The organism is Halomonas sp. HG01 (genome assembly GCF_000968715.2).
GTDB lineage: Bacteria > Pseudomonadota > Gammaproteobacteria > Pseudomonadales > Halomonadaceae > Halomonas > Halomonas halophila.
The window spans coordinates 168,946-618,486 of the sequence record NZ_CP022134.1; the positions used below are offsets into that span (position 1 = coordinate 168,946).

The 449,541-nt window shown below is 68.8% G+C and carries 408 protein-coding genes, 1 tRNA gene, 1 pseudogene and 1 riboswitch (2 of these 411 cut by a window edge); of the genes and pseudogenes, 214 read left to right on the forward strand and 196 right to left on the reverse strand.

Translation table 11 applies throughout. The annotated features are described in order from the left end of the window. The 6 genes from UN84_RS00765 to UN84_RS00790 all read left to right on the forward strand — a co-directional run. Positions 1-381, forward strand: the 3' end of a protein-coding gene (locus UN84_RS00765) for a cobyrinic acid a,c-diamide synthase (protein WP_173834938.1). Its footprint begins 552 nt before the window's first position; 381 of the gene's 933 nt are visible here — the last part of the coding sequence; its start codon lies off the left edge, out of view; the stop codon is at positions 379-381. Positions 382-435: 54 nt separating this feature from the next. Next, complete coding sequence (locus UN84_RS00770; RefSeq protein ID WP_046079583.1) at positions 436-1,647, forward strand: toxic anion resistance protein; 1,212 nt, start codon at positions 436-438, stop codon at positions 1,645-1,647. 232 nt (positions 1,648-1,879) lie between these two features. Beyond that, positions 1,880-3,361 carry a PAS domain S-box protein gene (locus UN84_RS00775; protein WP_173834939.1) on the forward strand — a complete coding sequence of 494 codons (1,482 nt, stop codon included), beginning with the start codon at positions 1,880-1,882 and terminating at the stop codon, positions 3,359-3,361. 101 nt (positions 3,362-3,462) lie between these two features. Continuing rightward, entirely contained in the window at positions 3,463-4,770 is a 1,308-nt protein-coding gene (locus UN84_RS00780) for an ATP-grasp domain-containing protein (protein ID WP_046079582.1), read from the forward strand. Between the two features lie 17 nt (positions 4,771-4,787). Then, a complete protein-coding gene (locus tag UN84_RS00785) occupies positions 4,788-6,818 on the forward strand; it encodes a CocE/NonD family hydrolase (RefSeq protein ID WP_046079581.1) in 2,031 nt (676 codons plus the stop codon). Between the two features lie 80 nt (positions 6,819-6,898). Then, positions 6,899-8,254 carry an MFS transporter gene (locus tag UN84_RS00790; protein WP_046079580.1) on the forward strand — a complete coding sequence of 452 codons (1,356 nt, stop codon included), beginning with the start codon at positions 6,899-6,901 and terminating at the stop codon, positions 8,252-8,254. A 169-nt stretch (positions 8,255-8,423) separates the two neighbouring features. On the opposite strand, the gene UN84_RS00795 is transcribed toward UN84_RS00790, so the two are convergent. Continuing rightward, positions 8,424-9,086: a flavin reductase family protein gene (locus UN84_RS00795; protein ID WP_237022341.1), complete on the reverse strand. Its 663-nt coding sequence runs from the start codon at positions 9,084-9,086 to the stop codon at positions 8,424-8,426. A gap of 99 nt (positions 9,087-9,185) precedes the next feature. Here UN84_RS00795 and UN84_RS00800 point away from each other — a divergent pair, with 99 nt between their 5' ends. The 7 genes from UN84_RS00800 (at position 9,186) to modC (ending at position 16,922) form a co-directional block, all read left to right on the forward strand. After that, positions 9,186-9,713 carry a retropepsin-like aspartic protease family protein gene (locus tag UN84_RS00800; protein ID WP_046079579.1) on the forward strand — a complete coding sequence of 176 codons (528 nt, stop codon included), beginning with the start codon at positions 9,186-9,188 and terminating at the stop codon, positions 9,711-9,713. Positions 9,714-9,761: 48 nt separating this feature from the next. Then, positions 9,762-11,447 carry a VRR-NUC domain-containing protein gene (locus UN84_RS00805; protein ID WP_046080435.1) on the forward strand — a complete coding sequence of 562 codons (1,686 nt, stop codon included), beginning with the start codon at positions 9,762-9,764 and terminating at the stop codon, positions 11,445-11,447. Next, the gene (locus UN84_RS00810; RefSeq protein ID WP_237022342.1) at positions 11,444-13,756 is read left to right on the forward strand and encodes an ATP-dependent DNA helicase; all 2,313 of its coding nucleotides are present in this window, start codon (positions 11,444-11,446) and stop codon (positions 13,754-13,756) included. Before UN84_RS00805 ends, UN84_RS00810 begins: the two co-directional genes overlap by 4 nt. A gap of 50 nt (positions 13,757-13,806) precedes the next feature. Continuing rightward, entirely contained in the window at positions 13,807-14,187 is a 381-nt protein-coding gene (locus UN84_RS00815) for a winged helix-turn-helix domain-containing protein (RefSeq protein WP_046079578.1), read from the forward strand. Between the two features lie 70 nt (positions 14,188-14,257). After that, the gene (modA, locus tag UN84_RS00820) at positions 14,258-15,067 is read left to right on the forward strand and encodes a molybdate ABC transporter substrate-binding protein (RefSeq protein WP_046079577.1); all 810 of its coding nucleotides are present in this window, start codon (positions 14,258-14,260) and stop codon (positions 15,065-15,067) included. A 3-nt stretch (positions 15,068-15,070) separates the two neighbouring features. Then, a complete protein-coding gene (gene modB / locus UN84_RS00825; RefSeq protein ID WP_046079576.1) occupies positions 15,071-15,766 on the forward strand; it encodes a molybdate ABC transporter permease subunit in 696 nt (231 codons plus the stop codon). A gap of 13 nt (positions 15,767-15,779) precedes the next feature. Then, entirely contained in the window at positions 15,780-16,922 is a 1,143-nt protein-coding gene (gene modC, locus UN84_RS00830) for a molybdenum ABC transporter ATP-binding protein (RefSeq protein ID WP_046079575.1), read from the forward strand. 150 nt (positions 16,923-17,072) lie between these two features. Here modC and UN84_RS00835 read toward each other — a convergent pair whose 3' ends face one another. The 5 genes from UN84_RS00835 to UN84_RS00855 form a co-directional block, all read right to left on the reverse strand. Then, on the reverse strand, positions 17,073-18,266 hold the full coding sequence (locus UN84_RS00835; RefSeq protein WP_046079574.1) for an amino acid deaminase: 1,194 nt from the start codon (positions 18,264-18,266) through the stop codon (positions 17,073-17,075). Positions 18,267-18,277: 11 nt separating this feature from the next. Next, positions 18,278-20,104, reverse strand: a complete 1,827-nt coding sequence (locus UN84_RS00840) for a monovalent cation:proton antiporter-2 (CPA2) family protein (RefSeq protein WP_052719367.1) — start codon at positions 20,102-20,104, stop codon at positions 18,278-18,280. Positions 20,105-20,173: 69 nt separating this feature from the next. Continuing rightward, positions 20,174-20,398 (reverse strand): DUF3565 domain-containing protein, encoded by a 225-nt coding sequence (locus tag UN84_RS00845; protein ID WP_046079573.1) that lies wholly within the window; start codon positions 20,396-20,398, stop codon positions 20,174-20,176. A gap of 1 nt (position 20,399) precedes the next feature. Continuing rightward, the gene (locus tag UN84_RS00850; RefSeq protein ID WP_046079572.1) at positions 20,400-20,804 is read right to left on the reverse strand and encodes an NUDIX hydrolase; all 405 of its coding nucleotides are present in this window, start codon (positions 20,802-20,804) and stop codon (positions 20,400-20,402) included. A 71-nt stretch (positions 20,805-20,875) separates the two neighbouring features. Continuing rightward, positions 20,876-22,927 carry a TonB-dependent receptor family protein gene (locus UN84_RS00855; RefSeq protein WP_046079571.1) on the reverse strand — a complete coding sequence of 684 codons (2,052 nt, stop codon included), beginning with the start codon at positions 22,925-22,927 and terminating at the stop codon, positions 20,876-20,878. Between the two features lie 195 nt (positions 22,928-23,122). Here UN84_RS00855 and UN84_RS00860 point away from each other — a divergent pair, with 195 nt between their 5' ends. After that, positions 23,123-23,764, forward strand: a complete 642-nt coding sequence (locus tag UN84_RS00860) for a rhomboid family intramembrane serine protease (RefSeq protein ID WP_046079570.1) — start codon at positions 23,123-23,125, stop codon at positions 23,762-23,764. Between the two features lie 10 nt (positions 23,765-23,774). Here the strand turns inward: UN84_RS00860 and gnd are convergent, their stop codons facing one another. The 3 genes from gnd to UN84_RS00875 all read right to left on the reverse strand — a co-directional run bounded on the left by gnd (position 23,775) and on the right by UN84_RS00875 (position 29,172). Next, positions 23,775-24,755, reverse strand: coding sequence for a phosphogluconate dehydrogenase (NAD(+)-dependent, decarboxylating) (gene gnd, locus UN84_RS00865; RefSeq protein ID WP_046079569.1), 981 nt, complete (start codon positions 24,753-24,755; stop codon positions 23,775-23,777). Positions 24,756-24,899: 144 nt separating this feature from the next. Next, on the reverse strand, positions 24,900-26,141 hold the full coding sequence (locus tag UN84_RS00870; RefSeq protein WP_035599502.1) for a ribonucleotide-diphosphate reductase subunit beta: 1,242 nt from the start codon (positions 26,139-26,141) through the stop codon (positions 24,900-24,902). Positions 26,142-26,268: 127 nt separating this feature from the next. Continuing rightward, the gene (locus UN84_RS00875; RefSeq protein ID WP_046079568.1) at positions 26,269-29,172 is read right to left on the reverse strand and encodes a ribonucleoside-diphosphate reductase subunit alpha; all 2,904 of its coding nucleotides are present in this window, start codon (positions 29,170-29,172) and stop codon (positions 26,269-26,271) included. Between the two features lie 351 nt (positions 29,173-29,523). Here UN84_RS00875 and UN84_RS00880 point away from each other — a divergent pair, with 351 nt between their 5' ends. Further along, a complete protein-coding gene (locus UN84_RS00880; protein WP_046079567.1) occupies positions 29,524-30,237 on the forward strand; it encodes a winged helix-turn-helix domain-containing protein in 714 nt (237 codons plus the stop codon). Beyond that, positions 30,237-31,874, forward strand: a complete 1,638-nt coding sequence (locus tag UN84_RS00885; protein WP_046079566.1) for an ATP-binding protein — start codon at positions 30,237-30,239, stop codon at positions 31,872-31,874. Before UN84_RS00880 ends, UN84_RS00885 begins: the two co-directional genes overlap by 1 nt. Positions 31,875-31,883: 9 nt before the next feature. On the opposite strand, the gene UN84_RS00890 is transcribed toward UN84_RS00885, so the two are convergent. Beyond that, positions 31,884-32,798 (reverse strand): LysR family transcriptional regulator, encoded by a 915-nt coding sequence (locus UN84_RS00890; protein WP_035599496.1) that lies wholly within the window; start codon positions 32,796-32,798, stop codon positions 31,884-31,886. A 185-nt stretch (positions 32,799-32,983) separates the two neighbouring features. Here UN84_RS00890 and UN84_RS00895 point away from each other — a divergent pair, with 185 nt between their 5' ends. Both UN84_RS00895 and UN84_RS00900 read left to right on the forward strand, forming a co-directional pair. Continuing rightward, positions 32,984-33,745: a COG3650 family protein gene (locus tag UN84_RS00895; RefSeq protein WP_052719366.1), complete on the forward strand. Its 762-nt coding sequence runs from the start codon at positions 32,984-32,986 to the stop codon at positions 33,743-33,745. Positions 33,746-33,862: 117 nt separating this feature from the next. Further along, positions 33,863-34,462, forward strand: a complete 600-nt coding sequence (locus tag UN84_RS00900; protein WP_046079565.1) for an FMN-dependent NADH-azoreductase — start codon at positions 33,863-33,865, stop codon at positions 34,460-34,462. Between the two features lie 82 nt (positions 34,463-34,544). Here the strand turns inward: UN84_RS00900 and UN84_RS00905 are convergent, their stop codons facing one another. After that, on the reverse strand, positions 34,545-35,609 hold the full coding sequence (locus tag UN84_RS00905; protein ID WP_046079564.1) for a metal-dependent hydrolase: 1,065 nt from the start codon (positions 35,607-35,609) through the stop codon (positions 34,545-34,547). Positions 35,610-35,640: 31 nt separating this feature from the next. Next, positions 35,641-36,201, reverse strand: coding sequence for a DNA-3-methyladenine glycosylase I (locus tag UN84_RS00910; RefSeq protein WP_046079563.1), 561 nt, complete (start codon positions 36,199-36,201; stop codon positions 35,641-35,643). Between the two features lie 104 nt (positions 36,202-36,305). Between UN84_RS00910 and UN84_RS00915 the strand changes: the two genes are divergently transcribed. Further along, positions 36,306-36,746: a VOC family protein gene (locus tag UN84_RS00915; RefSeq protein ID WP_035599973.1), complete on the forward strand. Its 441-nt coding sequence runs from the start codon at positions 36,306-36,308 to the stop codon at positions 36,744-36,746. Positions 36,747-36,835: 89 nt separating this feature from the next. Here the strand turns inward: UN84_RS00915 and UN84_RS00920 are convergent, their stop codons facing one another. Then, positions 36,836-37,240 (reverse strand): DoxX family protein, encoded by a 405-nt coding sequence (locus tag UN84_RS00920; protein ID WP_046079562.1) that lies wholly within the window; start codon positions 37,238-37,240, stop codon positions 36,836-36,838. Between the two features lie 110 nt (positions 37,241-37,350). Between UN84_RS00920 and UN84_RS00925 the strand changes: the two genes are divergently transcribed. Then, on the forward strand, positions 37,351-37,791 hold the full coding sequence (locus UN84_RS00925) for an META domain-containing protein (RefSeq protein WP_046079561.1): 441 nt from the start codon (positions 37,351-37,353) through the stop codon (positions 37,789-37,791). Positions 37,792-37,887: 96 nt separating this feature from the next. Here UN84_RS00925 and UN84_RS00930 read toward each other — a convergent pair whose 3' ends face one another. The 5 genes from UN84_RS00930 to UN84_RS00950 all read right to left on the reverse strand — a co-directional run bounded on the left by UN84_RS00930 (position 37,888) and on the right by UN84_RS00950 (position 45,931). Further along, entirely contained in the window at positions 37,888-39,327 is a 1,440-nt protein-coding gene (locus UN84_RS00930) for a phosphatase PAP2 family protein (RefSeq protein WP_082090914.1), read from the reverse strand. 175 nt (positions 39,328-39,502) lie between these two features. Continuing rightward, the gene (locus tag UN84_RS00935; protein WP_046079560.1) at positions 39,503-42,352 is read right to left on the reverse strand and encodes a valine--tRNA ligase; all 2,850 of its coding nucleotides are present in this window, start codon (positions 42,350-42,352) and stop codon (positions 39,503-39,505) included. Between the two features lie 284 nt (positions 42,353-42,636). Beyond that, positions 42,637-43,080 (reverse strand): DNA polymerase III subunit chi, encoded by a 444-nt coding sequence (locus UN84_RS00940; RefSeq protein WP_046079559.1) that lies wholly within the window; start codon positions 43,078-43,080, stop codon positions 42,637-42,639. Between the two features lie 76 nt (positions 43,081-43,156). Beyond that, entirely contained in the window at positions 43,157-44,236 is a 1,080-nt protein-coding gene (locus tag UN84_RS00945) for a branched-chain amino acid aminotransferase (RefSeq protein WP_046079558.1), read from the reverse strand. A gap of 171 nt (positions 44,237-44,407) precedes the next feature. Beyond that, positions 44,408-45,931, reverse strand: coding sequence for a leucyl aminopeptidase (locus UN84_RS00950; RefSeq protein ID WP_046079557.1), 1,524 nt, complete (start codon positions 45,929-45,931; stop codon positions 44,408-44,410). A 184-nt stretch (positions 45,932-46,115) separates the two neighbouring features. Between UN84_RS00950 and lptF the strand changes: the two genes are divergently transcribed. The 5 genes from lptF (at position 46,116) to bfr (UN84_RS00975) (ending at position 49,686) form a co-directional block, all read left to right on the forward strand. Continuing rightward, entirely contained in the window at positions 46,116-47,198 is a 1,083-nt protein-coding gene (lptF, locus tag UN84_RS00955) for an LPS export ABC transporter permease LptF (RefSeq protein WP_081945783.1), read from the forward strand. Continuing rightward, the gene (gene lptG, locus UN84_RS00960) at positions 47,195-48,259 is read left to right on the forward strand and encodes an LPS export ABC transporter permease LptG (RefSeq protein ID WP_046079556.1); all 1,065 of its coding nucleotides are present in this window, start codon (positions 47,195-47,197) and stop codon (positions 48,257-48,259) included. Before lptF ends, lptG begins: the two co-directional genes overlap by 4 nt. Before the next feature lie 12 nt (positions 48,260-48,271). Next, a complete protein-coding gene (locus UN84_RS00965; protein WP_035593982.1) occupies positions 48,272-48,748 on the forward strand; it encodes an RDD family protein in 477 nt (158 codons plus the stop codon). Positions 48,749-48,850: 102 nt separating this feature from the next. Next, positions 48,851-49,057: a (2Fe-2S)-binding protein gene (locus tag UN84_RS00970; RefSeq protein WP_035593980.1), complete on the forward strand. Its 207-nt coding sequence runs from the start codon at positions 48,851-48,853 to the stop codon at positions 49,055-49,057. Positions 49,058-49,209: 152 nt separating this feature from the next. Beyond that, the gene (bfr, locus tag UN84_RS00975) at positions 49,210-49,686 is read left to right on the forward strand and encodes a bacterioferritin (RefSeq protein ID WP_046079555.1); all 477 of its coding nucleotides are present in this window, start codon (positions 49,210-49,212) and stop codon (positions 49,684-49,686) included. 184 nt (positions 49,687-49,870) lie between these two features. Here the strand turns inward: bfr (UN84_RS00975) and UN84_RS00980 are convergent, their stop codons facing one another. The 3 genes from UN84_RS00980 to UN84_RS00990 are packed head-to-tail and all read right to left on the reverse strand — an operon-like array spanning position 49,871 to position 51,701. Continuing rightward, entirely contained in the window at positions 49,871-50,098 is a 228-nt protein-coding gene (locus UN84_RS00980) for a DUF1653 domain-containing protein (protein WP_046079554.1), read from the reverse strand. Between the two features lie 17 nt (positions 50,099-50,115). After that, entirely contained in the window at positions 50,116-50,940 is an 825-nt protein-coding gene (gene tcdA, locus UN84_RS00985; protein ID WP_046079553.1) for a tRNA cyclic N6-threonylcarbamoyladenosine(37) synthase TcdA, read from the reverse strand. After that, entirely contained in the window at positions 50,937-51,701 is a 765-nt protein-coding gene (locus UN84_RS00990; protein ID WP_046079552.1) for a pseudouridine synthase, read from the reverse strand. Before UN84_RS00990 ends, tcdA begins: the two co-directional genes overlap by 4 nt. Positions 51,702-51,832: 131 nt before the next feature. Between UN84_RS00990 and UN84_RS00995 the strand changes: the two genes are divergently transcribed. Together UN84_RS00995 and UN84_RS01000 are read left to right on the forward strand one after the other, a co-directional pair. Then, positions 51,833-52,567, forward strand: a complete 735-nt coding sequence (locus tag UN84_RS00995) for an SIR2 family NAD-dependent protein deacylase (RefSeq protein WP_046079551.1) — start codon at positions 51,833-51,835, stop codon at positions 52,565-52,567. A gap of 82 nt (positions 52,568-52,649) precedes the next feature. Continuing rightward, entirely contained in the window at positions 52,650-53,408 is a 759-nt protein-coding gene (locus UN84_RS01000) for a tRNA-uridine aminocarboxypropyltransferase (protein WP_046079550.1), read from the forward strand. Positions 53,409-53,411: 3 nt separating this feature from the next. On the opposite strand, the gene UN84_RS01005 is transcribed toward UN84_RS01000, so the two are convergent. After that, on the reverse strand, positions 53,412-53,882 hold the full coding sequence (locus tag UN84_RS01005) for a MarR family winged helix-turn-helix transcriptional regulator (protein ID WP_035593967.1): 471 nt from the start codon (positions 53,880-53,882) through the stop codon (positions 53,412-53,414). Positions 53,883-54,067: 185 nt separating this feature from the next. Between UN84_RS01005 and UN84_RS01010 the strand changes: the two genes are divergently transcribed. After that, a complete protein-coding gene (locus UN84_RS01010) occupies positions 54,068-55,015 on the forward strand; it encodes a bile acid:sodium symporter family protein (RefSeq protein ID WP_046079549.1) in 948 nt (315 codons plus the stop codon). A 105-nt stretch (positions 55,016-55,120) separates the two neighbouring features. On the opposite strand, the gene UN84_RS01015 is transcribed toward UN84_RS01010, so the two are convergent. From UN84_RS01015 to def, 7 genes are all read right to left on the reverse strand, one after another. Then, positions 55,121-56,359, reverse strand: coding sequence for a TraB/GumN family protein (locus tag UN84_RS01015; RefSeq protein ID WP_046079548.1), 1,239 nt, complete (start codon positions 56,357-56,359; stop codon positions 55,121-55,123). Positions 56,360-56,530: 171 nt separating this feature from the next. Then, positions 56,531-58,009, reverse strand: a complete 1,479-nt coding sequence (locus UN84_RS01020) for a TrkH family potassium uptake protein (RefSeq protein WP_186810066.1) — start codon at positions 58,007-58,009, stop codon at positions 56,531-56,533. 111 nt (positions 58,010-58,120) lie between these two features. After that, the gene (gene trkA, locus UN84_RS01025; protein WP_046079546.1) at positions 58,121-59,494 is read right to left on the reverse strand and encodes a Trk system potassium transporter TrkA; all 1,374 of its coding nucleotides are present in this window, start codon (positions 59,492-59,494) and stop codon (positions 58,121-58,123) included. Positions 59,495-59,601: 107 nt separating this feature from the next. Further along, on the reverse strand, positions 59,602-59,805 hold the full coding sequence (locus tag UN84_RS01030) for a dodecin (RefSeq protein ID WP_035593959.1): 204 nt from the start codon (positions 59,803-59,805) through the stop codon (positions 59,602-59,604). Between the two features lie 74 nt (positions 59,806-59,879). Beyond that, positions 59,880-61,220, reverse strand: coding sequence for a 16S rRNA (cytosine(967)-C(5))-methyltransferase RsmB (gene rsmB, locus UN84_RS01035; RefSeq protein ID WP_046079545.1), 1,341 nt, complete (start codon positions 61,218-61,220; stop codon positions 59,880-59,882). After that, entirely contained in the window at positions 61,217-62,209 is a 993-nt protein-coding gene (gene fmt, locus UN84_RS01040; RefSeq protein ID WP_046079544.1) for a methionyl-tRNA formyltransferase, read from the reverse strand. Before fmt ends, rsmB begins: the two co-directional genes overlap by 4 nt. Positions 62,210-62,326: 117 nt before the next feature. Further along, positions 62,327-62,839, reverse strand: a complete 513-nt coding sequence (gene def / locus UN84_RS01045; RefSeq protein WP_046079543.1) for a peptide deformylase — start codon at positions 62,837-62,839, stop codon at positions 62,327-62,329. A 164-nt stretch (positions 62,840-63,003) separates the two neighbouring features. Between def and UN84_RS01050 the strand changes: the two genes are divergently transcribed. The 5 genes from UN84_RS01050 to aroE are packed head-to-tail and all read left to right on the forward strand — an operon-like array spanning position 63,004 to position 67,604. Continuing rightward, complete coding sequence (locus UN84_RS01050; RefSeq protein WP_052719365.1) at positions 63,004-64,092, forward strand: LysM peptidoglycan-binding domain-containing protein; 1,089 nt, start codon at positions 63,004-63,006, stop codon at positions 64,090-64,092. A 9-nt stretch (positions 64,093-64,101) separates the two neighbouring features. Beyond that, positions 64,102-65,220, forward strand: a complete 1,119-nt coding sequence (gene dprA, locus UN84_RS01055) for a DNA-processing protein DprA (RefSeq protein ID WP_046079542.1) — start codon at positions 64,102-64,104, stop codon at positions 65,218-65,220. Positions 65,221-65,257: 37 nt separating this feature from the next. Next, on the forward strand, positions 65,258-65,827 hold the full coding sequence (locus UN84_RS01060; RefSeq protein WP_046079541.1) for an L-threonylcarbamoyladenylate synthase: 570 nt from the start codon (positions 65,258-65,260) through the stop codon (positions 65,825-65,827). A gap of 32 nt (positions 65,828-65,859) precedes the next feature. Continuing rightward, complete coding sequence (hemF, locus tag UN84_RS01065) at positions 65,860-66,795, forward strand: oxygen-dependent coproporphyrinogen oxidase (RefSeq protein WP_046079540.1); 936 nt, start codon at positions 65,860-65,862, stop codon at positions 66,793-66,795. Further along, a complete protein-coding gene (aroE, locus tag UN84_RS01070) occupies positions 66,792-67,604 on the forward strand; it encodes a shikimate dehydrogenase (protein WP_046079539.1) in 813 nt (270 codons plus the stop codon). The genes hemF and aroE overlap by 4 nt, the downstream gene beginning before the upstream one ends. 142 nt (positions 67,605-67,746) lie before the next feature. On the opposite strand, the gene UN84_RS01075 is transcribed toward aroE, so the two are convergent. Further along, positions 67,747-68,538: a M48 family metallopeptidase gene (locus UN84_RS01075; RefSeq protein ID WP_046079538.1), complete on the reverse strand. Its 792-nt coding sequence runs from the start codon at positions 68,536-68,538 to the stop codon at positions 67,747-67,749. A gap of 118 nt (positions 68,539-68,656) precedes the next feature. Here UN84_RS01075 and UN84_RS01080 point away from each other — a divergent pair, with 118 nt between their 5' ends. Then, the gene (locus UN84_RS01080; protein ID WP_046079537.1) at positions 68,657-69,541 is read left to right on the forward strand and encodes an ATP-binding protein; all 885 of its coding nucleotides are present in this window, start codon (positions 68,657-68,659) and stop codon (positions 69,539-69,541) included. Here UN84_RS01080 and UN84_RS01085 read toward each other — a convergent pair. From UN84_RS01085 to trmJ, 15 genes are all read right to left on the reverse strand, one after another. Next, positions 69,529-70,161 carry a hypothetical protein gene (locus tag UN84_RS01085; RefSeq protein WP_046079536.1) on the reverse strand — a complete coding sequence of 211 codons (633 nt, stop codon included), beginning with the start codon at positions 70,159-70,161 and terminating at the stop codon, positions 69,529-69,531. The genes UN84_RS01080 and UN84_RS01085 overlap by 13 nt on opposite strands. Positions 70,162-70,313: 152 nt before the next feature. After that, positions 70,314-71,717 carry a ribosome biogenesis GTPase Der gene (der, locus tag UN84_RS01090; protein WP_046079535.1) on the reverse strand — a complete coding sequence of 468 codons (1,404 nt, stop codon included), beginning with the start codon at positions 71,715-71,717 and terminating at the stop codon, positions 70,314-70,316. Continuing rightward, positions 71,714-72,862 carry an outer membrane protein assembly factor BamB gene (bamB, locus tag UN84_RS01095; RefSeq protein ID WP_046079534.1) on the reverse strand — a complete coding sequence of 383 codons (1,149 nt, stop codon included), beginning with the start codon at positions 72,860-72,862 and terminating at the stop codon, positions 71,714-71,716. The genes der and bamB overlap by 4 nt, the downstream gene beginning before the upstream one ends. Further along, positions 72,859-73,515 (reverse strand): YfgM family protein, encoded by a 657-nt coding sequence (locus UN84_RS01100; RefSeq protein ID WP_035593932.1) that lies wholly within the window; start codon positions 73,513-73,515, stop codon positions 72,859-72,861. The genes bamB and UN84_RS01100 overlap by 4 nt, the downstream gene beginning before the upstream one ends. Positions 73,516-73,543: 28 nt before the next feature. Beyond that, entirely contained in the window at positions 73,544-74,833 is a 1,290-nt protein-coding gene (gene hisS, locus UN84_RS01105; RefSeq protein ID WP_082090913.1) for a histidine--tRNA ligase, read from the reverse strand. Between the two features lie 23 nt (positions 74,834-74,856). Further along, positions 74,857-75,972, reverse strand: coding sequence for a flavodoxin-dependent (E)-4-hydroxy-3-methylbut-2-enyl-diphosphate synthase (gene ispG / locus UN84_RS01110; RefSeq protein WP_046079533.1), 1,116 nt, complete (start codon positions 75,970-75,972; stop codon positions 74,857-74,859). Positions 75,973-75,980: 8 nt separating this feature from the next. Beyond that, positions 75,981-76,985 (reverse strand): RodZ domain-containing protein, encoded by a 1,005-nt coding sequence (locus UN84_RS01115; protein WP_046079532.1) that lies wholly within the window; start codon positions 76,983-76,985, stop codon positions 75,981-75,983. 27 nt (positions 76,986-77,012) lie between these two features. Further along, positions 77,013-77,732, reverse strand: a complete 720-nt coding sequence (gene pilW, locus UN84_RS01120) for a type IV pilus biogenesis/stability protein PilW (RefSeq protein ID WP_035593924.1) — start codon at positions 77,730-77,732, stop codon at positions 77,013-77,015. 102 nt (positions 77,733-77,834) lie between these two features. Next, positions 77,835-78,962: a 23S rRNA (adenine(2503)-C(2))-methyltransferase RlmN gene (rlmN, locus tag UN84_RS01125; RefSeq protein WP_035593922.1), complete on the reverse strand. Its 1,128-nt coding sequence runs from the start codon at positions 78,960-78,962 to the stop codon at positions 77,835-77,837. A gap of 127 nt (positions 78,963-79,089) precedes the next feature. Further along, positions 79,090-79,515, reverse strand: coding sequence for a nucleoside-diphosphate kinase (ndk, locus tag UN84_RS01130; protein WP_046079531.1), 426 nt, complete (start codon positions 79,513-79,515; stop codon positions 79,090-79,092). A gap of 167 nt (positions 79,516-79,682) precedes the next feature. Beyond that, positions 79,683-80,009: a HesB/IscA family protein gene (locus UN84_RS01135; protein WP_046079530.1), complete on the reverse strand. Its 327-nt coding sequence runs from the start codon at positions 80,007-80,009 to the stop codon at positions 79,683-79,685. 25 nt (positions 80,010-80,034) lie between these two features. Then, on the reverse strand, positions 80,035-81,183 hold the full coding sequence (locus UN84_RS01140; RefSeq protein ID WP_046079529.1) for an aminotransferase class V-fold PLP-dependent enzyme: 1,149 nt from the start codon (positions 81,181-81,183) through the stop codon (positions 80,035-80,037). Positions 81,184-81,204: 21 nt separating this feature from the next. Beyond that, positions 81,205-81,675: an Rrf2 family transcriptional regulator gene (locus tag UN84_RS01145; RefSeq protein WP_035593913.1), complete on the reverse strand. Its 471-nt coding sequence runs from the start codon at positions 81,673-81,675 to the stop codon at positions 81,205-81,207. A 106-nt stretch (positions 81,676-81,781) separates the two neighbouring features. Continuing rightward, positions 81,782-82,675: a serine O-acetyltransferase gene (gene cysE, locus UN84_RS01150; RefSeq protein ID WP_046079528.1), complete on the reverse strand. Its 894-nt coding sequence runs from the start codon at positions 82,673-82,675 to the stop codon at positions 81,782-81,784. A 129-nt stretch (positions 82,676-82,804) separates the two neighbouring features. Then, on the reverse strand, positions 82,805-83,596 hold the full coding sequence (gene trmJ / locus UN84_RS01155) for a tRNA (cytosine(32)/uridine(32)-2'-O)-methyltransferase TrmJ (RefSeq protein WP_046079527.1): 792 nt from the start codon (positions 83,594-83,596) through the stop codon (positions 82,805-82,807). Between the two features lie 145 nt (positions 83,597-83,741). Here trmJ and UN84_RS01160 point away from each other — a divergent pair, with 145 nt between their 5' ends. Then, positions 83,742-84,536 (forward strand): inositol monophosphatase family protein, encoded by a 795-nt coding sequence (locus tag UN84_RS01160; RefSeq protein WP_035593909.1) that lies wholly within the window; start codon positions 83,742-83,744, stop codon positions 84,534-84,536. A gap of 232 nt (positions 84,537-84,768) precedes the next feature. Beyond that, positions 84,769-85,125 carry a hypothetical protein gene (locus UN84_RS01165; RefSeq protein WP_237022343.1) on the forward strand — a complete coding sequence of 119 codons (357 nt, stop codon included), beginning with the start codon at positions 84,769-84,771 and terminating at the stop codon, positions 85,123-85,125. 112 nt (positions 85,126-85,237) lie between these two features. On the opposite strand, the gene UN84_RS01170 is transcribed toward UN84_RS01165, so the two are convergent. Next, a complete protein-coding gene (locus tag UN84_RS01170; RefSeq protein ID WP_046079524.1) occupies positions 85,238-86,131 on the reverse strand; it encodes a LysR family transcriptional regulator in 894 nt (297 codons plus the stop codon). A gap of 118 nt (positions 86,132-86,249) precedes the next feature. On the opposite strand from UN84_RS01170, the gene trpB reads away from it, so the two are divergent. Together trpB and trpA are read left to right on the forward strand one after the other, a co-directional pair. Further along, positions 86,250-87,485 (forward strand): tryptophan synthase subunit beta, encoded by a 1,236-nt coding sequence (gene trpB, locus UN84_RS01175; protein WP_046079523.1) that lies wholly within the window; start codon positions 86,250-86,252, stop codon positions 87,483-87,485. An 11-nt stretch (positions 87,486-87,496) separates the two neighbouring features. Next, positions 87,497-88,333, forward strand: coding sequence for a tryptophan synthase subunit alpha (gene trpA, locus UN84_RS01180; RefSeq protein WP_046079522.1), 837 nt, complete (start codon positions 87,497-87,499; stop codon positions 88,331-88,333). Positions 88,334-88,433: 100 nt separating this feature from the next. Here trpA and UN84_RS01185 read toward each other — a convergent pair whose 3' ends face one another. From UN84_RS01185 to queA, 6 genes are all read right to left on the reverse strand, one after another. Beyond that, positions 88,434-89,840 carry an MFS transporter gene (locus UN84_RS01185; protein ID WP_046079521.1) on the reverse strand — a complete coding sequence of 469 codons (1,407 nt, stop codon included), beginning with the start codon at positions 89,838-89,840 and terminating at the stop codon, positions 88,434-88,436. A 266-nt stretch (positions 89,841-90,106) separates the two neighbouring features. Continuing rightward, a complete protein-coding gene (gene secF, locus UN84_RS01190; RefSeq protein WP_046079520.1) occupies positions 90,107-91,030 on the reverse strand; it encodes a protein translocase subunit SecF in 924 nt (307 codons plus the stop codon). A 9-nt stretch (positions 91,031-91,039) separates the two neighbouring features. Beyond that, entirely contained in the window at positions 91,040-92,887 is a 1,848-nt protein-coding gene (secD, locus tag UN84_RS01195; RefSeq protein ID WP_046079519.1) for a protein translocase subunit SecD, read from the reverse strand. A gap of 145 nt (positions 92,888-93,032) precedes the next feature. Further along, positions 93,033-93,371, reverse strand: coding sequence for a preprotein translocase subunit YajC (gene yajC / locus UN84_RS01200; RefSeq protein WP_035593895.1), 339 nt, complete (start codon positions 93,369-93,371; stop codon positions 93,033-93,035). Positions 93,372-93,452: 81 nt separating this feature from the next. Further along, on the reverse strand, positions 93,453-94,571 hold the full coding sequence (gene tgt / locus UN84_RS01205) for a tRNA guanosine(34) transglycosylase Tgt (RefSeq protein WP_202020715.1): 1,119 nt from the start codon (positions 94,569-94,571) through the stop codon (positions 93,453-93,455). A gap of 74 nt (positions 94,572-94,645) precedes the next feature. Beyond that, positions 94,646-95,683 carry a tRNA preQ1(34) S-adenosylmethionine ribosyltransferase-isomerase QueA gene (gene queA / locus UN84_RS01210; RefSeq protein ID WP_046079517.1) on the reverse strand — a complete coding sequence of 346 codons (1,038 nt, stop codon included), beginning with the start codon at positions 95,681-95,683 and terminating at the stop codon, positions 94,646-94,648. Between the two features lie 141 nt (positions 95,684-95,824). Here queA and UN84_RS01215 point away from each other — a divergent pair. Next, positions 95,825-95,911: transfer RNA gene (locus UN84_RS01215), tRNA-Leu, on the forward strand. A gap of 882 nt (positions 95,912-96,793) precedes the next feature. Here the strand turns inward: UN84_RS01215 and UN84_RS01220 are convergent. Both UN84_RS01220 and UN84_RS01225 read right to left on the reverse strand, forming a co-directional pair. Then, complete coding sequence (locus tag UN84_RS01220) at positions 96,794-97,606, reverse strand: DUF1206 domain-containing protein (protein WP_046079516.1); 813 nt, start codon at positions 97,604-97,606, stop codon at positions 96,794-96,796. 22 nt (positions 97,607-97,628) lie between these two features. Further along, complete coding sequence (locus UN84_RS01225) at positions 97,629-98,243, reverse strand: exopolysaccharide biosynthesis protein (protein ID WP_046079515.1); 615 nt, start codon at positions 98,241-98,243, stop codon at positions 97,629-97,631. A 173-nt stretch (positions 98,244-98,416) separates the two neighbouring features. Between UN84_RS01225 and UN84_RS01230 the strand changes: the two genes are divergently transcribed. Then, positions 98,417-99,034, forward strand: coding sequence for a LysE family translocator (locus UN84_RS01230; protein WP_035593860.1), 618 nt, complete (start codon positions 98,417-98,419; stop codon positions 99,032-99,034). A gap of 24 nt (positions 99,035-99,058) precedes the next feature. Here the strand turns inward: UN84_RS01230 and UN84_RS01235 are convergent, their stop codons facing one another. Beyond that, entirely contained in the window at positions 99,059-100,711 is a 1,653-nt protein-coding gene (locus UN84_RS01235; protein WP_046079514.1) for an acyl-CoA dehydrogenase family protein, read from the reverse strand. 132 nt (positions 100,712-100,843) lie between these two features. On the opposite strand from UN84_RS01235, the gene UN84_RS01240 reads away from it, so the two are divergent. Both UN84_RS01240 and UN84_RS01245 read left to right on the forward strand, forming a co-directional pair. Then, a complete protein-coding gene (locus UN84_RS01240; RefSeq protein ID WP_046079513.1) occupies positions 100,844-101,392 on the forward strand; it encodes an NUDIX hydrolase in 549 nt (182 codons plus the stop codon). A gap of 118 nt (positions 101,393-101,510) precedes the next feature. Further along, complete coding sequence (locus UN84_RS01245; protein ID WP_035593856.1) at positions 101,511-101,996, forward strand: glutathione peroxidase; 486 nt, start codon at positions 101,511-101,513, stop codon at positions 101,994-101,996. A 4-nt stretch (positions 101,997-102,000) separates the two neighbouring features. Here the strand turns inward: UN84_RS01245 and UN84_RS01250 are convergent, their stop codons facing one another. Next, positions 102,001-102,393, reverse strand: a complete 393-nt coding sequence (locus UN84_RS01250) for a DUF7079 family protein (RefSeq protein ID WP_046079512.1) — start codon at positions 102,391-102,393, stop codon at positions 102,001-102,003. 168 nt (positions 102,394-102,561) lie between these two features. Between UN84_RS01250 and fabV the strand changes: the two genes are divergently transcribed. The 3 genes from fabV to UN84_RS01265 all read left to right on the forward strand — a co-directional run bounded on the left by fabV (position 102,562) and on the right by UN84_RS01265 (position 105,129). Continuing rightward, positions 102,562-103,773: an enoyl-ACP reductase FabV gene (fabV, locus tag UN84_RS01255; RefSeq protein ID WP_046079511.1), complete on the forward strand. Its 1,212-nt coding sequence runs from the start codon at positions 102,562-102,564 to the stop codon at positions 103,771-103,773. Positions 103,774-103,827: 54 nt separating this feature from the next. After that, positions 103,828-104,037, forward strand: a complete 210-nt coding sequence (locus UN84_RS01260) for a hypothetical protein (protein ID WP_046079510.1) — start codon at positions 103,828-103,830, stop codon at positions 104,035-104,037. 114 nt (positions 104,038-104,151) lie between these two features. Continuing rightward, positions 104,152-105,129: a GlxA family transcriptional regulator gene (locus UN84_RS01265; protein WP_173834940.1), complete on the forward strand. Its 978-nt coding sequence runs from the start codon at positions 104,152-104,154 to the stop codon at positions 105,127-105,129. 14 nt (positions 105,130-105,143) lie between these two features. Here the strand turns inward: UN84_RS01265 and UN84_RS01270 are convergent, their stop codons facing one another. After that, complete coding sequence (locus tag UN84_RS01270) at positions 105,144-105,764, reverse strand: class I SAM-dependent methyltransferase (protein ID WP_046079509.1); 621 nt, start codon at positions 105,762-105,764, stop codon at positions 105,144-105,146. Positions 105,765-105,946: 182 nt separating this feature from the next. On the opposite strand from UN84_RS01270, the gene UN84_RS01275 reads away from it, so the two are divergent. From UN84_RS01275 to astB, 7 genes are read left to right on the forward strand one after another with little or no spacing between them, the layout of a single operon-like run. Then, positions 105,947-107,161: an aspartate aminotransferase family protein gene (locus tag UN84_RS01275; RefSeq protein WP_046079508.1), complete on the forward strand. Its 1,215-nt coding sequence runs from the start codon at positions 105,947-105,949 to the stop codon at positions 107,159-107,161. A 50-nt stretch (positions 107,162-107,211) separates the two neighbouring features. Further along, positions 107,212-108,282, forward strand: coding sequence for an arginine N-succinyltransferase (locus tag UN84_RS01280; RefSeq protein WP_046079507.1), 1,071 nt, complete (start codon positions 107,212-107,214; stop codon positions 108,280-108,282). Beyond that, complete coding sequence (astA, locus tag UN84_RS01285; protein ID WP_035593841.1) at positions 108,282-109,328, forward strand: arginine N-succinyltransferase; 1,047 nt, start codon at positions 108,282-108,284, stop codon at positions 109,326-109,328. Before UN84_RS01280 ends, astA begins: the two co-directional genes overlap by 1 nt. Next, complete coding sequence (gene astD, locus UN84_RS01290) at positions 109,328-110,797, forward strand: succinylglutamate-semialdehyde dehydrogenase (protein WP_046079506.1); 1,470 nt, start codon at positions 109,328-109,330, stop codon at positions 110,795-110,797. The genes astA and astD overlap by 1 nt, the downstream gene beginning before the upstream one ends. A gap of 8 nt (positions 110,798-110,805) precedes the next feature. Further along, positions 110,806-110,943 carry a hypothetical protein gene (locus UN84_RS01295; RefSeq protein ID WP_161796811.1) on the forward strand — a complete coding sequence of 46 codons (138 nt, stop codon included), beginning with the start codon at positions 110,806-110,808 and terminating at the stop codon, positions 110,941-110,943. An 8-nt stretch (positions 110,944-110,951) separates the two neighbouring features. Then, complete coding sequence (locus tag UN84_RS01300; protein ID WP_161796811.1) at positions 110,952-111,089, forward strand: hypothetical protein; 138 nt, start codon at positions 110,952-110,954, stop codon at positions 111,087-111,089. 14 nt (positions 111,090-111,103) lie between these two features. Further along, on the forward strand, positions 111,104-112,441 hold the full coding sequence (astB, locus tag UN84_RS01305; RefSeq protein ID WP_046079505.1) for an N-succinylarginine dihydrolase: 1,338 nt from the start codon (positions 111,104-111,106) through the stop codon (positions 112,439-112,441). Between the two features lie 87 nt (positions 112,442-112,528). On the opposite strand, the gene acuI is transcribed toward astB, so the two are convergent. Next, positions 112,529-113,515 carry an acrylyl-CoA reductase (NADPH) gene (gene acuI, locus UN84_RS01310; RefSeq protein ID WP_046079504.1) on the reverse strand — a complete coding sequence of 329 codons (987 nt, stop codon included), beginning with the start codon at positions 113,513-113,515 and terminating at the stop codon, positions 112,529-112,531. A 112-nt stretch (positions 113,516-113,627) separates the two neighbouring features. Further along, positions 113,628-114,257, reverse strand: a complete 630-nt coding sequence (gene acuR / locus UN84_RS01315) for an acrylate utilization transcriptional regulator AcuR (RefSeq protein WP_046079503.1) — start codon at positions 114,255-114,257, stop codon at positions 113,628-113,630. A gap of 127 nt (positions 114,258-114,384) precedes the next feature. Between acuR and UN84_RS01320 the strand changes: the two genes are divergently transcribed. The 4 genes from UN84_RS01320 to UN84_RS01335 all read left to right on the forward strand — a co-directional run bounded on the left by UN84_RS01320 (position 114,385) and on the right by UN84_RS01335 (position 118,410). Beyond that, on the forward strand, positions 114,385-115,305 hold the full coding sequence (locus UN84_RS01320; RefSeq protein WP_046079502.1) for a DUF808 domain-containing protein: 921 nt from the start codon (positions 114,385-114,387) through the stop codon (positions 115,303-115,305). A gap of 1 nt (position 115,306) precedes the next feature. Then, the gene (gene zapE, locus UN84_RS01325) at positions 115,307-116,443 is read left to right on the forward strand and encodes a cell division protein ZapE (protein WP_046079501.1); all 1,137 of its coding nucleotides are present in this window, start codon (positions 115,307-115,309) and stop codon (positions 116,441-116,443) included. A 96-nt stretch (positions 116,444-116,539) separates the two neighbouring features. After that, complete coding sequence (locus tag UN84_RS01330) at positions 116,540-117,283, forward strand: trimeric intracellular cation channel family protein (protein ID WP_081945779.1); 744 nt, start codon at positions 116,540-116,542, stop codon at positions 117,281-117,283. Further along, positions 117,280-118,410 (forward strand): DUF3541 domain-containing protein, encoded by a 1,131-nt coding sequence (locus UN84_RS01335; RefSeq protein ID WP_046079500.1) that lies wholly within the window; start codon positions 117,280-117,282, stop codon positions 118,408-118,410. The genes UN84_RS01330 and UN84_RS01335 overlap by 4 nt, the downstream gene beginning before the upstream one ends. Here UN84_RS01335 and UN84_RS01340 read toward each other — a convergent pair. From UN84_RS01340 to nhaD, 5 genes are all read right to left on the reverse strand, one after another. Next, positions 118,332-119,150, reverse strand: coding sequence for a PEP-CTERM/exosortase system-associated acyltransferase (locus UN84_RS01340; RefSeq protein WP_046079499.1), 819 nt, complete (start codon positions 119,148-119,150; stop codon positions 118,332-118,334). The two genes, UN84_RS01335 and UN84_RS01340, sit on opposite strands and share 79 nt — an antisense overlap. Before the next feature lie 41 nt (positions 119,151-119,191). Next, positions 119,192-122,017 (reverse strand): bifunctional diguanylate cyclase/phosphodiesterase, encoded by a 2,826-nt coding sequence (locus UN84_RS01345; protein WP_046079498.1) that lies wholly within the window; start codon positions 122,015-122,017, stop codon positions 119,192-119,194. A 44-nt stretch (positions 122,018-122,061) separates the two neighbouring features. Beyond that, positions 122,062-123,222 carry a hypothetical protein gene (locus UN84_RS01350; protein ID WP_046079497.1) on the reverse strand — a complete coding sequence of 387 codons (1,161 nt, stop codon included), beginning with the start codon at positions 123,220-123,222 and terminating at the stop codon, positions 122,062-122,064. Positions 123,223-123,250: 28 nt separating this feature from the next. Then, on the reverse strand, positions 123,251-123,700 hold the full coding sequence (locus UN84_RS01355) for a hypothetical protein (protein WP_202020706.1): 450 nt from the start codon (positions 123,698-123,700) through the stop codon (positions 123,251-123,253). Positions 123,701-124,032: 332 nt separating this feature from the next. Further along, positions 124,033-125,508 carry a sodium:proton antiporter NhaD gene (gene nhaD / locus UN84_RS01360; protein WP_046080425.1) on the reverse strand — a complete coding sequence of 492 codons (1,476 nt, stop codon included), beginning with the start codon at positions 125,506-125,508 and terminating at the stop codon, positions 124,033-124,035. 247 nt (positions 125,509-125,755) lie between these two features. Here nhaD and UN84_RS01365 point away from each other — a divergent pair, with 247 nt between their 5' ends. Beyond that, positions 125,756-126,469, forward strand: coding sequence for a DUF3581 domain-containing protein (locus UN84_RS01365; protein WP_046079495.1), 714 nt, complete (start codon positions 125,756-125,758; stop codon positions 126,467-126,469). 108 nt (positions 126,470-126,577) lie between these two features. Here UN84_RS01365 and chrA read toward each other — a convergent pair whose 3' ends face one another. Next, complete coding sequence (gene chrA / locus UN84_RS01370; protein ID WP_046079494.1) at positions 126,578-127,765, reverse strand: chromate efflux transporter; 1,188 nt, start codon at positions 127,763-127,765, stop codon at positions 126,578-126,580. A gap of 116 nt (positions 127,766-127,881) precedes the next feature. Here chrA and UN84_RS01375 point away from each other — a divergent pair, with 116 nt between their 5' ends. Together UN84_RS01375 and UN84_RS01380 are read left to right on the forward strand one after the other, a co-directional pair. Further along, entirely contained in the window at positions 127,882-128,850 is a 969-nt protein-coding gene (locus tag UN84_RS01375; RefSeq protein WP_046079493.1) for a magnesium transporter CorA family protein, read from the forward strand. A 100-nt stretch (positions 128,851-128,950) separates the two neighbouring features. Then, entirely contained in the window at positions 128,951-130,186 is a 1,236-nt protein-coding gene (locus tag UN84_RS01380) for a DUF3422 domain-containing protein (RefSeq protein ID WP_046079492.1), read from the forward strand. A 51-nt stretch (positions 130,187-130,237) separates the two neighbouring features. On the opposite strand, the gene UN84_RS01385 is transcribed toward UN84_RS01380, so the two are convergent. From UN84_RS01385 to UN84_RS01405, 5 genes are all read right to left on the reverse strand, one after another. Then, positions 130,238-130,927: a hypothetical protein gene (locus UN84_RS01385; protein WP_173834941.1), complete on the reverse strand. Its 690-nt coding sequence runs from the start codon at positions 130,925-130,927 to the stop codon at positions 130,238-130,240. A 75-nt stretch (positions 130,928-131,002) separates the two neighbouring features. Beyond that, positions 131,003-131,860, reverse strand: coding sequence for a DUF6999 family protein (locus UN84_RS01390; RefSeq protein ID WP_046079491.1), 858 nt, complete (start codon positions 131,858-131,860; stop codon positions 131,003-131,005). Further along, positions 131,847-132,536: a hypothetical protein gene (locus UN84_RS01395; protein ID WP_046079490.1), complete on the reverse strand. Its 690-nt coding sequence runs from the start codon at positions 132,534-132,536 to the stop codon at positions 131,847-131,849. Before UN84_RS01395 ends, UN84_RS01390 begins: the two co-directional genes overlap by 14 nt. Further along, on the reverse strand, positions 132,533-133,648 hold the full coding sequence (locus UN84_RS01400) for a beta-ketoacyl-ACP synthase III (protein WP_046079489.1): 1,116 nt from the start codon (positions 133,646-133,648) through the stop codon (positions 132,533-132,535). The genes UN84_RS01395 and UN84_RS01400 overlap by 4 nt, the downstream gene beginning before the upstream one ends. Next, positions 133,645-134,211, reverse strand: a complete 567-nt coding sequence (locus UN84_RS01405) for a hypothetical protein (RefSeq protein ID WP_046079488.1) — start codon at positions 134,209-134,211, stop codon at positions 133,645-133,647. The genes UN84_RS01400 and UN84_RS01405 overlap by 4 nt, the downstream gene beginning before the upstream one ends. Before the next feature lie 342 nt (positions 134,212-134,553). Here UN84_RS01405 and UN84_RS01410 point away from each other — a divergent pair, with 342 nt between their 5' ends. Further along, positions 134,554-135,003 carry a hypothetical protein gene (locus UN84_RS01410; RefSeq protein WP_046079487.1) on the forward strand — a complete coding sequence of 150 codons (450 nt, stop codon included), beginning with the start codon at positions 134,554-134,556 and terminating at the stop codon, positions 135,001-135,003. Positions 135,004-135,014: 11 nt separating this feature from the next. On the opposite strand, the gene arfB is transcribed toward UN84_RS01410, so the two are convergent. Continuing rightward, positions 135,015-135,428, reverse strand: coding sequence for an alternative ribosome rescue aminoacyl-tRNA hydrolase ArfB (arfB, locus tag UN84_RS01415; RefSeq protein ID WP_046079486.1), 414 nt, complete (start codon positions 135,426-135,428; stop codon positions 135,015-135,017). Between the two features lie 88 nt (positions 135,429-135,516). Then, the gene (locus tag UN84_RS01420; RefSeq protein WP_046079485.1) at positions 135,517-135,732 is read right to left on the reverse strand and encodes a DUF3820 family protein; all 216 of its coding nucleotides are present in this window, start codon (positions 135,730-135,732) and stop codon (positions 135,517-135,519) included. A gap of 155 nt (positions 135,733-135,887) precedes the next feature. Between UN84_RS01420 and UN84_RS01425 the strand changes: the two genes are divergently transcribed. Then, positions 135,888-136,520, forward strand: coding sequence for an SDR family oxidoreductase (locus tag UN84_RS01425; protein WP_046079484.1), 633 nt, complete (start codon positions 135,888-135,890; stop codon positions 136,518-136,520). 22 nt (positions 136,521-136,542) lie between these two features. Here UN84_RS01425 and UN84_RS01430 read toward each other — a convergent pair whose 3' ends face one another. Both UN84_RS01430 and UN84_RS01435 read right to left on the reverse strand, forming a co-directional pair. After that, the gene (locus tag UN84_RS01430) at positions 136,543-137,424 is read right to left on the reverse strand and encodes a GGDEF domain-containing protein (RefSeq protein ID WP_046079483.1); all 882 of its coding nucleotides are present in this window, start codon (positions 137,422-137,424) and stop codon (positions 136,543-136,545) included. 4 nt (positions 137,425-137,428) lie between these two features. Then, positions 137,429-138,217, reverse strand: coding sequence for an EAL domain-containing protein (locus UN84_RS01435; protein WP_046079482.1), 789 nt, complete (start codon positions 138,215-138,217; stop codon positions 137,429-137,431). Between the two features lie 181 nt (positions 138,218-138,398). On the opposite strand from UN84_RS01435, the gene UN84_RS01440 reads away from it, so the two are divergent. After that, entirely contained in the window at positions 138,399-138,761 is a 363-nt protein-coding gene (locus tag UN84_RS01440; protein ID WP_046079481.1) for a hypothetical protein, read from the forward strand. Positions 138,762-138,850: 89 nt separating this feature from the next. On the opposite strand, the gene UN84_RS01445 is transcribed toward UN84_RS01440, so the two are convergent. Continuing rightward, entirely contained in the window at positions 138,851-140,299 is a 1,449-nt protein-coding gene (locus UN84_RS01445; protein ID WP_046079480.1) for a DHA2 family efflux MFS transporter permease subunit, read from the reverse strand. A 430-nt stretch (positions 140,300-140,729) separates the two neighbouring features. Between UN84_RS01445 and UN84_RS01450 the strand changes: the two genes are divergently transcribed. Continuing rightward, positions 140,730-141,272: a YgjV family protein gene (locus tag UN84_RS01450; RefSeq protein WP_046079479.1), complete on the forward strand. Its 543-nt coding sequence runs from the start codon at positions 140,730-140,732 to the stop codon at positions 141,270-141,272. Positions 141,273-141,327: 55 nt separating this feature from the next. On the opposite strand, the gene bfr (UN84_RS01455) is transcribed toward UN84_RS01450, so the two are convergent. From bfr (UN84_RS01455) to UN84_RS01465, 3 genes are all read right to left on the reverse strand, one after another. Further along, positions 141,328-141,795: a bacterioferritin gene (bfr, locus tag UN84_RS01455; protein WP_035593797.1), complete on the reverse strand. Its 468-nt coding sequence runs from the start codon at positions 141,793-141,795 to the stop codon at positions 141,328-141,330. Between the two features lie 279 nt (positions 141,796-142,074). Continuing rightward, the gene (gene pncB / locus UN84_RS01460) at positions 142,075-143,277 is read right to left on the reverse strand and encodes a nicotinate phosphoribosyltransferase (protein ID WP_046079478.1); all 1,203 of its coding nucleotides are present in this window, start codon (positions 143,275-143,277) and stop codon (positions 142,075-142,077) included. A gap of 136 nt (positions 143,278-143,413) precedes the next feature. After that, on the reverse strand, positions 143,414-144,178 hold the full coding sequence (locus tag UN84_RS01465; protein WP_046079477.1) for a DUF1499 domain-containing protein: 765 nt from the start codon (positions 144,176-144,178) through the stop codon (positions 143,414-143,416). A 230-nt stretch (positions 144,179-144,408) separates the two neighbouring features. Here UN84_RS01465 and nfsA point away from each other — a divergent pair, with 230 nt between their 5' ends. The 4 genes from nfsA to UN84_RS01485 all read left to right on the forward strand — a co-directional run bounded on the left by nfsA (position 144,409) and on the right by UN84_RS01485 (position 146,698). Further along, a complete protein-coding gene (gene nfsA / locus UN84_RS01470; RefSeq protein WP_107181315.1) occupies positions 144,409-145,140 on the forward strand; it encodes an oxygen-insensitive NADPH nitroreductase in 732 nt (243 codons plus the stop codon). Between the two features lie 30 nt (positions 145,141-145,170). Then, the gene (locus UN84_RS01475) at positions 145,171-145,341 is read left to right on the forward strand and encodes a hypothetical protein (RefSeq protein WP_161796810.1); all 171 of its coding nucleotides are present in this window, start codon (positions 145,171-145,173) and stop codon (positions 145,339-145,341) included. Positions 145,342-145,475: 134 nt separating this feature from the next. Continuing rightward, on the forward strand, positions 145,476-145,850 hold the full coding sequence (locus UN84_RS01480; protein WP_046079474.1) for a nuclear transport factor 2 family protein: 375 nt from the start codon (positions 145,476-145,478) through the stop codon (positions 145,848-145,850). A gap of 221 nt (positions 145,851-146,071) precedes the next feature. After that, the gene (locus UN84_RS01485) at positions 146,072-146,698 is read left to right on the forward strand and encodes a hypothetical protein (RefSeq protein WP_046079473.1); all 627 of its coding nucleotides are present in this window, start codon (positions 146,072-146,074) and stop codon (positions 146,696-146,698) included. A gap of 8 nt (positions 146,699-146,706) precedes the next feature. Here the strand turns inward: UN84_RS01485 and mapR are convergent, their stop codons facing one another. Together mapR and UN84_RS01495 are read right to left on the reverse strand one after the other, a co-directional pair. Then, entirely contained in the window at positions 146,707-148,116 is a 1,410-nt protein-coding gene (gene mapR / locus UN84_RS01490) for a GntR family transcriptional regulator MpaR (protein ID WP_046080423.1), read from the reverse strand. Between the two features lie 157 nt (positions 148,117-148,273). Next, a complete protein-coding gene (locus UN84_RS01495; protein WP_046079472.1) occupies positions 148,274-148,561 on the reverse strand; it encodes a coiled coil domain-containing protein in 288 nt (95 codons plus the stop codon). A gap of 188 nt (positions 148,562-148,749) precedes the next feature. On the opposite strand from UN84_RS01495, the gene UN84_RS01500 reads away from it, so the two are divergent. The 3 genes from UN84_RS01500 (at position 148,750) to UN84_RS01510 (ending at position 150,895) form a co-directional block, all read left to right on the forward strand. Beyond that, complete coding sequence (locus tag UN84_RS01500) at positions 148,750-150,087, forward strand: MFS transporter (RefSeq protein ID WP_046079471.1); 1,338 nt, start codon at positions 148,750-148,752, stop codon at positions 150,085-150,087. A 180-nt stretch (positions 150,088-150,267) separates the two neighbouring features. Continuing rightward, positions 150,268-150,519, forward strand: coding sequence for a nucleotidyltransferase family protein (locus UN84_RS01505; RefSeq protein ID WP_237022344.1), 252 nt, complete (start codon positions 150,268-150,270; stop codon positions 150,517-150,519). Beyond that, complete coding sequence (locus UN84_RS01510) at positions 150,512-150,895, forward strand: HepT-like ribonuclease domain-containing protein (protein ID WP_237022345.1); 384 nt, start codon at positions 150,512-150,514, stop codon at positions 150,893-150,895. Before UN84_RS01505 ends, UN84_RS01510 begins: the two co-directional genes overlap by 8 nt. Positions 150,896-150,909: 14 nt before the next feature. On the opposite strand, the gene UN84_RS01515 is transcribed toward UN84_RS01510, so the two are convergent. Both UN84_RS01515 and UN84_RS01520 read right to left on the reverse strand, forming a co-directional pair. Next, positions 150,910-151,905, reverse strand: coding sequence for an ion transporter (locus UN84_RS01515; RefSeq protein WP_046079469.1), 996 nt, complete (start codon positions 151,903-151,905; stop codon positions 150,910-150,912). 126 nt (positions 151,906-152,031) lie between these two features. Continuing rightward, positions 152,032-153,120 carry an NAD(P)H-dependent flavin oxidoreductase gene (locus tag UN84_RS01520; RefSeq protein ID WP_046079468.1) on the reverse strand — a complete coding sequence of 363 codons (1,089 nt, stop codon included), beginning with the start codon at positions 153,118-153,120 and terminating at the stop codon, positions 152,032-152,034. Positions 153,121-153,307: 187 nt separating this feature from the next. On the opposite strand from UN84_RS01520, the gene UN84_RS01525 reads away from it, so the two are divergent. Then, complete coding sequence (locus tag UN84_RS01525; RefSeq protein ID WP_046079467.1) at positions 153,308-153,751, forward strand: GNAT family N-acetyltransferase; 444 nt, start codon at positions 153,308-153,310, stop codon at positions 153,749-153,751. A gap of 32 nt (positions 153,752-153,783) precedes the next feature. Here the strand turns inward: UN84_RS01525 and UN84_RS01530 are convergent, their stop codons facing one another. Beyond that, the gene (locus tag UN84_RS01530) at positions 153,784-154,440 is read right to left on the reverse strand and encodes a 5'-methylthioadenosine/S-adenosylhomocysteine nucleosidase (RefSeq protein ID WP_046079466.1); all 657 of its coding nucleotides are present in this window, start codon (positions 154,438-154,440) and stop codon (positions 153,784-153,786) included. Between the two features lie 207 nt (positions 154,441-154,647). On the opposite strand from UN84_RS01530, the gene UN84_RS01535 reads away from it, so the two are divergent. The 3 genes from UN84_RS01535 (at position 154,648) to UN84_RS01545 (ending at position 158,471) form a co-directional block, all read left to right on the forward strand. After that, positions 154,648-154,908, forward strand: coding sequence for a DUF427 domain-containing protein (locus UN84_RS01535; RefSeq protein WP_052719363.1), 261 nt, complete (start codon positions 154,648-154,650; stop codon positions 154,906-154,908). Positions 154,909-154,998: 90 nt separating this feature from the next. After that, positions 154,999-155,925 (forward strand): HamA C-terminal domain-containing protein, encoded by a 927-nt coding sequence (locus UN84_RS01540; protein ID WP_046079465.1) that lies wholly within the window; start codon positions 154,999-155,001, stop codon positions 155,923-155,925. 5 nt (positions 155,926-155,930) lie between these two features. Then, on the forward strand, positions 155,931-158,471 hold the full coding sequence (locus UN84_RS01545; protein ID WP_046080420.1) for a DEAD/DEAH box helicase: 2,541 nt from the start codon (positions 155,931-155,933) through the stop codon (positions 158,469-158,471). Positions 158,472-159,388: 917 nt separating this feature from the next. Here the strand turns inward: UN84_RS01545 and UN84_RS17525 are convergent. Continuing rightward, positions 159,389-159,593: pseudogene (locus UN84_RS17525) on the reverse strand (ATP-binding domain-containing protein); the annotation flags it as partial. Positions 159,594-159,707: 114 nt separating this feature from the next. Here UN84_RS17525 and UN84_RS01555 point away from each other — a divergent pair. Beyond that, positions 159,708-160,154: a hypothetical protein gene (locus tag UN84_RS01555; protein WP_046079464.1), complete on the forward strand. Its 447-nt coding sequence runs from the start codon at positions 159,708-159,710 to the stop codon at positions 160,152-160,154. Positions 160,155-160,157: 3 nt separating this feature from the next. Here the strand turns inward: UN84_RS01555 and recD are convergent, their stop codons facing one another. From recD to recC, 3 genes are read right to left on the reverse strand one after another with little or no spacing between them, the layout of a single operon-like run. Next, complete coding sequence (gene recD, locus UN84_RS01560; protein ID WP_046079463.1) at positions 160,158-162,434, reverse strand: exodeoxyribonuclease V subunit alpha; 2,277 nt, start codon at positions 162,432-162,434, stop codon at positions 160,158-160,160. Continuing rightward, positions 162,431-166,282, reverse strand: coding sequence for an exodeoxyribonuclease V subunit beta (gene recB, locus UN84_RS01565; RefSeq protein ID WP_046079462.1), 3,852 nt, complete (start codon positions 166,280-166,282; stop codon positions 162,431-162,433). Before recB ends, recD begins: the two co-directional genes overlap by 4 nt. Then, a complete protein-coding gene (gene recC / locus UN84_RS01570; RefSeq protein ID WP_046079461.1) occupies positions 166,279-169,899 on the reverse strand; it encodes an exodeoxyribonuclease V subunit gamma in 3,621 nt (1,206 codons plus the stop codon). Before recC ends, recB begins: the two co-directional genes overlap by 4 nt. A gap of 168 nt (positions 169,900-170,067) precedes the next feature. Here recC and UN84_RS01575 point away from each other — a divergent pair, with 168 nt between their 5' ends. Continuing rightward, entirely contained in the window at positions 170,068-170,397 is a 330-nt protein-coding gene (locus UN84_RS01575) for a hypothetical protein (RefSeq protein ID WP_046079460.1), read from the forward strand. 16 nt (positions 170,398-170,413) lie between these two features. Beyond that, positions 170,414-170,914: a metallophosphoesterase family protein gene (locus tag UN84_RS01580; RefSeq protein ID WP_082090912.1), complete on the forward strand. Its 501-nt coding sequence runs from the start codon at positions 170,414-170,416 to the stop codon at positions 170,912-170,914. Between the two features lie 28 nt (positions 170,915-170,942). Here UN84_RS01580 and UN84_RS01585 read toward each other — a convergent pair whose 3' ends face one another. The 11 genes from UN84_RS01585 to UN84_RS01635 all read right to left on the reverse strand — a co-directional run bounded on the left by UN84_RS01585 (position 170,943) and on the right by UN84_RS01635 (position 183,871). Next, a complete protein-coding gene (locus tag UN84_RS01585) occupies positions 170,943-171,593 on the reverse strand; it encodes a LysE family translocator (protein WP_046079459.1) in 651 nt (216 codons plus the stop codon). Between the two features lie 116 nt (positions 171,594-171,709). Then, positions 171,710-172,510: an AraC family transcriptional regulator gene (locus UN84_RS01590; protein WP_046079458.1), complete on the reverse strand. Its 801-nt coding sequence runs from the start codon at positions 172,508-172,510 to the stop codon at positions 171,710-171,712. Between the two features lie 150 nt (positions 172,511-172,660). Beyond that, the gene (locus UN84_RS01595) at positions 172,661-174,184 is read right to left on the reverse strand and encodes a malonate--CoA ligase (protein ID WP_046079457.1); all 1,524 of its coding nucleotides are present in this window, start codon (positions 174,182-174,184) and stop codon (positions 172,661-172,663) included. Continuing rightward, entirely contained in the window at positions 174,181-175,548 is a 1,368-nt protein-coding gene (locus UN84_RS01600; RefSeq protein WP_046079456.1) for a malonyl-CoA decarboxylase, read from the reverse strand. Before UN84_RS01600 ends, UN84_RS01595 begins: the two co-directional genes overlap by 4 nt. 13 nt (positions 175,549-175,561) lie before the next feature. Further along, positions 175,562-176,896, reverse strand: a complete 1,335-nt coding sequence (locus UN84_RS01605) for a TRAP transporter large permease (protein ID WP_046079455.1) — start codon at positions 176,894-176,896, stop codon at positions 175,562-175,564. Between the two features lies 1 nt (position 176,897). After that, a complete protein-coding gene (locus UN84_RS01610; protein WP_046079454.1) occupies positions 176,898-177,422 on the reverse strand; it encodes a TRAP transporter small permease subunit in 525 nt (174 codons plus the stop codon). Positions 177,423-177,483: 61 nt separating this feature from the next. Beyond that, the gene (locus UN84_RS01615; protein ID WP_046079453.1) at positions 177,484-178,485 is read right to left on the reverse strand and encodes a TRAP transporter substrate-binding protein; all 1,002 of its coding nucleotides are present in this window, start codon (positions 178,483-178,485) and stop codon (positions 177,484-177,486) included. 389 nt (positions 178,486-178,874) lie between these two features. Next, positions 178,875-179,366: a methylated-DNA--[protein]-cysteine S-methyltransferase gene (locus UN84_RS01620; RefSeq protein ID WP_046079452.1), complete on the reverse strand. Its 492-nt coding sequence runs from the start codon at positions 179,364-179,366 to the stop codon at positions 178,875-178,877. 34 nt (positions 179,367-179,400) lie between these two features. Then, positions 179,401-180,780: an AlkA N-terminal domain-containing protein gene (locus UN84_RS01625; RefSeq protein ID WP_046079451.1), complete on the reverse strand. Its 1,380-nt coding sequence runs from the start codon at positions 180,778-180,780 to the stop codon at positions 179,401-179,403. Between the two features lie 160 nt (positions 180,781-180,940). Further along, positions 180,941-182,245, reverse strand: coding sequence for an OprD family outer membrane porin (locus UN84_RS01630; RefSeq protein ID WP_046079450.1), 1,305 nt, complete (start codon positions 182,243-182,245; stop codon positions 180,941-180,943). A 177-nt stretch (positions 182,246-182,422) separates the two neighbouring features. Continuing rightward, positions 182,423-183,871 carry a M20 family metallopeptidase gene (locus tag UN84_RS01635; protein ID WP_046079449.1) on the reverse strand — a complete coding sequence of 483 codons (1,449 nt, stop codon included), beginning with the start codon at positions 183,869-183,871 and terminating at the stop codon, positions 182,423-182,425. 251 nt (positions 183,872-184,122) lie between these two features. Between UN84_RS01635 and UN84_RS01640 the strand changes: the two genes are divergently transcribed. Next, a complete protein-coding gene (locus tag UN84_RS01640; protein ID WP_046079448.1) occupies positions 184,123-185,025 on the forward strand; it encodes a LysR family transcriptional regulator in 903 nt (300 codons plus the stop codon). Positions 185,026-185,078: 53 nt separating this feature from the next. Here UN84_RS01640 and UN84_RS01645 read toward each other — a convergent pair whose 3' ends face one another. Continuing rightward, positions 185,079-186,449, reverse strand: a complete 1,371-nt coding sequence (locus tag UN84_RS01645; RefSeq protein WP_237022346.1) for a YfcC family protein — start codon at positions 186,447-186,449, stop codon at positions 185,079-185,081. 210 nt (positions 186,450-186,659) lie between these two features. Next, positions 186,660-187,124: an Lrp/AsnC family transcriptional regulator gene (locus UN84_RS01650; protein WP_035593746.1), complete on the reverse strand. Its 465-nt coding sequence runs from the start codon at positions 187,122-187,124 to the stop codon at positions 186,660-186,662. Positions 187,125-187,258: 134 nt separating this feature from the next. Between UN84_RS01650 and kynU the strand changes: the two genes are divergently transcribed. From kynU to UN84_RS01675, 5 genes are all read left to right on the forward strand, one after another. Beyond that, positions 187,259-188,491 carry a kynureninase gene (kynU, locus tag UN84_RS01655; RefSeq protein ID WP_046079446.1) on the forward strand — a complete coding sequence of 411 codons (1,233 nt, stop codon included), beginning with the start codon at positions 187,259-187,261 and terminating at the stop codon, positions 188,489-188,491. Continuing rightward, positions 188,491-189,321, forward strand: a complete 831-nt coding sequence (locus UN84_RS01660; protein WP_046079445.1) for an alpha/beta hydrolase — start codon at positions 188,491-188,493, stop codon at positions 189,319-189,321. Before kynU ends, UN84_RS01660 begins: the two co-directional genes overlap by 1 nt. Before the next feature lie 20 nt (positions 189,322-189,341). Then, complete coding sequence (gene kynA / locus UN84_RS01665) at positions 189,342-190,202, forward strand: tryptophan 2,3-dioxygenase (protein WP_046080418.1); 861 nt, start codon at positions 189,342-189,344, stop codon at positions 190,200-190,202. Between the two features lie 153 nt (positions 190,203-190,355). Beyond that, positions 190,356-191,663, forward strand: a complete 1,308-nt coding sequence (locus UN84_RS01670; protein WP_046079444.1) for a DUF2252 domain-containing protein — start codon at positions 190,356-190,358, stop codon at positions 191,661-191,663. 213 nt (positions 191,664-191,876) lie between these two features. After that, the gene (locus UN84_RS01675) at positions 191,877-193,352 is read left to right on the forward strand and encodes a protein adenylyltransferase SelO (RefSeq protein WP_046079443.1); all 1,476 of its coding nucleotides are present in this window, start codon (positions 191,877-191,879) and stop codon (positions 193,350-193,352) included. Positions 193,353-193,414: 62 nt separating this feature from the next. On the opposite strand, the gene UN84_RS01680 is transcribed toward UN84_RS01675, so the two are convergent. The 4 genes from UN84_RS01680 to katG all read right to left on the reverse strand — a co-directional run bounded on the left by UN84_RS01680 (position 193,415) and on the right by katG (position 198,670). Beyond that, positions 193,415-193,954, reverse strand: coding sequence for a GNAT family N-acetyltransferase (locus tag UN84_RS01680; protein ID WP_046079442.1), 540 nt, complete (start codon positions 193,952-193,954; stop codon positions 193,415-193,417). A gap of 45 nt (positions 193,955-193,999) precedes the next feature. Continuing rightward, on the reverse strand, positions 194,000-195,049 hold the full coding sequence (locus UN84_RS01685) for a homocysteine S-methyltransferase family protein (RefSeq protein ID WP_046079441.1): 1,050 nt from the start codon (positions 195,047-195,049) through the stop codon (positions 194,000-194,002). Positions 195,050-195,360: 311 nt separating this feature from the next. Further along, positions 195,361-196,284, reverse strand: a complete 924-nt coding sequence (locus tag UN84_RS01690; protein ID WP_035593740.1) for an AEC family transporter — start codon at positions 196,282-196,284, stop codon at positions 195,361-195,363. Between the two features lie 202 nt (positions 196,285-196,486). After that, positions 196,487-198,670 carry a catalase/peroxidase HPI gene (katG, locus tag UN84_RS01695; RefSeq protein ID WP_046079440.1) on the reverse strand — a complete coding sequence of 728 codons (2,184 nt, stop codon included), beginning with the start codon at positions 198,668-198,670 and terminating at the stop codon, positions 196,487-196,489. A 441-nt stretch (positions 198,671-199,111) separates the two neighbouring features. On the opposite strand from katG, the gene UN84_RS01700 reads away from it, so the two are divergent. The 3 genes from UN84_RS01700 (at position 199,112) to UN84_RS01710 (ending at position 202,311) form a co-directional block, all read left to right on the forward strand. Continuing rightward, positions 199,112-200,611, forward strand: a complete 1,500-nt coding sequence (locus UN84_RS01700) for a CoA-acylating methylmalonate-semialdehyde dehydrogenase (RefSeq protein WP_046079439.1) — start codon at positions 199,112-199,114, stop codon at positions 200,609-200,611. 391 nt (positions 200,612-201,002) lie between these two features. Further along, positions 201,003-201,353: a YbaY family lipoprotein gene (locus UN84_RS01705; protein WP_052719362.1), complete on the forward strand. Its 351-nt coding sequence runs from the start codon at positions 201,003-201,005 to the stop codon at positions 201,351-201,353. Between the two features lie 208 nt (positions 201,354-201,561). Next, positions 201,562-202,311, forward strand: a complete 750-nt coding sequence (locus UN84_RS01710; RefSeq protein ID WP_046079438.1) for a hypothetical protein — start codon at positions 201,562-201,564, stop codon at positions 202,309-202,311. A gap of 125 nt (positions 202,312-202,436) precedes the next feature. On the opposite strand, the gene UN84_RS01715 is transcribed toward UN84_RS01710, so the two are convergent. Beyond that, complete coding sequence (locus UN84_RS01715) at positions 202,437-203,114, reverse strand: hypothetical protein (protein WP_046079437.1); 678 nt, start codon at positions 203,112-203,114, stop codon at positions 202,437-202,439. 113 nt (positions 203,115-203,227) lie between these two features. Then, positions 203,228-203,340, forward strand: a riboswitch (TPP riboswitch). On the opposite strand from UN84_RS01715, the gene UN84_RS01720 reads away from it, so the two are divergent. After that, positions 203,330-204,718, forward strand: a complete 1,389-nt coding sequence (locus UN84_RS01720; protein WP_046079436.1) for a sodium:solute symporter — start codon at positions 203,330-203,332, stop codon at positions 204,716-204,718. (Overlaps the previous riboswitch by 11 nt.) 69 nt (positions 204,719-204,787) lie before the next feature. Beyond that, positions 204,788-206,476 carry a dihydroxy-acid dehydratase gene (ilvD, locus tag UN84_RS01725; RefSeq protein ID WP_046079435.1) on the forward strand — a complete coding sequence of 563 codons (1,689 nt, stop codon included), beginning with the start codon at positions 204,788-204,790 and terminating at the stop codon, positions 206,474-206,476. Positions 206,477-206,569: 93 nt separating this feature from the next. Here ilvD (UN84_RS01725) and UN84_RS01730 read toward each other — a convergent pair whose 3' ends face one another. Together UN84_RS01730 and UN84_RS01735 are read right to left on the reverse strand one after the other, a co-directional pair. Then, positions 206,570-207,241, reverse strand: a complete 672-nt coding sequence (locus UN84_RS01730) for a hypothetical protein (RefSeq protein ID WP_046079434.1) — start codon at positions 207,239-207,241, stop codon at positions 206,570-206,572. Positions 207,242-207,333: 92 nt separating this feature from the next. Then, on the reverse strand, positions 207,334-207,699 hold the full coding sequence (locus UN84_RS01735; protein ID WP_311241434.1) for an XRE family transcriptional regulator: 366 nt from the start codon (positions 207,697-207,699) through the stop codon (positions 207,334-207,336). 212 nt (positions 207,700-207,911) lie between these two features. Here UN84_RS01735 and glaH point away from each other — a divergent pair, with 212 nt between their 5' ends. The 5 genes from glaH (at position 207,912) to UN84_RS01760 (ending at position 214,054) form a co-directional block, all read left to right on the forward strand. Continuing rightward, entirely contained in the window at positions 207,912-208,883 is a 972-nt protein-coding gene (gene glaH, locus UN84_RS01740; protein ID WP_107181273.1) for a glutarate dioxygenase GlaH, read from the forward strand. Between the two features lie 101 nt (positions 208,884-208,984). After that, entirely contained in the window at positions 208,985-210,181 is a 1,197-nt protein-coding gene (gene lhgO / locus UN84_RS01745; RefSeq protein ID WP_046079432.1) for an L-2-hydroxyglutarate oxidase, read from the forward strand. 192 nt (positions 210,182-210,373) lie between these two features. Continuing rightward, on the forward strand, positions 210,374-211,336 hold the full coding sequence (locus UN84_RS01750) for a TAXI family TRAP transporter solute-binding subunit (RefSeq protein ID WP_046079431.1): 963 nt from the start codon (positions 210,374-210,376) through the stop codon (positions 211,334-211,336). Between the two features lie 23 nt (positions 211,337-211,359). Next, the gene (locus UN84_RS01755) at positions 211,360-211,980 is read left to right on the forward strand and encodes a DUF1850 domain-containing protein (RefSeq protein WP_046079430.1); all 621 of its coding nucleotides are present in this window, start codon (positions 211,360-211,362) and stop codon (positions 211,978-211,980) included. A gap of 67 nt (positions 211,981-212,047) precedes the next feature. Then, positions 212,048-214,054, forward strand: coding sequence for a TRAP transporter permease (locus tag UN84_RS01760; protein ID WP_046079429.1), 2,007 nt, complete (start codon positions 212,048-212,050; stop codon positions 214,052-214,054). An 89-nt stretch (positions 214,055-214,143) separates the two neighbouring features. On the opposite strand, the gene UN84_RS01765 is transcribed toward UN84_RS01760, so the two are convergent. Beyond that, entirely contained in the window at positions 214,144-214,938 is a 795-nt protein-coding gene (locus UN84_RS01765) for a YbaY family lipoprotein (protein ID WP_052719361.1), read from the reverse strand. 306 nt (positions 214,939-215,244) lie between these two features. Here UN84_RS01765 and purE point away from each other — a divergent pair, with 306 nt between their 5' ends. Continuing rightward, on the forward strand, positions 215,245-215,754 hold the full coding sequence (purE, locus tag UN84_RS01770) for a 5-(carboxyamino)imidazole ribonucleotide mutase (protein WP_035593715.1): 510 nt from the start codon (positions 215,245-215,247) through the stop codon (positions 215,752-215,754). A gap of 27 nt (positions 215,755-215,781) precedes the next feature. Then, entirely contained in the window at positions 215,782-216,894 is a 1,113-nt protein-coding gene (locus tag UN84_RS01775; RefSeq protein WP_035593713.1) for a 5-(carboxyamino)imidazole ribonucleotide synthase, read from the forward strand. Between the two features lie 68 nt (positions 216,895-216,962). Here UN84_RS01775 and UN84_RS01780 read toward each other — a convergent pair whose 3' ends face one another. Continuing rightward, positions 216,963-218,000: a YeiH family protein gene (locus UN84_RS01780; protein ID WP_237022347.1), complete on the reverse strand. Its 1,038-nt coding sequence runs from the start codon at positions 217,998-218,000 to the stop codon at positions 216,963-216,965. Positions 218,001-218,073: 73 nt separating this feature from the next. Here UN84_RS01780 and UN84_RS01785 point away from each other — a divergent pair, with 73 nt between their 5' ends. Together UN84_RS01785 and UN84_RS01790 are read left to right on the forward strand one after the other, a co-directional pair. Beyond that, entirely contained in the window at positions 218,074-218,973 is a 900-nt protein-coding gene (locus tag UN84_RS01785; RefSeq protein ID WP_046079428.1) for a LysR substrate-binding domain-containing protein, read from the forward strand. 165 nt (positions 218,974-219,138) lie between these two features. After that, positions 219,139-220,338 carry a cation:proton antiporter gene (locus UN84_RS01790; protein ID WP_046079427.1) on the forward strand — a complete coding sequence of 400 codons (1,200 nt, stop codon included), beginning with the start codon at positions 219,139-219,141 and terminating at the stop codon, positions 220,336-220,338. Between the two features lie 23 nt (positions 220,339-220,361). On the opposite strand, the gene UN84_RS01795 is transcribed toward UN84_RS01790, so the two are convergent. Beyond that, the gene (locus tag UN84_RS01795) at positions 220,362-221,147 is read right to left on the reverse strand and encodes a TraX family protein (RefSeq protein ID WP_046079426.1); all 786 of its coding nucleotides are present in this window, start codon (positions 221,145-221,147) and stop codon (positions 220,362-220,364) included. Between the two features lie 207 nt (positions 221,148-221,354). Here UN84_RS01795 and cadR point away from each other — a divergent pair, with 207 nt between their 5' ends. From cadR to UN84_RS01820, 5 genes are all read left to right on the forward strand, one after another. Next, complete coding sequence (cadR, locus tag UN84_RS01800; protein ID WP_046079425.1) at positions 221,355-221,813, forward strand: Cd(II)/Pb(II)-responsive transcriptional regulator; 459 nt, start codon at positions 221,355-221,357, stop codon at positions 221,811-221,813. A 167-nt stretch (positions 221,814-221,980) separates the two neighbouring features. Beyond that, positions 221,981-222,988: a TRAP transporter substrate-binding protein gene (locus tag UN84_RS01805; RefSeq protein WP_237022348.1), complete on the forward strand. Its 1,008-nt coding sequence runs from the start codon at positions 221,981-221,983 to the stop codon at positions 222,986-222,988. A 98-nt stretch (positions 222,989-223,086) separates the two neighbouring features. Then, positions 223,087-223,521, forward strand: coding sequence for a TRAP transporter small permease (locus UN84_RS01810; RefSeq protein ID WP_237022349.1), 435 nt, complete (start codon positions 223,087-223,089; stop codon positions 223,519-223,521). Beyond that, on the forward strand, positions 223,518-224,804 hold the full coding sequence (locus UN84_RS01815) for a TRAP transporter large permease (RefSeq protein WP_046079422.1): 1,287 nt from the start codon (positions 223,518-223,520) through the stop codon (positions 224,802-224,804). Before UN84_RS01810 ends, UN84_RS01815 begins: the two co-directional genes overlap by 4 nt. Before the next feature lie 158 nt (positions 224,805-224,962). Next, entirely contained in the window at positions 224,963-226,006 is a 1,044-nt protein-coding gene (locus tag UN84_RS01820) for a GlxA family transcriptional regulator (protein ID WP_046079421.1), read from the forward strand. Between the two features lie 114 nt (positions 226,007-226,120). Here the strand turns inward: UN84_RS01820 and UN84_RS01825 are convergent, their stop codons facing one another. The 8 genes from UN84_RS01825 to UN84_RS01860 all read right to left on the reverse strand — a co-directional run bounded on the left by UN84_RS01825 (position 226,121) and on the right by UN84_RS01860 (position 233,664). Continuing rightward, complete coding sequence (locus UN84_RS01825; RefSeq protein WP_046079420.1) at positions 226,121-226,888, reverse strand: transporter substrate-binding domain-containing protein; 768 nt, start codon at positions 226,886-226,888, stop codon at positions 226,121-226,123. A 141-nt stretch (positions 226,889-227,029) separates the two neighbouring features. Continuing rightward, positions 227,030-227,761: an ABC transporter permease gene (locus UN84_RS01830; protein ID WP_035593702.1), complete on the reverse strand. Its 732-nt coding sequence runs from the start codon at positions 227,759-227,761 to the stop codon at positions 227,030-227,032. After that, positions 227,761-228,465 carry an ABC transporter permease gene (locus UN84_RS01835; RefSeq protein WP_035593700.1) on the reverse strand — a complete coding sequence of 235 codons (705 nt, stop codon included), beginning with the start codon at positions 228,463-228,465 and terminating at the stop codon, positions 227,761-227,763. The genes UN84_RS01830 and UN84_RS01835 overlap by 1 nt, the downstream gene beginning before the upstream one ends. Positions 228,466-228,489: 24 nt before the next feature. Further along, on the reverse strand, positions 228,490-229,260 hold the full coding sequence (locus UN84_RS01840) for an ABC transporter ATP-binding protein (protein ID WP_046079419.1): 771 nt from the start codon (positions 229,258-229,260) through the stop codon (positions 228,490-228,492). 219 nt (positions 229,261-229,479) lie between these two features. Beyond that, entirely contained in the window at positions 229,480-230,472 is a 993-nt protein-coding gene (locus UN84_RS01845) for a succinylglutamate desuccinylase (protein WP_046079418.1), read from the reverse strand. A 267-nt stretch (positions 230,473-230,739) separates the two neighbouring features. Further along, a complete protein-coding gene (locus tag UN84_RS01850; protein WP_046079417.1) occupies positions 230,740-231,759 on the reverse strand; it encodes an SMP-30/gluconolactonase/LRE family protein in 1,020 nt (339 codons plus the stop codon). Positions 231,760-231,875: 116 nt separating this feature from the next. Continuing rightward, a complete protein-coding gene (locus UN84_RS01855; RefSeq protein WP_046079416.1) occupies positions 231,876-232,472 on the reverse strand; it encodes a lipocalin family protein in 597 nt (198 codons plus the stop codon). Between the two features lie 112 nt (positions 232,473-232,584). After that, positions 232,585-233,664 (reverse strand): tartrate dehydrogenase, encoded by a 1,080-nt coding sequence (locus tag UN84_RS01860; protein WP_046079415.1) that lies wholly within the window; start codon positions 233,662-233,664, stop codon positions 232,585-232,587. Positions 233,665-233,769: 105 nt separating this feature from the next. Here UN84_RS01860 and UN84_RS01865 point away from each other — a divergent pair, with 105 nt between their 5' ends. Together UN84_RS01865 and UN84_RS01870 are read left to right on the forward strand one after the other, a co-directional pair. Further along, positions 233,770-234,720 (forward strand): LysR family transcriptional regulator, encoded by a 951-nt coding sequence (locus UN84_RS01865; protein WP_046080413.1) that lies wholly within the window; start codon positions 233,770-233,772, stop codon positions 234,718-234,720. Continuing rightward, positions 234,717-236,042, forward strand: a complete 1,326-nt coding sequence (locus UN84_RS01870) for a glycosyltransferase (RefSeq protein ID WP_046079414.1) — start codon at positions 234,717-234,719, stop codon at positions 236,040-236,042. The genes UN84_RS01865 and UN84_RS01870 overlap by 4 nt, the downstream gene beginning before the upstream one ends. 64 nt (positions 236,043-236,106) lie before the next feature. Here UN84_RS01870 and UN84_RS01875 read toward each other — a convergent pair whose 3' ends face one another. After that, on the reverse strand, positions 236,107-236,784 hold the full coding sequence (locus UN84_RS01875) for a TVP38/TMEM64 family protein (protein ID WP_035593688.1): 678 nt from the start codon (positions 236,782-236,784) through the stop codon (positions 236,107-236,109). Between the two features lie 116 nt (positions 236,785-236,900). Next, positions 236,901-238,070, reverse strand: a complete 1,170-nt coding sequence (locus UN84_RS01880; protein WP_046079413.1) for a TauD/TfdA family dioxygenase — start codon at positions 238,068-238,070, stop codon at positions 236,901-236,903. 107 nt (positions 238,071-238,177) lie between these two features. Here UN84_RS01880 and UN84_RS01885 point away from each other — a divergent pair, with 107 nt between their 5' ends. The 3 genes from UN84_RS01885 to UN84_RS01895 all read left to right on the forward strand — a co-directional run bounded on the left by UN84_RS01885 (position 238,178) and on the right by UN84_RS01895 (position 241,335). Continuing rightward, on the forward strand, positions 238,178-239,047 hold the full coding sequence (locus UN84_RS01885; RefSeq protein ID WP_046080412.1) for a LysR substrate-binding domain-containing protein: 870 nt from the start codon (positions 238,178-238,180) through the stop codon (positions 239,045-239,047). Positions 239,048-239,179: 132 nt separating this feature from the next. Next, positions 239,180-239,842 (forward strand): response regulator, encoded by a 663-nt coding sequence (locus UN84_RS01890; protein WP_046079412.1) that lies wholly within the window; start codon positions 239,180-239,182, stop codon positions 239,840-239,842. Beyond that, positions 239,839-241,335, forward strand: coding sequence for an ATP-binding protein (locus tag UN84_RS01895; RefSeq protein ID WP_046079411.1), 1,497 nt, complete (start codon positions 239,839-239,841; stop codon positions 241,333-241,335). The genes UN84_RS01890 and UN84_RS01895 overlap by 4 nt, the downstream gene beginning before the upstream one ends. On the opposite strand, the gene UN84_RS01900 is transcribed toward UN84_RS01895, so the two are convergent. From UN84_RS01900 to betC, 6 genes are all read right to left on the reverse strand, one after another. After that, positions 241,287-242,093 carry a zinc-dependent peptidase gene (locus UN84_RS01900; protein ID WP_035593683.1) on the reverse strand — a complete coding sequence of 269 codons (807 nt, stop codon included), beginning with the start codon at positions 242,091-242,093 and terminating at the stop codon, positions 241,287-241,289. The genes UN84_RS01895 and UN84_RS01900 overlap by 49 nt on opposite strands. Positions 242,094-242,097: 4 nt before the next feature. After that, entirely contained in the window at positions 242,098-243,687 is a 1,590-nt protein-coding gene (locus UN84_RS01905) for a bifunctional GNAT family N-acetyltransferase/carbon-nitrogen hydrolase family protein (RefSeq protein WP_035593681.1), read from the reverse strand. 243 nt (positions 243,688-243,930) lie between these two features. After that, positions 243,931-244,197, reverse strand: a complete 267-nt coding sequence (locus tag UN84_RS01910; RefSeq protein ID WP_046079410.1) for a DksA/TraR family C4-type zinc finger protein — start codon at positions 244,195-244,197, stop codon at positions 243,931-243,933. Between the two features lie 41 nt (positions 244,198-244,238). After that, the gene (locus tag UN84_RS01915) at positions 244,239-245,153 is read right to left on the reverse strand and encodes a DMT family transporter (protein ID WP_046079409.1); all 915 of its coding nucleotides are present in this window, start codon (positions 245,151-245,153) and stop codon (positions 244,239-244,241) included. 159 nt (positions 245,154-245,312) lie between these two features. Further along, a complete protein-coding gene (locus tag UN84_RS01920; RefSeq protein WP_046079408.1) occupies positions 245,313-246,950 on the reverse strand; it encodes a BCCT family transporter in 1,638 nt (545 codons plus the stop codon). A gap of 193 nt (positions 246,951-247,143) precedes the next feature. Then, positions 247,144-248,676, reverse strand: coding sequence for a choline-sulfatase (gene betC / locus UN84_RS01925; protein WP_046079407.1), 1,533 nt, complete (start codon positions 248,674-248,676; stop codon positions 247,144-247,146). A 136-nt stretch (positions 248,677-248,812) separates the two neighbouring features. On the opposite strand from betC, the gene UN84_RS01930 reads away from it, so the two are divergent. Further along, positions 248,813-249,706: a choline sulfate utilization transcriptional regulator gene (locus tag UN84_RS01930; protein ID WP_046079406.1), complete on the forward strand. Its 894-nt coding sequence runs from the start codon at positions 248,813-248,815 to the stop codon at positions 249,704-249,706. 73 nt (positions 249,707-249,779) lie between these two features. Here UN84_RS01930 and UN84_RS01935 read toward each other — a convergent pair whose 3' ends face one another. From UN84_RS01935 to UN84_RS01960, 6 genes are all read right to left on the reverse strand, one after another. Then, entirely contained in the window at positions 249,780-250,088 is a 309-nt protein-coding gene (locus UN84_RS01935) for a hypothetical protein (protein ID WP_046079405.1), read from the reverse strand. A 166-nt stretch (positions 250,089-250,254) separates the two neighbouring features. Continuing rightward, entirely contained in the window at positions 250,255-250,656 is a 402-nt protein-coding gene (locus UN84_RS01940; protein ID WP_046079404.1) for a heme-binding protein, read from the reverse strand. Positions 250,657-250,824: 168 nt separating this feature from the next. Next, entirely contained in the window at positions 250,825-252,054 is a 1,230-nt protein-coding gene (glcF, locus tag UN84_RS01945; RefSeq protein ID WP_046079403.1) for a glycolate oxidase subunit GlcF, read from the reverse strand. Between the two features lies 1 nt (position 252,055). After that, positions 252,056-253,156: a glycolate oxidase subunit GlcE gene (gene glcE / locus UN84_RS01950; protein ID WP_046079402.1), complete on the reverse strand. Its 1,101-nt coding sequence runs from the start codon at positions 253,154-253,156 to the stop codon at positions 252,056-252,058. Positions 253,157-253,165: 9 nt separating this feature from the next. Beyond that, positions 253,166-254,665, reverse strand: coding sequence for a glycolate oxidase subunit GlcD (gene glcD, locus UN84_RS01955; protein ID WP_046079401.1), 1,500 nt, complete (start codon positions 254,663-254,665; stop codon positions 253,166-253,168). 371 nt (positions 254,666-255,036) lie between these two features. Next, on the reverse strand, positions 255,037-256,737 hold the full coding sequence (locus UN84_RS01960; protein ID WP_046079400.1) for an L-lactate permease: 1,701 nt from the start codon (positions 256,735-256,737) through the stop codon (positions 255,037-255,039). A gap of 318 nt (positions 256,738-257,055) precedes the next feature. Here UN84_RS01960 and UN84_RS01965 point away from each other — a divergent pair, with 318 nt between their 5' ends. Then, positions 257,056-257,763 carry a glutathione S-transferase N-terminal domain-containing protein gene (locus tag UN84_RS01965; RefSeq protein WP_046079399.1) on the forward strand — a complete coding sequence of 236 codons (708 nt, stop codon included), beginning with the start codon at positions 257,056-257,058 and terminating at the stop codon, positions 257,761-257,763. 149 nt (positions 257,764-257,912) lie between these two features. After that, positions 257,913-258,263, forward strand: coding sequence for a phasin family protein (locus tag UN84_RS01970; RefSeq protein ID WP_046079398.1), 351 nt, complete (start codon positions 257,913-257,915; stop codon positions 258,261-258,263). Between the two features lie 118 nt (positions 258,264-258,381). Here the strand turns inward: UN84_RS01970 and UN84_RS01975 are convergent, their stop codons facing one another. Continuing rightward, complete coding sequence (locus tag UN84_RS01975; protein ID WP_046079397.1) at positions 258,382-259,005, reverse strand: phosphoribosyltransferase; 624 nt, start codon at positions 259,003-259,005, stop codon at positions 258,382-258,384. Positions 259,006-259,208: 203 nt separating this feature from the next. Between UN84_RS01975 and UN84_RS01980 the strand changes: the two genes are divergently transcribed. Then, positions 259,209-260,636: a uracil-xanthine permease family protein gene (locus UN84_RS01980; protein ID WP_046079396.1), complete on the forward strand. Its 1,428-nt coding sequence runs from the start codon at positions 259,209-259,211 to the stop codon at positions 260,634-260,636. A gap of 88 nt (positions 260,637-260,724) precedes the next feature. Here UN84_RS01980 and uraD read toward each other — a convergent pair whose 3' ends face one another. After that, positions 260,725-261,249, reverse strand: coding sequence for a 2-oxo-4-hydroxy-4-carboxy-5-ureidoimidazoline decarboxylase (gene uraD, locus UN84_RS01985; protein WP_046079395.1), 525 nt, complete (start codon positions 261,247-261,249; stop codon positions 260,725-260,727). 224 nt (positions 261,250-261,473) lie between these two features. On the opposite strand from uraD, the gene uraH reads away from it, so the two are divergent. The 3 genes from uraH (at position 261,474) to UN84_RS02000 (ending at position 264,009) form a co-directional block, all read left to right on the forward strand. Then, positions 261,474-261,827 carry a hydroxyisourate hydrolase gene (uraH, locus tag UN84_RS01990; RefSeq protein ID WP_046079394.1) on the forward strand — a complete coding sequence of 118 codons (354 nt, stop codon included), beginning with the start codon at positions 261,474-261,476 and terminating at the stop codon, positions 261,825-261,827. A gap of 64 nt (positions 261,828-261,891) precedes the next feature. Continuing rightward, entirely contained in the window at positions 261,892-263,154 is a 1,263-nt protein-coding gene (locus UN84_RS01995; protein ID WP_035593632.1) for a urate hydroxylase PuuD, read from the forward strand. Positions 263,155-263,268: 114 nt separating this feature from the next. Next, positions 263,269-264,009 carry a GntR family transcriptional regulator gene (locus UN84_RS02000; RefSeq protein ID WP_046079393.1) on the forward strand — a complete coding sequence of 247 codons (741 nt, stop codon included), beginning with the start codon at positions 263,269-263,271 and terminating at the stop codon, positions 264,007-264,009. 114 nt (positions 264,010-264,123) lie between these two features. Here the strand turns inward: UN84_RS02000 and UN84_RS02005 are convergent, their stop codons facing one another. From UN84_RS02005 to UN84_RS02015, 3 genes are all read right to left on the reverse strand, one after another. After that, complete coding sequence (locus UN84_RS02005) at positions 264,124-265,584, reverse strand: NCS1 family nucleobase:cation symporter-1 (RefSeq protein ID WP_046079392.1); 1,461 nt, start codon at positions 265,582-265,584, stop codon at positions 264,124-264,126. Positions 265,585-265,683: 99 nt separating this feature from the next. Further along, entirely contained in the window at positions 265,684-267,039 is a 1,356-nt protein-coding gene (locus UN84_RS02010) for an NCS1 family transporter (RefSeq protein ID WP_046079391.1), read from the reverse strand. Positions 267,040-267,122: 83 nt separating this feature from the next. After that, the gene (locus UN84_RS02015) at positions 267,123-267,884 is read right to left on the reverse strand and encodes an aspartate/glutamate racemase family protein (protein ID WP_046079390.1); all 762 of its coding nucleotides are present in this window, start codon (positions 267,882-267,884) and stop codon (positions 267,123-267,125) included. Between the two features lie 592 nt (positions 267,885-268,476). Here UN84_RS02015 and puuE point away from each other — a divergent pair. From puuE to UN84_RS02060, 9 genes are all read left to right on the forward strand, one after another. Further along, entirely contained in the window at positions 268,477-269,403 is a 927-nt protein-coding gene (gene puuE, locus UN84_RS02020; RefSeq protein ID WP_046079389.1) for an allantoinase PuuE, read from the forward strand. 71 nt (positions 269,404-269,474) lie between these two features. After that, the gene (locus tag UN84_RS02025; RefSeq protein ID WP_046079388.1) at positions 269,475-269,963 is read left to right on the forward strand and encodes an ureidoglycolate lyase; all 489 of its coding nucleotides are present in this window, start codon (positions 269,475-269,477) and stop codon (positions 269,961-269,963) included. Positions 269,964-270,014: 51 nt separating this feature from the next. Continuing rightward, on the forward strand, positions 270,015-270,863 hold the full coding sequence (locus tag UN84_RS02030; RefSeq protein WP_046079387.1) for a bifunctional allantoicase/(S)-ureidoglycine aminohydrolase: 849 nt from the start codon (positions 270,015-270,017) through the stop codon (positions 270,861-270,863). A 330-nt stretch (positions 270,864-271,193) separates the two neighbouring features. Then, on the forward strand, positions 271,194-272,969 hold the full coding sequence (gene gcl / locus UN84_RS02035; protein ID WP_046079386.1) for a glyoxylate carboligase: 1,776 nt from the start codon (positions 271,194-271,196) through the stop codon (positions 272,967-272,969). 91 nt (positions 272,970-273,060) lie between these two features. Then, positions 273,061-273,840 carry a hydroxypyruvate isomerase gene (gene hyi, locus UN84_RS02040; RefSeq protein WP_046079385.1) on the forward strand — a complete coding sequence of 260 codons (780 nt, stop codon included), beginning with the start codon at positions 273,061-273,063 and terminating at the stop codon, positions 273,838-273,840. Positions 273,841-274,150: 310 nt separating this feature from the next. Next, positions 274,151-275,038: a 2-hydroxy-3-oxopropionate reductase gene (locus UN84_RS02045; protein ID WP_046079384.1), complete on the forward strand. Its 888-nt coding sequence runs from the start codon at positions 274,151-274,153 to the stop codon at positions 275,036-275,038. Positions 275,039-275,231: 193 nt separating this feature from the next. Beyond that, on the forward strand, positions 275,232-276,602 hold the full coding sequence (locus UN84_RS02050) for a glycerate kinase type-2 family protein (protein WP_046079383.1): 1,371 nt from the start codon (positions 275,232-275,234) through the stop codon (positions 276,600-276,602). Then, a complete protein-coding gene (gene pyk / locus UN84_RS02055) occupies positions 276,599-278,089 on the forward strand; it encodes a pyruvate kinase (RefSeq protein WP_173834943.1) in 1,491 nt (496 codons plus the stop codon). Before UN84_RS02050 ends, pyk begins: the two co-directional genes overlap by 4 nt. A 162-nt stretch (positions 278,090-278,251) precedes the next feature. Continuing rightward, a complete protein-coding gene (locus tag UN84_RS02060; protein WP_046079327.1) occupies positions 278,252-278,980 on the forward strand; it encodes a GntR family transcriptional regulator in 729 nt (242 codons plus the stop codon). 129 nt (positions 278,981-279,109) lie between these two features. Here the strand turns inward: UN84_RS02060 and UN84_RS02065 are convergent, their stop codons facing one another. From UN84_RS02065 to UN84_RS02075, 3 genes are all read right to left on the reverse strand, one after another. Further along, positions 279,110-280,348 carry a nucleoside permease gene (locus UN84_RS02065; protein WP_046079326.1) on the reverse strand — a complete coding sequence of 413 codons (1,239 nt, stop codon included), beginning with the start codon at positions 280,346-280,348 and terminating at the stop codon, positions 279,110-279,112. Between the two features lie 82 nt (positions 280,349-280,430). After that, the gene (locus tag UN84_RS02070; RefSeq protein ID WP_046079325.1) at positions 280,431-281,501 is read right to left on the reverse strand and encodes a sugar phosphate isomerase/epimerase family protein; all 1,071 of its coding nucleotides are present in this window, start codon (positions 281,499-281,501) and stop codon (positions 280,431-280,433) included. A gap of 13 nt (positions 281,502-281,514) precedes the next feature. After that, entirely contained in the window at positions 281,515-282,675 is a 1,161-nt protein-coding gene (locus UN84_RS02075; protein WP_046079324.1) for a Gfo/Idh/MocA family protein, read from the reverse strand. 318 nt (positions 282,676-282,993) lie between these two features. On the opposite strand from UN84_RS02075, the gene UN84_RS02080 reads away from it, so the two are divergent. From UN84_RS02080 to UN84_RS02105, 6 genes are all read left to right on the forward strand, one after another. Further along, complete coding sequence (locus UN84_RS02080; protein ID WP_052719360.1) at positions 282,994-283,875, forward strand: sugar phosphate isomerase/epimerase family protein; 882 nt, start codon at positions 282,994-282,996, stop codon at positions 283,873-283,875. A gap of 43 nt (positions 283,876-283,918) precedes the next feature. Further along, positions 283,919-285,607, forward strand: a complete 1,689-nt coding sequence (locus UN84_RS02085; protein ID WP_046079323.1) for a GMC oxidoreductase — start codon at positions 283,919-283,921, stop codon at positions 285,605-285,607. Beyond that, positions 285,604-286,155 carry a gluconate 2-dehydrogenase subunit 3 family protein gene (locus UN84_RS02090; RefSeq protein WP_046079322.1) on the forward strand — a complete coding sequence of 184 codons (552 nt, stop codon included), beginning with the start codon at positions 285,604-285,606 and terminating at the stop codon, positions 286,153-286,155. Before UN84_RS02085 ends, UN84_RS02090 begins: the two co-directional genes overlap by 4 nt. A 68-nt stretch (positions 286,156-286,223) precedes the next feature. Continuing rightward, the gene (locus UN84_RS02095) at positions 286,224-286,991 is read left to right on the forward strand and encodes a 3-keto-disaccharide hydrolase (RefSeq protein ID WP_046079321.1); all 768 of its coding nucleotides are present in this window, start codon (positions 286,224-286,226) and stop codon (positions 286,989-286,991) included. A gap of 99 nt (positions 286,992-287,090) precedes the next feature. After that, positions 287,091-288,113 carry a LacI family DNA-binding transcriptional regulator gene (locus UN84_RS02100; protein WP_046079320.1) on the forward strand — a complete coding sequence of 341 codons (1,023 nt, stop codon included), beginning with the start codon at positions 287,091-287,093 and terminating at the stop codon, positions 288,111-288,113. Positions 288,114-288,167: 54 nt separating this feature from the next. Then, complete coding sequence (locus UN84_RS02105) at positions 288,168-288,722, forward strand: DUF192 domain-containing protein (RefSeq protein WP_046079319.1); 555 nt, start codon at positions 288,168-288,170, stop codon at positions 288,720-288,722. Positions 288,723-288,732: 10 nt separating this feature from the next. Here the strand turns inward: UN84_RS02105 and UN84_RS02110 are convergent, their stop codons facing one another. Together UN84_RS02110 and UN84_RS02115 are read right to left on the reverse strand one after the other, a co-directional pair. Beyond that, on the reverse strand, positions 288,733-289,602 hold the full coding sequence (locus UN84_RS02110) for a DMT family transporter (RefSeq protein WP_046079318.1): 870 nt from the start codon (positions 289,600-289,602) through the stop codon (positions 288,733-288,735). A 76-nt stretch (positions 289,603-289,678) separates the two neighbouring features. Further along, positions 289,679-290,434, reverse strand: coding sequence for an outer membrane protein OmpK (locus UN84_RS02115; protein ID WP_046079317.1), 756 nt, complete (start codon positions 290,432-290,434; stop codon positions 289,679-289,681). Between the two features lie 373 nt (positions 290,435-290,807). Between UN84_RS02115 and UN84_RS02120 the strand changes: the two genes are divergently transcribed. From UN84_RS02120 to UN84_RS02130, 3 genes are all read left to right on the forward strand, one after another. Further along, a complete protein-coding gene (locus tag UN84_RS02120; RefSeq protein ID WP_035594929.1) occupies positions 290,808-291,818 on the forward strand; it encodes a DctP family TRAP transporter solute-binding subunit in 1,011 nt (336 codons plus the stop codon). An 80-nt stretch (positions 291,819-291,898) separates the two neighbouring features. Then, positions 291,899-292,375, forward strand: a complete 477-nt coding sequence (locus tag UN84_RS02125; protein WP_035594926.1) for a TRAP transporter small permease — start codon at positions 291,899-291,901, stop codon at positions 292,373-292,375. Continuing rightward, positions 292,365-293,660, forward strand: coding sequence for a TRAP transporter large permease (locus UN84_RS02130; RefSeq protein ID WP_035594922.1), 1,296 nt, complete (start codon positions 292,365-292,367; stop codon positions 293,658-293,660). The genes UN84_RS02125 and UN84_RS02130 overlap by 11 nt, the downstream gene beginning before the upstream one ends. A gap of 1 nt (position 293,661) precedes the next feature. On the opposite strand, the gene UN84_RS02135 is transcribed toward UN84_RS02130, so the two are convergent. Further along, positions 293,662-294,192: a macro domain-containing protein gene (locus UN84_RS02135; protein WP_035594919.1), complete on the reverse strand. Its 531-nt coding sequence runs from the start codon at positions 294,190-294,192 to the stop codon at positions 293,662-293,664. A gap of 275 nt (positions 294,193-294,467) precedes the next feature. Between UN84_RS02135 and UN84_RS02140 the strand changes: the two genes are divergently transcribed. The 8 genes from UN84_RS02140 (at position 294,468) to UN84_RS02175 (ending at position 305,042) form a co-directional block, all read left to right on the forward strand. Next, complete coding sequence (locus UN84_RS02140) at positions 294,468-295,448, forward strand: TAXI family TRAP transporter solute-binding subunit (RefSeq protein WP_046079316.1); 981 nt, start codon at positions 294,468-294,470, stop codon at positions 295,446-295,448. Between the two features lie 143 nt (positions 295,449-295,591). Further along, positions 295,592-298,186 (forward strand): TRAP transporter permease, encoded by a 2,595-nt coding sequence (locus UN84_RS02145; protein ID WP_046079315.1) that lies wholly within the window; start codon positions 295,592-295,594, stop codon positions 298,184-298,186. Between the two features lie 12 nt (positions 298,187-298,198). Further along, positions 298,199-298,627 carry a universal stress protein gene (locus tag UN84_RS02150; RefSeq protein ID WP_046079314.1) on the forward strand — a complete coding sequence of 143 codons (429 nt, stop codon included), beginning with the start codon at positions 298,199-298,201 and terminating at the stop codon, positions 298,625-298,627. Between the two features lie 211 nt (positions 298,628-298,838). Then, complete coding sequence (locus UN84_RS02155) at positions 298,839-299,657, forward strand: DUF2189 domain-containing protein (protein ID WP_035594908.1); 819 nt, start codon at positions 298,839-298,841, stop codon at positions 299,655-299,657. A 90-nt stretch (positions 299,658-299,747) separates the two neighbouring features. Further along, positions 299,748-300,254: an oxidoreductase gene (locus UN84_RS02160; RefSeq protein WP_035594906.1), complete on the forward strand. Its 507-nt coding sequence runs from the start codon at positions 299,748-299,750 to the stop codon at positions 300,252-300,254. Between the two features lie 18 nt (positions 300,255-300,272). Continuing rightward, positions 300,273-302,459, forward strand: coding sequence for an ATP-binding protein (locus tag UN84_RS02165; RefSeq protein WP_046079313.1), 2,187 nt, complete (start codon positions 300,273-300,275; stop codon positions 302,457-302,459). 80 nt (positions 302,460-302,539) lie between these two features. Further along, the gene (nosP, locus tag UN84_RS02170; RefSeq protein ID WP_046079312.1) at positions 302,540-303,709 is read left to right on the forward strand and encodes a nitric oxide-sensing protein NosP; all 1,170 of its coding nucleotides are present in this window, start codon (positions 302,540-302,542) and stop codon (positions 303,707-303,709) included. Next, positions 303,693-305,042: an ATP-binding response regulator gene (locus UN84_RS02175; protein WP_046079311.1), complete on the forward strand. Its 1,350-nt coding sequence runs from the start codon at positions 303,693-303,695 to the stop codon at positions 305,040-305,042. The genes nosP and UN84_RS02175 overlap by 17 nt, the downstream gene beginning before the upstream one ends. Here the strand turns inward: UN84_RS02175 and UN84_RS02180 are convergent. Then, on the reverse strand, positions 305,039-305,746 hold the full coding sequence (locus UN84_RS02180) for a response regulator (protein WP_046079310.1): 708 nt from the start codon (positions 305,744-305,746) through the stop codon (positions 305,039-305,041). The genes UN84_RS02175 and UN84_RS02180 overlap by 4 nt on opposite strands. 157 nt (positions 305,747-305,903) lie before the next feature. Here UN84_RS02180 and exaC point away from each other — a divergent pair, with 157 nt between their 5' ends. Then, positions 305,904-307,424: an acetaldehyde dehydrogenase ExaC gene (exaC, locus tag UN84_RS02185; RefSeq protein WP_046079309.1), complete on the forward strand. Its 1,521-nt coding sequence runs from the start codon at positions 305,904-305,906 to the stop codon at positions 307,422-307,424. Between the two features lie 156 nt (positions 307,425-307,580). Beyond that, complete coding sequence (gene adhP, locus UN84_RS02190) at positions 307,581-308,606, forward strand: alcohol dehydrogenase AdhP (protein WP_173834944.1); 1,026 nt, start codon at positions 307,581-307,583, stop codon at positions 308,604-308,606. Positions 308,607-308,797: 191 nt separating this feature from the next. Here adhP and betT read toward each other — a convergent pair whose 3' ends face one another. The 11 genes from betT to UN84_RS02245 form a co-directional block, all read right to left on the reverse strand. Continuing rightward, a complete protein-coding gene (betT, locus tag UN84_RS02195) occupies positions 308,798-310,849 on the reverse strand; it encodes a choline BCCT transporter BetT (protein ID WP_046079308.1) in 2,052 nt (683 codons plus the stop codon). Positions 310,850-311,033: 184 nt separating this feature from the next. Beyond that, entirely contained in the window at positions 311,034-311,717 is a 684-nt protein-coding gene (locus tag UN84_RS02200; RefSeq protein WP_052719359.1) for a hypothetical protein, read from the reverse strand. 111 nt (positions 311,718-311,828) lie between these two features. Continuing rightward, positions 311,829-312,542, reverse strand: coding sequence for a response regulator (locus UN84_RS02205; protein ID WP_046079307.1), 714 nt, complete (start codon positions 312,540-312,542; stop codon positions 311,829-311,831). Next, positions 312,539-313,975 (reverse strand): ATP-binding protein, encoded by a 1,437-nt coding sequence (locus UN84_RS02210; protein WP_035594877.1) that lies wholly within the window; start codon positions 313,973-313,975, stop codon positions 312,539-312,541. Before UN84_RS02210 ends, UN84_RS02205 begins: the two co-directional genes overlap by 4 nt. 85 nt (positions 313,976-314,060) lie before the next feature. Then, complete coding sequence (locus UN84_RS02215; RefSeq protein WP_173834945.1) at positions 314,061-315,110, reverse strand: LacI family DNA-binding transcriptional regulator; 1,050 nt, start codon at positions 315,108-315,110, stop codon at positions 314,061-314,063. Positions 315,111-315,281: 171 nt separating this feature from the next. Continuing rightward, complete coding sequence (locus tag UN84_RS02220) at positions 315,282-316,928, reverse strand: alpha-amylase family glycosyl hydrolase (protein ID WP_046079306.1); 1,647 nt, start codon at positions 316,926-316,928, stop codon at positions 315,282-315,284. 69 nt (positions 316,929-316,997) lie between these two features. Then, positions 316,998-318,104 (reverse strand): ABC transporter ATP-binding protein, encoded by a 1,107-nt coding sequence (locus UN84_RS02225; protein ID WP_046079305.1) that lies wholly within the window; start codon positions 318,102-318,104, stop codon positions 316,998-317,000. 46 nt (positions 318,105-318,150) lie between these two features. Then, the gene (locus UN84_RS02230; RefSeq protein ID WP_046079304.1) at positions 318,151-319,773 is read right to left on the reverse strand and encodes an alpha-glucosidase family protein; all 1,623 of its coding nucleotides are present in this window, start codon (positions 319,771-319,773) and stop codon (positions 318,151-318,153) included. A 26-nt stretch (positions 319,774-319,799) separates the two neighbouring features. Beyond that, positions 319,800-320,642, reverse strand: a complete 843-nt coding sequence (locus tag UN84_RS02235) for a carbohydrate ABC transporter permease (protein ID WP_035594861.1) — start codon at positions 320,640-320,642, stop codon at positions 319,800-319,802. Next, positions 320,639-321,613, reverse strand: a complete 975-nt coding sequence (locus UN84_RS02240) for a carbohydrate ABC transporter permease (protein WP_046079303.1) — start codon at positions 321,611-321,613, stop codon at positions 320,639-320,641. Before UN84_RS02240 ends, UN84_RS02235 begins: the two co-directional genes overlap by 4 nt. A 12-nt stretch (positions 321,614-321,625) precedes the next feature. Beyond that, positions 321,626-322,894, reverse strand: a complete 1,269-nt coding sequence (locus UN84_RS02245; RefSeq protein WP_046079302.1) for an ABC transporter substrate-binding protein — start codon at positions 322,892-322,894, stop codon at positions 321,626-321,628. A 375-nt stretch (positions 322,895-323,269) separates the two neighbouring features. Here UN84_RS02245 and UN84_RS02250 point away from each other — a divergent pair, with 375 nt between their 5' ends. From UN84_RS02250 to ugpC, 4 genes are all read left to right on the forward strand, one after another. Then, positions 323,270-324,787 (forward strand): carbohydrate porin, encoded by a 1,518-nt coding sequence (locus tag UN84_RS02250; protein WP_046079301.1) that lies wholly within the window; start codon positions 323,270-323,272, stop codon positions 324,785-324,787. A gap of 106 nt (positions 324,788-324,893) precedes the next feature. After that, positions 324,894-327,602, forward strand: coding sequence for an HTH-type transcriptional regulator MalT (gene malT / locus UN84_RS02255; protein ID WP_046079300.1), 2,709 nt, complete (start codon positions 324,894-324,896; stop codon positions 327,600-327,602). 143 nt (positions 327,603-327,745) lie between these two features. Then, positions 327,746-329,431, forward strand: a complete 1,686-nt coding sequence (locus UN84_RS02260; protein WP_046079299.1) for an alpha-amylase family glycosyl hydrolase — start codon at positions 327,746-327,748, stop codon at positions 329,429-329,431. Further along, complete coding sequence (gene ugpC, locus UN84_RS02265) at positions 329,419-330,534, forward strand: sn-glycerol-3-phosphate ABC transporter ATP-binding protein UgpC (RefSeq protein ID WP_046079298.1); 1,116 nt, start codon at positions 329,419-329,421, stop codon at positions 330,532-330,534. Before UN84_RS02260 ends, ugpC begins: the two co-directional genes overlap by 13 nt. A gap of 190 nt (positions 330,535-330,724) precedes the next feature. Here ugpC and malG read toward each other — a convergent pair whose 3' ends face one another. The 5 genes from malG to UN84_RS02290 all read right to left on the reverse strand — a co-directional run bounded on the left by malG (position 330,725) and on the right by UN84_RS02290 (position 336,453). Then, positions 330,725-331,615, reverse strand: coding sequence for a maltose ABC transporter permease MalG (gene malG / locus UN84_RS02270; RefSeq protein ID WP_046079297.1), 891 nt, complete (start codon positions 331,613-331,615; stop codon positions 330,725-330,727). Between the two features lie 14 nt (positions 331,616-331,629). After that, the gene (malF, locus tag UN84_RS02275) at positions 331,630-333,204 is read right to left on the reverse strand and encodes a maltose ABC transporter permease MalF (protein ID WP_046079296.1); all 1,575 of its coding nucleotides are present in this window, start codon (positions 333,202-333,204) and stop codon (positions 331,630-331,632) included. A 34-nt stretch (positions 333,205-333,238) separates the two neighbouring features. Continuing rightward, on the reverse strand, positions 333,239-334,435 hold the full coding sequence (gene malE, locus UN84_RS02280) for a maltose/maltodextrin ABC transporter substrate-binding protein MalE (protein ID WP_046079295.1): 1,197 nt from the start codon (positions 334,433-334,435) through the stop codon (positions 333,239-333,241). Between the two features lie 337 nt (positions 334,436-334,772). Then, positions 334,773-335,705 (reverse strand): lysine exporter LysO family protein, encoded by a 933-nt coding sequence (locus UN84_RS02285; RefSeq protein ID WP_046079294.1) that lies wholly within the window; start codon positions 335,703-335,705, stop codon positions 334,773-334,775. 91 nt (positions 335,706-335,796) lie between these two features. Next, positions 335,797-336,453, reverse strand: coding sequence for a hypothetical protein (locus UN84_RS02290; RefSeq protein ID WP_046079293.1), 657 nt, complete (start codon positions 336,451-336,453; stop codon positions 335,797-335,799). Positions 336,454-336,639: 186 nt separating this feature from the next. Here UN84_RS02290 and UN84_RS02295 point away from each other — a divergent pair, with 186 nt between their 5' ends. Continuing rightward, positions 336,640-337,197, forward strand: a complete 558-nt coding sequence (locus UN84_RS02295) for a DJ-1/PfpI family protein (RefSeq protein ID WP_046079292.1) — start codon at positions 336,640-336,642, stop codon at positions 337,195-337,197. 25 nt (positions 337,198-337,222) lie between these two features. On the opposite strand, the gene UN84_RS02300 is transcribed toward UN84_RS02295, so the two are convergent. From UN84_RS02300 to ehuR, 5 genes are all read right to left on the reverse strand, one after another. Beyond that, positions 337,223-338,578, reverse strand: a complete 1,356-nt coding sequence (locus tag UN84_RS02300) for a nicotinate phosphoribosyltransferase (RefSeq protein ID WP_107182205.1) — start codon at positions 338,576-338,578, stop codon at positions 337,223-337,225. Positions 338,579-338,589: 11 nt separating this feature from the next. Beyond that, positions 338,590-339,159, reverse strand: coding sequence for a nicotinamidase (locus UN84_RS02305; protein ID WP_046079291.1), 570 nt, complete (start codon positions 339,157-339,159; stop codon positions 338,590-338,592). Between the two features lie 88 nt (positions 339,160-339,247). Beyond that, positions 339,248-340,183, reverse strand: coding sequence for a 2-hydroxyacid dehydrogenase (locus UN84_RS02310; RefSeq protein WP_046079290.1), 936 nt, complete (start codon positions 340,181-340,183; stop codon positions 339,248-339,250). Between the two features lie 66 nt (positions 340,184-340,249). Next, positions 340,250-341,872: a methyl-accepting chemotaxis protein gene (locus UN84_RS02315; protein WP_052719358.1), complete on the reverse strand. Its 1,623-nt coding sequence runs from the start codon at positions 341,870-341,872 to the stop codon at positions 340,250-340,252. Positions 341,873-341,976: 104 nt separating this feature from the next. Further along, the gene (gene ehuR / locus UN84_RS02320) at positions 341,977-343,380 is read right to left on the reverse strand and encodes a MocR-like ectoine utilization transcription factor EhuR (protein ID WP_052719357.1); all 1,404 of its coding nucleotides are present in this window, start codon (positions 343,378-343,380) and stop codon (positions 341,977-341,979) included. Positions 343,381-343,587: 207 nt separating this feature from the next. On the opposite strand from ehuR, the gene doeA reads away from it, so the two are divergent. From doeA to UN84_RS02370, 10 genes are all read left to right on the forward strand, one after another. Then, positions 343,588-344,787, forward strand: coding sequence for an ectoine hydrolase DoeA (gene doeA, locus UN84_RS02325; RefSeq protein ID WP_046079289.1), 1,200 nt, complete (start codon positions 343,588-343,590; stop codon positions 344,785-344,787). Between the two features lie 11 nt (positions 344,788-344,798). Beyond that, positions 344,799-345,812, forward strand: coding sequence for a N(2)-acetyl-L-2,4-diaminobutanoate deacetylase DoeB (doeB, locus tag UN84_RS02330; RefSeq protein WP_046079288.1), 1,014 nt, complete (start codon positions 344,799-344,801; stop codon positions 345,810-345,812). After that, positions 345,809-346,288 carry an Lrp/AsnC family transcriptional regulator gene (locus UN84_RS02335; RefSeq protein ID WP_046079287.1) on the forward strand — a complete coding sequence of 160 codons (480 nt, stop codon included), beginning with the start codon at positions 345,809-345,811 and terminating at the stop codon, positions 346,286-346,288. Before doeB ends, UN84_RS02335 begins: the two co-directional genes overlap by 4 nt. Positions 346,289-346,458: 170 nt before the next feature. Next, positions 346,459-347,328: a carbon-nitrogen hydrolase family protein gene (locus UN84_RS02340; protein WP_046079286.1), complete on the forward strand. Its 870-nt coding sequence runs from the start codon at positions 346,459-346,461 to the stop codon at positions 347,326-347,328. A gap of 179 nt (positions 347,329-347,507) precedes the next feature. Then, positions 347,508-348,983, forward strand: a complete 1,476-nt coding sequence (locus UN84_RS02345; RefSeq protein ID WP_046079285.1) for a biotin carboxylase — start codon at positions 347,508-347,510, stop codon at positions 348,981-348,983. 56 nt (positions 348,984-349,039) lie between these two features. After that, the gene (locus UN84_RS02350) at positions 349,040-350,029 is read left to right on the forward strand and encodes a C45 family autoproteolytic acyltransferase/hydolase (protein ID WP_107182211.1); all 990 of its coding nucleotides are present in this window, start codon (positions 349,040-349,042) and stop codon (positions 350,027-350,029) included. Positions 350,030-350,065: 36 nt separating this feature from the next. Then, positions 350,066-352,843 carry an aminotransferase class I/II-fold pyridoxal phosphate-dependent enzyme gene (locus UN84_RS02355; protein WP_046079284.1) on the forward strand — a complete coding sequence of 926 codons (2,778 nt, stop codon included), beginning with the start codon at positions 350,066-350,068 and terminating at the stop codon, positions 352,841-352,843. Between the two features lie 187 nt (positions 352,844-353,030). Beyond that, the gene (locus tag UN84_RS02360) at positions 353,031-354,512 is read left to right on the forward strand and encodes an NAD-dependent succinate-semialdehyde dehydrogenase (RefSeq protein ID WP_046079283.1); all 1,482 of its coding nucleotides are present in this window, start codon (positions 353,031-353,033) and stop codon (positions 354,510-354,512) included. A 289-nt stretch (positions 354,513-354,801) separates the two neighbouring features. Continuing rightward, positions 354,802-356,211, forward strand: coding sequence for an aminotransferase (locus tag UN84_RS02365; RefSeq protein WP_046079282.1), 1,410 nt, complete (start codon positions 354,802-354,804; stop codon positions 356,209-356,211). A gap of 140 nt (positions 356,212-356,351) precedes the next feature. Next, positions 356,352-357,035: a haloacid dehalogenase type II gene (locus UN84_RS02370; RefSeq protein WP_046079281.1), complete on the forward strand. Its 684-nt coding sequence runs from the start codon at positions 356,352-356,354 to the stop codon at positions 357,033-357,035. Between the two features lie 9 nt (positions 357,036-357,044). Here the strand turns inward: UN84_RS02370 and UN84_RS02375 are convergent, their stop codons facing one another. The 5 genes from UN84_RS02375 to UN84_RS02395 are packed head-to-tail and all read right to left on the reverse strand — an operon-like array spanning position 357,045 to position 361,556. After that, a complete protein-coding gene (locus tag UN84_RS02375; RefSeq protein WP_046079280.1) occupies positions 357,045-357,245 on the reverse strand; it encodes a zf-HC2 domain-containing protein in 201 nt (66 codons plus the stop codon). Beyond that, on the reverse strand, positions 357,242-357,841 hold the full coding sequence (locus UN84_RS02380; RefSeq protein WP_046079279.1) for a sigma-70 family RNA polymerase sigma factor: 600 nt from the start codon (positions 357,839-357,841) through the stop codon (positions 357,242-357,244). Before UN84_RS02380 ends, UN84_RS02375 begins: the two co-directional genes overlap by 4 nt. Continuing rightward, complete coding sequence (locus tag UN84_RS02385) at positions 357,838-358,536, reverse strand: ATP-binding cassette domain-containing protein (protein ID WP_046079278.1); 699 nt, start codon at positions 358,534-358,536, stop codon at positions 357,838-357,840. Before UN84_RS02385 ends, UN84_RS02380 begins: the two co-directional genes overlap by 4 nt. Before the next feature lie 8 nt (positions 358,537-358,544). Beyond that, entirely contained in the window at positions 358,545-360,257 is a 1,713-nt protein-coding gene (locus tag UN84_RS02390) for an ABC transporter permease (protein ID WP_046079277.1), read from the reverse strand. 42 nt (positions 360,258-360,299) lie between these two features. Then, the gene (locus UN84_RS02395) at positions 360,300-361,556 is read right to left on the reverse strand and encodes an ABC transporter substrate-binding protein (RefSeq protein WP_082090901.1); all 1,257 of its coding nucleotides are present in this window, start codon (positions 361,554-361,556) and stop codon (positions 360,300-360,302) included. Positions 361,557-361,797: 241 nt separating this feature from the next. Here UN84_RS02395 and UN84_RS02400 point away from each other — a divergent pair, with 241 nt between their 5' ends. The 6 genes from UN84_RS02400 (at position 361,798) to UN84_RS02425 (ending at position 368,810) form a co-directional block, all read left to right on the forward strand. After that, positions 361,798-363,324: an NfeD family protein gene (locus UN84_RS02400; RefSeq protein WP_152662862.1), complete on the forward strand. Its 1,527-nt coding sequence runs from the start codon at positions 361,798-361,800 to the stop codon at positions 363,322-363,324. A gap of 93 nt (positions 363,325-363,417) precedes the next feature. After that, the gene (locus UN84_RS02405; RefSeq protein WP_046079276.1) at positions 363,418-364,197 is read left to right on the forward strand and encodes a slipin family protein; all 780 of its coding nucleotides are present in this window, start codon (positions 363,418-363,420) and stop codon (positions 364,195-364,197) included. A gap of 459 nt (positions 364,198-364,656) precedes the next feature. Continuing rightward, a complete protein-coding gene (locus tag UN84_RS02410; RefSeq protein ID WP_046079275.1) occupies positions 364,657-366,147 on the forward strand; it encodes a SulP family inorganic anion transporter in 1,491 nt (496 codons plus the stop codon). 72 nt (positions 366,148-366,219) lie between these two features. Further along, positions 366,220-366,567, forward strand: coding sequence for a putative quinol monooxygenase (locus UN84_RS02415; protein WP_035596534.1), 348 nt, complete (start codon positions 366,220-366,222; stop codon positions 366,565-366,567). Positions 366,568-366,673: 106 nt separating this feature from the next. After that, positions 366,674-367,528, forward strand: a complete 855-nt coding sequence (locus tag UN84_RS02420) for a universal stress protein (protein ID WP_046079274.1) — start codon at positions 366,674-366,676, stop codon at positions 367,526-367,528. Positions 367,529-367,622: 94 nt separating this feature from the next. After that, positions 367,623-368,810 (forward strand): MFS transporter, encoded by a 1,188-nt coding sequence (locus UN84_RS02425; RefSeq protein ID WP_046079273.1) that lies wholly within the window; start codon positions 367,623-367,625, stop codon positions 368,808-368,810. Here UN84_RS02425 and UN84_RS02430 read toward each other — a convergent pair. Genes UN84_RS02430 through UN84_RS02445 form a run of 4 tightly spaced genes read right to left on the reverse strand, consistent with a single transcriptional unit; the run spans position 368,792 to position 371,255 of the window. Then, positions 368,792-369,262 carry a DoxX family protein gene (locus UN84_RS02430; protein WP_046079272.1) on the reverse strand — a complete coding sequence of 157 codons (471 nt, stop codon included), beginning with the start codon at positions 369,260-369,262 and terminating at the stop codon, positions 368,792-368,794. The two genes, UN84_RS02425 and UN84_RS02430, sit on opposite strands and share 19 nt — an antisense overlap. Continuing rightward, positions 369,259-370,044: an HvfC/BufC N-terminal domain-containing protein gene (locus UN84_RS02435; RefSeq protein WP_052719356.1), complete on the reverse strand. Its 786-nt coding sequence runs from the start codon at positions 370,042-370,044 to the stop codon at positions 369,259-369,261. Before UN84_RS02435 ends, UN84_RS02430 begins: the two co-directional genes overlap by 4 nt. Next, the gene (gene bufB / locus UN84_RS02440; RefSeq protein ID WP_046079271.1) at positions 370,041-370,922 is read right to left on the reverse strand and encodes an MNIO family bufferin maturase; all 882 of its coding nucleotides are present in this window, start codon (positions 370,920-370,922) and stop codon (positions 370,041-370,043) included. Before bufB ends, UN84_RS02435 begins: the two co-directional genes overlap by 4 nt. 51 nt (positions 370,923-370,973) lie before the next feature. After that, the gene (locus tag UN84_RS02445; RefSeq protein WP_046079270.1) at positions 370,974-371,255 is read right to left on the reverse strand and encodes a BufA1 family periplasmic bufferin-type metallophore; all 282 of its coding nucleotides are present in this window, start codon (positions 371,253-371,255) and stop codon (positions 370,974-370,976) included. Positions 371,256-371,554: 299 nt separating this feature from the next. On the opposite strand from UN84_RS02445, the gene UN84_RS02450 reads away from it, so the two are divergent. Next, positions 371,555-371,917: a RidA family protein gene (locus UN84_RS02450; RefSeq protein ID WP_046079269.1), complete on the forward strand. Its 363-nt coding sequence runs from the start codon at positions 371,555-371,557 to the stop codon at positions 371,915-371,917. Between the two features lie 103 nt (positions 371,918-372,020). On the opposite strand, the gene UN84_RS02455 is transcribed toward UN84_RS02450, so the two are convergent. From UN84_RS02455 to UN84_RS02465, 3 genes are read right to left on the reverse strand one after another with little or no spacing between them, the layout of a single operon-like run. Beyond that, positions 372,021-373,532 carry a PhnE/PtxC family ABC transporter permease gene (locus UN84_RS02455; RefSeq protein WP_173834946.1) on the reverse strand — a complete coding sequence of 504 codons (1,512 nt, stop codon included), beginning with the start codon at positions 373,530-373,532 and terminating at the stop codon, positions 372,021-372,023. Next, a complete protein-coding gene (locus UN84_RS02460) occupies positions 373,529-374,293 on the reverse strand; it encodes an ATP-binding cassette domain-containing protein (RefSeq protein WP_046079268.1) in 765 nt (254 codons plus the stop codon). The genes UN84_RS02455 and UN84_RS02460 overlap by 4 nt, the downstream gene beginning before the upstream one ends. Then, positions 374,293-375,147 (reverse strand): putative selenate ABC transporter substrate-binding protein, encoded by an 855-nt coding sequence (locus tag UN84_RS02465; protein ID WP_046079267.1) that lies wholly within the window; start codon positions 375,145-375,147, stop codon positions 374,293-374,295. The genes UN84_RS02460 and UN84_RS02465 overlap by 1 nt, the downstream gene beginning before the upstream one ends. 194 nt (positions 375,148-375,341) lie before the next feature. Between UN84_RS02465 and UN84_RS02470 the strand changes: the two genes are divergently transcribed. From UN84_RS02470 to UN84_RS02490, 5 genes are all read left to right on the forward strand, one after another. After that, positions 375,342-376,091: a FadR/GntR family transcriptional regulator gene (locus UN84_RS02470; RefSeq protein ID WP_046079266.1), complete on the forward strand. Its 750-nt coding sequence runs from the start codon at positions 375,342-375,344 to the stop codon at positions 376,089-376,091. A 76-nt stretch (positions 376,092-376,167) separates the two neighbouring features. Further along, a complete protein-coding gene (gene dgoD, locus UN84_RS02475) occupies positions 376,168-377,316 on the forward strand; it encodes a galactonate dehydratase (protein WP_046079265.1) in 1,149 nt (382 codons plus the stop codon). A gap of 11 nt (positions 377,317-377,327) precedes the next feature. Next, positions 377,328-378,308, forward strand: coding sequence for a 2-dehydro-3-deoxygalactonokinase (locus UN84_RS02480; protein ID WP_046079264.1), 981 nt, complete (start codon positions 377,328-377,330; stop codon positions 378,306-378,308). Between the two features lie 16 nt (positions 378,309-378,324). Continuing rightward, positions 378,325-378,936 (forward strand): 2-dehydro-3-deoxy-6-phosphogalactonate aldolase, encoded by a 612-nt coding sequence (locus tag UN84_RS02485; RefSeq protein ID WP_046079263.1) that lies wholly within the window; start codon positions 378,325-378,327, stop codon positions 378,934-378,936. Next, entirely contained in the window at positions 378,933-379,808 is an 876-nt protein-coding gene (locus UN84_RS02490; protein WP_046079262.1) for an SMP-30/gluconolactonase/LRE family protein, read from the forward strand. Before UN84_RS02485 ends, UN84_RS02490 begins: the two co-directional genes overlap by 4 nt. A 6-nt stretch (positions 379,809-379,814) precedes the next feature. Here the strand turns inward: UN84_RS02490 and UN84_RS02495 are convergent, their stop codons facing one another. Continuing rightward, on the reverse strand, positions 379,815-380,678 hold the full coding sequence (locus UN84_RS02495) for a MurR/RpiR family transcriptional regulator (RefSeq protein WP_046079261.1): 864 nt from the start codon (positions 380,676-380,678) through the stop codon (positions 379,815-379,817). A 229-nt stretch (positions 380,679-380,907) separates the two neighbouring features. Here UN84_RS02495 and zwf point away from each other — a divergent pair, with 229 nt between their 5' ends. The 4 genes from zwf to UN84_RS02515 all read left to right on the forward strand — a co-directional run bounded on the left by zwf (position 380,908) and on the right by UN84_RS02515 (position 384,533). Beyond that, positions 380,908-382,416 carry a glucose-6-phosphate dehydrogenase gene (zwf, locus tag UN84_RS02500; protein ID WP_046079260.1) on the forward strand — a complete coding sequence of 503 codons (1,509 nt, stop codon included), beginning with the start codon at positions 380,908-380,910 and terminating at the stop codon, positions 382,414-382,416. Between the two features lie 26 nt (positions 382,417-382,442). Beyond that, complete coding sequence (gene pgl, locus UN84_RS02505; RefSeq protein ID WP_046079259.1) at positions 382,443-383,108, forward strand: 6-phosphogluconolactonase; 666 nt, start codon at positions 382,443-382,445, stop codon at positions 383,106-383,108. A gap of 29 nt (positions 383,109-383,137) precedes the next feature. Continuing rightward, the gene (locus UN84_RS02510; RefSeq protein ID WP_026068526.1) at positions 383,138-383,800 is read left to right on the forward strand and encodes a bifunctional 4-hydroxy-2-oxoglutarate aldolase/2-dehydro-3-deoxy-phosphogluconate aldolase; all 663 of its coding nucleotides are present in this window, start codon (positions 383,138-383,140) and stop codon (positions 383,798-383,800) included. A gap of 289 nt (positions 383,801-384,089) precedes the next feature. Next, entirely contained in the window at positions 384,090-384,533 is a 444-nt protein-coding gene (locus UN84_RS02515; protein ID WP_046079258.1) for a hypothetical protein, read from the forward strand. Positions 384,534-384,607: 74 nt separating this feature from the next. Here UN84_RS02515 and UN84_RS02520 read toward each other — a convergent pair whose 3' ends face one another. Genes UN84_RS02520 through ptsP form a run of 3 tightly spaced genes read right to left on the reverse strand, consistent with a single transcriptional unit; the run spans position 384,608 to position 390,224 of the window. Beyond that, positions 384,608-386,362: a PTS fructose-like transporter subunit IIB gene (locus tag UN84_RS02520; protein WP_046079257.1), complete on the reverse strand. Its 1,755-nt coding sequence runs from the start codon at positions 386,360-386,362 to the stop codon at positions 384,608-384,610. Beyond that, complete coding sequence (gene pfkB, locus UN84_RS02525; RefSeq protein WP_046079256.1) at positions 386,359-387,333, reverse strand: 1-phosphofructokinase; 975 nt, start codon at positions 387,331-387,333, stop codon at positions 386,359-386,361. Before pfkB ends, UN84_RS02520 begins: the two co-directional genes overlap by 4 nt. Then, complete coding sequence (ptsP, locus tag UN84_RS02530; protein WP_107182234.1) at positions 387,333-390,224, reverse strand: phosphoenolpyruvate--protein phosphotransferase; 2,892 nt, start codon at positions 390,222-390,224, stop codon at positions 387,333-387,335. Before ptsP ends, pfkB begins: the two co-directional genes overlap by 1 nt. A gap of 216 nt (positions 390,225-390,440) precedes the next feature. Here ptsP and cra point away from each other — a divergent pair, with 216 nt between their 5' ends. Beyond that, positions 390,441-391,448, forward strand: coding sequence for a catabolite repressor/activator (cra, locus tag UN84_RS02535; protein WP_046079253.1), 1,008 nt, complete (start codon positions 390,441-390,443; stop codon positions 391,446-391,448). Positions 391,449-391,464: 16 nt separating this feature from the next. Here the strand turns inward: cra and UN84_RS02540 are convergent, their stop codons facing one another. The 5 genes from UN84_RS02540 to edd all read right to left on the reverse strand — a co-directional run bounded on the left by UN84_RS02540 (position 391,465) and on the right by edd (position 397,489). Then, positions 391,465-392,421: a carbohydrate kinase family protein gene (locus tag UN84_RS02540; RefSeq protein ID WP_046079252.1), complete on the reverse strand. Its 957-nt coding sequence runs from the start codon at positions 392,419-392,421 to the stop codon at positions 391,465-391,467. Between the two features lie 31 nt (positions 392,422-392,452). Continuing rightward, positions 392,453-393,328, reverse strand: coding sequence for an aldo/keto reductase (locus UN84_RS02545; RefSeq protein WP_046079251.1), 876 nt, complete (start codon positions 393,326-393,328; stop codon positions 392,453-392,455). Beyond that, positions 393,325-394,389, reverse strand: a complete 1,065-nt coding sequence (locus tag UN84_RS02550) for an aldose epimerase family protein (protein ID WP_046079250.1) — start codon at positions 394,387-394,389, stop codon at positions 393,325-393,327. Before UN84_RS02550 ends, UN84_RS02545 begins: the two co-directional genes overlap by 4 nt. Before the next feature lie 42 nt (positions 394,390-394,431). Further along, the gene (glk, locus tag UN84_RS02555; RefSeq protein ID WP_046079249.1) at positions 394,432-395,400 is read right to left on the reverse strand and encodes a glucokinase; all 969 of its coding nucleotides are present in this window, start codon (positions 395,398-395,400) and stop codon (positions 394,432-394,434) included. 202 nt (positions 395,401-395,602) lie between these two features. After that, positions 395,603-397,489 (reverse strand): phosphogluconate dehydratase, encoded by a 1,887-nt coding sequence (gene edd, locus UN84_RS02560; RefSeq protein ID WP_046079248.1) that lies wholly within the window; start codon positions 397,487-397,489, stop codon positions 395,603-395,605. A 232-nt stretch (positions 397,490-397,721) separates the two neighbouring features. Here edd and UN84_RS02565 point away from each other — a divergent pair, with 232 nt between their 5' ends. From UN84_RS02565 to lpxL, 12 genes are all read left to right on the forward strand, one after another. Continuing rightward, entirely contained in the window at positions 397,722-398,867 is a 1,146-nt protein-coding gene (locus UN84_RS02565; RefSeq protein ID WP_046079247.1) for a GNAT family N-acetyltransferase, read from the forward strand. Positions 398,868-398,958: 91 nt separating this feature from the next. Then, entirely contained in the window at positions 398,959-399,255 is a 297-nt protein-coding gene (gene ftsB, locus UN84_RS02570) for a cell division protein FtsB (RefSeq protein ID WP_035598959.1), read from the forward strand. Further along, positions 399,252-399,980, forward strand: a complete 729-nt coding sequence (gene ispD / locus UN84_RS02575; protein WP_082090899.1) for a 2-C-methyl-D-erythritol 4-phosphate cytidylyltransferase — start codon at positions 399,252-399,254, stop codon at positions 399,978-399,980. The genes ftsB and ispD overlap by 4 nt, the downstream gene beginning before the upstream one ends. After that, a complete protein-coding gene (gene ispF, locus UN84_RS02580) occupies positions 399,980-400,465 on the forward strand; it encodes a 2-C-methyl-D-erythritol 2,4-cyclodiphosphate synthase (protein ID WP_046080395.1) in 486 nt (161 codons plus the stop codon). Before ispD ends, ispF begins: the two co-directional genes overlap by 1 nt. Continuing rightward, positions 400,458-401,612, forward strand: coding sequence for a tRNA pseudouridine(13) synthase TruD (gene truD / locus UN84_RS02585; protein ID WP_046079246.1), 1,155 nt, complete (start codon positions 400,458-400,460; stop codon positions 401,610-401,612). Before ispF ends, truD begins: the two co-directional genes overlap by 8 nt. Beyond that, positions 401,587-402,333, forward strand: a complete 747-nt coding sequence (surE, locus tag UN84_RS02590) for a 5'/3'-nucleotidase SurE (protein WP_046079245.1) — start codon at positions 401,587-401,589, stop codon at positions 402,331-402,333. Before truD ends, surE begins: the two co-directional genes overlap by 26 nt. Next, positions 402,320-403,012 (forward strand): protein-L-isoaspartate(D-aspartate) O-methyltransferase, encoded by a 693-nt coding sequence (locus tag UN84_RS02595; protein ID WP_046079244.1) that lies wholly within the window; start codon positions 402,320-402,322, stop codon positions 403,010-403,012. Before surE ends, UN84_RS02595 begins: the two co-directional genes overlap by 14 nt. 159 nt (positions 403,013-403,171) lie before the next feature. Continuing rightward, positions 403,172-404,110 (forward strand): DUF368 domain-containing protein, encoded by a 939-nt coding sequence (locus tag UN84_RS02600; RefSeq protein ID WP_173834948.1) that lies wholly within the window; start codon positions 403,172-403,174, stop codon positions 404,108-404,110. Next, entirely contained in the window at positions 404,103-405,203 is a 1,101-nt protein-coding gene (locus UN84_RS02605; protein WP_046079242.1) for a peptidoglycan DD-metalloendopeptidase family protein, read from the forward strand. The genes UN84_RS02600 and UN84_RS02605 overlap by 8 nt, the downstream gene beginning before the upstream one ends. A 117-nt stretch (positions 405,204-405,320) precedes the next feature. After that, positions 405,321-406,304, forward strand: a complete 984-nt coding sequence (rpoS, locus tag UN84_RS02610; RefSeq protein WP_035598977.1) for an RNA polymerase sigma factor RpoS — start codon at positions 405,321-405,323, stop codon at positions 406,302-406,304. A 197-nt stretch (positions 406,305-406,501) separates the two neighbouring features. After that, positions 406,502-407,602 (forward strand): alanine racemase, encoded by a 1,101-nt coding sequence (alr, locus tag UN84_RS02615; RefSeq protein WP_046079241.1) that lies wholly within the window; start codon positions 406,502-406,504, stop codon positions 407,600-407,602. Between the two features lie 19 nt (positions 407,603-407,621). Beyond that, the gene (lpxL, locus tag UN84_RS02620; RefSeq protein WP_046079240.1) at positions 407,622-408,542 is read left to right on the forward strand and encodes an LpxL/LpxP family Kdo(2)-lipid IV(A) lauroyl/palmitoleoyl acyltransferase; all 921 of its coding nucleotides are present in this window, start codon (positions 407,622-407,624) and stop codon (positions 408,540-408,542) included. Here lpxL and UN84_RS02625 read toward each other — a convergent pair. From UN84_RS02625 to UN84_RS02645, 5 genes are all read right to left on the reverse strand, one after another. Next, positions 408,536-409,873: a DUF2254 domain-containing protein gene (locus UN84_RS02625; protein WP_046079239.1), complete on the reverse strand. Its 1,338-nt coding sequence runs from the start codon at positions 409,871-409,873 to the stop codon at positions 408,536-408,538. The genes lpxL and UN84_RS02625 overlap by 7 nt on opposite strands. A 167-nt stretch (positions 409,874-410,040) precedes the next feature. After that, positions 410,041-411,702: an energy-dependent translational throttle protein EttA gene (gene ettA / locus UN84_RS02630; RefSeq protein WP_046079238.1), complete on the reverse strand. Its 1,662-nt coding sequence runs from the start codon at positions 411,700-411,702 to the stop codon at positions 410,041-410,043. Positions 411,703-411,914: 212 nt separating this feature from the next. Next, a complete protein-coding gene (locus tag UN84_RS02635; RefSeq protein WP_046079237.1) occupies positions 411,915-412,127 on the reverse strand; it encodes a PA3496 family putative envelope integrity protein in 213 nt (70 codons plus the stop codon). A 190-nt stretch (positions 412,128-412,317) separates the two neighbouring features. Then, positions 412,318-412,752, reverse strand: coding sequence for a PAS sensor domain-containing protein (locus UN84_RS02640; RefSeq protein ID WP_046079236.1), 435 nt, complete (start codon positions 412,750-412,752; stop codon positions 412,318-412,320). Positions 412,753-412,855: 103 nt separating this feature from the next. After that, a complete protein-coding gene (locus UN84_RS02645; RefSeq protein ID WP_046079235.1) occupies positions 412,856-414,169 on the reverse strand; it encodes an MFS transporter in 1,314 nt (437 codons plus the stop codon). Positions 414,170-414,223: 54 nt separating this feature from the next. Here UN84_RS02645 and UN84_RS02650 point away from each other — a divergent pair, with 54 nt between their 5' ends. Next, a complete protein-coding gene (locus UN84_RS02650) occupies positions 414,224-414,493 on the forward strand; it encodes a SelT/SelW/SelH family protein (protein ID WP_035598998.1) in 270 nt (89 codons plus the stop codon). Positions 414,494-414,533: 40 nt separating this feature from the next. Further along, positions 414,534-415,424 carry a DMT family transporter gene (locus tag UN84_RS02655; protein ID WP_046079234.1) on the forward strand — a complete coding sequence of 297 codons (891 nt, stop codon included), beginning with the start codon at positions 414,534-414,536 and terminating at the stop codon, positions 415,422-415,424. Here UN84_RS02655 and UN84_RS02660 read toward each other — a convergent pair. After that, positions 415,421-416,095, reverse strand: coding sequence for an arylesterase (locus UN84_RS02660; RefSeq protein WP_046079233.1), 675 nt, complete (start codon positions 416,093-416,095; stop codon positions 415,421-415,423). The two genes, UN84_RS02655 and UN84_RS02660, sit on opposite strands and share 4 nt — an antisense overlap. Positions 416,096-416,105: 10 nt before the next feature. On the opposite strand from UN84_RS02660, the gene UN84_RS02665 reads away from it, so the two are divergent. From UN84_RS02665 to UN84_RS02690, 6 genes are all read left to right on the forward strand, one after another. Then, the gene (locus UN84_RS02665; protein WP_046080394.1) at positions 416,106-416,822 is read left to right on the forward strand and encodes an ABC transporter ATP-binding protein; all 717 of its coding nucleotides are present in this window, start codon (positions 416,106-416,108) and stop codon (positions 416,820-416,822) included. Further along, positions 416,822-419,359, forward strand: a complete 2,538-nt coding sequence (locus UN84_RS02670; RefSeq protein ID WP_173835037.1) for an FtsX-like permease family protein — start codon at positions 416,822-416,824, stop codon at positions 419,357-419,359. The genes UN84_RS02665 and UN84_RS02670 overlap by 1 nt, the downstream gene beginning before the upstream one ends. Positions 419,360-419,369: 10 nt before the next feature. After that, the gene (locus UN84_RS02675; RefSeq protein WP_046079232.1) at positions 419,370-420,794 is read left to right on the forward strand and encodes a hypothetical protein; all 1,425 of its coding nucleotides are present in this window, start codon (positions 419,370-419,372) and stop codon (positions 420,792-420,794) included. A 37-nt stretch (positions 420,795-420,831) separates the two neighbouring features. Next, positions 420,832-422,292: a hypothetical protein gene (locus UN84_RS02680; RefSeq protein WP_052719354.1), complete on the forward strand. Its 1,461-nt coding sequence runs from the start codon at positions 420,832-420,834 to the stop codon at positions 422,290-422,292. Positions 422,293-422,439: 147 nt separating this feature from the next. Continuing rightward, a complete protein-coding gene (gene glyA / locus UN84_RS02685; RefSeq protein ID WP_046079231.1) occupies positions 422,440-423,705 on the forward strand; it encodes a serine hydroxymethyltransferase in 1,266 nt (421 codons plus the stop codon). A 194-nt stretch (positions 423,706-423,899) separates the two neighbouring features. Further along, the gene (locus tag UN84_RS02690; RefSeq protein WP_173834949.1) at positions 423,900-424,898 is read left to right on the forward strand and encodes an OmpA/MotB family protein; all 999 of its coding nucleotides are present in this window, start codon (positions 423,900-423,902) and stop codon (positions 424,896-424,898) included. 36 nt (positions 424,899-424,934) lie between these two features. On the opposite strand, the gene UN84_RS02695 is transcribed toward UN84_RS02690, so the two are convergent. Continuing rightward, positions 424,935-425,486 carry a FlgO family outer membrane protein gene (locus UN84_RS02695; protein ID WP_046079228.1) on the reverse strand — a complete coding sequence of 184 codons (552 nt, stop codon included), beginning with the start codon at positions 425,484-425,486 and terminating at the stop codon, positions 424,935-424,937. A gap of 8 nt (positions 425,487-425,494) precedes the next feature. Then, positions 425,495-426,202 (reverse strand): hypothetical protein, encoded by a 708-nt coding sequence (locus UN84_RS02700; RefSeq protein ID WP_237022351.1) that lies wholly within the window; start codon positions 426,200-426,202, stop codon positions 425,495-425,497. Between the two features lie 147 nt (positions 426,203-426,349). Here UN84_RS02700 and UN84_RS02705 point away from each other — a divergent pair, with 147 nt between their 5' ends. The 5 genes from UN84_RS02705 to UN84_RS02725 all read left to right on the forward strand — a co-directional run bounded on the left by UN84_RS02705 (position 426,350) and on the right by UN84_RS02725 (position 431,505). Beyond that, a complete protein-coding gene (locus UN84_RS02705) occupies positions 426,350-427,759 on the forward strand; it encodes an MBL fold metallo-hydrolase RNA specificity domain-containing protein (protein WP_046079227.1) in 1,410 nt (469 codons plus the stop codon). Positions 427,760-427,978: 219 nt separating this feature from the next. Then, positions 427,979-428,848, forward strand: a complete 870-nt coding sequence (locus tag UN84_RS02710; protein ID WP_046079226.1) for an MBL fold metallo-hydrolase — start codon at positions 427,979-427,981, stop codon at positions 428,846-428,848. Positions 428,849-428,882: 34 nt separating this feature from the next. After that, complete coding sequence (locus UN84_RS02715) at positions 428,883-430,643, forward strand: SulP family inorganic anion transporter (RefSeq protein WP_046079225.1); 1,761 nt, start codon at positions 428,883-428,885, stop codon at positions 430,641-430,643. A gap of 2 nt (positions 430,644-430,645) precedes the next feature. Beyond that, positions 430,646-431,107 carry a YeeE/YedE family protein gene (locus UN84_RS02720; RefSeq protein WP_046079224.1) on the forward strand — a complete coding sequence of 154 codons (462 nt, stop codon included), beginning with the start codon at positions 430,646-430,648 and terminating at the stop codon, positions 431,105-431,107. After that, positions 431,104-431,505, forward strand: coding sequence for a DUF6691 family protein (locus UN84_RS02725; RefSeq protein ID WP_046079223.1), 402 nt, complete (start codon positions 431,104-431,106; stop codon positions 431,503-431,505). The genes UN84_RS02720 and UN84_RS02725 overlap by 4 nt, the downstream gene beginning before the upstream one ends. 18 nt (positions 431,506-431,523) lie before the next feature. Here the strand turns inward: UN84_RS02725 and dsbG are convergent, their stop codons facing one another. Then, positions 431,524-432,288, reverse strand: coding sequence for a thiol:disulfide interchange protein DsbG (gene dsbG / locus UN84_RS02730; protein ID WP_046079222.1), 765 nt, complete (start codon positions 432,286-432,288; stop codon positions 431,524-431,526). Positions 432,289-432,410: 122 nt separating this feature from the next. Here dsbG and nrdR point away from each other — a divergent pair, with 122 nt between their 5' ends. The 14 genes from nrdR (at position 432,411) to UN84_RS02800 (ending at position 448,501) form a co-directional block, all read left to right on the forward strand. Further along, entirely contained in the window at positions 432,411-432,896 is a 486-nt protein-coding gene (gene nrdR / locus UN84_RS02735) for a transcriptional regulator NrdR (protein ID WP_016856619.1), read from the forward strand. Then, entirely contained in the window at positions 432,893-434,023 is a 1,131-nt protein-coding gene (gene ribD / locus UN84_RS02740) for a bifunctional diaminohydroxyphosphoribosylaminopyrimidine deaminase/5-amino-6-(5-phosphoribosylamino)uracil reductase RibD (protein ID WP_052719353.1), read from the forward strand. Before nrdR ends, ribD begins: the two co-directional genes overlap by 4 nt. A 193-nt stretch (positions 434,024-434,216) precedes the next feature. Continuing rightward, positions 434,217-435,383: a bifunctional 3,4-dihydroxy-2-butanone-4-phosphate synthase/GTP cyclohydrolase II gene (gene ribBA, locus UN84_RS02745; RefSeq protein WP_035597745.1), complete on the forward strand. Its 1,167-nt coding sequence runs from the start codon at positions 434,217-434,219 to the stop codon at positions 435,381-435,383. 85 nt (positions 435,384-435,468) lie between these two features. Next, positions 435,469-435,960 carry a 6,7-dimethyl-8-ribityllumazine synthase gene (gene ribH / locus UN84_RS02750; RefSeq protein ID WP_046079221.1) on the forward strand — a complete coding sequence of 164 codons (492 nt, stop codon included), beginning with the start codon at positions 435,469-435,471 and terminating at the stop codon, positions 435,958-435,960. Next, complete coding sequence (nusB, locus tag UN84_RS02755; RefSeq protein WP_046079220.1) at positions 435,957-436,457, forward strand: transcription antitermination factor NusB; 501 nt, start codon at positions 435,957-435,959, stop codon at positions 436,455-436,457. The genes ribH and nusB overlap by 4 nt, the downstream gene beginning before the upstream one ends. Positions 436,458-436,470: 13 nt before the next feature. Continuing rightward, a complete protein-coding gene (gene thiL, locus UN84_RS02760; RefSeq protein ID WP_146907890.1) occupies positions 436,471-437,424 on the forward strand; it encodes a thiamine-phosphate kinase in 954 nt (317 codons plus the stop codon). After that, positions 437,421-437,894: a phosphatidylglycerophosphatase A family protein gene (locus UN84_RS02765; protein ID WP_035597758.1), complete on the forward strand. Its 474-nt coding sequence runs from the start codon at positions 437,421-437,423 to the stop codon at positions 437,892-437,894. Before thiL ends, UN84_RS02765 begins: the two co-directional genes overlap by 4 nt. Before the next feature lie 50 nt (positions 437,895-437,944). Beyond that, a complete protein-coding gene (locus tag UN84_RS02770) occupies positions 437,945-439,186 on the forward strand; it encodes a DUF945 family protein (RefSeq protein WP_046079217.1) in 1,242 nt (413 codons plus the stop codon). A gap of 78 nt (positions 439,187-439,264) precedes the next feature. Beyond that, positions 439,265-441,694, forward strand: a complete 2,430-nt coding sequence (gene lon / locus UN84_RS02775; protein WP_046079216.1) for an endopeptidase La — start codon at positions 439,265-439,267, stop codon at positions 441,692-441,694. 292 nt (positions 441,695-441,986) lie between these two features. Continuing rightward, a complete protein-coding gene (gene thiB, locus UN84_RS02780) occupies positions 441,987-442,991 on the forward strand; it encodes a thiamine ABC transporter substrate binding subunit (RefSeq protein ID WP_046079215.1) in 1,005 nt (334 codons plus the stop codon). Positions 442,992-443,044: 53 nt separating this feature from the next. Then, on the forward strand, positions 443,045-444,664 hold the full coding sequence (thiP, locus tag UN84_RS02785; protein ID WP_202020708.1) for a thiamine/thiamine pyrophosphate ABC transporter permease: 1,620 nt from the start codon (positions 443,045-443,047) through the stop codon (positions 444,662-444,664). Beyond that, on the forward strand, positions 444,648-445,304 hold the full coding sequence (locus tag UN84_RS02790; RefSeq protein WP_046079214.1) for an ATP-binding cassette domain-containing protein: 657 nt from the start codon (positions 444,648-444,650) through the stop codon (positions 445,302-445,304). The genes thiP and UN84_RS02790 overlap by 17 nt, the downstream gene beginning before the upstream one ends. A gap of 169 nt (positions 445,305-445,473) precedes the next feature. Then, positions 445,474-447,318 carry a dihydroxy-acid dehydratase gene (gene ilvD, locus UN84_RS02795; protein ID WP_046079213.1) on the forward strand — a complete coding sequence of 615 codons (1,845 nt, stop codon included), beginning with the start codon at positions 445,474-445,476 and terminating at the stop codon, positions 447,316-447,318. Between the two features lie 91 nt (positions 447,319-447,409). After that, the gene (locus UN84_RS02800) at positions 447,410-448,501 is read left to right on the forward strand and encodes an oxidoreductase (RefSeq protein WP_046079212.1); all 1,092 of its coding nucleotides are present in this window, start codon (positions 447,410-447,412) and stop codon (positions 448,499-448,501) included. Positions 448,502-448,582: 81 nt separating this feature from the next. On the opposite strand, the gene nudE is transcribed toward UN84_RS02800, so the two are convergent. Continuing rightward, entirely contained in the window at positions 448,583-449,170 is a 588-nt protein-coding gene (gene nudE, locus UN84_RS02805) for an ADP compounds hydrolase NudE (protein ID WP_046079211.1), read from the reverse strand. A gap of 211 nt (positions 449,171-449,381) precedes the next feature. Between nudE and yrfG the strand changes: the two genes are divergently transcribed. Then, on the forward strand, positions 449,382-449,541 hold the 5' portion of the coding sequence (gene yrfG, locus UN84_RS02810) for a GMP/IMP nucleotidase (RefSeq protein WP_046079210.1). 518 nt of this gene lie beyond the right edge of the window; 160 of the gene's 678 nt are visible here — the first part of the coding sequence; the start codon lies at positions 449,382-449,384; its stop codon lies beyond the right edge, outside the window.

The following is a 449,541-nucleotide window of genomic DNA, read 5'->3' on the forward strand; positions in this document are numbered from 1 at the left end:
CACGAGCGGGCCCGTTCGTTGGTGGTCGAGGTGTGCATGGGCGCGGTGGACAACTTCACCGCCATGGCCTCCCAGGCCCGGGGCGTGGCCGGCCTCGACATCGACTTCATCCGCCGCCGCCTCGGCCATGAGGCCGGCAGTCTGTCGGCCAACGAGACCGACGCCCTGCGCCGCCGGCTGGCGCTGATCGAGGACACCGAGAAATCGCTGCGCCGGCTGGCGGCGCGCAACGAGGCGGCGCTGACCGCGCTGGACGACACCAGCGTGGCGCTGTCCCGCATCGTCACCGGCCGCCCGCGGGCCAGGGTCGGCGCCGACCAGGCCTGCGAGGAGCTGCGCCGCTTCATCGACGGCGCCGGACGCTACGGCCGCGAGACCTGACCCGGCGCGCCGGGCCGCCGGCGCGCCCCCTGGCAACATCAAGGAGAGTCCACCATGACCGACGCGTCTCAGCCCGAGGGCAGCCCGCTGTCGCTGCCGCCCGTGGAACGCATTGCCGAGGAGCTGGAGCGGCCGGCCGCGGACGAGGCCGGACGCGCCGCGGCGGACCCGCAGCTCGAGGCCATGGCCGAGGCCTTCGTGACCGAGACCCTGGGCGACGAGGCCGAGGGCGCCGCCACCCGGCAGCGTCGGGCGGTGGACGAGATGGGCCTCGAACTCCAGCAGCAGGCCGCGCGCCAGAGCGAGATGCTCAAGACGCCGCTGCGCCAGCTGGCCCGCCACGGTGAGGAGGGCGGGCCCGTCGCCAAGGCACTGGTGGCGCTGCGCGGCCGCATGGACGATCTGGATCCTCGCCATCATCGCCTCGAGCCCGGTCGCTTCGACCGGGTGCGTCGCCTGCTGCCGGGCGCCAGCAGCCGGCTGCAGCGCTACTTCCACCGCTTCGAGACCGCCCAGCAGGCGCTGGAGGCGATCATCGCCGATCTCCAGGGCGGCCGCGACATGCTGGAGCGGGACAACCTGACGCTGTCCGACGACCAGGAGGCCATGCGCGCGACCCTCGACCAGCTCGAGCGCCAGGTGTCGCTGGGGCGGCTGATCGACGAGCGCCTGATGGCGGCCCGCGACGGGATCGTCGACGACGACCGCCGCGCCTTCGTCGAGGAAGAGCTGCTGTTCCCGCTGCGCCAGCGCATACTCGACCTCCAGCAGCAGCAGGCGGTGTGCCAGCAGGGCGTGCTGGCACTGGAGGTGATCATCCGCAACAACCGCGAGCTGATGCGCGGCGTCGACCGGGCGGTCAACGTCACGGTGTCGGCGCTGAGCGTGGCGGCCACCGTGGCGCTGGCGCTGGCCAACCAGCGGCTGGTGCTCGACCGCGTCGAGTCGCTCAACGCCACCACCAGCGAGACCATCGCCGGCACCGCCCGGGCGCTGCGTCAGCAGGGCGTGGACATCCAGACCCGCGCCGCCTCCGCCAACCTCGACATGAAGGCACTCGAGGGCGCCTTCGCCGACGTCATGGCGGCGGTCGACGACCTGGCGAGCTATCGCCGCGAGGCGCTGCCGCGGCTGGGCGAGCAGATCGAGCGGCTGGAGGGGCTGACCCGCGAGGGCGGCGGCGCCGTGGAGCGCCTGGCTCGGGAATCCGGCGAGTCGGGCGAAGCCGGTGAGCCGGGCGATTCCGCCGGGTCAGACAAGCGCTGATCCCGGCGGCGCCAGTTCTTTCGACGCATTCCTTCCTGTCTTTTCTCTCTCTGATGTCCCGCCGGGGCCGCGCGATGGCCCCGAGCGTGGGCGCCGTGACGCGCCATTGTCTCAATTCAACGACCGAATCGCCGAAGTCAGACTAGGGTGGCAAATAGTGTCATGCGATCGGCGGAGAGTGATTTCCGTCAATCGTCATAAAAAAGCATCAAAAAAAAGGCAGGGGGAACTCATGCAGTTGAACTACCGCAAGTGGTGGCAGCGTGGGAGCGAAGAGGCATCGGCAGGGGCACCGGTGCTGGATCGCGCGGCGCCCGAAGGGCTCGCCGAGTCGGTCATGGAATCCGCGGTGGACGGCATGGTGGTGATCGATGTCGCCGATCGGGTGGTCCGATTCAATGCCGCGGCGGAGCGGCTCTGGGGGCTGTCCCGCAAGGCGGTGCTCGGCCAGCCGGTGGACCGGCTGGTGCCGGAGCTGCTGCGCGACGAGCATCAGGACCATCTGCACGTCAGCCGCGCCAGCGGCCAGGACGTCCAGGTGGGGCGGCATCGCGAAGTGATGCTGGAGCGCCCCGACGGCAGCCGGCGGCGGGTGGGCATCGCGCTGTCCCGCGTCGCCCTGGGCGACGGCGAGGGCTATGCCGCCGTGGTGCGCGAACTCGGCGAGGAGCGCCCGTCGGATCAGGGCGCCCATCAGGCGCTTGAGCAGTGCCTGGACGCGGTGGTCAGCATCGACGACCAGAACCGGGTGACCTTCTTCAACGCCGCCGCCGAGCGGCTGTGGGGCTGTCGCCGCGAGCAGGTGCTGGGCGAGAACGTCAATCGCCTGGTGCCCGGGGCGATCCGCGGCCAGCACGACGGTTTCGTCGATCGTCACCGCCGCCACGGCGACGACCGCATCGTCGGCACCAGCCGCGACGTCCAGCTGGAGCGCTTCGACGGCGAGACGCGCTGGGTCAATCTGGCGCTGTCGCGCTTCGTGGTCGACGGACGCCAGTGCTACACCGCCTTCGTGCGCGATATCACCGAGGAGCGCGAGTTCCGCACCCTGATGGAAAGCACCCTGGAGCAGGCCGTCAATGCCGTGGTGACCATCGACGAGCAGAATCGGGTGACCTTCTTCAACGCCGCCGCCGAGCGGCTGTGGGGCTATGAGCGCCGCGAGGTGCTGGGCGAGAACGTCAAGATGCTGGTGCCCCACGCCATCCAGGGAAATCACGACGCCTACGTGCAGCGCAATCGCGATACCGGCGAGGACCGCATCGTCGGCAGGACCCGCGAGGTCGAGGTGGTGCGCAAGGACGGCGATTCGACCTGGGCCAGCCTGTCGCTGGCGCGCATCCGCATCGACGAGCGCCTGGTCTACACCGCCTTCCTGCGCGACGTGGCCGAGGACGTCACCCATCGCGCCAACATGGTCGAGCGCACCGAGGAGTTCGCCAAGGCCAACCAGCGGGTCACCCAGTTCGCCGAGGACATCGAGGCGATCGCCATGCGCACGCATCTGCTGTCGCTCAACGCCTCCATCGAGGCGGCGCGGGCCGGCGAGGCGGGACGCGGCTTCTCGGTGGTGGCCGAGGAGGTGCGCGCCCTGGCCGAGCAGGCCACGGGCTCGGCCAAGGACATCGGCGAGGTGGTCGGCCACACCCAGGCGCTGTTCCAGGAGCTGCAGGACGCCCTCAAGGCCATCGAGGCGAGCGCTCGGGGCGGCTGAGGCGTCGCCGGCTGGACTATGCTGCAGGAGTAATGTTCGCGTCGCCGTGACGGCGCCCGGGATCGGCCCGTGGCGCCGCCGACGGGCGGCAGGGAGCGATCATGAACACCGCAGTACGCAATGTCTTCGTGGTGGGGCTGGACGACTTCAACCGTCAGCGGCTCGAGAGCCTGAAGGGGGCGGAGGACTGCCGCTTCCACGGCGTCATCGCCCCCGAGGCGGTCTACGACACCGAGGTCTTCGACATCGCCGCCATGCTCGAGGAGTCCACCGCCCAGCTGGAGGCCTTCGACGGCACGGTGGATGCCATCGTCGGCTACATGGACTTCCCGGTCTCGACCATGCTGCCGATCCTCTGCGAGCGCTTCGGCACCCGCTCGCCGACGCTTTCGAGCCTGCTCAAGTGCGAGCACAAGTACTGGAGCCGGCGGGTGCAGCAGGAGGTCATTGCGGAGCACATCCCGGCCTTCACCGCCTTCGACCCCTTCGACGACGAGGCCCTGACGCACATCGGCGAGGCGGGGCTTCACTTCCCGTTCTTCGTCAAGCCGATCAAGTCCTCCGGCTCGCGGCTGGGCTTTCGCATCGATACCCCGGAAGACTTCCAGCATGCCATCGAGCGCCTCCGGGCCGAGATCGGCCTGATTGCCGACCCCTTCAACACCGTGCTCGAGCAGGCCCGGCTGCCGGACGAGATCGCCGCCGTGGAGGGCCACTTCTGCATGGCCGAGGCGATCATCGGCGGCTGGCAGTGCACCGTGGAGGGCTACGTCTTCGAGGGCGAGGTGGTCAGCTACGGCATCGTCGACTCGCTGCGCTATCCCCAGGTGCTGAGCTTCTTCCACTACCGCTATCCGTCCGGGCTGCCCGATCCCGTCCAGGCCACCATGCGCGAGCTCAGCGAGCGGGTGATGCGCCACATCGGCTTCGACAACTCGGCGTTCAACATCGAGTTCTTCTGGGACGAGGTGCAGGACCGCATCTGGCTGCTCGAGATCAACACCCGGCTGTCGCAGTCGCACTGCGACCTGTTCGAGAAGGTCGACGGTGCCAGTCACCAGCAGGTCGCCATCGACCTGGCGCTGGGCCGGCGGCCCGGCATGCCCCATCGCCGGGGCGAGTTCGCGGTGGCGGCCAAGTTCTTCTATCGGGTGTTCTTCGTCGATGCCGTGGCCGTCAGGGTGCCGAGCGACGAAGAGATCGCCGCCCTGGAGGCGGATTTTCCGGGCACGGTGATCCACCTGCAGGTGGCGCCCGGCCAGCGGCTGTCGACGCTGCCGGAGCAGGACAGCTACAGCTTCGCGCTGGCGCATGTCTGGATGGGCGCCGACGGCGCCGAGCAGCTGCTGGAGCACTACGAGCGCCTGGCGGCGCGGTTGGTGTTCGAGTTCGATGAGATCGTTGGCTGAAGAAGGAGGGCAGCAGGATGCGCATCGTCGAGGACTTTCCCCGCAGGGTCCAGGAGGAGGAAACCTGGATTCCCATGGCCGACGGCACGCGCCTGGCGGCCCGCATCTGGCGGCCGGTGGACGCCGAGGACCATCCGGTGCCGGCGATCCTCGAGTATCTGCCCTATCGCAAGCGCGACCTCACCGCCGCCCGCGATGTCCAGAGCCATCCCTACTGGGCCGGCCACGGCTATGCCGGGGTGAGGGTCGACATCCGCGGCACCGGCGAGTCCGACGGCGTGCTCACCGACGAGTACCTGCCCGAGGAGCTGGCCGACGGCGTGGCGATCATCGAGTGGCTGGTCGCCCAGCCCTGGTGCAGCGGCGAGGTCGGCATGATCGGCATCTCCTGGGGCGGCTTCAACGGCCTGCAGATCGCCGCCCTGCAGCCGCCGGCGCTCAAGGCGGTGATCACCCTGTGTTCCACCGACGACCGCTACGCCGACGACATCCACCACATGGGCGGCTGCCTGCTGGGCGACAACCTGTCCTGGGCCTCGACCATGTTCGACGGCAACGCCTGCCCGCCGGATCCGGCGCTGGTCGGCGATCGCTGGCGCGAGATGTGGCTCGAGCGCCTCGACGGCAGCGGCCTGTGGCTGGCCCAGTGGCTCGAGCACCAGCGCCGCGACGACTACTGGAAACACGGCTCGGTGTGCGAGGACTTCGCCGCCATCCGCTGCCCGGTGTATGCCATCAGCGGCTGGGCCGACGGCTACTGCAACGCCGTCTTCCGCCTGCTGGCGGGGCTCGAGGTGCCGCGCAAGGGGCTGGTCGGCCCCTGGTCGCACAAGTATCCGCACCTCGGCGTGCCGGGGCCGGCCATCGGCTTTTTGCAGGAATCGCTGCGCTGGTGGGACCAGTGGCTCAAGGGCCGTGACACCGGGATCATGGACGAGCCGATGATGCGGGTGTGGATGCAGGAGTCGGTGCCGCCCTCGGCGCGCTACGCCGAGCGACCGGGGCGCTGGGTGGCCGAGCCGAGCTGGCCGTCGCCGCGCATCGTGCCGACGTCGTTCCGTCTGAGCGTGGGCCACGACCTGCTGCCCGAGGCGCCGGATGCGGCGGAGGACGACGAGGTGATGACGCTGCGCTCGTCGCTGTCGGTGGGGCTCTACGCCGGCAAGTGGTGCTCCTACAACGCGCCGCCGGACCTGCCCCACGACCAGCGCGACGAGGATGGCGGCTGCCTGGTGTTCCAGACGCCGCGGCTGGAGGAGGCGATCGAGATCTGCGGCCAGCCCACGGTCGAACTGGAGCTCGAAGCCGACCGGCCGGTGGCCATGGTGGCGCTGCGGCTGATCGACGTCGCCGAGGACGACAAGGCCACTCGGGTGTCCTATGGCCTCTTGAACCTGACCCATCGCGACAGCGACGAACATCCCGAGCCGCTGGAGCTCGGCCGGCGCTACCGGGTGACGGTCTCGCTCAAGCATATCGCCCAGCAGTTCCCGGCCGGCCACGCGATCCGCCTGTCGCTGTCCACCAGCTACTGGCCGCTGGCCTGGCCGGCGCCGCGGCCGGTCACCCTGACGCTGTGCCCCGGGCGCAGCCGCCTGGTGCTGCCGGTGCGCGCGCCGCAGCCCGAGGAGGAGGCGGCGCTGCCGGCCTTCCTCGAACCGGAGGGCGCGCCGGCGATTGCCAAGACCCTGATCCAGCCCACCCAGGAGAGCTGGCGGGTGATCCGTGATCTGGCCAACGACCAGACCACCCTCGAGGTGATCAACGACGAGGGCCGCTACCGGCTCGACGCCATCGACCTGGAGATCGCCGGCCGGGTCACCGAGCGCTACCGCTATTCCTACGGCAGCTACGACAGCGTCAGCGGCTGGACCGAATGGGAACGCACCTTCCAGCGCGGCGACTGGGAGGTGCGCACCCTGACCCGCACGCTGATGACCAGCGACCCGGACAACTTCCGCCTGCGCGCCACCCTGGACGCCTGGGAAGGCGAGACACGCATCTTCGCCCGCACCTGGGACGAGACGATTCCACGGGATCTGGTGTAGCGGGGTAGGGGGACGTCGTCGATAGTCGGCGAGAGGCGCGGCTGCTATCTTGGCCCCTTTCTCGACAGGGATGCCCCGCCATGAGCGTGACCACCGCCGACGCGCCCGCGACGCCCCGGGCCTCGCGCAAGGAGATCCTGGGCTGGGCGATGTTCGACTTCGCCAACCAGGCCTACACCCTGCTGATCATCACCGTGGTGTTTGGCGAGCTGTTTACCACGGTGATCGTCGGCGACCGCGGCGACGGCTATCGCTGGGCCAACTTCCTGTGGAGCCTGGCGCTGGCGATCAGCTACCTGCTGGTGGTGATCACCGGGCCGCTGTGCGGCGCGGTGATGGACTACCGGGCGGAGAAGAAGCGCTTCCTGTTCGCCAGCTACGTGGTCACCATCGTCGCCACCGCGCTGCTCTATTTCGTCGCCCCGGGTTACGTGTGGCTGGGGCTCGTGCTGATCGTGGTCTCGAACTACGCCTACTCCATGGGCGAGTCCTTCATCGCCGCCTTCCTGCCGGGGCTCGGGCCGCCCGAGTCGCTGGGCCGCATCTCGGGCTTCGGCTGGGCGCTAGGCTACGTCGGCGGGCTGTTCGCCGCCGGCTTCACCCTGGTGGTGCTGGGCGAGGCCAGCGCCGAGAACTTCGAGCGCATCCGCTGGGTCGGGCCCTTCGCCGCCGGCTTCTTCCTGGTCACCGCCATCCCCACCTTCCTGTGGGTGAAGGAGCGCGGCACGCCGCAGAACGCGGGGCTCTCCTACCGCACGATCGCCTGGCGGCGGGTCTCGACCACCCTCCACGAGCTGCGCCGCTTCCGCGACCTGGCCATCTTCCTGGTGTCGCTGCTGTTCTCCATGGCCGGGGTCTACATCATCATCGCCTTCGCCTTCATCTACGGCGCCCAGGTGATCGGCTGGGACGAGTCCGTGCGCAATGTCATGTTCATCATCGTGCAGATCACCGCCGCCGCCGGGGCGATCGGCTTCGGCGCCATCCAGGACCGCATCGGCACCCGGGTCACCTACCTGATCACCCTGGTGCTGTGGGTGGCGGCGATCCTGGCGATCTGGGCCACGCCAACGCTCACCGCCTGGCTCAACGCCGCGCTGGGCCTCGACTGGCAGGCCCAGCACCTGTTCTTGCTGGTCGGCTGCCTGGCGGGGCTCAGCCTGGGCTCGAGTCAGTCCGCCAGCCGCGCCCTGGTGGGGCTGTTCTCGCCGAGCCGCAAGGCCGCCGAGTTCTTCGGCTTCTGGGGCCTGGCCAACAAGCTTGCCGGGGTGGTGGGCATCGTCGCCCTGGGGCTGCTGCAGTCGGTGGTCGGGCTGCAGGCCTCGATCCTGCTGTGTGCGGGACTGTTTATCGTCGCCATCCTGATCTGCCTGTTCGTCGATCAGCAGAGAGGCATGCGGGCGGCACGAGAGTGGGAAGCCCGCAACGGCCGCTAAGGCCGATTGACTGCTGCGCTCGATATCTTGGCCGCCGGCGGTGCGCGCCATCCTCATGTAGCAGGCTACATTCCGGTGGCTGTGCTCCGGCGGCAGCCAACCTATCGTCGCTCGCGACGTCAATCGACGCTTAGCTGATTTCCTCGGGAGCCTGCTTGATGCCAAAAATCTACTTGGGGCGTTCGAGGGCGAACAGGTCGGTGGTGCGGCTATAGTCCGAGCCGGCCATGCGGCCGACCGGGCGCAGCGTCTCGATATCGACGTGGCGGCCGTCCCAGACCTCGGGCGCGGCGTGCACCGCGACCACCTCGGCGAGCACCAGATTGCCGGCCAGCGGGCTGTCGCCGAAGCGGATCACCTCGCGCAGCCGGCAGCCGAAGGCGATCGGCGACTCGGCGATGCGCGGCACCCTGAGTTCGCCCATCGGCGCCTTGGTCAGGCCGGCGTGGTCGAACTCGTCCTCGCCGCGGGGCAGGCTGGCGCTGGTGGCATTGAGCGCCTCGGCCAGCGCCTCGCTGCCGACGTGGATCACGCATTCGCCGACTTCGTCGAGGTTGTGGAGGGTGTCCTTGGCCTTGCCCTCGCCGTTGAGCAGCGGCGAGAAGGCCAGCACCGGCGGGTTGACGCTGGCCACGTTGAAGAACGAGAAGGGTGCCAGGTTGGCGCGCCCCTCGGCGTCGACGGTGGCGACCCAGGCGATGGGGCGCGGGGCGATGGCGCCGGAGAACAGCCGGTAGATCGTGCCGGCCTCGAGGGCGTCGGTGCCGAGGGTGCCGGCAGCGCGAGCAGCGTCGGAGGCGGGGGCATCGTCGGAGAAAGAGGCGTCGCTCATGATCGCTCCTTGAGGGTGAACGAAAGGTCTCATCCCAGCATGGGCGCCGGCGGGCGTCCAGTGTCATGATGGGCGAGCCGGATGACGGGAGGGCGATGAATGAGCGAGCAGGGCGGTGGCGTGAAGCGTGCGGGGCTGGGCATGATGCTGGCCTTCTGGGCGCTGCTGATCGGGCTCGGCACCTGGTGGTTCCAGGGCTGGTTCGAGGCGCGGGAGAACCCCAATGCCCACCTCGCCGAGTCGCTGGACGGGGGCCCGCTGACGCTCGCGCGCAACGCCAACGGGCACTTCGTGGCCACCGGGCGCCTCAACGGCGAGCCGGTGACCATGCTGCTCGACACCGGCGCCACCCAGGTGGCCGTGCCCGCCGACCTGGCCGAGCGCCTCGACCTGCCGCGGCGCGCCGCGGCCAGTTTCTCCACCGCCAACGGCCGGGTGCGCGGCCACCTGACGACCCTCGAGGAGGTGCGTCTGGGCGGTCTCGTCGCCCGCGATGTGCCGGGCTCCGTCGTGCCCGGGCTCGAGGGCGGAACGGTGCTGCTGGGCATGAGTTTCCTCGGCCGCTTCGAGCTGCAGATGCGCGGCGACACCCTGACCCTGCGGGTGCCCGAGAAGGGCAAGGGCTGAGCGCCGACGGGGCTCACCCGCCGGCACGAGGCTGATACCATGGCCAGCATGAACAGCGTCACCTCCGCCGCCGCGCTCACGGCCTCCCTGGACGATCCCTTCTACTACCTGGCGAACTTCCAGTGCGTGCTGGACTGGGTGGCCGCGCGCCACGCGGACCTGCTCTCCGAGACCGAGCGTGCCTTCCTCGCCGACTTCCCGAGCCTGCCCCGGGCCTGCCGGGCGTTGCTGGTGCGCATGGTGATGCGCAAGGGCGAGCATTTCCGCGTCTCGCGCCTGGCCTACGACGAGATCGGCGATAGCGAGGCCGCCCTCGGCCCGCTGATCGAGGCCGGCTGGGTCGAGGCGGCCCCGCCGCTCACCCTCGACGAGCTGTTCCGCCAGCTGCGCTTGGCCGAGCTCAAGCAAGCCTTCGCCGACGAGATCGCCGCGGCCGGCCTGCCGAAAAGCGTGGCCAAGGGCGCGCTGCACGCCGCCCTGGCCGAGCGCGGCCACGCGCCGCGCCGGCTGGAGGACTGGTGGCCGGCGGCGCCGGATCGCGTGGTGCGCCTCACCCTGATGGAGCTCTGCGACCGGCTCAGGCTGATGTTCTTCGGCAACCTGCGCCAGGACTGGGCGGAGTTCGTGCTCGCCGAGCTCGGCCTGCAGCGCTTCGAGAGCGTGCCCTTCGGCGCGGACTCCCGCGCCTTCCAGCACCGCGACGAGGTCGACGCCTACCTGGCCCTGCACCGGCTGCGTGAGCGCCTCGACGACGGCGAGTGCCCGGCGGCGCTGGCCGCCGAGGTGCCGCCGGCGCCCGACAACGCCTGGCTGGCCGCCCGCCGCGCGCGGCTGCTGCTGAAGCTGGGCCGCGAGGCCGAGCGTCGGGGCGAGGCCGAGGCGGCCCTCGAGGCTTACGCCGCCGCCGGCCTCGGCGAGGCGCGGGTGCGCCGGCTGCGGCTGCTCGAGCGGCGCGGCGAGTTCGCGCTGGCCCATCGGCTGATCGAGGCGGCCGAACCGGTGGGCGAGGCCGAACGCCAGGCGCTGGCCCGGCTGCGCCCGCGGCTGTGTCGCAGGCTGGGCCTGCCGGCGCCGCCCCACGAGATCGAGCCCGCGCCCGAGCGGCTCGACCTGGTGCTTTCACCGTCTCCCGGCGGCGTCGAGCGCGCGGTGGCCGAGCATCTGGCCACGCCCGAGGCGCCGGTGCACTTTGTGGAGAACGCCCTGATCACCGGGCTGTTCGGCCTGCTGTGCTGGGAGGCGATCTTCGCGCCGCTGCCCGGCGCCTTCTTCCATCCCTTCCACACCGGGCCCGCCGATCTCAATCGCGAGGACTTCGTGGCCCGGCGCCGCGAGCGGTTCGACGCCTGCCTGGCCCAGCTCGACGACGGTCGCCATCGCGAGACCATCCGGGCGCGCTTTCGCGACAAGTGGGGCCTGGCCTCGCCCTTCGTGCACTGGGGCGCGCTCGACGAGGCGCTGCTGGAGCGCGCCCTGGCCGCCATCCCGCCCGCACACCTGCGGGGCCTGTTCGAACGGCTGCTCGACGATCCGCGCGCCAATCGCGCCGGACTGCCCGACCTGATCCAGTTCTTCCCCGAGGGTGAGAAAGGCGAGGGCGGCGCCGGTTATCGGCTGATCGAGGTCAAGGGCCCCGGCGATCGGCTGCAGGACAACCAGCGCCGCTGGCTGGCCTTCTTCCATGCCCATGACATCCCGGTGGCGGTCTGCCACGTGTGCTGGGAAACGCCATGAGCGGTGCGGAGAGTGAGGCCCTGGGCGAATCCGAGAGAGGAGCCGTGAGCGAGGCCGGCCGCCGCGTCGCCGTACGGGCGCTGTGCGAGTTCACCGCCCGGGAGGGCGATCTGGACCACCGCTTCACCCCGGCCCCCAGCGCCCGGGAGGGCATCGAGGGCCATGCCCGGGTGCAAAGCCGGCGCGGCGAGGGGTATGAGGCCGAGGTGGCGCTGTCCGCCGACGTCGCCGGCCTGACCGTGAGCGGCCGTGCCGACGGCGTCGACCCCGCGGCCAACCGCCTGGAGGAGGTCAAGACCCATCGCGGCAGCCTCGAGCGCATGGCCGCCAACCAGCGCGCCCTGCACTGGGCCCAGGCCGAGGCCTACGGGGCGCTGCTGTGCGCCGAGCGCGGACTCGAGTCCATTACCCTGGCGCTGGTCTACCTGGATATCGCCACCGGCCGCGAGACCGTGCTGACCCGGGAGGCGAGCGCCGAGGAGTTGTGGGCGCGGCTTGAAGCCCACGCCCGGGCCTACGTGGCCTGGGCCGATCAGGAGGCCGAGCATCGTGCGGCGCGGGACGTGGCCCTCGCCGCGCTGGCCTTCCCCCACGGCGACTTCCGCCCCGGCCAGCGGACCCTGGCCGAGGACGCCTACCGCGCCGCCGCCACCGGCCGCTGCCTGCTGGCCGAGGCGCCCACCGGCATCGGCAAGACGCTGGGCACCCTCTATCCGCTGCTCGCCGCCATGCCCCGCCAGGGCCTCGACCGGCTGGCGTTTCTGACCATGAAAACCCCGGGGCGGCGGCTGGCGCTGGACGCCCTGACGGACCTGGGCGCCGACCGCGACAGCGAGCGATTGCCGCTGCGGGTGCTCGAGCTGGTGGCCCGCGACAAGGCCTGCGAGCATCCCGATTTCGCCTGCCACGGCGAATCCTGCCCGCTCGCCCAGGGCTTCTACGACCGGCTGCCGGCGGCGCGCCGCGACGCCGTGGCCCGCGGCTTCTGGGATCGCGCGTCGCTGCGCGCGCTGGCCCTCGAGCACGGCGTCTGCCCCTACTACCTGGGCCAGGAGCTGGCCCGCTGGGCCGACGTGCTGGTCGGCGACGTCAATCACTACTTCGACGACGGCGCCCTGATCCACGGCCTGGCCCAGGCCGAGGGCGCGCGCCTCGGCGTGCTGGTGGACGAGGCCCACAACCTGGTCGACCGGGCCCGGGGCATGTACAGCGCGGCGCTCGACCAGCGACGGCTCAACCGGTTGCGCAAGGGTGCGCCGCCGGCGCTGTCTCGGCCGCTCTCGCGGCTCTCGCGGCGCTGGCAGGACCTGCTGCGCGAGGCCGAGGATCACGAGTGGCAGGCGCTGGACGAGGTGCCGGGCGGGCTGCTCGGCGCCCTGCAGCAGGCGGTGGCGGCGATCACCGACTACCTGGGCGAGCACCCCGCCGGCGGTGATCCGGCGCTGCAGGAGTTCCTGTTCGAGGCCCTGGCCTTCGCCCGCCGCGCCGAGACCTTCGGCGAGCACTCGCTGTGCGAGCTCGAGCGCCACGGCCGCGGCCGGGCTAGACTCGCGATCCGCAACCTGGTGCCGGCGGATTTCCTGGCGCCGCGCTTCCGCGCCGCCCGCTGCGCGGTGCTGTTCTCGGCGACCCTGAGCCCGCCGGGCTATCATCGCGACCTGCTGGGCCTGCCCGACGATACCGTCATCCGCAGCGTGCCGGCGCCCTTCGTCGCCGAGCAGCTCGAGGTGCGGCTGCGCCGTGACGTCTCGACCCGGCTGCGCGACCGCGAGGCGTCGCTTTCGCCCATCGTCGCCGAGCTGGCCGGCCAGTACCGGCGGCGGCCCGGCCACTACCTGGCCTTCTTCAGCAGCTTCGCCTACCTGGAGGCGGCGCTGGCGCGCTTCCGCGAGGCCTGCCCCGGGATTCCGGTGCGTGCCCAGCGGCGCGGCATGGACGAGGCCGAGCGCGAGGCCTTCCTGGCCGGCTTCGCGCCCGGCGAGACCGGCATCGCCTTCGCGGTGCTCGGCGGCGCCTTCGCCGAAGGCATCGACCTGCCCGGCGAGCGGCTGGTCGGCGCCTTCGTGGCGAGCCTCGGCCTGCCGCCCTTCGACGCCTACCATGCGGCGCTGGAGGCGCGGCTGGAGGAACGCTTCGGCCGCGGCTTCGACTACGCCTATCGGGTGCCCGGGATGATCAAGGTGGTGCAGGCCGCCGGCCGGGTGATCCGCGGCCCCGATGACCGCGGCGTGGTGGTGCTGATGGACGACCGCTTCGCTCGGGCCGAGAATCTCGCCCTGCTGCCCGACTGGTGGCAGCTGGCGCCCTGATCCGCGCCGCACGTTTTCGCCATTCCGCTCTTGCCGACGAGGACACGCCGATGACCCGAACCCGCCATGAATGCCCCACCTTCCAGCTGCGACTGGTCGCCGATCGCGACGTGGTGCTGGGGCCCGGCAAGATCGACCTGCTGGCGGCGATCGCCCGGGAGGGCTCGATCACCGCGGCCAGCCGCGCGCTGAACATGAGCTACAAGAAGGCCTGGCAGCTGATCGAGACCATGAACCGCCACTTCCCGAGCGAGGTGATCGCCACCAGCACCGGCGGCAGCACCCGCGGCGGGGCCGAGCTCACGCCGCTGGGCGAGGAGCTGCTGACGCGCTATCGGGCGATCGAGCGCCGCCTCGATCCCGAGGCCTGCGACGATGCCCGGGCACTGCTCGCGCTGATGACCGTGGAGGCGCCGGAGGCGTCGAGCTGATCGCGCTTGCCTGGACGTTCATGGAGCGCTAATGTTCCGTTGTTTCCAAAAAGACATAACGGGAGTTTCCATGCCGCGGTTCACCGCTCGTCATCCGCTGCGCGTCCTCGGCGTGGGCCTCGCCCTGGCGCTGGGCGTCGCCGCCGTGCCGGCCCAGGCCGAGCCCGATGCCGAACCCAAGGTGCGAATCTTCGCCGCCGCCTCGCTCACCGACGCCCTGAATACCGCCATCGAGCGTTTTGAAGCGGGCCACGACGTCGACGTGGTGCCGGTCTATGCCTCCTCGTCCACCGCGGCGCGCCAGGTCGCCCGGGGCGCACCGGCCGATCTCTACTTCTCCGCCAACGAGCAGTGGATGGACTGGCTGGGCGAGCAGGGCATCGAACTCGCCGAGCGGGCCGACCTGCTGCAGAACCGCCTGTCGCTGATCGCCGCCGACGACGAGACGGCGTCCTTCACTCCCGGCGACGGCACGCCGCTGAGCGAGCTGCTGGCCGACGGCGAACGCCTGTCGGTGGGCGACCCCGACCACGTGCCGGCCGGCATCTATACCCGCCAGGCGCTCGAGTCCCTCGGCGAGTGGGAGGCGCTGGCCCCGCGTCTGGCCCGGGCCGACAACGTGCGCGCCGCCCTGGCGCTGGTCGAGCGCGGCGAGGCGCCGCTGGGCATCGTCTATCGCACCGACGCCCTGGCCAGCGACCGGGTGCACGAGCTGGGCCTGTTCCCGCTCGACAGCCACCCGGCGATCCGCTATCCGGTGGCGCTGATCGACCCGCCGGCCGATGGCGCCGCCGAAGCCTTCCGTGCCTGGCTGGGGAGCGACGAGGCGATGGACGTCTTCGCCCGCTTCGGCTTCGAAGCCGCCGGCGCCGAGCGCTAGTCGATGCTGTCGCCGGTGGAGGTCGAGGCCATCCTGATCAGCCTGCGCGTGGCGGGCACCGCGGTGGTCTGGATCCTGGTGCCGGGCATCGCCCTGGCATGGCTGATGGCGCGCCGCGAGTTCCGCGGCAAGGCGCTGCTCGACGGCGTGCTGCACCTGCCGCTGGTGCTGCCGCCGGTGGTGGTCGGCTATCTGCTGCTGCTGTCGCTGGGCCGTCAGGGCTGGCTGGGCCGGTGGCTGAACGAATGGTTCGCCGTGAGCCTGCCCTTCACCTGGCAGGGCGCGGCGGTGGCCGGCGGGGTGATGGCCTTCCCGCTGCTGGTGCGCGCCGTGCGCCTGTCGCTGGAGGCGGTGGACGTCGATCTGGAGGCCGCGGCCAGCACCCTGGGCGCCGGCCGCCTGCGGGTGCTGTTCACCATCACCCTGCCGCTGGCGCTGCCGGGGCTGTTGACCGGCACCGTGCTGGCCTTCGCCCGGGCGCTGTCGGAGTTCGGCGCCACCATCACCTTCGCCGCCAACATCCCCGGCGAGACCCGTACCCTGCCGCTGGCGCTCTACACGCTGATCCAGACGCCCGGCGCCGAGGCCGCCGCGGCCCGCCTGTGCGCGATCTCGGTGATCATCGCCATGGTCTCGCTGGTGGCCTCGGAGTGGCTGGCCCGGCGGGCCCGGCGCCGGCTTCGTCAGCGCGATGGGTAATGGAGAGGATGCCATGTCATATGTGACCGCCGCCCATGACGGCGCCGCCGGCGCGCGCTCGGCGCTGACCCTGAATGTCGAGCAGCGCCTCGGCGACTTCTCGCTGTCGGCATCGCTGGCGCTGCCTGCGAGCGGCGTGACCGCGCTGTTCGGCCCCTCGGGCAGCGGCAAGACCAGCCTGCTCAGGATGATCGCCGGGCTCGATGCACCTCACCGCGGGGCGATCCGCCTCGGCGACGAGACGCTGGTGGATACCGCGCGCGGCATCCGGGTGCCGCCGCACCGGCGCCATCTGGGCGTGGTGTTCCAGGAGCCGCGGCTGTTTCCCCACTACCGGGTGCGAGGCAATCTCGTCTACGGCATGCGCGGCGCCGGATGCGAGCGTTTCGATGCCGTCGTCGAGCTGCTCGGCATCGGCGCGCTGCTGGAGCGCTTCCCGGCGACCCTGTCCGGCGGCGAGGCGCGCCGGGTGGCGATCGGCCGGGCGCTGCTCAGCGAACCGCGGCTGCTGCTGATGGACGAGCCGCTGACCGGCCTCGACGGCGCCCGCAAGCAGGAGCTCTTGGACTACATCGCGCGGCTGGCCGGCGACATCGACATTCCCATCGTCTACGTCAGCCACGATCCCGACGAGCTGACCGCCATCGCCGACCACCTGGTGCTGCTCGAGCAGGGGCGGGTGGTCGCCGACGGCCCGCTGGACGCGCTGCTGCAGCGCTTCGAACTCACCGAGCGGCTGGGCGGTTTCGATGCCGCGACCCTGGTCACGGCGACGGTAGAGGAGCACGACCCGCACTATGCGCTGAGCCGGCTGCGCCTGGCCGACGGTCAGCGGCTGACGCTGCCCGCGGTGGACGCCGCGCCCGGTACGCGGCTGCGGCTGCGCATCCCGGTGCGGGAGGTGGCGCTGGCCTTGGACGAGCCCGGCGCCATCAGCTATCGCAACCGGCTGCGCGCGACGGTCGAGGAGATCGGCCCGTCACGGCCGGGGCAGACCGCCGTGGAGCTGCGCCTGCGGCTCGGTGAGAAGGGGACCGACGAGCAGAGGCTGCGTGCGCGGCTGACCCGCAAGTCCCTCGACGAGATGGGGCTGAAGCCGGGCATGGCCGTGGTGGCCCTGGTGCGCAGCGTGGCCTTTGACACCCGGCGGCCCTAGGCTTTTACGAAAAGTGCCTGCGCTCGCCCATACGGCGTTAAAAATCGGCTCAAAGTACTCATTTACAGCTTGTAAACTCCGCCTTTTCACCGAGTTTTGCCTTGTCTGGCCTTCGCTCGTCGACTTTTCGCACAAAGCCTGGATAAGGCTCTAGAAGTACGTCTCCCAGGTATCGATGACGGACAGACCGTCGTCGACGAGGTGGATCAGTCGCCACTTGTCGAAGGTCAGGCAGGGATGGGAGGCGCCGAAGGCGATCACGTCGCCCACCTTCACATCTTTGGCATCTTCCGGCAGGGCGACGAAGGTGTGCTGATCCATCTGCTTGGTGACTTCCCATCCCGCCACCGACAGCGGCGCCTCGACGCGGCCGCCTTCCCGATAGCGCACGAGGGGCTCGGGGAGGCGGTCGCCGCCGATATCGCGCTTGCCGAGCGCCACGATGGCGAGCCCCGGCTCCGGCAACGACTGCACCTGGGCGTAGACCGTGAGCGCCGGGCGCAGGCCCTCGTGCAGGTCCGGGCGGCGCGCCAGCACGCCGCGCTGGGCCTCGCGATAGAGGCCATGGTCGTGCACCACGTAGCAGCCCGGGCGCAGCACCGGAGTGAAGCGGCCCTCGAGGCCGCCGTCACGGAAGGTCTCGGCGATCAGGTCGTACCAGGCCGAGCCCGAGGCGGTGACGATCGGCGATGCGACGCCGAACAGTCCCTCGTCCGCCAGCCGGTGAAGGTTCTCCACCAGCCGCTTGCCGTAGGCGCGAATCCTCGCGGCCGGATCGTCGCCGTGGACCACGCCCTCGTAGCCCTCCAGACCGGCCAGCGTCAGCCCCGGCCGCGCGGCGATGTCCCGAGCCAGCTCCGCGACCTGCTCGTCGTCTCGGCAGCCGCAGCGTCCGCTCGCCACGCCCACCTCGATCAGCACCGGCAGCGTCAGGCCGGCGTTGGCGAAGACCTCGCCCAGCTCGGCCACGTTGTCGTGGCCGTCCACGGTCACGTAGAGCTCGGCGCCGGCGCGCATCAGCGCGACGGCGATCGCCATGTTGGCGCGGCCGACCAGCTGGTTGGCCAGCAGCAGGCGCGTGGCGCCCTCGGCGAAGGCGGCGCGGCACTGGGGCAGGGTGGCCAGCGTGATGCCCCAGGCGCCGGCCTCGAGCTGGCGGCGAAACAGTGCCGGGGTCATGGTGGTCTTGCCGTGGGGCGCCAGCCGCGCGCCGTGGCGCTCGGCGAAGGCCTGCATCCAGGCCAGGTTGTGGGCCAGCGGCGCCTGCTGGATCACCGCGGCGGGCAGGCTGACGTCGGCCAGCAGGTCGCGGCCGGTCTCCGGGGTGCCCTTGTGATGGGTCATGAGGTCTCCTGTCACGTTGTGCCGCGCCGCTCCGGCGGACGCTCGGGCGCGGTGGTGGCGATGTCTTCGTCGGCCTCGAACAGCTCCTCGAGCTCGCGGGCGGCCTGCTGGATGGTCTGGATCTGCTCGCGCTTGTTGCCGAACACTTCCAGCTGGCGTTTCAGGGCGCGCTCGTCGTGAGGGCGGAAGGTCTCCACGGTGTGACTGGCCTGCTCGCGGGAGATGCCGACGCCGACCAGCACCTCGCGGGTCAGCTCCAGGCTCGCCGGCAGCAGCTCGCGGATGATGTAGGTGACCTCGGCGCGCATCAGCAGCTGGGCGTGGTAGCGATCCCGGGCCCGGGCGTAGACGCGCAGGTGCGGGAAGCGCCGCTTGACCCGCTGGACGATGCGCATCGAGGTCTCGATGTCGCCGATCGCCACCACCATCACCCGGGCCTTGTCGGCGCCGGCGGCCTCCAGCAGGTCGAGGCGCGAGGCGTCGCCGAAGTAGATCTCGGTGCCGTAGCGGCGCACCACGTCGACGCGCTCGGCGTTGCTGTCGAGCACCGTATAGGGGATCTTCAGCCCCTGCAGGATGCGGCCCATGATCTGCCCGAAGCGCCCGAAGCCGGCGATGATGATCTGCGGCCCGGTCGGTGGTGGCCGGTCGTAGTCGCGGCGCGGCTTGTCGGTCTTCAGCAGCGGCCGGATCAGCCGCGCATGGACCAGGAACAGCACCGGCGTGGCGGCCATGGACAGCGACACCACCAGCACCAGCAGGCCGACCAGCGAGGCGTCGAGCAGGCCGGCGGCGCCCGCCGCGGTGAGCAGCACGAAGCCGAACTCGCCGCCCTGGGAGAGCAGCGCGCCGAGGTTCAGCGACGTCTTCCAGTCGCTGCGGTAGAGCCGGGCGGAGAGCGTCATGGCGAGCCACTTGGCGGCCAGCAGGCCGGCGGCGAGGCCCAGCGCCAGGCCGGGTTCCTCGGCCAGCAGGCCGACCTGGGCGGTCATGCCCACCGCCATGAAGAACAGCCCCAGCAGCAGGCCGCGGAAGGGCTCGATGTCGGCCTCGATGCTGTGGCGGTACTCCGAGTCGGCCAGCAGCACCCCGGCGATGAAGGCGCCGAGCGCCATGGAAAGCCCGGCCAGCTCCATCAGCAGGGCGGCGCCGATCACCACCAGCAGCGCCGTGCCGGCGAAGACCTCGCGGCTGCGGGTGCCGGCGGCGAAGCGAAACAGCGGGCGCAGCAGGTAGCGGCCGCCGACGATCAGGCCGGCGAAGGCGCCGACGGCGATCAGCGCTTCGGCCAGCAGGTGGGTCCAGTCGCCGCCCAGGGAGGCGCCGCCGGCCAGCAGTGGAATGGCCGCCAGTACCGGAATGGCGGCGATGTCCTGGAACAGCAGCAGGGCGAAGGCGTAGCGGCCGTGGCGGCTGCCCAGCTCGCCGCGCTCGCCGAGCAGCTGCAGCACCAGCGGCGTGGAGCACAGCCCCAGGCTGAAGCCGACCACCAGCGCCGCGGCGGGCGAGAGGCCCGCCAGCAGGGCCAGGCCGGTGAGCAGCGCCGTGCTGACGGCCACCTGCAGGCTGCCGAAGTGGAACACTGCCTTGCGCATCAGCCTGAGGCGGGCCGGCTTGAGTTCCAGGCCGATCACGAACAGCAGGAACACGATGCCGACCTGGGAGAACTGCAGCACGGCGTCGGCGTCCGGCACCAGGCCCAATGCCGAGGGGCCGATCACCACGCCGGCGACCAGATAGCCGAGCACCTCGCCGAGCCCCAGCCGCTTGATCAGCGGCACGATCAGCACCGCGGCGGCGAGGAAGATCAGGGCGTTGTAGAGCAGGGCGATGGCCACGTCGGGCTCCTTCGATGGCGGAATGGTGGGAGCGGCGGTCTCTCTATCCTATCGCATGCGCCCCGTTGGCTAGGGTGGGGCGTGGCGGGGTGGCGCGTCACGCGGCTCGCCGCGGTCGCACTTCACGCAGGGCAGCGCCAGGCCAAGCCGCGAGCGGCGCCCGGCCTCGGTGGTCACCCAGGGGCGCTCGACCCAGGGCGGCTGGTGGCGGACGTGCTGATGGTGGCCGCAGGCCAGCTCGGCGACCCAGTGTCCCTCGGCGTCGCGGTGATAGCCGACGATCGGCTGCTCCATCTCAGGCCTCGGCCAGGCCGGCGCGGGGCAGCACCTCGTCGCGGGTCAGCGGCGCCAGCGGCAGCGCCAGGGCCTCGGCCGGCGTCACCCAGCGCAGCTCGGCGATCTCGGCGGCGGCCTGCAGCGGACCCGCGAGCTCGGCGCGGAACAGGTGGGCGCGCAGCCCGTGGCCGGGCTCGTTGGCGGCGGGGGCGCTGAACTCGCCCAGCGGCTCGAGGCGCGTCGGCGGCTGGCCGAGTTCCTCCTCGAGTTCCCGGGCCAGGGCCTCGGCGGGGGACTCGTCGGGCTCGATCTTGCCACCGGCCTGCATGAAGGCCTCGGTGCCGCGCTTGCGCACCAGCAGCAGGCGGCCTTCGGCGTCCTCGATCAGGGCGGCGGCGATATGCAGGATGGGGGTGTCATTCATCGGGGCAGGCTCCTGGAAACGACGCGGGGCCGCCCCTTGAGGCGGCCCCGGGAGAGGCGCGAAGACGCGGCCTAGAAGGCCAGCTCCACGCCGGCATAGACGCTGCGGTCCGGCGCCGTGTTGAAGTAGCGGCCACGTTCGTCGTTGATGACGATGTTGTCGTAGTACTCGCGGTCGAACAGGTTCTGCACGCCCACGTAGGCCTTGAGCAGGGTGTCGTCGCCGAGGCGCCAGCCGTCGCCGGCACGCAGGTTGGCCAGCCAGACGTCGTCGATCTTCACCCTGTTCTCGTCGTCGGCAACCATCGAGCCCACGTAGCGGGTCTCCAGGGTGGCGAAGCGCTCGCCGAGGCCCTGCCAGGTCAGCTGGTTGACCCAGGTGCGCTCGGGCAGGCCCGGGATGCGGTTGTTGGCGAGGTCTTCGCCTTTGTCGTTGACGTAGTCCTGGAACTCGTAGCGCGCCAGGGTCAGGGCGCTGTCGAGTCGCCAGTCCTCGGCGAACTGCCAGCCCAGGGCCACTTCCAGGCCATCCTGGCGGCTGCGGCCGGCGTTGCGGTAGAAGTCGCGGCCGCCGTCCTTGTAGGCGATCAGCGAATCGCGGACTCGGGTCGAGAACAGCGCCACGTCGTAGTCGAGGCCGGCATCGACGAAGCTGCCGCGAAGGCCGATCTCGCGGTTCCAGGCCTTCTGCGGCTCGAGGTCCGGATTGAAGCCGCCCACGCGGGCCGGGTTGGCGAACTCGGTGAAGGTCGGCGTCTCGTAGGCGGTGCCGGTCGAGAGGTAGGCCTGGTGGTTGGGCAGGTAGCGATAGCTCAGCCCGGCGCTGCCGCTCCACTGATCGAAGCTGCGATCGCCGCCGTTGTCGCCATCGTCGAGGTAGTCGTCGTCGATATCGAACTTGGTGTGGTCGAAGCGGGTGCCGAGGGAGAGGGTCCACCGATCGGTCAAATCCAGGTCGCCCTGGGCGAAGACGCCGACCGAGCTGGCGGTCTGGGTCTCGTCGGCGGCGCGGCCCTGGTGGTCGCCGTCGATGGTGACGTCATCGCGATAGCGCTCGTCTTCCTGGCGCGCCAGGTCGACGCCGGTCACGTAGCTCAGCGGCAGGCCGCCCACGGTCAGCGACTGGCGATACTCGGCGCTGCCGCCGTAGTAGTCGCGATCGTAGGCGACGAAGCTGTCGCCGGCATAGGCCAGCTGCTGCTCGAAGTCGCGCTTCAGGTAGAAGCCGCGCAGGGTCAGCTCGCCGGGGCCGGCGGCCCGGTCCTCGTACTCGAGGCCCAGCTGCTGCTGGTCGACCGACTGGCCGGCATCGATGCGAGTCGGTGAATAGAAATTGCTGTCGATCGTGCCTTCGCGGTCATCGCTGACCGCCTCGGCGGTCAGGCCGCCCGGATCCTCGGAGCGCGGGTTGTCGAGCAGGTTGACGATGGCGGTGATCGAGCGGTCGGCGTCCAGCTCGCGGCGCAGCTTGGCGTTGAGCTGATACTTCTCGACCTCGCTGTGATCGCGATAGCCGTCCATGCCCAGCGCCGAGACGCTGACGTGATGCGACCAGGGGCCCTCGACGCCGCCGTTGCTGAGGTTCAGCTTGCGATAGCCGTCGCTGCCGCCCTCGACGCGCAGCCTGGTGCCCGGGTCGCTCTCGCCGTCGGCGGTGGTGACGTCGATCACGCCGCCGGCGGCGTTGCCGTACTGCACCGCCGCCGGGCCGCGGATGACCTCGATGCGCCGGGCGCTGTCCAGATCGATGGCATCGAGCTGGGCCTGGCCGTCGGGAAGGGTGTAGGGAATACCGTCGACGCGCACCGTGATGCCGCGCACGCCCCACGGGGTGCGGGCGCCGAAGCCGCGGATCGACACCCGCTCGCCCTGGACGAAGTTGTGACGGTTCTGGAGATACAGCCCCGGCACGGTGGCCAGCGACTCGTTGAGGCGCTCGCGGGACTGGCCCTGGGCGATCTGCTCGTTGTCCACCACGGACACGGCGGCGGGCGTGGCATAGAGCTCACGCTCGAGACGCGATGCGCTGACCGTCAGCGGCTCGAGGGCCAGCTCGGCGGCCTGGCCGGCGGCGGGCAGCAGCAACAGGGGCGTCATCAGGGGGGCGAGTGACCGTCGGGGCATGGGGTGTCGAGTCTCCGGGGGAAATGAGTGTGGAAATGTTCTCATTCTAATAGATTACGTGCAAATCGGATGCTGGCGTTCCCTGATCCTTCAGCGTCGACCAGAGCGCGGCCTGGCGCAACGACGACACCTCGACCTTGCGACGCGGTGGCATTGCCGTCCACCTTGAAAAGATGGCAGCCGGGAGGACGCGGAGTGCGACGCACGCTGGAAAAGGGCGAGGGACACGGCAGGAGCTCGGTGATCGGCCTGCTGCTGGCGGCCAATGGCCTGGTGTTCCTGGTGCAGCAGCTGCTGCCGGGACCGATGCTGCGCTATCTGGCGCTGTGGCCGCTCGGCGTGGCGCCGGAGACGCTGCCCTCGGGGCTGCCGGCGGGCGAGTTCCATCTCTGGCAGCTCTTGAGCTATGCCTTCCTGCACGGCAGCCTCTTTCATCTGGCCATCAACATGTTCGTGCTGTGGATGTTCGGCAGCCCGCTGGAGCGCGACTGGGGCAGCCAGCGCTTCGCGCGCTACTACGTCCTGTGCGTGTTGGGAGCGGGCGCGGCGCAGCTGCTGGTGGTATCGATGTCGACCGGCCCGTTCGCGCCCACGGTGGGCGCCTCGGGCGGCGTCTATGCGCTGCTGCTGGCCTTCGGCCTGCGCTACCCCAACCAGTACATCCTGCTGTTGATCCCGCCGATACCGATGAAGGCCAAGTACTTCGTGATCGTCATCGGCCTGGTGGAGCTGTGGTTGGGCATCGCCGGGACCCGCCAGGGCGTGGCGCACTTCGCGCACCTGGCGGGCATGCTGGTGGGGCTGGCGCTGATCCTGAGCCGGCACCGGCGCCCATGAGCCTTCCGGCCTATTGCTTGGGCGGTTCGACGTGGCCGCCGAAGCCGAAGCGCATCGCCGACAGCAGGCGGTTGGCGTAGGTGTTCTCCTTGCGCGAGGCGAAGCGCGAGAACAGCGCGTTGGCCAGCACCGGGGTGGAGACACCCTGTTCCACGGCGGCATCGACGGTCCAGCGACCCTCGCCGCTGTCGGAGACGGCGCCGGAGTAGTGGTCGAGGCGCGGGTCGCCGGCCAGCGCCTGGGCGGTGAGGTCGAGCAGCCAGGAGGAGACCACGCTGCCGCGACGCCAGACCTCGGCCACGTCCGCCAGGTTCAGGTCGAAGCGCTGGTCTTCCGGCAGGTCCGGCGAGGCCTTGCTCTGCATCAGCTCGAAGCCTTCGGCGTAGGCCTGCATCAGGCCGTACTCGATGCCGTTGTGGACCATCTTGACGTAGTGGCCGGCGCCCACCGGGCCGGCGTGAATGTAGCCGCGCTCGGCGCGCTCGTTCGGGGCGTTGCGGCCGCGGGTGCGCTCCAGGTCGCCGTAGCCGGGGGCCAGGCTGTCGAACAGCGGCTCCAGGCGGTCGAAGGTCGCGTCCTCGGCGCCGACCATCATGCAGTAGCCGCGCTCGAGGCCCCAGACGCCGCCGGAGGTGCCGACGTCGACGTAGTGCAGCCCTTTCGGCTCGAGCGCCTTGGCACGGCGGATGTCGTCCTTGTAGAAGGTGTTACCGCCGTCGATGATGGTGTCGCCCGGCGCCATCAGCTCGGCCAGCGCGTCGATGGTGGCCTCGGTCGGCTCGCCGGCGGGCAGCATCACCCAGACGGCGCGCGGCGCGTCGAGGCTCTCGACCAGCGCGGCGAGGCTCTCGGCGTGGCCGATGCCGTCGTCGACGAGGGCCTGGGCGGTGGCGGCGTCCTGGTCGTAGGCGACGACTTCATGGCCGTCGCGCACCAGGCGGCGTGCGATGTTGCCGCCCATTCGGCCGAGTCCGATGATACCGAGTTGCATGTTGCTTCCTTTGACGTGATACGGGATGGGGTGCGGGACGGCGGCAAAGCCTACCCATTGCGGCGTCGCGACGCAAAGCGGGCCATGTCGCCTGACATGGCCCGCCGAGCGTGACGCTCGCGTCTCGCTAGGAGCAGAGGACTATCAGTCCCAGCTCAGGGCGCCGCCGACCTGATACTCGGTGACGCGGGTCTCGAAGAAGTTCTTCTCCTTGCGCAGGTCGATGATCTCGCTCATCCACGGGAAGGGGTTCTCGGCGCCCGGGAACTGCTCCTTGAGGCCGATCTGCGCCAGGCGGCGGTTGCAGATGAAGTGCAGGTACTCCTCCATGATCGCCGCGTTCATGCCTAGCACGCCGCGGGGCATGGTGTCGCGCGCGTAGGCGATCTCCAGTTCGGTGCCCTCGAGGATCATCTGGGTGACCTCGTCCTGGAACTCGGCGGTCCACAGGTGCGGGTTCTCGATCTTGATCTGGTTGATCATGTCGACGCCGAAGTTCAGGTGCATCGACTCGTCGCGCAGGATGTACTGAAACTGCTCGGCGACGCCGGTCATCTTGTTGCGCCGGCCCATGGACAGGATCTGGCTGAAGCCACAGTAGAAGAAGATGCCCTCGGTCACGCAGTAGAAGGCGATCAGGTTGCGCAGCAGCTCCTGGTCGGTCTCCGGGGTGCCGGTGTGGAAGTCTGGGCGGGCCAGCGACTGGGTGTGCTTGAGGCTCCAGGCGGACTTGGCCGAGACCGAGGGCACCTCGCGGTACATGTTGAAGACCTCGCCCTCGTCCATGCCCAGCGACTCCACGCAGTACTGATAGGCGTGGGTGTGGATCGCTTCCTCGAACGCCTGGCGCAGCAGGTACTGGCGGCACTCGGGGTTGGTGATCAGGCGATAGACGGCCAGCACCAGGTTGTTGGCGACCAGCGAATCGGCGGTGGAGAAGTAGCCCAGGCTGCGTTCGACGATGCGGCGCTCGTCCGCGGTGAGGCCGTCCGCGCTCTTCCACAGCGCGATGTCGGCGTTCATGTTCACTTCCTGGGGCATCCAGTGGTTGGCGCTGCCGTCCAGGTACTTCTGCCACGCCCACTCGTACTTGAAGGGCACCAGCTGGTTGAGGTCGGCGCGGGCGTTGATCATCCGCTTCTGCTCGACGTCGATGCGCTGGGCGCCCATCTCGAGTTCCTCGAGGCCGGCGGCCACGTCGAGTTCCTCGAGGGACTGCTTGGCGCGGGCCAGACGGTCCTGCTCGGCGACCTGGTAGGCGCCGGCGCTGTCGCGGACCTCCTCGGCGGGTGCCTCGGCCTTGGGTGCGGGCTGCGGCGCCGGAGCCGGCTGCGGGGCTTCGGCGGTGGCGGTGTCGTCTTCGTGGAACTCGTTCCAATCGATCATCTGTGTCTCTCCCGGTGGTCGGCCGGATGGTCCGCAGGCGTTCGCGTCGGGGGAGCGCTGCGGCAAGGGTAGAAGGGGCGGAGCCGGAGGGAGATCCCTCCGGCTCGAGCGGTGGCGCGTGACGCCGTTACTGGCAGGCCTCGCAGCCCAGCTCGTCGATCTCGCCCGCGGAGGGCGCACGGGAGCCGCCGCCGTTCTTGCCCTGCAGGAAGTCGTCGATGCCCTTGGGCTCCTGCTTGGCTTCCGGCGCGGCGGACGGCGTCGGGGCGGCGCCGGGCGAGGCGTTGCTCACCGCGTTGAGGTTGCCGCGGTCCACGGTGGACTTCTCCACCGAGGTGGCGCCCAGGGCGCGCAGGTAGTAGGTGGTCTTGAGGCCGCGGAACCACGCCATGCGGTAGGTCACGTCCAGCTTCTTGCCGGAGACGCCCTTGATGTAGAGGTTCAGCGACTGGGCCTGGTCGATCCACTTCTGGCGACGGGCGGCGGCCTCGACCAGCCACTTGGGCTCGACCTCGAAGGCGCTGGCGTACTTGGCCTTCAGGTCGTCCGGCACGCGGTCGATGGGCTGCACGGAGCCGTCGTAGTACTTGAGGTCGTTGATCATGACCTCGTCCCACAGGCCGCGCTCCTTCAGGTCGTTGACCATGTAGGAGTTGACCACGGTGAACTCGCCGGACAGGTTCGATTTCACGAACAGGTTCTGATAGGTCGGCTCGATCGACTGCGAGACGCCGCAGATGTTCGAGATGGTCGCGGTCGGGGCGATGGCCATGACGTTGGAGTTGCGCATGCCCTGGGCGGCGACCTTGTCGCGGATGCGATCCCAGTCCTGGGTCGTGGAGGTGTCGACCTCGATGTACTTCGCGCCGCGCTCTTCCTTCAGCTTCTCGACGGAGTCGATCGGCAGCACGCCCTGGCTCCATAGCGAGCCTTCGTAGCTCTGGTAGTGTCCGCGCTCGGCGGCCAGGTCGCTGGAGGCCTCGATGGCGTGATAGCTGACCAGTTCCATGGAACGGTCGGCGAAGGTCACGGCGTCCTCGGAGGCGTAGGCGATGTCCTGGGCGTAGAGGGCATCCTGGAAGCCCATGATGCCGAGGCCCACCGGGCGGTGCTTGAAGTTCGAGTTCTTCGCCTGCGGCACCGCGTAGTAGTTGATGTCGATGACGTTATCGAGCATCCGCACCGCGGTCTTGACGGTCTTCTTCAGCTTGTCGCCGTCGAACTCGCCGTCGACCACGTGCTGGGCCAGGTTGATGGAGCCCAGGTTGCACACCGCGATCTCGTCGACCGAGGTGTTCAGGGTGATCTCGGTGCACAGGTTGGAGCTGTGGACCACGCCGGCGTGCTGCTGCGGGCTGCGCAGGTTGCACGGATCCTTGAAGGTGATCCACGGGTGGCCGGTCTCGAACAGCATCGAGAGCATCTTGCGCCACAGGTCCTTGGCCTTGACGCGCTTGAACAGCTTGAGCTGGCCGTTGCGGGTCATCTCCTCGTATTCCTGGTAGCGCTTCTCGAAGGCGGCGCCGTACAGGTCGTGGAGGTCCGGGCAGGTGGCCGGCGAGAACAGGGTCCACTCCTGGTCGTCGAAGACGCGCTTCATGAACAGGTCCGGCACCCAGTTGGCGGTGTTCATGTCGTGGGTACGACGACGGTCGTCACCGGTGTTCTTGCGCAGCTCGAGGAACTCCTCGATGTCGAGGTGCCAGCTCTCGAGGTAGGCGCAGACGGCGCCCTTGCGCTTGCCGCCCTGGTTCACGGCCACGGCGGTGTCGTTGACCACCTTGAGGAACGGCACCACGCCCTGGGACTTGCCGTTGGTGCCCTTGATGTAGGAGCCCAGCGCACGCACCGGGGTCCAGTCGTTACCCAGGCCGCCGGCCCACTTGGAGAGCAGGGCGTTGTCGCGGATGGCGCTGTAGATGCTGTCCAGGTCGTCAGGCACGGTGGTCAGGTAGCAGCTGGAGAGCTGGCTGCGCACGGTGCCCGCGTTGAACAGGGTCGGGGTGGAGGCCATGTAGTCGAAGCTTGAGAGCAGCTCGTAGAACTCGATGGCCCGCGCCTCGCGGTCGTCCTCGTTGAGCGCCAGGCCCATGGCGACGCGCATGAACATCACCTGGGGCAGCTCGTAGCGCACCTCGTCGCGGTGGATGAAGTAGCGGTCGTAGAGGGTCTGCAGGCCCAGGTAGGTGAACTGGGCGTCGCGGGTGTGGTCCAGGGCATCGCCCAGGCGATCGAGGTCGAACTCGGCGAGCTGCGGGTCGAGCTGCTCGAATTCGATGCCCTTCTCGATGTAGGCCTGGAAGGCCGGCTTGTAGAAGTCGGCCATCTCCTGGTAGGTCGCCTCGTCGGCGATGCCCAGGAACGACAGCGCCTCGCGGCGCAGGTTGTCCTGCAGCAGGCGGGCGGTGACGTAGGTGTAATTGGGATCCTTCTCGACCAGGGTCCGCGCGGTCATCATCAGCGCCTGGGAGACGCCGTCGGCGCTCACGCCGTCGTAGAGGTTCTTCAGCGAGTCCTCGACGATCTTCTGCGGATCGACGTTGGTGAGATTCTCGCAGGCGTCGAAGACCAGGGTCTCGACCCGGCCCAGGTCCAGCGGGCGAGTGCTGCCGTCCGGCGCGGTGACGTTGAGCGTCGGGTGCGGCTTCTCGATGTCGGCGCCGGCCTCGGCGCGGGCGCGGGCGTGCTCCTCGCGGTACAGCACGTAGGCGCGGGCGACCTTCTGCTCACCGGCGCGCATCAGTGCCAGTTCGACCTGGTCCTGGATGTCCTCGATGTGCACGGTGCCGCCGTCGGGCATGCGGCGCTGGAAGGCCTGGGCGATGCCCTCGGAGGCCTGCTGCACGAAGTCGCGCACCCGGGAAGAGGTGGCGGCGTTGTCGCCCTCCACGGCGATGAAGGCCTTGCTCAGGGCCACGGCGATCTTGCCGGCATCGAAGGGCGCGACATCGCCGGTGCGCTTGATGACACGCAGGGTCTGCGGTGCGGTAACGGAGACGGACGAGTGGTCCGGGGCAGCGGTGGTATCCATGGCGCCGGGGGTCCCTACCTGGTCGGTTGAAGAAGGCCGCCGAGGGGCGACGGTTGACAGAATTCGGGGTGGTTGCTATGGCACAGGATGTGGTGTCCCTGCCGAAGGTGGGCACAAGATAGTGTGCTTTTTCTCGTCCATCAAGTGGATAACTTGTGGATGGGCTGTGACCATCCGGGGGGAGTTCTGGGCACTTCTCGCCAACCCGCACGGTTGGGCCGCTGGCGCCGATTCGGGGTGGGCGTCGACGAGCGAAGGAACGCGTTGTCGGGTATTCTTTAGCTATCGGTGGTCGGACGAGTGCCGACGACCCACACCATCCGCACGCCCATTGAGGAAGATGACGCACAAATGGACGACAGCCTGGACCCTTCCGAGCAGGATCACGTACTGATCATCGAGGATGATGAGCGCCTGGCCGAGCTGACCCGCGACTACCTCGAGGCCAACGGCTTTCGGGTGACTCTCGAGCCCGACGGCGCCCGGGGTGTCGACAGCATCCTCGCCCTGCAGCCCGACCTGGTGATTCTGGACCTGATGCTGCCCGGCGAGGACGGCCTGTCGATCTGCCGTCGGGTGCGCGCCGACTACCCCGGGCCGATCCTGATGCTCACCGCCCGCACCGACGACATGGACCAGGTGCTGGGGCTGGAGATGGGCGCCGACGACTACGTGGCCAAGCCGGTGCAGCCACGGGTGCTGCTGGCGCGCATGCGGGCGCTGATGCGTCGCCGCGAGACCGGCGCCGTCGGTGAGGAGCCGCGGCTGGCGTTCGGGCCGCTGGAGATCGACAGCTCGACCCGTGAGGCCTTCCTCTCCGGCGAGCGCGTCGACCTGACCAGCGCCGAGTTCGATCTGCTGTGGCTGCTGGCCAGCAACGCCGGCCGGGTGCTGACCCGGGAAGAGATCTTCTCCCAGCTGCGCGGCATCAAGTACGACGGTCAGGATCGCTCCATCGACGTGCGGGTCTCGCGGATTCGCCCCAAGATCGGTGACGATCCCAACCAGCCGCAGCGGATCAAGACCGTGCGCAGCAAGGGCTACCTGTTCGTCAAGGAAGGCTGATGGCGTCCTTCCGCCTGCTGCCCAGGGCCCTGTCCGACAGCACCTTCCTGCGGGTCTACGTGCTGCTGGCGCTGGCCCTGGTGATGAGTTTCGCCCTGGCGCTGCTGGCCATCACCGTGGTCGACAAGGTGCGGCGTCAGCACTATCAGGAACAGCTCGCCGAGGCGCCGATGACGCTGTTCAGCGCTCGGCTCGAGGCGCTGCCCGCGGAGAGGCGTGACGCCTGGCTGCGCGAACAGAGCGCCCGGCTCGGCATTCGACTGTCGCTGCACGAGATGACCGACTATCCGCTCGGCTACTTCGAGCGCGCGCGGCTCGAGGGCGGCCAGACCCTGGTGCGTCAGACCGAGACCATGGGCTGGCTGCTGCACCGCCGGCTGGACGACGAGCCGCGGCTGCTGCGCCTGGAGCTGGCCTCGCTGGGTGAGCATCAGCTGGTGGGCCTGGCGCGGCAGCTGGGTCAGTGGCTGGTCGAGGTGCCCCCGGAGCGCCGCGCGGCGCGGCTCGACCGGCTGCGTAGCGGGGTGATCCAGCTGAGCCTGACCGACACGCCGCCCGAGGGGCTCGACCCGACGCGTCTGGCTTCGCTGAGCGATGCCGAGGTGGTGGTGCGCCTGCTGCCCCAGCGCTGGGCGATGTCGCTCTATCTTCAGCTGCCGGTCGCGTCGGGCGGGACCCAGTGGGTCGAGGTCGGCCCGCTCAACGCCTTCGAGCCGCTGCCGGCGTCGCTGTTGCTGCTGTTGCTGCTGATGCTGCTGGGCATGCTGGCGGTGATCATCTACCTGATCGTGCGCGGCGTGGAGGCACGCATGGCACGCCTGGAACTGGCCGCCACCCGCATCGCCGCCGGCCGCCTGGACACCCGGGTCAAGGTCGAGGGCAACGATTTCCTGAGTCGGCTGGGCATGGCGCTGAACGGCATGGCGACTCAGGTGCAGTCGCTGCTGCGCGGCCAGCAGGACATGATCCGGGCGGTGTCCCACGAGCTGCGCACCCCGGTCGCGCGTATCCGCTTCGCCGTTCAGATGGTCGAGGACATGACCGACGAGCCGGGCGTGCGGCGCCATCTGCAGGGCATCGACGCCGACATCACCGAGCTCGACGACCTGGTCGACGAGATCCTGACCTACGCGCGCCTGGGCAGCGAGACGGCCAACGGCGTGCCCATGGAGACCTCGCTGGTGGAGTGTCGCGCGATGGCCGAACGCGTCATCGAGGCGCTGCACCCGCTGCACGCCCAGCTGAGCCTCAGCCTGGTGCCCGGCGAGGAGGTGGAGGCCGCGGCCGAGTCGCGCTATCTGCAGCGGGCCCTGCAGAACCTGGTGGCCAATGCCTGCCGCCATGCCCGCGCCCGGGTGTTGATCCGCATCCACGGCGAGCCACGGCTGGTGCGCATCGACATCGAGGATGACGGCCCCGGGGTGCCGGTGGCCAAGCGCAGCGAGATCTTCAAGCCCTTCGCGCGTCTCGACGACAGCCGGGCCCGCAACTCGGGCGGCTACGGCCTGGGGCTGTCGATCGTGCAGAAGGTGATGGCCTGGCACGGCGGCAGCGTGATGGTGGACGCCAGCCCCTCGCTCGGCGGGGCTCGCTTCACGCTGCTGCTGCCCCAGCGCGCCGCGGGGCATGACGCCTGAGCCGGGCACTCAGGCCGGCTTGACGCCCTCCAGCACCGCAAACGAGGTCTCCCGGGCGGTGCGCAGGAAGTCTTCCATCCAGGGCGCATCGCGCGTCTCCTCGCGGATCGCCGCGAACAGCGTGCTCCACACCCCGTGCTCGCCCAGCGGCACCGCCTTCACGTAGTCCCGCTCCAGATATTCGGTCAGCGCCCAGTTGGGCAGCGCGCAGACGCCGCGGCCGCTGGCCACCAGCTGCATCATCATGATCGTCAGCTCGGCGGTGCGTACCTCGCGCGGCCGGCAGTCGGCCGGGTCGAGGAACTGGGTGAAGACGTCCAGTCGTCCATGCTCCACCGGGTAGGTGATCAGCGTCTCGTCGACCAGGTCCTGCGGCGCCACGAACGGGCGTCCGGCCAGGCGGTGCTGGCGGGCCACGGCCAGCAGTCCCTCGTAGCGGAACAGCGGTTCGTAGTGGACGCCGGGCAGCGGCTGTGGATCGGCGGTGATCACCAGGTCGAGCTGCTCCCGGGCCAGGGCCGGCAGGGGGTCGAAGTGATGGCCGCCGGGAATGTCGATCTCCACCTCGGGCCAGTGATCGCGGAAGTGGTCCACGGTGGGCATCAGCCACTGGAAGCAGCTATGGCATTCGATGGCCATGTGCAGCCGGCCCTGTTCGTTGCCGGCCAGCCGGGCCAGGTCGCGTTCCGCCATGCGAACCTGGGGCAGCACCTGTTCGGCCAGCGCCAGCAGGCGTAGCCCGGCGCGGGTGAATTCCACCGGCCGGGTCTTGCGCAGGAACAGCGGGCTGCCCAGCCGCTCCTCCAGGTCCTTGATCTGGTGGGAGAGGGCGGACTGGGTCAGGTGCACCCGCTCGGCGGCTTCGACCAGGGAGCCGGCGTCGCGCAGGGCGATGAGCGTGCGGAGGTGGCGGAGTTCGAGCATGCTTTTGAGCTAACTTCATGATGATGAAGAGCAAGTTTAGTTTTATTCAGACGTATGGGCCAGTCGGATGCCGCGGCCCGCGTCGAGGTCGTGCCATGGCTTCGGAGCGGGGGCATGGCGCCAAATGCGCTCGGCGGCTGGTATGCTGGCGACGATGGAGTCTCGTCGCACAAGGAGTCATTGCCATGTTCCGCCTTTCTTCCTGCCGGATCGCCCTGCCGCTGCTGATGTCGCTGGGCCTGTCCGGCTGCATCACCTACGTCAACTCGCCGACCCCCGAGCCCGCTCCCGAGCCGCCCGAGACCAGTGACGCGGGCACGTCCGCCGAGGCCGACGCGCCCAAGGCGCCGTTGCTGCCGTCGACGCTGTTTCCCGGCGAGGCCGACGAGCTGGTCGGCTGGCGCTGCACCCCGGCCCAGGATCTGGTGACCGCCGAGGGCGACGACGAGCTGCGACTGTGGTCGGCCCTCGGCGCCACGCGGCTCACGCCGTCCGTGGTGGCCAGTGGCAGCCGCTATCAGAGCGGCGGGCTGAGCGTATGGCTGAAGGGCGACGAGGCGCTGGTCGAGAGCCAGCGGGGCCGGCTGGACTGCCGGCGCGACATCACCCTCGATGCCCTGACCCGCGAAGGCCATCCCGGCGTGATGTTCCACGGCCGCGGCAACGAGCCGGGCTGGCACGTGGCACTGGCCAACGACGTGCCCGAGCTCGACCTGACGCTCGACTACGGCGAGCGTGAGATGACGCTGCCCTATCGGGTGACCACCCTCGACAACGGCGCCGGCCGGGTGATCCTGGCCAGCGGCCAGGCAGCGCGGCCCTTCACGCTGCGCATCGAGGCCAAGGCCTGTTTCGATGACATGAGCGGCCAGCCCTGGCCGGCCCGGGTGACGCTGTCGCTCAACGGCGAGACCTATCGGGGCTGCGGGCAGGGGATCGCGCCCTGAGGGGCAGGATGTTCGACGCGATCGAATGATAGGCGCGGTTTTTTCCGCTTATCGTGGCCAAAAACGAATATATAATGGCGATCATTCTTACGCTCACGAAGCTTCAAGGAGATCGCCATGACCCGCGTCCTCGTCCTGACCTCTTCCATCCTCGGCGGCAACTCCCAGGCGTTGGCCGATCACTTCAGCACCCTGGCCGGCGAGCGCGACGGCGTGGAGATCACTCGCCGCGATCTGGTGGCCGACGATCTGCCGCACCTGGGGCTGCCGGAGCTCGCCAGCTGGCAGGTGGCCCCGGAAGAGCGCGATGCCGAGCAGCGCGAGCTGGCGGCCCGTTCCGACGCCCTGATCAAGGAACTGCTGGCCCATGACGTGGTGGTGCTCGGTGTGCCGATGTACAACCTCGGCGTACCGTCGCAGATGAAGGCCTGGTTCGACCGCGTGCTGCGCGCCGGCGTGACCTTCCGCTACACCGAGAACGGCCCGGTGGGCCTGATCGAAGGCAAGCGGGCCATTCTGCTGGCGGCGCGCGGCGGCGAGTACGCCGGCTCCGAGCTCGATAGCCAGACCCCGCACCTCACCCACATGCTGGGCCTGATGGGCATCGGCGAGGTGGATACCGTGTTCGCCGAGGGGCTGAACATGGGCGAGGCCAAGCACGACGCGGCCATGAACGAGGCCCGCCAGGCCATCGCCGGCCTGGTCGAGCGCCTCTGAGCCGGCGATGCCGACCTGAGCATCATCCATCGCGTAACAGGGCGACCCTTAGGTCGCCCTGTTCGCGTTCTGGGATAGCCGGTCAGCAGGTGGCGGACGTTGACAGCCGCCAGCGAGGCTCGACGAACTGACCGACGCAGAGCCGCGGTTCGGTGGAGAGGATTCGCGTGCCCAGCCGCCTCAGCGCCGCCTCGCTGTCACGGCGCCGGGGCTCGAGCTGGTAGGGCGCGGCGAGCGGCCGCCAGCCGTCGTCGGTGCGCTCGGCGAGGGCGAAGTGGAAGGCGTGGAAGCCCGGGAAGCCCAGTCGCAGATCGGTGGCCACCAGGGTGGCCGGCTCCCGACTCTCGTCGACCTCGTAGCGCAGGAAGGGGCCGGCGAACCAGTCCAGGCGACGCCCGCTGGCATCGTCCTGGACCACGGTTTCCCACTCGCTGCCGCGGGAGAAATGCTCCAGCCGGGGCCGCCGGTCGCCATCGAAGACGCCGACCAGCGTCTCGTGGTAGCGGTCCGCCTCGGCCACGCTGACGCGCCACAGCAGGATATTGAAGGGTGTGGGCTGGATGAGACGCGGCGCGTCCTCCAGGCCGTTCTCGGCGAGCACCGGCTCCACGCGCTGCTCGATCAGGGTCCGGGCGCCCAACGACAGCACCAGGTACAGGCAGGACAGTGCCAGCCCCCAGCGGGTGGCGCCGATTCGTCCGCTGAACAGGGCTATCAGTACCGTCGCCAGCAGCGGCAGCGAATAGAACGGGTCGATGATGAACACCAGCGGGTAGGCCGTCGGGCGAAGGTCCAGCGGCCACCAGATCTGGGTGCCGTAGGTGGTTAGCGCGTCCAGCAGCGGATGGGTCAGCAGGCAGAGGCCGAAGAAGGCCAGCCAGCGTCCCGGGGAAATGTCCCGCGCCTTGGCGAAGCGGGCCGATAGCCCGGCGAGCAGGGCCGCGAGCCCGGCCAGCACGAACAGCGAATGGCTGAAGCCGCGGTGCTGGGTGACGTTGGCCACCGCGTCGCCGTAGTCGATGACCACGTCGAGGTCGGGCAGGGTCCCGAGGGCGGCGCCGATCAGCACCGCCTTGCGGCCCAGCCGTCGGCCCAGTACGGTGCCGCCGATCGCCGCGCCCAGCGCGGCCTGTGTCAGGGAATCCATGGGCGAAGAGGGTCCTCGGGTCGCGGTGATATCAGGGGGCGGGGCGTGTCGTCTCGCGGGCCCGGGCCCAGGCGGGGCCGGCGGCGAGGACGCGGGCCTGGACCGGGCAGTCGTCGCGATGGGCGCCGGGCAGGTAGCCGCTGCTCATCAGGAACTCGCCGACGATCTCCGGGCCGGTGAAGCGGAAGGTCCGCTTGAAGAGCCCGACCCAGTCGGCGTGGGGGCGCGGATGATGGGCCTCCAGCCAGGCGTGGAAACTGCCGTGCTCGTCGCGCAGGTGCTGGATCACGCCGGCATTGTGGATGACGGCGTCGACCTTGAGGCGGTTGCGGATGATGCCGGCGTCGGCCAGCAGCCGGGCACGCTCGACATCGCCGTAGGCGGCCACGCGGTCGACGGCGAAACCCTCGAAGGCGTCGTGGAAGGCGTCGCGCTTCTTGAGCACGGTCAGCCAGGACAGTCCCGCCTGGTTGATCTCCAGGGCCAGGCGCTCGAACAGCGTGTCGTCATCGGCAACGGGGAAGCCGTATTCATGGTCGTGATAGGGGCCGTGAAACGGATGGCCGGGGGCCAGGTCACAGTAGTGGCTCATGGAACCTGCTCGTCGAGGAAGGCGTCGGGGAGCATGATGCCTCAGCATGCCCCCGCCGACAGCACTTGTGAAATTCAATCGATCCGCGAAATAGGGAGAGAGACATGCAATATCTGCACACCATGGTCCGGGTCAGCGATCTGGACGCCTCGCTGCACTTCTACTGCGACCTGCTGGGGCTCAAGGAAGTGCGCCGCAAGGAGAACGAGAAGGGGCGCTTCACCCTGGTGTTCCTCGCCGCCCCGGCAGACGAGTCGCGCTCCACGGAGCTGCAGGCGCCGGAGCTCGAGCTGACCTGGAACTGGGACCCGGAGACCTACACCGGCGGCCGCAACTTCGGCCACCTGGCCTATCGCGTGGACGACATCTATGCGCTGTGCGAGCACCTCCAGGCCAACGGCGTGACCATCAACCGCCCGCCCCGCGACGGCCACATGGCCTTCGTGAAGAGTCCCGACGGCATCTCCGTGGAGCTGCTGCAGGCCGGTGAGGCGCAGGCACCGAAGGAGCCGTGGGCATCCATGGAGAACACCGGCAGCTGGTAAGCGGCCGCCGGCCTGTCCTGCGGAAATGAAAATGTCGCCGACGGAGGCCCGTCGGCGGCATTGTCTGTGCGGGGCAGTGGCGCGGGCGCTCAGTCGGGCCGGAGCGCCATGCGTCCGCTGCCGAGGAAGACCAGCGCCAGGGCGCCGGCGAAGAACATGCCTTGCAGCTCGAGCTGCCAGCCGCCGTTGTCGTTGAGCATGAACAGCTCGCCGGTGTGGGCCAGCAGCACCGCGACCAGCATGTTGCCGGCCATCAGCAGACCCGCCAGTCGGGTCTGCCAGCCGAGGATGGCCATCACCGGGGCGACGACCTCGCCGATCAGCACGCCGTAGGCGAGCACGGCGGGCAGCCCATAGCCCTCCAGCAGGCCACCGATCCAGTCGAACGAACCGGGGTTGAACAGCTTCGAGATGCCGTGAAACAGGATCAGGCCGCCCACGGCGAGTCGCAGCAGCAGCTTGCCGAGGGGATCGTTGTGCAGGGCGTTGAGCATGGGACCTCTCCTTGTTCGATGGGATGCGCAAAGCATTGTCCGAGACGCCGGCCTGGGGCAAGCTTGATCTCGATATCGATACGCTCCCGCCAACGTTCAAGGATGACACCATGTCTGCCCCCCTTCGCCTTGCCCTGCCGCTGATGCTGGCCGCGCTGATGGCCGGCTGTGCCGCCGGCCCCGCGCCGGTCCCCCCGCCCGGCGACACCGTTTCCGGCCCGGTGGTCGGGCCTCGCTGGAACCTGCTGTTGGTGGGTACCAGCGAGCGATTGGATATGCCGGCCACGCCCTGGTTCCAGGTCGCGGCGGACGGCAACGTCACCGGCAGCGACGGCTGCAACCGCTTCACCGGCAGTGTCGCGCTGGATGCGCAGAACCGCATCGAGTTCTCCTCGCTGACCTCGACCCGCCGCGCCTGCCCGAACATGGCCGGCGCCCGCCAGGTCACCGAGATGCTGGACGAGGCCTATCGCTACCTTATCGATCATGACCGGCTGGTGTTCTTCGGCCCCGACCAGCACGTGCTGGGCGGCTTCCGCCGCGTCGACTGAGGCGGTCGATACCGCCAGGACGACCAGGGGAAAAGACGACAAGGGCCCGCCTGAACCAGGCGGGCCCTTGTCGTGGGGGTGCCGTCGCCGACCGGCTCAGTGCCGGAGCGGGAGGCGCGGCAGGGACTGTCGAATGGCGCGCGTCAGCCCCTCGGCCATCGGCGTGCACAGCACCCAGGGCAGCAGCAGCAGGGCGATGCTCAGCGCGCCGATGTAGACGTCGCTGAACCAGTGGGCGCCGACCAGGATGCGCGGCGCGCTGAGCAGCACCACGAAGGCCAGGCTCCAGCCGGCGATGCAGCGATCCGCGAAGCGCAGCATGAAGCCGGCGAAGACCATCAGCATCAGGCCATGGTCGCCCGGGAAGCTGTTGGCATCGGAATCCTTGGTCGGGATGCTGACGATGTCGGTCAGCCGCGCGGCGTGCTCGAAGAAGCGCGTCGGGCTGGGGTGGCCGTAGCTGATCGCCTCATTGGTGATCAGCGCCACGATGCCGGCGGTGATCAGCATGGTCACGCCGATGGCGGTCCAGTGTCGGACGCGATCCTCGCGCGTGTCGCGGCGCATGGCCAGGGTGAAGAGCAGGCCCAGTATCCCGAAGGAGATCGCGTCGAAGGCGCGTGAGTTGAGCACCGCCAGCAGGTCGGCCCAGTGGGGGTTCTCCGGCGAGATCCAGGCGTTGAACAGCCAGAAGAGATGGTCGTCCAGGTCGATCCACAGGATGCCATGCGGCACGGCCCAGCTCAGCAGCAACAGCACGCCGGCGAGGTTGTAGGCCGAGATGCGCTTGAGCATGCCCCGCTGGTCGTACAGCCGCCGGGGCCAGGAACGGACCGGACCCAGGCGCCGACAGGCGCCGTCGAAGAACGTCGCCAGCCGCCTGATGAGCGTCGAGATCGAGGCATTGCACAGCACCCAGGGCAGCACGACCAGGGCGATGGCCAGCGATCCGAGATAGACGTCGCTGACCCAGTGGGCGCCGCCCATGATGCGTGGCAGCGTGACCAGCATGCTGAGGGCCACCGCCAGGCTGGCGATCAGCCGGTCGGCGAAGCGCAGCATGAAGCTGGCGAACACCATGGCCATCAGCCCGTGATCGCTGGGGAAGCTGTTGGACGCCTCGTCCTTGGCCGCCAGGGCGGTGTGTTCGCTCAGGAAGTTGACGTCCTGGTGCCACAGCGTGGGGCTCGGGCGTGCCGCCAGCAGGTTCTGGTGCAGCAGCTCGCCGAGCAGGGCGGCCACGGCCGACATCACCAGGCCGATCGCCAGCCACTTCTGCCAGCTGCCCCTGGGGTCTCGGTGCATGGCGAAGAACATCATGACCATGAGCACCGCGAACATCGCCAGGTCGAAGGTGCGGGTGTTGAGTGCCGCCAGGAATTCGGTCCAGTACGGGTAGGCGGGACCGATGAACTGGTTGAAGAAGTAGAAGACGTCGTCGTCGAGGCGGGTCCAGGCCAGTGCGGTGGGGAGCCACCAGCTCGCGATCAAGGCGAAGCCAAGAAGGTTGTAGAAGAGGATTCGGCGCAGCTGCATGACCAATACCCTGATAAGGATTAGCCGGTTATTTTAATCGATGTCGAGAATCAAAAACAGTGTTTGCTAACTGTCCCGATCGATCGCTGTTCGCGGTGGGCGGACCGGCGGGCGTGAAGCACTCGGCCCCGCCATAGGCGGGGCCGAGTGGGAGTAGTGCTTGGCGAAAGAAGGATCAGAGCGCGGCGATCTTGTCGCGCTGTTCCACCAGTACCTTGCGGGCGGCGGCGAAGTCCGCCAGCTTGTCGCGCTCCTTCTGCACCACTGCCTCGGGGGCCTTGGCGACGAAGCTGTCGTTGCCGAGCTTCTTCTCGATGCCGCCGATCAGCTTGTCCTGCTTCTCGATTTCCTTGGCCAGGCGCGCGAGCTCGGCGTCCTTGTCGATCAGCCCGGCCATGGGCACCAGCACTTCCATCTCGCCGACCAGCTGGGTGGCCGACAGCGGCGCCTGTTCGGGATCTTCGAGCCAGGTGACGCTCTCGAGCTTGGCCAGCTTGGAGAGGAACAGCCGGTTGGCCTCCAGGCGCTCGCTGTCGCCGGCGGTGCCCTTGGTCAGCAGCGCCTCCAGCGGCTTGCCCGGGGCGATGTTCATCTCGGCGCGGATGTTGCGGATGGCCACGATCACGCCCTTGAGCCACTCGATGTCGCGGGTGGCGTCCTCGTCGATCAGCGCCTCGTCGGCCTGCGGCCATGGCTGGGTCATCACGGACGGACCCTCGACGCCGGCCAGCGGGGCCACGCGCTGCCAGATCTCCTCGCTGATGTAGGGCATCATCGGGTGGGCCAGGCGCAGCACGGCCTCGAGCACGCGCACCAGGGTGCGGCGGGTGCCGCGCTTGGCGGCATCAGAGGCGCCGTCGTCCCACAGCACCGGCTTGGAGAGCTCGAGGTACCAGTCGCAGTACTCGTTCCACACGAAATCGTAGAGCGCCTGGGAGGCGTGGTCGAAGCGGAACTCCTCCATCGCCCTGGTGACCTGGGCCTCGGTCTTCTGCAGCTGGGAGATGATCCAGCGGTCGGCCAGCGACAGCTCGACCTCGCCGCCCTGTCCGTCGCGCGAGACGCCGCAGTCCTCGCCTTCGGCGTTCATCAGCACGTAGCGCGAGGCGTTCCACAGCTTGTTGCAAAAGTTGCGGTAGCCGTCGAGGCGGCCCATGTCGAACTTGATGTCGCGGCCGGTGGTGGCCTGGGACAGAAAGGTGTAGCGCAGGGCGTCGGTGCCGTGGGGCTCGATGCCGTCCGGGAACTCGCCGCGGGTGGCCTTGGCGATGGCCTTGGCCTTCTGCGGCTGCATCATGTTGCCGGTGCGCTTCTCGACCAGGGCGTCCAGGTCGATGCCGTCGATCAGGTCGATCGGGTCGAGCACGTTGCCTTTGGACTTGGACATCTTCTGGCCCTGGCCGTCGCGCACCAGGCCGTGCACGTAGACCTGCTTGAAGGGCACCTCGCCGGTGAACTTCAGGGTCATCATGATCATCCGGGCGACCCAGAAGAAGATGATGTCGAAGCCGGTGACCAGCACGCTGGACGGATGGAAGGTCGCCAGCTCCGGGGTCTGCTCGGGCCAGCCCAGGGTGCCGAAGGTCCACAGCCCGGAGCTGAACCAGGTGTCGAGCACGTCGTCGTCCTGGGTCAGCTCGAGGTCGGCGGCCAGACCGTGCTTGGCGCGGGCCTCCTCGGCGGTGCGGGCCACGTAGACGTTGCCCTCGGCGTCGTACCAGGCCGGGATGCGGTGGCCCCACCACAGCTGGCGCGAGATGCACCAGTCCTGGAGGTCGCGCATCCAGGCGAAGTACATGTTCTCGTAGTTCTTCGGCACGAACTCGATGTCGCCGTTCTCCACCGCGGCGATAGCCGGCTTGGCCAGCTCCTCGACGGCGACGAACCACTGATCGGTGAGCAGCGGCTCGATGACGTCGCCGGAGCGGTCCCCAAAGGGCAGGGTGTTGTTGACGGTCTCGACCTGCTCGAGCAGGCCGGCGGCGTCCATGTCGGCGACCAGGCGCTCGCGGGCCTCGAAGCGGCCGAGGCCTGAGTAGGCGGCGGGCAGCGAGGTGTCGATGTCGGCCAGCGGGCGGCCCTGGAGGTCGAACGCCTCGGCGGCCTCGAGGACGGCGGCGTCCTTGGAGAAGACGTTGATCAGCGGCAGGTTCTGGCGCTTGCCGACCTCGTAGTCGTTGAAGTCGTGGGCCGGGGTGATCTTCACGCAGCCGGAGCCCTTCTCCATGTCGGCGTGCTCGTCGGCCACGACCGGAATGCGGCGGCCGACCAGCGGCAGCTCGACGAACTTGCCGACCAGCGAGGCGTAGCGCGGGTCTTCCGGGTTGACCGCCACGGCGCTGTCGCCGAGCAGGGTCTCGGGACGGGTGGTGGCGACGACCAGGTAATCCTTGCCGTCGTCGGTGGTCACGCCGTCGGCCAGCGGGTAGCGGAAGTGCCAGAACTGGCCCTGCTGGTCCTTGTTCTCGACCTCGAGGTCGGAGATCGCGGTGTGCAGGGTCGGGTCCCAGTTGACCAGCCGCTTGCCGCGGTAGATCAGATCCTCTTCATAGAGGCGCACGAAGACTTCCTGCACGGCCTTGTAGAAGCCGTCGTCCATGGTGAAGCGCTCGCGGGACCAGTCGACACTGGCGCCCATGCGGCGCAGCTGGCGGGTGATGTGGCCGCCGGACTCGTGCTTCCACTCCCAGATCTTGTCGGTGAAGGCCTCGCGCCCGAGGTCGTGGCGGCTCTTGCCTTCCTCGGCCGCGACTTTGCGCTCCACCAGCATCTGGGTGGCGATGCCGGCGTGGTCGGTGCCCACCTGCCACAGGGTGTTGCGACCCTGCATGCGCCGCCAGCGCGTCAGGGTGTCCATGATGGTGTCCTGGAAGGCATGGCCCATGTGCAGGCTGCCGGTGACGTTGGGCGGCGGGATCATGATGGAGAACGGCTCGCCCTCGCCGGAGGGGGCGAAGCGGTTGTCGGCTTCCCAGCGCTCGTACCAGCGGGTTTCGATCTGCTCGGGTTGGTAGGTCTTGTCCATGGAGTCTTCCGGGTCGAAGGAGGTGGCGACGACGCGGCACGGCGGGCCCTCGGGCCGGCGGTGCGGGACGCGAAAAATGGGCTCGATTATAGCCCGAGGGGCCGGGTGGCGTCATGGGCGGCCGGCAGGCTTCTCGATGCAGTGAGGGGACGCCGGGGGCAGGTCGAAGAGGGGGTTTTTGGCCATGGATGGCCAAAGAAGCGCCCAGGGATGGGTTCATAGCGCCCCTCGGAGACCTGTCGACGGAATAGCCCCGAACAATGCGGCTCAGGAAAAGGAGGAGCTCAGGCCCCGGCGCGCAGATGGTGCGGCGTGACCGGGTAGCCGCGCTTCTTGTAGGTCTGCCAGCAGCGCCGCTTGGCGGTCAGCACCGCCTGGTGCTGGTTGATGATCTCGGCGACCCGCTCGAAGCGTGAGAACCACTCGGGAATCTCCGGGTGCAGGTTGAGCATCGCCTGCACGCCAGCGTCGCCGGGCGGCGGTTCCTGCCAGCCGATGGTCACCGGCACGCTGTCGGCCTGCTCGCTGCCGAGCAGCGCGTGGGGCAGGTAGGCGTCGGGCCGGAAGGTCCAGAGGGTGTCGTCCAGCTCCCGGGCCATGGCCTTGTCCTCGGCGTGCAGGTGCAGCCGATAGCCCTTGCGGGCGATGGTCTCGGCGAGCCGGCAGGCGAATGCCAGCCGCGCTTCCAGGGTGGTCTCGGGGAGGATGTAGAAATCGATGCGGGTCATGAGACTCCGTCTAAAACGGACTGCGCTCGGCCTTGCCCCCGGGAAAACCCGTCTCTCCGGGGGCAGGAAAAGCCGTTTACACCAGGCGGGTCAGCCAGCCGTACTTGTCCTCGCTGCGGCCGTACTGCAGGTCCAGCAGTCGGGTGCGCAGGCGCTTGGCGATCTCGTTGTCGCCCTCGGCGGCCAGGCGGATGGTGTCGTCCTCGGTCACCAGCTCGCCCACCGGGGTGATCACCGCGGCGGTGCCGCAGGCGAAGACCTCGACGATCTCGCCGCTGGCCGCGCCCTCGCGCCACTCGTCGATGCTGATCGGGCGCTCTTCCGGGGTCAGGCCCTCGTCGCGCGCCAGGGTCAGCACCGAGTCGCGGGTCACGCCCTCGAGGATGGTGTCGGTCAGGCGCGGGGTGACGATGCGGCCGTCGCGGTAGACGAAGAACAGGTTCATGCCGCCCAGTTCCTCGATCCACTTGTTCTCGGCGGCGTCGAGGAAGGCGACCTGGCTGCACTCGTGGTCGGCGGCTTCCTTCTGGGCGGCCAGGGAGGCGGCGTAGTTGCCGCCGCACTTGGCGAAGCCGGTGCCGCCGGGGGCGGCGCGCTTGTAGTGCGAGGACAGCCAGATCGAGACCGGCTTGATACCGCCCTTGAAGTAGGCCGCGGCCGGCGAGGCGATGACGTAGTAGTCGACCTCGTGGGACGGGCGCACGCCGAGGAAGCTCTCGCTGGCGATCATGAACGGGCGCAGGTAGAGGCTCGACTCGTCGGCCTCGCTGGCCGGGGTCGGCACCCAGGCGCTGTCCTGGGCCAGCAGGGCCTTGAGCGAGTCGATGAAGTCCTCGTCGGAGAGCTCCGGCAGGGCCAGGCGACGCGCGCTGCGACGGAAGCGCTCGGCGTTCTTCTCGGGGCGGAAGGTCCACACCGAGCCGTCGGCGTGGCGGTAGGCCTTCACGCCCTCGAAGATTTCCTGGCCGTAGTGCAGCACCGCGGCGGCCGGGTCCAGGGTCAGCGGACCGTAGGGGCGTACCTCATGGCCGTGCCAGCCGGCGTCGACGGTCCAGCGGACGTGGGCCATGTGATCGGTGAAGTAGCGCCCGAAGCCGGGGTCGCTCAGGATCTCCTCACGGATCGGGGTCGCCGTGGCATCGGCGGTGGGCAGCATGGAAAAACGTTCGGTGGACACGGCTTGGTCTCCGCTTCTATCGGGGCGCGGCCGGCGCCCCGGCAGGCTGAACAGGGTGACCGGGCGAGAGGCCGCCCGGTCAACGAATGTCGACATTCACATGAAAAAGTCGCCACGCCCAAAAGGCAAGCCCGGGCGTGGCGGCGGCGCTCAGGCCTCGCCGTCGGCCTCGACCTGGCCTTCGGCCTCGCGGTCCAGCAGGTACTGGGTCAGCAGGCTGACCGGGCGGCCGGTGGCGCCCTTCTGCGCGCCGGAGTTCCAGGCGGTGCCGGCGATGTCCAGGTGCGCCCAGGGGAACTTGTCGGCGAAGCGCGAGAGGAAGCAGCCGGCGGTGATGGTGCCTGCCGGGCGGCCGCCGATGTTGGCCAGGTCGGCGAAGTTGGAGTCCAGCTGCTCCTGGTACTCGTCCCACAGCGGCAGGTGCCAGGCGCGGTCCCAGGCGGTCTCGCCGGCATCGAGCAGGTCCAGCGCCAGGTCGTCGTCGTTGGCCATCAGTCCGGTGGCGTGGTGGCCCAGGGCGATGATGGCGGCGCCGGTGAGGGTGGCGATGTCGACCACGCTGGCCGGCTCGAAGCGCTCGGCGTAGGTCAGGGCGTCGCACAGCACCAGGCGACCCTCAGCGTCGGTGTTGAGCACTTCCACCGACAGGCCCCGAAGGGTCTTGATGATGTCGCCGGGCTTGGTGGCGCGGCCGCTGGGCATGTTCTCGGCGCTGGCGACGATCGCCACCAGATTGATCTTCGGCCGCACGGCGAGCACCGAGGTGACGGCGCCGAACACGCTGGCGGCGCCGCACATGTCGAACTTCATCTCGTCCATGCCCGCGCCGGGCTTCAGCGAGATGCCGCCGGAGTCGAAGGTGATGCCCTTGCCGACCAGCACGTGGGGGGCCTCGTCGGGGTCCTCGGCGCCTTGGTACTTCATCACGATCAGGCGCGAAGGCTCGTCGCTGCCGTGGCCGACGGAGAGCAGCGAGTGGGCGCCCAGCGTCTCGAGAGCCTCCTCGTCGAGGATCTCGGCGCTCAGCGCGCCGTCGGAGCCGGCGGCCAGCTGCTCGGCGCGGTCGGCCAGATAGCGCGGCGTGCAGACGTTGCCGGGCAGGTTGCCCAGGGTGCGGGCGGCGTTGATGCCCTGGCCGATGCCGTCGCCGACCCGGGCGCCTTCGCGGGCCGCCTCGGCGTCGTCGCCTTCGCTGACCAGCAGGGTCACGCGCTCGAGCTTCGGCGCCGGGCCGGGCTCGGACTTGAATTCGGTGAAGCGATAGACCGCGCGATGGGCGGCCTCGGCGACCGTGCGCGCCTTCCAGTCGCTGTCGCGGTCGGGGACCGGCACGTCGGTGAAGGCCACTGCGGCGTCGTCGGCGGGCAGCGTCGCCAGGGCGGTGAAGGCCGCGTCCACGGCCTTGCGGAAGGCGCCTTCCTGGCACTTGTCACGGGGCCCCAGGCCGACCAGCAGCAGGCGGTCGGCGTTCAGACCGGGGGCGAAGGGGACCATCTGCACGTTGCCCAGCCTGGCGTCGAAGTCTTCGCGCTCGATCAGCTGGCCGATCAGCCGCTCGCTGGCATCGTCGAGCTTGGCGGCGGCGGGCAACAGGTCGCCATCCTTGAACACCGGTACCACGAGGCAGGCCGTCTCGACCTTGGCGGGATTGGCCGTCTGAACTGGGAATTCCATGGTGTCTCCACAAGACAAGCGGTGGGGGATTCTGGATAATGCCGGCACATGGCCGAGTCGTCCCAGTGTACCCCAGGAGCCTGCCGGACTTCACACCGATCTGTGGCGCCCGACACTCCCCCGGGCCTGCGTCTCATTGCATGGAAGAGGGCCGGGCCGGACGGACCCGGACCGGGAGACAACCTTGATCATATTCCGCTATCTGACCCGCGAGATCCTGCAGACCATGGCCGCCGTGGCCGGGGTGCTGCTGCTGGTGATCATGGGCAGCCGCTTCATCCGCTACTTCGCCGACGCCGCGGACGGCGAGATTCCCCTGCATATCCTCGGTTCCCTGATGCTGTTTCACATGCCGGGGTTCCTCGAGCTGATCCTGCCGCTGGCCTTCTTCCTGGGCATCCTGCTCGCCTACGGACAGCTCTATCTGAACAGCGAGATCACCGTGCTGGTGGCCTGCGGGACCAGTCCCAACAAGCTGCTGCAGGTGAGCCTGCTGCCCGCCACCGTGGTGGCGGTGATGGTGGGCCTGTGCAGCCTGTGGCTGAGCCCCGCCGGGGCCCTGAAGAAGGAAGTGGTGATCGAACAGCAGCGCAGCCAGCTGGATTTCTCGGTGCTGAACCCGGGACGCTTCCAGGACTTCGGCGATGGCCGCACTGCCTATACCGAGGCGCTGACCGACGACCAGCAGGAGATGCGCGAGGTCTTCATCAGCGAGCGCCAGCGCCGCTCCGACGGCACGCCCGGCACCGTGGTGACCCGGGCGTCTTCCGGCTATCAGACCGTCGACGAGGAGACTGGCAGTCGCTTTCTGGTGCTGACCGACGGCGAGCGCTACAGCGTCGAGCCGGGCCGGGCCCAGGCCGAGCGGCTCGAGTTCGGTACCTACGCGGTGCGGCTGTCGCAGGATGAGAAAAGCCTCGACCTCGACAATCCCGAGCTTGCCACCACGCCGGCGCTGTTCGCCGCCGAGTCGCCCCCCGCCGCGGCGCAGCTGCAGTGGCGCCTGGGACTGCCGCTGATGGTCTTCGTCCTGACCCTGATGGCGATGCCGCTGTCGCGGGTCAATCCTCGCCAGGGCCGCTTCGCCAAGCTGCTGCCGGCGATTTTCCTGTACGTGGCCTACCTCAGCCTGCTGCTGGCGTCGCTGGACGCCATCGGCCGCGGCAGCTGGCCGGCGGGCATCGGCATGTGGCCGATCCATGGTGGCTTCCTGGCCATCGGCCTGGCGATGACGCTGCAGGCACAACGCAAGGGGATGAGTGGATGATCGCCGACCGTCTCGACCGTTACATCGCCCGTCAGATCCTCGGCGCGATCCTGGTGGTGCAGGTGGTGCTGCTGGGGCTCGACCTGGTGATCACCTACATCAACGACCTGGGCGACGTGGAGGGCGACTACGGCGCCCTGCAGGTGCTCTTCTACCTGATGTTCCGGCTGCCCTGGCGCTTCTATCAGTACGCCCCGGTGGGGGTGCTGATCGGCGCCCTGATCGGGCTCGGCAGCATGGCTTCGAGCAACGAGCTGACCGTGATGCGCGCCGCCGGCCGCTCGCTGGTGCGCATCCTGTGGGGCGTGATGAAGCCGATCATCCTGGTGATCGCGGTGGTGCTGTTCGTCGCCGAGTTCGTCAGCCCCAGGACCGAGCAGTTCGCCAGCGCCTGGCGTCTCGAGCAGATGCAGGGCGAGGGCGCCGTGCTGACCGAGAGCGGTGGCTGGCAGCGCGAGGGCGACGACTTCTATCGCTTCGGGGCGATCCGCGCCGACGACGTGGTGCTGGACCTGACCCGCTATCGCTTCGAGGGCCAGGAACTGCGCGAGGCGCTCAGTGCCCGCCGCGCGGTATGGCAGGGCGACGCCTGGGTGCTGGAGGACGTCACCGAGACCCGCTTCGTCGACGGCCGTACCGAGACCTCCCGCCAGTCGACGCGGGCCTGGGAGACCGAGCTGACGCCGCAGCGCCTCGACCGGCTGCTGCGCGAGGTGGACAGTCAGGCGCCCAGCGAGCTGTGGGCCTATGCGCGCTTCCTCGAGTCCCAGGGGCAGAGTGCCACCCAGCCGCTGATCTATTTCTGGCAGAAGATGCTGATGCCGCTGACCATGGCCTCGCTGGTGCTGGTGGCGGCGTCGTTCGTGTTCGGCCCGCTGCGCACCGTGGCCGCCGGCACCCGGGTGTTCTACGGCGTGGTCACCGGGCTGGTGTTCAAGTACCTGCAGGACCTGCTGGGTCCGGCCTCCACGCTGTTCGGCTTCTCGCCGGCCTGGGCCGTGCTGGTGCCGACGCTGCTCTGTGCCGGCCTCGGCCTCTACCTGCTGCGCCGCACCGGCTGACCGGGAGCTCTCATGTCGCGCCGCTTCGACCGCCTCGATGACGTCTGGCCCGCCGGCCTCGGCCGGCGGCTGGGCGCCATGCTCTACGATGCCCTGCTGGTGCTGGCGCTGTGGATCGTCATCGGCGCCGCCCATGTTGCGGTCAGCCGCCTGCTGCTGGGTATTCCTCCCGAGCGGGTCGGCCTCGGCGCCGGCCAGGTGTGGTCGCTGCGTGTCCTGCTGGCGATCGCCGCCTGTCTCTTCTTTACCTACTTCTGGACCCGCGGCGGCATGACGCTGGGCATGCAGGCCTGGCGGCTGCGGGTGCAGACCCTCGACGGCCATGCCATCGATCGCCGTCAGAGCCTGGTGCGCTGCCTGGTCGGCGCGCTCGGCTGGCTGCCGCTGGGCCTCGGCCACCTCTGGGTGCTGTTCGACGGCGAACGGCGCAGCTGGGCGGATCTGGCATCCGGCACTCGTCTGGTGGTGCTCCCGGGAAAGCGTCGCTGACGTCATCGGGGGCGACCCGGACGAGAATCATCGCCGTCTATGCTTGCGATAGTCCATGCGAATCATTTACATTCGATCTCATGGTCGAGATGAGGTGATGTCATGTACGTGTGTCTGTGCAAGGGTGTGAGCGACAAGGCGATCCGCCGCAGCGTGGAAGAGGGCGCGCGCAGCTGGCGCGAGGTCCAGCGCGAGACGGGTTGCGGCACCCAGTGCGGCAAGTGCGCCTGCATGGGCAAGGCCATCACCCGCGAGACGATCCAGGAAGAGATGGCCCTGGCCAGCGAAGGGCTCGCCTACGCCGTTTGATGGCAATCGCTATCGTTTCCTTTGGCGTTTTCAACGCTTTGATTTGTTTGAGTTTTTTAGGATATCGCCTAGACTGTCCGGCATGGATGGCGGCGCGATGACGCGCGTGCCAAGCTGAAGGACGACCCCGACGACAGCAATGAGGTGGTGTCATGAAAGGCGACAAGAAGGTCCTCGAATACCTCAATACCGCGCTCGGCAATGAGCTGGTGGCGATCAACCAGTACTACCTGCATGCCAAGATGTATCAGGATTGGGGACTGGCCGCACTCGGCAAGTTCGAGTACGAAGAGTCGATCGACGAGATGAAGCACGCCGACAAGCTGATCGAGCGGATCCTGTTCCTCGAGGGCGTGCCCAACCTGCAGGACTACGGCAAGCTGCTGATCGGCGAGGACACCAGGGAGATGCTCGAGTGCGACCTCAAGCTCGAGCACCAGGGCCGCGACGACTACATCGAGGCGATCGCCTACTGCGAGTCGGTGCAGGACTATGTCACCCGCGACCTGCTGCGCGACATCCTCGCCGACGAGGAAGAGCACATCGACAAGCTCGAGACCGAGCTCTCGCTGATCGACAAGGTCGGCATCGAGAACTACCTGCAGAAGCAGATGCACGAAGCGGAATAACAAGCCGCTTGATGGGGCGGAGGCGAATATGAGCGAGGGTTATCCGCCAGGGATGGCGGATGAAGCGCCCAGGGATGGGTTCATAGCGCCTCGCGAAGATTTGCCGCCGGCCATGACAACTCAAGCGATGAAAGAAGGCGCCCTATGGGGCGCCTTCTTGCGTTCGGCGTTAGCCTGTCCAGGCTCAGGAAAAGGCCTTTTCCAGCGCGAAGCGGGGCGTCACTTCCCCGTCCACCTCGACCGTCTCCATGAACATGCCCAGCGGGCGCACCCACAGGCCGTATTCGCCGTAGAGCGCGCGGTAGGTCACCAGCGCCTCCTCGGTCTCACTGTGATGGGCGACGCCGATCACCTCGTAGCGCGGGCCCTTGTAGTGGCGGTAGATGCCGGGCACGGGATGCGAAACGTCCATGAGTCTCTCCAGGGAATTCAGCGGGAAGAGGCGGCGTCGCGGGCCAGTCGCGCCAGGGTGCGCGAGGCGGCCACGAAGCCGAAGCTGCCGGTGACGAAGGTCGCCGCGCCGAAGCCCGAGGCGCAGTCGAGGCGGGTGGCCTCGCCGGCGGCGGGCTTGGCGTGGCAGACCTCGCCGTCGGCGCCGGGGTAGACGAGCTGCTCGTCGGAGTAGACGCACTCCACCGAGAAGCGTCGCTTGGGGTTGCGCGAGAAGCCGTGGTCGCGCCGCAGCCGCGAGCGCACCTTGGCCAGCAGCGGGTCGTGCTCGGTGCGGGTCAGGTCGGCCACCCGGATGCGCGTCGGGTCGGTCTGGCCGCCCGCCGCGCCGGTCACGGTGATCGGCAGCTTGCGGCGCTTGCACCAGGCGATCAGCGCCGCCTTGGCCACCACGCTGTCGATAGCGTCGATCACGTGGTCCAGGTCCTCGGGCAGCCGCTCGGCGAGGTTGGTCGGGGTCACGAAGGCGGTGTCCGCCACCACCTCGATGCCGGGCTGGATGGCCCGGCAGCGCTCGGCCAGCACCTCGACCTTGGGCCGGCCGACGGTGCCGTCCAAGGCGTGCAGCTGGCGGTTGACGTTGGACACGCAGACGTCGTCGAGGTCGATCAGCGTCAGCTTGCCGATGCCGGAGCGGGCCAGGGCCTCCACGGCCCAGCTGCCCACGCCGCCGACGCCGATCACCGCCACGTGGGCGTGGCGGAAGCGCTCCAGGGCGCGGGCGCCGTAGAGGCGGCGGATGCCGCCGAAGCGCAGCGCGTGGTCGTCGGTCTCGAGGGCGGCGGGGCTCGGAAAATCGTTCATGGCAGTTCACATGGCTCGGCGGAAGGGGCGCGGCGGTTGGCGGGCAGGTGGCCCGCCCAGCCGAAGCGCCGGAACAGCGCGGTCATGGGCGCATCCAGGGCGCAGCCCAGGTCCAGGCGCCGGCCCTCCACCGGGTGGTCGAAGCTCAGGCCCACGGCGGCCAGCAGCAGCCGCGGGCAGTCGAGTCGGTCGGCGAAGAAGCGGTTGTGCACGCCCTTGCCGTGCTTGGCGTCGCCGATGATCGGATAGCCGCGCTGGGACAGATGGCGACGGATCTGGTGGCGCCGCCCGGTCAGCGGGCGCGCCTCCATCAGCGAGTAGCGGCTGGTGGGGTAGCGGTCGACCCGCACCGGAAGTTCCACGCTGTCCAGGCGCCGCACCTCGGTGACGGCCTCCATGGCCGGCATCTCGGCCTTGGGGCGGCGGCCGTCCTCCTCGCGCAGGGCATACGCCAGGCGCTCGGCGTCCGGCCCGGTGCCGCGCACCACGGCCAGGTAGCGCTTGGCCACGCGGTGCTGCTCGAAGGCCTCGCCCAGGCGGCGGGCGACCTCGGACGACAGCGCGAACACCATCAGCCCCGAGGTGGGGCGGTCCAGGCGGTGCACCGGATAGACCCGCTGGCCCAGCTGGTCGCGCAGGGTCTGCAGCAGGAAATGGCGCTCGCCCCGGGCCAGGGCGCTGCGATGCACCAGCAGCCCGGAGGGCTTGTGCACGGCGACCAGATGCTCGTCGTGATGGAGGATGGGCAGCGGTTCGTTCATCGGGCGACTCGGGGGATGCGGCGAGGGCGCCCATTGTCGCCGCGCGACGGGCGGATGTCATCCGTCGCCCTCTGCTCCGGCGAGGCGGAATATGGCAAGCTGGGGTGAGTTCCCCGATCCGCGAGACGACCATGAGCGACGACGCCCGCCCCCACCTGGTAGTACTGACCGGCGCCGGCATCAGTGCCGAGAGCGGCATCCAGACCTTCCGCGCCGCCGACGGCCTGTGGGCCGACGAGCCCGTCGAGGCGGTCGCCACGCCGCAGGGCTGGGCCCGCGACCCCGAGCGGGTGCTGCGCTTCTACGACGCGCGCCGCGACCAGGTGCGCGGGGCCAGGCCCAACGCTGCTCACCGGGCCCTGGCCGAACTCGAGGCGGACGGCTTCCGGGTCAGCGTGGTGACCCAGAACATCGACGACCTGCACGAGCGGGCCGGCTCGCGCAGCGTGCTGCACCTGCACGGCGAGATCCTGATGGCGCGCTCCAGCGTCGACGCGAAGCTGCGCTATCCGCTGTCCCGGGGCGGCATTCGCCTCGGCGACCTCTGCGACAAGGGCGCCCAGCTGCGCCCCGACGTGGTGTGGTTCGGCGAGGCCGTGCCGGCCTATCCCGAGGCCTGCGACATCGTTGCCGAGGCCGACCTGCTGCTGGTGGTAGGCACCTCGCTGGCCGTGATGCCGGCCGCCATGCTGCTCGACCAGGCACCGTTCGGCGCGCCCTGCGCGCTGGTCGACCCCGAGGCCCAGGTCCTGGCGCCGGCCGGGGTGGCGAAGATCGCCCGGCCCGCCGGCGAGGGCGTGCCGGCGCTGGTGCGCCACTGGCGCGAGACGAGAGCGCTTTCGATGCCGGAGGGGCGGCTCGACTGAGGCGTCGCGCGGCCGGAGGCGGCGGCGGGGCGTGCTAGAATGCGGCTCCCTTATCGCCCTCTCACCTCCGGCTAGACGACTCATGCAGGACGACACCCCGACCCCCGACCACGGCGACGTGGACCCCGCCACCGGACACCCGCGGCCGCCGCGGCGCGAGTTCAAGGCCCGCGGCAGCTTCGTGCGCCGCTGCGAGGCCTGCAACCTGCCGGCGTTGAACTGCCTGTGCCCCTACAAGGTGACGGCGGACAGCCGCACTCGGGTGTGGCTGATCACCCATCCGCTGGAGCACTACAAGCCCACCAACACCGGACGGCTGATCCGCGACGTCCTGCCCACCACCGAGGTCTTCACCTGGTATCGCACCGAGCCGGACGAACGGCTGCTGGCGATGCTCGAGGACGAGCGCTATGCGCCCTTCGTGATCTTCCCCGACGACCAGGCGGATTACGCCCACCGGGTGGTCGGCATGGAAACGGTGGCGGCGCGCCAGGACGATGGGCGGATTCCGGTGTTCGTCATCCTCGATGGCACCTGGCGCCAGGCGCGGCGTATCTTCCGCAAGAGCCCCTATCTGGCCGAGCTGCCGGTGCTGCCGCTCGCCACCGAGCGGCTGACCCGTTACCGACTGCGCAAGCCGGCCTCGGCCGCCCACCTGTGCACCGCCGAGGTGGCCGCGGAGCTGATGCGCCAGGCCGGCGACACCGAGGCCGCGGAGCGGCTCGACGACTACTTCGACGTGTTCAATGACAGCTATGCCGCCAGCCGGCGCCACGGCAAGATCGAGACGCCGACGCCGGCCATGCAGCGGCTACGGGCGGCCCGGGAAGGCGAGACGTAGCGATCAGGCGGGAGCGGGAGGCTCTTCCAGGGCGCCGGGTTCCTTCTGCAGGCGCCGGTCGATCAGATCGAGGGCCTCGAGCAGCGCCTCGAGCTGGGCATCACTCAGGTCGCTGAGCAGGTCGCGCTCGACGCCGAGCAGTTCCTCCTGGAGGGCGTCCACGGCGTCGCGCCCCGCCGGGGTCAGGAAGACGCGCTTGGTGCGGCGATCCTGCTCGTCGTTGACGCGCTGGACCTGGCCCTTGGCCTCCAGGCGGTCCAGGTGGCGTACCAGGCTGGAGCCTTCCATGCCGACGCGCTTGGCCAGTGCCTTCTGGCTGAGGCCGTCGCCGCCGGCACCGAGATGGACCAGTGGCGCCCAGCTGGTATCGGTGTGGCCGACCAGCGCCATGTGATGATCGAGGGCACGCCGCCAGCGGCGCGAGACGGTGGAGAGCCGGATACCGAAGCGCTCTCGGGCATTGGATGAAGTCATGGCATCAATGTTTTGTTGCTAATTATTGATCTCGAACGTATCACGGCGGCCCGGTGATCGGCCACGTTTTTCCGCCTCGAGGGGCATTGCCCGGCTTACGCCGACCGACGACCATAGGGGCGCGGGCGGCCGCGCCCGAGATCATTCATAAAAAAGCTCCCACCTTTCCATCGCAAGGACACGTCATGCATTTCTTCGAGCGCTTCAATCGTCTCTTCCCCGTCTGGGCGGTGCTGCTGGCCGTGGTGGCCGCCTTCCAGCCGCAGCTCTTCACCGGCCTGGCCGGCAGCATCAAGACGCTGCTGGTGGTCATCATGTTCGCCATGGGCCTGACGCTGTCCAAGGCCGACTTCGCCCGTGTGGTGAAGTCGCCGGCGCCGATCGCCGTGGGCGTGGCGCTGCAGTTTCTGATCATGCCGCTGGCGGCGCTGGCGATCTCGCGCCTGCTGGGACTCTCCGACGCCCTGACCATCGGCATGGTGCTGGTCGGCGCCACCGCCGGTGGCACCTCCTCCAACGTCATGACCTGGCTGGCCGGCGGCCGGGTGGCGCTGTCGGTGTCGATGACCATGGTTTCGACCCTGCTCTCGGTGGTGGCCACGCCGCTGTTGACCCTGCTGCTGGTCGGCGAGAGCGTCGACGTGCCGGTGGCGGGCATGCTGACCAGCATCGCCCAGCTGGTGGTGGCACCGATCCTGATCGGGGTGATCGTCAATCACTGGCTGGGCGAGCGCATCGCCCGGGTCGAGCCGGCGCTGGCGAGCCTGGCGATGCTGGCCATCGTGGTGATCATCGCCATCGTGGTGGCGCTCAACGCCGGGCGGCTGGCGACCCTGGGGCCGGTCGTGGCGCTGGCGGTGATCGCCCATAACGCCATCGGCCTGGCCGGCGGCTACGGCCTGGCCCGGGCGCTGCGCTTCGACGAGCGCACCGCGCGCACCATCGCCTTCGAGGTGGGGCTGCAGAACTCCGGGCTTGCCGTGGCCCTGGCCAACCAGTTCTTCAGCGCCACCGCGGCGCTGCCGGGTGCGTTGTTCTCGGTGTGGCACAACGTTTCCGGCTCGCTGCTGGCCGGCGCCTGGAAGCGTCGCCCGGCCGAGAGCGAGGCGGCGTCGGCGCTTCAGTCTCGCTGAGCCGCGCCTCGCCGACCGCACCTCGCCGGCCGCGGCGATCGGGCAGGAAAAGGGCCCCGGACAGCGATGTCCGGGGCCCTTGTCGTTGCCGGCGTGGCAGCGGCGTCAGCCGCCGAACAGGGCGCCGGCGATGCGGAAGCCGGCGATCCAGGTCCCGGCGGCGGAACCCAGGGTCGCGGTCAGGAACACCAGCAGGGTGCGCGAGACCCGGTTGCGCCACCAGCCCTTCACCTCGGTGACGTCGTGGCGCAGGGTGGCGAAGTCGCGCACCTTGGGCTTGCGCATGGCCAGCTCGACCCCGGCGGCCACGAAGCCGGCACCGATGGTGGGATTGAGCGAGGTCAGCGGGGCGGCGAACACGGTGGCGATCACCGTCAGCGGGTGGGCCAGCGCCACCAGGGTGGCGGCGCCCGAGAGCACGCCGTTGATCAGGAACCACTCGGCCACCAGCTGCCAGCCGAGCTCGGTGTTGCGCGAGAAGCCGATGGCGAAGCCGGTCAGCACCAGGGCGGTGATCAGCCAGGGCAGCGCCTTCCACACCTTAGTGGGCGGCGGCGTGGCCTCCAGCGTCTCGCGCTCCGGCGTCGGCGCCTCGGGCAGCGGCTGCTCCAGGTGCTCGGCCATGCCCTTGAGGTGGCCGGCACCGATCACCACCAGCACGTGGCGGTAGCGCCCCGGCGGACACTGTTCGGCCAGGCGCAGCACCATGTAGCGGTCGCGCTCGCTGATCAGCGGCGTGTAGAGGGTCTCGGACTCGCTGGCGAACTCGCTGAAAGTGGACTCCAGCACGTCGCCTTCCTTGAGCCGTTCGATGTCGGCCGCGGAGACGTCCTGACGCGACAGCACGCCGCCGAGCAGCCCCGAGAACAGCGAGAAACGCTGCCACCAGGGCACGTTGTGATAGATGCGCTTCAGGGTCACGCCGACGTCGCGGTCGATCAGCAGCAGCGGGAGGTTACGGGCCTGGCTGGCCTCCAGGGCGGCGCGCATCTCGGCGCCGGGCTCGATGCCGGATTGCTCGGCGACGCGCTGCTGGAAGGCGCCCAGCGCCAGACTGGCGGCCACCATCCCGGCCTTGCCCTGGCGGAAGATCTGGAACAGGTCCTGCTCGCCCAGGGCATCGGGATTGGCCAGGTTCTGGTGACGCGAGTCGCACAGCTCGATGGCCACCGCGTCGAACTCGCCGGAGTCGATCAGCTCGCGCACCTCGGTGGCGCTCTCGGCGGAGACGTGGGCGGTGCCCAGCAGGGTGTAGCGGGTCTCGCCCACCTTGAGGGTGCGGCGCGGGCCGCCGCCGGCGGCCTGCTCGCGATCGACGGTCGCGGTGTCCTGGGAGTCGGTCATGGACGCTCGGGTCTGAAGGATGAAGGCTCGATTATCCACGAAGCCCGCCGGCGGGCCAAACCCGCCGCGGGCGCTTGCACCGGCTTTGCGACTTGTCGCTGTACCGCGTCCGATGGAAGGTCGGGGGGAAGCGCTGATGGATGTCGAGCGCCGCCATGAATCCGCGTTTCCCTACTTGCGCCAGAACATCGGCGTGAACAGCACCAGCACCGTGAGGATCTCCAGCCGGCCCATCAGCATGCCGACGCACAACAGCCACTTGGCGGCGTCGGGCAGGGGGCCGAAGTTGCCCGCCGGGCCGATGATCTCGCCGAGGCCGGGGCCGACGTTGGCGACCGCGGTGACCGCGCCGGACAGGGCGGTGACCAGGTCCAGGCCCAGCAGCGACAGCCCCAGCGCCAGCCCGGCGATGGTCAGGAAGAAGAAGAACGAGAAGGCGATGACGCCGCGGGTCACGTCGTCGGTCAGCGGGTGGCCGTTGTAGCGGGCCGAGAAGACGCCGTTGGCGTGCACCAGAAAGCGAAGCTGGTTGCGCAGCAGGATGGACGCGACCTGGAAGCGGAACACCTTCATGCCGCCGCTGGTCGAACCGCTGCAGCCGCCGATGAAGCTCAGGTAGAAGAAGGCCACCGCCGCCAGGCTGCCCCAGGCGGTGTAGTCGTCGCCGGCATAGCCGGTGGTGGTGACCACCGAGACGACGTTGAAGGTCACCTGGGTGAGGGCCTCGAAGGCGTCACGGCCCTGCCAGATGCGCCAGGCGGTGAGCAGCAGGATGACCAGCGCCAGCAGGCCCAGCAGGCCGCGTACCTGCTGGTCCTGCCACAGTGCCATGCGGGCGCCGCGCAGCACCCGGATGTAGATCACGAAGGGCAGGGCGCCGCCGAGCATGAACAGGCTGCCCATCCACATCAGGTGGGGCCGGTCGGCGTAGGCGCCGAAGGAGGCATCCGAGTTGGCGAAGCCCCCGGTGGCCACGGAGGTCATGGCGTGGACGATGGCGTCCAGTGGCAGCATGCCGCCGAGCCAGTAGCTCGCGACCGCGGCCAGGGTCATGCCGCAGTAGATCACCAGGGTGGCCTTGGCGATGCCACCGGTGCGGGGCATCACCTTGTCGGACCAGTCCGACGACTCGGTATGGAACAGCCGCATGCCGCCGACCTTGAGGAACGGCAGGATGGCGATGCCCATCACGATGATGCCGACCCCGCCCAGCCACTGCATCAGGCCTCGCCACAGTTTGAGGCCGTCGGAGAGGTCGTCGATGTCGCTCAGCACGGTGGAGCCGGTGGTGGTGATCCCCGAGACCGACTCGAACACCGCGTTGGAGAACGACAGCTGGGTGGCGCCCAGCACCAGCGGCAGGCTGGCGAAGCCGCTGATCGACACCCAGCTCAGCGAGGTCAGCACGAACATCTGCCAGGGCTTGAAGCTGACCTCCACGCGCAGGGTCGAGAGCAGCACCGTGGCCGAGGCGCCGAGCATGATCAGGATCGACAAGCCGAACGCCGTGGCGTCCACGTCGCCCTCCAGCAGCAGCACCAGCCAGGGCACCAGCATGAAGGCCGCCAGCACCAGCCACAGCAGGGCCAGCACCTTGAACACCGGTGCCCAGTGGCGGGTGCGCTGGATGGCCGCCCGCTTCACCAGCAGGCTCACGGGCGCGTCTCCACGGCGTGGACCCGCGGGCGGCGAACGGCGTCATCGAACGGTGGCAGGTGTGTCATGCGGATTCCCTCGCGTGAAGGCCGGCGGCGCTCGGCATCAGAAGAAGGTCAGGCCGACCTGGAACAGCCGCTCCACGTCGCGGATGCGGCGCTTGTCGATGACGAACAGAATGATGTGATCCCCGGACTGGATGACCACGTCGTCGTGGGCGATCAGCACGTCCTTGCCGCGCACCACGGCACCGATGGTGGTGCCCCGGGGGAGGTCGATCTCGCCAATGGCACGGCCGACCACCTTGGACGACTGCTGGTCGCCGTGGGCGATGGCCTCGATGGCCTCGGCGGCGCCGCGGCGCAGCGAGTGCACGTTGACGATGTCGCCGCGACGCACGTGGGGCAGCAGGCTGCCGATGGTGGCCTGCTGCGGCGAGATGGCAATGTCGATCTCGCCGCCCTGGACCAGGTCGACGTAGGCGGCGTTGTTGATCAGGGTGAGGACCTTCTTGGCGCCCATGCGCTTGGCCAGCATCGACGACATGATGTTGACCTCGTCGTCGTTGGTCAGCGCGCAGAAGATATCGCAGTCCTCGATGTTCTCTTCCTCCAGCAGGCGCTTGCTGGTGGCGCTGCCGTGGAGCACCACGGTGCGGTCGAGGCGCTCGGAGAGCTGGGTGCAGCGCTCGAGGCTGTGCTCGACGATCTTCACCTGATGGCTGTGCTCCAGGTGCTCGGCGAGGCGCTCGCCGATGTTGCCGCCGCCGGCGATGATCACCCGGCGGAAGTCGCGCTCGAGGCGACGCAGCTCGCTCATCACCGCGCGGATGTCGCGGCGGTCGGCGATGAAGAACACCTCGTCGTCGGCCTCGATGACGGTGTCGCCGCGGGGAATGATCGGCCGGTTGCGGCGATAGATGGCCGCCACCCGGGTGTCCACGCTGGGCATGTGGCGGCGCAGGAAGCCGAGCTCCTGGCCGACCAGCGGGCCGCCGTAGAAGGCCTTCACCGCCACCAGCTGGACCTGGCCCCCGGCGAATTCCAGCACCTGCAGGGCGCCAGGGTGCTCGATCAACCGGCGGATATGGTCGGTGACCACCTGCTCGGGGCTGATCAGCACGTCGATGGGCACCGCCTCGTGGGCGAACAGGCCCTTGCGGGTCAGGTAGGCGGTGGCGCGGACGCGGGCGATCTTGGTCGGCGTGCGGAACAGCGTGTAGGCGACCTGACAGGCGATCATGTTCACCTCGTCGGAGTTGGTCACCGCGATCAGCATGTCGGCGTCCTCGCAGCCCGCCTGGCGCAGCACCATCGGGTAGGAGCCGGCGCCGGTCACGGTGCGGATATCGAGCCGGGTATGAAGCTCGCGGAGCTTCTTGGCATCGGTGTCCACCACCGTGATCTCGTTCTCTTCGTGCGCCAGGTGTTCGGCCAGGGTTCCGCCGACCTGGCCGGCGCCGAGGATGATGATCTTCATCGCGTGTCACAGTCCGCAGCAAGACGGACGGCGCCGCGCGAGCGCCGTCTCTGGATGGGCGGCAAGCCTAAACCAGCCGTGGGTGGATGAACAGGGCGGAATCGCGCTCAGTCCAGGGTGAAGCCGACCTTGATCGTGACCTGCCAGTGGGCCACCCGGCCGTGCTCGATGTGGCCGCGGGTGTCGATGACCTCGAACCAGCGCATGCCGTGCAGGCTCTCCGAGGCCTTGGTCAGCGCGCCCTGGATGGCGTCCTCGATGCTGGTCTCGGAGCTGCCGGTCAGCTCGATGTGCTTGTAGGTGTGGTTCATGGTGTCGTCCTCTGGCAGCGGGGAAATGGCACGGATGCCGGCGCGGGAGGCCCGTGCCGGCATCCTCGGGCCGCTCAGTCGGCCCGCTTCCTCAGTCTGGCATAGAAGAAGCCGTCATGGCTGTCGGCGCTTGGCAGCAGCTGGCGGCCGGCCCCGGCGGGACGGCCCCAGGCCACGCCTTCCGGCGTGGTGACCTCGGCGTCCGGGGTGCGCGCCAGGAAGGCGGCGACCTGGTCGGCGTTCTCCTCCGGCAGCACCGAGCAGGTGGCGTAGAGCAGGGTGCCGCCCGGGGCCAGCAGCGGCCACAGGTTGTCGAGCAGCCGGGCCTGCAGTTCGGCCAGCTTGGCGATGTCCGAGGGGCGGCGCAGGCGCTTGATGTCCGGGTGGCGGCGGATCACGCCGCTGCCGGAACAGGGCGCGTCGAGCAGGATGGCGTCGAAGGGCGTGCCGTCCCACCAGTCGCGCCGGGTGGCGTCGCCGTGGGCCAGGTCGGCCTCCAGGCCGAGCCGCGACAGGGTGTCTTCCACCCGTGCCAGGCGGGTGTCGTCGCTGTCGATGGCCTGCAGGTCGACGTCGAACAGCTCGAGCAGATGGGCGGTCTTGCCGCCCGGCGCGCAGCAGGCGTCCAGCACCCGGGCGCCGGGGCGCGGGGCGAGCGTCGGGCCGAGCAGCTCGGCGGCCAGCTGGGCCGCCTCGTCCTGCACGCTGACCAGCCCTTCCTGGAAGCCGGGCAGCTGGCCGACGTCGCAGGGCTCGTCGAGGGTCAGGCCCTCGGGGGAGTGCAGGCACAGGCGGGCGCCGATGTCCGGGGTATCGAGCCGCGCGAGGTAGCTCTCGCGGTCGCCGTGGCGGCGATTGACGCGCAGCGTCATCGGGCCCGGCAGGTTGTTGGCCTCGCAGATCGCCCGCCAGTCGTCCGGCCAGGCCTGGCGGAAGGCCTTGAGCCACCACTTGGGATGCAGCAGCGCCACCGCCGGATCGCGATCGACCTCGGCCTGGAGCGGGCCGGCCTCGCGCTGCAGGCGGCGCAGGCAGCCGTTGAGCACCCGGGTGGCCCAGGGCTTGTTGATCAGCCGCGCGGCGCCGGCGGTCTCGCCCACCGCGGCGTGAGGCGGGATGCGCATGTAGAGCAGCTGGTAGATGCCCACCAGCAGCAGCGCCTGAACGTCGGCGTCGCGGGGCTTGAACGGCTTGTCCAGCAGCTTGCCGGCGAGTGCCTCGAGGCGGCACAGGGTGCGGCAGCTGCCGAAGCACAGCTCCTTGAACAGGCCGCGGTCCCGGGAGACGACCTGATGGTCGTCGAGATTGCTGAGCGAGCCGCGGCCGGAGATCACCGGCACCAGGGCACGGGCGGCGGCGGCGCGCACCGCCTGGCCGGTATCGGGCGAGCGGGAGGAATGGCGCGGCTGGTTCATGCGGTGGTCTCCTGGTTCGGCCGGCCCAGGCGACTGCCGGGCGCGAAGCGATCCGCGCGAGCCTTGAGCAGCTCGCGCACGTCGAGGGGCTTGCCGCCGGGCAGCTGGGCCCGGGTGACGCGAAGGACCTGATCGCCCCGCTCGCCGCAGGCGATGCGCAGGGCGTCGTCCGCGTGGGGCAGCAGGGTGCCGGGCGCGGCGCTGTCGCCGCCGGGTGTGGCTTGAGCGTCGGCCTCGGCCATCAGCAGGCGCAGGCGGTCGTCGCCCAGCGCGCACCAGGCCACCGGCCAGGGATTGAAGGCGCGGATGCGCGCGGCCAGGGCCTCGGCGTTCTCGCGGAAGTCCAGCTCGGCCTCGGCCTTGGACAGCTTGGCCGCGTAGGTGACGCCGTCCTCGGGCTGGGGCGTGGCCGCGAGGCCGTCGCCGGCCAGCGCGTCCAGCGTCTCGACCATGGCCCGGCCGCCCTGGGCGGCCAGGGCATCGTGCAGGGCGCCGCCGGTGGTGGCGGCGGTGATCGGGGTGCGGGCGATGCGCAGCATGGCGCCGGTGTCGAGCCCTTCGTCCATCTGCATGATGGTCACGCCGCTCTCGGCGTCGCCGGCCTCGATGGCGCGCTGGATGGGCGCGGCGCCGCGCCAGCGCGGCAGCAGCGAGGCGTGGACGTTGATGCAGCCGAGGCGCGGCGTGTCGAGCACCGCCTTGGGCAGGATCAGGCCGTAGGCCACCACCACCATGATGTCGGCTTCGAGGGCGGCCAGTTCCGCCTGGGCCTCGGGCGTCTTCAGCGACGCCGGCTGGTAGACTGGCAGCTCATGTGCCAGGGCCAGCGCCTTGACCGGGCTCGGGGTGAGCTTGCGGCCGCGGCCGGCGGGGCGGTCGGGCTGGGTGTAGACGGCGACGACGCGATGGGAGCTCGCCAGCAACGCCGCCAGGCTCTCGGCGGCGAAGTCGGGCGTGCCGGCGAAGATGACGCGCAGGGGTCGGGACATGGGTTCGGGGCCTTGCCGGAATGAATGCCGCCCATGATAACGGAGCCGGGCCCAAACGACGAAGGCCGGCGCCCATCCGGGCACCGGCCTTCATGTCGCGAAGGGCGTCGAGGCGGCTCAGGCCGGCTGGGTCAGCCGGTGGCGCTTCTGCATCTTCTTCATCACCCGGTCGCGCTTGAGCGGCGAGAGATAGTCGACGAACAGCACGCCCTCGAGGTGGTCGTACTCGTGCTGGATGCAGTGGGCCAGCAGGCCGTCGGCCTCGAGCTCGTAGGGCTGGCCGTCGCGATCCAGCGCCTCGAGCCGGACCTTCAGCGCCCGCGGCACCTCGGCGTAGTACTCGGGCACCGACAGGCAGCCCTCCTGCATCGGCTCGCGCTCCTCGCCGATCGGGGTGTACTCGGGGTTGATCAGCACCAGCGGCGTGCTCTGGTCCTCGCTGACGTCGATCACGATGACCCGGCGATGCACGTCCACCTGGGTGGCCGCCAGGCCGATGCCGGGTGCGGCGTACATGGTCTCGAGCATGTCGTCGACCAGCTGGCGCACCTCGTCGTCGACCGTCTCGACCGGGGCCGCCTTGGTGCGGAGCCGCTCGTCGGGGAATTCGAGAATGGGGAGTTTGGCCATGGCGTTGGTGTCACCGTTGTGCTGTCATTCGGGAAATACGACTATTCTAGAAGCCTGCGGCGAGCCGGGAAACCGCGCCTCGCGCATCGTATCGATAGCATCAGACTATACCACGATGGCGAGGTTCCCGGTGCCGCCGCGATCATCGGCCGGGGAGCAAGGGAATGAAGCAGATCGGACGCAGCGGGCTCGTGAGGCGCTGGCTGGGGACGCTGGCGCTGGGGGCGATGGCGGCCGGTGTCGTCCAGGCGCAGGGGCTGTCCTGGAATGACGGGCTGCGGGGCGACGCGCCGGATCGCTATACCGTGGTGCGGGGCGATACCCTGTGGGACATCTCCGGGCGCTTCCTGCAGCACCCCTGGCAGTGGCCCGAGGTGTGGCAGGTCAATCCCCAGATTGAGAACCCGCACCTGATCTACCCCGGCGACATCGTCACCCTCTATGACTGCGGCGGCCGGGCCTGCCTGGGGCTGGAGCGCGGCCGGGGCGTGGTGCGCCTGTCGCCCGAGGTGCGCACCGTGCCGCGGCGCGAGGCCATCGACCCGATTCCGCTGGAATCCGTGCGCCTGTTCACCCGTGATCACCGGGTCATCACCGACCCCGAGACGCTCGCCGAGCTGGCCTACGTGGTGGGCGGCGACGATCGGCGGCTGATCAGCGGTGCCGGCGATCGCTTCTATGCCCGCGGCGAGGTGCCGGCCGGCGGTCGCGTCGGCATCTATCGCCCCGGAAAGCGCTATCTCGACGAGGCTACCGGCGAGGTACTGGGCCTCGAGCTCGAGAGTGTGGGCGAGGCCCGCCAGCTGCGCCAGGAAGACGACATCGCGGTGCTCGAGGCCACCAGGACCCGCCAGGAGATCCGCAACGACGACATCATCCTGCCGCTGGAAGACCGTGGTCTGGTCACCGAGTTCCAGCCGCGGGCGCCGGAGCGCCGGGTCGACGGCCGCATCCTGTCGGTGCCCGGCGGCGTGCGCTTCATCGGGCGGCTGCAGATGGTCGCCCTGGACCGCGGTACCCGCGACGGCCTGGCGCCCGGCCATGTGCTGACGGTGGAGCAGCGCGGTGAGCTGGTCAACGACCCGCGCACCGGCGAGATGCTGCGCCTGCCCGGCGAAGACGCCGGCCTGGTGATGGTCGTGCGGCCCTACGAGAAGATGAGCTACGGCCTGGTGATGCAGGCCTCGCGCACCCTGGCGGTGGGCGATCGCCTGCATACCCCGGGCGCAGGCCTGGACACCGCGCAGCGCTAGGCCGCGATCATGCCGACGGCCAGGGAGTGGTGGCTGCTGTCGCGCCTGCCCGGGCTCGGACCCGCGGGGCTGGCCGAACTCGCCGCCCGGGCCCCGGCCTGGCCCGAGGGCTGGCTGGCGGTGATGCCGCGCGAGGCGGCGACCGCCCTGCGGCTGTGGCTCGACCATCCCGCCAGGAGCCCGCTGACGGCCTCGCTCGATGCCGACGAGGCCTGGCTCGCCGAGGCGCCCGATCGCGTGCTGCTGCATCCCGATCATCCCGCCTGGCCGGCGCCGCTGGCCCAGATCGCCGATCCGCCGCCGGTGCTGTGGGCCTGGGGCGATCTCGGCGCGCTGGCGCCGCCGCGGCTGGCCATGGTCGGCACTCGCAAGCCGACTCGTGAGGGACTCGCCAACGCCGGCGGCTTCGCCCGGGCGTTGGCCGAGCGCGGCTGGGGCGTGGTCAGCGGCATGGCGCTGGGCATCGACGCCGCCGCCCAGCAGGCGGCGCTGGATGCCGGTGGACGCAGCGTGGCGGTGCTGGGCGGTGGGGCGGACGTCATCTACCCGGCCCGCCATCGCGCCCTGCACGAGCGGCTGCGCGAGCCGGGCGGCCTGCTGCTGTCCGAACATCCGCCCGGCACCAAGCCTCATCCCGCCTTCTTCCCGCGCCGCAATCGCATCGTCACCGGGCTGTCTCGCGGCGTGCTGGTGGTGGAAGCCGCCGAGCGCAGCGGCTCGCTGGTCAGCGCCCGGCTGGCCGGCGAGCAGGGCCGCGAGCTGTTCGCCGTGCCGGGCTCGATCCACAATCCCCAGGCGCGCGGCTGCCTGGGGCTGCTGCGCGACGGCGCGGTGCTGGTGCGCGACGTCGACGACATCCTCGCCGAGCTGCCCGCCTGGGCCGCGCCGTTGGAGGCAACGCCCGCGTGTCCCGAGGCGGACGCTGCGCCGGCGGCCTCCACGGGCAACGACGACCCGCTGCTGGCCTGGCTCAGCGACACCCCGACCCCGGTCGATGCCCTGGTGAACCTCACCGGGCTGTCGGTGGCCGACTGCCAGCGCCGGTTGCTGGCCCTCGAGCTGGAGGGGCGCGCCGGCCCCGCCGCCGGCGGCTGGGTGCGCCTGCCGGCCCCCGGGGGAGCGTGGTAGAATCCCGGCCCATGTCGGACATCGCCGGAATCCCCACATGACCCTGGATCCTTCCCTCGCCGACGCCGTGGCCGCCCTGCGCGCCGGCGGCGTGATCGCCTATCCCACCGAGGCCGTCTGGGGCCTTGGCTGCGACCCTGACGACGCCACCGCCCTGACCCGGCTGCTCGCGCTCAAGCGCCGAGACCCGGCCAAGGGCGTGATCCTGGTGGCCGCCGACCTCGAGCAGCTGGCGCCCTGGCTGGAAGGGCTCGACGACGCCCGCCGGCAGGCCCTGGCCGAGCCCCGCGACACGCCGACCACCTGGCTGGTGCCGGACAACGGCCGGTCGCTGCCGCTGGTGCGTGGCGAGCACGACCGGGTGGCGCTGCGGGTCAGCGACCACCCGCTGGTCGCCGCCCTGTGCCGCGCCTTCGGCGGCCCCATCGTCTCGACCTCGGCCAACCGCGCCGGCGAGCCCTCGGCGATGAGCGCCGACGAGATCCGTGCGATCTTCGGTGACGGGCAAGATGACGAGCTCGATGCCGTGCTCGACGGCCCACTGGGCGGCCACGACCGCCCCAGCACCATCCGCGACCTGGTCACCGGCCGCGTGCTGCGCGACTGACTCCCCGCTTCACTGCCTATCAAGGAGGCCCCGTGGCCTACGCCCATCTCGACCCCGTGAAGACCTATCTGCTCGACCTCCAGGACCGGCTGTGCGAGGCGCTGGCCGCCGAGGACGGCCAGGCGACCTTCCGCGAGGACGCCTGGGAGCGCGCCGAGGGCGGCGGCGGCCGCTCGCGGGTGATCGAAGACGGCGCCGTGTTCGAGAAGGGCGGCGTCAACTTTTCCCACGTGCATGGCGCGACCCTGCCGCCCTCGGCCACCGCCGCCCGGCCCGAGCTCGCCGGCCGCGGCTTTCACGCGGTGGGCGTGTCCTGGGTGCTGCATCCGACCAATCCCCACGTGCCCACCAGCCACGGCAACGTGCGCTTCCTGATCGCCGAGAAGGAGGGCGAGGACCCGGTATGGTGGTTCGGCGGCGGCTACGACCTGACGCCCTTCTACCCGGTGCTCGAGGACGTGCGCCACTGGCACCGGGTGGCCCGGGACGCCTGCGCGCCCTTCGGCGACGACGTCTACCCGCGCTTCAAGGCCTGGTGCGACGACTACTTCTACTTGAAGCATCGCGACGAGACCCGCGGCGTCGGCGGGCTGTTCTTCGACGACCTCAACGAGGGCGGCTTCGACGACTGCTTCGCCTTCCAGCGCGCGGTCGGCGACAGTTTCCTCGACGCCTACCTGCCGATCGTGCGGCGCCGCCGCGAGACCGCCTATGGCGAGCGCGAGCGCGACTTCCAGCTCTATCGCCGCGGCCGCTACGTGGAGTTCAACCTGGTGTGGGACCGCGGGACCCTGTTCGGCCTGCAGAGCGGCGGGCGCACTGAATCGATCCTGATGTCGATGCCGCCGCTGGCGCGCTGGGAATATGCCTGGACGCCGGAAGCCGGCAGCCCCGAAGCGGACCTCTACGACAACTACCTGGCGCCCCGGGACTGGCTGGGCGAGCAGGACAAGGAGAACCCGGCATGACGGACCGCTACTGTGTCTTCGGCCACCCGATCGGCCACTCGAAGTCTCCGGCCATCCACGCCGCCTTCGCCGAGCAGACCGGCGAGACGCTCGAATACACCGCCATCGAGGCGCCGCTGGACGACTTCGCCGGCGCCTGGCGGGCCTTCGTCGAGGCGGGCGGGCGCGGCGCCAACGTCACCGTGCCGTTCAAGGAAACGGCCTACCGGCTGTGTGATGCGCTCACTCCCCGGGCCGAGCGCGCCGGGTCGGTGAACACCCTGATCCTCGAGGCCGACGGCCACACCCGGGGCGACACCACCGACGGCGTCGGCCTGGTCGGCGACCTCAAGCGCCGCGGTGTGACGCTTTCCGGGGCGCGGATTCTGGTGCTCGGCGCCGGCGGCGCGGTGCGCGGCGTGCTGGAACCGCTGCTGGCGGAAGCCCCGGCGAGCCTGCATATCGCCAACCGCACCGGCGGCAAGGCCGACGGCCTGGCCGCGGACTTCGCGGACCTGGGCCGGGTGAGCGGCGGTGGCTTCGAATCGGTGGAAGGCCCCTTCGATCTGGTGGTCAACGGCACCAGCGCCAGCCTCGGCGGCGATCTGCCGCCGCTGCCGAACGATCTGTTCGCCCCCAGCGCCACCGCCTATGACATGATGTACGGCGCCGAGCCCACGGTCTTCCTGCGCTGGGCCGCCGAGCGAGACGCGGCCACCATTGACGGCCTGGGCATGCTGGTGGGCCAGGCGGCCGAGTCCTTCTCTCTATGGCGCGGCGTACGCCCGGACGTGGAACCGGTGCTGGAGGCGCTGCGACGGGCGCTGTAACGCCACCAGGCCGCGAACAAGAACGCCCCGAGCCATCGTCCGGCTCGGGGCGTTTTTATATGTGGCTCGATAAGGGCGTTTTACACGCTCAGGGCTGTCTATCCGCTCAGGGCTTTCTACCGGCTCAGGGCTGTCTATCCGCTCAAGGCTGTCCGCAGTTCGGCGCCCGCCCGGCCTGCCGATAGCGCTGCAGCGCCTCGTTCATGTCGGACTCGAGGCCCGAGATGCGGCTGCCGTGGCTGGGGTGGGTGGACATCCACTCCGGGGGCTGGCCACCGCCGGCGTTGGCCATGTTCTGCCACAGCGCGACGCTGGCCCGCGGGTCGAAGCCGGCGTCGGCCATCAGCCGCAGGCCGATGGTGTCGGCCTCGCTCTCGTGGCGGCGCGAGAAGGGCAGCAGGATGCCGTACTGGGCGCCCATGCCCAGCGCCGCCATCACCTGCTGGCCGCCGGCGCCTTCCAGGCCGGCGGCCGAGGACAGCACCGAGAGGCCGAGGTTGGTGGCGCTCTGGGTCGAGGCGCGCTCGTTGGCGTGCTGGGCCAGCACGTGGCCGATCTCGTGGCCGATGACCGCGGCGAGCTGGTCCTGGTTCTCGGTGATCTCGAGCAACCCGGTGTTCACCCCCACGTAGCCGCCGGGCAGCGCGAAGGCGTTGGCCGAGTCGTCCTCGAAGACCCGCACCTGCCAGTTCTCCTGCTGCAGTTCGGCGGGCAGGGTGGCGACGATCTCGCGGGTCACGCACTGGGCGAGCCGATCCGGCGCGCCGCCGACGATGGGGCGTTCCTGCTGATACTGGGAGAACGCCTGGGCCCCCATCTGGTCGAGCTGGTCGTCGGACATCAGGGTCAGCTGCGAGCGTCCGGTGGGCGAGGTGGTGCAGGCGGCCAGGGCGACGCTGAGCGCGCCCACGGCGAGACAGTGAATCCAGCGCATCGGAGTCCTCCTGAGGCCGGCCGTGGCAGAGCCACTGGACGGCGAATAAGCGTTCGCCACAAGATACCCCCCACACCTGCAAGATCAACCACGAAACCTGCAAGCATGGAGGAAGTTCATGGACGAGGAATTGTCGCAGCGCCTGCTGTCGCTGCTGGCCCGGGTCGAGCCCTGGCTGCCGCCGGCCGCCGAGTCGGTCGACTGGACGCGTGACGTGGCCGCGCTGTGGGAGCGCCATGCCCTGGGCGGGCGGCTGGTGCCGGTGCCGCCGCGCGACGCCCTGGCCCTCGACGACCTGCTCGGCATCGAGCGCCAGAAGCGCCAGCTGGTCGACAATACCCGCGCCTTCCTGCGCGGTCATCCCGCCAACCACGCGCTGCTGTGGGGCGCTCGGGGCAGCGGCAAGTCGTCGCTGGTACGGGCGCTGCTCAACGGGCTGGGAGGCGAAGGGCTGCGCCTGGTGCAAGTCGACCGCCACGACCTGGGCGCGCTGCCGGCGCTGGTGGCCCAGCTGCGTCACCTGCCGCACCGCTTCGTGGTCTACTGCGACGATCTCTCCTTCGAGCAGAACGACGATGCCTACAAGGCGCTGAAGAGCGTGCTCGACGGCACCCTGACCGGCCCGCCCGAGAACGTGCTGCTCTACGCCACCTCCAACCGCCGCCACCTGCTGCCGGAGTCGATGGCCGACAACGATGCCACCCGCCTGGTCGGCGAGGAGCTCCACCACGGCGATGCGGTCGAGGAGAAGATCTCGCTGTCCGACCGCTTCGGGCTGTGGCTGGCCTTCCACCCGTTCTCCCAGAGCGCCTACCTCGAGGCCTGCGAGCACTGGACCCGGCGCCTCGGCGACGCGGACGACTGGGGCGACGAGGCGCGGGCCGAGGCGGTGCGCTACGCCACCCTGCGCGGCGGACGCAGCGGCCGGGTGGCCTGGCAGTTCGCCTGCCAGTGGATCGGTCGCCAGCGTCTCTACGACCAGGGTTCCGATCACCAAGGCTGATCGCCGATCGGGCTCAGCGTGCCGTCCTCGCCCACGGCCAGGCGAATGGTCGGCGTCAGCAGCCCCGACGGCAGCGTCATGCCCAGGCCGCTGAGATCGCCCGGGGTGATCGCCAGCTCGCTGCCCTGGGGCAGGTCGCCGGTGCGGGCCATCTGCCGGGCCAGGTCGACCAGCGGCGAGAGCTGGCTGCGATCGGCCTGGCGCAGGTCGAAGGCCAGCGGCAGGCGCAGGTCTGCGTCGTCGCCCGGGGTCAGCGTCACGTCCTGCTCATAGCGGCCGTTGATCGCCTCGAGCCCGGGCACGTCCAGGTGCCAGTCGAAGCCGCTCATCTGCACCGCGGGCAGCCCGGCGGGCAGGCCCAGGCCCAGCGCCATGGTGGCCTGTACCGGCAGGCTGCCGGTGCCGAGGCCGGAGGCGATCAGCGACGTGAGATCGGTGGTGTCGAGGCCGGCATCCAGGGCGTAGGGCCCGATGCGGATGTTCTCGACGCCGAGGGACGTCACGGCCAGGCGGAAGGCGAACAGGCCGGTCTGGGGCAGTGCCAGGCAGCCGCCGAGCAGCAGGGCCAGGCAGCCGGGAATCAGGACGCGCGCGCGGCGGCGCAGGGAACGAAGGAACATGGCGACTCTCGCTGACGGGAGGGGTGCCGGCGGCGACCGCCTCGGGGTGACAGACGCAGACCGCCGGCCCGAGGCCCGGCGGTCTGCGCTATCGGCGCGAGTACTATCGGCGAGATTCGCCCGCGCGTCGAGAGTCGACGGATGGCGACACGTCAGCGACGACCGCGGCGCGATTCCTTGGTGCGGTCGAGCTCGCGCTTCTTGGCCTTCTCGCGGTCGCTGGCGCCGGCCATGTGATCGTAGGGGTTCTTGCCCGAGCGGAACTCGAAGCGCATCGGCGTGCCGCGCACCTTGAGCACCTTGCGGAAGGTGTTGGTCAGGTAGCGCTTGTAGGCCTCGGACAGCGACTCGGTCTGGTTGCCGTGCACGACGATGATCGGCGGGTTACTGCCGCCCTGGTGGGCCATGCGCAGCTTGATGCGGCGGCCGTGGATCATCGGCGCCGGATGCTGCTCCACGGCGTCGTGCAGGATGTTGGTCAGGCGGTTGGTCGACCAGTGGCTGTTGGCCGAGGCGAAGGCGCGTTCGATGGACGGGTAGAGATCGCCCACCGCGGTGCCGTGCAGCGCCGAGATGAAGTGCAGGTCGGCGTAGTCGGCGAAGCCCAGGCGGCGCTTGATCTGGGCACGCATCTTGTCCTTGGCCTCGCTCTCCAGGCCGTCCCACTTGTTGACCGCCAGCACCAGGGCGCGGCCGCTGGTCAGCACGTAGTCGAGCAGGTGCAGGTCCTGTTCCACCAGCCCCGAGCGGGCGTCGAGCACCATGATGGCGACATGGCATTCCTTGATCGCCTCGAGGGTCTTGATGATCGAGAACTTCTCGGCGGTCTGGCTGACGTTCTTGCGTCGGCGCACGCCGGCGGTGTCGACCAGCACGTAGGGCTCGCCGCGCCGCTCGAAGGGGATCTCGATGGCGTCGCGGGTGGTCCCCGCCTCGTCGAAGACCACCACCCGCTCCTCGCCGAGCAGGCGGTTGACCAGCGTCGACTTGCCCACGTTGGGGCGGCCGATGACGCCGATGCGGATGCCCTTGGTGCCGGTGTCGAGCGGGATGTCGGCGTCGCGCTCGGGGAAGGGCGTGAGCACCTCGTCGATCAGCGCGGTGACGTTGCGGCCGTGGGCGGCGGCGATCGGATGCGGATCGCCGAGGCCGAGCTGCCAGAAGTCCGCCATGGCGGAGTGCTCTTCCAGGCCGTCGGTCTTGTTGACTACCAGCCAGGTCTTCTTCTGGTTGATGCGCAGGTGGTTGGCGATGGCTTCATCGGCCACGTTCAGGCCGCTGCGGCCGTCGACCAGGAACAGCACGATGTCGGCCTCGTCGATGGCCTGCAGCGACTGCTCGGCCATGGCCGCGTCGATGCCTTCCTCGTCGCCGCTGATGCCGCCGGTGTCGATCACCGTGTAGGCCTTGCCGCCGAGCGCGCCGTTGCCGTACTTGCGATCCCGGGTCAGGCCCGGGAAGTCGGCCACCAGGGCGTCGCGGGTGCGCGTCAGGCGGTTGAAGAGGGTCGACTTGCCCACGTTGGGGCGGCCGACCAGTGCGATCACGGGAGTCATGGTTGCAGTTCCAGGGCCTCGAGGCTGCCGTCGTCGGCCAGGGCGTAGATGCGCTTGCCGTCGGTGAGCGGGGCCACGCTGATGGCGTCGTCGATCTCGGTGCGGCCGACCAGGTCACCCTCGCGGGCGTCGATCAGGTGAAGGTAGCCCTCGAAGTCGCCCACCACCAGGCGGCCGTCGGCGAAGGCGGGGTCGGTCAGCTCGCGGCCCTCGAGGTCATCGAGTTCCCACAGGGTCTCGCCGTTGCCGGCGTTGAAGGCCATCACGTGACTGGCCTCGTCGACCACGAACAGGAAGTCGCCGACCATGACCGGGCTGCGATAGCTGGAGATGTCGCGGGCCCAGAGGATCTCGCCGGTAGTGGCCTGCAGGGCCGCCAGGCGGCCGTTGTAGCTGGTCACGAACAGCCGGCCGTCCTGGGTCAGCAGCGGTTGGCCAGCCAGGTCGACCAGGCGCTCGATCTCGCTGCGGCCCTGGGGCACGGCGATGCGGCGCTGCCACAGCGGCTGGCCGGCGCGGTTGTCGAGGGTGACCAGCCGGCCGTTGGCCTGGCCGGCGAAGGTCACCTGGTCGATGACCCGCGGCGTGCCGGTGCTGCGCAGGGTCAGGGCGGGGCGGTTGCCGCTGTAGACCCAGCGCTCGGCACCGCTGGCGCGGTCCAGGGCGGTCACGCTGCCGTCCACGGCCTGCACCACCAGCAGCTGGCGGTTGGCCTGGGGCGCGGCCAGCACCTCGCTGTTGACGCGGGTGCGCCACAACACCTCGCCGTCGGCCTGGTCCAGGGCCAGCACTTCGCCGTTGCGAGTGCCGAGATAGACCCGGTCGGCCACGGCGGTGAGGCCGCTGGAGGCGGCGGCATCGAGCTCGACGCGCCAGCGCGGCTCGCCGCTGTCGGCGTCGATGGCCTGGACCAGGCCGCTGTGGTCGGCGGCGAACAGCAGGTCGCCGTCCCGGGCCGGGGCCAGCGGATAGCCGCCTTGTCCCAGGCCGTCGCCGACCTGTTCTTCCCACAGGGTCTCGATGCTGGTGGTGCCCGCGGTGTCACGCAGTTCCTTGGGCGGATACTCGGGCTCCACCTGGCCGGCGCAGCCGGTCAGCAGGCCCAGCGCGGCGGTGGCGGCGATGGCGAGTGCAGTCTTGCTCATGAGGTCTCCTCGACGCCCAGATCGTCCAGTTTGAGTTGCACGCCGTAGAGCGGCTGGTCGCCGGCCTCGGAGAGGCTCAGGGCCTCCTGCCAGGCCTGGCGGGCGGCGTCGCGGTCGCCCAGTGCGAGGTGGGCGTCGCCGCGGATGTCGGCGCGCTGGGCGGCCAGCGGCGACGGCAGGTCGCCGTCGAGGGTCGCCAGGGCCGCCTCGGCGTCGTCGCCGGCCAGCTGCAGGCGCGCCAGGCGCAGCCGCGCCACGCCCTGCAGGTAGGGGCGGTCACCGTCGTCGATCAGCGCCGCCAGGGTGCCTTCGGCGGCGTCCAGGTCGCCGGCGTCTACCGCCACGCGGGCGTCCATCAGGCGCGCCAGGTCGGCGTAGAGGCTGTCGCCGTGGTCCTCGACCAGTCGCGTCGTCAGCTCGTCGATGCGCTGGCGGGCGCCGTCATCCAGGCTGTCCTGGCCGCTCAGGGTCAGCACCTGCTGGTAGGTGGCCGAGGCCGCTTCGGCCTGCCCGGTCTGGTAGTCCTGCCAGGCGTTCCAGCCGAAGACCCCGGCGGCGGCGATCGCCGCGCCGGCGATCAGCGAGGTGCCGTTTTCCTTCCACCAGCGCTTGATCGCTTCGACCTGCTCTTCTTCCGTTCTCATCTCCGCCACGGGCGGTCTCCTTGTCTGTCCTAGAGCGTCAGGCGTCGCCTGCCAGCAGGGAGGCGAGGGTATCGGCGAGGGCGTCCTGGTCGAGACGTTGCTGTTCGCGGTCCTCGCGCAGGAACTTGAGCGTCACGGCGTTCTCGGCCAGCTCGTCCTCGCCCAGCAGCAGGGCCAGGCGGGCACCGCTCTTGTCGGCCTTCTTGATGCGGCTCTTGAAGCTGCCGCCGCCGCAGTGCAGCTGCACGCCGAGCTCGGGCCGCGCCTCGCGCAGGCGCTCGCCGAGCAGCAGGGCGGCCGACTCGGTGGCCTCGCTCATCGGCAGCAGGTAGACGTCCAGGTCGCCGCGGGCCTCGTCGGGAACGAGATCCAGGGTGTCGAGCAGCAGGATCAGGCGCTCGATGCCCATGGCGAAGCCGACCGCCGGCACGGCCTTGCCGCCGAGCTGCTCGACGAGGCCGTCGTAGCGGCCGCCGGCACACACCGTGCCCTGGCTGCCCAGCGCGGTGGTGGTCCACTCGAAGACGGTGCGCGAGTAGTAGTCCAGGCCGCGTACCAGCCGCGGGTTGACCACGTAGGCGATGCCGGCGGCGTCGAGCATGGCGGTCAGGCGCTCGAAGTGTTCCTTCGACTCGGCGTCCAGGTGGTCCATGAGCCGCGGCGCGTCGGCCAGCATCGGGGCCATGTCCGGGTTCTTGGAGTCGAGGATGCGCAGCGGGTTGGTCTCGAGCCGGCGGCGGGAGTCCTCGTCGAGCACGTCCAGGTGCTGCTGGAAGTAGCTCACCAGGGTGTCGCGGTAGGCGGCGCGCGCCTCCGGCGAGCCCAGGGAGTTGAGCTCCAGGGTGACGTGCTCGAACAGGCCGAGCTGCTTCCATAGCCGCGCCGAGAGCAGGATCAGCTCGGCGTCGATGTCCGGGCCCTCGAGGCCGAAGGTCTCCACGCCGACCTGGTGGAACTGCCGGTAGCGACCCTTCTGCGGGCGCTCGTGGCGGAACATCGGGCCCTGGTACCACAGCCGCTGGGTCTGGTTGTGCAGCAGGCCGTGTTCCATGGCGGCGCGCACGCAGCTCGCGGTGCCCTCGGGACGCAGCGTCAGGCTGTCGCCGTTGCGGTCCTCGAAGGTGTACATCTCCTTCTCGACGATGTCGGTGACCTCGCCGATGGAGCGCTTGAACAGCGCGGTCTGCTCGACGATGGGGGTGCGGATCTCGTCATAGCCGTAGCGGCTCATGAGGGTGCGCACCTGGCCCTCGAAGTACTGCCACAGCGGGGACTGCTCCGGCAGCAGGTCGTTCATGCCACGAATGGCCTGGATCTTCTTGCTCAATGCTGGCTCCTTGTCGGCACGCCTCAGGCGTCCCGGGCGATGACATCCTGCTCGGCTTGCTCTTTCTCGCGGACCTTGTCGCGGATCATCCGCTCGAGGTCGTCGACCAGGTGGTCGTTGCGCAGCTTGCTGGCGGGCTTGCCGTCGATGTAGACGAGGTTGGCGGGGCTGCCGCCGGTCAGGCCGATGTCGCTTTCCTTGGCCTCGCCCGGGCCGTTGACGACGCAGCCGATGACCGAGACGTCGAGCGGCGTGAGCACGTCGTCGAGGCGCTCCTCGAGTTCGTTCATGGTGCCGATGACGTCGAAGTTCTGGCGCGAGCAGCTCGGGCAGGCGACGAAGTTGATGCCCTTGGCCCGCAGGCGCAGGCTCTTGAGCATGTCGAAACCGACCTTGATCTCCTCGACCGGATCGGCCGCCAGCGACACGCGGATGGTGTCGCCAATGCCGTCCATCAACAGCATGCCGAGCCCGATGGAGGACTTGACGGTGCCCGAACGCAGCCCGCCGGCCTCGGTGATGCCGAGGTGCAGCGGCTGCTCGATGCGGCCGGCGAGGTCGCGATAGGCGGCCACGGCCATGAACACGTCGGAGGCCTTGACGCTGACCTTGAAGTCGGGGAAGTCGAGGCGCTCGAGGTGGTCGATGTGACGCATCGCGGACTCGACCAGCGCGGCCGGGGTCGGCTCGCCGTACTTCTTCTGCAGGTCCTTCTCCAGCGAACCGGCGTTGACGCCGATGCGGATCGGGATGCCGTTGTCGCGGGCGGCGCTGACCACGGCCTGGACGCGGTCCTCGCGGCCGATGTTGCCGGGGTTGATGCGCAGGCAGTCGACGCCGAGCTCGGCGACGCGCAGGGCGATGCGGTAGTCGAAGTGGATGTCCGCGACCAGCGGCACCTCGACCTCGCGCTTGATGCGGCCGAAGGCCTCGGCGGCGTCCATGGTCGGCACCGAGACGCGCACGATGTCGGCGCCTGCCGCCTCCAGCTGGCGGATCTGCGCCACGGTGGCCGCCACGTCGAGCGTGTCGGTGTTGGTCATGCTCTGGACGGAGATGGGGGCGCCGCCGCCGACCGGCACCTTGCCGACATGGATGCGGCGTGACTGGCGACGGGTGATGGGCGATGTAGCGTGCATGGTCGGACTCATTCTCCCAGAGTGAAACGGGCGACGTTGTTGGCGCCGGTGCGCGTGGTCAGGTCCACGGGCTCGCCGCGCCAGCTCAGCTCGACGCCGGTGGCGTTGCCCACGGTCAGGCGGAAGGGCGGCTCGCCCTCGACGGTGGCCGTGGTGCCGGGCTGCTGGAGGCCGACGAAGACGCGTGCGTCGGTGGCGTCGAAGATCTCGGTCCAGGACTGCTCGTTGAAGGTCAGCTCCAGTACCCGGGGATCGGCAGCCGGCTCGGCGGCGGTCTCTGTGTCGGTGTCGCTGCCGTCGTCGGCCTCGTCGGCGGCGACGCTGTCGTCGCCCGCGGCGTCGGTATCCGCATCGGCGATGGTCGTCTCGTCGCCGTCGGCGGTCGCGTCCTCGGTCGGCTCGCCCGTGCTGTCGGCGGCGTCGGTGTCGGCGTCAGGCTCGGCCGCGGCTTCCTCGGCGCGGGTGGCGGCGACTTCCTGGATCCAGTCGCCGGTGCGCTCGTCGCTCGGGGCCTCGCCGCCCTCGGTGATGGTGGTGCCGTCAAGGCTGTCCACCGCCACCGGGGCGTTGTCGCCGGGAGTGGGCGGCTCGCTGCCGCCGCGGCTCTGCCACCACATCAGGGTCAGGCCGACCATGCCGGCGATGACCAGCAGGGTAGCCAGGCGGAACAGCCAGGCGCCGAGCTTCGAGGGCGGCTTGTTGACCACGTGGACCGGGGTCACCTTGCTTTCCTGCTCCTCGCCGCCGCTGTGGGCCCGGTAGGCGGCCAGCACCGGCGCCGGGTCGATGCCCAGCAGATTGGCGTAGCTGCGCAGGTAGCCGCGACGGTAGGTGGCGATCGGCACCTCTTCGTAGTCGTCGCGTTCCAGGCCGTCGATCACCGCCGGCCGCAGATTCAGGGCCTCGGCGACCTCGTCGCGGGACAGCGCCTGGGCTTCGCGCTGGCGGCGCAGCAGCTCGCCGGGCGAGGCCTGGGGGGCGGCGTCGGGCTCCGAATAAGGGTTGTCGCTCATGCGTGCATCCTTCATGAAAAAACGGCGTCAGGGCGCCTCGACGGCGGCCGTGGAGCGTTCGCCCCGGGCGCGTGACAGCTCCTCGGACAGCTGCCGCGCCGCGGGCGTGGGGCCGGCCAGGCGCCGGTAGCGCTGCAGCTGCTGCTCGGCGACCGCGTAGCGCCCCTGGTCGACTTCGAGCTGGGCCAGGCGCAGGTAGCTGTCCGCGCGACGCGGGTCGATGCTCTGGGCACGCTGCAGGCTGTGGCGCGCGGCCTCGATGTCGCCGAGGCGCCGCTGACACTGGCCCAGGTTGGTGAACAGCTGGGCGCGATTGGCATATTGGGTATCGGCGGCGGCCTGCTCGAGCTGATGACAGGCCTCGCGGATGCGCCCCTGATCATACAGGAAGGCGGCATAGTTGTTGCGTGCCCGGGTCAGGTCGGGGGCGGCGTCGATGGCCTGCTGGAAGGTCTCGTCGGCGAGCGCGTCCTCGCCCTGGCGTTGATAGACGATGGCCATGGCCTGCAGCGCCTCGGGGGCGTCGTCGTCGATCTCCAGGGCGCGGTCCAGGGCCGAGAGCGCGCGAGGCAGGTTGTTGCGCTCCAGGTAGGCGGTGCCGAGCCGGGTATAGGCGGCCACGGGGTCGCCGGTGTCCGCTGCGGGCGGCGCCACGTCGGACCGGGTGGCGCAGCCGGTCAGCCAGAGAACGCTCGCCAGGACGACGGTGACGGATAACAGTCGGGAACCGTGCGGGCGGCGTGTCATGGTATCCTCGCTGGGCGGCGGCATGGGGCCGCGCGACCGTGGGTAAAAAAGGCCCGACCATCAAAGCGCCGTGCCCGGTTGAAGTCAAGGCGCCCCCGGGGCTCAGTCGGCGTCGATCTGGATCGACTGGATGTAGCGCGCGTGGCGCTTGGTGCGATCCTTGACCCGGCCCACCAGCTGGCCACAGGCGGCATCGATGTCATCGCCGCGGGTGGAGCGGACCGGCGCGGTGTAGCCCAGGTCGGCCAGCCACTGCTGGAAGCGCATGGTCTGGTTGCGCGACGGCTTCTCGTAGCCCGAGTGCGGGAAGGGATTGAACGGGATCAGGTTGATCTTGCACGGCAGCTCCTTGAGCAGCTCGGCGAGCTCGCGCGCGTGTTCCTGCTGATCGTTGACGTCCTTGATCAGGGTGTACTCGATGGTGACCACGCGGGTGTCGTCGCACTTGCCCAGGTAGCGCTGGCAGGCGTCGAGCAGGGTGCGGATGTCGTACTTGCGGTTGAGCGGTACCAGCTCGTTGCGCAGCTCGTCGTTGGCGGCGTGCAGCGAGATGGCCAGGCTCACGTCGAGCTCGTCGCCGAGGCGGTCGAGCATCGGCACCACGCCCGAGGTGGAGAGCGTGACGCGGCGCTTGGAAAGGCTGTATCCGTTGTCGTCGAGCATCAGCTTCATGGCCGGCACGACGTTGTCGTAATTCAGTAGCGGTTCGCCCATGCCCATCATCACCACGTTGGTGACCGGGCGATTGGCGGTGTCCTTGCGCGGGCCGAAGCTGTTGCTGGCGACCCACACCTGACCGATGATCTCGGCGGCGGTGAGGTTGCGCTGGAAGCCCTGCTTGCCGGTGGAGCAGAAGCTGCAGTCCAGCGAGCAGCCGACCTGGGACGAGACGCACAGGGTGCGGCGCTTGCCGTTCTCGGCGGGGATCAGCACCGTTTCCACGTAGCTGCCGTCCTCCACTTCCAGCACCCACTTGCGGGTGCCGTCGCTGGAGGTGCCCTCGTAGACCACGCTGGGGCCGCGGATCTCGGCGACTTCCTCGAGACGCGTGCGCAGCGCCTTGGACAGGTTGGTCATGGACGCGAAGTCGTCGCAGCCCTCGTGGTGAATCCACTTCATCACCTGGGCGGCGCGGAACTTCTTCTCGCCGATGGACAGGAAGAAGGCTTCCATCTCCTCGCGCGTCATGCCGAGCAGATTGGAGCGTTGGGGTGCGGTGGTGTCGGTCATGGGCGGTCAGCGGCGTCGGTGGGGCTGGGTGCGGGGGCCGGAAGAGGCCCCCGCGCGGCAGTGAGGCTGCCGGTCCGAGAGGAAACCGCGGAGTCGAGGCGCGGGCGCGCCCCGAATCGGCGTTTCCTTAGCGGGCGCAGATCTCGCTGTCTTCGAAGAAGTAGGCGATTTCGCGGGCCGCGGATTCCGGAGAGTCGGAACCGTGGACGGCGTTGGCGTCGATGGACTCGGCGAAGTCGGCGCGGATGGTGCCGGCTTCGGCTTCCTTCGGGTTGGTGGCGCCCATCAGGTCGCGGTTGGCGGCGATGGCGTTCTCGCCTTCCAGCACCTGCACGACGACCGGACCGGAGGTCATGAAGCCGACCAGGGCGCCGAAGAACGGACGCTCGCTGTGCTCGGCGTAGAAGCCTTCGGCCTGCTCCTGGGACAGCTGCAGCATCTTGGCGGCAACGATCTTCAGGCCGGCCTTCTCGAAGCGGCTCTCGATCTCGCCGATGGCGTTCTTGGCGACGGCGTCGGGCTTGATGATGGACAGGGTGCGTTCGTTAGCCATGGGTATGTTCTCCAGTCTGGGAAGTCACGAGCGTTGACGGCCTCGCGCCACCCCGGGAGGGCCGGGGTGGCGCGAGGCCGGAGTAAAGAGGCGTCTCGGCGCCGGGCGCCGAATTGGGCGCAGAGTATACCGTCCCCGAGCGGCGATGGACAATCGGCGCGGCGGGCTCAGACGCTGAAGCTTTCGCCGCAGCCGCACTCGTCCTTGACGTTGGGATTGTTGAAGCGGAAGTAGCGGTTGAGCCCTTCCGAGACGTAGTCCACTTCGCTGCCGTCGAGCACTTCCAGCGCGTCCGGAGCCACGTAGACCTTCACGCCGTGCTCCTCGACGATGATGTCGTCGTTGGCCGCCTCGTCGGCGAAGTCGAGCACGTAGCTGTAGCCGGAACAGCCGCTGGGCTTGACCGAGACCCGCAGGCCCAGGCCGTGGCCGCGTTCGTCGAGCACCCGACGGATCTGGTCGGCGGCGGCGGTGGTGATCGAAAGTGTCGCCATGGTGGTTCTCCTGCGGCGTCGGAGGCTAGCGGCGAAGCCCGGTGAGGGCGTGGCGCAGGGCCTCCAGGGTGCGGTCGATGTCGGCCTCGGTGGTGAAGCGGCCGAAGCTGAAGCGTAGCGAGGCGAGCGCCAAGCGGCGTGGCACGCCGATGTCTTTCAATACATAGGATGGCTCGACGCTGGCGGAGTTGCAGGCCGAGCCGGTGGACAGCGCAATATCGCGCAGCGCCATCAGCAGCGATTCGCCGTCGACGCCCTCGAAGGCCAGGTTGAGGATGTTGGGCACCGAGTGCGCGGTCGCGGTGTTGCGATGCACGCCCTCGAGGCCCTCGAGCCCGGCCAGGAAGCGGTCGCGCAGGGCGGTGATGCGGGCCTGGTCGTCCTCGTGTTCGCGGCCGACAATGACGAAGGCCTCGCCCATGCCGGCGATCTGATGGGTCGGCAGGGTGCCCGAGCGCATGCCGCGCTCGTGGCCGCCGCCGTGGATCAGCGCCTCGAGGCGCAGGTCCGGGTCGCGTTTCACGTAGAGTGCACCGACGCCCTTGGGGCCGTAGGCCTTGTGCCCGGACAGCGACATCAGGTCGATGCCCTGAGCGGCCACATCGAGGGCGATGCGGCCGGTAGCCTGGGCGGCATCGGTGTGGAAGACGGCGCCGCCCGCGTGGGCGACCTCGGCCAGCGCGGCGATGTCGTTGATGGTGCCGAGCTCGTTGTTCACCGCCATCAGCGACACCAGCACGGTGTCCTCGCGCATGGCGGCGCGTAGCGCCTCGGGGGTGACGCGTCCGTCGGACTCGGGCGCGAGCCAGGTCACCTCGACGCCTTCCCGCTCGAGGGCGCGAGCGGTGTCCACCACGGCCTTGTGCTCGATGGTCGAGGTCACCAGGTGGTTGCCGCGCGCGCGGTTGGCGCGCATGTAGCCGGTCAGCGCCAGGTTGTCGGCCTCGGTGGCGCCGCTGGTCCAGACGATCTCGCGCGGGTCGGCGCCGATCAGGTCGGCGACCTGGCGGCGCGCGCTCTCCACTGCCTGCTCGGCCTGCCAGCCGGGCATGTGGCTGCGCGAGGCCGGGTTGGCGAAGGTGCCTTCCAGGGTCAGATAGCGGCTCATCACCTCGGCGACGCGTGGGTCGACGGGCGTGGTGGCGGCGTAATCGAGGTAGACGGATGCGCTCATGGAATCGGACCGGTAAGGGGTTCAGGGCGAGACGGTGGGGATCTGGTCGTCGTCGAGGCGGCGCCGCTGGCGTTCGGCGATGCGCTGGAATTCCTCGCGACCGGCCAGCTGGCCCAGGGTCACGCCCTCGAGGTAGCCGTGAATCTGGTCGGACAGCTCGTTCCACAGATGGTGGGTCAGGCAGGTGTCTCCCTGCTGACAGTCCGACAGGCCGCCGCAGCGGGTGGCGTCGACCGACTCGTTGACCGCGTCGATCACCCGGGCCACCGAGATGGCGTCCGGCGCCAGCGCCAGCAGGTAGCCGCCACCCGGACCGCGCACGCTGTCCACCAGCCTGGCGCGCCGCAGGCGGGCGAACAGCTGCTCGAGGTAGGACAGCGAGATTTCCTGGCGACGCGAGATGTCGGCGAGGCTGGTGGGGCCTTCGTCGGCATGCATGGCCAGGTCGAGCATGGCGGTGACGGCGTAGCGTCCCTTGGTGGTCAGGCGCATGGGGGCATTACCTCGGTGCCGGCGCGGGCGTCGGCCAGCGGCGAGGCGGGCCGATTCCGGCGGCGTCGGATCGGGCCAATATTATGAGGAAGCCCGAGTATCACGGTCAACCATTCTGGCGGCGGCGCGCGGCGGTGTCGCCGCCTTCGGCCTCGGTGTGGTCCTGGGCATCCGCGGTCTTGTCGCCCTGGGGCTCGTCCTGAGGGCCGCAGCAGCTGTCCACGTCGGCGAGGACGTTGGCGAAGTCCTCGTCGCGCAGCTCGGGCAGATTGCTGTCGCGAAAGCCGGCGTCGATGCTGCGCAGGGTGGTGCACATGCGCTCGAGGCGCTCGTCGACGGCGTGCATGTGGTCGAGCATGGCCTGCATCGAGCGAGCCACCGGGTCGGGCATGTCCTGGCTGACGCCATAGGCGTCGAAGCCGAACTTGCGGCGCATGGCCTCGCGGCGTTCCGGGTCGACCTCCAGCGGGGTGACGGTGTCGGGCTCGTCGCGCTTGACCACCTTGCCGGGGATGCCGACCACGGTGGCGCCGGCCGGCACCTCCTTGGTGATCACGGCGTTGGAGCCGACCTTGGCCCCGGCGCCGACGGTGAACGGGCCGAGGATCTTGGCCCCGGCGCCGACGATGACGCCGTCCTCCAGGGTCGGATGGCGCTTGCCCTTGTTCCAGCTGGTGCCGCCCAGGGTCACGCCCTGGTAGAGGGTGACGTCGTCGCCGACCTCGGCGGTCTCGCCGATCACCACGCCCATGCCGTGGTCGATGAAGAAGCGCCGGCCGATGGTCGCCCCGGGGTGGATCTCGATGCCGGTGAACCAGCGCGCCAGGCTCGACAGGGTGCGGGCCAGCCACTTGAGGTTCTTCTGCCACAGCCAGTGGCTGAGCCGATGGACGAGCAGGGCGTGCAGTCCGGGATAGTTGGTGAGCACTTCCAGGAAGTTGCGCGCCGCCGGGTCACGGTCGAATACGCTGTTGATGTCTTCGCGCAGACGTTGAAACATGCGGCGGGTCCTTGGTTGAAGAGCCAGGCGTTGCGGGGCAAGCGGCCGAACGGGAGCGGGGAATGTCTTCATAGTGGGGGTGCGGCGGGCCGGCTTCAAGCCGTGGCCCGCCGCACCCCCGGCACCGGCTCAGTCGCTGCCGGGCTCGCCGGAGGCCCGCTCGCCGGTGGACGGCTGCTCCGGCCGGGCCAGCTTCTCGGTGTTCGAGAGGATGCCGCGCAGGATGTTGAGTTCCATGCGCTCCGGGCGGGCGCGCAGCGTGAAGCGACGCAGCCGCGCCATCAACTGGCGGGGCTGGGCCGGATCGTGGAAGCCGATCGCGATCAGGGTGCGCTCGAGGTGCGTGAAGTAGTGCTCCAGCTCCTCGTGGCTGGCCAGCGGCTGGGCATCGTCTTTCTCCGCGGACGCCGCCGGCGTCTCGCCGTGTTCCATCCACGCCAGCCGGCACTCGTAGGCCAGTACCTGCACCGCGGCGGCCAGGTTCAGCGAGCTGAAGTCCGGGTTGGTGGGGATGTGCACATGGGCATGGCAGCGCTGCAGCTCGGCGTTGGTCAGGCCGCTGTCCTCGCGGCCGAAGACCAGCGCCACACGGCCGCCCGGGGCGGCCAGTTCCTCGGGCAGTCGCTCGCCGAGCGCGCGGGGCGTGATCATCGGCCAGGGCAGGGTACGCGAGCGGGCGCTGGCGCCGACCACCAGGGTGCAGTCGGCGACCGCTTCCTCCAGGGTCTCCACGGTGCGGGCGGCGTGGACCAGCGCGTCGGCGCCGGAGGCCCGCGAGACGGTATCGGCGGTGAGCGGTTCGCAGCGCGGCGCCACCAGGGCCAGGTCCGCCAGGCCCATGTTGTGCATGGCGCGGGCGGTGCCGCCGATGTTACCGGGATGGCTGGTGCCGATCAGGACGATGCGGATGCGCTCGAGCATGGGGAGGGCCTGTCTGGTGTCGCGTCGATGGTGAAGGGGCGAGAGTCTAGCATGCCGCGGCTTTGCGTGGCGCGGCTCCCGTGCTTCTGCTAGGATGCGCGCCGATCTCCGTTCTTTAACACCACCGACTCCCCAAGGCCCGATCATGCATCCGATGGTCCAGTACGCCCTGCGTGCCGCACGCAGCGCCGGCGAACAGTTTCTGCGTATCCGTGAGCGTATCGAGAACGCCCACGAAGAACACAATCTCGACAAGCTGCTCGAGGACACCGCCCGCAACGCCGAGGCGCTGATCACCCGCCAGCTGTCCCGTGGCTACCCCCAGCACGGCGTCGTCGGCCGCTACACGCCGCACCGCGCCGGCGAAGGCGAGGGCGCCGACGTGCTGTGGCGCATCGAACCCTTCCACGGCTACTCCAACCTGGCCGTCGCCGCGCCGAGCTTCGCACTGTCGCTGGTATGCCTGGTCAAGGGCCGCCCGGAGCATGCGGTGGTGATCTGCCCCTTCAGCGATGACGAGTACCTGGCCAGCCGCGGCCGCGGTGCCCAGCTCAACGGCAAGCGCCTGCGCGTCTCCAAGGCCACTGCGATCCCCGGCTCCCGCATCGCCATGAGCCTGCCGGAAAGCTGGGTGCGTGAGCGCCAGCTGCCGTCCTACCTGACCGTCACCCAGCAGCTGGCGCCCCAGGTGGACCTGATGCGCGCCTCCGGCTGCGGCCTGCTGGACCTCGCCGATCTGGCCGCCGGCCGCGTCGACGCCGCCTTCGTGATGGGCATCGACGAGCAGGACCTGCTGGTCGGCTCGCTGCTGCTCAAGGAAACCGGCGCCCTGCAGGGCACGCCGGACGGCCAGCCCTCGGTGACCACCGATGGCCAGCTGATGGCCGCCGGACCGCGGATGTTCAAGGCCCTGCTGAAGCAGCTCAAGCCGCACTTCTGAGCCTCGGCGCCTGACGACGTCGGCGGATGACGAGACGCCCCCGCGGCCCAGCCGCGGGGGCGTCTGCGTTTCAGGGGAGCAGCGACAGAAGTATGACGTTCTCGAGACTGTTCTGGGCGCGCCACTGGGTGTAGCGTGGGGAGGTCGGCGGCATTTTTTCGCCCCGGCTCCATGCACCCCGGCCACCCTCTCTTCACCGGCCGGGCCATGCCCCTCATTCGCGAGAGGAGTGATGATGGAACCGCTCAGCTATTACTACTACAACGTGCTGGAAAGCCTGGAGAAACCGTGCGACGTGCCGGCCCTGCATCTCCAGGAAGGCTACGACCTGCTGTACCGCTACGGCGGCCGGGTCGAGATGGACCTGATCCGCCGTGCCGAGGCGGCCAGCGCGAATGGCGAGCCCTACCACTGGCACGAGTCGCTGGACGACGAGCAGCGCGACAAGCTGCGTCGCGCCCTGGATGACGAGAACCCGGCCAAGATCCTCAAGGTGATGCAGCGCAACGGCTACGCCGGCGTGCTCTATCATCATGCCCGCGAAGTCTTCGCTCCCGATACGGACGACGAGGCGCAGGGCGTCGCCTAGGCACGACCCGAGGCGAGCCCGCCGCCCACTCGGCGGCACGCGGCACGAGAAGCCCCCGGCGACCCCGGGGGCTTTTTGCTGTGTGGGAGAGGCGAGAGGCTGGCGCGAGGCGTCAGCCGCTGGAGCGGGCCAGCTCCTGCTTGAGCCACTCGACCAGTCGATCGATGTCCCGCCGCGGGGCGCCCGTCGGCAGCCACAGCCCGAGCCGGGCCGGGGTCTCGATGAAGCCCCAGGGCGCGACAAGCCGGCCCGTGCGCAGGTCTTCCTCCACCAGGTAGGACGGCGCGATGGCCACGCCCAGGCCTACCAGCGCCGCCTCGAGCATGTAGTGCAGGTGCTCGAACGACTGGTCGTGGCGCATCGTCGCGGGGTCCAGCCCTCGGGCCGCGAACCACTGCGACCAGGCCTGGGGGCGCGACTGGGTATGCAGCATCGGCAGCGTGGTCAGCGCGGCAGGGGCGGTAGCCGGGCTGGCGTCCTCGAGCAGTTCCGGTGCCAGCACCGGCCCCATGCGCTCCGGGGCCAGCTCGACGACCCGCACCCCGTCGGGCCAGGGCGGCTCGGCGAAGCGCAGCACGGCGTCGACGTCGGTACCGAGCCGGCCGGCGACTTCGTCGTCGGCGGTCAGGTGCAGGTTCAGCTCCGGGCACTGGGCCTTCAGCCGATCCAGTCGAGGGATGAACCAGCGGGCCAGGAAGCTGCCGGGGCAGCCGAGCACCAGCGGCGCCTCCGAGGCGCGTCGGCGCAGCTGGGTGCAGGCCTGGCCGAGGCGCTCGAAGGCCTGTGAGGTCGAGGCACGCAACAGCTCGCCCTCCTGGGTCAGCGCCAGGCCGCGGCCCTGGCGCCGGAACAGCGTCACCCCGAGCTGTTCCTCGAGCTGCCTGAGCTGGCGGCTGACCGCGCCATGGGTGACGTGAAGCGCCTCGGCGGCGCGCGTGACGCTCAGCGTGCGGGCCGTCTCGTCGAAGGCGCGCAGGGCATTCAGCGAGGGCAGTCGATCACTCAAGACGGGCTCCAGTCATGTCAGCTTTTCTCACAGATTAGCGAGCAATGATCGCTTATCACAGGGTGCGGCGCGATTTATCGTGGTGGCCATTCCCCACTGATCATCAGGAGTCGTCACCATGGGTCTGCCGCACCCCACCGCCGAGATCGCCCCCGATGCCGATGGCTTCTTCGGCCGCTTCGGTGGTCGCTTCGTCGCCGAAACCCTGATGCCGCTGATCCTCGAGCTGCAGGAAGCCTATGAGTCGGCCAAGCAGGACCCGGACTTCCACGCCGAGCTCGACGCGCTGCGCCGCGACTACATCGGCCGCGAGAGCCCGCTGTATCTTGCCGAGCGGCTGACCGAGGCGCTCGGCGGCGCGCGGATCTATCTCAAGCGCGAAGACCTGATGCATACCGGCGCGCACAAGATCAACAACTGCATCGGCCAGGTGCTGCTGGCCCGGCGCATGGGCAAGAAGCGCATCATCGCCGAGACCGGCGCCGGCATGCACGGCGTGGCCACCGCCACCGTGGCGGCCCGCTTCGGCATGGAATGCATCATCTACATGGGCAGCACCGACATCGACCGCCAGCAGCCCAACGTGCAGCGCATGAAGCTGCTGGGCGCCAGGGTGATCCCGGTGACCAGCGGCACCGGCACCCTGAAGGACGCGATGAACGACGCCCTGCGCGACTGGGTGACCAACGTCGCGGACACCTTCTACATCATCGGCACCGTGGCCGGCCCGCACCCGTATCCGGCCATGGTGCGTGACTTCCAGTCGGTGATCGGCCAGGAGGTGCGCGAGCAGCTGGCCGAGAAGGAGGGGCGGCTGCCCGACTCGCTGGTGGCCTGCATCGGCGGCGGCTCCAACGCCATGGGCCTGTTCCACCCCTTCCTCGAGGACGAGAGCGTGCGCCTGATCGGCGTGGAAGCCGCCGGCGAAGGCCTGGACACCGGCAAGCACGCCGCCAGCCTGCAGGGCGGCAGCCCTGGCGTGCTGCACGGCAACCGCACCTTCCTGCTGCAGTCCGCCGAGGGCCAGATCACCGACGCGCACTCCATCTCGGCGGGGCTGGACTATCCGGGCATCGGCCCCGAGCACGCCTGGCTGCACGAGGTCGGCCGCGCCGAGTACGTCGCCGTGACCGACGACGAGGCGCTCGACGCCTTCAAGACCCTGTGCCGCCTGGAAGGCATCATCCCGGCGCTGGAGTCGTCCCACGCCATCGCCCACGCGATCAAGCTGGCGCCGACGCTGCCCGAGGATCACGTCATGGTGCTGAACCTGAGCGGGCGCGGCGACAAGGACATGACCACCGTCACCGAACGCCTGGCCGACGAGCTGGCCGCCGACGCACCGGCACAATGAGGAGAGAGACGATGACCCAACGCCACGACCGCATCGCGCGCCGCTTCGACGAGCTCAAGGCCGCCGACCGCGCCGGCCTCGTCACCTTCATCAGCGCTGGCGATCCCGACTACGACACCAGCCTCGAGACCCTGCTGGCGCTGCCCGAGGCCGGCGCCGACGTGATCGAGCTGGGCATGCCTTTCACCGACCCGATGGCGGACGGCCCCTCTATCCAGGCCTCCACCCTGCGCGCCCTGGAAGGCGGGCAGACCATGGCCAGGACCCTGGACATGGTGCGTGTCCTGCGCGAGCGCGACGACGCCACCCCGGTGGTGCTGATGGGCTACTACAACCCCATCTACTGCATGGGCGTCGAGGCCTTTCTCGCCGAGGCCGCCGAGGCCGGCGTCGACGGGCTGATCGTGGTCGACCTGCCGCCGGAGCACGACGCCGAGCTGTGCCTGCCGGCCCAGGCCCACGGCCTCGACTTCATCCGCCTGGCGACCCCGACCACCGACGCCAGGCGCCTGCCGCTGGTGCTCGAGAACACCTCGGGCTTCCTCTACTACGTCTCCAGCACCGGCGTGACCGGCGCCGCCGCGCCATCCGCCGAGCGCGTGGCGCAGGAGGTCGAGGCCATCCGCGTGCACTCCGACCTGCCGATCGGCGTCGGCTTCGGCATCCGCACTCCCGAGCAGGCCGAGCGCATCGCCCGCTTCGCCGACGCGGTGGTGGTCGGCTCGGCGCTGACCGACACCGTGGCCGCGGCCGAGAGCCCCACCGAGGCCTCGCGCGGCGTGCTCGAGCTGACCCGCTCGCTGGCCGGCGCGGTGCGCCGCGCCCGGGAGCCGGTGACCCAGGACTGAGCCGACGCCTCGCAAGAGGCCCGTCCAGCCACGACGACGCCACCCCTCGGGGTGGCGTCTCGCGTTTCAGGGAGCCGTGTGGCACGGAAGTGCGTCGGCATCAGGTGTAGGCCGAGGCCTCGCCGGAGGCGGGATCGGCGGCCGGGGACGGCGTGCCGTCATCGGGTCGGCGCTGCTGGAGGGCGGCGCGTACCTCGTCCATGTCATCGTCGTTCAGGCCGAACAGGTAGGTGGCCCAGAACATCAGCAGGCAGACGATGGCGGGGATCAGGGTCAGCAGCAGGCTGATGACCAGCAGCGCCGAGTCGCTCTGCTGGTCGACATTGGCCTGATAGCCGCCCCACGACAGCAGGAACCCGATCATCCCGCCCGAGACCGCCAGCCCCATCTTGAGGAAGAACAGGTTGCCGGCGAAGGAGACCCCGGTGTTGCGCTGTCCGGTCTTCCACTCGCCGTAGTCCTCGGCGTCGGCCATCAGCGCCCAGGAGATGGGGGCGCCGACGCCGTGCATGAAGCTGACCAGCACGAAGAGCAGGCTCGCCACGATGGCCCACTGGCCGGGCACCAGGAACAGCAGGCAGGAGGCCGCGATCAGGGCCAGGGTGCTGGCCTGGAACACCTTGCGCTTGCTGATGCGCCGGCTCAGCCGAGGCGATAGCGCGGTCCCGGCGATGCTGGCGAGCGCGCCGCTGGTGATGAACGCCGAAATGCCCAGGGTGCCGAAGCCCAGCACGTAGGTGGCGAAGTAGATCGCCGCCCCCTGCCGCAGGAAGAACTGCAGCGCCTGCAGGAAGGTCACGCCGAGCACGATCCGCCACTTCAGGTTCATGGCCAGGGCCTTGAGCTTGGCGGCCAGCCGGTCGTGTTGCGTCGGCGTCGGGTGCACGCGTTCCCTCACGGTCAGGAAGCAGAACAGGAACATCCCGAGCCCGATCGCCGACATGATGGTCATGCTGTACTGGAAGCCCTTGGCCTCGTCATCGCCGCCGATCCATTCGACCAGCGGCATCAGGCCGCTGTTGAGGATCAGGTAGGCCACGCCGACCAGGATGAAGCGCCAGGACTGGAACGACACGCGCTCGCGGTGATCGTCGGTGATCACGCCCCCCAGCGCGCAGTAGGGGATGTTCACCGCGGTATAGAGCAGCGACATGATGAAGTAGGTGGCGAAGGCGTAGGCGATCTTGGCCGTGCCGGACCACTCGGGAGTGGTGAACATCAGCACGCAGGCCACGGCCAGCGGCACCGGCACGAACAGCAGGTAGGGCCGGAAACGCCCCCAGCGGCTGCGGGTGCGGTCGGCGAGCGCGCCCATCAGGGGATCGGTGATGGCATCCACGAAGCGCATCGAGAGGAAGATCGTGCCGACCACGGCGGGGGAGATGCCGTAGACGTCGGTATAGAAGTACGAGAGATACATGACCACGGCGGCGAAGGTCATGTTGTTGCCGGCATCGCCCATGCCGAAGCCGATTTTCTCGACGATGCCGAGTCTGCGTTGTGTCATCGCGCGCTCCTCGCTCGTTATTATTTAGCAGGCAAAGCCTAGGGAGCGTCCTGGGATAGCGTCTAATATATGGATTCCGGCTATTTGATATTCAAACAGTTATCGGAAGCGTTAAGAAGATGATTCGGCACGCCTTTGCGGGAAAGTCCTCCGCCTCGGGGACGCCTAAAGTCGACGTCGCCAGGCGGACGAGGGAAGTGTTGCCGCCCTGAACGACGACACCCCGCCGAAGCGGGGTGTCGTGAACGGATGGTGAGGCAATGCCGTCAGGGCAGCTCCTCGGCCTCCGGATCTTCCTTCCTGGCCGGGATCAGATCCTCGCGACTGAGCTTCAGCGGCAGCAGCAGGGCCGCGGCCACGTAGATCGACGAGAAGGTACCCACGGCGATGCCGATGATCAGCGCGACGGCGAAGTAGTGAATCATGTCGCCGCCCAGGATCAGCAGCGCCAGCAGCACCAGCAGGGTGGTGCCGGAGGTGGCCAGGGTCCGCGACAGGGTCTGGTTGATCGCCTCGTTGAAGATCGCCGGCATGTCGTCGATGCGCGACTTGCGGATGTTCTCGCGGATGCGGTCGTAGACCACGATGGTGTCGTTGAGCGAGTAGCCGATCACCGCCAGCACCGCGGCCAGCACCGTGAGGTCGAACTCGAAGCCGAACAGGGCGAAGGCGCCGATCACGATCACCACGTCGTGGACGAGGGCCAGCAGGGCGCCGAGGGCGAACTTGTACTGGAAGCGGAAGGCGACGTAGAGCATCACGATGCCGAGCGCCACCAGCATGCCCATGCCGCTCTGGTCGCGGAGCTGGTCGCCGACCTGGGCGCCGACGAATTCGGCGCGCACCAGGTCGACGCTGGCGCCGCCCTGGTTCAGCAGGTCGACCACCTGGTCGCCGACGCCGGCATCGAAGGCCTGCTGCAGGCGGATCAGCACCTCGGTGGAGGCGCCGAAGGTCTGCACCGCCACGTCCTGGAAGCCGGCGGCTTCCAGGGCCTCACGCACGCTGGCCAGCGCCGGCGCGGTGGCGTAGCGGACCTCGACCAGGGTGCCGCCGGTGAAGTCCAGGCCCAGGTTGAGCCCGTTGACCAGCAGGGCGACGATCGACACCAGCAGCATCATCCCGGAGGCGATGAAGGCCAGCCGGCGTTTGCCCATGAAGTCGAGCTGTCGATTGATGAACGATTGCATGGCCTTCTCCTAAATCCAGAGCTTCTTCACGGGCTTGCGGCCGTAGCACAGGTTGACCATGGCGCGGGTCACCATCAGCGAGGTGAACAGCGAGGTCAGGATGCCCAGCGACAGCGTCACGGCGAAGCCCTTGACCGGGCCGGTGCCGATCGAGAACAGGATCAACGCCACCAGCAGGGTGGTGATGTTGGCATCGACGATCGAGGTGAAGGCGCGCTCGTAGCCGGCGTGGATGGCCTGCTGGGCCGAGAGCCCGCCGCGCATCTCCTCGCGTATGCGCTCGAAGATCAGCACGTTGGCATCCACCGCCATGCCCAGCGTCAGCACGATACCGGCGATGCCGGGCAGCGTGAGCGTGGCCCCGAGCAGCGACATGGCCGCCACCAGCATCACCAGGTTGAAGGCCAGCGCGACGTTGGCGATCACCCCGAACACCTTGTAGCGGATCAGCATGAAGGCCACGACCAGCAGCAGGCCGATCTGCACCGAGAGGATGCCGCGTTCGATGTTCTTCTGGCCGAGGCTCGGCCCGATGGTGCGCTCCTGGGCGAAGTAGATCGGCGCGGCCAGCGAGCCGGAACGCAGCAGCAGCGCCAGGTCGGCCGCCTCGGTGGGCGAGTCCAGCCCGGTGATGCGGAAGCTGTTGCCCAGCGCGCTCTGGATGGTGGCCAGGCTGATGATGCTGCGCTCGGTGTAGGGCGAACGTACGACGGTTTCCTCGCCGTCCTCCATCACCGTGCGCTCGCGGGTCTTGTGCTCGATGAACAGCACCGCCATGTTGCGTCCGATGTTGGTGCGGGTGGCGCGGTTCATCAGGGTGCCGCCGGTGCCGTCCAGGTTGATGTTGACCTGGGGCCGACCGTTCTCGTCGAAGCTGCGGTTGGCGTTCGAGACGCTGTCGCCGGTGATGATGACGTCGCGCATCAGGGTGGCGGTGCGTTCCGCGTTGCGGAAGGCATAGGTCTCGGTCTCGGCCTCCGGGGTGTCCGGCCGCGCCTCGAGGCGGAACTCCAGGTTGGCGGTGGCGCCGACGATGCGCTTGGCCGCGGCGGTGTCCTGCACGCCGGGCAGCTCGACGACGATGCGCGCCGGCCCCTGGCGCTGGACCAGCGGTTCGGCCACGCCGAGCTCGTTGACGCGGTTGCGCAGCGTGGTCAGGTTCTGGTTGACCGCGTAGTCCTGGATCTCCTGCACGGCGGTGTCGGTCAGCGTCATCGCCAGGCCGGCGCCGCGGTCGCGCTCGAGGTCACTGTACTCGAACTCGGGGAAGTCGCGGCTGATCAGGCGGCGGGCCTCGTCGCGATCTTCCTCGTTCATGAAGTCCATGTGGATCGAGCGTTCCTCGACCTCGGTATTGCGATAGCGGATCCGCTCGTCGCGCAGGGTCTCGCGCATGGCGCTGGCGTTGACCTCTAGGCGCTGGGTCAGGGCCGCCTTCATGTCGACCTCGAGCAGGAAGTGCACGCCGCCGCGCAGGTCCAGGCCCAGGGTCATGGGGGAGGCAGCCAGCGATTCCAGCCAGCCCGGAGTGGATTCGGCCAGGTTCAGCGCCACCACGTAGTCGTCGCCCAGGCGCTCGCTGAGCATGTCGCGGGCCTGGATCTGGTCGTCGGCGTTGTCGAGACGGATCAGCACGCTGCCGGCGTCGCGTTCGACGGACTGGATGCCGAGGCCGGCGTCGGTGAGGGAGCTCTCGAGCTGCTCGAGGCGGCGTTGGTCGAGGTTGAAGTCGCCCCCGTCGCTGCTGATCTGTACCGCCGGGTCCTCGGGGAAGAGGTTGGGGAGAGAGTAGATCAGGCCGACGGAGAGCACGAGGAGTATCAGCAGATACTTCCACAGGGGATAACGATTGAGCATGGGGGCCCTGCCCTCAGGTTGCTGATGATGGGACGGACGCTGCGCCATCACGAGCACCGGGCGGAGCCGGTCGGCCGGGCCCCGCCTCGGTGGTCGCAGGGCAGCCCGCACGGCCGGGTAGGCGTGCGGGCGCGGGGGCATCCGATCAGATGGACTTGAGCGTGCCCTTGGGCAGAACGGAAGCCACGGCGTTCTTCTGGACGCTGACCTCGGTGCCTTCGGCGATTTCCATGGACAGGAACTCGCTGTCTTCGCTGACCTTGGTGATGCGGCCCATCATGCCGCCGCCGATGACGATCTCGTCACCCTTGGACAGGCCGGCGATCAGCTGCTTGTGCTGCTTGGCCCGCTTGGCCTGCGGACGCCACAGCAGGAAGTAGAAGATCAGCACGAAGCCGACCAGCATCACGATCTGGGCGATGCCACCGCCCGGAGCGGCGCCAGCGTCCTGGGCCATGGCCGGGGAAATGAGGAAGTCCAGCATGTACGACGATCTCCTGAGTCGCGGGGAAACAAGACGCCTTCCAGCGGCGCTCGACGGCCGGCCACGGGGGCCGGCCGTCGATCAATTCGGAGCGGGGGGAACCGGCAGACCGCGCTGCGCGTAGAACCCTTCCACGAAGTTCGCCAATGTACCCGCTTCGATAGCACCGCGCAAACCAGCCATCAGGCGCTGGTAATGGCGCAGATTGTGGATGGTATTGAGCATCGAGCCGAGCATCTCGCCGCAGCGGTCGAGGTGATGCAGGTAGGCGCGGGAGAAGTTGCGGCAGGTGTAGCAGTCGCATTCCTCGTCCAGCGGACGGGTGTCGTGGCGGTGCTTGGCATTGCGGATCTTGACCGTGCCTTCCCCGGTGAACAGGTGGCCGTTGCGCGCGTTGCGGGTCGGCATCACGCAGTCGAACATGTCGACGCCGCGGCGCACGCCTTCCACCAGGTCCTCCGGCTTGCCCACGCCCATCAGGTAGCGCGGCTTGTCGGCCGGCATCCATTCGGGCAGGTAGTCGAGCACCTTGATCATCTCTTCCTTGGGCTCGCCGACCGACAGGCCGCCGATGGCGTAGCCGTCGAAGCCGATCTTCTCGAGGCCCTCGAGCGAGGCCTCGCGCAGCTCGGGATACATGCCGCCCTGGATGATGCCGAACAGCGCCGAGGGCGAGTCGCCGTGGGCGTCGCGGGAGCGCTGGGCCCAGCGCAGCGACATCTCCATCGACTTCCTGGCCTCGTCCTCGGTGGCCGGGTAGGGCGTGCACTCGTCGAAGATCATCACGATGTCCGAGCCCAGTGAGCGCTGCGCGGCCATCGATTCCTCGGGGCCCATGAACACCTTGGAACCGTCCACCGGCGAGCGGAAGTGCACCCCCTGCTCGGTGATCTTGCGCATCTCGCCGAGCGAGAACACCTGGAAGCCGCCGGAGTCGGTGAGGATCGGCTTGTCCCACTGGGCGAAGTCGTGCAGGTCGCCGTGCTCCTCGATGACCTCGGTGCCCGGGCGCAGCCACAGGTGGAAGGTGTTGCCGAGGATGATCTCGGCGCCGATCTCCTTGACCGACTCGGGCGTCATGCCCTTGACGGTGCCGTAGGTGCCCACCGGCATGAAGGCCGGCGTTTCCACGGTGCCTCGCGGGAAGCTGAGGCGGCCGCGGCGCGCCCGGCCATCACTGGCCAGGTGCTCGAAGTTCATGAAGCATTCGTCTCGCATGGGGTCTCTCGAAATTCGTCGAAGCGGTCGGCCGGCGCATGGCCGAGCGGCTCGGATCAGCGGGCGCGCGTCAGCAGCATCGCATCGCCGTAGCTGAAGAAGGCGTACTCTTCGCGCACCGCCTCGCGGTAGGCGGCCATCACCGTCTCATAGCCGGCGAAGGAGGACACCAGCATCAGCAGGGTCGACTCCGGCAGGTGGAAGTTGGTGATCAGGGCGTCGACCACCCGCCAGTCGTAGCCGGGATAGATGAAGATGTCGGTCTCGCCGCTGTAGGGCGCGATCTCGCCGTCGTCGCTCTTCAGGCAGGCCGATTCCAGGCAGCGCACGCTGGTGGTGCCCACCGCGATGACGCGGTTGCCCCGGGCGCGGGCGGCGCGCACCTGCTCGCAGACCGCCTCGGAGACCTCGATCCACTCGCTGTGCATCTCGTGGTCGCGGATGTCGTCGGCGCGCACCGGCTGGAAGGTGCCGGCGCCCACGTGCAGGGTGACGAAGGCGCTTTCCACGCCCTTCTCGGCCAGGGCCTCGAGCAGCGGCTCGTCGAAGTGCAGCCCCGCGGTGGGGGCGGCCACCGCGCCCTCGCGGCGGGCGTAGACGGTCTGGTAGCGCTCGCGGTCGGAGAGCTCGTCCTCGCGGGTGATGTAGGGCGGCAGCGGCATGTGGCCGTGCTGCTCCAGCAGCTCCACCAGCGGCGTCTCGCCGAGGAATCGCAGCTCGAACAGCGCATCGCGGCGGCCCTCGACCACGGCGCGGATGCCGCCCTCGAACGCGATCTCGGTGCCGGGCTTGGGCGACTTGCTCGAGCGCAGGTGGGCCAGGCCGCGATGGGCGTCCAGCGGGCGCTCCAGCAGCATCTCGACGCGCCCGCCGCTGGCCTTGTGGCCGTGCAGTCGGGCCGGGATCACCCGGGTGTCGTTGAACACCAGCAGGTCGCCCGGGTCGAGGGTCTCGAGCAGGTCGGGGAAGCGGCGGTGCGCGAGCGAGCCGCTCTCGCCGTCGACGCACAGCAGTCGGCAGTCGCTGCGTTGCTCGGAGGGATAGCGGGCGATCAGCGCCTCGGGGAGCTCATAGTGGAAATCGGCGCGCTGCATGGGGTGAAACGTCCGGATGGTGGGATGAGAAGGGCGGCTCGGCCGAGCCATTGGCAAGCCGCCTAGGATACCCTGTCGCCGCCGCGAAGTCAGGGGTCGCGATTGACCTCCCGTCCGGCCCACGTATAATGCAGCGCCGTTGCCGGTGTGGCGGAATTGGTAGACGCAGCGGATTCAAAATCCGCCGGGTGCAAGCCCTTGTCGGTTCGAGTCCGACCACCGGTACCATGAAATCAAGCACTTACCTCCCTCCTTGTGCTTGTTCTGATTCAGTATTCCCTAAAGTGTCAACAAGGTGTCCACGCCGGTCATCGTCTCGTCGTGCCCATTGTCCTGTACGCCCTTACTGCCCCGCGTCCTGGCTCTTGTGTCCGTCGAAAGCTCAAGCAGCGTTCATTTATTAGTTTTCATTGATTCACTACGCCTCCCGTGGCGTATGCATATTGGAAGGGTGTCGGCATCCCTCAGCCCGACACATCCCCGTATCCTTCGCGGCCTTCTCCGGCCGCGTTTTTTATGCCCGGAGGCCTGGCTCGGGAGGATGGCGTTACGCCTAAAGATAAAAAATATTCGCATTTGCATTGACGGGCGAGCGAGGAACACTTACGTTGAGCACGTGGCGTTGATGAACCGCCACGGCTGACGGCCGCTAGGGTCAGCGGTTGTCGGCTTCTCCTCATTGCTAGTCACGGTCTCTCGCCGCCTCCTCAGGGCGGCTTTTTTTGGTCCTGCATTTCTTCCCGTTTAGCAGGTGTTTCATCGAGCGAAAACGTCGCGATTGTCATTGAATCGATTCATCGGAAAAGACACTTCATTGACCTGAATCAGTTGTTTTCTTGTCGTTGAAACGATGCGGGTGGTCCTTATCTACGTTATTGTTTTTCCGAAAGATTGCTCTCGTATACGAGAGCTTTTTTAAGCGCTGATAAGGCCTGTTTTATCAGGGCTTACTGAAGCAATGTGCGGAGGTCGGCGAGGGATAATCGAGGCGTGTCTTGCTTGCTGCATGACACATTCCCTGTTTTGGCAGCGGCCTCTTGTTGGGCCGCTGTTTTTTTATCGGTCGACAACGGCTCGTGGCGGTGGGTGATTGCCGCGCCGGTTGGAGCATCAGTCGAGGCTGGTATCGCGAATGGCGGCGTTGATCAGGCAGTAGAGGCCGTAGCTCGCCAGTCCCAGGGCGACCGCACCGAGCAGCCAGGGGCCGAAGGGCTGGGCGGCCAGCACGTTGAGTGCGCCGCCGAGGCCTTGAGCCTCGCTCGGGTCGGTGCGCCAGGCCGCGAGGCACAGGAACAGGCCGATCATCTGGAACACCAGGCCGCGGGCGCAGAGCCCCCAGCGGGTGACGATGTCGGCCAGCCGCCGCTGCAGCGGCCCCAGGTCCTGGCGGTACCAGTTCTTGAGATAGGTCTGCCGCATGGCTCGCCACAGCTGCCGCAGGCCGATGGCGATGAATACCAGGCCGACGGCGAAGATCACGTAGAGCCCGCCCTGATGGCTCATCACCTGGGCGGTGTGGTCGCTGGCCGTGCCGTTGTTCGTAGCCTCGGCGGCGTCGCGCAGCAGGTCGAGGCAGTAGACGCTGAGGCTGGCGTGGATGAGCCCGCTGATCAGAAAGCCCAGTCGGGTGACCAGCCCCTTGAGGCCGTGCCCGACGTCCTCGGTGTCCAGCAGGGCCTGGAACAGACGCCAGGCGGCATAGGCGGCGAGTCCGCCTCCGAGCCCGGTGATCATCAGGTCGCCGAACGGTTGGCGGGCCAGGCCGAACAGGGCCTCCTTGGTGCCGACATTGTCGCCACCCAGGTCGATCGCCGCCAGGAAGGCAAGGCCGCCCACCAGCAGATAGACGATGCCCTTGGCGGTGTAGCCGGCACCGGCGGCCAGGGCGACGGCCCGCGTCAGTCGTGAATCGGGTCTTGGCATCGCGGGCTCCAGGGTCGCGGTGTCAGGCGAGGCCGATGATCACCAGGGCCAGGGTCGTGCCGGTCAGCAGATAGGCCGCCAGTACCATCAGGCCGTCTTCGGCGAGCAGCGCCAGTCCGAAGAGCGTCAACGCCAGGCCGCCGCCGTTGGCTGAGAAGGGCACCAGCTCCATCGGCGGCATGGCCAGCCCGATCAGCAGGCAGGTCAGGGCTACCGGCAGATGGGCCGGAGCGCGAGTGAGCCAGACCAGCCGCGCCTGCAGGATGCGATCGACCCAGCGGGCGGGGCGTAACAGTCCGTCGGTGACGCGCACGAAGCGTGCCCGGGAGACCCGCCGCTCGAGCAGGAAGCGTGGCAGCCAGAAGTGCTTGCGGCCCATCAGCAGCTGGGCCGCCACCAGCACCACCAGGCTGGCCATCAGGGTGGGCACCCCGGGGATGTCGCCGATCAGCGGGGCCAGGGTGATGAGCCCCGCGATCAGCAGGAAGGGCGCGAAGCTGCGCCGGCCCGCCGTGTCGAGGATCGCCTCCAGGCTCACGTCGTCTCGTTGCCGCCCGGCCTGCTGTACCTGGGTGATCAGCGTGGTCAGGCTGTTGGGCCTGTTCTGGGGCGGAGCTTGCTGGGCGTCGTCGCTCATGCGGTCCTTGGCGTCCGGGTCGAGGAGGGGCCGCCCGGCCGGGCAACCCACGACACGATATCGTATGATGTCCGGCCCGTCCTTACCCGCCGCGCCGGGGGAGCAGGGCGAGGCCAGGGAGGCCCTGCTGGGCGGAGGCGTCGCCGCCCCATCATCGACTCAAGGAGACCGTCATGCCGTTTTCGTTATGGATGTCGCTGGCCGCGATCTGTGCCATGGGCGCGATGTCGCCGGGGCCGAGTCTGGCCATGGTGCTGCGTCATACCCTGGGCGGTGGGCGCGTGCCGGGCATCGCGGCGGCGATCTCGCACGCGCTGGGGGTGGGGCTCTACGCGCTGCTCACCGTGTGGGGGCTTGGCGAGCTGATCGTGCGCTTCCCGACGCTGTTCCAGGCGGTCACCTGGGGCGGGGCGGCCTACCTCGCCTGGCTGGGCATCAAGGCGCTGCGCGCCGGCCGCGGTGGGGCGGTCAACGCCCAGGCGGTCGCCACCACCCGAGGCCAGGCCGCCCGCGACGGCATGCTGGTGGCGCTGGCCAATCCCAAGCTGATCCTCTTCTTCGTGGCCCTGCTCAGCCAGTTCGTGACCCCGGACATGAGCCTGGCGGCCCGGGCGATCATCGTGCTCACGGCGGTGATCATCGACGGCGGCTGGTACGTGCTGGTGGCCGTCGGTCTCTCCCATTCGCGGGTGCTGCCCTGGCTGCAGGCCCGGGCGCACTGGATCAATCGCATCACCGGGCTGCTGCTGCTGGCCCTGGCGCTGCGGGTGGTGTCCGGGCCGATCCTCTAGCCCGCTCGATTTCGCTCGCCGGCCTCAGTTCGGCAGGCGGGCGAGAATCTCGTCCAGCGGCGCATCGGGGGGCAGCACCCCGTAGGCGCCGCCTGCATGCTCGCCCAGCCGGCTACGGCAGAAGCCGTGGCTCACTGCCGGCGGGGCATGGCGCAGCAGCAGTGCGGCCTGAAGGCACTGGGCGAGGCGCTGGGTCAGCCAGCGGGCGCGTGGCTCGAGCGTCTCGGACGGCTCGTTCATTAGACCCTCCAGTCCGGCCTGGGCGCGGTCGAGCTCGGCGGACTCGCCCTTCACCGCATCCCACTCATCGCGCAGCGCGGCCAGCGCCTCGGGATGACGGCCGAGCACGCGCAGCACGTCCAGGCAGATCACGTTGCCGGAGCCCTCCCAGATCGAGTTGACCGGCGCCTCGCGGTAGAGCCGCGCCAGCGGCGTTTCCTCCACGTAGCCGATGCCGCCAAGGCACTCCATGGCCTCGGCCAGAAAGCCCGGCGCGCGCTTGTTGTGCCAGTACTTGGCCAGCGCCGGCAGCAGCCGGGCCAGGGCGCGCTCGTGGTCGTCGCCTCGCGCGGCGCCGTCGAAGGCTCGGGCGGTGCGCAGCGTCAGCGCCACGCCGGCTTCCACCTCCAGGCTCATGTCGGCGATCAGCGTTCGCATCAGGGGCTGTTCCGCCAGCCGCCGCCCGAAGGCCTGGCGATGGCGCACGAAGCGCCAGGCCTCGACGAGCCCCTGGCGCATCATCGCCACCGGCGCGGTGGCGGCATCCAGCCGGGTCTGCTGCACCATCGACAGGATGGTCGCCACGCCGCGGTCGGGCTCGCCCAGCGGCCGGGCCCAGGCGTCGCGGTACTCGATCTCCGCCGAGGCGTTGGCACGGTTGCCGCACTTGTCCTTGAGGCGCTGCAGCTCGATGGGATTGCGCGTACCGTCGGGGGCGAAACGTGGCACCAGGAAGCAGCCCAGGCCGTCGCCGGTCTGGGCCAGGGTCAGGAAGGCGTCGGACATGGGCGCGCTGCAGAACCACTTGTGGCCGGTCAGCCGCCAGCCGTCGCCGGTGGATTGTGCCCGGGTGGTATTGGCGCGCACGTCGCTGCCGCCCTGTTTCTCGGTCATCGCCATGCCGAAGGTCAGTGCGCTTTTCTGCTCGGCGGGCAGCGGGCGGGGATCGTAGTCCCAGGCCAGCAGCTTCGGCGACCACTCTGTCATGGCCTCGGACGAGGCGCGCAGCGCCGGCAGGGCGGCGTGGGTCATGGTCACCGGGCAGCAGAAGCCCGGCTCGGCCTGGGTCAGCAGATAGAGGGCGGCGACGTGGGCCTGGTGCCCGCCGCGGCCCTCCTCCTGCCAGGCCACGGCGTGCCAGCCGTGGTCCAGCGCCAGGTGCATCAGTTCGTGATAGGCGGGATGATAGATGACCTCGTCCAGGCGCCGGCCGTGTCGGTCGAACAGCCTGAGTTCGGGCGGGTGGTGATTCGCTGCCTCGGCCAGTGTCTGCACTCTCCGGCTGCCGACCTCGCGGCCCAGCGAGGCCAGTCGTCGGGCGACCCAGTCCGGTGCCTCCCGCGCAAGCGCCTCCTGGAGCGGAATGTCGTCGACGAGGGCGTCGCGGTCCTCGGGCGGGGGCGGCTGGTTGGCCACCGTGTGGGTGGCCAGCCGGTCGCGGGGCGCGTGATCGTGCATGGCGGACCTCCGGCCAGCGGTCTCTCCTGAGCATGGCGGCTGCCGGCGGGCCGGTCAAAGCCGGCGAGGCGATGACGCGTGACGCTCGGGGCCTGACTGAGTAGGCTGAAGGCATTTCATCGGAGAGCCACGATGACCGACGACGCCCTGGCGCCCGCGCCGCTGCCTGCCCCCCGTATCGCCGATGAGAGCATCCAGCTGGTGGACGCCCACAACCGGCCCTGCGGCAGTGCTTCCCGGGCCACCATGCGCCGCTATCGCTACTGGCATCGCGCCACCTACATCGTGGTGCGCAACGCCGCCGGCGAGCTGTGCGTGCAGCGTCGCACCCTGACCAAGGAGGTGTTCCCGGGCGGTCTCGACCTGGCCGCCGGCGGCGTGGTCGGGGCCGGGGAATCGGTACACCAGGCCGCGCGGCGCGAGCTGGCCGAGGAGCTGGGCATCATCGGCGAGCCGCTGCGTCACGTGCTGGAGTTCGTGTATGACGCCGATGGCCACCACATCTTCGGCAGCGCCTATCTGGTCGACTACGACGGGCCGCTCACGCTGCAGGCCGAGGAGGTCGCCGATGCCTTCTGGTGTTCGCCCGAAGAGGCGATGGCGCTGGATGGCGTGACGCCGGATACCCGCCAGGCGGTGGAGACCCTGTGGCAGCGCGGGCGGCTGGAGGGGCGCGCGTGAATCGGCCGCTCGCACGCTATCCGGCATCGCTCTGACGTCGTGCTGGCACGGTCGCGCCGGGACTGGCGTCCCGCCATGCGGCGTGGCATCGTGGGGGATCAGACTGCGAGCACGCGCCATGAGCATCCATGATCACGATTGCCACACTTCCCATGGCGAGCCCTTCAACCTGCGCGCCCTGCGCGGCCAGGTACTGCTGATCGTCAACGTGGCGAGCAAATGCGGCTTCACCCCCCAGCTGCGCGATCTCGAGCGGCTCTATCGCCGCTACCGCGATCGCGGCTTCACCGTGCTGGCCTTTCCCTGCAACCAGTTCGCCCACCAGTCGCCGGAATCGGCCCAGGCCTTCTGCGCCTTCGGCGAACGGGAATACGGCGTGACCTTCCCGCTGATGGAGAAGGTCAAGGTCAACGGTGGTGGCACCCATCCGCTGTTCGTCGAGCTCAAGCGAGCGGCGCCGGGGGTGCTGGGCACGGGAATGATCAAGTGGAACTTCACCAAGTTCCTGGTGGGGCGCGACGGCCGAGTGATCCGGCGCTTCTCGCCGCGCGACGGCGAGGCGACATTGATCGAGGCGCTGGAGCAGGCGCTCGACGAATCCTGAGTCGTCAGGAGGGCACGTCCCGGCCACGGGCGATCATCAGCCGCTCCATCAGCTCGTTGAAGCGATGGCGAGCCATCATGGTGGTCAGCCCCGAGAACAGCGCCCAGGTCCGGCGTCGCCAGCCGGTCAGCCGCAGGTTGTGGGCCACCAGGCGCTTCATCAGCCGGTAGTCGTCGAACTCGCGCCATTCGCCGGCCACCGACATCTGCTGGCGGGTCAGCACCGGGGCCAGCTCCAGGCGGAACACCCATTCCAGCTCGCTCTCGCTCAGGCCGTGGCGCTCGATCTCCTCGATCATGCGCGTGTAGTCGGTCTCCCGCGGTTCCCGCTCCAGCCACAGTGGCGCCAGCGCCAACCAGAGGTCGCCGCGCGTGTCGACGAGGGTCTGTGCGTCCATGGGATCTCCTGAGGGTGGGGGGGATGGCGAGCATCCTGCCCCAGCCGGCGGCCGCGCTCAAGGGCGGACAGCGCCGGGCGAGGCCGCTAGAATGTCGCCACGTACGAATTTCCTTTCACCGGGGCGGCGCTTGTCCGGCGCCCCGCTGCGAACGCCAAGAGGTCTAACGTGATCATCAAGCCCAAGGTCCGCGGTTTCATCTGCACCACCACTCACCCCGTCGGCTGCGAGCAGAACGTGCTCGAGCAGATCGAGGCGACCCGCGCCCGCAACCTGGACAAGAGTGCCGGGCCGAAGAAGGTGCTGGTGATCGGCGCCTCCAGCGGCTACGGCCTCTCCGCGCGCATCACCGCGGCCTTCGGCTACGGCGCCGATACCCTGGGCGTGTTCTTCGAGAAGCCGGGCACCGAGAAGAAGCCGGGCACCGCCGGCTGGTACAACGCCGCGGCCTTCGACAAGTTCGCCAAGCAGGAAGGGCTGTACAGCAAGTCCATCAACGGCGACGCCTTCTCCCACGAGGCCCGCGAGCAGGCCATCGAGCTGATCAAGCAGGACATGGGCCAGGTCGACCTGGTGGTCTACTCGCTGGCCTCGCCGGTGCGCAAGCTGCCGGACAGCGGTGAGATGAAGCGCTCCAGCCTCAAGCCGATCGGCGAGACCTATCGCGCCACTGCCATCGACACCAACAAGGACGCCATCATCGAGGCCGAGGTGGAGCCGGCGACCCAGCAGGAGATCGACGACACCACCGCGGTGATGGGCGGCGAGGACTGGGAACTGTGGATCGACGCCCTGGACAAGGCCGGCGTGCTGGCCGAAGGCGCCAAGTCGGTGGCCTTCAGCTACATCGGCACCGAGATCACCTGGCCGATCTACTGGCACGGCGCCCTGGGCAAGGCCAAGGAAGACCTCGATCGCGCCGCCGGCGAGATCGACAAGCGCCTGGCCAAGCAGGGCGGCAGCGCCAACGTGGCGGTGCTGAAGTCCGTGGTCACCCAGGCCAGCGCGGCCATCCCGGTGATGCCGCTCTACATCGCCATGGTCTACAAGGTGATGAAGGAGCAGGGCCTGCACGAGGGCACCATCGACCAGCTCAACCGCCTGTTCGGCGAGCGCCTCTATTCATCGCAAGGGCAGGGCGGCAGCGCCGACACCGACGAGGCTGGCCGCCTGCGCCTCGACGACTGGGAGCTGCGCGACGACGTCCAGCAGGCCTGCAAGGACCTGTGGCCGCAGGTGACCACCGACAACCTGTTCGACATCACCGACTATGCTGGCTACAAGCACGAGTTCCTGAAGCTGTTCGGCTTCGAGCGCGACGACGTCGACTACGACGCCGACGTGGCGACCGAGCGGGACTTCGATGTCGTGAACCTGTAACGGGGCCCGGCGCGCCGGCGTCCCGTTTCCCGACTCACGCGCCAGGAGGTGCCCATGGACACACGGGACAGCAAGACGCCGGACGAGGAGCTGGAACACCTGCACGAGGTCAGCCAGCCCGAGGACTACGACCACCCCGAGCCGGACGTGGAGCAGCCCGAGGCCCGCGAGCCCGACAGCGGCATGGCCTGGCTGCTGCCCGCGCTGATCGTGGTGGTGGCCGTGGTGATCGTCGGCCTGCTGGTGATCGGCCTGGCCGACTGACCTTCTATCGTGCGCGGCGCCGGGCCCTGTGCCCGGCGTCGTCGTGTCCGCACGGCTGTTACGCCCGGCGCCTTCGGCCTAGAATGGGGCTTTTCCCGTCCACGAGAGCGCCCCATGCCCGACGCCCCACCCGTTGCATCCGCCGTGCCGCTGTCCCGGCACGTGGGCGTGGTGGTGCTGCCCGGCTTCTCCCTGCTCGCCCAGGCCTGTGCCACCGAGCCGCTGGTGGTGGCCAATCGCCTGGCGGAGCGCAGCCTCTACCGGCTCTCCACCTACGCGATCGACGAGCGTCCGGTGGCCAGCGCCGCCGGCCAGGCGCTGGTGCCCGAGGCCTCGGCCGGCGAGCCGGACCAGGCCCTCGACATGCTGCTGGTCTGCGCTCCCGGGCCGCTCTCCGGCAGCGTGCCCGAGGCGCTGCTCGAGTGGCTGCGCCGGCTGGCCGCCGCCCGGGTGGTGCTGGGCGGCATCGGCGGCGGCACCGAAGTGCTGGCCAGAGCCGGGGTGCTCGAAGGCTACCGGGCGACCCTGCCCTGGACGCGCTTCGAGGCCTTCGCCCGCGACTACCCGCGGGTGCGCCTCTCCCAGCAGCTGTTCGAGATCGACCGCGACCGCCTGACCTGCGGCGGCGGCACCGCGGCCATGGACATGATGATGACGCTGATCGGCAGTCAGCACGGTGCCGAGCTGGCCGAACGCATCTCCGAGCACTTCGTGCTCGAGCGCATCCGCATGGGTGACGAGCCGCAGCAGGTGCCGCTGCGCACTCGGCTGGGCAACGCCCCGCAGAGTCTGATCGACGCGGTGGCGCTGATGGAGTCCAACATCGAGGAGCCGCTGACCACCCATGAGCTGGCCGAGCACCTGGGCATCTCGCGGCGCCAGCTCGAGCGGCTGTTCAAGAAGCACCTGCAGGCGGTGCCCAGCCGCTACTACCTCAACCTGCGCCTCCAGCAGGCCCGCAAGCAGCTGCGCGAGAGCGACCGCCCGGCCGGCGAGATCGCCCTGCAGACCGGCTTTTCCTCGGCGGCGCACTTCTCCACCGCCTATCGCAACCACTTCGGCATCACGCCCCGGGAAGAGCGTCTGGGCTGAGGGTTTCGGTGTCGTCAGGCGTGCTTTTGCGCCAGCAGGGCGCGGAACAGCGTGCCCATCATCACCGGCCGGTCGGCCTCGACGGCGAAGCCGGCGTCGTCCAGCAGCGGCCGCGCCTGGCGGGTGATGTCGGTGGCGATGGCCGAGGTGACGAGGTTCAACGCGCGTCGGCCGAGCCCGGCCGGACGCGCGTCGGCCTGGAACTTGTCCATCACGCACAGCTGGCCGTTGTCGGCCAGCACCCGGTGCGCCTCGGCCAGGCCGCGGGCAGGGTCGGGCATCACCGCCAGGATCAGGTGCATCACCACCACGTCGAAGTGGCCGTCGGGATAGTCGAGGGCCTCGGCGTCCATCACGTCGGCCTGGACGTCGCGATGCAGCGCCCCGGCGCGCCGTTCGAGGCGCCGGATCATGGCCGGGCTGAGATCGGTGGCGTGCAGCTCGATGTCCCGTGGCAGCCAGGGCAGGTCGAGCCCGGTGCCGGCACCCACCAGCAGCACGCGCAGGCCGGGGCGCCAGTGCACCTGTCCGAGCGCGGCCTGCCGGGCGCGGCGAAAGGCGCGCTCGGCCACGGCATCGTAGATCGGGGCATAGGCGTCGTAGCGCAGCCGGTTCCAGGCGGTGGTATTGAACATCCAGAAGCCTCCTCGGTCTGGCGTCACCTTAGCCGATCGCACCGTGAGGCGCCTCGACGGGCGCCTGCTTTTTTCACAAGTCGTCGTCCCATTGCTGAAAGACCCTCGGCAGGGGGCTCCCTATACTCGAATGATCCCCGATTCATCCTGAACGAGTTCGGCTCGAGACAACGGAGAACGTCATGACCCACACCCCGACCCGCAGCGATTTCGACCAGTACATGGTGCCCAACTACTCACCGCAGAAGACCATCCCGGTGCGCGGCGAGGGCAGCCGCCTGTGGGATCAGGAAGGCCGTGAGTACATCGACTTCGCCGGCGGCATCGCGGTGAACGCCCTGGGCCACTGCCATCCGGTGCTGGTGAACGCGCTCAAGGCGCAGGCCGACAAGCTGTGGCATCTCTCCAACGTCTATACCAACGAGCCGGCACTTGAGCTGGCGCGTACCCTGGTCGAGCGCACCTTCGCCGACAAGGTCTTCCTGTGCTCCTCCGGGGGCGAGGCCAACGAGGCCGCGCTGAAGCTGGCGCGCCGCTGGGCCTACAACACCCATGGCGAGCACAAGGACAAGATCATCTCCTTCCGCCAGTCGTTCCACGGCCGCACCTTCTTCACTGTCAGCGTCGGCGGCCAGCCCAAGTACGCCCAGGGGTTCGGGCCGGTGCCGGGCGGCATCATTCATGCCGAGTTCAATGACCTCGAGGCGGTGCGCGAGCTGATGGGCGACGACACCTGCGCGGTGATGGTCGAGCCGATGCAGGGCGAGGGCGGCATCCTGCCCGCCGCCCCCGAGTTCCTGCAGGGCCTGCGTGCGCTGTGCGACGAGCACGACGCCCTGCTGATCTTCGACGAGGTGCAGACCGGCGTGGGCCGTTCCGGCACGCTGTTCGCCTACATGCAGTACGGCGTGACCCCGGACATCCTGAGCAGTGCCAAGTCGCTGGGCGGTGGCTTCCCGGTGGGCGCCATGCTGACCACCGACCGTATCGCGCCGGCCATGGCCATCGGTACTCACGGCTCCACCTACGGCGGCAATGCCCTGGCCTCCGCCGTGGCCCTGGCTGCCGTGGAGCACATCGACACCCCCGAGGTGCTGGAGGGCGTCAAGCGTCGCCACGACCTGTTCCGCGAGCATCTCGAGACCATCAACCGCAAGCACGGCGTGTTCAAGGAAGTTCGCGGCATGGGCCTGCTGATCGGCGCCGAGATGACCGATGCCTACGAGGGCCGCGCCAAGGACATCCTGCCGCTGGCCATCGACGAGGGCCTGATGGCGCTGGTCGCCGGCCCCAACGTGCTGCGCATGGCGCCGTCGCTGGTGATCCCCGAGGCCGACATCGCCGAGGGCATGGCGCGCCTGGAGCGGGCCATCGCCCGGCTGGTGGCATCCGAGTGAGCCGCGGCCACGCCATGGACGCATCGGAATCATCCGCGGGAGGCCAAGCCATGCTGGTCGTACGTCCCACCCGGCCGGCGGACCTGCCGGCCCTGGAGCGGCTGGCGGGCAACGCCTCGCCGCGCCTGACCAACCTGCCGGCCCATCGAGACCGCCTCGAGGAGCGCATCATGCGCTCCCAGCGGGCCTTCGAGGCCGAGGTGGAGTTTCCCGGCGACGAGCACTACACCTTCGTGCTCGAGGACCTGGAGCGCGGCGAGGTGGTGGGCACCGCCACCGTGCGTGCCCAGGCCGGCGCCCGGGAGGCCTACTACACCTATCGCCAGGAAACCCTGATTCACGCCTCGCAGCAGCTCGACGTGCGCCGCGAGGTGCAGACCCTGTCGCTGTCCCACGAGGTCTCCGAGGCGAGCCTGCTGTGTGCCTACTCGCTGGACCCGCGCTACCGCGGCACCAGTGCCGAGAGCCTGCTGCGCCGGGCGCGGCTGATGTTCATCGCCCAGTACCCGGAGCGCTTCGCCGAGATCCTGGCGATGGCCTTTCCCGGCTTCTTGGACGACGACCAGCAGTCGCCGTTCTGGAACAGCGTGGGGCGTCACTTCTTCCAGCGCGACTACCAGGAGATCAACTACGTGGCCGGGGTCCGCTCGAAGAGCTTCATCGCCGAGGTGATGCCCCAGTTCCCGCTCTACCTGGCGCTGCTCACGCCCCAGGCGCGGGCCGCCATCGGCCGTGAGCACCCGGACCACGAGGCGGCACTCGACGAGATGCTGGCCGAGGGCTTCCTGCGTTCGCGCCACGTCGACATCTTCGATGCCGGCCCGGTGATCAAGGCCGAGCGCGAGCGGCTCGAGAGCTTCCGCCGCGCCGCCTGGCACCCGGTCCGTATCCGCCCGGCCCACTCGCTGCCGGACGCCGAGCCGGCGATGGTCGCCAACCAGCGTCTCGACGACTTCCGCTGCGTGGTGGCGCGCTATGCGCTGTCGCCCACCGGCCAGCTGATGCTGTCGCCGGAGCACGCCGAACGGCTCGGCGTGGAGGAGGGCCGCGCCGTGCTGGCCGCGCCGCTCGGCCTGCCGGGCGACGCCGACGACCCGGGCTACGACGAGGGAGAGCTGTGATGCGCATTCGACCGATCGCCCCGTCCGACCTGGACGAGCTGCAGGCGGTGGCCCGGGAGACCGGGGTGGGCTTCACCTCGCTGCCCGACAACCGCGACTTCCTGGCCGCCAAGATCGACACCGCGGTCAGCGCCTTTGCCCAGCAGACGCCGGTGGACCAGCGCCTCTACTTCTTCGTGCTCGAGGACGAGGCCAGTGGCAAGCTGGCCGGCTGCTGCGCCATCGAGGGCCAGGTGGGCCGCGAGGTGCCTTTCTATCACTACCGGCTGGGCACCCTGGCGCACTCCTCGGTGCAGCTCGACCTGCACCGCACCATCGACACCCTGTTCCTGAGCTCGGACCACACCGGCGACGCCGAAGTGGCCTCGCTGTTCCTGCGCCCCGAGTATCGCGGCGGCGACCGCCGGCACGAGCGCAACGGCGCGCTGCTGTCGATGGTGCGCTGGCTGTTCATGGCCCAGTTCCGCGACAGCTTCCCTGACAAGGTGCTGGCCGAGATGCGTGGCAGGTTCGACGCCGAGGGCAGGAGCCCGTTCTGGGAGTGCCTGGGCAGCAACTTCTTCCCCATGGACTTCAACGAGGCCGACCGGCTGACGGGGCTGGGGCAGAAGAGCTTTATCGGCGAGCTGATGCCCAAGTTCCCGATCTACACCCCCTTCCTCTCCGAGGAGGCCCGGGCCTGCATCGGCGAGGTCCACGAGCACACCCGCCCGGCGCTGGCGATGCTCAAGAAGGAGGGCCTGCGCTGGGAAGGGTTCATCGACATCTTCGATGGTGGCCCCACCGTGGAGGCCTACATCGACGACGTGCGCGGCGTGCGCCTGTCGCGGACCTGCCGCGTGGAGATCAAGGCCGACGAACTCGAGCAGGCCGAACGGCCGCGCTGGCTGGCCGCGACCACCTCCATGGCCGGCTTCCGCGCGGCCTGGCTGGGCCGCGGACCCGACGACGACGGCGTGGTGACGCTGAGCGAGGCCGAGGCGGCACGCCTCGAGGTCGCCGCCGGCGACACCCTGCGTATTCTGGATAGCGACGAGGAGGCGTGATGAAGGCGATGCAACGGCTGCTGATCGGCGGCGAGTGGCATGAGGGCGAGGCCGAGGGCTTCGCCAAGCAGGACCCGGTCTCGGGCGAGACGCTGTGGCAGGGCCACGCCGCCTCCGAGGCTCAGGTGGGCGCCGCCGTCGAGGCCGCCCGCGCCGCCTTCCCGGCCTGGGCGCGGCAGACGTTCGAGGCGCGCCAGGCGCTGGTCGAGCGCTTCCGCGAGGTGCTCGAGAGCCACCGCGAGGACCTGGCCACGGCGATCGCCGGCGAGACCGGCAAGCCGCTGTGGGAGGCCCGCACCGAGGTCGGCGCGATGATCGGCAAGGTGGCGATCTCGATCCGCGCCTACCAGGAGCGCACCGGCGAGCGCGAGCGCGACCTGGGCGAGGCCCGGGCGGTGCTGCGCCATCGGCCCCACGGCGTGATGGCGGTGTTCGGCCCCTACAACTTCCCCGGCCACCTGCCCAACGGCCACATGGTGCCGGCGCTGCTGGCCGGCAATACCGTGGTCTTCAAGCCCAGCGAGCAGACCCCGCTGACCGCCGACCTGACGCTGCAGTGCTGGCGCGAGGCCGGCCTGCCCGAGGGCGTGATCAACCTGGTGCAGGGCGCGGCCCCGGTGGGTCAGGCGCTGTCCTCCCACACCGGCATCGACGGCCTGCTGTTCACCGGCAGCGCCAAGGTCGGCGGCCTGCTGCACCAGCAGTTCGCCGGCCAGATGGACAAGATCCTGGCCCTCGAGCTCGGCGGCAACAACCCGCTGGTGATCAAGGACGTGCCCGACCAGGACGCCGCCGTGCTGACCATCCTGCAGTCGGCCTTCCTGTCCGGCGGCCAGCGCTGTACCTGTGCGCGCCGGCTGATCGTGCCGGAAGGGCAGGTGGGTGATCACCTGCTGGACGCCCTGAGTGACGCCATCTCGCGGCTCCACGTGGCCGGCCAGTTCAGCGAGCCGGCGCCGTTCTATGGCGGCCTGGTCAGCGTGGCCGCCGCCGACGGCCTGCTGGCGGCCCAGGACGACCTCGAGGCCCGCGGCGGCAGCGTGCTCGCGCGCATGCAGCGCCTGGAGGAGAACACCAGCCTGCTCACGCCGGCGCTGATCGACGTCACCGGCCTGGAGGTGCCCGACGAGGAGCACTTCGGACCGCTGCTCAAGGTCCATCGCTACCGCGACTGGGACGAGGCGATGGCATTGGCCAACGACACCCGCTACGGCCTCTCCGCCGGGCTGATCGGCGGCGAGCGCGAGGACTGGGACGACTTCCTGCTGCGCATCCGCGCCGGCATCGTCAACTGGAACCGCCAGACCACCGGCGCCTCCGGCGACGCGCCCTTCGGCGGCGTGGGCGACAGCGGCAATCATCGCCCCAGTGCCTACTACGCGGCCGACTACTGCGCCTACCCCGTGGCTTCCATGGAAAGCGAGGCGCTGAGTCTGCCCGACAAGCTGCCGCCGGGGGTGACGCTGTGAGCCAGGACATGATGCCCAACCCGACCAAGGCACTCCGAGTGCCTGCTTATATAAGCCCAGCGGACTACTGCGCCTACCCCGTGGCTTCCATGGAAAGCGAGGCGCTGAGTCTGCCCGACAAGCTGCCGCCGGGGGTGACGCTGTGAGCCAGGACATGATGCCCAACCCGACCAAGGCACTCCGAGTGCCTGCTTATATAAGCCCAGCCGACTACTGCGCCTACCCCGTGGCCTCCATGGAGAGTGAGGCGCTGAGCCTGCCCGACAAACTGCCGCCGGGGGTGACGCTGTGAGCCGGGAACCCGACATGAGCGTGCGCGAGGTCAACTTCGACGGCCTGGTGGGCCCGACCCACAACTACTCGGGCCTGGCCCACGGCAACGTGGCCTCGATGAGCCACGAGGGGCTGGTGGCCAATCCCCGCGAGGCCGCGCTGCAGGGCCTCGAGAAGATGAAGTCGCTGATGGACGCCGGCTACGTCCAGGGCGTGCTGCCGCCCCAGCAGCGCCCGGACCTGGGGGCGCTGCGGGATCTCGGCTTCGCCGGCAGCGATGCCCAGGTGCTGGCCCGGGCCGCCGACGAGGCGCCCCAGGTGCTGCGCGCGGTGTGCTCGGCCTCCAGCATGTGGACCGCCAATGCCGCCACGGTGACGCCGAGCGTCGATGCGCCGGACGGCCGGGCGCATTTCACGCCGGCCAACCTGCAATCGAGCTTCCACCGCTACCTGGAGCCGGCCACCACCGGCCGGGTGCTGGCGTCGATCTTCGCCGACGAGGCTCGCTTCGCCCACCATCCGGTGCTGCCGGCCACCCCGGCCTTCTCCGACGAGGGCGCGGCCAACCATACCCGGCTGGCCGGCGACCACGGTGAGCCGGGCGTGCATCTGTACGTCTACGGCCGCCAGGCGTTCGGTGGCGACGGCATCGCGCCGCGGCGCTATCCGGCCCGCCAGACCCTCGAGGCCAGCCAGGCGGTGGCCCGTCAGCACGGCCTAAGTGATGCGCAGACGGTGTTCGCCCAGCAGCATCCCGAGGCCATCGACGCCGGCGTCTTCCACAACGACGTCATCGCCGTGGGCAACGGTCCGGTGCTGCTCTATCACGAGGTTGCCTTCCGCGATGAGCAGGGCACCCTGGACGCGCTGCGTGAGCGCATGGCCTCGCCGCTGATCCCGGTGCGGGTGCCGGTGGAGGCGGTGAGCCTGGACGACGCCGTGGCCTCGTACCTGTTCAACTCCCAGCTGCTCAGCAACCCGGACGGCACCATGACCCTGGTGGTGCCCGGCGAGTGCCAGGAACGCGAGGCGGTGTGGCGCTGCCTGCAGGATCACCTGCTGGCGGGCCACAACCCGATCTCCGAGGTGGTGGTGAAGGACGTCAAGCAGTCGATGCGCAACGGCGGCGGCCCCGCCTGCCTGCGGCTGCGGGTGGCGCTCTCCGAGGCCGAGCGCGCCGCGCTCTCCGGCCGGGTGCTGCTCGACGACGCCCTGCACGGCGAGCTCGTCGCCTGGGTCGAGCGTCACTACCGCGATCGCCTGGCCCCGGCCGATCTGGCCGACCCGGCGCTCGCCAGCGAGACCCTCGCCGCCCTGGACGAGCTCACCGGCCTTCTCAGGCTGGGTAGCGTCTATCCCTTCCAGCGCTGATTCCCTCGACGCTGACGCGTTCCCGTCAACGAGTCGCCCCCGGCTCCGCCGTTCGGCGGAGCCGGGGGCGTCGTGCGCGTTCCCGCGTTAGCGGTTGACGTCGACCACCAGCCGGCCGTGCACCTTGCCGGCCAGCAGCTCGCTCGCCGCGTCGATCGCTTCCAAGAGAGCGATCTCCCGCGTCATCCCCTCGAGCATGTTGCGGTCGATCTCCTCGGCCAGTCGACGCCAGGCCTCGTCGCGCTCCGCCTGGGGGCGGGTGACGCTGTTGATGCCGAGCAGGGTCACGCCGCGCAGGATGAAGGGCGCCACGGTGGCCGGGAAGTCCATGCCCTGGGCCAAGCCGCAGGCCGCCACCCAGCCGTCTTCTTGGGTCTGGGCGCAGGCATTGGCCAGAGTGTGGCTGCCCACGGAGTCGATGACCGCGGCCCAGCGCGCCTTGCCGAGCGGCTTGCCGGGGCCCGACAGCTCGTCGCGGTGCAGGATCTCCGCGGCGCCGAGGGCCTTCAGATAGTCTGCCTCCTCGGTGCGGCCGGTGGCGGCGATCACGCGATAGCCGCGCTTGGCCAGTAGCATCACGGCGACGCTGCCCACGCCGCCGCTGGCACCGGTGACGAGCACGTCGCCGTGGGCCGGCGTGAGGCCCTGACGCTCGAGGGCGATCAGGCTCAGCATGGCCGTGTAGCCTGCGGTGCCGATCGACATCGCCTGGCGGGGGCTCAGGTCGTCGGGCAGGCGCGTCAGCCACTCGGACCGCACCCGGGCCTGCTGTGCCAGGCCGCCCCAATGGCCCTCGCCGATCCCCCAGCCGTTGACCAGCACCCGGTCGCCCGGTTGCCAGTCGCCATGGTCGCTTTCTTCCACCACGCCGGCCAGGTCGATGCCCGGTACCAGCGGAAAGCGTCGGATCACCGGCCCCTGGCCGGTGATGCCGAGGGCATCCTTGTAGTTGAGCGTGCTCCACTCGACCCGCACCCGGACATCGCCCTCGGGGAGGTCGCTTGGCTCGAGCCGGGTGAGGGCCGCGGTGCTCCGCTGATCTTCGGTCTGGTTCACCAGGATGGCTTGGAACATGGGATTCTCCTTTTTAGACCGGTTGTCTATTAATGGGCCTGATAAAGCCAGATGCGAACCAAGCGTCGCCTGTGCGACGGCTCAGGCCCGCCGTGCCGGCGGGGATGGAACCTTATCTCGGCAGTCGGGCCAGGTACTCCTCGCCGAAGAGCGTCAGCGGGGTGTCGTCCTGGACGATGCGCGCGCGCTGGACGGCGCCTTCCCAGCCGATCCAGAACAGCCCAGCCAGGCGCTCGCAGTCGGCTTCCGGCGCGAGGTCGCCGCGCTCGACGGCGAGCCTCAGGCAGCGTGCCAGGCGTCGCTCCCAGTCTTCCAGGATCGCCGTCAGGCGCTGGCGGTAACGGACGGGAAGAATGGTGACTTCCTGGCACAGGTTGCCCACCAGGCAGCCGCGCCGAAAGCCGTGACGCGCCATGCCTTGCCTGGCGTCGTCCATGAAGTGGCCGATCCGATCGAGCGGCGGCACCTCGGGATCGAGCAGCCAGCGGTCGAGCTTGGCGGCGAAGTAGGCGGCGTAGCGATCCATCACCGCCTCGCCGAAGGCGTCCTTGCTGTCGAAGTAGTGATAGAAGGAGCCCTTGGGCACGCCGACTCGTTCCAGCACGCCCTGGATGCCGGTGGAGACGAAGCCCTGTTCGGTCAGGATCTCCACGCCGCAACGGATCAGGGCGTCTCGGGTGTCGGGGTTGTCGCGCGGGGTCCTGGGCGGACGGCCGCGGCGTTTGGTCGTCGTGGTGTTCATGCACACAATTTAGACCGGTCGTCTATAAAAAGGCAAGTCGAAAAAATCCGCCAGGTCGCCGGTCGTCCCGCGTTCACACGGCGTATGCTAATGCAACGTCTCCATTCCCTGTGCCAGGAGGGCCGTCGTGGCCGCAAGCAGCCTGCTGACCCTGATCGATGATATCGCCACTCTGCTTGATGACGTTTCGCTGATGACCAAGGTGGCGGCCAAGAAGACCGCCGGGATGCTCAGCGACGACCTGGCCCTGAACGCCCAGCAGGTCACCGGCGTGCGCGCCGACCGGGAGCTGCCGGTGGTGTGGGCGGTGGCCAAGGGCTCGCTGCGCAACAAGGCGATCCTGATTCCCGCGGCGCTGGCGATCAGCGCCTTCGTGCCGGTGCTGGTCACGGTGCTGCTGATGCTGGGCGGCACCTACCTGTGCTTCGAGGGCGCCGAGAAGCTGGCGCACAAGTTCCTGCACGGGAAGGACGACGAGACCGAGCACGCCGAGCGCGTGAAGGCCCTGGCCGACGAGGGCGTCGACATGCGCGAGTTCGAGCGCAAGCGCATCAAGGGCGCGATCCGCACCGACTTCATCCTCTCCGCCGAGATCATCGTCATCACCCTGGGCACGGTAACCGGCGTCGCCCTCGGCCAGCAGGTGCTGGTGCTGATCGGCATCGGGCTTTTGATGACCGTGGGCGTCTACGGCCTGGTGGCCGGCATCGTCAAGCTGGACGATCTGGGGCTCTACCTCAGCCGTCGCGAGGGTGCCCTGGCGGGGTTGGGGCGTGGCCTGGTCGCCGCCGCACCGAAGCTGATGAAGCTGCTATCGGTGGTCGGCACCGCGGCCATGTTCCTGGTCGGTGGCGGCATCCTCGCCCACGGCGTGCCCGTGCTGCATCACCTGGCCCGGGACGTGGCCGAGGTCGAACTGGCCGTGCCGGGGCTCGAGGCCGTGATCCACGGCCTGGGACCGATGCTGCTCAATCTCGGTATCGGGCTCGCCGTCGGCGCCGCGGTATTGGGCGCGGTGACGCTGTTCCAGAAGCTGCGGAGAGGCTGAGATGGCCGCGACGAACCGGTCCGGTCCGAGTGGCCCAGAGGCGGCCTATCGCGAGGCCCAGGAACGGCATGGCTTCGTCGATGATGTCGCCCAGCGGCGGGCCGTCGAGGCGCTGGAGAAGACTCACCGGGCCCTGGCGCGCGGCGATCAGGTGGTGGAGGGCGTCTATCTATGGGGCGCCGTGGGGCGCGGCAAGACCTGGCTGATGGACCGCTTCCATGCCGGGCTCGGGGTGGCGTCCCGGCGATGGCATTTTCACCACTTCATGCGCTGGGTGCATCGACGCCAGTTCCAGCTCTCCGGTACGCCCGATCCGCTGCGCCGCCTGGCCGCGGAGCTGGCCGACGAGGTGCGGGTGCTGTGCCTCGACGAGTTGTTCGTCAACGACATCGCCGATGCCATGCTGCTGGGGCGCCTGTTCGACGCCCTGTTCGAACGGGGGCTGGTGCTGGTGGTGACCTCCAACCAGGCGCCGGAGTCGCTCTATGCCGACGGTTTCAATCGCGAGCGCTTCCTGCCGGCGATCGCGGCGATCACCCGGCACCTGGAGGTGGTGCACCTGGACGGTGACCAGGATCATCGTCTCCATCCCGGGGCGGAGCAGTGCCGCTACTGGGTGCGCGAGCGAGAGCGGCCAACGCCCCTGGTGACGGTATTCGACACCCTGAATGCGGGGCAGAGCCATGACGCCAGTCCCGTCGAGCTGGGCCACCGGGCTATCCCGGTGGAGGCGAAAAGCGAGACGGTACTGTGGTGCCGCTTCGAGGCCCTGTGCGAGGCGCCGCTGTCGGCGCTGGATTTCATCGATCTGTGTGATCGCTTCCATCATGTGCTGATCGGCGAGGTGCCGCGCCTCGATGGGGGGCCGGCGATGAGCGGCATCGCCCGGGGCACCGAGGATGCCAGCCAGCGTGTGGAGGCCGGCGATCGCGAGCTGCCGGCGTTGACCCATCAGGACGATGGCGTGCGGCGTTTCATCGCTCTGGTCGACGAGTGCTATGACCGTGGCGTGCCGCTCTATATCGAGGCAGAGGTCCCCCTGGAGGCGCTCTATCGGCAGGGGCACCTGGCCTTTCCCTTTCGCCGGACTCTGAGCCGGCTGAGCGAGATGCAGCTGGCGCGCTTCGGCCATGGTTGACGCTCCTGGCCAGGAGGGGCACCGCCTGGCCCATTGCCCACGGCCACGCCGTGCCGACTGCTATGCTGGTGACGAGCACGAACAGGGAGGCGTGACGTGACGGGATGGGTCTACTGGCTGGACATGGCGGGGGTGATCGTCTTCGCGCTTTCCGGGGTGATCCTTGCCTGCCGCTCGCGCATGGACCCCTTCGGCATGCTGGTGCTGGCCGCGATGACGGGTATCGGCGGTGGCACCCTGCGTGATCTGGTGCTCGGCGTGCGGCCGGTGTTCTGGGTCGGCGACCCCGCCTACCTGTGGGTGATCCTGGCCACGGTGGGACTCTCGATTCTCGGCTTCCACTATATCCATCGCCTGTCGCGGGTCTTCCTGCCGGTGGCCGATGCCTTCGGCCTGGCGCTGTTCACCGTGATCGGCACTCACAAGGCCCTCACCCTGGACGCGCCCGGCGTGGTGGCGGTGCTGATGGGGCTGCTGACCGGCGTGGCCGGCGGGATGATGCGCGACGTGCTGGCGCGCCGCGTGCCCATGGTGCTGCGCCAGGAGATCTACGCCACCGCTGCCATTGCCGGTGGGGTGGTGCTGGTGGGCCTGGACGCGCTGGGAACGCCCTTCGTGTTCAACGTGGCGGCGTCGCTGGCCACCACCCTGGGATTGCGGCTGTCGGCCATCCACTGGCGCCTGGCTCTGCCGGTCTTCGCCTGGGTGACGGTGGCTCCGCCCCCGGCGCCGAGCGAGGCGGATGGCGAGACATCGCCGCCAGCACCGCCGCGCCGGCCCAAGGCGCGGGTCAAGCTGATTCCCCCGAAGCGCTCGCGTCGGCGCAGGAGGTCCTCATGAAGCGGCACGCCCCATGGCGCTGGCTGGTCGGCGGGGCGCTGGCGCTCCTGCTGGCCGGCTGTGCCCTCGAGCCCGCCCCGCGGCCGAGCGACGAGGCGGTGGCCGCCGAGATTCGCGCTACCTACGAACGGGCCCTGCCGGCGCTATCGGTCGGCAGTCAGCGTCACTATGCCCAGCGGATGTATCGCATCACCGGCGAGGCGCGCTGGCTGCCGCTCAATCGCGACTACGGAGAGCGGCTGGTGGCGTCGCTGCGGGAGGAGATCGCCCGGCTGGACGAGCCCGGCTACGCGGCCCGGCGCGGCCGCGAGGGCGTCGAGGGTTACCCCGAGCGCACCGCCAAGCAGCGCCGTCGCAAGCGCATGCTCGCCGACTGGGGCGAGATCCACTACGCCAAGGGGCTGGCCTTCGACCTGACCCAGGCGCTCTACCACGGGCTGCTCAACGACCGAGACCTGCCCGGCCATCGGCGCGCGCTGGACTATCTGGCGGGCGTGGATTTCCGGGCCTTCGTGACTGACCCGGCCGTGCTCGACGTCTACGCCGCCCAGGTCGCCAATCTGGTCCACTACCTGGACGATCTGGGCGTGGCGGACCTGCGCGGCGAGGCGATCGCCGCCTTCCGCGCACGTTTCTCTCCCTCGCGGGACGCGACGCTGAGCCAGGCGCTGTATCGCAACAAGATCTACGGCATGACCCACTTCGTGATCGCCGCCAGCGACTATTACCAGAAGCCGGTATCGGCGGACGATTTCGCCTGGGTGCTCGATGCGTTCTCCGCCGGGCTGGCACGGATACTGACCGACACCAAGGAGGACATCTACACCGAGGTGGGCATCAGCTTCCTGCTGGCCGAGCGCGGGGAGGCGCCGGCCGTGGTGCGCCTGCGCGAGGCGCTGGTGGCGGCATACGATCCGGTGGCCGGGATGGTGCCCTCGGAGTCGGGTGGCACCGACCTCGACCGGGGCGAGCATCGCAACGTGCTGGCGATCATGCTGCTGGACTGGCCCGAGCGGCTGTATCCAGGGCCGTGCCTGTCGGCATCGGTTCAGGAAGGCGCGTCGACCGTCTGCCGGGGCCGGGCGCCCTCCAGCTGCGAGGCCAGCGTGCGCTTGATGTCGCGATAGAGCGGCAGCAGGTCGCGATTCATCTCGTACTCGACCTGCCGCTGGTCGATGTAGAAGGCGCCGCGCTTTCCGTGGAAATCGATGATGCGACCGACTGGAGTGAACAGGAAACCCGACATGGAGAGCAGTCGCGGCAGTCGTGGCTCCATCATGGCAAAGGCATGAGGGCGACCTGAGAGTCCTAGCAGAACATAGGTGGCCAGGAAGAGTCCGATCACGATCAGTGGGAAGGTCTCGCGCTGTTCGGGCGTGAAGGCATGTCGCGCATGCAGCAGGCCCTCTATTTCCTCCGTGGTCGAGCGTCGACGGAACAGTGGCGAGATCGCCAGTCGCGAGACCTCGCACACCGTCTCCTGGGCGAAGCGTTGCGGATGCAGCCTGGGATGCTCGAGGCTTTCGCCGGCGTAGTCCTCCAGGGGCAGACGCTGGACCCCGTCATTCCGACTGTCCTCCGGCAGCACCAGACGCATGCAGCCGGCCGAGAGGCCGGTGTCCCGATGCTCGATCAGGCATAGGATGGCGTGCTCGTCGTGGGCATCGAACTCCAGATGATGCAGCGGGTCCGCCGGCGCCTCGTAGCCCAGCTCCTCGCAGTAGACATCGTGCCGCAGCCGGAAGATGCGACGCCGCGTCTCCTCGTCATTGGCCAGTCGGAAGGTGAAGGCCTCGCGGAAGCGGTCGAAGAGGTGAGCGGGGACCCGTGAGCGGCGTGGTGTCTCCTTCGCGGTAGTCGAGGACATGGCTGTGCATCCCTGTGTCGTCATGTGGGGGTGGGCCTGGATCAGGCATCGTCGTCGAGAAGGGGGGCCAGCGGTCGTGGCCGTCCAAGGTGGAAGCCCTGGCCGTAGGTGATGCCGTAGGCCTTGAGCAGCGGCAGCACCTGTTCGTTGTCGACGAACTCGGCGATGGCCTGCTTGCCGAAGCCGGCGGCCAGGTCGGCGATGGCCCGGACGATCACACGACTGTCGGAACTGTCGGTCAGGTGGCGGATGAAGGAGCCGTCGATCTTGATGTAGTCCACCGGCAGCTGCCCCAGGTAGTGGAAGCTGCTGAATCCCACCCCGAAATCGTCGAGAGCGGTGCGGCAGCCCAGGTCGCGCATCGCCTGCAGCACGCCCCGAGCCGTGGAGAAGTCAGTGACCGCCGCGGTTTCCGTCACTTCGAGGATCAGCTGGTGCGGATCGGCGCCGCTGTCGGCCAGCTCCTCGGCGAGAAACTGCTCGAGCCCCCTGTCGTGCAGCGACTGACCGGAGAGATTCACCGCCAGGTTGATGCCTCGCGCCTGGAGCCGCCTCAATGCCTGGAGGCTGTGGCGTAGTACCCAGCGGTCCAGCTGCACGATCATGCCGTTGCGTTCGGCAACCGGGATGAAGTGGCCTGGCGAGACCAGGCTGCCGTCCTCCTCGCGCATCCGGACCAGCACCTCGTAGTGCTTCACGTCGCGATCCTCGAGGCGCATGATGGGCTGCACCATCAGCACGAAATCGTCTTCCTGCAGGGCCTTGCGCAGCCGCTCGACCCAGTAGACCCGCTCCTTCAGCTCGCTCTTGGCATTCTCCAGCGTGGAGAGCAGGTGCCAGCGCTGGTGGTGGTGTTCCTTGGCCTTGTACATGGCCACGTCGGCGCTGGCCAGCAGGTCGGCGGGCGTGTCGCCGTGAGCGGGGTACTGGACGATGCCGATGCTGGCGATGGCGCGGTGGAGTCGTCCACTGGCCCGGAACTGGATGGCCTCGAGCAGCTGGTTGCACTGCTGCGCCGTGCCGATCGCCCGGTCGGCATCGGCGCCTTCGAGCAGCAGGGCGAATTCGTCGCCGCCCAGCCGAGCCAGGCTGCCGCGTCGTCCCACATGGAACTGCAGCACGTCGGCGACTTCCCGCAGCAGCCGGTCGCCGGCGTGATGGCCGCTCAGCTCGTTGACCTCCTTGAACTGGTCCAGGTCGAGCAGCAGCAGGGCCCCTTGGCCGCCGCGAGCCAGCGCCGCCTGCACGAGCTCCTGGAAGTGACGCCTGTTGTGAAGCTCGGTCAGCGGGTCGCGTTCGGCCAGCCAGGTCAGGCGGCCCTCGGCGGCCTTGCGCTCGGTGATGTCGAGCCCCACCGAGAGGCGTGCCATGCCGGCGTCGCCGCCGCCGGTCAGCGGCGCGTGATACCAGACGATGGTGTGGACCCGGCCATCCACGGTGAGCAGGGGGCGCTCTTCTTCCTCGGCGCCGGCGGCATCGGCGATCGGTGAATGACCGGGCAGCGGGAAGATGTCATCGAAGCGGCGACCGATCAGCGTCGTCTCGTCGACCTCGAGGATCGACAGCGCATAGGCGTTGACCAGGCTGATACGCCCCGCGCTGTCCTGGGCGATGATGAACACCCGGGCGGTGTCGAGCAGGCCGCTGACGAAGTCGCGCTCCCGAGCCAGTTCGTCGACGCGCTCGGCGAGCTGCTCGCCCCGGGCCTGCACCTCGCCTTCGAGCCGTTCGAGCTGCCGGGAGAGCTCGACCGTGGTGCCCTCGAGCACGTCGATCTCGTCGGGCCAGCGTTTCGAGGTGGCGGGGATGGCCTGGCGGGCCTCGTCGAAGCCACCACGGGCCAGGGCCGGCAGTACACCGGCGACGCGCCGCAGACGCGCCATGGGGCCGAGCAGGATGGCCAGCAGCAGCAGCTCGGCGGCGAGCCAGCCGGCCACGCCAGCGCCCAGCAGGACCCGGGTGTCGTGGTTGATGGCGAGCACCTGGTCGGTGATATCCGAGATCAGCAGGAGGTAGCCGGCACCGTCAGTGGATCGAATCCGGGTCACGGGAATGGCCGACAGTTCCTTCAGGCGCTGCGCGTGGGGCAGCTGTAACGGGCCGTCGGCAAGCGTGTCCAGCGAGACCCGCTCGGCGGCCCGTCGCAGCAGTGACAGGCCCGGCTGCTCCTCGGTCAGGGCCAGCAGCTCGCCTTGCCACGCGGACAGCCGACGAGCCGGCACGGCGTCGTTGCTTGAGCGGGAAGAGGCGGCCAGCAGCGCGACCTCGCTGTCCGAGACCGACTTGACCTGGAGAATCACGTCGGCGAGCGTGCGCGACAGGATGACCAGGCCCACGCTGCGCCCGTCGATCAGTACCGGCACGGCGGCATACTGGCGGCAGCCGACGTCGCAGCGCAGGGTCGTCAGCGGTGTCTCCGTACGGATCACCTGTGAGATCCAGTCCTGGATCGGTCCGCTGTGCTCCGGCGCGCTGCCCCAGTGCGCCATCGCCTCGCCCCGGGTGTCGAAGATCCGGATCTCGTCGATGCCCGCGTCCAGCTGCAGGCTCGGCCATTGGGCCGCCAGCGAGGCACGCACGGCGGCGTGATCGTCGGCTTCCAGGGCCTCGCCCAATCCCGAGGAGGCCGCGGCCAGGCCGGCCAGCTGGCGCAGCCCTTCTTCCGAGCGCTGCAGGATCAGGCGCACCTCGCGGTGATGGAGCGCATGCTGCTGCAGGCGGCTTTCCTGGAACTGGCGCGTCAGGGTGGTATGGCTCAGCCAGCTGAACAATGAGACCAGCACCAGCAGCAGCAGGCTGCTGAGTGCGATCACACGCCAGGTCAGGCTCAGGGGGCGGCGCTGGCGAAACAGCGGGGGCAGGGTCATGTCGCCGGTTCCTTGGCTGTCATGAAGGAGCGGTCCGCACAGGGCTAGAAGCGAAACGCGATCTGGAACAGCAGCATGTCCCAGTAGCGGTCCGTGTCCGACGGGTCGGGGTTGTCCTGGGCAGGCAGCCAGCCGGTGCCATCGATGTAGTGATATTCGCCGGCCAGCATGATCCGCGGCGTGGGCGTCCATTGCAGGCCGAAGGTCCAGTCCCGGGCGAACTGCGAGTGGTCCGGGCCGGCGCCGCTGGCGGCGTAATCGTCGCCGGAGGGATCATCCCGGTTGGCCACGAGACGGTCGTAGCGTACCAGCCACTGCCAGTCGTCGAGGAAGCGCCGCTGGTATTGCAGGTACCAGCTCTCGCCGGTGGTATCGAAGTTGAAGCGCGGGTCGTTGAAGCCTTCCAGACCGGAGTTGCGCAGCGCGTACTCGGCGGTGAGGCTCCAGAGCTCGGCGTTGTACTGCAGTGACAGCACCCAGGGCCGGAAGTAGAAGTCGCCATCGCTGAGGCCGCTCTGGTGCGAGTCGAAGCGAGCCCCGACATCGGCATGGCTCAGGGCGGTGATGATGCGACCGCCGTCATGCTCGTAGCGCAGCTGGGCGATAGCGGAGGTGTCCGGGTCAAGATCGCCAGGAATGCGGTCCAGTCGAAGGGTCTCGAGCAGGTCGTCGCCGGCCTGGACGCGGCCGACGCCAGCTTGAAAGCTCAAGGTGCCCTGAGGCAAACGTTCCTCGTAGTAGCTCAGCACGCCGTCCGCGGAAAGTGCCAGCGAGCGGGTGCGATCGAAGTAGATCGACTGCGGCAGCAGGATGCCGGGGCGGGTGAAGGCCACGTCTCTGGTCTGATTGTAGAAACCGAAGGGGTTCTTGAAGCGCCCCAGCTGCACGCCGATATTGCGCTGCTGATTCGACTGAAGCTGATAGTCGATCAGGCCGTAGTCCAGCTTCGGCTCGGCATCGCCGCGCTCGCCGCCGGCTCGACGGCTGAGCACCTGGGCGGCGAGCAGGACATCCTCGTGGGGGCGCAGCGACACGTTGGCGCCGATCTCGGTGAATTCCAGGCTGCCGCCATGATCGCTGCTGGGGCCGAAGAAGTCGTTGTCGTCGGTGATGACCAGGGCCTGGCTCAGGAAGCCGTGCAGCTGCAGGGTGTCCAGCACCTTGCCTGGTTCGGCCTGCGCCGGGACGGCAATGGCCAGCAGCATCGCGCCGACAGCCCCGAAAAGGCGTGTCCTATTCCATGGTGATGACTTGGACGCGGTCATCCAGCTTCTCCCTTTCCAGATAGCCCAGGGCGCCTGGGGTGTCGGCAATTCGTTCGAGCATCTCCGCCTGGGTGCTCACTCGCTCGGGGGCCTGCCCCGTGCCGGAAAACACCGCACGATCCCAGGCCAGCTGTAGCTGGTGGGGATAGACCGATAGCCGCTGCTTGACGAAGCGGGCATGCACGGGGTGGCGGTTGGGCAGCACGAAGATGCGGGCGGCCTGTCCGTTCGGCCAGGTACGCTGTCGCATGGCGAAGAGCGCTCGGGTGATATCGCGGGTCAGCGATTGCGTGGTGACGTCCGGATGGGCGACCAGCAGCACCGTCTGTGCCTCGTCATCGTCTCCCTGGTCCGCCGCGACCCATGGCGCGACGCTCAGCAGCGCGAGGCCAATGGCCATTACCACACGCCGGAGCATTCGGGCCCTCCCGGCCATGACACGAGCTTGGGGGTAACGCCACTGGGCGGGCGGCATGGCAGTTGGAGGCTTCGGGTGGCGCGGATAGGGCTCCATCCGGGAGCCGGCAATGAAGGCGAACAGGATGGGGACGATGGCGCTATCTCCCTGTCGACTCGTCGGGGGTTATCGTTATGCATCTCTCGGAGCGCCTCTGCCGAGGTGGACGGTGCGGGGCCCGCTGAGCGTTTCGGCACAGCTTACCTTTATCAGTGCATGACGAAAAGATAATGCAAATTGGCCCCTTCTGCTTGTGGTCATGAGGCTCGGCGGCACTGCCGCCGAGCCCGCTCTCAGCCGTAGACGCCGAAGCTGCCGGCATTGATCCACAGATGAGTGACGACGCTGGCGGCATATCCCAGGGCGATCACCGGTGACCAGCGCAGGTGGCCCATGAAGGTATAGTTGCCCCGCGCCTGGCCCATCAGCGCGACGCCGGCCGCCGAGCCCACCGACAGCAGGCTGCCGCCGACCCCGGCGGTGAGCGTGATCAGCAGCCAGTGGCCGTGGGACATCTCCGGCTCCATGGTCAGCACCGCGAACATCACCGGAATGTTGTCGACCACCGCCGAGATGACGCCGAGGACGATGTTGGCGCCGGTGGCGTTCCAGCCGGTGTAGAGAGCGTCGGAGAGTAGCGCCAGGTAGCCCATGAAGCCCAGCCCGCCCACGCACATCACCACGCCGTAGAAGAACAGCAGGGTATCCCACTCGGCCCGGGCCACCCGCTTGTAGACATCGAAGGGCACCACGCTGCCCAGCTGCTCGAGCATCTTCCAGTCGCCGCGCTGGGTGTAGAGGGTGCGCTTGCGCTCCAGCGAGCGAGGCAGCGTCTGGCGCAGGTAGTAGCCGAAGAACTGCAGGTAGCCGAGCCCGGTCATCATGCCCAGCACCGGGGGCAGATGCAGCAGCGTATGACAGGCCACGGCGGTGCTCACGGTGAGCAGGAACAGCACGATGATGCGCCGCGCCCCGCGCTTGAGGACGACATCCTCCTCGAGGCTGGCCGGCACGCGGTTCTTGATGAAGAAGCTCATCACCGCGGCGGGAATCAGGAAGTTCACCAGCGACGGCACCAGCAGGGCGAAGAACTCCTGGAAGTGCACGATGCCGGCCTGCCAGACCATCAGGGTGGTGATGTCGCCGAAGGGACTGAAGGCGCCGCCGGCATTGGCCGCCACCACGATGTTGATGCAGGCCAGGTTGATGAAGGGCTTGTCGCCCTCGGCGACCTTGGTGACCACCGCGCACATCAGCAGCGCCGTGGTCAGGTTGTCCGCCACCGGCGAGATCACGAACGACAGCACGCCGGTCATCCAGAACAGGGTCCGGTAGCTGAAGCCCTTGCGCACCATCCAGGCGCGCAGGGCATCGAAGACGCCGCGCTCGTCCATGGCGTTGATGTAGGTCATCGCCACCAGCAGGAACAGCATCAGCTCGGTGAACTCGAGCAGGGTGATGCGGAAGGCATGTTCCGACTCGCTCGACATCCCGGACTGCACATAGACCCAACCGATCAGCCCCCAGATCAGGCCCGCCGCCACCAGCACCGGCTTGGACTTGCGCATGTGGAGCTTTTCCTCGGCCATGACCAGCGCATAGGCCAGCACGAAGATCATCACCGCCAGGCCGCCGACGAACGACTGGGTCAGGTCCAGCGAGCCTGTCGCGGCGGCGGCGGGCGAGGCGAGCAGCGACAGCATGGCAAGGGCCAACCAGCGGGCGGCGGGCAAGCGAGAGCGAGGCGGTGAACGATGGAGTGTCTGCATGGCGACGATCATCCCGTGGTGAAGTGTGTGGAGCATCCGGAAAAAGGGGGTTCACCCAACAGCCTACTGAGACGTGGCGCCGACGGGATTGCCCCTTTGGTAGGGGATAGCGGAGCGGATCAACGCTAAGGTCGCAGTCGGATGTCGGGATTCGGCGCCCGAAGCGGGAAAAATTGTGGCATCATCTGCTCCCTCCGGTGATGACCGGAATCGCATCGCCAACGACTTCAGGGCAGGCTCTCGACGCATGTTTCTCGATGATTACCACTCGCGCACGGACTCGCGGCTCTGCATCACCGCCGAGCAGGCGAGCCGTTTCGCCAAGCGCGTCGCCGGTGACTTCAACCCCATTCATAACCCGGATGCGCGGCGCTTCTGCGTGCCCGGCGACCTGCTCTTCGCCCTGGTCCTGGCTCGTTACGGCCTCTCCCAGCACATGACCTTCCGCTTCCTGAGCATGGTCGGCGCCGAGGTGCCGCTGGCCTTCGACGAGGACGACGACGGCCGGATCCGGGTGCGCGACGACAGCGGCAAGTGCTATCTCGAGGTGGAGCGAAGCGGTGACATCACCCGCGACGAAGCCGTGGTCGAGGCCTTCACGCGCTGCTACGTGGCTTTCTCCGGCAAGAACTTCCCGCACTACCTGAAACCGCTGATGGAAGACCGCGGCGTGATGTTCAATCCCAAGCGTCCGCTGGTGATCTACGACAGCATGGGTTTCTCGCTGGAGCGCCTGGACGGCATCGAGCCGGGGCTGGAACTGGCGGATGCGTCGCTGGACGTGGTCGGCAAGCGTGGTGATGCGCTGCTCGAGTTCCGCATCATGGCCGGCGGCGAGGAAGTCGGCACCGGCTCCAAGAAGCTGGTGGTCAGCGGGCTTTGCGACTACGACGCCTGCACCATGGACGCCGTGGTCGAGGAGTTCTATCGCCTCAAGGCGGCCCACGACGCCGAGGCCTGAGCCCCTCACCTCACCGGGTTCGCCCCACCGTGCTCGACAGGACCGCCCTCCGGGGCGGTCCTTGCGTCTGGGGCCACATGTCTGGGCCAACCGACTGGCCCCAGGCGGTCAGGGCGACGACGGCAGGCCCAGCAGCATGCCGCCCAGGCCGCATAGCAGCACCACCCACCAGGCCGGGCGCTGCCACATCGTCAGCAGCAGAAAGCCCACCAGGGCCAGCGCGAACTCCGCCGGCCCCAGGATCGCGCTGGTCCACACCGGCTGGTACAGCGTCGCCGCCAGCAGGCCGACCACCGCGGCGTTGGCGCCGCGCATCACCGCCTGCAGTCCCGGACGGGTGCGCAGGGCGTTCCAGAACGGTATCGTCCCCGCGAGCAGCAGCATCCCCGGCAGGAAGATCGCCCCCAGCGCCAGCAGCGCGCCGGGCACCCCGTTCGTGGCCATGCCCAGATAGGCCGAGAAGGTGAACAGCGGCCCCGGCACCGCCTGGGCCGCGCCGTAGCCGCTGAGGAAGGCGTCCGGCGATACCCAGCCCGGCTGCACCACCTCGGCCTCAAGCAGCGGCAGCACCACATGGCCGCCGCCGAACACCAGCGCGCCCGAACGGTAGAAGGCGTCCACCAGGGCGATGCCCTGACCGATGCCGGCCTGGGCCAGCAGCGGCAGCCCGATCAACAGGCCGGCGAAGGCCAGCAGGCAGGCGGCGCCCGTGCGCTTGCCAAGGCCGATGTTCAGCACCGCCGGTCGTACCTGGCCGGCCTCGCGGCAGATCAGCCCGCCGGCCAGGGCGCCGAGCACGATGGCCAGCAGCTGGCCCATCGGGCCATTCACCGCCAGCACCAGCAGCGTCGCGGCCACGGCGATGGTGGCACGGCGCCGGTCGGGGCACAGGCGGCCCGCCATGCCCCAGACGGCATGGGCGACGATGGCTACCGCCACCACCTTCAGGCCGTGCAGCAGGCCGTTGCCGAGCGGGCCGGACAGGCTTCCCGCGCCCAGCGCGAAGGCCATCAGCAGCAGCGCCGAGGGCAGGGTGAAAGCTGCCCAGGCGGCCAGGGCGCCTAGCGGGCCGCCGCGCAGCAGGCCCAGGGCGAAGCCGACCTGGCTGCTGGCCGGGCCCGGCAGGAACTGGCACAGCGCCACCAGGTCGGCGTAGGCGTGCTCGTCGAGCCAGCGGCGGCGCACCACGAACTCCTGGCGGAAATAGCCGAGGTGGGCGACGGGGCCGCCGAAGGCGGTCAGGCCCAGCAGCAGGAAGGTGCGGAAGACGTCGGCGACGCGAGAGGGTGGGGACATGATGGCTCCGGACAGGATGTGGCAAGGCGAGCTGATGGATGGCCGCGTGCGGGGTGGGCAAACGCCGGCCCATGCCGCAAGATGCCGACATTGTCCCGTCAAAGGATGACCGAGCGATGATACGCACACTGCTGGTGGTGCCGGGCGAGGCCGAACTCCGCGGCGGCGAGGAGCTGATCGCACGCTGGCGAGAACGTCCCGACAGCCATCTGTGGATCGACCTGCAGGGCGAGTCCCTGGCGGACGAGCGGGCCTTCCTGGAAGGCTTCGGTTTTCATCCGCTGGCCATCGACGACGTGCACCGCGAGCGCCATCCGCCGAAGATCGAGGAGTTCGAGGACCATACCCTGATCCTCTATCGCGGCATTTCCTCCTTCGACGCCGAGCTTCGCTACGAGCCCCAGCGGATCGCCTTCCTGCTCGGCGAACGCCTGCTGATCAGTTTGCATCCCGGGTTGGCGCTGAGCATCGACCGGCTGATGAGTCAGGATGCCGGCGCCCTGCTGGCGCGGTCGCCGGCGTTCGTGGCGCTGCGCGTCATGTATGCCTCCGCCGGTTACTATCTGGACGGCCTGCTGGCCTTCGAGACCGAGCTGAGCGACCTCGAGGACGCCCTGGTCGAGAACGGCAACGACGAGCTGATGCGACGGCTGATCGGCTATCGCTCGCGGCTGGTGAAGATGCGCCGCCTCTACAACTACCACCTGGGCATCACCCAGGAGATCACCGCCTACGATTACGCTCACCTGCCGCGCGGCAACGAGGAGACCCTGCATGCCATCAACGACGTGCACGAGCGCTTCGAGCGGCTGCACAGCCTGACCCAGATGTACTACGACATCTGCGGTGACCTGATCGACGGCCACCTGTCGCTGTCCTCGCACCGGCTCAACGAGACCATGCGGGTGCTGACGGTGATCACCGCGATCTTCGTGCCGCTGACCTTCATCGCCGGCATCTACGGCATGAACTTCAGCCACATGCCGGAGCTTGACTACCGCTACGGCTACTTCATCGTGATGGGCACGATGCTGACGATCGGCGTCGGGCTGCTGTGGTGGTTCCGGCGCGTCAAATGGCTATGAGCGCAGCCGGTGGGGCATAGTGCCGCAGCGCGAGCGGCTTCCCCGCGGCCGCCCGGGCCCGTAGTCTCGAGGGTTCCCCCTTTCTGACGCGGTTTCGACCATGCATCCCCAGCGCGAACAACTCCATAACGAGCTGCATGCCCGGCCCTCCATCTACTTCTCCGAGCCGGCCCACCTGCATCACTACGCTTTCCTCGACACCGACGGCGTCTGCGACGGCATCGTCCGGCGACTGTACGAGCTGACCGGTACCCGGCCGGCGCCCGATGCCGTGCAGGGCATCCTCACCCTCGACGGCGATCGGGTGCTGAAGTGGGAGCGCCATACCGAGTTCTTCACCCTCACCCTGATGGTGCCGATCGCCGATGATACGCCGCTGTGGCCGGCGCCGCCGCCGCGGCTGGCCGAGATCGCCGAGGCCCACCACGAGGCGCTGATCAGCGCCACCCTGATCCGGGTCGAGAACGAGGCTGACTGGGCCGGCGATACCGCCCACTACGGCTTCGTCGATCCGGCCGGCTCGCGGGTCGCCGGGGGCGACGCCACCGTGTGGAGCGACTTCCGCCTCGACGAGTCCGGCGTCAATCGCCTGCTGGTGGTCAACCGCGCCCTCAACGATTTCCGCCTGGGGCGCATCGGCCGCCGGCTGCTGGAGATCGAGACCTATCGCATGATGGCGTCGCTGGCGCTGCCTCTGGCCAAGTCCCTCGGCGGTGAACTGGCGGGCTTCGAGGCAGAGCTCGGTGAGCTCTCCGACCGCAACGCCGAGGGATTGCCCGAGGGGCCGCGTCCGCTGCTGGCGGCGATCGCCTCGCTGTCGGCCCGGCTCGAACGCAGCGGCGCGCGCAGTCGTCATCGCTTCGCCGCCACCGAGGCCTATGCCGGCATCGTCTTCGACCGGGTCGAGCGGCTGCGCGAGAGCCGTGTGGGCGACTGTCAGCGGCTGGGCGTCTTCCTGATGCGCCGCTTCCAGCCCACGGTACGCTACTGTGCCGCGGTGGATCGTCGCCAGGAGCGGCTGGCCGAGAACGTGGCACGCCTCAACGACCTGCTGCGGACCCGTGCCCAGGTGGAGATCGAGGAGCAGAACGTCGAGATCCTCAAGAGCCTCGACGCGCGCTCCAGCAGTCAGCTGAAGATCCAGAAGGCCGTCGAGGGCCTGTCGATCATCGTCATCAGCTACTACCTGTTCAGCCTGATCAAGCTGGCGCTGGGCAGCCTCGAGGCACTGGGCATGCCGATCGCCCCATGGCGGGCGGTGGCGGTGTTCGGGCCGCTGGCGATCCTGCTGCTGGTGGTGCTGGGGTGGCGGATATGGCGGGTCAAGAACCACTGAGGCCGCCAGCGGGACGGTCGGGCGCCGGCGGCTGCCGGCGCCCGGCGGGCATCACTTCAGATAGATCTGGCCCTGCTCGTAGAGCGAGCGGCAGTCGTTGGCGTCGTGGTAGCGATCCTCGTCCAGGTTGATCGAGTGCACGCCCGGGCCGCCGAAGCGGGGGTCGTCGCATTCGCCGTCGTTGGCCCACTGGCTGGTGTTGTCGCCCCACTCGATGCCGTGGGACGCCCCGCCGGAACCGGTGGAGACGTTGCCGCCGCCCCAGGCGGGAGACGCTTCGGAAATGTAGAGCTCGGCCTCGGGCAGGTTGCCCGACTGGTAGGTGCCGACCCAGATGTTGTAGTTGCCCGAGGGCGGGTTGTTCCACACGATGCCCGGGTTGGTGCCGGCCGCGGTGGAAAAGTCGTCGTTGCAGTGCCAGTTGCCCGCGGCATCGAAGACCACCAGGGTGGTGTCCGCCTGGGATTCGGCGTAGATGCTCAGCTGGTACTGGCCGGCCTGGTAGTTGAGGTCCAGGTCGGGGTCTCCGCTGACGTAGCCGCTGCAGTTGGGCCCCGCCTCGCTCGCGGAGCGGCTGCCGCCGGCGGTGAGCGAGGTCACGTGGGGGTCGGGCTGGAAGCCCGAGTTGAGATTGACGGTCCCGTAGGTGGGTGTGGCCTGCCAGTCCAGGGCCTGGGCAGCGGCGCTGAAGCACAGCAGCGGAAGAGCCACGAGCGCAGCCTTGCGATGAATCGACGACATGAGTCTGTTCCCTTGCGATGTTTTGAGTCTTGGTGCGTGGCGCACCTCTCAATACTACTTAGCCCCCCGTGAAAGTCACGACGTCTCCTCCTTCTGGCTCAGGCCCTCATCCCCCTGGCGGAGCGCCTCCAGCCGCGCGTAGAGGTGTTCGGTGAAGAAACCGTGCATCAGGAAGCGCTGGCTGAGGTTCCAGGGCCCGACCAGGTAGTGCGGGTACTTGTTGTAGGCCAGCTCGGCGAGGCTCGGGTCGTCGATCATGCGGCCGATGCGCAGCGCGATCGACTGGTCGAGGTTGAAGCCGTTGATGGCGTCGCGGTATTCCTCGCGGGTCAGCAGCAGGCAGAACAGGCACATGAACAGCACGTGGGCGCTCTCGAAGTCGAGCACCTGGGTGCGGCGCCGCTCCACCGTGAATTCGGTCATGTCCAGCGGCCGCCAGTGGTCCCAGCGCAGCGCCCCGGTCGGCCGCGGCGCGGTGTCCTGGCCGCGCTCGCCGAGCTCGGCGAAGGCCCGGAACAGCTCCTGGTCGTGATCGACGAAGCTCGCCGTGAGCATGTCCTCGATGCGCCGGGGATACAGCGTCAGTGGCTCGACATCGCCGGCGGCGCCGTTGTCGATCAGGAAGTTGATCACGTTCGACTCGGTGGCGTAGTGGCGCAGGATCAGCCGGTTGGCCTCGGGGCTGACCACGTGGCGGCAGAACCAGCAGATCAGCCGCTGCAGCAGGCCGTGGGCGCGGAACTGGGGTAGTGGCAGTCGCTTGAGAAACCAGGTCAGATGCAGCAGCGCGCCCAGCACCAGCTGCAGCAGCGGGCGCAGCGACCAGCGCGTGGGGCGTTCCATGTCGTCGAGCCAGAGCCGCAGCGCCTCGCGCTCGATGGGCAGGGTGTCGTCGGCCTCCAGGGCGCGCAGGAAGGGGCTACGTCGGCTCATGGTCGATCTCCTCGAGCTGCAGGGCATAGAGCCGCGCCACCACCCGGGCGGTGCGCAGGATCGCGCGGCGCTCGGCCTCGCCGCGGCAGACCCGGTCGAGCATCGCGTAGAGCTTGTCCAGGTGGGCATCGTCGTTGGCGCCGTGATAGCGCATGAAGCGCGTGGCGCCGCCGTCGCCGCCGAGGGCCGCATCGATGCGCCGGGCCCAGTCGTCGGCCATCTTGTGGCCGAGCCCCTCGATGATCCACATGGCGCCGATCAGATCGACCGGGTTGGGCTGGCTGGCGCGGTGCATCATGAAGGCGTGCAGCGCCTCGCTGCCGGCGTTGCGCTCGGCGTGGACGATCGTCTCGCGCTCGCCGCCGGCCGCCACGTAATCGGCCTCCAACATCTCGTAGTCGCGGTGCTCTTCCCGGGCGTGCTCGATGACCATCGAGCGCACGTCGGCGAAGTCGCGCTCGAAGCTCGAGGCGCCGCGGGTGATCCAGCGTGCGCCCTCGATCACCTGCTGGCGCAGGTGGCACAGCAGCCTGCGGTAGTCCTCGTCGGTGAAACGGTCGCGTTCCAGGCGCTGGAGGATCGGCACCCGGCCGAGCTGGCGCTCGAAGTCGAACCAGACGCGCATCAGGCCCTGCAGGCAGGCCTGGCCCTCGGAGGTGGTGACCTTGTCGCTCATGAGGTGGCCTCCCTGACCACGGTGAGGTGCATGTAGACGTTGTTGAAGCGCCCGCTCTCGGGCACGAAGCACAGCAGGGTCTCGCCCTCGGCGAGCTCGCGGGTGCGGCGGAACTCGTCGAGCATGATGAACAGCGAGGCGCAGCCGGTGTTACCACGGGTGTAGAGGTTGGTGTACCACTTCTCCTCGGGAATGGCGGCGCCGGCCTGGGTCAGCATGTCGTGGATCTGGCCGCGGAAGTGATGCGACGAGTAGTGGCACAGCAGGTGGTCGACCTCGTCGACCCTCACCCGGCCCTCGTCGATCAGCCGCAGCAGGCCGTCGACGCCGAGCTTCACTAGGTGATCGAGCAGCCGCACGTCCTGGCGGATCAGCAGTGCGCCGTCGGCCTCGGCCTCGGCGTAGGTGGGGTAGTCCTGCCAGCTCGGGTGGCGCCCCTGGCCGTTCGGTCGGCCCACGCTCATGCACACCGGGAAGGCGTCGGCGTGGGACACGCCGCGAATCCAGTCGATGCGAAAGCTGAGGCCGCGCGGGCGATCCTCCAGCAGCAGGGCGCCGGCGCCGTCGGAGAGCATCCAGCGCAGGAACTCGGCGTTGAAGTCCGGCGTCGCCCCGGCGGCTTCGAAGCGGCTGGCCTTGAACAGCCGCGAGGCCAGCTCGCTGGCAACCACCAGCGCATTGCCGTGCTCGCCGGCGCGGATCGCCGTCCAGGCCGCCTTCAGCGCCATCATGCTGCTCGAGCAGATGCCATGGCTGGTGTGCAGCTCCAGGCTCGGCAGGCCCAGCTCGGCCTGCACCATGCTGCCGAAGCCCGGCAGCACCAGGTCGCCCTGGCTGGTGGCCACGCTGAGCATGTCGAGGCGGGCATCGGGCAGGTAGCCCTGATCCAGGCAGTCGCGGCCGGCCAGTGCGGCCATCTCGCCGTTGCTGACGGTGGTGCGATGCTCGGCATCGATGGCGTAGTGGCGCGTGCGGATGCCATTGGCCTCGAGGATGCGCCGCTTGAGCCGGCTGGGCCTGCCGTGGACTTGGCCCAGCACCTCCTCGATGCGGTCGTTGTCGACCGGCTCGCCGGGCAGGTGATGGCCGGTGCTGGTGATGTAGACGCTCATGCCGGCCTCCGGCGCTTCAGGGCGAACACCAGGCAGCGCAGGTTTTCCTCCGCGTAGGGGAAGATCGCCAGCACCGCCATGAAGGCCAGATAGCCGGGCAGGTAGCCGGCGCCGCCGTGGGGCGTGTCCAGCGGCACCAGCGACAGCTGGCCGGCCCAGTCCAGGGTCAGCAGGTCCGCCACCACCGGGCCGTTGATCACCGCGATCAGCGCCAGCATGTAGAGCGGCAGGCTGGCCAGGTAGTTGTGGGCGTGCATCTCCCAGATGCTGATGTGGCGGCGCGGGGCGGCGTAGTGGACGTCCCAGTGGGCGACCAGCTCGTGCAGGACCCAGGCCGCCAGGCAGATCAGCAGCACCAGCACGTTGACCTCAAAGAGCAGGCAAAGAAGGATCGGAATGCCGACTTGGAGGCCCATCAGCGAATGGACCAGCGACTCCTTGAGCCCCGAGGTGGCCTCGATGCGGGTGGCCCGATGGCAGCACCAGTCGACGAAGCCGGCGATGCCCCATAGCGGCAGGAAGACGTAGAGCAGAACCTGGATCAGCAGCGCATCGGTGGTCATGGCGTGACCTCGCGGCGATGGCGGAACACGGTGGGTGACACGATGAGGGTCTCCTTTCCATGGAGGGGTATCGGCGTTAGGAAACGCTGTTCGAAAACGAGTCTAGCCGATCGCCGCGCAAATGAAAACGATCGTTTTAAATCGGCCATGGCGAGGGCCGTCGCCATCACGTCAGCGAGCGTGACGGAACGGTGGAGCGTTTGGGTTTCGCGGCGCGAAGCGGCGCAGAGAATATAAGCCATGGCGCATGGAAAAGCTCGCCGCCGGCAGGCGTTGGGGTGGGGCACTATGCTGAGGGAGCCATTGTGCTTGCCCCGAATACTGCATAGGGAGGTTCACGCCATGTCCACGACATCTTTCGCCGCCCGGCTCGGTCTGAGCCTGTCGCTGACGCTGCCGCTGATCGCCGGCACGGTGCTCGCCAGTGAGGGGCAGGACCTGGTCTTCCAGGGCGACACCAGCTTCCAGGGGCCCCACGGCGGCCAGGCGATTCAGGCGGCGCTGGTCGACACGGCCCTCGACGAGACCATCGCGGTGGAGACCGGCAAGGTCTCTGCCGAGGATGCCCCGAGCTTCGCCTTCACCTTTCCCGGCGCGCTGGAAGCGGACGGCCGGTACGCCGTGCACTACTGGATCGATGCCAACTTCGGCGGCGGCACCGCCGGCAACTGCGACCCCATGCAGCACGATCACCAGTGGAGCGTGACCATCGAGCCCGGCGACGGGCCGGTGACGCATACCGAGCGTCACGATCCCTCGACGCAGAGTGCCGTCTGCGACACCTTCCGCTGAGCTCGCCGTGCCTAGAGCTTCACCTTGCCGCGCAGCGCCTTGGTCTGGCCCTTCTTGACCTTCTTGTCGACCCGGCGGCGCTGGGAGCCCTTGGTCGGCTTGGTCGGCTTGCGCGCCTTGCGCTGCTGGATCGCCTGACGGATCAGCTCGCGCAGCCGGTTCAGCGCGTCTTCCTTGTTGAGCTCCAGGGTGCGGTGCTCCTGGGCCTTGATCACGATCACCCCGTCCTTGCTGATGCGCTGGTCGGAGAGCGCCAGCAGGCGTTCCTTGTAGAACTCCGGCAGGCTTGAGGCGGGGATGTCGAAGCGTAGATGCACCGCCGAGGCGACCTTGTTGACGTTCTGCCCGCCCGCGCCTTGGGCGCGGATCTGGTGAATCTCGATCTCGTGGTCGGGCACTTCCACGGTATTGGAGATACGCAGCATGCTGTCCTCGCGGTGGGTGAATGAATAGGGTGAATGAGCAGAGTGAATAGAGGGGGATGAATAGGGGGATCGGTGGGCGGAGCGGCCGTTAGCCGCGCTGGCGCAGCGGTTCGAGCAGCTCGCTGAGGCCGTTGTGGTCGATCTCGTGCATCAGCTGCAGCAGCTGGCCGATCTGGCCCGCCGGGAAGCCCTCGCGGGCGAACCAGGCGAGATAGGGGCCGGGAAGATCGGCGATCAGGGTGCCTTCGTACTTGCCGAAGGGCATGCGCTGGGTGACCAGGCGTTGCAGATCCTCGGGTTGCAAGGCGCCGCTCCTCTGGGTGAATGAAAACGAGGCCGCAGGGTACGCCACCGGGAGCCAGGCGGCCAGTGGGCGGTGGATTTCCCGCTCCGCCCTTGAATCCCGGCGGGCCGGCCCGCATGCCTGTCTGACATCCATGGCACATGAGGGACCTTCCCATGACCACCCTGGTGATCGGCGCCAACGGCCAGATCGGCCGCCTGTTCTGCGAGCTGGCCCAGCAGGCCGGCGAGCCCGTTCGGGCGATGGTTCGCAATGACGACCAGCGCGCCTGGTTCGAGGCGCGCGGCATCGAGACCGTGATCGGCGACCTGGAGGGCGAGCTGCGTCACGCCTTCGAGGGCTGCGACCAGGTGGTGTTCACCGCCGGCTCCGGGCCGCACACCGGCCCCGACAAGACGCTGCTGATCGACCTCAACGGTGCCATGCGCGCGGTGGATCTGGCCGCCGAGCTGGGTCTCGAGCGCTTCGTGATGGTCAGCGCCCTGCGCGTCGACGACCCGCTGGCCGGACCGGAGAAGCTGCGCCCCTATCTCGCCGCCAAGCGTGCCGCCGATGCCTATCTCAAGGCCGCCGAGGTGCCCTGGGCGATCCTCAAGCCGGGCCGCCTCACCGACGAGCCGGCCACCCGGCGCGTCGCCGCCTCGCTGGAGGAAAACGGCGGCCACAACGATGTCTCCCGGGCCAACGTGGCCCATGCGCTGCTGCATCTGGTGCAGGGCAAGGCGGAGAACGGCCGCGAGTATCCGCTGCTGGACGGCGAGCGCGAGATCGACGCGGTGCTGGCCTGAGGCCGATTGCCGGCGCGGCCGCTCAGCCCACCAGGGTCCGGTTGCGGCCGTCCTGCTTGGCGCGATAGAGCGCCCGGTCGGCGCGCTCGAGCAGCACATGGCTGGCATCGTCCGCGCGCAGCGAGGCGATGCCGGCGGAGAGCGTGACGGCGAGGGCCGACCGGCCGAGCGACGCGCTCGCGACTCGCGTGCGCAGGCGTTCGAGGGTCTCGTGGGCCTGGGCGTGGGTGACGCCGGGCAGGATCACCAGAAATTCCTCGCCGCCCATGCGCGCCAGGATGTCGTAGCATCGCAGGTTGGCCTGCACCAGCTCGGCGACGCCAGCCAGCACCTCGTCGCCGGTGGCGTGGCCGTGGCGGTCGTTGATCTGCTTGAAGTGGTCCAGGTCGACGATGGCCACGCACAGCGGCGAGTCCTGGCGATGGCTGCGCGCGATCTCCTCCTCCAGCCGCGCCATGCCGGCGCGGCGGTTGAGCAGCCCCGTCAAGTCGTCGTGGCGGGCCAGGAAGTCCAGGCGCCGCTCCATGGCCTTGCGCTCGGTGATGTCGGTGATGAAGGTGACGCGCTTGAGCCGCCCGGCATCGTCCTCCAGGCGCGACGATTCGGCGATGATGCTGCGCGTCTCGCCGTCGCGACCGACCACCTCCCATTCCTGACGCTTGTCCTGCTCCTCCTCGCTCCGCATGAAGTCACGATGCCGGGCAATCATGGCCTCGCGGCTGGCCTCCGGGATGATCATCGTGAAGGGCTGGCCCAGCAGTTCCTCCTCGGCGTAGCCGTAGAACGCGCAGTAGGCCGGATTGACCATCTCGAGGATGCCCTCCTCGTTGGTGATGCAGATGCCGATGGGCGCGGCACGCACCAGTCGCGGCACGTTATCGGAGCGGGTCAGGGTCAGCGGCATGCGATCATCCTCGGTCGAGCGAGCGGGGGAACAGCGCGGCGATGCGTTCTCTCGGGTCCTCGGCCAGGGCATCGAGGGCCGGGCGGGCGAAGTAGTAGCCCTGCTGCAGGGGAATGCCGGTCTCGAACAGCCAGCGCGCCTCCTCGGCGGTTTCCACGCCCTCGGCGATCAGCGTCACGCCGAGCGGGCCGGCCATGGCGGCCAGCGCCCGGACCATCGCCTGGCGGCGCGGGTCCCGGTGGCAGCCCTGTATCAGCTGACGGTCGATCTTGAGCTTGTCCGGATACAGTTCGGTCAGCACGTCCAGGTTGGCGTGCCCGGTTCCGAAGTCGTCCAGCGCCACGCGGAAGCCCGCCTGGCGATAGGCCTTGATGATCTCCGCCAGGTGGTCGCGGTCGACCACGCGCTCGGTCTCGACGATCTCGAAGATCAGCCGCTCCAGCGGCCAGCCCACCCGCCGCGAGACTTCCAGCGTGGCGCTCAGGCAGGCCGCGGGCTCGTAGACCGCGTTGGGCAGGAAGTTGATCGAGAGCGGCACGCTCATGCCGAGCCGGCTGGCCTGCTCGATGGCCTTGACCCGGCAGGCCTGGTCGAAGCGATACATCAGCCGGTCGTCGACCTGGCGCAGTACCGAATGGGCGGACTCTCCGTCAGGGCCTCGCACCAGCGCCTCGTAGGCGTGGATCTCGCGGCGGCCGACGTCGATGATCGGCTGGAAGGCCATGGCGAAGTCGAAGGGCAGCTCGATCTCGCAGCGGTTGCAGTGATTGGCGACCCTGGCGCAGTGTCCCATGGTGGTTCCTTTTTCGATGCGCTCGCGACTGCGGAGCAGTCAAGGGAGAGGCGATGGCGTGCATTTTATTTTACTTATTTTTAATCATGTATCGCTATTGTACAAGTTTAATCCCGTCCTCGACGCGCCACGCCTCGAGCGGCATCATCCACGCGCCCCTGATACATGAGGAACGACCCCCATGAGCGATGCTGAAGCCCCACTGTCGGCCCGCGTGCGCCGGCTGCTGGAGGCGGCCCCCGATGACAGGCTGCCGTTGACCTACCAGCGGCTCGCCGAGGCCCTGGCGCTCACGCCGCCGCGTACCATTCGCCGCGTGGCGCTGGCCCTGGAACAGCTGATGCGGGAAGACGCCGCCGCCGGCCGTCCCTTCATCGCTGCGCTGGTGGTCAGCCGACAGGGCGAGGGCCTGCCGCGCGAGGGCTTCTTCGCGCTGGCCGTCGAGCTGGGACGCTTGCCGGAGGATCCGGCGCTCCAGGCCGAGGCCTGGCGGGAGGAGTTCCGGCGAGCCGTCGACGACCACAACCACAACGACCAGGCCTGACAACGACGACGCCCGCCGGAGAGGCGGGCGTCGGGGCTCGGGCGAGCGGAAGCGCGTATGGAGGGCGCTGTGGAGAGTGCCGTGGAGCGTCAGTCGTGGCGCCAGTGGCTGACCAGCAGCGTCGGCACGATGATGATCATAAGGCTGATCACCAGCCACCAGAAGCCGTCCTGATAGGCGAGGATCGAGGCCCAGCCGTCGGGCGACACCGCATCGCTCGGCGCGCCGCTCGAGGCGATCTGCCGGCCGTGCACGCCGGTCTGGTGCTCGAGCAGGATCACCAGCCCGGCGGTGCCCAGGGCACCGCCCAGCTGCATCACGAAGTTGAGCATGCCCGAGCCGTAGCCGGTCAGCCGCGCCGGCAGCGCGGCGATGGCGTTGGCCAGCGTCGGCGGCGGGAAGGCCGCCATGCCGATCGCCATGATGCCCATGATGCCGGCCAGGGCGGCGAAGCTGGTGCCGGCGTCCATCTGCGCCATTCGCCACACCGCGTACGCCGTGCTGGCCAGGCCCGGCAGGGTCAGCCACAGCGGCGGGTGGCGGTCGCTGAGCCAGCCGACCAGCGGCACCAGCACGCCGAGCACCGCCGTGGAGGGCAGGTAGATCATGCCGGTGGTGACCGGACTGAAGTGCAGCACCGACTGCACGAACTGCGGCAGCAGGTACATCACGCTGTAGAAGGTGCCACCGAACAGCAGCATCGCCAGGGTGCCGACCACGAACAGCCGGTAGCGGAAGATCGACAGATCCATCAGCGGCTGCGCGCAGCGCCGCTGCCAGGCCACGAAGGCCGCGCCGGCGAGCAGCGAGAACAGTGCCAGCCCGACGATGCGCGGGTCGCTCCAGCCCCAGCGCTGGCCGCTGGAGAGCGCCGTCAGCAGGGCGAACACGGCGGCCAGCAGCAGCCCGGCGCCGGCCCAGTCGAACGGCGGCAGCGGCCCGCGGCCTTCCCTGGGCGGGAGGAAAAACCCGCCCATCACCACCGCCGCCGCGCAGATCGGCAGCGGCACGAAGAACACGTAGTGCCACGACAGGTGCTCCACCAGCCAGCCGCCGATCACCGTCGCCAGAGTCAGCGGCAGTCCCAGGCACATGCCGTACATGGCCACTGCCATGCCGCGCCCCTCGGCGGGATAGACGTCGAACAGCACCTGCATCGCCAGCGGCCGGATCAGGCCGGTCATGGCGCCCTGGATCACCCGGGCGGCGACCAGCATCGCCATGCCATTGCCCAGTCCGCCGAGGATCGAGGCGGCGATGAAGGTCAGCAGCAGGCCCGCATAGGTGGCGCGCTGGCCGACGGCGTGCACCAGCCAGGGGGCCACCAGCAGCGACACCGTGGTGGAGGCCAGGAAGCCCGTGGAGAGCCACTGGGCCTCGGCGTCGCTCAGGCCGAGATCGTCGCTGATGAAGGGAATCGCCACGTTGACGATGGTGATCGACATGCCCAGCGCCACCAGGCCCAGCATCACGGTGAGCGTGACCCACAGCCGATAGCGGGGGCCGTAGCGCAAGTGGAGTCGGTCCCTCTGGGTCATGGCAGTCGCCTCGCGTCGGAGGTGGACGGGGAGAGCGGGGTCGGGCGATGCAGGGGCGGACGGCGCTGGGTCGAGCAATGAGAGGTGACATCCGGCACGGGAAGACTCCTTCATGCGGTCGGGGGATAGGGCGGTGTCGACGGTGCATGGCGGGCGGTGGCCCGGCATGACGCGCGAAAAGAGAGCCGGCCTCCTGGTGGAGGCCGGCCCGAAATCGAAGGAAACAGCAAACCATGCGCCGGTGCTGGCCAGATCATAGTTCGCTACCTAATTATTCTACCGCGTCGGAGCCGGCTTGGCTAGAGAGGGGGAAGCGTCTGGCGCCGGGGTGACCGCATGTCGGCACAGCAACGGAAGTGAGCGCTGACCCATGGCGCGGCATGCTAGCCTGACGCGATGCCTGAGGACAGCGCGATGAAGGGAGGCACGCATGGAAGAGATCGGCCTGAGCGGGCTGGTGACGAGGGAGTGGCTGGGGCAGGGCGTCAGCCTGGTGGCATTGGCGCTGTGCGTGGCCGGCTTCGCCAGCCGGCGCGACGATCGGCTGTTCGTGCTGCTGCTGTTCGCCAACGTGGCCTTCGCCGCCCAGTTCGCGCTGTTCCAGAGCTGGGTGGCGGCGGGCATCTCGGCGCTGATCGTGCTGCGCATCGTCCTGGTGCGCCGCTACCCGGGCAACGCCGCGGTGATGGCCGGGGTCCTCGTCGCCACCCTGGCGGTCGCCCTGCTGACCTGGAGCGGCCCGCGCGACGTGCCGGCACTGCTGGCCGGCCTGCTGGGCACCTGGGGCATGTTCATGCTGCGCGGCATCGCCATGCGCGCGGTGCTGGCCGTGGCGGCCTTCTGCTGGGTGATCAGCAACCTGCTGGCCGGTTCCATCGGCGGCACCCTCGCCGAGACGCTGATCCTCCTGACCAATGTGATCACCATCTGGCGCCTGCGCCGCGCCGCGCGGCGCTATGGTCTGAGCCCCTGAGCCCAGTTGACTGAGCTGAAGAGGCTGAGCGCCGAGCCGGGCCGGCCCGAGCGGTTTACATCTGGGCGACCAGATAGTTCTCGCGGCCGACCAGCTTGATCAGGCGCAGCTGCTGTTCCAGCCAGTGGGCGTGATCTTCCTCGGTGTCGGAAAGCAGCGGCAGCAGGATGGCGCGGGTGTTGAAGTCGCGCTCGCGTTCGCAAAGGGCGATGGCGGCCTTCAGGGCGTCGCCCACCTCGTACTCGAGCTGCAGATCGTAGCCGAGCATCTCTTCCACGTCCTTGCCGATGCGCACCTCGGTGCGGGTGTGGATGTCCGGCTTGCCCTCGAGCATCAGGATGCGCTCGATCAGCTTCTGGGCGTGGCCCTTCTCGTCGTAGAACTCGTGGTCGATGCGCTCATGGAGCTTGGTCAGCCCCATGTCGGCATACATCTCGGCGTGCACGAAGTACTGGTCCATGGCGGCGAGCTCGGCGGCGAGCAGGCCGTTCAGGGCGTCGATGATCTCTTGGTTGCCTTGCATGAGCGTTCTTCCTTGTCGACGTGACGTATCAGGTGCGCATCCTAGTTCGGAGCGCGAGGTTGGTCAATTTTTCCTGATATATCAATGGTTTGAGATTGTCTTCGCGTGCGATTCGCATTCGGTCCAGGTTTCGCGTCCAGGGGGGCAGCAATAGTTTGAAAGTCGTCGAGCGAAGGCTAGACAAGGCAAAAATCAGCGAGAAAGCGGAGTTTACGAGCTGTAAATGAGCATTTTGAGCTGATTTTTAACGCCGTATAGCCGAGCGCAGACACTTTCGGATCAGTGCGAAACGCCGAAGACGCTTTTCAGGTAGCGCACATAGGCCTCGTCCCGGGACAGCATCTTGCCCGGGGCATCGGAGATCTTGGCCACCGGCTGGCCGTTGCAGGCCACCAGCTTGATCACCATGTTCATCGGCTTCACGTCCGGCAGGTCGCAGGTCAGGCTGGTGCCGATGCCGAAACTGGTGCGGATGCGCCCGTCCAGCGCGGTCTTGATGCCCATCGCCGAGTCGAAGGTCAGGGCGTCGCTGAAGATCAGCGTCTTGCCGCGCGGGTCGATGCCGAGCGTCTCATAGTGGCGGATGCACTTCTCGGCGAACACCATGGGATCGCCGCTGTCATGCCGCAGGCCGTCGAACAGCTTGGCGAAGTACAGATCGAAGTCGGCCAGGAAGGCGTCGAGGTTGATGGTGTCGGTCAGCGCCACGCCCAGATGGCCGCGATATTCCTGTACCCAGGCCTCCAGCGCGGCGCGCTGGCTGTCCACCAGCCGGCTGCCGAGCTGCTGATGGGCCATCACCCACTCGTGGGCCATGGTGCCCATCGGCGCCAGGCCGTGGCGCCGGGCGATATCGACGTTGCTGGTGCCGACGAACTGGCCGGGAAACTCCTCGGTCAGCACCTCGACGATGGCCTCCTGCACCGGCTGGGAGAGCCGCCGCCGGGTGCCGAAGTCGGCCAGCCGGAAGTCGGCCAGCTGGGCCGGCGTATAGTCACGGCGCAGCCGGTCCATCTTCGCGCGCAGCTGTGACACGGCCTGATCGACGCTGGCCCCGGGGTTCAGGGTGTGATTGCGCACTTCGCTGATGATGGCGAGGATCACGATCTCGAACAGGATGCTGTGCGTCCAGGGCCCGTCGATGACGATGCACAGCTCGCTGCCCTCCATGTGCAGGTCCACATACTGCGGACGGAAGCGGTACAGCTCCAGGAAGCGCACGAAGTCCGGCGACATGTAGGCGAAGCCGCTCAGGTAGTCCGATTCCGCCTCGCTCAGCGACAGCGAGGCCAGGCCGTCGATCTGGGCGCGGATCTCGTCGAGATAGGGGCGCAGGTCCTCGGCGTCGCGGCAGCGGAATTCCCAGGTCACGCTGGCATTGGGGTAGTTGTGGTGAACCCCTTGCATCATGGTGAGCTTGTACCAGTCGGTATCCAGCAGCGAGGTGATGATCTGACCCGGGGCGCGGTACGTGGCCGCCATGAAGGATGCTCCCTGTGAATGATGGTGGACCGCTGCAGCGGCCCGCGAGACCGGCGTCTCGCGGGGGCATGATGGTAGCGTGTTCACGATTCGGTGACGAATCGGCCACCTTCCCTGTCCTGCCTCGTCGCCGGCCTCAGGCGGACAGGCGTGCCGTCAGGTCCTCGAGGAAGGTCTGGATGCGCGCGGCATTGGTGCCCAGATCGCTCCGGCCGAGGCGCGAGGCCGAGCGCATGTCCACCGTGGTGCCCGCTGGCGTCGGCGTCAGGCGGATCACGATATCGTCCTCGAAGCCGAACCAGCGGGTGGTCGCCACCGCCTCGAGCCGGCGTTCGGAGACGGCCGCGATCGTCCAGCCGCGTGCCCGGGCCAGAGCCTCGGCGGCATCGCGCACCTCCGGCAGGGGGCGGGCGATCTCCAGCGGCCCCAGGGCCGGGTAGCCGGAACGCTGGGCCTCGGCGAAGGCGCGGGGGTAGTCGAGCGCGTTGGGCGCTTCCCGGCGCGCCTCGGCCAGCGCCTCGAAGGCCGGCGGATCGGCGAGATCGGTGGTGATGTCATGAATCGGCGGCACGCGGCGGGCCAGCTCGCGCAGCTGAAGCGGCTGGGCCACCATCGCCACCACCGCACCGATCATCAGCAGGCTCGCCAGGGCCGGCTTGCCGCGCCGACACAGGCCGGCGATCAGGAAGGCCAGGGCGGCGACGCCCGCCGCGCCCACGGCCAGCAGGGCGCCGCGATGCAGCAGCGAGAACGACTGCCCGAGCGTCAGCCATTCCATCCGGTAGGCCGGCCCTGCGCCGCCCATCAGCGCCGCCGCGAGGACGAGCAGCAGCGTGGCCAGCCAGGCCAGGGCGACCGGCCAGCGGCCGCCACGAGGTCGGGGCTTGAAGGTCAACGACATGGCGTGGCTTCCTCCCTTGGTGGTGTCCGAATGTCGATGGCGGCGATGGTCCCCTAATATAGTGCCCGAAGCCGCTCGTGCCGATGCCCGCCCTCTGTCGCCCCCGATAGCTCGACGATATGGCGCCCATGATGGCATGCCGTAAGCATGTTAAGTATCTTGTTGGGGTCTTGGCAGGGACGGCGATTCGTCCGACCCTGCCTGTTCGAACGTGAATCCCGCGAGGTCCCATGAATCCGACCATCGAACTGCTGAAGTCCCACCGCTCGGTACGCAAGTTCACCGACCAGAAGATCCCGCACGAGCTGCTGCGGGAGCTGGTCAGCGCCGGCCAGGCCGCCGCGTCCTCCAACCATGTGCAGGCCTACAGCGTCATCCACGTGACCACCCCGGCCAAGCGCGAACAGATCGCCGAGCTGGCCGGTGGCCAGGGCTATATCGCCAGCGCCTCCGACTTCCTGGTGTTCTGCGCCGACATGAAGCGGCCCACCGAGGCCTCCGAGCGCACCGGTGCCAACGTCGTGCGCGGCATGACCGAGCAGCTGCTGGTGGCCAGCGTCGACACCGCGCTGATGGCGCAGAACGTGGCCGTGGCCGCCGAGTCCGAGGGCCTCGGCATCTGCTACATCGGCGGCATCCGCAACAACCCGCAGGCCGTCAGCGAGCTGCTCGAGCTGCCGGACCACGTCTACCCGGTGTTCGGCATGTGCATCGGCCACCCGGCCCACGATCCGGACGTGAAGCCGCGCCTGCCGGTGGAGGCGATCCTCAAGGAAGACCGCTACACCGACGATCGCGAGCAGGTCGACGCCTACGACGACGAGATGCAGCGCTACTACGGCGAGCGCACCGGCGGTACCAAGGACACCAACTGGTCGAAGAGCCTAGGCCCGCTGTTCGACACCAAGCTGCGTCCTCATATGCGCGACTTCCTGGTCAAGCGCGGCTTCGAGATGAAGTAAGCGCTGCCGTTTCCAGCCGTCGGGGGCATCGTGCAGCTCGGCAACCATCGCCGCTTCCGGCTGACACCGCTGGTGTACCTGCTGCACGGCATCGTGCCGAAGTTCGTCTTTTTCCAGGGCGTCGTGCCGACGCTGATCGCCGCGTGGGAAGCGCCTTGCAGGGACACCACCGGCCTATACTGGCTCAGTAGGGACGGTTGATCGCAGCGGCGTCGGCATGGCCCCTTTGCCCGATGGTCAGGGAGAGGGGAATCAGCCGGCGAGTCGCCGGGATTTCGCATCGCCCGTGCATCGTAACGTCCCATGACGGCTAGCCCCTGACGAGAACGGAGGGCATGACGATGAACGCGGCGGAACACCTGAGGGCCTACGCGGACGGCTGGACCCACGGCGATGCCGACAGGATCCTCAAGGCCACGGCGGAGGACTACACCTTCGACGATCCCGACTTCGGGGTCGTGACGAGGAAGGCGTTTCCGGATTACCTCAAGGGCTTGAAGGAGAGCATCGCCGCGCAATGCGGTGGGCAACTCCCGGATCCCCTGATGGAGCTGTCCGAAGTGCTGAGCCACGAGGAGGGCGGCGTTCTCACGGCGTCGTGCTGGTGGTCCTTCCCGGGCACCCAGATCAAGGGGGCCGGCCTGATCAAGGCCGACGCGACCGGGGTGCGCTCCGAGGTGATCACCTATTACACCAGGCTCAGCGTCTGACGCTGCTTCGGCCGGCGATGGATCGCCGCAGGGCGGCACGACCACGTCGCGCTGCTCGAGCTGGGCCTCGGCCCACGATGCCATGATGGCGACCCAGCCTGAACTGATCCCCTTTTTTCGCGACCTTCTGCCCCTGTTATGGTCCCGGCCGTTCTGTCATCTTGACCGCCCACGACAGGGGCCGCGGGACGCGGGCCGGTTTCCAGGGTTTGAGGGGTGTCATGATGATCTACGTCGCGTTCTTCCTGATCTTCGTCGGTGTGACGTTCGCGCTGCATCAGGTGTACAGCGTGCACTATGCGATCAACTTCGAGGACGAGGAGGAGCGCCCGGAGCGGGTCAACCGGGCGCTGACGACGCTGGCCGACGAGGCCGAGGACTGCCGCGACGGTGAGCCCTCGAAAGGGTTCAAGCAGGCGGTCGCCCGCATCTTCGGCGGCGACGTCGACCCGCGCCTGGTGCTGGCGGCGGTGGCGCCGGGCCGGCAGAAGGCCTTCGCCGAGCCGCTGCTGCGCCGCCGCGGGCGCATCGATACCCGCGGCGAGCTGACCGTCGCTCACCTGCCGGGCTGGAAGAGCCGCCCGCCGCGGCACTATCGGCGTGGGCCGATGCTGGTATTGGTCATGGCCTGCAGCCTGATGGCGCTGTTCTGGGGCGGTATGAGCATCTTCGCGACGGCTTACCCGGTGGCCGTGCCGGCCCTGGCCTGGATCAACGACCTGGCCGTGCTGACCGGGCTGGTCTATGCCTCGGCGCTGCTGGCCTTCGCCGCGTCCAGGCTCGACCTCTACCTGCACGACCTCCAGCAGATAGGCCGGCTGGAACGGCGCCTGAACGGAGCGGAGTGAACATCGCTTCAGAAAGTGTCGATCAGCTCGCCCAGCGTCGCCATGGCCGCCTCGCTGCGCGGCGTCCAGGGATGGCCGTAGCTCAGGCGCAGGCAGTGGCGAAAGCCCTGGGTGGCGGAGAAGATCGGCCCCGGCGCCAGGCTGATGCCATGCTCCCGGGCCAGATGGAACAGGCGCAGCGAGTCCACTCGCTCGGGCAGTTCGAACCACAGGAAGTAGCCGCCGGCCGGGCGCGTGGCCCGGGTCTCGGCCGGAAAGTGTTGCGCGGCCGCGGTCAGCATCCGGCCCTGCTGGGTCTCCAGTGCATGGCGTAGCCGGCGCAGGTGGCGGTCATAGCCGCCGTACTGGAGATAGTCGGCGATGGCCGCCTGGGCCGGCACCGAGGGCGAGATGGTGGTCATCAGCTTGAGCCGTGAGATCGCCTCCGCGAAGCGCCCGGCCGCCACCCAGCCGACCCGATACCCCGGCGCCAGGCTCTTCGAGAACGAGCCGCAGTGGATGACCAGGCCCTCGTCGTCGAACTGCTTCACCGGCTTCGGCGGCGTGGTGCCGAAGTGCAGCTCCGCGTAGGCGTCGTCCTCGATCAGCGGCACCCGGTGGCGCTTGATCAGCGCGTAGAGGGCGCGCTTCCTGTCGTCGTCGAGGCTCGCACCGAGCGGGTTCTGCAGATGGCTCATGAACCAGCAGGCCTTGATCGGCAGCCGCGCGAGGCTGTCCGCCAGCACGTCCAGGTCGACGCCCTCGCGCGGGTGCACGGGAATCTCCACCGCCCTGAGCTTCAGCCGCTCGAGGATCTGCAGGCTAGCATAGAAGGCCGGCGATTCGATGGCGACCAGGTCCCCGGGCTCGGTCACGCACTGCAGCCCCAGGTTCAGCGCCTCCATGGCGCCGCTGGTGATCACCAGCTCCTCGGGCGGCAGCGGCATTCCCTTCAGCGTGTAGCGCAGCACGATCTGGCGGCGCAGGTCGGCGTCGCCGGCGGTCATGTCCCGGAGCACCTCATTGCCGTTCATCTCGCGCAGGCCCCTGGCCATGCTGCGGGCCAGCCGGGCGAGCGGGAACAGCTCGGGGCTGGGGAAGGCCGAGCCGAACGGCACGGTGTCGGGGTCCTGGAGCGAGTCGAGCACCGAGAACACCAGCTCGCTGACGGCCACGTCGGCGCTTTCCTGCCGGCTCGGCGTCATGCGCGGCTCGTGCAGCACGCGCCGGGCCTGCTCGCGCACGTAATAGCCGGAGCGCGACCTGGCCACGATCAGTCCGCGATCCTCCAGCAGGTAGTAGGCCTGGAAGACGGTGGAGTGGCTGATACCGTACTGGCGGCTGGCCTGGCGCACCGAGGGCACCCGCTCGCCCGGGGCCAGCACGCCCTCGCGGATCAGCTCGGCGATCTGGTCGGCGAATGTCTCGTAGCGTTTCATCGGCGGCTCGCGGTTCCCGGCCCCGTCATCGAAGTGGTGGAAGTAGGGCATTCCATCACGGCCGGCGTGGTGGCGGAAGGCCGGCGGGAGGGCGATACGAAAACGCCCCGGCCAGGAAGGGCCGGGGCGTGGGGCTAGCGTGGGGAGGGGCGGCGCATCACTTGAAGCGTGAGCGGGCCTTCTCGAGGGAATCGCTCAGCGAGCCCCAGGCACGTTCCGCGCCGGCCTTGATGTCGTCCCAGGCGTCGTCGCTGGCGTCGCGCAGCTCGTCGAGCTTCTGGCGCATCTCGTCACGCTTGGCCTCGAGCTCGTCAACTTCCTTCTCGTGCTCGATGCGCTGGTCGGCCTCGGCGCCCTTGGCGCGGGCCTTCAGCTTGTCCACCTCGGCCTGTATCTCGTCCAGCTTGGCGCGCAGCTTCTGTTCGTAGGCATTCCGGTCGCTCATGGGAAGACTCCTTTCCGTCGGCGAGTGAATGACACCTTGGTCGTGCCCGTCGCGGGGCAACACGGTGTGGTCGTTATAGGGTGGCATATCGCCCGGGGTAGCTGGCAAGGTCGCGCATATCGGCATATACCAGTCGGTATCGATGACCATCCACGGATTATCAGCCCGGCGAGCCTGGCGGAGGTGTCATGAAGTCTCTTTCGAGTACGGGATTCGCGATTCTCGGGGCGGCGCTGGTCGCGATCAGCTACGGGCTGGCGCGTTTCGCCTTCGGCCTGTTCGTGCCGCAGATCCGCGACGCGCTGGAGCTCACGCCCTACGCCATCGGCATCATCGGCGCGCTGCCGCTGATCAGCTTCCTGCTGTCCACGGTGGTCGCGCCCTTCATCACCGACCATCTCGGCGCCCGCAACACGGCGGTGCTGTCCGGCCTGTTCGGCGTCGGGGGCCTGGGGCTGATCAGCCAGGCCTCCGACGCGCTGATGCTGGGCGCCGGCGTGTTCGCCTGCGGCATCTGCACCGGCCTGATGATGCCGGCCCTCACGGCCGCCATGCAGGCGATGGTGAGACGCTCGCTGCACGGGCGCGTCAGCTCGGTGATGAACGCCGGCACCAGCATCGGCGTGATCGTCGCCGTGCCCACGGTGCTGTTCATGGTCGGCGCCTGGCGGCTGGCTTATCTTTCGTTCGCGATCTGCACCGCCATCGGCGTGGTCGCCGCCTGGTGGTTCCTGCCTTCGGTGTCGCGGATCGTGCCCTCGAACGCCGCACCGCCGCCGCCGCTGCCCGAGCTGCCCTGGTCGCGCCTCGTGCGGCTGTCGCTGTTCGCCTTCGTGATGGGCTTCGTCTCGTCCGCCTACTGGATCTTCGCGCCCGACCTGGTCGTCACCCTCGGCGGCCTGTCGCCGGCCTCCACCGGCTGGCTGTGGCTGGCGGTGGGCATCGCCGGCCTCGGCGGCGCCGTGGTGGCCGACTTGGCCGACCGCAACAACCCGCCGATCACCCACGCGCTGATGCTGATGATGTTGGCCGCCAGCCTGGCGCTGCTCGCGGCCAGCCCCGCCCAGACGCCGCTGGCGGCGTTCTCCGCGCTGGTCTTCGGCCTGGCCTACATGAGTCTGACGGGGCTCTACCTGATGACCGGCATCCGCCTGCTGCCGGGCCGGCTGTCGGTGGGGCCGGTGCTGCCCTTCATGGCGGTCTCGGTGGGGCAGGCCACCGGCTCGCCGGTGGTCGGCGGGCTGGTCGATGCCTTCGGCTACGCCACGGCGTTCTCCATGTTCGCCGCGCTCGGCATCCTGGTGTCCATCCTCTCGCCGTTCTATCCCGGCCATATCGAGCACGGCGAGGACGAGGAAGAACAGGCGGCCGAGGAAGACACCGGCCTGCAGGCGGCCTACGACCACCAGCTCCAGAACGAGGAAGGCGAGCCGCTGGAGGATCCGGAGGAGCTGGAAGAGCCCGTGGCGGAGGCATCGGAGGAGGAGAAACCGGCCGATGCTCCTAGAGACGGTACGCACTCCTGACCGACTGCAGCCGCTGCGAGATGACGCGTCATGCAGGCCAGGTCTGGCTGGGGATTGGCTCTACCCCATGCTAGGCTGATCGATGCAAAACCAGGCAGATCAATGCTCTGAAGGTTTGATGCCGGTGAGAGGTGGCGGAAGATGAACAGAACCAGGGCCCTGCAATTGCTTCGGGACCACATGTCGACCCTGACCAGCGAGTACGGGGTCAGGTCACTGTCGCTCTTCGGCTCCATGTCGCGGGATGAAGCGCGAGACGACAGTGACGTCGATATTCTGGTGAGTTTCGATGGCCCTGCCACTTCGGCCCGCTATTTCGGGGTGCAGTTCTACCTTGAGGACCTGCTGGGGCATCCCGTGGATCTGGTGACCGACAAGGCGCTTCGCGCCGAGCTCAGGCCCTATGTCGAGCGTGAGGCGCTCCGTGTCTGAGCCTCGCTCCCAGCGTGAATGGCGCTTCTACATCGATGACATGATCGGTTTCGCCGAGAAGGTCCTGTCCTACACGGAAGATCTCGATCAGGACAGCTTTCTCGCTCATGATCTCACCTACGACGCCACCCTGCGTAACCTCGAACTGATCGGCGAAGCGGCGACCCGTATTCCGGATGCTGTTCGTCATCGGTATTCGGAAATCCCCTGGCGGATGATCATTGCCACTCGCAATCGCCTGATCCATGCCTATCTGGGGATCGACGACGATACCGTGTGGAGCATCATCCAGGACAACATCCCCCAGCTGCTGGAGCAGCTGAACGGCATCAAGAGCCAGCATGGTCTGTCGGGGACGGACCTCGATTCTCCCTAGAGCCGGGCAGCCTCTCACCGATACTTGTGCTGCCAGCCCTTTACCGCGATCTGTTCCTTGAGCAGATCCAGCATGTCCACCAGCACCTGCTCGGTGATCTGTTCGGTCTCGGGGTCGGTGCGCAGCCAGGCATCGAAGCCGCTCTCGGCCAGGTGTTCCACCAGGCTGGAGAACTCCGACGACTTCAGCCCCGCCAGCGCCTCGTCGACCAGGTGGCAGGCCAGGTCGGAGAGCGAGGCCTCGAGCCCGCGGGTCAGCGGGCCGCCCATCGGCAGGCGCGACAGCCGCTTGAGCTCCGGGCTCTCCGCCAGGGTGCGGCCGACCAGCCCGCGCACGTAGCGCAGGGTGTCGTCGCGGTTGCGGTCGTAGGCATCGCCGGCCATGGCCTCCAGCCGCTGGCTGATCTCGCGAATCAGCGCCTGCTTGCGCGGCTGCACCACGCGCTCGATCACCGGGGCCGAGAGCCCGTCGCCGGCGCGGATCTCCTGCTGCACGTTGTCGAGCATGCGGATGGCGATGCGGTCGGTCAGTTCCTCCAGCAGGATGTCGTAGTACTTGGCGAATACGCTGTAGATATACCAGCGGCGTAAGTCGATCAGCCCCATGCGCTGCAGGCGGTGCAGCAGCGAGATCACGCGCAGCACACGCAGCAGCCGGAAGCCGCCCAGCGGGATGCAGCCGAGCACGTCGTACCAGTGCACGAAGGGGTAGAAGAACCAGCGGTGGTAGTGGCGCTCGGCGATGGCCACCGCCCAGCCCAGCAGCACGTCGAACAGGAAGACGGCCACGAACGCCAGGTCGATGGTCAGGAAGTTGGCGTGGATGTGCCGTTCGTAGGCGCCGTACAGCCCGGGGGCCACGGCCTCGAAGGCGGCGTTCAGCGGCGGCAGCAGGAACAGGCTGTCGAACAGCAGCAGCCCCAGGTTGGCGATCACCAGCGCGATGATGAACAGGTCCCACACCAGGTGGGCCCGTTCCAGGGCGGGCGAGGTCGTGCGCGTGGCAGGCATGGCGCCTCCTTGAGCTCGATGCCGAAGGGTCGCCTCTCATCCTAAAGCCTCGGCCAGCCGCCGACACCCCGGGCGTGTCCAGCGACGGCACCGCTGGGCACTCGGGGAACGGCCGTGCCCGTGCCGTCAGGCGTCGCCTTGCCACTCCTGAAGCAGCCGGCTCACCAGCTCGCCGGCGGGGAGTTCGCGCGCCAGCGGCGCCCCTTGTCCGGCCCAGTGCGCCGCGAAGTCATGATCACCGCGCTCGGCCGCCGCCGCGTTGAGCCGCTTGGCCGCGTCGTACGCCAGCGGATAGGCCGGCGGCATGGCCCTGGTCGTCGCCCCGGTCGTGGCATCGGACGAGGCCTCGGTATGGCGCATCAGGCGATTGAGGATGCCGCGCGCCGGGCGCCCGGACAGCGCCGTGGTCATGCGGGTCGTCTCGGCACGCTCGCTCTTGAGGGCCGCGCGATAGCCCTCGTTGGCCGCCGATTCCGGGCACAGCAGGAAGGCCGTCCCCAGCTGGGCGGCGCAGGCGCCCAGCGCCAGGGCCGAGCGGATGCCCTGGCCATCCATGATGCCGCCGGCCGCAACGATCGGCAGGTCCATCTCCCTGACCAGCCGGCGAACGAGCACGGAGGTGCTCAGCCGCTCATCGTCCGCCTGCGGATCGAAGCAGCCGCGGTGCCCGCCCGCCTCATCGCCCTGGGCCACGATGGCGTCGACGCCCCGCGCCTGGATCTCGCGCGCTTCCCGCAGGTTGGTCGCCGTCGCCAGCGTGTAGATGCCGGCCTCACGCAGCGCGCGTATCCGCGCCTCGGCCGGCAAGCCGAAGTGAAAGCTGACCACGGCGGGGCGCGTCTCGAGCAGCATCTCGAAGGCCGCCTCGTCCTCCACGAAGCTGCGGTAGATCTCGTCGAGCCCCGCCGGCGGCTCGCGGTCATATTCCCGAAACAGCGGCGCCAGGTGCGACAGCCAGGCCGCCTCCAGGGCCGGGTCGCGCACGGCGGGCGCATGGCAGAAGACGTTGACGTTGAACGGGCGGGGCGTCAGCGCCCGGGTGCGCTCGATCATCGCTCTAGCCTTGTCGACGCCGCTGGCGCCGATGCCCAGCGAGCCCAGGCCGCCGGCATTCGATACCGCCGCCGCCAGCGCCGGCGTGGCCACGCCGGCCATGGGCGCCTGGATGATTGGCTGGATGCCCAGCCGGTCGATCAGGGGATTCGGCGATGTCATGGGAATGGCCTCCACGAGTGCGGGATACGGTGGCGTCGGTTGACAGCAGTGGGCGGCATGGCGTCTTTTATCGGCGCGCCAGCCGCCGCGACGTCGCCCGAGCGCCGGGCCCTTGCCTCGACCCGGACGCCACGAGGCGGCGCACGACGCCATGGCGGCTAGGGAACAAGAAACAGGGGAGTGTGGGATGTACGTCGAGAGTGTGGAAAGGGAAGACTACCGCGAGCTGCTGGAGGTCTGGGAGGCCTCGGTCAGGGCAACGCACGACTTCCTGCGGGAAGACGACCTGCTGGAGCTGAAGCCGCTCATCTATGAGCAGTATTTCGGCGCCGTCGATCTAACGTGCGTCAAGGGCGAGAGCGGTGACATCCTGGGCTTCTGCGGCGTGCAAGACGGCAAGATCGAGATGCTGTTCGTCGCGCCCCAGGCGCGCGGCGCCGGCATCGGCGCCTTGCTGCTGGATGACGCGGTGACCGCCCAGGACGCCTCCCGGGTGGACGTCAACGAACAGAACCCGCAGGCGCTGGGCTTCTACCGGCACAAGGGGTTTTCCGTCACCGACCGCTCGCCGCTCGACGGCTTGGGCAAGCCCTATCCGCTGCTGCACATGGCGCTGGTGCCCACGCCGTGACGCGCCGCGCCCCTGGCCTCGGCACTGGCGCCTCAGCCCGGTAACAAGCCCTCGCCGAGCGCCTCGCCCAGCCTATCCACCGCGGCGGCCAGCCTCTCGTCGATGACGTGGAGATACTCCGTCCAGTCGTCGACGTGGTTGAGCTCCGCCTTGCCGTCCGAGATGCCGCGCAGCACCACCAGCGGCACGCCGAAGCGGGTGCAGGCGCGCAGGCAGGCGTAGCTCTCCATGTCCACCATGTCGGCGGCGATGGCGGCATAGGCCGCGCCCGAGACGATGTTGGCGCCGGTGGAGAGCGACGCCTCGCGAATCCCGGGAATGCGCAGCGGAAGAGGCAGGATGTCCGGCAGGTCGAGGAAGGGCGTCACGCCCTTCTGGAAGCCGAGCGGCGAGGCGTCCATGTCGCGGTAGGCCACCGAGGTCGCCTGATAGACCTCGGTCTGCTCGAGCGCCCGGCTGCCCGCCGAGCCCAGCGACACCACCAGGTCCGGCCGTTGCCCGCGCGCCGCAAGCTCCGCCAGCGCCGCGGTGAGCTCCACCGCCGCCTCCACCGGCCCCACGCCGGTCATGAAGGGCGTGAACCGCTCTCGAAGATGCGGCCCGTATTCGGCGTCCGCCGCCATCACGAACAGCACGGAGCGCCCGCCCAGCGTCGTCAGCGGCGCCGGCGCGCGTGGTGTCTGGTTCATCCCCAAGTCTCCCGCAGTTGATAATGGCCACCATCATGGCGGGCAGGCGCGTTGGCGCCAAGCGGGCGAGGGCGTGAGGGAGGCGAGCGGGTCGTTCCCGCAAGACCGACCTAGATCAAAAGCCTAAGTGAAATTGTCACCAAGCGGTGACATTCTGAACCCCTCGTTCTAGGCTGATGGATCAGCCGACTCGCAAGGGAACTGCCGATGGCCGATCACACCGAACCCCGCATCACCCTGCATCCGCATTCCCGGCGGGTGCGCATCCTTACTGGCGACACCCTGATCGCCGATACCCGCAACGCCATCGAGCTGCGCGAAAAAGGCTATCCACACCGCCACTACATTCCGAAAGAGGATGTGGATATGGCGAAGCTCTCGATTTCCTCCACCGTCACTCACTGCCCCTTCAAGGGCGATAGCACTTATTACTCGCCACCTCATATCCAATGTAGCCAAGGGCTATGAGCAGCCGAGTGACGAGATGTAGGAGTTTTTTTAGTTGCTGGTTATTTGTGGCGAAACAAATAATTAAGTTTTTTAAAGTATGAGGTGGTGATGAGTTTGGCGAGAAGTATTGAGGATAAGGTTTCGGTTGAAAGTCCAGATTTTTCAAACTGCATCAGCGTTTTGGAACATGATTTAGAGATAACCGGAGTTGATGCGAAAGTTAGGCTTCACTATCTTAGGTTTGACGGTAATAAAAGGCCAATGGTCAAAGCTTTGGCAGACACTTTATATGCTTACATTATAGATTACTGTTTGTCTGCAAGAAACAGGAGCGAAACTTTAACCGCGCGCCAGTCTGCAGTGTTAACCAAGGAGGCCCGAAGTTTGTTTCGTCACCCAGAGATAACAGATGATTCACCTGATAAAACTGGTGAAGCCGGCGAGACATTGCTTTATTTTTTATTGGAAGCTGTACTTAAAGCGCCGCAAATGGTGTCAAAAATGGAGCTAAAGACGAATCACAAGGATGAGGTTAAAGGTTCGGATGGCATTCATGCCAAATGGAATGCTGAGTTGGAGATGGTTGATTTTTATTTTGGCGAATCAAAGCTATATAAAAATTCTTCTGATGCATTAACTTCAGCGTTGAAAAGTGTTAATGACTTCCATGATATAAAAATGTATGAGCATGAGTTCAACATGGTTACAAAGCACTTTAAGTATGCTGACGAAGAAGTTAAACGTGAGATATCTCAGCTATTTGTGAATGGTAATCCAGGTCCAAATGTTAGGATAAATCATGCTTGCCTGATCGGATACGACTACGATGGTTATGATAAAGTATGCTCAGCGCCTCAGAGTGAGCTAAAGGATAAGTTTGAGTGTGAATTTTTGGTGAATGCTTCTAAGCTCGCAAGGGGGTTGCAGAGAAAACTTGATGGTTTTGAGAAAAAATATTTGGTTTTTGATGTTTTCTTCTTGCCATTCCCATCAGTCGTTGAGTTTAGGAATGCTTTTAATGAGGCGCTTGATTGATTGCTATGAGTAATGTAAAAAAATTGTTTGAAAAACTACATGTGCAAAGCACGCAAAAGCAATTGCCCGGGAAGACATCTGTATCAGATAGTGATCTCGATGACACGGAAACTAACCAGCTTCTAGGTCATGCCTCAATTCTATCCCTTTCTGAAGCGCCCGAAGATAAAATGGCTGCATATGAAATTATTACTAGGCTTTTAGAGATCAGGGGAGAAGGGAATACTAAGCTTTTAAATTTTTCAGAAGTTATAATGTCTCGGTTGGGCAACTTTCCAGCTCGCCAGCTGTTAAGGGAACGCTTCAATGACAAGAGTAGAGTGATACCAAGTTTTTTAAGCTTAGAATGTTTGACAAGAGAAGTTGAGAACTCGGTTTATATAGATGATGAGTCAATAAGTTTAACTGATTTTCAGTATGAGTTCTTGAGTTATTTGCAAAGTGAAAGAGCCTTGAGTGTCTCTGCGCCTACTTCTGCCGGAAAATCCTTTGTTCTTGGGTTGAGTCTAATAAAGAAGCTTCGGGAAAAAGAGAAGCAGTGCATCGTATATATAGTTCCTACTAGAGCACTAATCTCCGAAGTGGCGAACAGGGTTAGAGTGTTAGTAAAAAAGTACAATTTTGATGATGTTATTATCAGAACTGCACCTTTTTCTGTGCCTGAAGGTAAATCAGGGAAAGGGGTTGTTTATGTATTAACGCAAGAGAGGTTAATGAGTTACTTGAGTGATGTTGATGGGGAAATGCCAGCCATTACATCAGTGATTGTTGATGAAGCCCATGAGATTCAAAAAGGCACGCGAGGTATTTTGCTGCAGATTTCAATAGATTTGCTTCTAAAGAAATACCCAGAAACTGAGGTTTTGTTTGCCAGTCCTCTGATTAAAAATCCTGGCTATTTTTTTGGCATGTTCAATATATCTGAGAGCGGGAAGTTTTTTACTGAAACAGTATCACCAGTCTCCCAAAATATAATATTGGCCTCCGAGGTTAAAGGGAAGCCTAAAGAGATAATGTTTGAAGTTATGAGTGATGAGAAAAGATTGTCTCTTGGAACTAAGGTTTTTGATTTTAAGTTTAGAGGGAAGAAAACCGTACAAAAAGCTAAGTTAGCATATGAGATTTCAAATGATGAAGATTCGGTAATTGTGTTCTCAAACGGGCCATCTGACGCAGAGTCTGTAGCAAAAGCAATTAGTAAGGTGGGAAATGACTACTCCCCAAGTCAAGATGTTAAGCTGTTTATTGATTTTTTGAAAAAAGAGATACATCCCGAATACTCCTTAATAGCCTGCCTGGAGTCAGGCGTAGGATTTCACTATGGGAAGATGCCGTCGATAGTCAGATCTGGTGTTGAATCTCTTTTTAAATCTGGAGAGATTAAATTTATTTGTTGCACTAGCACTCTTCTTCAGGGTGTTAACTTGCCAGCAAAGCATATAGTAATAGAAAATCCAAAGTCGGGTGATAAACCAATGTCACGCTCTGACTTTCTCAATTTGTCAGGGCGGGCTGGTAGGTTGTTAAAAGAGTTTCATGGTAATATTTGGTGTATTAGGCCATCAACATGGGCCGATAGTTCTTATGAAGGAGAGAAGCTTCAAGAGATATCCTCTGCAATAAGCTCTGTTATGACTGATGGAGGTTCTATAATCCAAGAGCTTCTTTCTGATGGGGAGGTTTCAGGGAAGATAGTTGATCAAGCTGAAATGGCTTTCAGTAAGTTATACCAAGATTATCACTATTCAGAAGATCGGACATCTATTGAAAAATACAGGACAGATGAAAACTCTGAAAGTCTTGATAAAACTATGTCTGTGATATCTGAAATAGTTGTTGATCTTCCTTCAGATATTATAGAAAGAAATAAAGGTATAAGGCCTGATTATTTGCAGAGGGTTTATAATTTTTTAAGTTCAATAGATTGTGTTGAGGAGTACGTGCTTATCAGTCCCTACTCTACGGGGGCTAAAGCGAAAATGGAAAAAGTTATTGATTTTTTTGTCGAGTTTTTTGAATGGGAACTATCATCCGGGTATAAAAACCTAATTAGTTTTCTTGCTTATGATTGGATGTGGGGGAAATCTCTTGGTGAGATTCTTAGGAAACGTGTGGATTTTGTGAGAAGAAAAGAGCCTCGGAAGGAAGCGTCAATAATAATTAGAGAGTATTTGGATGTTCTTGATCATGATATTAGGTTTAAGTTAGTCAAGTACTTTTCTGCATTTAATGATGTAATAAAGCTTGTGTTGTTTGATAGGGGGAATGATATAGAAGAGATTGAGGTGGAACCTTACCATGTTTATTTAGAGTTCGGGTCTTGTAAAAAAGAAGTGCTTAATATTATGGCCGTGGGGCTTTCTAGGTTTACAGCATTGCACCTTTCTAGCGCCATTAATATTAATCATGAGGCTTCTGATATTGATGATTATTTTAAAAGCATCAAGTCTATTGATGTGAAAAAATTAAAAATACCAGGTTTATGTAAGCAAGAGATTTTGAGCATGCAAGGCAAAAGTTTATCTTTAGCTTCGTCTGACGGATAAGGTTAAATGATGTCCATTTCACTTATTGTTTTAGCGGTTTCTAATTAGAAGCAGAAGCAATCGGGGACAGACCCCATTTGCCCTCGTGATGTCGGTGTAGACCAGCTCCCGGGTGAGGATGGGGTTCGGCGCGTCGGGCAGCACCAGGGCGGTGTGGGTGAATAACCGGGGGCTGTCCTCGTTTTCTCCTCAGGCTTTCCCAATTTTCAAGTGTTGATATTTAAATCTACGGATACGCATCCGCTTATGGCCGGATGCCGAACCTTAGGCTACGCTGATGGAGCTGAATTGGTAGCTAGGGACTCAAAACGGCCCTGCCGCAAAAGGCAGTGTATGATTAATCTATACTATTCCGGCGCACGATGGTTTTTCAGCGAGCTGTGATTGTTTTTTAAAATTTCAATGGATTAATGATAAGGAGGCGTGGGGTATAGAATTGTTAAGCTCGCGCGTGTTCAAGTGGCAAAAGGCGTATGCCACATAATACCTATAAAGTGGAGGGGTGAAACATGTCATTCGGTCAAGCAGTTTTGGGGACCACGCTAGAAAACTACTTGGCGTTTCTACTAGCGGGTGGCTTGGCAACTTTGCTGTTTTCCTATATAGCAGGTCCGTTTTTAATAAACGCCGGCGCTTCACACACGGCACGTGGGGTTGTCTATGGGGTCGTGACCCTCGCTGTATCGTTTACATACGAATACTATGCAGGAATGAAGGATCTGTTCCAGATTCACGTTTTTACGATCACGATTGTTGCTTTATGGTCGGTTATGACCCTTTGCCTGGGCGTTGTTTCAGTCCACCTTTGGCGAAGATTTCGTGACCGAAATTAAATTAATCATAATAGGTAGTCGGACGCATGAATGTACTGCTGCTTTGTGCGTTACATCCGCAAGCAATCGGGGACAGCCCCCATTTGCCCTCGTGATGTCGGTGTAGACCAGCTCCCGGGTGAGGATGGGGGCAGCGCGAGGGCAGCACCAGGGCGGCGTGGGTGAACTCCGAGCCTTGGGACTTGTGCACCGTTATCGCGAACGCCGTCTCCACTGCCTGCAGGCGTGAGGGCAGCACCCACTTGATGTGCTCGGTGCTATCGCTGGTAGAAAAGGCTGCCTGTAGCAGGCCGCGTGCTAGTATCGAGCCGTCAGGTTTCCTGCAATGTGGGGGTTATTTCTCGCTTTAACATAAAACTCGCAACGTCAGTGTGTCTGTTATTTATTTCATGAGAGAAAATGAATGAAAAGAAATATAAGAACCATGATCCTTGTTGCTATCGCTGTGTCTTTTCTACAAGGATGTGCAGGGGTAAGGAACAGCTATGTCACCCAGTTAGACGCGTCGAGCGACGACCCCTTGCTTCGGGTCGAGAAGGGTGAGGTAGTTGAAATCTTGTCGGTCGGGAACGGATTTCCAGGCTGGTGGGGTTACTATCCTGGGGTCAAGACATCGGCACCCAACGTGGCAAGCGTCGAGTGCAAACCATCAAGAAGCATGATTCCGTTTCGAGAGCCCGGTGTCGTGTTTGGTGGGGAGGTCTGCCACATGTCGGCGAATGAAGTGGGTGAAGCGACGCTTTTCCTTGGTAATAAATTCAACCTTTCCGCGGAAAACCATGAAGAAAGAGTGAGCGTGGAGATTTATGGTCACCAGGGCAGTGAGCGTCAGTTGCAAGATTCCGACTGATGCTCATGCCTTCCCGGGCGCTCCCAGCCCACTCACCCGCATCACCCGCCGCTGCGCCGCGTCCAGCAGCTGGCCGCGGCCGGTTTCCACCAGCGTCAGCCAGTGGCGGGCGCGGGTGATGCCGGTGTAGACCAGCTCCCGGGTGAGGATGGGGTTCGGCGCGTCGGGCAGCACCAGGGCGGCGTGGGTGAACTCCGAGCCCTGGGACTTGTGCACCGTCATCGCGAACACCGTCTCCACCGATTGCAGGCGCGAGGGCAGCACCCACTTGATGCGATCGGTGCCGTCGCCGGCGGGGAAGGCTACTCGCAGCAGGCGGCGGCTGTCGGCAGGCGGATTGTTCGGGCGCTGTGAAGAGTGCATTGCATCCGGGCGCGGCATGTCCAGGGTGATGCCGATATCGCCGTTCATCAGCCCCAGGCCGTAGTCGTTCTTGGTCACCAGCACCGGGCGGCCGGGATACCAGCGCTGGCGGCCGTCCTGGCTGTCGATCAGCTTTTCCCGCTCCAGCGCCTGGCGCACTCGCTCGTTCAGGCCTTCCACGCCCCAGGGGCCGCGCCGCAGCGCGCACAGCAGCTGGAAGTCGCCGTGGGCCGCCAGCACCGCGCGGGCCCAGTCGTCGAATTCCTGCTGATCCGCGTCGTCGGCCGGGCGCCGCTCGGCCATAGTCGTGAGGAAATGGCGATAGCCCACCGGCGGCGCGGTGGCGGCGCGGGCGCCGGGCTGATGGCGAGCGAAGCGCTCCGGGCAGCCGGTCACGGCCAGGCGGGCCAGGCCGCGCTCGTCATCGGCGGCAAGCTTGTGGTGCGAGAGGTCGGCGAAGCCGGCGCTCAGGGCATCGCTGATGGCGCGGCGCTTGGAGTCGGGGTCGGCCTCGAGGTTGATCGCCGCGGCCAGCTGGCCGATGCCGCTGTCGGCGGTGAAGCGGTGGCTGACGCGCAGCATGGCGATGGCCTGATCGAGGGGCTGGCCGTCGGCGTCCCGCGTCTCCGCGGGCAGCGGCTGGCCGGTGGCCTCACTCAGCCACTCGGCGGTGGCCGGGGTGTAGTGGCCGCCCTCGGCCCGGGCGCACAGGTCGCCGAGCACCGATCCCGCCTCCACCGAGGCAAGCTGGTCCTTGTCGCCGAGCAGCACCAGCCGCGCCCGGGGCGGCAGCGCCTCGAGCATCGCGGCCATCATGCCCACGTCCACCATCGAGGCCTCGTCCACCACCAGCACGTCCAGCGGCAGCGGGTTGTGGCGGTCGTGGCGGAAGCGGCGGGTGTCGGGCCGCGAGCCCAATAACCTATGCAGCGTGCTGACGTCCTTGGGAATCATCTCGCGCAGCCGCTCGGGATCGTCGGCCAGGCCGTCGAGGTCGAGCCGCGCCACCTGTCCGGCGATGGACTCGTTGAGCCGCGCCGCGGCCTTGCCGGTGGGCGCGGCCAGGCGGATGCGCAGGGGCGGCGCACCGTCCTCTTCGCTTTTCTGGTCGTCGTGATTGCCCATGGCCAGCGCCTGGAGCAGGGCGAGCAGGCGCACCACAGTGGTGGTCTTTCCGGTGCCGGGGCCGCCGGTGATCACCGCGAAGCGCGAGCGGCCGGCCAGGGCGCAGGCGGCCTTCTGCCAGTCGATCGTCGCGGTCTGGGTGGCGCCATCCTGAGCGGCGGTCGCCTTCGGGTCTGGAAAAAGCGCGTCGAGAATCGGGCGCAGGCGAGCCGCGTCCGGCGCCTCGAAGGCCTCTGCGCCGTCACCGTCGGGGGAGGGCGCGTCCAGCCGCGCGAAAATCCGGCTGTGGATATCCTGCTCGTGCTGCCAGTAGCGGCGCAGGTAGAGCCGCGGGCGCGCGGCGGTGCCGGCGAGCACCAGCGGGGTGCTGCCGGGCCCCTCGGCGACGAGCTCGGGCTGGGCGAGGGCGGCGCGCCAGGCGTCGAGGTCCAGCGCGGCCATCACTCGGCTGGGCAGCGGCGGCGGGTCGTCCAGGCTGTCGCCTTCCGGCGGCAGCGAGAGCGCCAGGTCCGGGGTGGCCAGCGTCTGGGCCAGGTCCAGGCACACGTGGCCGCGGCCGAGCTGGTGGCTGGCGAGTGCGGCCGCCAGCAACAGCAGGGGTGAGGCCTCACTTACCCCGTTGGCCGCCGTCGCCTCACGATGCAGGAAGGCGGCGAAGGCGCGGTCCAGCGAGCGCAGCCAGCCGCGATCCACCCAGCGGTCGAGCAGGGCGAACAGCGCCGCGTGATCGCTCAGCGCATGTTCGGGCGCTTGTTCAGGCGCGGCGGCGTGGTTCGGGATATCCGGGGTCATGCGACGGCCTCCTCGGCGGCGCGGAACAGGGCATCGAGCGCGAGGATCAGCTCGCTCGGCGGGCGTTCGGTGTGCACGCCGCGGGAGGGCGCGCGGGTGCCGCGCAGGAAGACGTAGAGCGCCCCGCCCAGGTGGCGCTCGATGTCGTAGTCCGGCAGCCGGGCCTCGAGCAGCCGGTGCAGGGCCAGCAGGTAGAGGCAGTACTGCACGTCGTAGCGCTTCTCGAGCACGGCCTCGGCCATCGCCGCCTCGGTGTAGGCGGCGTCGTCAGCGCCCAGGTGGTTGGACTTCCAGTCGAGCACGTAGAAGCGCCCCTCGTGCTCCACCACCAGGTCGATGAAGCCCTTGAGCATGCCGTTGAGGGTGTCGGGCTCGAGCGCCGGCCGCGGCCGTCCGCCGAGTGTGTGAGCGCTTACGAGGGCGTCCATCTTGCGGGTGTTGACCCTGTGCGCGGCGAACCAGAATTCCAGCTCGATCCGGTAGTCGCGCGCGCCGTCCAGGGCATCGAGGCGCAGCGGTGCGGCCTCGCCATCGCCCGGCACCGGCACCGGCACCGGCACCGGCAGCGGCGTGGTCAGCAGCTCCGGCAGCCACTGTTCGAGGGCGGCGATCTGGCCCTCCCATCCGCGGCGGTTGGCGCGCCGGGCCAGGGTGTCGGCGCGCAGCTCGGCGTCCTCGGCCACCCGGGCGAAGCCTTCCTCGCCGGCCCATTCCAGCAGGCCGTGCAGGAAGGTGCCCGCCGAGGGCCCGCGGGGGAAGCGGTGAAGCGAGCCCTCGCTCACCGTGGCCGCGGCGGCATCGAAGGGCTCGTGGATCACCTCCATGGCGGTGGCCTCGTCGGCGGTGGTGGGCTCGGGCGACGGCTCGGCCTCGGCGGTGGCGTCGTCCGTGCCCAGGTCATCCGGCGTGGCGCCGGTGCGCAAGGCCGAGTAGCTGGCGATCCACCAGTGCTCGCGGATCGCCCGGGTGGGCGCGCGGGCCTCGCCCAGCGGCGCGTCGTCGCTGGCGAGCTCGACCGGCGTGGCATCGGCCTCGGGGGCGTCCTGCACCGCGACCTGTTTGTGGCGATCGCTGCTGTTCTCGTCGGCCAGCGCCTCTAGCGCCGGGCGCAGGTTGTCGGGCGAGAGCGCCTCGCCCCCCTTGAGCAGGTGGCCGACGGCGCTGCGCTCCATGGCCTCCAGCGGCGCCAGGCCGAGCCAGGTGGCGTGGCGGGCGCGGGTCAGGGCGACGTAGAGCTTGCGCAGGTCCTCGCCCAGGCGCTCGTGGTCGGCGCGGGCGAGTATCGCCTCGTCGGCGGAGAGCGTCAGGCGCAGGTGGCCGTCGTCGTCGTGCCAGCGCAGCGGCAGGTCGCCCTGCTTCACCGGGCGGAAGGCGGCGATGAAGGGCAGGAACACCAGCGGGTACTCCAGGCCCTTGGACTTGTGGATGGTGACCACCTGTACCAGGTCGGCGTCGCTCTCCAGGCGCAGGCGGTGGGTGTCGGACTGCGCCTGGGGATGCGCGCGGGACTCGGCGAGGAAGCGCAGCAGGGCGTGCTCGCCGTCGATCTCGGCGCTGGCCTCCTGCAGCAGCTCGCCGAGGTGCAGCAGGTCGGTGAGCCGCCGCTCGCCCTCGGGCACCGCCAGCAGCCGGCCGGGCACGGCGAAGTCGGCCAGCAGCCGGTGCAGCATGGGCAGCACGCCGCGGCGCTGCCACTGGCGGTGGTAGTCGCGGAACTGCATCACCCGCGCCTCCCAGGCCAGCTCGTCCTGCTGGGGGCCGCCGTTCAGGGCGTCGAGCTCGGCAAGCGAGAGCCCCAGGCTCGGCGTGGCGAGTGCGGCGCGCAGGCTGCGCTCGTCGTCCGGCGCGGCGCAGGCGGCGAGCCACCCCTCCAGCTCGGCGGCGGCCTCGGTCTCGAACACGCCCTCCTTGTCGGAGAGGTAGACGCTGCGGATGCCGCGGGCCAGCAGGGCGCCGCGAATGGCGCGGGCCTCGCTGGCGTTGTTGACCAGCACGGCGAGGTCCGACGGCGCCAGCGGCCGGAAGTCTCCCTCTTTCTGGAAACCGGTCTGCCCGGCCTGGCCCTCGCGCAGCAGGCTCGCCATCTCGGTGGCGCAGCGCGCGGCCAGCTCGGCCAGGTAGGCGCCCTTGGGCAGGGTGTCGTCGGTGGCCAGGTGCCAGAGCGTCAGCGCCGGCTGGGTGGCGCCGTGCCGGGTGAGTGAGTCCTTCCTGCCGTTGGCGTCTACCGGAGCGAAGGGCACTGGGTTGTCTTCGCCGCGGCGGAACAGGAAGGCCCCGGATTCGCTCTGCTCGGCGTGGGCGAACACCCGGTTCACGGCCTCGACCATGGGCGTGGCGGAGCGGAAGTTGGTGCCCAGCGTGACGTGGCGGCCGGCGGTGTCGCGCCGGGCCTGGAGGTAGGTATGGATATCGGCGCCGCGGAAGGCGTAGATCGCCTGCTTGGGATCGCCGATCAGCATTACTGCGCTGTCATCACGATTGTCTTCCAGCGCATAGACCCGGTCGAACAGCCGGTACTGCACCGGGTCGGTGTCCTGGAACTCGTCGACCAGCGCCACCGGGAACTGCTCGCGGATGCGCGCAGCCAGCGTCTCGCCGGCCTCGCCCGCGAAGGCGGCGTCCAGCCGGTGCAGCAGGTCGTCGGGGCCGAGCTCGGCGCGGCGGCGCTGCACGGTCTCGCGGCGCGCGGCCATCCAGTGCACGGCGTGGGCGAGCAGGTCGGCGAACGGGTCGGGCAGCTCGGCGAGCTTCTCCGGCAGCTCGGCCAGGGCCTCCAGCGCCGGCAGATTCGGCACGGGATCTTCCTTCCAGATCTCGGCGATGCCCTCGGGCGTCAGGCGCTTCCAGGCGGCGGGGGTGAGGTCGGGGCTCGCCAGCTCGGCGTCATGGGCCCAGTCACGCAGGGCGGCGAGCCAGTTGGCGCGGCTCCTGGCGTTGAGCTTCTGGCCGTTGAAGGCCTTGCGCTTGGCGGCGGCCTCGAGCAGTTCTTCCAGCTCGTCGAGCCAGGCCGGCCAGGGCGCCTTCAGCTCGGCCAACGCCGCGGCGCGCTGCTCGCGGTAGTTCGCGAGCGCCTCGAAAGGCGGCGGCGCCACGGGCAGGGCGGCGGCGTGGGTGCGCAGCCGGGCGGCGGTGTCGTTCAGGGCGTCCGGCGTGGTCCAGTAGCGGGCGACGATGGCCAGCGCCTCGGGGTCGAGGTCGTAGTAGAAGCTGCGCCAGTAGTCCCGGGCGATCTCCAGGTCCATCTCCGACTGGTCCAGCGCCATCTCCAGGGCGAACAGGCTGCCGCTGTCGAAGGCGTGCTCGCGCAGCATGCGGTGGCACCAGGAGTGGATGGTGGAAACCGCGGCCTCGTCCATCCACTCGGCGGCCAGCCGCAGCCGGCGGGCGCAGGTCGGCCAGCTCTCGCGCGGATAGCTGTCGCGCAGGGCGATCAGTGGGTCGCCTAACCCCCCCTTGGGGTCAGACCCCTCAGCGGACTTTGGGGTCTGACCCCAAGATTCGCTGAAGAGGTCGCCGGTCAGCGGGGCGTCGTCGGGAGCAGCCCCTTCATCGGTCTGGAAGGCGTCGGCGGCCTCCACCAGCCGGGCGCGGATGCGGTCGCGCAGCTCTTGGGTGGCGGCGTTGGTGAAGGTGACCACCAGGATCTCCGGCGGCGTCAGCGGCCGCGGGAAGCTGGCCGCGTCCTCGGCATCGCGCGGCCCGAGCACCAGCCGCAGGTAGAGCAGGGCGATGGTGAAGGTCTTGCCGGTGCCGGCGCTGGCCTCGATCAGCCGGCTGCCGGTGAGCGGCAGCGCCACGGGATCGAGCCGAGGCGTCTCGGCGACTTGCCTGTCTTCCGTCATCGTCATGCCTTGCCTCCCTGGCCCTTGCCGCCGTTCTTGCCGTTCTTTTTATCGCCGCCGCCCTTGGCCTTCACCGCGTCGTGAAGGGGCGCGTAGAGCGCCGCGGTCAGCTCGGTGAAGCGCCGCCCGGCGGCCTCATGGCGCACGAGATTTTCGAGGTCGCGCCACTGGCGGGCGAGGTACGGGTCGCGGCCCAGCTCGCCATGGTCGCCGTTGAAGCCGGTGCCATGGAAGGCGGTGACGGCGGCCTTCCAGGCCTTGTGATCGGCCTCCTCGGCCTTCTCCGCATCGCCGAAGACGCGGGCCAGGGCGCCGGGGTCGCCGCCCTTCTCGTGCCAGGCGAAGGCGGTGTCCCGGGCCAGCGGCAGCGGCGCGGTCATGCCGGCGCGCCAGGCGCGGGCGATGGCCTCCAGATGCGTGCGTGCGGTATCGGCGTCCAGAGGCGCCAGGGTGCCGCCGCCGGCGCGGGAGAGCAGCACCGTGGTCATGGGGCCGAGGGCGAGCTGGCCGGCCAGGTGGGCGACCCAGGGGGCCAACCAGTGCTTCCAGTGGTACTTGCCCTTGTTGATCAGGCTGCTGGTCATCAGCACCAGCCGGCAGCGCTCGCCGGCGGCGTTCTCGCGCAGGCCGTCCAGCCAGTCCTCGATGTGAAGGGGGGCGTCGTTCGTGGCGAGCTCCAGCGACACGGCGGCCGGCGTCTCCCAGGCGTGGGGCCAGGCCTCGAGCTGGTCGGCGTAGTCGCCGAGCAGGCCGTCCAGCGGCTCGACCAGGTGCTCGCGCATCAGCTCGGCGAAGCCGCCCATGGCGAGGCGGCCCTCGCGCTCCAGGCGTTCCAGGGTGTCGTGCACGGCGGGCATCGGCGGCTCGGCGGCATCGACGGCGCGGCGCCCGGCCTCGATCAGCGCCTGCTGGAGCTGCCAGTGGTCCAGGCCGTCCAGGGCGAAGGGCTCGTGGTCGTGGCTCTCCAGCGCCTCGCGCTCGAGGTAGACGCCGAGGCGGGTGGTGAAGAAGGCCTTCACCGGGTCCTTGAGGAAGCCACTGAGGCGCGGCAGCGTCAGCGCCGTGTCGAGCTCGATCGGCGGCAGCTCGCCGTCGACGGCGGCTTCCGGCGTCGGCCGGCCGGCGTGCACCGCCCGCCACTCGCGGGCATAGGTAAACAGCCGCTCGTCTTCCGAGAAGTAGGTTCGGCTAAAGGGTTGTAGCGGGTGCTCGGTGGTCAGGGCGTCGACCAGGGCCTGGCCGGCGGCGTCGTCCTCTTCCGCACCTGCCAGCGTCCAGCCGGTGGCCAGATGGTCGCGCAGCTGGCCGAGCAGCACCGAGGGCGGGCGCGGCTCGTTGTCGTGGATGCTGCGGCCGACCCAGCTGATCATCAGGCTGTCGCGGGCCGAGAGCAGCGCCTCGAGGAACAGGTAGCGGTCGTCCTCGCGGCGCGAGCGGTCGCCGGGGCGGTAGTCGTGGCCCATCAGGTCGATGTCCAGCGGGCGCTGTACCCGCGGATAGTCGCCGTCGTTCATGCCCAGCAGGCAGACGTGGCGGAACGGGATGGCGCGCATCGGCATCAGGGTGGCGACGTTCACCGCGCCGGCCAGGAAGCGCTGCGAGAGGCTGGCCTCGTCGAGCTGGCCGAGCCAGTGCTCGCGCACCACCGAGAGCGGCAGCGCCTCGGTCAGGCCGGCGTCCTCGGCGGTCTCCTGCCAGGTCTCCAGGCCTTCCTCCAGGCGGCTCAAGGTGGCGAGGTCGGCCTCGTCCTCGGCGGCGAAGCACTCGCCCAGCAGCCCGCGCAGGCGGCGGCACCAGGTGGGCACGTCGGCGGGCTCGGAGAGCGCGCGCCACTGGGCCTCGAGGGCGTCGAGCAGGTCCATCAGCGGGCCGGCCAGGGTGGCTTCCAGGCCGCCGATGTCACCAAAGGGCTCGATGTCGTGCCAGGGGCCGTCGGCGGTATCACCCACCGCGTAGCCGAGCAGCAGCCGGCGCAGGCCGAAGGCCCAGGTGTTGGCGGTGAGTCCACCGGGCAGGTCGAGCCGGGCGCGCTGCTCGGCGTCGAGCCCCCAGCGGATGCCGGCGCCCTCGATCCAGCGCCGCAGCACCGGCAGGGCGTCGGCGTCCAGGCCGAAGCGGGCGCGCAGGGCGGGCACTTCGAGCAGGTCGAGCAGGTCGCTGACCGTCAGCCGCGCCTCCGGCAGGTGCAGCAGCGCCTCCAGCGCCACCAGCAGCGGCTGGCGATGGCGGCTGGTCTGGTCGGAGAGCGTGAACGGAATGTGGCGCGGGTCGTCCGGCGGCAGGCGGCCGAACACCGCCTGCACGGCGGCGGCGTAGGTGTCGATGTCGGGCACCATCACCAGCACGTCGCGCGGGCGCAGCGTGGGGTCGGCTTCGAAGGCGGCCAGCAGCTGGTCGTGGAGGATCTCCACCTCGCGCAGGGCGCTGTGGGCGACGTGGAAGCGCAGGCTGCGATCAAGACCCGGGTCCACGGCAGGCCAGGTCTCGCGGGTCTCCTGGGGCGGGCGCAGCTCGAGCACGTCGTCCTGCAATTGTTGCAATAGTCCCGGCGCCTCGTCGTCGGCAGGCGAGTCGAACAGGTCGATGCGCATCGCCTCGGCGTCGAACAGCGCGCGGTAGGCGTCCTGGTCGTCGAACTCGTCGAGCAGGCGCAGGTAGTCGCGGCCCTGCTTGCCCCAGGCGGCCAGCAGCGGCTGGGCGTGGAGGTGCAACTGGGTGTCGTCGAGCGCCAGCGGCATGCCCGGGCGGTGGCGCTGGCGTCGGCGGGCGGCCCGCAGCAGGTCCTTGTGCTCGATGATGTCCGCCCAGTAGTGGCGGCAGGGGTTGTGCACGCACAGCAGCACCTGGGTGACCTTGGAGACGGCGGCCAGGGCCTCCAGCGTCTGGCGGGGCAGCGAGGAGATTCCGAACACCACCACCCGGCGCGGCAGGTCTTTCGGTCGCTTATCGGGGGTGAGCTCGCGGCAGGCCTCGAGGAAGCGGGTATGCACCCAGGCGCGGCTGGTGGCCAGGCCGTCCTCGCCGATGTCGTCGCGCAGCCGCCGCCACAGCGCCGGCTGCCAGCATTGGTCTTCGGCCAATGGCCGGGCCTGGCCGCGGGCGTCGATCAGCTCGTCGCGGCCCTCGGCCCAGGCGGAAAGCCAGTCGGCGCGATAGACCTGGTACTGGTCGAACAGGTCGGCCAGGCGCTCGGCCAGCTGGTGGCGCTTGCGGCGGTCCTCGTCGTCGGCCAGAAAGCGCGCCAGCGGGGCGAAGGTGGCGTCATCCAGGAGCTCCGGCAGCAGGCGCATCAGCCGCCAGATCAGGCGCGGCTTGTCGAGCGGCGAGGCTGGCGGCACCGCGTCTGCACCCAGCACCGCGCGGTAGGCCTGCCACAGGTAGCGCGCCGGCAGGGTGACGTCCATCGCCGCGGCGATGCCGGCGCCGGCGGGCGGATCGGCGGCCAGCGCCAGCTTCAGCCACTGGCTGATGCCGTTGCTCTGCACCAGGATCACCTCGTCCTCGAGCGGCCCCAGCGGGTGGTTGCGCAGCCACTCCACCGCCAGATCGCGCAGCGCCTCCAGGCGATTGCCGTGGATCACCATAAAGCCGGGCGTCAGTTCGGTCTGGGCGGTGGCGAGCATGGCGAATCCTTCGCGGCGATGAAACGGGCCTCAATGGTGCCGCAAAACGCCGGGGGCATGAAGCGGGCCGAGGGCCGGATGAACCTCCGCGGCGGGCACGAGTCGAGAAGGCGTGCCAGCCTTGCCTGGCAAGCCCCGAATACTCACCTGGCCGGGAGGCAACTTTTTATGAGCTCATCGACGCCGCTGACCACGCCGGACGGCCGCTATATCGTGGTTCGCGGCCGCCTGTGGCGATGCACGAATCCCGAGCTGCCCGAGTCGCAGCGTCAGGAGTGGGTGCAGCAACTGATGCGGGCCCGTCGAGGCGTGGCCCAGGCGAAACGTGCCGACGACCCGCAGGCCGAGCGCGAGGCTCGCGATCGGGTCGATGAGGCCAAGCGGGCGCTGGGCGAACGCGGGCCGGTGTGGTGGCGGGACGGCGCGCCGGACTACACCCAGTACAAGGTGCAGAACACGCCCTACGCCGATTGGTACGCGGAGCTGGAGACGACATGAGGAGGATGCCGTTCCCATGAAGGATGAGGCAGGGACCGAGCGCTTCGAGCTCGATGCCCCGATCGGCGTGATCGCCGACACCCACGGCACGCTGCGCGACGAGGCGCTGGCGATGCTCGAGGGCTGCGGGCTGATCCTGCATCTCGGCGACGTGGGCAGCCGCGACCGCGATGCGGCGATCCTCGAGCGGCTGGGCGAGCTGGCGCCGGTACTCGCCGTGCGCGGCAACGTCGACACCGCGGACTGGGCCGAGCGGCTGCCCTGGCATCGCGACCTCACGGTCAATGGCTGGCGGTTGCATCTGGTGCACGACATCGCCGACTTCGATGGTGCCACTGCCTGTGATGCCGCGCTGCACGGCCACTCCCACAAGGCGCGCAACGAATGGCGCGACGGTCGGCTGCTGTTCAACCCCGGTGGCGCGGGCCGGCGCCGCTTCACCCTGCCGCTGACCCTCGGCAAGCTGTGGGCCGACGCCTCGGCCCTGCGCGGCGCCATCCTGCATCTGCCGCTGTAGGCGCCCTAGGGCCGAGTCGCCGGGCCGGTCACGCGAACGCCAGCAGCCCGGGGGCGAGACGGGTGATGACGATGCCGAGCCCCAGCAGGATGAGCAGGGCGCCGGCCAGTCGCTCGATGTGCCGCAGGCCGTGACCGAAGCGCCGGATCAGCCTCGGGTGCCCCGCCAGATGGCCGACCAGCAGGTCCCAGCCGAGCACCGCGGCGACCATCCAGGCGGCGTAGAGGCCCTGCAGGCCGGTGGGCGTGTCCCGGGCATGCAGCACCGCGAACAGGCTGGCGTAGAACAGCGCGTTCTTGGGGTTCAGCAGCCCCGATGCCAGCCCGGCGAGCAGGGGGCCGGCCGCTGCGCTGGAGGGCGCCTTGGTCTCGCCGAGAGTGGCGGCGTCGAGCCGTGTCTCGCCCGCCTGGCGAAGGAACTGAAGGCCCATGAACAGCAGGAAGGCGGCGCCGGCCCACTGAACGGCGATGAAGGCGTCGGCTTCGGCATCGAGGGCCATCAGCCCGCCCATGGCCAGCAGGATGAACAGCGCGTTGGCCAGGCCGATGCCGAGGCTGACCAGCGCCGCCGGGCCGCGGCCCCGGGCCATGGCGTAGCGCAGGATCAGGAAGAAGTCCGGGCCGGGGCTGAGCAGGGCGAGGAAGTGAGCGCCGGCGACCAGCAGGAACTGTTGCAGCATGACGTTGGGCCTCTCCGGATGGCGGGGAGGACAGTCTGCGTCGTGCCGGCGCGGCGGTATTGAAGAAAAGTGCGGGGACGAGGGAGAGGGCGCTGATCAAGTAGCGCGCGGCGGGTTCAGGCGCCGCGATAGCGCCCCGGCGTGATCGCCACCCGGGCCTTGAAGGCGCGTTGGAAGTGGCCCTGGTCGGCGAAACCCAGCTCCTGGGCGAGATCGGCCAGCCCGGCGCCCTGACGCAGGCGGCGGCGGGCCTGCTGGATGCGCCGGTCGAGCAGCCAGGCGTGGGGCGTCAGGCCGGTGTCGCGGCGGAACAGCCGGATCACCTGATAGCGGCTCAGGCCGTGATCCCGGGCCAGCGCCTCGAGCGACGGCGGCCGCTCGAGGCGTTCCAGCAGGTGCCGCTGGAGGTCGGCCAGGGCGGACGAGTCCGCCTGGTGAACGGCCAGGGGCTCGCCGTGGCACCACAGGCGCCGGCCGAGGAATTCGATCAGCCCGGCCTCCTTGTCGGCCGCCGGGGCCGGGGAGAACAGCAGCGCATTGAGCTCACGGAAGGCCCGATAGGGCGCGGGGTCGCGGGCGATGAAGACCGTCGACGGCAGGGCGCGTTCGATGTCGCGTCCGGCCGCGGCCTCATCCAGCACGTCGCTCGCCCAGGCCGGGTCCAGATGCAGCATCTGATAGCTCCAGCGCCCTTCCGGCAGCGGATTGCAGTCATGCACGACGCCCGCCGGCACGCTGACCAGGCAGCCCGGCGTCAGGCGCTCGCGGCGATGCTGGCAGCGGAACCGGCTCTGGCCGCGGTCGACCACGCCGATCGACAGGGTGGGGTGGCTGTGGGGCCGGTAGCAGGCGCGGCTGTCGCTGGCCCGCCGACTCTCGACGAAGGGCAGCGCCGGGTCGTGCCAGAACTGGGTCATGGTCGGGCTCCCTGAGCGTGGCGGCCGAGTCGTCGGTAGGGTAGCACGGACCGGCGATCGCGACGGGATCTCGTCCGTCCCAACGACGACGGCACCGCCATGGCGGTGCCGTCGTGTTCGTGGTGGCCGGGTGTCGCCGGCGTCTAAAGCCTAGCGATAGGTGGCGTCGAAGCGCTGGCGAAGCTCGTTCTTCTGCACCTTGCCCATGGTGTTGCGCGGCAGGGCGTCGATGAAGAACACCCGCTTGGGCTGCTTGTACTTGGCCAGCCGGCCCTGCAGGTGGGCGATCACCTGGGCCTCGTCGAGCTTGGCGCCGGGCTGGCACACCACCGTCGCGGTGACGCCCTCGCCGAAGTCCGGGTGGGGCAGGCCGATCACGGCGGATTCCAGCACCTCGTCCATCTCGTCGATGACCTGCTCCACCTCCTTGGGATAGACGTTGTAGCCGCCGGAGATCACCAGGTCCTTGTCGCGGCCGACGATCTGCACGTAGCCGCGCTCGTCGCGGGTGACCAGGTCGCCGGTGATGAAGAAACCGTCCTCGAGCAGTTCCTCCTTGGTCTTCTCGGGCTTGCGCCAGTAGCCGACGAAGACGTTGGGGCCGCGCACCTGGAGCAGGCCGATCTCGCCGTCGGGGACTTCCTTGCCGCCGTCACGGTCGACGATGCGGATCTCCACCCCGGGCAGCGGCATGCCCACGGTGCCGGCGCGGCGGTCGCCGTCGTAGGGGTTGGAGAGGTTCATGTTGGTTTCGGTCATGCCGTAGCGCTCGAGGATGGCGTGGCCGGTCTTCTCGGCGAACAGCTCGTGGGTCTCGGCGGTCAGCGGCGCCGAGCCGGAGACGAACAGGCGCATGTTGGCGGTGACCTCGGGGGTGAGGCGCTCGTCGGCCACCAGCCGGGTGTAGAAGGTCGGCACGCCCATCATCACGGTGCCGCGGGGCAGCTCCTCGAAGATCACGTCGGCGTCGAACTTGGGCAGGAACAGCAGGCTGGAGCCGGCCATCAGGGTGACGTTGCAGGCCACGAACAGGCCGTGGGTGTGGAAGATCGGCAGGGCGTGGATCAGCCGGTCCTCGGGGGTGAAGCGCCAGGCCTCGACCAGCGCCGCGGCGTTGGAGCCGAGGTTGCGGTGGGTGAGCATGGCGCCCTTGGAGCGCCCGGTGGTGCCGGAGGTGTAGAGGATCGCCGCCAGGTCGTCGTCGGCGCGGGGCACGGCGTCATCGAAGGGCGTGGCGGCTGCGGCGCGCTCCATCAGCGAGCCGTCTGCGTCGCTGCCGAGGGTCTCGACCGCCGGGCAGCCGGTCTCGGCGGCCAGCGCGCGGGCTTCCTCGAGCACCGCCGGGCGGCACACGAACAGCGCCGGTTCGGCGTCGCTCAGGAAGTAGCGGATCTCATCAAAGGTGTAGCCGGTGTTGAGCGGCAGGTAGACCGCACCGGCGCGCAGCGTGGCCAGATAGAGCAGGATCGCCTCGGGGCTCTTGTCGACCTGCACCGCGACCCGGTCGCCGGGCGAGACGCCGAGCTCGACCAGGGCGCCGGCCAGCCGGGCGCTCTCGGCCAGGGCGTCGGCGTGGGAGTAGCGGCGGCCGTCGCGGGTGGTGATGAAGTCGGCGTCGCCACGGGCCTGCATGCGGGCGGCGAAGGTCTTGAACAGGTTGTTGTTATCGGTCATCTGGCGGTGTCTCCCTTGCCCTGCGCCTTGCGGGCCTTGCGCACGAGGTCCTTGACCTCGCCGGAACGGGCCACGGTGGCGTTGGCGGTGTAGTTCTCGTGATTGCGCTCGATGTCGTTGAGCACGTAGAGGTAGTTGACCATCAGCCCGGCGGCCTGCTCGAGGCCCTTGGCCGAGGTATCGCCGAGCCAGTTGATGCGGTGAAGCTCGGCGCCGTTGCCCAGGTGGAAGCGGGCCACCGGGTTGAGCGGCAGGCCCCTGGGGTTCTTCTCCTCGGCCAGGTAGCGGGCGGCCAGCGGTCGCACGATGGCCTTGAGCGCCTCGGCGCGCTCGGCGTCCTGGTGCCAGCCGGGCGCCTGGAGCTCGGCCAGCGCCTCGCGGGTGGATTCCGGCAGGGTGGTGTCGTCCCGGCGCTCGGCCAGCCACCGGGCGAAGCCCGGCACCGGCGAGAGCGTGACGAAGTGCTTGAGCTGCGGCAGTTCCTGCTTGAGCTCCTGCACCACCTGCTTGATCAGGAAGTTGCCGAACGAGATGCCGCGCAGCCCCGTCTGGCAGTTGCTGATGCCGAAGAAGGCGGCGCTGTCGGCGTCCTCGGGCTCCTCCACGTGGCCCGGCGCGCTGGTGTCGCCGGCCAGGATCGGCTGGATGCGGTCCGGCAGCCCCTTGCACAGCGCCACCTCGACGAAGATCAGCGGCTCGTCGCCGGTGGCCGGGTGGAAGAAGGCGAAGCAGCGGCGGTCGCGGGCGTCGAGCCGGCGGCGCAGGTCGTTCCAGTCCTGGATCTCGTGCACCGCCTCGTAGCGGATGATCTTCTCCAGGATCGAGGCCGGGGTGTTCCAGTCGATGCGCTTGAGCATCAGGAAGCCGCGGTTGAACCAGGAGCCGAACAGGTGGGCGAAGTCGGCGTCGATGGCTGCGAGCTCGGGATGCTCGCGGCGCAGGGCCAGCAGCTGCTCGCGCATGCGCACCAGCTGGTAGGTGCCGTCCGGGGCCAGGTTGAGGCGCCGGAACAGCTCCTGGCGCCTGGGCTCGCAGGCCTCGAACAGCGCCTCCAGCGAGGCGTTGTCGCGGCTCTCGCGATAGGCGGCGTAGGTGGCGTCGATGCGCTCGGGGTCGGCGGCGAACTCCTCGGCCAGGCGCATGAAGAAGTGCCTTCGCGGGTCGGCGTCGAGCCGGGCGTACATGGCCAGGGCGCGGCTGGCCAGGGCGATGCTCGAGGCCTCGCCGTCGCTCTCGAGCAGGCCGCGGCAGGCGTCGATCAGCGCGTCGGGGGTGGGGGCGGCGTCGCCCTCCGAGCGCTTCCAGCGCAGGGCGTCGCGCTGGGTGATGTTGTTGAGCAGTTCCTGAAGGAAGGTCATGTTCATGGCGTCGTCTCCTTCAGCCCATGATCAGGTCGGGCAGCCACAGGGCGATGCCGGGGAAGAAGCACAGCAGCACGATCGCCAGCACCATGCACAGGGCGTAGGGCAGGCTGCCGGTCAGGATGCTGCGCAGCGAGATGTCCGGCGCGATGCCCTTGATGATGAACAGGTTGAGGCCCACCGGCGGGGTGATCAGGCCGATCTCCAGGTTGATGGTCAGCACCACCGCGAACCAGTAGGGGTCGAAGTCGGCGGCCAGGATGATCGGCAGCAGGATCGGCGCGGTCATCACGATCACCGCCACCGGCGGCAGGAAGAAGCCGGCCACCAGCAGGAAGACGTTGATGACGCCCATCAGCACCCAGCGGTTGACCTCCAGATCGGCGATGGCGCCGGCCACGGTCTGGGTGATGAACAGCGACGACAGGGCGTAGGCGAAGACCTCGGCGCAGGCGATGACCAGCATGATCATCACGCTCTCGCGCAGCGAGTCGCGCATGATCAGCTTGATCGGCCCGGCCTGCCACATGCGGTAGATCAGGATCGCCAGCGCCAGGCACAGGAAGGCGCCGACGCCGGCCGCCTCGGAGGGCGTGGCCACGCCGCCATAGAGGGCGAACAGGATGCCCGCCACCACGGCGAGGAAGGGCAGCACCCGCACCACCGCCTTGAGGTTGGAATCGACGTTGGCCTTGACGGTCTCCTTGAGCCGGCCGGCGGCCTCGGCCGCGGGATTCTGGTAACCGCCGGCCAGCCGGCAGGCGATGATCGTCCACACCATGAACAGCCCGGCGAGCATGAAGCCCGGCACCACGCCGGCGATGAACAGGCGGCCGATGGAGGTCTCGCTGGCGATGCCGTAGATGATCATGGTCACCGAGGGCGGAATCAGGATGCCCAGGGTGCCGCCGGCGGCGATGCAGCCGGCGGCCACGCCGTCCGGATAGCCGCGGGTGCGCATCTCGGGGATGCCCATCTTGCCGATCGCCGCGCAGGTGGCCGGCGACGAGCCGGAGAGGGCGGCGAAGATCGAGCAGGCGCCGATGTTGGAGACCGCGAGCCCGGCCGGCAGGCGGCCCATCCACAGGTCCAGCGAGCGATAGAGGTCGCGGCCGGTGGGCGAGGAGGCCACGGCGGCGCCCATCAGGATGAACATCGGGATGGCCACGAAGCCGAATTCGGCGATGCGCTCGAAGAAGGTCTCGCCGAAGTAGGTGAGCTCCGGCATGCCGCGGTCGTAGAGCAGCGCCATCAGCGAGACGCCGCCCAGGGCGAAGGCGATGGGGGTGCCGATGGCCATCAGTACGATGAGGCCGACGGCGACGATGATGCCCAGCGTGATCGGATCCATGTCAGTTCTCCTCGCCGCGCAGCAGTTCCGCGACGTACTGCAGCGTCAGCAGGGTGGCGCCGAGGGCCACCGGCAGCAGGGCGGGCCACAGCGGCGGGTTCCATACCGTGCCGGTGGTCCACTGGCCGTGCCAGGCCTCGGCGACGTAGACCCAGCTGCCGTAGGCCAGCGCGGCGCAGAAGGCCAGGCCGACCAGCGAGCCGAGCAGCAGCATGAGCTTGCGGCCGAGGCCGCCGACCAGGTCGGGCAGCAGGGTGATGGCGACGTGGCCGCCGGTCATCAGCACGTAGGCGCTGCCCATCAGCATGGCGCCGGTGACCGAGAAGATGGTGAATTCGGTCTGCCAGCTGGTGCTCATGCCCAGCGCGTAGCGCACGAAGACCATGTGGCAGATGGCGCCGACGCCGGCCAGGAACAGCGCGCAGGCGACGTAGGCGGCGCCGCGGGAGACGCCATCCATCAGGCGGATGTAGCCGCCGACCAGCGGCAGGCGTCGGGCGAGGGGTGAGGTGTTGGCCATGGTCATGTCGTCCTCCCGGAGTCAGAGACACCGGCCCGAAGGCCGGTGTCGTGGGGCGGAAACCCGGTTACTCGACGGCCAGGGCGGCGTCGATCAGGGCCTGTCCGTTGGGGACGTTCTCGGCGAAGTTCTTGTAGGAGGTCTGCTTGGCGATCTCCAGCCAGGCGTCGTAGTCCTCCTGGCTCATGGTCACCACTTCGACGCCGTTCTCCTCGTAGACGTCGACCATCTCCTGGTCGAGGCCGGCGGCCTCCTCGGCGAAGAAGTCCTCGGCGGCCTGGCCGGCGGCCATCAGCGCCTGCTGCTGCTCCTCGCTGAGCCCCTGCCAGCTGCGCTCGGAAATCAGGATCGGCTCGTACATGAACCACAGGGCGTGCTCGCCCGGGGCGGTCATGCAGCTCACCTGCTCGTAGATGCGGTAGGAGACGAAGGACATCGAGGAGGTGTTGGCGGCGTCCAGCACCCCGGTCTGCAGGGCGGTGTAGATCTCGGACGACGGCATGGAGGAGATCGAGGCGCCGGCGCCGGCCAGCATCTGCTCGAAGGCCGGGCCGGCGGCGCGGAAGGTCTGGCCCTCGACGGTGTCCGGCGAGGTGATGCACTGCTGGCTGGAGGCGAAGCCGCCGGCCAGCCAGGCATCGGCCAGCACCCGGGCGCCGCCTTCCTGGATGACGTCCTTGATCATGCCCATGAACTCGGAGTCGTTGAGGCGGCGGGCGTGCTCGTGGTTGCGTACCACGCCGGGCATCAGGGTGGCGGAGAATTCCGGGTGGCGGCCGCTGGCGTAGTCGAGCGGCAGGGCGGTGATGTCCAGGCGTCCGCGGGACAGCGCGGCCCACTGCTCGCGGGCCTTGAACAGCGACTGGCCGGGATAGACCTCGATCTCCAGGCCCACGTTGGCCTCGGCGACCTTGTCGGCCATCAGCTGGACCATCTCGTCGCGCACGTCACCCTGGCCACCGGGGAACTGGTGCGAGGCGCGCAGCACGGTGTCGGCCGAGGCGGCGGTGCCGGCGAGAGAGGCGGCGAGGGCGGTGCCCGCGACGATGGGGAGCATTGAGCGTTTCATGGCGTCTCCAGATGGGTGTTGTTGTTATGGGCCGTTTGTTGAGAGCAACGTTTCTTGGCACAACTTCTCTTTGGAGCAGCAGCGAGAGAGCGGCTGTTGTACGAAGCTTTATTGTTTGAAGTGTCTATCAGCAGTGCTGATATATATTTCAATAGGCGAAGTGAAATACTACTGTCAAACCGGCCGGTCTAGACAAAGGTGTGAGCTGCAAAGCAGCAAAAGCGCCGAAAGGCGCTCGTGGCGGGCGATAGGGCGTGATGAAAGAAAATCGGGGGAAATCGTCGCGACACTCGCGCAAGGCGGGGCATCGCGACGGGAGAACGATCCGGGTGCCCGGCATCGGCTCAGTTCAGAGATACGCGATTCAGAGGCACTCGATTCAGAGGCTCTCAGTTTAGAGAGAAAGGAATCTCGCCGGCCTCGTGCGCCAGCAGCCACTGCTTGCGGCCGATGCCGCCGGCGTAGCCGGTGAGCCGTCCGTCGCTGCCGATCACCCGGTGGCAGGGCACCACGATGGCCAACGGGTTCCTGCCGTTGGCCGCGCCCACCGCGCGCTGACCGCCCTTGCAGCCGAGCTGCTCGGCGATCTCGGCATAGCAGCGGGTCTCGCCGAAGGGAATGGTGGCCAGCGCCTGCCATACGCGGCGCTGGAAGTCGGTGCCCTCCGGCGCCAGCGGCAGGTCGAAGGCCCGGCGGAGGCCGTCGAAGTATTCGGCCAGCTGGGCGCGGGCCTGCTCGGTGTGGGCGTTGGGCCGGGCCGGTGCGTCCTCTTCCATGACGAAGGCGATCTCGGTCAGTCCGGCGTCGGAGGCGCTCAGGCGAATCAGGCCGAGGGCCTCGGTCTCCGGCGGGTGGAAGTAGTCCAGGGCGTCGTCGCTCATCGGCTTGTCTCCTTGTTGCTCAGGGGCATGAACCTCAGGGGGTGGAAGACCAGAGCTGCAGGGTCAGGTAGCTGCGCCAGGGCGCCCCTCGGGCCGGGTCTTCGCCTTCCAGGCGGGGCAGGGCGCGGCGCACGCCGGCGTCGCCGTCCAGCCAGATGTCGGGGGCGCCGATACCGCGCAGCGCCGCGTAGTTCGCCGTCCAGGGCCCGATGCCTTTCAGCGCCGTCCAGGTCAGCGGATCGTCGTCGGCTTCGCCTGCAGCGTACCAGCTCGCGAAGCGCCTGAGCGTCGCCTTGCGGGCGCCGGGCATGCGCAGTTCGTCGAGTTCGCTGTCGGCGATGGCCTCGGGCACGGGGAAGTGATGGCCGTGCTCGGTCGGCTCGCCCCGCGCTTCCACCAGTCGCGTGACCAGGCCGCGGGCGGCGTCGGTGGAGACCTGCTGGCCGAGGATGGCGCGGACGCCGGCCTCGAAGGGCGACCAGATGCCGGGCAGCCGCAGCCCCTCGACCAGTGCAAGGCCGGGGAAGGCGCCGGCCAGATGGGTCTCGATGGTGGTGGTGTCGGCGTCCAGATCCAGCACCCGGCGGATGCGCCGCACCACCGGCGACAGTGCGCGCAGGTCGTCGAGCAGGAGGCGGACCCGGAAGGCATGGCGCTGCGACACGTGTTCGGCGGTGAACGAGCCGCGCGCGCCGCCCCAGCGGATATGCCGGCCGTAATATGCCTCGCCGACCCACTCCAGGCCGGCAATGGCACGGCCGGCGTGGAAGTCGCGCAGCGCCGGCCAGGCGTAGGGCGGGCGATAGGCCAGCCATAGCGTCAGCGGCTCGCCGTTCTGGCCGCCGTTGGCGCTATCGGCGGCGCTTCGGCGCAGTTCCCGCGGCGCCAGGCCGATGCGGGTCACGAAGGCATCGTTGAAGCGGCGCAGGCTGCGAAAGCCGCTGGCGTAGGCGATGTCGGTGATCGGCAGCGTGGTCTGGTGCAGCAGCTGCTTGGCGAACAGGCACTGGCGATGCTGGGCGTAGGCCTTGGGCGAGACGCCGAGCCCGTCGTGGAACAGCCGCCTCAGGTGGCGCTCGCCGACGCCGAGCCGCTGGCACAGATCGCCCAGCGAGCCGTCGCCCAGGGCGCCGTCGTCGATCAGCCGCAGCGCTCGCTCGAGCGTGGTGCGGGTGCCGCGCCAGGCGGGGGAGTCGGGGGCGCTGTCGGGCCGGCAGCGCAGGCAGGGCCGGAAGCCGGCCTCGGCGGCGGCCAGGGGCGTGTCGAAGTAGCGCACCCGGGTGTCTTTCGACGGGATGGCCGGGCAGATCGGTCGGCAGTAGATGCCGGTGCTGGTCACACCGACCACGAAGCGGCCGTCGAAGCGCGCATCCCGGGCCAGGCGCGCCTGGCGGCACTGAGCGGCATCCAGCATGACGACGTTCCTCGGTCTCGGTTCCTGATCGCAGTGTAACGCGCCAGCGCGGCGAGACTCGCCGGAAACGGACGTGGTCTACGCGAGGCGTAGTGCTGAGCATCGCCAATCTGTCCTGCATCCAGCTAGTGGCGCCCCGGGGGGCGCCGAATCGTATCGCTCAGAACGTGTAGCGGTAGGTCAGGTAGAGGCGGTCGGTGTCGTGGGTGATGAAGCCGGAAGCCGCGTAGGTCAGTGCCTTGCCGCTGCCCGGAGCCGGCTCGCCAAGGGTCTCGAAATCGATATGCAGCCAGGCCAGTGACAGGCCATCCAGGGGGCCGGAGAAGCGATACCGCAGCAGGCTCAGGAATTCGCGGCGAGAGAAGTCCTGGTAGCCGTCGGCGGCATCGGAGAAGGCGTAGTGGCCATCCCAGCGCAGTCCTTCGAGACCTAGGGGGGACAGGTCCATCCCGGCGCTGACTTTCCACATCTGTTCGCCTTCCAGGCCGAACCAGTAGAAGTTCTTGGCCTCGCTGTTCCAGGTGCCGTGATCCTCGGCGAAAAGGGTGCGGTCGTAGTTGTCTCCGTCGACCTGGGTGTAGGCGAGTCCGAGGTACTTGCCGGGGAGTCGCCAGGTGAGCGATGCCTCGTCATAGCGGGCGTCGTGGGAGTCGTCCGCCTGGTAGCGGCGCGGCACCCCCTGGGTCTCGAACAGGTCGCCGCCATCGTGTTGGGCGCCATGGGCCAGGCTCATCGACAGCGTCGAATCCAGCGGCAGCGCGACGTCATGGCTGAGCCGGAAGAAGGACTCGTCGAGGTAGTCCCTGGCCGTCAGGTATTCGGTCTCGAACGTCACCTCGCCCGGCAGCTCGACGCTCAGGCCGGCCAGGTCAACGCGGTTGATGGAGCGGCCGTCGAAGGTCTCCAGATCGTCGCCCCAGCCGGACTCGTCTCGGGGGCTGAAGCGATCAATGCGAGCCGCGTAGAGGCTGAGGTCTTGGTAATCGTAGGCGATGTCGTAGCCAATCGACGAGGCGGGCAGGATGCGGGTGGTGTTGTCGGTGTACAGCTGATAGTCACGACTCTTCTTGCCCCATCCCAGGCGCAGGCGGTTGTCTTCGTCGCCAAGTCGCAGCTTCAGATAGGCGGAGGTCGGCGTGGAGATCGAGTGCGGATGCTGGACGTCATCGCCGGCGGAGAGGTTGGTGATGCTGTCGGCACCGTTGCCGATGTGCAGCGCGTCGGCGACGCCGTAGCCGAGATCGAAGCCGATGATGTCGCGATAGAAGCCGGATTGGTAATCGACCAGCATCCCCTGGACCCATTCGTCGCGGGTGGGGCCCATGCCCGAGTCGGGGTCGGCGTTAAAGTAGTATTGGCGGTATTCGAGCTGCGCCTGGCCTTCCGAGAGAAAATCGTCGGCAAGGGCAAGGGTGGGCGCAAGGCTCAGGATCAGGATGCTGCTTTTCAGCCTATGGGGCGACATGGCGACCTCGTATGATGTTGTCGTTGTGGTGGGTCAGTGGGGTGGCGTCCACGAGGACGCGCAAGGAGTGGGCGGTTCGTCGTGAACCGCCCTGTGTGGCCATGGTTCGGGGAGGCTGGGCCATCGGTGTCGAGGGTCCTGCCCGGGCGGGTCGCTCCGGGGCCCGACGGTGTGCCGCTAGGCGTCGAGCGGCGTTTCTCGTGAGCCGGGTGCTCGCTCGGCGAAGCGTCGGCCGTCGGGGGTGCCCAGATCCCAGAAGATGCCGGCCGCCAGCCGTACGCCTTCCTCGACGATGTGCTCGAGCAGGTGCTCGTCGGGCGCATGCTGGTTGCATGAGGGGTACGAGTGAGGGAGCCACACGGTGGGCAGCCCCAGGACATCGGAGAAACAGTGGTTGGGGATGGTGCCGCCCAGGTTGGGCAGCACCGAGGGCGGCTCGCCCAGGCTGTCGGTGGCGGAGCGGGTGACGAACTCGACCCATGGGTGTGAAGGATCCAGCCGAGTGGCCGCGTAGCCGCCTGCGGGCTGCACCTCGATATGGCCCAGTCCCCGGGCGTCGAGATGATCCCTGAGGTTCCTTTCCACCGCCTGCCAGTCGGTGCCCTTGACGAATCTCAGCTGCAGTATCGCCTCGGCCTTTTCCGGAATCGCCCCTACCGGCTTGTCGGTCCTGCCGGCGTTGAAGCCGACGATTTCGAGGGTGTTGGTGCCGTAAAGGCGTTCGCCATCCGTCAGGCCCGCTTCGCCCCAGCCCGGGTTAACCTCCGGGTCGCCGTCGCTGCCGCCCACGGGGAGGTCGCGGATGAGCCGGTCGACGTCGTCCGGGATCTCCGGTGCCCTGAGGGAGTCGGCCAGTATCTTGCCCGTGGGCGAGATCAGCGTCGCGACGGCATTGGCAAGCTCGGCCGCCGGATTGGTGATGATGCCGCCCCAGTTGCCGGAATGGCGGCCACCGTTGCCCGGATCGGCGGTCAGCCGGAACTGCACGACTCCGCGCGAGCCCAGAAACAGGGTCGGCATGTCGTGACGGATCCGAGGCCCGTCCGAGGCCAGGAACAGGTCGGAGGCCAGCTCTTCCCGATAGGCTGCGCAGACCTCCTCAAGGCCGGGAGAGCCAATTTCCTCGCTCATCTCGAACAGCATCTTGAGGTTGTATCCCAGGGTGCCCTTGCGAGCCTCGATGACGGACTCCAGAGCGGCCAGGTTGATGCTGTGCTGCCCCTTGTTGTCGGCAGTGCCGCGGCCGTAGATGCGGCCGTGCTCGAAGGTGGTGGACCAGGGCATAAGTTCGCCCGACCACAGCTCATCCTGGCCGTTGGTGACATCCCCATGGCCATAGGTAAGCAGCGTGGGCAGTTCAGGATCCTCGAGCCGGTGGCCGATCAGTAGAGGAGGGTGGCCAGACTTGGGGTTCTCTATGATCCGGCAGGAAAAGCCCATGCCCTCGAGGGTGGGCGCGATGTCATCGGTCAGGTAGTGGCGCAGGGCGTCGGCACAGTCGGGATCCTGGCTGACGGTCTGCCGGGCGATGCGTTGCTCGAGGCGTTCGTAGAGCTGCCCGGAGGTGACCTTGTCAGAGGCCAGCCGGATGGCGAGGTCTCTTTCGGATGAGTGGGTGTCGTTCATATGCCATCCTGTATGCATGTTTAACAATATTAAGCCGGATGTCTTGAGGTTAATTTCTGCCTGTTGATATCACAATTTCGAATATTTGAATTGCTCTTTCTGATTGCGGTAATCCTGTTTTTTAGTATTGCATTCTGTGTTGTATTTCATGGGTTGATGTTGGTGTTAGAGTCTTGATGATAACAATTAATATCTTGGTTTATCATGAATTGTCCTGCCGGTTTTCCGGCATTGCCCCGGTGAGGTAGGGAATGAAAGAGCTCAACTTGCGCTATTTCCAGAGCGTTGCCTTGACTGGCTCACTGTCGTCGGCAGCCGAGGAGCTTCACGTGGCAGTATCCGCTGTCAGTCGGCAGATCACCAACCTCGAGAACAGGCTGGAGATCAAGCTGTTCGACAGACAGCCAAGGGGGATGAAGTTGACCGAGGCTGGAGAGTTACTGTTGGCCTATTCCTTGAGAAACCAGCTGGAAATCAGCCAGGTACTCTCGGAGATGCAGGGGGTGGTGAAGCGCCAGAAGATGACCATCAAGGTGGCCTGTCCGGAAGGCATGGCATGGAACTTTCTGCCCAGTGTCATCTCGCGTTTCGCCGAGAGGTTTCCTGAAATTCGGTTTGATCTTCTTGTCGTGGACTCGGTCCGTGCCTCGGAGCTGGTGAGGGAGGGAACCGTCGATATCGCTTTGACCTTCAGCCTGTCACCCGATGTCGGCGTGAAGGTGGTCTCCAGTCATGAGGCTTCGATCTGCGCCCTCATGCCGAGGGAGCATCCGCTGGCGAGTCGGGAAAGCGTCGGCGTCGAGGATGTCGTCGACTATCCGTTGGCCATGTCGCTGGGCGGATCGACCATGCGGCATCTCTTCGACATGGCATGCAGCCTCGCCGGAGTGAAGGTGTTGCCGGCATTTTCCTGCGACTCCCTGGGTGCCATCTACACCGTGATCGGCGAGAGTTCGAGCATGATTGCCCTTTGTAGCGCCGTTACCGTCAGCGGCAAGGTGGAACGAGACGGTCTGGTCCTAAAGCCAATGAAGGAGCCGCAGTTGTCGCTGCGACACCTTCAGGTGCAGGTGATGGCGGATCGTGAGCTGCCGGGAAACGTCGACGATTTTCTGGCGTATCTAGACGACCAGCTCACATCCGCCTGCCGTTAGGAGAGCCGGCTGCCTGGCAGGATGTGCCGGCCAGGCCGCTGGCAATGGTTTCCTCAGAAGGGCCCGTAGTTGATGCTGACGGCAATGGCGACGAAGAGGCCACCCACCACGACCCAGATCAGTACCAGCGGCAGAGCGAACCTGAACCACTCCACATAGGAGACGCGGGCGATCGCCAGGCAGGCCATCAGGGTGCCCGATAGGGGTGTGATGATGTTGGTGACGGCATCGCCTAGCTTGAAGGTGATGAAGGTGGACTGACGGGTGACTTCCAGCATGTCGCCGATAGGCACCATGATGGGCATGACGATGGCGGCCTGTCCCGTGCCCGAGGTGATGAGTCCGTTGAAGGTCAGGTTGAAGGCATACAGTAGCTGCATGGCCATGATCTTCCCGTGACCGTCCAGGGAGCTCACGATGCCATGCACGATGGTATCGATCAGGCTGGCCTGTTTCAGCAGTACGATGACGGCGGCAGCGACGCCGACGACCAGGGCGCCGTACATGACCTCATTCGCCCCAGCCATCATCCGCTTGACGAAATCGTTGGGCGTGACTCGACAGATCGCGGCGGTGACGATACCGAGGATGATGAAGACCGCGGAGAGCTCCTTGATCCCCCAGCCGAAGTTGAAGCCACCATACAGGAAGGTACCGATAGCCACGGGGATGAGCAGCAGCACGATCCTGTGTGACAGGCTGAGTACCGGGGCGGCCTCGAGTTCACCGTCTTTCGGATCGGGGGCCGTGCCGACATGACCCATGAAGCTGTTGTCGGGGTTGCTGCGAACACGCTGAGCATAGCGGCAGATATAGACAATGGTGATGCTCAGGAAGACGAGGAAGATGACGCCGCGAAAGAGAAAGCCCGAAAACAGCGGAAGCTCGGCGATTTTCTGGCCCGTGACGGTGACCACTGGGTCGAAGACGCCGCCGGCGAAACCCGCATAGGCACCGAGAAAGATCATCGACACGCCGACGATCGGATCAAGTTGCAGCGACCTTGATAAGAGCAGTCCGATGGGGATGAAGGCGATCGCCAGGTTGGGGGCGACACCGACAGAAGAGAAGATGGCGAAGGTCGTGCAGAACATCACGATCAGCACATTATGGTTGCCCTTGGCCAGATGTATGAGCCGATAGATGCCGTTGTTGATGGCCCCCGTTGACTCGATGACTTTCAGCGATCCGCCGACTACCAGAATGAGAAAGATGATACCGGAGGCACCCGTCAGGCCCTGGTGAATGGCCGTGAAAAGGTCGAGAAAGCCTAGTGGCATCGCGTCGATATATTGGAAACTGTCTGTGGAGACCTGGGTTAGCCCGTTATTCTTGATTCTCTCGTAGCTGCCGGCCGGGACGATGTACGACATTATCATTACGAGGATCATGAAGCCGAACAGGATAACGAAGACATCGGGCATCGGCAGCTTCCTGCCCTTCGATGCCCTGGTTGCTGATTCTATCGTTGTCTTTCCCGCCATCTTTCTCTCCATTATTGATTCTTGTGTTTTCGAGGTCTTTTTGCGGTTTTTTCACGCTAGCAAGGCACTCGCATCGTTAACAATTACGTATTTCTCAAGTGCTTCTTCTGTTTTTTGCAAGCGGTGACCTCGGTGCCGGTGGCGCCGGTGCTATCTCGTCTTCAGCGGCCCGTTGCTCTTGAGGGTGTCCATGGCCACCTGAGTGGCGACGTTCTGGATGCCCTCGAGCGGGCTTATTGCCTCGGCGAGGAAGGCCGACAGTGCCCCCAGGCTTTCCACCACCACCTTGAGGACGAAATCATGGTCGCCGGTGATGGTGTGGCATTCGATGACCTCGTCGCGGGCCAGCAGCGCCGCCACGGCATCCAGCGGGCGGTCCATGCGCGACTTGTCCATGGAGATGGAGATGAAGGCCGTTACCGCCAGGCCCAGCGCCCGAGGATCGAGCCGTAGTGCATAGCCCTGGATGATGCCGTCGCGTTCGAGCCGCGCCAGGCGCCGCGAGCACTGACTGGGCGAGAGGCTGACGGCCTCCGAGAGGGCGCCGAGGGTCAGGCGGGCGTCGCGCTGGAGGGCATGGAGCAGGGCCAGGTCGAAGCGATCGAGTGTTGTCATTTATCTTTATGTGGCCTTTTTATGCAAGATTCTTGCATTAAAGATGCCCAGGAGCCCATGAGAATGCAAACGGGCGTCGTCCGTCCTCGCCTAGAATGATCGCAGGCCTTTCCCCTGACCTGCGGAGACCCGACATGAGCGTCAGCCTGGACCGCGTTCGCGAGCTGGACCGCCACGATCCCCTGGCGGGCTTCAAGCGCCGCTTCGCCCTCCCCGAGGGCACCCTCTACCTCGACGGCAACTCTCTCGGTGCCCAGCCGACGGCCGCCAGGGAAGCCGTCGCCGCGACCCTGGATCAGTGGCGCGACGAGCTGATCGGCGGCTGGAACCAGGGCTGGTTCGATGCCCCGGAGCGCCTCGGCAACCGGCTGGCGCCGGTGATCGGTGCCCGCGATGGCGAAGTGGTGGTCACCGACAACATCACCCTCAACCTGTTCAAGCTGCTGGGCTATATCCTCGAGCGGCGTGGCGATGGAGACGGTGGCGCGGTGCTCAGCGAGGGCGGCAACTTTCCCACCGACGGCTACATCGCCCAGGGCTTCTGCCGGCTCGGCGGCGTCGAGCATCGTGTACTGCCCGAGGGCGCCGAGCTCGCCGACCACCTGGACGGCGTGGCCGTGGTGGTGCTCAGCCAGGTCAACTACCGCACTGGCCGGCTGCGCGACATGGCCGCGACCACGCGCCGGGTGCATGAGGCCGGGGCCGAGGTGATCTGGGACCTGGCCCACTCGGCCGGCGCGTTGCCGGTGGACCTCGCCGGCAGCGGCGCCCGTTACGCGGTGGGCTGCACCTACAAGTACCTCAACGGCGGCCCCGGCGCGCCGGGCTTCCTCTATGTGCATCGGGACCACCAGGACGGCGGCTGGCAGCCGCTCTCGGGCTGGCACGGCCATGCCGCGCCCTTCGCCTTCGACGCCGACTATGCCCCGGCCGGTGACATCACCCGCTTTCGTACCGGCACCCACTCCGCGCTGGCCTACAGCGCCCTGGAGGCCTCACTTTCGATGTGGGGCGATGTCGACATGGCGGCGCTGCGGGAGAAGAGCCTGGCGCTGAGCGCGCTGTTCCGCGACTGCCTGGCCGATCTGTTCGAGGCGCATGGCATCGAGGACATCACCCCGCCGGCGGCCGAGCGCGGCAGCCAGGTGTCGCTGGTGGATGCCGACAACGGCTACGCCATCGTCCAGGCGCTGATCAGTCGCGGGGTGATCGGCGACTACCGTGAGCCGGGCCTGATGCGCTTCGGCTTCACGCCGCTCTACCTGAGCTTCGAGGACGTCTGGCGGGCGGCGATGCACTTCCGCGAGGTGGTCGAGAGCGGCGAGTATCGTGAGCCGCGCTTCCACGTTCGCGGGGCGGTTACCTGATGGCCGAGAGCGACGCGCAGGCGGCACGGGATCGTGCCTATTCGCCGAGCCTCTGGGCGCGAAGCTTCGAGGCCAGCCTGGCTCGCCAGGCTCGGCGTGGCGAGCGGCTCAGGGAACGTCATCCGCCGCGACGCCTGAGCTATGGGCCGGGCGCTCAGGAGGGTATCAACCTCTTCCTGCCGACGACGGGCAAGCCGCGCGGGCTGATGGTGTTCCTGCATGGTGGTTACTGGCAGGAGCTGGACGCCTCGGCGACGGATTTCATGGCCGGCGACTGGCTCGAGGCCGGCTGGGCCTTCGCGTCCGTGGACTATCCGCTGGCGCCGCGGGCATCCCTCGAGGCCATCGTCGAAGCCTGCCGGCGGGCGGTCGCGGTCCTTCAACGAGAGCTGGGGGAGCTGAACGCCGAAGCGCCCCTTCACCTGGGGGGGCACAGCGCCGGGGCGCACCTGGCATTGGCGAGTTGCCTGGGCGAGCAGGGGCTGGCGGGCATCGACTCGCTGTGGTTGATCAGCGGTATCTATGACCTGCGCCCCCTGGTGGAGACCTACATCAATGCCCCGCTGGGGCTGGACCCTGGGCGTGCCGAGGAGCTTAGTCCCTTGTGCCAGTCATTGGCGGGACTGCCACCGCTTCAGCTGGTGCTCGGGGAATTCGACCCGCCGGCGTTCCATCGCCAGAGCGAACGGCTCGATGAACGGGTGCGGGCGGCAGGAGGGCGCTGTCGGCTGACCGAGCTCAAGGACTGTGACCACTTCGATATTCTCGAGCGGCTCGGCAGCACGCCAGATCGTTCGGGCAAGGATGCATCAGCCAACGAATCAACATGAAGGTAGGCAAGGGGGCCGCCATGAAGCACTCAAATGACAACAAGACCGGCCGGAATGCCGTGAACCTGACGAGCGAAAAGAGCGTTCACTGGGATCAGGACATGAGCTACGGACAGTACCTGGGGCTCGAGACCCTGCTGTCCTGCCAGAATCCTGTCTCTGACGAGCACGATGAAATGCTCTTCGTGATCATCCATCAGGTATCCGAGCTATGGCTGAAGCAGTGCCTCCATGAGGCGCATGCGGCGGCTCGGCATATCGCGGCGGATCGACTCCGGCCGGCCTTCAAGATGCTCACCCGGGTCTCGCGCATCCAGGAGCAGATGATCCAGGCCTGGGAAGTCCTGGTCACCATGACGCCGACCGACTACGTCAGCTTCCGCGACAGCCTGGGGCAGAGCTCCGGATTTCAATCGTACCAATACCGCGAGCTGGAGTTCCTGCTGGGCAACAAGCACCCGGGCATGGTCAAGGTCCATCGCTCGCACCCCGAGCACTATCAGCGGCTAGTGAGCGTGTTGCAGGCCCCCAGCCTGTACGACATCAGCCTGCAGCTGCTGGCTCGGCGAGGTTTCAGCGTGCCGGCATCGGTGCTGGATCGCGACTGGTCGGAGCCGTATGAAGCCTGTGCGGAGGTCGAGGCCGTCTGGGCCGATATCTACGCCGATACCGACCGGCACTGGGACCTGTATGAGCTGGCGGAAAAGCTGGTGGATACCGAGTACAACTTCCACAAGTGGCGCTTCAGCCACATGAAGACCGTCGAACGCATCATCGGCCACAAGAGCGGGACCGGCGGCACCTCGGGAGTGTCGTATCTGCAGAAGGCATTGGACCTGAAGTTCTTTCCCGAGCTCTGGTCGGTCAGAACCTCGCTGTAGCCGGCGGGGCCAGGATGATGGGACGATGATCGCGGTTGCCTCATGCCCGATGGTGTTCATCGGGCCGATGCGTCAGGCTTACCCGGTGGTTCGGAGCCTGCTTGACTGTAAAGGATGCCGTTTCGGTTGCCCTCGATCACACGGAGTTTTCCCATGACGCCACCGCTGACCCGTCACAATCGCCCCCGCCAGGTGCTCGACGCCATCGCCGCCGCCAATGCTTCGCTTGACGACGACGACCGCGAGGCCAAGTACGCCAAGCTGGCCGAGTCGCCGTATCGCTTCTTCCGCGGCACCAACCACCTGTACTGGAGCGACGTCTGGCACGACTGGCGCTTCGCCCTCTACGGCGGCCTGCCGGAGACCCAGACCTGGCTGCAGGGCGACGCTCACGTCTACAACTTCGGCGCCTACGGCCATCATGACGATGCCGTGCGCTACGGCATGGACGACTTCGACGATGCCATGGTCGGCGACTACCAGTACGACCTGTGGCGGCTGGCGATCAGCCTGGTGCTGGACGCCCGTGAGAACGCCGGGCTCTCGCGCAAGGGCATCGACAAGTCGCTCGAGACGCTCATCGAGGCCTACCTGGACGAGCTCGACGATCACGCCGAGGGCGAGGTGCCGGGGGCGGTGACCCTGGAGACCGCCAAGGGGCCGCTGGAACCCTTCCTGGAGAAGGTGGCGCGCAAGGAGAGCCGGGCCAAGATGCTCGACAAGTGGACGGTGCTTGGCGACGACGGCCGTCGTCTCGCCGTCGACGAGCGCCCGGAGAAGCTGGCCCGCCTGCCGGCCCACCTGGGCAGCCAGCTGCGCAAGGCCGTGGAGGAGGAGTATCGCGGGACGCTGCGCGGCGCCCGCGCCGAAGCCGAGGAGGATCACTTCCGGGTCAAGGACATGGCGCGGCGCCTCGATGCCGGCACCGGTTCGCTGGGGCTCGACCGCTACTACGTGCTGATCGAGGGCGGGCGCGACCATGTCCACGACGACGTCATCCTCGACGTGAAGCAGCAGACCGCGCCCGAGGGCTGGCGGCTGATGAACGCCGCCGAGAAGCGCGACTGGCGCCGCGCCTTCGCCCACGAGGGTGCCCGCCATGCCGCCGCCTTCACCGCCATCGCCGAGCACCCGGACATCTACCTGGGCTGGCTGCATCTGGGCGACACGGTGTTCTCGGTGCGCGAGCGCTCGCCGTTCAAGGAGGACTTCCCGACCCACAAGCTCGACGGCGACAAGCCCTATCGCAAGCTGGCCAAGCAGTGGGGCCGGATCCTGGCCCGTGAGCACCTGCGCGGCGGCCAGGCGCTGAACCCCGACGATCCCGGCGCCTTCGCCCGGGCGGTGACCGGCCGGGCCGAGGGCGGCCAGGAGCATTTCGTGGACATGATCTCGACGCTGGCCTTCAGCTACGCCGACTGCGTGGCCCGGGATCACGCCACTTTCGTCGATTCTCTGTAAACGGGAACCGATGTGTTCGCCGTCGACGGGTCTGCGAGGGGCGCTATGAACCCCTCCCTGGACGCTACCGACGCCTTCCCTGGCGTAGGACCCCCTCTTCGACCCGTCCCCGGCGTGTTCCACGTTCAGCACCGTTCTGAATCGCGCCGATACGCCTTGGGTGCAGGCCCCCGGTCGCTGTAGGCTGGGGGCAATTCGCATTCAGGAGGCGCCATGTTTCCCCCCTTCACGCTGCGCTATGCGCGCTTCCCCGACCGGCTGCGGGCGCCCGCCCGGCCGGCGCCCGTCGAGCGCCCCGAGCTGGTGGCCTTCAACCGGCCGCTGGCCGAGTCGCTGGGCTTCGATCTGGACGCCTTCGACCCCGAGCGGGCTGCCGAGCTGTTTTCCGGCAACGTCCTGCCCGAGGGCGCCGAGCCCGTGGCCCTGGCCTACGCCGGCCACCAGTTCGGCAACTTCGTGCCCCAGCTCGGCGATGGCCGGGCGGTGCTGCTGGGCGAGGTGACCGACCGCGCCGGCCGGGTGCGCGATCTCCAGCTCAAGGGCAGCGGCCGCACGCCGTTCTCCCGCGGCGGCGACGGCCGCGCGCCGCTAGGTCCGGTGCTGCGCGAGTACCTGGTCAGCGAGGCCATGCATGCCCTGGGCGTGCCGACCACCCGGGCGCTGGCCGCGGTGACCACCGGCGAGACGGTCTATCGACGCGTGCCGGAGCCCGGCGCGGTGCTGACCCGCGTCGCCGCCAGCCACCTGCGCGTGGGCACCTTCCAGTACGTCGCCGCCCGTGACGACCAGGAGGCCGTGCGGCTGCTGGCCGACGAGGCGATCGAGCGCCACTACCCGCATCTCGCCGAGCGCGATGAGGGCGAGCGCTATCTGGGCCTGCTCGAGGCGACGGTGGAGCGCCAGGCCGAGCTGGTGGCGCGGTGGATGGGGCTTGGCTTCATCCACGGGGTGATGAACACCGACAACGCGGCGATCTCCGGCGAGACCATCGACTACGGCCCCTGCGCCTTCATGGACGCCTATGACCCGCGCACCGTATTCAGCTCCATCGACGAGCGCGGCCGCTATGCCTTCGTCAACCAGCCGCCGATCGCCCAGTGGAACCTGGCGCGCTTCGCCGAGACCCTGCTGGCGCTGATCGACGAGGACCGCGAGCGGGCCATCGAGCGCGCCACCGAGGTGCTGAAGACCTTCGAGGATCGCTTCGAGGCCAGCCGGCTGCGGGTGATGCGCGCCAAGCTGGGCCTCGAGACGGCGGAGGAGGGCGACGCCGCTCTGATTGCGGACTGGCTGGCGGCGATGCAGGCCGCCCGCGCCGACTTCACCCTGAGCTTCCGCCGCCTGGCCGACGCTCTGGAAGGTCCCGAGGGCGAGGCGCGCCTGGCCGAGCCGTTCGGCGACCGCGAGGCGCTCGACGCCTGGCTGTCACGCTGGCGCGAGCGGCTGTCCCGCGAGGAGGCCGATACCGCCGAGCTGGCGCGGCGCCTGCGCGGCGTGAATCCGGCGGTGATTCCGCGCAACCATCGCGTGGCCGAGGCCATCGCGGCGGCCGAGAACGACGACTTCGGCCCCTTCGAGGCGCTGCTGGCGGCGATCACCCGGCCCTTCGAGGCGCCGAACGGCGAGGTCGACTATACCCGTCCGCCGCGGGACGACGAGAAGGTGCTGCGGACCTTCTGTGGCACCTGACGCGAGCGCATCCTCACCGCGACAGGGGCCGTCGGCATGTCACGCCTCGCCCGGCGCGTCTGTCACCAGAAGGCCGCGTCGTTGAATGCCTCGACACAGTGGGCTCTGCCCTTCAGCGGCGTCATCTCGGCCTCGGTGAGCGGTTGTGCGAGCCAGCCCTCGGGGTATTGCAGCGCGAACGGCGCCGGGATGAAGGTCGTGGTGACCGGCGCAAAGCCGACACGCGAGTAGTAGTTCGGGTCACCATAGGTCACGGCGATGTCGATGCCTGCCTCACGCAGCGCTTGCAGGGCATGGGTCAGCAGCTGCCGCCCGACCCCCTGGCCTTGCCACTCGGTCGCCACCGCCACCGGGCCGAGCACCAGCACGCTCCGGTCATCCTGGTCGTAGGTCAGCCTCGAGAAGATCGCCGCGCCGATGACCGCACCATCGGACTCGGCGGTGAAGACATGCCGATCCGGCGCGGGTGTGCGAGACAGCAGATTACCCACCAGATCGCCGATCAGCGTGCCTTCCGACGCTCCCTCGGCGGCGGTGAAGGTCGCCGTGAACAGTTCGACGAGCGCCTGATCGCGCCCCTGGGCGCCTTGCGAGAATTTCATGCGGGCTCCTTGTCTGCCGTACGCAGGTTCAGGGTAACGGCCCCTTCAGGCCTTTTCCCCCAGGGCGGCGATATGGTCCGGCAGGCGATCATGGGAGCCGTACATGAAGTGGTTCTCCATGCGCTCCGCAAACTGGGCGGCTTCCGGCTCACGTCCCACCGCCATGGCGACCTCGCGCACGTGCATCGGCGATGCGCCACAGCAGACGCCGAGGTAGTTGACCCCCTGGGCATGAACGTCGCGAGCAAAGGCGCCGAGTTCGTAGCGGTTGCAGAACAGCGGGTCCAGGGCGGTCGGGAAGGGGCGTCCATGGGGCGCCGGGCAGCCGCACCCCTGATGGTCGGAGAGGTTGAAGAAGGTCGGTTCCTGCTCGGTGGTGCGATAGGTCACCGGCAGCGCTGCCACATGGCAGGCAACGGCATCGCGAATCTGCTGGATCCAGGGCAGCATGGTATCCGGCCCTCTGAAGCAGTTCAGACCGACCACGCTGGCGCCCTTCTGCTCCAGGGCGACGCAGGTTTCCACGATGCCGGGGCCATCGATCATGCGATTCTCGGCCATCGGCGCCAGGGTGACCACGGCCGGCAGCCCCTTGGCCTTGATCGCCTCCAGGGCCGCTTCGGCTTCTCCGGCATAGTAGAAGGTTTCCGCGATGATGAAGTCGGCGCCTTCCTCGACGGCCCATTGCACCATCTCGTCGAACATGTCGCGTACGCTCTGCTGGGAGACCGGATCTTCCGGGTCCCAGACGTTGCTGTTGGAAATGTTGCCGGCCATCAGGTTACCGGCCTTTTCATCGGCCACCTTGCGGGCAATCTTCAACGCGGCCCGATTCAGCGGCTCCAACAAGTCTTCCTTGCCGATGACCTTCATCTTTTCGCGGTGGCCGTTATAGGTGAAGGCCTGAACGATGTCTGATCCGGCATGCTGGAAATCCCGGTGCAGCGCTTCCAGCGCGTCCGGGCGCAGCAACGCCACTTCGGGAACGAACTCACCGGCGGAGAGATAACCGCGCCGTTCAAGCTCGAACAGGAAACCCTCGGCACAGATGAGGGGGCCCCGGTCGAGTCGTTGGGTGATCAGGTCTTGTGCCATGGATGCATGCCTCCGCGGTGGTAGGTGTCTTGAATCAATGCATTCTGGCAGTCGTTCAGCCCTCGTCACCAATGAAGGTTTTCCGGCTTGAAGATGATTGAAATTCATCCAGGGTGACATTTCTAACAATGAAATGAATATTCGCCGGGGTCTTTGACGTTCAAAGGGAAGGCATCGGCTGGCCGTTATCTCCGGAAGCGAAGCCATCGCACAACGCGCTTATCGCCAGGGGCGGACAACGCCAGGACAGGGGCAGCCTCCCGTTACCGGGAGCTATCGAAAACACGCACCACGTCGCCTCGAGCCTGCCTCTAGAGCCAGTAGAGGCACAGCGATAGCGTTACCACCGAGCCCAGCGTCGAGAGCAGCACGGTGCGCGAGACGACCGCCGCCTCGCGGCCGTAGAACTCCGCCAGCATGTAGGGCCCGGTGCCGGTGGGTAGCGCACTCATCAGCAGCGCCGACTTGGCCCACAGCGGCGGCAGCGCGAAGACGTGGAACGCCAGCACCCAGGTGATCAGCGGATGCACCAGCAGCTTGAGGCCGACCAGCCCCCAGGCGCCTTCGGCGGAACCGCTCTGCTTCTGGGCCAGGAACAGGCCCAGCGAGACCAGTGCGCAGGGCGTGGTGGCATCGCCCAGCAGGCGCAGGAAGTCGTCGAAGGGGCCGTCCAGGGGTGCGCCGCCCAGCGCCCACAGCGCGCCCACCAGCGGCGAGACCACCAGCGGGTTCCTGGCCAGGGCCTTGAACACCTTGGCGAGTGCCTGGACGAAGGACGGCTCGTCCTGCAGGCCGACCTCGATGCACACCACGGCGATGGCGAACAGCACGCAGACCACGATCAGGGTGGCGATCAGCGCCGGTGCCAGCCCGGCTTCGCCCAGCACCAGCAGGCTCAGGGGAATGCCCACGTAGCCGGTGTTGGCGTAGGCGGCGCCGAGGCCGTCGATGCTGGCGTCGACCAGCCGGCGCCGGCCGCGCAGGCGGTAGCCCACGGTGACCGCGAACAGCAGCAGCGTCGGCAGGGTCACGGCGGCGATGAAGCCCGGATGCCAGATCTCCTCCCAGCGGGCGGTGGCCGTGGTGCGGAACAGCAGCGCCGGCAGGCACAGCCAGACCACGAAGCGGTTGAGCTCGGCGGCGGCGGTCTCGCCCAGCCGGCCGGTGCGGCGGCACAGGTAGCCCGCCAGGATCAGGCCGAAGATGGGCAGAACGACACCGAGAACGGACGACATGGGGGCTCCTGGGCGGCGGCACGATGGAGAGGCTAGCCTAGGCGGATACGGCGATGCCGTCTAATCGATGAGAAGACGGTCGATACGCCCGGATAGCGGCCGAGCAAGACAGCGGGCGCCCACGACGAAGCGCGCCGGCCACGAGGGCCGGCGCGATGTCGTCGGGGACCGCCGCGGGGTGCGGCGGCCGTCGGGTGGGCGATCAGCCCAGTTCGAGATCGAAGCGGTCGGCGTTCATGACCTTGGTCCAGGCGGCCACGAAGTCCTTCACGAACTTGGCCTCGTTGTCGTCCTGGGCGTAGACCTCCGCGTAGGAGCGCAGGACGGAATTGGAGCCGAACACCAGGTCGATGCGGGTGGCGGTCCACTTCACCTGGTCGCTCTTGCGGTCACGGATCTCGTAGAGGCCCTTGCCGGCGGGCTTCCAGTGGTTGGCCATGTCGGTCAGGTTGACGAAGAAGTCGTTGCTCAGCTGACCCTCGCGGTCGGTGAACACGCCGTGCTTGCTGCCGCCGTGGTTGGTGCCCAGCATGCGCATGCCGCCCATCAGCACGGTCATTTCGGGGGCGGTGAGGCCCATCAGCTGAGCGCGGTCGAGCAGCAGCTCCTCGGGCTTGACCACATAGTCCTGCTTCAGCCAGTTACGGAAGCCGTCGGCCACCGGCTCCAGCGGTTCGAAGGAGTCGGCGTCGGTCATCTCGGCGCTGGCATCGCCGCGGCCCGGCGAGAACGGCACCAGGATGTCGTGGCCGGCCGCACGGGCCGCCCGCTCGATGCCGACGCTGCCGCCCAGCACGATGAGGTCGGCCAGGCTGGCGCCGGTCTCGGCGGCGATGCCCTCGTAGACCTTCAACACCTTGTTCAGGCGCTCGGGCTCGTTCCCCGGCCAGTCCTTCTGTGGCGCCAGGCGGATGTGCGCGCCGTTGGCGCCGCCGCGCATGTCGGAGCCGCGGTAGGTGCGGGCGCTGTCCCAGGCGGTGGCGACCATCTCGCCGATGGACAGGTCGCTTTCGGCGATCTTCTGCTTGGCGGCCTCGACCGAATAGTTGATGTTGCCGGCCGGTACCGGGTCCTGCCAGATCAGGTCCTCGTCCGGCACTTCCGGGCCGATGTAGCGGGTCTTCGGGCCCATGTCGCGGTGGGTCAGCTTGAACCAGGCGCGGGCGAAGCAGTCCTTGAAGTATTCCGGATCCTTCATGAACTTCTCGCAGATGGCCCGGTAGGTCGGATCCATCTTCATCGCCATGTCGGCGTCGGTCATCATCGGGTTGTGGCGGACGGACGGGTCGGTGGGATCGACCGGCTTGTCCTCCTCCTTGATGTCGACGGGCTCCCACTGGTTGGCGCCGGCGGGGCTCTTGGTGACCTCCCACTCATGCCCGAACAGCATGTCGAAGTAGCCCATGTCGAACTGGGTGGGGTTCTTGGTCCAGGCGCCCTCGAGGCCGGAGGTGACGGCGTTGGTGGCCTTGCCCTGCTGGTTCGGGTTGAGCCAGCCGAACCCCTGGGCCTCCACGTCCGCGGCTTCCGGCTCCGGCCCCAGGGCGTCGGCATCGCCGTTGCCGTGGGTCTTGCCGACGGTGTGGCCGCCGGCGGTCAGCGCCGCGGTTTCCTCGTCGTTCATGGCCATGCGGGAGAAGGTCTCGCGAACCTGTTCGGCGGTCTTCAGCGGGTCGGGCTGGCCATTGACCCCCTCGGGGTTCACGTAGATCAGGCCCATCTGCACCGCGGCCAGCGGGTTCTCCATGGTGTCGGGCTTGTCGACGTCGCCGTAGCGCTCATCGGAGGGGGCCAGCCATTCCTTCTCGGCGCCCCAGTAGACGTCCTTCTCGGGATGCCAGATGTCCTCGCGACCGAAGGAGAAGCCGAAGGTCTTGAAGCCCATGGACTCGTAGGCGACGTTGCCGGCGAGGATGAACAGGTCGGCCCAGCTGACCTTGTTGCCGTACTTCTTCTTGAGCGGCCACAGCAGGCGCCGTGCCTTGTCGAGGTTGCCGTTGTCCGGCCAGCTGTTGAGCGGGGCGAAGCGCTGGTTGCCGGTGCCGCCGCCGCCTCGGCCGTCGGCGATGCGGTAGGAGCCGGCGGCGTGCCAGGCCATGCGGATCATCAGGCCGCCGTAGTGGCCCCAGTCGGCCGGCCACCATTCCTGACTGTCAGTCATCAGGGCGTGCATGTCCTTCTTCAGCGCCTCGAAGTCGAGCTTGCGGACTTCCTGGCGATAGTCGAAGTCGTCGCCCATCGGGTCGGTCTTGCGGTCGTGCTGGTGGAGGATGTCGAGGTTGAGGGCATTGGGCCACCAGTCCATGACCGAGGTGCCGGTTTCGGTCATGCCGCCGTGCATGACAGGACACTTGCCCGCGCCGCCTTGCTGTGTTGCGTCACCCATCTCGTACTCCTTCATCGCGTGGTCGTGTGCTCCAGTATCGATAGAGGTCACGTCGCCGCCCTTGTTGCCGAATGCCGGGAATCCGGTACATCCAAGCGGGCCTCTAGCCTCTTTCACATAGCTTAGTGATGACTGGGGCGACTGCCATTTTTCTTTCCTGAACAAGTTGATAGCAAACCTTTATCGTCCTTTGACGATACGAGGCCGGCCCCGTTCGGCGTGGCCGGCCGTCGTCCATTGGTCGCCCCCTGGTTGCCTGGCGATTCGCGGCCTCCCTACACTCGATGGCTCGGTAATCATGAGCCCCGCATGAGCGTTTCGCTGTTCTCGATCCGGCCCCGTCGATGCATTAACGGGGCCGAACATCGGATAACAATCACAAACCGCGAACCCGGGGGAGGGCAGGGAGCCTCTCCCCGGGGCCGCCAAAGGAGCCGCTAGATGTCCGTCAGAGAGATCCCGCTGTATATCGATGGCCAGGCCGTCACCTCGCAGAGCCAGGAATGGCGCGACGTACTCAATCCGGCCACCCAGGAGGTGGTCGCCCGGGTGCCGTTCTGCACCCTGGAGGAAGTCGATCGCGCCGTGGCCAGCGCCAGGGCAGCCTTCCAGGAATGGCGTCGCACGCCGCTGGCCAAGCGTCAGCGCATCATGCTGAAGCTGCAGGCGCTGATCCGCGAGCACACCGAGGAGCTGGCCGCGTTGATCACCGAGGAGCACGGCAAGACCCTGCCGGATGCCGCCGGTGAGGTGGGCCGCGGGCTCGAGGTGGTGGAGCACGCCTGCTCGATCACCTCGCTGCAGCTCGGCGAGCTGGCCGAGAACGCCGCCACCGAGGTCGACGTCTACACCCTCAATCAGCCGCTGGGCGTGGGCGCCGGGATCACCGCCTTCAACTTCCCGATCATGCTGCCGTGCTTCATGTTCCCGCTGGCCATCGCCACCGGGAACACCTTCGTGCTCAAGCCCTCCGAGCAGGATCCGAGCTCGACCATGCGGCTGGTCGAGCTGGCCCACGAGGCCGGCGTGCCGGCCGGGGTGCTCAACGTGGTGCACGGCGGCCCGGACGTGGCCAATCGCCTCTGCGATCATCCGGACATCAAGGCGGTGTCGTTCATCGGCTCGACCCACGTCGGCACCCAGCTCTATCGCCGCGCCGCCGAGGCCGGCAAGCGCGCCCAGGCGATGATGGGGGCCAAGAACCACTGTGTGGTGATGCCCGACGCCAATCGCAGCCAGGCCATCAACAACCTGCTGGGCTCGGCCTTCGGCGCCGCCGGCCAGCGCTGCATGGCCAACTCGGTGGTGGTGCTGGTGGGCGAGGCTCGCGACTGGCTGGACGAGCTGGTCGAGGGCGCCCGCCACATGAAGGTCGGCCCCGGCACCCAGCGTGACGCCGACCTCGGTCCGCTGGTGTCGCCGGCCGCCAAAGCGCGGGTGGAGGACCTGATCGCCGCCGGCGAGCAGGAGGGCGCCCGGCTGCTGGTCGACGGTCGTGGCCGTGAGGTCGAGGGCTATCCGGAGGGCAACTTCGTCGGCCCGACCCTGTTCGCCGACGTGACCGCCGAGATGACCATCTACCGCGAGGAGATCTTCGGCCCGGTGCTGTGCGTGGTGAGCGCCGAGACGCTCGACGAGGCGATCGAGTTCATCAACGCCAATCCCAACGGCAACGGCACCTCGATCTTCACCAACTCCGGCTGGGTGGCTCGCCGCTTCGAGACCGAGATCGACGTCGGCCAGGTGGGCATCAACGTGCCGATTCCGGTGCCGGTGGCCTACTTCAGCTTCACCGGCTCGCGGGCCTCCAAGCTCGGCGACCTGGGACCCAACGGCAAGCAGGCGATCGGCTTCTGGACCCAGACCAAGACCGTCACCGCCCGCTGGTTCGAGCCGGAAAACGTCTCCGGCGGCATCAACAGCACCATCTCGCTGAGCTGATCCCATCCCGCTCGGCGATCATCGACGGCCCCGCCTCGGGAGAGGCGGGGCCGTCGTGGTTGGGGCGGCTTGCCCGGTAGACGGTACGGCGTTCGGCGCCCGGGGGATTCCATGACCCGGGTCATGTCAGGCCTCCCGCTTGCTCTGGCGGTACGTGGAAACCTTGCTAACTTGATGGAGTGTCGACGGGAATGAACCCGCCTTGGCGCCACGGGCCTATCCGGGGTGACGCGGCCAGCGGTGACGAGTCTTCTCTCCGCCCTGGTACATGAAGGAGTCATCAATGAGATCGAAAAACGGAATCGCGGCAGTGACCGGTCCCTGGATGATTGGCACTCTCGTCCTGTTGCTGGCGGCATGCAGTCAGCCACAGAGGGCGGGGGAGTCGTCGATGCAGCAGCCGGACAACTCCCTGATGCGGGTCATCAGCGGCGAGGTGTGGTATCGCGAGCGCATGGCGCTGCCCCCGGGAGCCGAGGTCATCGTGACGCTCGAGGATCAGTCGCGCGCGGATGCGCCCGCCACCGTGCTCACCGATTACACCTACACCGTCGAGGGCGCCCAGCCCCCTTATCCGTTCCGGCTGGTCTATGATCCTCAGGCCATCGACGAGCGCATGACTTACGGACTGCGGGCACGGATCGTTCACGACGGTGGGCTGCTGTTCACCAGTACGGAGCACGTCGATCCCTTCGCCGGCGAGGCGGCCGACCCCGTGCGCATCAGGGTCTCGCGGCAGTAAGCGTTGCTGGGGCCGGGGGAGATTTCCCCCCTCGCGAGTTTCCTTCGGCTTTGGCTCTGCAGGTGCGCCAGCGAGCCATCCGTGGGGCATCACGGGTGCCACGTCTGCGGACATGAAACGTGCCTGCCTGCTGTGGGCATGCCTATCCGGGCATGGGGAAAGAAAACCGGAGACCAGGGAGCCACGGATGCTTGCACGAAATGCACTGATGATCGCCACCTTCTTTGCCATGTTTTCCCCGGGGATAGCCAGCGCTCAGCAAGATGGCCTGGGCTCGGAAGCCAATGATCCGACGGCCTCCGTCATGGCCTTCCAGCTGCAGGACTTCTACACGTACCGGTACCACAACCTCGACGACGAGGACGGAAACCGCATGCAGTTCCGCGCCGCCATTCCGTTCTCGCTGGGCGACTCCAGCAACATCTTCCGGCTCACCGCGCCTTACGTGGCCGACTCGCCGAATGACTCGAGCGGCTGGTCCGACATGACACTCTTCGACCTGGTGACCTTCGACCGGTCATGGGGGCGATTCGGCGTGGGTGCGGTAGCGCTGTTGCCGACCGGGGAAGACGGCCTGAGCGCCGAGAAATGGGGCCTCGGTCCCGCCGTGGGCTTCGTGGCCAGCCAACCCTGGGGGATATGGGGGCTGTTCAACCAGAACGTGTTCACGGTGGCGGGAGACGACGACTACCGCGACGTGAATATCTCGATCGTGCAGCCGATCGTGAACTACAGCCTCGGGAATGGCTGGTCGGCGGGGGCCTCCGACATGTCGATCACCTATGACTGGGAGCAGCATGATTGGGTGAGCCTGCCCCTGGGCGTTGCGCTCAACAAGCTGGTGAGGATTCAGGAGTATCCGGTGCAGTTCACGGCCAGCTATGAGCACAACTTCTACGACGAGGGGGTGAGCGCCTCGGACACCCTCAACCTCACCGCGAAGCTGCTGTTGCCTTGAACGGCAGCGGTGAGTAGGGGGCCGCTGGTCGCCTCCGAAGCGCTAAAGATCAATGACGTCTCAGGCGATCCTGGCCCCTTCCATGGAAGCTTCTGCCTCCTCCTGAGGCCCCGCTCCGGTATCGCCTAGGGGCGGATATGGGCCATCTCCAGCAGCTCGCTCAGCGGTTCCAGCTGGCCCACGTGCAGCACCAGCACGCACTCGCCGGGTTCGTCGGCGGCGGGGCGAACGATGGCGAATTCGCCTTCCTCCAGATGGAATTCGTGGATCTCGCGGCTGCCCTCGGGCGTATTGCAGCGGATCGAGCGGTAGGCCTCGTCCTCGCCGTAGGTCAGGCGGTGATAGACCTTGAAGAAGGTATAGAGCGACAGGCCGCGGGGAAACGCCGGCCAGCGGGCCGGGTTGTCTCGAGTCTCTGAGTCGACCTCGAGGCCGTCGGCCTCGGCGCCGGCGATGGCACTGGCCAGCGGCTCGGCGAGCAGGCTGTCGGCCTCGCCCGGCAGCGGGGCGAGACGGTCCAGCGCCTGCTGGTAGCGCTCGGCGATCGCACGCAGGTCGGCCGTCTTGCCCAGCGCATGGTCGCCATGTCGCAGGTCTTCGGGGGCGCAGCCGCCGTTCTCCCAGCCGTGGATCACCCTGAGCGTCAGTCGCCCTTCGCGCATCGGCGCCTCCAGCAGCGCCTGGAGGGCGATGCGCAGGTGCAGCTGGCGCTCGGGGACGCCGTTGTCGAAGGCGGCGTAGGGCTCGGCGAAGATCCGGTGCAGGCAACCGGGGGCGTGTTCCTTGGCTTCGGTAAACGGCATGGCGGGGTCCGGGCTGGTTGTTCGAATGGCGGGAAGGATGTGTCATGCTGGCGTGGCAATCCGGATATCGGCCATTTTGGCCCTGTCTTGAGGATCGCCACTACTAATCCATTCACTGTCGCCAGGGGAGTCTCGCCGGCATCGGCGGGGCTGAGAGAGCGTGCGTCGCTGACCCTGGAACCTGATCCGGTTCACACCGGCGGAGGAAGTGCGACATGCCTTATCTGACGTCAGCCGTGCTTGGCGCGGCGCTTTTGTGTTTCACCGTTCTGGGCCTGCGTGCCCGCCGGGCCGACGGCCCGCTCGACGACTACGTTACCGCCCGCAACTCCCAGTCGGCCCCGACCCTGGGGCTCTCCTTCCTGGCCTCCGGCATGGGGGCCTGGATCCTCTTCGCGCCGCCCGAGATCGGCGCCTTCGTCGGCCCGCTGGGTCTGGCCGGCTATGCCATCGGCTCGGCGCTGCCGTTCATCGTGCTCGGCGCCTTCGGCCCGGCCATCCGCCGTCGCCTGCCGGAGGGGCGCAGCATCGGCGAGTACGCCGAGGCCTGTTTCGGCGCCGGCATCCGCCGCTGGGTGGCGCTGGTCTCGGTGCTGTACATGGGCTGCTTCCTGGCCGCCGAGCTGACCGCCATCGGCGCCATCACCGGGCTGCTGTCGGACGTCCCGGTGGCGCTGGTGGTGGTCGGCGTGGCGGTGGCGACCCTGCTCTACACCGCGCTGGGCGGGCTGCGTGCGAGCCTGGCCACCGACCGCTGGCAGGCCTGGCTGCTGCTGGCCCTGCTGGGGGTGGTGGGCGGCGTGGCGCTGGCCCGGTTGCCCGAGCTGCCGGCCGAGGCCGCGCTGCCGTCGATCCCCGCCGCGGATGCCCTGTCCGTGGCGCTGACGCTGGTGATCGCGGTGACCGCGGCCAACCTCTTCCATCAGGGCTACTGGCAGCGGGTGTGGGCGGCCCGGGACGACCGGGCGCTGGGGCGCGGCGCCTGGCTGGGCGGCGGCATCACCGTGCTGGTGGTGGCGGTGGTCGGCGGCCTCGGCATGCTGGCCGCCATGGCGGGCGTGTCGCTGGGCGAGCCGCCGATCCCGTTCTTCGCGCTGCTCGCCGAGGCGCCGGGCTGGCTGGCGCTGCCGGCGCTGGTGCTGGCGGTGACCCTGGTGGCCTCCAGCGTCGATACCCTGCAGAACGGCATCGCCTCGCTGGTGGTGGCCGGCAGCGGCCGTCGCGGCCTGTCGCTCAGGGCGGCGCGGTGGGTCACCGTGGCGCTGATGGTGCCGGTGGTGGCGATCGCCCTGCAGGGGCTCTCGGTGCTGCGACTGTTCCTGATCGCCGATCTGCTGTGCGCGGCCATCGTGGTGCCGGTGCTGCTGGGGCTGTGGGCGCGGATGAGCGCCATGGCGGCGCTGGCCGGCGGTCTCGCCGGGCTGGCGGGCGCGGTGCTGCCGGGGTGGGTCGCCTCGGGCAGTGCCCTCGATGGCCTGCTGGCGGCGAGCTTTCCCGACGGGGTGCCGACCCTGCCGCCCTTCCTCGGTGCGCTTCTGGCCTCCAGCGCGGTGGCGCTGCTGGTGGCCTGGTGGCGCCCGGCCGCGGTGCGGCGTACGGCCTGAACGGTTGCCAGGCCGGCGGATGACGGCCACCCTCTGAAGGTCATCCCGACCTGACGGAGGAGCCGCGCCATGAGTGACACGCCACAGGATCCCCGCCGCCGCCATTCCGCCCCGGTGGTGGACGGCGTCGGCAAGTCGGCCAGCCGCGCCATGCTGCGCGCGGTGGGCTTCAACGACGCCGACTTCACCAGGCCCCAGGTGGGCATCGCGTCCACCTGGAGCCGCGTCACGCCCTGCAACAGCCATATCGGCGAGCTGGCCGAGCAGGCCAGCGCCGGCGCCGATGCGGCCGGCGGCAAGGGCGTGATCTTCAACACCATCACCATCTCTGACGGCATCGCCAACGGCACCGAGGGCATGAAGTACTCGCTGGTGTCGCGGGAGGTGATCGCCGATTCCATCGAGACGGTGGCCGGCTGCGAGGGCTTCGATGGCCTGGTGGCCATCGGCGGCTGCGACAAGAACATGCCCGGCTGCCTGATCGGCCTGGCGCGGCTCGACCGGCCCAGCGTCTTCGTCTACGGCGGCACCATCCTGCCCGGCGAGGGGCACACCGACATCGTCTCGGTGTTCGAGGCCATGGGCGCCCACAGCCGCGGCGATCTCGACCTCATCGACGTCAAGCGGATCGAGGAGACGGCGATTCCCGGGCCCGGTGCCTGCGGCGGCATGTACACCGCCAACACCATGGCCTCGGCCATCGAGGCGCTGGGCATGAGCCTGCCCGGCAGCTCGGCGCAGAACGCCGTGTCCCAGACCAAGCGCGACGACAGCCGGGCGGCGGGGGAGGCGGTGCTGACCCTGCTCGAGCGCGACATCACGCCCTCGGACATCATGACCCGCGAGGCCTTCGAGAACGCCATCACCGTGGTGATCGCCCTGGGCGGCTCCACCAATGCGGTGCTGCACCTGATCGCCATGGCCGACGCCATCGGCGTGTCGCTTTCCCTCGACGACTTCACGGCGATCGGCAAGCGGGTGCCGGTGCTCGCCGACCTGCGGCCCAGCGGCCAGTACATGATGAGCGAGCTGGTCGAGATCGGCGGCATCCAGCCGCTGATGAAGACCCTGCTCGACGCCGGGCTGCTGCATGGCGACTGCCTGACCGTGACCGGCGCCACCCTGGCCGAGAACCTGGCCGAGGTCGTGCCTTACCCCGAGGGGCAGGCGATCATCGCGCCCCTCGAGGCGCCGCTGAAGGCCCAGAGCCACCTGCGCGTGCTGCACGGCAACCTGGCCCCGGAGGGCGCGGTGGCCAAGATCACCGGCAAGGAGGGCACGCGCTTCTCCGGCCGGGCCCGGGTGTTCGGCTCCGAGGAGGAGGCCCAGGCGCGCATCAACGACGGCAGCGTGGTGGCCGGCGACGTGGTGGTGATCCGCTACGAGGGGCCCCGCGGCGGGCCCGGCATGCGCGAGATGCTGACCCCGACCTCGGCGATCATGGGGCGCGGACTCGGCAGCGAGGTGGCGCTGATCACCGACGGCCGCTTCTCCGGCGGCAGTCACGGCTTCGTGGTCGGCCACGTGACGCCGGAGGCCTTCGACGGCGGCCCCCTGGCGCTGCTCGAGGATGGCGACACCATCACCATCGATGCCGAGGCCGACACCCTCGATGTCGCGCTCACCGTCGAGGAACTCGAACGACGCCATGCCGCCTGGCAGCGGCCGGCGCCGCGCTACACCCGCGGGGTACTGGCCAAGTACGCGCGGATGGTCAGCTCCGCCTCGACCGGGGCGGTGACCGACCGCCCCGACTAGCTCGCCCCGGCAGGGCCCCGAGACGCGACGGCGCCGCCCCGAGGGGCGGCGCCGTTCGTGCTTTCGGGCAGGGCGTGCCCTGCGGCCGTCGGCTTACTGGGAGAGCGCCTGGTTCATCATGTCTTCCATGCTCATGGCGTCCTCGGGCAGCTCGAAGGCGCTTGCCGCTGGGGCCTCGTCGGACAGCGAGGCGATGCGGAAGCGGTCGCCGAAGCGCAGCATGCCGAGCCCCTCTTCCTCCAGCGCCGAGGCGATCGGGTCGGATTCGCCGGTCATGGTGCGTTGATAGGCGTGGAAGGCACGCATCAGCTCACGTACCTGATCGTCGTCGCTCAGCACCAGGGTGTCGTCATGGGCGTTGCCGGCCTTGTCGGTCCACGTCAGCGCATAGACCTCGCCCTCCAGGCCGGCGATGATCTCGCGTTCGCCGGTGGCCTCGAGCCGTTCGACCGAGTCGGCCTGCTGGCTGGTCACGCCGGCCATGGCCTGATCGCCGCCCATGCTCTCGGCCATCTGCTTGAGGCGGGCCATGTCCATGACCAGGGTCTGGCCCTGCATCCGGGTGACCATGTAGCCGTTGCCGTCCTTGAGCAGCATGAAGCCCGCCTGGGCCTGCCGGGGGAAGTCCATGCGCAGGTCATCGCCCGCCCAGCGGACTTCCATGGTGGCGGTGCCCTGGTCGGAGCGGCTCTCGAGGGTGGCCTGGCCATCGGCCAGGGCGGGCAGCGAGGCGGCCAGCAGCAGGCCGGTCACGAGGTGGCGCATCGGGATTCTCCCTGATCTCTCGAATCCATGAGGTGGAAGGGCCGGCGAGACCGGCCCGGGCCCAGTGCGCGGGCGAGCGGGTCGCCTGACGGCTAGGGCGGCGTGAGTTCGTGGTCGATGGTGCTGCGCAGTGCCTGTAGCTCGTCGAGGGTGAGCTGCTCCAGGCGTCCGGCGAGAAGGTCGCTGATCTTCTGCATCGGCAGGCCCGCGCGACGGGCGATCTCGCGGTTGCCGAGATCCGATACGGCGATCAGCCGAGTGATGATGCGCATGAGGCGCGTACGTTGTTCCAGGTCCCTGACGTCGAGGTCAGGGCATCGTCGCGGAGGGTCGAGGATTTCCGCGTTGGATGGGCTTGCCGTGCTCATGATGCTCCACAGGACAGAATCGACCGCTACAGCATGAAGCCTTTTGACGCGTTTCGCCAGTGGTCGAAAGGCGGATGGCGCAAGATTCATTGCCCGCTGAATCGGCCGATGGCGGGGATGGCAAGGCCAGGGGCGGACAGGGCAAAGCGCGGTCTCCGATGCGGTTGAATCCCCGGTGTTTTTGGTCTGTGGTCGGAATGTCCGGGCGCGGGGAAGATGCAGGGACGACGGGAATTTGTTGATGTTTTATAAAAATGTCGATATTTTTGATTCATCGACCCTCGACGCCCTGGAGCCTCCCGATGACCGCGCTGACCCGGATCCCCGAACTCGCCATGCCGCTGCCCGCCGACCTGCAGGGCTTCACCCTGACGCCGTCGGCCCAGTCGCCGCGCCTGCTGCAGATGACCTTCTCCCGCGAGGTGGTCACGGCCTTCGTCGAGGCCGTGGCCGAGTGGCCGGTGCAGGCACTGGAGTACAAGTCGATGCTGCGCTTCCGGGTGGCGAAGCTCCTCGACGACCTGTGTGGCAACACCCTGCAGCCGGTGCTGATCAATACCCTGGTGGACCGCGCGACCGGCGGACTGCAGGTGGTGCCCGAGGGCCTGGACGACGTGGCCCAGGCCGAGGAGATGGTCAAGTTCGCCACCGCCGTGGCGCACCTGATGGGGCGCTCCAACTTCGATGCCATGAGCGGCCAGTTCTATGCCCGCTTCGTGGTCAGGAACGTCGACGAGTCCGACAGCTACCTGCGCCAGCCGCATCGGGTGATGGAGCTGCACAACGACGGCACCTTCGTCGAGCAGGACACCGACTACGTGCTGATGATGAAGATCGACGAGCGGCACATGCAGGGCGGCGACTCGCTGCTGCTGCACCTGGACGACTGGGAGGACCTGGAGCGCTTCTATCGCCATCCGCTGGCGCACCGCGGGATGCGCTGGGCGGCGCCGCCCAGCAAGAACGTCGCCAAGGACGTCTTCCATCCGGTGTTCGACGTGGACCGCGAGGGGCGGCCGATCATGTCCTACATCGACCAGTTCGTGCAGCCGAAGGACTTCGAGGAGGGCAACTGGCTGTGCGATCTCTCCGAATCGCTGGAGGGCAGCGCGGCGACCCTGTCGGTGCCCAACCCGGTGGGTAGCTTCCTGCTGATCAACAACCACTTCTGGCTGCACGGCCGGGACCGCTTCACGCCGCACCCGGAGCTGCGCCGCGAGCTGATGCGCCAGCGTGGCTATTTCACCCATGCCGCGACGCGTCCCCAGCGTTGAAGCGGGCGGCGACGTCGAATCGCGCCCTGAGAGTATAAAGGGGCATGACCGGGCCACGCCGTCTCCGCGGCGTGGCCCTCGCTCATCGCAACGAGGACGGCATGTACGATTTCATCATCATCGGCGGAGGCATTCTCGGCATGTCCACCGCCATGCAGCTCAAGCAGGCCTATCCGGATCGCCGGATGCTGGTGCTGGAGAAGGAGCATGAGCCGGCCTGCCACCAGACCGGGCACAACAGCGGCGTGATCCACGCCGGGGTCTACTACACCCCGGGCAGCCTCAAGGCGCGCTTCTGCCTGGAGGGCAACCGCGCCACCAAGGCCTTCTGCGACGAACACGGCATTCCTTACGCCAGCTGCGGCAAGCTGCTGGTGGCCACCAATGACCTGGAGATGCAGCGCATGCAGGCGCTGTGGGAGCGCACCGAGGCCAACGGCCTGGAGCGGGAGTGGCTGTCGGGGGGCGAGCTTAAGGAGCGTGAGCCCAACATCACCGGCGTCGGCGGCATCTTCGTGCCGTCCAGCGGCATCGTCGATTATCGGGCCGTGACCCGTGCGATGGCGGCCGAATTCGAGCGGATGGGCGGTGACATCCGCGTTGGCGCCGAGGTCACCGGGCTCCAGGAACGACGCCAGGAAGTGGTGGTGACGACCGCTGCCGGCGAGTTCAGCGGGCGCTATCTCGTGACCTGCTCGGGGCTGATGGCCGATCGCGTGGTGCGCATGCTGGGCCAGGACCCGGGGTTCACCATCTGCCCCTTCCGCGGCGAATACTACCGGCTGCCCGAGCGTCACAATGCCATCGTCAATCACCTGATCTATCCGATTCCGAACCCGTCGATGCCGTTTCTCGGCGTGCACCTGACGCGCATGATCGACGGTTCGGTCACCGTGGGGCCCAACGCCGTGCTGGCCTTCAAGCGCGAGGGGTATCGCAAGCGCGACGTCTCGCCGGTCGATCTGGCGCGGATGTTCACCGATCCCGGCATCCTGCGGGTGCTGGGGCGCAACCTGCGCCCGGGGCTCAAGGAGATGAAGAACTCGTTGCACAAGCGTGGCTACCTGGAGCTGGTGCGCAAGTACTGCCCGAGCCTGACCCTCGATGACCTGGAGCCCTATCCGGCCGGGGTACGTGCCCAGGCGGTGTCGCGGGACGGCAAGCTGGTCGACGACTTCCTGTTCGTCAACACGCCACGCACGGTGAACGTGGGCAACGCCCCGTCGCCGGCGGCCACCTCGGCGCTGCCGATCGGTGCGCATATCGTCGGCAAGGTGAAGGAGCTGGTCGGCGAGTGAAGGCGTCGTTGAAAGGCGGACCCTGGCCTGCGCGCAGGAAGCGCTAAAGTAGTCGCCGTATCGACGTTGGTGGTGTGGCCCCGCCGCGCGGGGACTGCTAGCGTTTTTCCAGGCGCGCCGGCCAGTTATCGACCGAGCCGGCATCGCTCGAACAAGCACAACAATTCCCTCGAATCGTCTGTAGGAGGCTTCATGAGCGCACTCAAGACGGCCCTCGCCGCCACTCTGCTGGTGGCGGCCCCCGCGGCCCTGGCCCAGCAGCAGCTGTCCATCGCCACCGGCGGCACCGGCGGCACCTACTATCCCTACGGCGGCGGCCTCGCCGAGCTGATCAACGAGCACGTCGAGGGCTTCGACGCCGTGGCCGAGGTCACCGGCGCCTCGGTGGAGAACATGGGGCTGGTCTGGCGCGGCGACTCCGACCTGGCGCTGGCGCTGGCCGACACCGTCTATCAGGCCTACAACGGCACCGGCGACTTCGAGGGCCGTCAGCTCGAGAACATCCGCGCCCTGGCGTCGATCTACCCCAATGCCGTGCAGATCGTGACCATGGCCGATTCCGGCATCGAGTCGCTCTCCGACCTGGAAGGCAAGGTCGTCTCGGTGGGCGCACCGGGCAGCGGCACCGAGATCAACGCCAGCACCCTGCTGGAGGCCAACGGCATCACCTACGACGACATCGACGCTCGCCGCCTCAACTTCAACGAGACCGCCGACGCCATCCGCGACGGCGACATCGACGCCGGCTTCTGGAGCGTGGGCCCGCCCACCAGCTCGATCATGAACCTGGCCACCACCCGCGACATCCGCCTGATCGGCCTCTCCGACGAGGAGATCGCCAACGCCCAGGCCGAGGAACCGGTGTTCGCCGCCTATGAGCTCAAGTCCGGCCTCTACGAGGGCATGGAAGAGGCGGTGCAGACCATCGGCATCCCCAACGTGCTGGCGGTGAGCAGCGAGATGGACGAGGAGCTGGCCTATCGGATCACCCAGACGCTGTTCGAGCACACCGATCAGCTGATCGCCATCCATCCGGCGGCCAACGACACCACCGTCGACTTCAGCGTCGAGTCCACGCCGATCGCCTTCCATCCCGGCGCGCTGCGTTACTACGAGGAAGTGGGCGCCGAGATCGCCGACCGTCAGCGTCCCTGAGGGGCGCCGCGATGAGGTGTTCGATGACCCCGGGGCGAGCCGTCAGGCTCGCCCCGTCGTCGTGGCGAGTGTGGGTCAACGCCCTGCTGGCGGCGCTGCTGCTCGGCGGGCTGGCGCCGCCGGCGCTGGCCGACTGCCCCAGCCATGAGCTGACGGTCCGCGACGCCCAGGACCGGCCGCTGGTACGCCTGCCGATGCCGGAAGGCGAGGGCTGGTGCCTGGCCTGGAACCATTCGGTGGAGGGGTTCACCGTCCACGACTGCTATCGCAACGTCGCCGGACACATGGTGCTCCAGCGCAGCCACCTGCCGGACTTCGCCGCCGGCCTCGACCACATTCCCGGCCGCGGCCGCCAGGTCTCCGACGGTCGCGGCGGCTACTGGATCGAGGCCATCGACGAGCCGGTGCCCGGCGATGCCTACCGGCTTCGGGTCGGGTCGCCGCGCGTCGATCATCGCCTGGTCGGTCGCCCCGGAGGCGCGCCGCTGGCGACCCTGCTGGACGACGCCCGGGACTGCGACGCCGGCGGAGGGTATCCCGATGCGGCCGAGTCGCCGGTGGTCGTGAGCCTGAGCGAGCTCGCCGCCAACGAGCGGGTGACGCTGGCCCTGGAGGCCGCGATGCCCGACGACGAGGGCGCCTGATAATGAACGACCTGCACCGTCGAGCAACTTCTGGCTTTCATCCAACTTCAAGAAGAGAGACACGCCCATGAGCGAAGCGGGTGCTTCCCCCATCGTCCCCGGCAGCCAGGCGCCGCACTCGCGCCCGGTGCTGTGGCTGATCAGCCTGGTGGCCGTGGCGCTGTCGCTGTTCCAGCTCTACTCCGCCGGCATCGAGCCGCTGGGGCTCTTCTACCAGCGCAGCATCCACCTGGCGCTGATCATGATGCTGGCGTTCCTGATGTTTCCGGTGTTCGGCGCCCGGCACGGAAGGGGGCCCCTGGGCGGGGCGATCGACCTGGCGTTTTTCGCCGGGGCGGTGATCACCGGCGGTTACATGGCGCTGTATCTCGACGAGATCATCAATCGCGCCGGTTTCTGGAGCCAGACCGACATCACGGTCGGCATCATCGCCACCGTCACCGTGCTGGAAGCCAGCCGCCGGGCGGTGGGGTTCGGCATGACGGTGATCGGCGTGCTGGCGATCCTCTACGCCTTCGCCGGCCCCCGCGGCGAGCTGCCCTGGCTCGGCGAATGGCTGCCCGGCATCCTCGAGCACCGCGGCTACGGGCTGGATCGCCTGGTCGGCCAGCTCTACCTGGGGCAGGAGGGCATCTTCGGGCTGCCCATGGGCGTGGCGGCGACCTATATCTTCATCTTCGTGCTGTTCGGCGCCTTCCTCGAGATCACCGGCGCCGGCAAGTTCTTCATCGACCTGGCCTATGCCGCCACCGGTCGCCAGCGCGGCGGGCCGGCCAAGGCGGCGGTCATCGCCTCGGCCGGCATGGGCTCGATCTCCGGCAGCGCCATCGCCAACGTGGTGACCACCGGTGCCTTCACCATCCCGCTGATGAAGCGCCTGGGCTACAAGCCCCACCAGGCCGGCGGCATCGAGGCGGCGGCTTCCACCGGCGGCCAGATCATGCCGCCGCTGATGGGCGCCGGCGCCTTTTTGATCGCCGAGTACACGCGGATGCCCTACCTGGAGGTGGTCAAGGTCAGCATCCTCCCGGCCATCATGTACTTCGGCACCGTCTATCTGTTCGTGCACATCATCGCCCTGAAGCAGGGCATGCAGGGCATGGCCAAAAGCGAGTTGCCGCAGCTGCGCGACGTGATGGGCGCCGGCTGGCACTTCCTGCTGCCGCTCGCGGTGCTGGTGTGGCTGCTGGTGATGAACATGTCGCCGATGCGGGTGGGCTACTACGCCATCCTCACCATGCTGGCGGTGGCGGCGCTGCGCTTCGCGGTGTGGTTCTTCTTCGTCGCGCCCAGGCGCGGCGAGCCGGTCACCGGGGCGGCGCTGGTCCAGGCGCTGAAGCTCGGTGCGCTCAAGGTGATCGAGGGGCTGGAGCTCGGTGCGCGCAATGCCGTGGCGGTGTCCATGGCCTGCGCCGTGGCGGGCATCATCGTCGGGGTGGTGGGCCTCACCGGACTGGGGCTCAAGTTCTCGGCCATGATGATGGCGTTCTCCGACGGCAACCTGCTGCTGGCGCTGGTGATGGTGCTGCTGGCCAGCCTGGTGCTGGGCATGGGGCTGCCGGTGACCGCCAGCTACATCGTGCTGATCGTGCTGGTGGGCCCGGCGCTGACCTCGGAGTTCGGCGTGCCGCTGCTGATCGCCCACCTGGTGGTGTTCTGGTATTCGCAGGATTCCAACGTCACCCCGCCCATCGCGCTGGCGGGCTTCGCCGGGGCGGCGATCGCCGGGGCCAGGCCGATGGACACCGGCTTCCAGGCCTGGAAGTTCGCCAAGGGGCTCTACCTGATCCCGCTGTTCATGGTCTTCAATCCGGAGATCATCATGGGCGGCCCGCTGCCGCTGCTGGCCTGGACCACGCTGACCGCCTTCTTGGCCCTGGCCGCCTTCGCCGCGGCGCTGGAGGGCTACCTGTTCACGCGCATGTCGACGCCGGTGCGGCTGGTGCTGCTGCCGGCCATCGTCGGGGTCTTCTACCCGAGCCTGATCGCCGAGGCCGCCGGCGCGGCGGTGATGGTGCTGGCGCTGGGGGGCAACTGGATCGCCAGCCGACGGGAGGCCGCCGTGGCCGGTTGAGGGCTTTCCCGGCGGCCGGACACCTGGCCAGACGACAGACGGCCCCGCCCGGGCGATCCGGGCGGGGCCGTGTCATGGAGCGCGATGGCTTATTGAGTCGACTGGGTGTCGTCCTCCATCATTTCCTCCACCTCTTCGTGCGCCTCCTCGGCGGCCGCTTCGGTCGCGGCGGCGGCGTCCTCGGCGGTTTCCTCGGTCGCCTCGGCGGCATCACCGGCGGCGTCCTGGGTGGTATCGACCGCATCGCCGGCGGCGTCCTGAGTCGCATCGGCGGCATCGCCGGCGGCATCCATGGCATCACCGGTGGTGTCGGCCACGGCATCGCCGGCCTGGTCCACGGCGTTCTCGGTGTCTTCCAGCGCCTGGCCGGCGATGGAACCCTGGCTGGCCACCGGCTCCAGGCTCACGGTGATCGGTGCCTGCTCGGCGTCCGGGCCGACCTCGACCTGATGGCGTTGGGTGGTGGTCCACAGCAGATTGCCCTCGTCGTCGCGGATCTCGGCGCGCACGGCGTGGGCGTGGCCCGGATCGACCTGATCGGTCGTGTAGTCGAGACCGAACTCGACCGGGTCGTTGCCGGTCACGTCGACGGTGGTCTCGCTGATGGTGGTGGCCGGCGCGTCGGCGCGGGCCACGTCGAGCAGGCTGACGGTGACCTGGGCATCGTCCGGCAGCGGCGTATCGGTGGCGACGAACTCCAGCACGCCCTCGAGGGTCTTGCTGGCCTGCTGCTCGTCGTTCTGGGACGCCTGTTCGCTGCCGGTCGTCTGTTCGGTCTGGGTGGCGGTATCGGCCGCGTTCTGTTCGCTGTCGTCGGCCTGGTCGCAGCCGGCCAGCGCCAGGGTGCCGGTCAGGGCTGCCGCAATGAAAAGTTGACGCTTCATGGTCGGTCTCCTTCAACACGTGTGCCGTGTGGGGGTGTGTGGTCGCGTCCCTGTCGACCGCTTCGATCATCACCCTATCAAGCTAATCTGCAGGAAGCTTGAAACCCGCTGTCGCCTGGTGGCGACATTATTGGGGCCGCAGGGAGGGATCGAATCGGGACGACCTGCCGCGATCGCCCCCTTTCCCGGCGCTGTGGGAGAGGTAGGCGCGTCGCGGCTCTGTTAGAATAGCGGGTTCCCGATTTTCATCATCCGCCCGCGGCGTGCGCTGCGAGGTGGCGTCATTCCCGTTTTCAGGAGCCCAGGATGACAGCATCGAACGAGACGCCGCGGGTCGGCGTGATCATGGGGTCGAAGTCCGACTGGCCGGTCATGGAACATGCGGTGACCATGCTCGAGCGCCTCGGCGTGCCCTACGAGACACGCGTCGTCTCGGCCCACCGCACCCCGGACCTGCTGTTCGACTACGCCAAGTCCGCTGCCGAACGCGGCCTGCAGGTGATCATCGCCGGCGCCGGCGGCGCGGCCCACCTGCCCGGCATGGTGGCCTCCCAGACCGCGTTGCCGGTGCTCGGCGTGCCGGTGGAGTCCAAGGCCCTCAAGGGGCTGGATTCGCTGCTGTCGATCGTGCAGATGCCCGGCGGCATCGCCGTGGGTACCCTGGCCATCGGCAAGGCCGGCGCCACCAACGCCGGCCTGATGGCGTCCCAGATCGTCGGCCTGCAGGATGCCGAGGTGCGCGAGGCCGTGGAGGCCTTCCGCGCCGAGCAGACCCAGACGGTGCTGGACAATCCCGACCCGCGCCCCCTTCCCTGACCGCGAGCGACGAGCGAGGCAACCACGATGAACATCGGCGTACTCGGAGCCGGCCAGCTCGGCCGGATGCTGGCCCTGGCGGGCTATCCGCTGGCCAACCGCTTCACCTTCCTCGACACCACCGGCCACCCCAGCGCGGGCATCGGTGACGTCATGATCGACACTGACCAGAAGCACCTCGAGAGCTTCCTCGAGAAGGTCGATCTGGTCACCTACGAGTTCGAGCACCTGCCGGTGGCGCTGGTCCAGGCGATCGAGGAGCGCAAGCCGGTCTACCCCGGCAGCGAGGCGATCCGCGTCTGCCAGCACCGCGCCGAGGAGAAGGCGCTGTTTGATCGCCTGGCCATCCCGACCCCGGCCTATCGCCTGGTGGACAGCGCCGAGGCGCTGGAGGCCGCGGCGCGCGAGCTGGGCACGCCGGTGGTCGCCAAGTCCGTCACCGAGGGCTACGACGGCAAGGGCCAGGCGGTGATCAAGGACCCGGCCGATGCGGCCGAGGCCTGGCGTTCGATCAACCACCCGCGGCTGATCGTCGAGGCCTTCGTCGACTTCGTGCGCGAGGTGTCGATCATCGCCGTGCGCGGTCGCGACGGCGAGGTGGCCTTCTACCCGATGGCCGAGAACGTCCACGTCGACGGCATCCTGCGCTACTCCGTGGCGCCGATGCCGGACCTGGACGACGCCGTCCAGCAGACCGCCGACGGCTACATCCGTGCGCTGCTCGACGAGCTCGACTACGTCGGCGTGCTGACCCTGGAGCTGTTCCAGACCCGCGACGGCGGCCTGCTGGCCAACGAGATGGCACCCCGGGTGCACAACTCCGGCCACTGGACCCAGGACGGCGCGGTGACCAGCCAGTTCGAGAACCACCTGCGCGCCATCCAGGGCCTGCCGCTGGGCAGCACCGCCGCCCGCGCGCCGACCTGCATGGTCAACGTCATCGGCCGCGAGGGCGAGGCGGCGAAGCTGCTCGAGATCGACGACGCCCACCTGCACCGTTATGACAAGGGCGAGCGCCCCGGCCGCAAGCTGGCCCACGTCAATCTGGTGGCACCGACCTTTGATGCGCTGCTGGAGAAGGTCCGCGCCTGTGCGGCCCTGCTGCCCGACGCCCCGGCGCCGAGCTTCAGCTTCGAGTGAGGCCTCGCCTCATCGGCTGAAAGGAAAAGGCCGCGCCCCTCGGGCGCGGCCTTTTACGTTATCCGGTGTCATCCCATGATCAGCACACTGGCCAGCCCACCGCCGCCCACCAACAGCGCGAACAGGATCAGCGCCAGCAGGAAGGGCTTCGGCCCCAGGGCGCGCAGCCGGGAAAGGCGCGTCTCGAACCCCAGCGCCGCCATGGCCATGGTCAGTGCCAGCTGGCCGAGCTGCACCAGGGCCGCGTGCAGCGGGGCGGGCAGGGCGACCAGGCTGTTGAACGCCACCATGGCCAGGAAGCCGAAGGCGAACCAGGGGATCACCAGGCCGCCGCGATCGCCGTCTTCGGCGTCGCCGTCCTGGCGCGGTTGCCACCACTGGCCGACGATCAGCAGGAAGGGCACCAGCAGCATCACCCGCACCAGCTTGACGATCACCGCGTTGGCCAGCGCCTCCGGACCCACCGCCTCGCCGGCGGCCACCACCTGGGCGACCTCGTGGACGGTGGCGCCGATGTAGATGCCGAACAGGCCCTGCGGCAGGTCCAGCAGCGAATAGAGCAGCGGGTAGACCAGCATCGCCAGCGAGCCGAACAGCACCACCGTGGCCACGGCCATCGAGGTAGCGGCCGGGCGCGCACGGATGGTCGACTCGGTGGCCAGCACCGCGGCGGCGCCGCAGATCGCGCTGCCGGCGCTGGTCAGCAGCGCGGTGTCGCGGTCGAGCCCCAGCAGTCGGGTGCCGATCCCGTAGCCGCCGGCCAGCACGCCGGCGATCACCAGCGTGTCCAGCACCAGCACCTTCGGCCCCAGGCCGGCCACCTGCTGCAGCGTCAGCGAGAGGCCGAACAGCACGATGCCGCCACGCAGCAGACGGCGGGTGGCGAAGGCGAGCCCGGGGCCGGTCTGGCTCAGGTGGCGGGCGAGGGGCAGATTGCCGGCCACGATGCCCAGCAGCAGCGCCGGCACCAGCGGGCTTACGCCGGCCTCGGCGAGCATCGGCAGCCGTGAGAGCGCGGTGCCGCCGAGAGTCAGCAGGGCGCAGAGGGCGAGGCCCGGCCACAGGGCTTCGCGCATCGGGGCGGTGGGGAAGGAGACGTTGTTCATGGCGCCCATGCTATGCCCTAATAGCGCTAATGGTTATCAGCTGATAACGAAACCGCTTTTCGGAAAAACCGATATGTCGCCCCAGGTCAGCTTCCGCCAGCTCCAGGTCTTCGCCAGCGTCGCGCGTCTCGGCACGGTCAGCGCCGCCGCCGAGGCGCTGTCGCTCTCCCCGTCGTCGACCAGCCAGGCGCTGGCCGACCTGGAGCGTCAGCTCGGCGTGGCGCTGTTCGAGCGCCCCGGGCGGCGGCTGGTGCTCAACGAACTGGGGCGCGGCCTGCTGCCCCGGGCCGAGGCGCTGCTCGACGACATGGCGGGCTTCGTCGCCGCGGCCCGTGAGCCAGAAGGCGAGCTGCGCGGCACGCTGGACGTCTCGGCCAGCGCCACCGTGGGCACCTACCTGCTGCCCGGCCTGGTGGGGCGTTTCAGCGAGGCGCATCCTCGCGCCGATCTACGCCTGCGGCTGCGCAACACCCACGAGGTCGTGGGCGATGTGCTGCGCCTGGAGGCTGACCTGGGGCTGATCGAGGGCGAGTGCCGCGAGCCGGCGCTGGTCAGCGAGCCCTGGTGCGAGGATCGTCTGGTGGTAGTGGCCGCGCCCGGCCACCCGCTGGCGAGTCGCGGCGACCTCGAGGACGGCGATCTTGCCGAGGCACCCTGGATCCTGCGCGAGCCGGGCTCCGGCACCCGCGAGGTGTTCGAGCAGGCCATGCGCGATCTGGGCCTGACGCCCCGGGTGCGCATATCGCTGGGTCAGCACGAGGCGATCAAGCAGGCGGTGCTGGCGGGGCTCGGGCTCGGCTGCCTGTCGGCGCTGAGCGTGGCCGGCGAGCGCGAGCGCGGCGAGCTGGTGGCGCTCGACAGCCGGCTGGTGCTGTGCCGCACCTTCTCGCTGGTGTGGCATCCCGAACGCTACCGCAGCCCGCTGTGGCAGGCCTTCAAGGTGTTCCTCGTCGAGTCTCGGGGCGATGGCTGAAGCCGAGAACCGCTTTCTTGATCTGACCCCGCAGCGCCATCGCGAGGCTGGCATACACTGAAGGCCGGGCGAGGGCAGCGGCCCGGTGTGCCTTCCAGCGGGCCAACGGCACGCGAACAGGGACGGAGAAGGACAGGACGCGATGCCAGGACGAAGGAGAGGGACATGCTCCCGGTCGTGAACGATCTGCCGCCCGCGGCGGCGGCGCTGATCGTGCTGGGCGGGCTGCTGGCCTCCAGCATCTTTGCCGATGCCGTGGCGAGCCGCACCCGGCTACCGCGCATCTCGCTGCTGGTACTGGTCGGGCTGAGCGTGGCGATCGTTCAGCAGCTGGTGCTGGGGCTGCCTGCCGGTCGCCTCCTCGACGGTCTCGGCGAGCCGCTGGTCCAGGTGGCCCTGGTCATGGTGGCCTTCCTGCTGGGAGGCGAGCTGACCCTGGCGCGCCTGCGAACCACCGGCCCGCTGATCCTGATTGTCTCGCTGTCGGTGGTCGGGGTCGGCGCCCTGGCGGTGGGACTGGGGCTATGGGCGCTGGGATTCCCGTTGGCGGTGGCCGTCTCGCTGGCGGCGATCTCGGTGGCCACCGATCCCGCCGCCGTCCAGGAGAGCATTCATGCCAGCGGCGACACTCGGCTGCGGGCCCGCCTGCTGCTGGGCATCGTGGCCATCGACGATGCCTGGGGCATCCTGGTCTTCGGGCTGGCCATGTCGGTGCTGGGCTGGGGCCTTCAGGGGGCGGCCGGTGGCGAGCACCTGCTGCTGGAGGCGGTCTGGGAGCTGGGCGGGGCGCTGCTGCTGGGTGCCGTCATCGGTCTGCCCGCGGCCTGGCTGACCGGGCGCCTGGCGCCGGGACAGCCGACCCAGGTCGAGGCCATCGCCCTGATCCTGCTGCTCGCCGGCCTGTCGACCTGGCTCGGCGTTTCCTCTCTGCTGGCGGCCATGGTCACCGGCATGCTGATCGCCAACCTGTCTCGCCACCATACCCGCTCGTTCAGCGAGATCGAGCACATCGAATGGCCCTTCCTGGTGTTCTTCTTCGTGCTGTCCGGCGCCAGCGTCGATCTCTTGCACCTTCACGAGGCCCAGGGCCTGATCCTGGCCTATCTGGCGCTGCGGCTGGCGGGGCGCCTGCTCGGCGGGATGTTGGGCGTGCGGCTGGCCCGGGTCCGCCAGGCCGACCTGCCCCGGGACATCGGCCTGGCCCTCACGCCCCAGGCCGGGGTGGCCATGGGCATGGCGCTGCTCGCGGCGGAGCGCTTTCCCGAGCATGGCACGCTGCTGCTCTCGACGGTGGTGGCCTCGACCCTGGTGTTCGAGACCGTCGGGCCCATGCTGGTACGACGGGTACTGCGAGAAGCAAGCTAGGCCGGTGGCGGGGCGAAAGGGCGTCAGACGAGCGCCAGCCATAGCGCGATGGCCGCGAAGTGCGCGGGATACCAGGCCAGCCAAAGGCGGCGCGGCATGGTGAAGGGCACCCGCGGCGAGAGCCGGTGGGCGCCGGCGGCCAGCAGCAGCGCCACCAGGCAGGTGGCGACGGTGAAGGCCTTGGCCATCGGGGAGCTGTTCATCAGTCCGGCGGTGACCAGCACCGGCAGCGCCGACATCAGCCCCAACAGGCGCGCGTCCGGCGTCGCCGCGGGCGCGTGCAGGCGCTGCATCGCCAGCATGTAGAGCGGGATCATCAGCAGGCCCAGATGCCCATACTCGACGACCGGGCCCGCCAGCGCCCACACCGCCAGGGCGGCGATCGCCTCGGCGGTCATCTGCCAGGCGGCGAGACCGCGCGCCCGCCGTGCCGGTAGGTTCAGCAGCCAGGCGCCGCCGATCAGGCCCAGCGACAGCGTGAAGCAGATATTGAGGATCAGGCCGTCGATATCCCGGGGCATCAGCGCATAGGGCAGCTGGGCGACGAGGCCGATCACCAGCACGCGGCGGGCGTAGCGCAGCGGATCGCGGGTGTTGAACAGCCCGTGCCAGGCGACCATGGCGGCGAACAGCGGGAAGGCGATGCGCCCCAGTGAGGAGTCGATCCAGTCCAGTCCCCAGGCCTCGGGCACCGCGTAGCGCGACAGATGGTCGAGGGTCATGGTGATCAGCGCCAGCCACTGGCCCCAGCCCGTCCAGGCCGAGGAAGGGCGAGCGACGCCGGCATCGGCGTTGGCGGCGAGGGACATCGCGATCTCCTTGTCATGGGTGACCCTTCCGATGACACGGCGTGTGGCGAGCGGGTTCGGCACGTGGCGCTGCCTTGTCGATTTCCTGCACAAGGTGTCGCCGACCGGCATCGAGGCAAACGCCGGCCACGCCGCCTTGTCTCACGTATTGCCTATAGTCACTATAGGGAGTATTTCTGCCGACAACGTCCATATCGGAGCCTGCTCATGAAGATCGGCGAACTGGCGCGGCGCACCGACTGCCGCGTCGTCACCATCCGCTACTACGAGCGCGAGGGGCTGCTGCCCGAGCCCGCTCGCAGCGAGGCCAACTACCGCCTCTACGGCGAGGCCCACGTCGAGCGACTGGCCTTCATCCGCCGCTGCCGGGCGCTGGACATGACCCACGACGAGATCCGCGCGCTGCTGGAGTGTCATGATCACCCAGACCAGCCTTGCCGTGACGCCGATGCACTGATCGATGCCCACCTCGATCATGTGGCCGCCCGCATTGCCCAGCTGCAGGCCCTGGAGCGCTCTCTCAGGACGTTGCGGAGCCGCTGCCAAGGGCAACGCCTGGCCGCCGAGTGCGGCATTCTCGACGCCCTGGCGCACCCGCCGGGAGACGCCGGAACCAACGCGCCGGCCGACGACGACCATGTGCCGGGGGTGCATCCGCGGCTGTGAATGGCGGTAGAGGTTGTGGAAGGGAGAGCAACATCGAAGTCAGATAAAAGTGCACAGTTTGTCGCATATGGATCTCTTTTGTTCGTATTCAGTGCCAGAGCGGTATCGGCTTTGTGAGAGCTTCTAAAGGAGTTTGCCAACCAAGAGAACCCGAAATGAAAAAAACAATGCTGGTGACAAGCGTCTCCCTGGCGCTGATGGCGACCGCGACGCAGGCCTGGTCGGATGTCCGGACACTGAAGTTTCACAGCGGGCTGGCGGAGTCACGTCCCGAGGCGGCATCGCTGGAGCGTTTCTCGGAGTTGGTCGACGAGTATTCCGATGGTCAGCTTCAGGTCGACGTTTACCACGCGGGCTCGCTCGGGCTGAAGGAAGCGGACATGCTGCGCATCATGCAGCGGGGCATGGTCGACATGGCGCTGATGTATGGCGAGTACTATAACCGCGATGCGCCGGGAATGGCCTCGGTCTATGCCCAGGGCGCGATCACCGAGGCGGATCAGCATCTCGACATTCTGCCGACCCTGCGCAAGCTGTATCGCGAGGGCTATGCCGATTGGGGCGTCCACACCATCGGTGGCGTCGTCGCCCCGGTGTTCGACGTGGGCCTGCACTGCAAGGAACCGGTCAACACCCTCGAAGGCCTGCGTGACAAGAAGGTACGGGTGTGGTCGGGGCACCTCGTCGAGACCTTCGATCGCCTTGGTATCTCGGCCCAGGTGATTCCCCAGAACGACATGTACCTGGCGTTGCAGACTGGGGTCGTGGACTGCGCCTACTACCTCTCGACCGTCGCCAAGACGGTCTCGCTTCAGGAAGTGACCGACTACGAGGCCTATCTGCATCCCTGGGCGGCCTCTCCCTGGATGTTCGGGGTCAGCGATCGCACCTGGAACAGCCTCGACGAGCAGCAGCAGCAGATCCTGGTGCGTGCCGGCGAGGAGATCTGGCAGGAGACTCGCGATCAGGCAGTGGATCCCGAGCGTGAGGCCGAGGCGCGTGAGGAACGCGAGGCCATGGGCATCACCGTGCTGCCGGAGTTCTCGGACGAGGACGTGCAGACCTTCGTGGATGCGGCCTGGGAAGCCTGGCATGAGATGGCCAGCGAAGCCGGTGACGAGGGCATTCGCTACTACGACACCGTGACCGGTGAACTCCAGAGCGATTCCCAGTAAGCCGTCATCGAGAGAGGCCTTTGATGAAAGTCTTGTCTACCTGGTTGGACAGACTGGTGTACGGGGTATTCCTGACAGGCGTGTGTGGAGGGGTGTTCATGACCGGCCTCGTGCTGGTCAGCACCCTGATGAGATATCTGGCCGGGAGCCCCATCGGGTTTTCCGATGAGCTGTCCGGCCTTTTGTTTCTGTCCCTGTCGTTCCTGTCGCTCCCCCACGTACTGAATACCAGTCAGCACATTCGCATCGATCTGCTGGTGCGCACCCTGTCCCGTCGACTGGCCGTGGTGGCCGATATCTTTGCCAATGCGATCTTCGTGGCCTTTGCCACGATCTTCGCCTACCAGGCTTGGGACTTCATGGTGTTCTCGTTACAGATCGGCTCGCGTTCCGAGATCAGCGGCGTGCTGCTGTGGCCCTGGATGGCGCTGATGCCGCTGTCGATGGGGCTGTGTCTGCTGATCATCGTGAGAAACGGGCTGCGTGGGTTGTTCGGCCGCGACGCGGCATCATCCGAGGAGGGGCTGTCATGAGTTGGGCGATTCTGAGCGCCGGCCTGTTGGTCTTCCTGGGGAGCGGTGCCGTCCTGGGAGCGGCCCTGGGGCTGACCGGCTTCATTCTGTTGCACTTCCAGGCCGGCGGGGCGTCGGCGCTGGCGATCAACTCGGCGTGGAATCTGCTGACCGAGTTCACGCTCAGCGCCGTGCCGCTGTTCATCTTCCTCGGCGACATCCTGCTGGCGAGCGGTGTCTCCACCCGGGTCTACAACGGCCTGACGCCGCTGTTTCGGCGGATTCCCGGCCAGCTGCTGCACACCAACATCGCGGTCTGCACGCTGTTTGGTGCGGTCAGTGGGTCGAGCACCTCCACCGCGGCGGCGATCGGCTCGGTTGGCTATCCCGAGTTGAACAAGCGAGGCTATTCGCCAAGCATGATCGTGGGCACGCTGGCGGCGGGTGGCACGCTCGGGCTGCTGATTCCTCCCAGCCTGGCGCTGCTGATCTATGGAGCGACCCAGAATGTGTCGATCGGCAAGCTGTTCCTGGCGGGCATGCTACCAGGCCTGATGATCGCGCTGGCATTCTTTGGCTGGATCATGGTGCGCGCGAGCATTGGCTCGCCCGTGGCACCATCGCGTGAAGAGAAGATGGACTGGGGCGCAGTGGGCCGTGGCCTGCTGGAAGTCTGGCCGCTGCCGATCCTGATCTTCTTCGTGCTCGGCACCATCTACATGGGCATCGCGACACCGACCGAGGCCGCGGCCTTGGGCGTGACGGCCAGCATCGTGCTCGGCCTGACCTGGGGCGATCTCGACATGCCGAAGCTGTGGGGAGCCTTCAAGCACGCCACGATGATGTTCGGGGCCATCGCTATGATCCTGATCGGTACCGTGATCCTGTCTCAGGCGGTGAGCCTTCTCGGCCTGCCTCGGGCGGCGGTCGATGCCATCGCCGGGCTGGGGCTGGATCGTTACGGTATTCTGCTGATGATCGTGCTCGTCTACCTGCTGCTCGGCTGTTTCTTCGACGGCATCTCCTTGTTGCTGATGACCCTGCCCATCACCTTCCCGATGGTCACCAGTCTGGGCTTTGATCCGGTGTGGTTCGGCGTCATCGTGACGTTGCTGATGGAGATCGGCATGATCACGCCACCGGTGGGGCTGAACCTTTTCGTGCTCTGCTCGATCACCCGCAACGAGGTGACGCTCCCCGATGCTGCCTGGGCTTCATTGCCTTACTGGTTGATTCTGTTGGGGGCCGTGGGCGTCTTCACGCTGTTTCCTGAAATGATCCTCTGGCTACCCAATCTGATGTAGCCCGTCACTGCCCCTCGGCGGCCATGTCGAGGGGCATGGATGCTGGGCGCGGCCGCGGTTTCCTCTCCGCTCGGCGGTGCATGTCGGCGGCGTCGATCATCCTCCCATATCCCTCAAGCAGGTCCGGTCGAGATGACAATGCTCGTCGGTCACAGATCATGGCGAAAAGTGCTCGATTCGAGAGTCTCCTGGCCAGCAAGAACAGGGCCTTCATCGAGATGGAGGTCGATGAGGCACCGGACGTAGTCAATCGGCGAGTCGTCTTCGTCCTGTTCGAGCATTTCTCCCTCATGGCCTTCACCGGAGCGTTGGATGCGCTGGTGACGGCTAACCTGGTCAAGGCGCCGGTGAAGTACGAGGTCTTGGTCGTGAGCCTAGATGGCCATCGGGCGATGAGCGATCTGGGCATCGAGGTGGCCGTCGACGGTTCTCTGGATGACCTTCAGGAGGAGACCCTCGATTACCTGATGCTGTGCGGCGGCTATCGCCTCGCGTTGCAATCGTCGCCCGCGTTGGGTTCGAGGTTGAGGGCTGCAGCCTATGCGGGCTGCGTGCTGGGTGGGCTGTGGAATGGGGCATACTTCATCGCCGAGGCCGGGCTGCTGGATGGTTACGAGTGCGCCTTCCATCCCGACGGACGCGCGATGATGGCTGAGGAGTTCCCCGCCGTGACAATTTCGTCACAGAGCCATGTCGTGGATCGTGATCGGGTGAGCTGCGCCGGGGCTAATAGTTCGCTGGACATGATGCTGTCGATCATCCGTCTCGACTGCGATGTCGCCTGCATCGGCGCCATTGAGGAGGTGCTGAGCTGTGACAAGGCCACGGAGGCGATCGACATCTCGGTGATCAGCATCGATCGTGACCCGTCTCTGCCGCAGTCGCTCAAGAATGCGCTCGAGCTGATGCGCCACAACATCGACGAGCCACTGTCGATCTGTGAGGTGGCCGTCTGTGTCGGTGTTTCGAGGCGCCAGCTTGAGCGCCTGTTCGGCCGCTGCCTGGAAACCACACCGGCTCGCTATTACCTGGAGCTGCGCCTGACCCGGGCTCGGCAGTTGCTGCAGCAGACCAACAAGAATCTCGCCGACATCGCCGTGGCGTCGGGCTTCGTCAGCATTTCCCATTTTCGTCGCTGCTTCAGTCAGCTTTTCGGTGTTTCACCCGGTCGCTTCCGCAAGGCGTCGCGCCAGGCCCGCTGATGGTCGATCGGTCGAGGTATCTCATGAGAAAGACCGAAACGAGCGCGGCCCCTGTTGCCAGGGGCCGCGTAGCGTCGAGAGACGGATGATGCCAGGCCTGACTCGCTGAAGTGCTTACTCGCTGAAGTACTTGGCCTCGATCTCGTCGTAGGTGCCGTTGGCCTTGAGCGTGGAGAGCGCTTCGTTGAAGGCCTCGGCCAGCTCGCCGTCACGCTGGCGGAAGGCGATGCCGAAGCCTTCGCCGAAGTATTCCACCGGCTCGCTGATCTTCTCGCCGACGGTCTTGTAGTCGCCGGCCTCGCTGTCGATCAGGGTGGACTTGCCGATCGGGAAGTCGAGGAAGGCGATGTCCAGGCGGCCGGCATCCATGTCCAGCACCATGTCGTCGGCGGTGGCGTAGCGGTTCACGTCGGCCACGTCGCCGTACATGTCGGTGACGTAGTTGTCCTGCAGGGTACCGCGCTGCACGCCGATGGACTTGCCGTCCAGGGACTCGGCGTCCGGCGTGACGATCTCGCTGTCGGCCGGGGCGAACCAGGCGGAGGGCGGGGTGATGTAGGGGTCGGAGAACAGCACCTGTTCGCGACGCTGCTCGTTGATGGTCATCGAGGACATGATGGCGTCGTACTTGCGCGCCTGCAGCCCGGGGATGATGCCATCCCAGCCCTGGACGACCCATTCGCACTGGATGCCGATCTCGGCGCACAGGGCATTGCCCAGGTCGATGTCGAAGCCGGTCAGCTCGCCGTCCGGGGTGCGGTATTCCATCGGCTCGTAGGGCACGTCGACGCCGATGCGGATGTCGCGGACGTCGGCACTGGCGGTGCCGGCGATCATGGCGGCGCTCAGCACGCCGAGGCTCAGGATCTTCTGAAACTTCATGGAGGGACTCCCCTTGTTGTTGATGGTCACACCTTGTGGGCGGCGACTCTGGGATGATGACCCGCCCACCTTAGCGGAAGGCCGGGCGGGTCGAAAGCGCAGGAACGAACGTTGGTTCCCAACGTTCGTTTGACGCTTGCCTCAGCCGCCCGCCGGCTTGAGGTGGGCGAGCAGCCGATTCTCCAGGCGGCGGAAGACATAGATGATCGTGAAGGTCAGGCACAGGTAGATCGCCGCCACGAACAGGAAGGCATCGAAGGGCGCGTAGAAGCGAGCATAGACGAAGCGGGCCGCGCCGGTGAGGTCCATCAGGGTCACCACGCTGGCGATGGCGCTGGCGTGGAGCATGAAGATCACCTCGTTGCCGTAGGCCGGCAGCGCGCGCCGAAAGGCGCTGGGCAGCACGATGCGCCGCATCATCAGCCCCCAGGACATGCCGTAGGCCCGGGCCGCCTCGATCTCGCCCCTGGGCGTGGACTTGATCGCGCCGCGGAAGATCTCGGTGGTGTAGGCCCCGGTGTTCAGGGTGAAGGCGATCAGTGCCGGCACGAAGGGCTTCTCGAGGATCACCCACAGCCAGGTCTCCTGGATGCCCTCGACGAATACCACGCCGTAGTAGATCAGGTAGAGCTGCACCAGCAGCGGCGTGCCGCGGAACACGTAGCAGTAGAAGAAGATCGGCAGCCTCACCCAGGCGTGCTTCGAGCCGCGGCCGATGGCCAGCGGCACCGCCAGCACCAGGCCGATGATCAACGACAGGAACACCAGCTGGACCGTGGTGACCAGGCCGTCGCCGTAGTAGGAGAGGGTCTGCAGGGTGAAGATACTGTTGTCGGCCAGCTGAGCCTCGAGCCAGTTCATCAGGGCGTCCATCAGTTCGCCTCCCCGTAGCCGATGTCATAGCGCTTCTGCAGGCGAGCGAAGCCCCATTCGGAGACGCTGGCGATCAGCAGGTAGATGACGGCGACGATGATCATGAAGGTAAAGGGCTCGCGAGTCGCCTTGGAGGCTTCGGAAGCGACGCGGACCATGTCCGACAGGCCGATCACCGAGACCAGGGCGGTGGTCTTGAGCAGCACCATCCAGTTGTTGGACAGGCCGGGCAGGGCGTGGCGCATCATCTGCGGGAAGCGGATGCGGCGGAACACCAGCCAGGGGCGCATGCCGTAGGCGCGGCCGGCCTCGATCTGGCCGCTGTCCACGGCCATGAAGGCGCCGCGGAAGGTCTCGCCCATGTAGGCGCCGAAGATCAGGCCGATGGTGACCACGCCGGCGACGAACTCGTTGACGTTGATGAAGATGTCGACGTCGAACTGGTAGTAGAGCCAGTCGGTGACCGCGTTGATACCGATCTGGCCGCCGAAGAACAGCAGCATCATCAGCACCAGGTCCGGCACGCCGCGGATGACGGTGGTATAGAGCGTGCCGAGCTGGCGCAGGCCCCAGTGGCGGGACATCTTGGCGCTGGCGGTGGCGAGTCCCAGCACGATGGCCAGGAGCAGCGACAGCACCGCCAGCTCGACGGTGATCAGGGCGCCTTCGAACAGGCGCGGGCCGTAGCCGTGCAGATCGATCATGGGTGATCTCCTCGTGCGGGCGCCTTAGTGCTTGGGAGCCAGGAACTGCTTGAGACGCTCGGAGCGCGGATTGCCCAGCACCTGCTCGGGTGGCCCGGCTTCCTCGACCTGGCCCTGGTGCAGGTAGACGACCTGGGTCGAGACGTCGCGGGCGAAGGCCATCTCGTGGGTGACCACGATCATGGTGCGGCCTTCCTCGGCCAGGTCGCGCATGACCTTGAGCACGTCGCCGACCAGCTCCGGATCGAGCGCTGAGGTCGGCTCGTCGAACAGCATCACCTCCGGGTCCATGGCCAGCGCCCGGGCGATGGCGCCGCGCTGCTGCTGGCCGCCGGAGAGCTGGGCCGGGTAGTAGTCGGCGCGCTCGCCCAGGCCGACCCGCTCGAGCAGCTCGCGGGCGTGCTTGATGGCGTCCTGCTTCGACTTGCCGAGCACGTGCACCGGGGCCTCGATGACGTTTTCCAGCAGCGTCATGTGGGCCCACAGGTTGAAGCTTTGGAAGACCATGGAGAGCCGGGCGCGCATGGCCACGACCTGCTTCCAGTCCGCCGGCTCGCGGCCGTGCTTGGTCTCCTTGAAGCGGATCGGATCGCCGTGGACGATCAGCTCGCCCTCGTCGGGCTGCTCGAGCAGGTTCATGCAGCGCAGGAAGGTGCTCTTGCCGGAGCCGGAGGCTCCGATCAGGGTGATGACGTCGCCCTTGTGGGCCTGCAGGGAGAGCCCCTTGAGGACGTCGTTGTCGCCGAAGCGCTTCTTGATGTTGCGCACTTCCAGCGGAATCGGGGTGTCGGCCATGGAAAAGGCTCCAGTTCGAAGGGATCACCTGGGCGCTGCCGGAAATCGCACCGGCGACGCGACTTCGGGCAGGGCCCCAGAGACCGTTCGAGACGGTCCGGCGTGAAAAAGGGGGCGATTCTACCAGTCTCGACCGTGAACGGCAGGCCTTCTTGCCTCTCCGTTCGTTCAACCTTGGTCCGATAGTCAGCTGGCATCCTGCCAGCCCGGTAGTGCCGCTCAGTCGGTCTCGTCCGGCGGCGCGACCGCGCTGACCAGCAGGGCGGCGCGGGCGCCGATCTCGACGGCGGCGTTGGGGAACACCACCCGCAGCGGCGTCTCGCCGACAGTGAAGGCGCCGTCGACCGCATCCTCGGCCAGCCGGGTGCCGGGGGCGAACTCGGTGAAGTTGGGCGTATCGTCGGCGAAGCACAGCCGGAAGTCCTCGGCATGGCGCTTGAGCTCGTGTTCGACGCGGAAGAAGGCCATGTCGGCCGTCGGGCGTTCCGCCGGGGGGCGGTTCTCGACCAGCGCCGCGAGCAGCGTACCCATGGGCGCCAGGGGCGCCAGGTCGTTCTCGCCGAAGGGCAGGGCGCGGCCGAGCTCCAGGGTGAAGGCCGCCGCGCCGTGGTAGTGCTTCGAATAGTGGGAGAAGGTCCAGCTGTGGGTGTGCTGGTGGAGCACCGCCTGGATGTCGGCACCGGCCAGCCAGCGCCACTGCTCGTCGGGCGTGGCGGCCTCGGCGAAGGGTTCCACGGCGAAGCGCGGATACTGGCTGTCGCGGATCGCGGTGTGCAGGTCGTGGTGGATCCGGCGGCGCCCGCTGTGGTGCGTGAAGAAGGCGTCGACCGCGGTCATCAGCTCGCGGGCGCGGTCCGCTTCATGGCCCTCGGCGTCGAGGCCGCGGCGGAACAGCCGGTTGAGATTGGTCTCGACGAAGCGCGTGCCGGCCCGGATTGCCTCGAGGTTGCCCAGGATCACCAGCGTCGGGGCGCCGAGCGTCAGTCGGCCGGCCTCCAGCCGCGCCAGCAGGTCGCCGAGCAGCTCGATAGGGGCGGTCTCGTTGCCGTGGATGCCCGCCGAGATGACCAGCGCCGGGGCCGTGGGCGACGGCGCCGCGGGCAGGAGCTCGAGCAGGCCGGGGCCGAGGATGCGGTAGCGGCCGCCGGGCAGCGTGCCCCCGTTGGCGGCGGGGGCGCCGTCCAGGGTGGTGGAGAGCCACTCAGCCAGCATGTCGACCTCGCGGAATCGGCGGATGGGCGGCGGCCTGTCGGGCCGATGGCACCGTGATGCGGGGCATGGGGCAGAATCCTTGTTATATCGTTGTGAAGACGGAGTCTGGCCTTACCTTCCGGTGCCACGACGGCCGCCGCAAGGCCGGCTGTCGATTTGATGAAAAAGCCCGGTGCCTGAGTGAAAAGCCGGCGCCCGGCCATCGGGGCCGGGCGCCGGATGAACGGTGCGCCGCGAGCGCGCGTCGAGAAGCCTGTCGTGGCGGGGTCAGGCGCCGCGGGCACCGGTGTAGAGGGTGTAGACGGAGCGGCTGGCGGTCATCATCAGCCGGTTGCGGTCCTCGCCGGCGAAGCAGACGTTGGCGCAGACCTCGGGCAGCAGGATGCGGCCGAGGCGTTCGCCCTCGGCGGTGAAGATGCTGACGCCGTCCTTGCCCTCGCCGCCGGAGGTGCCGACCCAGAGGTTGCCGTCCTCGTCCACGGCCATGCCGTCGTAGCCTTCGCCCTGGCCTTCCACCAGGCGCTTGCCGTCCGATACGCCCTTGCCGTCCTCCGCGAGCGTGAAGCGGAAGATGGCGGCGGGCTGGTCGGGGTAGTGCGAGGGCGCGGTGTCGGTGACGTAGAGCGTGCGCCGGTCCGGGCTCAGGCCGATGCCGTTGGGCTTGTAGGGCGCGGTGGTCAGGCGCAGAGGCTCGTCCAGGGTGTCATCGACGTAGTAGACCGCCGGCTCGATCTCCAGCTCGCGCTTGTGGCCCTCATAGTCCACGTGGGCGCCATAGCCGGGATCGGTGAAGATGACGCCGCCGCCGGGCAGGGTGACCAGGTCGTTGGGGGCGTTGAGGCGCTTGCCCTGCCAGCCGTCGGCCAGCACGGTCATGCCGCCGTCCCATTCATAGCGTACCACCCGGGCCGGGGAGTGCTCGCAGGCGATCAGCCGGCCGCGGTCGTCGAAGGCGTTGCCGTTGGAGTGGCCGACCTCGTGGCGCAGCACGCTGACCGTGTCGCTGGCCTCGTCCCAGCGCATCTGGCGAGCGCGGGGAATATCGCTGAACACCGCGTAGCGGCCCACGGCGTTCCAGGCCGGCCCCTCGAGCCACAGCCCGCCGCTCCAGATCCGCTCCAGCGGCGAGTTGAACAGCATGTAGCGCTCGAAGCGCTCGTCGAGCACCTGCCAGCAGTCGTTGGGATAGCGCGCGGGTGGCTCGGCGCGGGCGAACAGCGAGGGCGAGCCCGCCGCGGCGGTCAGGGCGGCGGTCCCGGCCAGGAACTGACGGCGTCCTATCGTCATATGTCACCTCATGTGAAGCACGTTTGTTGTTCGGAGTGCGTCCATGAGGATGGCCTGAAGCCTATGTATGTGTAACTACGACGAACGTATGTTGTACATTTTTGCGGGGCGCACGATCAGCTCTCGCGGCGCCACGGTGCGCAGGCGGTCTCGCCCTGTTCCACCTCGATCAGCTCGTCCACCGGGAAGTCCAGCGCCTCGGCGCGCTCGACCAGGGCGCGGTAGGTGTCCGGGGCCAGCTCTGGGGTGCGCGAGAGAATCCACAGGTAGTCGCGGTCGGGGCCGGCGACCAGCGCCCAGTCGTAGTCGTCGGCCAGCGCCAGCACGTTGTAGCCGGCATAGAAGGGGCCGAAGAAGCTGACCTTGAGCCGACCCTGGCCGGGTTCGCCGATCGGATAGGCCTTGCCCTCGGCGACGTCGACCTCGCCGGCGTCCAGGTCGACGCCGCGGTTGATCACCCGGATGCCGCCGTCGTCGCGGCGGGCGTAGTCGGCGGTGACGCAGTCCAGGCCCTCCTCGAAGGAGTGATCGAAGCGGGCGATCTCGTACCAGCGGCCCAGATAGCGCTCGGCGTCGAAGCCGTCGACCGGCTGGGTGCCCTGGGGGATGCCGGTGCAGGCGGCGAGCCCGAGCGGCAGCAGGGCGGCGCCGAGCAGCGCCCGGCCGCGGTCGGGCAGTGAATAGCGCGGGAAACGTCGGGTGGCGGTGGGCATCCTGGCCTCCTTGGGGGTGTCCGATTCCCTGCCAGCATAGGGCCGGCGCGGCGGCGTGTCAGCCGTCGCGCCAGCCTGTTCAGCGCTGATTCAGCCCCGGTTCTGGCCCGATTCAGGCGTCGGCGGCGATGCGCTCGGCGATGGCGCGGCCCAGGCCCTCGGTGGTGCCGTGGCCCTTGAGATCCGGCGTCAGGGTCCCGGCGTCGCCCGCGGCGAGCACCGCCTCGATGGCGGCGAGGATGGCCGCGCCGGCCTCCGGGTGGCCCAGGTGCTCGAGCATCATGGCGCCGGACCAGATCTGGCCGATGGGGTTGGCGATGCCGCGTCCGGCGATGTCCGGGGCGCTGCCGTGGACCGGCTCGAACAGGCTCGGGAAGGTGCCCTCGGGGTTGATATTGGCCGAGGGGGCGACGCCGATGGTGCCGGTGCAGGCCGGGCCCAGGTCGGAGAGGATGTCGCCGAACAGGTTGCTGGCCACCACCACGTCGAACCAGTCCGGGTGCAGCACGAAGTTGGCGGTGAGGATGTCGATGTGGAACTGGTCGACCTCGACCTCCGGGTAACGCTCGCCCATGGCGGCCACGCGTGTGTCCCACCAGGGCATGGTGATGGCGATGCCGTTGGACTTGGTGGCCGAGGTCAGCTTCTTCCGTGGGCGGGTCTGGGCCAGGTCGAAGGCGTACTTCAGCACCCGGTCGACGCCGGTGCGGGTCATCACCGTCTCCTGGATCACCACCTCGCGCTCGGTGCCCTCGAACATGGTGCCGCCGACGCTGGAGTACTCGCCCTCGGTGTTCTCGCGCACCACGTAGAAGTCGATGTCGCCCGGTTTGCGACCGGCCAGCGGACTCTCGATGCCCGGCAGCAAGCGGCAGGGGCGCAGGTTGACGTACTGGTCGAACTCGCGGCGGAACTTGAGCAGCGAGCCCCACAGCGAGACGTGGTCCGGCACCGTCTCGGGCCAGCCGATGGCGCCGTAGTAGAGGGCGTCGAAGCCGACCAGGGTCGAGTGCCAGTCGTCGGGCAGCATCTGGCCGTGTTCGAGGTAGTAGTCGCAGCTGGCGAAGTCGAAGGCCTCGAAGGTCAGGTCGAGGTCGAAGCGGCGGGCGGCGGCCTCGAGGGCGCGCAGGCCCTCCGGCATGACTTCCTTGCCGATGCCGTCACCGGCGAGCACGGCGATACGCTGGGTCATGGGAACTCCTGTCGGGGAATGAGCGTTCACCCAGTCTAGCGGCGGACAGGGCGGAGATAATCGGGGTAATATTCAAGCCATTATTGAGTTCAGGTGGAGAATGCGGTGACGCCCCTCGACGATCTGGCCTTCTTCCAATGCCTCGCCCGGGCCGGCAGCCTGACCGCCACCGCCCGCGAGCTCGGGCTGTCGCTGTCGGCGGTGAGCAAGCGCCTGCAGCGGCTCGAGGCGCGTCTGGGCGTGTCGCTGGCGGCACGCACCACCCGGCGCCTGACGCTGACCGCCGAGGGCGAGCGCTATCTGGCCCGCGGCGGGGCCATCCTCGACGATCTGACCGAGCTCGAGGAGACTCTCGGCGATCATCGCGCCGAGCTCTCCGGGCCGCTGCGCATCAACGCCACCTTCGGCTTCGGGCGCCGCCACGTGGCGCCGCTGCTGTCGGCCTTCCGCGCCCGGCATCCGCGCCTCGAGGCGAGCCTGGAGCTGACCAATTTTCCGCTCGGCCTGGCCGACCAGGGCATCGACATCGGCATCCGGGTCGGCGAGCCGCCGGACTCGCGGCTGGTGGCCCGGCGCATCCTGGCCAGCCGGCGCGTGCTGTGTGCGGCGCCGCGCTACGTGGCGACGATGCCGCCGCTCAACGAGCCGGCCGACCTGGTACGCCACTCCTGCCTGGTGCTGCGAGAGATCGCCAGCGACTACGCGGTGTGGCGCTTCGAGCGCCGCGACGCGCCGAACGAGGAGCGTGCGGTGAAGGTCACCGGCCCCATGGCCAGCAACGACGGCGAGGTGATCCGCGGCCTGGCCCGGGACGGCCATGGCATCGCCCTGCGCTCCTGGTGGGACGTGCACGAGGATCTGGTGGCGGGGCGACTGGTGGAACTGCTGCCCGACTGGCAGGGCGTGCGCGCCGACTTTCATGCCGTGTATGATCGGCGCCGCCACGTCCCGCTGCGGATTCGCGCCTTCATCGCCTATCTTGAGCAGGAGATGCCGGGACGCGTCCCGGCTCGGGAGGGGCTTTTGGAAACCCGGCAAGGAGTGTCGCCACCGTGAATGTGTTGATGTTCACCAACACCTATCTGCCCATCGTCGGCGGCGTCAGCGAGTCCGTGCAGCGGCTCAAGCGCCAGCTCCAGGCCACCGGCCACAAGGTGCTGGTGGTGGCCCCGCGCCTGGAGGGACAGCCGGACTTCGAGGCCGACGTGGTACGGGTGGCGGCGGTCCAGCACTTCAACGGCAGCGACTTCTCCCTGCCGGTGCCGATTCCCGGTCAGCTGTATGACGCCATCGAGGCCTTCGAGCCGGATCTGGTGCACACCCATCACCCCTTCCTGCTCGGCGACACCGCCGCCCGGGCCGCCGAGACCTACGGCCTGCCGCTGGTGTTCACCCACCACACCCTCTACGAGCACTACACCCACTACGTGCCGGGCGACTCGCCGCGCATGCAGCGCTTCGCCGTGGCGCTGGCGACCCAGTACACCTGGCTGTGCGACGCCGTGATCGCGCCCAGCGAGAGCATCCGCGACCTGCTGCTGGCGCGCGACGGCAATCCCGAGATCCGCGTGGTGCCGAGCGGCGTGGACACGGCGCGTTTCACAGACGGCAATGGAGCCGGCTGCCGGGAAGCGCAGGGCATTCCCGAGGGCGCCTACGTGATCGGCCATCTGGGACGGCTGGCCCACGAGAAGAATCTCACGTTCCTGGCCGAGGCCGTGTGCCGGGCGCTGGGCGCCCGGCCGGAGGCCCACTTCCTGGTGGTCGGGGACGGCGATGCGGCCGAGGGTATGGCCATGGTCGCCGAGGAATGGGGCGTGGACGAGCGCGTCCACTTCACCGGCCGCCTGCAGGGCCAGGCGCTGATCGACGCCTATCACGCCATGGACGTCTTCGCTTTCGCCTCCCACAGCGAGACCCAGGGCATGGTGGTGGCCGAGGCCATGGCCGCGGGCCTGCCGGTGGTGGCGGTCGAAGCGCCGGGCGTGGTGGAGGTGGTGGCGGACGAAGAGAACGGGCGGCTGCTGGCCGAGGACGACCCCGAGGCCATGGCGGCGGCCCTCGACGAGCTCGGTGACCCGGCGCGGCGCCTGCCGCTGCATCACGGTGCCCTGGCCACCGCCGCGGACTACGACGAGCGCCTGTGCGCCGAGCGCTGCCTGGCCGTCTACCGGCGGGCGATCGCCAGCGGCGGGCCCTTCACCCACGCCGACGACGGCGGCTGGGATCGCGTGCGCGGCCGGCTGGGCGCGGAATGGCAGATGCTGCGCTATCGCGGGCGGATCCTGCGCCACCTGGTGCAGGAGGAGTGGGAGCAGGAACGGCCCTCCTGGTGGCCCGGCAACCGCTCCGACGAGCCCGAACTGCCCTCGAAATGAGCTGCCCTCCAAGTGAATTGCCTTCCAGACTGGCGGCCTCGACTCGGGCCGCCCGGCCCAGGCCTCAGCGCCGCCGGCGGCGTTCGGCCCAGCGCTTGAGCCCGTAGAGCAGCGCCACGCCCAGCACCAGCCCGCCGAGGGCCATGACCACGTCCTTGCGGCTGTCGGCGGCGGCCAGCTCGCCGAGCTGGCTGCCGAGCAGCGTCACGCCGGCGAGCCCCGGCAGGATGCCCAGGGTCGAGCCGATCATGTAGTCGCGAAAGCGCAGGTGGAAGGCCCCGGCCATCATGTTGGTCAGGGTGAAGGGCGCCAGCGGCAGCAGGTTCACCAGCGTCATGGTGCGGATGCCGCGCCCCGAGAGGTAGCGCGACAGGCCCTTGAGGCGCTGGCCGCCGTGGCGCAGCAGGGCGTCGCGGCCGAGCTTGCGACCCACCCACCAGGTCAGCACCGAGGCGGCGAGGGTGCCGGCCAGCGCGTAGCCGAAGCCCCACCAGGGGCCGAACAGCAGCCCGGTCAGCGCCACCAGCAGGCTCAGCGGGAACATCACCAGCGAGGCACCGGCGTAGACCGCCATCACCACCAGCACCGCCCAGGGCGCGTCGCGCCAGGCCACCGAGCCCTTGGCCAGCGCCATCAGGCTGTCGACGGTGAGCAGGTCCTGCATGGCCAGCCACTGCCACAGCAGGCCCAGGACGACGAGAAGGGTAAGGGTCAGGGCGACGACGCCGAGGGATCGGGACATGGGGCAGGGGTTCCTGGTCAGCTCAGGCCACAGCATACGGCAGTGACGCCATGGCCCAAAGCCTCGTGCCGCCCCGCCGCGGCTCGTGAGCGTCGGCGGGGCGGCGCATCGACGCCTCAGCCCTGGCGCGCCAGCACCCGCAGGCGGGACTCGCACAGGTCGAGGTCCAGGTAGGTGCCCTGGAGATGGCGACGGCCGCTCTCCGGATTGAAGGCGAGGCGCCCGTGCAGCACCCGGCGGTTGTCGAAGGCGACCATCTGGCCCGGGGCCAGGGCGAATTCGAGCCGGTTGTCCGGGTCCTGGGTCAGCTGCCAGAAGGCGCGGTAGGCGTCGTACCAGGCGTCGATCTGCTCCAGCGGCAGGCGCAGGGTGTCGCGGATCCAGTTGTTGAGGCGCACCTCGGTGACGTTCCCGGCCGTATCGAGCGACAGCAGCGGGGCGGTCAGCACGATGTCGTGCTCCTCGTCCTGGAAGCGGAAGTCGATCGGCGTCTCGGCGAGGCGGCGAAACGCCTCGGGATCCTGGCGGCGCAGCTTCTCGGCCGCGGCGAAGCCGTCGACGAAGGTCGACTCGCCGCCCTCGGCGTCGTTCTCCAGGCAGTAGAGCAGCTGGATGTCCGGCGGATGGCGCCAGTTCGGCAGGTCGGTGTGCAGCGCCAGGCCGATGGCGGTGTAGGCAGCGTTGTTGGGGTTGGGCTTGGAACGCACGTCGAAGCGGGCGCCGAAGTTGGTGGCGCGCAGCGGGCCGATGCGACCGGCCAGGCGGCTGACCTCCTCGTCGGCCAGCGGGCCGTCCTCGAGCAGCACCAGGCCGTCGCGCAGCAGGGCGGTCAGCCAGGCGCGCTCGCCCTCGGCGCCGGCCACGAAGTCGGCGTGGGCGACGCGCACGGGGCGGAAGTCCTCGCGCCAGGGCCGGCGGGTCGGCACGGCATCCGGGCGTGTCTGGCCGGGGCGGCGCTGCTGCAGCCAACCGGCGTCGAAGCGGCTGACGTGGCCGTCGGCCCAGGTCAGCGTCAGGTTGCCGTCCTCGAGGCGCACCTCGGGCGTGTCCGGCACCTCGAGGCCCATGTAGAGGCGCTCGCGGGTCATCGGATGGCGGCACTCGGCGCAGGCGCAGTGGTCGCGCAGCCAGGTCAGCGGGAAGGCGGCGCGTTCGCCGTCTTCCCAGGACAGGGTCAGGCGGGCGCCGGCGGCACTGGCCTCGACCAGGCCGGGGCCGCCGGCGTGGTCGTCGAGTTCGGCCATGGGCACGCTGGGGCGCGCCTCGGCGGTCGGCGTATCGGTCATGATCGGCTCCTTCATCGTTAATGCGCTAATGGTGACGGCTGGGCGGAGGCGCGACAAACGATTAATCTGGCGCCTATGACCCCAAAAAATTTATGTCAGACTTTTCCATGAAGCCCCTTCCTCCCCTGCTGTGGCTGCAGGCCTTCGAGGCCGCCGCCCGCACACTGAGCTTCACCGCCGCCGGCCACGAGCTCGGTGTCACCCAGGCCGCGATCAGCCAGCGCATTCGCCTGCTCGAGGATCGCCTGGGCCAGCGACTGTTCGTGCGTCATCCGCGCAGCCTGAGCCTGACCCCGGCGGGCCAGGCCTGGCTGCCGAGCCTGCAGGACGCCTTCACGCGGCTGGCCGAGGGCACCCGGGAGGTGTTCGGCGAGCCCGGCGAGTCGCCGGTGACCCTGCGCACCACGCCGGTGGTGCAGCAGAACTGGCTGGCCCCGCGGGTGGCGGCCTTCCGCGAGGCGCATTCCGAGATCGCGCTGCGCCTGGTCAGCGCCATCTGGCCGGACGACTTCGGCCCCGAGGGCGCCGATCTGGAGATCCGCTACGGCCGCGGCGACTGGCCGGGTGTGGAGGCGCTGTCGCTGGGTCAGGCGGTGATGGTGCCGGTATGCGCGCCGGCGCTGGCCGAGCGTTTCGCCACGCCGGCGGACCTGGCCGGCCATACCCTGCTGCATGCGGTGGGCTTCGCGGTGGGCTGGCCGGCCTGGCTGGAGGCGGTGGGCGCCGCGGGGCTGGAATCGCGCTGTGCCGCGCTGTCCTGCGACAACCAGATGATGACCCTGGCGCTGGCGGCCCGCGGCGCGGGCATCGCGCTGACCCATCGGCGGCTGATCGAGGAGCGCGACGACCTGGTGGTGGCCCTCGAGCTCCCGGTGGAGAGCGATGAGGGCTTCTGGCTGGTGCGCCCGGCCCGACGCCAGCCGCGCCCGGAGGCCGAGCGACTGTGGGGCTGGCTGGCGCAGGGGCTGGACGATTAAGCACCGTATTGCCGACTGACTCGGCAGGCCGAGAGGTACGCTAGTCTTGAACGGGGAGCTTAAGCAAGGCTTAAGACATCGCCCGGACAATGGCCGTACGAGTCGCGACCGGGACAGGCAAAGGAGAGGCGCATGCGCGTGCTGCTGGTGGAGGACGACCCGCTGCTGGGCGATGGCATCAAGACCGCGCTGCAGCGCGAGGGCTACGCCGTCGACTGGCTGGAGAACGGCCGCGAGGCGATGGCGGCGGCCCGCTACGACGATTTCTCGGTGGTGGTGCTCGACCTGGGCCTGCCCGACGTCGACGGCATGAAGGTGCTCGAGGCGGTGCGTGGCCGCGGCTCGCTGCCAGTGCTGATCCTCACCGCCCGTGACGACATCGACTCGCGCCTGGCCGGGCTCGACGGCGGCGCCGACGACTACGTGCTCAAGCCCTTCGACCTCGCCGAGCTGCTGGCCCGCCTGCGGGTGGTGATGCGACGCGCCGAGGGCCGGGCCTCGCAGTTCCTCGACGTGGGCGAGCTGCGCATCGACGAGGCCCGCCATCGGGTGGTCTGGCAGGGCGAGGAGATTCCCCTGACGCGCCGCGAGTACGCGCTGCTGCTGGAGCTGGCGCGCCACGCCGACCGGGTGATGACCCGGCCGCGGCTGGAGAACCTGCTCTACGGCTGGGAGGAGGAAGTGGCCTCCAACGCCGTGGAAGTGCATGTTCATCATCTGCGCAAGAAGTTCCAAAAGGGCCTGATCACCACCATCCGGGGCGTCGGCTATCGGCTGAACGCCGGTGATGCATGAGGTCGATTCGCCGCTACCTGAGCCGCACCCTGGCGCTGGTCCTCGCCGGGGTGACGCTGCTGGTCGTCACCGCCGCCTACCTGATCACCGCCCACGAGACCGAGGAGATCCTCGACGCCCAGCTCAGCCTGCAGAACCGGGTGGTGGCCAGCCTGATCGGTCCGGATGCCTCCGAGGCGACCTATCGCCGGATCGCCGAGCGCATGAGCCATCCGAAGCGCCTCGCGAGCTTCTATCCGGATGGCGAGGCGCCGCTCGAGGCCGCCGGCCGGGGGGCGGCGCTCTATCATCACGAGGAACGCGAGCTGTCGCTGGGCTTCTGGCACCGCGACGGCCGCCCGTACCTGACCGGCGCGCCCTGGAGCGGGGCCGGGTCCTTCCCGCCGCCCGAGCAGGAGGGCTACGCCTGGGCCGAGTACGACGGCGGCCGCTGGCGGGTGTTCTCGATGTTCGACGAGGACAGCGGGCTGTGGATCCGCTCCGGGGTCAGCATCGAGTTCATGCACGAGCTCGAGCGCAAGGTGGCGCTGGGCAACCTGGTGCCGATGCTGCTGGCGCTGCCGCTACTGCTGGTCGCCATGGGCTGGATCGTGCGCCGCGGGCTGATCCCGATCGGCACCCTGTCGCGGGAAGTGGCCGGCCGCGACGACCGCGACCTGGCCTTCATCGACGTCGGGGTGCCCCGCGAGCTGTCGGGGCTGCGCGAGGCCCTCAACGACTTCATCGCTCGCTTGCGCGAGACCCTCGAGCGCGAACGGCGCTTCACCGCCGATGCCGCCCATGAGCTGCGCACGCCCCTGGCCGGGCTGAAGATCCACCTCGACAACGCCCGGGCCGGCGAGCGGGACTCGCTGGACAAGGCCTGTCGCGGCGTGGAACGGCTGCAGCGGGTGGTCGAGCAGCTGCTGGTGCTGGCGCGGCTGGACCGCCGCGAGGCCCGCGAGACCCGCGACATCGATCTCTATCCGCTGGTGCTCGAGCTGGTCGCCGAGCTGTGGCCCTGGGCCCAGGCCCGGCATCAGGAGATGACCCTGCACGGCGTTCAGGCGCTGTGGGTGCGTGCCGATCCGGTGGAGGCGGGCATCCTGATACGCAACCTGCTGGACAACGCCCTGCGCTACACGCCGGAGCACGGCGAGGTGGCGATCACGCTCTCCGAGACCGCCGACAGCGCCGTGCTGGCGGTGCGCGACAGCGGCCCGGGCATTCCCGAGGAGGCGCTGGCCACCATCACCGAACGCTTCCGGCGCGCCGCGGACCAGCGCACCACCGGCAGCGGCCTGGGGCTCGCGATCGTGCAGCAGCTGGCCGAGCGCCAGCAGGCCGGACTGACGCTGCGCAACTGCCATCCGCACGGCCTCGAGGCCGCGCTGCGCTGGCCGGCCCGGCCGCCGGCGCTTGCCCGCCCGGGGGCGGCGAGAACGGACGCGGCAGAGCGTAGAGGTCAGTCGGAGGACGGCGAGTGCCAGGACAGCGGATCGAGGCGGAAGTAGCGGCCGAGCAGGCCGTAGAGCTCGGGATAGGCGGCGTCCAGCGCCGCGGGGGCGGCGAAGAAATACTCGCAGCTCACCGCGAAGCACTCGCCCGGGTGGCTGGCGGCGTAGTCGTCGATGGGCGTGGCCTCGCCGCGGGCGAGATGCGCCTGGAGGTCGTCCCACACGGTGGTGAACACGCGATGCCAGTCCTGCGCGGCCATGTCGGCAGGCAGCGGCGGGAAGCCGTCGGCGTCCAGCGAGTTGGCCATGTCGAGCTTGTGGGCCAGCTCGTGGATCACCACGTTGAAGCCGTCGAGCCGGCCGCTTTCCATCAGGTCCGGGTAGGCGACCACCACCGGCCCCTGGTGGGAGGTCTCGCCGGCGCGCTCGTCGTCGTATTCGTGCATCACCCCGAATTCGTCCATCTCCTCCACCCGGCGATGAAAGGCGTCGGGCACGATCAGGATCTCGTGCAGGCCGGCGAAGGCCTCGCGGTGGGTGGCGTCGTCCCAGCCCAGGGTCAGCAGGCAGCCCTGGGCGGCGATGGCCAGCCGCGCCGGCACGTCGAAGTCGATCGCCGGGTCGAGCTCGGGATGGCGGCTCAGCCGCTTGGCATGGGCGAAGCGCCAGGCGCGATGGCCGAGGCGCTCGGCGGCGGCGTCGGGCAGGGCGGCGAGCAGCGGCAGCCGTGCCCGGGCCTCTTGCCACTCGGCCTCGGGGAAGGGGTGGCGGGCCTCGAAGCGGGCCGCCCGCCAGCGCCTCAGGCGCTCCAGCACGGCCTCAGCTCTCGTCCACGTCGCGGCCCGCGGATGGCCGGCCCCCGGACTTCCACGACCAGTCGCGCAGGCGCAGGTCGAACAGGTCCTGGCGGCGATCCTTGAGGTTGGTCACCGAGCCCTCGTTGCGCACCACGGTGAGCCGGGTCAGGTCCAGGTCCGAGAACATGATCATCTCGGTGTTGGGCGTGGTCTCGGCCAGCACGGCGTCGTGGGGGAAGGAGAAGTCCGAGGGCGAGAACACCGAGGACTGGGCGTACTGGATGTCGAGGTTCTCGATCGAGGGCACGTTGCCGACGCTGCCGCACAGCACCACGTAGCATTCGTTCTCGATGGCCCGGGCCTGGGCGCAGTGGCGCACCCGCAGGTAACCGTTCTTGGTGTCGGTCCAGAAGGGCACGAACAGGATGTCCATGTCCTGTTCGGCCAGCAGCCGCGAGAGCTCGGGGAATTCGACGTCGTAGCAGATCTGGATACCGACCCGACCGGCGTCGGTCTCGAACACCTGCAGTTCGTCGCCGCCCTCGATCACCCAGTCGCGGCGCTCCTGGGGGGTGATGTGCAGCTTGGCCTGGCGCTCGACGGAGCCGTCGCGGTGGCAGAGGTAGGCGACGTTGTAGAGTCGGTCCTCCTCGCCGAACTCGATCATCGAGCCGGCCACGATGTTGATGTTGTAGGCCACGGCCATGCGCGACAGCTCGGTCTTGAAGCGCTCGGTGAAGCCGGCCAGGAAGCGGATGGCGGCGATCTGGTCCTGCTGGGCGGCGCGGTCCTGCAGGCCCATCAGCGGGGCGTTGAACAGCTCCGGGAAGACCGCGAAGTCGCTCTGGTAGTCGGCCAGGGCGTCGACGAAGTACTCGACCTGCTGCAGCACCGCCTCCACCGAGTCGAACTCGCGCATCTGCCACTGCACGGCGCCGACCCGCACCTGGGTGCGGCGGCTCTCGAGCACCCGCTCGGCGGGTTCGAACAGGATGTTGTTCCACTCGAGCAGAGTCGCGTAGCCCTGGGACTTCTCGTCCTCGGGCAGGTACTTGCGCAGCAGGCGCTTGACCTGGAAGTCGTTGGCCAGCTGGAACGACAGGATGGGGTCGTGGATCTCCTTGCGCGCCACCTTGTCGATGTACTCCGCCGGCGAGAGCTCGTCGGCGTACTGGTGGTACTGGGGGATGCGGCCGCCGGCGAGGATCGCCCGCATGTTCATCGAGCGACACAGGTCCTTGCGCGCCTCGTAGAGCCGCCGGCCCAGGCGATAGCCGCGATAGTCCGGATGGATCAGCACGTCGAGGCCGTACATGGCGTCGCCCTCGGCGTCGTTGAGGATGATCTCGCGCTGGCCGATCAGGTCGTCGTACTGGTGAGGGTTGGAGAACTCGTCGTAGTCGACCTGCACGGTCAGGGCCACGCCGACCAGCCGGCCGTCGTCCTCGATGGCGATCTGGCCGTCCGGGAATTCCTCGATCAGCTTGTCGATGGTGTGCTCGGGCCAGGCGCCGCCGATGTCGTGATAGACGGCGTCCATCAGCGTCTTGAGCTGCGGGTAGTCGTCCTGCGTCAGGTTGCGCAGATTGAGATGCAGATCATCGAGGGACATGCCGCGGACTCTCCGGTCGGGGAACGAAAGCCGCAGTTTAGCAGCCCGCCGCGTCGGCGCCGACAGGCGTAGTGGGGGAGCCTCGCGATCGCACTCGATCTTCCGGCGTAATCGAAAAAGTCGTCGAGCGAAGGCTAGACAAGGCAAACATCAGCGAGGATGCGGAGTTTACTTGGGGGTAAATGAGCAGTTCGAGCTGATGTTTAACGCCGCATAGCCGAGCGCAGACACTTTCCTGCACGGTCAGCGCAGCTGACTGTCCTTGCTGCCCCGGCGATTGAAGCCGCCGCCCGGGCCCTGACGCCTGTCGCGCTCGGCCTGGCAGGCGAGGCACAGCCGCACGCCGGGCACGGCCTGGCGCCGTGCCTCGGGGATCGGCTCGCCGCATTCGTCGCATTCATGGGCGCTCTCGCCGCGGGGGATCGCGCGCCGGGCGCGCTCCAGCTCGTCCTGCACGCTGTCGTCGATCTGCTGCTGGACGTCGCCGTCCTTCGACCAGCCTCCGGCCATCTCGTGTTCCTCGTTCGCAGTGCGTGTTGTCGTGCGGCCTCCTAGTGCGTCTCGCGGCTCGCCGTGGGCAGCTCGCGGCGCGCCAGCGGCCGGGTCAGGGTCTGGGCCATCACCACGCCGGCCAGTATCAGGGCGCCGCCCAGGAAGTGGAAGCTGGAGACGGTCTCGCCCAGTGCGAGCATGGCGATGATGGCGCTGAACAGCGGCATCAGGTTGATGAAGATGCTCGAACGGTTGGCGCCGATGCGGCGGATGGCGTGCATCCACAGGTAGGTGGTGACGATGGAGGCGGGGATCCCGGCGTAGACGATCAGGCCGAGGTTTTCGGCGCTGACCGGCGTCATCGGTCCCGCCAGGTAGGGTGGCAGCAGCAGGAGCACGGCGAAGACCACCTGGGCGTAGAGCAGCACCCAGGGCGGCAGGTCGATCGTCCAGCGTTTGAGCATCACGCCGTAGAGCGCATAGCAGGTCGCGGCCACCACCATCAGGGCGTCGCCCACGGCGACCTCGAGGTCGAGCAGCGACAGCGGGTCGCCCTGGCCCAGCAGCACGCTGACGCCGACCAGCGCCAGCACCCCGCCGGCCACGCCGCCGAGGCTGGGCGGCTCGCGCAGGATCAGCGCACTGAGCAGCACCGTGATCAGCGGCACCATGGCGGCCAGGATGCCCATGTTGGTGGCCGAGGTGGTCTCGGCGGCCACGTAGGCCAGGCCCTGCCACAGCCCCATGCCCAGCAGGCCCAGCGTCGCCAGTTTCGGCCATTCGCGGCGGATGATGGCGCGATGGCGCCAGGCGGCGGAGGCGACGAAGGGCGTCATCACCGCCAGCGCCAGCAGCCAGCGCAGGAAGGCGATGCTGCTGGGGGCGATGGCGCCGACGGTCAGCTGGTTGATGGTCATGTTGCCCGACCAGATCAGCACGGCGCCGAGCGGCAGCAGGAAGACGAACGGTGACATGGCATCCTCGCGTCGATGAAAGGGCGGTCGTGAGCGGCCTGAAGATGAGCCTTCGATAATAAGGCCGTCGACGGCAGGGGACCAGACGCGAGCCGCCCCCTGGGTCGGCCACCGCGATGCGGCATGGGCCCAGGGGGCGGCGTCAGTGAGTGCGCGGCCTCAGCGCAGGGCGCGCAGCTCGCCGTTCAGCGCCTTGATGATGGTGTAGCACATCAGAATCATCACCACCGAGAAGGGGATCGCGGTGGCCGTGACGCCGGCCTGGAGCGCCGAGAGCCCGCCGCCGATCAGCAGCACGATGGCGATCAGGCCTTCCACCGTGGCCCAGAACATGCGCTGGGGGCGCGGCGCGTCGATCTTGCCGCCGGCCGTGATGGTGTCGATCACCAGCGAACCGGAGTCCGACGAGGTGACGAAGAAGATCAGCGCCAGGATGATGCCCAGGGTCGACATCAGGCCCGACAGCGGCAGTTCGTTGAGCATGCCGAACAGCGACAGCTCGGGGCTGTAGTTGTCGATCACGTATTCCTTGACCAGGCTACTTGCCGGATTGGCATAGAGCTGGTCGAGGGCGGTGGCGCCGAACACTCCCATCCAGATGAAGATGAACAGGCTCGGGATCAGCAGCACGCAGATCACGAATTCGCGCACCGTGCGGCCCCGGGAGACGCGGGCGATGAACATGCCGACGAAGGGCGCCCAGCTGACCCACCAGGCCCAGTAGAAGATGGTCCAGGACTGGCGATAGGCGTCGTCCTCGCGGCCGAAGGGCGCCGACAGCGGGATGAACTCCGTCACGTAGGTCTCGAGGCCGCTCCAGAAGCCGGTGAGCGCGGCCAGGGTCGGGCCGGCGAACAGCACGAAGAAGAAGAACAGCACGGCCATGCCCATGTTGATCTCGGAGAGCCGCTTCACGCCGCCGTCCAGGCCGCGCCACACCGAGACCAGCGCCACCGCGGTGACGGCCACGATCACGATCACCTGGGTGGTGATGCTGACGTCCAGGCCGAAGACGAAGTTCATGCCGGCGTTGGCCTGCTGGGCGCCGAGGCCCAGCGAGGTGGCCAGGCCGAACAGGGTCGAGAACACCGCCAGGATGTCGATGGCATGGCCCCACCAGCCCCAGACACGGTCGCCCAGCAGCGGGAAGAAGGCCGAGCGGATGGAGAAGGGCAGGCCCTTGTTGTAGGTGAAGATGGACAGCGCCAGTGCCATGACCACGTAGACGGCCCAGCCGTGGATGCCCCAGTGCAGATAGGTGCCGGCCAGGCCCATGGCGGTGGCGTCGGCGACGGCCTCCGGGTTCAGCCCCCCGTCGGCGTCGAAGGGCGAGGGCGTGCCCAGTGGCGAGGAGACGTTGGCGTGGTAGACCGGTTCCAGCACGCCGAAGAACAGCAGGCCGATGCCGATGCCGGCGGCGAACAGCATCGCAAACCAGGAGAGATAGCCGTACTCCGGCGTGGCGTCGGGCCCGCCCAGGCGGACCTTGCCGTAGGGCAGCACGACCAGTGCCAGGCAGAACAGGATGAAGCCATCCACCACGATCATGAAGTAGCTGTCGAGGGTGCCGGTGGAGAAGCTGACGATGGACTGGAAGAGGCTGCCGGCCCGTTCGGGGAACAGCAGGGTGAGGACGATGAAGGCGATCGAGGCCAGCGCCGAGATGGCGAACACCCGGTTATGGATATCGAAACCGATGGGGCCCAGGCTGCCCTCGATGTTGTCCTGGCCGACGGTGTAGTCCGTCTGCATGTCGCTCGACACCGTGGCGGGTGTCGGCTCGCTTGGATGATTCATGAAAGACTGCTCCTGCATGGGGGAGGCGAAATGGCCGACGGAGTCTCTCATACGTCGGCCGGACCGTATGTTCGGTAGCGGCCCGGCCGCGTATCAAAGCCGACTTCGGCACGGCCTCCTGCGGGGAAGTGAAGCGGGCCCGGCGCCTGGCCGGATCGGGCGCTGCCGCCGGAAGCCCGGCGGCGGCGCAGGGTCAGGCCTGCTCGGCGTCGACTCTCGGAAAGCGCGAGCGTGCCTCGAGATCGTCCAGGTCGATGGTGTTGCGCATGTACTGGACGCTGGCGTCGAAGTGCGGCTGATGATCCCAGGGCGTGACCCTGCCCTTCATGTTAGCGCGGGCCACCAGCTTGCGACGGCGCTGGCTGTCGAGCACCTGCTGGTGCAGCCGCTCGATGTCCCAGCGGCCGGCCACCTCGTCGCGGAACTGCCGGCACACTTCCCGGTGGGCGGGATCCTCGGCCAGATTGGTCAGCTCCAGCGGGTCGGCCTCGAGGTCGAACAGCTGGTCCGGATCCGGGGTGGAGTGGACGAACTTGTAGCGGCCGCGTCGGATCATCAGCAGCGGCGCGATGGCGCCCTCGCCGCAGTACTCGCCGATCACCTCGTCGTGGCCGCCCTGGCCGGTGAGGTGGGGAATCAGGCTGCGGCCGTCGACGGGCACGGCGTATTCCGGCGCCTGGCCGTCGTTGCCCCATTCGGCGAAGGTCGGCAGCAGATCCATGGTGGAGACGGACTGCTTGACCCGGCCGGCGGCGTAGCGGCCCGGCGCGTGGACGATCATCGGCACCCGGGCGGAGCCCTCGAACCAGCTCATCTTGTACCACAGGCCGCGCTCGCCGAGCATGTCGCCGTGGTCGCCGGAGAACACGATGATGGTGTCCTCGGCGAGTCCGCTCTCCTCGAGGGCCTTCAGCACCTTGCCCAGCTGGTCGTCGACGTAGCTGATGGCGCCGTAGTAGGCCCGGCGCGCGTTGCGGATCTGCTCGTCGGTGACGGTGTCCTCGTCGCACTGGTAGACGTGGCGCAGGCGCTTGGAGTGCGGATCCATCAGCTCGCGGCAGTAGGGCACCCGCGGCATGTCGATCTCGTCGTGCGCGTAGCGGTCCCAGTATTCCTGCGGAATGGTGTAGGGATCGTGCGGGTGGGTCAGCGAGACCGTCAGGCAGAAGGGACGGTCCTGGTCGCTGCGTGCGTAGTCATAGAGGAAGCGCTGGGCGCGGAAGGTCACCTCGTCGTCGAAGTCGAGCTGGTTGGAGCGCACGCAGGGCCCGGCCTGGGTGACCGAGGACATGTTGTGGTAGTAGCTGGGGCGCGACTCGACGTCCTCCCAGTCGACGTACCAGCCGAAGTCGGCCGGATAGATGTCGGAGGTCAGGCGCTCCTCGAAGCCGTGCAGCTGGTCCGGGCCGCAGAAGTGCATCTTGCCGGTCAGCGCCGTCAGGTAGCCGGCGTCGCGCAGGTAGTGGGCGTAGGTCGGGGTGTCGGCGGCCAGCTCGGCGGCGTTGTCGAAGCCGCCGATGCGCGAGGGCAGCTGGCCGGCCATCAGGGTGAAGCGCGACGGCGCGCACAGCGGGCTGTTGCAGTAGGCCGAGTCGAACACCACGCCTTCTTCCGCCAGGCGCGACAGGTTCGGCGTCTTGACCACCCTGTGGCCGTAGAACGGCAGCGACGGCGCCGCCATCTGGTCCGCCATCAGAAACAGGATATGGGGTTGCTTGCGCGCCATGGGAGCTCCTCTTGTTCATTGTGGCCACGCGCATCGTCGTGGTCGCCGCGTCGGTGTGTGTCGAGGCGACAGTCTCCCTGCTAATCTCAAACCCTGTAAACTCGCTGATTTTTTATGTCTGGAATTAGATTAACTAATGTCTTTGATGGATAAACGGGTATCGCCCAACGGCCTGCGGGTGTTCGAGGCGGCGGCTCGCCACCTGAGCTTCACCGCCGCCGCCCGGGAGCTGCGCTCCACCCAGTCGGCGGTCAGCCAGCAGGTCCGTGCCCTGGAGGAGCAACTCGGCCTTAAGCTGTTCGATCGCGTGCACCGCGGCGTACGCCTCACCGAGCCGGGCCAGGCGCTGTTCGAGGCCGTGCAGGAGGGATTCGGGACCATCGAGCGCACCATCGATCGGCTCCAGTGTCGCCATCGCAATCCGCGGCTGAACATCCTCACCGACTTCTCGCTGGCCTCCTACTGGCTGCTGCCGCGGCTGCCCGACTTCCGCCGCCGGCATCCCGACATCGACGTGCGCATCCAGACCAACCAGGGCGTGTTCGACTGGCAGGGCCAGGAGGTCGACATCGCCATCGTGTTCGGCGACCGCCGCGGCCTGGAAGGCGCGACGCGGCTGCTGGACGAGGAGGTGTTTCCGGTCTGCAGCCCCGGTTTCCTTGGCCAGCACGGCCCGATCGACGGGCTGGCGCGCCTCGGCGAGGTGCCGCTGCTGACGCTGAGCGCCGACCAGGGGCAGCAGTGGCTGGACTGGCCCGGCTACTTCGTGCACCTGGGCGGCCGGGCGCAGCCGGCGCCATCGGAGCTGATCTTCAACAACTATCCGCTGCTGGTGCAGGCGGCGATCGCCGGGCAGGGGGTCGCGCTGGGCTGGCGGGGGCTGGTCGACGACCTGATCGAGCGCGGCATGCTGGTGGCACTCGACGGCCTCTCGCTGAGCACCTCCAACGGCTACGGGGTGATCGACGTCCACCCCGAGGATCGGCGCGACGCCAAACGGGCTTTCATGGCCTGGATACTGGCCGGCTGAGCGTCCTCGACACGAAAAAGCCCCGGCCTGGGCCGGGGCTCGCGTTGCCGTTGACTGCCTGAGGGCCTGTCCTTCAGTCCTCGGGGTCGTTGGCGGAATCCACACCGCTTGCGGGGGCCACCTCGTCGTCGACGCTGCCCTCGGCGTGGGTGGCGGCATCTTCGGCGGGGTCGTTGGCGCTGTCCGTACCGCCTTCCTCGACGATCGGATCGTCGCCCATCGCACCGTCATGACCTTCCATGGTGCCCTGCTCGACCTCGTTGGCACTGTCGACGCCCTGGTTGGGGGCCAGTTCGTCTTCCTCGTGATGTGACGCCAGGGCGGCGCCGGACAGCATCATCAGAGCGCTGAGGGTGACGGCAGCGGTCGCAATACGTTTCATGGTGCACCTCTCATCCGTTTGGGTGTGATAGGCATCCGTGCATTTCGTCGAATGCTATACAAAACCTATGCAAAAATTCCCGGATACGCAAGGGGGATGCCTGAAACGACAGGAGCCCGGCCATGGCCGGGCTCCTGTCGTCGGGACGAGAGAGGTGCTGGAAGCGTCAGGTCAGGCTGGCCACGGCGGCCTTGGCGATCTGCACGTCCTGGTCGGGCTTGACGCCGGAGATGCCGATGCTGCCGGCCACCTGGCCGTCGACGATCACCGGTACGCCGCCAGACAGCAGGGCCTGCAGCGGTGCGGTGGCGAAGGCGGTGCGGCCGTTGTTGATCATCTCCTCGAACACCTGGGTCTCCTTGCGGCCGATGGCGGCGTTGCGCGCCTTCTCGGTGGCGACGCCGGCGCTGAAGGGCGCGGCGCCGTCCAGCCGGCGCAGGCCGAGCAGGTGACCGCCATCGTCGGCCACGGCGATGGTCACGGACCAGCCGTTGGCCTCGGCTTCCTTCTGTGCCGCATCGAGCAGGACGTTGACGTCGTCCAGGGTCAGTACAGCTTTGGTCTGCATCTGGTTAGCTCCTTCTTGGGATGTCTGGGGGTATCAGTCTGTCATTGAAAAGCGCCGTGGACGATCATGCCAGCGCCTCGTCCACGATCTAGATCCAGTGCCTGACCGGAGTGCGGCCGGCGCCGTTCAGGTGCGTCTGGCAGCTGAAGGAATGAGCGCGCGTCACGATCATGCCAGCGCCTCGTCCACGATCTCGATCCAGTGTCTGACCGGGGCCCGGCCGGCGCCGTTCAGGTGCGTCTGGCACCCGATGTTGGCCGTCACGATCACTTCCGGATCGCCGGCCTCCAGGGCGTCGAGCTTGTTGTCGCGCAGTTCGGTGGCGAGCTCGGGCTGGGTCACCGAGTAGGTGCCGGCCGAGCCGCAGCACAGGTGGGCGTCCTGCACCGGGGTCAGCGAGAAACCGAGCTTGGCCAGCACGGCATCGACGCTGCCACCGAGCTTCTGGGCGTGTTGCAGGGTGCAGGGGCAGTGGAAGGCCAGGCGCTTGTGCTCGCGCAGCGTCAGCGGTTCGAGGTCCTCGTCGCGCAGGATCTCCACCAGGTCCTTGGCCAGGGCGCTGATGCGCGCGGCTTTCTTCGAGTACTCGGGGTCGTCGGCCAGCACCTCGCCGTATTCCTTGACCATGGCGCCGCAGCCGCTGGCGGTCTGCACGATGGCCTCGCAGCCGGCCTCGATGTGAGGCCACCAGGCGTCGATGTTGGCGCGCATCCGCGCGCGGCCGGCGTCCTGGGCATTGAGGTGATAGTCGATGGCGCCGCAGCAGCCGGCCTCCGGGGCCGGCGTCAGGCCGATGCCGAGGCGGTCGAGCACCCGGGCGGTGGCGGCGTTGGTGTTGGGCGAGAGCCCCGGCTGCACGCAGCCCTCGAGGATCAGCATCTGGCGCTCGTGACGGGCACCCTCGGGGCGGCTGCCGGCGTCCACCGGCGCCGGCGGCATCTTGTCGCGCAGGGCGCCGGGCACCAGCGGGCGGAAGGTCTGGCCGAGCTTGAGCAACGCCTGGAAGCGGGCCGGCTCGACCAGCGCCTTGCGCAGGCCGAAGCGAAGCGCGCGCTCGGCGGCGGGCCGCGGCGCCCGGCGCTCGATCTCGGCGCGGCCGATGTCGAGCAGCTTGTGGTATTCCACCCCGGACGGGCAGGTGGTCTCGCAGTTGCGGCAGGTCAGGCAGCGGTCCAGGTGCAGCCGGGTCTCCTCGGTGACGACGTCGTCTTCGGGATTCTCCAGCATCTGCTTCATCAGGTAGATGCGCCCACGGGGGCCGTCGCGCTCGTCGCCCAGCAGCTGGTAGGTGGGGCAGGTGGCGTTGCAGAAGCCGCAGTGCACGCAGGTGCGCAGCACCCGGTCGGCCTCGCGGATGTGCGGCTGTTCGAGATCCTGTTCGGTGAAGTGCGTCTGCATGTCAGAGCTCCGCGTAGAGTCGGCCCGGATTGAAGATGCCCTTCGGGTCCAGCTCGGCCTTGAGCCGGCGGTGGTACTTGAACATCACCTCGGGCAGCGGGGTGAAGGGCTCGGCGGCGCCGGGCGTGAGGCAGGTGGCGTGTCCGCCGGCGGCGGCGCAGGCATCACGCAGGGCCTCGGCGGGCAGGTCGCTTCTCAGCCAGCGCTGGGCGCCGGCCCAGTCGTGGAGCATGGCCTGCTCGTCGAGGCCGTCGGCCTCGAGGCGGGCGCGCTGGGGCAGCGAGATGCGCCACAGCGGGCGGTCGTCATCGCCGCCGAAGAACGGCAGGCGCTGCTCGCGCAGGTCGTCCCAGAAGCCGGGATCGAGGTCCTCGCCGCCGAGGCGCGCGCGGGTGGTGGCCACCGAGCCGGGGCCGCCCTCGAGGCGCAGGTGCAGGGCGCCGTCCTGCCAGGCGGCGGCGGTCAGCGGCAGTGGATGACGGCCCCATTCGGCGAGGCGCTCGCGGGCCTCGTCCAGCGGCATCTCCAGCCGCAGGCCGTGGCAGGCCGAGGGGCGCGGCAGCACCTTGAGCGTGACCTCGGTGAGCAGCCCCAGGCCGCCCTGGGCGCCGACCATCAGCCGCGACAGGTCGTAGCCGGCGACGTTCTTCATCACCTCGCCACCGAAGCGCTGTTCGTCGCCGGTGTGGGTGATCACCCGGGCGCCGAGCACGAAGTCGCGCACGGCACCGGCCCAGGGGCGACGCGGGCCGGAGAGTCCGGCGGCGACCGTACCGCCGACGGTGGCGGCGTCGCCGAAGTGCGGCGGCTCGAAGGGCAGCATCTGGTCGTTCTCGGCCAGCGCCGCTTCCAGTTCGGCCAGCGGGGTGCCGGCGCGCACCGAGACGATCAGCTCCACCGGGTCATAGCCGGTGATGCCGCGATGCTCGCGGGTGGCGAGCGTCTCGGCCTCCCCGGTGCGGCCCCGAACCTGTCGACCATAGAAGGCCTTGGTGTCACCGCCGACGATGCGCAGCGCCGTGCCCGCGGCGTTGGCCTGGCGGACGCGCTCGCCCAGCTCGGTGCTGATGTCCCGGTCCTGCGGGGATGTGGATGTGGCCATGATCATTCCTCAAAAACGGGGCAGCTCGGGGTGCGGCAGCTCGCCGCCGTGCACGTGCATGGCGCCGAACTCGGCGCAGCGCGCCAGGGTCGGGATGTTCTTGCCCGGGTTGAGCAGGCCCTCGGGGTCGAAGGCCGCCTTCACCGCGTGGAAGGTGGTCAGCTCGTCGCTGCCGAACTGGGCGCACATCTGGTTGATCTTCTCGCGGCCCACGCCGTGCTCGCCGGTGATCGAGCCGCCGGCCTCCACGCACAGCTCGAGGATCTTGCCGCCCAGTGCCTCGGCCTGCTCGAGCTCGCCCTCGCGGTTGGCATCGAACAGGATCAGCGGATGCATGTTGCCGTCGCCGGCGTGGAAGACGTTGGCGACCTTCAGGCCGTAGGCCTCGGACAGGTCGGCGATGCCCTGCAGCACGCGGGGCAGCTCGCGGCGGGGGATGGTGCCGTCCATGCAGTAGTAGTCCGGCGACATGCGGCCCACCGCGGGGAAGGCGTTCTTGCGCCCGGCCCAGAAGCGGGCGCGCTCGGCCTCGTCGCGGGCCTGCTGGATGTCGATGGCGCCGGCCCTCTCGAGCACCTCGCGGACCCGGTCGGCGTCGTCGTCGACGTCGGCTTCCACGCCGTCCAGCTCGCACAGCAGGATGGCCTCGGCCTCGACCGGATAGCCGGCGTGGATGAAGTCCTCGGCGGCGCGGATCGCCAGGTTGTCCATCATCTCGAGCCCGCCGGGGATGATGCCGGCGGCGATGATGTCGCCCACGGCGCGACCGGCCTTGCCCACGTCGTCGAAGCTGGCCATCAGCACCTTGGTGGTCTCGGGCTTGGGCAGCAGCTTGACGGTGATCTCGGTGACCACGCCGAGCATGCCCTCCGAGCCGTTGAACAGCGCCAGCAGGTCGAAGCCCGGGGCGTCCAGCGCCTCGCTGCCGAGGGTCATGCGCTCGCCCTCGATGGTGAGGATCTCGACCTTCATCACGTTGTGCACGGTCAGGCCGTACTTGAGACAGTGCACGCCGCCGGCGTTCTCCGCCACGTTGCCGCCGATGGAGCAGGCGATCTGCGAGGAGGGGTCCGGCGCGTAGTAGAGGCCAAAGGGCGCGGCGGCCTCGGAGATGGCCAGGTTGCGCACGCCGGGCTGGACGCGGGCGATGCGGGCATCGGGGTCGATCTCGAGGATCTTGCTGAAGCGCGACATCACCAGCAGCACGCCCTGCTCCAGCGGCAGGGCGCCGCCGGAGAGGCCGGTGCCGGCGCCGCGGGTGACCACCGGCACGCCCAGTGCCCGGCAGCCCTTGAGCAGCGCCTCGACCTGGTCGAGGGTCTCGGGCAGAGCGACCAGCATGGGCATGACGCGATAGGCGGCCAGGCCGTCGCATTCGAAGGGGTGCAGGTCCTCCTCGCGATGGAGCAGCGTCAGGCCGGGGGCGGCCTGCTGCAGGCTGGCGAGCACCTCCGCCTTGTCTCGGCGGGGCAGCTCGCCGTCGAGTCGTGCGTCGTAGTGGATGTTCATGACGGCTCCGGCTGGTGAGGCGGCGATGGCATGACCGCGATCAGAACACGCCTCTTGCGTTTGCAGAAATATTTTCCAGTTGTTTCCCTGTCCACGCTCGTTTGCCGCGAGAGCGAATCGTCGCCGCGTTGTCAGGGAAGGTCCGATAAGGAAACGATACGACCCGCAGGGCGCCGATGGCTATGCTGGATCAATGGTAAGACCAATTGCATGCCGCGCTTCTTGCGTCGAAGGGCGATGATCTTCATGGACAATCAAGGGGTTAGGCATCGGAGCGCCGAGGATGATCGAACCATCGCCCGGCGCTCGTTAGACTAATGAACGAGTCGTCCCGAGCCCGCCCGCGGCCTTGGCCGTGGGCGGGCGCCGGCTCAGCCGAGGGCCAGCAGCGGGTCGCCGATGCCGAAGACCTGAATGGCCACCAGGCCTATCAGCCCCGCCGCCAGCACGTAGTAGAGCGTCGGCAGGATCGTCTTGCGGATGGTGATCCCCTCGCGGCCGAGCAGGCCCACGGTGGCCGAGGCCGCGACCACGTTGTGGATGGCGATCATGTTGCCCGCGGCGGCGCCGACGGCCTGCAGGGCCACCATCAGGGCCGTGGAGACGCCGAGCTGCTGGGCCACGTTGAACTGGAAGTCCGACAGCATCAGGTTGGACACGGTGTTGGAGCCGGCGATGAAGGCGCCGAGGGCACCCACGGCGGGCGCGAACAGCGGGTAAATGTCACCGACGCCGTCGGCCACCAGGCTCGCCATGGCCACCGGCATCGACACCAGGTCGGCGGTATTGACGCCGGAATTGATCAGGATACGCACCATGGGGATGGTGAAGACCAGCACGAAGCCGGCACCGGCCAGGGTGCGGGTGGATTCGCCGAAGGCGGCACGCAGCTCGCCGAGGCGCATGCGATGCAGCAGCGCGGTGAGCAGTACCACCGCCACCAGGATGCCGCCGGGCAGGTAGAGCGGCTGGATGCTGCCGGAGATGCCGGCCTCGCCGAGGATGTTGCTCCAGCTCAGGCTCACCGAGGTCAGCACCTGTTTCAGCGGGTCGATGGTGCGCGAGGCGACCAGCAGCACGGCCAGCAGCACGTAGGGCAGCCAGCCCATGGCGGTGGAGATGGGCGTCTTGCCGACCACCTCGTCGGTCTTGATGACCAGCTTGCCGATCCAGTGGTCCGGCCAGGAGGTCGATGCCGGGAAGTCCCAGCTTTCCCTGGGGATCAGGAAGCCGCGGCGGGCGGCCGGCACGACGATGGCCAGGCCGACCATGGCGCCGATCATCGACGGGAACTCCGGCCCCAGCAGCACGCCGGCCAGTGCATAGGGCACCACGAAGCACACGCCGGCGAACAGCGCGAACGGCGCGATGGCCAGGCCTTCCTTCCAGGAGCGGTTGGCGCCGAAGAAGCGCACCATCACGGTAACCATCAGCAGCGGCATGAACACGCCGACCAGGGCGTGGACGACCGCGACCTCACCGGCCACCAGGTGGAAGTAGTCGAGCCAGCTGCTGCCACCGGCTTCCAGGGCGGCGGTGATCCCGTTCCTGTCGAGACCGCCCGAGACGCCGACCACGATCGGGGTGCCCACGGCGCCGAAGGATACCGGGGTGGACTGGATCATCATGCCGACGACCACGGCGGCCAGCGCCGGGAAGCCGAGCGCCACCATCAGCGGGGCGGCCACCGCGGCCGGGGTGCCGAAGCCCGAGGCGCCCTCGATGAAGCAGCCGAACAGCCAGGCGACGATGATGGCCTGGACGCGGCGGTCCGGACTGATGCCGGAAAAGCCGTTGCGGATGGCGGTGATGCCGCCGGAATGCTTGAGCGTGTTGAGCAGCAGGATGGCGCCGAAGATGATCCACAGGATCGCCACCGTCAGCATCAGGCCCTGCAGGGTCGAGGCCAGCACCCGAGTGGTGGTCATGTCCCAGGCGAACAGGGCGATGACGGCGGTCACGGCGAAGACGATCGGCATGGCGACCCGCGCCGCCATGCGCAGGCCGATCAGCAGGATCCCCGCCAGCAGCAGAGGAGTGAACGCCAGTAGCGCCAGTAGAGAGTCGTGCATGGATGAGGTCCCTCATCGATGATGGTGTTGTTGTGGGTCGCGTGCGGGCGACGATCCGCGGGAACCTTACGGCCGGCCGCGTGGATTGACCATCCAGGGTAAATTGGTATGACCACTATTTCTGGCTCGAAAAGTTTGTCTTACCTTTAAGAAAGGCATGCTGGATCAAAGAGTTAACGCCATTGGAATGAAAGCGAGCGACCTTTTGGCCGGCACGGTGCTTCGACCAATAGACAAGATCGGGCGCGCCGCCCGCGGCGTGCGGGAAAGGCGCCGGCCTGTCACCATCGGGTTTTCACCAAGCGACGAGGAGTCGGCATGACACCTGTGCTCTATGATCTCTGCGGCATCGACGAGCGACTGCGGTTCTCGCCCTACTGCTGGCGCGTTCGCTACGCCCTGGCCCACAAGGGGCTCGGCGTCGAGACGCGGCCCTGGCGGTTCACCGACAAGGAAGCACTGGCCTTCGCCGACACCGACAAGGTGCCGGTGCTGGTCGATGGCGACGAGACGGTGACCGACAGCTACGACATCCTGCGCTACCTGGATCGCGCCTATCCCGAGGCGCCGCTGCTCGGCGAGGGGGAGGCGGAGGCCCGCGCCCGCTTCTTCAAGCACTATGCCGAGCGTGCCCTGGCGCCGGCCATCCTGCGCACCATCGTCATGGACCTGTTCAACGCCATCCACCCCGACGACCGTGCCTACTTCCGCGAAAGCCGCGAGGCGCGCCTGGGCCGCAGCCTCGAGGAGTTCCACTCCCCGGCCAAGGGGCTGTCGCAGCTCGACGCCGCCCTGGCGCCGCTGCGTGGCCGCCTCGAGGAGGCGGATTTCCTCGACGGCGACGCCCCGGCCGGCGCCGACTACCTGGTGTTCGGCTTCTTCATGTGGGCGCACTGCGTGTCCAGCGCCGACCTGATCTCCAATGCCGATCCGGTCTACGCCTGGCGCGAGCGCATGCTCGACCTGCACGACGGGCTGGGTCGCGAGGCGACGCGGGTGACCGATATCGAGGGCGCCTATCGCTAGGGCAGGCCCGGCTGCACGAGGCGATACGCCGAGGGAGGGAGAGCATCAGCGGGATGAAAAAAGCCATGTTGCAGCGCACAAAATCGCCTGCTATGTTGCAATGCAACACGGGCCGTCGCCCGCTGTGCGTCCCTAATCGGAGGTGGAGCATGACCCAGGCAGCGAACGCCAAGACCGGTGAGCAGTTCGAATCCCTCTTCGTGACCCCGATGCGCGCCTATGGCGCCCTCAATCTCGAGACCGCCGAGAAACTGATGGCGACCCAGTTCGGCGCCGCCGAATCGGTGTCCGAGGCGACCCTGGCCCAGGCCCGCGGCTGGCTGTCGGTGAGGAGCGCCGAGGACGTCCAGAAGGCCTTGGACGGGCAGCAGCAGGCCATGCAGTCGCTCGGCGACCGGCTCAAGTCCGACGCCGAGACCCTGCTGAGCCTCGGCCAGGACTACGCCCAGAAATGCCAGACCCTGGCCGAGCAGCAGTTCAAGGCACTCGGCGCGAAGTAACCGACCATCCTCGGCGTCCGGCTGGCCTTGGGGCTGCCGGACGCCGACCGAGCAAGGGGGCCCTGCCGGGCCTTTGGGGCCATCGCCATGCGATGGCCCTTTTTTGTGGCCGAGACGATCAGCCGTGTTCGGTGCCGAGCAGGCGCACGACCTCGTCGTCGCTGACCTGGCCGAAATCGGCGAAGAACTGGCCGACGGCGCCGAAGCTGGCCGGGGCCTCCAGGCAGACTACCTCGTCGGCGAGGGCCTCCAGGCGGACCACGGTCTCGGGCGGGGCGGCGCCCAGGGCAGCGATCAGCCACGCCGGGTGGCGGTGCTTCAGGGTCTCCAGCGCCATGGCCATGGTGGCGCCGGTGGCGCTGCCGTCGTCCACCACCACCACCACGCGCCCCGCCGGATCGATGGGCGCGCGTACCGGCGTGTAGCGGCGCCGGCGTTCGGCCAGCAGCGCCTGCTGGGTCTCGATCTCGCTGGCGATCTGCCGCTCGTCATAGTGGGCGGCCGCAGGCTCGAGCTGCACGCGTTCCTCTTCACCCACCGCGCCGATGGCGTACTCCGGATTGCCCGGCGCGCCGAGCTTGCGCACCAGCACCACGTCCAGCTCGCCCTCCAGCGCATCGGCGATCAGCCGCCCCATGGGCACGCCGCCCCGGGGGATCGCGAGGATCAGGGGGCGTTGTTCCTTCAAGGGCGCCAGCCGATGGGCCAGCTGTTCGGCGGCATCCCGACGGTCACGAAACATGGCGGACTCCGCTATCGCCTGCATGGCTTGGAGTCTAGTTCAGTCGACGGGCATTCGCGGCCAAGGCCTGGTTGATTGTATACAGTTTTAGTAGCTATGGTATCTCTTGATACCGATAATTGTGTATCCAAGTGCCGGCATCAACCTGCCGGTGCGACGCTGACGGCTGAACGCACAACAACACCACACCGAAGGCCGAGACCATGCAGAGCAATACCAACAACACCTCGCTATTCGACTTCCACGGCAGGCCGCGCCTGCTCAAGGCGCTGCCGATCTCCCTGCAGCACGTGCTGGCGATGATCGCCGGCGTCATCACCCCACCGATCATCATCGCCGGCGTGGTCGGCGCCACGCCGGCGGAGAAGCTGCAGCTGATCCAGATCGCGGTGCTGGCCTCCGGGGTCTGCACGCTGTTCCATCTCTACGGGGTGTGGAAGTTCGGCGCCCGGCTGCCGGCGATCTTCGGCGTGGGCTTCGCCTACGTGCCGACGCTGATCGCCGTGGGCGGCCAGTTCGGCATCGAGGGCATCCTCGGCGCCCAGCTGATCGGCGGCATCACCATGATGGTGGTGGGCTACTTCATCCAGTACATCCGCCACCTCTTTCCGCCGGTGGTGGCGGGCACCGTGGTGCTGGTGATCGGGCTGTCGCTGTACGACATCGCCATCCGCTACATCGCCGGCAGCGGCAACGTCGACGCGCCGCAGTTCGGCGAGCTGAAGAACTGGGGCGTGGGCGCTCTGACCCTGGTGACGGTGCTGCTGGCCTCCCAGTTCGGCCGCGGGGTGGTCAAGCTGTCGGCGATCATCGTCGGCATCCTGGTCGGCTACCTGGTCGCGCTGCCGCTGGGCATGGTCGACTTCGGCCCGGTGGCCAGTGCCGCCTGGGTCGCCGTGCCGACGCCGATGCCGTTCGAGATGGAGTTCCACTCCGCCGCCATCGTCTCGCTGGTGGTGATCTGCGTGATCAACTCGGTGCAGACCATCGGCGACCTGTCGGCGACCAGCGTGGCCGGCATGAACCGCGAACTGCGGACCCGAGAGCTGACCGGCGGCCTGCTCGGCAACGGCCTGACCACCGCCGTCAGCGCCTTCTTCGGCGCCCTGCCGACCTCCACCTTCAGCCAGAACGTGGGCATCGTGGCCATGACCAAGGTGATCAGCCGCGCCGTGCTGGCCATCGCCGGCGTCTTCATGCTGCTGGCCGGCTTCAGCCCCAAGTTCGGCGCCCTGATGACCACCATTCCCTATCCGGTGCTGGGCGGCGCCACCATCACGGTGTTCGGGATGATCACCATGACCGGCATCCAACTGCTGACCAAGGACGAGATGTCGGCGCGCAACATGACCATCGTCGGACTGGCCCTGGCGCTCAGCCTGGGCATCGCCGCGGTGCCCTCGGCCATCGCCGAGTTCCCGCAGACCCTGCAGAACGTGATCGGCGGGGCGCCGATCGTGGTCGCGGCGATCACCGCCTTCGTGCTCAACCTGGTGCTGCCGCGTACCACCCTGGCCGACGAGGCCCGGGAGCGCGAGGCCATCGCCGAGGCGGATGCCGCCGCCGAACAGGCCGCCCGTGGCGAGCCTCGGGCGGACGGCGGCCGAGTCGCCTCCGGCGCCGGCGACTGACGTTTTCACTCATCCGCGGGCACGTAAAAGGCGCCGCCGGGATTCCGGCGGCGCCTTTCTGGTGAGGCGGTTGGCAGCGGCGGGGCGCTCAGCCGACCCGTGCCTCCAGCCGGAAGGCGGCGATGCGGTTGATCTGCTCGATGGCGGTGCGGCGCTCCTCGTCGAGGCCGTGCTCGAGGCGCGTCTCGAAGGCGGCCAGGATGGCGTGGCGATCGCTGCCCTTGACCGCCATCACGAAGGGAAAGCCGAAGCGCTGCTTGTAGGCGGCGTTCAGGCGCTCGAAGCGGGCCATCTCCTCCGGCGTGCACTGGTCGAGGCCGGCGCCGGCCTGCTCGCGGGTGGAATCATCGGTGAGATCGCCGGCGATGGCGGCCTTGCCGGCCAGGTCCGGGTGGGCGCGAATCACCTCGAGCTGGCGCTCAGGCTCGGCCTCGTTCAGCACCCGGCCCATGGCCGCGGCCAGGCCCTCGGGGCTGTCCTGCTCGGCGCCCAGGCCGCGCTGCCAGGCCAGCTCGGCCACCCAGGGCGAATGCTCGTAGATGTCGCCGAACTGCTCGACGAAGGCGGCGCGGTCCAGCTGGCTGGGGCGCGGGGAAAGCGTCTTGTGGTTCATGCTCGGGTCTCCGTGATGGACGTCGATGTGGTCCGTCTCAGGGTAGCGATAAAAGTGTATACAATAAAGTGTTTGAAATGTACGCTATCCAAGTCTAGAACTGTTGATAGACGTGATGCCCGCGCCATGGGGCGTCATCACAGGATATACGCCGGCCGGATCGGCGCCCGGATTCGGGCCCCGAAGGACGACGGCGGCACACCACAACACGCGAGGAGACGACGATGGGCTATCTCACCACCCACGTGCTGGATACCTCCCTGGGCCTGCCGGGCGAGGGCATCCGCATCGAGATCTACCGCCTGACGGGCGGCGAGCGCCAGCGGCTCGGCGAGGTCGTGACCAACGACGACGGCCGCTGCGACGCGCCGCTGCTGGAGGGCGAGGTCTTCGTCGCCGGCGAGTACGAGCTGGTCTTCCATGCCGGCGAGTACCTGGACCGCCGCGGCGTGGCCGCGGACGGGCCGCGCTTCCTCGACGTGATCCCGTTGCGCTTCGGCGTCGCCGATGCCTCGCAGCACTATCACGTGCCGCTGCTGCTCTCGCCGTACAGCTACTCCACGTATAGGGGTAGCTAGGAAACCCGCCTCGCCCCCTCTCCGACCTCAACAACAATCGCACCATTCCAACGAGGCCTGACCGATGGAAGCCTACTTTCTGGACTTCGCCAACCTCCTGCTGAGGTGGCTGCACGTGATCGCCGCCGTGGCCTGGATCGGCGAGTCGATCTACTTCGTGATGCTCGACAACAGCCTGCGCCCGCCCAAGGCGGCGGAGGACCAGCAGAAGGGCGTGTTCGGCGAGATGTGGGCCGTGCACGGCGGTGGCTTCTATCACAACCAGAAGTACGCCAGCGCGCCGGCCAAGCTGCCGGCGGACCTGCACTGGTCGTTCTGGAAGGCCTACACCACCTGGCTGTCGGGCTTCGGGCTGTTCGTGCTGCTCTATATGGCCAACCCCGGCTTCTATCTGGTCAACCCGGGCAGCAGCTGGGAATGGGCCGCCAACCTCACCGGCTGGCAGGCCAACATCGTGGCCCTGGCGTTCCTGCTCGGCGGCTGGGTGGTGTACAACGAGATGTGCAAGCGCATCAGCCCCAACATGGAGCGCGACGGCCTCTTGAGCCTCGGCGTGGCGGTGCTGATGGTCGTGGTCGCCTACCTGAGCAGCCAGATCTTCGCCGGCCGCGCGGCCTTCCTGCTCACCGGCGCGGTGATGGCCACCGCCATGTCGGCCAACGTCTTCTTCTGGATCATCCCCGGCCAGCGTCGCATGGTGAAGGCGATGAAGGCCGGCGAGACGCCCAACCCGCTCGACGGCAAGCGCGGCAAGCAGCGCTCGGTGCACAACACCTACTTCACGCTGCCGGTAGTGCTGCTGATGCTCAGCAACCACTACTCCTTCACCTACACCCATGAGCTGTCCTGGGTGATCATGTCGCTGTTCATCTTCGCCGGCGCCCTGATCCGACAGTTCTTCGTGCTGATGCACGCCGGCCAGACCAGGCCCGCCTATCCCGCGGCCGGGGTGGCGCTGATCCTGGTGGCGGTGTGGATCGGCGCGCCGAGCGGTGCCGGCAATGCCGCGCCGATGGCCGCTGGTGAGACAAATGGCGAGACCGATGGCCGGGCCGTTGCCGCCGAGGAAGCGACCGTCGCTTCCGGCGGCCCCGTGGACGAGATCCACGGCATCATGGAGCGGCGCTGTGCGTCCTGCCACGCCCAGCATCCTACCCATGAGGCCTTCACGGCACCGCCCGCCGGCGTGGCCCTGGAGACCCGGGAGCAGCTGCTGCGCCAGGCCGACCAGGTCAAGCAGGTGGTGGCGAGCGGCTACATGCCGCTGGGCAACCTGACCCAGATGACCGACGAGGAACGCGCCAGCATCGCCGCCTGGACGCCCTGAGCCCGGGCCGGCTCGCGGGATCGACCGCCGCCCGTCGCCGACGGGCGGCGGTCGTCTCGTTGGGGAAAAAGCGTATACAATGTGCGTCATGAGTCGTCAGGAGGTGAGCCATTCATGAGTCAGCGCCAGGTCGATGCCGAGCGCAAGCCGGCCTCGGGGAGCGGGCGTCCCGGCAAGAACGGTGACGGCGCCGAGCGCCACGAGGCGATCCATCGCTCGATCAGCGATGCGATCATCGAGCACCGTCTCAAGCCGGGGGCGCGGCTGCGCGAGGACGCCCTGTCGGAGGTCTTCGGCATCAGCCGCACCGGCATCCGCAAGATACTGCAGCGTCTGGCCCTGGAACAGCTGGTCACCCTCACCCCGCGGCGCGGGGCCAGCGTGACCCGGCCCACCGCCGAGGAGGCCAAGGACGTCTTCGATGCGCGGCAAATGGTCGAGTGCGGGCTGATGCCCGAGGTCGCCCGGCGCATCACCGCCGCCGATCTGGAGCGGCTGCGCGACATGGAGCGCGAGGAGCGCCAGGCCCTGAAGGCCGGCGAACAGAGCAGCGCGATCAAGCTTTCCGCGGCCTTCCATGGCGAGCTGGCGCGGCTCTCCGGCAACGACACCCTGGCGACCTTCGTCGAGCAGCTTTGTTCGCGCTCCTCGCTGATCCTCGCCGTCTACGGCAACGCCGGCCACCTGGGCTGCGAGTCCCACGACCACGATGCCCTGCTGCGCTACCTGGAGCAGGGCGATGGCGAGCGTGCCCGTGCCTTCATGAGCCGCCACCTCAAGGCCATCGAGGCCTCGCTGTCGATCCACGAGCCCGCGGACGAGGCCCCGGATCTCTACGAGATCTTCTCCGGCTGAGTCACCGTCCTTTCGACGTCCCGAATCCGACGCCCTGAAATGCCTGCGCCCCGGCCACTGTCTGTCACAGGGGCCGGGGCGCGTGCGTTGCGGCGGCGACCGGGTCGCCGCTGATCAGGCGGGTTGAGCGGCCGGCAGGCGCTGGCCGCGCATCAGCAGGAAGTAGAGGAGCCCGCCGAGCCCGGCGCCGAGCAGCCAGGCATAGCCGCCCAAGGCCTCCAGCGCCGGCACCCACACCGAGGCAATCGAGAACAGCGCGGCCAGGGCGAAGGCGGCGATGGCGCGCTTGTTCCAGCCCTTCACGTAGTGATAGGCGCCGTCCGGAGCGCTGGAGAACATGTCCTGCAGGTCCAGGCGTTGGCGCTTCACCACGTAGTAGTCGACCACGATGATGCCGTAGAAGGGCGCGACGACGGCTCCCAGGGCGTTGACGAATCCGGCGACGCCGATATCGCTGATCAAGGACACCCACAGCGCGCCGACGAAGAAGGCGATGATGGCGGTGATCAGGCCGCCGAGGCGGAAGCTGACCTTGCTCGGGAAGAGGTTGGCCAGGTCATAGGCCGGCGGAATGAAGTTGGCGACCAGGTTGATGCCCACGGTGGCGGCGAAGAAGGTCAGGGCGGCGACGATGGTCAGCGGCAGCGAGTCGACCCGCTCGATGATGTCCGAGGGATTGGTCAGCGTCTCGCCGAACAGCACCAGGGTGCCGGCGGTGATGATCAGGGCGATGAAGGAGAAGAAGGCCACGTTGAGCGGCAGGCCCACCAGGTTGCCGAGCTTCATCTCGCGCTCGCTCTTCACGAAGCGGGTGAAGTCACCGAAGTTGATCACCACCGCGGCGAAGTAGGCGATCATGGTGCCGGTGATGGCCAGGAAGGCGCCGATCGCACTGCCGTGATAGTCGCTCTGGCCCTCGAAGATGCTGCCGACCGCGGGCAGCAGCTCGTCGCCGGCCTTGACCCAGACGACGATCATCAGCGCCACCATCACCACGTAGACCAGCGGCCCGGCCCAGTTCAGGAAGTGCTTGATGCGCTCGATGCCGGCCCAGAACATCGCCATCTGGAAGGCCCACACGATCACGAACGACAGCCAGCCCAGCGCCGACATGCCGAGGAACTGGCCACCCGGATCGCCGAACAGCGACGTCAGCAGCAGTTTCATGGCGGTGGAGGCGAAGTAGGTCTGCACGCCGTACCAGAAGATGCCGATCACGGCGCGCAGCATGGCCGGCAGGTTGGCGCCGTGCACGCCCATGCTGGCACGGATCATCACCGGAAAGGGCACGCCGTACTTGACGCTGGGCTTGCCGGTCAGGTTGACCAGCCCCATCACCACCACGCCGGCGAGGATGATCGCCGCCATCACCGCCCAGCCATTGAGGCCGTAGGAGATGAACAGCGAGGCCGCCAGGGTGTAGCCGAACAGGCTCTGGATGTCGTTCGACCAGACGTTGAAGATCTCGAACCAGCCCCAGTTTCGATCGCGCTTCTTGATCGGGGCCAGGTCGTCGTTATAGAGGCGCGGATCAATGCGCCGGATTTCCAGCTCTTTGTCGGTCAGGTCCGTCATGGGATGGCCTTGGTCTCTTGTTTTGAATGACGACGATGAAAAACGGCCCGCCCCGAAGGAGAGGGCTGCGTGCCCGGGCGTGCCGCCCGGGCGCGAGGATCAGTCGCGGAAGCGCTGGCAGGGGCCCCAGTGCTTCATCAGCAGGAAGTAGGTCAGTCCGGCGGGAATCAGGCTGGCGTACCAGGACACGGTGGAGACGCTGAAGGCCGCGATCACGCCCACCGCGGTGGCGATCAGCGCCGCATGGTTGACGCCACGATAGGGGCCCTCGGCGTCGTAGAGCTTGCCGAGGTCCAGGGTGCGGCGACGGATCAGGTAGTAGTCCACCACCAGCACCGCGAAGATCGGGCCGAGGAAGGCGGAGTAGGTCTGCACGAAGATCTGCAGGCCGGTCGCGGATTCGTCCTTGACCAGTTCCCAGGGGAAGGTGGCGAAGGCCAGCAGGCCGACGATCACGGTGGCGGTGCGATACTTCAGCTTGAAGGCGTCCATCAGCACGTAGGTCGGCGGCACCACGTTGTTGAGCACGTTGGTGGTGACCTGGGCGAAGGCGATGAACAGCAGCGTGGTCATCAGCAGCGGGGTGTTGTCCACGGCGTTGGCGAACACCTTGATGGGGTCGGCGACGCCGGTGGCCTCGGAGACCATGTAGCCGATCAGGCCCATGAACAGGGTGCAGGGCAGGATCGACATGGCGTAGAGGGTGGTCAGCAGCCCCGGGCCGCTGCCTTCCTTGTGCTCGCGGGAATAGTCGCTGACGTTGAGCATCATGGTGCTGTAGATGCCCAGGAACAGCATGGTGGCGCCCCAGAAGGGCATGCCCCAGGAGCCTTCCATGGTCAGCATGCTGGCCGAGAGCTCGTCGCCGTAGCGTTGCACGGTGCTGTAGAACATGTAGACCAGCGAGGCCAGGATGAAGGCGCTGCCGATGTTCTCCAGCCACTTGATGCCCTGGAAGCCCAGCACCGAGAGGCCGATCTGCAGGAACTGGAAGGCGATGAAGAAGAAGATCAGGTTGTCGAAGCCGAACAGGGTCGCCGAGACCATGTTCAGGGCGCCGGCGCCGATCCAGCTCTGGAAGCCGTACCAGACGATGGCCGGCACGGCCCGCACCAGCCCCGGCAGGCGGGTGCCGGAGAAGCCGAAGGCGCTGCGCGCCTGGACCATGAACGGAATGCCGTACTTGTAGCCGGCGGCGCCGTTCAGCGCCAGGGCGATGCCGATCACGAAACAGCCGATGGCGATCGCCAGGGTGGCCTGGAGCAGGTTCAGCGTGCCGACCACGCTGGAGCCCATGGTGAAGGTACCGATCGAGACGCAGCCGCCGAACCAGGCCAGCAGGTAGGAGGTGCGTCCCATGATGCGGGTCTGCTGCGGGGCCAGTGACTCGTGGCCGGCCCCCTTGGTGTGATGGGCGGAATCGTCCGTGTTGGAGCGTGAAGTCGAGAGGCTCATGGTGGGATCCTCGCTAAGGGTGCCGTGATTGTGGTTATTGTCCGCACGGGGCGGTGGTGGGCGCCGCCAGTCGGCGCCGGGGCTCAGCGTGTCTCGTCGTTGCCCGATGCTTCATGGTCCGAGAAGTGGGCGTAGCGGCCGATGAAGGGCTTGGGCCGCGGGAAGGCCAGGTCGCCGACCTTGCTGGTGCCCAGTCCCAGGCCGACCAGCGCCTCGGTCAGCTTGACCGCCGCGGTCACGCCCTCGACCACCGGCAGGCCCACGGCCTCGGCGATCTCGTCAGTGAGATCGGCCATGCCGCCGCAGCCCAGCACCAGGGCGCCGATGCCGTCCTCGTCGCGGGCGCGGCGGCCTTCCTCGATGATCCGTGTCAGTGCCGCATCGCCGTCGTCTTCCAGGTCGAGCACCGGGATCTCGGCGGCGCGGACCCGACGGCAGTGGTGGCGGAATCCATACTGCTCGAGCAGGTGCTCGGCGATGATGCCGGTGCGGCCCAGGGTGGTGACCACCGAGAAGCGGGTGCTGATCAGGGTGGCCATGTGGAAGGCCGCCTCGGCGATGCCGATCACAGGGGCCCGGGTCAGCTCGCGGGCGGCCAGCAGGCCGGGGTCGCCGAAGCAGGCGATGATGTAGGCGTCCACGCCATCGCGTTCGCCCGCCGCGACTTCCTCGAGCACGCCCGTGGCGCTGATCGCCTCGTCGAAGTGGCTCTCGATGGAAACCGGGCCATGGGCCGGCTGGGTGGCGCTGATGAGGGTGCCGGGGGAGGCGATGGCCTGGGCGGCGTGGCCGATGGTGTCGGTCATGCCGCGGGTGGTATTGGGGTTGATGACGCGAATCTGCATGGGATCTCCGGCTTTGATTATCTTTGTGAACAAGGGAGATTTTCTTTGTACACAAAATAGGCCCAATCCCCGTCGGAAATCAAGGTGCCTCCGGAACCGGTGGAATGCTTTATTACCCCTTGATAAACAGTATCTTGGGAATATTCCAAGAACACCATTGTGTCGTCATTTATTGTATACATTCTTTGGTCTTCAGAATTTGAGGTGATCGGATGTCCATCGAGGTCATCACCCGTCGGATATCGCTTCATGTGCCACCAGGGCGAGATAGCTGCTCCGGTCATCGGTTGGAAGGGCGGCGTCGGGTGGGGATTGGCAATCCGGATGTTTTTGTATACAAAATAGAGGGCGAGCCGTGAGGGCTGATCGCGTGCCGTCGCCATGGCGGCCGGAAGTATTGTCTCGGATCCCGGAGAACGCCGGGGCGCACCGAGGACGGCGCAGGCTGCTTGCAAGCAAGGTGAGCACACCCTAGAATTTAATTGTATACACTTGTTGTTCATCATGGCGCTCCGAGGCGCAAGGGCCGTCGGCAACGACGGCGACAAAGGCGATTTACAACAACCACCTACAACAACAAGGAGGCGTCGCCATGACCGCGACACGCGACTATCCCCGTGACCTGATCGGCTACGGCCGCACTCCGCCCGAGGCCAAATGGCCCGGCAAGGCGCGCATCGCCGTGCAGTTCGTCCTCAACTACGAGGAGGGCGGCGAGAACTGCGTGCTTCACGGCGACGAAGGCTCCGAGCAGTTCCTCTCCGAGATCATCGGCGCCGATGCCTATCCGGACCGCCACCTGAGCATGGAGTCGATCTATGAATACGGCTCCCGGGCCGGCGTATGGCGCATCCTGCGCGAGTTCGAGCGCCGTGGCCTGCCGCTGACCGTGTTCGGCGTGGCCATGGCGCTGGAGCGCAACCCCGAGGTGGCGCAGGCGTTCAAGGAGCTGGGCCACGAGATCGCCTGCCACGGCTATCGCTGGATCCACTACCAGAACGTGCCGGAAAGCGTCGAGCGCGAGCACATGCGCCGTGCCATCGAGATCTTCCAGTCGCTCTACGGCGAGAAGCCGCTGGGCTGGTACACCGGCCGCGACAGCCCCAACACCCGGCGCCTGGTGCTCGACGAGGGCAGCTTCCTCTACGACAGCGACTACTACGGCGACGACCTGCCGTTCTGGACCCGCGAGGCCGACAGCCAGGGCCGCGAGCACAGCCATCTGGTGGTGCCCTACACCCTGGACACCAACGACATGCGCTTCGCCGCGCCGCAGGGCTTCAACACCGCGGATCACTTCTTCACCTATCTGCGCGACGCCTTCGACGTGCTCTACGCGGAAGGCGAGGACACGCCGAAGATGCTGTCGGTGGGCATGCACTGCCGGCTGCTCGGCCGCCCCGGTCGCTTCCGCGCCCTGCAGCGCTTCCTCGACCACATCGAGGCCCACGATCGTGTCTGGGTCACCCGTCGGGTGGACATCGCCCGCCACTGGGCCGAGCATCATCCGGCCAGCTGAGCCATCCGAGGCGTGCCGGGGCCGGCGACATCTCGCCCGCCCTGGTTCGCGTTCCCGCAGGAGAGAACCGCATGCTCGAACTCGAAGCCCGTCCCCTGACGCCCGAGGCCTTCGCCCCGTTCGGCGAGGTGATCGACACCCGGACGTCCGACTACTTCCCCATCAACGCCGGCCGCACCCGCCGCTATCACGACCTCGCGAAGGTCGAGACGCTGGGCGAGCAGGCGCGCACGCTGATCAGCATCTTCGTCAGCCAGCCCGTCACGGTGCCGCTGGAGCTCGCCTTCCTGGAGCGTCATCCCCAGGGCAGCCAGGCCTTCATGCCGCTGCATGAGGAGCGCTTTATCGTGGTCGTCGCCCCGCCCGGCGATGCCATCGACCCCGCCGAGGTGCGCGCCTTCGTCACCGACGGCCGCCAGGGCGTCAACTACGCGGCCGGCACCTGGCACGCCATCCAGTCGGTGCTGGAGCGCGAGGGCGAGTTCCTGGTCGTCGACCGGGGCGGCGAGGGCAACAACTGCGACGAGCACCCCATCGACATCCGCGTGACCCTGCCGTAAGGCCGCCGCGCCGATCCCGGAACAAGACACCAGATCAGAAGAGGACATCTCATGAGCCAGCGCCAGCACTCTCGTCAGTACTATGCTCCCCAGGGCGGCCATCCGGGCCAGAAGGTGATGACCACCGACCGCGCCATGTTCACCGAGGCCTTCGCGGTGATTCCCAAGGGCGTCTACCGCGACATCGTCGCCAGCAAGCTGCCGCACTGGGAGAACACTCGGCTGTGGGTGCTGTCGCGTCCGCTGTCCGGCTTCGCCGAGACCTTCTCCCAGTACATCATGGAGGTCTCGCCCGGCGGCGGCAGCGAGCGCCCCGAGACCGACCCGGGCGCCGAGGGCGTGCTGTTCGTGGTGGAAGGCGAGATGACCCTGACCCTGGCCGGCGAGCAGCACCGCATGGAGCCGGGCGGCTATGCCTTCATCCCGCCGGGCGCCGACTGGCAGCTGCGCAACGAGTCCGATGCCCCGGTGCGCTTCCACTGGATCCGCAAGGCCTACGAATTCGTCGACGGCGTCGAGGTGCCGGAGCCCTTCGTCACCAACGAGAACGACATCGAGCCGTCGGTGATGCCGGACTGCAACGAGGTGTGGGCCACCACCCGCTTCGTCGACCAGGACGACCTGCGCCACGACATGCACGTCAACATCGTCAGCTTCCAGCCCGGCGGTGTGATCCCCTTCGACGAGACCCACGTCATGGAGCACGGTCTCTACGTGCTCGAGGGCAAGGCGGTCTATCACCTGAATCAGCAGTGGGTCGAGGTCGAGGCCGGCGACTACATGTGGCTGCGCGCCTTCTGCCCGCAGGCCTGCTACGCGGGCGGCCCGGGGCCCTTCCGCTACCTGCTGTACAAGGACGTGAACCGGCATATGGCGCTGCCGTACAGCAAGCGCCGCTGATCCCCACGATCGGCCCGGCACGCCACGGTATGACGACACCCGCCTTCTGGCGGGTGTCGTCGTCTGGGGCCGGGCGCGGTCCGGTATACGAGGCATCATCTTCATCGGCCTTCGACCGTTATCGCGAATCGGTGACCCGGCGCGATTGTTGTCAACAATCCTTCTGTCTTGTTTGTTTTTATATGTATGAAATTAAAGGTATTTTTTTGCCTATATAAAATTCTGGAAAAAATTTCCATAAGTCGTTGACGGGGTGCCGGCGGCGAGCCTAGTCTCTGTATACAGAAATATTTTCCAGAAAACATAACAACGCCACTGGAGGATCTCGTCATGGCTCGCATGACCGCCGCGGAAGCCGCCGTTCACGTGCTCAGGAAGGAAGGCATCGATGTTGCCTTCGGCCTGCCTGGCGCCGCCATCAACCCCTTCTATGCCGCCATGCGCACGGTCGGCGGCGTGGACCACGTGCTGGCCCGCCACGTCGAGGGCGCCTCGCACATGGCCGAGGGCTACACCCGTGCCCGGCCCGGCAACGTCGGCGTGTGCATCGGCACGTCCGGCCCGGCCGGCACCGACATGATCACCGGCCTCTACTCGGCTTCCGCCGATTCCATCCCGATCCTGTGCATCACCGGCCAGGCGCCGGTGAGCAAGCTGCACAAGGAAGACTTCCAGGCCGTCGACATCCAGGCCATCGCCGGCCCGGTGACCAAGTGGGCCACCACCGTGCGCGAGGCGGCCCAGGTGCCGCGCGCCTTCCAGCAGGCGTTCCAGCTGATGCGCAGCGGGCGGCCCGGCCCGGTGCTGCTCGACCTGCCGATCGACGTGCAGATGACCGAGATCGAGTTCGATCCCGACACCTACGAGCCGCTGCCGGCCTACAAGCCGACCGCCAGCCGCGCCCAGATCGAGAAGGCGCTGGCCATGCTCAACGAGGCCGAGCGGCCGCTGCTGGTCGCCGGGGGCGGGATCATCAACGCCGACGCCAGCGAGCTGCTGACCGAATTCGCCGAGCTGACCGGGGTGCCGGTCATCCCGACCCTGATGGGCTGGGGCACCATCCCCGACGACCATCCGCTGATGGCGGGAATGGCCGGCCTGCAGACCTCGCACCGCTACGGCAACGCGACCCTGCTCGAGTCCGACTTCGTGATGGGCATCGGCAACCGCTGGGCCAACCGTCACACCGGTAATCTCGAGACCTACACCGAGGGCCGCACCTTCGTTCACGTGGACATCGAGCCGACCCAGATCGGGCGTATCTTCGGCCCCGACTACGGCATCGTCTCCGACGCCAAACCGGCGCTCGAACGCCTCATCGAGGTGGCCCGGGAGTGGCAGGCCGAGGGCCGGCTGAAGGACCGCAGCGCCTGGGCCGAGTCCTGCCAGGAACGCAAGCGCACCCTGCTGCGCAAGACCCACTTCGACGAGGTGCCGGTCAAGCCGCAGCGGGTCTACGAGGAGATGAACAAGGCCTTCGGCAAGAACACCCGCTACGTCAGCACCATCGGCCTGTCGCAGATCGCCGGCGCCCAGTTCCTGCACGTCTACCGGCCGCGTCACTGGATCAACTGCGGCCAGGCGGGCCCGCTGGGCTGGACCATTCCGGCCGCGCTCGGGGTGCGTCGGGCGGATCCCGAGGCCGAGATCGTCGCGCTGTCGGGCGACTATGATTTCCAGTTCATGGTCGAGGAGCTGGCCGTGGGCGCGCAGTTCAACCTGCCCTACATCCACGTGCTGGTGAACAACTCCTACCTGGGGCTGATCCGCCAGGCCCAGCGCGGCTTCGAGATGGACTACCAGGTGCAGCTGTCGTTCGAGAACATCAACTGCCCCGAGATCAACGGCTATGGGGTGGACCACGTCTCCGTGGTCGAGGGCCTGGGCTGCAAGGCGATCCGCGTCACCGAGCCCGGCCGGATCGGCGAGGCCTTCGCCGAGGCCCGCGATCTGATGAAACAGTACCGGGTGCCGGTGGTGGTCGAGGTGATCCTCGAGCGGGTGACCAACATCGCCATGGGCACCGACCTGACCGGCATCAACGAGTTCGAGGCGCTGGCCGAGAACGTCGCCGACGCCCCGAGCTCGATCGCTGCGCTTCGCTGAGCACGGTCGTCGCCCGGCCATCGGTGGGGACCGGTGGCCGGATGGCGGGACAAGTACGCTGACCCACACCACAAGACTCAGGGAGATTCACATGGCCAAGTTCGCCGCCAATCTCAGCATGCTGTTCACCGAGGTGGACTTCCTCGACCGCTTCCAGGCCGCCGCGGACGCGGGCTTCAAGGGCGTCGAGTACCTTTTCCCCTACGACTTCGAGGCCGCCGAGATCAAGAAGCGCCTCGACGACAACGGCCTGACCCAGGTGCTGTTCAACCTGCCAGCCGGCGACTGGGGCGCCGGCGAGCGCGGCATCGCCTGCCACCCGGATCGCGTCGAGGAGTTCCGCGAAGGCGTCGACCGCGCCATCGAGTATGCCAAGGTGCTCGGCAATACCCAGGTCAACTGCCTGGCCGGCATCCAGCCGCAGGGCGTGAGCCTGGAGCAGGCCCGCCGGACGCTGGTCGACAACCTGCGCTTCGCCGCCGGGAAGCTCGAGGCCGCCGGCATCCTGCTGGTCGCCGAGCCGATCAACACCCGCGACATTCCGGGCTTCTTCCTCAACCGCACCGAGCAGGCCCTGGCGATCTTCGACGAGGTCGGCAGCGGCAACCTGAAGCTGCAGTACGACATCTATCACATGCAGATCATGGAAGGGGACCTGGCGCCGACTATCGAGGCGAACATCGACCGCATCGCCCACGTGCAGCTGGCCGACAATCCGGGCCGCCACGAGCCGGGCACCGGCGAGATCCACTATCCCTTCCTGTTCGCCCATCTCGACCGACTGGGCTACCAGGGGTGGATCGGCGCCGAGTACAAGCCGGCCGGGTCGACCCAGGAGGGGCTGGGCTGGCTGGATGCGGCTAGAGGTTGAGGGCGTCGTGCCGATGCCGGGATGAGCTTTCCCGGTGCCAAGACGCCGCGAGGGCGCTGTGAACCCTTCCCTGGGCGCTACCGACGCCCTGCGGCGCTCATGCATCCTGCGCCGCTTGCAGGGCCGGTGCTGGCCATCCATGGCCAGCCCGTTCGGAGGAAGCCTCCTCACCCCTGGCGTAGGACCCTCGCTTTGTCTTGCCCCCGGCGCTCATCATCTGGTGGCGTGGCCGAGGCCTGCCCAATGAAAACCCGGCAGCGGTGCTGCCTTCGAGATCACGACGACAACAGAGACAAACGGGAGACGCATCATGAGCAAGATCGGTTTTATCGGACTGGGCATCATGGGCCGTCCCATGGCGGGCCACCTGCTGGACGCCGGCCATGAGCTGACCACCGTCAAGCGCGGCCCCCTGGACGAGACCCTGGCCGGCCAGGGCATGCAGGAGCTCGAGAATCCCAAAGCGGTCGCCGAGGCCTCCGAGGTGATCATCACCATCGTCCCGGACACCCCGGACGTCGAGCAGGTGCTGTTCGGCGAGGGCGGCGTCATCGAGGGGCTGAAGCCCGGCACCCTGGTGATCGACATGAGCTCGATTGCCCCGCTGGCCACCCAGGAATTCGCCAGGCGCATCCATGAGGCCGGCGGCGAGTACGTCGACGCCCCGGTCTCCGGCGGTGAGGGCGGCGCCATCAACGCCTCCCTGACCATCATGGTCGGTGCCACCCCGGAAGGCTTCACCCGCGCCGAGCCGCTGCTCGAGACCATGGGCAAGACCATCACCCATATCGGCGGCCACGGCGCCGGCCAGACCTGCAAGGTGGCCAACCAGATCGTCGTCGCGCTGACCATCGAGGCGGTCTCCGAGGGCCTGCTGTTCGCCTCCAGGGCCGGGGCCGACGTGGCCAAGGTCCGCGAATCGCTGCTCGGCGGCCTGGCCCAGTCGAAGATCCTCGACGTGCATGGCCAGCGCATGATCGACCGCACCTTCGATCCCGGCTTCAAGATCAAGCTGCACCAGAAGGACCTCAACCTGGCGCTGGAAGGCGCGCGCAGCCTCGACCTCGCGCTGCCCGGCACCGCCAACGCCCAGCAGCTGTTCCAGGCCTGCGTCGCCCACGGCGGCGCCGACTGGGACCACGCCGGCATCGCCCGCGCCCTGGAGGCGCTGGCCGACCACGAGATCGGCAGTCAGTGATGCCATGCCAGCGCGGCCCGGCGTCACACGGCGCCGAGCCACGATGGAGGATGGGGAGGTGACTGCTCCCTGAAGGCAGGCGTCGGGTCGTCGTCTGCCGGGGCCGTCGCTTGACGGCTCCTTGCCCGGTGGCGAGTCTTCCCCTATGGACCCCTGGCTCGTCACCGGGCCCTTTTGCCAAGGAGACCCCTGAATGAATGCCCCTTCCCCGCGGACTGTTTCCCCAGAAGCCTTCGGCGAGCGCCCCGAGGCGGCGCGCGCCTGGCTCGAGCGGCTCGGCGAGATCGCCGTCTCGGCCGTGCATCCCGACACCCTGCTGCCCGACCGGCTGCCCGAGCCGCCGGCCGGCCGCACCCTGGTGGTCGGCGCCGGCAAGGCGGCGGCGGCCATGGCCGTCGCCCTGGAGCGCGCCTGGGACGCCCATCAGCCCGAGGCGCCGCTTTCCGGCCTGGTGGTGACCCGCTACGGTCATGGCCCCCAGCCGTCGGATTCCAAGGAACAGGACGCGCCGGGAGGGGGCGACGCCGAGCGCCGCATCGAGATCCTCGAGGCCTCGCACCCGATGCCCGACGACCTGAGCGAGAAGGCCGCCCGCCGCATGCTCGAGGCCGTGGACGGCCTCGGCGAGGACGATCTGGTCATCGCGCTGATCTCCGGCGGCGGCTCGGCGCTGATGACCCTGCCGGCGGCCGGCGTGAGCCTGGCCGAGAAGCAGGCCATCAACAAGGCGCTGCTGAGAAGCGGCGCTCCCATCGGCGAGATCAACACCGTGCGTCGCCACCTGTCGGCGATCAAGGGCGGCCGCCTGGCCGCCGCCGCCCATCCGGCCCGGGTGCTGACCTGGCTGATCTCCGACGTGCCCGGCGACGAGGCCTCGCTGATCGCCTCCGGGCCGACGCTGCCCGACGCCTCCACCCCCGACGAGGCGCTGGCGATCCTGGAACGGCGCGGCATCGAGGTCTCCGCCGCGGTGCGCCGGCAGCTGGAGGCCAACCACGAGGCGCCGCGGCCGGACGATCCGGGCTTCGCCCGCGATGAGAGCGAGATCCTGGCCCGCGCCCGGGACGCTCTGGCGGCCGGCCGGGCCGCCGCCGAGGCCGACGCGGTCGAGGTGCGCCTGCTCGGCGACGACCTCGAGGGCGAGGCCCGCGAGCTCGGCCGCGAGCACGCCCGCATGGCCCTCGAGGCCCAGACCGGGCTCGAGCGGCCGCTGCTGATCCTGTCCGGCGGCGAGACCAGCGTGACGGTGGCCGGCGACGGCCGCGGCGGGCGCAACGTCGAGTACCTGCTGGGGCTGTTCACGGCCCTCGAGGGCGCCGCCGGCATTCATGCCCTGGCCATCGACACCGACGGCATCGACGGCTCCGAGGACAACGCCGGGGCGATCGTCGGGCCGGGCTGCTGGGCGCGCATGGGCGAGCTCGGTCTCGACGCCGACGCCTATCTGTCACGCAACGATGCCTACTCTTTCTTCGAGGCGCTGGACGACCTGATCGTGACCGGGCCCACGCGCACCAACGTCAACGACTTTCGTGCCATCCTGGTACTGCCGAGGAATTCATGACGACACTGCCGCCCCATGCCCCGATCCACGAGCCGATCCGCCGCACCAAGATCGTCGCCACCCTCGGCCCCGCCAGCGACCGTGAGGGCGTGCTGGAGCAGATGATCGCCGCCGGCGTCGACGTGGTGCGCCTCAACTTCTCCCACGGCGCCGCCGACGACCATCGCCGCCGCTTGAGTGCGGTGCGCGAGATCGCCGCCCGCCAGGGTCGCAGCGTCGCCGCCCTGGGCGACCTGCAGGGGCCCAAGATCCGCATCGCCCGCTTCAGCGAGGGCAAGGTCGTGCTGGAGGAAGGCGCGCCCTTCGTTATCGACGTGGCCCTCGACGGCCAGGCCGGCGACGCCAGCCGCGTCGGCTGCGACTACGAAGCGCTGGCCGACGACGTGACCGCCGGCGATCGCCTGCTGCTCGACGACGGCCGGGTGGTGCTCGACGTCGACCGCGTCGACGGCAGCGCCATCCACACCATCGTGGCGGTGGGCGGCGAGCTGTCCAACAACAAGGGCATCAACAAGCAGGGCGGCGGCCTCTCCGCCCCGGCGCTGACCGACAAGGACAAGGCCGACCTGGAGACCGCCATGGCCATCGGCGTCGACTATCTCGCCGTGTCCTTCCCGCGCAGCGCCGCCGATATGCAGGAAGCCAGAACCCTCCTGGGAGACGCAGGTCGGGAGATCGGCCTGGTGGCCAAGCTCGAGCGCGCCGAGGCGGTGGCCGACGACGCCACCCTCGACGGCATCATCGAGGCCAGCGAGGCGGTGATGGTGGCCCGCGGCGATCTCGGCGTGGAGATCGGCGACGAGGCGCTGATCGGCACCCAGAAGCGCATCATCAAGCATGCCCGCAGCCTCAACCGCGCGGTGATCACCGCCACCCAGATGATGGAGTCGATGATCGACTCGCCCTTGCCGACCCGAGCCGAGGTGTTCGACGTGGCCAACGCCGTGCTCGACGCCACCGACGCGGTGATGCTCTCCGCCGAGACCGCCGCCGGCGACTTCCCGGTGGAGACCGTGGAGGCCATGGCCCGGGTGTGCCTGGGCGCCGAGCGCGAGCGCATCGCCCAGTCCTCCGGCCACCGCATTCACGAAGGCTTCGAGCGCATCGACGAGACCATCGCGCTGTCGGCGATGTACGCCGCCAACCATCTCACCGGCGTGGCCGCCATCGCCTGCATGACCTCCACCGGCTATACGCCGCTGATTGCCTCGCGCATCCGCTCCGGGCTGCCGATCGTCGGGCTGGCGCACAATCCGGTCGCCCAGCGGCGTATGGCGCTGTATCGCGGGGTGATCTCGCTGCCCTTCGATACCAGCGAGATGGACGCCGCCGAGCTCAACGACCGTGCCATGGCGCTGCTGGTGGGGCAGGGCGTGGCCGAGCCGGGCGATCACGTGATCCTCACCCGCGGCGATCACATGAACGCCCACGGCGGCACCAATACCCTCAAGATCCTCGACGTCAACGAGCGCCATCGCGCCGGTTAGTGCGAAAACGCCGATGGTGAACCGGTGATCGTGGCTTCGCCTGATATCGCCCCGACCGTTGCCGACGGTCGGGGCATTTTCTGTATACAATGCCGGGATGCGATACAGTCACTCATCCGCCCACACGCGACAGTCCGCGCGGACGATCAGGAGACCCACGTCATGAGCCAAGCCTGGCACGAGGAGTTGCAGGCCGACGTCAAGAGCGGTGCCCGCGTCGGCGACCGCGATATCGCCGACAAGGTGCGCCGAGCGGTGCTGATGCAGCGGCTACCGCCGGGCACCAAGCTGCCCGAAGTGACCCTGGGCGAGGTGTTCGGCGTCAGCCGCTCGGTGGTACGCAAGGCGCTGACCCGACTGGCCTCGGAGCACGTCGTCGACCAGCGCCCCAATCAGGTGGCGCGGGTGCGGGCGCCGAGCATCGAGGAGACCCGCGAGACCTTCGCCGCCCGGCGCCTGGTGGAAGGCGAGGTGGTCGCCCTGCTGGCCGGCACGCTTTCCGCCGAGACGCTGGACGCGCTCAGGATCCAGGCGAACGAGGAGACCGAGGCCCATCGCCGCGGCGACGAGCCGGCGCGCATCGAGCACTCGCTGAACCTGCACCACCTGCTGGCCGAGCACTCGCCCAATCGGGTGCTGGGCGGCATGCTCACCGACCTGGTGCTGCGCACCTCCATCGTGGTGGCGCTCTACAAGCGTTCCGGGCTTTCGTCCTGCTATCAGGAGGCCCAGCACGAGCGGCTGGTCGAACTGCTGGCCGCGGGCGAGGCGGAAGCCGCCCGCGGCGCGATCCACGATCACCTGCTCGGACTGGAAAACCTGCTGGACCTGAGCCCGCGGGAATCGAGCATCGACCTGAAGTCCATCCTGGGCCAGTCACCCGCGATCTGAAATCGTTCGCCGTCGACGTTTCAGACGTCGCCCCCGGCATTCCCAGACGACACCGCCGCGCCTCTTTATCGAGAGACGCGGCGGTGTCGTTTTGCGTCGAGGGCCCTGCCGGCGGCGGGGCGGGTGGCGTCAGGCGCGGGAGGCCGCCTCGGCGCCGGCCTGGGCGCGACGCTCGCGGAAGGCGATCAGGAACAGCACCAGCACCGCCAGGGCGAAGGCCGCCGGGAACAGCCAGATGCCCTGCCAGTCGTGGCCGCCCTCGGCCAGCGCGTAGTGGTCGGTGACCTGGCCGGCGATCCAGAAGCCGATCAGCATGCCGACGCCGTAGGTGGCCAGAGTGATCATGCCCTGGGCGGCGCTCTTGAACTGCTCGCCGGCCTTGGAATCGGTGTAGATCTGCCCGGTGACGAAGAAGAAGTCGTAGCAGATGCCGTGCAGCGCGATGCCCAGCAGCAGCAGGTAGAGCTGCCCCTCGGCGTCGCCGAAGGCGAACATCGCGTAGCGCAGCGCCCAGGCCAGCATGCCGATCAGCAGCGTCTTCTTGATGCCGAAGCGGCCGATGAACAGCGGCAGCAGCAGCATGAACAGCACCTCGGAGGCCTGTCCCAGGGTCATCTTGCCGGTGGGATTGGCCACGCCGACCTCGGCCAGGAAGGGGTTGGCGTTCTGGTAGTAGAAGGCCAGCGGAATGCAGATCAGCACCGAGGCGGCGAAGAAGATCGCGTAGTTGCGGTCCTTCAGCAGCGACAGGGCATCCAGGCCGAGCACCTCGCGCAGGCCGACCCGACTGCTGGCCTTGGGCGGGGTGGCGGGCAGGGTGAAGCTGTACACGCCCAGCGCTAGAGAGGCGATCGCGCCCATCAGGAAGGTGTTGCGCAGCAGGCCCTCGCCGATGCCGGCGGCGGAGTCCCAGGCGAACACGTAGCTGATGCCGAGGCCGGCGACGATCCAGCCGAGGGTGCCCCACACGCGGATGCGGGCGAACTCGGTGGCCGGGTCGCGCAGCTGGTGGAACGAGACCGAGTTCACCAGCGCCAGGGTCGGCATGTAGAGGATCATGTAGGCCAGCACCAGCGGATAGAAGGCCGCGAAGTCCTCGGCCAGGTAGAGCCCGACCATCAGCGCCGCGCCCAGCAGGTGCAGCACCCCGAGCAGGCGCTCGGCGTGGAAGTAGCGGTCGGCGATCAGGCCGATGATGAAGGGCGCGATGATCGCCCCCCAGGACTGGGTGGCGAAGGCCATCCCGATCTGGCCGCCGCTGGCCTCCAGATTGCTGGCCAGGAAGGTGCCCAGGGTGACGAACCAGCCGCCCCAGATGAAGAACTGCAGGAACATCATCAGGCTCAGGCGTGAGCGTAGCAGTGACATGGCGTTTTCCTTCTCGTGAGGCTTGTTGTTGTGGGGCGCGTTCTTGTGAGGCTCGTTGGCGCAGCTCTGTCGGGGCGGCGCGCTAGCGCGCCAGCCCCAGGATGCGGCGATTGCGGGCCGGGCTGGTGTCCTGGCCGGCGAAGTCGTCGAAGGCGCGGCCGGCGCGGGTGATCAGGTGCTCGGCGATGAAGGGCGCGCCCTCGGCGGCGCCCTGGGCGGCGTCCTTCAGGCAGCACTCCCATTCGAGCACCGCCCAGCCGTCGTAGCCGTACTGGGTCAGGCGGCTGAAGATGTCCTTGAAGTCGACCTGGCCGTCGCCCAGCGAGCGGAAGCGCCCGGGACGATCGACCCAGCCCTGATAGCCGCCGTAGACGCCGCTGCGCGCGTCGGGAGTGAACTCGGCGTCCTTGACGTGGAACATGCCGATGCGTTCGTGGTAGCGGTCGATGAAGCCCAGGTAGTCGAGCTGTTGCAGCAGCAGGTGGCTCGGGTCGTAGAGGATCCTGGCCCGCGGATGATGATCCACCGCCTCGAGGAAGCGCTCGAAGGAGGCGCCGTCGTGCAGGTCCTCGCCGGGATGGATCTCGTAGCACAGGTCGACCCCGGCCTCCTCGAAGGCGTCGAGGATCGGCCGCCAGCGCCGGCCGAGCTCGGCGAAGCCTTCCTCGACCAGTCCGGCGGGGCGCTGCGGCCAGGGATAGAAGAACGGCCACAGCAGGGCGCCGGAGAAGGTGGCGTGGGCCTTGAGCCCGAGCCGCTGGCTGGCCTTCGCCGCCAGCTTGAGCTGGGCGGTGGCCCACTCGGTGCGGGCCTCGGGATCGCCGTGCAGCTCGGCCGGGGCGAAGCCGTCGAACAGCTCGTCGAAGGCCGGATGGACCGCCACCAGCTGACCCTGCAGATGGGTGGAGAGCTCGCTGATCTCGACGCCGGCCGCGGCGCAGCGGGCCTTGAGCTCGTCGCAGTATGGCTGGCTCTCGGCGGCGCGCTCGAGGTCGATGAAGCGCGGGTCATGGGTCGGCAGCTGGATGCCGCGGTAGCCCTGGTCGGCGGCCCAGCGGGCGATGGCGTCGAGGCTATCGAAGGGCGCCTCGTCGCCGATGAACTGGGCCAGGAAGATCGCCGGGCCGCGGATGCCGGAAGACGTGTCGCTCATGGAAGGCTCCCGTTCAGTCGATGGAGGGCAGGTCGGTCCAGCGGCTGGCGCCGGCCTGGCTCTGGGTGACCGCCTCGATGAAGGCCATGCCGCGCAGCCCCGAGGCCATGCCGGGCACGCCGGCGATGTCGCCGCGGTCGCCGCGCCGGATCGCCGCGGCGGCGTCGCCGTAGAGGTTGGCCAGCGCCTCGAGATAGCCCTCGGGGTGGCCGCCGGGCAGGCGCAGCCGCGACAGGGCCGCGTCGACCAGCTCGGGCTGGTCGATGCCGGCGCGCAGCACGCGCATCGGCGCGCCCCGCGAGCGGTGGACCAGGCTGTTGGGCTCCATCTGGCGCCATTCCAGGGCGCCGTCCTCGCCGTAGAGGCGCAGCTTCAGCGCATTCTCCTCGCCGGTGCTGACCTGGCTGGCCATCAGGGTGCCGCTGGCGCCTTCGGCGGTGCGCAGCAGCACGTCGCCGTCGTCGTCCAGCCGGCGGCCGTCGACGTGGCTGCCGAGCGAGGCGCACAGCGATGCGACGCGCTGGCCGGAGACGAACTCGGCCAGTCCGAAGGCATGGGTGCCGATGTCGGCCATGCAGCCGCTGGGGCCGGCCAGGGCCGGGTCGGTGCGCCAGCCGGCCTGCTTGTTGCCCTGGGCCTCGAGGGTCTCGCCCAGCCAGCCCTGGGGATACTCGACGTGGATCTTGCGCAGCCGGCCGAGCGCGCCGGCGTCGACCATGGCGCGGGCCTGCCACACCATCGGGTAGCCCAGATAGGTGTGGGCCAGGCCGTACAGGCCGCCATGCTCGCGCCAGGTGGCCTCGAGGCCGCGGGCCTCGTCCAGCGACAGGGCGGCGGGCTTCTCGCAGAAGACGTGGAAGCCGGCGGCGAGGGCGGCCTCTGAGATCGGCACGTGCAGGTGATTGGGGGTAACGATCACCAGCAGCTGCATGCGCTGGTCGGCGGGCAGGGCGCGCTCGCCGTCCAGCAGGCTCTGCCAGTCTGCGTACAGGCGCGATGACGCCACGCCGCAGGCGGCGCCGGTGCGAGTGTTGTTGTCGGCATTGCGGCTGAAGGCGCCGCAGACCAGCTCGAAGTGGCCGTCGAGGTTGGCGGCCAGGCGATGGACCTGGCCGATGAAGGCGCCTTCTCCGCCGCCGACCATGCCCAGGCGGACTCTCGGGGTGGGGGACATCGATCGCTCCCGGATCGTGGGTGAACAGTGGTGATGTAACCGGTTACATGCTGTGTTTCGCAAAGTAGGGGACGCGGCGTGGATCGAGCAATGCGACCAAAGGCTATGCGGCCAATGTCTAGTCTTCGCGGGAAGAAGCGGGCATACGCCGCTGTGCCGGGGCTCGCAGGGTGATCGATGCTGTCGCGAGGGTAGTGATGGATGGGTTGCTCCATTGCGGCACGAAGGGTGATGACCTAAATAGTGTAACCGGTTACATGGCTGCTGGATGCGGTCATGGCTCGCCATCGAGCCCTCAACGACACGGAGACACGCCTCATGCACAACAACACGACACGCCCGCTCGCTGCCTTCCGCCCCCGCACGCTGCTGGCCTGCCTGGGGGCCGCCCTGGCACTGCCGGGGCTGGCCCACGCCCAGTCTCAGGACCCGGCCGCCTCGCCGGTGGCCGCCCAGATGTACACCCTGCGCGACGTCGGCTCGCTGGAGCAGCAGTTCGCTGCCGTCGAGCGCGCCGGCATCGCCTCGGTGGAACTGGTCGGCGACCAGGGCGTCGAGGCCGAGGAGATGAACGCGCTGCTGGCCGAGCACGAGCTGTCGGTCAGCTCCAGCCACGTGCCCCTCGACGACCTGCGCCACGATCTCGACGACGTGGTCGCCTTCCATCGCGCGATCGGCAACGACACCCTGGTGATTCCCTACCTGGCCGAGGACGAGCGCCCCGACAGCGCCGAGGGCTGGCGGGCGCTCGGCGAGGAGATCGGCGGCCTGGCCAGCCGACTCGCCGAGGACGACATGCGCCTGGCCTACCACAACCACGACTTCGAGATGCGGACCTTCGACGGCCGCACGGCGCTGGAGATCCTGCTGGAGGCCGCCGGCCCCGAGGTGATGGGCGAGGTCGACCTGGCCTGGGTGGCCCGCGGCGGCCAGGACCCGGCCGAGTACCTCGAGCACTTCGACGGCCGGCTGTTCGCGATCCACGCCAAGGACAACGCCCCGGCCGGCACCGCCGAGGACCAGCGCGGCTTCGCCATCATCGGCCAGGGCGTTCTCGACTGGGACGAGCTCCTGCCCGCCGCCCGCGAGGCCGGCGCCGAGGTCTACGTCATCGAGCACGACCAGCCGAAGGATGCCCAGGCGGTGCTGACCGAGGGCAACCGCTTCCTCGAGGCGGCGCTGTCGGCGCCGGCCGAGTGACGCCGGTCTCGGGCGAGACACGATAACGACAAGGAGACCGATCGTGGCAGATCATCATTACGACGCCATCGTGGTGGGTTCGGGCATCAGCGGCGGCTGGGCCGCCAAGGAGCTCACCGAGAAGGGACTCAAGGTGCTGCTGCTGGAGCGCGGCCGCAACATCGAGCACATCAAGGACTACCACAACGCCCACAAGGAGGCCTGGGACTACCCGCACCGCGGCGAGCCGACCCAGCAGATGAAGGCCGACTATCCGGTGCTCAGCCGCGATTATCCGCTCAACGAGCAGACCCTGGGCATGTGGGCCGACGAGCGGGCCAACCCCTACGTCGAGCAGCAGCGCTTCGACTGGTTCCGCGGCTATCACGTCGGCGGTCGCTCGCTGCTGTGGGGGCGCCAGAGCTACCGCTGGGCGCCGACGGACTTCGAGGCCAACCAGCGCGAGGGCGTGGCCGTCGACTGGCCGATCCGCTACGAGGATCTGGCGCCCTGGTACGACTACGTCGAGCGCTTCGCCGGCATCGCCGGGACCCGCGAGGGGCTGGATATCCTGCCCGACGGCGAGTTCCTGCCGCCGATCCCGCTGAACCGCGTGGAGAAGGACGTGGCTGCGCGCCTCCAGCAATCCTTCGGCGGCCGTCGCCATCTCATCCACAGCCGGACGGCCAACATCACCCAGCCCAAGCCGGAGCAGAATCGGGTCAACTGCCAGTTCCGCAACAAGTGCTGGCTGGGCTGCCCCTACGGCGGCTACTTCAGCACCCAGTCGGCGACCCTGCCGGTGGCCATGGCCACGGGCAACCTGACCCTGCGGCCCTTCTCGATCGTCACCCAGGTGCTCTACGACAGGGACCGCGTCCGCGCCCGGGGCGTCGAGGTGCTGGACGCCGAGAACGGCCAGACCTACGAGTACACCGCCGACGTGGTGTTCCTCAACGCCTCCACCTTCAACTCCACCTGGGTGCTGATGAACTCGGCCACCAACGTCTGGCCGGGCGGGCTCGGCAGCAGCAGCGGCGAGCTCGGCCACAACGTCATGGACCACCACTTCCGGGTCGGCGCCAGCGGCGAGATCGAGGGCTACGAGGACACCTACTACTTCGGGCGACGCCCCGCGGGCTTCTATATTCCGCGCTTCCGCAACGTCGGCGACGACCGCCGCGACTACCTGCGCGGCTTCGGCTACCAGGGCTCGGCCAGCCGCGAGCGCTGGGAGCGCGAGGTCGCCGAGGTCAGCCACGGCGCCGAGCTCAAGCAGGCGCTGAGCCAGCCGGGGGGCTGGAGCATCGGCATGACCGCCTTCGGCGAGATGCTGCCCCGCCACGCCAACCGCATCTCGCTGGACCCTGGTGTCACCGACGCCTGGGGCCTGCCGGTGCTGGCGATGGACGTCGGGCTCGGTGACAACGAGCGCGCCATGCGCCGCGACATGGTGCAGGACGCGGTGGACATGCTCGAGGCCGCCGGGGTGCGGAACGTGACGCCCGAGGAGGGCGACTACGCGCCGGGCATGGGCATCCACGAGATGGGCACCGCGCGCATGGGGCGCGATCCCGCTACCTCGGTGCTCAACGCCCACAACCAGGTATGGGACGCGCCTAACGTCTACGTCACCGACGGCGCCTGCATGACCTCGTCGTCCTGCGTCAATCCATCGCTGACCTACATGGCGCTGACCGCCCGGGCGGTCGACCACGCCGTGCGCGAGCTGAAGAGGGGGAACCTGGCATGAATCGCCGCGAACTGCTCAAGATGATCGCCGTCGCTACCGGCACCGCGCTGGTCGGCGGCCAGGCCCTCACCGCCTTCGCCGGCGGCAGGGGCGAGGAGGCACTGACGGACGCGGACGTGCGCCTGCTCGACGAGGTGGCCGAGACCCTGCTGCCGCGTACCGATACCCCGGGCGCAAGGGACGCCGAGGTCGGCGACTTCATGCGGGTGTTCGTGCGCGACTGCTACACCGCCGAGCAGCAGGCGCGGTTCCGCGACGGCATCGCCCGGATCGAGGCCCACAGCCGCGCGGCCCATGGCGCCGGCTTCCTGGCCCTGGACGCGCCGCGCCGCGGCGAGGTCGTCGCCGCCCTCGACCGCGAGGCTCGGGCGCGGGTCGCCGCCGAGGGCGAGCTCCACGGCTTCACCCTGATCAAGCAGCTGACCCTGTTCGGCTTCTTCACCTCGAAGGTCGGCGGCACCGAGGTACTGCGCTACGTGGCCATCCCCGGCCGCTACGACGGCGACCTGGCCTACGAGCCCGGCGAGCCGGCCTGGGCGACCACCTGAGCGCCTTCGCGCCATCCCGGCGCGGGCGTCACCGCCCGCGCGGCTCATGCAACGAGAGGAGACATCTTATGCACAAGGGAGTATCTGCGGGCGCGCTGATGACCGGGCTGGCCACGCTGGCCACCCTGGCGTCGACCGCTCCCCAGGCCGACGCGTCGAGTGACGCCGAGCGGGCGGCCAGGACGGAGGTCTGGGAGCCGGCGCCGCCGGTGGTGGCGGCACCGGCCGGCGGCGTGCCGTCGGACGCCGTGGTGCTGTTCGACGGCACGGATCTCTCCGCCTGGGAAGGCGAGGCGGGCGGGCCGGCCGAGTGGCGGGTGGAGGACGGCGCCATGACGGTGGTGCCCGGCGCCGGCGGTATCCGCACCCGGGAGGCGTTCTGCGATGTCCAGCTGCATCTTGAATGGCGCACCCCGGCCGACATCGACGGTTTCGACGGCCAGGATCGCGGCAACAGCGGCGTCTTCCTGCAGCAGCGCTACGAGATCCAGGTGCTGGATTCCCACGACAACCCCACCTACGCCAACGGTCAGGCGGCCTCGATCTACAAGCAGCACATGCCGCTGGTCAACGCCTCCCGGGGGCCGGGCGAGTGGCAGGCCTACGACATCCTCTACACCGCGCCGCGCTTCGACGAGGACGGCGAGCTGGACGCGCCGGCCCACGTCACGGTGCTGCACAACGGCGTGCTGGTGCAGCATCACGCCACGATCCAGGGCACCACCGAGTGGATCGGCGCGCCTTCCTACGACGAGGCCCACGGCTGCGCGCCGCTCGCCCTGCAGGATCACGACGCGGCGGTGAGCTTTCGCAACGTATGGATCAGAAGGCTCTAAGGATATCGCCGGCCGCATGCGATAAGCTGGGGCGTCCGCCGCGGCCGGTTCGTCGGGCGAGCCGGGGCGGCGGATCGTGTCGCATCGAGAAGAGGACGCATGTCCAATATACGCAAGGTCGCCGAACTGGCGGGCGTCTCCGTGGCCACGGTGTCGCGGACCCTCAAGTCGCCGGATATCGTGTCGCCGGCCACCCGCGACAAGGTGCGCCGAGCCATCGAGGCCTCGGGCTATCGCCCCAACCAGATGGCCGTGCAGTTCCGCTCCCGGCGCAGCCACAACCTGGCGGTGCTGGTGCCGACCATCGCCAACACCTTCTTCGCCCGGGTGATCGCCGGGGTCCAGCAGGCGGCCCGCGAGCAGGGCTACGGCGTGCTGCTGTGCAACACCCTGGGGCAGGAAGAGGACGAGATCCAGTACGCCGGCATGGTGGCCGCCCGCCAGGCCGACGGCGTCATCCAGCTGCGCGCCTTCAACCCCTTTCCGGACGATGCCGTCGAGCCGGGCCGGCCGCTGCCCATGGTCAACGCCTGCGAGGTGCTCGACGACGCCCCTTGCCCGACGCTCCGGATCGACAACCGGGCGGCGGCGCGTACCCTCACCGAGCATCTGATCGCGCTGGGCCACCGGCGCATTGCCATGATTCAGGGGCCGCGGCGCAGCCCGCTGACCCGCGATCGCGTGGCAGGCTATCGCGATGCGCTGGCGGCCGCGGGCATCGCGCCCGACGAGACCCTGCTGTGCCCCGGCGACTTCACCCCGGCTTCCGGACATGCGGCGGCGGGCAGCCTGCTGGCCGTCGAGTCGCCGCCGACCGCGATCTTCTGCGAGAGCGACGAGATGGCCATCGGCGCCATCAGTCGCCTCCGGCAGGCGGGGCTGTCGGTGCCCGCCGACGTCTCGGTGGCCGGCTTCGACGATATCGCCTTCGCCTCCTACAGCGATCCGGCGCTGACCACCATCGCCCAGCCCGCCGAGGCCTTCGGGCGTCGCGCCGTGGAGATGCTGATCGCTATCCTGGAGGGGCGCGGCGAGGTCGCGCCCAGGGTCGTGCTGCCCCACGAGCTGGTGATTCGCGACAGCACCGCGCCGCCCCGCGACGACATCCGGGACCGCGGATAGCGCCATCGGCTACCCTGTTCGGCAACCGCGCCGCATCTCCCTGAGAGGAACGTCATGAATCCGACCCGTCGCCGCCTGCTCCAGGCGCTTTCCTTGTTTCCCGCGCTGCCACTGGTTGCCTCGTGGCCCGGCCTCGCCATGGCCCAGGAGGCACGCCTGCCGCGGGTGCCGCTGACGGTGCACGGCGAGGCGGGCCCCCGGCGGCTGACCGTCGAGGTGGCGCGCCGCCTGGCCGAGCGCGCCCAGGGGCTGATGGGGCGCGAGCGTCTGCCGCAGGATGCCGGCATGCTGTTCCTCTACGACCGTACCCAGCCGTCGCGCAACGGCTTCTGGATGTACCGCACCCTGATCCCGCTGGACATCGCCTTCATCGACGAGGCCGGGCGCATCGTCGATATCCGTCGCATGGCGCCCTGCACCTCGGCGTCGGCCCGGGACTGCCCGGTGACGCGCCCGGATGCGCCCTATCAAGCGGCGCTGGAGGTCAATGCCGGCGTCTTCGAGGCGCACGGTATCGCGGTGGGCGACTGCGTCAGCTGGCCCGGTGATGGCGGTGAATGTGTCATCGACGAGTCCCGGCCTCGTGCTCAGGCTGCGCCGGGCAGCTGAATCGCCGGCGTCATTCTGCTGCCCGGCGTGAGAGGCGGCCACGGAAGCGCACCACGATCAGGGCGATGCCGGCCACCACCAGGCCGCCGCCGATCAGCTTGTTGGGGCCGAGCGGGTCGCCCAGCAGCAGCATGCCCAGCGCCACCGCCAGCACCGGCATCAGCAGCATCAGCGGCACCACGCGGTTGACCGGGTGGCGCCGCAGCAGGCCGTACCAGATGCCGTAGGCGACGATCGACGACATCACCGCCGTGTAGAGCACCGCGCCCCAGCCGCGCCAGCCGGCCTCGGTCAGGGCGGCCCAGTGCGCCTGCTCGAACCACCAGGATCCCAGCGCCACCTGCGGGGTGGCGAACAGCGCGATCCAGCCGGCCAGCGCCATGGGGGGCACCGGCGGGCCCTGCTTGATCAATAGCTGCGACACCGCCCAGGCCAGGGCGCTGGCCAGCAGCAGGGCGGTGGGCAGCGGGGCGGGCAGCGTCGGGCCGCCGGCCAGCACCACCACGCCGGCGAACGACAGCAGCAGGCCCGCCAGCCGCCGCGGGCCCAGCTTCTCCTTGAGAAATATCACTGCCAGCAGGGTGGCGAAGGGCGTGCCCATCTGCACCAGCAGGGCGCCGGTACCGGCCTCGGCCTGGCCGAGGCCGATGAACAGCAGGGCGAAGTGCAGGGTGCCGAAGGTCACCGACAGCAGCGCCAGGAACGGCAAGCGCGCCCGTGACACCGGATGGAAGGGCACCAGCAGGGCGGCCACCAGGGCGAAGCGCAGGGTGGTCAGCAGCAGTGGCGGAAGCTCGGTCACGCCGAGCTTGATGACGATGATGTTGAGCGCCCAGATGACGATGACGCCCAGTCCCAGGGCCAGGTCCTTGAGGGGCACGGCTCTTCCTTGATCGGTCGTGGAATGAAGCCACAGCCTAGCAGGAATCGCCGTGCCGGTGCCGCGCGTCACGACATCAGAAGGTCCAGCGGATCATGGCCTGGGGCAGCGACTCGTCGGTGTGCTCGAGGCCGAACTTGTTCTCCCAGTACTGATATTCCAGCCCCACGCCGAGGTGCTCGGTGGCGTGCCAGACCAGCTGTGGCTGGGTCAGCACCTGGGCGGCGAGATCGCCTTCCTCGGTGATGACGTCGATGAAGCCCTCGAAGCTGAAGTTGGCGCCGCCCAGTCGGAACGGCGCGTTCCAGGCCGTCGTGTACTGCATCGCGCTGCCCTTGGCGGTCTCGTCGTCGCGATACAAGGCGTACACCTTGAAAAAATCGAAGCCCGGCATCGCCACGTCGGCGGAAAGCCCTGCCATGTGGGTGGTCTTGCGCACGGACGCGTTGCGGTCGATGTCCAGCTGGCCGGTCAGATAGAGGCCGGTCAGCGGGCCGACGGACAGATCGAGGCCGGTGGCCTTGCCGATATTGCCGCGCAGGTTCCACTCCGCGTGGGTGCTGCCATGGTCCTGCTCGCTCGCGCTGCCCTGGTCGAGGTTGGTGAAGTCGGCGAAGAAGAAGCTGTCGCCGTAGGTCCAGCCGGTGGCGTTGGCCACGGTGAAGATGGCGTGCTCGGCGTTGTCGATGCCGAAGCCGGCGTCGGCGGTGTCCTCGTAGTCCCAGCCGTAGAGCGCCTCGACCTTGGTGGTGCTGTAGACGGCGGCGCTGGCGCCCTGGGCCGCGAACAGCGCGGCGGCGAGGGCGAGCGGGGCGGTGGTCTTGATGGGCATCCGGGATCTCCGTTGTTGGTGTTGGTCGTGGAGTGGGCGATGCATGCTGGGCGCGTCGTGGTGCCGGGGACTGTCTGGCAGGGCCTGCTCGGTGTGGCTCGTCTCGGCGAGAGACGGGCGCTCCGCCCGGCATGACGTGCTCATTTTGTATTCAATGATGTTCATCATTGGTGGTTGTTATTGTGAACAGCCAATAGGCGTTTATAGGCATTATTGTCGACGTTATCAATGTATTTGTGTATACAATTTGGTGGTGACAATAGTGAGTCGACCAACGTCGACTCTTGTCGTGGCGGGGGACAGCAGGCATATTTTCTTTTTGTGAAGTATCCATAACGCCGATAACCGCTCCCCGCGGACACAAGGACACGCTATGCCCACCTCCCGCTCTCTCGGGCGTCTCGCCGCCACCCTGGCCGGCGCCGCCCTGCTGACCTCGACGCTGACCGCCCAGGCCCGCGAGCTTTCCGTCTCCACCGTGCTGTCCGACGCCTTCCCCTGGGGGCAGGCCGCCGAGAAGTGGGCGGAACTGGTGGAGGAACGCTCCGACGGCGAGCTGACCCTGCGCGTCTATCCCAACGCCCAGCTGGTCAGTGGCGACCAGACCCGCGAGTTCTCTGCCATGCGTTCCGGACTGATCGATCTGGCCGTGGGCTCGACCATCAACTGGTCGCCCCAGGTGCCGGCGCTCAATCTCTTTTCGCTGCCGTTCTTCCTCCCCGACGAGGACGCCGTGGACGCGGTGACCGGCGGCGAAGCCGGCGACATGATCTTCTCCGCCATCGAGGACAAGGGCGTGGTGCCGCTGGGCTGGGGCGAGAACGGCTTCCGCCAGCTCTCCAATTCCCGCACCGACATCGATGCGCCGAGCGATCTCGAGGGCCTGAAGATCCGGGTGGTGGGCTCGCCGCTGTTCCAGGACACCTTCACCGCACTGGGTGCCAACCCGACCCAGATGAGCTGGGCGGATGCCAAGCCGGCGTTGACCACCGGCGCCGTGGACGGTCAGGAGAACCCGCTGTCGGTGTTCGACGTGGCGCGCATCGATCAGGTCGGCCAGGCCCACCTGACGCTGTGGAACTACATGAACGACCCGCTGGTGTTCGCCGCCAACCGCCAGGTGTGGGGCTCGCTGTCCGAGGAGCAGCAGCAGATGCTGCGCGAGACCGCCGTTGAGGCCGGCGCCTGGGAGATCGCCAAGACCCGCGAGGAGCAGGCCGGGCGCCTGGCGGCGATCCGCGAGCGCGGCGTGACCGTCACCGAGCTCGACGAGAGTCAGTACCAGGCCTTCGTCGAGGCGACCGAGAGCGTTCACGACACCTGGGTGCCGCGCATCGGCGAGGAGATCGTCGAGGCCGCCCGCCGCGACATCGACGCGCCCTGACGCTCGCCTCACCCTCATGAGACGTCGCCCGGCCTCGGCCGGGCGACGTCGTCGTTCCTCACCCGTCAAGATCCCCCGTCATGAAACGTCCCGACGCAAGACTCGAGCGCGTGCTCGCGACCCTGGCCATCCTGATCATCGGCCTGATCAGCCTGGCCAACGTGGTGGTGCGCTACGTCACCGACGCCTCCTTCGCCTTCACCGAGGAATTCTCGGTGTTCCTGCTGGTGCTGCTGACCTTCGCCGGCGCCTCGGTGGCGCTGCGCCGCCATCGCCATATCCGCATCGCCCTGCTGGAGCGGGCCCTGCCGCCGGGGCCGCGGCGCGCGCTGATCCTGTTCCAGGGCCTGTGCGGGCTGGTCGTGCTGGGGCTGGTGGCCTGGTACGGCGGCAAGCTGGCGTGGCAGGAATACCAGTGGGAGACCCTGTCGCCGGGCCTGGGACTGCCCCAGTGGTGGTACCTGGTATGGCTGCCGCTGCTCGCCGGGCTGATGCTGTGGCGCCAGTGCCAGCAGACCCTCGACCGCCTGCGCGGAGGGCTCGACGATGAGTCCTGACCTGTGGATGCTGCTGGCCTTCGCCGGCCTGCTGATCGCCGGGGTACCGGTGGCCTTCTCGCTGGGGCTGTCCGGGGCGGTGGGCATCGTCGCCGGGCTGTCGCCGGCGATGCTGGCGACGCTGGGCACCAACACCTACAACAGCGTCGCCAAGTACCCGCTGATCGCCATTCCGCTGTTCATCCTCACCGGGCTGATCTTCGAGCGTGCCGGGGTGGCGGCGCGACTGGTGCGCTTCGCCCAGGCGCTGATCGGCCCGCGCCACGGGGGCCTGGCGCTGGTGGCGGTGCTGGTGTGCATGATCATGGGCGGCATGAGCGGCTCCGGCCCGGCCGATGCCGCGGCCGTGGCCATGGTGATGCTGCCCAGCATGACCAAGGCCGGTTATCCCAGGCCCTTCTCGGCGACGCTGATCGCGGCGTCGGCCTCCACGGCGATCCTGATTCCGCCCTCGGTGGCGCTGATCCTGTATTCCATCGTGGTGCCGGGAGTGGACCTGCGCGCGCTGTTCGCCGCCGGCCTGTTTCCGGGCATGCTGGCCGGGGCGGCGCTGCTGGTGCCGGCCTGGTGGCTGTCGAAGCGTAACGGCTGGGAGGCGCCTGGCGAGACGGAGCGTCCGCCGATCGGCGAGAGCTTCCGCCAGGCGATCCCGGCGCTGTTCGCCCCGGTGCTGATCCTCGGCGGGCTGCGCTCGGGACTGTTCACGCCCACCGAGGCGGCGGTGGTGGCGGTGGCCTATGGCGTGGTGGTGGGCCTGTGGCTGACCCGCGAGCTCGGCTGGCGCGACCTCTGGGCGCTGCTCGGCGAGGCCGCGGTGATCTCCGGGGTGGTGATGCTGATCATCGCCCTGGCCGGCATCTTCGCCTGGGCCGGCACCATGCTGGGCACCTTCCGCCACCTGGCGGAGTGGGTGATCGGGCTGTCGGACAACGGCACGCTGCTGCTGGTGCTGATCATGCTGGCGGTGCTGCTGGCCGGGATGCTGCTGGATGCCATCTCGATCTACCTGATCATGATGCCGATCCTGGTGCCGGTGATGCAGCACTTCGGCTGGAACCCGGTGTGGTTCGGCATCCTGCTGGCGATGAACATCGCCATCGGCCAGTTCACGCCGCCGGTGGCGGTCAACCTGATGGTCACCACCGAGGTGGCGCGGGTGCGCCTGGAGCAGACCGTGGGCTGGGCGCTGGTGTTCGTGGCGGCCATGGCCAGCGCGCTGGCGCTGGTGGTGATCTTCCCGCAGCTCGCCCTGTGGTTGCCGGAGCTGTTGGGCTACAACGTCTGAGTCAGCCTGCGCTCAGGGCCTCGAGGGTGTGCCGATGCAGCTCGGCGCCGGCGGCGTCGAACAGCACGAAGCGTACCTGCCTGACCGCCGGACAGTGGGGCAGGGTGGTGAGCACGGTGGACAGGGCGATGCGCGCCGCCTCGGCCGCCGGATAGCCGAAGGCGCCGGTGGACAGCGCCGGAAAGGCGAGGCTCTCGATGTCATGCCGCTGCGCCAGTTCCAGGGCGTGGCGGTAGCAGTCGGCCAGCAGCGCGTCGGAGGGCTCATCGACGCCGTAGACCGGCCCCAGGCAGTGAATGACATGGCGGTTGGGCAGGCCGAAGGCGTCGGTGATCACGGCCTCGCCGGGATGGATCGGCGCCAGGGGCGCGCAGGCCTCGGCGAGCTCGGGGCCGGCGGCGCGGTGCAGGGCGCCGGCCACCCCACCGCCGCTCATCAGCCGGGCGTTGGCGGCGTTGACCACCGCCTCGATGTCGTCCTGCCGGGCGATGTCGCCCTGACGGCATTCGATGCGCGATGCGTGGGCGTGCATGTCGGGATCCTCCTGGGCTGGGTGCCCTTCCCAGTCTGGCGGCCGTCCCGGGCGGCTGACAAGGCGCCGCTTGCCGCCGCGGTGCGGGCGTTGGCCAAGGCAATGGGCCACGAACGTTGACGGCAACTACACTGGGGTGGAAGCAATAAACTCCATCGGACAGACGTTTTTTCGCTAAAGTAGGTATTGTCGAATAGATCGAACTGGCTCAGGATGCGCCGTCGATCGAATGGCTTTGCCAAACGTTTTGCCAACAACGTCAACGAGGTGCGTCAATGAAACGCCATGCTTTCTCCACCGCCGCCTTCTCCGGTGCGCTGCTGGGTGCTGCCATGTTCGCGTCGCCGGCCATGGCGCAGGACGAAGAGCAGTTCATCACCATCGGCACCGGTGGCCAGACCGGCGTGTACTACGTGGTCGGCCAGTCCGTCTGCCGCCTGGTCAATCGTCTCGACGACGCCAACATCAAGTGCAACGCGCCCTCCACCGGCGGTTCCGTGGCCAACATCAACGGCATCAAGTCCGGTGAGCTGGACATGGGCGTGGTGCAGTCCGACGTCCAGTTCCAGGCCTACAACGGCACCGGCAACTTCGAGGACGAGGCCTACGACAAGCTGCGGGCCGTCTTCCGCGTGCACGGCGAGCCGCTGACCATCCTGGCCCGCGCCGACGCCGACATCGAGACCCTCGACGATCTGGAAGGCAAGCGCGTCAACATCGGCAACCCGGGCTCCGGCCAGCGCAACACCATGGAAGTGGTGATGGACGCCAAGGGCTGGACCCAGGATTCCTTCTCGCTGGCCTCCCAGCTGGATGCCGCCGAGATGGCCTCCGCCCTGGCCGACAACAACATCGACGCCATGGCCTACGTGGTCGGCCACCCCAACGGTGCGATCCAGGAAGCCACCACCACCGTCGATTCGCGCCTGGTGCCGCTCAACGATGAGGACGTCCAGGGCATCGTCGACGAGTATCCCTACTACTCCATGTCGGTGATCCCGGGCGGGCTCTACAAGGGTAACCCGGACGACGTCGAGACCTTCGGCGTGGCGGCCACCTTCGTGACCGACTCCGATACCAGCGACGAGGTGGTCTACCAGACCGTCAAGGCGATCTTCGACAACTTCGATCGCTTCAAGCAGCTGCACCCGGCCTTCGCCAACCTGGACCCGCAGGAAATGGTCACCCAGGGGCTCTCGGCACCGCTCCACGAAGGGGCCGCGCGCTACTACCGCGAACAGGGCTGGATCGAGTGATCGTCAGCCGCTGAACCTGCGTCATTCGCCAAAGCATGCGCGGCCCTCGCCGAGGGCCGCGCATTGCGTTTGTGATTCCGAAAAAAGAGTGAAAGAGAGCGTCGAGCACGCCATGTGTCATCTTAACCAACCAGGGCACGCTTATGACTGACGACAAGACAAGGGCGCCGGGCGCCGAGGTCGATCTGGAGGACATGGTCGCCTCCAGCGACTCGGGGGCGCGCAAGCCGGCGGGAACGCCGGGCAAGCTGCTGGTGAGCATCGCCGCGGTCTGGTCGCTGTTCCAGCTGTGGATCGCCTCGCCGATCCCCTTCGTGCTGGGATTCGGTGTCTTCAACGCCACCGAGGCGCGCTCCATCCACCTGGCCTTCGCGCTGTTCCTGGCCTACATGGCCTATCCGGCCCTCAAGCGCTCGCCGCGGGATCGCATCCCGCTGCTGGACTGGGGCCTGGCCTTCGCCGCGGCGTTCTGCGGCGCCTACATGTTCATGTTCTACGAACAGCTGGCCCAGCGCCCCGGCGCGCCGATCACTCAGGACGTGATCGTCGGCGTGATCGGCATCGTGCTGCTGCTCGAGGCGACGCGCCGTGCCCTGGGGCCGCCGCTGATGATCGTGGCCCTGGTGTTCCTCGTCTACAGCCTGGCCGGGCCCTGGATGCCGGGTATCCTCGCCCACGGCGGGGTCAGCCTCAACGGGCTGGTCAACCACCAGTGGCTGACCACCCAGGGGGTGTTCGGCATCGCCCTGGGCGTGTCGACCAGCTTCGTGTTCCTGTTCGTGCTGTTCGGTGCCCTGCTCGACAAGGCCGGGGCCGGCAACTACTTCATCAAGGTCGCCTTCTCGCTGCTCGGCCACTATCGCGGCGGTCCGGCCAAGGCCGCCGTGGTGGCCTCCGGCATGACCGGCCTGATCTCCGGCTCCTCGATCGCCAACGTGGTGACCACCGGTACCTTCACCGTGCCGATGATGAAGCGCGTCGGCTTCCCGGCCGAGAAGGCCGGCGCCGTGGAGGTGGCCTCCTCGGTCAACGGCCAGATCATGCCGCCGGTGATGGGCGCCGCGGCCTTCCTGATGGTCGAGTATGTCGGCATCTCCTACGTGGAGGTGATCAAGCATGCCTTCCTGCCGGCGCTGATTTCCTATATCGCGCTGGTCTATATCGTCCACCTGGAGGCCCTCAAGGCCAACATGCAGGGCCTCGAGAGCAGCAATCCGCCGAAGCCGCTGGTGCGCAAGGCGGTGGGTTTCCTGGCCGGGCTGCTGCTGATGATGATCACCGCCCTGGTGGTCTACTACGGCCTCGGCTGGCTCAAGCCGGTGCTCGGCGATGCCACGCCCTGGGTGGTCGCCGTGGTGCTGGCCGCGGTCTACGTGAGCCTGCTCAAGCTGGCCTCGGGCTATCCGGAGCTGGAACTCGATGACCCCGACGAGCCGGTCTACAAGCTGCCCCAGACCCGCCCCACGGTGATGGTCGGCCTGCAGTACATCCTGCCGGTGATCGTGCTGATCTGGTGCCTGATGGTGGAACGCCTGTCGCCTGGGCTGTCGGCCTTCTGGGCCACGGTGTTCATGGTCTTCATCATGATCACCCAGCGCCCGATCACGGCCATGTTCCGTCACCGCAGCAACCTGGCGGCGGACGTGCGCGAAGGCTTCCACGACCTCTGGGACGGCCTGGTCACCGGTGCCCGCAACATGATCGGCATCGGCATCGCCACCGCCACGGCGGGCATCATCGTCGGCGCCGTGTCCCAGACCGGCGTGGGCCTGGTACTGGCCGATGTGGTGGAGATCCTCTCCATGGGCAACCTGCTGCTGATCCTGCTGCTCACCGCGGTGCTCAGCCTGATCCTCGGCATGGGCCTGCCCACCACGGCCAACTACATCGTGGTGTCGGCGCTGCTGGCGCCGGTGATCGTCCAGCTCGGCGAGCAGAACGGCCTGCTGGTGCCGCTGATCGCGGTGCATCTGTTCGTGTTCTACTTCGGCATCATGGCCGACGTGACGCCGCCGGTGGGGCTGGCCTCGTTCGCCGCGGCGGCGGTCTCCGGGGGCGACCCGATCCGTACAGGCTTCCAGGCGTTCTACTACAGCCTGCGCACCGCGGCGCTGCCGTTCCTGTTCATCTTCAACACCGACCTGCTGCTGATCGATGTCTCGCTGTTGCAGGGCATCCTGATCTTCGTGGTGGCGACGGTGGCGATGCTGATCTTCGCGGCGGCGACCCAGGGCTTCATGATCGCCCGCAATCGCTGGTACGAGTCGCTGCTGCTGCTGCTGGTGGCCTTCACGCTGTTCCGCCCGGGCTTCTGGATGGACATGATCCATGATCCCTACCAGGACGTGCCGCCGGCGCAGTTCGTCGAGGCGCTGGGCAACGCCGACCCCGACTCCTCGCTGCGCCTGCAGATCAGCGGCCTGGACGCCTACGGCGATCCGATGACCACCTACATGACGCTGCCGGTGCCGGACGGCGAGACCGGCGAGGATCGCCTGTCGAACCTGGGGCTGATGCTCAATGTCGAGGACGATCGTGCCATGGTCGACATGGTCACCTACGGCAGCGAGGCGGCGAAGCTCGGCTTCGACTTCGACCAGGAAATCATCCAGGTGCAGGCGCCGGTGGATCGCTGGACCAAGGAGTGGATGTGGATTCCCGCCTTCCTGGTGCTGGCCCTGGTGGTGATGCTTCAGCGGCGGCGCCGCGATCGCGGTGGCAAGCCGATCTCGGCCTGATGGAGGTGACCCATGTATAGCAAGATCCTGTTGCCGGTGGACCTCAACGAGGAGGCCTCCTGGAGCAAGGCGCTGCCCACGGCGCTGGCACTGTGCAAGAGCTTCGGTGCCTCTCTGCACGTGGTGACGGTGATGCCGGACTACCGCATGCCGCTGGTGGGGGCCTATTTCCCCGAGGACTTCGCCGCCAAGGCTCACCAGGAAGTGACCAAGGCACAGCACGAGTTCATCCAGCAGCACGTGCCGGACAACGTCCAGGTGCAGAGCGTGATCGTCGATGGCTCGCCCTGGGAGGCGATCATCAAGGCCGCCAAGAAGCTCGACATCGACCTGATCGTGATGGCCTCCCACAACAAGCGCAAGTTCGCCGATTACGTGCTCGGTCCCAACGCCGAGCATGTGGTGCATCACAGCAAGATGTCGGTGATGATCGTGCGCTGAGGCGCGTTCCGCGTTCCGCGACGCCCACGTCCCCACCCGGGGGCGTGGGCGTCGTCGTGTCGGCGGGAATGATCCGGATCACGGCGGGGTGGCGGGGGAACGACTAGAGTAACCAGTGACAGGCGGCGATGCCGGGCCGAAGGGGCGACGGCGGTCGCCTGCTCGACCCGGCAAATCCGGGACTCCAGCGTCGGCAAACGGGGGTGTCACCATGTGTGCAGCAGCCACGAAGAGCGGCGGTAAGGACGGTTCTCAGGTGCGAATCCGCATTCGTCCGATCGGCATGGACAAGCCTCGAATCTGGCTGGCCGAAGGGTTCGCCGACTTCCGGCGTGCCACGACGGTGAGCCTGGCCTACGGGCTGTTCTGGGTGGGGCTGAGCCTCGCCATCACCGCGGGGGCCTTCGTGCTGGGGCTGTGGCACTGGCTGCTGCCGCTGATCGCCGGTTTCATGTTCCTCGGTCCGCTGGTGGCGGTAGGCTCCTACGGCATCAGCCGGGCGCTGGAAGCCGGGCGCGAGCCGACCCTCGGCGACGCCTTCGGTGCCTGGACCGGCCATGTCGGCTCGCTGGCGATGATGGGCGTGATGATGATGATCTTCTTTCTCGCCTGGATCCGCCTCGCCACCCTGCTGTTCGCGCTGTTCTTCGGCCTCGGCGCCCCGGACCCGGCGACTCTCTACGCGACGCTGCTGACCACGGTGGAAGGGCTCGGCATGCTGGCCGTGGGGACGGCGGTCGGGGCGCTGCTGGCCTTCGGCGCCTTCGCCATCAGCGTGGTGGCCATTCCGACCCTGATGGACCAGGACCTGACCTTCATGGAGGGCATCGAGGCCAGCATCCGGGCGGTGGCCGGCAACCTGCGCCCGATGATGCTGTGGGCCGCCATCATCACCGGGTGCGTGATGGTCGGGGTGGCCACCTTCTATATCGGCCTGGCGCTGATCCTGCCGGTGCTCGGCCATGCCAGCTGGCACGCCTATGAGGACCTGGTGCGCATCGATACCGACGAGGGGGATACGCGGGCCTGAGCCGCAGGCGCGCGCTTCCGCTGCCGTGCCTGACGGCGTGGCGGGATTCGCGTAATCTTGGCGCCGAGACTGCCAATCCGGAGCCCCGACATGCGCCTTCGACGCCTGCTGCCCTTGATCCTGGTCCTGCCTTGGTGCCTGGCGGCGACCGCCGCCGAGCCCCTGCCCGAGCCCGAGGGGCGCGTGATGCTGACCGTCAGCGGCGACATCACGCGCACCAACGGCGAGGGCAAGGCGCGCTTCGATCGCGCCATGCTCGAGGCCCTGCCGTCCCGTATCATCGAGACTCACACCCCCTGGCACGAGGCGTCGGCCCGCTACGAAGGCCCGCTGGGCGAGGCGATATTCGAGGCGGTGGGCGCACGGGGCGACCAGGCCAGGGTGATGGCGCTGAACGGCTTCGAGGCCGAGGTGCCGCTCAGCGACTTCACCCGCTACGGCGTCATCCTGGCGATGACGCGCGACGGGGAGCCCATGCCGATCCGCCGCTTCGGCCCCCTGTTCGTGCTCTATCCCTTCGACGAACGCCCCCACCTGCTCAACGAGGAAACCCGCTTTCGCTCGGTGTGGCAGGTCGTGCGCATCGAGATCCACTGACCGACGAGGAGCCGCCCGGTGCGCCATTCTCCGCTGCGCCTGAAGCTCGGCGTCGTCGCGGCCCTGCTGCTGTTCGTCGCCGCCATCCTGCTGGTCGGACTGGTCGCCTGGCGCCAGGACAGCCTGGTCTGGCGGGTCGGCGGCGATACCGTCTGGCACGCCTACAAGCTCGACCGTGACGCCGTCGAGCTGCGCAGCTACCTGGCCATGAGCGAGGCGGCCCCCGAGGCCCTCGACGAGGCGCGGTTGCGCTTCGAGCTTCTTTACAGCCGGCTGACGCTGCTGCGTGGCGGCAAGATCGCCGATCTCATCGATCGGGTGCCCGGCTCCGAGTCGCTGGTCGACGAGATCGAGCAGCAGCTGCAAGCGCTGGACAGGCGGCTGCAGGGGCTCGATACCCTGACCCCGGTCGCCCGCCAGGACATGATCGAGCGCCTGGGCAGGATCAGCCGGCCGGCCGAGCGGTTGATCATCACCATCAACGGGCATCTGGCGAGCGTCTCGACCCACGAGCGTGATCGCCTGCAGTGGCTCTATGGCCTGTTGCTGGCGCTGATCCTGGGCATGAGCGTGGCGGCCATGCTGGTGGTGACCTTCCTGATTCGCGAGGCCCGTGACAACGCCGCCGCGCGTCGCGCCCTGGAATCGCTCAGCCGCGAGCTGGAGACCACGGCGCGTCGCGCCGAGTCGGCCAGTCAGGCCAAGTCCGAGTTCCTCGCCACCGTCAGCCACGAGATCCGCACGCCGCTCAACGGCGTGATCGGCATGAGCGACCTGCTGGTGGAGCAGTCCCTGCCCGAGCGGGCCCGTCATTACGCCGACACCATCCATGAGAGCGCCAGCCGCCTGATGGAACTGATCAACGATATCCTCGACTTCTCCAAGATCGAGGCCGGTCGCCTGGAGCTCGAGCATCGCACCCTGAATGTGTCCGAGCTCGTCGATGGCGCGGTATCGCTGTTTCGCCCCCACGCCGAGGCCCGTGGCCTGCGGCTCGAGCGAATCCTCGATCCGACGCTGCCGGCCCATGTCATCAGCGACCCCGGCCGGCTGCGTCAGGTGCTGCTGAACCTGCTGTCCAACGCCTTGAAGTTCACCGACGAGGGGACGGTTCGCGTCGAGGTGGAGCGCGACGGCGAAGGGGAGCTGTGCTTCGCGGTGATCGATACCGGCTGTGGCATCACCGCCGATCAGCGCTCCCGACTGTTCGAACCCTTCCGCCAGGGCGATCCCGGCACGGCGCGTCGCTTCGGCGGCAGCGGCCTGGGGCTGGCGATCAGCAAGCGACTGGTGGAGGCGCTAGGCGGCGAGATCGGCATGGAAAGCCGGCCCGGCGAGGGCAGCCGCTGCTGGTTCCGGGTGCCGTTGCTCGAGGCGGCGGCTCCGGCAGAGGCCTCGACGACCGCGCTGGCCTTGGACAGCCCCGCCCTGCACGACGCCCGCCTGCTGGTGGTCGAGGACAATCCGGTCAACCAGCAGGTGGCGCTGGCCATGCTCACCAAGCTTGGGTGTCGCGCCAGCCTGGCGAGCTCCGGCGCCGAGGCCCTGGCGAGCGTCGCCCAGGAGCGCTTCGATCTGGTGTTCATGGACGTGCAGATGCCGGACATGGACGGCCTCGAGGTGACCCGGCGCATCCGCTCACGGGGCGGCTGGCTGGCCGACATGCCGATCGTGGCGATGACCGCGGGCGGGCCGCTGGGCGATCAGGCGCGCTGCCTGGCGGCGGGCATGAACGGCTATCTGGCCAAGCCGCTGTTGCAGGCCTCGCTGCTCAAGGTGCTGCATCGCCATCTGGCATGTCGGGAGACGCTGGCACGACCGGCCTCGCCGACGCTCTCCGGCGAGCCCGTGACGGCGGCGGAGCCGACGCTGGACGACGAGGCGATGGCGGCGCTGCGCGAGAGTCTCGACGCCGAGGCGATGGTGGCGCTGGTGGCGCGCTATCGCCAGGAAGCCGAGGGGCATCTCGCGTCGCTGGACGCCGCCTTCGCCGCGTACCAGGCCGAGGACGTGCAGCGCCTGGCGCATCAGCTCAAGGGCGAGTCCGCCACCCTCGGGGCGGTACGGGTGGCCGCGCTGGCCGCCCGGCTGGAGCATGCCGCCCGGGACGATGCCCTGGCCGGCGAGGAGGCGACCCTGGCCGCCCTGCGCCGGCGGCTGGACGAGGCCCTGGCGGCGTTGGAGGGCGAGACCGCCGCTCCCTGAGCCTGGCATCGGACGCGGGGCGTTGTGGCCGTGGCCGGCCGCCGCCTACACTGCGCAGATCGTCGTCTCGCGAGGTCGCCATGCCCGCTGCTTCCGCCTCTCCCGCTTCTTCCCACCGGCCCGCCTCGCCGCGCACGGCCGCCAGCGACAGCCTCGACCCCGAACGGGCCGCCGCCGAGCTGTCCGAGGCGCTGGCCGGGCCAGCGCTCGGCTTCGTGCTGTTCTTCTGCAGCGCCGACTATCCGCTGGCGGCACTCGGCGAAGCCCTGGAGCGTGCCTTCGCCCCTGTGCCCCTGGCCGGCTGCACCACGGCCGGCGAGATCACTCCCGTGGGCTACGGCCGCGGCTGCATCGTGGCCATCGGCTTCGACCGGCCCGAGTTCGCCATCGCCTGCGCGCGGGTCGCCGACCTCGACGCCTTCGCGCTGCCCCAGGCGCAGCGGATGGTCGACGGCCTGCTCGCCGACTGTCGTCGCCGGTCGCCCGGCGACGACGTTCGTCCCTTCGTGCTGACCCTGCTCGATGGCCTCTCCAGCCGCGAGGAGCAGGTGCTGTCGACCCTCGAGGCCGCGCTCGGCGGCATCCCGAACTTCGGCGGCTCCGCCGGCGACGACAACCGTCTGAGTCACACCTACGTCTATGCCGATGGCGGCTTCCATGATGCCTCGGCGGTGGTGGTGATGATCGCCAGCCGCCGGCCCTTCGAGGTCTTCACCACCCATCATCTGCGGCCACGCCGCGAGAAGCTGGTGGTCACCGCGGTGGACCGGGAGCGGCGGCGGGTGCTGGAGCTCAATGCCGCGCCCGCCGCCGAGGAGTATGCCCGCCTGGTGGGGCGTTCGGTCACCGAGCTCGACCCCGGGGTCTTCGCCCACCATCCGCTGGCGGTGCGCATCGGCGAGTCCCACTACGTGCGCTCGATCCAGCGGGTCGACGACGACGGCGGCCTGCGCTTCTACTGTGCGGTGGAGAACGGCATCGTGCTGACCGCCATGGAGCCGGCGCCGCTTCTCGAGGAGCTTTCCGGAATGCTGGAGGGGCTGGAGCGACGCCTCGGGCCGCCGGCGCTGATCCTCGGCTGCGACTGCTTCCTGCGGCGCCTGGAGCTGGAGGCCCAGGGGCGGATGGAGGAGGCCTCGCGTCGGCTGGCCGAGGCACGGGTGGTGGGCTTCAACACCTACGGCGAGCAGCACCAGGGACGGCACATCAACCAGACCTTCACGGGGGTGGCGATTGGATCTCGGGACTGAGCGAGCGGACATCGAGCCCGCCACCGAGCGCGAACGCGCGCTGGTGGAGGAGAACGCGCGACTGCGGCGCATCTGCGGCGCGCTGATCGAGCGGGTGGAATCCGCCGGCATGGCCGACGGTGCGCCCTACGGCGCCTTCGAACACGCCGTGCTGCTCGCCGAGCAGGTGCGCGAGCGCACCGACAGCCTGCATCGCACCCTCGAGGCGCTGGAGGAGGCCCGGGCCGAGGCCGAGGCGGCCAATCGTTCCAAGACCCGTTTCCTGGCCGCCGTGAGCCACGACCTGCTGCAGCCGCTCAACGCCGCCCGCCTGTTCGCCAGCGCCCTGGAGGACCAGGCCCTGCCCGAGGCGGCGGCGCGCCAGGTCGGCCATATCGGCCGTTCGCTCAAGGACGTCGAGGCGTTGCTCGGCACCCTGGTGGACATCTCGCGGCTGGACGCGGGCGTGCTGACGCCGGATATCGCGACCTTCCCGGTGGCCGAGCTGCTCGACGTCATCGCCGAGGAGTTCCGCCAGCTGGCCGGTGCCCGGGGGCTCGACTTCCGCTACGTGCCCAGCGAGGCCGTGGTCAGCTCCGACCTGGCGCTGCTCGCCCGGGTGGTGCGCAACTTCCTGACCAACGCGGTGCGCTACACCGAGCACGGCCGGCTGCTGCTGGGCTGCCGGCGCCGCCGCGACGGGCTCGAGATCCTGGTCGGCGATACCGGGCCCGGTATCGACGAGGCCCAGCAGCAGGCGATCTTCCTCGAGTTCCGTCGCGCCGTGAGCGAGCCGGCCGAGGGCGATCGCGGCCTGGGGCTGGGGCTCGCCATCGTCGACCGCATCGCCGCCATGCTCGATCACCCGCTGCATCTGGCCTCGCGGCCGGGGCGCGGGGCGCTGTTCTCGATCCGGGTGCCCTATGGCCGGCGCGAGGAGGCGCCGACGGCGGAGGTGCCGCCGGGCATGCACGATCTGAGCGGGGCGCGGGTCTGGGTGCTCGACGACGACCCGGCGATCCTCGAGGGCATGGCGGCGCTGCTGGAGGGCTGGGGCTGTCGGGTGCGCTGCGCGGCCACGCCGGCGGCGCTGGAGGCCGCCGGCCGGCGCGAGCGCGCCGACCTGCTGCTGGTCGACTACCAGCTGGCGCCAGGCGACCCGGACGGGCTCAGCGTGGCGGACCGGCTGCGCCGACGCCACCCCGGGCTCGGCGTGGTGGTGATCTCCGCTCATCAGGATGGCGAGCTCACGCAGCGGGCCCGGGAGCGCGGCTACGACTGCCTGCTCAAGCCGGTGAAGCCGCTGCGGCTGAGGCTGTTGATCGCCCATCGGCTGGAGGCGGGCGGCGCCTAGTCGTGCTGTGGCGTCGTGGGCGACAGGCGTGCCAGCCGGGCGGCCAGCTCACCCTGGTCGGCGGCCAGGATGGCCTGGACCCGGCTGCCGACGTTGAGCTTGCGCAGGATCGCCGAGACATGCGTCTTGACCGTGGTCTCGGCGATGTCGAGATCCCGGGCGATCACCTTGTTGGCGTCGCCCCGCACCAGGCGGGCGAGCACCTCGAGCTGCTTGTCGGTGAGGGCGTCCAGCGGCGAGGGCGCCTCCGGGGTGGGGGGCGCGGCGAACGAGGCATGATCCTCCAGCGTGGGCGAAGGCGGACGGCGCATGATGTCCGGGGGCAGGTAGATCTGGCCGCTCAGCACCTGGCGCAGCGCCTCGAGCATCGCGCGGCGCGGCGTCGACTTGGGAATGTAGCCCACCGCGCCCAGGGCGATGGACTCGAGGATCAGGTTGCGTTCGCGCTCGGCGGAGACCACCACCACCGGCAGCGCCGGACAGGCCTCGCGCAGCCGCTCGAGCCCGGCCAGCCCGGCGGCATCGGGCAGCCCCAGGTCGAGCAGCAGCAGGTCGAGCTCTTCGCTCTCCTCGGCGATGCCCTTCAGGGCATCCTCGAGGCTGCCGGCCTCGAGCAGCCGGCAGTTGGGCAGGCCGGCACGGATCGCCGCGCCGATCGCCTCGCGAAACAGTGGGTGGTCGTCGGCCACCATCAGGGTGTTCATGGGGGACTCCTTGGAACGCTCGGGCGCCGGTCCGTCTTTCCCTGGGCCCTCCTACCGAAGGAGGAGGCGTTCTCCTGCCATCGCAGTATGTCCTAGACGTCGGGGCTGGCCAAGACTGGGGTGGCAGTCACATAACCACAACAGCGGGAGACACGCCATGATCTACGCCAACCCCGGAAGCCCCGAGTCCGCGGTGAGCTTCGACGCGCGCTACGGCAACTACATCGGCGGCGAGTTCGTGCCGCCGGTCAAGGGCCAGTATTTCGACAACGTCAGCCCGGTCAACGGCAAGCCGTTCTGCGAGATTCCCCGTTCCACCGCCGAGGACATCGACAAGGCGCTGGACGCCGCCCACGCCGCGGCACCGGCCTGGGGCAAGACCTCGGCCGCCGAGCGCGGCAATATCCTGCTGAGGATCGCCGACCGCATCGAGCAGAACCTCGAGCTGCTGGCCGTGGCCGAGACCTGGGACAACGGCAAGGCAGTGCGCGAGACCCTGAACGCCGACCTGCCGCTGGCGGTGGACCACTTCCGCTACTTCGCCGGCTGCATCCGCGCCCAGGAAGGCACCGCGGCGGACATCGACGCCAATACCGTGGCCTATCACTTCCACGAGCCGCTGGGCGTGGTGGGGCAGATCATTCCCTGGAACTTCCCGATCCTGATGGCGGTGTGGAAGCTGGCGCCGGCGCTGGCCGCGGGCAACTGCGTGGTGCTCAAGCCCGCCGAGCAGACCCCGGCCTCGATCCTCAAGCTGATGGAGCTGATCGGCGACCTGCTGCCGCCGGGCGTGGTCAACGTCGTCAACGGCTACGGCGCCGAGGCCGGCCAGGCGCTGGCCACCAGCACCCGGATCGCCAAGATCGCCTTCACCGGCTCGACCCCGGTGGGCTCGCACATCCTCAAGTGCGCCGCCGAGAACATCATTCCCTCCACCGTGGAGCTGGGCGGCAAGTCGCCGAACATCTACTTCGCCGACATCATGGACGCCGAGCCCGAGTTCATCGACAAGGCCGCCGAGGGCCTGGTGCTGGCCTTCTTCAACCAGGGCGAGGTGTGCACCTGCCCGTCGCGGGCGCTGATCCAGGAAGACATCTACGACGCCTTCATGGCCAAGGTGATGGAGAAGGTCGCGACCATCACTCGCGGCAACCCGCTGGACACCGACGTCAAGGTCGGCGCCCAGGCCTCCCAGGAGCAGTTCGACAAGATCATGTCGTACATGGAGGTGGCCCGCGAGGAGGGCGCCGAGTTCCTGACCGGCGGCGACAAGGAGCACTTCGATCCGGCCTATGACAGCGGCTATTACATCCAGCCGACCCTGCTCAAGGGCCACAACAAGATGCGCGTCTTCCAGGAGGAGATCTTCGGCCCGGTGGTGGCGGTGACCACCTTCAAGAACGAGGAAGAGGCGCTGGCCATCGCCAACGACACCGAGTTCGGCCTCGGCGCCGGGGTCTGGAGCCGCGACATCAACGTCGCCTTCCGCATGGGCCGCGGCATCCAGGCCGGCCGGGTGTGGACCAACTGCTACCACCAGTATCCGGCCCACGCCGCCTTCGGCGGCTACAAGAAGTCCGGCGTCGGCCGCGAGACCCACAAGGTCGCCCTCGAGCACTACCAGCAGACCAAGAACCTGCTGGTCAGCTATGACACCAATCCCCTCGGCTTCTTCTAGGAAAGACTGACGTGTCGCTGTGCCAGTGACATGGCGCCGTCATTCCCGGAAAGCCCCGACCCCGGGCATCGAACCCGGGGCATTCCCTCCCTGACGCAGCCTGCTCCGTCGCCTCCGGCGGCGGGGCTCCCCTACCCGTTGTTGAGGAGAAAGCACATGGACAGCACGATGCAAGCCGCCGTGGTGCGGGCCTTCGGTGAGCCGCTGAGTCTCGAGGAGGTCGAGGTGCCGCGGCCCGGGCGCGGCGAGATCCTGGTCAAGGTGGCCGCCTCCGGCGTCTGCCACACCGATCTTCACGCCGCCCACGGCGACTGGCCGGTCAAGCCCGAGCCACCCTTCATCCCGGGGCACGAGGGCGTCGGCCACGTGGCCGCGGTGGGTGAGGGCGTGACCCATCTCAGGGAAGGCGACCGGGTCGGCGTGCCCTGGCTGTATTCCGCCTGCGGCCACTGCGAGCACTGCCTGGGCGGCTGGGAGACCCTCTGCGAATCGCAGCAGAACACCGGCTACTCGGTGAACGGCGGCTTCGCCGACTACACCCTGGCCGATGCCGGCTACGTGGGGCGTCTGCCGGACAACGTCGACTTCCTCGAGATCGCGCCGGTGCTGTGCGCCGGGGTCACCGTCTACAAGGGCCTCAAGATGACCGACACCCGCCCCGGCCAGTGGGTGGTGATCTCGGGCATCGGCGGGCTCGGCCACATGGCGGTGCAGTACGCCCGGGCCATGGGGCTCAACGTCGCCGCGGTGGACATCGACGACGACAAGCTGGCGCTGGCCAGACGCCTGGGCGCCAGCGTGACGGTCAACGCCCTGACCACCGATCCGGCGGCCTACCTGAAGCGCGAGATCGGCGGCGCCCACGGCGTGCTGGTCACCGCGGTCTCGCCCAAGGCCTTCGAGCAGGCCCAGGGCATGGTGCGCCGCGGCGGCACCATCTCGCTCAACGGCCTGCCGCCCGGCGACTTCCCGCTGCCGATCTTCGATACCGTGCTCAACGGCATCACCGTGCGTGGTTCCATCGTCGGCACCCGCCAGGACCTGCAGGAGGCCCTGGACTTCGCCGGCGAGGGCAAGGTCAAGGCCACCGTCCACGGTGACCGGCTGGAAAACATCAACGACGTCTTCCAGCGCATGATCGACGGCAACATCGAGGGCCGGGTGGTGCTCGACATGCAGTAGGCCGTGGGCGAGCCAGGGCCCGGCAAGCGGCAACAGAACGAGGCGGGGCACGACGTGAGTCGTGCCCCGCCTTCTTTCGATGCTCGGTCGGGCATGCCTCGGGCATCGAGCGGGACAAGGAACCGATAGGCGGGCCGGACACGACGACGGCGACCCGAGGGTCGCCGTCGCCAGGGCACGGAGCGTCAGACTCAGGCCGGATTCAGGTCCTGGGGCGGTTCGCCCACCGAGCCCGGCATCGCCTGGACGTTGGCGTTGTCCTGACCGGCCCGGGCCAGGAAGTAGAGATGGCGCTCGTACTCGGTGACCACGTTATGGATCACCTGGGCCCGGGTGTAGCCGTTGAGGTCCTGCTCAAGCCCGCCCTCGTTGAGGTAGACGTCGAAGCGCACGTAGTAGTCGTCGTCCACCGGCAGGAAGCTCGGGGTGCGTAGGCGGTGGGCGCGGACCTGGTAGACGAAGCTGGCGGCGTCGTCGAAGTCCACCTGCAGGGTCAGCTGGCGCAGCGGCTCGCCCTCGACGGCCTCCTCGGTCACCGTGGCCGTCTGGCCGCGGCTCTCCAGCTCCTCGGCGAACTGGCGCAGGGCCGGCCGGATGGCGTGCTCGAGGGTGGCGGCGGCGCCGGCGCGGTTGGAGGTGTCCAGCGCCCGGTCGAGGCGCTCGCGCCAGTCGCTGTGGGTGCCGGTGGCGCCGATCTGGCGGCGGGTGTCGGCCTTGGTGCACTCCAGCTTCAGGGCGCGGCTCATGCCGGCCATGATGGCGAAGATCACCAGCGAGAAGGGCAGGGCGGTGATCACCACCGCGCTTTGCAGCGCCGAGAGGCCGCCGGCCATCAGCAGCGCCACGGTCACCAGGCCGATGGTGGCCGACCAGAACACGCGCAGGCGGATCGGGGCGTCGTGGTTCACGTCCGACAGGATGGAGGTGAAGTTCGCCAGCACCAGGGCGCCGGAGTCGGCGGAGGTGACGAAGAACACGATGCCGAGGATGGTCACCACCGAGGCGGTGATGCCGATGTACGGATACTGTTCCAGGAAGGTGTAGATGGTGGTCTGCGGCGCGCTCAGCGCCTGCTCGCCGAGTTCGACGAGGCCCTGGTTGGCGACCATCTCGATGCCGCTGTTACCGAAGATCGACATCCAGGCCATCATGAAGCCGAGCGGCAGCAGCAGGGCGCCGAGCACGAATTCGCGGATGGTGCGGCCGCGCGAGATGCGGGCCAGGAACAGGCCGACGAAGGGCGTCCAGGCGATCCACCAGCCCCAGAAGAAGATGGTCCACCAGCCTTTCCACTGCTGGGCATCCTCGCCGGCGAAGGCGTAGGTGTCGAAGCTCTTGCCGACGAAGCTGCTCAGGTAGTCGCCGGCGTTGAGCACCATGGCATCGAGCAGGTGCAGGGTGTTGCCGGCGAACAGCACGAACAGCAGCAGCGCCACGGCCAGCGCCATGTTGAACTCGGACAGGCGGCGGATGCCCTTCTCGACCCCGGTGATCACGGAGATGGTGGCCAGGATCATCACCAGCACGATCAGCACCACCTGAGTGGCCAGGCTCTCGGGCACGCCGAACATGAAGGTCAGGCCGTAGTTCAGCTGCATCACGCCGATGCCGAGGCTGGTGGCGATGCCGAACACGGTGGAGATCACCGCGGTGATGTCCACGGCATTGCCGATCGGGCCGTTGATGCGCTTGCCGAGCAGCGGGTAGAGGGCGCTGCGGATGGCCAGCGGCAGGCGATGGCGATAGCTGAAGTAGGCCAGCGCCATGCCCATCAGCACGTACATGCCCCAGCCGGACAGGCCCCAGTGAAGGAAGGTCTGCGGCACGGCGGCGCGCATGGCCGCGGCGCTCTCCGGCGCCATGTCCGGCGGCGTTAGATAGTGCGACAGCGGCTCGGCCACGCAGAAGAACAGCAGGTCGATGCCGATGCCCGCGGCGAACAGCATCGAGGCCCAGGACAGCAGCGAGAACTCGGGCCGGGCGTGGTCGGGGCCGAGTCGGATGTTGCCGACGCGTGAGCAGCCGATGGCGATCACGAAGACCAGATAGACCACGGCGGCCAGCATGTAGTACCAGCCGAAGGTGTCGCTCACCCAGGCCAGGGCGGCGTCGAAAAAGGCGCCGGCCTCCTCGGTGAACGTCATGGTCAGCACCAGGAAGACCAGAATGCCTGTCACGCTGCCGTGAAAGACGGTGCGATTGATGCGATCTCGTCGCTCGGGATGGGCGGTGTAATCCGACATTCGCAAATGACTCCTGTCGCAGGGGCGACTTCTTTTTTTGAATGAACGTTCAAATAAAATACGCACATCCCCTGATGCCTGCAACAGCACGGATCGCAAGGCGAAGTATTCTTTTGCTTTCGGACACGAAAACGCCCGGCCAGTGGCCGGGCGTGGTGTGCTGTAACTTTATGAAATTTAAGCGTTAATAGGCGTCTTGCTCGGCCCGCTCGGGACCGCCATGCGAGCCGGGCTTGCCGTGATGGCCTCGCTCGCCGCGATGGCCCGGGCCGTCATGGGGCGGGCGCATGGCCTGCTCCAGCTCGGCGATCTGGGTCTCGCTCAGGAGCTCGGCCAGGGCATCATGGTGCTGGTCGCGCATCGCCTTCCAGGCCTGGCGGCGTTCGTCTCGCGAGTCGAACGACTGGGCCTTCAGCGCTTGGGCATCATCCATGAAGGCGTGGTGCAGCTCGTCCAGCGACTGGCGGGTCTCGTCGTCCAGGTCCCAGCCGTCGATCACCGCATCGACCCGGGCCTTGATCGCCTCCCGCGCCTCGGTGCGATGTTCCTGGCGGATCTGCTGGCGGGCCTCGTCCAGGGCCGCGCGCTGCTCGTCGTCGAGGATCCCGTCGATCTGCTCGCGATAGTCCTGACGCAGTTCCTGGATGGCCTCGCGATGCGCCTGCTGGGCCTCGGCGAGCTCGTCACGGGTCTCGGCATCGATGCCGGCGCGGTCGAACATTGCCTCGCGCTGCTCGGCGTGGAAGCCGGGCTGGCCATGGGCCTCGCCGTGGCCGGGGGCGGCGCTGGCGGAGAACGCCAGCGGCGCGATGGCGGCGGCGAGCAGGGCGGGGGCGAACAGCGTGCGGGTCAGGTGCGTCTTCTTCATCTCGGGCAATCCTCTTGGCCTCGAATGGACACCTTCACTGTCGCCCCCGGGTGTGCAAGCGGTTTGCAGCCAGCGTGCAAACTTCGAGGACGCCGTCCGGCTCGTGTCCTGTCACTCCTCAGGCTGGTACTTGTAGCCGACGCCGTAGACCGAGCGGATGATCTCGCGCTCGGGCCAGATCTCGGCGATCTTCTTGCGCAGTTTCTTGATGTGGCTGTCCACGGTGCGTTCGGAGACGATGCGATGGTCGCGGTACATGTGATCCATCAGCTGCTCGCGGGAAAAGATGCGCCCGGGGGAGTGCATCATCACCCGCAGCAGCTGGAACTCCACCGCGGTCAGCCCCAGGTCGTGGCCATCGGCCAGCGCCCGCCAGCCCTCGTCGTCGAGGCTCAGCTGGGCCTCCTCCGGTGCCTCCTCCGGCGCGGTGGCGGCGCGGCTGCGACGCAGCACGGCCCGGGCTCGGGCCACCACCTCGCGGGGGCTGAACGGCTTGCAGATGTAGTCGTCGGCGCCGAGCTCCAGGCCCAGCAGGCGGTCGACCTCCTCGACCCGGGCGGTGAGCATGATGATCGCCACGCCGGGCCAGCGCTGGCGGATCTCGCGGCACAGCGTCAGGCCGTCGGTGCCGGGCAGCATGAGGTCCAGCAGCACCAGCTCGGGCAGCGCCTCGCGCTCCTCCAGCCAGGGCATCACGGCGTCGCCGTGCTCCAGGTGATGCGGCGCGAAGCCGCTGCCCGTCAGGTAGTCGGCCACCAGGCGGGCGATCTTGGGTTCGTCCTCGACGATCAGGACGGTATCGGTCGCGAGTTCCGTTGTGCTCATGCGTCTTCCTCCCTGAGCTGATGATCGGCGATGGCGGGAAAGGTCAGGGTCCAGCATAGCCCGTCGAGCGACGAGGCACTGGGCGTCATCTCGGCGCCGTGGGCACGGGCCAGGGCCATGGCGATGGAGAGGCCCAGGCCGCTGCCGCCGCTGGCGCGATTGCGCGAGCCCTCGACCCGGTAGAGGCGCTCGGTGAGCCGCGGCATCTCCGCCTCCGGCACGCCGGGCGCGCTGTCTTCCCAGCACAGCCGGTAATGGTCGCCTACCGCAGTGAGCGTGACCCGCAGCCGTCCTGGCGTGTGGGTGTAGGCACAGGTGTTGTCGAGCAGATTGGTCCACAGCTGGCGCAGGCGCTGGGTGTCGCCGCGGATCCAGGCCGGGCCGGGGATGTCGGTCTCGAGCGTGATGTCGGCATCCTTCAGCCAGGTGCCGGCCTCGTCGAGGCGATCGCCCAGGCTGGCGGCCAGGTCCAGCGGTGCCAGCTGCACCTCCAGGGCGCCGGCATCGCTCTGCGACAGCAGCCGAAGGTCGGCCACCAGGCGCTCCAGCTGCCCGACCTCCTGGCCCAGCGAGCCGAGGCTGTCGAGGTCCAGCGGACGGATGCCGTCCTGCATCGCCTCGATTTCGCCGCGCAGCACGGCCAGCGGGGTGCGCAGCTCGTGGGCGATGTCCGAGACCCAGCGGCTGCGGGCCTCGCGGCTGGCCTCCAGGGTCGCGGCCAGCACGTTGAAGTCCCGCGACAGGCTCGACAGTTCATCGCGGCCGCGTTCGGGCAGGCGGATGCTGTAGTCGCCCTCGGTGAGCCGGCGGGTGCCGAGCATCATGCCCCGGGCCCGCCGCCCCAGCCACCAGGAGAGCCCCCCCGCGAGCAGCAGCGAGGCCAGTCCCAGGGCGCCGACGATGATCGTCAGGTTGCGCTGCTGCTGTGTGAGAAAGATGCGATCCATGCGCGCCATCAGCTGCTGTGGCGGACGATAGCCGAGGGTGCCGACCCGCTCGCCGTCGCTAACGATGGGCAGCCAACGCAGCTCCGCGGCCTCGAGATCGTTGTCCGGCGGCAGGCCGATGACCGGCAGGCCGCCGGCGTCGTGGAGCACGAAGTCCTTGGGGTCGCCCAGGCGGCGTTCGATGCCCTCAGGTGGCGCCTCGCCGGGCCACAGCTGGCGGCGCACCACCTGATGCCAGGCCCGTGGCGACTGGCGCAGCCACTGCCAGTCGCCGCGCCTTGCCCACTCGTCGGCGAGCCCGGTGGCCAGGGTCTCGGCGCGGCGGGTCTGGGTCCGGTCCAGGTACTCGATGAAGCCCTGGTCGAGGCTTCTCGACACGGCAATGAAGACCAGCCCCGAGATGGCGACGTTGACGATCAGGATGATCGCGAACAGCTTGACGCCGAGTCGGGACACGGCCGGATTCAGGGCGTGGCGAAGGGACATGGCATGGGCTCTCGGCTGAACGGGCAAAGTGCCCTAGCGTAGCGCACCGGGTCACCGGGAGGATGCAATTCCGGTGCAAGTCCGCTCAGGGGCAGCTTTCGCCGATCAGCAGCTCGGTGGCCAGCAGCCGGGGGCTGGCAGGCTCCAGCCCCAGCACCATGCGTGCCGCGATGCGGCCCTTCTCGACGCTGTCCTGGCGCACCGTGGTCAGCCGCGGCGAGCGGTACTGGCCTTCGGCGATGCCGTCGAACCCGGTGATGCGCAGATCCTCGGGAATGCGAATGCCACGCCGTTCGGCCAGGGTCAGTACCGTCAGGGCGATGCGGTCGGACATGCACAGCAGCAGGTCGGGCCGCTCCTCGTCGGGGAGGTCGAGAATCGCCTCGATCACCGGGGTGCAGACATCGAAGGTGTTCTCCTCGATGTTCCACATCGGCAGCCTGGCGGGATCGATATCGTGCTCGGCGAAGGCCTGGAAGAAGCCGTCCAGGCGTGCGCGGGTGATGGTCTGATCCGCCGACAGCAGTGTCTGGTCGTCGCCGATGCGACCGTTGCAGGCCTGCTCGGTGAGGCGCAGGTTGATGATGCCGGCGCGACGCGGCGGACTCCTCAGCGCATGACAAGCGATGGCATGTGCCGCGGGCGCGTTGTCCACATGGACGCTGGCCTGACCCGAGATGTCGAAGTCCACCGCCACCTGGGGCCGTTGCGAGGGCAGGTCGCCGAGCAGCGATGGGCTGGGCATCAGGCCGTAGACGATGAAACCGTCGGCGATGCTCGCCGAGCCCGGCATGCGATCGTTCGCCTGTCGCCCGGATAGCAGCAGCAGGGTGTGGCCATGGGCGTCCAGCACCTCGGCGATGCCCGACAGCAGTTCGCTGGCCACGGCATCGTTGAGGCTGTAGGTCAGGCTCTCGGCGAGCAGTACCGCGACGATCTGCGAACGGCCGGTACGCAGGCTGCGCGCCTTGGCGTCGGGGCCGCGGTAGCCCAGCTGGCGGGCCTCGGTGAGGATCCGTTCGCGCAGGTCCTGGGACAGCTGGTCCGGGCGGTTGAAGGCGTTGGACACGCTGGCCGTGGATACGCCGAGGTGTTGGGCCAGCTCCTTCAGGGTGATGCGGCGTGACGAAGACACGGGATGGCTCGCTTCTCTGGCGGCGATACAGGGTCGCCTCTGAATCGATTTAGTTAGGGGCCTATCCTAGCCGCCCCTGGCGGCGATGAACAGTGACCGAGGGCCGCTTCATCGGCAGTATGCCCGCCCGTGCCATGGCGCGGGCGGCATGGTGAGCGGCGCCGTACGGCGTCAGGCCCAGGCCAGCCAGGCGGCGGTACCCGGTCTCAGGCTCAGCTTGCGTTCCTTCAGGGCAGGAGACGGCATGCCTGGCAGGTCGAGGGCGCGGCCCTCCTCGGGGCCGGCATCCAGCGCCTCGAGGTCGATCTCGATCGGTGCATCGCCATGGCCGAGATGTGCCAGGCACAGCAGGCGCTGGCCGCCCCGAGTGCGGATCACGCCGAAGACCTCGTCGGGCAGGGCCTCGGGAGCGATCAGCTGCTGGTCGCCCTGACGCAGGAGGTCGCTGTCGGCGCGCCGCCGGAGCAGCTGGCGGACCCGGTTCAGCAGGCTGTCGGCGTCCTTGTCCTGTCGTGCCACGGCCAGCGGCCGGTGACGCGACTCGATCGGCAGCCAGGGAGTGGCGCCTGCGTCACAGAAGCCGCCGTTGGCGGCCTCGTTCCATACCATCGGAGTGCGGCAGCCATCCCGGCCCTTGACCTCCGGCCACAGGTTGATGCCGAACGGGTCCTGCAGGTCCTCATAGGCCAGCTCGGCCTCGGGCAGGCCCAGCTCCTCACCCTGATAGAGGCACAGGCTGCCGCGTAGCGAACAGAGCACCGTCAGTGCCAGCAGGGCGCGTTCCTGGCCCCAGCTGCTGGCGCTGCGCTGGACGTCGTGGTTGGAAAGTGCCCAGCAGGGCCAGGTGTCGTCGCCGAGTTCGGCGAGGCGCGCCAGGACGTCGTGGAGCTCGCGCGCCTCACCGGTGCTGTCCAGCAGGTCGAAGGTATAGGCCATGTGCAGGCGCGATTCGCCGGCGGTGTAGGCGGCCATGGTCGGCAGCGGATCGTTGCCGCCGATCTCGCCCACGGTGGTCGAGCCCGGGTATTCGTCGAGCAGGGCACGGACACGCTCGAGGAACGCCAGATTCTCGGGCTGTTCGATGTTGTGTCGCTGGCACTGGTAGCTCTGCGGGTTGCCGGGCCGGCGTTGCGCAAGAGGCATCGGCGGATTGTCGGTGAGGGCGCGATCGTGGAAGTAGTAATTGACCACGTCGAAGCGGAAGCCATCGACGCCGAGTTCCAGCCAGAAGCGCAGGTTGTCGAGCTGCGCCTGCTGCACCTCGGGGTGGTGGAAATTGAGGTCCGGCTGGCTGGGCAGGAAGTTGTGCAGGTAGTACTGCCGGCGCCGGGCATCGAAGGTCCAGGCGCGACCGCTGAAGGCCGCCATCCAGTTGTTGGGCGGATTGCCATCGGGCTCGGGGTCGGCCCAGACGTACCAGTCGGCCCTGGGATTGGTGCGGTCCTGGCGGCTCTCCTGGAACCAGGCGTGCCGGTCGGAGCTGTGCGACAGCACCTGGTCGATGATCACCCGCAGCCCGAGTTCGTGGGCGCGATCGATCAGCGTGCGGAAGTCGCCGAGCGTGCCGAACATCGGGTCGACGTCGCGATAGTCGCTGACGTCGTAGCCGAAGTCGTCCATCGGCGAGGTGAAGAAGGGCGACAGCCAGATGGCGTCGACATTGAGGCTCGCCACGTGCTCGAGCCTCTCGGTGATGCCCTGGAGATCACCGATGCCGTCGCCGTTGGCGTCCATGAAGCTGCGTGGATAGATCTGGTAGAGGGTGGCGCCGCGCCACCAGTCGTGTCGAGCGTCGTGCTGGTCGTGAGATAACGGCATGCGCGTCTCCAGAGACGGGAGCCGGGGCTCCCGTCACCAAGGGAAAGGAAGGGGGAGGAGGGCGTCGGTTCAGGCGGCGCGACGCTGGCCGGCAAGCGCCAGTGCCCGGTCATCGGCATCGAACAGATGCACGTGCTGGAGTTCGGGAGCCAGTGCCACCCGTTGGCCGACGTCCCAGCGGCTCGGGGCCTCGCTGCGATGGATCAGCAGGGTGTCCCCGGCCTTGGGCTCGAGGTAGACGTAGACCTCGTTGCCCAGGTACTCGACGTTGACGATCTCGAAGGCGTTGTCGCCCTCCGCTTCGGTCAGGTGCAGGTGCTCGGGGCGTACGCCGAGGGTCAGGCCGGTGCCTTGGGCGGCGCTGCCAGCGTCCTGGGGCAGGGCCAGCTCGCCGAGGCCCGGGGCCTGGACCTTGCAGCCGTCGCCATCGCTGCCGAGCAGCTCCGCCGGCATGAAGTTCATGGTCGGCGAGCCGATGAAGCCGGCCACGAACTTGGTGGCCGGTTGCTGATAGAGCGTCTGGGGGCTGCCGACCTGCTCGACGCGGCCGTCGCGCAGCACCACGATCTTGTCGGCCAGGGTCATGGCCTCGACCTGGTCGTGGGTGACGTAGACCATGGTCGAGCCCAGGCGGTGGTGCAGGCGGGCGATCTCGTTGCGCATCTGCACGCGCAGCGAGGCGTCGAGGTTGGACAGCGGCTCGTCGAACAGCAGGATGCGCGGCTCCCTGGCCATGGCGCGGCCCATGGCCACGCGCTGGCGCTGGCCGCCGGACAGCGCCTTGGGCTTGCGGTCGAGCAGCTCCTCGAGCTGCAGGATGCGGGCGGTGGCCATCACTCGCTGCTCGACGGTCTCCTTGTCGGTCTTGGCCAGCTTGAGACCGAAGGCCATGTTCTCGTACACCGTCATGTGCGGGTAGAGGGCATAGGACTGGAACACCATGCCCACGCCGCGTTCGCGGGGCGGCAGGTCGTTGACCACGTCGCCGGCGATCCTGAGCTCGCCGTCGGTGATCGATTCGAGCCCGGCGATCAGCCGCAGCAGGGTGGACTTGCCGCAGCCCGAGGGGCCGACGAAGACCACGAATTCGCCGTCGCCGATCTCGAGGTCGACGTCCTTGATGATAGGGGTGTGGCCAAAGACCTTGTTGAGCTTTTCCAGGGTCACGCTTGCCATCTGGCGACTCCTCGCCGGCCCCCGGGGCCGGCGTTGTTGTGTAGTGTTAACGGTCGAGCTGGAGAAAGGCGGCCTGGTAGGGCGGCAGGGTCAGCGTCGCGCCGTCCAGATCGGCGGTGAAACCATGACCGCCGAGCAGGGGGCCGGCCATCGGCAGTGTCGTGCTACGCGTCTCGTCGTCCAGGTTGAAGACGCACAGCAGCGTCTCCTCGCCTCTCTTGCGGAGGAAACCGAGCAGGTCCTGGCCGACGTCGACCAGTTCGAGGTCGCCGTCGACCAGCGCCGGGTGTTCGCGGCGGAACGCCAGTAGCCGACGGGTGGCATTGAGCACCGAGGCGGCGTCATCCTGCTGGCGCGCCACGGCCAGCGGCAGATGGCGGGCGTCGACCGGCAGCCACGGCTCCACGGCCTCGGCGGTGAAGCCGGCCCGCGGCGCATCGGTCCAGGGCATCGGCGTGCGGCAGCCGTCGCGGCCCTTGAATTCCGGCCACAGCACCTTGCCGTAGGGATCCTGGATGCGCTCGAAGGGCACCTCGGCCTCGGGCAGTCCCAGCTCCTCGCCCTGGTAGAGGCAGACGCTGCCGCGCAGCGACAGCACCATCGCCAGCGCCACCTTGGGATAGGCCAGCGGGTCCTCGTCGGCGCCCCAGCGCGTCGCGCTTCTCACCACGTCGTGGTTGGACAGCGCCCAGCATGGCCAGGCGTCGCCGGCCAGACGCTGGAAGCGTTCGATCACTTCGCGGATATAGGCCGGCGAGTGGGGGTCGTTGAGCAGGTCGAAGCCGTAGGCCATGTGCAGCTTGTCGCCGCCGGCGGTGTACTCGGCCATGCGCTCGAGGGGGTTGTCATCGCCGATCTCGCCCACCGTGGTGGTACCGGGGAACTCGTCCATCAGCGCGCGCAGCTCGCGCAGGAAGTCGAGGTTCTCCGGGCGGCTCAGGTCATAGACGTGGCGCTGCCAGGTGTAGGGATTGCTGTCCGGGGCGCCCAGGGTCTTGGCCGCGCCCGCCGGCACCGGCGGGTTGTCGCGCAGCTCGGTGTCATGGAAGTAGAAGTTGACGGTGTCCAGGCGGAAGCCGTCGACGCCGAGTTCCAGCCAGAAGCGCAGGTTGTCCAGCTGTGCCTTCCTGACCTCCGGGTGATGGAAGTTCAGGTCCGGCTGGCTTGCCAGGAAATTGTGCAGGTAGTACTGGCGGCGCCGGGAGTCGAAGGTCCAGGCCGAGCCGCCGAAGATCGACAGCCAGTTGTTGGGCGGCGTGCCGTCGGGTCTGGGGTCGGCCCACACGAACCAGTCGGCCCTGGGGTTGGTGCGGTCCTGGCGGCTCTCCCGGAACCAGGGATGCTGATCCGAGGCATGGCTGATCACCTGGTCGATCATCACCTTCAGGCCCAGGGCATGGGCACGGGCCAGCAGGGCCTTGAAGTCGTCCAGGCTGCCGAACATCGGGTCGACATCGCGGTAGTCGCTGACGTCGTAGCCGAAGTCGGCCATCGGCGAGGTGAAGAAGGGCGACAGCCAGATGCCATCGACGCCCAGGCTCGCCACGTAGTCGAGCTTCTCGGTGATGCCGGCCAGGTCGCCGATGCCGTCGCCGTTGGCGTCCATGAAGCTGCGCGGGTAGATCTGGTAGATGACGCCGCCGCGCCACCAGCTCAGGTTGTCTTGCATGATCGGGGTCCTTGATGACATGAGGCCTATCCCTTGACGGCGCCGGCGGTGAGGCCGGAAACGATGCGGCGCTGGAAGATCATCACCAGGATGACCAGCGGCACGGTGACGGTGACCGAGGCGGCCATGATCGGGCCCCAGGGCAGCTCGTGCTGGCTGCCGCCGGAGATCAGGGCAATCGCCACCGGCACGGTGCGCTGGTCGTCGGTGAGGGTGAAGGTCAGGGCGAACAGGAACTCGTTCCAGGCGGCGATGAAGGCCAGCAGTCCGGTGGTCGCCATGGCGGGCCACATCAGCGGCAGGAATACCTTGGTGATGGTCACCCAGGGGGTGGCGCCGTCCATGATCGCGGCCTCCTCCAGCTCCATGGGCAGCTGGCGCATGAAAGTGGTCAGCACCCAGACGGTGAAGGGCAGGGTGAAGATGGTGTAGCTCAGGATCAGGCCGCCCGGGTTGTTGTAGAGGTTCAACGCGCGGATCACCTCGAACAGGCCGGAGAGCACCGCCACCTGGGGGAACATCGATACCCCGAGGATGGTCAGCATCACCGTGGCGCGGCCGCGGAAGCGCACCCGGCCCAGGGCGTAGGAGGCGGTGATCCCCAGCAGCAGGGCGATGACCACCACCGACACCGAGATGAGGATGGAATTGAAGATGGCGCGCACGAAGCTCTTCTGGGTGAAGATCTGCACGTAGTTGCTGACGTCCACCGACGACAGCCAGAAATCGACCCGGAACAGCTCGCTCGAGGGCTTCAGCGAGGTGATCACGGCGTAGTAGAAGGGAAAGATGGCGTAGACCATCACCACGGCGATCAGGGCGTAGAGGCCGACGCGCTTGGCGAGTTTCATCAGCTGATACTGGTTCATTGGTCGACTCCCAGTTGACGGCGGCCCAGGTACAGGTAGACGACCACGGCCAGGGCGATGATCAGGAACAGCATCGTCGAGGCGGCGCTGCCATAGCCCACGTCCTGGAACTCGACCAGCTGCTGACGGGCATAGATCGACATGGTCATGGTGCTGGTGGAGTTGGAGGTCAGCACATAGATCACGTCGAACACGCGCAGGGCATCGAGCAGGCGGAAGATCACCGCCACCAGCAGTGCCGGGGTGATCAGCGGCAGGGTGACGCGGAAGAACACCTTGACCGGATGGATACCGTCGACCTCGGCGGCCTCGAAGCAGTCCTTGGGCAGCATCTGCAGGGCGGCCAGCACCAGCAGGGCGACAAAGGGAATGGTCTTCCACACATCGACCATGATCACCGCCCACATGGAGAGGTCGGCATCGGCGGTCCAGGCCAGGGGGGCATCGATCAGGCCCAGCGCCATCAGCAGGTGGTTGATGATCCCGAACTGGTCGTTGAGCATCCAGGCCCACATCTTGGCCGAGACGATAGTGGGAATGGCCCAGGGGATCAGCACCGCGGCCCGCACCAGCATGCGGCCCTTGAACTCGGCGTTGAGCAGCAGGGCGACGACGATGCCGAACACCACTTCCAGCGAGACCGATACCACGCTGAAGTAGACGGTGTTCCACACCGCGTTCCACCACACCGGGTCGGTGAGCAGGCCGTACCAGGCGCCGTCGTCATAGACCAGATAGTTCTCGAAGCCGATGAAGGCCGCGCCGGCGGTGTCCGACAGCGAGGCGTCGGTGAGGCTCAGGTAGAAGGTACGCAGCAGCGGCCAGCCGGCGACCAGCGCCAGGGCGACCAGCATCGGGGTCAGATAGGTCCAGGCGGCGCGGACCCGCTGGCGGCGGACCTTGGTGCCCCGGTAACCCGCCTTGGCCGTGCGCCCCTCGCGGGGGGCACTGTCGGTTGCAGAAGTGGACATGTCGACCTCCGGTTACCAGCGACGACGCTTGATGCGTGACAGCTCGCTGTCCAGCTCGGCGACGGCATCGGCGCCGTCCTGTTCGTCGGTGAGCACGCCGTGCGCGGCGTTGAAGAAGGCGTTGCTGACACGGCCGTAGTTGTCGCCGGTGGCGGCGGAGGGGCGGGCCACGGCGTTGGTGAAGGTGTCGTAGAGGGTGCCGAAGAAGGGCACGGCCTCGAGGACTTCCTCGTCGGCGTAGAGCGAAGTGAGCGTCGGGTTGTAGGCCGCCTCGATGGCGCGCCGCTTCTGTTCGGCCTCGCCGGTCAGGTAGGCCACCAGATCGGCGGCGAGCTCGGGATTCTCGCTGTACTTCGACACCGCGAGGTTCCACCCGCCCAGCGTGGCCGCGCTCTCTCCATTCGGCCCGTGGGGCAGCTTGACCACGCCGACCTTGCCGGCCACCTCGCTGTCCTCGCTCTGGGCCAGCGACCAGGCATAGGGCCAGTTGCGCATGAACACGGCGTTGCCCGACTGGAAGATGCCGCGGGCCTCCTCCTCGGTGTAGTTCAGGGCGCCCCGCGGGGTGATCTCGCCGATCCAGCTCGCGGCCAGGTCCAGCGCCGTGGCGGCATTCTCGTTGTCGATGGTGATCTCGCCGTCGGCATCGACGAGGGTGCCGCCGCCGTGGCTCGCCACCCACTCCAGGGCGTTACAGGTCAGCCCCTCGTAGGCGCGGCCCTGGAAGACGTAGCCCCATAGCTTGTCGTTGCCCGCCTCGCGTTCGGCGGCCTGGATCTCGACGGCGATATCGGTCAGCTGCTGCCAGGTCTCGGGCGGCGCGACGGCGTGCTTTTCGAGCAGATCCTTGCGGTAGTAGAGCACGCCGGCATCGGTGAACCAGGGCATCGCCACCAGCCGGTCGTCGACGGTGTTGTTGGCGACGATGGTCTCGAAGTGGCCCTCGGCGGCATCCTCGCCGAGCGTCTCCTCGAGATCGATCAGGTGGTTGGCCAGCAGGCCCGGCCAGACCACGTCGATCTGCAGCACGTCGATATCGCCGGAGCGCGCCGACAGGATCTGCTGGTAGAGCGACAGCCGCTCGGTGGAGGAGTTGGGCGTGGAGACGATTTCCACGTCGTGGCCGGTCTCGTTCTCCCAGGCCTCGACGCCCTGCTCGCAGAGCGTGAGTTCGGCGCCGACCGCGCCGCAGGAAATGGTCAGCTCGGCCGACAGGGCCGGAGCGGCGCCTGCCGTGCCCAGCAGGGTGAGTCCAGAGGCGATCAGGAACTTGCGTTGCATGGCGTATCCTCGTCACTTGTTGTTGTCGCGTTCCGGCACGGCGATGGCGCATGGAAGCCTGGCCTGCCAGGACGTGTCTTAATCGATTAAGATCTGCGCTCAGTTAAGCGATGCGGAGACGGCGGTGCAACCTAGACTTTGGTCGTGAAAATGGCGACCTTCGACGTTAAAACTTGTTTATTTACTACTTTTTGATGTCTCTCGTCGGGTTTTAGACATAAGTCGTGTGTTTTTCGCGTTACATTCCAACTACCGTCTTAAACGATTAAGTCCGGATGCCCGGAGCTGCCCGGCACCGCTCAACGGCTGGGCAGGGCGTCGGTTCGCCGGACGCGATCGAGATCTCACGCGACAACAACAAAGGCATTGATCACGATGACAATTCCGACCCAACGCCCGCGCAAGTCACCGCTCGTCATGGCCGTTGCCGCCGCCGCCCTGAGTGCCAGCGGGCTGGCCAGTGCCCAGGCCTCGAGCGACCTCGAGGCTCGCCTGGCCGAGCTCGAGCAACGCATCGTCGCCGCCGAACAGCGTGCCGCGGCCGCCGAGCGACGCGCCGACGAGGCCGAGCAGGAGATGGCCGAGCAGCTGTCCGACGAGGATCTGGAGGCCCGACTGGCCGCCGTGGAGCGCCAGGCCAGCGGTGAGGAGGGCTTCTCCTTCAACGCCTACGCCCGCTCGGGGCTGCTGATCGGTGACGGTGGCAAGAGCGCCGAGGGTGGCCCCTATCTGACGCCGGCGGGCGGTCAGGGCGGCGCCGTGGGGCGCCTGGGCAACGAGCCGGATACCTACGCCGAGGCGATCCTCAACTACAAGATGCGCTTCGACAACGGTGCCAAGGCGCATTACCGCACCATGATCGCCGACGGGGTGCAGACCAGTAATGATTGGACGTCCGACGAGTCCAGTCTCAACGTGCGCCAGGTCTACGCCGAGTTCAGCGACCTGCCGAGCTTCACCGGTGCCTTCGAGAATGCCTCCATCTGGGCCGGCAAGCGCTTCGACCGCGACAACTTCGATATCCACTGGCTCGACAGCGACGTCATCTTCCTGGCCGGCACCGGTGGCGGCATCTATGACATGCAGCTGGCCGACAACTGGACGTCGAACCTGTCCCTCTACGGACGCAGCTTCACCGATTTCCCGGTCGACAGCATGAATCCGGCAGAGGACACCGGCAGCACCGATAACCTGATCCTGACCTCCAACAACTACGTCGGTAACTGGCAGTGGATGATCAGCGGCATGAGCGCCACCGACAACGAAGAGCGTCTGACCGAAGGCAATGTCGATGCCGCGGATGACGGCGTCCACACCATGGTCGCCTACCATGGCGATGATTTCTTCGGCCTCAGCGACGGCAGCTTCAAGGCCGCGGTGCTGCATGGCCAGGGCCTCGGCGCCGAGACCAAGAGCCTCGGTTCCAACGGCAACCTGAGCGAGGATGCCACCGCGACCCGCCTCGCGCTGTACGGCACCACCTATCTGGCGCCCCGCTGGCGCGTGGCGCCGGCCATCCTGGCCGAGACCAGCGAGGATCGTTACGTCGAGGGTGACCGGTATGACTGGGCGACCTTCAACGTGCGCCTGGCCAACGAGCTGACCGAGAACTTCGAGATGCAGTACGAGGGCAGCTATCAGTGGATGGACCTCTCCCCAGAGGGTTATGGGGGCAACAACTCGGCCGAGGGGAGCTATACCAAGTTCACCATTGCCCCGACCTTCAAGCCCCAGGTGGGCGGCTTCTGGCAGCGTCCGGAGATTCGCCTGTTCGCCTCCTGGAGCGACTGGGACGAGGAGCTCAACGACTACTCCGGGGATGATGCCCTCGGCAGCGACGGCTTCACCGGCGACGAGTGGACCTTCGGTGTGCAGAGCGAGGTCTGGTTCTGACTCGCGCCTGGTCGAGCGCTGTTTCGATGCTTGCCCGCGACCGAGGTCGCGGGCGTTTTGCATGAGGTCGATGCCACCTTCCCCTTGTCCATCGGGAGTCTGATTCATGCCACTGCTCGAGGAAAAACTCGCCCCTCCGAGGCCTCTCCCTACCCTGGTGGCCCGGCCGCGGCTCAACGATCGCTTCGCCCTCGACGAGCGTGTCCGCCTGCTGGTGGTGCAGGCACCGCCGGGCTATGGCAAGAGCACCCTGGTGGCCGAACGGCTGGCGGCACTGGATCAGCCGGCCGCCTGGCTGCGGCTGGATGATCGCGACGACGACCCGGAGCGCTTCGCCGATTACTTCGGTGCGGCGCTGGATCGCCTGTGCCGCGAGTGGCCGGGCGTCTCGCCGCTTGCCGCCGTGGAAGGAACCTTCGATGAGCGCATCGATGCCTGGCTGGCCAGCCTGCCCGCCGAGGCCGCCCCTTGCCGTCTGGTAATCGACGAGTTCGAGCATGTCCGCCACCCCGCCATCCACGATGGCCTGATGCACTGGCTGCGTCATCAGCCGCACTGGCTGACGCTGACCCTGGTATCACGCCATCGGCCGGCGCTCGGCCTGCCGCGCCTGCGCCTGCGCGGCGAGCTCGAGGAGATCGGTACACCGGCGCTCGCCTTCGACCTGGAAGAGGCCCAGACGCTGTGCGCCGAGCAGCTCAGCTTCCCGCCCACCCGGGTCAGCCTGGAGCGGGCCCTGCGCCTGACGGGCGGCTGGGTGATGGCCCTGGACTGGCTGATCCAGCGCACCACGACCCGCGCGGGCTTCGACAGCCTGCTGGAGCGGCTGGGCGGGAGCCATCCGGATTTCGTCGCCTGGTTCGACGACCTGCTGGAGGCCTGCCTCGACGAGCCCGATCGTCGCCTGCTGTGGCAGCTCGGCGTGCTGGAGCGCTTCTCGCCGACGCTGGTGGCGCACCTGCTCGAGGGGGAGGGGGTGTCCCAACGGCTCGAGGCCCTGGAAGGGGCGGGCCTGTTCCTGGAGCGGACCGATCCCCACGACCAGTGGTTTCGCTTCCAGCCCCTGTTCGCCGGCTACCTGCGCCATCGCCGTCACGCGCTGAGCCTCGAGTCCCAGCGCCAGCTGCATCGTCGTGCCAGCCAGGCCTGGCTGGCGCTGGGCGAGCCCGGCCTGGCGCTGGCCCAGGCCATCGAGGCCGATGATCCCGAGATGCTGACCATGCTGGTCGAGGGCCAGGGCCCACGGCTGCTGGCCCATGGCCACTTCGCGCTGCTGGCACGAGCCCTGGCGACGCTCGGCGAGACATGCCTGTGCGCCTCGCCACAGCTGACGCTGCTGCAGGGCTGGGTGTCCCACGCCCAGTACCAGTTCGAGCGCACCGCCCAGGCCATCGGCTGGATCGAGGCCCAGCTCGACGACCCCGCCTGGCAGGCGCTGGCCGCCGAGTTCGCTACCCTGCGCGCCCAGCTGGCGATCAACCGGGGCGATGCCGAACGGGCCGCGCCGCTGGCCGAGCAGGCCCTGACCCGGCCGGCCCGCTACCTGGCCGTCACGCCGGTGTCGGCCGCTGCCATTCTCTGCGAGGCACGGTTCGTCCAGGGGCGACTCGCCGAGTCGCTGACGCGGGTCCATGACGTGGAGCGGGAGGCGCAGCGCATCGGCGACGACCAGCTGATGCTGTGGGCGCTGTGCCACCATTCGGAGACCCTGGTCGCCCAGGGGCGGCTGCAGGCCGCCTACGACATCCAGGAACGGGCCTTCGCGCATATCGAGCACTGTGGCCTCGATCGGCTGCCGGTCGCCGAGTTTCTCTATCGCATCCGCAGCCAGCTGCTGTGGGAGTGGCACCGCCTGGACGAGGCCGAGCAGGCGGCCCTGGCAGGCATCGCCCTGCTCGACCGCCAGGGCGAGCGCTGGACCCTGCAGTGTCACGTGAGCCTGGCCAAGGTCGCCCTGGCGCGCGGCGACCAGGCGCAGTGTGCCGACCATGTTCGCCGCATCCGCAAGATTCTTGCCGACGGCGACTACCACATCGACTGGCGGGCCAACGCCCATGCCACCCTGCTGGCCTGGTGGCAGGCCAACGACGACCGTGATGCCGTGGCCCGCTGGCTGCAGGAGGCGCCGCCCGCCGAGCCCCACATCGCCAGCAACCACTTCGCCCAGGCCAACGTGCGCAATCACGCCCGGGCGCTGATGCTGCTCGGCCGGCCCGACGAGGCCCGAGCGCTGCTGGACACGCTGGAGACTCAGGCTGCGCGCTTCGGCCTGGTCACCGATGCCAACCGCAACCGGCTGTGTCTGGCGCTTCTGGAGTGGCAGTGCGGCCATGAATCGGCGGCGCTGGAGCACCTGGCCGAGGCCCTGGAGCTGGCCTCGCGCACGGCGCTCATCGGCAGCTTCCTGCGCCTGGGCCGACCGCTGTCCGAGATGCTCGGTCGTCTGCTCGAGACCCGGGCACTGGACGAGCTGGCCAGGCGACGCGCCGAGCGACTGCTCTCGCTGGCCGGCCGTCAGCGCGACTTCGGCCGCGCCGTGCGCCTGATGCTCGACGAGGCGGTGATCGCCGACATCGTTGCCCGCCCCGACGTGCCCGAGCTGATCCGCACCTCGCCGTTGACCCGTCGCGAGTGGCAGATCCTGGGGCTGATCCATGCGGGGCTCTCCAACGAGCAGATCGCCGAACAGCTGTCGGTGGCGCCCACCACCATCAAGACCCATATCCGCAGTCTCTACCAGAAGCAGGGCATCCGCCGCCGCGAGGAAGCCATCGCCCTGGCCGGCGACCTCCTCGCGCGCATCCAGGGGGAGTAGGGGACGCCTCCTCCCCCCGCCTACGCCTGTTGCCCTCCCCGCAGGAGGATTTCTCCCGCCGGTCCTGCCGCCACCATGGGCATGACGCTTTTCCTGCGGTGTCGGCCCGCCGATACCCCCGATTCACCACAAGGACCCGGCACATGACCACAGACACTTCCCAGTACCTCGGCCGACAGGGCGCCGACTGGTGGCGCGGCGCGGTGATCTACCAGATCTATCCGCGCAGCTTCCTGGATGCGAACGGCGACGGCATCGGCGACCTGCAGGGCGTGATCGAGCGGCTCGACTACATCGCCTCGCTGAACGTCGACGCCATCTGGCTGTCGCCGTTCTTCACCTCGCCGATGCTCGATTTCGGCTACGACGTCAGCGACTACCGCGACGTGGACCCGATGTTCGGCACTCTCGAGGACTTCGACCGCCTGGTGGAGGCCGCTCACGCCCGCGGCCTCAAGGTCACCATCGATCAGGTGCTTTCCCACACCTCCGATCAGCACCCCTGGTTCGCCGAGAGCCGCCAGAGCCGCGACAACCCCAGGGCCGACTGGTACGTCTGGGCCGATCCTCGGCCCGACGGCGCCCCGCCCACCAACTGGCAGGCGATCTTCGGCGGCTCCGCCTGGCAGTGGGACACCCGCCGCTGCCAGTACTACCTGCACAACTTCCTGGTCGAGCAGCCGGACCTCAACTTCCAGAACCCCGCGGTGGTCGAGGCCATTCTCGGCGAGGTGCGCTTCTGGCTGGAGCGGGGCGTCGACGGCTTCCGCCTGGACGCGGTCAACTTCTGCACCCATGGCGAGCTCAAGGACAACCCGCCCCGCGAGGAGATCGCCGAGGGCTTCATCGGCGTGCGCCCCGATAACCCCTATGGCTATCAGCAACATATCCACGACAAGACCCAGCCGGAGAACCTGATCTTCCTGGAGCGGCTGCGGGCGCTGCTCGACGAGTATCCCGGCACCACCAGCGTCGGCGAGGTCGGCGACGATGACTCGCTGGGCGTGATGGCCGAATATTCCCAGGGGGGCAAGCGTCTGCACATGGCTTACTCCTTCGACCTGCTCGGCGAGCGCCATGATCCGGAGTACCTGCGCGGGATCCTCACCGAGATGGAGGCGCGCATCGGCGATGGCTGGCCCTGCTGGGCGCTGGGCAACCACGACGTCACCCGCCTGGCCACCCGCTGGGGCGCCGAGGGCAACGACGCGGCGCTGCGCCTCTACCTGGCCTTCCTGCTCACTCAGCGCGGCAGCATCTGTCTCTACCAGGGCGAGGAACTGGGCCTGACCGAGGCCGAGCTGACCTTCGAGCAGCTGGTCGACCCCGCCGGCATCACCTTCTGGCCGGCCTACAAGGGGCGCGACGGCTGCCGCACCCCCATGCCCTGGCAGGCCGACGCCCGCCACGGCGGCTTCTCCACGGGAACCCCCTGGCTGCCGGTGCCCGATGCACACCTGGAGCTGGCGGTGGACCAGCAGGAGCCCCAGGAGGATTCGCTGCTCAACGCCAGTCGCGCCTTCCTGGCCTTCCGCCGTCGGCATCCGGCGCTGGTCAAGGGCGATATCGCCTACCATCCGGTGCGCGACGAGGTGCTGTGCCTCGAGCGACGCCATCCGGCGAGCGCCCCCGGCGAACGCCTGCTGGTGGCGCTGAACTTTGCCGATGAGCCTCGCGAACTGCCGGCCCCGCACGACGCCTGTGCCCTCGACGATGCCCCGGCCATGGTCAACGGCCAGTGGCAGAGCGGCACGCTCACCCTGCCGGCACATGGTATCGCCATCGCCCGCTGTACCACTGACTCGGAGGAAGCCTCATGGGACGTCTGACCCTGAGCGACATCGGCAAGGACTATGACGGCGTCGAGATCTCGCGCGACATCGACCTGACCATCGAGGACGGCGAGTTCGTGGTCTTCGTCGGGCCCTCGGGCTGCGGCAAGTCGACCCTGCTGCGCATGGTCGCCGGGCTCGAGGACATCAGCCGCGGCGAGATGTGCCTGGACGGCGAGCGGATCAACGAGATCCCGCCCCAGGAGCGCGATATCGGCATGGTCTTCCAGTCCTATGCGCTGTACCCGCACATGACGGTGGCCGAGAACATGGCCTTCGGCCTCAAGCTGGCGCGCACCGACAAGGCCGAGATCCGCCGCCGCGTCGAGCACGCCGCCGATATCCTGCAGCTTGCCCCGCTGCTCGAGCGCAAGCCGAAGGACCTCTCCGGCGGCCAGCGCCAACGGGTGGCGATCGGCCGCACCCTGGTCAAGGAGCCAGCGGTGTTCCTGTTCGACGAACCGCTGTCGAACCTGGATGCCTCGCTGCGGGTCGAGATGCGGGTGCGGATCGCCGAGCTGCACAGGCGCCTCGGCGCCACCATGATCTATGTCACCCATGACCAGGTCGAGGCGATGACGCTGGCCGACCGCATCGTGCTGCTGTCGAGCGGCCGCATCGCCCAGGTCGGCGCGCCGCTGTCGCTCTACCACTTCCCCAACTCCCTCGAGGTGGCCGAGTTCATCGGCTCGCCGCGTATCAATACCCTGCCGGTGACGGTGGTCGACCCGGGCCCGCAGCGCACCGGCGTGCGCCTGCCGTCCGGCGAGACGCTGGCCGTGGCGGTGGACGGCCGCGGCCTCCAGGCGGGCGACACCGCCACCCTGGGGGTGCGCGCCGAGGACTTCGTCGCCCCCGAGCAGGGCGAAGCGATGCTCGAGGCCAGGCTGATGGTGGCCGAGAAGCTCGGCTACGAGACCCTCGCCCACCTGCAGGTCGAGGGCGTCGAGGGCACCGTGACGCAGCGCCTCGACGGCCTGGCCCGGTTCGAGGAGCACCAGACCGTCGCCCTGGGCCTGTCCGGCGACCACTGCCACCTGTTCGGCCCCGACGGCCAGGCCTGTCCGCGCCAGGTGGAGATCCCCGGCATCGCCCACTGAACGACAGCCTGCCCGGACCACCCCGCCCCGGTGCGCCTTGCGCCCGGGGCGTTGTCTTTGCCATGGCCCATCATCGGGGGGCAGCGGTCGATACCTGCCCACGACCACATATAAAAAACCCCGGCGAAGGCCGGGGAAGCAGGGAGTCCCTGTCGGGACGAGGAAATCGGGGGGCAGAGGTGGGAGGAGCTCAGCCCTTCACGCCGCCGGCGGTGAGTCCGCCGGCGATCCAGCGCTGGCAGAGCAGGAAGGCCAGGGTGATGGGCAGCCCGGAGAGCACCGCCGCGGCGGCGAAGTCACCCCAGCGCTGGTTGTGATCGGCCAGATACTGCTGGGCGCCCACGGCGAGGGTCAGCTTGTCCTCGTCGAGCAGCAGCACCGAGGCCATGGGGTACTCCATGATCGACATGATGAAGGCGAGGATGAACACCACCATCAGGATCGGCACCGAGAGCGGCAGCAGGATGTGGTAGAAGGCCTGCCAGGTGCTGGCGCCGTCGACCATCGCCGCCTCCTCCAGGGAGCCGTCGATGGACTCGAAGTAGCCCTTGATGGTCCAGATGTGCAGCGCCACCGCGCCCAACGAGGCGAGGATCAGCGCGCCGTGGGTGTTGAGGCCCAGCCAGGGCACCAGCTGGCCGAGGCGGTCGAACAGCGCGTAGAGCGCCACCAGCGAGAGCACGGCCGGGAACATCTGGAAGATCAGCATGCCCTTGAGGATCGGCGCCTTGCCCTTGAAGCGCATGCGTGCGAAGGCGTAGGCGCTGGTGGTGGAGAGCGCGAGGATCATCAGCGACGACGCCACCGCCACCTTGATGGAATTCCACAGCCACAGCAGCACCGGGAAGGGCGGCTGGACCACGGTGCCGTCGGCCCGCTCCCAGGGGATGCCCAGGGCCAGCGCCCAGTGCTCCAGCGAGAAGCGTTCGGGGATCAGGCTGCCGGTGGCGAAGTTGCCCTCGCGGAAGGAGATCGAGATCACCAGCAGCAGCGGGAACACCACCAGGCTGACGAAGCCCAGCAGGGCGAGGTGGGCGCCCAGCTTGCGGGCACGAATCGAACGGGGTTGAACCATGGCCATGAGACGACTCCTCCTTAGACCTTGACCTTGGACAGGCGCAGATTGAGCCACGACAGCCCGATCACCAGAAGGAAGATCAGGGTGGCGATGGCGGCCGCCAGGCCGAATTGCTGGCCGGCATCCTGGAAGGCGATGCGGTAGGTGTAGCTGACCAGCAGGTCGGTGGTGCCCGCCGGAGTGCTGGCGCCAAGGATGTCCGGCTTGCCGCCGGTGAGCAGGGCGATCAGCACGAAGTTGTTGAAGTTGAAGGCGAAGGCGGCGATCAGCAGCGGCGTCAGCGGCTTGAGGATCAGCGGCAGGGTGATGCGCATCATGTTGGTCAGCGGCCCGCCGCCGTCCACCGCGGAGGCCTCGTAGAGATCGCGGGGGATCGACTGGATCAGGCCCATGCACAGCAGCAGCATGTAGGGATAGCCGAGCCAGGTGTTGACGATCAGCAGCATGGTGCGCGCCGTCGCCGGGTCGGTGAACCAGTCGGGGCTGATGCCGAAGAGGTTCTCGAGGATCAGGTTTATCTCGCCGTGGTTCTGGTTGAACATGCCCTTGAAGATCAGGATCGAGATGAAGGCCGGCACCGCGTAGGGCAGGATCAGCAGGGTGCGATAGATGGCCTTGCCCTTGAGCTGGTCCCACTGCAGCAGCGTGGCCAGCACGAAGCCCACCGCCAGGGTGAAGACCACCGTCAGCCCGGCGAAGACGAAGGTCCAGACGAAGATCTGCAGGAAGGGCCCGCGGATGTCCGGATCGGTGAAGATCCGGGTGTAGTTGTCCAGCCCCACCGCCACCGGCCAGCCGGGGGTGAGGCGCTCGCCGTCCTCGGTGACGAAGAAACCGGTCTCCTGATCGGGCGTCAGGAGGATGCCCTCGCGCAGGTCGGTCAGGCTGCCGTCGGGATTCGCCTCGAAGCGCGGCAGCATCGGCGCGAAGCGGCGCAGCCCCGCCATCTCGAGCTCGATACCCTCCGGCGTCACCAGGGTCAGGCGCTGCAGGCGATCACGCCGGGCGATGACCTCGCGGATGCCCAGTGCCTCGCCGGAGGGAGCCGCCGCGGTCGGCTCGACCGCCAGGGGCTGTCCTTCGACGGCCTGGTCCAGCGGCCTGGACACCAGTTGTCTCGCGCCTTCCGGGTCGGCGGCCCCCGGGGCCTCCAGATACAGGCGCGTGCGGTTTCCTTCACGCACCAGCTGGAAGTCGAAGGCCTGGCCCTCGGCCTGGTAGGTCCGGTCGAGGAACTGGGCGCGTACCCGCTCCTCGCCGAGCAGGTTGCTCGAACTGTAATTGCTGAAGCTGATGCCGATGGTATAGACCAGCGGGAAGATCACGAACACACCCATTCCGGCCAGTGCCGGGAAGATATAGCGGTGGCTCATCCATTCACGCCTGCCGAAGACGATCGCCAGCGAGGCCCCCAGCACCAGGAACAGCAGCGAGAACATCCATTGGCCGCGCAGGTGGAAGGCCACCACCAGCCACAGGGTGGCGAGTACCAGCAGGGCCGTCAGGGTGCGCAGCGCCCAACGGCCGTAGCGCTCGGCGGGATGGCGGGAACGATGGCGCGGCAAGCCGCGCGAAGCGTTGGTCACAAACATGGGATTACCTGCGGTCTGCCCCGGAAGGCGGGCGTTACTCGATGGCGGTACGGATACGCTCTGCGGCGGCATCCAGCGCCGCCTGCGGCGACTGGCGGCCGCTGCCGATGTTCTGCAGCGCCGGTTCCATGGCCGACCAGAAGGCCCCCATCTCGGGGATGTTGGGCATCGGCTCGCCGAGCTCGGCATTCGCCAGGGTGGCGGCGATGTGCGGGTTGGCTTCCAGCTCCTGCTGATAGGCCTTGTGGGCCACGGCGCCCAGCGAGCCGTCGCCGTTGAAGGTGCGCAGGCCTTGCTCCCCGAGCAGGTAGCCCTCGAGGAACTCGGTGGCCAGGAAGTCGTTGGGCGAGGCCGAGTTGATCATCGCCGCCATCACGCCGAACATCGGCTTGGCCCGCTCGTCGCCGACCCTGGGGAGAAGCGCCACACCGAAGTCGATACCGCTCTTCTCGAGGTTGCTCCAGGCCCAGGGGCCGCTGATCATCGTCGCCACTTCCCCCTGGTTGAAGCGGGTATCCATCACGCTGTAGTCCGTGCCCTCGGGCAGCACGCCGCTGTCGATCAGTGCGCGCAGGCGTTCGGCGCCTGCCACCGCACCGGCGTTGTTGACCCCGATATCGCTGACGTCATAGCCGCTGCCGGTATGCTGGAACGGATAGCCGCCATTGGCGGCCAGCAGCGGCCAGCTGAAGTAGGGCTCGCCGTAGTCGAAGAGAATCGCCTTCTTGCCGTCCTCGGCCAGTTCGGCATCGAGCCTGGCCAGCTCGTCGAAGCTCTCGGGCGCTGTCTCCACCAGGGCCTTGTTGTAGATCAGGCCCAGCGATTCCACCGAGATGGGGTAGCCGTAGGTCTCGCCGTTCCACTCGACGGCGTCCCAGGTGAAGTCGAAGTAGCGCTCACGGTAGGCCTCGGAGGGCGCGACGGCCTTGAGCAGCCCGCTCTGGGCCCACTCGCCCATGCGGTCGTGGGCGAAGATGACGATATCCGGCCCCTGGCCGCTGCCGGCGGCCTGCTGGAAGCGGTTGGTCATGTTGTCGGGGTGGACGATGTCGATGGCGATGCCGGTATCGGCGGTGAACCGCTCGGCCACCTCACGGATGCCCTCGGGGCCCTTGTTGTCGCCGATCCAGACGGTCAGGCCGTCGTCCTCGAAGGCCATGGCGGGCAGGGCGGCTCCGACGCCCAGGGTGGCGGCCAGCAGCAAGGAGGCGTGGTGCAGGCGTGGGGTCATGATGTCGACTCCCTTCTTGTTGTGGTGACGGTGTCGTGGCGTGGGTGAGTCCACGGCAAGGCTCGCCGATCCAGGGGGCAGCCGCCTCCTCCCCGAGGGGGGAGGAGGACGGCGTAAGCGCGGGGCGTAGGTCATGGCCCCGGGAATCCGGGAGGAGCAACAGGGGCGGTGGTGGGGAAGCCGGGGGCCGAGAGCGGACGCCCCACGAGTCCACGGCCACCGGCACACCGCCTTCAGGGCCGGGGTCGGAGCTCTCACCTCACAGGGTCAGCAGAAGCAGGCATCCGCGGCGGGAAATGGCGAGCACGGCGAGAGGCTGCCGCCATGGGGGCTGATGTCACAATGACAGCAGAAACAGGATCAGCGGCGGCGACAGCAGCGAGAGGATGAACCCCGAGACCACGGCTACCGGCACGCAGCTGACGCCGCCGTGCTGCTGGATCACCGGCAGGGTGAAGTCCATGGAGGTGGCGCCGCCGTAGCCGATCGCCAGCGCCGGGTGGCGGCCGATCACCAGCGGGATCAGCACGAAGGCCAGCAGCTCGCGGCCCAGGTCATTGAAGAAGGCCACGCCCCCGAGCAGCGGCCCGAGTTCGTCGCCGACCAGGATGCCGGACAGCGAGTACCAGCCGAAGCCGGCGGCCATGGCCAGGCCCTCGTTCCAGCGCAGCTCGAGCAGCGGCGCGGCGGCGAGCCCGCCGATCAGCGAGCTCGCCCCCAGGGTCACGGCGATGGCCAGCCCGTGGCGGTTGAGCAGGATCTGCCTGAGCGGCATGCCGGAGTTCCTGAGCTGACAGCCGATCAGCGCCAGCAGGGCGTAGAGCACCCACTCCGAGAGGCGCTCGGCCCAGGCGAAGGGCGCCTCGGCGCCGCCGGACAAGGCATGGATCAGAAGGCCCAGCACGATGCCGGCGGCCACAACGCCGACCAGCGCCAGCGAGCCGGCCATGGCGGCCAGCTTGCTGGTGGGCGCGCCGGCCACCGCCTGACTCGAGTCCACGGTCAGGCGCAGCCGGCGCGACAGCCAGCCCAGGGCGGCGAGGTTGCAGGCCGAGGTGACGGCGAGCAGCGCGAGCGCCTGGCCGCCCATGCGCGAGAGCTGGCCGCCGAGGTCGTCGAGCCCGGCCAGGCTCACGCCCATCAGCAGCAGGATGGCGTAGATCGAGGCGCTGACGCCGCGGTTGATCAGCGCCATGACGGCGTCGCGGCGTACCCGGACCAGATAGCCCAGGATCAGCGGCAGCAATACGATCAGCAGTCCGGTGAGCATGCGAGAGTTCCTTCTCTGTCTTCCCGTTCGGGCCGTCGGCGACGGCCAAAACCGCTCACTCTAGCAGCTTGCCGCCGCCGCGGCAGCGGCGTCAGTCGTCGCCGAGGCGGGTCAGGGACAGGCGGCTCTTGCGCTCGCCGTCGCGGTAGTAAGCCATGCCCAGCAGCAGGCCCGGGCGATCGGCGTCGAAGGTGATCTCCATGCGTCGGTCGTCCTCGTCGGGTTCGGCCAGCGCCACCCGCACCGCCGCGAAGCGCCCGGCCGGCAGCGTCACGGGATCGCGGTCCAGCACCCGGTAGTCGAGCCGTTCCTCGCGGCCGCGGTGGTCGCGATAGCGCAGCCGGCCCTGGCCGTCGGCGTCGTCGATGACGCGCCGGGCCAGCGCGACCAGGGCGCTCTGGCGGTCGGGCAGTGGGGCCAGATCGGCCTGGGCCAGCGAGTAGGAGCGGCGGATGCCCAGCAGCGAGTAGCCGGCGGCGTAGTGCAGCGAGCTGACACGCTCGTCGTCGAGCCGGAAGCGGCCCCATTCGTGGCCGCTGGCGCCGGGCAGGCTGGCGCGCATCTCGCTGTGCCAGTGGCCGGCCTCCTGCGACAGCTGATGTTCGATATCGACGTCCGGCCAGCCCGAGACCTCCAGATGGTAGCGGGCGTCGAAGGGCTGGGGTGCGGTGGCGGCCAGGCTTGGCAGGGCCGTGACGACCAGGGCCAGGCCCAGCAGCCAGGCGCGGCGCGGCAGGCGAAACGTCATCGGGAAGTCCTCGCGGGAAAAAGCATCGGGGTGATTCGATTGAGAGGGCGCGGCGGCCGCCGGGTTCCCCACCGACATTCCCGACGGCCGTCTCGATGACGGTCTCGCTGACATGGCCGAGTCATCGGCGAGCGGTTAGGCTGGCGGGGCAGGCCCCCATTTTCGTCTTTCACAGGAGGTGTTGTCATGGCCAGACTGCTGCTTATCGCCGGCGACTTCGTCGAGGACTACGAGATCATGGTGCCGTTCCAGGCCCTGCAGGCCATGGGCCATCAGGTGGACGCGGTATGTCCCGACAAGCGCGAGGGCGACAGCATCCGCACCGCCATCCACGACTTCGAGGGCGATCAGACCTACACCGAGAAGCCGGGACACAACTTCACCCTCAACGCCACCTTCGCCGAGGTCGCTGCAGACGACTACGACGCGCTGGTGATCCCCGGCGGCCGGGCGCCGGAGTACCTGCGCCTGGACGAGCGGGTGCTGGAGCTGGTGCGCCACTTCTTCGACACCGACAAGCCGGTGGCCGCCATCTGCCACGGCGCCCAGCTGCTGGCCGCCGCGGTGTCGCTGGCCGACTACCGGGTCTCGGCCTATCCCGCCTGCGCCCCGGAGGTGCACCTGGCCGGCGGCGACTACGCCGAGATCGGCATGGACGAGGCCATCGTCAGCGGCAAGCTGGTGACCGCTCCGGCCTGGCCGGCGCATCCGGCCTGGCTGGCGCGCTTCAACGAGCTGCTGTAAGGCGGCGCTGCGGTCAGAAAAGACGTCAGGGCGCCTCGCCGGCCCGCCCGGCGAGGCGCTCGGACAGCGTGACCGGATAGTCGCCTTCGCCCTCGAGTGTCTCTAGCCGGCGCAGTGCGGCCGGCAGGCGCTCGAGGTCCCGCGCGACCCGCTCCCGGGCGGCGTCGGCCGACGCCATGGCCTCCGGCACGGCTTCGCCCCGCACCACGCAGGGAATCAGCAGCGGCGTCGCGTTTTCCACGGTCTCCTCGCGCCCGGCGATCACGTCGCCGGCATAGTGGCCGTGCGCGTCTTGGCGGCGGAACACCTGCTTGCGCCCGGGCAGATTGATCTTGCCGGGGGAGTGCTTGATCGTCGGTTTCCCGGCGTATTCCACCAGCTTGTAGGACAGGTCGATGACCGGGGCGTCGGCGGCCACGCCCATCCGGGTGCCGACGCCGAAGGCGTCGATCGGCGCGCCGTCGGCCAGCAGCGCCTCGATGGCGTGCTCGTCGAGACCGCTGCTGGCGACGATCTTCACGTCCACATGGCCGGCCGCGTCCAGCAGTGCCCGGGCGCCGCGGGCCAGCTCGCCCAGGTCGCCGGAGTCCAGCCGGATGGCACCGATCTCGAGCCCGGCCTCCTCGCGCATCAGCGCGATCACCGTCTTCACGCCCTCGAGGGTGTCGTGGGTGTCCACCAGCAGGGTGGTGCCGGGGTAGTGGCGAGCGAAGGCGCGGAAGGCCTCGCGCTCGCTGTCGTGGGCCAGCACGTAGCTGTGGGCCATGGTGCCGTTCAGCGCCAGGCCGTGGCGCAGCCCGCCCAGCACGTTGCTGGTGCCGGAAAGCCCCGCCGCGCGATAGGCGCGCACCCCGCGTACCGCCGCGTCCACGCCGTGCATGCGGCGCAGGCCGAAGTCCACCACCGGCCGGCCCCGGGCGGCCATCACCATGCGCACCGCCTTGGAGGCCAGCACGGTCTCGAGCTGCACCAGATTCATGATCAGGCTTTCCAGCAGCTGGGCCTGGGCGATGGGGGCGTCGACCTCCAGCAGCGGCTCGTTGGCGAACACCGGCGTGCCCTCGGGCAGCGCCCAGATATCGCCCTCGAAGCGCCAGTCGGCCAGCCAGTCGAGGAAGGCCGGTTCCAGATGATCGACCTCGGCCAGCCGTCGGAGCGCGCGGTCGGTGAAGCGCAGCCGGCTGACCCGTTCGGCGGCATGTTGCTGGCCGCAGGCGAGCATGAAGCGTCGCTCCGGGGGCAGCCGGCGGAAGAACAGGCTGAAAGTGGCCGGCGCCGTCATGGCCTCCTTCCAGTAGGCCTGGGTCATGGTCAGCTGGTAGAGGTCGGTGAGCAGTGCCAGCTCGTCGTCGTCGACGCTCAGCGGGGCGATATGGTCCATGCGCGTGTCCCTCACGGCATGACCGTGGCGCCGGCTTCGGCGAAGGCGGCCCGGCAGTCGGCCACGGCGTCCGGGGCCACCGCCGCGCTCAGCGATTCGAGCAGCAGGGTCTCGAAGCCGTGCCGGCGGGCGTCGAGCACCGTGGCCCGCACGCAGACGTCCAGCGCCAGGCCGCAGACGACCACCCGGGTGACGCCGCGCTCGCGCAGGTAGCCGGCCAGGCCGGTGGCGTCGAAGGCCGAATAGGCGTCGGCGTCGAAGGCGGTGGCCTTGCTGACGCGAAGCGTATCGGCGTCGAGGTCGAGGTCGGGGTGGAAGGCCGCGCCCGGCGTGTCCTGGACGCAGTGCACCGGCCAGGGGCCGCCGCGGTGGGCGAAGCTGACGTGGTCGATGGGGTGCCAGTCCCGCGAGGCGACGATCAGCGCACCGCCGGCCCGGGCGGCGGCGATCTCGGCGTTGATGCCCGGCACCAGGGCGTTGCCGCCGGCCACGGCCAGGGCGCCGCCCTCGCAGAAGTCGTTCTGCATGTCCACCACCAGCAGTGCGTCCGCGGGGCCGTAGTCCAGCTGGGCATGAGGCATCGGCTTCTCCTTCGAGGTCGGTGACGTCTCCTCTTCAGCGTATGCCCTGAGCCGACGTTCGTGTAGGGGCTCGCGAACCTGGAGAACCCTAGTAGCCGGCGTCGGGGTCGATGGTCTCGACGTCCTCGCCGGCATCCATGGCGCGCAGCGCCTCGGCCACCTGGTCGAGCGCCTCGCCGAGCGGCGTGGGGCCGGCCATGTGCGGGGTGATCAGCACCCGCGGATGCGACCACAGCGGGCTCGATGCCGGCAGTGGCTCTTCGGGGAAGGCGTCGAGCTGCGCGCCGCGCAGCCGGCCTTCGGCCTCGCCGTCGCCCAGCGCCTCGAGCAGGGCCGCCTCGTCGATCAGGCTGCCGCGCCCCGGGTTGATCAGGCTGGCGCCCTCGGGCAGCGCGGCCAGGGCCTCGGCGTCGATGATGCCGCGGGTCGCCGGCGTATCGGGCAGCAGCAGCACCAGGCTCTTCACCTCGGGCAGCAGCTCGCGCAGGCCGTCGTCACCGTGATGGCAGCGCACGCCGGGCAGCGTCTTGGGCGAGCGGCTCCAGCCGTGCACCGGGAAGCCGTCGTCGGCCAGTGACTGCGCCACCCGGGCGCCGATGGCGCCGAGCCCCAGCACCCCCACCGGCCAGTCGGCCTTGTCGACCGGCGGGCACTCGCGCCACTCGGCGCGGGCCTGCTGGCGACGATAGCGGTCGAAGTCGCGCTGGAAGTGCAGCACGCCGTAGCGCGCGTAGTCGGCGATGGGACCGGCCATGCCGGCGTCGCGCAGCTTGACGATGGGCACGCCCCGGGGCAGGGCGGGGTTGCCCAGCAGCGCATCGACCCCGGCGCCGAGGTTGACGATGCCCTTGAGCGAGATGAGCTCGTCGAGCAGCCCGGCGGAGGGCTTCCAGGCCGCCAGATAGTCGGCGCGGCGGCGCTCGTCGGCGGGGGCGGCGCTGGTGAGGATCTCGGCGTCGGGCAGGCGCTCGGCCAGGGCATCGCGCCAGGCCTCGGCGGCATCGGTGTGGACCAGGACTCGCATCGGTTCTCCGGGCGGCGAAGGGTTCGCGTCCATCTTCGCGATTTCGCCGCCGCGGGGAAAGCCCGTTCAGGCAAGCGCCGGTGTGTGGGCGCGGCGGGAGGTCGGGGCGGCGAGGGGAGCCGGTGCCTCCTCGAACGATTCGGCGAGGCGGAAGCGGGCGACCAGGGCATTGAGTTCGCCCGAGTCCTGCTCGAGCGACGCCGCCGATGCGGTGGTGGCCTGGGCCAGGCTGGCGTTGCGCTGGGTCGCCGAGTCGAGCTCGGCCACGGCGGTGCCGATCTGCGTCAGGCCGTCGGACTGCTCGCGGGTGGCCGCGCCGATGCTCAGCACCTCCTCGCCGAGGCGCTCGATGCTCTGCTTGGTGTCGGTCATGCTGGCGCCGCTCTGCTCGGTCTGGCGGGCGCACTCGTCGAGCTGACGACGGGTGCCCTCCAGCAGCTGGCGGATCTCGCCGGCGGCTTCGGCGCTGCGGCCGGCCAGGGCGCGCACCTCGGTGGCCACCACGGCGAAGCCGCGGCCGCGCTCGCCGGCCCGGGCCGCCTCCACGGAGGCGTTGAGGGCCAGGATATTGGTCTGGAAGGCGATGGCGTCGATGGTCTCGATGATGCCGTCCATGCGGGCGGCATCGGCGACCACGTCCCGGATCAGCGCCACGCTGCTGGCCACGCTCTCGTGGCTGACGCGGGCCTGGACGGTGGCGTCCTCCGCCAGTCGGTCGGCCTGGCGGCTGCTCTCCGCGGTCTGCGTCACCGAGCCGGTGATCTCTTCCATGCTGGCGGCGCTCTGCTGCAGGGCGCTGGCCTGCTGTTCGGTATAGGCGGCCAGCTCGTGGCCGTCCCGGGCGATCGAGGTGGCGCCCCGATGCACGGTGTCGCTGGTGCGGCGGATCGAGGCGACCAGGCCCGAGAGCGAGTCGCTCATGCGTCGCAGGGCGCCGAGCAGGCGGGCGGTCTCGTCGCTGCCTCGCGCCTCGATGACCTGGCGCAGGTCGCCCTCGGCGACCCGTTCGGTGACGGCCAGCGCCTGGTGCAGCGGACGCACGATGCTGCGGGTGATGATCAGCGACAGCAGCACGGCCGCGGCGACGGCCAGCCCGGCGAAGATCAGCAGGCCGGTGACGGCGCCCCGATGACGCGCGGTGATGCCGGCCTCGGCGCGGGCCATGCGCTGCGTGGCGCGTTCGCCGATGGCATCGGCGGCGTCCTGCAGCCGATAGACCGCCGCCTTGTAGTCCGAGAAGGCGCGGTTGGCCTCGGCGGTGGTGGTGAAGTCGCCGTCGCGCAGGTGGGCATGGGTGGCGTCGAAGCCGGCGGCGTAGCCATCCAGGGCCGTGTCGGCCTCCCGGTAGAGGTCGCCGAGATCGGGCGTGGGCGCCAGCTCGGCGCCACGGGTCAGGACGTCATCGAGGTCGGCGTGTGCGCCCAGCCACTTGTCACGATAGGAGGCGACCCGGTCAGCCTCGCGCAGGTTGATGAAGGTGTCCTTCTCGTAGCGGCGCAGCTCCAGCGACAGCTGCTGCACGCGGGCCGCGTTGAGGGCGGTGGCGGCATCGACGTTCAGGGTGTCGACGGCGGTGTCGCGGACTTGGGACAGGCCGCGCAGGCCGACGGCGCCCGCGGTCAGCAGCAGCAGGACGATCAGGGAAAAGGCGATGGCGAGGCGGGCGCCGATGGAGAAGCGTTGCAGCATGGGGAGCGACCTTGGCGTGGACAGGAAGGGACGCCTCCCTATCGGCATGGAAGATCGCTTCTTTAGATCACGAAGTTCTAAAAATCATTGGGGGCACGAGACGGTCAGTAGATGATCTGCATCGGCGGCGGGGCCTCGTCGAGCAGTCCGGCCAGACGCGACAGGGCGCCTTTCAGGCGTTCGAGATCCGGTTCGGCGCCGAGGCTCAGGCGGATGCGCCGCGGCGCCGGGGCCTGCTCGACCATGAACGGCGTGGCGGTGGTGACGGCCATGCTTTCCTGCTCGGCCTGCTGCTGGAGCTCCTCGGCGCGCCAGGCGCTGGGCAGCGACAGCCAGAGATGCAGGCTCGTGGGTCGGGCGCTGAATTCGTGGCCGGCAAGCAAGCGGCCGGCCAGGCGCTGGCGCTCGGCCAAGAGCTCGCGCTGCTCGATGGCCAGTCGGGCCAGGGTGCCGTCGGCGAGCCAGGCGTCGGCCAGCTCGAAGATCAGCGGGGTGGCCATCCAGGTGGTGGCGCGCATCCGCGGCAGGGCATGGTGCAGCTGGCCGCGGGGCACGCTGAGGTAGCCGGCGCGCAGCCCCGGCAGGGCGACCTTGGTCAGACTGGTGACGTGGAAGCACAGGTTTGGCAGCCGGGCGGCCAGCGGCGAGAGCCCCGGCGGCTCGAGCAGCGCATGGACGTCGTCCTCGATCAGCCACACGCCGTGGTGGTCGAGCACCCGGGCCACGGCGTCGCGCCGGGCCTCGTCCATGGTGGCCCCGGTGGGGTTGAGCTGGGTCGGTGTCAGGCACACGGCGCGCGGCCGCAGGCGCCGGCAGGCCAGGTCGAGGGCCTCGGGAATCACCCCGCGTTCGTCGATGGCCACGCCGCGCAGCTGGAAGCCCAGGGTGCGCGACAGGGCGATCAGGCCGTGATCGGTGAGCGCCTCGGTGAGCACCAGGTCGCCGTGCTGGACCACGGTGGAGATGGCCAGCATCAGGCCGTGGGCGGCGCCGTTGCACAGCACCCGGTCCTCGGGACCGCCCGGCACGCCGAGGCTGGCGGCCAGCCAGTCGCTGGCGCGCTCGCGCTGGTGCAGCAGCCCGGCGATGGGACGGTTGGCGGCGATCACCTCGGGGCGAACGTGCTCGGCCAGCGAGGCCAGGGTCTCGCGGAAGCGGCGGTGATGGGCCGCCGTGCACACCGGATGGGCGATGGACAGGTCGACCAGCGCACTCTCCCGGCGCGGTTCCTGGCCGCGCAGGTAGGCCGATTCCCGGGCGTCGTCCAGGGTGTTGATCCAGGTGCCGCTGCCGATCCTCGACTGCACCAAGCCCATCTTCTCGGCCTGGGCGTAGGCGCGCGAGACGGTCTGCACGCTGACGCCGAGGGTTTCGGCCAGTCGACGGTGCGGCGGCAGCCGGGTGCCGGGGGCAAGCTCACCCTGGCGGATGGCCTCGGAGAGGGCTCGGGCGATGGCCAGGTACTTGGGGCCGGCGTCCTGCAGGAAGGGCGTCAGATCGAGTGTCATGATGCAATAAAGCCTTTGACCGTCGGCCAAGCGGGGGTGCTAGTATCGGCTGAAAGACATTGACTGACATTGTCATGCATTGTGCTGTCGTCAATCATGACAATTCAAGCGGCCCCTCGCATGGCCGTCAACCGCCTTGGCGCCCCGGCACCTCCAGGATCGAGAGGTGGCCGGTATCGGTGACGTGATCGTTGGACGAGCGATTTCATGATTCAGGTTTCCCTGCCTTTCACTCGCGAGGAGTATGCCGGCCGGCTCTGGAAAGTCCGCGCCGAGATGGCGAGCCGGGGCATCGACGTGCTGATCATCAGCGACCCCTCGAACATGGCCTGGCTGACCGGCTATGACGGCTGGTCCTTCTATGTCCACCAGTGCGTGCTGCTCGGGCTCGAAGGCGAGCCGGTGTGGTACGGCCGGCGCATGGATGCCAACGGGGCGCTGCGCACCTGCTGGATGGACCCCGAGAACCTCACCTACTACCCGGATCACTACGTGCAGAATCCGGACATGCACCCCATGGAGTACCTGGCCCAGTCGATCATGCCCGATCGCGGCTGGCACCAGGGCGTGGTGGGCATGGAGATGGACAACTACTACTTCTCGGCCAAGGCCTACCAGTCGCTGCTGCGCGAGCTGCCTCACGCGCGCTTTCTGGACGCCAACGGTCTGGTCAACTGGTGCCGGGCGATCAAGTCGGCCCAGGAGATCGAGTACATGCGCATCGCGGCGCGGATCGTCGAGGGCATGCACTCGCGCATCCTCGAGGTGATCGAGCCGGGGCTGCCCAAGAGCAAGCTGGTCTCGGAGATCTATCGGGTCGGCATCGAAGGCTGGAAGGACGAGCATGGCAAGGTCTTCGGCGGCGACTATCCGGCCATCGTGCCGATGCTGCCTACCGGCAAGGACGCCGCCGCGCCTCACCTGACCTGGGACGACACGCCGTTCCGCGAGGGCGAGGGCACCTTCTTCGAGATCGCCGGGGTGTTCAAGCGCTACCACGCGCCGATGTCGCGGACCGTGTTCCTGGGACGGCCGCCGGCGGAGTTCGTGCGCGCCGAGTCGGCGCTGCTCGAGGGCATCGAGCACGGCCTCGAGGTGGCCAGGCCCGGCAACCGCACCGCGGACATCGCCATGGCGCTGGGCGCGGCCATGGACAAGTACGGCTTCGACCGCGGCGGTGCGCGCTGTGGCTACCCCATCGGCATCAGCTATCCGCCGGACTGGGGCGAGCGCACCATGAGCCTGCGCCCCTCCGACGAGACCATCCTCGAGCCCGGCATGACCTTCCACTTCATGCCCGGCCTGTGGGTCGACGACTGGGGCCTGGAAATCACCGAGAGCATCCTGATCACCGAGGACGGCTGCGAGACGCTGGCCGACTTCCCCCGCCAGCTGTTCGTCATGTAAGGAGTAACGCCATGAGCAAGCGACCGAGCCCCATTGCCGCCACCGTCGACTTCGAGGCCGACGGTGTCCAGCACGGCTTCCTCAAGCTGCCGATCTCCAACGACGAGTCGGCCTGGGGGGCGGTGATGATCCCGATCACCGTGGTCAAGAACGGCGAGGGCCCGACCGCGCTGCTGACCGGCGGCAACCACGGCGACGAGTACGAGGGCATCACCGCGCTGCACAAGCTCTCGAGCTCGCTGTCCGCCGAGGACGTCACGGGACGTGTGATCATCGTGCCGATGATGAACACCCCGGCGGCCCAGGCCGGCAAGCGCACCTCGCCGATGGACGGCGGCAACCTCAACCGCAGCTTCCCCGGGGACCCCGACGGCAGCGTCACCGAGAAGATCGCCGACTACTTCACCCGCACCCTGGTGCCGATGAGCGATGCGGTGCTCGACCTGCACTCCGGCGGCCGCACCCTGGACATCGTGCCGTTCGCTGCCTCCCACGTGCTCGACGATGCCGACCAGCAGCGTCGCGCGCTGGACGGTGCCAAGGCCTTCGGCGCGCCCTACGCCATGATCATGTTCGAGCTCGACGCCGAGGCGCTGTTCGACACCGCCGTGGAGCGCCAGGGCAAGGTGTTCGTGGCCACCGAGCTCGGCGGCGGCGGCACCTCCACGCCGGAGAGCCTGGCCATCACCGAGCGTGGCATCCACAACTTCCTGGTTCACTTCGGGCTGGTCGCGGGCGAGATCGAGGCGCCCGTCGAGCCCCAGGTCTATCTCGACATGCCGGACGCCAGCTGCTACGTGCAGAGCGAGCACACCGGGCTGCTCGAGCTGACGGTGGCGCTGGGCGAGACGGTGGAGAACGGCCAGGTGATCGCCCGGGTCTACGACATGACCCGCAGCGGCGCCGCGCCCATCGAGTACCGCGCCGAGCGCGACGGGCTGCTGATGGCGCGCCGTTTCCCGGCCAACGTCAACATGGGCGACACCATCGCGGTGATCGCCGAGGTGGTCGATTCCTTGTCATGAAGCTCGATCGCTACGATCTCAAGATCCTCGAGATCCTGTCCCGCGACGGGCGCATCACCAAGTCGAAGCTGGCCGAGGCGATCAACCTCTCGGTCAGCCCCTGCTGGGAGCGGGTGCGGCGGCTGGAGAAGGCCGGCATCATCGAGGGCTACGGGGCGCGCCTCAATCCGGAGGTGCTGCGGCCGCGCACGCCGGTGTGGGTGCAGATCGAGCTCAAGAGCCACAACGCCGAGAGCTTCGCCCGCTTCGAGGCACTCGTCCATGACACCCCCGAGGCCACCGAGTGCGTGGCCGTGGGCGGCGGGGTCGATTACCTGGTCAAGTTCGAGGCCGCCTCCATCGATGCCTACCAGCGCCTGATCGATGCCTGGCTGATGTCCGACGTCGGCATCGAGCGCTACTTCACCTACATCGTCACCAAGCGCGTCAAGCGGCCCGACGGCGGATTCGCCGCCGGCGACTTCGTGGCCGACTGAGGGCGGCAGATCGCGGCGTTCCTGTTGCGTTGATTCGCCCCGCCGCACGTGGCATAAGCTAGAAGAGCGGTGGGATTTCCCCACCACGCCGGGCGATCCCTCCGGCCAAGCACGATGCGTGGCGCCGGCCGCCTGCAGTGATTCGAGATCGCCTGACGCGAGGGTATGACATGTCCTACTTCACGATTGCCGGTGTCCAGATGCATGCCCTGCATCACGGCGACAACACCGAAGCCATGCGTCATCGCATCGACGTGCTGATGAGCCGCTTTCCCCAGGTGCAGATGGTGTTGTTCAGCGAGCTGATGCCGTTGGGCGCCTCGCCACACCACGCCCAGCCGATGCCCAGCCACGCCGAGGCGATGTTCTGCCACCTGGCCGAGAAGCACCGCATCTGGCTGATTCCGGGCTCGATGTTCGAGCAGGCCGGTGATGCCATCTATAACACCCTGTCGGTGATCAGTCCCCGCGGCGAGGTCGTGACGCGCTATCGCAAGATGTTCCCGTTCCGCCCCTACGAGGCCGGCGTGGAGAGCGGCGAGGAGTTCGTCGTCTTCGACGTGCCGCAGGTGGGTCGCTTCGGCGTGTCGATCTGCTACGACATGTGGTTTCCCGAGACCACCCGCACCCTGGCGGCGATGGGTGCCGAGGTGATCCTGCATCCGACCATGACCGACACCATCGACCGCGACATCGAACTGTCGATCGCGCGGACCAACGCCGCGGTCAACCAGTGCTATTTCTTCGACATCAACGGGGCCGGGGCCATCGGCAACGGGCGTTCTATCGTGGTGGGGCCCTCCGGCGATGTCATCCACCAGGCCGGCACCGGCGAGGAGATCATGCCCGTCGAGGTCGATCTGAGCCGAGTGCGTCGCGAGCGCGAGACCGGCCTGCGCGGCCTCGGTCAGCCGCTCAAGAGCTTCCGCGACCGGCGCGTCGACTTCACGCTGTATCGCCACGAGGGCGGTTTCTCGCCCTTCCTGGATACCCTGGGGCCGCTGGAAAAGCCACAACGCACTAACCTTGAGGAGTACTGATCGTCTCTCAGCAACCATTCCGGAATTGAGGAGCCACCATGTTCGCCAGAATCCTCGGTGGTTTGCGTCGCCTGTTCCATCCGTCCGCGGCCGCCGGCCATGCCGACGCCGAGCGGCCCCGGGGTTCCGCCTCTGCGGCGGCACCCGAGGCCTCCGAAGCCCCTCAGGGAGCGACTACGATGAGCAGCAAAATAACAAGCATTGCCGATGTCCGTCGTCATTTCCTCAACAACAAGCGCCCGATCTATTTCATCTCGGCGACCAACTTCAATCTGCTGGGAATCGGCGATTGGGTCGGGAATTTTCGCCATATCAACTACATCGACTGCTTCGATCGGCGTCAGCGCAACGTCTTCGTGCCGCGAGAGAAGTTTCCCCGCGACTTCGAGGGTATCGAGGACATCAACAACTACCTCCTCGAGCACAAGGAGGTGATCGATTTTATCCAGTCCCGCGCCCAGGGCGATGACGCCGGTATCGCCACCTTCCTGATGTTCGACGAGCACACCGAGGAGGTCTGTGAACAGCTGGGGCTCAAGATCGCCTTCCCGCCCGCGGCGCTGCGCTCGCGGATGGACAACAAGATCGAGACCGTGCGTATCGGCAACAAGGCCGGGGTGCCCAGCGTGCCCAATGTGCTGGCCAAGGTGGGCAGCTACCAGGAGCTGCTCGAGGTGAGCCGCGAACTCGGCACCGATCTGGTGGTGCAGACCGCCTACGGCGACTCCGGGCATACCACCTTCTTCATCGCCAGCGAGGAGGACTACTACAAGGTCGCCGAGGAGATCGAGGCCGAGCCCGAGGTCAAGATCATGAAGCGCATCAACTGCCGCGGCTCTGCCATCGAGGCCTGTGCCACCCGCAGCGGCACCGTGGTCGGCCCGCTGATGACCGAACTGGTCGGCTTCAAGTCGCTGACGCCCTACAAGGGTGGCTGGTGCGGCAACGAGATGTTCGCCGGCGCCTTCAGCCAGACGGTGCGCGACAAGGCCCGCGAGTACACCTTCAAGTTCGGCGAGGCCCTGCGCGAGGAGGGCTACCGGGGTTACTTCGAGCTCGACTTCCTGATCGACATGGATGGTGGAGAGGTCTATCTCGGTGAGCTCAATCCGCGGGTCACCGGGGCCAGTTCGCTGACCAACGTGGCGGCCTTTGCCCATTCCGACATCCCGCTGTTCCTGTTTCACCTGCTGGAGTTCTCGGATCTCGACTTCGACCTCGACATCGCCGAGATCAACGAGCGCTGGTCGCATCCCGAGAGCATCGATAGCTGGAGCCAGCTGGTCATCAAGCATACCGAGGAGAGCGTCGATCTGCTGACCGCGGCCCCGGCCTCGGGGGTGTGGCGCATGGAGCAGGACGGCCGCATCGCCTACGACCACTACGACTCCCATCCCCATGCCGCCGAGAACGAGCACGAAGCGTTCTTCCTGCGCATCAGCGGCGAGGGCGACTTCCGCTACGAGGGGGCGGATCTCGGCATCCTGATCACCCGCGGGCGGCTGATGGACGACGACTTCCAGCTCACCGAGCGCGCCCGCGCGTGGATCGAAGGCATTCGCGGCGAGTACGCCGGCCAGCCGCTTCAGGATCCCGTGGTGGAGGAGGTCGCCGTCAGCCATGCCATCGGCGGTGGCAACTTCAAGATCCTATGAGCGGCAGACATCACCCCGGCCCGTCCCCGGGCAGGTGGGGGAGCGGGCCGGAAAAGATGCTGGACTTTCGCACCGTGCGCGAGGAGCTGCCGGGGCCCAAGTGGCGGTCGCTGTTCGACTACCACTGGCCGGCCTACGAGCAGTGGTACCTCAGCGAGGGCGAGCGCGAGCGTCCGGCCTATCTGGCCTGCTACAACGCCCTGCGCCGGCACATGCCCGAGCTGATGGACACCTACCGGATGCTGTGCGAGCTGGCCGGCGGCGGAGATCTCAGCGCGCGCCTGCTGAGCCTGTATCGCCCTCCGGCCTACATCACCGGCTGCTCCCAGGCGGTGCTGGCGCGGCCGTCGTCGACGGTGCTGGCGCGCAACTACGATTATCCGCCCGAGCTGTGCGAGGGCACCATCCTCTGCAGTCGCTGGAACCGGCGCCGGGTGATCGCCATGTCCGACTGCCTGTGGGGCGTGCTCGACGGCATGAACGATGCCGGGCTGGCGGTCTCGCTGGCCTTTGGTGGCCGCAAGGCGGTAGGTGACGGCTTCGGTGCGCCGATCATCCTGCGCTACCTGCTCGAGACCTGTGACGACGTGCCTCAGGCCGCCGAGGTGCTGGCCCGGGTGCCGACGCACATGGCCTACAACATCACCGTCGCCGACCGGGCCGGGCGCTACGTGACGGCGATGATCGCCCCCGACCGCCGGGCCAGCATCCGCCGCGTGCCGGTGGCCACCAACCACCAGAAGAAGATCGAGTGGTATGCCCACGCCCTGGCCTCGGAGACGCTGATCCGCGAGCGCCAGCTGTCGATCCTGGTGGACGACGAGAGTACCGGCGAGGCGCGCCTCGTCTCCGCCCTCGCGTCGCCGCCGCTGTTCCGTCACGACTATGGCCGTGGTCTGGGCACGATCTATACCGCCGTCTATCGACCGACCGAGGGGAGTGCTGGCTTCCACTGGCCGGGGCTCAACCTGGAGCTGGGTTTCGAAGACTTTCCCGAGGAACGCATCACCGTCCGCTACGGGGCACGGGGGCTCTACACGGGCTGAACGGGTGCAGAAAAAGAACAGCCAGAGGGGATCGCCATGCACGACAGCAGCCATTCCGAAACGCCCTACACCGCGCTGGGCTTCTATCACAAGATCTCCCAGCTGCGTGCCGACACCTGGAACGCCCTCAAGCGCGATCTCGGCCAGCTCGTGCGCCTCAAGGACGAGGGCGGCCAGCGTCAGCTGATCAAGGCGATCGACGTCAAGCTCACCCGGCTGGAGATCATCGAGGACTATCACGCCTTCCCTTCCAAGGAGGACTTCCGTCACATCTGGGCGCTGTTCGAGCGCCAGGAATACGGGCTGCTCGAGAAGGTGGTCAGGCGCCTGGTGCGGGCGCTGATCAGCGAGTCCTACCGGCGTCGCCACGTCGATCTCTCGGAGACCGACGCCGATGCCGAGGACCTCGAGACCCTGGACGCCCTCAATCAGCTGCGCCGTGGGCATCCGGCGTCGAACAGCTCGGCTCAGCCCTACTTCGAGCTGCTGATCGTCGACAACCTCTCGGCCCAGGAAGAGGAGGTGGTGCGCGAGGCCTTCCACAACCTGCGTCGCCCCGAGGACCGCTTCGTCTACGACGTGGTCACGGTGCGCAGCTTCGAGGACGCCCTGATCGCGGTGCTGGTCAATCCCAATATCCAGGCCTGCCTGATCCGCTACGAGTTTCCCTACAAGTCGAAGTACAACCTCAGCGCGCTGCGCAACTATCTGGAGGGGCTCTCCGAGCAGGAGCTGGAGCACCAGTCCGAGGCGGAGCGCAGCATCCTGCTCAGTTCGATGATCAGCGAGCTGCGCCCGGAGATCGACCAGTTCCTGGTCACCAGCGGCGACGTGGAGAGCACCGCCAGCGGCGACATCCGCCACTTCAGGCGCATCTTCTACCGCGAGACCGACTACATCGAACAGCATCACACCATCCTGCGCGCCATCGACGACCGTTACCGCACGCCCTTCTTCGACGCCCTGCGCGAATACAGCCGCAAGCCCACCGGGGTCTTCCACGCCATGCCGATCTCGCGGGGCAAGTCGGTGACCCGCTCGCACTGGGCGGGGCACATGATCGACTTCTACGGCATCAATATCTTCCTGGCCGAGACGTCGGCGACCTCCGGCGGGCTGGATTCGCTGCTGCAGCCCTACGGGCCGATCAAGAAGGCCCAGGAGTATGCCGCCCGGGCCTTCGGCGCCCGGCGAAGCTTCTTCGTCACCAACGGCACCTCGACGGCCAACAAGATCGTGGTCCAGGCGTTGATCAAGCCCCGCGACATCGTGTTGGTCGACCGCGACTGCCACAAGTCGCACCACTACGGCATGGTGCTGGCCGGCGCCCACGTCAGCTATCTGGATTCCTATCCTCTCGACGACTACTCGATGTACGGCGCGGTGCCGCTGCACGAGATCAAGAATACCCTGCTCGCCTATCGGCGCGCCGGCGAACTCGAGCGGGTGAAGATGCTGCTGCTGACCAACTGCACCTTCGACGGCGTGGTCTACAACGTGCGCCGGGTGATGGAGGAGTGCCTGGCGATCAAGCCGGACCTCGTGTTCCTGTGGGACGAGGCCTGGTTCGCCTTCGCCTCCTTCAACCCGACCTATCGGCCGCGCACCGCCATGCACGCGGCACGCACGCTGCGTGACCGCTACCGCAGCGAGGCCTATCGGGAGGAGTACGCGGCCTGGAAGGCCGAGTTCGACGCCCTCGACCCCGACGACGACGCCACCTGGCTCGAGCGTCCGCTGCTGCCGGATCCCGACCTCGTGCGCCTGCGCGCCTACGCCACCCATTCCACCCACAAGACCCTGACCTCGCTGCGTCAGGGCTCGATGATCCACGTCTTCGATCAGGATTTCCGCCAGCGGGTCGAGGCCCCGTTCCACGAGGCCTACATGACACACACCTCGACCTCGCCCAACTATCAGATCCTGGCCTCGCTGGACGTGGGGCGCATGCAGGCCGAGATGGAAGGCTTCGAGCTGGTACACGCCCAGGTCGAGGCGGCGCTGTCGCTGCGCGAGCAGCTGTATACCCATCCCTTGCTGCAGAAGTACTTCCGGGTGCTCAAGAACGCCGACATGGTGCCCGCCGAGTATCGTGAGTCCGGGGTCGAGTCCTTCTACGATCCGGTGACCGGCTGGAACCAGATGGAGGAAGCCTGGGCCCGGGACGAGTTCGTGATCGACCCCTCCCGGATCACCATCGCCATCGGCGCGACCGGCGTCGACGGCGATGCCTTCAAGAACGAATACCTGATGAACAAGTACGGCATCCAGATCAACAAGACGTCGCGCAACACCGTGCTGTTCATGACCAACATCGGCACTACCCGCGGCTCCATCGCCTATCTGCTCGACGTGCTGATCAAGCTGGCCAAGGAGTTCGAGACGCGCTGGGAGGAGAGCAGCCGCCCGGAGCGCAGGATCATCGAGCAGCGGGTCCACTCCCTGACCCGGGAGCTGCCGCCGCTGCCCGACTTCAGCCGCTTCCATGACGCCTTCCGGCGCAGCCCCGAGACTCCCGAGGGCGACATCCGCAGCGCCTACTTCCTCAGCTACGACGAGGAGAATACCGAATACCTGCGGTTCGACAACGGCGAGCTTCAGGCCCAGACGCGCCAGGGCCGGGACGTGGTCTCGGCGAGCTTCGTGATCCCCTATCCGCCGGGATTCCCGGTGCTGGTGCCTGGCCAGGTGGTCAGCGAGGAGATCCTGCACTTCCTGCAGGCCCTGGACGTCACGGAGATCCACGGCTATCGCCCGGAGCTCGGGCTGCTGGTGTTCACCGCGGCCGCCCTGGCCGAGCCACCGGCGTGTTGAGGACCGCGCCAAAAAAAACGCAACTCTTTGGCGCCGGAACGAAAAAACGTCACGTCTCCGGCGCCTGACTTCAAAAACTCCCGCCCGCCCATCTGCCTTACCCTGACACCATCACGCGGCAACCGCCGCGGATGTCATGTCATCGCCGTCGCGCCTCTCTCGCGGCGGCGTTTCAGGGGAGGTGCTTATGACGCTGTCCAACATGCTCGACGACCCGCGCCTGTTCCGGCAGTACGCCTATGTCGACGGCAAGTGGACCCACGGCGACGAGGGCCGCGAGGACGCGGTCGTCGATCCGGCCACCGGCGAGGTGCTGGGCCATATCCCGCTGCTCGAGGCGGCGCAGATCAGCGCCGCCGTGGACGCCGCCGAGGCGGCCTACGTGCACTGGCGGGCACTGCGCGCCGACGAGCGCTGCGAGCGTCTGCTGGCCTGGTACGACCTGCTGCAGGCCCATCGCGAGGACCTGGCGCTGATCATGACCCGCGAGCAGGGCAAGCCGCTGCCGGACGCCCGCGGCGAGGTCGAGTACGGCGCCAGCTTCGTGCGCTGGTTCGCCGAGGAGGGCAAGCGCACCTTCGGCGAGACCATTCCCAGCCATATCCCCAACGCCGCCCTCGGCACGCTCAAGGAGCCGGTGGGCATCGCCGCGCTGATCACGCCCTGGAACTTCCCGCTGGCGATGATCACCCGCAAGGCCGCCGCCGCCATGGCCGCCGGCTGCCCGGTGATCGTCAAGCCGGCCCACGAGACGCCGTTCTCGGCGCTGGCGCTGGCCGAACTGGCCGAGCGCGCCGGCATCCCGGCCGGCATCTTCAACGTGGTGCTGGGCGACGCCGCCGAGGTCTCGAAGCTGTTGTGCGATGAGGATCGCATCAAGGCGCTGTCGTTCACCGGCTCCACCCGGGTCGGCCGTCTGCTGATCGAGCAGTGCGCCCATACCGTCAAGCGGGTGTCGCTGGAGCTCGGCGGCAACGCGCCCTTCATCGTCGGCCCGGACATGGACCCGAAGGAAGCGGCCTATGCCGCGGTGGCGGCCAAGTTCCAGACCGCCGGTCAGGACTGCCTGGCGGCCAACCGCATCCTGGTGCACGAGTCGATCCACGACGCCTTCGTCGAGCAGTTCGCCGAGCGCATGGCGGCGTTGAGCGTGGGCAACGGCCTGGACGGCGAGGTCGACCTGGGCCCGCTGATCCATCGTCAGGCGGTGGAGAAGGCCGCCTCCATCGTCGACGACGCCGTCTCCCGCGGCGCCACCCTGGTGGCCGGCGACCAGAATCAGGCGCCGGGCGAGAACTTCTTCATGCCGACCCTGCTGACCGGGGTGACGCCGCAGATGAAGGTCTGGCGCGAGGAGAACTTCGCCCCGGTGGCGGGCATCACCGCCTACCGCGACGACGACGAGGCCATCGAGATGGCCAACGATACCGAGTATGGCCTCGCCGCCTACGTCTACACCCACGACATCCGGCGCATCTGGAAGCTGCTGCGGGCGCTGGAGTATGGCATGGTCGCGGTCAACTCGGTGAAGATGACCGGCCCGCCGGTGCCCTTCGGCGGCGTCAAGCAATCCGGCCTGGGCCGCGAGGGCGGCGTGACCGGCATCGACGAGTACCTGGAGACGAAGTACTACTGTCTCGGAGCGCTGGGCTCCGTTTCCGGGAGCTAGCTTTATCCGGGAGCTTGCTGCGCTCGACCATACGTCGTTGGATCCTGTCTCGGGCGCGAGTCCGATCGAACATGCTCATTTACAGAACGTAAACTCCGCTGTTCTCTCCAGGATCCGCCTTGTCTGGTCGTCGCTCGCAGAGCTCTCTTGTTTTGAGGCAGAAGTTTTTCAGCAACCCGTGCCCGAGCGGCGCGGGTTCAGGAACAGAGGACCGGCGGTGGCCGGTCCGGACATAACGAACGACGAACATCCTCCCCGCCGGAGTCGGGGAGCCTTACTGGAGACACGCATGACCACCCATCAGGATCTGATCGATCGCGACCGCAAGGTGACCTTCCACGCCTCCACCCACCTGCGCGACTTCGCCCACGGCGATGCGCCGGGCCGCGTGATCACCGGTGGCAAGGGCATCCACATCGTCGACAAGGACGGCCGCGAGTTCATCGACGGCTTCGCCGGCCTGTACTGCGTCAATATCGGCTATGGCCGCACCGAGGTGGCCGAGGCCATCTACCAGCAGGCCCTCGAGATGTCCTACTACCACACCTATGTGGGGCACTCGAACGAGCCGCAGATCGCCCTGTCCGAGAAGATCCTCGAGCTGGCCGGCCCCGGCATGTCCAAGGTCTACTACGGCATGTCCGGCAGTGACGCCAACGAGACCCAGCTCAAGATCGTGCGCTACTACAACAACGTGCTCGGCCGTCCGCAGAAGAAGAAGGTCATCTCGCGCATGCGCGGCTACCATGGCTCCGGCATTGCCACCGGCTCGCTGACCGGCCTCAAGGCCTTCCACGACCAGTTCGACCTGCCGATGGACGGCATCCTGCACACCGAGGCGCCGTACTACTATCATCGCGCCGCCGAGCAGGAAGGCATGACCGAGCGCGAGTTCTCCAAGCACTGCGCGACCAGGCTCGAGGAAATGATCCTGGCCGAGGGGCCGGACACCGTGGCCGCCTTCATCGGCGAGCCGGTGCTCGGCACCGGTGGCATCGTGCCGCCGCCGGAAGGCTACTGGGACGAGATCCAGGCCGTGCTCGACAAGTACGACGTGCTGCTGATCGCCGACGAGGTGGTGTGCGGCTTCGGGCGCATCGGCGCCGACTTCGGCAGCCACCACTACGGCATCAAGCCGGACCTGATGACCACCGCCAAGGGCCTGACCAGCGCCTACCAGCCGCTCTCCGCGGTGATCGTCGGCGATCGCGTGTGGCAGGTGCTCGAGCAGGGCACCGGCGAATACGGCCCGATCGGCCACGGCTGGACCTACTCCGGCCACGCCCTGGGCTGTGCCGCCGGCCTGGCCAACCTGGCGATCATCGAGCGCGAAGGCCTGACTGCCAATGCCGCCGAGACCGGCGCCTACCTGCAGGAGCGCATGGCCGCGACCTTCGGCGATCATCCGATCGTCGGCCAGGCGCGCGGCGTCGGCATGCTGGCCTCGCTGGAGTTCTCCGCCGACCCGGAGAAGCGCGCCCACTTCGATCCGTCGCTCAAGGTCGCGCCGCGCATCGCCGCCGCCGCCATGGAGGAGAACCTGATCGCCCGTGCCATGCCGCAGGGCGACATCCTCGGCTTCGCGCCGCCGCTGGTCGCCACCCGTGACGAGGTCGACGAGATCATCGCCCGCACCGAGCGTGCGGTGAACAAGGTCACCGACGAGCTGACCCGCGAAGGCGTGCTGCAGACCGCCTGATCGTACTCGCCCTCCACGAACGCCGCGGCCTCGCCCGCGGCGTTTCTGGTTCCGGGCGCCGCACTCGCCCTTCGTCTCCTTGTGCCCGGCTCGATGCTGGCCCAGTCTTGGGAAGGTTTATCGTATGGAGGAAGACGCCCATGGCGACGCTACTGGCCTTCGATGTCTACGGCACCCTGATCGACACCCACGGGGTGGTCACCGAACTGGAGGAACGCCTCGACGATCCGTCGCGGGCGGCCGAGTTCTCGCGCCGCTGGCGCGACAAGCAGCTCGAGTACAGCTTCCGCCGCGGGCTGATGGGCGCCTATGTGGACTTCGCCCGCTGCACCCGCGAGGCGCTGGAGTACACCGACCGCGCGCTCCAGACCCGGCTCTTCGAGGCCGACAAGGATCATCTGATGGGCAGCTACGGCCAGTTGCCGGCCTTTCCCGAGGCCGAGCAGGCGCTGGCACGGCTGGCCGAGGTCGGCGTCAGCTGCGTGGCCTTCTCCAACGGCAGCCAGGAGGCGGTGACCCGGCTGCTCTCCGCGGCCGGGCTGCGCGACCGCTTCGAGGAGATCGTCAGCGTCGACGAGGTGAAGCGCTTCAAGCCCGACCCGGCGGTGTACTTCCACCTTCGCCAGCGCCTCGAGGCCGAGCCGGCCGACACCTGGCTGGTCTCCAGCAACCCCTTCGACGTGATCGGTGCGCGCCATGCCGGCCTCCATGCGGCCTGGGTGCGGCGCAATCCGGAGGCACCGTTCGACCCCTGGGGCATCGAGCCCGACATCACCGTGGCCGACCTGGAGGCGCTGGCCGACTATCTGGTGCCTGCGTCGTGACGTCGGCGCTCAGCCGCGAGGAGAGGGCTCGTCCTCGTCGTCGGGCCGGTAGCGTTCGCCGGCCCGGTGCAGCAGCGAGAACTGGCGCTCGCAGGCCCGGCAGGCGCCGCACATCGTCAGATGCAGGCGCAGCGACAGCCGCTCGCGCCGGGTGAGCGGCCGGTCCTGCTTGAGCGACATCAGGCGCGTGGCCTGTTTGCACTTCATCATGGGGTATCCTCCTCAAGCCAGCCGCGCTCGATGCAGGCCCGCAGGCGCAGGCGGGCGCGGTGCAGCATCACCCAGCAGTTGTTTTCCTTGATGCCCACCGTCTGGCAGATGTCGTCGGTGGACAGCCCCATCAGCTCGCGCAGCGAGAACACCCGGGCCAGGTTGTCGGGCAGGCCGATCATGCAGGCGTCGAAGACCCGCCAGAAATGCTCGCTCTCGAAGGCCGCCTCCGGCTCGCCCCAGCCGCGTGGCCGGGCCTCGGGGTTCCAGTGCCCGTCGCGGTGGAACTGGCGTTCGATGGCGTCGTCGGTGTCGTCGTCCTCCAGCGGTGTCCAGCGCCCCTGGCGCTTCTGGACGCGCATGGCATCGAGGATCTTGTGCTTGAGGATGCCGAACACCCAGGTCTCGTAGCCGGATCGCTCGCCGAAGCTGTCGTCCTTCTCCAGCGCCGCGGCCAGGGCTTCCTGGACGGCGTCCTCGGCCTGGGTGCGGTCGCGCAGGTGCATCAGCGCGAAGGACACCAGTCGCGGGCGTACCGCGGCCAGGCGGCGCCGGCGATCCGCGCCGGGGCGTGGGCTATCGGAATGCTCGATCACGTCGTCTCCTCGTCGTCCGTGGCGTTCGCTCGCCATGTCTCCAGCCTGGTGCCCCGGGCCGTGAGCTCGATCACGCGTCCGCCGGCCGCCTCGGCGTCTTCCCGGTCGTGGGTCACCATCAGGGTCGGCAGGCCCCGCGCGCGAACGCGGGCGAACACCAGCCGGCGCATCTCGTCGCGTCGCGCCGCGTCGAGCCGCGAGAAGGGCTCGTCGAGCAGCATCGCCCGCGGCTCGGCCAGCAGCACCCGCATCAGCGCCACCCGGGCGCGCTGGCCGCCGGACAGCGTCTCCGGGTCGCGCTCGGCGAAGCCGGACAGCCCGATATCGGTCAGCGCCTCGTCCACCCGCCGGCGGCGTTCGGCCCGCTTGCCGCCGGCGGGCAGGCCGAAGGCCAGGTTGCCGCCCACGCTCAGGTGGGGGAACAGCAGCGGGTCCTGGAACAGCAGCCCCAGCCGGCGCCGCTCCGGCGGCGCGTCCGTCAGGTCGTCGTCGCCCAGCCGGACCCGCCCGGTGGCCGTGAAGGCCGGGGCCAGGAAGCCGGCGACCTGGGCCAGCAGGGTCGACTTGCCGACGCCCGAGGGGCCCATCAGGGTCAGCACCTCGCCGGGGGCAATGCGGGCGTCCACGGCCACCAGCGGGCGGCCGTTGCGTGTGATGACGACGTCGTCGAGGATCAGCGGGTTCGGCGCGGGCATGGCATCGCTCATGTCGAAGCAGTGGTGGATGAATGGGGCGTGACCCGGTGGCGAAACAGCCACCGCGGCAGGCCGGCAGCCAGGACGAAGCCCAGCGCCGGCAGCGCCAGCTGGCCCAGTGCGAAGACCGCGGTCAGGCGGCGGTCGCCGCCACTGGCCAGGCTCACCGCCTCGGTGGTCAGGGTCGCCAGCCGGCCGCCGCCGAGCAGCAGGGTCGGCAGGTACTGGCCGACGCTGACGGCGAAGCCCACCGCGGCGGCCACGGCGATCGGCGCCGCCAGCAGCGGCAGGCGAACCCGCCAGAACATGCGTGCCCTCGAGGCGCCGAGCGCGGCGGCGACCTGGCCCCAGCGTGGATCGAGCCGGCGATAGCTCTCGGCAAGCGTGAGGAAGACGTAGGGCAGCACGAACAGCGCGTGTCCCAGCGCCGCCGCCAGCCAGCCGGCGGCCAGCCCCAGCTGGGCCTGCCACTGCACCAGGCCGTAGAGGAAGGCCACCGGCGGCACCAGCAGCGGCAGGTAGAGGATCAGCTGCGTCCCCGGCGCCAGCGGTCGGCGACGCAGGGTCTCGGCCTCCAGGCAGCAGAGCACCAGCGTCAGCGCCAGCAGGGTCGAGGCGAGCCCCAGGCTCGCGGTGTCGGCGAGCGGTGCGCTGCCGGACGCGAGTCCCTGGCGCCAGGCGTCGAGCGTCATCGGCGAGGGCCAGGCGGCGGGGAAGGGCCACCAGGCGGCCAGCGACCACAGCGCCAGGCCCATGAGGCTCGCGCCCAGCAGCAGGATCGAGAGCGCGGTGGCCCCGGCGGCCAGCGCGCGCCCGAGCCGCTCGCCGCGGGCGCGTGTGCCGCCGATCAGCCAGCCGGCGGCGAGCCTCGCCACCAGCCGCTCGGCCAGCCACCAGGCCAGCAGCGACAGGGCGGTGACGCCGAGCTGCAGCAGGGCCGCGGCCGAGGCCTGGAAGCGTAGCGCCAGGTCAGGATCGTTCAGCCAGCGCACCACCGCCACGGCCAGCGTCGGCGGCGTCGAGGGGCCGAGGATGATCGCCACGTCCACGGTCGAGCCGGCGAAGGCGATCACCGCATAGAGCGGCAGACGGATCAGCGGATAGAGCCCCGGCAGCACCGCGCGCAGGAAGGCGTTGAGGCGCCCGTAGCCCAGCGATCGCGCGACTCGGAGGCGCTCCTCGGCGCGGCACTGGGGCAGGGCGGCGAGGCTCATCAGCAGCAGGAAGGGCACCTCCTTGAGCACCAGCCCGGCGATCAGCGCTAGCCCTGCCGGGTCGCCGGGAAACAGGTAGTCCGGCGGCTGCTGCCAGCCGCTCGCCCAGGGCGAGACCAGCCGGCTGGCGAGCCCCGAGGGGGCGAGCAGGAAGGCCAGGCCGATGGCCGCGGCGGCGTGGGGCACCGCCAGCAGCGGCGCCAGCAGGCGCTGCACCCAGCGCAAGGGGCGAGTGCCGAGGAAGGCGCCGAGAAACAGCGTCACGATGGCCAGCGCGATCAGGCTGCTGGCGAGCCCGGTGACCAGGCTCAGGCGCAGCATGTCGGCCAGGCCCGGGGCCTGCAGGAGGGCGCGCCAGGGCGCCAGCGTCAGGGTCTCGCCACCCAGCGCCGGCAGCCAGCCGAAGGCCGGCGCCACCACACCGACGAGCCCCGCCGCCACCGGCAGGCCCAGCAGCGCCAGGGTCAGGCCCGGGAAGGGGCGGATCGCCCGCTCGAACGGCGTCATCGCCCCCGGCCCCAGCGCGAGATCCGGAAGGCGTCTGCCGACTCAGCCGTCGCCATAGCGCGCCAGCCAGCCGGCCTCCAGGGCCTCCATCCAGCTGGGATGCGGCTCGGGCAGCAGCCGTCCCAGCGCCTCGGGCGGCAGCCGGGCGGGGGAGGCGTCGTCGACGTCGAAGGCCGCGCGCTGCTCGGGGGTGAGGGCGTCCATGTCGAGCACCGTGGGATCGCCCCAGACCGCGATGTCCTGCTTGCGGGCCTGGGCCTCGGGCGAGAGCAGGAAGTTGGCCAGCACCATGGCCCCGGCCTTGTGGGCGGCGTTGAAGGGGATCGCCACGAAGTGCACGTTGCCCAGGGTGCCGCCGTCGAGCACGTAGCTGCGGGTACTCGGCGGCAGCCGATGGGCGGCCACCGCGGCGGCGGGCTCGGAGGGGTTGAAGGTGAAGGCCAGCGACAGTTCGCCGTCGCCCATCAGCCGCTTGAGTTCGGGGCCGCCGCTGGGGAAGTCGCGGCCCTCGCGCCACAGGTGCGGGTGCAGGGCGTCGAGAAAGTCCCACAGCGGGGCGGTCACCGCGGCCACGTCATGGGCCGAGGCCGGCTCGGCCAGCACGCTCGGGTCCTCGGTCAGCGCGATCAGCCCCTGCTTGAGGAAGGTGGTGCCGAGGAAGTCCGGCACCAGCGGGTAGGTGAAGCGCCCGGGATGGGCACGGGCCCAGTCGAGCAGCGCGGCCATGCTGCCGGGCGGCGCCTGGACGCGCTCGGCGTCGACGTAGAAGGTCAGCTGGGCCTTGCCCCAGGGCGACTCATACCCCTCGGTGGGCAGGGTGAAGTCGGTGACGACCTCGGGGTTGGCCGCCGGGGCGGTCAGTTCGAAGTTCGGCAGCAACGAGGCGAAGGGGCCGTAGAGCAGCTCGTGGCGCTTCATGGCGGCGAAGTTCTCGCCGTTGATCCACACCAGGTCGATGGCGCCGTCGTCGACGTTGCCGGCCGACTTCTCGGCGATCACCCGCGATACCGCGGCGGCGGCGTCATCGACCTTGACGTGCACCACCTCCACGTCGAAGCGCTCGTCCACCCGCTCGGCGACCCAGTCGATATAGCGATTGATGGTGGCGTCGCCGCCCCAGGCGTTCCAGTACACGGTCTGTCCCCGGGCCTCGGCCTCGATAGCGGCCCAGCGCTCGGCCGACGGCGCGTCCTGGGCTCGGGCCGGAGGAGCGGTCAGCACGTCGGCGAACGACAGGGCCGCGCCCAGCAGCAGCGGCAGGAAAGGGAGCGAGCGTGTCGGCGAGCGGCGTGAGGGCATCGAGGCGTCCTTGGCGATGGAAAGAAATGATGAGAGTGGCGTGAGGCGGCTTCGGTTGTGTCGTGGCCGCGCCGTTTTCCTTACGGCGCCACCAGCATAGCGCGGCGAGGGCGTTGCCCTCTCGGGGCGATGGTAAACGCTGGGCCCTCGTCCGTGGTCACGGCGTCTACACTGATCGGCAGGCCCTAATGCGTTCCGACGCTATGGCCTGTACCCATACCGAGATCGAGGCGAGGTTGCCATGATGTCCCGGTCGTCCCTGCCGCATCGCGTGCTGTTCTGGTTCAGCCTGGCCTGCCTGCTGATGGGCGGGCTCGCCGCCTGGCACGCCGCGGCGCAGCAGCAGCGCGACACGGCGCTGGTGATGACGCTCGACGGCGCCATCGGCCCGGCCACTGGCGATTACTTCGTGCGCGGCCTGGACATCGCCGCCGAGCGCGAGGCGAGGCTGGTGGTGGTGCAGCTGGACACCCCCGGGGGGCTCGACGCCTCCATGCGCGACATGATCTCGGCGATGCTGTCCTCGGAGATTCCGGTCGCGTTCTACGTCTCGCCCGGCGGCGCCCGGGCGGCCAGTGCCGGCACCTACCTGCTCTACGCCAGCCATGTGGCGGCCATGGCGCCGGCCACCCATCTCGGCTCGGCCACGCCGGTGCAGATCGGCGGCGGGGGCGGGCTGCCCGGCATCGGCGAGCCGGAAGCGCCGGACGACGCCGATGCGCAGGATGCGGAGCCCACGTCCGGCGGCAAGGCGAAGTCGGCCGCCGCGACGGCGTCGTCGACCGAGGGCGACGAGGCAGTCGAGACCTCGGCCGGGGCGGGCGACGACACGGCGGCGGACGATGAGGAGGCCGTGCCCAAGCGCCGCGGCGAGACCGCCATGGAGCGCAAGGTGCTGGAGGACGCCGTGGCCTATATCCGCTCGCTGGCCGATCGCCACGGCCGCAACGCCGACTGGGCCGAGGACGCGGTGCGCGAGGCGGTCAATCTCACCGCCCGGGAGGCGCTGGAGCAGAACGTCATCGACGTGCTGGCCACGGACCTCGACGACCTCCTGGCCCAGATCGACGGCCGCGAGGTGGTGATGGAGGACGGCAGCATCACCCTTCGGACCGCCGACCTCGCCGTGGAGCGTTTCGATCCCGACTGGCGCACCCGGCTGCTGGAGGTGATCACCAACCCCAATCTGGCCTACTTCCTGATGATCATCGGCTTCTACGGCCTGATCTTCGAGCTCTCCAATCCCGGTAGCCTGGTGCCGGGGACCATCGGCATCATCTGCCTGCTGCTGGCGCTGTTTGCCTTCCAGGTGCTACCCGTTAACTATGCCGGCCTGGCGCTGATCCTGGTGGGACTGGGGCTGATCGTCGGCGAGGCGCTGATGCCCAGCTTCGGCATCCTGGGCATCGGTGGCATCGTGGCCTTCGTGATCGGATCGGTGATGCTGATGGATGCGGACACCCTGAATATCTCGCTGCCGTTGATCGGCGGCATCGCCCTGGTGGCGGCGGGCCTGATGCTGTGGGTGCTGACCCGCTTCCTGGGCCTGCGCCGGCGCCCCCCGCGCACCGGTCAGGAGGAGCTGGTGGGCCTCGAGGCCGAGGCGCTGGAAGACTTCCAGGGCGAGGGTCACGTGCGCCTGCACGGCGAACGCTGGAACGCCCGCAGCGAGCAGGCGCTGCGCCGCGGACAGACGGTGCGGGTGGTCGCCATCGACGGGCTTACCGTCGACGTCGAGCCGCTTCAGGCATCGGCCGCCGAGCGCTGATATCGCCCGACGTTTCGACCCCGAGATCGATCACCCCCGAGACCGGTACGCCCTTGAAACCGATATGCCCTTGAGACCGAAAGGAGAGCCGACATGCTGATTTCCTATCTCGTGCCGCTGGTGCTGGTGCTGATGCTGATCGCGGCCTCGATCCGCATCCTGCCGGAGTACAAGCGTGGCGTGGTGTTCTTCCTGGGGCGCTTCCAGGCGGTGAAGGGCCCGGGCCTGTTCATCATCATCCCAGGCATCCAGAAGATGGAAGTGGTCGACCTGCGGGTGATCACCATGGACGTGCCCGAGCAGGACGTGATCTCACAGGACAACGTCACGGTGAAGGTCAACGCGGTGCTCTACTTCCGGGTGGTCGACCCGGAGAAGGCGATCATCCAGGTCGAGCACTTCGTCAGCGCCACCAGCCAGCTGGCCCAGACCACGCTGCGTTCGGTGCTCGGCAAGCACGACCTGGACGAGATGCTCTCCGAGCGCGACCGGCTCAACGACGACATCCAGGAGATCATCGACGCCTCGGCGGAGAGCTGGGGCATCAAGGTGGCCAACGTGGAGATCAAGCACGTCGACCTGGACGACAGCATGATCCGCGCCATCGCCCGCCAGGCCGAGGCGGAGCGTGAGCGGCGCGCCAAGGTGATCCACGCCGAGGGCGAGCTGCAGGCCTCGCAGAAGCTGCTCGAGGCCGCCAACGTCATGTCCGGCAACCCGACGTCGCTGCAGCTTCGCTACCTGCAGACCATGAGCGACATGAGCAACAAGAACGCCTCGACCATCGTGGTGCCGCTGCCCATCGACCTGGTGGAGGCCTTCAAGTCGATGACCGGCGCTGGCGCTGGCGACAACGACAAGGGGAATCCGTGATGGCAGGTGGCATGAACCGCCATCGTGTCCCCGGTGCCCCTCGTCGATCCTCGGGTCTCGCCGGATGCAGCGATCCGGCGTGTCTGGTACACTCCCGCGCTCCTGACGGGGTAGCCGGATCTGCCCGTTGTCTCGTCGATCCAACGCAAGGGAACCGACATACCGTGATGCCCTCTCGTTCCGGGCTGGCCACGCCGCCCTAGCCTTTCCCTCCCGAATTCGGGCCGCGATGACGTCGTCACGATGTCATCGCGGCCGGGCATCGTCTCGATGTCCTGGGCGCCCCGCGCCCGCCTTGCACCGTCAGCCTCTCTCCCGCAGCGCCACGATGCGTTCCATGTGCCTCGGCGCATGACCGGCGCCACGGCATCGGCCTCCTCGCGAGGCCGGGAAGGGCTGCGCACGACACGACCCTGACGCCTTCATGGCATCCACCTCCACCCTCGACTGGACCGCAGCATGACTCGATCCCTCAAGCAAGACTGGTTCTCCAACATCAAGGGCGATCTCCTGTCGGGCATCGTCGTCGCCCTGGCGCTGATTCCCGAGGCCATCGCCTTCTCGATCATCGCCGGCGTCGATCCCAAGATCGGCCTCTACGCTTCCTTCTCCATGGCGGTGATCATCGCCTTCGCCGGCGGCCGGCCGGGCATGATCTCGGCGGCCACCGGCGCCATGGCGCTGCTGATGGTCACGCTGGTCAAGGAGCACGGGCTCGAGTACCTGCTGGCCGCGACCCTGCTCACCGGCGCGCTGCAGATCGTCGCCGGCTACCTGCGCCTGGCTGACCTGATGCGCTTCGTCTCGCGCTCGGTGGTGACCGGCTTCGTCAACGCCCTGGCGATCCTGATCTTCATGGCGCAGCTGCCGGAGCTGACCAACGTCACCTGGCACGTCTATGCCATGACCGCGGCGGGTCTGGGCATCATCTATCTCTTCCCCTACCTGCCGGTGATCGGCAAGACGCTGCCGTCGCCGCTGGTGTGCATCCTGGTGCTGACCGGCGTGGCCATGGTCATGGGCCTCGACATACGCGCCGTGGGCGACATGGGCGAGCTGCCCGATACCCTGCCGGTGTTCCTGTGGCCCGATGTACCGCTCAACCTCGAGACCCTGTCGATCATCTTCCCCTACGCCATCATGCTCACCGTGGTGGGCCTGCTGGAGTCGATGATGACCGCCACCATCGTCGACGACCTGACCGACACCGAGAGCGACAAGAACCGCGAGTGCAAGGGCCAGGGCATGGCCAACATCGGTACCGGCCTGCTCGGCGGCATGGCGGGCTGCGCGATGATCGGGCAGTCGGTGATCAACATCAAATCCGGCGGTCGCGGTCGTCTTTCCACCCTGTTCGCCGGCGTGATGCTGCTGATCATGGTGGTGTTCCTCGCCGACTGGGTGTCGCAGATTCCCATGGCGGCGCTGGTGGCGGTGATGATCATGGTCTCCATCGGCACCTTCAGCTGGACCTCGATCCGCGACCTCAAGCAGCACCCGATGTCCTCCAACCTGGTGATGCTGGCCACCGTGGCGGTCACCGTGGGCACCCACAACCTGGCCATGGGCGTGTTCGTCGGCGTGCTGCTGGCGGCGTTGTTCTTCGCCAACAAGGTCGGCAACATCCTCTACATCGGCGTCGAGGAGGCCGAGGCGGGTCGTCACCGGGTCTATCGGGTGGTGGGCCAGGTGTTTTTTGCCTCCTCCGAGCGCTTCGGCCGCGCCTTCGACTTCAAGGAGAGCGTGGAGAAGGTCACCATCGACCTGTCCCGGGCACACTTCTGGGACATCACCGCCGTGCAGGCGCTGGATCGGGTGGTGATCAAGTTCCGCCGCGAGGGCACCGAGGTCGAGCTGGTCGGCCTCAACGAGGCCAGCGCCACCATCGTCGATCGCTACGCCATCCATGACGATCCGGAAGCCGTCGAGAAGCTGATGGGCGGCCACTGAGTCGCGTCAGGCATTCGGCCGCACGGGCCGGCGCGACCGCCGGCCCGCCCCACCATGACAAGGAATGACGACATGTCACAGAAGGTCTACTGCATCGCCCAGTTCCAGCCCAAGCCCGGCCGCGAGGCGGCGGTGTTCGCCGCGCTGCAGGCGCTGGAGCCCAACGCCCATCGCGAGGACGGCTGCCTCCAGTACACGGTGACGCGCCACGTCGATCACCCCAACGCCCCGGGCACGAGCTACCCGATCGTGTTCCACGAGATCTGGGCCAGCCGCGAGGCCTTCGAGGCGCACTGCAACCGCCGTGAGATCCAGCACTTCTTCGCCACCCAGGTCGAGGCCGAGGACGGCGATGTGGCCGACGCCAACGTCTGCGTCTACACCGACGAGCCCCAGGACTTCGACGCGCCGAAGCGCTGAGCCCGCCTGCCGGGCGTCAGGCAGCGTCCGGCCCTATGCAGGTCGCCGCCGATGGGGTAGAACTCAGGGCAGCGACAACGACACACGCCGGCTTCAGGACAGACAGATGACAGAACAGGTGATGGCCGCCATCGACGGCTCGCAGTTTTCCGAGGGCGTCTGCGACTACGCCGCCTGGGCCAGTCAGGCGCTGGAGGCGCCGCTGACCTTCCTGCACGTGGTCGACAACCACCCCCAGACCGCCGAGGCGGATCTCTCCGGCAACATCGGGCTGGGCTCCCGCGAGCACCTGCTCGAGGAACTCTCTCAGCTCGATGAGCAGCGCGCCAAGGTGGCTCAGGAGCAGGGCCGGCTGATGCTCAAGGCGGCCCAGGAGCGCGCCGTCGAGGACGGCGTGGCGGAGCCCGGCAGCCGCCAGCGCAACGGCACCCTGGTCGAGACCCTCGCCGAGCTGGAGGACGAGATCCGCCTGCTGGTGGTGGGCAAGCGCGGCGGCAGCGCCCACCAGGACAGCGAGCACCTGGGCTCCAACCTCGAGCGGGTGGTGCGCGGCCAGCATCGCCCGATCCTGGTGGTGCCTCAGGCCTTCAAGCGCCCCGAGAAGGTGATGATCGCCTTCGACGGCAGCAATACCACCCGCAAGGGCGTCGAGCTGCTGGCGAAGAGCCCGCTGTTCGCCGGCATCGCCTGCCACGTGGTGATCGTCGGCGCCGAGACCGGCGACAACCGCTCCCAGCTCGACTGGGCGCTCGCCACCCTGCGCGAGGCCGGCCACGAGGCCGAGGGCGCGATCCGCGCCGGCGAGGTGGAGGAGACCCTGCGTGCCTACAAGGACGAGCACGACATCGACCTGGTGGTGATGGGGGCCTACGGCCATTCCCGCATCCGTCACCTGCTGGTGGGCAGCACCACCACCGCCATGCTGCGCCACGCCAGCGTGCCGGTGCTGCTGCTGCGCTGAGCCGCGTCATCGCGCTTCAGGGCCCCGCCATGGCGGGGCCTTTTCGTGTCATCGCGCCTGTTACCGTGATGTGTCAGGGCACCGGGAGAACACCATGAGCTATCGCACCCTGCTGAGGGACCATCGGGGGCTGATGGGCATCGCCGTGCTGGCGATGTTCTCGTCGAGCCTGGGGCAGAGCTTCTTCGTCGGCCTGTTCCAGGCGCCCATCGCCGAACGGCTGGGCTTCTCCGCCGGCGAGTTCGGCACCGCCTATTCGCTGGTCACCCTGGCCGCCGGCTTCGCCATGCTGCGCCTGGGGCCCGCCATCGACTGGGTGGCGCCGCGCCGCTTCGCGCTGGCCATCCTGGCGGCGCTGGGCATCGGCATCCTGCTGCTGACCGCCTCGCCCTGGTGGCCGCTGGGGCTGCTTGGCCTGGGGCTGGTGCGCCTGTGCGGCCAGGGCATGATGAGCCACCTCGGCAACACCCTGGCCGGGCGCGAGTTCGAGGGACTGCGCGGTCGGGCCCTGGGGCTCGCCGGCATGGGGCTGATGCTCGGCGAGACCCTGCTGCCGCCGCTGGTGGCGGGGCTGCTGGTGTGGCTCGGCTGGCGCGAGCTGTGGTGGGGGCTGGTCGCGGTGCTGGCGGCGCTGTGGGTACTCGTGCTGATGCGGGCGCCCTGGCCCGAGGCGCCCGGCGCACGCCCCGACAGGGCCGCGGCGGCGCAGGGGCCGAGGCCGTTTCGCGATGCACGCTTCTGGCGCCTGCTGCCGCTGCTGATGACCCTGCCGGTGGCCATGACCGGGTTGTTCATCTATCAGGCGCAGCTGACCTCGTCGATGGGCAGCTCGCTGGCGATCTATTCCCTGGCGCTGACCGGCATGGGGCTCGCCAAGCTGCCCGGCGCGCTGCTCGGCGGGCACTGGGTGGATCGGCTGGGCGCGGTGCGCCTGGCCAGGCTCTATCTGCTGCCCTTCGCGCTGGGGCTGGTGCTGGCGCTCACCCTGGGCGGCCATCTGGCGATCTGGGCGCTGATGGTCGGCGGCGGGCTCGCCATGGGGTCTCAGGAATCCATCGCCACCAGCCTGCTGGTGCGACTGTGGGGCGCCGAACATCTGGGTCGGGTACGGGCCACGCTGAGCGCGGCCATGGTCTTCTCCACCGGCATCGCCCCGGCGGTGCTCGGCGTGGCGCTGGATCTGGGGGCGTCCTTCTCGCTGGTGCTGGCCGGCATGCTGGCGCTGTTGGTCGGCGGCTGGTGCCTGGCCCAGGGCGTGCTGCGTCAGGCCGCCGATACCTGACGGCCCAGCAGGCGGCTTAACAGGCGATCCAGCGACAGCGCGCCGGGGCCGCGCAGCAGCAGGGTCAGCAGCCCCGTGGCCCAGAGGCCGTGGGTGACCCAGGCATCGGGATAGACGAACGTCTGGATCACCAGCGTCATGAGCAGCAGGCCCAGGGCGGCCAGGCGGGTCGCCAGGCCCGCCCACAGCAGCAGCGACAGCCCGAACTCGGCCAGCGTCGCCAGCCAGGCGGCGAGCACCGGCGAGATCAGCGGCAGGGCGTACTCGTGCTCGAACAGGAAGAAGGTGCTCTGGGCGATCGAGAAGCCGTCGACCTTGGTCAGCGCCGAACGGAAGAAGACGCTACCGAGCACGATGCGCGCCAGCAGGGCCACGAGATCGAAGGGCAGCCGGTCGAGGGCCGGCTCGAGGCGGCGATAGTAGAGGCGCAGTGGCATCAGCAGCACGTTCATGGGGCGGCCTCCTCGTTCGGCTCGTCATCACTGGGCGCGGCATGGCGCTCGCACAGCGCGCCGAGGCCGAGCAGGGTGCCCAGTGCCTCGCCGGCCGCCGTCTCGCCGTGGGCCTCGGCGACCGTCGCCAGCGCGTCGCCCAGGGCCGCGCCGGGATGCTCCCGAAGCCTGCGATACAGCGTGGCGGTGACGGCGTCGATTGGCGTCAGCAGCACGCACTCGCCGCGGCGCACCGCCAGCCAGTCCTCCTCGCCGGCGACGACGGGGTCGTCCGTCGCCTCGTCCTGCTCCAGTCGCTGCCACAGCGCACCCACCGCGAAGCGACAGCGCACTCGCCGCGTGGCCGGCCGCGGCGTCACGCACAGGCGTGCCGGGTCGGGATGCTCGGCCAGCCGGGTGGCGTCCAGGGCCGGCGCCTCGGCGGCATGGCCGACGTCGAGCCGGGCGCGCTCCAGCCGGCAGACGTCGCTCGCGTAGCGATGGCCGGCCAGCGGCGGCAGGTCGTCCAGGAAGTCGGCGAAGCCGGTGCCGTAGCGAGATAACCGCGGCTCCCGGGGCAGGTGATCGCGGGCGTAGTCGCCGGCCGCGGCGGCGAAGTAGCGCGGGCCGAGCAGGGTTCGGGTATGGGGAAAGGCGGTGGCCAGGGCCTCGATCAGGCTCTGACGGACGTTGTTGCGATACACGTCGAGTCCCGCGCGCGTGCCCAGTTCGGCGGGCGTCTCGACACCGGGGGCGCGCAGGGCGGCGGCGAAGCGTCGCTGCCAGTCGGCCAGGGCGATCATGCCGGCATCCTCCTCGGCGCCTTGTCCCGTGACGCCTCGCCCGGCAGGGCGGTGGCGCGATGGGCACGGGCCAGCTCGGCCTCCTCGAGCCAGCGATCGAGCGTCGGCACGTTGGCGTCCCACTCGATCAGGGTCGGCGCCTCGGGGGCGGCGGGCGCCCAGCGGCGATACAGCGACCAGACGGCCTCGGTGACCGGGCCGCCGTGGTCGTCGATGCGCAGCGGCGGCTCGACGGCGGTGTCGAGGCTATGGCCGGCCAGGTGCATCTCACCCACGGCCTGCCAGGGCAGGGCGGCCAGGTAGGCGTCGAGGTCGCGGCCCAGGTTATGGGCGCAGATATAGGCATTGTTGAGGTCCAGCAGTAGCCCGCAGCCGGTGCGGGCCACCAGCTCGGTGAGGAAGTCGGCCTCGTCGAGCGTGTTGATCGGGATCGTCACGTAGAGGCTGGGGTTCTCGATCAGCAGCCGGCGCCCCAGCGCCTGCTGGACGATATCGATGTTGCGGGCGAGCAGCGCCAGGCTCTCCTCGGTCAGCGGCACCGGCAGCAGGTCGTTGTAGCAGTCGCCGTCGAGCCGGCTCCAGGCCAGGTGCTCCGAGACCAGCGCCGGCGATAGCCGATTCACCAGCTCGACCAGCCGGGCGAGGTGCGCCGGGTCGGGGCGCTCGGCGCCGCCCAGCGACAGCCCCACGCCGTGTACCGAGAGCGGATAGCGCTCGGCCAGTTCAAGGAGCTCCTCGCGGGCGGGACCACCCGCGCTCATGTGGTTCTCGGCATGCAGCTCCAGGAAATCCGCCGTCCGGGGGGCGGCGAGCAGCGCCTGTGCATGCTGCGGCTTGAAGCCGATGCCCACGGCATTCGGCGTCAGGGACGGTGACATGGCGATCTCCTTGTCAGCGCCGGCCCGCCGCGTGGCGGGCCGGCATGGCCATCAGGGACGCTCGATCTCGCTCAGGCTGCCCATACCGTGGGGCGTCTCGATGCTGGTGCAGGTGCCTTCCGGCACCAGCGTCCAGGCGTTGCCCTGGTAGTCCACGGTGGAGGTGCCGGCGCAGGTGGTGCCCGGGCCCGCCTTGCAGTCGTTCTGGCCGGCCAGGGCCACGCCGTAGCACTTCTCCATGGCTTCGTCGTCCTGGGCCTGGGCGGCGCTCATGGCGCCCGCCTGGGCGATGGCGGTGGTGAACACGGCAGCCAGCATGGTGGAACGCTTCATGGGATCTCTCCTTCTGGGTCGTCGGGTGCGCCTCGTGGCGATTCGCCTGATACGCCCTGCTCTGTCGTGGCGATGGGGAAAGACTTACAGCGCGACAATCGCACGACGATGTTCATGCCGCCGAAGGCAGAGGAAGCATGAATGCCTCATCATTCATTTGGATGATATTTCTGCTTTAGTTTTGAAGATTGGTTGATATCGCTATATATGTGAAAAACTTTGGTAGGCGTGACGGGTCGCTAAGCCTTGCACTGCGGTAAGATCGAGGGCCTTTTTTTATCGACTTCAGGAGCGATGCCATGACCCTCCAGCGCCATGACACCAAGGCCCGCATGAGCCGGGCCGTGATCCACAACGGCGTGGCCTACCTGTGCGGCCAGGTGGCCGGCCCCGAGGCCCGCCAGGGCGACATCACCGAGCAGACCGAGAGCATGCTGGCCCGCGTCGATGGCCTGCTGGCCGAGATCGGCTCCGACCGCGAGCACCTGCTGACCGCCACCGTCTACCTCAAGGACGGCAACGACGTCGCGGCCATGAACGCCGTGTGGGACGCCTGGGTGCCCGAGGGCCACGCCCCGGCGCGGACCTGCGTCTGCGCGCCGCTGCCGGCCGATGAGCTCAAGGTAGAAGTCACCGTCACCGCCCTGGTGAAGGACGCTTGAGCGGATCGGCGACCGGGCGCTCTCGATGAGCGTCCATAAAAGCTAAAAGGCCGACGCATCATGCGTCGGCCTTTTTCGTTGGCGTCACTGCCTGACGATCGGTTCAGCGCAGGCAGGGGTCTTCGAGCGGCACCTCCCGGGGCCTGAGCCGGCGCGAGAGGGCATCCACGGCGATGTTGAGCCCGGCGGTGACCAGCAGCAGGAAGGCTGCCGTGTCGAACATCAGGTACTGGAAGTTCTCGTCGATGTAGTAACCGAGCGTCGCCACCCCCAGCATGCCGAGGATCGCCGTCTCGCGCAGGATCACCTCGGCCCGGTAGTAGAGCAGGGCCAGCAGGCTGGGGTAGACCCGCGGCAGCAGCTCGTAGGCGAGCCGCCCGGAGGCGGGCAGCCCGGGCATGGCGGGCTCCAGGCCGTCGGCGTGGCGGGCGGCGAGGAAGGCGATCAACGCGCCGTTGTGCAGCGCCAGGGCCAGCCAGGCGGGCAGCAGCGAGGGGCCGAGCAGCAGTAGGAAGACGAAGGCCAGCATCAGCTCCGGCGTCGAGCGCAGCAACACCAGCAGCCCGCGGCCGGCCAGCCGGGTCGCCGGATGGCCGAAGTGGCGGCTGGCCAGCGGCCACAGCGCCATCGCCACCAGCAGCGCGCCGACGGTGCCGAGCAGCGCCAGCAGCAGGGTGTTGCCGATGGCCGGGCCGAGCTCGGGGATGCTGGCGAACCAGTCGGCCAGCCCCGCCCAGTCGCCCGCCAGCAGCGGCGCCGGCCACAGGTCCTGGCTGACGAAGCGCCACAGCAGTCCGCCGTCCATCGCCGGCCAGGGGCCGAGCAGGAAGACGCCGCCGGCCAGCAGCAGCGGCACCAGCCGCCGGTGGCTCCACCAGGGCAGGGTGGCGATCAGCAGGTAGAAGCACCACAGCAGGGCGCCGGCCTCCGCATAGCGGCCCTCGCGGAAGGCGGTCTCGAGCTGGAAGCCCAGCGTCGGCAGGCCGACGAAGCCCAGCAGCACGCTGGCGCGCAGGCCGCACTCGAAGCGGTAGCGGGTGTAGGCGGCGAGCTGGGTCCAGGCCAGCGGCAGCTCGGCGTAGAGGAAGCGCGACAGCCGGCCGACGCCGGGCGGCAGGGCATCGGCCGGCGCGCGCGGGGTCTGCTCGAGGATCTCGGCGAACACCTTGGCGAAGATGCCGGCGTAGGGAATCGCCAGCGCCGCCAGGGCGGTCAGCGCCGAGAGGCCGAACACCTGCAGGAACAGCAGCGCCCAGAACAGCTCGTGGATGGCGCGCACGAAGGCGCAGCCGGCGCGCACCAGCCGCGAACGGGCGAACAGCAGCGCCAGCGGAAATCCCAGCACCACGCCGGCCAGCGTGCCCCACAGCGCCACCGAGACGGTCAGCCCCAGGGCATGGAAGGGCGACTCGACGCCGGCGAAGTCCGGCCAGGCCAGGCCCTGGAGCATTCGCCCGAGTTCCGTCCACGGGTCGCGGGTGACCACCGACAGATCGGCCAGCGGCAGCAGCAGCACCGCCAGGGCGATCAGCGTCAGGGTGTGGCGGGCCAGGCGCGGGCCCGTGGCGCGGCCGGCCAGCCAGGACGGCCGACGCGGCAGGGTGGCCTCGCTCATGCACGCCCCCGGGAGCAGGGCAGGGACGCCGGCGAGGGCGCCGCGGGTTCGGGGGGCTCCCCGGACGGGGCGGTATCGTCGGCGTCCGGATAGAGGGCGTCGAGGTCGGCCAGGCTCAGCGTCGACGCCGGGGCGTCGATCACCAGCCGGCCGTCGCGCACGCCCCAGACGCGGTCGAAGCGGGTCAGCGCCAGTTCGCGCTGGTGCAGGGCGATTACGCTGGTGGCGTGGCGTTCCTCGATCAGTCCCAGCAGGCGGTGGGCCTGGTGGGGATCGACGCTGGCCACCGGCTCGTCGCCCAGGAACACCTCACGCTGCTGGTAGAGCGCCCGGGCGATGGCGGTGCGCTGGCGCTGGCCGCCGGACAGCTGCCCCACGGGGCGGCGCATCAGCCCGTCCAGGCCGACCAGCGTGCACAGCGCGGCCACCTCGCCCCAGGGGCCGCGCAGCGGCCGCACCAGGTTCCACAGATTGGCCAGCGCCGAATGCTCGGCGAGCCGGCCCATGTAGACGTTGTGATAGACCGCCAGCCCCGGCACCAGGCCGTGGTGCTGCGGGCACCAGGCGACCGTATCGCCGAGCCGCGTGCGCAGGGCCGCCAGCAGCGTGGACTTGCCGGCCCCGCTGGGGCCAAGCAGGGCGACGCGCTCGCCGCGCGCCAGCCGCAGATGCACCCGGGGCAGCACCACCCGCTCGCCGTGGCCCAGATCGATGCCGTCGAGCGTCAGCAGTGTCTCGCCCGTGTCTGCCGTCGGCGCCATCAGCGCAGCAGGCCGAGCTCTTCCGCGACGTCCTCGATCGGCGCGTACATGGTGTTGTCGGCGGGGATGAAGGCCGAACGCGGGAAGCTGTCGAGCAGCTCGGGGTCGTCCATCCCCAGCAGCGCCGCGCGGACCCGGTCGGAGAAGCCCTCGCCGTAGCGCTCGTCGGCGTCGCCGCGCAGCGTCCACTGGTAGTCGGGGTAGCTCGGCGTGGTCCAGATCACCTGCACCTGGTCGGTGTCGACGCGGCCATCCTCCACCGCGGCGTCCCACACCGCGTAGTTGACCGCGCCCAGCTCGTAGGTGCCGGCCTCGACCAGGGCGATGGTGCGCGAGTGATCGCCGGAGAAGCCGACCCGCGAGAACAGCTCGTCCGGCGCCTCGCCGAAGCGCTGACGCAGGTAGTGCTCGGGCATCAGGCGCCCGGAGGTGGAGGTCTTGGAGCCGAAGGTGAAGCTCATGTCCTCGATCGCGTCGGGCAGCTCGTCCCCTTCTTCCAGCCCCGTCGACTGGTGGGCTATGAAGTAGGTCTCGAAGGCCGCGTCCTCGGCGCCCTGGGCGATGGCCTGGGAGCCCGGCACCAGGCGGCGCGCCTGGACGCCGGAGAGGCCGCCGAACCAGGCCAGCTGGACCTGGTCGTTGCGGAAGGCGGTGACCGCCGCGCCGTAGGACTTCACCGGCACGTATTCCACCTCGACGTCGAGCCGCTCCTCGAGGTAGTCGGCGACCTGGGAGAAGCGCTCGACCAGGCGCGACTGGTCCTCGTCGGGGATGGCGGTGAAGCGGAAGGTATCGGCGGCCGCACCCTGGGCGAACAGGGCGAGGGCGGCGGCGGAAGCGGCGATCCAGCGCATGGGCGGTCTCCTGGAAGGAAGCGGAAGGGGGTTATTGTTGTGGCTGGTGGCGGGCATGGCAAGCCTGTCGTCAGGTAACCATTGGACCAAAGGCGCATGACGCGAGGCCCCGGAGCGGCTAGACTCTGTGGCCATAAATGTCTGACATTTCGTCCGCGACGTCCGAGGCGCCGCGACCCCGTGAGGAACCATCGATGAGTCTCGAGGATCTGGGCCCCCACCTGGGCGATGCCGACGCCCTCGCCCGGCGGCTGGCTCGGGCGCTGCTCGGCGGGCGCTGGCAGCCCGGCGACGCCTTCCCCAAGGAGCTGGACATCGCCGCCCACTGCGCCGTCAGCCGCAACCTGGTGCGCAACGCCCTGGCCAGCCTGACCGCCGCGGGCTTGCTCGAGCGCACCGCCGGGCGCGGCACCCGGGTGCGTGAGGTCGGCGACTGGCATCTGCTCGATCCGCAGATGAGCGACTGGCTGGTCGGCCTGACGCATCCCCAGCCGCAGCTGGTGCGCGAGCTGCTGGCGTTCCGCTACTCCGCGGAGCCGGTGGTGGCGGAACTGGCCGCCCGCGCCGCCGGGGACGACGATCTGGCCCGCCTCGAGGCGGCCTTCCGCGGCATGGAAGACACCGCTGATGCCTCGGCGCTGGCCGGCCAGCACGTGGAGTACGACGTGGCCTTCCACGAGGCCATCTACGAGGCCAGCCACAACCTGATCTGGCGCCAGATGGGGCACCTGCTGCGGCCGTCGATCCTGGCCCTGGTGCAGCACTCCCAGCGCCCTGCCCGCGGCGACGACGGCCTCGGCGACAGCCTGGCGCGTCACGGCGCGGTGCTGGAGGCGATCAAGGGCGGCGACGGGCCGCGTGCCGCCCGGGCCGCCCGCGAGGTGCTGGGCCGCACCGCCCGCGACCTGGGCGTCGACACCGATACCGGCGCCCGCGCCGACTGAGTCGACGGATTATCCACGGTCGCCCTGCGGCGGCCGTTCACGCTTGACCGTTCATGCTTTCAGAAAGGAGCCATCCATGAAGATCACCCGACTCAAGACCTGGCAGGTGCCGCCGCGCTGGCTGTTTCTCAAGATCGAGACCGACGAGGGCGTCTACGGCTGGGGTGAGCCGGTCATCGAAGGCCGTGCCGCCACCGTCGAGGCCGCGGTCCACGAGCTGTCCGACTATCTGATCGGCCAGGACCCGCACCGCATCGAGCACCTGTGGAACACGATGTACCGCGCCGGTTTCTACCGCGGCGGGCCGATCCTGATGAGCGCCATCGCCGGCATCGACCAGGCGCTGTGGGACCTCAAGGGCCGCGACCTGGGCGTGCCCGTGCACCAGCTGCTGGGCGGCGCCGTGCGCGACAAGATGCGCATGTACGCCTGGACCGGCGGCGACCGGCCGAGTGACGTGGGCGAGGGCGCCAAGGCGCTGGTCGATCAGGGCTTCACCGCCTTCAAGATGAACGGCACCCCGGAGCTGCAGATCGTCGACAGCCATCGCAAGGTCGACGAGGCCGTGGCGCGGGTCTCCGAGGCCCGCGAGGCGGTGGGTCCGGACGTCGGCATCGGCATCGACTTCCACGGCCGCGTGCACCGGCCCATGGCCAAGGCGCTGCTGCGCGAGCTGGAGCCCTTCCACCCGATGTTCGTCGAGGAGCCGGTGGCCCCCGAGCACCTGCCCAGCCTCAAGCACATCGCCGGCGGGCTCGGCTATCCGCTGGCCACCGGCGAGCGCCTGCATACCCGCTTCGAGTTCCGCGATCTGCTGGCCGACGGCATGATCGACATCGTCCAGCCCGATCTCTCGCACTGCGGCGGCATCAGCGAGGGCCTGAAGATCGCCGCCCTGGCCTCCGCCCACGACGTGGCCATGGCCCCGCACTGCCCGCTCGGCCCGCTGACGCTGGCCACCTCGCTGCACGTGGATGCGGTCAGCCACAACGCCTTCATCCAGGAACAGAGCATGGGCATCCACTACAACAAGGACAACGACGTGCTCGACTACCTGGTCGACAAGTCGGCGCTCAGCATCGAGGACGGCTTCTGCGCCATTCCCCAGGGGCCGGGGCTGGGCGTGGAGATCGACGAGGCCTTCGTCGAGGAGCGCGCCAAGGTGGGCCATCGCTGGCGCAACCCGGTGTGGACCCACGATGACGGCTCCATCGCCGAATGGTAAGCGAGGCCGAGATGACTCAAGCGATTTCCGCACGGCTGGCCTGGGTCGCCGTCGACTGGGGCTCCAGCAACCTGCGCGCCTGGGCCATGGACGCGGGCGGTGAGGTGCTGGCCGAGGCCGAGGCCGCCCGAGGCATGCTGGGCCTGGCCCCGGCCGACTATGAGCCGGCGCTGCTGGCCGCCATCGGCGACTGGCTGCCGGCCGAGGGCCGCATCACGGTGCTGGTGTGTGGCATGGCCGGCGCCCGCCAGGGCTGGCGCGAGGCGCCGTACCGGCCGGTACCCACCGCGCTCGATGCCCTGGCCGAGGGCGCGGTGAGCCCGGCCGTCGACGATTCTCGCCTCGACGTGCGCCTGCTGCCCGGCCTGTGCCAGGGCGCGGACGCCGGCGGCTTCGACGTGATGCGCGGCGAGGAGACCCAGCTCGCCGGCCTGGCGGCCCTCGAGTCCGGCGTCTCCGGCCTCGTCTGCCTGCCCGGCACCCACGCCAAGTGGGCGACCCTCGACAGCGGCCGGGTCGAGCGTTTCCATACCTACATGACCGGCGAGCTCTATCGCCTGCTGGCCGAACGCTCCGTGCTGGCCCACTCGCTCTCCGAGGACGACCTCGAGGACTCGGCCTGCCGCGAGGCCTTCAGCGCCGCGGTGGCCGAGGCCGCCGCCGCGCCCGAGGCCTTCACCCGGACGCTGTTCGGGCTGCGCGCCATGGACCTGCTCGACGATGCCCTGCCGAGCGGCGAGGCCCGCGGCGCCGTGCTGGCGGCCCGGCTCTCCGGGCTCGCCATCGGCCTGGAGCTGGCCGGCGCCTGTGGCGAGCTGGCCGCAGGCCAGAGCGTGCGGCTGATCGGCGGCGAGGCGCTGTGCCGCCGCTACGCCCTGGCGCTCTCGGCGCTGGGCCACTCAAGCGAGATCATCGCCAACCGGCGCGCGGTGCTGGCCGGCCTCGGGCTGGCTCACGCCGCCCTCGCGCACGATGCCCTTGACCATGACTGAACAGGAGTCTTGTCCCATGTCCCTTCCGCTGATCGGTATCCTGCGCGGCATCACCCCCGACGAGGTGGTCGAGGTCGGCGAGGCGCTGCTCGCCGCCGGCCTCGACCGCCTCGAGGTGCCGCTGAACTCCCCCGAGCCGCTGGAGAGCATCCGCCGCCTGGTGCAGGCGCTGGGCGATCGCGCCGCTGTGGGCGCCGGCACCGTGCTGACGCCCGAGCAGGTGCATGATGTGCATGCCGTCGGCGGCCGGCTGATCGTGTCGCCCAACTGCCGCCCAGCGGTGATCGAGGAGACCCGCCGGCTGGGCATGGCGTCCTATCCCGGCATCGTCACGCCTTCCGAGGCCTTCGATGCCCTGGATGCGGGCGCCACGGCGCTCAAGCTGTTCCCGGCGGTGCAGGTCGGCCTCGAAGGGATGAAGGCGGTGCGCGCGGTGCTGCCGGCGGGGACCGAGCTCTATGCCGTGGGCGGCATCGGCGTCGACAACTTCGCCCAGTGGCGGGCCGCCGGCGTCGACGGCGCCGGGCTCGGCAGCGCTCTCTACCAGCCCGGCCTCGGCGCCGAAGAGGTCGGCGAGCGGGCGCGCAAGCTGGTCGAGGCCTGGCAGGCCGCGGATCCGACGGCATGAGTAATGTGGCGCGTGTGGCGGTGGCCAGCGGCTGCGAGCTGGGCGAGGGGCCCCAGTGGCACGCGGCGTCCGGCCGCCTGGTGTGGTGCGACATCCTCGGCCAGCGGCTGCACTGGCTGGAGGTGGAAAGCGGCGAGACCGGCACGATCGAGCTCGATCACATGGCCTCGCTGGCCGCGCCGCTGGACGACGGCGGAATGCTGGTGGTGGGCGAGGATCGCCTGAGCCGCCTGGACCCCGCCTCCGGCGAGATCGAGCGGCTGATGGGCTTCGAGGGCGACAACGCCGTCACCCGCAGCAACGACGCGCGGGTGGATCGTCACGGCAGCCTGTGGCTGTCGAGCATGGGCAAGGGCGCCGAAAGCGGCGCCGGCAGCCTCTACCGGCTGCATCGCGGCGAGCTTTCGCGGCTCAGGAGCGGGCTGACGATTCCCAACGCGATCTGCTTCTCGCCCCGGGGCGAGCACGCCCACTTCGCCGACACGGCCCGCGGCATCGTCTATCGTTGGGCGCTGGACGCCGAAGGCTGGCCGGTCGGCGAGCCCGAGCCCTGGGTGGACTTCACTCAGCGCGAGGGCAATCCCGACGGCGCGGTGATCGACGCCGAAGGTGCCATGTGGCTGGCGCTGTGGGGCGCCGGCAAGGTGGTGCGCCTGGACCGCGAGGGCCGCGAGATCGGCGCCATTGTCCTTCCTACCTCCCAGCCCTCCTGCCCGGCCTTCGGCGGCCCGGGGCTGGCCTCGCTCTACATCACCACCGCCCGCGAGGGCATGAGCGCCGAGCAGCGGGCCCGCGAGCCCGGGGCCGGCGACCTGTTCGTCGCCGAGCTTGCGGTGCGGGGGCTCGCCGAGCCGACGCTGCGGCTCGGCTGAGCCCTCTCAGCCTGCGTCGCCCATCGGATAGCGGGTCTCGCGCAGGCTGTCCTTGATCTTCTTCAGATGGGGCAGGAAGTCCTCGCCGCGGCGCAGGGTCACGCCGGTGGCCAGCACGTCGATCAGCGCCAGCTGGATCATGCGCGAGGTCATCGGCATGTAGTGGTCGGTGTCCTCCGGCGCCGAGACCGCCAGGGTCTCGGTGCACTCGTCGGCCAGCGGCGAGTCCGGCGCGGTGATACCCAGCACCACGGCGCCGTTGTTGCGTGCGAGCTGGGCGATGTCGACCAGCTCGCGGGTGCGCCCGGTGTAGGACAGGATCACCACCACGTCGCCGGTGTGGCAGGCGGCGGCGATCATGCGCTGCATCAGCACGTCGATATAGGCCGACACCGGGATGTTGAAGCGGAAGAACTTGTGCTGGGCGTCCTGGGCCACGGCGCCCGAGGCGCCCAGTCCGAAGAAGTGCAGCTGCTTGGCCTGGGTCAGATAGTCGACCACGCGCTCGACCCGGGCCGGGTCGATCTCGCGTCGGGCGACGTCCAGGGCGGCGATGGTGGCGCCGAAGATCTTGCCGGTGTACTCGCCCGCCGCGTCGCCGGGTTCCACCGCCTGGCTGACATAGGGCGTGCCGCCGGCCAGACTCTGTGCCAGCTTGATCTTGAAGTCCGGATAGCCCTTGGCGTCGAAGCTGCGGCAGAAGCGGTTGACCGTGGGCTCGCTGACCGAGGCCGCATGGGCCAGGCTGGCGATGCTCATGCTGGTGGCGGCGGTCGGGTCGGCGAGGATGACGTCGGCGACCTTGCGTTCGGATCGGTTGAGCTCATCGAGGCGACGGCGAATGCGGTCCAGCAGATCGTGACTGACCATGCGCGGGGGAGTCTCCGTGAGGCGGTTGCGGCGTCGTTCGCCGCCGGTGTGTCGATATGATGTGGTGATTTAACTACATTATGTCCACTATCCTAGCGCGCGCGGGCGGGTAACGGCCAGCCGTGACCGCTCGGACCTCTCCATATTTAGTAGTAAATTTACAGAAGTTTTTGGAGATGGTCGGCGCAATAGGCTATTATTTTGTTAATTTAACCAGATGAGGGTGGTCATGAGCCAACACAAGCGGCCCCAGGAAGGACGCTCCTTCGGCGACCTCGGCACGGCAATCGATCTGGCCCTGTTCGGCGCGCTGGGCGATCTGGCCCAGCGCAAGCTCTTCCCGGCGCTCTTCCACCTGGAGCGCGAGGGGCTGCTCGATCCTTCCACGCGACTGTTGGGGCTGGCCCGACAGGAACTGGATGTCGACGCCTTCAAGGCGCGGGTCGAGAAGTCCTTGAAGACCTACGTCAAGGCCGAGGAACTCGATCGCGAGGTGCTGGGACGCTTCATGGCACGGCTCGACTTCCTGCAGCTCGACTTCACCCAGCCCGAAGGTTACGCCGCCATCCGCGAGTGGCGCCAGGGCGCCGAGCAGCCGATGGTGGTCTACCTGTCGGTGGGCGCCAAGATCTATGGCGACATCTGCCGCAACCTGGACGCCAGCGGCAGCCTCGACGCCTCGAGCCGCGTGGTGGTGGAGAAGCCGATCGGCTACGACCTGGAATCCTCGGCCGAGGTCAACGATGCCATCGGTTCGGTGTTTCCCGAGTCGAGCATCTACCGCATCGACCACTATCTGGGCAAGGAAACGGTCCAGAACCTGATCGCGCTGCGCTTCGCCAACCCGCTGTTCGGCACCCAGTGGAACCAGAACCATATCTCCCACGTGGAGATCACGGTGGCCGAGAAGGTCGGCATCGAGGGGCGCTGGGGCTACTTCGACGAGGCCGGCCAGCTGCGCGACATGGTGCAGAACCACCTGCTGCAGCTGGTCTGCCTGATCGCCATGGACCCGCCGGCCAACCTTGACGCCGACGCCATCCGCGACGAGAAGGTCAAGGTGCTCAAGGCGCTCAAGCCGTTCACCGACGAGATGCTGGGGCGCGACGTGGTCCGTGGCCAGTACATCGGCGGCACCATCGACGGCCAGACCGTGCCGGGCTACCTCGACGAGGAAGGCGCCAACACCTCGAGCCACACCGAGACCTTCGTGGCCATGAAGACCGAGGTGGCCAACTGGCGCTGGGCGGGCGTGCCGTTCTACATCCGCACCGGCAAGCGCATGCCGGCCAAGATGTCGCAGATCGTCATCCACTTCCGTCAGCAGCCGCACTACATCTTCGATCCGGACCAGCGCGACCTGGCCGCCAACAAGCTGGTGATCCGGCTGCAGCCGGAGGAGGGCATCGCGCTGGAGGTGCTGACCAAGGACAGCGGCCTGGACAAGGGCATGCGTCTGCGCCGCGGCCCGCTGCACCTGGACTTCAACAGTGCCTTCCCCAAGGCGCGGATTCCGGACGCCTACGAGCGTCTGCTGCTCGAGGTGATGAAGGGCCAGCAGTACCTGTTCGTGCGCCGCGACGAGGTCGAGCATGCCTGGCAGTGGTGCGACAGCCTGATCGAGGCCTGGAACGACCGCGCCGAGGCACCGCGCCGCTATCCGGCCGGCTCCTGGGGCCCGGTGGCCTCCATCGCCATGATCACCCAGGACGGCCGCAGCTGGTATGAAGACTACTGAGACCGGCAGGAACGAGGACGATTGAGATGAGCCAATCCCGTGAGCAACTGGCCCGGCAGCTCGCCGAGGCCGTGGCCGAGGCCCTTCGGGCCGACCTGGCCGAGCGCGAGCGCGCCCTGCTGGTGGTGTCCGGCGGCTCCACCCCGGTGCCGTTCTTCGAGGCCCTGGCCGCCATGGACCTGCCCTGGTCCCGGGTCGACGTGACCCTGGCCGACGAGCGCTGGGTCGCCGAGGACGCCGACGACAGCAACGCCCGCCTGGTGCGCGCCCACCTGATGCAGGGGCCGGCCGCCGCGGCCACCTTCGTGCCGCTGACCAGCGCCGCCGCCACGCCCGAGGAGGGCGTGACCGAGGTCAGCGAGCGCCTCGCGGCGCTGACCTGGCCGGCCAGCGTGGTGATCCTGGGCATGGGCGGCGACGGTCACACCGCCTCGCTGTTCCCGGACAGCCAGGAGCTCGGCCTGGCGTTGTCCACCGCCGATTCGGTGGTGGCGGTGCGCACGCCGAGCCAGCCCCAGCCGCGCATCACCCTGAGCGCCGATCGGTTGCACCGCTGCCCGCGTCACTTCCTGCACATCACCGGCGAGGAGAAGCGCACGGTGCTCGGCCGTGCCCTGGCCGGCGACGACACCCGGGCGCTGCCGATCCGCGCCTTCCTGGCCGGCCCGCTCGGCATCTACTGGGCGCCCTGAGCCCCGGACCCTTTTCTGGAGCCATGACCATGACCATCGACAAACAGCTGCCTTCCACCCGCACCACCGAGATCGACAGCATCTGCCTCAAGGCCGAGGTGATCCCGGTGCTCGCCATCCAGCGTGTGGAAGATGCCGTGCCGCTGGCCACCGCCCTGGTCGAAGGCGGCCTCAGCGTGCTCGAGGTGACCCTGCGCACCGACTGCGCGCTGGAGGCCACCCGCCGCATCAAGGAAGCGCTGCCTCAGGCCAGCGTCGGCATCGGTACCGTGCTGACCCCGGCGCAGTATCGCCAGGCCGAGCAGGTCGGCGCCGACTTCGTAGTGACCCCGGGCACCACCGAGGCGCTCTATCGCTACGGCGTGGAAAGCCCGGTGCCGATGCTGCCCGGCGTGGCCACCGTCTCCGAGCTGATGATCGGCTGGCAGTATGGCTATCGCCGCTTCAAGTTCTTCCCCGCCGAGGCCAGCGGCGGCGTCAAGGCGCTCAAGGCCTTCGCCGGTCCGATCCCCGAGGCGCGCTTCTGCCCGACCGGCGGCATCAGCCTGGACAACGCCGGCGACTACCTGTCCCAGCCCAACGTGATGTGCGTGGGCGGTTCCTGGCTGACGCCCAAGTCGCTGGTCGAGGCCGAGGACTGGAACGCCATCCGCCGGCTGGCCCAGGAGGCCGCGGAGCGTTTCCACCACTGATTCTTTCGATCGACCCATCGGGTTCTCTCTCGACAGCCGTTGGCTGTCCTTGCGCCCCGGCCTTCATGGCCGGGGCTTTTTTGTGGCCTGCACCACGGACGATCAGGAGCGGGCGTGCCGCGTCCACGGCGGTGCGCTGCTCGTGCTCCCGGGGTATCGACATACGTCTTGGTCACGTGAAATCAGCGTGATGGAGAAGTTGGAAAAAGTTGGCCCGCTGCTTGCTTGGTCTGGGTGACGTCGCTTGCGTCGCGGCGCCCGTCCCTTCGACAACACGAGGAAGCGACCCATGAACGATATCGCCCCGCTTACCCTGCTCGCCCAGGATCGGCTGACGCTGGCCAGTGGCCTCGAGAGTCGGGATCTCGAGCGCTACCGCCGCCTCGCCCGGGCGCTGGCCAAGCGCCACGCCGACATCAGCCGCGTGGTGGCCGATCTCGGCGCCGAATGCGAGCAGCAGCTCGAGGCCCTGACCGAGGCCGCCGAGCGCATGGAGCTGACCGCCTGCGTCAGCCGCGACGAGACGCCTGCGATTCCCCCGGTCGAGGCCATGGGCATCGACAAGGCGCTGAAGGAGGCGCTGGACGCCGCCGACGAGGCCAGCCGGCTGTCGCGCCTGCTGCTGGACACCAACGCCACGCCGGAGCTCGAGACGGCCCTGTTGTCCTTCGCCCGCCACAAGCAGCAGGAGTGCAGCCAGCTGCGCGAGTGTCTCTCGGTCCACGTGAAGTAGTCGCCTATCGCCCGAACGAGGACGCCCCGGCAGGAAGACCTGCCGGGGCGTCCGTCGTTGGTGGGGGCGTCGCGTCAGGCGCTGGCTTCGACCGCCACCGCCTGGCCGCCGCGCTTGATCGCCGCGTAGCCGAGGCCGGTGATCAGCGAGCCGATGACGATCGCCGCCAGGTATAGCAGCACCGGCGTGATGGCGTTGGGGATCAGCAGCACGAAGATGCCGCCGTGGGGGGCCATCAGCTTGGCGCCGAACAGCATCGATAGCGCGCCGGTCACCGCGCCGCCGACCATGCTGACCGGGATCACCCGCAGCGGGTCCTTGGCGGCGAAGGGAATGGCGCCCTCGCTGATGAAGCAGAAGCCCAGCACGAACGATGCCTTGCCCGCCTCGCGCTCCGGCTCGGAGAACTTCGACTTGGCCACGAAGCTCGAGATGCCCATGCCGATCGCCGGCACCATGCCCGCGGCCATGATCGCCGCCATGGGCGCGTAGGTCTCGGAGGCCAGCAGGCCGACGCCGAAGGTATAGGCGGCCTTGTTCACCGGCCCGCCCATGTCGAAGCACATCATGGCGCCCAGCAGCCCGCCGAGCAGCAGGGCGTTGGTGGAGCCCATGTTCTCGAGGAAGGTGGTCAATCCGGAGAGGATCGCCGCCACCGGCTCGCCGACGATGTAGATCATCACAAGGCCGGTCACCAGGCTCGCCACCAGCGGAATGATCAGGATCGGCTTGAGCGACTCGACGCTGGCCGGCAGCTTGACGTAGCGGGTCACCGCCTTGGCCACGTAGCCGGCCAGGAAGCCGGCCAGGATGCCGCCGATGAAGCCGGCGCCGATCTCGGAGGCCAGCATGCCGCCGATCATGCCCGGGGCGATGCCGGGGCGGTCGGCGATGGAGTAGGCGATGTAGCCGGCCAGCACCGGCACCATCAGCGCGAAGGCCGTGCCGCCCCCGATCTGCATCAGTGCCGCGGGCAGGGTGCCTTCCTCCTGGAAGGCCTCGATGCCGAACACGAACGACAGTGCGATCAGCAGGCCTCCGGCGACCACCATCGGCAGCATGAAGGACACCCCGGTCAGCAGGTGCTTGTAGACGCCGCGCTCCTTCAGGCTCTTCTTGGCCTCGCCGCCGCTCGCGGGCGCGGCGCTGCCGTCTTCCACCGCGGCCTCGGCCAGCGCCGCCTCGATGGTCGGCTTCGGCTGCTTCAGCGCGTTGCCGGTGGAGGTGCGATAGATCCGCTTGCCGGCGAAGCGGGTCGGGTCGACCTCGATGTCGCAGGCCAGGATCACCACCTCGGCGTCACGGATCTCCGCCTCGGTCAGCTGGTCCTGGGCGCCCACCGAGCCCTGGGTCTCGACGCGGATCGGATGGCCCAGCGCCTTGCCGGCCTCGGCCAGGGCCTCCGCCGCCATGAAGGTATGCGCGACCCCGGTGGGGCAGGCGGTGACGGCGACGATCGGCCGGCCGCCGGGCGCGCCGGTCCCGGGTGCCGGCGTGGCATGGGTCTCGCCGCCGGGCACGAAGGCCTCGGCCTCGCGCCGGGCGCGCTCGAGGAAGCCGCCCGGGTCGGGCAGCGCCTGGTCGATGGTCGCGCGGAACAGCGGCTTGCCCTTGAAGCGCTGCGGGTCCGGCACGTGGTCGGCGGCGACGATGACGAGATCGGCGGCTTCGATGGCTTCGGCGGAGACCGGCCGCACCGGCTCCAGCTCGCCGTGCATCTCCACGGTGGTCTGCCAGCCCAGCCGCTCGGCGGCCTGCTCGAGGCGCCGGGCGGCGAGGAAGGTGGTGGCCATGCCGCTGGGGCAGGCGGTGATGAGGATGGCGTTCATGCGAGGGCTCCCCCGGCGTCGTCGCCGCCAAGGCGGTGGACGCGCGTCTGTTGTTGGAGTGACGGGAAATCGGCGGCGCGGGCGTCGCCCACGCCGACATGGCGGACCGCCTCGGCGGACAGCGCGGTGGCCAGGCGCAGTGCCGCGTCGGGCGCGTGCCCTTCGAGCACGCCGTGCAGCAGCGCGGCCAGCAGGGTGTCGCCGGCGCACACGGTGCTGGCCACGGTCATGGCCGGCGGCAGCGCCTGCCAGGCGCCGCGGCGGCTGACCCACAGCACGCCCTCGGCGCCGGCGGAGAGCACCGCCTCCTCGATGCCGGCCGCATGCAGCCGGCGGGCGGCGTCGAGGCGAGCCGCCTCGCTGTCGAGGGGCATGCCGGCCCAGGCGGCGAGCTCCTGCTCGTTGGGCTTGACCGCGGTGGGGCCGGCGGCGATGGCGGCCTCGAGGGCCGGGCCGCTGGTATCGACCCACACCGGCAGGCCGGCGCCGCGCAGCCGCGCGATCAGCTCGGCCAGCGCCTCGGGCGTGACGCCGGGCGGCAGGCTGCCGGCGATCACCACCGCCTCGGGGCAGCGGGCGTCATCGGCGGCCAGTGCCTCGAGGCGGTCGAGCAGGGCCTGCCAGGCGGCCTCGTCGATGGTCGGCCCCGGGCCGTTGACGTCGGTGACCCGGCCGTCGGCCTCGGCCAGCTTGGCGTTGATGCGGGTCTCGCCGGGCACGCGCAGGAAGGCATCCTCGAGCCCCTCGGCCTCGAAGGCGCGCAGGAAGGGGCCGTCGTTGTCGGCGCCGAGGAAGCCCGAGACGCGGACGTCGTGGCCGAGGGCGGAAAGCACCCGGGCCACGTTGACGCCCTTGCCGGCGGCTTCCAGTTGGGTCGCGGTCGTGCGGTTGACCTCGCCGGGCGCCAGCCGCTCCAGCGACACCGAGAGGTCCAGGGCGGGATTCAGGGTCAGGGTCAGCAGGCGAGCCATCAGCGGGCCTCCAGGGCGTCGCGGACCGCCTCGCCGGTGGCCTGGGCCAGCGCCAGCGTGGCCTGGGCGCGGGCCTCTTCGAGGTCGAACTCGCGCAGCCGCGCCTTGACCAGCGGCACCTGGCGGGCGCTGACCGAGAGCTCGTCGACGCCGAGGCCGACCAGCACCGGCACCGCGGTGGCATCACTGGCCAGCTCGCCGCACACCCCGACCCACTTGCCCTCGGCGTGGGCCGCGGCCACGGTCATCTCGATCAGCCTGAGCACCGACGGGTGCAGGCCGTCGGCCTGGGCCGAGAGCTCGGGATGGTCGCGGTCGATGGCCAGGGTGTACTGGGTCAGGTCGTTGGTCCCGACCGAGAAGAAGTCGACCTCGGCGGCCAGGGTCGACGCCAGCAGGGCGCTGGAGGGGACCTCGATCATCACCCCGAGCTGGACGTCGTCGCTGCGCTCGCCGGCGGGGATCTCCTCGAACAGCCGGTCGAGGATGGCGCGGGCGGCGCGGAACTCGGCCACGTCCTTGACCATCGGCAGCATGATGCGCAGCGGCCGGGCGTCGCGTTTCGGCTCGGCCGAGGGCGCGGCGGCCATCAGCAGTGCCTTGAGCTGGGTCTCGAGCACCTCGGGTTTGGTCAACGCCAGGCGAATGCCGCGCAGGCCGAGGAAGGGGTTGCTCTCCTGGGGCACCGGCCAGTAGGGCAGCGGCTTGTCGCCGCCCACGTCCAGGGTGCGGGCCACCAGCGGGCGGCCGTCGAGGGCGTCGAGAGCCTCGCGGTATTCGCCGATCTGGGTCTCAAGGCCGGGCATCTCGGCGTGGGCCATGAACACGAACTCGGTGCGCAGCAGGCCGACGCCCTCGGCGCCGCGCTCCACGGCATCGGCGGCGTGGGCGGTGTTGCCGAGGTTCGAGGCCACCTCGACGCGATGGCCGTCGCGGGTCCGGGCCGGCTCGAAGCGCGCCTCCCAGGCCTCGGCCTCGCGGCGGCGGCGCTCGGCCAGGCGCTGTTCGGCGGCCTGGCGGCGCTCGGCGGCGGGGGCCGGGGTCACGCGGCCGCGTTCGCCGTCGAGGATCAGCTCGGTGCCGCTGGCAAGCGTCAGGATGCGCTCGCCGGCGCCGACCACGGCGGGGATGCCCAGCGCCCGGGCCAGGATGGCGCTGTGGGCGGTGGCGCCGCCGCGGGCGGTCAGCAGGCCGCGCACGCGGCTGGTGTCGAGGCGAGCCACGTCGGACGGGCCGATGTCGTCGGTGACCAGGATGTAGGGATGATCCGGCGGCTCGGGCATCTCGACCCGGCACAGGATGCCCAGCACGCGGCGGCCCACGTCGCGCAGGTCGGCGGCGCGTTCGGCGAGCAGCTTGTCGGCCAGGCGCTCCTGGGCCTGGGCGGCGGTGTCGATGGCCTCCCACCAGGCGGCCTCGGCGGAGGCGCCCTCGTCGATGCCCTCGCGGGCGGCCTGGTGGAGCTCGGGATCGCCGAGCATCTCCTCGTGCATCGACAGGATCTGCGACACCTCGCCGCCGCGGGCCTGGCCGATCAGCGCCTCGAGCTGCTCGCCGCCCTCGCGGATGGCGTCGTCGAGCCGACGGCGCTCGGCGGCGGGGTCGGCGGCGCGGGCCGGGTAGTCGAAGCTCGGTGTGGTCAGCACGAAGGCCGGGGCGATGGCCAGGCCCGGCGAGGCGGCCACCGCGGGGTGGGCGACGTCGTCGGCCAGCGGCTCCAGCGCCGGGGCATCCTCGGGCTCTGTCGCCACCGGCTCGCGATAGGCGTCGAAGGGCTCGACGTGTTCGCCGAGGCCGTCTTCCACGGCCCGGCAGACGGCGTCCAGCGCGGCCTCGGCGCCGTCGCCCTCGGCGGTGAAGATCAGCTGCTGGCCGCGGCGGGCGCCGAGGTTGATGACCTTGGTCAGGCTGGCGGCCGAGACGGCCTCGCTGCCGCCCTCGGCCAAGCGCACGCGCACCGCGATGCCCTGGGCGCGGGCGACCTGGATCAGCTGCTTGGCCGGGCGGGCGTGCAGGCCGTGGGCGTTGAGCACCGTGACCAGGCGCTGGCGGGCGGCGGCGGATTCGCCGGCCAGCCGCGCCAGCAGGGCGTCGGCGTCGAGGCGGTGCAGGGTCTCGGGGGCGTCGCTCTCGAGCAGTGCGAGGATGCGCTCGAGCAGGCCGCGGTGGGCCTGGCCCTGGGCCGCGAGGCAGAACACGCCCTGTACCGGGGCGCCGTCGGCCTGCAGCGGCTCGGCCGGGGTGGCCAGCGCCAGCGCCGGCACGCCGACGCCGCGCTCGCTGGTCACCAGCCACAGGCCGCGGCCCAGGGCGCGCGGGGCGGTCTCGGCCACGGCGGCGACGAAGGCGGCGTCGACGCACTCGGCCTGGCGCAGGCGGGCGGCGCCGGCCAGCGCCAGCTCGCCATGGTCGCGGGCGGGGAAGCCCAGGCACAGGGTGTCGGCGTCCAGCCGGGCCTCGACCACCGCCTTGGACAGTAGCTCGGCGATCTCGGCGGCGCGCTCGGCGCCGGCCAGGCGTTTGGCGATGTCGTCCTGATCCAGCACGTGGGTCAGCTGGCGCAGGATGTCGAGGTGCTCGTCGCTCTGGGCGGCGATGGTCACCAGCACGTGGACGCGCTGGCCGTCGTGCCACTCGATGCCCTCGGGGAACTGCAGCACGCGCACGCCGGTGGCGCGCACGTGCTCGCGGCTCTCCGGGGTGCCGTGGGGAATGGCGATGGCGTTGCCGAGGAAGGTCGAGGACTGGGCCTCCCGGGCATGGAGGCCGTCGCGATACTCGGGGGCGACCAGGCCGGCGGCGTGCAGCGATTCGGCGGCCTGATCCAGCGCGTCGCGCCAGTGCTCGGCGCGACAGCCGAGCAGGACGTCATCCTGGCGTAGGGTCAACATCGATGTCTCCGGTTCGTCGGGAGCGACGCCGGGCCATTCCATGGTTCCCGGGGCGTTGCGGTGGCTTGTGCGGGCAAGGTGAATCGTGTCACCTTCGATGACACGAATGCTGGAACGCTTCATCCGGCTTGGCAAGTCCAGATGTCTACGACTTTGGCAGGGGATGGTGGCGCGGCACTCCCGCGTAGAATGCCTCGTCCAGTCTAGGGGGAATCCATGACGCTCGCGGAAATCGCTCGTCTGGCCGGCGTGTCACGCACCACGGCCAGCTATGTCATCAACGGCCAGGCCGAGAAACGGCGCATCAGCCAGGACACCGTCGACCGGGTGATGGCGGTGGTCGAACACCATCGCTATCGGGTCGATCCCCAGGCGGCCGCGCTGCGCCGCGGCTCCAGCCGAACCCTGGGGCTGATCGTGCCGGACCTGGAGAACGTGACCTACGCGCGGCTGGCCAAGCGGCTGGAGCGCGGCGCCCGGGAGGCGGGCTACCAGCTGCTCATCGCCGGCTCCGACGACCGGCCGGAGGTCGAGCGCGACCTGGCGCTGGCGCTGCGCGCGCGGCGCTGCGAGGTGCTGATCACCGCCAGTAGCCTGCCCATGGACGATCCCTTCTACGCCGAGCTGCAGGCCGAGGGGCTGCCGGTGGTGGCCGTCGACCGCGGCTTCGACGCCGAGCGCTTCGCCAGCGTGGTCAGCAACGACGCCGAGGCCGCCGAGCGGCTCGCCGCCTCGGTGCTGTCGCCCGAGACGTCGCGGGCGGTGTGGCTGGATGCGGTGCCTTGGCTGTCGATCACCCGGGAGCGGCGTGGCGGCTTCCAGCGGGCCCTGGCGGGCCGCGAGGCGGCGGCCCTCATCCTCTCCGGCGAGCGCTACGACCGCGCCGAGGGCGCCCGGCTGATGCGCCGGGTGCTCGACGAGCACGGCCTGCCGGAGGCGCTGGTCACGGCCTCCTATTCGCTGTTCGACGGCGTGCTCGACACCCTGCTCGAGGCTGGCGGGCTGCCGGACTCGCTGCGCCTGGCGACCTTCGGCGACAGCCGGCTGCTGGAGTTCCTGCCGGTGGCGGTCAACTCCGCCGAGCAGGACCACGACCGCATGGCCGAGGCGACGCTGGAGAGCGCGCTGGCGGCCGCCCGAGGCGAGGGGGCCCCGGGCCGGCGGGCGGTGCCGCGGCGGATGCGCTGGCGCGCGGGAGAAGCGGGGGAGAGCGCCGCCTCCTGAGGAGGCGGCGACGCGATCAGGCCGAGGCGAGGTCGTCCCGGGTCGGCAGGGCAACATAGCTGCCCGGGCGGGTGACGGCGTGAGCGCCGCAGCGGCAGGCGAAGGCCAGCGCGCTTTCCAGGCGTTCGTTGTCCTGGTGCCAGCCCTCGGCGAAGCCCTGCTCGGACAGTGCGGCCAGCAGCCCGCCGATAAAGGCGTCTCCTCCTGCCGTGGTATCGACGGGAGCGACCTTCGGCGGGGTGACCGCGAGCGTCTGCTCCGCGCTCAGGGCGCGCACCGGGCCGCCGCCGTCGGTGATCACCGCGAGCTTGACCCCGGCCGCCAGGCGCTCGGCCAGCCAGTCGTCCTCGGGATGATCGCCGCGCAGGTCGTCGACCTCCTCGCGGGACAGCTTGAGCAGGTCGGCGCTGTCGAGCAGCCGGGTGACCAGGGCGCTGTCGGCGTGGCCCTCGGCCCAGAGGTTGTGGCGCAGGTTGGCGTCGACGCTGACCAGGCAGCCGGCCCGGGCCGCCATCTCGGCCATCGCCAGGGTGGTCTCGGCGATCTCCGGGTCGGTCAGGCTGTTGCTGCACAGGTGCAGGATCGCCGGTTCGGCGAACACGCCGGCCGGCAGGTGCTCCAGGCGATAGAGCAGGTCGGCGGCGGGCGGCCGGTAGAAGTCGAAGGTGCGTTCGCCCTCGGCGTCGCGGGAGACGAAGGCCAGCGCGGTGCGCGCCTCGCGGGTGCGCGTCACGCCGGAGACGTCGACGCCCTGGGCGGAGAGCTCGGCGGCGAGGAAGTCGCCGAAGTGGTCGTCGCCGAGCATGCCGAGGAAGCGGCTGGGCACGCCGAGCCGGGCGCAGGCCACGGCGACGTTGGCCGGAGCGCCGCCGGCGTAGGGCGTGAAGGTCTCAGGCGTGCGGTCGTCGGCGTCGCCCAGGCGGCTGGAGAGCATGTCGACGAGGGCTTCACCGAAGGCGATAACGGGCAGCATGGTAAGGATCCTTGTGATGAAGGGGGCGGGCTCAGGCCACCTCGTGACCGCGGACGGCCTCGAGCAGGGCGAACCAGGCCGGACGCGACAGCTCGAGCGAGGCGTCCCGGTACAGCGTCTCGATGCGCTCGGGCTTGAGGCTGCCGATCACCGGCAGTGGCCGCCCGGGCAGGGCGCGCAGCCAGGCCAGGGCCAGTCCGGCGGGGCTGACGCCGTGGGCCTCGGCCTGGGAACGCAGCAGCGCGGCCGCCGGGCCGTCCAGCGCTCGGCCGCCGCCCAGCGGCGACCAGGCCATGGGGGCCTGGCCGTCGCCGATCACGGCATCGTAGAGGCCGTTGAACAGCGGCGCGCTATGGTCGAGCGACAGCTGCAGCTGGTGGGCCGACAGGCGACCGTGCATGCCGGCCTGCAGCCGGCGCCAGGCCTCCGGCAGGAAGTTGGAGACGCCGGCGGCGCCGATCTTGCCGGCCGCGATGGCGTCGTCCAGGGCGCGACCGGTGGCCTCGGCGTCCATCAGCGGGTCGGGGCGATGCAGCAGGAAGTGGTCCAGCCGCTCCACGCCCAGCCGCTCGAGGGAGGCGTCGATGGCCCGGGTCACGTAGGCCGGCGAGCTGTCGTAGTGCTTGACGGCGAACGTCGAGCCGTCGCGCTCGGGCGTGACGATATCGGTCTTGGTCACCACCCGCACTTGGCGGGTGAGCCCAGGGCGGGCGCGCAGCGCGTCGCCGAACAGGCGCTCGCCGGCGCGGTCGCCGTAGATGTCGGCATGGTCGAACCAGGTCAGGCCCTGATCGAGGCGCGCCTCGATCCAGTCGGCCAGTTGTTCGGCGGCGTGCAGCTCCGGCGCCTGGTGCAGGTTCATCATGCCCAGGGCGAAGGGTGCCTCGAAGGTCGCGGCGTGGCTCATGCGTCGGTCTCGAGCGAGAGGGTGGTGCCCAGCAGGTGCTGGGCGCCGGGCACCAGCCACACCGGGTCGAGCCGGGTGTTGGCCGACTCGACGCACAGGAAGTGGCCGGCCGCGGCGGCGGAGGTATCGGCCGGGCGTTCGTCGCCGGGATGCCAGATCACCGCGGAGTCGCTGCCCTGGCGGGCGATGCGCAGGCGGCGGTGGCCGTCGTCCAGCGTCAGCTCGGCGTTGGTGTGGTAGATGCGGTCGAGGCCGCCGCGCACGCCCAGCTCGCCCTGCTGCTCGCGCTCGGCGAAGTCGGCGAGCTTGTCCAGGTAGCGGGCGCCGGCCAGCCCCTCGACGCGGCAGGCCTGCACGTCGGCCACCGCCAGATAGCTGTGCAGGGCGCCGGTGATCTTGACCGGGGTCTCGCCGCGGTGCTCGGTGATCAGCTCCACGTGCAGGCGATTGGCGTTGGCCTGGATCACCGCCCGCGGCACCAGCTGGGAGTGCAGTCGCTCCAGCGGCGAGAGGTGCAGCTCGACGCCTTCCTCGTGCTCGTCCACGGCGTCGAGGCGCCAGTCGGCCTTGCGCGCCGGGCCGTGCATCGGGCCGGAACGGTCCTCGGACTCGTCGGCGGTGTTCTCGTCGGCAAACCACGGCCAGCACAGCGGAATGCCGCCGCGGATGGCCCCGGGCAGCGCCTGGGGCGTGGGCGTGACCCACAGCCAGCCGCCGGCCACCAGGGCTTCCTCGTCTTCGCCGCTCGTAGCGTCCGGCGATGCGGAAGCGCCTGCGGCTTGCGCGTCGTCGGGCGCATTAGAAGTCGAGCCTTCAGCGGTCGCGTCTTCGGGCGACATAGGAGTGCCCGCGGCTCGCGCGGTTTCGGGCGCCGCAGAAGGCGAGCCTTCAGCGCGCGCGTCTTCGGGCGCGGGTAAAAAGTGAAGCACCTGGGCGCCCTGAAGCGACACCACGAGCTCACCCCAGGCCTCATTGGCCAGCCACACCTCGCGGCCGGCCCATTCGGTGCGGCGCTGTCCGTCGGTGGCGTCCAGCAGGGCGCGCAGGGATGCGGGAATCATGCGATCTCCTCCATACGGGCCGATCGACGCCTCTGCGTCGAGCTATTCGACCTCTTCATTGTGCAGGGCCTCGGCGGCGCCCAGCAGTCCCGTCCAGGGCGCGGTGACCACCTGGACCGGAATGTCGGCGTTGTAGCCGTTCATGCGGCCCTTGTCGGCGAAGGCCTCGCGGAAGCGGCTCTGCGGCAGCCAGTCGAGCAGCCGCGGCAGGATGCCGCCGCACAGGTAGACCCCGCCCCGGGCTCCGAGGGTGAGCGCGGCGTCGCCGCTGACGTCGCCGAGGATCTTCAGAAAGCGCAGCAGGGTATCACGCGCCACGGCGTCTCCGCTCGCGGCCGCCTCGGTGACCTCGGCGGGTGAGTCGCAGGCCGGGTTGGCGCCCTTCAGCGAGCAGTGGGCCAGATAGAGGTCGAGCAGTCCCTGGCCGCACAGCAGCCGTTCCACGGAGATGCGGCCGTAGCGGTTGCGGAAGTGGCGCAGCAGGTTCTGCTCGCGCTCGTCGGTGGGCGCGAAGGTCACGTGGCCGCCCTCGGTGGGCAGCGGAATCCAGGCGTGACGACCGGGGAAGACGCCGGCCACGCCGAGCCCGGTGCCGGGGCCGATCACCAGCCGGGCGGCGTGGGGCACTGCCTCGCCGGGCTGCACCTCGACCAGCTCGTCCTCGGCCACGTGGGGCACGCCCAGGGCCTGGGCGGTGAAGTCGTTGATCGGCTTGAACAGCTCGAGCCCCAAGGCGTCCTTCACCTCGGCGCGGGTGAATGACCAGGGATTGTTGGTCATCTTGATCCGCTCGCCGTGGGTCGGGCAAGCGAAGGCCAGGCAGGCCTCGCGCGGGGCGTCGTCGCCCGTGGCGCTGACCCGTTCCAGGTAGTCGCGTATGGCCTCGACCAGGCCGGGGTAGTCGGCGCAGGGCAGGCTCAGGATGTCGTGGGGCTCGAAGCCCCCCGGGGTCACCAGGGCGAAGCGGGCGTTGGTGCCCCCGATATCGCCGATCAGTGCGGGTCGGGTCATCTTTAATTTGTCCCTTCTGGCCGTCAGGGCTGTTGCAGATGGTGAATCGCTCGCAGCTGCTCCGGCGACAGGTCTACGAGGGGGCGCTGTGAACCCCTCCCTGGGCGCTACCGACGCCATCCATGGCGTAGGGCCCCCTCTACGACCAGTCCCCGGCGCTTCTCGCTATGCGCAACGGCGATATCGCTGCTCTGGCAGCTCCTCAGGCGTCCTCGTCGTGGATCTGGCCGGCCTGGCGGGCCAGGTCGTCGGCCTCGAAGCCGCCAAACACCCCGGCGCCTTCCTCGCCGCGCATGGCCAGGTGGCGGAAGCCGCCGAACAGCTCGCGGCCCAGGCCGACGTGGTAGTGGTCCAGCTCGGCCACGCGCTGCTCGCGGTCGGCCCAGGTCGCGGCGTCGACCTTGGCCTCGAGGGTGCCGGCGTTGGCGTCGAGGCGCACGATATCACCATCGCGCAGCCTGGACAGCGGGCCGCCGTCCAGCGCCTCGGGGCTGATGTGGATGGCGGCCGGGACCTTGCCGGAGGCGCCGGACATGCGCCCGTCGGTGACCAGCGCCACCTTGTGGCCGCGGTCCTGGAGCACGCCGAGGAAGGGGGTCAGCTTGTGCAGTTCCGGCATGCCGTTGGCCTTGGGGCCCTGGAAACGCACCACGGCGACCACGTCGCGGTCCAGCTCGCCGGCGTCGAAGGCCGCCTTGAGTTCGTTCTGATCCTCGAAGATGCGCGCCGGGGCCTCGATCAGGCGATGCTCTTCCTGCACCGCGGAGACCTTGATCACGCCGCGGCCCAGGTTGCCGTCGAGCACGGTGAGGCCGCCGGTGGGCGCGAAGGGCTCGGCCACGCCGCGCAGGACCTCGGTGTCGAGGCTGGCCTCGGGGCCCTCGCGCCACACCAGCTTGCCGTCTTCCAGGAACGGCTCCTGGGTGTAGGCGGTCATGTCGGTGCCGAAGGCGGTGGGGATGTCGCTGTGGATCAGGCCGGCATTGATCAGCTCGCGGAACAGGTAGCTCATGCCGCCGGCGGCCTGGAAGTGGTTGATGTCCGCCTGGCCGTTGGGGTAGACCTTCATCAGGCTCGGCGTCACCGCGGAGAGGTCGGTGAAGTCGTCCCAGGTCAGGGTGATGCCGGCCGCGGCGGCCATGGCCACCAGGTGCATGGTGTGGTTGGTGGAGCCGCCGGAGGCCAGCAGGCCGACCACGGCGTTGACGATGGCGCGCTCGTCGATCTGCTGATAGAAGGGGCGGTAGCTGCCGCCGGGCTCGGTGTTGCGGATCGCCTGCTCGGTGGCGAAGCGGGTCAGCGCCTCGCGCATCTCGGTGCCCGGGTTGACGAAGGAGGTGCCCGGCAGGTGCAGGCCCATCATCTCCATCATCAGCTGGTTGGAGTTGGCGGTGCCGTAGAAGGTGCAGGTGCCCGGGCTGTGGTAGGACTCGGACTCCGCCTGCAGCAGGTCCTCGCGGCTGGCCTTGCCCTCGGCGAACAGCTGGCGCACGCGGGCCTTTTCCTTGTTGGGAAGGCCGCTCGGCATGGGGCCGGCGGGCACGAACATGGCCGGCAGGTGGCCGAAGCGCGCCGCGGCGATGAACAGCCCCGGCACGATCTTGTCGCACACGCCCAGATAGAGCGCGGCGTCGAACATGTTGTGCGACAGCCCCACGGCGGTGGCCATGGCGATCACGTCGCGGGAGAACAGCGACAGCTCCATGCCCGGCTGGCCCTGGGTGACGCCGTCGCACATGGCCGGCACGCCGCCGGCGAACTGGGCGGTGGAGCCCATGTCGCGGGCCGCGGCCTTGATGGTCTCGGGGAAGGTCTCGAACGGCTGATGGGCCGAGAGCATGTCATTGTAGGCCGAGATGATGCCCAGGTTCGCCGAGTTCATCAGCTTCAGCGAATCCTTGTCCTGACTGCCGCAGGCGGCGAAGCCGTGGGCCAGGTTGCCGCAGGAGAGCTCGCCGCGGTGGACGCCGCGCCGGTGCTGATCGGCCATGCGCTGCTCGTAGAGGGCGCGGCGCTCGGCGCTGCGCTCACGGATGCGCTGGGTGACCTGCTGGACGGTGGCGTTGAGTGGCGTGGAAGCTTGAGCCATGGAGCACCTCGGCAACGAAAGGGGTGTGATTTCGTAAGTTTAACAAAAGTATCGCCCAAAAGCCGGGGGCGGACCGGGGTATACGGCTATAGTTGTAATTAATTTACCATGACGAGCGTGTGAAGGCGCCCTCGTCGTGAGGGAAAAGACAGGGCGCCCGGCGTGCTGTCAGGATGTCATCTAGGGTAGGTGCTGCGCCGGCCATCGTCAGCCGGCCCGGCCGGGAGAGTTCATGAGTCGATTGCGTGTCGTCGAACAAGCCGCCGTGGCGGAAGTGCCGGCCGGTGACTGGAACGCCCTGGTGGGCGACGATCACCCCTTCCTGCGCCACGAGTTCCTGCACGCCCTGGAGGCCAGCGGTGCGGCGAGCGAGGCGAGCGGCTGGTCGCCGCGGCATCTGACGCTGTGGCGCGACGAGGCGCTGGTCGGGCTGCTGCCGCACTACCACAAGCATCATTCCTATGGGGAGTACGTCTTCGACTGGGCCTGGGCCGATGCCTGGGAGCGCGCCGGCGGGCGCTACTATCCCAAGGGGCTCAGCGCGATTCCGTTCACCCCGGCACCGGGGCCGCGGCTGGCGCTGGCCGACGACGTCGACCCGCTCGAGGCGCGTCGACGCCTGGCCGAGCGCTGGGAAGCATCGACGCTGTCGAGCTGGCACCTGCTGTTCGCCGAGGAGGGCGAGGTCGCCGCCTGGCGCGAGGCACGGCCCGAGCTGATCGCCCGTGCCGGGGTGCAGTTCCAGTGGCGGGACCGGGGCTATGGCGACTTCGAGGGTTTCCTCGCCGCCCTGACCTCCAAGCGGCGCAAGGCCATTCGCCGCGAGCGTCGCCGGGTCGCCGAGCAGGGGCTGACCCTGCATCGGCTTGAGGGCGAGGCAATCGGCGAGGCCGATCTGGCGCACTTCTACCGCTGCTACCAGATCACCTACCTGGAACGCGGCCAGCAGGGCTATCTCAACCGCGACTTCTTCATGCGGCTGCGCCGCGACCTGCCCGAGGCGCTGGTGCTGATCCAGGCGCGTCTCGAGGGGCGGCCGGTGGCCGCGGCCCTGTGCCTGCAGGGAAACCGCACGCTCTATGGCCGCTACTGGGGCAGCGAGATCGAGGCCGACGGCCTGCACTTCGAGGCCTGCTACTACCAGGGCCTCGAGCATTGCCTGGCCCGGGGGCTGATTCGCTTCGACCCCGGCACCCAGGGCGAACACAAGCTGGCCCGGGGCTTCGCGCCGCGGCGTCTGACCTCGCTGCATCATGTCGCCGATCCGCGGCTACGTGCCGGGGTGGCGCGCTTCTGCGCCGAGGAGGCCGAGCACGTGGCGGCTTACGTCGCGGCCGCCGAGCGGGCGCTGCCGTTCCGCCTCGACGACGGCGGCTGACGCCCGTCAGGTGCCGGGGCTTTGATGGATGAGGCGGCCCGGGGAAGATGGCATACTACGCCCTCGAATTCCCTGGTGACGGACCCTCTACATGCTCAAGTGGCTGGCCATCGTGCTCATCGCCCTGCAGGCGCTGTTGCAGTATCGCCTGTGGCTCGGCGAGGGCGGACTGCGCGAGCTGGCCGAGGTGCGCCAGCGAGTGGACCGCCTGGAGGCCGAGAATGCGCCGCTGCGGGCGCGCAACGAGCGCCTCGCCGCCGAGGTGGTCGATCTCAAGAACGGCCTCGATGCCATCGAGGAGCGCGCGCGCAGCGATATCGGCATGGTGCGCCGCGACGAGCAGTTCTTCTGGGTGCCCGACGCCGAGCCGGCCGGGGAGGCGCCGTGAGCGAGCGCCTCTGGCTGGTGGTGCCCGCCGCGGGCCGCGGCCGGCGCATGGGCGCCGCCCTGCCCAAGCAGTATCTGCCCCTGGCCGGCCTCACCGTGCTGGCCCGTACCCTGGCGCGGCTCCACGAGGCCTTCCCCGAGGCGCGGCTTTGCCTGTGCCTGGACCCTGATGACGAACGCTTCGACCCGGCCGCAGTGCCCTTCGCCGACTGGCGGCGGGTGCCCGGCGGCGCCGAGCGCGTCGACTCGGTGACCAACGCCCTGGCCGCCATCGCCGGCGAGGCCGGCGCGGACGATACGGTGCTGGTCCATGACGTGGCCCGGCCCTGCGTGCGGGCCGAGGACCTGCGTCGGCTGGCGTCGGCGGTGGCCGACGACGCGGTGGGCGGGCTGCTGGCCGCGCCGGTGGCCGACACCATGAAGCGCGACGACGGCACCGGCCGGGTCGGCGGCACCGAGCCCCGTGACGGCCTGTGGCACGCCCTGACGCCCCAGGGCTTCGGCTACGGGCTGCTGCGCCGAGCGCTTGCCGAGGCCGCCGAACGCGGCGTCGCCGTCACCGACGAGGCCTCCGCGGTGGAGGCGCTGGGCCTCTCGCCGCGCCTGGTCAGCGGGCGCCGCGACAATCTCAAGATCACCCATCCGGAGGATCTGGCGCTGGCCGAGGCCATCCTCGCCGCCCAGAAAGCGCCTGCTCCCTCCGCCGACAGGAACGACTGCGCATGATGCGAATCGGCCACGGCTTCGACGTCCACCGCTTCGGCGAGGGCGACCACCTGCGGATCGGCGGCGTCGCCATTCCCTTCGACCGCGGCTTCGTCGCCCACTCCGACGGCGACGTGCTGCTGCATGCGATCTGCGATGCCCTGCTCGGCGCCTGCGCGCTGGGCGACATCGGCCGCCACTTCCCCGACACCGATCCGGCCTGGGCCGGCGCCGACAGCCGCGAACTGCTGCGCCGGGTGGTGGCGCAGGTGCGCGCGGCGGGCTACCGGGTCGGCAACCTGGACGCCACGGTGATGGCCCAGGCGCCCAAGCTCTCGCCCCACGTCGAGGCCATGGCCGAGGCCATCGCCGCCGACCTGGCGGTGGCGCGCGGCGCCGTCAACGTCAAGGCGACCACCACCGAGCGGTTAGGCTTCACCGGCCGCGGCGAGGGCATCGCCGCCGAGGCGGTGGTGCTGCTGACGGGAGAGAGCGCCGATGTCTGAGGGAACGCACGAGGCGACGTCCCCACAGCAGGCGGCGGCGATCGTCTGGCCGCCTAGCTGGCCGCGGGTACTGGACGCGCACTTCGGCGCGCCGCGCCCCGGCGGCTACCGCGCCACGCCGGAGGACTTCCAGGTCGAGGAGCAGCTCGGCTTCGAGCCGGAAGGGCAGGGCGAGCACCTGTGGCTGTGGCTCGAGAAGCGCGACCTGACCACCGCCATGGTCGCTCGCCGCCTGGCCAGGGCCTGCGAGGTCACCCAGCGCGATGTCGGCTACGCCGGCATGAAGGATCGCCATGCGGTGACCCGCCAGTGGTTCTCGGTGCACCTGCCCGGCCGCGAGGCGCCGGACGATCTCGAGGCGCGGCTGGCCGACCTGCCACTGACGCTGCTCGAGGTGACCCGGCATCCGCGCAAGCTCAAGCGCGGGGTACACGCCGCCAACCGCTTCCGGCTGCGCGTCACCGGCGAGGCGCTGACCGACCCGCACCTCGCCGAGCGCTGGGCCTGGCTGTGCCACCACGGCGCGGCCAACTACTTCGGCCCGCAGCGCTTCGGCGCCGACGGGCGCAATATCCACCGCGCGGCCGGCGTGCTGGCCCGGGGCTGGCGCAAGCGCGACGACCGCGAGGGCATGCTGCTCTCCGCGGCGCGCAGCTACCTGTTCAACGAGCTGCTGGCCGCGCGCATCGAGGCGGGCGACTGGGCGACGCCGCTGCCCGGCGAGGCGGTGATTCTCGACGGCTCGTCGAGCCAGTTCGTGGCCGAGACCGTCGACGACTCGCTGATCGCGCGCGCCGAGCGGCTCGACCTGCACCCCAGCGGCGTGCTCTGGGGGCAGGGCCGTTCGGTGGCCCAGGGCGAGGCCCTGGCCCGCGAGCAGGCGCTGGCCGAGGCGCATCCCGCGCTGTGCGACGGCCTCGTGCGCGCCGGGGTGAAGACCGCCCGCCGGCCGCTGCGCCTGCGCCTGGCCGCCCCGCGACTGGCGCCCGGCGAGGGTGAGGCCTGGTTCTCCTTCACGCTGCCCCGGGGGGCCTTCGCCACCGCCGTGCTGCGCGAGCTGATCGCCCACCCGACCCTGAGTTTCCACCCGCCCCGTCAGGGGCCCGAGCAAGGAGCCGCGGATGCGTCGACTGCTGCTGTCCAATGATGACGGGGTGCATGCCCCGGGCCTGCGTGCCCTGCATGACGCCCTGGCCCCCCACGCGCGGCTGCGCGTGGTGGCCCCCGACCGCGACAAGAGCGGTGCCAGCAATTCCCTGACCCTGACTCGCCCCCTGGCGCTGTCGACCCTGGACAACGGCTTCTACAGCGTCGACGGCACCCCGGCGGACTGCGTCTACCTGGGCGTCAACGGGGTCTGGGAGGAACGCCCGGACCTGGTGATCTCGGGCATCAACCACGGCGGCAACCTGGGCGACGACGTGCTCTATTCGGGCACCGTGGCCGCCGCCATGGAGGGCCGCAACCTGGGCATGTCGGCGATCGCCATGTCGCTGGTCGGCCACCGCTACTTCGAGACCGCCGGCCGGGTGGCGGCGAGCCTGGTCGGGGCCGCCGACCGGCTCTCGCTGCCGCCGCGCAGCCTGCTCAACGTCAACGTGCCGGACCTGCCCTGGGAGGAGATCCGCGGCCTCAAGGTGACGCGCCAGGGCTACCGGGGCCCGGCGGCCGAGCCGCTGGAGGTGCTCGACCCGCGCGGGCGCAAGCGCTACTGGATCGCCGCCGCGGGCGAGAGCGCCGACGACGGTCCGGATACCGATTTCGCCGCCGTGGAGGCCGGCTTCGTGTCCATCACGCCGCTGCAGCTCGATCTGACCCGGCATGCGGCGCGCGACGACGTGCAGGAATGGCTGGATGCACTCACCTGACTCTCGCCGCCGGCTGCGTCCGGAGCTGTTGAAGGGCGTCGGCATGACCTCGCAGCGCACCCGCGACCGCATGGTCGAGCGTCTGGCCCGCCAGGGCATCGCCGACCGGCGGGTGCTGGAGACCATGGCCGAGGAACCGCGCCACCTGTTCCTCGACGAGGCGCTGTCTCACCGCGCCTACGAGGACACCTCGCTGCCCATCGGCCACGGCCAGACGCTGTCGCAGCCGTGGATCGTGGCGCGTATGACCGAGCTGGTGCGCGAGGAGGCGCCGACGAGGGTGCTGGAGGTCGGTACCGGCTCCGGCTATCAGACCCTGATACTGGCGCGGCTGGTGACGGAACTCTGGTCGGTGGAGCGGATCAATGCCCTGCATCGTCGCGCCGGCGAGCGGCTGCGGCTGCTGAGCGTGCACAACGCCCACCTGCGGCTGGCCGACGGCGGCCACGGCTGGCCCGAGGCCGCGCCTTTCGAGGTCATCCTGCTGACTGCCTGCGCCGGCTCGCTGCCCGAGCCGCTGCTGGCCCAGCTGGCCGACGGTGGGGTGATGATCGCACCGCTGGCCGAGCGTGACGGCCGGCAGTGGCTGGTGCGGGTACGCCGTCAGGGGGAGCGCTTCGAGAAGGAGCGCCTGGAGCCGGTGCGCTTCGTGCCGCTGCTGGAAGGAGTGATCCGCTAGGCCCGGATCGGGTCGGCAGGCGCCAGGGAAGGCGTCGGGGCCGCGAAAGCGCTGATCTATGTCGTGAGCGTTCACGGTGAGTCGCCATATATCAGTGTTTTCTCAGGGAGTAACAGGTTCTTGAAGCGTCAACTAGGTCTCTTGTTCAGGGGCGCCGGCATGGGCGCCGCCGATGCGGTGCCCGGTGTCTCCGGCGGCACCATCGCCTTTATCACCGGCATCTACGAGGAGCTGCTGCTGACCGTGCGTCGCTTCGGCCCAAGCGCCTTCGGCGCCTGGCGCCAGGGCGGCATGGCCGGGCTGATCGCCCATCTCAACCTCGGCTTCCTGGTGCCGCTGCTGGCCGGCATCGCCGCCAGCCTGATCAGCGTCGCCCACCTGGTGGTGTGGCTGATGGAGGATCACCCGCTGCTGCTCAACGGCTTCTTCTTCGGCCTGGTGGCGGCCTCCGCGCTGGTGGTCGGCCGGCATCCCGCCGACTGGCGATTCTGGCACCTGCTGCCGCTGGCCATCGGGCTGCTGCTGGCCCAGCTGCTGCCGGCGCTGATGCCGCTGATCGGGCGGCTCGGCAGCCCCGAGCTCATGCTGGTGGTCGGCGGTGCCATCGCCATCAGCGCCATGCTGCTGCCCGGGGTCTCGGGCAGTTTCCTGCTGCTGACCATGGGTCTGTATGGCAAGGTGATGGATGCGATCCGCGATGTCGACCTGGGGGCGATCCTGCTGTTCGGCGGCGGCTGCCTGATCGGGCTGTTCGCCTTCTCGCGGCTGCTGTGCTGGTTGCTGCTGCGCTTTCACACCGCCACCCTGCAGCTGCTGGTGGGGTTCATCCTCGGCTCGCTGCCGGTGCTGTGGCCCTGGCGCGAGCTGGTGAGCTACCAGCTCGGGCCGGACGGCCAGATGATTCCCCTCGACTACCGTTACCTGACGCCGTCGGCGTTCACCGAAGTGACCGGCGATCCCGCTCAACTGCTGGGAGTGGCGGCGCTGATGCTGGCCGGCGCCGCCCTGGTGTGGAGCATCGGCAGGACCCAGAATGGCGATCAGACCGTTGCCCCGGGCGGGCGACACGAGAACAAGGAGGAAGGTTCCGATGCATAAGGTTTTGCTCATTTCAGGGCTGGCCCTGACCCTGGCGGGCTGCGCCGCCTCCCAGGAAGCCCCGCCGCCGGTGCAGGTCCAGGACCTGTCGTCCAGCCGGTCGGCCGAGCGCCCGGCCAGCTATACCGTCGAGGCCGGCGATACCCTCTACGGTATCGCCTGGCGCCACGACATGGACTACCGCGATCTGGCGCGTCTCAACCGCATCGAGCCGCCCTACAACATCCAGCCGGGCCAGCAGCTGACGCTGGGCGGCAGCGCCAGCGCCGGTAGCAGCAGCGCCAGTGCATCCGGCGGGGCGGTCAGCGCCGCGGCGGCCGGCGGCGCCGTGGCGACCGGCCTCGGCGGCGAGAGCCAGGACGACGGGTCGCTGGACTGGCTGTTGCCTGACGGCAGCACCGAGCGCAGCGGCGACCAGGCGCAGGCCGGGGAGGCCGCCGCCGGAGACGAGGCGGGCAGTGACGGTCCGGGGCCGGTTTACGATCCCGAGAGCCCGGGCGCCGACGGTACCCTGAGCGAGAGCGACCAGGCCGAGCGCCGCAGCCGCGAGGAGCGTGAGCAGGCGACGGCGGAAGGCGAGGCCCAGGCCGCTTCCGACGCCGGGGCGACCCAGACCGCCGAGAGCGAGTCCGAGGCCGAGTCGCAGGCCGATGCCGGCACCCGGGTGGCCGGCGAGCCGGAGGCCGAATCCCGCGAGTCGCGCAGCTACACGCCGGTGGATGAGGTGCCCTGGCAGTGGCCCGTCGACGGCGAGGTGGTCGGGACCTTCGGCGAGGGAGGCAGCATCACCGCCGGCATTGATATCGATGGGCAAAAGGGGCAACCTGTCAAGGCGGCCGGGCCAGGCATCGTGGTCTACGCGGGCAGTGGCGTACGCGGGTACGGCAACCTGATCCTGCTCAAGCACAACGATGAGTTCCTGAGCGCCTATGCCCACAACGACAGCCTGAGGGTCAAGGAAAACGACGTTGTCGAGACCGGCGAGGTGATCGCCACCATGGGCGACAGCGACGCCGAGGATGTCAGGCTGCACTTCGAGGTGCGCAAGGACGGCCAGCCTCAGGATCCGCTGGAGTTTCTGCCCAAGCGTTGAATGAAAAGGGTCGCCAAGCCGCTCGTGTCAGCAAAGCAACACAATACAATGACAACCTCTGACATCGATCGTTTCGAGCATGACACGGTGCTCGATACAACCATGGGGTAACAATCGATGAGCATGCTTGAACGGGACCTGAACGAGGTGGACATGGAGTCGGCAGAGGAGGCCGGTGAGCAGGAGGTCGAACTCGAGACCGCCGCGCCCGATGATGCGGACGCGGCCTTTGAGAAGGCGCTGAGCCGCGAAGACCGCCACTATCACCACAGCCTCGATGCTACCCAGATCTACCTCAACGAGATCGGCTTCTCGCCGCTGCTGACGCCGGAGGAGGAGGTCTTCTACGGCCGCCTCGCCCGCAAGGGCGACCCCGCCGGCCGCTCGCGGATGATCGAGTCCAACCTGCGCCTGGTGGTCAAGATCGCACGGCGCTACCTGAATCGCGGCCTGACCCTGCTCGACCTGATCGAGGAGGGTAACCTGGGGCTGATCCGCGCCGTGGAGAAGTTCGACCCCGAACGCGGCTTCCGCTTCTCCACCTACGCCACCTGGTGGATTCGCCAGACCATCGAGCGGGCGCTGATGAACCAGACCCGCACGATCCGCCTGCCGATCCACGTGGTCAAGGAGCTCAACATCTACCTGCGGGCGGCCCGCGAGCTGACCCAGAAGCTCGACCACGAGGCCACCGCCGAGGAGATCGCCGAACACCTCGACAAGCCGGTAGAGACCGTCAAGAAGATGATGGGGCTCAACGAGCGTGTCTCGTCGGTGGACTATCCCGTGGGGGCGGAGAGCGACAAGCCGCTGATCGAGACGCTGACCGACGACAACGAGCTGGGGCCGGAATCGAATCTGGTGGACGGCGACGTCAAGCAGCACGTCGACGACTGGCTGGCCGAGCTCACCGACAAGCAGTGCGAGGTAGTGGTGCGCCGCTTCGGGTTGCGCGGTCACGAGGCCTCGACCCTCGAGCAGGTCGGCGAGGAGATTGGCCTGACCCGTGAGCGGGTGCGCCAGATCCAGGTCGAAGCGTTGAAGAAGCTGCGCCGCATGCTCGACAAGCAGGGGCTCGACCTCGACGCCATCTTCGAGTGAGCCACCCCTCGAGCCGAAAGCCAGGACCCGCGTCCTGGCTTTCTTCGTTATGACATGTCGATAGTCATATCAACTGCCATTGTGTTGATAAGCATTGATTTTTGCTGGATTTTTGCATTAATTCGGTGTTTGTGGCCGTGAAAACGGCGCCGGTTTGCAAAATAATGGAGGTTTTGCCCTTCCCGGAGACGCCTCGCATGGCAAGACCGCTACGCGCCGATATCGACCTGGACGCCCTGCGTCACAACTACCGCCTGGCCCGCGAGCTGGCACCTCACAGCCAGGCCGTGGCGGTGCTCAAGGCCGATGCCTACGGTCATGGCCTGATCGCCTGCGCGCGGGCCCTGGAGGGGCTGGCACCGGCCTTCGCCGTGGCCTGCATCGAGGAGGCCGAGGCTCTGCGAGAGGGCGGTATCACGGCGCCCGTGGTGCTGCTGGAGGGCATCTTCGAGACCAGCGAGCTCGAGCGCGTCGAGGCCCTGGGCCTGTGGGTGGCGGTGCACAGCGACTGGCAGCTGGACGCCCTGCTGGCGCGTCGCCCGGCGCGGCCCACCCCGGTGTGGCTGAAGGTAGATTCCGGCATGCACCGGCTGGGCTTCCCTCCCGAGCGGGCCGAGGCGGCCTGGCGACGCCTCAGCGAAGCCCCCGAGTGCGTCACCGACCTGCACCTGATGAGCCACTTCGCCACCGCCGATGCCGTCGATACCGCCTACTTTCGCCGCCAGTCGGCGCTGCTGGCCGAGCTTGCCGAGCGGCTCGGCGCGCCCACCTGCCTGGCCAACTCCCCGGCGACCCTGGCCCGCGCCGAGGCCTACGGCGCCTGGAATCGCCCCGGCGTGATGCTCTACGGCAGCGACCCCCTCGAGGCGGCCAACGCCGCCAGCCGGCGGCTTCGCCCGGTGATGACCCTGCATTCGGAGATCATCGCCGTGCGCGAGCTCGAGGCGGGCGAGCCGGTGGGCTACGGCGGCCGCTGGACGGCGTCGCGGCCCTCGCGCGTCGGCGTCGTGGCCTGCGGCTATGGCGACGGCTACGACCGCCACGCTGTGGACGGCACGCCGGTGCTGGTCGACGGCCGCCGCGCCGCCATCGCCGGCAAGGTGTCCATGGACATGCTGATCGTCGACCTGACCGAGCTGCCCGAGGCCGATATCGGCAGCGAGGTGGTGCTGTGGGGGCGGGCGTCGAACGGCGAGGTGCTGTCGGTGGACGAAGTGGCCCGCCACTGCGACACCATCAGCTATACGCTGCTCACCGGGGTGCTGCCCCGGGTGCCGAGGCGCTATCATGGGGGCTGAACCCGAGTAAGAGCGCCCCATGTCCAAGGACGAGACCGCCACACCGACCTCCTTCGCCCATCCCCGTTACTGGCCGACCTGGCTGTCCATCGGTGCCATGCGTGTCGCCGCCTGGCTACCCTGGCGACTCAAGCTGTGGATCGGCCGGGCCATCGGCCTGGCCGCCTGGCGCTTTGCCGGTCGGCGGCGGCACATCACCGAGACCAACATCCGACTGTGCTTCCCGGAGCTGGACGAGGACCAGCGTGCTCGTCTGGTGCGCGAGGCCTTCATCGCCAATGGCATCGGCATCCTGGAGACGGCCACCGGCTGGTGTCGCGATCCCGAGCACCTGCGCCACCGCGTGACCTTCAAGGGGCAGGAGCACATGGCGCGCGCCCAGGCCCAGGGCAAGGGCGTGCTGATCATCGGCATCCACTTCTCGACCCTGGATCTGGGCGGGGCCCTGCATTCGCTGTTCTTCTCCGCCGACGCGGTCTATCGTCCCCACGACAATCCGCTGTTCGAGCGCTTCATGACCCGCGCCCGCTCGCGGATCTTCGGCCGCGCCATCGACCGCTACGACCTGCGCGGCGTGGTGCGCCGGCTCAAGGCCGGCCACAACGTCTGGTATTCGCCGGATCAGGACTTCGGCCGCGACGCCAGCGTCTTCGCGCCCTTCTTCGGCGTCGAGGCGGCGACCGTCAAGCTGACCGCCAAGATCGCTCGCATGACCGGGGCGCCGGTCATGCCGCTGGTCTTCCACCGCAATCCCGACGACCACACCTATACCCTGGAGTACCTGCCGGCGCTGGAAGGCTTCCCCAGCGGCGACGAAGTGGCCGACGCCACCCAGGTCAACGCCGTCATCGAGGCCGCCATCCGCCGTCATCCCGAGCAGTACCTGTGGCTGCACCGCCGCTTCAAGACCCGTCCCAGGGGCGAGCCGAAGCTCTACTGACCCGCGCCACCCTTCGGCGGCAGCTCGCGGGGCAGCGCCAGCCGGTGTCGTCCCCGGGTCAGCCGGTCGCCGACGAAGGCCCGGTCCATGGGATGGTCGGAGATGCGCTCGAGCCGTGCCACGACGCGCTCGGCCATGGCCTGCAGGGCGCTGAGCCGCGTGCCGTCGGCCTCGAGTGACAGCACCTTCAGCGCCTTGAGCAGCCCCAGCAGCACGCTCTGATCGTCGCCGCCGTAGTGCAGCAGCGGCACGAACAGTCGATGCAGCAGGCTGTCGAGGCCTTCCAGCGGCCAGGTCACCCGCAGCCGTTGCTGCTCGTCGAGCAGGGCGTTGGTCGGCTGCCAGGCCAGATGATGGCGCAGCAGGTCGGTCAGGCGATGCAGGCACAGCCGCGCCGTGCCCGGGTCGTTGATGCCCGGCGACAGGGCCTTGATCGCCACCTCCATCAGCTGCGTCATGCCGTGCACGTAGTGTTCGCTCACCGACTCGCCGTCCAGCCGTACCAGGCACTCCTGCAGCGCCTCCTCCCAGGCCGCGTCCGGTGCCTCCTCGGCCTCCAGCATGGCCACGGGGGCGCCCTCGATCAGATAGTCGCCGAAGCGAAAGCTCAGGTGCAGCCGGCCGTTCACGCCTGCCGCCAGCCTCGCCATGGCGGCGAGATCGGCACTCTGGACATAGCCTTCCTGGCGCATCCGGATCTCGTGGCAGGGCGGTCGCGGCAGCGGTCGCGCGTCCATGCATCGCCAGCGCTCTCCCCGCTGACGCGCCTGCTGGCGATGCATGGCCCGGAGCGTGGTGTCATGCAGATCACGGATCACGGCGTCGATCTGGACCGATTGCGAGGCGTTGTGGATGAAATAGACGAACAACCCCAGGCAGTGTACGACCAGGATGCAGGCCAGATAGACGGCGGGCGCCATCCAGCCCCGGGCGTCGTCCGGGGCCATCAGCAGCAGGAGCAGCAGCAGGATGGTGCCGAGGTAGTGGCCCAGTACCCACTGGTGGCGACGCTCGCTGATCAGCCCGAACACCAGCTTGTGGGAGAAGTTGCCGCCGGCCTGGGAGAGGATCGACATGACCATGGAGAAGCTGAACACCATCAGCGAGATCATGCCGCCGAGCAGCGCGGTCATCAGCCCGCGGGCGCCGTCGGGCAGCGGCGGAATCCAGGCCTCGAGGCCATCGGGAAAGCCGACGTCGAGGGTGGTGCTGAGCAGGATCATGAGGCCCAGCAGGCCGTAGCTCGCGGCGGCCAGGGTCGGCAGGTAGGCGATGCTGCTGGCGAAGCGCCGGAACAGCTGAACGGGGTGAAGCAGAAGCGTCGGTGACATGGCCGGTCCTCGCGCGGCCAGGATGACGGCATTCGCGGCGCCGCGCTCCGCCACATCTTCTTATGGCGGCTTAGGCCGCCGCTGTCCAGCGGCCGGGGCCAACGCAAAAACCCCACGACCAGTCGGCCGTGGGGTTGTCGTCCCGCTTCCAGCGCTAGGCTGTCAGCTTAGGCATCAATCCTTTTGTACTTCATGCGATGCGGGGTCTCGTCGCCGACGCGCTTCTTGTGATCCGCCTCGTACTCGGTGTAGTTGCCCTCGAAGAACTCCACGTGCGACTCGCCCTCGAAGGCGAGGATGTGCGTGGCGATGCGGTCGAGGAACCAGCGGTCGTGGGAGATCACCAGGGCGCAGCCGGGGAAGGCCAGCAGGGCTTCTTCCAGGGCACGCAGGGTCTCGATGTCCAGGTCGTTGGACGGCTCATCGAGCAGCAGCACGTTGGCGCCCTGCTTCAGCGTCTGGGCCAGCTGCAGGCGACCGCGCTCACCGCCGGACAGGTCCGACAGGCGCTTCTGCTGGTCGTTGCCCTTGAAGTTGAAGCGGCCGACGTAGGCCCGCGAGGACACCTCGTAGCCGTTGATGTTGAGGATGTCCTGGCCGTCGGACACCGCTTCCCAGACCGTCTGCTTGTTGTCCAGGGCGTCGCGCAGCTGCTCGACGTAGGCGATGTCGACGGTATCGCCCTTGACCACCTCGCCGGTGTCCGGCTGCTCGGTGCCGTTGATCAGCTTGAACAGGGTCGACTTGCCGGCGCCGTTGCCGCCGACGATGCCGACGATGGCGCCGGGCGGAATCGCGAAGTCCAGGTTCTCGTACAGCAGCTTGTCATCGAAGGCCTTGGACACGCCGTGGAACTCGATGACCTTGTCGCCCAGGCGCGGACCGGGCGGAATGTAGATCTCGTTGGTCTCGTTGCGCTGCTGGAAGTCGCCGGACTGCATCTCCTCGAAGCGGTTGAGGCGTGCCTTGCTCTTGGCCTGACGGCCCTTGGCGTTGGAGCGCACCCACTCGAGCTCGTGCTTGATGGCCTTCTGGCGCGAGGCTTCCTGCTTGGCTTCCCGCTCCAGGCGCTGCTCCTTGGCCTCGAGCCACTGGGAGTAGTTGCCTTCGAAGGGGATGCCCTCGCCGCGGTCGAGCTCGAGGATCCAGCCGGCCACGTTGTCGAGGAAGTAGCGGTCGTGGGTGATCGCTACCACGGTGCCGCTGTAGTCGTGCAGGAAGCGCTCGAGCCAGGCCACGGACTCGGCGTCCAGGTGGTTGGTCGGCTCGTCGAGCAGCAGCATGTCGGGGCTGGAGAGCAGCAGGCGGCACAGCGCCACGCGGCGACGCTCGCCACCGGAGAGGTGACCTACCTGGGCCTCCCAGGGCGGCAGGCGCAGGGCCTCGGCGGCCACCTCGAGCTTGCGCTCCAGGTTATGGGCGTCGGCGGCCTCGATGATGTTCTCGAGGCGGGCCTGTTCGGCGGCCAGGGCGTCGAAGTCGGCGTCCGGCTCGGCGTAGGCGGCATAGACGCCGTCGAGCTTCTCCTGGGCCTCCTTGATGGCGCCCAGTGCCTCTTCCACGGTCTCGCGGACGTTCTTCTCGTCGTCGAGTTCCGGCTCCTGGGGCAGGTAGCCGACGTTGATGCCCGGCATCGGGCGGGCCTCGCCCTCGAACTCGGTGTCGACGCCGGCCATGATGCGCAGCAGGGTCGACTTGCCCGCGCCGTTGAGGCCGAGCACGCCGATCTTGGCGCCGGGGAAAAAGGACAGCGAGATGTCCTTGAGAATCTGTTTCTTGGGCGGAACGACCTTGCCCACCCGATTCATGGTGTAGACGTATTGCGCCATGGAAGCTCACTAATGTTTTGAAAAGCAGGATGCGGAGTGCGGGTTGGAGGTTCTGATAGCAGAATCCGCTGGACCACGATGATAGAGCCCGGGCGGAGTAATGGCTAGGTGTGAGGGGAACGGTGCGAGGGGCGAGGGGCGAGACGAAAGGTGCGAGGAACCCCTTGGCGCATGTCCTTGGCCATCGTCTTTCTGTCGCCGCCCCTCGACCCTCACTCCTCCTCGTCGAGGTCCCAGTCGTCGTCGATGGTGCGCCTCAGGCGGCGCTCCTCCAGCAGCGCCTCCAGCCGGCGTCTGGCCTGCAGCTGTTCGGCACGGCTCGCCGGTCGGGCACGGCGATCGTCGTCATCGTTGACGGCCTCGTCGGGGGCGTCGTCATAGGCGTCGTCGTGAAGGGGTGCTTCGTGATAGCTGTTCTGGCGCATGCGAGGTCCTCCCATGGCCGGCCGCGAAGGGCGGCGAAACGGATCCGAACCCCGCGTTGCGCGAGGCCCCAGGGCGCCGTTGCGGGCACCTGACGGCTATATAAGGCGAGACGGGAGGCGATGCAAGTCCCCCGCGCGACATGGCGTGTCGCGCGGGGCGGGAAGGGGAACCGAGAGAGCGTTCGGCGGTTCAGGACAGGCCGTGTTCGGCCTTGAGACGCGCCAGCTCGTGCTGGGCCTCGACGCGGGCGGTGACGTCCTTCTGCACGCCGATGAAGTAGGTGAGGTTGTCCTGCTCGTCGAACACCGGGGTGATCGACAGCTCGTTGTAGAACAGGGTGCCGTCCTTCTTGTAGTTGCGCAGCACCTCGCGGCAGGGGCGGCCCTCGGCGAGCGCCTGACGGATCTCCACCAGCCCCGGCTGATCGCGATCGTCGTTCTGCAGGAAGCGGCAGTCGCGGTAGAGGATCTCGTCGGCGCTGTAGCCGGTCAGGCGCTCGAAGCCCTGGTTGACGTAGATCAGGATGTTCTCGTCGCCTTCCTGTTCGGCGACGACGATGCCGTCCTCGGAGGCATCGACCATGCGTTCGAGCAGGTCGGGGCTGATCATGGCGGGGCGTTTCATCGAGGCATTCCTGTCGCGAGATCGTGATGGACCGCGCCGCGTGCGCGGTCCCGTTGCGAAGTATCATGGCCAGCCGCCGGCCGGATTTCAACGCCGGCTACCCTCATTCGACCTCCGGCAGGCCCTGAGTGCTGGCCGCCGCGGCCAGCGCGGTCGCGGCCAGCGCCAGCAGCAGGGCGCCGTTGCCGAGCCACTGGGCCAGGGCGCCGACCAGCCCGCCGACGATCAGCATCAGTACGCCGGTCAGGGTGTTGGAGAGTGCCACGTAGAGCGCGCGATCCTCGGCGCCGGCCAGGTCGACGACGTAGGTCTTGCGTCCCAGCCGGGCCCCGGCGTGGACGATCACCAGCAGCGCGTAGAGCCCGGCGTAGGGCCAGACGCTGGTGGTCCAGGCCTGGGGCAGCCAGGCCAGCAGCGCGCCGGCCGCGCAGCACACGGCGGTGCCGAGGGCGGCGAGACGCATCACCCGGCGGCTGGAGTCGTCGGCGCGCTTGCCCCAGATCGGGCTGGCCAGCATGCCGGCGAGGCCGGAGACGATCACCAGCACGCCCAGGTCGCCGAGTTCGTCGCCGCTCTGGCGCTGGCCCAGCAGGGCGACGTAGGGCAGTGCCAGGGCGCTCGACAGCAGCAACGCCCGGGACAGGTTGAAGTGGCGGAAGGCACGGTCCTGGCGCAGCAGGCGCAGGCCCTCGCGCAGCGTCGAAGCGATGCTGTCGCCGCCTTCCGAGGCGCCGGGCACCTCGTGGATGCGCGCGGCGCACAGCGCATTCACGGCCCAGCCCAGGGCGGCCACCCCCAGCAGCGCGGCCAGGGCGAGCTCGCCGGGGCGGTCACCGAAGGCCATCAGCACCACGCCGGCGGCCAGGGTGGCGGCGCCGGCCAGGCTGCCGCTCCAGCCCATCAGGGTGCCCCGGCGCTGCTTGGCGATGGTCTTGCCCAGCACGTCCTTGGTGGCGATCGACGACAGGCCGCGGGCCAGTGACAGCACCACCAGCACGGCGAGCACCAGGGCGCCGCCTAGCCCGCCCCGGCCGAACAGCGCCAGCAGGGCCAGGGCGGCCGCGGCCAGCGCCTGGAGCAGGGCGCCGACCACCCACACGCCCTTGCGCTCGGGGCGGCCGCGGATGACGCCGGCCACGAACACCTGGGGCAGCAGGGCGCCGGCCTCGCGGATCGGCACCAGCAGACCGACCATCCAGATCGGCGCGCCGATGGCGCCGAGCAGCCAGGGCAGTACCAGCCGGGCACTGGCCAGCTCGTCGGCGAGCTTGTTGCCCAGCGATGCCGCCAGATGCAGGAAGAAGTTGCGCGGCTGCTCCTGGCAGGCCTCGTCGGGGATGTCCTTGCACATCCGGCTGTCCTCGTCGCCGGTCAGCCGCTCGTAGAGGCGGGTCTGGCTGATCTCGGGGGCGGCCATGGTGGCTCCTCGCTGGTAGGATGAAGCGCTCATTGTTGCGACAGGAAGGGCATCGTGTCACGTATTCGCATTCACTACTGTACCCAGTGCCAATGGCTGCTGCGCAGTGCCTGGTACGCCCAGGAGCTGCTCTCGACCTTCGGTGAGGACCTCGAGGAGGTCAGCCTGGTGCCGTCCCACGGCGGCTACTTCGAGATCTTCTGCGACGAGCAGAGCCTGTGGGAGCGCAAGCGCGATGGCGGTTTCCCCGACAGCAAGACGCTGAAGCAGCGCGTGCGCGACCGCCTCGACCCGACGCGGGAGCTGGGACACATCGATCGCTGAGTCGGCCGTCTGCCGGCTCGATACCTAGCAGGGAGAGCTTATGACAACGGATCGTCGCGCCATGCTCTACGGGCTGGGCGCCGTGGCGCTCTGGTCCACGGTGGCCACCGCCTTCAAGGTGGCGCTCGAGCGGATGACGCCGCTGGAGCTGATGTGGCTCGCGGCGCTGGTGTCCTGGGCGCTGATCGGCGCGCTGGTGGTGCGCCGGGGCCTGCTCGGCGAGGCGCTGAAGCGCGGCTGGCGCACCGCGGCCTGGGCGGGGCTGATGAATCCGGTGGCCTATTACCTGGTGCTGTTCGCCGCCTATGACCGTCTGCCGGGGCAGGAGGCGATGGCGCTGAACTACACCTGGGCGCTGGCCATGGCGCTGCTGGCGGTGCCGATCCTCGGCCAGCGGCTTACGCTCGTGGACGCGCTGGCCGGGCTGGTGGCCTATTCGGGGGTGTGGGTGATCGCCACCCGTGGCGCGGTGCTCGACGTGGCCTTCGCCGACCCGCTGGGCGTGGGGCTGGCGCTGGTCTCGACGCTGATCTGGGCGCTCTACTGGCTGCTCAACGTGCGCGACCGGCGCCCGCCGCTGGTGGCCCAGTGGCAGAACTTCAGCGTCGGGGTGCCGGTACTGACCGGGCTGTTGCTGTTCGGGCCGGGTTTCCGGTGGCACGGCCTCGACGGGCTCGCCGCCGGGGTCTACGTGGGCCTGTTCGAGATGGGCATCGCCTTCGTGCTGTGGCAGCTGGCGGTGGGCACGGTGTCGCGCACCGCCAAGGTCTCCAACCTGATCTTCCTGTCGCCGCCGGTGTCGCTGATGCTGCTCTACCTGGTCGTCGGCGAGCCGATCCTGCCCTCGACCCTGGTGGGGCTGGTGCTGATCCTCGGCGGACTGGTGCTGCAGCAGTGGCAGAAGGCGCCGGCTGCGCCGGGCGACGCCTAGTCTCTCCGTACGGCCAGCGCCACCCCTTCCTCTTCCAGCAGCGGCGCCAGCGCCGGCCAGACGTTGTCGAGCAGCGTGGGCTGGGCGGCCGCCGTGGGATGGATGCCGTCGTCCTGCATCAGCGAGTCGTCCAGCGCCACGCCCTCCAGCAGGAAGGGCACCAGCGCCACCTCGAAGCGGTCGGCGAGCTCGTCGTAGACCCCGGTGAAGGCGTCGCGGTAGGCCGGCCCGTAGTTGGGCGGAATGTCGATGCCGAGCAGCAGCACCTCGGCGTCGGCGGCCCGGCTCTGCTCGATCATGCCGGCCAGGTTGGCGCGCATCTGCTGCGGCGGCAGGCCGCGCAGGCCGTCGTTGCCGCCCAGTTCCAGCACCACCAGGTCGGGGGCGTGCTCCTCGAGCAGCGCCGGTAGCCGCGTCGCGCCGCCGCTGCTGGTCTCGCCGCTGATGCTGGCGTTGATCACCCGGGCCTTTCCCTCCAGCCGCCGGGCCAGCAAACTGACCCAACCGGCCTCGCGCTCGATGCCGTAGGCGGCGCTCAGGCTGTCGCCCATCACCAGCACCCGCGGGCGCTCGGCGGCCGCCGCCGGGACGGCCACCAGCACCAGCAGCGTCCACAGCAGGCACGCCGTCAGGACGCCTTGGGCTCGACCAACAGGGATGCGCTTTCTCATGACCGACCTCATGTCCGACTCCTCGCCAGCAAACCTTCATCCTATGCTACGCGCCGCCCACCTGACCAAGCGGGTGGAGAGCGGCGAGCGTTCGCTGACCATTCTGAGTGATCTTGCCCTCGAGGTGTTCCCCGGCGAGACGCTGGCCATCCTCGGCCAGAGCGGGGCGGGCAAGTCGACCCTGCTCGGCCTGCTGGCCGGGCTCGACGCACCGAGCGGCGGCGAGCTCGAGCTGTTCGGCGAATCCCTCGGCGAGCTTGACGAGGACGGCCGCGCCGGGCTTCGCGCCGGACGGGTCGGCTTCGTGTTCCAGAACTTCCAGCTGCTGCCGACGCTGACCGCGCTGGAGAACGTGCTGCTGCCGCTGGAGCTGGCCCCGGACGGCGACGCCGAGGCCCGCGCCCGCGAATGGCTCGGCCGGGTGGGGCTCGGCGAGCGCCTCGATCACCTGCCCAAGCAGCTTTCCGGCGGCGAGCAGCAGCGCGTGGCCCTGGCCCGCGCCTTCGTCACCGGCGCCGAGCTGGTGTTCGCCGACGAGCCCACCGGCAACCTCGACCCCGCCACCGGCGAGCGCATCATCGACAGCCTGTTCGCTCTCAATCGCGAGGCCGGTACCACCCTGGTGCTGGTCACCCACGATCTGGCCCTGGCGCGGCGCTGCGATCGCTGCCTGCGGCTCGTCGACGGGCGACTCGAGGCGATCGCGCGCGAGGAGGCCGAGGCATGATGCGCCACGCCGTAGCACTATCGTGGAGGGGCCTCAGGCGCGACCTGCGGGCCGGCGACGTGCGCGCGCTGTTCCTGGCGCTGACCCTGGCGGTGGCCGCCGCCACCATGATCGGCTTCTTCCTCGACCGCCTGGAGCGCGGCCTGACCCGCCAGGCCGGCCAGCTGCTGGGCGGCGACGTGGTGCTCGAGCAGTCGCGGCCCTTCGATCCCGAGCTGCGCCGCGCCTTCGAGGACGCCGGCCTCGCGCTCTCCGATCAGGTCGACATGGTGTCGATGGTCAGCGCCGGCGAGGCCTTCCAGCCGGTGGGCGTGAAGGCGGTCGACGATGCCTACCCCCACTACGGCGAGTCCGTGGTCGACCGCGGCTCGGGCCCTGAGGCGCTGCCCCGCGGGCCCGAGCGCGGCGGCGCCTGGGTCGCCCCGCGCCTGGCGCAGCTGCTCGACCTCGAGCTCGGCGACACCCTGCGCCTGGGCCAGGCCGAGCTCGAGGTGAGCGGGGTGATCGAGCGCGAGGCCGATCCCTCGGCCGGCTTCTCCAGCTTCAACCCGCGGCTGATGGTGCACGTCGACGATCTCGAGGCCACCGGGCTGATCCAGCCCGGCTCGCGCATCGAGTACGAGCTGCTGGCCGCCGGCCCGCCCGAGGCGGTGGAGGCGATCACGCCTCGGCTCGAGCGCCTGCGCGCCGAGGGCGTGGAGGTGCAGGATGTGCGCCGCGACCGGCCGCGGCTCGGCAGCGCGCTGTCCCGGGCCGACCGTTACCTGAGCCTGGCCGGGCTCGCTGCGGTGCTGCTGGCCGGCGTGGCGGTGGCCATGGCCACCCGGCGCTACGTGGAACGCCACCTGGACACTGCGGCGCTGCTGCGCTGCTTCGGGGCCCGCCAGGCCGAGCTGGTGCGGCTGTTCGCCCTGCAGCTGCTGTGGCTGGCGCTGGCGGCCTCGGCACTGGGCGCGCTGCTGGGGCTGGCCGGCCAGGCGCTGCTGCTGGCGCTGCTCGGCCGGCTGCTGGCGGTGGAGCTGCCACCGCCGGGACCGATGCCGCTGGCGCTCGGCGTGCTGACCGCGCTGGCGGTGCTGGCCGGCTTCGCCGGGCCGACCCTGCTGCGCCTGCGGCGGGTCAGCGCGCTCAAGGTGCTGCGCCGCGAGCTGGACCCGCTGCCGGCCTCCGCCTGGTGGGTGGTGGGGGCGGCGGCGCTGGTGTTCGGCGCGCTGCTGTGGCTCTACTCCGGCGATCCGATCCTGTCGCTGTCCTTGCTGCTCGGCGGCGGCCTGGCGCTGGCGGTGCTGTGGGGCCTGGGTGGGCTGCTGCTCGGCGGCGTGCTGGCGCTGTGCTCGCGGCTGCCGGCGCGCGGCGGGGCCGGATACCTGCAGGCGCTGCGCCTGGGCGGGCGCCAGCTGGCCCGGCGCCGCGCCGCCAGCCTCGGCCAGCTGCTGGCGTTCTCGGTGGCGCTGTTCGCCATGGCGATGATCGCCCTGGTGCGCGGCGACCTGCTCGACGCCTGGCGCGAGCAGCTGCCCGAGAACACGCCCAACCAGTTCGCCATCAACATCCAGCCCGGCGAGCGCGACGCCTTCGCCGCGGCCCTGAACGAGGGCGCCGAATCGCGCAGCGATCTTTACCCCATGGTGCGCGGCCGGCTCACCGCCATCGACGGTGCCGAGCCCCGCGAGGCGGTGCCGGCGGAGGCGCGCGGCGACAACGCGCTGCGCCGCGAGCTCAACCTGACCTGGCGCGCCGACCCGCCGGAGGGCAACCGGCTGGTGGCGGGGGAGTGGTTCGACGCCGAGGCGGCGACGGGCGGCGAGGCCGCGACGCCGGTGCCGATCTCGCTGGAGAGCGGGCTGGCCGGACGGCTGGGGCTCGAGCTCGGCGACGTGCTGACCTTCACCGTCGGCAGCGCCACCATCGACGGCGAGATCACCAGCCTGCGCGACCTGGACTGGGACAGCTTCCGGCCCAATTTCTACGTGATCTTCCCGCCGGGCGTGCTGGAGCGCTTCGGCCACAGCTATATCACCGCCTTCCATCTGGCGCCCGACGAGCGCGCGCTGCCGGGCCGGCTGGTGCGCGACTTCCCCGGCGTCACCCTGCTCGACGTGGAGGCGATCCTCGAGCGGGTCCGCGAGGTGCTGTCGCAGGTCACCCGGGCCGTGGAACTGGTGCTGGTGCTGGTGCTGCTGGCCGGGATCAGCGTGCTGCACGCCGCCCTGGCCGCCAGCCTGCCGGTGCGCGCCCATGAGGCCGGGCTGCTGCGGGTGTTCGGCGCCGGCGACCGGCTGCTGCGCCGGGTGCAGGGCGCCGAGTTCGCGCTGCTGGGGCTGGCCAGCGGCCTGCTGGCCGCGGCGCTGACCGAGCTGGCCGCGGCCGGGCTCTACGGCGGCTGGCTCGACCTGACGCCGCGCTGGCATCCGGCGCTGTGGCTGGCGCTGCCGCTGGGCGGGGCGCTGCTGGTCGGCGCCATCGGCCAGTGGCTGTCGCGGGGCATCCGGCGCCGGGCGCCCGCCGAGAGTCTGGGGCTGCTGGGCGAAGCATGAGGATGACGGAATGAAGGAATCGCTGCGCTATGCACTGCTCGAGGCCCAGCTGGAGCTGGCCCGCCAGGCCTCGCGCTCGGTGGTGCTGGTGGTCACCGGCCACGCCGCCGCCGGCAAGACGGCGCTGATCAACGAGCTCAACCATCGCCTCGAGAATCGCCTGACCGAGGTGCACGCCCTGGCGCCGAGCAGCGAGGAGCGCGAGCGTCCCTACTGGTGGCGCTACTGGCGTCGCCTGCCGGCCCGCGGGCGGGTCGGCGTGTTCGTCCACGGCTGGTACGGCGATGCGCTGTTCGCCCGTACCGAGCAGCGCCTGGGGGAGGGCGCCTTCCACGACCGCCTGGCCGAGATCCGTGCCTTCGAGGCCGAGCTGGCCGCCGAGAACGTGGCGATCGTCAAGCTGTGGCTGGACATCGACCGCGACGTCCAGGGGCGCCACCTGAAGGCGCTGTGGCACGACCCCGAGCGGGCCTGGCAGGTCAAGGATCACGACTGGCAGCGCCATCTCCAGTACCACGCTCTGGATGCCCTGGGCCGCGAGATGCGCGAGGCCACCGAGGCCGATCATGCGCCCTGGCTCCGCCTGGCCGGGGGCCCCGAGGAGACGCCGATCAAGGCCCTGGCCCAGAGGCTGGTGGCGGCCATGGCCGGCCCGCTGCCCGATGTCGAGTCGCCGCTCACCACGCCCACGGCGGGCATCGGGGCGCCGCCGCGGCTGTCGGACCTCGACGCCGCGTCGCCCGAGGCCATGGACAAGGCCACCTATCGGGAACGCCTCAAGGAGGCCCAGGCCCGATTGGCCGGCAACGCCCGCGAGATCCAGCGTCGGCGGATTCCCGTGGTACTGGCCTTCGAGGGCCAGGACGCCGCCGGCAAGGGCGGCTGCATCCATCGCCTGACCTCGGCGCTCGACGCTCGCCAGTATCGCGTCCATCGCATCGCCGCGCCCAGCGAGGAGGAGCGCGCCCACCCCTGGGCCTGGCGCTTCTGGCAGCGGTTGCCGCTGGATGGCCGGGTGGCGATCTTCGATCGCTCCTGGTACGGCCGGGTGCTGGTGGAACGCGTCGAGGGCCTGGCCGAGCCGGCCGCCTGGCGCCGCGGCTATGACGAGATCCGCCGCTTCGAGCGCCAGCTGCTGGCCCATGGCGCGGTACTCGGCAAGCTGTTCCTGGCGGTCGACAAGGACGAGCAGCTGCGCCGCTTCCGTGCGCGCGCCGAGACGCCCCACAAGCGCCACAAGCTGACCGAGGAGGACTGGCGCAATCGCGAGCGCTGGGACGACTACCGGCGGGCGATCGACGACATCTTTGTGCATACTCATGACGTCGACGGGGGCTGGGCCCTGATCGACGCCAATGACAAGCGCCGCGCCCGGCTGGCGGTGCTGGACCACGTCAACCGCCTGCTCGAGGCGCGTCTCGCCGAACCGCGCTGACGCCCCCCAGGCGCGATCACCAGGGAGGTGAACCCCCATGCGCAAGTCCTTGATGCGTAACGTCCTGATGCGCAAGTCCCTGATACGTCAGGCTCCGTCACGAGGCGCCGTGCTCGCCGCGTTTCTCGCCGTGCTGCCCTGCGGCCTGGCCCAGGCCGATGCCGAGCGCCTCGAGGCCGACCTGCGCGAGCGCTTTGCCGCCGCCGGCGAGTTCTCGATCGGCGAGGTCTCCGACAGCCTGCTCGGCGGCGAGACCCGCGCCGAGGACCTGAGCCTGGTCGACGTCGACGGCTCGCGACTGGACGTGGCCCGCTACGTGGTCGAGGGCGACTACGAGGACCCCGAGGCGATCGTGATGGAGGGCCTGCGGCTCGAGCGCACTGGCCGCGATGCGGGCGTGCTGACCGCCGACCGGCTGCGCCTCGACGGCCCCGGCGGGCCGCTGCCCTGGCACGAGGGCCGGCTGGGCGATGCGGCCTTCGAGGCCGACGCTCTGAGCGCCGAAGGGCTGCGCCTGGCGCTCGAGTCGGGGCTGATCACCTCCGCCGACGGCAAGAAGACCCTGAGCCCGCAGGTGTCGACGAGCGGCTGGCTGACGGCGCAGCGGCTCGAGGCCGAGGGGCTCACGGCGACCGGCGTCGGCCGCCTGGAGATGAGCGGCATCGAGGGCCACGCCGAGGGGCTGGAGGATCTGGGGGCGGGAGACCTCACCCTGGCCTCGCTGAGCCTCGAGGGCCTGAGCCACCCACCGGGCGATCCCGAGGCGGCGACCCTGGATCGCTTCGAGCTGAACGACATGTCGATCGTCGCCGATCATCTGGTGGCCGATCTGGCACGCTTGAGCGTCGACGGCGACATGCACGACGGCGAGGGCCGTGCCCGGCTCGAGGCCCTCGAGCTGGACCTGGCGCGGATGATCGAGCTGGCCCCGGCCGAGGAGCGCACCCGGCTGCGTCTGGCCAGCAACGTGCTCACCGGCGGCAGCGGGCAGCTGCGGCTGGACGCCGAGTTCGACGGCCGCTGGGAGGCGCTGGGCCAGAAGAGCCTGCTCTCCGGCGACGGCACGATCACCGCCGCCGACGCCTTCCGCTGGGCGTTCGACAGCGAGCTGCCGGTGCGCCTTCCCGAAGGCGTGGAGCCGGCCGCCTATCTGGCCGAGATGACCGACCTGAGCGGGGTGACCCTGCTCGGCGGGCGCATCGAGACCACCCTCGGCGACCTGGGGCTGTTCGGGCGCGTGCCGGCGGTGATGGCCGCCAGCCGCGGCGTGAGCGAGGCCGAGTTCCTCGATCAGGCGCGCACCCAGGCCAGGGGCTTCGGCACCATGCTCGGGCCCGAATTCGGCCAGCTGCTGGACGGCCTGGTGGACATGATGGCTGGCCGGGCCAGCGAGGTGACGGTGGCGTTGACCCTGCCGCCGGAGAGCGACGCGGACGTGCTCGCCGCCGACCCGCTGGGCCTGCCGAGCAAGCTCTCGATGGCCGTGGAGACGCGCTGAGCCGCGCGGCGCGGGAGCCTTCAGAATTACTGAAGCGCACATGAGAAATCATGGGGCGCCGCATGACGGGGTTTCATGTGAAAGCCGCCATACGCTGGGGTATGATTGCGGCCTTCGATTTCCCCGTTGATGCGAGGTTTCCCGCCGATGTTCAGCCGTGACATGCAGATTGCCGGTTTCGATGATGCCCTGTTCGATGCGATGCAGAAGGAAAGCACGCGTCAGGAAGCGCACATCGAGCTGATCGCTTCCGAGAACTATGCCAGCCCCCGCGTCATGGAGGCCCAGGGCAGCCAGCTGACCAATAAGTACGCGGAAGGCTATCCCGGCAAGCGCTACTACGGCGGCTGCGAGTACGTCGACGTGGTCGAGCAGCTGGCCATTGATTACGCCAAGGAACTGTTCGGCGCCACCTACGCCAACGTCCAGCCGCACTCCGGCTCCCAGGCCAACGGCGCCGTCTTCCAGGCGCTGGTCACCCCGGGCGACACCGTGCTGGGCATGAGCCTGGACGCCGGCGGTCACCTGACCCACGGCGCCAAGCCGAACTTCTCCGGCAAGCACTACAACGCCGTGCAGTACGGCATCGACGAGAACGGCCGCATCGACTATGACCAGGTCGCCCAGCTGGCGCGCGAGCACCAGCCGAAGATGATCATCGCCGGCTTCTCCGCCTACTCACAGATCATCGACTGGGCCAAGTTCCGCGAGATCGCCGACGAAGTGGGCGCCTACCTGCTGGTCGACATGGCCCACATCGCCGGCCTGGTGGCCGCCGGGGTCTACCCGAGCCCGCTGCCCCACGCCCACGTGGTCACCACCACCACTCACAAGACCCTGCGCGGCCCGCGCGGCGGCCTGATCCTCTCCAGCGCCAACGACGAGGCGGTCGAGAAGAAGCTGCAGGCCGCGGTCTTCCCGGGCATCCAGGGCGGTCCGCTGGAGCACGTCATCGCCGCCAAGGCGATCTGCTTCAAGGAAGCCATGGCGCCCGAGTTCAAGACCTACCAGGAGCAGGTGCTGAAGAACGCCAAGGCCATGGCCGGCGTGTTCATCGAGCGCGGCTTCGACATCGTCTCCGGCGGCACCGAGGACCACCTCTTCCTGCTGTCCCTGGTCAAGCAGGGCGTGACCGGCAAGGACGCGGACGCTGCCCTGGGCCGCGCCCACATCACCGTCAACAAGAACGCCGTGCCGAACGACCCGCAGAGCCCGTTCGTGACCTCCGGTCTGCGCATCGGTACCCCGGCGGTGACCACCCGCGGCTTCGGCGAGTCCGAGTGCGGCGAGCTGGCCGGCTGGATCTGCGACATCCTCGACGTGCTGGCCAAGGGCGAGGACACCTCCGCCATCGAGGCCGAGGTCAAGGGCAAGGTCGAGGCCGTCTGCGGCCGTCTGCCGGTCTATCGCTAAGCGCCTGACCCAGGTCTGACGCGCAAGCGTGCGCCCCGTCCCGGTTCTCCGGGGCGGGGCGCCTTGCGTCTGTGGCTTCGCCGTCTGGCGTTTCAGGCCCAATAGGCGGTCGCGAATCCCGCCTGTTCGACGCTTCGGCCGGGGTGGGCGGGCGTTAGGCTTGGCGCTCCGCCATACCATTGCCGAGTCGAGCCATGCAGCATCCCCGCGGCCTGTCCCGCCACGAGTCCCTCCTGCCGGATCATCACCACGACGAGAGCGGTCACGGCTGGATGGTCAGCTATATCGACGTGATGACCCTGCTGGTCGCGCTGTTCGTGCTGATGATCGCGCTGACGCATCGCACCGACGACGCCGCGCCGGACGCGGACGAGACGGTGATCGCCGAGGTGGCCGGGGCCGACGGGGCGTCGCGTCGTCTCGGCGTGCCGCTGCCGGCGGCGCTGAGCCAGGCGTTGGCCGAACCGACGGCGCCAGCGAGGCGACCGGGCCTCGCACCGTCGGTGATCTCGGCGGCGCTGGGCGTGGCCGGCCTGCCATCCCGCGCCGCGCTGCCGGCACCGCCCGCGCTGCTGGCGCGTCAGGCATCAGCCGACGCCGAGCCCGAGCCGATGCCGCGGCTGCCGATGCTGGCACTGCCCGAGGGCCTCGACCGTGAGGCGCCGCTGGCCGACTACATGGTGATCCTCACCGACCGGCTGCCCGCCGGCGTGGCGCCGGCCCCGGAGGCCGCCGAGACGCTGACCCTCGCCGCCCGCGAGGTCGCCGAGGCGGTGGCCGCCGCGCCCTATCTGCCGGACCTCGATGGCGTCGAGGTGTCCCGGGTGCCGGAGGGGGTGCGCCTGCGGGTCGAGGATCGGCTGCTGTTCCCCTCCGCCCAGGCCGATCTCACCGACGAGGGGCGTGCGCTGATCGCCGAACGGCTGCGCGAGGTGGTGGACAGCCAGCCCGGCGAGGTCGAGGTGCAGGGGCATACCGACAGCCGGCCGATCCAGACGCCGCGCTTCCCTTCCAACTGGTCGCTGTCCAGCGCCCGGGCCATTGCCATCGTCGAGGCGCTGATCGAGGACGGCGTCGACCCCGCGCGGCTGCGCGCCGTGGGGCTGGCCGACACCCGGCCGCTGGCCGGCAACGACACCGCCGAGGGCCGCGCCCGCAACCGCCGGGTCGAGGTGGTCATCCAGGCGCGCTGACGTCGCCTTTACGGCGTCCGGCACTTTCTTTCCTGCTTACCAGCCCAGCATGCCGCGCAGGTCGTTGTTCATCGGCAGCCGCATGCTGGCCGCGCTCAGCACCATGGCGTCGCTGCTGCGGATCAGCCGCATGCTCATGTACAGGTTCTGCTCGCTCTGGGCGTAGGTGCCCACCAGGATGGCGCGGGCGCCGTGGTTGGCGGTCAGCCGTTGCGCCTGGCGCGACAGCATCAGCTCGCCGGTCTGTTCCTGGATGAACAGGCTGCCGCGCATTCTGACCTCGCGAACGTCCAGGCCGGCCTGGGTCAGCGCGGACGCGGCGATCTCGGTAGCCATGCGTCCCAGGGTGGAGGAACGGCTGAGATCGTCGATATCGGCGAAGGAGGCGGCGATGATGGGATCGTAGCGTTCAAGGCCGGGGTTGGCCTCGACCATCTCGGCCGCGGCTTCCTCGATGACCTCGTTCAGTGTTGGCGGCGGGGGAGGATCGTCATTGCCCATGCCGGGCAGGTTGGCGCAGGCGCTGAGCGTCAGGCTCAGGGCGATGGTCGGCAGCAGGCGCCGGCAGGAGCGCAGAGAAGACAGCATGGTGAGGCTTACCATTGTGAAGAGACCGAGACGCTGGGCGGGGGCGGCGGTGCTTGTCTAACCGCCCGGTCAGGGGCGTACTGACCCCGATCGCCGCGATTGATGTAGTAGAGGTTGGAGGAGGAGTACAGAACCTCGGTGCCGTCCAGCACCTGGGTGGTGATGATCACCTCCTCGTCGCCGGTGTGGGTCCAGCTGCCGCTGACCACATCGGCTCCCATCGCGGCGGGAATGAGTCCCAGCGCGGGTTCGGCCCAGTGGTTGAAGGGCACCGTGGCCACGGCCACGCCGGCGGCCAGCGCGGTGAAGGCGCCTTCCGTCGGCCGCACGAAGCCACGATCCCGGTGATGAACGACCTCGACGTCGAAGCGCACCTCTAGAGCGCTCAGCGGGTCGAGTGTCACCGGGGCGCCGCCGCTGACCAGTTCGCTGGTCAGCAGGGCGCGGTATCCCCGGGCGAATTCGCCGTTCTCCGGCGCCGAGGCTGGTGCCAGATAGAGCGGCCGGAAGCGCAGGCGTTCGCTGTCGAGCATGCGGTCGGCCTCGTGGCGGGCCAGTATCTCCCAGTGATGGGCGGCCTGCATGCGCTGCTGCTCGCTGTAGGGATAGGTCGTGGCCACGGGGGCCTGTGCCATGTGGCGATAGAAGCAGCCCGTCTGCAGGGCGGCCAGCGCCAGGACCAGGCAGCTTCGGGCGAGTCGGCGTGATGCGAACACCGGCGGTTCCTTTTCTCGATGCGATGGTGGCGGATGCGATGCTTGTCGAGGGTATCGGCCGCGCCGACGATGACTTGAGCCAAGGCGCGGGATGCGCGGCTTGGTTATGCTCGAAGAAGAGTCCCAGGGCGCGCAGGGGAGGTGGTCATGTCGAGCTTGACCTTTCTGGGGGCGGTGGGCGAGGTCACCGGCTCTCGCTATCTGCTCGAGGTGGACGGCGAGCCCCGCCCTCACCGGCTGCTGCTGGAATGCGGCCTGCACCAGGGGGGACGCGAGGCCGAAGGCGCCAATGCCGTGCCCTTCGGACGTCTGGCCGAGGAGCTCGAGTCGGTGGTGATCTCCCACGGCCATCTCGACCATGCCGGGCTGCTGCCGAAGCTGGTCCGCGAGGGCTATCGCGGGCCGATCCACTGCACCGCGGATACCGCCGAGCTGCTCGAGATCATGCTGGTCGACGCCGCCTTCGTGATGGCCAGGGACGTGGAGTGGGAGAACCGCTGGCGGGCGCGGGCCGGCAAGTCCGCCATCGAGCCGCTCTACGACGAGGACGACGTGGCCCGCACCCTGGCCCAGTGTGAGCCGCATCGTTACGGCCAGCCGGTGGCGTTGCCCGGCGGCGTCACCCTGGTGTTCCGCGATGCCGGCCACATCCTCGGCTCGGCGGTGGTCGAGCTGTCGATCCCCTCCGGTGGCCAGCGGCGGCGGCTGGTGTTCTCCGGCGACCTGGGCAACCCCGACTCGGTGCTGATGAAGGACCCGGAGAAGGTCCATGACGCCGATGTGGTGCTGATGGAGAGCACCTACGGCGATCGCGATCATCGCCCCCTCGACGACACCCTCGAGGAATTCCGCCGGGTGCTCGAGGAGGCCCACGTCGACGGCGGCAACGTGCTGATCCCGGCCTTCGCGGTGGGGCGCACCCAGGAGATCCTCTACCACCTGAGCGTGCTCTACCACAAGGGGCGCCTGCCCCAGCAGCTGGTGTTCCTCGACAGCCCCATGGCGATCCGCGTCACCGAGCTCTATGGGCGCAAGCGCAAGGCGCTCGACCCCGAGGACCTGAAGGTGCTCAACGTCGCCGCCCACGGCGACCCCGATCAGTACCTGCCGAACCTGCGCCTGACCCGCGACGTGGAGGAGTCGATGGCCATCAACCGCATCCACGGCGGGGCCATCATCATCGCCGGCTCGGGCATGTGTACCGGTGGGCGCATCGTCCATCACCTGCGCTACAACCTGGAACGTGAAAGCACTCACCTGGTGATCGTCGGCTTCCAGGCCGAGGGCACGCTGGGGCGCCAGCTGGTCGAGGGGGCCGAGCGGGTGCGGGTGCTGGGCGAGGATCTGGCGGTCAAGGCCCGGGTACACACCCTGGGCGGCTTCTCGGCCCATGCCGGCCAGCAGGAGCTGATCGGCTGGGCGGGCGCCTTCCACGATCGCCCCCGGTTCTTCCTGGTGCACGGCGAGCCCGGGGCCCAGCGGGCGCTGCAGGCGGCGCTGGCCGAAGCCGGCATCGAGGCCGAGATCGCGACCTACCGCCAGCGCATCGAACTCTGATTGCTCTCCGACTTTTCCAGCCAGGCTCCCATCTTGCCTTCATGGCGCACAGGTGCTGCGTCTGGCCTATGGCGCAGTGCTATCTGCCGGCGCGCTATATATAAAAAATAAGTCTAACGTTAGAACAAAATATCTTGTTATGCTGCGGCTATCGCCAACCGCCATCGGGACGCGCCGCGTCCGTCGCTCTTCACCCTCTGCTGCACACGGAGGCACCCCATGTCCCAGCAGCCCATCGTCACGGCCTTCTTCGACGAGCCCACCAACACCTTCAGCTACGTGGTCCGCGACCCGGACTCCACGTCCTGCGCCATCCTCGATTCGGTGCTCGACTTCGACTACGCCGCCGGCCACACCGACGTGCGTTCGGCCGATGCCATCATCGCCTTCATCGCGCGCGAGGGGCTCAGCGTCGAGTGGGTGCTCGAGACCCACGTCCACGCCGACCACCTCTCGGCGGCGCCCTACCTGCACCAGAAGCTCGGCGGCCGCACCGGCATCGGCGCGCGCATCGTCGAGGTGCAGGAGATCTTCGGCAAGGCCTTCAACGCCGGCACCGAGTTCGCCCGCGACGGCAGCCAGTTCGACCGCCTGTTCGAGGAGGGCGACACCTTCGCCATCGGCGGCCTCGAGGGCCGGGTGCTGCACACCCCGGGCCACACGCCGGCCTGCCTGACCTACGTGATCGGCGACGCGGCCTTCGTCGGCGACACCCTGTTCATGCCCGACTACGGCACCGCGCGCTGCGACTTCCCCGGCGGCGATGCCCGCACCCTCTATCGCTCCATCCAGAAGGTGCTGGCGCTGCCTGCCGAGACGCGGCTGTTCCTGTGCCACGACTACAAGGCGCCGGATCGCGAGGCGTTCCGGCACGAGACCAGCGTGGCCGAGCAGCGCGCGCATAACATCCACGTCCACGAGGGCGTCGGCGAGGATGACTTCGTGACCCTGCGCACCGAGCGCGACGCCACCCTGGGCATGCCGCGGCTGATCATCCCCTCGGTGCAGGTCAACATGCGCGCCGGCGAGATGCCGCCGGCCGAGGACAACGGCCAGGTCTACCTCAAGGTGCCGCTCAACCGTTTCTGATATCGGGAGACCCTGTCATGAGCGCGAGACCACGATGACGCCCTCACGCTGGATTCCGCTGATCGGCTGGCTGCACGGCTACCGGCGCGACACCCTGGCCCGGGACCTGCTGGCGGCGGTGATCGTCACCCTGATGCTGGTGCCCCAGGCCCTGGCCTATGCGCTGCTGGCCGGCCTGCCGCCGGAGGTGGGGCTCTATGCCAGCATGCTGCCGCTGGTCCTCTACGCGATCTTCGGCACCAGCGCCACCCTGGCGGTGGGGCCGGTGGCGGTGGCCTCGCTGATGACCGCCTCGGCGCTGTCCGCCATCGCCCCGCCGGGCAGCGCCGAGTACGTGGGCGGTGCCCTGGTGCTGGCGGCGCTCTCCGGGGCGATGCTGGTGGCCATGGGGCTGCTGCGGCTGGGCTTTCTCGCCAACTTCCTGAGCCATCCGGTGATCTCGGGCTTCGTCACCGCCTCGGGGATCCTGATCGCCGCCAGTCAGCTGCGTCATCTGCTCGGCGTCGAGGCCTCGGGTCACACCCTGGTCGAGATGGTCATGGCGCTGGTCGCCGCGCTGGGCGAGGTCAATCCGATCACGCTGGTGCTCGGCCTCGGCGTCTGGGGTTTCCTGGTGCTGTGTCGGCGCTATCTCAAGGGCGGGCTGCGACGCCTGGGGCTGTCGGCCACGGTCGCCGACCTCGTGGCCAAGGCCGCGCCGGTCTCGGCGGTGATCGTTACCACTCTGCTGGCCTGGGCGCTGGGGCTCGGCGAGCGCGGCGTGGCGCTGGTCGGCGAGGTGCCGGGCGGGCTGCCGTCGCTGGCGCTGCCGAGCCTCGAGCCGGGGCTGTGGTCGAGCCTGCTCGCTCCGGCGCTGCTGATCAGCCTGGTGGGCTTCGTGGAGTCGGTATCGGTGGCCCAGACCCTGGCCGCCAAGCGCCGCCAGCGCATCGATCCGAATCAGGAGCTGATCGCCCTCGGCCTGGCCAACCTCGGCGCCGGGGCCAGCGGCGGCTCGCCGGTCTCCGGCGGCTTCTCGCGCTCGGTGGTCAACTTCGAGGCCGGAGCCGCCACGCCGCTGGCCGGCGCCTTTACGGCGCTGGGCATCGCCGTGGCGACCCTGACCCTGACCGCGCCGCTGGCCTTCCTGCCGAAGGCCACGCTGGCCGCCACCATCATCGTCGCCGTGGGCACCCTGATCGATCTGCCCGCCATCCGCCGCACCTGGGCCTACTCCCGGGCCGATGGCGTGGCCATGCTGGCGACCCTGACGCTGACCCTGGTGCACGGCGTGGAGAGCGGCATCCTGGCCGGCGTGGCGCTGTCGCTGGGGCTGCATCTCTACCGCACCAGCCGGCCGCACAGCGCCGTGGTGGGGCGGGTGCCCGGCAGCGAACACTTCCGCAACGTGCAGCGCTACGATGAGGTGGAGACCGACGAGCGCCTCGCCATCCTGCGGGTCGACGAGAGCCTCTACTTCGCCAACGCCCGCTATCTGGAGGACACGGTGATGGCGCTGGCGGCCCGCCAGCCGGGCCTCGAGCACATCGTGCTGGCCTGCCAGGCGGTCAATGGCATCGACGCCTCGGCGCTGGAGAGCCTGGAGGCGATCAACCGGCGGCTGAAGGACGCCGGGGTGGCGCTGCACCTGGCCGAGGTCAAGGGGCCGGTGATGGATCGCCTGGCGGCCACCGACTTCTGCCATGAGCTCGGCGGCCGGGTGTTCCTGAGCACCTTCGATGCCTGGCAGGCCCTGCACCAGGAGAATGCCGCGGCCAATATGGCGCCCGGCAGGATGACGGAAAAGGAGACATGACGGTGGACATGACGGCAAGCCTTCACGGCCTGGTCGGCGGGGTGCTGATCGGCCTCTCGGCGACCTGGCTGATGATCACGCTGGGGCGCATCGCCGGCATCAGCGGCATCCTCGGCACCCTGATCACCGCGCGTCCCAAGGGCGACAGCGGCTGGCGGCTGGCCTTTCTGCTGGGGCTGGTCTCGGGGCCGGCGCTGGTGATCCTGGCCGGCGGCGGGCTCGGCAACGTGGCGGGCCGTGCCGGGGCGGTGATCGGCGCTCCTGCCGGCGGGGTGGCGACCATGTTGGTCGCCGGCCTCTTGGTGGGCGTGGGCACCGGCATCGGCAGCGGCTGCACCAGCGGCCACGGGGTGTGCGGCCTGGCCCGGCTGTCGCCGCGCTCGATGGCGGCGACCCTGGTGTTCCTGGCGGTGGCGATCGTCACCGTGTTCGTGGTCCGGCACGTGATCGGAGGTGGCGCATGAGATCCGTGATGGCCTATATCGCCGGGCTGCTGTTCGGGCTGGGGCTGGCGATCTCCGGCATGACCGACCCGGCGCGGGTGCTCGGCTTCCTCGACGTCGCCGGCGACTGGGACCCGACCCTGATGTTTGTGCTCGGCGGCGCCGTGGTGACCCACTTCGTCGGCTACCGGCTGGCCATGCGCCGCCCCCATCCGCTGTTCGCCAGCGCCTTCCAGCTGCCGACCCGGCGCGACCTGGACGGGCGGCTGCTCGGCGGCGCGGCGCTGTTCGGCGTCGGCTGGGGGCTCTCCGGCTACTGCCCGGGGCCGGCCTTCGCCTCGGTGTCGGGCATCACCCTGCCGCTGGCTGCCATGCTGGCGGCCATGGTCGTCGGCTGGTTCATCGCCCGGCGGGTATAGCCGTCGAGGGTGCCGCGTTCAGGGCCGTGGCCCGAGGATCTCGACCAGCGTGTCTTCCTGGGGCATGCCCTGGGCGGTCTTCAGCAGGCCGCTGCTCTGAGGGTCGTTCGGGCGATAGACGATGCCCGGGGTGGCGACCAGGCCTAGGCCGTCCATCAGGTTGTGGTTCTCCTGCAGGGCCAGCTCCAGCGGGCGGGGCAGGGCGTCGAGGATCTCGACCGTGTCGCCGCGCTCGTGGTCGGCCAGCGCCGCGGCGGGATCGTCGGCGGCCAGCAGCGAGACCGCCTTGCGCGGGCTGTCGGCGGCGAGGATGCCGACCATCACGTGGCGCAGCTGGACCTTGCCGGCCTCCACCCAGGGGCGGGCGGCCTGCCAGAACCGGCGGCAGTAGGGGCAGTTGGGGTCGGTGAACACGTAGACGATGCGCTCGGCGTCGTCGCGGCCGTCGGCGATCCAGGCGCTCTGCTCGAGCTCGCCCCAGGTCTCGGCGTCCTTTGGCGCGCGCACCAGGCGGTCCAGCGGCGCCCGGGAGAGGTTCTCGCCCTCGGCGTCGATCAGGTTGCCGATCACCGCATGCTGGCCGCCTTCGGTGACGAAGATCGTCATCGGCTGGCCCCCGGCGCTGGCGGCGTAGCCGGTCAGCCCGTCGGGCGCCTCGAAGCGGCCGTGTATCGTGAGGCCCTCGGCCTCGAGGGCCTGGAGCGGGGCGGGGAGTTCGTCGGCGGACGCGACGAGGGGCAGCAGCAGGGCGGCCGGCAGCAGGCGGCGGGGCAGGGCGCGCATGGCGATCCTCCTTGAACGGGTGACCCTCTCCAGACAGCGATGCGCTCCTGGGGTTCGCTGGGGCTTCGGGGCCAAAACCGTTACAATGTGGCGACAATCGTCCTCGACCCGGAACCCTGCTTATGCACTGTCCCTTCTGCGGCGCCTCCGACACCCGCGTGACCGATTCCCGACTGGTCGTCGACGGCGATCAGGTGCGGCGGCGGCGCCAGTGCGCGGCCTGCGGCGAGCGCTTCACCACCTACGAGACCGCCGAACTGGTGATGCCGCGGGTGATCAAGGGCGACGGGTCCCGGGAGCTGTTCGACGAGGCCAAGCTGCGCGCCGGCATGCTGCGCGCCCTGGAGAAGCGCCCGGTGAGCGCCGAGTCGATCGAGGCCGCGGTGGAGCGCATCCGCCAGACCCTGCGCGCCCGCGGCGAGCGCGAGATCCACGCCCGGGACGTCGGCGAGGAGGTCATGCACGCCCTGAAGCGCCTCGATCAGGTGGCCTACATCCGCTTCGCCTCGGTCTATCGCCGCTTCCAGGACATCGACGAGTTCCGCGCCGAGATCGACCGCCTGGCCCAGGAGCCGAGCTTCCAGCCCGATGGGTCCGGTGAATCATGAGCGCCGTGGTCCGTTCCCCCGAAAGCTGGATGGCCCGAGCCCTGGTGCTGGCCCGGCGCGGCCTCTATACCACCGACCCCAACCCGCGGGTGGGCTGCGTGCTGGTCAGCGACGGCCGCCGGGTCGGCGAGGGCTGGCACCAGCGCGCCGGCGAGCCCCACGCCGAGGTTCACGCCCTGCGTGACGCCGGCGAGGCCGCCCGCGGCGCCACCGCCTACGTCACCCTGGAGCCCTGCTCTCACCACGGCCGCACCGGCCCCTGCGCCGAGGCGCTGGTCGAGGCCGGCGTGGCCAAGGTGGTGGTGGCCATGCGCGATCCCAACCCGCTGGTGGCCGGCAACGGCATCGCCCGGCTGCGCGCGGCCGGCATCGAGGTCGAGGTCGGCCTGCTCGAGGCCCAGGCCCGCGCGCTGAACCCCGGCTTCGTCTCGCGCATGGCCGAGGGGCGGCCCTTCGTGCGGCTGAAGATGGCGATGAGCCTCGACGGTCGCACCGCCATGCGCTCCGGCGAGTCCCAGTGGATCACCGGGCCCCGGGCGCGCTGCCAGGTGCAGCGGCTGCGGGCCCGCTCCAGCGCGGTGATCACCGGCGTCGAGTCGGTGATCTTCGACAATTCCCGGCTGACCCTGCGCGCCGAGCAGCTCGAGCTGCCCGACGCCGAGGCGATCGCCGCCCGCCAGCCGCTGCGCGTGGTGGTCGACTCCCGCCTGCGCCTGCCCGAAGCGGCGGCCTGCCTGCGCGAGCCGGGCCGCACCCTGGTGGCCACCGTCGACGGCCACGACGCCGAGCGCCGTGCTCGGCTCGAGGCCGCCGGCGCCGAGGTGCTGGCGCTGCCCGCGGGGAAGGACGGGCGCGTCGACCTGGCGGCGCTGCTGGGGCATCTCGCCGAGCGCGAGGCGGTCAACGAGGCGCTGCTCGAGACCGGCGCGACCCTGGCCGGCGCCATGCTCGATGCCGGGCTGGTCGACGAGATGCAGCTGTTCGTCGCCCCGACCCTGCTCGGCGGTGAGGCACGGCCGCTGTTCGCGCTGCCGGGCCTCGAGACCATGGCCGAGCGGAAGCCGCTGGAGATCCTCGACATCCGCGCCGTGGGCCGCGACTGGCGCATCACCGCGCGCCCCGCCTGACGGCAGGACGCGCCTCCTCGCCGCGCCGTTCCGAGGGCGTCGCCCGGCCGCCCGATGGGCGCCGTCGGGCGAGCCACTACTAGCGCCGGCGGTCACGCCACGGTACCCTGACGCGGTTTCGAGCGGACGACGCCCGACGGCGACTTCGGTGTCGTCGCGTCGCGACGACCGCAGCAGAGTCAATGGAGATTCCATGGAGCACTCCTCCTCCGGGGGCCTGGCCCCCATCGCCGAACTGATCGAGGACATCCGCCAGGGGCGGATGGTGATCCTGATGGACGATGAGGATCGCGAGAACGAGGGCGATATCATCATGGCCGCCGAGAAGGTGGAGGCCGAGCACATCAACTTCATGGCGCGTCACGCCCGCGGCCTGATCTGCCTGCCGATGACCCGCGAGCGCTGCGAGCGCCTGCAGCTGCCGCTGATGGTGCGCGACAACGGCTCCGGCTTCGGCACCAAGTTCACGCTCTCCATCGAGGCCGCCGAGGGCGTCAGCACCGGAATCTCCGCCGCCGATCGCGCGCGCACCGTCCAGGCGGCGGTGGCCCGCGATGCCGAGCCGACCGACATCGTCCAGCCCGGCCACATCTTCCCGCTGATGGCCGAGCCCGGCGGCGTGCTGCGCCGCGCCGGCCACACCGAGGCCGCCTGCGACCTGTCGGCCCTGGCCGGCCTGGACCCCAGCGGCGTGATCTGCGAGGTGATGAACGAGGACGGCAGCATGGCGCGCCGCCCCGAGCTCGAGGCCTTCGCTCGCGAGCACGGCCTGAAGATGGGCACCATCGCCGACCTGATTCACTATCGCATCCACAACGAGCAGACCGTCGAGTCGCTGGAGTCGATGCCGGTGCAGACGCCCCACGGCGAGCTGACCCTGCACGTGTTTCGCGATCGCATCCAGGGCGCCCATCACCTGGCGCTGGTCAAGGGGCGCCCGCATCCCGAGGACCTGACCACGGTGCGCGTGCATCTGTCCAACGTGATGCGCGACCTGCTGCTGCTGCAGAAGGGCGAGCACGACAGCTGGACCGCCCACGAGGCGATCGCCGAGGTTGCTAGCGCCGAGCACGGGGTGTTCGTGCTGCTCGACGACGGTCGCCCGCAGCAGGATCTTCACGACCTGCTCGAGGTCTTCCTGGAGCGTCGCCGGGCGCCGCGCACCACCGATTCCGATGGCGCCGGCAACTACCTCACCATCGGTACCGGGTCGCAGATCCTGCGCGAGCTGGGTGTGGGCCGCATGCGCCTGCTCAGCTCGCCGTGGAAGTTCTCGGCGCTCTCAGGCTTCGACCTGGAAGTGATCGAACGCGTCGAGCCCGGCCAGACGCCGGCCGCCGAGGGTGACGACGGCGCCTGACGCCTTCATCCGACATCTCGCCGGGGCGCCGACCGTCGCGCGCCCCGGCGATTCCGTTTTCATCGGGTTCAGCAGGAAAGAGACCATGCAACCGATTTCCCAAGTCGAAGGCAGCTTCGTCAACGTCGATGGCCGCTACGTGATCGTGGTGGGCCGCTTCAATCATCATGTGGTGGACAGCCTGGTCGAGGGCGCCGTGGACAGCCTGACGCGTCACGGCGTCGATGAGGAGAACATCGACATCGTGCACACCCCGGGGGCCTGGGAACTGCCGCTGGCCATCAAGCGGGCGCTGCAGGTGGTCCGCCCCGATGCGGTCATCGCCCTGGGCGCGGTGATCCGCGGCGGCACGCCGCACTTCGAGCACGTGGCCGGCGAATGCAACTCGGCCATGAACCGTCTGCAGCTGGAGTTCGACACCCCGGTGGCCAACGGCGTGCTGACCGTCAACTCCATCGAGCAGGCCATCGAGCGTGCCGGCACCAAGGCCGGCAACAAGGGCACCGAGGCGGCCATGGCGGCCATGGAAATGGTCTCGCTGCTGCGCCGCTTCGGCGACGGGGAGAACGCCCGATGAGCGAACAGCGTCGCGAACCGTCCAAGGCACAGCTGGCCCGTCATGCGGCCCGTGAACTGGCCGTCCAGGGGCTCTACCAGTGGCAGCTGACCGAGAAGCCGATCGCCGCCGTCGAGGCCGAGTTCCGCAGCCAGATCGCCGACGAGGATCTGGAGGATCACGAGAACTGGCACAAGGTGATGGGCATCGCCGACCTGGCGCTGTTCCACCAGCTGCTGCACGAGGTGGCGCGCCACCGCCGCGAACTTGACGCCACCATCGCGCCGCTGCTCGACCGTCGCCTCGAGGATCTCGATCTGATCGAACTGGCGATCCTGCGCCTGGGGGCCTACGAACTCGCCAAGCGTCCCGAGGTGCCGTACCGCGCGGTGATCAACGAGGGCGTCGAGCTGGCCAAGTCCTTCGGCGCCACCGAGGGGCACAAGTACGTCAACGGCATCCTCGACAAGCTCGCCGCCAAGCTGCGCGGCGCCGAGGTCTCCGCGCGTCGTCGCTGAAGGCTTCGAACCGATGTCCAGCGAATTCGAGCTGATCGCCCGTCATCTCGCTCCTGACCCCGCGGCCGATGCCGCGGGGGTGAGCCTCGGTGTCGGCGACGACTGCGCGCTGCTCGCGCCCACGCCCGGCACGCGGCTGGCGGTGAGCGTCGACACTTCGGTGGCCGACGTGCACTTTCCCGCCGATGCCCCGGCTTCCACCATCGGCCACCGGGCGCTGGCGGTCAGCCTCAGCGACCTGGCCGCCATGGGCGCCGAGGCGCGCTGGTGCCTGATGTCGCTGACCCTGCCCGAGGCCGATGACGCCTGGGTCGCGGCGTTTGCGGCCGGCTTTCATGCCCTGTGCGACGCCTGCGGCGTGGCGCTGGCCGGCGGCGACGTCACCCGCGGTGAGCTGGCGGTGGGCGTGACGGTGATGGGCGAGGTGCCCGAGGGCGAGGCCCTGACCCGCTCCGGTGCGCGCCCTGGCGAGGTGATCGCGGTGACCGGCGCGCTGGGCGGCGGTGCCGGCGGCCTGGCCCGTTGGCAGGCCGGCGAGCGCGATCCCGACGATGCCCTGCTGCGTCGCTACCTTCGCCCCGAGCCGCGTCTCGCCGCCGGCCTGGCGCTGCGCGAGTTGGCCTCCGCGGCGATCGACGTCTCGGACGGCCTGCTGGCCGACCTCGGTCATCTCTGCGTGGCGTCCGGCGTGGGCGCCGCCCTGACGCCCGAGGCACTGCCGCTGGCCGAGGGGCTCGTGGCGGCACTCGGCGACGACGATGTCATGGACGCGGCCCTGCGCGGCGGCGACGACTACGAACTGCTGGTGACGCTGCCCGAGGCGCACCTCGCGCCGGCCCGGGCGCGGCTGGCCGCCGAGGGGCTGGCGCTGACCGCGATCGGCCGCGTCACCGACACCCCGGGGGTCGCCGGCGTCGCCGATGACGGCGCCACGGGCTGGCAGCACTTCTCAGGAGACACGCCATGAACCGCGCCCCCCAGAGCGTCTGGCACCGGCCGGTCCACTTCCTTGCCTTCGGCTTCGGCAGCGGCGCCGTCCCCTTCGCCCCGGGCACCGTCGGTACCCTGGCGGCCATCCCCTTCTACTGGCTGATGTCGGAACTGCCGCTGGGCTGGTACCTGTTCGTGGTGGCCATCACCTTCGTGTGGGGGGTCTGGCTGTGCGAGAAGACCTCCCGCGACCTCGGCGTCCACGACCACTCGGGCATCGTCTGGGACGAGTTCGTCGGCTACTGGCTGACCATGATGGCGGTGCCCTTCTCCTGGGAGGCGGCCCTGTGGGGCTTCGTGGTCTTCCGGGTGTTCGACGTCTTCAAGCCCTGGCCGATCCGCTGGGCCGACCGCCGCGTGGCCGGCGGCTTCGGCATCATGATCGATGACGTCCTGGCCAGCGCCTACGCCTGGTGTACCATGCACCTGTGGTTCTGGCTCCACTGAGGTCGACGCCTCGGCCCGGGGCAGGGCGTCACGTCGACAAGGAGTGAGCGATGCGCAAGGAGCGCCTGATCGTGCCGGTGCTGGCGGTGCTGGCTCTGGCCTGGGCGGTGGCCCAGACCCTCGCCGGCCTGCTGTTCGAGCGCGAGCTCACCCGGCTCGTGGCCGAGCTTCGCCAGGGCGGCGAGCTGAGCGTGCGGCGCAGCGACGTGGAACGCGGCTGGCTGACCTCCCACGGCGTGATCCATCTGGCACCGCTGTTCGGCAACGCCTGGCATCTCGACGTGGTCTACCGCGCCCGTCATGGCGTGCTGGAGACCCGGCTGGACGGCACCTTGCGCCCCCACGCGCCGGAGATCGAGCCCGCCCAACGGGCGGTGGGCGCCGCGCCGCCCCGCTGGGACGCCCATTTCCGCCCCTATTCCTCGACCCTCGATGCCACCCTGGAACTCGCCCCCCTGGTCTTTCAGCAGCAGGCGCGCACCCTGACCCTGCAGGGCGGCCGGGTCGCGATCCACGGCGACGTCGGCGACTGGCGGCTGCGCGCGCGGCTCGCCGAGCTGCGCCTCGACGACGGCGAGACCCGCCTGAGTGCCGGCCCGCTGGTGCTGGAGAGCCGCTTCGCCTATACCCAGGACGGCTTCCATTTCAATCAGGGCGACCACTGGCGTCTCCAGAACCTGGCCTGGCGCTCCCCGGAGCTGGCCTTCGACGCCGCCGAACTCAGTCTGAAGACCCGGACCGTGCTGGATGCCGAGGAGCTGCGTCTGAAGGCCCGGCTCGACGTCGGCGAGGTGTTGTCCGGCGACGAGGTGCTGCTGACCGGCGAGCTGGCGGGCGAGCTGTCGCGCCTGGATGCCGATGCGCTACGCGAGCTGTCGGCCCTGCTGCATCGCGAGGCGTTACTCGGCCATGCCGAGGCGGATGATCATTCCCTTGGCGAGATGCTGACGCCGGCCCTGCGCGAGCTGCTGTCCGATTCCCCGCGGCTGGATATCCTCGAGGCCGACCTCGAGAGCCCCATGCTGGGGCTGTCCCTCGACGGCGAGGGCGTGCTGGTCTTCGACGCCCGCGACCTCGATGCCCTCGACCCGATGGCGCTGGAGTCCGAGGCGGAGCGCGCGGCCTGGCGTGAGCGGGTCGACGGCGACTTCCTGTGGCAGCACCTGCCGCCGGTGATCGCCCTGGGGCTGGGGCTGCCGCTGGACACCCGGGAACTGCAGGTTGACGTGGTGCGCGGCACGGTGAGGATCAACGGTCGCCCGCTGCCGCCGGTGCTCGAACGCTGGCGATGACTTGAAGTTCGGCGTCGTCGCCCGCATTGCGGAAACATCACGGGTCGAGATGTCCCGTCCCTTCAGGATGAGGTACGCATGAGCGAAGACGATCAGCGCTACGAACAGGACGGCCTGGAATGGGTCCAGGCCGACACGGATGACGAGCTGGACCTCGACGAGGGCGCCGGCCACGCGGTGGTGCCGGCCAGCGATACCCTGCCCGAGCGGCTCTACCTGCTGCCGATCCACAATCGTCCCTTCTTCCCCGCCCAGGTCCAGCCCCTGGTGATCAACCGCGAGCGCTGGGAGGACACCATCGGTCGGGTCGGCAACACGCCGCACCACATGGTGGGCCTGGCCTTCGTCGGCGAGGCCGGCGTCGAGGACCTGAGCCCCGGCGACTTCCCCGAGATGGGCACCGCGGTCAAGGTGCACAAGCTCCAGGGCGAGGACTCCCAGCTGCAGTTCATCGCCCAGGGCATGCGCCGCTTCCGCATCCAGCGCTGGCTGTCCAAGGAGCCGCCCTACCTGGTCGAGGTCAGCTATCCCCGCGAGCCGGTGGACGCCGAGGACGAGGAGACCCGCGCCTACGCCATGGCGCTGATCAACGGCATCAAGGAGCTGCTGCCGATCAACCCGCTCTACGGCGAGGAGCTCAAGCACTACCTCAACCGCTTCAGCCCCCACGAGCCGGGCCCGCTGACCGACTTCGCCGCCGCCATCACCTCGGCCAAGGGGCCGGAGCTGCAGGACGTGCTGGAGTCGCTGCCGGTGATGGAGCGCATGCAGAAGGTGCTGCCGCTGCTGCGCAAGGAGATCGACGTCGCCCGGCTGCAGAGCGAGATCAGCGAGCAGGTCAACGCCCAGATGCAGGAGCGCCAGCGGGAGTTCTTCCTGCGCGAGCAACTCAAGATCATCCAGCGTGAGCTGGGTATCTCCAAGGACGATCGCGAGAACGACGTCGACACCTTCCGCGCCCGCCTCGAGGACAAGGCGGTGCCCGAGCGCGTGCAGGAGCGCATCGACGACGAGCTCGACAAGCTCTCGGTGCTGGAGACCGGCTCGCCGGAGTACGGCACCACCCGCCACTACCTGGACTGGCTGACCTCGCTGCCCTGGGGCCTGACCAGCGACGACCAGCTCGACCTGGGCCACGCCCGGGAAGTGCTCGACCGCGACCACGACGGCCTCACGGACGTGAAGGAGCGCATCGTCGAGTTCCTCGCCGAGGGCACCTTCAAGGGCGACGTCGGCGGCTCCATCCTGCTGCTGGTGGGCCCGCCGGGCGTCGGCAAGACCTCCGTGGGGCGCTCCATCGCCGAGGCGCTGGGCCGCGAGTTCTATCGCTTCTCGGTGGGCGGCATGCGCGACGAAGCCGAGATCAAGGGCCACCGCCGCACCTACGTCGGCGCCATGCCCGGTAAGCTGGTGCAGGCGATCAAGGAGGTCGGCGTCGAGAACCCGGTGATCATGCTCGACGAGATCGACAAGCTCGGACAGTCGTTCCAGGGCGACCCGGCCTCGGCGCTGCTCGAGGTGCTCGACCCGGAGCAGAACGTCGACTTCCTGGACCACTACCTGGACGTGCGGCTGGACCTGTCCAAGGTGCTGTTCGTGTGCACTGCCAATACCCTGGACTCGATCCCGGCGGCGCTGCTCGACCGCATGGAGCAGATTCGCCTCTCCGGCTACATCGCCCAGGAGAAGATGGCCATCGCCAAGCATCACCTGTGGCCCAAGCTGCTCGAGCGCGATCGCATCCCCAAGAAGCGCTTGAATCTCACCGACGCCGCGCTGCGTCAGGTGATCGAGGGCTACGCCCGCGAGGCCGGGGTACGCCAGCTCGAGAAGCAGCTGCACCGCATCGTGCGCAAGTCCGCGGTCAAGCTGCTCGAGAACGACCAGCAGACGGTCAAGGTCTCGGTGAAGAATCTCGAGGAGTTCCTCGGTGCGCCCACCTTCCGCAAGGAGAAGGTGATGAAGGGCGAGGGCGTTGTCACGGGGCTGGCCTGGACCGCCATGGGCGGCGCGACCCTGTCGGTGGAGGCCGGCAAGGTGCACGCCCTGGATCGCGGCTTCAAGCTGACCGGCCAGCTTGGCGACGTGATGAAGGAGTCCGCCAACATCGCCTACAGCTACGCGCTGGGTCATCTCGGCGAGTACGGCGCCGACCCGGACTTCTTCGACTCCGCCTTCGTGCATCTGCACGTGCCGGAGGGCGCTACGCCCAAGGACGGCCCCTCGGCCGGCGTGACCATGACCACCGCGCTGCTGTCGCTGGCCAAGCACCGGCCCATCGACCGGCCGCTGGCGATGACCGGCGAGCTGACCCTGACCGGCCACGTGCTGCCGGTGGGCGGCATCCGCGAGAAGGTGATCGCCGCTCGGCGCAGCGAGATCTTCGAGGTGATCCTGCCCGAGGCCAACCGCCGCGACTACGAGGAGCTGCCGGACTACCTCAAGGAGGACGTCACGGTGCACTTCGCGGGGCATTATCGGGATGTGGCGAAGGTCGTTTTCGGCTGAGGAAAACACCGATTTATTGCTGCGCTCGATATCCTGGCCGCCGGCGGTGTCGAGGCGTCGAACCGTCGCTATCCTCATGTAGCAGGCTACACTCCGGTAGCTGCGCTCCGGCGGCGGCCAGCCTCTCTTCGCTCGCGACATAAATCGGCGCTTTCCCGATTGTCAGGAAAGCATTGCATTACCTACCGCCCTATCCCTCCGTAACGCGCCCGCCGATGGCATAATGGCGGGCGCGTTTTCGTGTCCGACCCCTCACTCTTCGCTTCCCACTTCTCGAACAACAGGAATGTCCATGGCTCCCAAGGTTCAGGTCGTCGGTGCCTCGCTGGCCGCGCTGCTGGTCGCCGGCTCCGTTCAGGCCGGCGAGACCCTCACCGTCTATACCTACGACTCCTTCGTCTCCGAGTGGGGGCCGGGGCCCGGCATCGAGGAGGCCTTCGAGGCCCGCTGCGGCTGCGATCTCGCGTTCGTCGCCTTGCCCGGCGGCGTCGACATCCTCCAGCGGCTGCGTCTCGAGGGGCAGGACACCGCCGCCGACGTGGTGCTGGGGCTGGACATGAACCTGATGGCCGAGGCCCGCGCGCTGGACCTGCTGGCGCCCCACGGCGTCGACACCGGCGCCCTCGACCTGCCCATCGACTGGAGCGACGACACCTTCCTGCCCTACGACTGGGGCCACTTCGCCTTCGTCTACGACACCGAGCGGCTCGAGACGCCGCCCGGGAGCTTCGAGGAACTGCTCGACGCCCCGGACGACGTCAAGGTGATCCTCCAGGACCCGCGCACCAGCGTCACCGGCTTGGGGCTCTTGCTGTGGATCAAGAAGGTCTACGGCGAGCGGGCGCCGGAGATATGGGCGCGCCTCAACGAGCGCGTGCTGACCGTCACCAGCGGCTGGAGCCAGGCCTACTTCTCGCTGTTCATGAACGGCGAGGCGCCGATGGTGCTCTCCTACGCCACCTCGCCGGCCTATCACATGGCCGTCGAGGGCACCGACCGCTACCAGGCCGCCGAATTCGACGACGGCCACTACCTGCAGGTGGAAACGGCCGCCCGGGTGGCGACCAGCGAGCATCCCGCGCTCGCTCGCGAGTTCCTGGCCTTCATGCTGACGCCGGACTTCCAGCGCCATATTCCGCTGGGCAACGTCATGCATCCGGCCATCGACCTCGGCGATGAGCTGCCCGAGGTCTATGAGCGGCTGATCGCCCCCGAGAGCCTGACCTTCACGCCCGAAGCGGTGCAGGCCCATCGCCGCGAGTGGATCCGCGAGTGGCGCAACGCCGCCGCCCGATGAGCCCGATCACGCGCTGGGCCACGCATTCGCGCTGGCCCCTGGGAGCCGGCATCGTGGCGCTCGTCGCGGTGGCGGGGTTAGGCCTCGGCAGCCTCGGCGCGCTCCTGTGGCAGGCCCGCGAGCTGCATCCGGCGATGCTGTGGCAGGAGCCGTGGCTGGCCGCCGTGCTGCGCTTCACCCTGTGGCAGGCCAGCCTCTCCACGCTGCTGTCGATCGGCCTGGCGATTCCCGTGGCCCTGGCGCTGGCCCGGCGGCCGCGCTTCCTCGGCCGGCGCCTGCTGCTGCGGGCCATGGAGCTGTCGCTGGTGATCCCGAGCCTGATCGCGCTGTTCGGGCTGGTCGCCGTACACGGCCGGCGCGGCTGGCTGGCGCCGCTGAGCGATTGGTTGGGCGGGCTGCCCGACGACTATCTCTACGGCCTCTCCGGCATCGTGCTGGCCCACGTCTTCTACAACCTGCCGCTGGCCGCGCGGCTGATGCTGCAGGCTCTCGAGGAGGCGTCGCCGGCCCAGTGGCGGCTGGCCGGCCAGCTGGGGCTGTCTCGCGGCGTGCTGTGGCGGGCGCTGGAGTGGCCGCGGCTGGCACCGCTGCTGCCGCGTCTCGCCGCGCTGGTGTTCACGCTGTGCTTCACCAGCTTCGCCATCGTCATGACCCTGGGCGGCGGGCCGGCGTCCTCGACTCTGGAAGTGGCGCTCTACCAGGCCATGAAGTTCGACCATGACCTGGCCCTGGCGGCGCTGCTGGCGCTGACCCAGCTGGCGATCTGCCTGACGCTGTGGCTCGTCGCGCTGTCCCGCGGCGGCACGCCGTCGCTGGCGGTGGGCGGGCGCCCCGGCCGACCTGCCGGGCGCTGGTGGCGCCGCGACGCTCAGGGGCTCTCGCGCCTCACCGATGCCTTCTGGCTCATCGGGCTGGTCGCGCTGCTGTTGCCGCCGCTGGTGGCGGTGCTGGTGGCCGGCGTGCTCGGCCTGCCGGAGATGCCCCGCGGCGCGAGCCTCTGGCCGGCGGCGCTGCGCAGTCTCTCGATGGCATTCGCCGCCGGGCTCGGTTCGCTGGCGCTGGCCGTGGCGCTGCTCGCCGGGCGCCAGTGGCTGCGCGACCGGCGGCGGCCGCTTGCCGCCGCGCTGATGGAGGGCGGCGGCCAGCTGATCCTGGTGATTCCGGCGCTGGTGTTCGGCACCGGCCTGTTCCTGCTGCTGCGCCCGCGGCTCGGCAGCGGCTGGGAGGGCTATGCCCTGGTGGTGCTGGTCAATGCCTTCATGGCGCTGCCCTTCGCCATGCAGGTGATCCGCGGTGCGCTGCCGGGCCTCTCGGCGCCGGAGCGGCGGCTGGCCGACCAGCTCGGGGTGCGCGGCATGGCCCGGCTGCGCTGGCTGCAGTGGCCGCGGCTGCGCCGCCCGCTGGCCCTGGCGCTGGCCTACGCGATGACGCTGTCGCTCGGCGACTTCAGCGTCATCGCGCTGTTCGGCAGCCCCGCGGCGCCGACCCTGCCGATGCTGCTGTTCCAGCAGCTGGGCGGCTACCGCTGGCAGGGCGCGGCGGCTACCGCGCTGCTGCTGCTGGCCCTGGTGGCGCTGGTGTTCGCCGCCCTCGACCGCCTGACCCGACACCCGCCGCGCCACCGCTGGCGGGCCGCTTCGCCGCAAGGACGCCCCGATGCTCGACTGCCATGACCTGACCTTCCACTACACGCGCTGCGATCCGGGCGAGACGCCGGACTTCCGCTTTGCCTTCCGGCTCGCGCCGGGGGAATGCCTGTCGGTGGAGGGGCCGTCGGGGTCCGGCAAGAGCACGCTGCTGGCGTTGCTGGCCGGCTTCCTCGAGCCCGGCGGCGGGCGGCTCGACTGGACGGGGGAGGACCTGCTGGCGCGGCCGCCCTGGGAGCGCGGCATCACCACCGTCTTCCAGGAGCACAACCTGTTCGATCACCTGCCGGTGTGGCTCAACGTGGGCCTCGGCCTGGCGCCGGACATGAAGCTCACTCGCGAGCAGAAACGGCGTATCCGCGAGGGGCTGGCCGAGGTCGGGCTCGAGGGGCTCCACGACCGGCTGCCCGACGAGCTCTCCGGCGGCCAGCGCCAGCGGGTGGCACTGCTGCGTGCGCTGCTGCGGGGCGCGCCGCTGCTGCTGCTCGACGAGCCCTTCACCGGGCTCGACGACGCCACCCGGCGCGGGCTGTGGGCGCTGGTGCGTCGTCAGAAGGCGGCCGGCGTGGCGGTGCTGCTGGTCAGCCACGACCGCGACGACATCGAGGCCCTGGCCGACCGCCGCTGCCGGCTCGAAGGCGGGCGGCTGGTGGCGGTCGGCGACTAGCCGTCAGGGGCCGGCTGGAGGGGCGTGGCGCTGGCCTGTCGCCCGGGGGCATGACAGAATCGGATCACTGGACACCAAGACCGCCCGGGACCTCGCCGACGCGTCGCGCGAGCTCATTGCGATCGTGCGCGCGAGGCCACGGACGGCAGCAGCATATCAAGAGGACACCATGCCCGAGTATCGCTCCCGCACCACCACCGCCGGCCGCAACATGGCCGGTGCCCGCGCCCTGTGGCGCGCCACCGGCATGAAGGACGACGACTTCCACAAGCCGATCATCGCGGTGGCCAACTCCTTCACCCAGTTCGTGCCCGGCCACGTCCACCTCAAGGACATGGGCCAGCTGGTGGCTCGCGAGATCGAGAAGGCCGGCGGGGTGGCCAAGGAATTCAACACCATCGCCGTCGACGACGGCATCGCCATGGGCCATGACGGCATGCTCTACTCGTTGCCGAGCCGCGACATCATCGCCGACAGCGTCGAGTACATGGTCAACGGCCACTGCGCCGACGCCCTGGTGTGCATCTCCAACTGCGACAAGATCACCCCCGGAATGCTGATGGCCGCCATGCGCCTCAACATCCCGGTGATATTCGTCTCCGGCGGCCCCATGGAGGCCGGCAAGACCAAGCTCTTGGACCACGGCCTCGACCTGGTCGACGCCATGGTCATGGCCGCCGACGACTCGGTGGACGACGAGACCCTGAGCGAGGTCGAGCGCAGCGCCTGTCCGACCTGCGGCAGCTGCTCCGGCATGTTCACCGCCAACTCCATGAACTGCCTGACCGAGGCGCTGGGCCTGGCGCTGCCGGGCAACGGCACCCTGCTGGCCACTCACGGCGACCGCCGCCGGCTGTTCGAGACCGCCGGCCATCGCATCGTCGAGCTGGCCAAGCGCTACTACGAGGGCGACGAGGCGCATCTGCTGCCGCGCGCCATCGGCGCCAAGCCGGCGTTCAAGAACGCCATGACCCTGGACATCGCCATGGGCGGTTCCACCAACACCATCCTGCACCTGCTGGCCGCGGCCCAGGAAGCCGGCATCGACTTCGACATGGACGACATCGATCGCCTGTCCCGCGAGGTGCCGCAGCTGTGCAAGGTGGCGCCGAACACCCAGAAGTACCACATCGAGGACGTGCACCGCGCCGGCGGCATCATGGCGATCCTCGGCGAGCTGGACCGCGCCGGCGTGCTGGATACCCGGGTGCCCACCGTCTACGGCGACAGCCTGGCCCAGGCCCTCGAGGAATGGGACATCATGCGCTCGCCGAGCGCCGAGACGGTCGAGTTCTACAAGGCCGGCCCCGGCGGCGTCCCGACCCAGACCGCGTTCTCCCAGAGCGCGCGCTGGCCGAGCCTCGACGGCGACCGCGCCACCGGCTGCATCCGCGACCTGGCGCATGCCTTCTCGCAGGAGGGCGGGTTGGCCGTGCTCAAGGGCAACATCGCCCTCGACGGCTGCGTGGTGAAGTCCGCCGGCGTCGACGAGTCGATCCTGGTCTTCGAGGGCCCGGCCCACGTGGTCGAATCCCAGGACCAGGCGGTGGAGCACATCCTCGACGACAAGGTGAAGGAAGGCGACGTGGTGGTGATCCGCTACGAGGGGCCGAAGGGCGGCCCGGGCATGCAGGAGATGCTCTACCCGACCTCGTACCTGAAGTCGAAGGGCCTGGGCAAGGCCTGCGCGCTGCTCACCGACGGCCGCTTTTCCGGCGGCACCTCGGGCCTGTCGATCGGCCACGCCTCCCCGGAAGCCGCCGCCGGTGGCGCCATCGGCCTGGTCCGGAGCGGCGATATCATCCGCATCGACATTCCCAACCGGACCATCGACGTGAAGCTCTCCGACGAGGAGCTCGCCGAGCGTCGCCGCGCCGAGGAAGCCCGCGGCCGCGATGCCTGGAAGCCGAGCATCCAGCGCGTGCGCAAGGTCTCGGCGGCGCTCAAGGCCTATGCGCTGCTGGCCACCTCCGCCGACAAGGGTGCGGTGCGCGACCTGACCAAGCTCGACTGAGCCGAAGGCCCCGGCATCGGCCGGGGCCGATTTCCCTTCCACGCGCGACCATCACCCAGATAACGATTCGATCCAGCAGGGAAGCCTTGCAATGAAGACCCAGACCCTCAACGTCGGCCTGATCGGTTTCGGCATGGCCGGACGCACCTTCCATGCGCCCTTGATCCAGACCGCACCGGGCCTCGAGCTCACCGCCGTGGTCTCCAGCGACGCGGAACGGGTCCAGGCGGTCTATCCCGAAGTGGCGGTGCATGCCAAGTCGGCCTCGCTGTTCGCCGATCCCGACATCGACCTGGTGGTCATCGCCACGCCCAACGAGACCCACTTTCCACTGGCCAAGGCGGCGCTGGCCAAGGGCAAGCACGTGGTGCTCGACAAGCCCTTCGCCGTGTCGCTGGCCGAGGCGCGTCAGCTCAAGAGCCTGGCCGACGGCGCCGAGCGCCTGCTCAGCGTCTTCCACAACCGTCGCTGGGACAGCGACCTCCTGACCCTCAAGGGCTTGCTCGACGAGCAACGCCTGGGTCGGGTGGTCGAGGTGGAATCGCGCTTCGACCGCTTCCGACCGACGGTGCCCGACCGCTGGCGCGAGCAGCATCGTCCCGGCAGCGGCATCTGGTTCGACCTGGGCCCGCACCTGCTCGACCAGGCCCGGTCGCTGTTCGGCATGCCTCGGGCCATCCTGCTGGAACTCGCCAGCCTGCGCGACGGCGCCGAGATCGACGATGACTTCCAGGCGGTGCTCGAATACGACCGGCTGCGCGTGACCCTCAAGGCCAGTGCCCTGGTGGCCGAGCCCACGCCGCGCTGGCGGGTCAACGGCACCCGTGGCAGTTTCGTGAAGTACGGCCTGGACCCGCAGGAGGACTGGCTCAAGGCCGGCGAGATTCCGCAGCCGGCCTGGGGCGTCGATCCGTCGCCGGGACGGCTGACGCTGAACGAAGGGGAGGGCGACGCGGTCGAGCTCGTCCATCACGAGGTCGAGGCCGTGCCGGGCGATTACCGTGCCTACTACGACGCCATCGCCCGTACCCTGCTGCGCGGCACGCCGCCGCCGGTGAGCGTCGACGAGGCGCTGGACGTGATGAGTCTGCTCGAGGCGGGGCTGGACAGCTATCGCCAGGGGCGCTGGGTCAAGCTCAAGGAGGGTGGCAGCCTGCCGCGCCGGCTGCACGCCAAGGGCTGAGACGCCAGGGGCTGACACGACCAGGGCTCACATGCTCGCCGCTTCCCCGTGGGTCGGGGAAGCGGCGTTTTTCGGTCGGGCCTACCAGATCGAGGGGCTGGCGTTCTCGGCCCGCATCTTGTCCCGGGCGATGTAGAGGGCCGCGATGGCGCGGGCCTCGTGGAAGTCCTCCCGGGTCAGCAGCGCGCCGATCTCGTCGATGGCGTGGGTCTCGACGATCAGCGGCTCCGGCTCGTCGCCGGGCAGGCGCCTGGGGTAGAGGTCCGTGGCCAGCATCACCTGCATGCGGTGACGCATGTAGTTCGGCGCCAGGGTCAGTTCCACCAGCGGCTCCAGGCGATGGGCGCCGAAGCCGCATTCCTCCATCAGCTCGCGATTGGCGGCGGTGACGATGTCCTCGCCGGGATCCACCAGCCCCTTGGGCAGGGTCAGGGCGTAGTCCTCGACACCGGCGGCGTACTCGCGGATCAGCAGCACGTGCTCGGGATCGGGCATGGCTACGATCATCACCGCGCCGACGCCGCGTCCGGTGCCGCCCAGCCGCTCGAAGGTGCGCTCGGCGCCGTTGGAAAAGCGCAGCTCCATCTCCTCGATGTTGAACAGCCGGCTGCGGGCGACGCTGCGCCGGGCCAGGACGTGCGGCTTGTGGGGGGCATGGTCGTCGGTCATGGGATCTCCGGTCGTTCGGCGTCTGTCGTGCCCTTGGGATGCCGGTCGCGGGCGTCCGATCAATCCCGCCAATCGGGGCGATAGCCCGGAGCGGTCGGGCGCTGGAATGCGTCCTCGGCATCGTTTGGGTACACTACCACGTCTTTCCCCTGGCGGACGTCACCGCACCGCCGCCGACCCGCCCGAAAGGCGTCCATCCCTAAGGAGTCCCATGATCGACTGGCGTGCCATCGATACCGTCCTTCTCGACATGGACGGCACCCTGCTGGACCTGCACTTCGACAGCCACTTCTGGCTGGAGCACCTTCCGCGCCGCTACGTGGAGCTGCATCGGCTCGACGAGGCGAGCCAGGAGGCGATCCGCGCGCGGA

Bases quoted from the DNA above. Each gene is read 5' to 3' on its own strand.
- UN84_RS00770 (WP_046079583.1), top strand. From the start codon at position 436: ATGACCGACGCGTCTCAGCCCGAGGGCAGCCCGCTGTCGCTGCCGCCC.
- UN84_RS00775 (WP_173834939.1), top strand. From the start codon at position 1,880: ATGCAGTTGAACTACCGCAAGTGGTGGCAGCGTGGGAGCGAAGAGGCA.
- UN84_RS00780 (WP_046079582.1), top strand. From the start codon at position 3,463: ATGAACACCGCAGTACGCAATGTCTTCGTGGTGGGGCTGGACGACTTC.
- UN84_RS00785 (WP_046079581.1), top strand. From the start codon at position 4,788: ATGCGCATCGTCGAGGACTTTCCCCGCAGGGTCCAGGAGGAGGAAACC.
- UN84_RS00790 (WP_046079580.1), top strand. From the start codon at position 6,899: ATGAGCGTGACCACCGCCGACGCGCCCGCGACGCCCCGGGCCTCGCGC.
- UN84_RS00795 (WP_237022341.1), bottom strand. From the start codon at position 9,086: ATGAGCGACGCCTCTTTCTCCGACGATGCCCCCGCCTCCGACGCTGCT.
- UN84_RS00800 (WP_046079579.1), top strand. From the start codon at position 9,186: ATGAGCGAGCAGGGCGGTGGCGTGAAGCGTGCGGGGCTGGGCATGATG.
- UN84_RS00805 (WP_046080435.1), top strand. From the start codon at position 9,762: ATGAACAGCGTCACCTCCGCCGCCGCGCTCACGGCCTCCCTGGACGAT.
- UN84_RS00810 (WP_237022342.1), top strand. From the start codon at position 11,444: ATGAGCGGTGCGGAGAGTGAGGCCCTGGGCGAATCCGAGAGAGGAGCC.
- UN84_RS00815 (WP_046079578.1), top strand. From the start codon at position 13,807: ATGACCCGAACCCGCCATGAATGCCCCACCTTCCAGCTGCGACTGGTC.
- modA (WP_046079577.1), top strand. From the start codon at position 14,258: ATGCCGCGGTTCACCGCTCGTCATCCGCTGCGCGTCCTCGGCGTGGGC.
- modB (WP_046079576.1), top strand. From the start codon at position 15,071: ATGCTGTCGCCGGTGGAGGTCGAGGCCATCCTGATCAGCCTGCGCGTG.
- modC (WP_046079575.1), top strand. From the start codon at position 15,780: ATGTCATATGTGACCGCCGCCCATGACGGCGCCGCCGGCGCGCGCTCG.
- UN84_RS00835 (WP_046079574.1), bottom strand. From the start codon at position 18,266: ATGACCCATCACAAGGGCACCCCGGAGACCGGCCGCGACCTGCTGGCC.
- UN84_RS00845 (WP_046079573.1), bottom strand. From the start codon at position 20,398: ATGGAGCAGCCGATCGTCGGCTATCACCGCGACGCCGAGGGACACTGG.
- UN84_RS00850 (WP_046079572.1), bottom strand. From the start codon at position 20,804: ATGAATGACACCCCCATCCTGCATATCGCCGCCGCCCTGATCGAGGAC.
- UN84_RS00855 (WP_046079571.1), bottom strand. From the start codon at position 22,927: ATGCCCCGACGGTCACTCGCCCCCCTGATGACGCCCCTGTTGCTGCTG.
- gnd (WP_046079569.1), bottom strand. From the start codon at position 24,755: ATGCAACTCGGTATCATCGGACTCGGCCGAATGGGCGGCAACATCGCA.
- UN84_RS00870 (WP_035599502.1), bottom strand. From the start codon at position 26,141: ATGATCGATTGGAACGAGTTCCACGAAGACGACACCGCCACCGCCGAA.
- UN84_RS00875 (WP_046079568.1), bottom strand. From the start codon at position 29,172: ATGGATACCACCGCTGCCCCGGACCACTCGTCCGTCTCCGTTACCGCA.
- UN84_RS00880 (WP_046079567.1), top strand. From the start codon at position 29,524: ATGGACGACAGCCTGGACCCTTCCGAGCAGGATCACGTACTGATCATC.
- UN84_RS00885 (WP_046079566.1), top strand. From the start codon at position 30,237: ATGGCGTCCTTCCGCCTGCTGCCCAGGGCCCTGTCCGACAGCACCTTC.
- UN84_RS00890 (WP_035599496.1), bottom strand. From the start codon at position 32,798: ATGCTCGAACTCCGCCACCTCCGCACGCTCATCGCCCTGCGCGACGCC.
- UN84_RS00895 (WP_052719366.1), top strand. From the start codon at position 32,984: ATGTTCCGCCTTTCTTCCTGCCGGATCGCCCTGCCGCTGCTGATGTCG.
- UN84_RS00900 (WP_046079565.1), top strand. From the start codon at position 33,863: ATGACCCGCGTCCTCGTCCTGACCTCTTCCATCCTCGGCGGCAACTCC.
- UN84_RS00905 (WP_046079564.1), bottom strand. From the start codon at position 35,609: ATGGATTCCCTGACACAGGCCGCGCTGGGCGCGGCGATCGGCGGCACC.
- UN84_RS00910 (WP_046079563.1), bottom strand. From the start codon at position 36,201: ATGAGCCACTACTGTGACCTGGCCCCCGGCCATCCGTTTCACGGCCCC.
- UN84_RS00915 (WP_035599973.1), top strand. From the start codon at position 36,306: ATGCAATATCTGCACACCATGGTCCGGGTCAGCGATCTGGACGCCTCG.
- UN84_RS00920 (WP_046079562.1), bottom strand. From the start codon at position 37,240: ATGCTCAACGCCCTGCACAACGATCCCCTCGGCAAGCTGCTGCTGCGA.
- UN84_RS00925 (WP_046079561.1), top strand. From the start codon at position 37,351: ATGTCTGCCCCCCTTCGCCTTGCCCTGCCGCTGATGCTGGCCGCGCTG.
- UN84_RS00930 (WP_082090914.1), bottom strand. From the start codon at position 39,327: ATGCAGCTGCGCCGAATCCTCTTCTACAACCTTCTTGGCTTCGCCTTG.
- UN84_RS00935 (WP_046079560.1), bottom strand. From the start codon at position 42,352: ATGGACAAGACCTACCAACCCGAGCAGATCGAAACCCGCTGGTACGAG.
- UN84_RS00940 (WP_046079559.1), bottom strand. From the start codon at position 43,080: ATGACCCGCATCGATTTCTACATCCTCCCCGAGACCACCCTGGAAGCG.
- UN84_RS00945 (WP_046079558.1), bottom strand. From the start codon at position 44,236: ATGCTGCCCACCGCCGATGCCACGGCGACCCCGATCCGTGAGGAGATC.
- UN84_RS00950 (WP_046079557.1), bottom strand. From the start codon at position 45,931: ATGGAATTCCCAGTTCAGACGGCCAATCCCGCCAAGGTCGAGACGGCC.
- lptG (WP_046079556.1), top strand. From the start codon at position 47,195: ATGATCGCCGACCGTCTCGACCGTTACATCGCCCGTCAGATCCTCGGC.
- UN84_RS00965 (WP_035593982.1), top strand. From the start codon at position 48,272: ATGTCGCGCCGCTTCGACCGCCTCGATGACGTCTGGCCCGCCGGCCTC.
- UN84_RS00970 (WP_035593980.1), top strand. From the start codon at position 48,851: ATGTACGTGTGTCTGTGCAAGGGTGTGAGCGACAAGGCGATCCGCCGC.
- bfr (WP_046079555.1), top strand. From the start codon at position 49,210: ATGAAAGGCGACAAGAAGGTCCTCGAATACCTCAATACCGCGCTCGGC.
- UN84_RS00980 (WP_046079554.1), bottom strand. From the start codon at position 50,098: ATGGACGTTTCGCATCCCGTGCCCGGCATCTACCGCCACTACAAGGGC.
- tcdA (WP_046079553.1), bottom strand. From the start codon at position 50,940: ATGAACGATTTTCCGAGCCCCGCCGCCCTCGAGACCGACGACCACGCG.
- UN84_RS00990 (WP_046079552.1), bottom strand. From the start codon at position 51,701: ATGAACGAACCGCTGCCCATCCTCCATCACGACGAGCATCTGGTCGCC.
- UN84_RS00995 (WP_046079551.1), top strand. From the start codon at position 51,833: ATGAGCGACGACGCCCGCCCCCACCTGGTAGTACTGACCGGCGCCGGC.
- UN84_RS01000 (WP_046079550.1), top strand. From the start codon at position 52,650: ATGCAGGACGACACCCCGACCCCCGACCACGGCGACGTGGACCCCGCC.
- UN84_RS01005 (WP_035593967.1), bottom strand. From the start codon at position 53,882: ATGACTTCATCCAATGCCCGAGAGCGCTTCGGTATCCGGCTCTCCACC.
- UN84_RS01010 (WP_046079549.1), top strand. From the start codon at position 54,068: ATGCATTTCTTCGAGCGCTTCAATCGTCTCTTCCCCGTCTGGGCGGTG.
- UN84_RS01015 (WP_046079548.1), bottom strand. From the start codon at position 56,359: ATGACCGACTCCCAGGACACCGCGACCGTCGATCGCGAGCAGGCCGCC.
- trkA (WP_046079546.1), bottom strand. From the start codon at position 59,494: ATGAAGATCATCATCCTCGGCGCCGGCCAGGTCGGCGGAACCCTGGCC.
- UN84_RS01030 (WP_035593959.1), bottom strand. From the start codon at position 59,805: ATGAACCACACCTACAAGCACATCGAGCTGACCGGCAGCTCCGAGACC.
- rsmB (WP_046079545.1), bottom strand. From the start codon at position 61,220: ATGAACCAGCCGCGCCATTCCTCCCGCTCGCCCGATACCGGCCAGGCG.
- fmt (WP_046079544.1), bottom strand. From the start codon at position 62,209: ATGTCCCGACCCCTGCGCGTCATCTTCGCCGGCACGCCCGACTTCGCC.
- def (WP_046079543.1), bottom strand. From the start codon at position 62,839: ATGGCCAAACTCCCCATTCTCGAATTCCCCGACGAGCGGCTCCGCACC.
- UN84_RS01050 (WP_052719365.1), top strand. From the start codon at position 63,004: ATGAAGCAGATCGGACGCAGCGGGCTCGTGAGGCGCTGGCTGGGGACG.
- dprA (WP_046079542.1), top strand. From the start codon at position 64,102: ATGCCGACGGCCAGGGAGTGGTGGCTGCTGTCGCGCCTGCCCGGGCTC.
- UN84_RS01060 (WP_046079541.1), top strand. From the start codon at position 65,258: ATGACCCTGGATCCTTCCCTCGCCGACGCCGTGGCCGCCCTGCGCGCC.
- aroE (WP_046079539.1), top strand. From the start codon at position 66,792: ATGACGGACCGCTACTGTGTCTTCGGCCACCCGATCGGCCACTCGAAG.
- UN84_RS01075 (WP_046079538.1), bottom strand. From the start codon at position 68,538: ATGCGCTGGATTCACTGTCTCGCCGTGGGCGCGCTCAGCGTCGCCCTG.
- UN84_RS01080 (WP_046079537.1), top strand. From the start codon at position 68,657: ATGGACGAGGAATTGTCGCAGCGCCTGCTGTCGCTGCTGGCCCGGGTC.
- UN84_RS01085 (WP_046079536.1), bottom strand. From the start codon at position 70,161: ATGTTCCTTCGTTCCCTGCGCCGCCGCGCGCGCGTCCTGATTCCCGGC.
- der (WP_046079535.1), bottom strand. From the start codon at position 71,717: ATGACTCCCGTGATCGCACTGGTCGGCCGCCCCAACGTGGGCAAGTCG.
- bamB (WP_046079534.1), bottom strand. From the start codon at position 72,862: ATGAGCAAGACTGCACTCGCCATCGCCGCCACCGCCGCGCTGGGCCTG.
- ispG (WP_046079533.1), bottom strand. From the start codon at position 75,972: ATGCACGCTACATCGCCCATCACCCGTCGCCAGTCACGCCGCATCCAT.
- UN84_RS01115 (WP_046079532.1), bottom strand. From the start codon at position 76,985: ATGAGCGACAACCCTTATTCGGAGCCCGACGCCGCCCCCCAGGCCTCG.
- pilW (WP_035593924.1), bottom strand. From the start codon at position 77,732: ATGACACGCCGCCCGCACGGTTCCCGACTGTTATCCGTCACCGTCGTC.
- rlmN (WP_035593922.1), bottom strand. From the start codon at position 78,962: ATGACCGACACCACCGCACCCCAACGCTCCAATCTGCTCGGCATGACG.
- ndk (WP_046079531.1), bottom strand. From the start codon at position 79,515: ATGGCTAACGAACGCACCCTGTCCATCATCAAGCCCGACGCCGTCGCC.
- UN84_RS01135 (WP_046079530.1), bottom strand. From the start codon at position 80,009: ATGGCGACACTTTCGATCACCACCGCCGCCGCCGACCAGATCCGTCGG.
- UN84_RS01140 (WP_046079529.1), bottom strand. From the start codon at position 81,183: ATGAGCGCATCCGTCTACCTCGATTACGCCGCCACCACGCCCGTCGAC.
- UN84_RS01145 (WP_035593913.1), bottom strand. From the start codon at position 81,675: ATGCGCCTGACCACCAAGGGACGCTACGCCGTCACCGCCATGCTCGAC.
- cysE (WP_046079528.1), bottom strand. From the start codon at position 82,675: ATGTTTCAACGTCTGCGCGAAGACATCAACAGCGTATTCGACCGTGAC.
- trmJ (WP_046079527.1), bottom strand. From the start codon at position 83,596: ATGCTCGAGCGCATCCGCATCGTCCTGATCGGCACCAGCCATCCCGGT.
- UN84_RS01160 (WP_035593909.1), top strand. From the start codon at position 83,742: ATGCATCCGATGGTCCAGTACGCCCTGCGTGCCGCACGCAGCGCCGGC.
- UN84_RS01165 (WP_237022343.1), top strand. From the start codon at position 84,769: ATGATGGAACCGCTCAGCTATTACTACTACAACGTGCTGGAAAGCCTG.
- trpB (WP_046079523.1), top strand. From the start codon at position 86,250: ATGGGTCTGCCGCACCCCACCGCCGAGATCGCCCCCGATGCCGATGGC.
- trpA (WP_046079522.1), top strand. From the start codon at position 87,497: ATGACCCAACGCCACGACCGCATCGCGCGCCGCTTCGACGAGCTCAAG.
- UN84_RS01185 (WP_046079521.1), bottom strand. From the start codon at position 89,840: ATGACACAACGCAGACTCGGCATCGTCGAGAAAATCGGCTTCGGCATG.
- secF (WP_046079520.1), bottom strand. From the start codon at position 91,030: ATGCAATCGTTCATCAATCGACAGCTCGACTTCATGGGCAAACGCCGG.
- secD (WP_046079519.1), bottom strand. From the start codon at position 92,887: ATGCTCAATCGTTATCCCCTGTGGAAGTATCTGCTGATACTCCTCGTG.
- yajC (WP_035593895.1), bottom strand. From the start codon at position 93,371: ATGCTGGACTTCCTCATTTCCCCGGCCATGGCCCAGGACGCTGGCGCC.
- tgt (WP_202020715.1), bottom strand. From the start codon at position 94,571: ATGAACTTCGAGCACCTGGCCAGTGATGGCCGGGCGCGCCGCGGCCGC.
- queA (WP_046079517.1), bottom strand. From the start codon at position 95,683: ATGCAGCGCGCCGATTTCCACTATGAGCTCCCCGAGGCGCTGATCGCC.
- UN84_RS01220 (WP_046079516.1), bottom strand. From the start codon at position 97,606: ATGCCAAGACCCGATTCACGACTGACGCGGGCCGTCGCCCTGGCCGCC.
- UN84_RS01225 (WP_046079515.1), bottom strand. From the start codon at position 98,243: ATGAGCGACGACGCCCAGCAAGCTCCGCCCCAGAACAGGCCCAACAGC.
- UN84_RS01230 (WP_035593860.1), top strand. From the start codon at position 98,417: ATGCCGTTTTCGTTATGGATGTCGCTGGCCGCGATCTGTGCCATGGGC.
- UN84_RS01235 (WP_046079514.1), bottom strand. From the start codon at position 100,711: ATGCACGATCACGCGCCCCGCGACCGGCTGGCCACCCACACGGTGGCC.
- UN84_RS01240 (WP_046079513.1), top strand. From the start codon at position 100,844: ATGACCGACGACGCCCTGGCGCCCGCGCCGCTGCCTGCCCCCCGTATC.
- UN84_RS01245 (WP_035593856.1), top strand. From the start codon at position 101,511: ATGAGCATCCATGATCACGATTGCCACACTTCCCATGGCGAGCCCTTC.
- UN84_RS01250 (WP_046079512.1), bottom strand. From the start codon at position 102,393: ATGGACGCACAGACCCTCGTCGACACGCGCGGCGACCTCTGGTTGGCG.
- UN84_RS01260 (WP_046079510.1), top strand. From the start codon at position 103,828: ATGGACACACGGGACAGCAAGACGCCGGACGAGGAGCTGGAACACCTG.
- UN84_RS01265 (WP_173834940.1), top strand. From the start codon at position 104,152: ATGCCCGACGCCCCACCCGTTGCATCCGCCGTGCCGCTGTCCCGGCAC.
- UN84_RS01270 (WP_046079509.1), bottom strand. From the start codon at position 105,764: ATGTTCAATACCACCGCCTGGAACCGGCTGCGCTACGACGCCTATGCC.
- UN84_RS01275 (WP_046079508.1), top strand. From the start codon at position 105,947: ATGACCCACACCCCGACCCGCAGCGATTTCGACCAGTACATGGTGCCC.
- UN84_RS01280 (WP_046079507.1), top strand. From the start codon at position 107,212: ATGCTGGTCGTACGTCCCACCCGGCCGGCGGACCTGCCGGCCCTGGAG.
- astA (WP_035593841.1), top strand. From the start codon at position 108,282: ATGCGCATTCGACCGATCGCCCCGTCCGACCTGGACGAGCTGCAGGCG.
- astD (WP_046079506.1), top strand. From the start codon at position 109,328: ATGAAGGCGATGCAACGGCTGCTGATCGGCGGCGAGTGGCATGAGGGC.
- UN84_RS01295 (WP_161796811.1), top strand. From the start codon at position 110,806: ATGATGCCCAACCCGACCAAGGCACTCCGAGTGCCTGCTTATATAAGC.
- UN84_RS01300 (WP_161796811.1), top strand. From the start codon at position 110,952: ATGATGCCCAACCCGACCAAGGCACTCCGAGTGCCTGCTTATATAAGC.
- astB (WP_046079505.1), top strand. From the start codon at position 111,104: ATGAGCGTGCGCGAGGTCAACTTCGACGGCCTGGTGGGCCCGACCCAC.
- acuI (WP_046079504.1), bottom strand. From the start codon at position 113,515: ATGTTCCAAGCCATCCTGGTGAACCAGACCGAAGATCAGCGGAGCACC.
- acuR (WP_046079503.1), bottom strand. From the start codon at position 114,257: ATGAACACCACGACGACCAAACGCCGCGGCCGTCCGCCCAGGACCCCG.
- zapE (WP_046079501.1), top strand. From the start codon at position 115,307: ATGGCCGCGACGAACCGGTCCGGTCCGAGTGGCCCAGAGGCGGCCTAT.
- UN84_RS01335 (WP_046079500.1), top strand. From the start codon at position 117,280: ATGAAGCGGCACGCCCCATGGCGCTGGCTGGTCGGCGGGGCGCTGGCG.
- UN84_RS01340 (WP_046079499.1), bottom strand. From the start codon at position 119,150: ATGTCCTCGACTACCGCGAAGGAGACACCACGCCGCTCACGGGTCCCC.
- UN84_RS01345 (WP_046079498.1), bottom strand. From the start codon at position 122,017: ATGACCCTGCCCCCGCTGTTTCGCCAGCGCCGCCCCCTGAGCCTGACC.
- UN84_RS01350 (WP_046079497.1), bottom strand. From the start codon at position 123,222: ATGCTGCTGGCCATTGCCGTCCCGGCGCAGGCCGAACCAGGCAAGGTG.
- UN84_RS01355 (WP_202020706.1), bottom strand. From the start codon at position 123,700: ATGCTCCGGCGTGTGGTAATGGCCATTGGCCTCGCGCTGCTGAGCGTC.
- nhaD (WP_046080425.1), bottom strand. From the start codon at position 125,508: ATGCAGACACTCCATCGTTCACCGCCTCGCTCTCGCTTGCCCGCCGCC.
- UN84_RS01365 (WP_046079495.1), top strand. From the start codon at position 125,756: ATGTTTCTCGATGATTACCACTCGCGCACGGACTCGCGGCTCTGCATC.
- chrA (WP_046079494.1), bottom strand. From the start codon at position 127,765: ATGTCCCCACCCTCTCGCGTCGCCGACGTCTTCCGCACCTTCCTGCTG.
- UN84_RS01375 (WP_046079493.1), top strand. From the start codon at position 127,882: ATGATACGCACACTGCTGGTGGTGCCGGGCGAGGCCGAACTCCGCGGC.
- UN84_RS01380 (WP_046079492.1), top strand. From the start codon at position 128,951: ATGCATCCCCAGCGCGAACAACTCCATAACGAGCTGCATGCCCGGCCC.
- UN84_RS01385 (WP_173834941.1), bottom strand. From the start codon at position 130,927: ATGTCGTCGATTCATCGCAAGGCTGCGCTCGTGGCTCTTCCGCTGCTG.
- UN84_RS01390 (WP_046079491.1), bottom strand. From the start codon at position 131,860: ATGAGCCGACGTAGCCCCTTCCTGCGCGCCCTGGAGGCCGACGACACC.
- UN84_RS01395 (WP_046079490.1), bottom strand. From the start codon at position 132,536: ATGAGCGACAAGGTCACCACCTCCGAGGGCCAGGCCTGCCTGCAGGGC.
- UN84_RS01400 (WP_046079489.1), bottom strand. From the start codon at position 133,648: ATGAGCGTCTACATCACCAGCACCGGCCATCACCTGCCCGGCGAGCCG.
- UN84_RS01405 (WP_046079488.1), bottom strand. From the start codon at position 134,211: ATGACCACCGATGCGCTGCTGATCCAGGTTCTGCTCTACGTCTTCCTG.
- UN84_RS01410 (WP_046079487.1), top strand. From the start codon at position 134,554: ATGTCCACGACATCTTTCGCCGCCCGGCTCGGTCTGAGCCTGTCGCTG.
- arfB (WP_046079486.1), bottom strand. From the start codon at position 135,428: ATGCTGCGTATCTCCAATACCGTGGAAGTGCCCGACCACGAGATCGAG.
- UN84_RS01425 (WP_046079484.1), top strand. From the start codon at position 135,888: ATGACCACCCTGGTGATCGGCGCCAACGGCCAGATCGGCCGCCTGTTC.
- UN84_RS01430 (WP_046079483.1), bottom strand. From the start codon at position 137,424: ATGCCGCTGACCCTGACCCGCTCCGATAACGTGCCGCGACTGGTGCGT.
- UN84_RS01435 (WP_046079482.1), bottom strand. From the start codon at position 138,217: ATGGGACACTGCGCCAGGGTCGCCAATCACTGCAACCGCTGCGAGATC.
- UN84_RS01440 (WP_046079481.1), top strand. From the start codon at position 138,399: ATGAGCGATGCTGAAGCCCCACTGTCGGCCCGCGTGCGCCGGCTGCTG.
- UN84_RS01445 (WP_046079480.1), bottom strand. From the start codon at position 140,299: ATGACCCAGAGGGACCGACTCCACTTGCGCTACGGCCCCCGCTATCGG.
- UN84_RS01450 (WP_046079479.1), top strand. From the start codon at position 140,730: ATGGAAGAGATCGGCCTGAGCGGGCTGGTGACGAGGGAGTGGCTGGGG.
- bfr (WP_035593797.1), bottom strand. From the start codon at position 141,795: ATGCAAGGCAACCAAGAGATCATCGACGCCCTGAACGGCCTGCTCGCC.
- pncB (WP_046079478.1), bottom strand. From the start codon at position 143,277: ATGGCGGCCACGTACCGCGCCCCGGGTCAGATCATCACCTCGCTGCTG.
- UN84_RS01465 (WP_046079477.1), bottom strand. From the start codon at position 144,178: ATGTCGTTGACCTTCAAGCCCCGACCTCGTGGCGGCCGCTGGCCGGTC.
- nfsA (WP_107181315.1), top strand. From the start codon at position 144,409: ATGAATCCGACCATCGAACTGCTGAAGTCCCACCGCTCGGTACGCAAG.
- UN84_RS01480 (WP_046079474.1), top strand. From the start codon at position 145,476: ATGACGATGAACGCGGCGGAACACCTGAGGGCCTACGCGGACGGCTGG.
- UN84_RS01485 (WP_046079473.1), top strand. From the start codon at position 146,072: ATGATGATCTACGTCGCGTTCTTCCTGATCTTCGTCGGTGTGACGTTC.
- mapR (WP_046080423.1), bottom strand. From the start codon at position 148,116: ATGAAACGCTACGAGACATTCGCCGACCAGATCGCCGAGCTGATCCGC.
- UN84_RS01495 (WP_046079472.1), bottom strand. From the start codon at position 148,561: ATGAGCGACCGGAATGCCTACGAACAGAAGCTGCGCGCCAAGCTGGAC.
- UN84_RS01500 (WP_046079471.1), top strand. From the start codon at position 148,750: ATGAAGTCTCTTTCGAGTACGGGATTCGCGATTCTCGGGGCGGCGCTG.
- UN84_RS01505 (WP_237022344.1), top strand. From the start codon at position 150,268: ATGTCGACCCTGACCAGCGAGTACGGGGTCAGGTCACTGTCGCTCTTC.
- UN84_RS01515 (WP_046079469.1), bottom strand. From the start codon at position 151,905: ATGCCTGCCACGCGCACGACCTCGCCCGCCCTGGAACGGGCCCACCTG.
- UN84_RS01520 (WP_046079468.1), bottom strand. From the start codon at position 153,120: ATGACATCGCCGAATCCCCTGATCGACCGGCTGGGCATCCAGCCAATC.
- UN84_RS01525 (WP_046079467.1), top strand. From the start codon at position 153,308: ATGTACGTCGAGAGTGTGGAAAGGGAAGACTACCGCGAGCTGCTGGAG.
- UN84_RS01530 (WP_046079466.1), bottom strand. From the start codon at position 154,440: ATGAACCAGACACCACGCGCGCCGGCGCCGCTGACGACGCTGGGCGGG.
- UN84_RS01535 (WP_052719363.1), top strand. From the start codon at position 154,648: ATGGCCGATCACACCGAACCCCGCATCACCCTGCATCCGCATTCCCGG.
- UN84_RS01540 (WP_046079465.1), top strand. From the start codon at position 154,999: ATGAGTTTGGCGAGAAGTATTGAGGATAAGGTTTCGGTTGAAAGTCCA.
- UN84_RS01545 (WP_046080420.1), top strand. From the start codon at position 155,931: ATGAGTAATGTAAAAAAATTGTTTGAAAAACTACATGTGCAAAGCACG.
- UN84_RS01555 (WP_046079464.1), top strand. From the start codon at position 159,708: ATGAAAAGAAATATAAGAACCATGATCCTTGTTGCTATCGCTGTGTCT.
- recD (WP_046079463.1), bottom strand. From the start codon at position 162,434: ATGACCCCGGATATCCCGAACCACGCCGCCGCGCCTGAACAAGCGCCC.
- recB (WP_046079462.1), bottom strand. From the start codon at position 166,282: ATGACGATGACGGAAGACAGGCAAGTCGCCGAGACGCCTCGGCTCGAT.
- recC (WP_046079461.1), bottom strand. From the start codon at position 169,899: ATGCTCGCCACCGCCCAGACCGAACTGACGCCCGGCTTTATGGTGATC.
- UN84_RS01575 (WP_046079460.1), top strand. From the start codon at position 170,068: ATGAGCTCATCGACGCCGCTGACCACGCCGGACGGCCGCTATATCGTG.
- UN84_RS01580 (WP_082090912.1), top strand. From the start codon at position 170,414: ATGAAGGATGAGGCAGGGACCGAGCGCTTCGAGCTCGATGCCCCGATC.
- UN84_RS01585 (WP_046079459.1), bottom strand. From the start codon at position 171,593: ATGCTGCAACAGTTCCTGCTGGTCGCCGGCGCTCACTTCCTCGCCCTG.
- UN84_RS01590 (WP_046079458.1), bottom strand. From the start codon at position 172,510: ATGACCCAGTTCTGGCACGACCCGGCGCTGCCCTTCGTCGAGAGTCGG.
- UN84_RS01595 (WP_046079457.1), bottom strand. From the start codon at position 174,184: ATGACCGATAACAACAACCTGTTCAAGACCTTCGCCGCCCGCATGCAG.
- UN84_RS01600 (WP_046079456.1), bottom strand. From the start codon at position 175,548: ATGAACATGACCTTCCTTCAGGAACTGCTCAACAACATCACCCAGCGC.
- UN84_RS01605 (WP_046079455.1), bottom strand. From the start codon at position 176,896: ATGGATCCGATCACGCTGGGCATCATCGTCGCCGTCGGCCTCATCGTA.
- UN84_RS01610 (WP_046079454.1), bottom strand. From the start codon at position 177,422: ATGACCATGGCCAACACCTCACCCCTCGCCCGACGCCTGCCGCTGGTC.
- UN84_RS01615 (WP_046079453.1), bottom strand. From the start codon at position 178,485: ATGAAACGCTCAATGCTCCCCATCGTCGCGGGCACCGCCCTCGCCGCC.
- UN84_RS01620 (WP_046079452.1), bottom strand. From the start codon at position 179,366: ATGAGCGACGACGCCCTGGACTACTTCCACCCGCCGGAGACCGAGGCC.
- UN84_RS01625 (WP_046079451.1), bottom strand. From the start codon at position 180,780: ATGCTGGATGCCGCTCAGTGCCGCCAGGCGCGCCTGGCCCGGGATGCG.
- UN84_RS01630 (WP_046079450.1), bottom strand. From the start codon at position 182,245: ATGTCGCCCCATAGGCTGAAAAGCAGCATCCTGATCCTGAGCCTTGCG.
- UN84_RS01635 (WP_046079449.1), bottom strand. From the start codon at position 183,871: ATGAACGACACCCACTCATCCGAAAGAGACCTCGCCATCCGGCTGGCC.
- UN84_RS01640 (WP_046079448.1), top strand. From the start codon at position 184,123: ATGAAAGAGCTCAACTTGCGCTATTTCCAGAGCGTTGCCTTGACTGGC.
- UN84_RS01645 (WP_237022346.1), bottom strand. From the start codon at position 186,449: ATGCCCGATGTCTTCGTTATCCTGTTCGGCTTCATGATCCTCGTAATG.
- UN84_RS01650 (WP_035593746.1), bottom strand. From the start codon at position 187,124: ATGACAACACTCGATCGCTTCGACCTGGCCCTGCTCCATGCCCTCCAG.
- kynU (WP_046079446.1), top strand. From the start codon at position 187,259: ATGAGCGTCAGCCTGGACCGCGTTCGCGAGCTGGACCGCCACGATCCC.
- UN84_RS01660 (WP_046079445.1), top strand. From the start codon at position 188,491: ATGGCCGAGAGCGACGCGCAGGCGGCACGGGATCGTGCCTATTCGCCG.
- kynA (WP_046080418.1), top strand. From the start codon at position 189,342: ATGAAGCACTCAAATGACAACAAGACCGGCCGGAATGCCGTGAACCTG.
- UN84_RS01670 (WP_046079444.1), top strand. From the start codon at position 190,356: ATGACGCCACCGCTGACCCGTCACAATCGCCCCCGCCAGGTGCTCGAC.
- UN84_RS01675 (WP_046079443.1), top strand. From the start codon at position 191,877: ATGTTTCCCCCCTTCACGCTGCGCTATGCGCGCTTCCCCGACCGGCTG.
- UN84_RS01680 (WP_046079442.1), bottom strand. From the start codon at position 193,954: ATGAAATTCTCGCAAGGCGCCCAGGGGCGCGATCAGGCGCTCGTCGAA.
- UN84_RS01685 (WP_046079441.1), bottom strand. From the start codon at position 195,049: ATGGCACAAGACCTGATCACCCAACGACTCGACCGGGGCCCCCTCATC.
- UN84_RS01690 (WP_035593740.1), bottom strand. From the start codon at position 196,284: ATGTCGTCCGTTCTCGGTGTCGTTCTGCCCATCTTCGGCCTGATCCTG.
- katG (WP_046079440.1), bottom strand. From the start codon at position 198,670: ATGGGTGACGCAACACAGCAAGGCGGCGCGGGCAAGTGTCCTGTCATG.
- UN84_RS01700 (WP_046079439.1), top strand. From the start codon at position 199,112: ATGTCCGTCAGAGAGATCCCGCTGTATATCGATGGCCAGGCCGTCACC.
- UN84_RS01705 (WP_052719362.1), top strand. From the start codon at position 201,003: ATGCAGCAGCCGGACAACTCCCTGATGCGGGTCATCAGCGGCGAGGTG.
- UN84_RS01710 (WP_046079438.1), top strand. From the start codon at position 201,562: ATGATCGCCACCTTCTTTGCCATGTTTTCCCCGGGGATAGCCAGCGCT.
- UN84_RS01715 (WP_046079437.1), bottom strand. From the start codon at position 203,114: ATGCCGTTTACCGAAGCCAAGGAACACGCCCCCGGTTGCCTGCACCGG.
- UN84_RS01720 (WP_046079436.1), top strand. From the start codon at position 203,330: ATGCCTTATCTGACGTCAGCCGTGCTTGGCGCGGCGCTTTTGTGTTTC.
- ilvD (WP_046079435.1), top strand. From the start codon at position 204,788: ATGAGTGACACGCCACAGGATCCCCGCCGCCGCCATTCCGCCCCGGTG.
- UN84_RS01730 (WP_046079434.1), bottom strand. From the start codon at position 207,241: ATGCGCCACCTCGTGACCGGCCTGCTGCTGGCCGCCTCGCTGCCCGCC.
- UN84_RS01735 (WP_311241434.1), bottom strand. From the start codon at position 207,699: ATGAATCTTGCGCCATCCGCCTTTCGACCACTGGCGAAACGCGTCAAA.
- glaH (WP_107181273.1), top strand. From the start codon at position 207,912: ATGACCGCGCTGACCCGGATCCCCGAACTCGCCATGCCGCTGCCCGCC.
- lhgO (WP_046079432.1), top strand. From the start codon at position 208,985: ATGTACGATTTCATCATCATCGGCGGAGGCATTCTCGGCATGTCCACC.
- UN84_RS01750 (WP_046079431.1), top strand. From the start codon at position 210,374: ATGAGCGCACTCAAGACGGCCCTCGCCGCCACTCTGCTGGTGGCGGCC.
- UN84_RS01755 (WP_046079430.1), top strand. From the start codon at position 211,360: ATGACCCCGGGGCGAGCCGTCAGGCTCGCCCCGTCGTCGTGGCGAGTG.
- UN84_RS01760 (WP_046079429.1), top strand. From the start codon at position 212,048: ATGAGCGAAGCGGGTGCTTCCCCCATCGTCCCCGGCAGCCAGGCGCCG.
- UN84_RS01765 (WP_052719361.1), bottom strand. From the start codon at position 214,938: ATGAAGCGTCAACTTTTCATTGCGGCAGCCCTGACCGGCACCCTGGCG.
- purE (WP_035593715.1), top strand. From the start codon at position 215,245: ATGACAGCATCGAACGAGACGCCGCGGGTCGGCGTGATCATGGGGTCG.
- UN84_RS01775 (WP_035593713.1), top strand. From the start codon at position 215,782: ATGAACATCGGCGTACTCGGAGCCGGCCAGCTCGGCCGGATGCTGGCC.
- UN84_RS01780 (WP_237022347.1), bottom strand. From the start codon at position 218,000: ATGAACAACGTCTCCTTCCCCACCGCCCCGATGCGCGAAGCCCTGTGG.
- UN84_RS01785 (WP_046079428.1), top strand. From the start codon at position 218,074: ATGTCGCCCCAGGTCAGCTTCCGCCAGCTCCAGGTCTTCGCCAGCGTC.
- UN84_RS01790 (WP_046079427.1), top strand. From the start codon at position 219,139: ATGCTCCCGGTCGTGAACGATCTGCCGCCCGCGGCGGCGGCGCTGATC.
- UN84_RS01795 (WP_046079426.1), bottom strand. From the start codon at position 221,147: ATGTCCCTCGCCGCCAACGCCGATGCCGGCGTCGCTCGCCCTTCCTCG.
- cadR (WP_046079425.1), top strand. From the start codon at position 221,355: ATGAAGATCGGCGAACTGGCGCGGCGCACCGACTGCCGCGTCGTCACC.
- UN84_RS01805 (WP_237022348.1), top strand. From the start codon at position 221,981: ATGCTGGTGACAAGCGTCTCCCTGGCGCTGATGGCGACCGCGACGCAG.
- UN84_RS01810 (WP_237022349.1), top strand. From the start codon at position 223,087: ATGACCGGCCTCGTGCTGGTCAGCACCCTGATGAGATATCTGGCCGGG.
- UN84_RS01815 (WP_046079422.1), top strand. From the start codon at position 223,518: ATGAGTTGGGCGATTCTGAGCGCCGGCCTGTTGGTCTTCCTGGGGAGC.
- UN84_RS01820 (WP_046079421.1), top strand. From the start codon at position 224,963: ATGGCGAAAAGTGCTCGATTCGAGAGTCTCCTGGCCAGCAAGAACAGG.
- UN84_RS01825 (WP_046079420.1), bottom strand. From the start codon at position 226,888: ATGAAGTTTCAGAAGATCCTGAGCCTCGGCGTGCTGAGCGCCGCCATG.
- UN84_RS01830 (WP_035593702.1), bottom strand. From the start codon at position 227,761: ATGGACGCCCTGATGAACTGGCTCGAGGCTCAGCTGGCCGACAACAGT.
- UN84_RS01835 (WP_035593700.1), bottom strand. From the start codon at position 228,465: ATGATCGATCTGCACGGCTACGGCCCGCGCCTGTTCGAAGGCGCCCTG.
- UN84_RS01840 (WP_046079419.1), bottom strand. From the start codon at position 229,260: ATGGCCGACACCCCGATTCCGCTGGAAGTGCGCAACATCAAGAAGCGC.
- UN84_RS01845 (WP_046079418.1), bottom strand. From the start codon at position 230,472: ATGCTGGCTGAGTGGCTCTCCACCACCCTGGACGGCGCCCCCGCCGCC.
- UN84_RS01850 (WP_046079417.1), bottom strand. From the start codon at position 231,759: ATGACGATAGGACGCCGTCAGTTCCTGGCCGGGACCGCCGCCCTGACC.
- UN84_RS01855 (WP_046079416.1), bottom strand. From the start codon at position 232,472: ATGCCCACCGCCACCCGACGTTTCCCGCGCTATTCACTGCCCGACCGC.
- UN84_RS01860 (WP_046079415.1), bottom strand. From the start codon at position 233,664: ATGACCCAGCGTATCGCCGTGCTCGCCGGTGACGGCATCGGCAAGGAA.
- UN84_RS01875 (WP_035593688.1), bottom strand. From the start codon at position 236,784: ATGTCCCGATCCCTCGGCGTCGTCGCCCTGACCCTTACCCTTCTCGTC.
- UN84_RS01880 (WP_046079413.1), bottom strand. From the start codon at position 238,070: ATGACCGATACGCCGACCGCCGAGGCGCGCCCCAGCGTGCCCATGGCC.
- UN84_RS01885 (WP_046080412.1), top strand. From the start codon at position 238,178: ATGAAGCCCCTTCCTCCCCTGCTGTGGCTGCAGGCCTTCGAGGCCGCC.
- UN84_RS01890 (WP_046079412.1), top strand. From the start codon at position 239,180: ATGCGCGTGCTGCTGGTGGAGGACGACCCGCTGCTGGGCGATGGCATC.
- UN84_RS01895 (WP_046079411.1), top strand. From the start codon at position 239,839: ATGAGGTCGATTCGCCGCTACCTGAGCCGCACCCTGGCGCTGGTCCTC.
- UN84_RS01905 (WP_035593681.1), bottom strand. From the start codon at position 243,687: ATGTCCCTCGATGATCTGCATCTCAATCTGCGCAACCTGACGCAGGAC.
- UN84_RS01910 (WP_046079410.1), bottom strand. From the start codon at position 244,197: ATGGCCGGAGGCTGGTCGAAGGACGGCGACGTCCAGCAGCAGATCGAC.
- UN84_RS01915 (WP_046079409.1), bottom strand. From the start codon at position 245,153: ATGTCACCGTTCGTCTTCCTGCTGCCGCTCGGCGCCGTGCTGATCTGG.
- UN84_RS01920 (WP_046079408.1), bottom strand. From the start codon at position 246,950: ATGAATCATCCAAGCGAGCCGACACCCGCCACGGTGTCGAGCGACATG.
- betC (WP_046079407.1), bottom strand. From the start codon at position 248,676: ATGGCGCGCAAGCAACCCCATATCCTGTTTCTGATGGCGGACCAGATG.
- UN84_RS01930 (WP_046079406.1), top strand. From the start codon at position 248,813: ATGTCTTTGATGGATAAACGGGTATCGCCCAACGGCCTGCGGGTGTTC.
- UN84_RS01935 (WP_046079405.1), bottom strand. From the start codon at position 250,088: ATGAAACGTATTGCGACCGCTGCCGTCACCCTCAGCGCTCTGATGATG.
- UN84_RS01940 (WP_046079404.1), bottom strand. From the start codon at position 250,656: ATGCAGACCAAAGCTGTACTGACCCTGGACGACGTCAACGTCCTGCTC.
- glcF (WP_046079403.1), bottom strand. From the start codon at position 252,054: ATGCAGACGCACTTCACCGAACAGGATCTCGAACAGCCGCACATCCGC.
- glcE (WP_046079402.1), bottom strand. From the start codon at position 253,156: ATGGCCACATCCACATCCCCGCAGGACCGGGACATCAGCACCGAGCTG.
- glcD (WP_046079401.1), bottom strand. From the start codon at position 254,665: ATGAACATCCACTACGACGCACGACTCGACGGCGAGCTGCCCCGCCGA.
- UN84_RS01960 (WP_046079400.1), bottom strand. From the start codon at position 256,737: ATGCACGACTCTCTACTGGCGCTACTGGCGTTCACTCCTCTGCTGCTG.
- UN84_RS01965 (WP_046079399.1), top strand. From the start codon at position 257,056: ATGACACCTGTGCTCTATGATCTCTGCGGCATCGACGAGCGACTGCGG.
- UN84_RS01970 (WP_046079398.1), top strand. From the start codon at position 257,913: ATGACCCAGGCAGCGAACGCCAAGACCGGTGAGCAGTTCGAATCCCTC.
- UN84_RS01975 (WP_046079397.1), bottom strand. From the start codon at position 259,005: ATGTTTCGTGACCGTCGGGATGCCGCCGAACAGCTGGCCCATCGGCTG.
- UN84_RS01980 (WP_046079396.1), top strand. From the start codon at position 259,209: ATGCAGAGCAATACCAACAACACCTCGCTATTCGACTTCCACGGCAGG.
- uraD (WP_046079395.1), bottom strand. From the start codon at position 261,249: ATGAACCACAAGACGCTTTCCCCGCGCCCCAGCCAGCTGGACCGCGCC.
- uraH (WP_046079394.1), top strand. From the start codon at position 261,474: ATGGGCTATCTCACCACCCACGTGCTGGATACCTCCCTGGGCCTGCCG.
- UN84_RS01995 (WP_035593632.1), top strand. From the start codon at position 261,892: ATGGAAGCCTACTTTCTGGACTTCGCCAACCTCCTGCTGAGGTGGCTG.
- UN84_RS02000 (WP_046079393.1), top strand. From the start codon at position 263,269: ATGAGTCAGCGCCAGGTCGATGCCGAGCGCAAGCCGGCCTCGGGGAGC.
- UN84_RS02005 (WP_046079392.1), bottom strand. From the start codon at position 265,584: ATGACGGACCTGACCGACAAAGAGCTGGAAATCCGGCGCATTGATCCG.
- UN84_RS02010 (WP_046079391.1), bottom strand. From the start codon at position 267,039: ATGAGCCTCTCGACTTCACGCTCCAACACGGACGATTCCGCCCATCAC.
- UN84_RS02015 (WP_046079390.1), bottom strand. From the start codon at position 267,884: ATGCAGATTCGCGTCATCAACCCCAATACCACCCGCGGCATGACCGAC.
- puuE (WP_046079389.1), top strand. From the start codon at position 268,477: ATGACCGCGACACGCGACTATCCCCGTGACCTGATCGGCTACGGCCGC.
- UN84_RS02025 (WP_046079388.1), top strand. From the start codon at position 269,475: ATGCTCGAACTCGAAGCCCGTCCCCTGACGCCCGAGGCCTTCGCCCCG.
- UN84_RS02030 (WP_046079387.1), top strand. From the start codon at position 270,015: ATGAGCCAGCGCCAGCACTCTCGTCAGTACTATGCTCCCCAGGGCGGC.
- gcl (WP_046079386.1), top strand. From the start codon at position 271,194: ATGGCTCGCATGACCGCCGCGGAAGCCGCCGTTCACGTGCTCAGGAAG.
- hyi (WP_046079385.1), top strand. From the start codon at position 273,061: ATGGCCAAGTTCGCCGCCAATCTCAGCATGCTGTTCACCGAGGTGGAC.
- UN84_RS02045 (WP_046079384.1), top strand. From the start codon at position 274,151: ATGAGCAAGATCGGTTTTATCGGACTGGGCATCATGGGCCGTCCCATG.
- UN84_RS02050 (WP_046079383.1), top strand. From the start codon at position 275,232: ATGAATGCCCCTTCCCCGCGGACTGTTTCCCCAGAAGCCTTCGGCGAG.
- pyk (WP_173834943.1), top strand. From the start codon at position 276,599: ATGACGACACTGCCGCCCCATGCCCCGATCCACGAGCCGATCCGCCGC.
- UN84_RS02060 (WP_046079327.1), top strand. From the start codon at position 278,252: ATGAGCCAAGCCTGGCACGAGGAGTTGCAGGCCGACGTCAAGAGCGGT.
- UN84_RS02065 (WP_046079326.1), bottom strand. From the start codon at position 280,348: ATGTCACTGCTACGCTCACGCCTGAGCCTGATGATGTTCCTGCAGTTC.
- UN84_RS02070 (WP_046079325.1), bottom strand. From the start codon at position 281,501: ATGAGCGACACGTCTTCCGGCATCCGCGGCCCGGCGATCTTCCTGGCC.
- UN84_RS02075 (WP_046079324.1), bottom strand. From the start codon at position 282,675: ATGTCCCCCACCCCGAGAGTCCGCCTGGGCATGGTCGGCGGCGGAGAA.
- UN84_RS02080 (WP_052719360.1), top strand. From the start codon at position 282,994: ATGCACAACAACACGACACGCCCGCTCGCTGCCTTCCGCCCCCGCACG.
- UN84_RS02090 (WP_046079322.1), top strand. From the start codon at position 285,604: ATGAATCGCCGCGAACTGCTCAAGATGATCGCCGTCGCTACCGGCACC.
- UN84_RS02095 (WP_046079321.1), top strand. From the start codon at position 286,224: ATGCACAAGGGAGTATCTGCGGGCGCGCTGATGACCGGGCTGGCCACG.
- UN84_RS02100 (WP_046079320.1), top strand. From the start codon at position 287,091: ATGTCCAATATACGCAAGGTCGCCGAACTGGCGGGCGTCTCCGTGGCC.
- UN84_RS02105 (WP_046079319.1), top strand. From the start codon at position 288,168: ATGAATCCGACCCGTCGCCGCCTGCTCCAGGCGCTTTCCTTGTTTCCC.
- UN84_RS02115 (WP_046079317.1), bottom strand. From the start codon at position 290,434: ATGCCCATCAAGACCACCGCCCCGCTCGCCCTCGCCGCCGCGCTGTTC.
- UN84_RS02120 (WP_035594929.1), top strand. From the start codon at position 290,808: ATGCCCACCTCCCGCTCTCTCGGGCGTCTCGCCGCCACCCTGGCCGGC.
- UN84_RS02125 (WP_035594926.1), top strand. From the start codon at position 291,899: ATGAAACGTCCCGACGCAAGACTCGAGCGCGTGCTCGCGACCCTGGCC.
- UN84_RS02130 (WP_035594922.1), top strand. From the start codon at position 292,365: ATGAGTCCTGACCTGTGGATGCTGCTGGCCTTCGCCGGCCTGCTGATC.
- UN84_RS02135 (WP_035594919.1), bottom strand. From the start codon at position 294,192: ATGCACGCCCACGCATCGCGCATCGAATGCCGTCAGGGCGACATCGCC.
- UN84_RS02140 (WP_046079316.1), top strand. From the start codon at position 294,468: ATGAAACGCCATGCTTTCTCCACCGCCGCCTTCTCCGGTGCGCTGCTG.
- UN84_RS02145 (WP_046079315.1), top strand. From the start codon at position 295,592: ATGACTGACGACAAGACAAGGGCGCCGGGCGCCGAGGTCGATCTGGAG.
- UN84_RS02150 (WP_046079314.1), top strand. From the start codon at position 298,199: ATGTATAGCAAGATCCTGTTGCCGGTGGACCTCAACGAGGAGGCCTCC.
- UN84_RS02155 (WP_035594908.1), top strand. From the start codon at position 298,839: ATGTGTGCAGCAGCCACGAAGAGCGGCGGTAAGGACGGTTCTCAGGTG.
- UN84_RS02160 (WP_035594906.1), top strand. From the start codon at position 299,748: ATGCGCCTTCGACGCCTGCTGCCCTTGATCCTGGTCCTGCCTTGGTGC.
- nosP (WP_046079312.1), top strand. From the start codon at position 302,540: ATGCCCGCTGCTTCCGCCTCTCCCGCTTCTTCCCACCGGCCCGCCTCG.
- UN84_RS02180 (WP_046079310.1), bottom strand. From the start codon at position 305,746: ATGAACACCCTGATGGTGGCCGACGACCACCCACTGTTTCGCGAGGCG.
- exaC (WP_046079309.1), top strand. From the start codon at position 305,904: ATGATCTACGCCAACCCCGGAAGCCCCGAGTCCGCGGTGAGCTTCGAC.
- adhP (WP_173834944.1), top strand. From the start codon at position 307,581: ATGGACAGCACGATGCAAGCCGCCGTGGTGCGGGCCTTCGGTGAGCCG.
- betT (WP_046079308.1), bottom strand. From the start codon at position 310,849: ATGTCGGATTACACCGCCCATCCCGAGCGACGAGATCGCATCAATCGC.
- UN84_RS02200 (WP_052719359.1), bottom strand. From the start codon at position 311,717: ATGAAGAAGACGCACCTGACCCGCACGCTGTTCGCCCCCGCCCTGCTC.
- UN84_RS02205 (WP_046079307.1), bottom strand. From the start codon at position 312,542: ATGAGCACAACGGAACTCGCGACCGATACCGTCCTGATCGTCGAGGAC.
- UN84_RS02210 (WP_035594877.1), bottom strand. From the start codon at position 313,975: ATGTCCCTTCGCCACGCCCTGAATCCGGCCGTGTCCCGACTCGGCGTC.
- UN84_RS02220 (WP_046079306.1), bottom strand. From the start codon at position 316,928: ATGCCGTTATCTCACGACCAGCACGACGCTCGACACGACTGGTGGCGC.
- UN84_RS02225 (WP_046079305.1), bottom strand. From the start codon at position 318,104: ATGGCAAGCGTGACCCTGGAAAAGCTCAACAAGGTCTTTGGCCACACC.
- UN84_RS02230 (WP_046079304.1), bottom strand. From the start codon at position 319,773: ATGCAAGACAACCTGAGCTGGTGGCGCGGCGGCGTCATCTACCAGATC.
- UN84_RS02235 (WP_035594861.1), bottom strand. From the start codon at position 320,642: ATGAACCAGTATCAGCTGATGAAACTCGCCAAGCGCGTCGGCCTCTAC.
- UN84_RS02240 (WP_046079303.1), bottom strand. From the start codon at position 321,613: ATGTCCACTTCTGCAACCGACAGTGCCCCCCGCGAGGGGCGCACGGCC.
- UN84_RS02245 (WP_046079302.1), bottom strand. From the start codon at position 322,894: ATGCAACGCAAGTTCCTGATCGCCTCTGGACTCACCCTGCTGGGCACG.
- UN84_RS02250 (WP_046079301.1), top strand. From the start codon at position 323,270: ATGACAATTCCGACCCAACGCCCGCGCAAGTCACCGCTCGTCATGGCC.
- malT (WP_046079300.1), top strand. From the start codon at position 324,894: ATGCCACTGCTCGAGGAAAAACTCGCCCCTCCGAGGCCTCTCCCTACC.
- UN84_RS02260 (WP_046079299.1), top strand. From the start codon at position 327,746: ATGACCACAGACACTTCCCAGTACCTCGGCCGACAGGGCGCCGACTGG.
- ugpC (WP_046079298.1), top strand. From the start codon at position 329,419: ATGGGACGTCTGACCCTGAGCGACATCGGCAAGGACTATGACGGCGTC.
- malG (WP_046079297.1), bottom strand. From the start codon at position 331,615: ATGGCCATGGTTCAACCCCGTTCGATTCGTGCCCGCAAGCTGGGCGCC.
- malF (WP_046079296.1), bottom strand. From the start codon at position 333,204: ATGTTTGTGACCAACGCTTCGCGCGGCTTGCCGCGCCATCGTTCCCGC.
- malE (WP_046079295.1), bottom strand. From the start codon at position 334,435: ATGACCCCACGCCTGCACCACGCCTCCTTGCTGCTGGCCGCCACCCTG.
- UN84_RS02285 (WP_046079294.1), bottom strand. From the start codon at position 335,705: ATGCTCACCGGACTGCTGATCGTATTGCTGCCGCTGATCCTGGGCTAT.
- UN84_RS02290 (WP_046079293.1), bottom strand. From the start codon at position 336,453: ATGACGTTTCGCCTGCCGCGCCGCGCCTGGCTGCTGGGCCTGGCCCTG.
- UN84_RS02295 (WP_046079292.1), top strand. From the start codon at position 336,640: ATGGCCAGACTGCTGCTTATCGCCGGCGACTTCGTCGAGGACTACGAG.
- UN84_RS02300 (WP_107182205.1), bottom strand. From the start codon at position 338,578: ATGGACCATATCGCCCCGCTGAGCGTCGACGACGACGAGCTGGCACTG.
- UN84_RS02305 (WP_046079291.1), bottom strand. From the start codon at position 339,159: ATGCCTCATGCCCAGCTGGACTACGGCCCCGCGGACGCACTGCTGGTG.
- UN84_RS02310 (WP_046079290.1), bottom strand. From the start codon at position 340,183: ATGCGAGTCCTGGTCCACACCGATGCCGCCGAGGCCTGGCGCGATGCC.
- UN84_RS02315 (WP_052719358.1), bottom strand. From the start codon at position 341,872: ATGCTGCAACGCTTCTCCATCGGCGCCCGCCTCGCCATCGCCTTTTCC.
- ehuR (WP_052719357.1), bottom strand. From the start codon at position 343,380: ATGACACTCGATCTGACGCCCTTCCTGCAGGACGCCGGCCCCAAGTAC.
- doeA (WP_046079289.1), top strand. From the start codon at position 343,588: ATGATTCAGGTTTCCCTGCCTTTCACTCGCGAGGAGTATGCCGGCCGG.
- doeB (WP_046079288.1), top strand. From the start codon at position 344,799: ATGAGCAAGCGACCGAGCCCCATTGCCGCCACCGTCGACTTCGAGGCC.
- UN84_RS02335 (WP_046079287.1), top strand. From the start codon at position 345,809: ATGAAGCTCGATCGCTACGATCTCAAGATCCTCGAGATCCTGTCCCGC.
- UN84_RS02340 (WP_046079286.1), top strand. From the start codon at position 346,459: ATGTCCTACTTCACGATTGCCGGTGTCCAGATGCATGCCCTGCATCAC.
- UN84_RS02345 (WP_046079285.1), top strand. From the start codon at position 347,508: ATGAGCAGCAAAATAACAAGCATTGCCGATGTCCGTCGTCATTTCCTC.
- UN84_RS02350 (WP_107182211.1), top strand. From the start codon at position 349,040: ATGCTGGACTTTCGCACCGTGCGCGAGGAGCTGCCGGGGCCCAAGTGG.
- UN84_RS02355 (WP_046079284.1), top strand. From the start codon at position 350,066: ATGCACGACAGCAGCCATTCCGAAACGCCCTACACCGCGCTGGGCTTC.
- UN84_RS02360 (WP_046079283.1), top strand. From the start codon at position 353,031: ATGACGCTGTCCAACATGCTCGACGACCCGCGCCTGTTCCGGCAGTAC.
- UN84_RS02365 (WP_046079282.1), top strand. From the start codon at position 354,802: ATGACCACCCATCAGGATCTGATCGATCGCGACCGCAAGGTGACCTTC.
- UN84_RS02370 (WP_046079281.1), top strand. From the start codon at position 356,352: ATGGCGACGCTACTGGCCTTCGATGTCTACGGCACCCTGATCGACACC.
- UN84_RS02375 (WP_046079280.1), bottom strand. From the start codon at position 357,245: ATGATGAAGTGCAAACAGGCCACGCGCCTGATGTCGCTCAAGCAGGAC.
- UN84_RS02385 (WP_046079278.1), bottom strand. From the start codon at position 358,536: ATGCCCGCGCCGAACCCGCTGATCCTCGACGACGTCGTCATCACACGC.
- UN84_RS02390 (WP_046079277.1), bottom strand. From the start codon at position 360,257: ATGACGCCGTTCGAGCGGGCGATCCGCCCCTTCCCGGGCCTGACCCTG.
- UN84_RS02395 (WP_082090901.1), bottom strand. From the start codon at position 361,556: ATGCCCTCACGCCGCTCGCCGACACGCTCGCTCCCTTTCCTGCCGCTG.
- UN84_RS02400 (WP_152662862.1), top strand. From the start codon at position 361,798: ATGATGTCCCGGTCGTCCCTGCCGCATCGCGTGCTGTTCTGGTTCAGC.
- UN84_RS02405 (WP_046079276.1), top strand. From the start codon at position 363,418: ATGCTGATTTCCTATCTCGTGCCGCTGGTGCTGGTGCTGATGCTGATC.
- UN84_RS02410 (WP_046079275.1), top strand. From the start codon at position 364,657: ATGACTCGATCCCTCAAGCAAGACTGGTTCTCCAACATCAAGGGCGAT.
- UN84_RS02415 (WP_035596534.1), top strand. From the start codon at position 366,220: ATGTCACAGAAGGTCTACTGCATCGCCCAGTTCCAGCCCAAGCCCGGC.
- UN84_RS02420 (WP_046079274.1), top strand. From the start codon at position 366,674: ATGACAGAACAGGTGATGGCCGCCATCGACGGCTCGCAGTTTTCCGAG.
- UN84_RS02425 (WP_046079273.1), top strand. From the start codon at position 367,623: ATGAGCTATCGCACCCTGCTGAGGGACCATCGGGGGCTGATGGGCATC.
- UN84_RS02430 (WP_046079272.1), bottom strand. From the start codon at position 369,262: ATGAACGTGCTGCTGATGCCACTGCGCCTCTACTATCGCCGCCTCGAG.
- UN84_RS02435 (WP_052719356.1), bottom strand. From the start codon at position 370,044: ATGATCGCCCTGGCCGACTGGCAGCGACGCTTCGCCGCCGCCCTGCGC.
- bufB (WP_046079271.1), bottom strand. From the start codon at position 370,922: ATGTCACCGTCCCTGACGCCGAATGCCGTGGGCATCGGCTTCAAGCCG.
- UN84_RS02445 (WP_046079270.1), bottom strand. From the start codon at position 371,255: ATGAAGCGTTCCACCATGCTGGCTGCCGTGTTCACCACCGCCATCGCC.
- UN84_RS02450 (WP_046079269.1), top strand. From the start codon at position 371,555: ATGACCCTCCAGCGCCATGACACCAAGGCCCGCATGAGCCGGGCCGTG.
- UN84_RS02455 (WP_173834946.1), bottom strand. From the start codon at position 373,532: ATGAGCGAGGCCACCCTGCCGCGTCGGCCGTCCTGGCTGGCCGGCCGC.
- UN84_RS02460 (WP_046079268.1), bottom strand. From the start codon at position 374,293: ATGGCGCCGACGGCAGACACGGGCGAGACACTGCTGACGCTCGACGGC.
- UN84_RS02465 (WP_046079267.1), bottom strand. From the start codon at position 375,147: ATGCGCTGGATCGCCGCTTCCGCCGCCGCCCTCGCCCTGTTCGCCCAG.
- UN84_RS02470 (WP_046079266.1), top strand. From the start codon at position 375,342: ATGAGTCTCGAGGATCTGGGCCCCCACCTGGGCGATGCCGACGCCCTC.
- dgoD (WP_046079265.1), top strand. From the start codon at position 376,168: ATGAAGATCACCCGACTCAAGACCTGGCAGGTGCCGCCGCGCTGGCTG.
- UN84_RS02480 (WP_046079264.1), top strand. From the start codon at position 377,328: ATGACTCAAGCGATTTCCGCACGGCTGGCCTGGGTCGCCGTCGACTGG.
- UN84_RS02485 (WP_046079263.1), top strand. From the start codon at position 378,325: ATGTCCCTTCCGCTGATCGGTATCCTGCGCGGCATCACCCCCGACGAG.
- UN84_RS02490 (WP_046079262.1), top strand. From the start codon at position 378,933: ATGAGTAATGTGGCGCGTGTGGCGGTGGCCAGCGGCTGCGAGCTGGGC.
- UN84_RS02495 (WP_046079261.1), bottom strand. From the start codon at position 380,678: ATGGTCAGTCACGATCTGCTGGACCGCATTCGCCGTCGCCTCGATGAG.
- zwf (WP_046079260.1), top strand. From the start codon at position 380,908: ATGAGCCAACACAAGCGGCCCCAGGAAGGACGCTCCTTCGGCGACCTC.
- pgl (WP_046079259.1), top strand. From the start codon at position 382,443: ATGAGCCAATCCCGTGAGCAACTGGCCCGGCAGCTCGCCGAGGCCGTG.
- UN84_RS02510 (WP_026068526.1), top strand. From the start codon at position 383,138: ATGACCATCGACAAACAGCTGCCTTCCACCCGCACCACCGAGATCGAC.
- UN84_RS02515 (WP_046079258.1), top strand. From the start codon at position 384,090: ATGAACGATATCGCCCCGCTTACCCTGCTCGCCCAGGATCGGCTGACG.
- UN84_RS02520 (WP_046079257.1), bottom strand. From the start codon at position 386,362: ATGAACGCCATCCTCATCACCGCCTGCCCCAGCGGCATGGCCACCACC.
- pfkB (WP_046079256.1), bottom strand. From the start codon at position 387,333: ATGGCTCGCCTGCTGACCCTGACCCTGAATCCCGCCCTGGACCTCTCG.
- ptsP (WP_107182234.1), bottom strand. From the start codon at position 390,224: ATGTTGACCCTACGCCAGGATGACGTCCTGCTCGGCTGTCGCGCCGAG.
- cra (WP_046079253.1), top strand. From the start codon at position 390,441: ATGACGCTCGCGGAAATCGCTCGTCTGGCCGGCGTGTCACGCACCACG.
- UN84_RS02540 (WP_046079252.1), bottom strand. From the start codon at position 392,421: ATGCTGCCCGTTATCGCCTTCGGTGAAGCCCTCGTCGACATGCTCTCC.
- UN84_RS02545 (WP_046079251.1), bottom strand. From the start codon at position 393,328: ATGAGCCACGCCGCGACCTTCGAGGCACCCTTCGCCCTGGGCATGATG.
- UN84_RS02550 (WP_046079250.1), bottom strand. From the start codon at position 394,389: ATGATTCCCGCATCCCTGCGCGCCCTGCTGGACGCCACCGACGGACAG.
- glk (WP_046079249.1), bottom strand. From the start codon at position 395,400: ATGACCCGACCCGCACTGATCGGCGATATCGGGGGCACCAACGCCCGC.
- edd (WP_046079248.1), bottom strand. From the start codon at position 397,489: ATGGCTCAAGCTTCCACGCCACTCAACGCCACCGTCCAGCAGGTCACC.
- UN84_RS02565 (WP_046079247.1), top strand. From the start codon at position 397,722: ATGAGTCGATTGCGTGTCGTCGAACAAGCCGCCGTGGCGGAAGTGCCG.
- ftsB (WP_035598959.1), top strand. From the start codon at position 398,959: ATGCTCAAGTGGCTGGCCATCGTGCTCATCGCCCTGCAGGCGCTGTTG.
- ispF (WP_046080395.1), top strand. From the start codon at position 399,980: ATGCGAATCGGCCACGGCTTCGACGTCCACCGCTTCGGCGAGGGCGAC.
- truD (WP_046079246.1), top strand. From the start codon at position 400,458: ATGTCTGAGGGAACGCACGAGGCGACGTCCCCACAGCAGGCGGCGGCG.
- surE (WP_046079245.1), top strand. From the start codon at position 401,587: ATGCGTCGACTGCTGCTGTCCAATGATGACGGGGTGCATGCCCCGGGC.
- UN84_RS02595 (WP_046079244.1), top strand. From the start codon at position 402,320: ATGCACTCACCTGACTCTCGCCGCCGGCTGCGTCCGGAGCTGTTGAAG.
- UN84_RS02600 (WP_173834948.1), top strand. From the start codon at position 403,172: ATGGGCGCCGCCGATGCGGTGCCCGGTGTCTCCGGCGGCACCATCGCC.
- UN84_RS02605 (WP_046079242.1), top strand. From the start codon at position 404,103: ATGCATAAGGTTTTGCTCATTTCAGGGCTGGCCCTGACCCTGGCGGGC.
- rpoS (WP_035598977.1), top strand. From the start codon at position 405,321: ATGAGCATGCTTGAACGGGACCTGAACGAGGTGGACATGGAGTCGGCA.
- alr (WP_046079241.1), top strand. From the start codon at position 406,502: ATGGCAAGACCGCTACGCGCCGATATCGACCTGGACGCCCTGCGTCAC.
- lpxL (WP_046079240.1), top strand. From the start codon at position 407,622: ATGTCCAAGGACGAGACCGCCACACCGACCTCCTTCGCCCATCCCCGT.
- UN84_RS02625 (WP_046079239.1), bottom strand. From the start codon at position 409,873: ATGTCACCGACGCTTCTGCTTCACCCCGTTCAGCTGTTCCGGCGCTTC.
- ettA (WP_046079238.1), bottom strand. From the start codon at position 411,702: ATGGCGCAATACGTCTACACCATGAATCGGGTGGGCAAGGTCGTTCCG.
- UN84_RS02635 (WP_046079237.1), bottom strand. From the start codon at position 412,127: ATGCGCCAGAACAGCTATCACGAAGCACCCCTTCACGACGACGCCTAT.
- UN84_RS02640 (WP_046079236.1), bottom strand. From the start codon at position 412,752: ATGAAACGCCCCGCCATGATCAGCCCCGACCTGCTCGAACGCATGGTC.
- UN84_RS02645 (WP_046079235.1), bottom strand. From the start codon at position 414,169: ATGGCCGCCCCCGAGATCAGCCAGACCCGCCTCTACGAGCGGCTGACC.
- UN84_RS02655 (WP_046079234.1), top strand. From the start codon at position 414,534: ATGACAACGGATCGTCGCGCCATGCTCTACGGGCTGGGCGCCGTGGCG.
- UN84_RS02660 (WP_046079233.1), bottom strand. From the start codon at position 416,095: ATGAGAAAGCGCATCCCTGTTGGTCGAGCCCAAGGCGTCCTGACGGCG.
- UN84_RS02665 (WP_046080394.1), top strand. From the start codon at position 416,106: ATGTCCGACTCCTCGCCAGCAAACCTTCATCCTATGCTACGCGCCGCC.
- UN84_RS02670 (WP_173835037.1), top strand. From the start codon at position 416,822: ATGCGCCACGCCGTAGCACTATCGTGGAGGGGCCTCAGGCGCGACCTG.
- UN84_RS02675 (WP_046079232.1), top strand. From the start codon at position 419,370: ATGAAGGAATCGCTGCGCTATGCACTGCTCGAGGCCCAGCTGGAGCTG.
- UN84_RS02680 (WP_052719354.1), top strand. From the start codon at position 420,832: ATGCGCAAGTCCTTGATGCGTAACGTCCTGATGCGCAAGTCCCTGATA.
- glyA (WP_046079231.1), top strand. From the start codon at position 422,440: ATGTTCAGCCGTGACATGCAGATTGCCGGTTTCGATGATGCCCTGTTC.
- UN84_RS02690 (WP_173834949.1), top strand. From the start codon at position 423,900: ATGCAGCATCCCCGCGGCCTGTCCCGCCACGAGTCCCTCCTGCCGGAT.
- UN84_RS02695 (WP_046079228.1), bottom strand. From the start codon at position 425,486: ATGCTGTCTTCTCTGCGCTCCTGCCGGCGCCTGCTGCCGACCATCGCC.
- UN84_RS02705 (WP_046079227.1), top strand. From the start codon at position 426,350: ATGTCGAGCTTGACCTTTCTGGGGGCGGTGGGCGAGGTCACCGGCTCT.
- UN84_RS02710 (WP_046079226.1), top strand. From the start codon at position 427,979: ATGTCCCAGCAGCCCATCGTCACGGCCTTCTTCGACGAGCCCACCAAC.
- UN84_RS02715 (WP_046079225.1), top strand. From the start codon at position 428,883: ATGACGCCCTCACGCTGGATTCCGCTGATCGGCTGGCTGCACGGCTAC.
- UN84_RS02725 (WP_046079223.1), top strand. From the start codon at position 431,104: ATGAGATCCGTGATGGCCTATATCGCCGGGCTGCTGTTCGGGCTGGGG.
- dsbG (WP_046079222.1), bottom strand. From the start codon at position 432,288: ATGCGCGCCCTGCCCCGCCGCCTGCTGCCGGCCGCCCTGCTGCTGCCC.
- nrdR (WP_016856619.1), top strand. From the start codon at position 432,411: ATGCACTGTCCCTTCTGCGGCGCCTCCGACACCCGCGTGACCGATTCC.
- ribD (WP_052719353.1), top strand. From the start codon at position 432,893: ATGAGCGCCGTGGTCCGTTCCCCCGAAAGCTGGATGGCCCGAGCCCTG.
- ribBA (WP_035597745.1), top strand. From the start codon at position 434,217: ATGGAGCACTCCTCCTCCGGGGGCCTGGCCCCCATCGCCGAACTGATC.
- ribH (WP_046079221.1), top strand. From the start codon at position 435,469: ATGCAACCGATTTCCCAAGTCGAAGGCAGCTTCGTCAACGTCGATGGC.
- nusB (WP_046079220.1), top strand. From the start codon at position 435,957: ATGAGCGAACAGCGTCGCGAACCGTCCAAGGCACAGCTGGCCCGTCAT.
- thiL (WP_146907890.1), top strand. From the start codon at position 436,471: ATGTCCAGCGAATTCGAGCTGATCGCCCGTCATCTCGCTCCTGACCCC.
- UN84_RS02765 (WP_035597758.1), top strand. From the start codon at position 437,421: ATGAACCGCGCCCCCCAGAGCGTCTGGCACCGGCCGGTCCACTTCCTT.
- UN84_RS02770 (WP_046079217.1), top strand. From the start codon at position 437,945: ATGCGCAAGGAGCGCCTGATCGTGCCGGTGCTGGCGGTGCTGGCTCTG.
- lon (WP_046079216.1), top strand. From the start codon at position 439,265: ATGAGCGAAGACGATCAGCGCTACGAACAGGACGGCCTGGAATGGGTC.
- thiB (WP_046079215.1), top strand. From the start codon at position 441,987: ATGGCTCCCAAGGTTCAGGTCGTCGGTGCCTCGCTGGCCGCGCTGCTG.
- UN84_RS02790 (WP_046079214.1), top strand. From the start codon at position 444,648: ATGCTCGACTGCCATGACCTGACCTTCCACTACACGCGCTGCGATCCG.
- ilvD (WP_046079213.1), top strand. From the start codon at position 445,474: ATGCCCGAGTATCGCTCCCGCACCACCACCGCCGGCCGCAACATGGCC.
- UN84_RS02800 (WP_046079212.1), top strand. From the start codon at position 447,410: ATGAAGACCCAGACCCTCAACGTCGGCCTGATCGGTTTCGGCATGGCC.
- nudE (WP_046079211.1), bottom strand. From the start codon at position 449,170: ATGACCGACGACCATGCCCCCCACAAGCCGCACGTCCTGGCCCGGCGC.